Origin of the sequence: Arthrobacter oryzae (assembly GCF_030718995.1) — a bacterium.
Classification (GTDB): Bacteria; Actinomycetota; Actinomycetes; order Actinomycetales; family Micrococcaceae; genus Arthrobacter; species Arthrobacter oryzae_C.
The window spans coordinates 229,304-681,255 of the sequence record NZ_CP132204.1; the positions used below are offsets into that span (position 1 = coordinate 229,304).

General features: G+C 65.3%; 419 protein-coding genes, 5 tRNA genes and 5 pseudogenes (2 of these 429 running past the window's edge). 169 read left to right on the forward strand and 260 right to left on the reverse strand.

Features of this window, described 5'->3' with window-relative positions; all coding sequences use genetic code 11:
- From Q8Z05_RS01035 to rsgA, 7 genes are all read right to left on the reverse strand, one after another.
- Positions 1-100: the 5' end (the start) of a polyphosphate kinase 2 family protein gene (locus tag Q8Z05_RS01035; protein ID WP_305941692.1), read on the reverse strand. 755 nt of this gene lie to the left of the window's left edge; only the first 100 of its 855 coding nucleotides appear in the window; the start codon lies at positions 98-100; its stop codon lies beyond the left edge, outside the window.
- A gap of 105 nt (positions 101-205) precedes the next feature.
- Positions 206-1,426, reverse strand: coding sequence for a pyridoxal phosphate-dependent aminotransferase (locus Q8Z05_RS01040; RefSeq protein WP_305941693.1), 1,221 nt, complete (start codon positions 1,424-1,426; stop codon positions 206-208).
- Between the two features lie 120 nt (positions 1,427-1,546).
- A complete protein-coding gene (locus tag Q8Z05_RS01045; protein ID WP_305941694.1) occupies positions 1,547-2,503 on the reverse strand; it encodes an ABC transporter substrate-binding protein in 957 nt (318 codons plus the stop codon).
- On the reverse strand, positions 2,500-3,246 hold the full coding sequence (locus tag Q8Z05_RS01050) for an ABC transporter permease (protein WP_305941695.1): 747 nt from the start codon (positions 3,244-3,246) through the stop codon (positions 2,500-2,502). Before Q8Z05_RS01050 ends, Q8Z05_RS01045 begins: the two co-directional genes overlap by 4 nt.
- Positions 3,243-3,953, reverse strand: coding sequence for an ABC transporter permease (locus Q8Z05_RS01055; protein WP_305941696.1), 711 nt, complete (start codon positions 3,951-3,953; stop codon positions 3,243-3,245). Before Q8Z05_RS01055 ends, Q8Z05_RS01050 begins: the two co-directional genes overlap by 4 nt.
- Entirely contained in the window at positions 3,953-5,053 is a 1,101-nt protein-coding gene (locus Q8Z05_RS01060) for an ABC transporter ATP-binding protein (RefSeq protein ID WP_305941697.1), read from the reverse strand. The genes Q8Z05_RS01055 and Q8Z05_RS01060 overlap by 1 nt, the downstream gene beginning before the upstream one ends.
- 237 nt (positions 5,054-5,290) lie before the next feature.
- On the reverse strand, positions 5,291-6,475 hold the full coding sequence (rsgA, locus tag Q8Z05_RS01065) for a ribosome small subunit-dependent GTPase A (RefSeq protein WP_371745906.1): 1,185 nt from the start codon (positions 6,473-6,475) through the stop codon (positions 5,291-5,293).
- A 327-nt stretch (positions 6,476-6,802) separates the two neighbouring features.
- Between rsgA and Q8Z05_RS01070 the strand changes: the two genes are divergently transcribed.
- A complete protein-coding gene (locus Q8Z05_RS01070) occupies positions 6,803-7,864 on the forward strand; it encodes a pirin family protein (RefSeq protein WP_305941698.1) in 1,062 nt (353 codons plus the stop codon).
- Positions 7,865-7,913: 49 nt separating this feature from the next.
- On the opposite strand, the gene Q8Z05_RS01075 is transcribed toward Q8Z05_RS01070, so the two are convergent.
- Positions 7,914-8,900, reverse strand: coding sequence for an N-acetylglucosamine kinase (locus tag Q8Z05_RS01075; protein ID WP_371745907.1), 987 nt, complete (start codon positions 8,898-8,900; stop codon positions 7,914-7,916).
- 36 nt (positions 8,901-8,936) lie between these two features.
- On the opposite strand from Q8Z05_RS01075, the gene Q8Z05_RS01080 reads away from it, so the two are divergent.
- A complete protein-coding gene (locus tag Q8Z05_RS01080; RefSeq protein WP_305941699.1) occupies positions 8,937-9,986 on the forward strand; it encodes a nitronate monooxygenase in 1,050 nt (349 codons plus the stop codon).
- A 35-nt stretch (positions 9,987-10,021) separates the two neighbouring features.
- Here the strand turns inward: Q8Z05_RS01080 and Q8Z05_RS01085 are convergent, their stop codons facing one another.
- Positions 10,022-11,005, reverse strand: coding sequence for a LysR family transcriptional regulator (locus tag Q8Z05_RS01085; protein ID WP_305941700.1), 984 nt, complete (start codon positions 11,003-11,005; stop codon positions 10,022-10,024).
- Between the two features lie 98 nt (positions 11,006-11,103).
- On the opposite strand from Q8Z05_RS01085, the gene Q8Z05_RS01090 reads away from it, so the two are divergent.
- Entirely contained in the window at positions 11,104-12,393 is a 1,290-nt protein-coding gene (locus Q8Z05_RS01090) for an MFS transporter (protein ID WP_305943448.1), read from the forward strand.
- Here the strand turns inward: Q8Z05_RS01090 and Q8Z05_RS01095 are convergent.
- Positions 12,390-13,553 (reverse strand): trans-sulfuration enzyme family protein, encoded by a 1,164-nt coding sequence (locus tag Q8Z05_RS01095; protein ID WP_305941701.1) that lies wholly within the window; start codon positions 13,551-13,553, stop codon positions 12,390-12,392. The two genes, Q8Z05_RS01090 and Q8Z05_RS01095, sit on opposite strands and share 4 nt — an antisense overlap.
- 132 nt (positions 13,554-13,685) lie before the next feature.
- On the opposite strand from Q8Z05_RS01095, the gene Q8Z05_RS01100 reads away from it, so the two are divergent.
- A complete protein-coding gene (locus Q8Z05_RS01100) occupies positions 13,686-14,189 on the forward strand; it encodes an Lrp/AsnC family transcriptional regulator (RefSeq protein WP_305941702.1) in 504 nt (167 codons plus the stop codon).
- Between the two features lie 44 nt (positions 14,190-14,233).
- Here the strand turns inward: Q8Z05_RS01100 and Q8Z05_RS01105 are convergent, their stop codons facing one another.
- From Q8Z05_RS01105 to Q8Z05_RS01115, 3 genes are all read right to left on the reverse strand, one after another.
- Complete coding sequence (locus Q8Z05_RS01105; protein ID WP_305941703.1) at positions 14,234-14,473, reverse strand: 2-nitropropane dioxygenase; 240 nt, start codon at positions 14,471-14,473, stop codon at positions 14,234-14,236.
- A complete protein-coding gene (locus Q8Z05_RS01110) occupies positions 14,470-15,234 on the reverse strand; it encodes an ArsR/SmtB family transcription factor (protein ID WP_305941704.1) in 765 nt (254 codons plus the stop codon). Before Q8Z05_RS01110 ends, Q8Z05_RS01105 begins: the two co-directional genes overlap by 4 nt.
- Positions 15,235-15,317: 83 nt before the next feature.
- Positions 15,318-16,559, reverse strand: a complete 1,242-nt coding sequence (locus Q8Z05_RS01115) for an MFS transporter (protein WP_305941705.1) — start codon at positions 16,557-16,559, stop codon at positions 15,318-15,320.
- Between the two features lie 158 nt (positions 16,560-16,717).
- Here Q8Z05_RS01115 and Q8Z05_RS01120 point away from each other — a divergent pair, with 158 nt between their 5' ends.
- From Q8Z05_RS01120 to zapE, 3 genes are read left to right on the forward strand one after another with little or no spacing between them, the layout of a single operon-like run.
- Complete coding sequence (locus Q8Z05_RS01120) at positions 16,718-17,239, forward strand: Lrp/AsnC family transcriptional regulator (RefSeq protein WP_305941706.1); 522 nt, start codon at positions 16,718-16,720, stop codon at positions 17,237-17,239.
- Positions 17,240-17,245: 6 nt separating this feature from the next.
- Positions 17,246-18,241, forward strand: coding sequence for a magnesium/cobalt transporter CorA (gene corA / locus Q8Z05_RS01125; protein WP_305941707.1), 996 nt, complete (start codon positions 17,246-17,248; stop codon positions 18,239-18,241).
- Positions 18,242-18,252: 11 nt separating this feature from the next.
- Positions 18,253-18,774 (forward strand): AFG1/ZapE family ATPase, encoded by a 522-nt coding sequence (zapE, locus tag Q8Z05_RS01130; RefSeq protein ID WP_305941708.1) that lies wholly within the window; start codon positions 18,253-18,255, stop codon positions 18,772-18,774.
- Here zapE and Q8Z05_RS01135 read toward each other — a convergent pair.
- Complete coding sequence (locus Q8Z05_RS01135) at positions 18,771-21,449, reverse strand: PEP/pyruvate-binding domain-containing protein (protein WP_305941709.1); 2,679 nt, start codon at positions 21,447-21,449, stop codon at positions 18,771-18,773. The two genes, zapE and Q8Z05_RS01135, sit on opposite strands and share 4 nt — an antisense overlap.
- Before the next feature lie 153 nt (positions 21,450-21,602).
- Here Q8Z05_RS01135 and Q8Z05_RS01140 point away from each other — a divergent pair, with 153 nt between their 5' ends.
- Positions 21,603-21,953 carry a hypothetical protein gene (locus Q8Z05_RS01140; RefSeq protein ID WP_305941710.1) on the forward strand — a complete coding sequence of 117 codons (351 nt, stop codon included), beginning with the start codon at positions 21,603-21,605 and terminating at the stop codon, positions 21,951-21,953.
- Here Q8Z05_RS01140 and Q8Z05_RS01145 read toward each other — a convergent pair.
- The 6 genes from Q8Z05_RS01145 to galU (Q8Z05_RS01170) form a co-directional block, all read right to left on the reverse strand.
- Positions 21,934-22,695: a S1 family peptidase gene (locus Q8Z05_RS01145; protein WP_305941711.1), complete on the reverse strand. Its 762-nt coding sequence runs from the start codon at positions 22,693-22,695 to the stop codon at positions 21,934-21,936. The genes Q8Z05_RS01140 and Q8Z05_RS01145 overlap by 20 nt on opposite strands.
- A gap of 173 nt (positions 22,696-22,868) precedes the next feature.
- Positions 22,869-24,461 carry an ABC-F family ATP-binding cassette domain-containing protein gene (locus tag Q8Z05_RS01150; RefSeq protein ID WP_305941712.1) on the reverse strand — a complete coding sequence of 531 codons (1,593 nt, stop codon included), beginning with the start codon at positions 24,459-24,461 and terminating at the stop codon, positions 22,869-22,871.
- Between the two features lie 104 nt (positions 24,462-24,565).
- Positions 24,566-24,638, reverse strand: a tRNA-Ala gene (locus Q8Z05_RS01155).
- 125 nt (positions 24,639-24,763) lie between these two features.
- Complete coding sequence (locus Q8Z05_RS01160) at positions 24,764-25,528, reverse strand: hypothetical protein (RefSeq protein WP_371745908.1); 765 nt, start codon at positions 25,526-25,528, stop codon at positions 24,764-24,766.
- Between the two features lie 354 nt (positions 25,529-25,882).
- Positions 25,883-26,500: a GNAT family N-acetyltransferase gene (locus Q8Z05_RS01165; protein WP_305941713.1), complete on the reverse strand. Its 618-nt coding sequence runs from the start codon at positions 26,498-26,500 to the stop codon at positions 25,883-25,885.
- Between the two features lie 6 nt (positions 26,501-26,506).
- Positions 26,507-27,412 carry a UTP--glucose-1-phosphate uridylyltransferase GalU gene (gene galU / locus Q8Z05_RS01170; protein ID WP_305941714.1) on the reverse strand — a complete coding sequence of 302 codons (906 nt, stop codon included), beginning with the start codon at positions 27,410-27,412 and terminating at the stop codon, positions 26,507-26,509.
- 111 nt (positions 27,413-27,523) lie between these two features.
- Between galU (Q8Z05_RS01170) and Q8Z05_RS01175 the strand changes: the two genes are divergently transcribed.
- From Q8Z05_RS01175 to cpaB (Q8Z05_RS01185), 3 genes are all read left to right on the forward strand, one after another.
- Positions 27,524-28,120 (forward strand): 5-formyltetrahydrofolate cyclo-ligase, encoded by a 597-nt coding sequence (locus Q8Z05_RS01175; RefSeq protein ID WP_305941715.1) that lies wholly within the window; start codon positions 27,524-27,526, stop codon positions 28,118-28,120.
- 137 nt (positions 28,121-28,257) lie between these two features.
- Positions 28,258-28,503: an FmdB family zinc ribbon protein gene (locus tag Q8Z05_RS01180; protein ID WP_305941716.1), complete on the forward strand. Its 246-nt coding sequence runs from the start codon at positions 28,258-28,260 to the stop codon at positions 28,501-28,503.
- Positions 28,504-28,613: 110 nt separating this feature from the next.
- The gene (gene cpaB / locus Q8Z05_RS01185; RefSeq protein WP_305941717.1) at positions 28,614-29,342 is read left to right on the forward strand and encodes a Flp pilus assembly protein CpaB; all 729 of its coding nucleotides are present in this window, start codon (positions 28,614-28,616) and stop codon (positions 29,340-29,342) included.
- Between the two features lie 61 nt (positions 29,343-29,403).
- Here cpaB (Q8Z05_RS01185) and Q8Z05_RS01190 read toward each other — a convergent pair whose 3' ends face one another.
- The 7 genes from Q8Z05_RS01190 to Q8Z05_RS01220 all read right to left on the reverse strand — a co-directional run bounded on the left by Q8Z05_RS01190 (position 29,404) and on the right by Q8Z05_RS01220 (position 40,437).
- Positions 29,404-33,525 carry an AAA family ATPase gene (locus Q8Z05_RS01190; protein ID WP_305941718.1) on the reverse strand — a complete coding sequence of 1,374 codons (4,122 nt, stop codon included), beginning with the start codon at positions 33,523-33,525 and terminating at the stop codon, positions 29,404-29,406.
- 129 nt (positions 33,526-33,654) lie between these two features.
- The gene (guaA, locus tag Q8Z05_RS01195; protein ID WP_305941719.1) at positions 33,655-35,244 is read right to left on the reverse strand and encodes a glutamine-hydrolyzing GMP synthase; all 1,590 of its coding nucleotides are present in this window, start codon (positions 35,242-35,244) and stop codon (positions 33,655-33,657) included.
- 109 nt (positions 35,245-35,353) lie between these two features.
- Positions 35,354-35,887: a DUF3817 domain-containing protein gene (locus Q8Z05_RS01200; protein WP_305941720.1), complete on the reverse strand. Its 534-nt coding sequence runs from the start codon at positions 35,885-35,887 to the stop codon at positions 35,354-35,356.
- Positions 35,884-36,741 (reverse strand): SURF1 family protein, encoded by an 858-nt coding sequence (locus tag Q8Z05_RS01205; RefSeq protein ID WP_305941721.1) that lies wholly within the window; start codon positions 36,739-36,741, stop codon positions 35,884-35,886. The genes Q8Z05_RS01200 and Q8Z05_RS01205 overlap by 4 nt, the downstream gene beginning before the upstream one ends.
- Positions 36,742-36,867: 126 nt before the next feature.
- Positions 36,868-37,356 (reverse strand): PTS sugar transporter subunit IIA, encoded by a 489-nt coding sequence (locus Q8Z05_RS01210; protein WP_305941722.1) that lies wholly within the window; start codon positions 37,354-37,356, stop codon positions 36,868-36,870.
- Between the two features lie 49 nt (positions 37,357-37,405).
- Entirely contained in the window at positions 37,406-39,157 is a 1,752-nt protein-coding gene (locus Q8Z05_RS01215) for a glycerol-3-phosphate dehydrogenase/oxidase (RefSeq protein WP_305941723.1), read from the reverse strand.
- A gap of 143 nt (positions 39,158-39,300) precedes the next feature.
- Positions 39,301-40,437, reverse strand: coding sequence for a GuaB3 family IMP dehydrogenase-related protein (locus Q8Z05_RS01220; RefSeq protein WP_043482875.1), 1,137 nt, complete (start codon positions 40,435-40,437; stop codon positions 39,301-39,303).
- Between the two features lie 262 nt (positions 40,438-40,699).
- On the opposite strand from Q8Z05_RS01220, the gene Q8Z05_RS01225 reads away from it, so the two are divergent.
- From Q8Z05_RS01225 to Q8Z05_RS01240, 4 genes are all read left to right on the forward strand, one after another.
- Positions 40,700-42,583: a S8 family peptidase gene (locus Q8Z05_RS01225; RefSeq protein ID WP_305941724.1), complete on the forward strand. Its 1,884-nt coding sequence runs from the start codon at positions 40,700-40,702 to the stop codon at positions 42,581-42,583.
- Positions 42,584-42,803: 220 nt separating this feature from the next.
- Complete coding sequence (locus tag Q8Z05_RS01230) at positions 42,804-43,724, forward strand: WXG100 family type VII secretion target (protein WP_305941725.1); 921 nt, start codon at positions 42,804-42,806, stop codon at positions 43,722-43,724.
- Positions 43,725-43,773: 49 nt separating this feature from the next.
- A complete protein-coding gene (locus tag Q8Z05_RS01235) occupies positions 43,774-44,424 on the forward strand; it encodes a hypothetical protein (protein WP_305941726.1) in 651 nt (216 codons plus the stop codon).
- On the forward strand, positions 44,421-44,921 hold the full coding sequence (locus Q8Z05_RS01240) for a hypothetical protein (protein ID WP_305941727.1): 501 nt from the start codon (positions 44,421-44,423) through the stop codon (positions 44,919-44,921). Before Q8Z05_RS01235 ends, Q8Z05_RS01240 begins: the two co-directional genes overlap by 4 nt.
- Positions 44,922-44,939: 18 nt before the next feature.
- On the opposite strand, the gene Q8Z05_RS01245 is transcribed toward Q8Z05_RS01240, so the two are convergent.
- The 4 genes from Q8Z05_RS01245 to Q8Z05_RS01260 all read right to left on the reverse strand — a co-directional run bounded on the left by Q8Z05_RS01245 (position 44,940) and on the right by Q8Z05_RS01260 (position 52,721).
- Positions 44,940-46,799, reverse strand: a complete 1,860-nt coding sequence (locus tag Q8Z05_RS01245) for an ABC transporter ATP-binding protein (RefSeq protein ID WP_305941728.1) — start codon at positions 46,797-46,799, stop codon at positions 44,940-44,942.
- Positions 46,800-46,873: 74 nt separating this feature from the next.
- Positions 46,874-48,385 carry an IMP dehydrogenase gene (guaB, locus tag Q8Z05_RS01250; RefSeq protein ID WP_305941729.1) on the reverse strand — a complete coding sequence of 504 codons (1,512 nt, stop codon included), beginning with the start codon at positions 48,383-48,385 and terminating at the stop codon, positions 46,874-46,876.
- A gap of 209 nt (positions 48,386-48,594) precedes the next feature.
- Positions 48,595-50,649: an acyltransferase family protein gene (locus tag Q8Z05_RS01255; RefSeq protein ID WP_305941730.1), complete on the reverse strand. Its 2,055-nt coding sequence runs from the start codon at positions 50,647-50,649 to the stop codon at positions 48,595-48,597.
- Entirely contained in the window at positions 50,646-52,721 is a 2,076-nt protein-coding gene (locus Q8Z05_RS01260; RefSeq protein ID WP_305941731.1) for an acyltransferase family protein, read from the reverse strand. The genes Q8Z05_RS01255 and Q8Z05_RS01260 overlap by 4 nt, the downstream gene beginning before the upstream one ends.
- 216 nt (positions 52,722-52,937) lie before the next feature.
- Between Q8Z05_RS01260 and Q8Z05_RS01265 the strand changes: the two genes are divergently transcribed.
- Positions 52,938-53,906 (forward strand): DUF389 domain-containing protein, encoded by a 969-nt coding sequence (locus Q8Z05_RS01265; protein ID WP_305941732.1) that lies wholly within the window; start codon positions 52,938-52,940, stop codon positions 53,904-53,906.
- A gap of 18 nt (positions 53,907-53,924) precedes the next feature.
- Here the strand turns inward: Q8Z05_RS01265 and Q8Z05_RS01270 are convergent, their stop codons facing one another.
- The 6 genes from Q8Z05_RS01270 to Q8Z05_RS01295 all read right to left on the reverse strand — a co-directional run bounded on the left by Q8Z05_RS01270 (position 53,925) and on the right by Q8Z05_RS01295 (position 59,869).
- Complete coding sequence (locus Q8Z05_RS01270) at positions 53,925-55,016, reverse strand: flavin-containing monooxygenase (RefSeq protein WP_305941733.1); 1,092 nt, start codon at positions 55,014-55,016, stop codon at positions 53,925-53,927.
- On the reverse strand, positions 55,013-55,360 hold the full coding sequence (locus Q8Z05_RS01275; protein ID WP_305941734.1) for a hypothetical protein: 348 nt from the start codon (positions 55,358-55,360) through the stop codon (positions 55,013-55,015). Before Q8Z05_RS01275 ends, Q8Z05_RS01270 begins: the two co-directional genes overlap by 4 nt.
- 95 nt (positions 55,361-55,455) lie before the next feature.
- The gene (locus tag Q8Z05_RS01280; RefSeq protein WP_305941735.1) at positions 55,456-57,096 is read right to left on the reverse strand and encodes a LuxR C-terminal-related transcriptional regulator; all 1,641 of its coding nucleotides are present in this window, start codon (positions 57,094-57,096) and stop codon (positions 55,456-55,458) included.
- A 179-nt stretch (positions 57,097-57,275) separates the two neighbouring features.
- Entirely contained in the window at positions 57,276-58,886 is a 1,611-nt protein-coding gene (groL, locus tag Q8Z05_RS01285) for a chaperonin GroEL (protein ID WP_305941736.1), read from the reverse strand.
- An 84-nt stretch (positions 58,887-58,970) separates the two neighbouring features.
- Positions 58,971-59,264, reverse strand: a complete 294-nt coding sequence (gene groES, locus Q8Z05_RS01290) for a co-chaperone GroES (protein WP_003805290.1) — start codon at positions 59,262-59,264, stop codon at positions 58,971-58,973.
- Positions 59,265-59,470: 206 nt separating this feature from the next.
- On the reverse strand, positions 59,471-59,869 hold the full coding sequence (locus tag Q8Z05_RS01295) for a hypothetical protein (protein ID WP_305941737.1): 399 nt from the start codon (positions 59,867-59,869) through the stop codon (positions 59,471-59,473).
- A 68-nt stretch (positions 59,870-59,937) separates the two neighbouring features.
- On the opposite strand from Q8Z05_RS01295, the gene Q8Z05_RS01300 reads away from it, so the two are divergent.
- Entirely contained in the window at positions 59,938-61,182 is a 1,245-nt protein-coding gene (locus tag Q8Z05_RS01300) for a class I SAM-dependent methyltransferase (protein ID WP_305941738.1), read from the forward strand.
- 16 nt (positions 61,183-61,198) lie between these two features.
- Here the strand turns inward: Q8Z05_RS01300 and Q8Z05_RS01305 are convergent, their stop codons facing one another.
- Both Q8Z05_RS01305 and Q8Z05_RS01310 read right to left on the reverse strand, forming a co-directional pair.
- Positions 61,199-62,008 carry a shikimate 5-dehydrogenase gene (locus Q8Z05_RS01305; protein ID WP_305943450.1) on the reverse strand — a complete coding sequence of 270 codons (810 nt, stop codon included), beginning with the start codon at positions 62,006-62,008 and terminating at the stop codon, positions 61,199-61,201.
- A 79-nt stretch (positions 62,009-62,087) separates the two neighbouring features.
- Positions 62,088-63,518, reverse strand: a complete 1,431-nt coding sequence (locus Q8Z05_RS01310) for a glycoside hydrolase family 3 protein (RefSeq protein WP_305943451.1) — start codon at positions 63,516-63,518, stop codon at positions 62,088-62,090.
- A 432-nt stretch (positions 63,519-63,950) separates the two neighbouring features.
- Between Q8Z05_RS01310 and Q8Z05_RS01315 the strand changes: the two genes are divergently transcribed.
- Positions 63,951-65,102: a glutamate--cysteine ligase gene (locus Q8Z05_RS01315; protein ID WP_305941739.1), complete on the forward strand. Its 1,152-nt coding sequence runs from the start codon at positions 63,951-63,953 to the stop codon at positions 65,100-65,102.
- Positions 65,103-65,166: 64 nt separating this feature from the next.
- Here the strand turns inward: Q8Z05_RS01315 and tsaD are convergent, their stop codons facing one another.
- The 6 genes from tsaD to Q8Z05_RS01345 are packed head-to-tail and all read right to left on the reverse strand — an operon-like array spanning position 65,167 to position 70,397.
- Positions 65,167-66,267: a tRNA (adenosine(37)-N6)-threonylcarbamoyltransferase complex transferase subunit TsaD gene (gene tsaD / locus Q8Z05_RS01320; protein ID WP_305941740.1), complete on the reverse strand. Its 1,101-nt coding sequence runs from the start codon at positions 66,265-66,267 to the stop codon at positions 65,167-65,169.
- Positions 66,264-66,827, reverse strand: coding sequence for a ribosomal protein S18-alanine N-acetyltransferase (gene rimI, locus Q8Z05_RS01325; RefSeq protein ID WP_305941741.1), 564 nt, complete (start codon positions 66,825-66,827; stop codon positions 66,264-66,266). Before rimI ends, tsaD begins: the two co-directional genes overlap by 4 nt.
- Positions 66,824-67,495, reverse strand: coding sequence for a tRNA (adenosine(37)-N6)-threonylcarbamoyltransferase complex dimerization subunit type 1 TsaB (tsaB, locus tag Q8Z05_RS01330; RefSeq protein WP_305941742.1), 672 nt, complete (start codon positions 67,493-67,495; stop codon positions 66,824-66,826). Before tsaB ends, rimI begins: the two co-directional genes overlap by 4 nt.
- Positions 67,495-68,058: a tRNA (adenosine(37)-N6)-threonylcarbamoyltransferase complex ATPase subunit type 1 TsaE gene (gene tsaE / locus Q8Z05_RS01335; RefSeq protein WP_305941743.1), complete on the reverse strand. Its 564-nt coding sequence runs from the start codon at positions 68,056-68,058 to the stop codon at positions 67,495-67,497. Before tsaE ends, tsaB begins: the two co-directional genes overlap by 1 nt.
- Positions 68,055-69,263: an alanine racemase gene (gene alr / locus Q8Z05_RS01340; protein ID WP_305941744.1), complete on the reverse strand. Its 1,209-nt coding sequence runs from the start codon at positions 69,261-69,263 to the stop codon at positions 68,055-68,057. The genes tsaE and alr overlap by 4 nt, the downstream gene beginning before the upstream one ends.
- Before the next feature lie 42 nt (positions 69,264-69,305).
- Entirely contained in the window at positions 69,306-70,397 is a 1,092-nt protein-coding gene (locus tag Q8Z05_RS01345) for a PfkB family carbohydrate kinase (protein WP_305941745.1), read from the reverse strand.
- Positions 70,398-70,514: 117 nt separating this feature from the next.
- Between Q8Z05_RS01345 and Q8Z05_RS01350 the strand changes: the two genes are divergently transcribed.
- The gene (locus tag Q8Z05_RS01350) at positions 70,515-71,954 is read left to right on the forward strand and encodes a family 4 glycosyl hydrolase (RefSeq protein WP_305941746.1); all 1,440 of its coding nucleotides are present in this window, start codon (positions 70,515-70,517) and stop codon (positions 71,952-71,954) included.
- Between the two features lie 9 nt (positions 71,955-71,963).
- Here the strand turns inward: Q8Z05_RS01350 and Q8Z05_RS01355 are convergent, their stop codons facing one another.
- Positions 71,964-72,500 carry a GNAT family N-acetyltransferase gene (locus Q8Z05_RS01355; RefSeq protein WP_305941747.1) on the reverse strand — a complete coding sequence of 179 codons (537 nt, stop codon included), beginning with the start codon at positions 72,498-72,500 and terminating at the stop codon, positions 71,964-71,966.
- A 105-nt stretch (positions 72,501-72,605) separates the two neighbouring features.
- Here Q8Z05_RS01355 and mshA point away from each other — a divergent pair, with 105 nt between their 5' ends.
- From mshA to Q8Z05_RS01370, 3 genes are all read left to right on the forward strand, one after another.
- A complete protein-coding gene (mshA, locus tag Q8Z05_RS01360) occupies positions 72,606-73,871 on the forward strand; it encodes a D-inositol-3-phosphate glycosyltransferase (RefSeq protein ID WP_305941748.1) in 1,266 nt (421 codons plus the stop codon).
- A gap of 65 nt (positions 73,872-73,936) precedes the next feature.
- A complete protein-coding gene (locus tag Q8Z05_RS01365; RefSeq protein WP_305941749.1) occupies positions 73,937-75,634 on the forward strand; it encodes a formate--tetrahydrofolate ligase in 1,698 nt (565 codons plus the stop codon).
- Between the two features lie 177 nt (positions 75,635-75,811).
- Entirely contained in the window at positions 75,812-76,771 is a 960-nt protein-coding gene (locus Q8Z05_RS01370; RefSeq protein ID WP_305941750.1) for a DUF559 domain-containing protein, read from the forward strand.
- A gap of 45 nt (positions 76,772-76,816) precedes the next feature.
- Here the strand turns inward: Q8Z05_RS01370 and Q8Z05_RS01375 are convergent, their stop codons facing one another.
- Positions 76,817-77,341: a DUF2306 domain-containing protein gene (locus Q8Z05_RS01375; protein ID WP_305941751.1), complete on the reverse strand. Its 525-nt coding sequence runs from the start codon at positions 77,339-77,341 to the stop codon at positions 76,817-76,819.
- Positions 77,342-77,441: 100 nt separating this feature from the next.
- Here Q8Z05_RS01375 and Q8Z05_RS01380 point away from each other — a divergent pair, with 100 nt between their 5' ends.
- On the forward strand, positions 77,442-78,065 hold the full coding sequence (locus Q8Z05_RS01380; RefSeq protein ID WP_305941752.1) for a MerR family transcriptional regulator: 624 nt from the start codon (positions 77,442-77,444) through the stop codon (positions 78,063-78,065).
- 51 nt (positions 78,066-78,116) lie between these two features.
- Here the strand turns inward: Q8Z05_RS01380 and Q8Z05_RS01385 are convergent, their stop codons facing one another.
- From Q8Z05_RS01385 to glmS, 8 genes are all read right to left on the reverse strand, one after another.
- Complete coding sequence (locus tag Q8Z05_RS01385) at positions 78,117-79,202, reverse strand: inositol-3-phosphate synthase (RefSeq protein WP_305941753.1); 1,086 nt, start codon at positions 79,200-79,202, stop codon at positions 78,117-78,119.
- Positions 79,203-79,387: 185 nt separating this feature from the next.
- Complete coding sequence (gene mgrA / locus Q8Z05_RS01390; protein ID WP_305941754.1) at positions 79,388-80,425, reverse strand: L-glyceraldehyde 3-phosphate reductase; 1,038 nt, start codon at positions 80,423-80,425, stop codon at positions 79,388-79,390.
- 102 nt (positions 80,426-80,527) lie between these two features.
- Positions 80,528-82,282 carry a malto-oligosyltrehalose trehalohydrolase gene (treZ, locus tag Q8Z05_RS01395; protein WP_305941755.1) on the reverse strand — a complete coding sequence of 585 codons (1,755 nt, stop codon included), beginning with the start codon at positions 82,280-82,282 and terminating at the stop codon, positions 80,528-80,530.
- A complete protein-coding gene (gene treY, locus Q8Z05_RS01400; protein ID WP_305941756.1) occupies positions 82,279-84,627 on the reverse strand; it encodes a malto-oligosyltrehalose synthase in 2,349 nt (782 codons plus the stop codon). The genes treZ and treY overlap by 4 nt, the downstream gene beginning before the upstream one ends.
- Complete coding sequence (glgX, locus tag Q8Z05_RS01405; protein WP_305941757.1) at positions 84,624-86,879, reverse strand: glycogen debranching protein GlgX; 2,256 nt, start codon at positions 86,877-86,879, stop codon at positions 84,624-84,626. Before glgX ends, treY begins: the two co-directional genes overlap by 4 nt.
- 90 nt (positions 86,880-86,969) lie before the next feature.
- Positions 86,970-88,484, reverse strand: a complete 1,515-nt coding sequence (locus tag Q8Z05_RS01410) for an NAD(P)H-hydrate dehydratase (protein WP_305941758.1) — start codon at positions 88,482-88,484, stop codon at positions 86,970-86,972.
- A gap of 57 nt (positions 88,485-88,541) precedes the next feature.
- Complete coding sequence (locus Q8Z05_RS01415) at positions 88,542-88,889, reverse strand: holo-ACP synthase (protein ID WP_043482943.1); 348 nt, start codon at positions 88,887-88,889, stop codon at positions 88,542-88,544.
- Between the two features lie 5 nt (positions 88,890-88,894).
- A complete protein-coding gene (gene glmS, locus Q8Z05_RS01420) occupies positions 88,895-90,787 on the reverse strand; it encodes a glutamine--fructose-6-phosphate transaminase (isomerizing) (RefSeq protein ID WP_305941759.1) in 1,893 nt (630 codons plus the stop codon).
- A 134-nt stretch (positions 90,788-90,921) separates the two neighbouring features.
- Here glmS and coaA point away from each other — a divergent pair, with 134 nt between their 5' ends.
- From coaA to mscL, 3 genes are all read left to right on the forward strand, one after another.
- Positions 90,922-91,887, forward strand: a complete 966-nt coding sequence (coaA, locus tag Q8Z05_RS01425; RefSeq protein ID WP_305941760.1) for a type I pantothenate kinase — start codon at positions 90,922-90,924, stop codon at positions 91,885-91,887.
- Between the two features lie 5 nt (positions 91,888-91,892).
- On the forward strand, positions 91,893-92,786 hold the full coding sequence (locus Q8Z05_RS01430) for a M15 family metallopeptidase (protein WP_305941761.1): 894 nt from the start codon (positions 91,893-91,895) through the stop codon (positions 92,784-92,786).
- A gap of 90 nt (positions 92,787-92,876) precedes the next feature.
- A complete protein-coding gene (mscL, locus tag Q8Z05_RS01435; protein WP_305941762.1) occupies positions 92,877-93,272 on the forward strand; it encodes a large conductance mechanosensitive channel protein MscL in 396 nt (131 codons plus the stop codon).
- 84 nt (positions 93,273-93,356) lie between these two features.
- Here the strand turns inward: mscL and glmM are convergent, their stop codons facing one another.
- The 3 genes from glmM to rplM form a co-directional block, all read right to left on the reverse strand.
- Positions 93,357-94,715 (reverse strand): phosphoglucosamine mutase, encoded by a 1,359-nt coding sequence (gene glmM, locus Q8Z05_RS01440; RefSeq protein WP_305941763.1) that lies wholly within the window; start codon positions 94,713-94,715, stop codon positions 93,357-93,359.
- A 163-nt stretch (positions 94,716-94,878) separates the two neighbouring features.
- Positions 94,879-95,385 carry a 30S ribosomal protein S9 gene (gene rpsI / locus Q8Z05_RS01445; RefSeq protein ID WP_205652756.1) on the reverse strand — a complete coding sequence of 169 codons (507 nt, stop codon included), beginning with the start codon at positions 95,383-95,385 and terminating at the stop codon, positions 94,879-94,881.
- Positions 95,386-95,423: 38 nt separating this feature from the next.
- Entirely contained in the window at positions 95,424-95,867 is a 444-nt protein-coding gene (rplM, locus tag Q8Z05_RS01450) for a 50S ribosomal protein L13 (RefSeq protein ID WP_011692756.1), read from the reverse strand.
- A gap of 323 nt (positions 95,868-96,190) precedes the next feature.
- Between rplM and Q8Z05_RS01455 the strand changes: the two genes are divergently transcribed.
- From Q8Z05_RS01455 to Q8Z05_RS01545, 19 genes are all read left to right on the forward strand, one after another.
- On the forward strand, positions 96,191-96,883 hold the full coding sequence (locus Q8Z05_RS01455) for a prepilin peptidase (RefSeq protein ID WP_305941764.1): 693 nt from the start codon (positions 96,191-96,193) through the stop codon (positions 96,881-96,883).
- A 225-nt stretch (positions 96,884-97,108) separates the two neighbouring features.
- Complete coding sequence (locus tag Q8Z05_RS01460) at positions 97,109-97,303, forward strand: Flp family type IVb pilin (RefSeq protein ID WP_305941765.1); 195 nt, start codon at positions 97,109-97,111, stop codon at positions 97,301-97,303.
- A gap of 110 nt (positions 97,304-97,413) precedes the next feature.
- Positions 97,414-97,821 carry a TadE/TadG family type IV pilus assembly protein gene (locus Q8Z05_RS01465; protein ID WP_305941766.1) on the forward strand — a complete coding sequence of 136 codons (408 nt, stop codon included), beginning with the start codon at positions 97,414-97,416 and terminating at the stop codon, positions 97,819-97,821.
- Positions 97,809-98,873, forward strand: a complete 1,065-nt coding sequence (locus Q8Z05_RS01470; protein WP_305941767.1) for a TadE/TadG family type IV pilus assembly protein — start codon at positions 97,809-97,811, stop codon at positions 98,871-98,873. Before Q8Z05_RS01465 ends, Q8Z05_RS01470 begins: the two co-directional genes overlap by 13 nt.
- 71 nt (positions 98,874-98,944) lie before the next feature.
- Entirely contained in the window at positions 98,945-99,715 is a 771-nt protein-coding gene (gene cpaB / locus Q8Z05_RS01475) for a Flp pilus assembly protein CpaB (protein ID WP_305941768.1), read from the forward strand.
- Complete coding sequence (locus tag Q8Z05_RS01480) at positions 99,715-100,914, forward strand: AAA family ATPase (protein ID WP_305941769.1); 1,200 nt, start codon at positions 99,715-99,717, stop codon at positions 100,912-100,914. Before cpaB (Q8Z05_RS01475) ends, Q8Z05_RS01480 begins: the two co-directional genes overlap by 1 nt.
- Complete coding sequence (locus Q8Z05_RS01485) at positions 100,911-102,380, forward strand: CpaF family protein (RefSeq protein ID WP_305941770.1); 1,470 nt, start codon at positions 100,911-100,913, stop codon at positions 102,378-102,380. Before Q8Z05_RS01480 ends, Q8Z05_RS01485 begins: the two co-directional genes overlap by 4 nt.
- Before the next feature lie 2 nt (positions 102,381-102,382).
- Positions 102,383-103,324 (forward strand): type II secretion system F family protein, encoded by a 942-nt coding sequence (locus Q8Z05_RS01490; protein ID WP_305941771.1) that lies wholly within the window; start codon positions 102,383-102,385, stop codon positions 103,322-103,324.
- A gap of 11 nt (positions 103,325-103,335) precedes the next feature.
- Positions 103,336-104,214, forward strand: a complete 879-nt coding sequence (locus tag Q8Z05_RS01495) for a type II secretion system F family protein (RefSeq protein ID WP_305941772.1) — start codon at positions 103,336-103,338, stop codon at positions 104,212-104,214.
- Between the two features lie 406 nt (positions 104,215-104,620).
- Positions 104,621-104,842: a Flp family type IVb pilin gene (locus tag Q8Z05_RS01500; RefSeq protein ID WP_305941773.1), complete on the forward strand. Its 222-nt coding sequence runs from the start codon at positions 104,621-104,623 to the stop codon at positions 104,840-104,842.
- Positions 104,843-106,036: 1,194 nt separating this feature from the next.
- The gene (locus tag Q8Z05_RS01505; protein WP_305941774.1) at positions 106,037-106,258 is read left to right on the forward strand and encodes a Flp family type IVb pilin; all 222 of its coding nucleotides are present in this window, start codon (positions 106,037-106,039) and stop codon (positions 106,256-106,258) included.
- A gap of 101 nt (positions 106,259-106,359) precedes the next feature.
- Positions 106,360-106,734: a TadE/TadG family type IV pilus assembly protein gene (locus Q8Z05_RS01510; RefSeq protein ID WP_305941775.1), complete on the forward strand. Its 375-nt coding sequence runs from the start codon at positions 106,360-106,362 to the stop codon at positions 106,732-106,734.
- Between the two features lie 11 nt (positions 106,735-106,745).
- Positions 106,746-107,768, forward strand: coding sequence for a pilus assembly protein TadG-related protein (locus Q8Z05_RS01515; RefSeq protein WP_371745909.1), 1,023 nt, complete (start codon positions 106,746-106,748; stop codon positions 107,766-107,768).
- Positions 107,769-107,807: 39 nt separating this feature from the next.
- Positions 107,808-108,539, forward strand: a complete 732-nt coding sequence (cpaB, locus tag Q8Z05_RS01520; protein ID WP_305941777.1) for a Flp pilus assembly protein CpaB — start codon at positions 107,808-107,810, stop codon at positions 108,537-108,539.
- The gene (locus Q8Z05_RS01525; protein ID WP_305941778.1) at positions 108,536-109,735 is read left to right on the forward strand and encodes an AAA family ATPase; all 1,200 of its coding nucleotides are present in this window, start codon (positions 108,536-108,538) and stop codon (positions 109,733-109,735) included. Before cpaB (Q8Z05_RS01520) ends, Q8Z05_RS01525 begins: the two co-directional genes overlap by 4 nt.
- Positions 109,732-111,198, forward strand: a complete 1,467-nt coding sequence (locus Q8Z05_RS01530) for a CpaF family protein (RefSeq protein WP_305941779.1) — start codon at positions 109,732-109,734, stop codon at positions 111,196-111,198. The genes Q8Z05_RS01525 and Q8Z05_RS01530 overlap by 4 nt, the downstream gene beginning before the upstream one ends.
- Positions 111,199-111,259: 61 nt before the next feature.
- Complete coding sequence (locus tag Q8Z05_RS01535; protein WP_305941780.1) at positions 111,260-112,138, forward strand: type II secretion system F family protein; 879 nt, start codon at positions 111,260-111,262, stop codon at positions 112,136-112,138.
- Between the two features lie 10 nt (positions 112,139-112,148).
- The gene (locus Q8Z05_RS01540; protein WP_305941781.1) at positions 112,149-113,033 is read left to right on the forward strand and encodes a type II secretion system F family protein; all 885 of its coding nucleotides are present in this window, start codon (positions 112,149-112,151) and stop codon (positions 113,031-113,033) included.
- A gap of 95 nt (positions 113,034-113,128) precedes the next feature.
- Positions 113,129-113,587 (forward strand): Hpt domain-containing protein, encoded by a 459-nt coding sequence (locus Q8Z05_RS01545; protein ID WP_305941782.1) that lies wholly within the window; start codon positions 113,129-113,131, stop codon positions 113,585-113,587.
- A gap of 9 nt (positions 113,588-113,596) precedes the next feature.
- On the opposite strand, the gene Q8Z05_RS01550 is transcribed toward Q8Z05_RS01545, so the two are convergent.
- Positions 113,597-114,376 carry a response regulator transcription factor gene (locus Q8Z05_RS01550; RefSeq protein WP_305941783.1) on the reverse strand — a complete coding sequence of 260 codons (780 nt, stop codon included), beginning with the start codon at positions 114,374-114,376 and terminating at the stop codon, positions 113,597-113,599.
- Between the two features lie 252 nt (positions 114,377-114,628).
- Between Q8Z05_RS01550 and Q8Z05_RS01555 the strand changes: the two genes are divergently transcribed.
- On the forward strand, positions 114,629-116,308 hold the full coding sequence (locus tag Q8Z05_RS01555; RefSeq protein ID WP_305941784.1) for a sensor histidine kinase: 1,680 nt from the start codon (positions 114,629-114,631) through the stop codon (positions 116,306-116,308).
- Positions 116,309-116,326: 18 nt separating this feature from the next.
- Here the strand turns inward: Q8Z05_RS01555 and truA are convergent, their stop codons facing one another.
- The 8 genes from truA to Q8Z05_RS01595 form a co-directional block, all read right to left on the reverse strand.
- Positions 116,327-117,217, reverse strand: a complete 891-nt coding sequence (gene truA / locus Q8Z05_RS01560; RefSeq protein ID WP_305941785.1) for a tRNA pseudouridine(38-40) synthase TruA — start codon at positions 117,215-117,217, stop codon at positions 116,327-116,329.
- A gap of 31 nt (positions 117,218-117,248) precedes the next feature.
- Positions 117,249-117,833, reverse strand: coding sequence for a 50S ribosomal protein L17 (gene rplQ / locus Q8Z05_RS01565; RefSeq protein WP_305941786.1), 585 nt, complete (start codon positions 117,831-117,833; stop codon positions 117,249-117,251).
- Positions 117,834-117,910: 77 nt separating this feature from the next.
- The gene (locus Q8Z05_RS01570) at positions 117,911-118,921 is read right to left on the reverse strand and encodes a DNA-directed RNA polymerase subunit alpha (protein ID WP_011692778.1); all 1,011 of its coding nucleotides are present in this window, start codon (positions 118,919-118,921) and stop codon (positions 117,911-117,913) included.
- A 132-nt stretch (positions 118,922-119,053) separates the two neighbouring features.
- The gene (gene rpsK / locus Q8Z05_RS01575; RefSeq protein ID WP_011692779.1) at positions 119,054-119,455 is read right to left on the reverse strand and encodes a 30S ribosomal protein S11; all 402 of its coding nucleotides are present in this window, start codon (positions 119,453-119,455) and stop codon (positions 119,054-119,056) included.
- 45 nt (positions 119,456-119,500) lie between these two features.
- Complete coding sequence (gene rpsM, locus Q8Z05_RS01580) at positions 119,501-119,878, reverse strand: 30S ribosomal protein S13 (RefSeq protein WP_011692780.1); 378 nt, start codon at positions 119,876-119,878, stop codon at positions 119,501-119,503.
- Positions 119,879-120,060: 182 nt separating this feature from the next.
- A complete protein-coding gene (gene rpmJ, locus Q8Z05_RS01585; protein ID WP_009358722.1) occupies positions 120,061-120,174 on the reverse strand; it encodes a 50S ribosomal protein L36 in 114 nt (37 codons plus the stop codon).
- Between the two features lie 69 nt (positions 120,175-120,243).
- Entirely contained in the window at positions 120,244-120,465 is a 222-nt protein-coding gene (infA, locus tag Q8Z05_RS01590; protein WP_009358723.1) for a translation initiation factor IF-1, read from the reverse strand.
- Between the two features lie 153 nt (positions 120,466-120,618).
- On the reverse strand, positions 120,619-121,614 hold the full coding sequence (locus Q8Z05_RS01595) for a P1 family peptidase (RefSeq protein ID WP_305941787.1): 996 nt from the start codon (positions 121,612-121,614) through the stop codon (positions 120,619-120,621).
- A 258-nt stretch (positions 121,615-121,872) separates the two neighbouring features.
- Between Q8Z05_RS01595 and Q8Z05_RS01600 the strand changes: the two genes are divergently transcribed.
- The 3 genes from Q8Z05_RS01600 (at position 121,873) to Q8Z05_RS01610 (ending at position 125,124) form a co-directional block, all read left to right on the forward strand.
- Positions 121,873-122,823: a carbohydrate ABC transporter permease gene (locus tag Q8Z05_RS01600; protein WP_305941788.1), complete on the forward strand. Its 951-nt coding sequence runs from the start codon at positions 121,873-121,875 to the stop codon at positions 122,821-122,823.
- On the forward strand, positions 122,820-123,674 hold the full coding sequence (locus tag Q8Z05_RS01605) for a carbohydrate ABC transporter permease (protein WP_305941789.1): 855 nt from the start codon (positions 122,820-122,822) through the stop codon (positions 123,672-123,674). The genes Q8Z05_RS01600 and Q8Z05_RS01605 overlap by 4 nt, the downstream gene beginning before the upstream one ends.
- Positions 123,675-123,777: 103 nt before the next feature.
- The gene (locus Q8Z05_RS01610) at positions 123,778-125,124 is read left to right on the forward strand and encodes an ABC transporter substrate-binding protein (RefSeq protein ID WP_305941790.1); all 1,347 of its coding nucleotides are present in this window, start codon (positions 123,778-123,780) and stop codon (positions 125,122-125,124) included.
- Positions 125,125-125,245: 121 nt separating this feature from the next.
- On the opposite strand, the gene map is transcribed toward Q8Z05_RS01610, so the two are convergent.
- The 28 genes from map to rpsJ all read right to left on the reverse strand — a co-directional run bounded on the left by map (position 125,246) and on the right by rpsJ (position 143,960).
- A complete protein-coding gene (gene map / locus Q8Z05_RS01615) occupies positions 125,246-126,073 on the reverse strand; it encodes a type I methionyl aminopeptidase (RefSeq protein ID WP_305941791.1) in 828 nt (275 codons plus the stop codon).
- Between the two features lie 37 nt (positions 126,074-126,110).
- The gene (locus tag Q8Z05_RS01620) at positions 126,111-127,022 is read right to left on the reverse strand and encodes an NAD-dependent epimerase/dehydratase family protein (protein WP_305941792.1); all 912 of its coding nucleotides are present in this window, start codon (positions 127,020-127,022) and stop codon (positions 126,111-126,113) included.
- On the reverse strand, positions 127,019-128,728 hold the full coding sequence (locus Q8Z05_RS01625) for a class I adenylate-forming enzyme family protein (RefSeq protein WP_305941793.1): 1,710 nt from the start codon (positions 128,726-128,728) through the stop codon (positions 127,019-127,021). Before Q8Z05_RS01625 ends, Q8Z05_RS01620 begins: the two co-directional genes overlap by 4 nt.
- A complete protein-coding gene (locus Q8Z05_RS01630) occupies positions 128,718-129,923 on the reverse strand; it encodes a cytochrome P450 (RefSeq protein WP_305941794.1) in 1,206 nt (401 codons plus the stop codon). Before Q8Z05_RS01630 ends, Q8Z05_RS01625 begins: the two co-directional genes overlap by 11 nt.
- A 20-nt stretch (positions 129,924-129,943) precedes the next feature.
- The gene (locus Q8Z05_RS01635) at positions 129,944-130,708 is read right to left on the reverse strand and encodes a glycosyltransferase family A protein (protein WP_305941795.1); all 765 of its coding nucleotides are present in this window, start codon (positions 130,706-130,708) and stop codon (positions 129,944-129,946) included.
- A complete protein-coding gene (locus Q8Z05_RS01640) occupies positions 130,705-131,739 on the reverse strand; it encodes a 3-oxoacyl-ACP synthase III family protein (protein ID WP_305941796.1) in 1,035 nt (344 codons plus the stop codon). The genes Q8Z05_RS01635 and Q8Z05_RS01640 overlap by 4 nt, the downstream gene beginning before the upstream one ends.
- Positions 131,740-131,970: 231 nt before the next feature.
- Positions 131,971-132,540, reverse strand: a complete 570-nt coding sequence (locus Q8Z05_RS01645; protein WP_305943452.1) for an adenylate kinase — start codon at positions 132,538-132,540, stop codon at positions 131,971-131,973.
- 5 nt (positions 132,541-132,545) lie between these two features.
- Complete coding sequence (gene secY, locus Q8Z05_RS01650) at positions 132,546-133,856, reverse strand: preprotein translocase subunit SecY (protein WP_305941797.1); 1,311 nt, start codon at positions 133,854-133,856, stop codon at positions 132,546-132,548.
- Between the two features lie 188 nt (positions 133,857-134,044).
- Entirely contained in the window at positions 134,045-134,539 is a 495-nt protein-coding gene (gene rplO, locus Q8Z05_RS01655; protein ID WP_051628706.1) for a 50S ribosomal protein L15, read from the reverse strand.
- Entirely contained in the window at positions 134,540-134,746 is a 207-nt protein-coding gene (gene rpmD / locus Q8Z05_RS01660; RefSeq protein ID WP_056626615.1) for a 50S ribosomal protein L30, read from the reverse strand.
- A 3-nt stretch (positions 134,747-134,749) separates the two neighbouring features.
- Positions 134,750-135,427, reverse strand: coding sequence for a 30S ribosomal protein S5 (gene rpsE / locus Q8Z05_RS01665; protein WP_305941798.1), 678 nt, complete (start codon positions 135,425-135,427; stop codon positions 134,750-134,752).
- A 26-nt stretch (positions 135,428-135,453) separates the two neighbouring features.
- Entirely contained in the window at positions 135,454-135,837 is a 384-nt protein-coding gene (gene rplR, locus Q8Z05_RS01670) for a 50S ribosomal protein L18 (RefSeq protein ID WP_011692796.1), read from the reverse strand.
- 2 nt (positions 135,838-135,839) lie between these two features.
- Positions 135,840-136,376 (reverse strand): 50S ribosomal protein L6, encoded by a 537-nt coding sequence (gene rplF, locus Q8Z05_RS01675; RefSeq protein WP_028269576.1) that lies wholly within the window; start codon positions 136,374-136,376, stop codon positions 135,840-135,842.
- Positions 136,377-136,394: 18 nt separating this feature from the next.
- The gene (rpsH, locus tag Q8Z05_RS01680; RefSeq protein WP_305941799.1) at positions 136,395-136,793 is read right to left on the reverse strand and encodes a 30S ribosomal protein S8; all 399 of its coding nucleotides are present in this window, start codon (positions 136,791-136,793) and stop codon (positions 136,395-136,397) included.
- A gap of 86 nt (positions 136,794-136,879) precedes the next feature.
- The gene (gene rplE, locus Q8Z05_RS01685) at positions 136,880-137,461 is read right to left on the reverse strand and encodes a 50S ribosomal protein L5 (protein ID WP_011692799.1); all 582 of its coding nucleotides are present in this window, start codon (positions 137,459-137,461) and stop codon (positions 136,880-136,882) included.
- Entirely contained in the window at positions 137,461-137,820 is a 360-nt protein-coding gene (gene rplX, locus Q8Z05_RS01690; protein ID WP_305941800.1) for a 50S ribosomal protein L24, read from the reverse strand. The genes rplE and rplX overlap by 1 nt, the downstream gene beginning before the upstream one ends.
- Before the next feature lie 3 nt (positions 137,821-137,823).
- Complete coding sequence (gene rplN / locus Q8Z05_RS01695; protein ID WP_003803789.1) at positions 137,824-138,192, reverse strand: 50S ribosomal protein L14; 369 nt, start codon at positions 138,190-138,192, stop codon at positions 137,824-137,826.
- Positions 138,193-138,592: 400 nt separating this feature from the next.
- Positions 138,593-138,901, reverse strand: a complete 309-nt coding sequence (gene rpsQ, locus Q8Z05_RS01700; protein WP_104172035.1) for a 30S ribosomal protein S17 — start codon at positions 138,899-138,901, stop codon at positions 138,593-138,595.
- Entirely contained in the window at positions 138,898-139,227 is a 330-nt protein-coding gene (gene rpmC, locus Q8Z05_RS01705; RefSeq protein ID WP_043483019.1) for a 50S ribosomal protein L29, read from the reverse strand. The genes rpsQ and rpmC overlap by 4 nt, the downstream gene beginning before the upstream one ends.
- Before the next feature lie 2 nt (positions 139,228-139,229).
- The gene (rplP, locus tag Q8Z05_RS01710) at positions 139,230-139,646 is read right to left on the reverse strand and encodes a 50S ribosomal protein L16 (protein WP_011692803.1); all 417 of its coding nucleotides are present in this window, start codon (positions 139,644-139,646) and stop codon (positions 139,230-139,232) included.
- The gene (gene rpsC, locus Q8Z05_RS01715; protein WP_305941801.1) at positions 139,647-140,492 is read right to left on the reverse strand and encodes a 30S ribosomal protein S3; all 846 of its coding nucleotides are present in this window, start codon (positions 140,490-140,492) and stop codon (positions 139,647-139,649) included. It lies immediately after the preceding gene.
- Positions 140,493-140,858: a 50S ribosomal protein L22 gene (gene rplV, locus Q8Z05_RS01720; protein WP_003803798.1), complete on the reverse strand. Its 366-nt coding sequence runs from the start codon at positions 140,856-140,858 to the stop codon at positions 140,493-140,495.
- Between the two features lie 38 nt (positions 140,859-140,896).
- Positions 140,897-141,178, reverse strand: a complete 282-nt coding sequence (gene rpsS / locus Q8Z05_RS01725; protein ID WP_011692805.1) for a 30S ribosomal protein S19 — start codon at positions 141,176-141,178, stop codon at positions 140,897-140,899.
- A 12-nt stretch (positions 141,179-141,190) separates the two neighbouring features.
- Entirely contained in the window at positions 141,191-142,030 is an 840-nt protein-coding gene (gene rplB, locus Q8Z05_RS01730) for a 50S ribosomal protein L2 (protein WP_305941802.1), read from the reverse strand.
- Between the two features lie 29 nt (positions 142,031-142,059).
- Positions 142,060-142,365, reverse strand: coding sequence for a 50S ribosomal protein L23 (gene rplW / locus Q8Z05_RS01735; RefSeq protein WP_066293292.1), 306 nt, complete (start codon positions 142,363-142,365; stop codon positions 142,060-142,062).
- Positions 142,362-142,979 carry a 50S ribosomal protein L4 gene (gene rplD, locus Q8Z05_RS01740; RefSeq protein ID WP_104172030.1) on the reverse strand — a complete coding sequence of 206 codons (618 nt, stop codon included), beginning with the start codon at positions 142,977-142,979 and terminating at the stop codon, positions 142,362-142,364. The genes rplW and rplD overlap by 4 nt, the downstream gene beginning before the upstream one ends.
- A gap of 4 nt (positions 142,980-142,983) precedes the next feature.
- Entirely contained in the window at positions 142,984-143,634 is a 651-nt protein-coding gene (gene rplC, locus Q8Z05_RS01745; protein ID WP_011692809.1) for a 50S ribosomal protein L3, read from the reverse strand.
- 17 nt (positions 143,635-143,651) lie between these two features.
- On the reverse strand, positions 143,652-143,960 hold the full coding sequence (rpsJ, locus tag Q8Z05_RS01750) for a 30S ribosomal protein S10 (protein ID WP_003803825.1): 309 nt from the start codon (positions 143,958-143,960) through the stop codon (positions 143,652-143,654).
- A 410-nt stretch (positions 143,961-144,370) separates the two neighbouring features.
- On the opposite strand from rpsJ, the gene Q8Z05_RS01755 reads away from it, so the two are divergent.
- On the forward strand, positions 144,371-145,798 hold the full coding sequence (locus Q8Z05_RS01755; RefSeq protein ID WP_305941803.1) for a GH1 family beta-glucosidase: 1,428 nt from the start codon (positions 144,371-144,373) through the stop codon (positions 145,796-145,798).
- An 8-nt stretch (positions 145,799-145,806) separates the two neighbouring features.
- Here the strand turns inward: Q8Z05_RS01755 and Q8Z05_RS01760 are convergent, their stop codons facing one another.
- The 9 genes from Q8Z05_RS01760 to Q8Z05_RS01800 form a co-directional block, all read right to left on the reverse strand.
- Positions 145,807-145,932 (reverse strand): hypothetical protein, encoded by a 126-nt coding sequence (locus tag Q8Z05_RS01760; protein WP_305941804.1) that lies wholly within the window; start codon positions 145,930-145,932, stop codon positions 145,807-145,809.
- Between the two features lie 38 nt (positions 145,933-145,970).
- The gene (locus Q8Z05_RS01765; protein WP_305941805.1) at positions 145,971-150,122 is read right to left on the reverse strand and encodes a hypothetical protein; all 4,152 of its coding nucleotides are present in this window, start codon (positions 150,120-150,122) and stop codon (positions 145,971-145,973) included.
- 170 nt (positions 150,123-150,292) lie between these two features.
- Complete coding sequence (tuf, locus tag Q8Z05_RS01770; RefSeq protein WP_305941806.1) at positions 150,293-151,483, reverse strand: elongation factor Tu; 1,191 nt, start codon at positions 151,481-151,483, stop codon at positions 150,293-150,295.
- A gap of 262 nt (positions 151,484-151,745) precedes the next feature.
- Positions 151,746-153,860, reverse strand: a complete 2,115-nt coding sequence (gene fusA, locus Q8Z05_RS01775; protein WP_305941807.1) for an elongation factor G — start codon at positions 153,858-153,860, stop codon at positions 151,746-151,748.
- Between the two features lie 69 nt (positions 153,861-153,929).
- Entirely contained in the window at positions 153,930-154,400 is a 471-nt protein-coding gene (gene rpsG, locus Q8Z05_RS01780; protein WP_026531948.1) for a 30S ribosomal protein S7, read from the reverse strand.
- Position 154,401: 1 nt separating this feature from the next.
- Entirely contained in the window at positions 154,402-154,776 is a 375-nt protein-coding gene (rpsL, locus tag Q8Z05_RS01785; protein ID WP_009358312.1) for a 30S ribosomal protein S12, read from the reverse strand.
- Between the two features lie 381 nt (positions 154,777-155,157).
- A complete protein-coding gene (locus tag Q8Z05_RS01790) occupies positions 155,158-159,057 on the reverse strand; it encodes a DNA-directed RNA polymerase subunit beta' (protein ID WP_305941808.1) in 3,900 nt (1,299 codons plus the stop codon).
- A 119-nt stretch (positions 159,058-159,176) separates the two neighbouring features.
- A complete protein-coding gene (rpoB, locus tag Q8Z05_RS01795; RefSeq protein WP_209743095.1) occupies positions 159,177-162,692 on the reverse strand; it encodes a DNA-directed RNA polymerase subunit beta in 3,516 nt (1,171 codons plus the stop codon).
- A gap of 324 nt (positions 162,693-163,016) precedes the next feature.
- Positions 163,017-163,487, reverse strand: coding sequence for a hypothetical protein (locus tag Q8Z05_RS01800; protein ID WP_305941809.1), 471 nt, complete (start codon positions 163,485-163,487; stop codon positions 163,017-163,019).
- Between the two features lie 206 nt (positions 163,488-163,693).
- On the opposite strand from Q8Z05_RS01800, the gene Q8Z05_RS01805 reads away from it, so the two are divergent.
- Both Q8Z05_RS01805 and Q8Z05_RS01810 read left to right on the forward strand, forming a co-directional pair.
- A complete protein-coding gene (locus Q8Z05_RS01805) occupies positions 163,694-164,893 on the forward strand; it encodes an acetyl-CoA C-acetyltransferase (protein ID WP_305941810.1) in 1,200 nt (399 codons plus the stop codon).
- Between the two features lie 5 nt (positions 164,894-164,898).
- Positions 164,899-165,417, forward strand: coding sequence for an aminoacyl-tRNA deacylase (locus Q8Z05_RS01810; protein ID WP_305941811.1), 519 nt, complete (start codon positions 164,899-164,901; stop codon positions 165,415-165,417).
- Positions 165,418-165,557: 140 nt separating this feature from the next.
- Here the strand turns inward: Q8Z05_RS01810 and rplL are convergent, their stop codons facing one another.
- The 10 genes from rplL to Q8Z05_RS01860 all read right to left on the reverse strand — a co-directional run bounded on the left by rplL (position 165,558) and on the right by Q8Z05_RS01860 (position 173,171).
- On the reverse strand, positions 165,558-165,929 hold the full coding sequence (gene rplL / locus Q8Z05_RS01815) for a 50S ribosomal protein L7/L12 (protein WP_011692821.1): 372 nt from the start codon (positions 165,927-165,929) through the stop codon (positions 165,558-165,560).
- Positions 165,930-166,007: 78 nt separating this feature from the next.
- Complete coding sequence (gene rplJ / locus Q8Z05_RS01820; protein ID WP_305941812.1) at positions 166,008-166,598, reverse strand: 50S ribosomal protein L10; 591 nt, start codon at positions 166,596-166,598, stop codon at positions 166,008-166,010.
- 296 nt (positions 166,599-166,894) lie between these two features.
- Positions 166,895-168,010, reverse strand: a complete 1,116-nt coding sequence (locus tag Q8Z05_RS01825) for a GNAT family N-acetyltransferase (protein ID WP_305941813.1) — start codon at positions 168,008-168,010, stop codon at positions 166,895-166,897.
- Between the two features lie 8 nt (positions 168,011-168,018).
- On the reverse strand, positions 168,019-169,140 hold the full coding sequence (locus Q8Z05_RS01830) for a GNAT family N-acetyltransferase (protein WP_305941814.1): 1,122 nt from the start codon (positions 169,138-169,140) through the stop codon (positions 168,019-168,021).
- Positions 169,122-170,213 (reverse strand): GNAT family N-acetyltransferase, encoded by a 1,092-nt coding sequence (locus Q8Z05_RS01835; protein WP_305941815.1) that lies wholly within the window; start codon positions 170,211-170,213, stop codon positions 169,122-169,124. The genes Q8Z05_RS01830 and Q8Z05_RS01835 overlap by 19 nt, the downstream gene beginning before the upstream one ends.
- 121 nt (positions 170,214-170,334) lie before the next feature.
- A complete protein-coding gene (gene rplA / locus Q8Z05_RS01840; protein WP_011692825.1) occupies positions 170,335-171,042 on the reverse strand; it encodes a 50S ribosomal protein L1 in 708 nt (235 codons plus the stop codon).
- A 189-nt stretch (positions 171,043-171,231) separates the two neighbouring features.
- A complete protein-coding gene (gene rplK / locus Q8Z05_RS01845) occupies positions 171,232-171,663 on the reverse strand; it encodes a 50S ribosomal protein L11 (RefSeq protein ID WP_003803853.1) in 432 nt (143 codons plus the stop codon).
- Between the two features lie 131 nt (positions 171,664-171,794).
- Positions 171,795-172,616: a transcription termination/antitermination protein NusG gene (nusG, locus tag Q8Z05_RS01850; RefSeq protein WP_305941816.1), complete on the reverse strand. Its 822-nt coding sequence runs from the start codon at positions 172,614-172,616 to the stop codon at positions 171,795-171,797.
- Positions 172,617-172,732: 116 nt separating this feature from the next.
- Positions 172,733-173,017, reverse strand: coding sequence for a preprotein translocase subunit SecE (gene secE, locus Q8Z05_RS01855; protein WP_305941817.1), 285 nt, complete (start codon positions 173,015-173,017; stop codon positions 172,733-172,735).
- Positions 173,018-173,098: 81 nt separating this feature from the next.
- A tRNA-Trp gene (locus Q8Z05_RS01860) sits at positions 173,099-173,171 on the reverse strand.
- 275 nt (positions 173,172-173,446) lie between these two features.
- On the opposite strand from Q8Z05_RS01860, the gene Q8Z05_RS01865 reads away from it, so the two are divergent.
- Positions 173,447-174,664, forward strand: coding sequence for a pyridoxal phosphate-dependent aminotransferase (locus tag Q8Z05_RS01865; RefSeq protein WP_305941818.1), 1,218 nt, complete (start codon positions 173,447-173,449; stop codon positions 174,662-174,664).
- 148 nt (positions 174,665-174,812) lie between these two features.
- Here the strand turns inward: Q8Z05_RS01865 and Q8Z05_RS01870 are convergent, their stop codons facing one another.
- Both Q8Z05_RS01870 and Q8Z05_RS01875 read right to left on the reverse strand, forming a co-directional pair.
- Complete coding sequence (locus Q8Z05_RS01870; RefSeq protein ID WP_305941819.1) at positions 174,813-175,499, reverse strand: LuxR C-terminal-related transcriptional regulator; 687 nt, start codon at positions 175,497-175,499, stop codon at positions 174,813-174,815.
- On the reverse strand, positions 175,496-176,932 hold the full coding sequence (locus Q8Z05_RS01875) for an ATP-binding protein (RefSeq protein ID WP_305941820.1): 1,437 nt from the start codon (positions 176,930-176,932) through the stop codon (positions 175,496-175,498). The genes Q8Z05_RS01870 and Q8Z05_RS01875 overlap by 4 nt, the downstream gene beginning before the upstream one ends.
- A 124-nt stretch (positions 176,933-177,056) precedes the next feature.
- Between Q8Z05_RS01875 and Q8Z05_RS01880 the strand changes: the two genes are divergently transcribed.
- The 5 genes from Q8Z05_RS01880 (at position 177,057) to Q8Z05_RS01900 (ending at position 181,333) form a co-directional block, all read left to right on the forward strand.
- Entirely contained in the window at positions 177,057-178,694 is a 1,638-nt protein-coding gene (locus Q8Z05_RS01880) for a PspC domain-containing protein (protein ID WP_305941821.1), read from the forward strand.
- Position 178,695: 1 nt separating this feature from the next.
- Positions 178,696-179,013, forward strand: coding sequence for a hypothetical protein (locus Q8Z05_RS01885; RefSeq protein WP_305941822.1), 318 nt, complete (start codon positions 178,696-178,698; stop codon positions 179,011-179,013).
- Positions 179,014-179,016: 3 nt separating this feature from the next.
- Complete coding sequence (locus Q8Z05_RS01890) at positions 179,017-179,274, forward strand: PspC domain-containing protein (protein ID WP_305941823.1); 258 nt, start codon at positions 179,017-179,019, stop codon at positions 179,272-179,274.
- Between the two features lie 173 nt (positions 179,275-179,447).
- Entirely contained in the window at positions 179,448-180,473 is a 1,026-nt protein-coding gene (locus tag Q8Z05_RS01895) for a 6-phosphofructokinase (RefSeq protein ID WP_305941824.1), read from the forward strand.
- Positions 180,474-180,574: 101 nt separating this feature from the next.
- Entirely contained in the window at positions 180,575-181,333 is a 759-nt protein-coding gene (locus Q8Z05_RS01900; RefSeq protein WP_305941825.1) for a GNAT family N-acetyltransferase, read from the forward strand.
- Here the strand turns inward: Q8Z05_RS01900 and Q8Z05_RS01905 are convergent.
- The 7 genes from Q8Z05_RS01905 to Q8Z05_RS01935 form a co-directional block, all read right to left on the reverse strand.
- Positions 181,295-182,812, reverse strand: coding sequence for a DHA2 family efflux MFS transporter permease subunit (locus Q8Z05_RS01905; protein ID WP_305941826.1), 1,518 nt, complete (start codon positions 182,810-182,812; stop codon positions 181,295-181,297). The genes Q8Z05_RS01900 and Q8Z05_RS01905 overlap by 39 nt on opposite strands.
- A 33-nt stretch (positions 182,813-182,845) precedes the next feature.
- On the reverse strand, positions 182,846-183,409 hold the full coding sequence (locus tag Q8Z05_RS01910; protein WP_305941827.1) for a PadR family transcriptional regulator: 564 nt from the start codon (positions 183,407-183,409) through the stop codon (positions 182,846-182,848).
- A 138-nt stretch (positions 183,410-183,547) separates the two neighbouring features.
- Positions 183,548-183,964 (reverse strand): ankyrin repeat domain-containing protein, encoded by a 417-nt coding sequence (locus tag Q8Z05_RS01915; protein ID WP_305941828.1) that lies wholly within the window; start codon positions 183,962-183,964, stop codon positions 183,548-183,550.
- The gene (gene ygfZ / locus Q8Z05_RS01920) at positions 183,961-185,046 is read right to left on the reverse strand and encodes a CAF17-like 4Fe-4S cluster assembly/insertion protein YgfZ (protein WP_305941829.1); all 1,086 of its coding nucleotides are present in this window, start codon (positions 185,044-185,046) and stop codon (positions 183,961-183,963) included. The genes Q8Z05_RS01915 and ygfZ overlap by 4 nt, the downstream gene beginning before the upstream one ends.
- Before the next feature lie 22 nt (positions 185,047-185,068).
- Positions 185,069-185,818, reverse strand: a complete 750-nt coding sequence (locus tag Q8Z05_RS01925; RefSeq protein ID WP_305941830.1) for a flavodoxin family protein — start codon at positions 185,816-185,818, stop codon at positions 185,069-185,071.
- Between the two features lie 94 nt (positions 185,819-185,912).
- Positions 185,913-186,527, reverse strand: coding sequence for an FABP family protein (locus Q8Z05_RS01930; protein WP_305941831.1), 615 nt, complete (start codon positions 186,525-186,527; stop codon positions 185,913-185,915).
- Between the two features lie 169 nt (positions 186,528-186,696).
- Complete coding sequence (locus Q8Z05_RS01935; protein WP_305941832.1) at positions 186,697-187,431, reverse strand: permease; 735 nt, start codon at positions 187,429-187,431, stop codon at positions 186,697-186,699.
- Between the two features lie 310 nt (positions 187,432-187,741).
- Here Q8Z05_RS01935 and Q8Z05_RS01940 point away from each other — a divergent pair, with 310 nt between their 5' ends.
- The 11 genes from Q8Z05_RS01940 (at position 187,742) to asd (ending at position 198,590) form a co-directional block, all read left to right on the forward strand.
- The gene (locus tag Q8Z05_RS01940; RefSeq protein ID WP_305941833.1) at positions 187,742-188,440 is read left to right on the forward strand and encodes a winged helix-turn-helix transcriptional regulator; all 699 of its coding nucleotides are present in this window, start codon (positions 187,742-187,744) and stop codon (positions 188,438-188,440) included.
- A 300-nt stretch (positions 188,441-188,740) separates the two neighbouring features.
- Positions 188,741-189,712: a mycothiol synthase gene (gene mshD / locus Q8Z05_RS01945; protein ID WP_305941834.1), complete on the forward strand. Its 972-nt coding sequence runs from the start codon at positions 188,741-188,743 to the stop codon at positions 189,710-189,712.
- A gap of 102 nt (positions 189,713-189,814) precedes the next feature.
- Positions 189,815-192,064, forward strand: a complete 2,250-nt coding sequence (locus Q8Z05_RS01950) for an RNA degradosome polyphosphate kinase (protein ID WP_305941835.1) — start codon at positions 189,815-189,817, stop codon at positions 192,062-192,064.
- A 76-nt stretch (positions 192,065-192,140) separates the two neighbouring features.
- Positions 192,141-193,091 carry an NUDIX hydrolase gene (locus Q8Z05_RS01955; RefSeq protein WP_305943453.1) on the forward strand — a complete coding sequence of 317 codons (951 nt, stop codon included), beginning with the start codon at positions 192,141-192,143 and terminating at the stop codon, positions 193,089-193,091.
- Positions 193,092-193,187: 96 nt separating this feature from the next.
- Positions 193,188-194,843 (forward strand): hypothetical protein, encoded by a 1,656-nt coding sequence (locus Q8Z05_RS01960; RefSeq protein ID WP_305941836.1) that lies wholly within the window; start codon positions 193,188-193,190, stop codon positions 194,841-194,843.
- Positions 194,840-195,238: a GntR family transcriptional regulator gene (locus tag Q8Z05_RS01965; protein ID WP_305941837.1), complete on the forward strand. Its 399-nt coding sequence runs from the start codon at positions 194,840-194,842 to the stop codon at positions 195,236-195,238. Before Q8Z05_RS01960 ends, Q8Z05_RS01965 begins: the two co-directional genes overlap by 4 nt.
- Positions 195,235-196,038, forward strand: a complete 804-nt coding sequence (locus tag Q8Z05_RS01970; protein ID WP_305941838.1) for a thymidylate synthase — start codon at positions 195,235-195,237, stop codon at positions 196,036-196,038. Before Q8Z05_RS01965 ends, Q8Z05_RS01970 begins: the two co-directional genes overlap by 4 nt.
- Positions 196,035-196,619, forward strand: coding sequence for a dihydrofolate reductase (locus Q8Z05_RS01975; protein WP_305941839.1), 585 nt, complete (start codon positions 196,035-196,037; stop codon positions 196,617-196,619). Before Q8Z05_RS01970 ends, Q8Z05_RS01975 begins: the two co-directional genes overlap by 4 nt.
- Before the next feature lie 4 nt (positions 196,620-196,623).
- Positions 196,624-196,842, forward strand: a complete 219-nt coding sequence (locus tag Q8Z05_RS01980) for an NF038396 family protein (protein WP_028269619.1) — start codon at positions 196,624-196,626, stop codon at positions 196,840-196,842.
- 133 nt (positions 196,843-196,975) lie between these two features.
- Positions 196,976-197,386, forward strand: a complete 411-nt coding sequence (locus Q8Z05_RS01985; protein ID WP_371745910.1) for a hypothetical protein — start codon at positions 196,976-196,978, stop codon at positions 197,384-197,386.
- Positions 197,387-197,447: 61 nt separating this feature from the next.
- Positions 197,448-198,590, forward strand: a complete 1,143-nt coding sequence (gene asd, locus Q8Z05_RS01990; protein WP_305941841.1) for an aspartate-semialdehyde dehydrogenase — start codon at positions 197,448-197,450, stop codon at positions 198,588-198,590.
- On the opposite strand, the gene Q8Z05_RS01995 is transcribed toward asd, so the two are convergent.
- Positions 198,587-199,681 carry a winged helix DNA-binding domain-containing protein gene (locus Q8Z05_RS01995; protein WP_305941842.1) on the reverse strand — a complete coding sequence of 365 codons (1,095 nt, stop codon included), beginning with the start codon at positions 199,679-199,681 and terminating at the stop codon, positions 198,587-198,589. The genes asd and Q8Z05_RS01995 overlap by 4 nt on opposite strands.
- A 159-nt stretch (positions 199,682-199,840) precedes the next feature.
- Here Q8Z05_RS01995 and Q8Z05_RS02000 point away from each other — a divergent pair, with 159 nt between their 5' ends.
- The gene (locus Q8Z05_RS02000) at positions 199,841-200,332 is read left to right on the forward strand and encodes a hypothetical protein (protein ID WP_305941843.1); all 492 of its coding nucleotides are present in this window, start codon (positions 199,841-199,843) and stop codon (positions 200,330-200,332) included.
- Positions 200,333-200,374: 42 nt separating this feature from the next.
- Here Q8Z05_RS02000 and Q8Z05_RS02005 read toward each other — a convergent pair whose 3' ends face one another.
- Genes Q8Z05_RS02005 through Q8Z05_RS02020 form a run of 4 tightly spaced genes read right to left on the reverse strand, consistent with a single transcriptional unit; the run spans position 200,375 to position 203,722 of the window.
- Complete coding sequence (locus tag Q8Z05_RS02005; protein WP_305941844.1) at positions 200,375-201,442, reverse strand: UDP-N-acetylmuramate dehydrogenase; 1,068 nt, start codon at positions 201,440-201,442, stop codon at positions 200,375-200,377.
- 37 nt (positions 201,443-201,479) lie between these two features.
- Positions 201,480-202,760, reverse strand: coding sequence for an MFS transporter (locus tag Q8Z05_RS02010; RefSeq protein WP_305941845.1), 1,281 nt, complete (start codon positions 202,758-202,760; stop codon positions 201,480-201,482).
- A gap of 27 nt (positions 202,761-202,787) precedes the next feature.
- Positions 202,788-203,240 carry a MaoC family dehydratase gene (locus tag Q8Z05_RS02015; RefSeq protein ID WP_371745911.1) on the reverse strand — a complete coding sequence of 151 codons (453 nt, stop codon included), beginning with the start codon at positions 203,238-203,240 and terminating at the stop codon, positions 202,788-202,790.
- 2 nt (positions 203,241-203,242) lie between these two features.
- A complete protein-coding gene (locus Q8Z05_RS02020; RefSeq protein ID WP_305941846.1) occupies positions 203,243-203,722 on the reverse strand; it encodes an FAS1-like dehydratase domain-containing protein in 480 nt (159 codons plus the stop codon).
- A gap of 204 nt (positions 203,723-203,926) precedes the next feature.
- On the opposite strand from Q8Z05_RS02020, the gene Q8Z05_RS02025 reads away from it, so the two are divergent.
- Both Q8Z05_RS02025 and Q8Z05_RS02030 read left to right on the forward strand, forming a co-directional pair.
- Positions 203,927-204,304 (forward strand): ArsR/SmtB family transcription factor, encoded by a 378-nt coding sequence (locus Q8Z05_RS02025; protein ID WP_305941847.1) that lies wholly within the window; start codon positions 203,927-203,929, stop codon positions 204,302-204,304.
- Positions 204,301-205,959: a SulP family inorganic anion transporter gene (locus Q8Z05_RS02030; protein WP_371745912.1), complete on the forward strand. Its 1,659-nt coding sequence runs from the start codon at positions 204,301-204,303 to the stop codon at positions 205,957-205,959. The genes Q8Z05_RS02025 and Q8Z05_RS02030 overlap by 4 nt, the downstream gene beginning before the upstream one ends.
- Here Q8Z05_RS02030 and Q8Z05_RS02035 read toward each other — a convergent pair.
- Genes Q8Z05_RS02035 through Q8Z05_RS02045 form a run of 3 tightly spaced genes read right to left on the reverse strand, consistent with a single transcriptional unit; the run spans position 205,949 to position 208,085 of the window.
- On the reverse strand, positions 205,949-206,173 hold the full coding sequence (locus tag Q8Z05_RS02035; protein ID WP_305941848.1) for a DUF3188 domain-containing protein: 225 nt from the start codon (positions 206,171-206,173) through the stop codon (positions 205,949-205,951). The genes Q8Z05_RS02030 and Q8Z05_RS02035 overlap by 11 nt on opposite strands.
- A gap of 31 nt (positions 206,174-206,204) precedes the next feature.
- Positions 206,205-207,179, reverse strand: coding sequence for a DUF2797 domain-containing protein (locus Q8Z05_RS02040; RefSeq protein ID WP_305941849.1), 975 nt, complete (start codon positions 207,177-207,179; stop codon positions 206,205-206,207).
- A gap of 36 nt (positions 207,180-207,215) precedes the next feature.
- On the reverse strand, positions 207,216-208,085 hold the full coding sequence (locus tag Q8Z05_RS02045; protein ID WP_305941850.1) for an HpcH/HpaI aldolase/citrate lyase family protein: 870 nt from the start codon (positions 208,083-208,085) through the stop codon (positions 207,216-207,218).
- Between the two features lie 313 nt (positions 208,086-208,398).
- On the opposite strand from Q8Z05_RS02045, the gene Q8Z05_RS02050 reads away from it, so the two are divergent.
- The 4 genes from Q8Z05_RS02050 to Q8Z05_RS02065 are packed head-to-tail and all read left to right on the forward strand — an operon-like array spanning position 208,399 to position 212,244.
- A complete protein-coding gene (locus Q8Z05_RS02050) occupies positions 208,399-209,424 on the forward strand; it encodes an ABC transporter substrate-binding protein (protein ID WP_305941851.1) in 1,026 nt (341 codons plus the stop codon).
- A gap of 55 nt (positions 209,425-209,479) precedes the next feature.
- Positions 209,480-210,370, forward strand: coding sequence for an ABC transporter ATP-binding protein (locus tag Q8Z05_RS02055; protein ID WP_305941852.1), 891 nt, complete (start codon positions 209,480-209,482; stop codon positions 210,368-210,370).
- Entirely contained in the window at positions 210,370-211,284 is a 915-nt protein-coding gene (locus tag Q8Z05_RS02060; RefSeq protein ID WP_305941853.1) for an ABC transporter permease, read from the forward strand. Before Q8Z05_RS02055 ends, Q8Z05_RS02060 begins: the two co-directional genes overlap by 1 nt.
- 39 nt (positions 211,285-211,323) lie before the next feature.
- Positions 211,324-212,244, forward strand: coding sequence for a TauD/TfdA dioxygenase family protein (locus Q8Z05_RS02065; protein WP_305941854.1), 921 nt, complete (start codon positions 211,324-211,326; stop codon positions 212,242-212,244).
- A gap of 101 nt (positions 212,245-212,345) precedes the next feature.
- Here the strand turns inward: Q8Z05_RS02065 and Q8Z05_RS02070 are convergent, their stop codons facing one another.
- The 5 genes from Q8Z05_RS02070 to Q8Z05_RS02090 all read right to left on the reverse strand — a co-directional run bounded on the left by Q8Z05_RS02070 (position 212,346) and on the right by Q8Z05_RS02090 (position 218,342).
- The gene (locus Q8Z05_RS02070; RefSeq protein ID WP_305943456.1) at positions 212,346-213,263 is read right to left on the reverse strand and encodes an aldo/keto reductase; all 918 of its coding nucleotides are present in this window, start codon (positions 213,261-213,263) and stop codon (positions 212,346-212,348) included.
- Between the two features lie 104 nt (positions 213,264-213,367).
- Positions 213,368-215,074 (reverse strand): glycoside hydrolase family 13 protein, encoded by a 1,707-nt coding sequence (locus Q8Z05_RS02075; protein WP_305941855.1) that lies wholly within the window; start codon positions 215,072-215,074, stop codon positions 213,368-213,370.
- 90 nt (positions 215,075-215,164) lie between these two features.
- On the reverse strand, positions 215,165-216,079 hold the full coding sequence (locus tag Q8Z05_RS02080; protein ID WP_305941856.1) for a carbohydrate ABC transporter permease: 915 nt from the start codon (positions 216,077-216,079) through the stop codon (positions 215,165-215,167).
- Positions 216,079-217,026: a carbohydrate ABC transporter permease gene (locus tag Q8Z05_RS02085; RefSeq protein WP_305941857.1), complete on the reverse strand. Its 948-nt coding sequence runs from the start codon at positions 217,024-217,026 to the stop codon at positions 216,079-216,081. The genes Q8Z05_RS02080 and Q8Z05_RS02085 overlap by 1 nt, the downstream gene beginning before the upstream one ends.
- A 26-nt stretch (positions 217,027-217,052) precedes the next feature.
- On the reverse strand, positions 217,053-218,342 hold the full coding sequence (locus Q8Z05_RS02090) for an ABC transporter substrate-binding protein (protein WP_305941858.1): 1,290 nt from the start codon (positions 218,340-218,342) through the stop codon (positions 217,053-217,055).
- A 267-nt stretch (positions 218,343-218,609) separates the two neighbouring features.
- Between Q8Z05_RS02090 and Q8Z05_RS02095 the strand changes: the two genes are divergently transcribed.
- Positions 218,610-219,812, forward strand: a complete 1,203-nt coding sequence (locus tag Q8Z05_RS02095; RefSeq protein ID WP_305941859.1) for an ROK family transcriptional regulator — start codon at positions 218,610-218,612, stop codon at positions 219,810-219,812.
- 92 nt (positions 219,813-219,904) lie between these two features.
- On the opposite strand, the gene Q8Z05_RS02100 is transcribed toward Q8Z05_RS02095, so the two are convergent.
- The 10 genes and pseudogenes from Q8Z05_RS02100 to Q8Z05_RS02145 all read right to left on the reverse strand — a co-directional run bounded on the left by Q8Z05_RS02100 (position 219,905) and on the right by Q8Z05_RS02145 (position 229,142).
- Entirely contained in the window at positions 219,905-220,564 is a 660-nt protein-coding gene (locus Q8Z05_RS02100) for an SDR family oxidoreductase (protein ID WP_305941860.1), read from the reverse strand.
- A gap of 9 nt (positions 220,565-220,573) precedes the next feature.
- Positions 220,574-221,485 carry a hypothetical protein gene (locus tag Q8Z05_RS02105; RefSeq protein ID WP_305943457.1) on the reverse strand — a complete coding sequence of 304 codons (912 nt, stop codon included), beginning with the start codon at positions 221,483-221,485 and terminating at the stop codon, positions 220,574-220,576.
- A gap of 1 nt (position 221,486) precedes the next feature.
- Complete coding sequence (locus Q8Z05_RS02110) at positions 221,487-221,996, reverse strand: RNA polymerase sigma factor (protein WP_305941861.1); 510 nt, start codon at positions 221,994-221,996, stop codon at positions 221,487-221,489.
- Between the two features lie 140 nt (positions 221,997-222,136).
- Positions 222,137-222,922, reverse strand: a pseudogene (gene yidC, locus Q8Z05_RS02115) (membrane protein insertase YidC); the annotation flags it as partial.
- A 146-nt stretch (positions 222,923-223,068) separates the two neighbouring features.
- Positions 223,069-223,142, reverse strand: a tRNA-Met gene (locus Q8Z05_RS02120).
- 61 nt (positions 223,143-223,203) lie between these two features.
- A tRNA-Thr gene (locus Q8Z05_RS02125) sits at positions 223,204-223,275 on the reverse strand.
- 269 nt (positions 223,276-223,544) lie between these two features.
- Positions 223,545-225,728 (reverse strand): DEAD/DEAH box helicase, encoded by a 2,184-nt coding sequence (locus tag Q8Z05_RS02130; RefSeq protein ID WP_305941863.1) that lies wholly within the window; start codon positions 225,726-225,728, stop codon positions 223,545-223,547.
- Between the two features lie 402 nt (positions 225,729-226,130).
- Positions 226,131-226,784, reverse strand: a complete 654-nt coding sequence (locus Q8Z05_RS02135) for an MOSC domain-containing protein (protein WP_305941864.1) — start codon at positions 226,782-226,784, stop codon at positions 226,131-226,133.
- 52 nt (positions 226,785-226,836) lie between these two features.
- Entirely contained in the window at positions 226,837-227,511 is a 675-nt protein-coding gene (locus tag Q8Z05_RS02140) for a response regulator (protein WP_305943458.1), read from the reverse strand.
- The gene (locus Q8Z05_RS02145) at positions 227,508-229,142 is read right to left on the reverse strand and encodes a sensor histidine kinase (protein ID WP_305941865.1); all 1,635 of its coding nucleotides are present in this window, start codon (positions 229,140-229,142) and stop codon (positions 227,508-227,510) included. Before Q8Z05_RS02145 ends, Q8Z05_RS02140 begins: the two co-directional genes overlap by 4 nt.
- Before the next feature lie 187 nt (positions 229,143-229,329).
- On the opposite strand from Q8Z05_RS02145, the gene Q8Z05_RS02150 reads away from it, so the two are divergent.
- The 4 genes from Q8Z05_RS02150 to Q8Z05_RS02165 are packed head-to-tail and all read left to right on the forward strand — an operon-like array spanning position 229,330 to position 234,028.
- The gene (locus tag Q8Z05_RS02150) at positions 229,330-230,049 is read left to right on the forward strand and encodes a Tat pathway signal protein (protein ID WP_371745913.1); all 720 of its coding nucleotides are present in this window, start codon (positions 229,330-229,332) and stop codon (positions 230,047-230,049) included.
- Positions 230,050-230,051: 2 nt separating this feature from the next.
- Complete coding sequence (locus Q8Z05_RS02155; RefSeq protein WP_305941866.1) at positions 230,052-231,272, forward strand: glutathionylspermidine synthase family protein; 1,221 nt, start codon at positions 230,052-230,054, stop codon at positions 231,270-231,272.
- A complete protein-coding gene (locus Q8Z05_RS02160; RefSeq protein WP_305941867.1) occupies positions 231,269-232,780 on the forward strand; it encodes an APC family permease in 1,512 nt (503 codons plus the stop codon). The genes Q8Z05_RS02155 and Q8Z05_RS02160 overlap by 4 nt, the downstream gene beginning before the upstream one ends.
- 48 nt (positions 232,781-232,828) lie before the next feature.
- Positions 232,829-234,028, forward strand: a complete 1,200-nt coding sequence (locus Q8Z05_RS02165; RefSeq protein ID WP_305941868.1) for an acyl-CoA dehydrogenase family protein — start codon at positions 232,829-232,831, stop codon at positions 234,026-234,028.
- Positions 234,029-234,120: 92 nt separating this feature from the next.
- On the opposite strand, the gene Q8Z05_RS02170 is transcribed toward Q8Z05_RS02165, so the two are convergent.
- From Q8Z05_RS02170 to Q8Z05_RS02205, 8 genes are all read right to left on the reverse strand, one after another.
- On the reverse strand, positions 234,121-234,867 hold the full coding sequence (locus Q8Z05_RS02170; RefSeq protein WP_305941869.1) for an SDR family oxidoreductase: 747 nt from the start codon (positions 234,865-234,867) through the stop codon (positions 234,121-234,123).
- The gene (locus Q8Z05_RS02175) at positions 234,864-236,240 is read right to left on the reverse strand and encodes a glycosyltransferase 87 family protein (protein ID WP_305941870.1); all 1,377 of its coding nucleotides are present in this window, start codon (positions 236,238-236,240) and stop codon (positions 234,864-234,866) included. Before Q8Z05_RS02175 ends, Q8Z05_RS02170 begins: the two co-directional genes overlap by 4 nt.
- Positions 236,241-236,472: 232 nt before the next feature.
- Positions 236,473-237,843: an MFS transporter gene (locus Q8Z05_RS02180; RefSeq protein ID WP_305941871.1), complete on the reverse strand. Its 1,371-nt coding sequence runs from the start codon at positions 237,841-237,843 to the stop codon at positions 236,473-236,475.
- Positions 237,840-238,373, reverse strand: a complete 534-nt coding sequence (locus Q8Z05_RS02185) for a winged helix-turn-helix transcriptional regulator (RefSeq protein ID WP_305941872.1) — start codon at positions 238,371-238,373, stop codon at positions 237,840-237,842. Before Q8Z05_RS02185 ends, Q8Z05_RS02180 begins: the two co-directional genes overlap by 4 nt.
- A gap of 55 nt (positions 238,374-238,428) precedes the next feature.
- On the reverse strand, positions 238,429-239,697 hold the full coding sequence (locus Q8Z05_RS02190; protein ID WP_305941873.1) for a glycosyltransferase 87 family protein: 1,269 nt from the start codon (positions 239,695-239,697) through the stop codon (positions 238,429-238,431).
- Between the two features lie 6 nt (positions 239,698-239,703).
- Positions 239,704-240,873: a cystathionine gamma-synthase gene (locus tag Q8Z05_RS02195; protein WP_305941874.1), complete on the reverse strand. Its 1,170-nt coding sequence runs from the start codon at positions 240,871-240,873 to the stop codon at positions 239,704-239,706.
- Positions 240,874-240,924: 51 nt separating this feature from the next.
- Complete coding sequence (locus tag Q8Z05_RS02200) at positions 240,925-242,310, reverse strand: cystathionine beta-synthase (protein WP_305941875.1); 1,386 nt, start codon at positions 242,308-242,310, stop codon at positions 240,925-240,927.
- Positions 242,311-242,396: 86 nt separating this feature from the next.
- The gene (locus Q8Z05_RS02205; protein ID WP_305943460.1) at positions 242,397-242,828 is read right to left on the reverse strand and encodes a VOC family protein; all 432 of its coding nucleotides are present in this window, start codon (positions 242,826-242,828) and stop codon (positions 242,397-242,399) included.
- A 152-nt stretch (positions 242,829-242,980) separates the two neighbouring features.
- Between Q8Z05_RS02205 and Q8Z05_RS02210 the strand changes: the two genes are divergently transcribed.
- The 3 genes from Q8Z05_RS02210 (at position 242,981) to Q8Z05_RS02220 (ending at position 245,936) form a co-directional block, all read left to right on the forward strand.
- Positions 242,981-243,961: a DNA-3-methyladenine glycosylase family protein gene (locus Q8Z05_RS02210; RefSeq protein ID WP_305941876.1), complete on the forward strand. Its 981-nt coding sequence runs from the start codon at positions 242,981-242,983 to the stop codon at positions 243,959-243,961.
- 152 nt (positions 243,962-244,113) lie between these two features.
- The gene (locus tag Q8Z05_RS02215) at positions 244,114-245,106 is read left to right on the forward strand and encodes an ABC transporter ATP-binding protein (RefSeq protein WP_305941877.1); all 993 of its coding nucleotides are present in this window, start codon (positions 244,114-244,116) and stop codon (positions 245,104-245,106) included.
- Positions 245,106-245,936, forward strand: coding sequence for an ABC transporter permease (locus tag Q8Z05_RS02220; protein WP_305941878.1), 831 nt, complete (start codon positions 245,106-245,108; stop codon positions 245,934-245,936). The genes Q8Z05_RS02215 and Q8Z05_RS02220 overlap by 1 nt, the downstream gene beginning before the upstream one ends.
- Before the next feature lie 78 nt (positions 245,937-246,014).
- On the opposite strand, the gene Q8Z05_RS02225 is transcribed toward Q8Z05_RS02220, so the two are convergent.
- Positions 246,015-247,691, reverse strand: coding sequence for an AMP-binding protein (locus tag Q8Z05_RS02225; RefSeq protein ID WP_305941879.1), 1,677 nt, complete (start codon positions 247,689-247,691; stop codon positions 246,015-246,017).
- 102 nt (positions 247,692-247,793) lie between these two features.
- On the opposite strand from Q8Z05_RS02225, the gene Q8Z05_RS02230 reads away from it, so the two are divergent.
- On the forward strand, positions 247,794-248,072 hold the full coding sequence (locus Q8Z05_RS02230) for a putative quinol monooxygenase (RefSeq protein WP_305941880.1): 279 nt from the start codon (positions 247,794-247,796) through the stop codon (positions 248,070-248,072).
- A 115-nt stretch (positions 248,073-248,187) separates the two neighbouring features.
- On the opposite strand, the gene trxA is transcribed toward Q8Z05_RS02230, so the two are convergent.
- Together trxA and Q8Z05_RS02240 are read right to left on the reverse strand one after the other, a co-directional pair.
- Positions 248,188-248,601, reverse strand: coding sequence for a thioredoxin (gene trxA, locus Q8Z05_RS02235; protein WP_305941881.1), 414 nt, complete (start codon positions 248,599-248,601; stop codon positions 248,188-248,190).
- A gap of 114 nt (positions 248,602-248,715) precedes the next feature.
- Positions 248,716-249,261 (reverse strand): acyl-CoA thioesterase, encoded by a 546-nt coding sequence (locus Q8Z05_RS02240; protein ID WP_305941882.1) that lies wholly within the window; start codon positions 249,259-249,261, stop codon positions 248,716-248,718.
- A 60-nt stretch (positions 249,262-249,321) separates the two neighbouring features.
- Here Q8Z05_RS02240 and Q8Z05_RS02245 point away from each other — a divergent pair, with 60 nt between their 5' ends.
- Together Q8Z05_RS02245 and Q8Z05_RS02250 are read left to right on the forward strand one after the other, a co-directional pair.
- A complete protein-coding gene (locus tag Q8Z05_RS02245) occupies positions 249,322-250,056 on the forward strand; it encodes a potassium channel family protein (protein ID WP_305941883.1) in 735 nt (244 codons plus the stop codon).
- A 580-nt stretch (positions 250,057-250,636) separates the two neighbouring features.
- On the forward strand, positions 250,637-251,599 hold the full coding sequence (locus Q8Z05_RS02250; RefSeq protein WP_305941884.1) for a LysM peptidoglycan-binding domain-containing protein: 963 nt from the start codon (positions 250,637-250,639) through the stop codon (positions 251,597-251,599).
- Positions 251,600-251,751: 152 nt separating this feature from the next.
- Here Q8Z05_RS02250 and Q8Z05_RS02255 read toward each other — a convergent pair.
- Together Q8Z05_RS02255 and Q8Z05_RS02260 are read right to left on the reverse strand one after the other, a co-directional pair.
- Positions 251,752-251,833: transfer RNA gene (locus Q8Z05_RS02255), tRNA-Tyr, on the reverse strand.
- Positions 251,834-251,994: 161 nt separating this feature from the next.
- Positions 251,995-252,249, reverse strand: coding sequence for a hypothetical protein (locus Q8Z05_RS02260; RefSeq protein WP_305941885.1), 255 nt, complete (start codon positions 252,247-252,249; stop codon positions 251,995-251,997).
- Positions 252,250-252,472: 223 nt separating this feature from the next.
- Here Q8Z05_RS02260 and Q8Z05_RS02265 point away from each other — a divergent pair, with 223 nt between their 5' ends.
- Positions 252,473-252,964: a YajQ family cyclic di-GMP-binding protein gene (locus Q8Z05_RS02265; protein WP_003804256.1), complete on the forward strand. Its 492-nt coding sequence runs from the start codon at positions 252,473-252,475 to the stop codon at positions 252,962-252,964.
- Between the two features lie 161 nt (positions 252,965-253,125).
- Here the strand turns inward: Q8Z05_RS02265 and htpX are convergent, their stop codons facing one another.
- Positions 253,126-253,995 (reverse strand): zinc metalloprotease HtpX, encoded by an 870-nt coding sequence (gene htpX, locus Q8Z05_RS02270; RefSeq protein ID WP_305941886.1) that lies wholly within the window; start codon positions 253,993-253,995, stop codon positions 253,126-253,128.
- A gap of 57 nt (positions 253,996-254,052) precedes the next feature.
- Entirely contained in the window at positions 254,053-255,324 is a 1,272-nt protein-coding gene (locus tag Q8Z05_RS02275) for an MFS transporter (RefSeq protein ID WP_305941887.1), read from the reverse strand.
- Positions 255,325-255,410: 86 nt separating this feature from the next.
- Here Q8Z05_RS02275 and Q8Z05_RS02280 point away from each other — a divergent pair, with 86 nt between their 5' ends.
- From Q8Z05_RS02280 to Q8Z05_RS02295, 4 genes are all read left to right on the forward strand, one after another.
- A complete protein-coding gene (locus tag Q8Z05_RS02280) occupies positions 255,411-256,226 on the forward strand; it encodes a hypothetical protein (RefSeq protein WP_305941888.1) in 816 nt (271 codons plus the stop codon).
- 30 nt (positions 256,227-256,256) lie between these two features.
- Complete coding sequence (locus Q8Z05_RS02285) at positions 256,257-256,724, forward strand: Fur family transcriptional regulator (RefSeq protein ID WP_305941889.1); 468 nt, start codon at positions 256,257-256,259, stop codon at positions 256,722-256,724.
- A gap of 26 nt (positions 256,725-256,750) precedes the next feature.
- The gene (locus Q8Z05_RS02290) at positions 256,751-258,250 is read left to right on the forward strand and encodes a catalase (RefSeq protein WP_305941890.1); all 1,500 of its coding nucleotides are present in this window, start codon (positions 256,751-256,753) and stop codon (positions 258,248-258,250) included.
- Positions 258,251-258,459: 209 nt separating this feature from the next.
- A complete protein-coding gene (locus Q8Z05_RS02295; protein ID WP_305941891.1) occupies positions 258,460-259,095 on the forward strand; it encodes a DUF2461 domain-containing protein in 636 nt (211 codons plus the stop codon).
- A gap of 84 nt (positions 259,096-259,179) precedes the next feature.
- On the opposite strand, the gene Q8Z05_RS02300 is transcribed toward Q8Z05_RS02295, so the two are convergent.
- The 12 genes from Q8Z05_RS02300 to Q8Z05_RS02355 form a co-directional block, all read right to left on the reverse strand.
- Entirely contained in the window at positions 259,180-260,046 is an 867-nt protein-coding gene (locus tag Q8Z05_RS02300; RefSeq protein WP_305941892.1) for an ABC transporter ATP-binding protein, read from the reverse strand.
- Positions 260,036-260,809, reverse strand: a complete 774-nt coding sequence (locus Q8Z05_RS02305; RefSeq protein WP_305941893.1) for an ABC transporter permease — start codon at positions 260,807-260,809, stop codon at positions 260,036-260,038. Before Q8Z05_RS02305 ends, Q8Z05_RS02300 begins: the two co-directional genes overlap by 11 nt.
- Entirely contained in the window at positions 260,806-261,648 is an 843-nt protein-coding gene (locus Q8Z05_RS02310; RefSeq protein WP_371745914.1) for an ABC transporter permease, read from the reverse strand. Before Q8Z05_RS02310 ends, Q8Z05_RS02305 begins: the two co-directional genes overlap by 4 nt.
- Positions 261,645-262,631, reverse strand: coding sequence for an ABC transporter substrate-binding protein (locus Q8Z05_RS02315; RefSeq protein ID WP_305941895.1), 987 nt, complete (start codon positions 262,629-262,631; stop codon positions 261,645-261,647). The genes Q8Z05_RS02310 and Q8Z05_RS02315 overlap by 4 nt, the downstream gene beginning before the upstream one ends.
- 194 nt (positions 262,632-262,825) lie before the next feature.
- Entirely contained in the window at positions 262,826-263,431 is a 606-nt protein-coding gene (locus Q8Z05_RS02320; protein WP_305941896.1) for a TetR/AcrR family transcriptional regulator, read from the reverse strand.
- A gap of 64 nt (positions 263,432-263,495) precedes the next feature.
- Positions 263,496-265,055: an amino acid permease gene (locus Q8Z05_RS02325; protein WP_305941897.1), complete on the reverse strand. Its 1,560-nt coding sequence runs from the start codon at positions 265,053-265,055 to the stop codon at positions 263,496-263,498.
- A gap of 188 nt (positions 265,056-265,243) precedes the next feature.
- Positions 265,244-265,651, reverse strand: coding sequence for a DUF779 domain-containing protein (locus Q8Z05_RS02330; protein ID WP_305941898.1), 408 nt, complete (start codon positions 265,649-265,651; stop codon positions 265,244-265,246).
- Entirely contained in the window at positions 265,651-266,673 is a 1,023-nt protein-coding gene (gene adhP, locus Q8Z05_RS02335; protein ID WP_305941899.1) for an alcohol dehydrogenase AdhP, read from the reverse strand. The genes Q8Z05_RS02330 and adhP overlap by 1 nt, the downstream gene beginning before the upstream one ends.
- A gap of 137 nt (positions 266,674-266,810) precedes the next feature.
- Positions 266,811-268,334 (reverse strand): acetaldehyde dehydrogenase ExaC, encoded by a 1,524-nt coding sequence (gene exaC / locus Q8Z05_RS02340; protein ID WP_055799718.1) that lies wholly within the window; start codon positions 268,332-268,334, stop codon positions 266,811-266,813.
- A 123-nt stretch (positions 268,335-268,457) separates the two neighbouring features.
- The gene (locus Q8Z05_RS02345; RefSeq protein WP_305941900.1) at positions 268,458-269,825 is read right to left on the reverse strand and encodes a helix-turn-helix domain-containing protein; all 1,368 of its coding nucleotides are present in this window, start codon (positions 269,823-269,825) and stop codon (positions 268,458-268,460) included.
- A 110-nt stretch (positions 269,826-269,935) separates the two neighbouring features.
- Positions 269,936-271,390, reverse strand: coding sequence for an FAD-dependent oxidoreductase (locus Q8Z05_RS02350; protein WP_305941901.1), 1,455 nt, complete (start codon positions 271,388-271,390; stop codon positions 269,936-269,938).
- A gap of 67 nt (positions 271,391-271,457) precedes the next feature.
- A complete protein-coding gene (locus Q8Z05_RS02355; RefSeq protein ID WP_305941902.1) occupies positions 271,458-272,468 on the reverse strand; it encodes a DNA topoisomerase IB in 1,011 nt (336 codons plus the stop codon).
- Between the two features lie 131 nt (positions 272,469-272,599).
- Between Q8Z05_RS02355 and rarD the strand changes: the two genes are divergently transcribed.
- On the forward strand, positions 272,600-273,610 hold the full coding sequence (rarD, locus tag Q8Z05_RS02360; RefSeq protein WP_305941903.1) for an EamA family transporter RarD: 1,011 nt from the start codon (positions 272,600-272,602) through the stop codon (positions 273,608-273,610).
- Here the strand turns inward: rarD and Q8Z05_RS02365 are convergent.
- From Q8Z05_RS02365 to Q8Z05_RS02375, 3 genes are all read right to left on the reverse strand, one after another.
- Entirely contained in the window at positions 273,607-274,476 is an 870-nt protein-coding gene (locus Q8Z05_RS02365) for a universal stress protein (RefSeq protein WP_305941904.1), read from the reverse strand. The two genes, rarD and Q8Z05_RS02365, sit on opposite strands and share 4 nt — an antisense overlap.
- A gap of 197 nt (positions 274,477-274,673) precedes the next feature.
- Positions 274,674-276,044: a 4-aminobutyrate--2-oxoglutarate transaminase gene (gene gabT, locus Q8Z05_RS02370; RefSeq protein WP_305941905.1), complete on the reverse strand. Its 1,371-nt coding sequence runs from the start codon at positions 276,042-276,044 to the stop codon at positions 274,674-274,676.
- Positions 276,045-276,115: 71 nt separating this feature from the next.
- The gene (locus tag Q8Z05_RS02375; RefSeq protein WP_305941906.1) at positions 276,116-277,546 is read right to left on the reverse strand and encodes a gamma-aminobutyraldehyde dehydrogenase; all 1,431 of its coding nucleotides are present in this window, start codon (positions 277,544-277,546) and stop codon (positions 276,116-276,118) included.
- Between the two features lie 168 nt (positions 277,547-277,714).
- On the opposite strand from Q8Z05_RS02375, the gene Q8Z05_RS02380 reads away from it, so the two are divergent.
- The 7 genes from Q8Z05_RS02380 (at position 277,715) to Q8Z05_RS02410 (ending at position 284,096) form a co-directional block, all read left to right on the forward strand.
- Complete coding sequence (locus Q8Z05_RS02380) at positions 277,715-279,157, forward strand: PucR family transcriptional regulator (protein WP_305941907.1); 1,443 nt, start codon at positions 277,715-277,717, stop codon at positions 279,155-279,157.
- Between the two features lie 68 nt (positions 279,158-279,225).
- The gene (locus tag Q8Z05_RS02385) at positions 279,226-280,455 is read left to right on the forward strand and encodes an MFS transporter (protein ID WP_305941908.1); all 1,230 of its coding nucleotides are present in this window, start codon (positions 279,226-279,228) and stop codon (positions 280,453-280,455) included.
- Entirely contained in the window at positions 280,452-281,132 is a 681-nt protein-coding gene (locus Q8Z05_RS02390) for a FadR/GntR family transcriptional regulator (RefSeq protein ID WP_305941909.1), read from the forward strand. The genes Q8Z05_RS02385 and Q8Z05_RS02390 overlap by 4 nt, the downstream gene beginning before the upstream one ends.
- A 100-nt stretch (positions 281,133-281,232) precedes the next feature.
- Complete coding sequence (locus Q8Z05_RS02395) at positions 281,233-282,357, forward strand: AI-2E family transporter (RefSeq protein WP_305941910.1); 1,125 nt, start codon at positions 281,233-281,235, stop codon at positions 282,355-282,357.
- A gap of 121 nt (positions 282,358-282,478) precedes the next feature.
- Entirely contained in the window at positions 282,479-282,769 is a 291-nt protein-coding gene (locus Q8Z05_RS02400) for a hypothetical protein (RefSeq protein WP_305941911.1), read from the forward strand.
- Between the two features lie 2 nt (positions 282,770-282,771).
- Positions 282,772-283,599 carry a DUF1206 domain-containing protein gene (locus tag Q8Z05_RS02405; protein WP_305941912.1) on the forward strand — a complete coding sequence of 276 codons (828 nt, stop codon included), beginning with the start codon at positions 282,772-282,774 and terminating at the stop codon, positions 283,597-283,599.
- Positions 283,600-283,643: 44 nt separating this feature from the next.
- A complete protein-coding gene (locus Q8Z05_RS02410) occupies positions 283,644-284,096 on the forward strand; it encodes an SRPBCC family protein (protein WP_371745915.1) in 453 nt (150 codons plus the stop codon).
- Positions 284,097-284,178: 82 nt separating this feature from the next.
- Here Q8Z05_RS02410 and Q8Z05_RS02415 read toward each other — a convergent pair whose 3' ends face one another.
- The 6 genes from Q8Z05_RS02415 to Q8Z05_RS02440 all read right to left on the reverse strand — a co-directional run bounded on the left by Q8Z05_RS02415 (position 284,179) and on the right by Q8Z05_RS02440 (position 291,605).
- Complete coding sequence (locus Q8Z05_RS02415; protein ID WP_305941913.1) at positions 284,179-285,642, reverse strand: FAD-dependent oxidoreductase; 1,464 nt, start codon at positions 285,640-285,642, stop codon at positions 284,179-284,181.
- A gap of 106 nt (positions 285,643-285,748) precedes the next feature.
- Positions 285,749-287,005 carry a uroporphyrinogen-III C-methyltransferase gene (gene cobA / locus Q8Z05_RS02420; RefSeq protein ID WP_305941914.1) on the reverse strand — a complete coding sequence of 419 codons (1,257 nt, stop codon included), beginning with the start codon at positions 287,003-287,005 and terminating at the stop codon, positions 285,749-285,751.
- Positions 287,006-287,295: 290 nt separating this feature from the next.
- Entirely contained in the window at positions 287,296-288,261 is a 966-nt protein-coding gene (locus Q8Z05_RS02425; RefSeq protein WP_305941915.1) for an ABC transporter permease, read from the reverse strand.
- Complete coding sequence (locus tag Q8Z05_RS02430; RefSeq protein WP_305941916.1) at positions 288,251-288,976, reverse strand: ABC transporter ATP-binding protein; 726 nt, start codon at positions 288,974-288,976, stop codon at positions 288,251-288,253. Before Q8Z05_RS02430 ends, Q8Z05_RS02425 begins: the two co-directional genes overlap by 11 nt.
- 47 nt (positions 288,977-289,023) lie before the next feature.
- Positions 289,024-290,187 carry an ABC transporter substrate-binding protein gene (locus Q8Z05_RS02435; RefSeq protein ID WP_305941917.1) on the reverse strand — a complete coding sequence of 388 codons (1,164 nt, stop codon included), beginning with the start codon at positions 290,185-290,187 and terminating at the stop codon, positions 289,024-289,026.
- 104 nt (positions 290,188-290,291) lie between these two features.
- Positions 290,292-291,605: an aspartate aminotransferase family protein gene (locus Q8Z05_RS02440; protein WP_305941918.1), complete on the reverse strand. Its 1,314-nt coding sequence runs from the start codon at positions 291,603-291,605 to the stop codon at positions 290,292-290,294.
- A 162-nt stretch (positions 291,606-291,767) separates the two neighbouring features.
- On the opposite strand from Q8Z05_RS02440, the gene Q8Z05_RS02445 reads away from it, so the two are divergent.
- On the forward strand, positions 291,768-292,094 hold the full coding sequence (locus tag Q8Z05_RS02445) for a GYD domain-containing protein (RefSeq protein ID WP_305941919.1): 327 nt from the start codon (positions 291,768-291,770) through the stop codon (positions 292,092-292,094).
- A gap of 61 nt (positions 292,095-292,155) precedes the next feature.
- Here the strand turns inward: Q8Z05_RS02445 and Q8Z05_RS02450 are convergent, their stop codons facing one another.
- The 7 genes from Q8Z05_RS02450 to Q8Z05_RS02480 all read right to left on the reverse strand — a co-directional run bounded on the left by Q8Z05_RS02450 (position 292,156) and on the right by Q8Z05_RS02480 (position 300,388).
- Entirely contained in the window at positions 292,156-293,163 is a 1,008-nt protein-coding gene (locus Q8Z05_RS02450) for a GTP pyrophosphokinase (protein ID WP_305941920.1), read from the reverse strand.
- Positions 293,164-293,262: 99 nt separating this feature from the next.
- Positions 293,263-294,429 (reverse strand): RtcB family protein, encoded by a 1,167-nt coding sequence (locus Q8Z05_RS02455; RefSeq protein WP_305941921.1) that lies wholly within the window; start codon positions 294,427-294,429, stop codon positions 293,263-293,265.
- 136 nt (positions 294,430-294,565) lie between these two features.
- Positions 294,566-295,987, reverse strand: a complete 1,422-nt coding sequence (locus Q8Z05_RS02460) for a sulfate adenylyltransferase subunit 1 (protein ID WP_305941922.1) — start codon at positions 295,985-295,987, stop codon at positions 294,566-294,568.
- A complete protein-coding gene (cysD, locus tag Q8Z05_RS02465) occupies positions 295,987-296,934 on the reverse strand; it encodes a sulfate adenylyltransferase subunit CysD (protein WP_305941923.1) in 948 nt (315 codons plus the stop codon). The genes Q8Z05_RS02460 and cysD overlap by 1 nt, the downstream gene beginning before the upstream one ends.
- The gene (locus Q8Z05_RS02470) at positions 296,931-297,680 is read right to left on the reverse strand and encodes a phosphoadenylyl-sulfate reductase (RefSeq protein ID WP_371745964.1); all 750 of its coding nucleotides are present in this window, start codon (positions 297,678-297,680) and stop codon (positions 296,931-296,933) included. Before Q8Z05_RS02470 ends, cysD begins: the two co-directional genes overlap by 4 nt.
- Before the next feature lie 26 nt (positions 297,681-297,706).
- Positions 297,707-299,452 (reverse strand): nitrite/sulfite reductase, encoded by a 1,746-nt coding sequence (locus Q8Z05_RS02475; RefSeq protein WP_305941925.1) that lies wholly within the window; start codon positions 299,450-299,452, stop codon positions 297,707-297,709.
- Positions 299,453-299,506: 54 nt separating this feature from the next.
- Positions 299,507-300,388: a sirohydrochlorin chelatase gene (locus Q8Z05_RS02480; RefSeq protein WP_305941926.1), complete on the reverse strand. Its 882-nt coding sequence runs from the start codon at positions 300,386-300,388 to the stop codon at positions 299,507-299,509.
- A 60-nt stretch (positions 300,389-300,448) separates the two neighbouring features.
- On the opposite strand from Q8Z05_RS02480, the gene Q8Z05_RS02485 reads away from it, so the two are divergent.
- Together Q8Z05_RS02485 and Q8Z05_RS02490 are read left to right on the forward strand one after the other, a co-directional pair.
- Positions 300,449-301,120, forward strand: coding sequence for a trimeric intracellular cation channel family protein (locus Q8Z05_RS02485; RefSeq protein ID WP_305941927.1), 672 nt, complete (start codon positions 300,449-300,451; stop codon positions 301,118-301,120).
- 14 nt (positions 301,121-301,134) lie between these two features.
- Complete coding sequence (locus tag Q8Z05_RS02490; RefSeq protein WP_055802665.1) at positions 301,135-301,560, forward strand: hypothetical protein; 426 nt, start codon at positions 301,135-301,137, stop codon at positions 301,558-301,560.
- Between the two features lie 144 nt (positions 301,561-301,704).
- Here the strand turns inward: Q8Z05_RS02490 and Q8Z05_RS02495 are convergent, their stop codons facing one another.
- Positions 301,705-302,541, reverse strand: coding sequence for a DUF559 domain-containing protein (locus Q8Z05_RS02495; RefSeq protein WP_305941928.1), 837 nt, complete (start codon positions 302,539-302,541; stop codon positions 301,705-301,707).
- Positions 302,542-302,569: 28 nt separating this feature from the next.
- Here Q8Z05_RS02495 and Q8Z05_RS02500 point away from each other — a divergent pair, with 28 nt between their 5' ends.
- Positions 302,570-302,704, forward strand: coding sequence for a hypothetical protein (locus tag Q8Z05_RS02500; RefSeq protein WP_305941929.1), 135 nt, complete (start codon positions 302,570-302,572; stop codon positions 302,702-302,704).
- 223 nt (positions 302,705-302,927) lie between these two features.
- Here Q8Z05_RS02500 and Q8Z05_RS02505 read toward each other — a convergent pair whose 3' ends face one another.
- From Q8Z05_RS02505 to Q8Z05_RS02515, 3 genes are read right to left on the reverse strand one after another with little or no spacing between them, the layout of a single operon-like run.
- On the reverse strand, positions 302,928-304,031 hold the full coding sequence (locus Q8Z05_RS02505; RefSeq protein ID WP_305941930.1) for a polyprenyl synthetase family protein: 1,104 nt from the start codon (positions 304,029-304,031) through the stop codon (positions 302,928-302,930).
- Positions 304,032-304,040: 9 nt separating this feature from the next.
- Positions 304,041-305,375, reverse strand: coding sequence for a geranylgeranyl reductase family protein (locus tag Q8Z05_RS02510; protein ID WP_305941931.1), 1,335 nt, complete (start codon positions 305,373-305,375; stop codon positions 304,041-304,043).
- An 11-nt stretch (positions 305,376-305,386) separates the two neighbouring features.
- Complete coding sequence (locus tag Q8Z05_RS02515) at positions 305,387-306,160, reverse strand: demethylmenaquinone methyltransferase (RefSeq protein ID WP_305943462.1); 774 nt, start codon at positions 306,158-306,160, stop codon at positions 305,387-305,389.
- Positions 306,161-306,246: 86 nt separating this feature from the next.
- Here Q8Z05_RS02515 and Q8Z05_RS02520 point away from each other — a divergent pair, with 86 nt between their 5' ends.
- From Q8Z05_RS02520 to Q8Z05_RS02535, 4 genes are all read left to right on the forward strand, one after another.
- A complete protein-coding gene (locus tag Q8Z05_RS02520; RefSeq protein WP_305941932.1) occupies positions 306,247-307,644 on the forward strand; it encodes an isochorismate synthase in 1,398 nt (465 codons plus the stop codon).
- 233 nt (positions 307,645-307,877) lie between these two features.
- On the forward strand, positions 307,878-308,681 hold the full coding sequence (locus Q8Z05_RS02525) for an ABC transporter substrate-binding protein (protein ID WP_305941933.1): 804 nt from the start codon (positions 307,878-307,880) through the stop codon (positions 308,679-308,681).
- Between the two features lie 94 nt (positions 308,682-308,775).
- On the forward strand, positions 308,776-309,567 hold the full coding sequence (locus tag Q8Z05_RS02530; protein WP_305941934.1) for an amino acid ABC transporter permease: 792 nt from the start codon (positions 308,776-308,778) through the stop codon (positions 309,565-309,567).
- 11 nt (positions 309,568-309,578) lie between these two features.
- Entirely contained in the window at positions 309,579-310,391 is an 813-nt protein-coding gene (locus Q8Z05_RS02535) for an amino acid ABC transporter ATP-binding protein (RefSeq protein WP_305941935.1), read from the forward strand.
- 98 nt (positions 310,392-310,489) lie between these two features.
- Here Q8Z05_RS02535 and Q8Z05_RS02540 read toward each other — a convergent pair whose 3' ends face one another.
- Positions 310,490-311,464: a type IV toxin-antitoxin system AbiEi family antitoxin domain-containing protein gene (locus Q8Z05_RS02540; RefSeq protein WP_305941936.1), complete on the reverse strand. Its 975-nt coding sequence runs from the start codon at positions 311,462-311,464 to the stop codon at positions 310,490-310,492.
- Between the two features lie 161 nt (positions 311,465-311,625).
- Positions 311,626-313,422: a 2-succinyl-5-enolpyruvyl-6-hydroxy-3-cyclohexene-1-carboxylic-acid synthase gene (gene menD, locus Q8Z05_RS02545; RefSeq protein WP_305941937.1), complete on the reverse strand. Its 1,797-nt coding sequence runs from the start codon at positions 313,420-313,422 to the stop codon at positions 311,626-311,628.
- Positions 313,423-313,698: 276 nt separating this feature from the next.
- Between menD and Q8Z05_RS02550 the strand changes: the two genes are divergently transcribed.
- A complete protein-coding gene (locus tag Q8Z05_RS02550) occupies positions 313,699-314,799 on the forward strand; it encodes a LacI family DNA-binding transcriptional regulator (protein ID WP_305941938.1) in 1,101 nt (366 codons plus the stop codon).
- Between the two features lie 23 nt (positions 314,800-314,822).
- On the opposite strand, the gene Q8Z05_RS02555 is transcribed toward Q8Z05_RS02550, so the two are convergent.
- Genes Q8Z05_RS02555 through Q8Z05_RS02570 form a run of 4 tightly spaced genes read right to left on the reverse strand, consistent with a single transcriptional unit; the run spans position 314,823 to position 319,578 of the window.
- On the reverse strand, positions 314,823-316,235 hold the full coding sequence (locus Q8Z05_RS02555) for a glycoside hydrolase family 32 protein (RefSeq protein WP_305941939.1): 1,413 nt from the start codon (positions 316,233-316,235) through the stop codon (positions 314,823-314,825).
- Between the two features lie 24 nt (positions 316,236-316,259).
- Positions 316,260-317,162 carry a carbohydrate ABC transporter permease gene (locus Q8Z05_RS02560; protein WP_305941940.1) on the reverse strand — a complete coding sequence of 301 codons (903 nt, stop codon included), beginning with the start codon at positions 317,160-317,162 and terminating at the stop codon, positions 316,260-316,262.
- 8 nt (positions 317,163-317,170) lie between these two features.
- Positions 317,171-318,160 carry a carbohydrate ABC transporter permease gene (locus tag Q8Z05_RS02565; RefSeq protein WP_305941941.1) on the reverse strand — a complete coding sequence of 330 codons (990 nt, stop codon included), beginning with the start codon at positions 318,158-318,160 and terminating at the stop codon, positions 317,171-317,173.
- The gene (locus Q8Z05_RS02570; RefSeq protein ID WP_305941942.1) at positions 318,157-319,578 is read right to left on the reverse strand and encodes an extracellular solute-binding protein; all 1,422 of its coding nucleotides are present in this window, start codon (positions 319,576-319,578) and stop codon (positions 318,157-318,159) included. The genes Q8Z05_RS02565 and Q8Z05_RS02570 overlap by 4 nt, the downstream gene beginning before the upstream one ends.
- Positions 319,579-319,981: 403 nt before the next feature.
- Here Q8Z05_RS02570 and Q8Z05_RS02575 point away from each other — a divergent pair, with 403 nt between their 5' ends.
- From Q8Z05_RS02575 to Q8Z05_RS02600, 6 genes are all read left to right on the forward strand, one after another.
- Positions 319,982-321,076 carry a LacI family DNA-binding transcriptional regulator gene (locus tag Q8Z05_RS02575; protein ID WP_305941943.1) on the forward strand — a complete coding sequence of 365 codons (1,095 nt, stop codon included), beginning with the start codon at positions 319,982-319,984 and terminating at the stop codon, positions 321,074-321,076.
- A 347-nt stretch (positions 321,077-321,423) separates the two neighbouring features.
- On the forward strand, positions 321,424-322,698 hold the full coding sequence (locus Q8Z05_RS02580) for a sugar ABC transporter substrate-binding protein (RefSeq protein WP_305943463.1): 1,275 nt from the start codon (positions 321,424-321,426) through the stop codon (positions 322,696-322,698).
- 2 nt (positions 322,699-322,700) lie between these two features.
- Positions 322,701-323,675, forward strand: coding sequence for a carbohydrate ABC transporter permease (locus Q8Z05_RS02585; protein WP_305941944.1), 975 nt, complete (start codon positions 322,701-322,703; stop codon positions 323,673-323,675).
- Positions 323,676-323,687: 12 nt separating this feature from the next.
- Positions 323,688-324,665: a carbohydrate ABC transporter permease gene (locus tag Q8Z05_RS02590; protein WP_305941945.1), complete on the forward strand. Its 978-nt coding sequence runs from the start codon at positions 323,688-323,690 to the stop codon at positions 324,663-324,665.
- A 189-nt stretch (positions 324,666-324,854) separates the two neighbouring features.
- Complete coding sequence (locus Q8Z05_RS02595; RefSeq protein WP_305943464.1) at positions 324,855-326,693, forward strand: glycoside hydrolase family 3 protein; 1,839 nt, start codon at positions 324,855-324,857, stop codon at positions 326,691-326,693.
- On the forward strand, positions 326,690-328,315 hold the full coding sequence (locus Q8Z05_RS02600; RefSeq protein ID WP_305941946.1) for a glucoamylase family protein: 1,626 nt from the start codon (positions 326,690-326,692) through the stop codon (positions 328,313-328,315). The genes Q8Z05_RS02595 and Q8Z05_RS02600 overlap by 4 nt, the downstream gene beginning before the upstream one ends.
- Positions 328,316-328,343: 28 nt before the next feature.
- Here Q8Z05_RS02600 and argS read toward each other — a convergent pair whose 3' ends face one another.
- The 4 genes from argS to Q8Z05_RS02620 all read right to left on the reverse strand — a co-directional run bounded on the left by argS (position 328,344) and on the right by Q8Z05_RS02620 (position 334,683).
- The gene (argS, locus tag Q8Z05_RS02605) at positions 328,344-330,119 is read right to left on the reverse strand and encodes an arginine--tRNA ligase (RefSeq protein ID WP_305943465.1); all 1,776 of its coding nucleotides are present in this window, start codon (positions 330,117-330,119) and stop codon (positions 328,344-328,346) included.
- A 239-nt stretch (positions 330,120-330,358) separates the two neighbouring features.
- Entirely contained in the window at positions 330,359-332,443 is a 2,085-nt protein-coding gene (locus tag Q8Z05_RS02610; protein ID WP_305941947.1) for a PhoX family protein, read from the reverse strand.
- Positions 332,444-332,687: 244 nt separating this feature from the next.
- Positions 332,688-333,713 carry an o-succinylbenzoate synthase gene (locus Q8Z05_RS02615; RefSeq protein WP_305941948.1) on the reverse strand — a complete coding sequence of 342 codons (1,026 nt, stop codon included), beginning with the start codon at positions 333,711-333,713 and terminating at the stop codon, positions 332,688-332,690.
- Positions 333,714-334,038: 325 nt separating this feature from the next.
- Positions 334,039-334,683, reverse strand: coding sequence for a hypothetical protein (locus tag Q8Z05_RS02620; protein ID WP_305941949.1), 645 nt, complete (start codon positions 334,681-334,683; stop codon positions 334,039-334,041).
- 439 nt (positions 334,684-335,122) lie between these two features.
- Here Q8Z05_RS02620 and Q8Z05_RS02625 point away from each other — a divergent pair, with 439 nt between their 5' ends.
- Positions 335,123-336,043 (forward strand): phosphatase PAP2 family protein, encoded by a 921-nt coding sequence (locus Q8Z05_RS02625; RefSeq protein WP_305941950.1) that lies wholly within the window; start codon positions 335,123-335,125, stop codon positions 336,041-336,043.
- Between the two features lie 20 nt (positions 336,044-336,063).
- Here Q8Z05_RS02625 and Q8Z05_RS02630 read toward each other — a convergent pair whose 3' ends face one another.
- On the reverse strand, positions 336,064-336,855 hold the full coding sequence (locus Q8Z05_RS02630) for a hypothetical protein (RefSeq protein ID WP_305941951.1): 792 nt from the start codon (positions 336,853-336,855) through the stop codon (positions 336,064-336,066).
- A 332-nt stretch (positions 336,856-337,187) separates the two neighbouring features.
- Here Q8Z05_RS02630 and Q8Z05_RS02635 point away from each other — a divergent pair, with 332 nt between their 5' ends.
- Both Q8Z05_RS02635 and Q8Z05_RS02640 read left to right on the forward strand, forming a co-directional pair.
- Entirely contained in the window at positions 337,188-338,405 is a 1,218-nt protein-coding gene (locus tag Q8Z05_RS02635; protein ID WP_305941952.1) for an aminotransferase class I/II-fold pyridoxal phosphate-dependent enzyme, read from the forward strand.
- Positions 338,406-338,530: 125 nt separating this feature from the next.
- Positions 338,531-339,142 carry a carboxymuconolactone decarboxylase family protein gene (locus Q8Z05_RS02640; RefSeq protein WP_305941953.1) on the forward strand — a complete coding sequence of 204 codons (612 nt, stop codon included), beginning with the start codon at positions 338,531-338,533 and terminating at the stop codon, positions 339,140-339,142.
- Positions 339,143-339,421: 279 nt separating this feature from the next.
- On the opposite strand, the gene Q8Z05_RS02645 is transcribed toward Q8Z05_RS02640, so the two are convergent.
- Positions 339,422-340,060, reverse strand: a complete 639-nt coding sequence (locus tag Q8Z05_RS02645; protein ID WP_305941954.1) for a TetR/AcrR family transcriptional regulator — start codon at positions 340,058-340,060, stop codon at positions 339,422-339,424.
- An 83-nt stretch (positions 340,061-340,143) separates the two neighbouring features.
- Between Q8Z05_RS02645 and Q8Z05_RS02650 the strand changes: the two genes are divergently transcribed.
- Entirely contained in the window at positions 340,144-341,232 is a 1,089-nt protein-coding gene (locus tag Q8Z05_RS02650) for a flavin-containing monooxygenase (RefSeq protein ID WP_305941955.1), read from the forward strand.
- A 176-nt stretch (positions 341,233-341,408) separates the two neighbouring features.
- Here the strand turns inward: Q8Z05_RS02650 and Q8Z05_RS02655 are convergent, their stop codons facing one another.
- The 3 genes from Q8Z05_RS02655 to Q8Z05_RS02665 are packed head-to-tail and all read right to left on the reverse strand — an operon-like array spanning position 341,409 to position 343,969.
- Complete coding sequence (locus tag Q8Z05_RS02655) at positions 341,409-342,143, reverse strand: hypothetical protein (RefSeq protein ID WP_305941956.1); 735 nt, start codon at positions 342,141-342,143, stop codon at positions 341,409-341,411.
- A gap of 9 nt (positions 342,144-342,152) precedes the next feature.
- The gene (locus tag Q8Z05_RS02660; RefSeq protein WP_305941957.1) at positions 342,153-342,719 is read right to left on the reverse strand and encodes a DUF1579 family protein; all 567 of its coding nucleotides are present in this window, start codon (positions 342,717-342,719) and stop codon (positions 342,153-342,155) included.
- A 32-nt stretch (positions 342,720-342,751) separates the two neighbouring features.
- Complete coding sequence (locus Q8Z05_RS02665; RefSeq protein WP_305941958.1) at positions 342,752-343,969, reverse strand: MFS transporter; 1,218 nt, start codon at positions 343,967-343,969, stop codon at positions 342,752-342,754.
- Between the two features lie 101 nt (positions 343,970-344,070).
- On the opposite strand from Q8Z05_RS02665, the gene Q8Z05_RS02670 reads away from it, so the two are divergent.
- The 3 genes from Q8Z05_RS02670 to Q8Z05_RS02680 are packed head-to-tail and all read left to right on the forward strand — an operon-like array spanning position 344,071 to position 345,930.
- Complete coding sequence (locus Q8Z05_RS02670; RefSeq protein ID WP_305941959.1) at positions 344,071-344,406, forward strand: hypothetical protein; 336 nt, start codon at positions 344,071-344,073, stop codon at positions 344,404-344,406.
- A complete protein-coding gene (locus Q8Z05_RS02675) occupies positions 344,403-345,158 on the forward strand; it encodes a GAF and ANTAR domain-containing protein (protein ID WP_305941960.1) in 756 nt (251 codons plus the stop codon). The genes Q8Z05_RS02670 and Q8Z05_RS02675 overlap by 4 nt, the downstream gene beginning before the upstream one ends.
- Positions 345,159-345,174: 16 nt before the next feature.
- Entirely contained in the window at positions 345,175-345,930 is a 756-nt protein-coding gene (locus tag Q8Z05_RS02680; RefSeq protein ID WP_305941961.1) for an SDR family oxidoreductase, read from the forward strand.
- A 99-nt stretch (positions 345,931-346,029) separates the two neighbouring features.
- On the opposite strand, the gene Q8Z05_RS02685 is transcribed toward Q8Z05_RS02680, so the two are convergent.
- Positions 346,030-347,439: a MinD/ParA family ATP-binding protein gene (locus Q8Z05_RS02685; RefSeq protein ID WP_305941962.1), complete on the reverse strand. Its 1,410-nt coding sequence runs from the start codon at positions 347,437-347,439 to the stop codon at positions 346,030-346,032.
- Between the two features lie 170 nt (positions 347,440-347,609).
- Between Q8Z05_RS02685 and Q8Z05_RS02690 the strand changes: the two genes are divergently transcribed.
- Positions 347,610-348,344, forward strand: a complete 735-nt coding sequence (locus Q8Z05_RS02690) for a GAF and ANTAR domain-containing protein (RefSeq protein ID WP_305941963.1) — start codon at positions 347,610-347,612, stop codon at positions 348,342-348,344.
- A gap of 35 nt (positions 348,345-348,379) precedes the next feature.
- Here Q8Z05_RS02690 and Q8Z05_RS02695 read toward each other — a convergent pair whose 3' ends face one another.
- Positions 348,380-349,063 carry an ArsR/SmtB family transcription factor gene (locus Q8Z05_RS02695; protein WP_305941964.1) on the reverse strand — a complete coding sequence of 228 codons (684 nt, stop codon included), beginning with the start codon at positions 349,061-349,063 and terminating at the stop codon, positions 348,380-348,382.
- Between the two features lie 130 nt (positions 349,064-349,193).
- Between Q8Z05_RS02695 and Q8Z05_RS02700 the strand changes: the two genes are divergently transcribed.
- A complete protein-coding gene (locus tag Q8Z05_RS02700; RefSeq protein ID WP_305941965.1) occupies positions 349,194-349,967 on the forward strand; it encodes a methyltransferase domain-containing protein in 774 nt (257 codons plus the stop codon).
- A 42-nt stretch (positions 349,968-350,009) separates the two neighbouring features.
- Here the strand turns inward: Q8Z05_RS02700 and Q8Z05_RS02705 are convergent, their stop codons facing one another.
- The gene (locus tag Q8Z05_RS02705) at positions 350,010-350,720 is read right to left on the reverse strand and encodes a TetR/AcrR family transcriptional regulator C-terminal domain-containing protein (RefSeq protein ID WP_305941966.1); all 711 of its coding nucleotides are present in this window, start codon (positions 350,718-350,720) and stop codon (positions 350,010-350,012) included.
- A gap of 250 nt (positions 350,721-350,970) precedes the next feature.
- Between Q8Z05_RS02705 and Q8Z05_RS02710 the strand changes: the two genes are divergently transcribed.
- Positions 350,971-351,228: a hypothetical protein gene (locus tag Q8Z05_RS02710; RefSeq protein ID WP_305941967.1), complete on the forward strand. Its 258-nt coding sequence runs from the start codon at positions 350,971-350,973 to the stop codon at positions 351,226-351,228.
- Between the two features lie 126 nt (positions 351,229-351,354).
- Here Q8Z05_RS02710 and Q8Z05_RS02715 read toward each other — a convergent pair whose 3' ends face one another.
- From Q8Z05_RS02715 to Q8Z05_RS02725, 3 genes are read right to left on the reverse strand one after another with little or no spacing between them, the layout of a single operon-like run.
- Entirely contained in the window at positions 351,355-354,042 is a 2,688-nt protein-coding gene (locus tag Q8Z05_RS02715) for a cation-translocating P-type ATPase (RefSeq protein ID WP_305941968.1), read from the reverse strand.
- Positions 354,043-354,073: 31 nt separating this feature from the next.
- A complete protein-coding gene (locus tag Q8Z05_RS02720; protein WP_305941969.1) occupies positions 354,074-355,693 on the reverse strand; it encodes an ABC transporter permease in 1,620 nt (539 codons plus the stop codon).
- Complete coding sequence (locus Q8Z05_RS02725; protein ID WP_305941970.1) at positions 355,693-356,607, reverse strand: ABC transporter ATP-binding protein; 915 nt, start codon at positions 356,605-356,607, stop codon at positions 355,693-355,695. Before Q8Z05_RS02725 ends, Q8Z05_RS02720 begins: the two co-directional genes overlap by 1 nt.
- Positions 356,608-357,073: 466 nt before the next feature.
- Here Q8Z05_RS02725 and Q8Z05_RS02730 point away from each other — a divergent pair, with 466 nt between their 5' ends.
- The 3 genes from Q8Z05_RS02730 (at position 357,074) to Q8Z05_RS02740 (ending at position 360,873) form a co-directional block, all read left to right on the forward strand.
- Positions 357,074-358,369, forward strand: coding sequence for an amino acid permease (locus Q8Z05_RS02730; RefSeq protein ID WP_305941971.1), 1,296 nt, complete (start codon positions 357,074-357,076; stop codon positions 358,367-358,369).
- Positions 358,370-358,437: 68 nt separating this feature from the next.
- A complete protein-coding gene (locus Q8Z05_RS02735) occupies positions 358,438-359,802 on the forward strand; it encodes a TrkH family potassium uptake protein (RefSeq protein WP_305943466.1) in 1,365 nt (454 codons plus the stop codon).
- Positions 359,803-360,477: 675 nt separating this feature from the next.
- On the forward strand, positions 360,478-360,873 hold the full coding sequence (locus Q8Z05_RS02740) for a hypothetical protein (RefSeq protein ID WP_305941972.1): 396 nt from the start codon (positions 360,478-360,480) through the stop codon (positions 360,871-360,873).
- Here Q8Z05_RS02740 and Q8Z05_RS21435 read toward each other — a convergent pair.
- Positions 360,791-360,985, reverse strand: a complete 195-nt coding sequence (locus tag Q8Z05_RS21435; protein ID WP_371745916.1) for a glycosyltransferase — start codon at positions 360,983-360,985, stop codon at positions 360,791-360,793. The genes Q8Z05_RS02740 and Q8Z05_RS21435 overlap by 83 nt on opposite strands.
- Before the next feature lie 7 nt (positions 360,986-360,992).
- Positions 360,993-361,226, reverse strand: coding sequence for a zinc-ribbon domain-containing protein (locus Q8Z05_RS02745; protein ID WP_305941973.1), 234 nt, complete (start codon positions 361,224-361,226; stop codon positions 360,993-360,995).
- A gap of 163 nt (positions 361,227-361,389) precedes the next feature.
- On the opposite strand from Q8Z05_RS02745, the gene Q8Z05_RS02750 reads away from it, so the two are divergent.
- From Q8Z05_RS02750 to Q8Z05_RS02760, 3 genes are all read left to right on the forward strand, one after another.
- Complete coding sequence (locus Q8Z05_RS02750) at positions 361,390-361,887, forward strand: MarR family winged helix-turn-helix transcriptional regulator (protein WP_305941974.1); 498 nt, start codon at positions 361,390-361,392, stop codon at positions 361,885-361,887.
- A gap of 170 nt (positions 361,888-362,057) precedes the next feature.
- Positions 362,058-362,534: a hypothetical protein gene (locus Q8Z05_RS02755; protein ID WP_305941975.1), complete on the forward strand. Its 477-nt coding sequence runs from the start codon at positions 362,058-362,060 to the stop codon at positions 362,532-362,534.
- Between the two features lie 163 nt (positions 362,535-362,697).
- A complete protein-coding gene (locus tag Q8Z05_RS02760) occupies positions 362,698-364,074 on the forward strand; it encodes a hypothetical protein (RefSeq protein WP_305941976.1) in 1,377 nt (458 codons plus the stop codon).
- Between the two features lie 47 nt (positions 364,075-364,121).
- On the opposite strand, the gene Q8Z05_RS02765 is transcribed toward Q8Z05_RS02760, so the two are convergent.
- A complete protein-coding gene (locus Q8Z05_RS02765; RefSeq protein WP_305941977.1) occupies positions 364,122-364,679 on the reverse strand; it encodes a hypothetical protein in 558 nt (185 codons plus the stop codon).
- A gap of 468 nt (positions 364,680-365,147) precedes the next feature.
- Here Q8Z05_RS02765 and Q8Z05_RS02770 point away from each other — a divergent pair, with 468 nt between their 5' ends.
- The 4 genes from Q8Z05_RS02770 to Q8Z05_RS02785 all read left to right on the forward strand — a co-directional run bounded on the left by Q8Z05_RS02770 (position 365,148) and on the right by Q8Z05_RS02785 (position 368,786).
- On the forward strand, positions 365,148-365,672 hold the full coding sequence (locus Q8Z05_RS02770; RefSeq protein WP_305941978.1) for a hypothetical protein: 525 nt from the start codon (positions 365,148-365,150) through the stop codon (positions 365,670-365,672).
- A 124-nt stretch (positions 365,673-365,796) separates the two neighbouring features.
- Positions 365,797-366,879 carry a hypothetical protein gene (locus Q8Z05_RS02775; RefSeq protein ID WP_305941979.1) on the forward strand — a complete coding sequence of 361 codons (1,083 nt, stop codon included), beginning with the start codon at positions 365,797-365,799 and terminating at the stop codon, positions 366,877-366,879.
- A gap of 55 nt (positions 366,880-366,934) precedes the next feature.
- Positions 366,935-368,416: a sensor domain-containing phosphodiesterase gene (locus Q8Z05_RS02780; RefSeq protein WP_305941980.1), complete on the forward strand. Its 1,482-nt coding sequence runs from the start codon at positions 366,935-366,937 to the stop codon at positions 368,414-368,416.
- Positions 368,400-368,786: an Hpt domain-containing protein gene (locus Q8Z05_RS02785; protein WP_305941981.1), complete on the forward strand. Its 387-nt coding sequence runs from the start codon at positions 368,400-368,402 to the stop codon at positions 368,784-368,786. Before Q8Z05_RS02780 ends, Q8Z05_RS02785 begins: the two co-directional genes overlap by 17 nt.
- Positions 368,787-368,803: 17 nt before the next feature.
- On the opposite strand, the pseudogene Q8Z05_RS02790 reads toward Q8Z05_RS02785, so the two are convergent.
- The 3 genes and pseudogenes from Q8Z05_RS02790 to Q8Z05_RS02800 form a co-directional block, all read right to left on the reverse strand.
- Positions 368,804-369,181 (reverse strand): annotated as a pseudogene (locus Q8Z05_RS02790) (response regulator transcription factor); the annotation flags it as partial.
- A 242-nt stretch (positions 369,182-369,423) separates the two neighbouring features.
- A complete protein-coding gene (locus Q8Z05_RS02795) occupies positions 369,424-369,561 on the reverse strand; it encodes a hypothetical protein (RefSeq protein WP_305941982.1) in 138 nt (45 codons plus the stop codon).
- 184 nt (positions 369,562-369,745) lie between these two features.
- Positions 369,746-369,910, reverse strand: coding sequence for a hypothetical protein (locus Q8Z05_RS02800; RefSeq protein ID WP_305941983.1), 165 nt, complete (start codon positions 369,908-369,910; stop codon positions 369,746-369,748).
- A gap of 388 nt (positions 369,911-370,298) precedes the next feature.
- Here Q8Z05_RS02800 and Q8Z05_RS02805 point away from each other — a divergent pair, with 388 nt between their 5' ends.
- Positions 370,299-370,847 (forward strand): hypothetical protein, encoded by a 549-nt coding sequence (locus Q8Z05_RS02805; RefSeq protein ID WP_305941984.1) that lies wholly within the window; start codon positions 370,299-370,301, stop codon positions 370,845-370,847.
- A 61-nt stretch (positions 370,848-370,908) separates the two neighbouring features.
- Here the strand turns inward: Q8Z05_RS02805 and Q8Z05_RS02810 are convergent, their stop codons facing one another.
- From Q8Z05_RS02810 to Q8Z05_RS02820, 3 genes are all read right to left on the reverse strand, one after another.
- Positions 370,909-371,478: a DUF6919 domain-containing protein gene (locus Q8Z05_RS02810; RefSeq protein WP_305941985.1), complete on the reverse strand. Its 570-nt coding sequence runs from the start codon at positions 371,476-371,478 to the stop codon at positions 370,909-370,911.
- 128 nt (positions 371,479-371,606) lie between these two features.
- Positions 371,607-374,123: a S8 family serine peptidase gene (locus tag Q8Z05_RS02815; RefSeq protein WP_305941986.1), complete on the reverse strand. Its 2,517-nt coding sequence runs from the start codon at positions 374,121-374,123 to the stop codon at positions 371,607-371,609.
- Between the two features lie 177 nt (positions 374,124-374,300).
- A complete protein-coding gene (locus Q8Z05_RS02820; RefSeq protein WP_305941987.1) occupies positions 374,301-377,027 on the reverse strand; it encodes a S8 family serine peptidase in 2,727 nt (908 codons plus the stop codon).
- Between the two features lie 511 nt (positions 377,028-377,538).
- Here Q8Z05_RS02820 and Q8Z05_RS02825 point away from each other — a divergent pair.
- The gene (locus tag Q8Z05_RS02825; protein ID WP_305941988.1) at positions 377,539-377,961 is read left to right on the forward strand and encodes a hypothetical protein; all 423 of its coding nucleotides are present in this window, start codon (positions 377,539-377,541) and stop codon (positions 377,959-377,961) included.
- A gap of 160 nt (positions 377,962-378,121) precedes the next feature.
- Here the strand turns inward: Q8Z05_RS02825 and Q8Z05_RS02830 are convergent, their stop codons facing one another.
- The 9 genes from Q8Z05_RS02830 to Q8Z05_RS02870 all read right to left on the reverse strand — a co-directional run bounded on the left by Q8Z05_RS02830 (position 378,122) and on the right by Q8Z05_RS02870 (position 388,108).
- Positions 378,122-378,937 carry an MBL fold metallo-hydrolase gene (locus Q8Z05_RS02830; protein ID WP_305941989.1) on the reverse strand — a complete coding sequence of 272 codons (816 nt, stop codon included), beginning with the start codon at positions 378,935-378,937 and terminating at the stop codon, positions 378,122-378,124.
- 114 nt (positions 378,938-379,051) lie between these two features.
- On the reverse strand, positions 379,052-379,648 hold the full coding sequence (locus Q8Z05_RS02835) for a hypothetical protein (protein WP_305941990.1): 597 nt from the start codon (positions 379,646-379,648) through the stop codon (positions 379,052-379,054).
- Positions 379,649-379,940: 292 nt separating this feature from the next.
- On the reverse strand, positions 379,941-380,756 hold the full coding sequence (locus Q8Z05_RS02840) for a hypothetical protein (protein ID WP_305941991.1): 816 nt from the start codon (positions 380,754-380,756) through the stop codon (positions 379,941-379,943).
- The gene (locus Q8Z05_RS02845) at positions 380,753-381,505 is read right to left on the reverse strand and encodes a PP2C family protein-serine/threonine phosphatase (RefSeq protein WP_305941992.1); all 753 of its coding nucleotides are present in this window, start codon (positions 381,503-381,505) and stop codon (positions 380,753-380,755) included. The genes Q8Z05_RS02840 and Q8Z05_RS02845 overlap by 4 nt, the downstream gene beginning before the upstream one ends.
- Positions 381,502-383,874: a serine/threonine-protein kinase gene (locus Q8Z05_RS02850; RefSeq protein WP_305941993.1), complete on the reverse strand. Its 2,373-nt coding sequence runs from the start codon at positions 383,872-383,874 to the stop codon at positions 381,502-381,504. Before Q8Z05_RS02850 ends, Q8Z05_RS02845 begins: the two co-directional genes overlap by 4 nt.
- Positions 383,871-384,395 carry an FHA domain-containing protein gene (locus Q8Z05_RS02855; RefSeq protein ID WP_305941994.1) on the reverse strand — a complete coding sequence of 175 codons (525 nt, stop codon included), beginning with the start codon at positions 384,393-384,395 and terminating at the stop codon, positions 383,871-383,873. Before Q8Z05_RS02855 ends, Q8Z05_RS02850 begins: the two co-directional genes overlap by 4 nt.
- Positions 384,392-385,045 (reverse strand): 4Fe-4S single cluster domain-containing protein, encoded by a 654-nt coding sequence (locus Q8Z05_RS02860; RefSeq protein WP_305941995.1) that lies wholly within the window; start codon positions 385,043-385,045, stop codon positions 384,392-384,394. Before Q8Z05_RS02860 ends, Q8Z05_RS02855 begins: the two co-directional genes overlap by 4 nt.
- Positions 385,038-386,873 carry an AAA family ATPase gene (locus tag Q8Z05_RS02865; protein ID WP_305941996.1) on the reverse strand — a complete coding sequence of 612 codons (1,836 nt, stop codon included), beginning with the start codon at positions 386,871-386,873 and terminating at the stop codon, positions 385,038-385,040. Before Q8Z05_RS02865 ends, Q8Z05_RS02860 begins: the two co-directional genes overlap by 8 nt.
- Positions 386,870-388,108, reverse strand: a complete 1,239-nt coding sequence (locus Q8Z05_RS02870; protein WP_305941997.1) for a hypothetical protein — start codon at positions 388,106-388,108, stop codon at positions 386,870-386,872. Before Q8Z05_RS02870 ends, Q8Z05_RS02865 begins: the two co-directional genes overlap by 4 nt.
- A 921-nt stretch (positions 388,109-389,029) precedes the next feature.
- On the opposite strand from Q8Z05_RS02870, the gene Q8Z05_RS02875 reads away from it, so the two are divergent.
- From Q8Z05_RS02875 to Q8Z05_RS21440, 4 genes and pseudogenes are all read left to right on the forward strand, one after another.
- On the forward strand, positions 389,030-389,191 hold the full coding sequence (locus Q8Z05_RS02875; RefSeq protein ID WP_305941998.1) for a hypothetical protein: 162 nt from the start codon (positions 389,030-389,032) through the stop codon (positions 389,189-389,191).
- Between the two features lie 799 nt (positions 389,192-389,990).
- The gene (locus Q8Z05_RS02880) at positions 389,991-391,097 is read left to right on the forward strand and encodes an acyltransferase family protein (RefSeq protein WP_305941999.1); all 1,107 of its coding nucleotides are present in this window, start codon (positions 389,991-389,993) and stop codon (positions 391,095-391,097) included.
- Positions 391,098-391,234: 137 nt separating this feature from the next.
- A pseudogene (locus Q8Z05_RS02885) lies at positions 391,235-391,814 on the forward strand (transposase); the annotation flags it as partial.
- Between the two features lie 78 nt (positions 391,815-391,892).
- Positions 391,893-392,135: a hypothetical protein gene (locus tag Q8Z05_RS21440; RefSeq protein WP_371745965.1), complete on the forward strand. Its 243-nt coding sequence runs from the start codon at positions 391,893-391,895 to the stop codon at positions 392,133-392,135.
- Here Q8Z05_RS21440 and Q8Z05_RS02895 read toward each other — a convergent pair.
- Genes Q8Z05_RS02895 through pdhA form a run of 3 tightly spaced genes read right to left on the reverse strand, consistent with a single transcriptional unit; the run spans position 392,084 to position 395,875 of the window.
- On the reverse strand, positions 392,084-393,538 hold the full coding sequence (locus Q8Z05_RS02895; protein WP_305942000.1) for a dihydrolipoamide acetyltransferase family protein: 1,455 nt from the start codon (positions 393,536-393,538) through the stop codon (positions 392,084-392,086). The genes Q8Z05_RS21440 and Q8Z05_RS02895 overlap by 52 nt on opposite strands.
- 4 nt (positions 393,539-393,542) lie before the next feature.
- Positions 393,543-394,655: an alpha-ketoacid dehydrogenase subunit beta gene (locus Q8Z05_RS02900; RefSeq protein ID WP_305942001.1), complete on the reverse strand. Its 1,113-nt coding sequence runs from the start codon at positions 394,653-394,655 to the stop codon at positions 393,543-393,545.
- On the reverse strand, positions 394,652-395,875 hold the full coding sequence (gene pdhA, locus Q8Z05_RS02905) for a pyruvate dehydrogenase (acetyl-transferring) E1 component subunit alpha (protein ID WP_305942002.1): 1,224 nt from the start codon (positions 395,873-395,875) through the stop codon (positions 394,652-394,654). The genes Q8Z05_RS02900 and pdhA overlap by 4 nt, the downstream gene beginning before the upstream one ends.
- 159 nt (positions 395,876-396,034) lie before the next feature.
- On the opposite strand from pdhA, the gene Q8Z05_RS02910 reads away from it, so the two are divergent.
- The 6 genes from Q8Z05_RS02910 (at position 396,035) to Q8Z05_RS02935 (ending at position 402,756) form a co-directional block, all read left to right on the forward strand.
- A complete protein-coding gene (locus tag Q8Z05_RS02910; protein WP_305942003.1) occupies positions 396,035-396,499 on the forward strand; it encodes an Lrp/AsnC family transcriptional regulator in 465 nt (154 codons plus the stop codon).
- Between the two features lie 650 nt (positions 396,500-397,149).
- Positions 397,150-398,280: a glycosyltransferase gene (locus Q8Z05_RS02915; protein WP_305942004.1), complete on the forward strand. Its 1,131-nt coding sequence runs from the start codon at positions 397,150-397,152 to the stop codon at positions 398,278-398,280.
- Complete coding sequence (locus Q8Z05_RS02920; RefSeq protein ID WP_305942005.1) at positions 398,277-399,209, forward strand: NAD-dependent epimerase/dehydratase family protein; 933 nt, start codon at positions 398,277-398,279, stop codon at positions 399,207-399,209. The genes Q8Z05_RS02915 and Q8Z05_RS02920 overlap by 4 nt, the downstream gene beginning before the upstream one ends.
- 107 nt (positions 399,210-399,316) lie before the next feature.
- Positions 399,317-400,423 (forward strand): hypothetical protein, encoded by a 1,107-nt coding sequence (locus Q8Z05_RS02925; RefSeq protein WP_305942006.1) that lies wholly within the window; start codon positions 399,317-399,319, stop codon positions 400,421-400,423.
- A gap of 184 nt (positions 400,424-400,607) precedes the next feature.
- Positions 400,608-401,669, forward strand: coding sequence for a hypothetical protein (locus tag Q8Z05_RS02930; protein WP_305942007.1), 1,062 nt, complete (start codon positions 400,608-400,610; stop codon positions 401,667-401,669).
- A 112-nt stretch (positions 401,670-401,781) separates the two neighbouring features.
- Positions 401,782-402,756, forward strand: a complete 975-nt coding sequence (locus Q8Z05_RS02935; RefSeq protein WP_305942008.1) for a glycosyltransferase — start codon at positions 401,782-401,784, stop codon at positions 402,754-402,756.
- 337 nt (positions 402,757-403,093) lie between these two features.
- On the opposite strand, the pseudogene Q8Z05_RS02940 reads toward Q8Z05_RS02935, so the two are convergent.
- The 3 genes and pseudogenes from Q8Z05_RS02940 to Q8Z05_RS02950 form a co-directional block, all read right to left on the reverse strand.
- Positions 403,094-404,233: pseudogene (locus tag Q8Z05_RS02940) on the reverse strand (IS1380 family transposase); the annotation flags it as partial.
- Positions 404,211-404,504, reverse strand: a complete 294-nt coding sequence (locus tag Q8Z05_RS02945) for a Mu transposase domain-containing protein (RefSeq protein WP_305942009.1) — start codon at positions 404,502-404,504, stop codon at positions 404,211-404,213. The pseudogene Q8Z05_RS02940 and the gene Q8Z05_RS02945, both read right to left, overlap by 23 nt.
- Complete coding sequence (locus Q8Z05_RS02950; protein ID WP_305942010.1) at positions 404,501-405,187, reverse strand: hypothetical protein; 687 nt, start codon at positions 405,185-405,187, stop codon at positions 404,501-404,503. The genes Q8Z05_RS02945 and Q8Z05_RS02950 overlap by 4 nt, the downstream gene beginning before the upstream one ends.
- A gap of 383 nt (positions 405,188-405,570) precedes the next feature.
- Between Q8Z05_RS02950 and Q8Z05_RS21445 the strand changes: the two are divergent.
- Positions 405,571-405,633, forward strand: a pseudogene (locus Q8Z05_RS21445) (hypothetical protein); the annotation flags it as partial.
- A gap of 212 nt (positions 405,634-405,845) precedes the next feature.
- Here Q8Z05_RS21445 and Q8Z05_RS21450 read toward each other — a convergent pair.
- The 4 genes from Q8Z05_RS21450 to Q8Z05_RS02970 all read right to left on the reverse strand — a co-directional run bounded on the left by Q8Z05_RS21450 (position 405,846) and on the right by Q8Z05_RS02970 (position 408,617).
- On the reverse strand, positions 405,846-406,046 hold the full coding sequence (locus Q8Z05_RS21450) for a transposase family protein (protein WP_371745966.1): 201 nt from the start codon (positions 406,044-406,046) through the stop codon (positions 405,846-405,848).
- The gene (locus Q8Z05_RS02960) at positions 406,043-406,195 is read right to left on the reverse strand and encodes a hypothetical protein (protein ID WP_305942012.1); all 153 of its coding nucleotides are present in this window, start codon (positions 406,193-406,195) and stop codon (positions 406,043-406,045) included. The genes Q8Z05_RS21450 and Q8Z05_RS02960 overlap by 4 nt, the downstream gene beginning before the upstream one ends.
- Before the next feature lie 292 nt (positions 406,196-406,487).
- Positions 406,488-407,495 carry an EpsG family protein gene (locus Q8Z05_RS02965; protein WP_305942013.1) on the reverse strand — a complete coding sequence of 336 codons (1,008 nt, stop codon included), beginning with the start codon at positions 407,493-407,495 and terminating at the stop codon, positions 406,488-406,490.
- Positions 407,496-407,741: 246 nt separating this feature from the next.
- A complete protein-coding gene (locus Q8Z05_RS02970; RefSeq protein WP_305942014.1) occupies positions 407,742-408,617 on the reverse strand; it encodes a glycosyltransferase family 2 protein in 876 nt (291 codons plus the stop codon).
- A gap of 509 nt (positions 408,618-409,126) precedes the next feature.
- On the opposite strand from Q8Z05_RS02970, the gene Q8Z05_RS02975 reads away from it, so the two are divergent.
- The 5 genes from Q8Z05_RS02975 (at position 409,127) to Q8Z05_RS02995 (ending at position 415,902) form a co-directional block, all read left to right on the forward strand.
- Complete coding sequence (locus tag Q8Z05_RS02975) at positions 409,127-410,602, forward strand: polysaccharide biosynthesis tyrosine autokinase (protein ID WP_305942015.1); 1,476 nt, start codon at positions 409,127-409,129, stop codon at positions 410,600-410,602.
- 413 nt (positions 410,603-411,015) lie between these two features.
- The gene (locus tag Q8Z05_RS02980; protein ID WP_305942016.1) at positions 411,016-412,452 is read left to right on the forward strand and encodes a sugar transferase; all 1,437 of its coding nucleotides are present in this window, start codon (positions 411,016-411,018) and stop codon (positions 412,450-412,452) included.
- Between the two features lie 686 nt (positions 412,453-413,138).
- Positions 413,139-414,383, forward strand: coding sequence for a DUF4012 domain-containing protein (locus Q8Z05_RS02985; RefSeq protein ID WP_305942017.1), 1,245 nt, complete (start codon positions 413,139-413,141; stop codon positions 414,381-414,383).
- A 174-nt stretch (positions 414,384-414,557) separates the two neighbouring features.
- On the forward strand, positions 414,558-415,154 hold the full coding sequence (locus Q8Z05_RS02990; protein ID WP_305942018.1) for an LPXTG cell wall anchor domain-containing protein: 597 nt from the start codon (positions 414,558-414,560) through the stop codon (positions 415,152-415,154).
- A gap of 325 nt (positions 415,155-415,479) precedes the next feature.
- Entirely contained in the window at positions 415,480-415,902 is a 423-nt protein-coding gene (locus Q8Z05_RS02995) for a VanZ family protein (RefSeq protein ID WP_305942019.1), read from the forward strand.
- Positions 415,903-415,908: 6 nt separating this feature from the next.
- Here Q8Z05_RS02995 and galU (Q8Z05_RS03000) read toward each other — a convergent pair whose 3' ends face one another.
- Positions 415,909-416,802: a UTP--glucose-1-phosphate uridylyltransferase GalU gene (gene galU / locus Q8Z05_RS03000; protein ID WP_305942020.1), complete on the reverse strand. Its 894-nt coding sequence runs from the start codon at positions 416,800-416,802 to the stop codon at positions 415,909-415,911.
- 141 nt (positions 416,803-416,943) lie between these two features.
- On the opposite strand from galU (Q8Z05_RS03000), the gene Q8Z05_RS03005 reads away from it, so the two are divergent.
- Entirely contained in the window at positions 416,944-417,825 is an 882-nt protein-coding gene (locus tag Q8Z05_RS03005; RefSeq protein ID WP_305942021.1) for a hypothetical protein, read from the forward strand.
- 44 nt (positions 417,826-417,869) lie between these two features.
- On the opposite strand, the gene Q8Z05_RS03010 is transcribed toward Q8Z05_RS03005, so the two are convergent.
- From Q8Z05_RS03010 to paaA, 6 genes are read right to left on the reverse strand one after another with little or no spacing between them, the layout of a single operon-like run.
- Positions 417,870-418,652: an enoyl-CoA hydratase/isomerase family protein gene (locus Q8Z05_RS03010; RefSeq protein ID WP_305942022.1), complete on the reverse strand. Its 783-nt coding sequence runs from the start codon at positions 418,650-418,652 to the stop codon at positions 417,870-417,872.
- 42 nt (positions 418,653-418,694) lie between these two features.
- Complete coding sequence (gene paaE, locus Q8Z05_RS03015; protein WP_305942023.1) at positions 418,695-419,921, reverse strand: 1,2-phenylacetyl-CoA epoxidase subunit PaaE; 1,227 nt, start codon at positions 419,919-419,921, stop codon at positions 418,695-418,697.
- A 15-nt stretch (positions 419,922-419,936) separates the two neighbouring features.
- Positions 419,937-420,488: a 1,2-phenylacetyl-CoA epoxidase subunit PaaD gene (paaD, locus tag Q8Z05_RS03020; protein WP_305942024.1), complete on the reverse strand. Its 552-nt coding sequence runs from the start codon at positions 420,486-420,488 to the stop codon at positions 419,937-419,939.
- Positions 420,489-420,490: 2 nt separating this feature from the next.
- Positions 420,491-421,438, reverse strand: a complete 948-nt coding sequence (gene paaC / locus Q8Z05_RS03025) for a 1,2-phenylacetyl-CoA epoxidase subunit PaaC (protein ID WP_305942025.1) — start codon at positions 421,436-421,438, stop codon at positions 420,491-420,493.
- Entirely contained in the window at positions 421,435-421,740 is a 306-nt protein-coding gene (gene paaB / locus Q8Z05_RS03030; protein ID WP_091251167.1) for a 1,2-phenylacetyl-CoA epoxidase subunit PaaB, read from the reverse strand. Before paaB ends, paaC begins: the two co-directional genes overlap by 4 nt.
- Positions 421,737-422,756, reverse strand: a complete 1,020-nt coding sequence (gene paaA, locus Q8Z05_RS03035; RefSeq protein WP_305942026.1) for a 1,2-phenylacetyl-CoA epoxidase subunit PaaA — start codon at positions 422,754-422,756, stop codon at positions 421,737-421,739. The genes paaB and paaA overlap by 4 nt, the downstream gene beginning before the upstream one ends.
- Before the next feature lie 275 nt (positions 422,757-423,031).
- Between paaA and Q8Z05_RS03040 the strand changes: the two genes are divergently transcribed.
- Positions 423,032-425,473: a sensor domain-containing protein gene (locus Q8Z05_RS03040; RefSeq protein ID WP_305942027.1), complete on the forward strand. Its 2,442-nt coding sequence runs from the start codon at positions 423,032-423,034 to the stop codon at positions 425,471-425,473.
- A gap of 32 nt (positions 425,474-425,505) precedes the next feature.
- Here the strand turns inward: Q8Z05_RS03040 and Q8Z05_RS03045 are convergent, their stop codons facing one another.
- Together Q8Z05_RS03045 and Q8Z05_RS03050 are read right to left on the reverse strand one after the other, a co-directional pair.
- Positions 425,506-426,024 (reverse strand): hypothetical protein, encoded by a 519-nt coding sequence (locus Q8Z05_RS03045; protein WP_305942028.1) that lies wholly within the window; start codon positions 426,022-426,024, stop codon positions 425,506-425,508.
- 149 nt (positions 426,025-426,173) lie between these two features.
- Positions 426,174-426,578 (reverse strand): hypothetical protein, encoded by a 405-nt coding sequence (locus Q8Z05_RS03050; RefSeq protein WP_305942029.1) that lies wholly within the window; start codon positions 426,576-426,578, stop codon positions 426,174-426,176.
- Positions 426,579-426,751: 173 nt separating this feature from the next.
- Here Q8Z05_RS03050 and Q8Z05_RS03055 point away from each other — a divergent pair, with 173 nt between their 5' ends.
- The 3 genes from Q8Z05_RS03055 (at position 426,752) to Q8Z05_RS03065 (ending at position 429,169) form a co-directional block, all read left to right on the forward strand.
- On the forward strand, positions 426,752-427,273 hold the full coding sequence (locus Q8Z05_RS03055; RefSeq protein ID WP_305942030.1) for an RNA polymerase sigma factor: 522 nt from the start codon (positions 426,752-426,754) through the stop codon (positions 427,271-427,273).
- 71 nt (positions 427,274-427,344) lie between these two features.
- Entirely contained in the window at positions 427,345-427,977 is a 633-nt protein-coding gene (locus Q8Z05_RS03060; protein WP_305942031.1) for an arsenate reductase/protein-tyrosine-phosphatase family protein, read from the forward strand.
- 52 nt (positions 427,978-428,029) lie between these two features.
- Complete coding sequence (locus tag Q8Z05_RS03065; protein WP_305942032.1) at positions 428,030-429,169, forward strand: LCP family protein; 1,140 nt, start codon at positions 428,030-428,032, stop codon at positions 429,167-429,169.
- Between the two features lie 154 nt (positions 429,170-429,323).
- Here Q8Z05_RS03065 and Q8Z05_RS03070 read toward each other — a convergent pair whose 3' ends face one another.
- Positions 429,324-429,668 (reverse strand): hypothetical protein, encoded by a 345-nt coding sequence (locus tag Q8Z05_RS03070; protein WP_305942033.1) that lies wholly within the window; start codon positions 429,666-429,668, stop codon positions 429,324-429,326.
- Positions 429,669-429,831: 163 nt separating this feature from the next.
- Here Q8Z05_RS03070 and Q8Z05_RS03075 point away from each other — a divergent pair, with 163 nt between their 5' ends.
- From Q8Z05_RS03075 to Q8Z05_RS03095, 5 genes are all read left to right on the forward strand, one after another.
- Positions 429,832-430,881 carry an arsenic resistance protein gene (locus Q8Z05_RS03075; RefSeq protein ID WP_305942034.1) on the forward strand — a complete coding sequence of 350 codons (1,050 nt, stop codon included), beginning with the start codon at positions 429,832-429,834 and terminating at the stop codon, positions 430,879-430,881.
- Between the two features lie 168 nt (positions 430,882-431,049).
- Positions 431,050-431,550, forward strand: coding sequence for a hypothetical protein (locus tag Q8Z05_RS03080; protein WP_305942035.1), 501 nt, complete (start codon positions 431,050-431,052; stop codon positions 431,548-431,550).
- A 334-nt stretch (positions 431,551-431,884) separates the two neighbouring features.
- Complete coding sequence (locus tag Q8Z05_RS03085) at positions 431,885-434,119, forward strand: S9 family peptidase (RefSeq protein WP_305942036.1); 2,235 nt, start codon at positions 431,885-431,887, stop codon at positions 434,117-434,119.
- A 236-nt stretch (positions 434,120-434,355) separates the two neighbouring features.
- Positions 434,356-435,063, forward strand: a complete 708-nt coding sequence (locus Q8Z05_RS03090) for a peptidoglycan-binding protein (RefSeq protein ID WP_305942037.1) — start codon at positions 434,356-434,358, stop codon at positions 435,061-435,063.
- A gap of 33 nt (positions 435,064-435,096) precedes the next feature.
- Entirely contained in the window at positions 435,097-437,514 is a 2,418-nt protein-coding gene (locus tag Q8Z05_RS03095) for a hypothetical protein (RefSeq protein ID WP_305942038.1), read from the forward strand.
- 119 nt (positions 437,515-437,633) lie between these two features.
- On the opposite strand, the gene Q8Z05_RS03100 is transcribed toward Q8Z05_RS03095, so the two are convergent.
- The 3 genes from Q8Z05_RS03100 to Q8Z05_RS03110 form a co-directional block, all read right to left on the reverse strand.
- Positions 437,634-438,818, reverse strand: a complete 1,185-nt coding sequence (locus tag Q8Z05_RS03100) for a metallophosphoesterase family protein (protein ID WP_305942039.1) — start codon at positions 438,816-438,818, stop codon at positions 437,634-437,636.
- 125 nt (positions 438,819-438,943) lie between these two features.
- On the reverse strand, positions 438,944-439,519 hold the full coding sequence (locus Q8Z05_RS03105; protein ID WP_305942040.1) for a GNAT family N-acetyltransferase: 576 nt from the start codon (positions 439,517-439,519) through the stop codon (positions 438,944-438,946).
- A 108-nt stretch (positions 439,520-439,627) separates the two neighbouring features.
- The gene (locus Q8Z05_RS03110) at positions 439,628-440,362 is read right to left on the reverse strand and encodes a hypothetical protein (protein WP_305942041.1); all 735 of its coding nucleotides are present in this window, start codon (positions 440,360-440,362) and stop codon (positions 439,628-439,630) included.
- A gap of 290 nt (positions 440,363-440,652) precedes the next feature.
- Between Q8Z05_RS03110 and Q8Z05_RS03115 the strand changes: the two genes are divergently transcribed.
- Both Q8Z05_RS03115 and Q8Z05_RS03120 read left to right on the forward strand, forming a co-directional pair.
- Positions 440,653-440,859, forward strand: a complete 207-nt coding sequence (locus tag Q8Z05_RS03115) for a DUF2945 domain-containing protein (RefSeq protein ID WP_305942042.1) — start codon at positions 440,653-440,655, stop codon at positions 440,857-440,859.
- A gap of 4 nt (positions 440,860-440,863) precedes the next feature.
- The gene (locus tag Q8Z05_RS03120) at positions 440,864-442,060 is read left to right on the forward strand and encodes an NAD(P)/FAD-dependent oxidoreductase (protein ID WP_305942043.1); all 1,197 of its coding nucleotides are present in this window, start codon (positions 440,864-440,866) and stop codon (positions 442,058-442,060) included.
- 84 nt (positions 442,061-442,144) lie between these two features.
- Here Q8Z05_RS03120 and Q8Z05_RS03125 read toward each other — a convergent pair whose 3' ends face one another.
- The gene (locus Q8Z05_RS03125) at positions 442,145-443,305 is read right to left on the reverse strand and encodes an acetate kinase (protein ID WP_305942044.1); all 1,161 of its coding nucleotides are present in this window, start codon (positions 443,303-443,305) and stop codon (positions 442,145-442,147) included.
- Positions 443,306-443,429: 124 nt separating this feature from the next.
- On the opposite strand from Q8Z05_RS03125, the gene Q8Z05_RS03130 reads away from it, so the two are divergent.
- Complete coding sequence (locus tag Q8Z05_RS03130; RefSeq protein ID WP_305942045.1) at positions 443,430-443,723, forward strand: hypothetical protein; 294 nt, start codon at positions 443,430-443,432, stop codon at positions 443,721-443,723.
- 49 nt (positions 443,724-443,772) lie between these two features.
- Here the strand turns inward: Q8Z05_RS03130 and pta are convergent, their stop codons facing one another.
- On the reverse strand, positions 443,773-445,884 hold the full coding sequence (gene pta / locus Q8Z05_RS03135) for a phosphate acetyltransferase (RefSeq protein WP_305942046.1): 2,112 nt from the start codon (positions 445,882-445,884) through the stop codon (positions 443,773-443,775).
- A gap of 48 nt (positions 445,885-445,932) precedes the next feature.
- A complete protein-coding gene (locus Q8Z05_RS03140) occupies positions 445,933-446,841 on the reverse strand; it encodes a helix-turn-helix transcriptional regulator (protein WP_305942047.1) in 909 nt (302 codons plus the stop codon).
- A gap of 135 nt (positions 446,842-446,976) precedes the next feature.
- On the opposite strand from Q8Z05_RS03140, the gene Q8Z05_RS03145 reads away from it, so the two are divergent.
- Positions 446,977-448,290, forward strand: coding sequence for a multidrug effflux MFS transporter (locus tag Q8Z05_RS03145; RefSeq protein ID WP_305942048.1), 1,314 nt, complete (start codon positions 446,977-446,979; stop codon positions 448,288-448,290).
- Here the strand turns inward: Q8Z05_RS03145 and Q8Z05_RS03150 are convergent.
- Positions 448,223-448,843: a PAS and ANTAR domain-containing protein gene (locus Q8Z05_RS03150; RefSeq protein WP_305942049.1), complete on the reverse strand. Its 621-nt coding sequence runs from the start codon at positions 448,841-448,843 to the stop codon at positions 448,223-448,225. The genes Q8Z05_RS03145 and Q8Z05_RS03150 overlap by 68 nt on opposite strands.
- A gap of 253 nt (positions 448,844-449,096) precedes the next feature.
- Between Q8Z05_RS03150 and Q8Z05_RS03155 the strand changes: the two genes are divergently transcribed.
- Positions 449,097-449,231: a hypothetical protein gene (locus Q8Z05_RS03155; protein ID WP_305942050.1), complete on the forward strand. Its 135-nt coding sequence runs from the start codon at positions 449,097-449,099 to the stop codon at positions 449,229-449,231.
- A gap of 368 nt (positions 449,232-449,599) precedes the next feature.
- On the opposite strand, the gene Q8Z05_RS03160 is transcribed toward Q8Z05_RS03155, so the two are convergent.
- Complete coding sequence (locus Q8Z05_RS03160; protein ID WP_305942051.1) at positions 449,600-451,330, reverse strand: AfsR/SARP family transcriptional regulator; 1,731 nt, start codon at positions 451,328-451,330, stop codon at positions 449,600-449,602.
- A gap of 127 nt (positions 451,331-451,457) precedes the next feature.
- Between Q8Z05_RS03160 and Q8Z05_RS03165 the strand changes: the two genes are divergently transcribed.
- A protein-coding gene (locus tag Q8Z05_RS03165; RefSeq protein ID WP_305942052.1) for a hypothetical protein crosses the window boundary here: on the forward strand, positions 451,458-451,952 show its 5' portion. 162 nt of this gene lie beyond the right edge of the window; the window shows 495 of its 657 coding nt (coding positions 1-495); its start codon is at positions 451,458-451,460; its stop codon lies beyond the right edge, outside the window.

Here is a 451,952-nt window from a genome sequence, read left to right on the forward strand (position 1 = left end):
ATCCGGGGGTGGAATCAGGGTCCACATCGGCCAGCTTGAATCCATCACCTGCCGCCAGGGTCCCGGAGGGGTGTTCGTCGAATGTTTCAATGCTTGCCATGGGAAGCCTTCCGCCGAGGTGTCGCCAGTCCGGATGGCCGCGTCCCCGCGCCCGCATCCGACTGCCGCCGCCCGGGATCCACCGGGCGGCGTTGCTGACATCAGGCTAGTTCCCCTGGTACCGGCTCAGGAAGTCCCCCATGCGGCCAATTGCCTCTTCGATGTCCTTTACGTTGGGCAGCGTGACCATCCGGAAGTGGTCCGGCCGCACCCAGTTGAAGGCGCGTCCGTGGGAGACCAGGATCTTCTGCTCGCGGAGCAGGTCCAGGACGAATTTTTCGTCGTCGCGGATATGGAAGTAGTCGGGGTCCAGTTTCGGGAACAAGTACAGTGCTCCCCTGGCCTGCTGCGTGCTGACGCCGGGGATGGCGTTGAGCAGGTCGTACGCTTTGTTCCGTTGTTCCAGCAGGCGCCCGCCGGGCAGGATCAGGTCGTTGATGCTCTGGTATCCGCCCAATGCGGTCTGGATCGCATGCTGGGCGGGAACGTTGGCGCACAGACGCATGTTGGCCAGCAGGCTGATGCCTTCAAGGTAGTCGGCGGCGTCCTTCTTCGGCCCGGAAATTGCCATCCAGCCCGCCCGGTAGCCGCACACGCGGTAGGCCTTGGACAGCCCGCTGAACGTCAGGCACAGGACGTCGTCGCCGGTCAGGCCGGCCAGGTTCACGTGGACGGCGTCCTCGTACAGGATCTTTTCGTAGATTTCATCGGCGAAAAGCACCAGCCCGTGCTTCTCGGCGAGAGCCACGATCTTCTTGAGGGTCTCCTCGGGATACACCGCACCGGTGGGATTGTTCGGGTTGATCACCACGATTCCCTTGGTCCGCGGAGTGATCTTCGATTCAAGGTCCTCCAGGTCCGGCTGCCAGCCGGATTCCTCGTCACAGAGGTAGTGCACGGGCCGCCCGCTGGCGAGTGCCACGGAGGCAGTCCACAGCGGGTAGTCCGGCGTGGGGATGAGAACCTCGTCGCCGTCGTCGAGGAGCGCCATGAGCGACATGGTGATGAGCTCGCTGACGCCGTTGCCGAGGTAGATGTCGTCGACATGGATGTTCTGGATGCCGCGGGTCTGGTAGTACTGCGAAACAGCGGTGCGGGCGGAGAATATGCCGCGGGAATCGCTGTATCCCTGCGCGTGCGGCAGGTGGCGGATCATGTCCACCAGGATGGCGTCCGGCGCTTCAAACCCGAACGGGGCCGGGTTTCCGATGTTCAGTTTGAGGATGCGGTGTCCCTCTGCCTCCATCTGCTGGGCGGCCTGAAGAATCGGTCCACGGATGTCGTAGAGGACATTATGAAGCTTGGTGGACTGCTTGAATTCTGCCATCCATCAAATATGCCATATGGAGGATGTACTTCTGCTGAGACGTGACTCACAGCAGGAGCAACGACGGCGCCCGCCGGACCTCCAAGGGTCCGGCAGGCGCCGTCGTGGTGGTGGCTGCTGCTATTTCACCAGGCCCTTGTCCTTGAGCCAGGCGGCGGCCGCATCCTTCGGGTTCTGCTTCTGGCTGCCGCTGACGGCACGGTTGAGGTCGATCAGGTCTTCCGTGGTCAGGATCCTGGAAACAGAGTTGAGCGCTTCCTTCGCCTTGTCCGTCATCTTGGCCTTGTTGTACAGCGGCAGGACCTGCTGCGCGATGAAGTTGTTCTTGGGGTCTTCCAGGACCACCAGGTCGTTGTCGGCAATGGCCGGCGTCGTGGTGTAAATGTCCGCGACCTGGACCTGGTCCTCCAGCAGCGCCTTGACCGTGATGGGACCGCCGCCGTCGCTGAACGGTTCCAGCTTCTTGGGCTCGCAGCCGTAGTTCTTCTTCAGCCCCGGCAGGCCGTAGGCGCGCTCGGCGAAGGTGGCCGGAGCTCCCACCACCAGCTCGTTGCAGACCTTGGCGAGGTCTTCGATCGACTTGAGCTGGTACTTCTCCGCCGTCGCCTTGGTGACCACCATGGCGTCCTTGTCTTCAGCCTTGGAGGCCTCCAGCACAGCCAGTCCCTCGGGCAGCTTGGCCGGCAGCGCCTTGTAGATCTCCTCGGCCGAAACCTCGGCCGCTTCCTTGTCCACGTGCAGCAGGAGGTTGCCGCTGTAGTCCGGAATGACATCCACGGAGCCGTCCTGCACAGCCTTGAAGTACACTTCCCGGGACCCGATGTTGGGCTTGGTGCTCGCGGTGACTCCGGCTGCATTCAGTGCCCCGGCATAGACCTCGGCAATAATCTGGCTTTCGGGGAAATCGGCAGAACCGATGACCAGCGCGGAGCCTGATCCCGAACCGCCGGTCGCGGGCGCGCTTCCCAGCGGATCCGACCCGCCGCCGCAGGCGGACAGCGCCAGGGCCAGTCCGACGCCGGCGGCCAGGCCGCCGAAGGCGCGACGGCCCAGGATACTAGGGTGGGTTTCCTTCATGATGTACCTCCTTGAACAACAGGCTCCGCGGACACGGGGTCTGTGAGATTGGCCGGTGCCTGCTGGCTCCGGCGGGGCATGGCAGGGGCTCCCCGCGACAGGAACAGCCTCTGGAAAACGGCGAGCACAAGATCGACGGCGATTGCCAGCGCTGCGATCAGCAGCGAGCCGCCCAGCATCTGCGGAAAATCGGACAGCACCAGGCCGTCGAAGAGGTACCGGCCCAGGCCGCCAAGGTTGATGTACGCCACCACCGAGACGGTGGCGATCACCTGGAGCACGCCGGTCCTGAATCCGCCGAACATCACCGTGAGGGCATTGGGAAATTCGGCCCGGAACAGCACCTGCAGTTCGGTCATGCCCATGGCACGGGCCGCATCCACGACGTTCCGGTCCACGCTGGCAATCCCGGCGTACGTGCCTGCGAGCAGCGGAGGAACGGTGAGAATCACCAGGGCCCAGATCGGTGGCATCAGTCCGATACCGGCCAGGAGGACGAAGAGCGTCAACAGGCCAAGGGTGGGCAATGCCCGGAGCGCGCCCGCCAGGGCAACCACCGCCACCCGGCCGCGGCCGGTGTGGCCGACGTAAAGGCCGATGGGGACGGCTATGGCCGTAGCGATCAGCATCACCAGGCCGGTGTACTGGAGGTGCTCGGCCAGCCGTGCGGGAATGCCCGTGCTTCCGGTCCAGTGCAGCGGGTCGCCCAGCCAGGCGAACGTATCCGTAAAGACGTTGCTCATGCGGAGGCACCCCCGGTCCTGACATCGGACAACCGCTCCGCCGCCGAAGGGAGATCGGTTTTGTCCGTTCGGGCTGCCGCCCTGGTCCAGGGGGTCAGAAGCCGTTCCAGGAGTACCAGGACCGCGTCCATCAGCAGCGCAAGGACCAGAATGGCAATTATCCCGACCATCACTTCCGTAATGAAGCCACGTTGCAGCCCGGAGGTGAAGAGCATCCCGAGGTTCCCGATGCCCAGCAGGGCGGCCACGCTCACCAGGGAGATGTTGCTGACGGACACCACCCGCAGTCCGGCGAACAGCACGGGAAGGGACAGCGGGAGGTCGATCTGGAGGAAACGTGCAGCGGGCTTGAAGCCCATGGCGACGGCGGCCTGGCGGAGGTCTTCATCCACGGAGTCGAAGGCGTCGAGCGCGGCCCGCACCAGGAGGGCCACCGCGTAGATGGTGAGGGCAACGATGACGTTGACCGGGTCCAGCACCCTGGTTCCCAGGATTGAGGGGAGGATGATGAATAGGGCGAGGGACGGAATCGTGTACAGCAGTGACGTCGCCGTAACCACCACGGAACGCAGGGTCCTGTTCTGCCGCGCGAACTGGGCCAGCGGAATCGAAAGCAGCAGGCCGAATACCATCGGCAGGATGGCCAGCACCAGGTGCTGGCCGGCCAGTTCGAACACCCGTCCGCTGTTGGCCAGGAACCATTCCATCAGAGGGCGCCCTGCCGGACCAGCCGGGCCGATTCAATGACGGCAAGCACCTCATCCGCCCGGAGGACACCGGCGAACCTGCCGTCGGCGTCAACGGCCACGCCCAGGCCCGACGGCGAGGACAGTGCCGCGTCAAGGGCACGCCGGAGCGTCTCGCCTTTCCGGAACAGCGAGCCGCCGGGGATGAGCGCGGACCCCGCACCAGGGCTGGACCAGCCCAGTGGACGGGACTCCGCATCCACCACGAGCAGCCAGTCGCCGCCCCCCGGAGCCGCCGTTCCGGATACGAGGTCGCTGTGGCTGATCGTTGGCACGTCATGCAGGGTGACGGCGTCGGACGGGCTGAACGCAAGGTGGCGGAACCCCCGGTCCTTGCCCACGAAGGAAGCCACGAAGTCGTTGGCCGGCGCCCGGAGGATCTCTTCGGGCGTGGCGTACTGCGCCAGCTTGCCTCCCGTGGCAAACACGGCAACTTTGTCTCCAAGTACAGTGGCTTCGTCGATGTCGTGGGTGACGAAAACGATGGTCTTGGCCAGGTCCCGCTGCAGGCGGAGGAGCTCCTGCTGCAGTTCGTCACGCACCACGGGGTCAACGGCGCTGAACGGTTCGTCCATCAGCAGCACGGGCGGGTCAGCCGCGAGCGCCCGTGCCACGCCGACCCGCTGCTGCTGGCCGCCGGACAGCTGGGAGGGGTAGCGCTTTCCGAGTACTGAAGCCAGTCCGACGACGTCCAGCAGTTCCTCGGCGCGCTTGCGCGCTTCCGTTTTGGAGACGCCGTTCAGCCGCGGAACAGTGGCGATGTTGTCCACGACGGAGCGGTGGGGCATCAGTCCGGAGGACTGCATCACGTAGCCCATTGACCGCCTCAGCTGCGCAGCAGGCACCGAGGTGACGTCCTTCCCGTCCACGGTGATGGTGCCCGACGTGGGCTCCACCATGCGGTTGATCATCCGCAGGGAGGTGGTCTTCCCACAGCCGGACGGACCCACAAATACCGTAATAGAGCCCTTGTCGATGGACATGGTGAGGTTGTCCACGGCCGGCTGCCCGCTCTGGTACTGCTTGGTGACGCTCTGGAATTCGATCATGGCTTCAGCCATTTCCGGGCTTACCTAACTGTTGGCGGCAACATCGGACGGTCAAGCCGGAAGATCATAAGCTTCCTGATTTTCGGCTGTAAAGCAGGGTACACACAGCGTAACCAGCGGCATCGACAAAGTCAGCGGTACCGCGGCTACCGTAAGCATTCGGTGACCTTCGCCTGTTGGATGGGTGGCGATGCCGGACTGCGTCATTTCCCGAACCCCCGGCACCGCCTCCTTCATCCCCGCGGCGGTTCACCTTCGCTTCCGCTTACCCCGTTTCCCGTCGCCGCCGGTGCGGTCGCCGGCCTCCTCCTGCCCGTAGCGTTCGGCCGCACGCTGGCTCTTGCCGGCCACCACAACCTTCTGGTGCCATTCCCGCTGGTAGGCCCGACGGGCTGCTACATCGTGCCGGCGGTTGAGCGCCGCGAGCTCACGCTGGAGCTTCCGGTAGCTCTCCCACCGGCGCTCCTCGAGGGTTCCGTCAGCGAGCGCCGCCTGGACGGCGCAGCCGGGTTCGCGGTCGTGCGCGCAGTCAGCGAAGCGGCACCGGCTGAACAGTCCCTCGAGATCGCCGAACATCTCGCCCATCCCGTCGTCCGCGTCGAAGAGCCCGAATCCGCGGACGCCGGGGGTGTCCATCAGGACAGCTCCGCCGGGCAGCGGAACAAGCTCCCGGGCAGTGGTGGTGTGCCTGCCTTTGCCGTCGCCGGAGCGGACGGGACCGGTGTCCTGGGCGTGATGCCCGGCAAGGGCGTTGATCAGCGTGGACTTCCCGGCACCGGAGGGTCCCAGCAGGACGAGGGTCCCGCCGTCGGGCAGGTGTCCGAGCAGTTCGTCGAGGCCGTCGCCCTGCTCCGCCGATGTGGTGACCACAGCGACGCCGGCGGCCTGGAGGATGACCTTCCCGACGACGTCGTCCGCGATATCGGCAAGGTCCGCCTTGGTGATGATCACCAGCGGGGTGGCCCCCGAGTCCCACGCGGCCACCAGCGTCCGCTCCAGCCGGTTGTGGGTGAGCGGCCGGTCCACGGGGACCACGACACCCACCACGTCGACGTTTGCGCCCAGCACCTGGGCTTCCGAGGACGCTTCGAAGGCCCGCTTGCGGCTGAGCGCCGACTGGCGGGGCAACACCGCAATGACGGCGGGCTCGCCTGCTGTGTTGACGCCGAGCCACACCCAGTCACCGGTGGCGGGGATGTCGCCGTGGACCGGGTAGGGCAGGTGGCGGAGCTCCGCGGCCCCGGCGATCAGGACCCTGTTGCGGTCGACGCGGACCACCCGCCCGGGGCTCTCTCCGCCGGGGACCGGGTGGGCAGTGAACAGTGCAGCCGTCCGTGCTGTGAAGCCGTAGTGCACGGGCCCGGCCATCGCCGGAGCTGACTGGTTGGTTACTGAATTTTCTGCGGCCAGCACGTGGCCTGAAGTTGTTTTCAATGAAGAACCTCTGGTGAGGCCCCGTTGGCACGGACTCCGTTGTAGTTCAGCGCTAAGCAGCTGCTGGAAGTCAGGACGTGCGTTGAGCCGGGGCAGGGTAAATGACGTTGCTGGCGCTCGTGGCGCGCCGGAATATTGCAGTCATCATCTCCACCTCCCCCGTCTCTGCGGTCATGGCTTTCGAAGCCAGACGGTCCGCTTCGCCGGCGCTTTCGCCGACGGCTTTTCAAGGGTAAGCCGACGGGTGCCGGGTTGGCTAGGGGCTGGAGTTAGGCGTTCGGGGTCGGGCGCTGCCGGTAATCCGTTCTTCGGCCTAGAGTTGGGTCTGTGACGAACCTTGAAGTGAGCCCCAAAGAAGAACTGTGCCCGCCGGGACAGCCCGGAGGCTACACGGGAAACGGCCCGTGCCTGCAGTTGTGGCCGGCACGGGAAGTTCCGCTCGGAGGCGTACGTGCCATGAACGTCTTGCGGACCCTTCCGCAACGGGGCCTCCCCACCGTTGGCGCATGGTGCTTCCTTGACAGTTTCGGCCCGGACCGCATCGCCATGTCCGTCCTGCCGCACCCGCACACCGGCCTGCAGACAGTGACGTGGCCGCTCGCGGGGAACATCAGGCACCGCGACAGCGTGGGCAGCGACGTCATCGTGCGTCCGGGCGAGCTCAACATCATGACGGCGGGCCGTGGCGTCTCCCACTCCGAGTTCGCCGTGCTGCCGCAGCGGCCGGCTCCTGGCACGGAGGGCGGGGCCGGAACGTCCGACGCCGGAACGGAGCTGCCGCTGCAGCGAGGCCTGCAGTTGTGGGTCGCCCTTCCGGACGGCGAGCGCCACCGGGCCCCGGCGTTCGAGCAGCACCGCGACCTCCCGGAAGCGGGCGGAGACGGCTTCACCGCAACAGTGATGGTGGGGAGCTTCGCCGGAGTGGCATCTCCGGCCACCATGTATTCGCCGATTGTCGGTGCGGACATCACCTGCACCGGAACCGTCACCCTGCCTCTCAACCCCGAGTTTGAGCATGCAGTGCTGGTGCTCGACGGCGGCATCACCCTCGACGGTCAGGACGTCCCGCCGGGCCCGCTGGGCTACCTCGGCACGGGCCGCCGCCGCCTGGAGCTTGAGGCGCTGCCGGACACGCGATTCATCCTGCTGGGCGGGGAACCGTTCGAGGAGGAGCTGCTGATGTGGTGGAATTTCGTGGGCAGGACGCACGATGAAGTGGCACAGGCCCGCCAGGACTGGGAGGCGCAAGGGGACCTTCCGGACCCGGACGCAGAAGCCTCACGGTTCGGGCTGGTCCGCGGACACGGGCCGGAGGCCGGAACCGAAGCCGGGCGCATTCCTGCTCCTCACCTGCCGGGTGTCCGGCTCCGCCCCCGTACGCGTTCCTGACGGACCCGCTGCTGACGGACCCGCTGGGGGCCTTGGCGAAGCCCGGCAGCTATTCCTGCTCGGCCACCAGTTGCAGGACGCCGAAGACGGGATCCTGTTCCAGGACACGAACATCCGTCACGCCTTCGGCGGCCAGGCTGCGCTTGAAGGAATCCTGCAGCCGCACAACATTCATGCCGAGGCCGCTGCCCAGGATCACCGGCCCCTGGATTCCCAGTTTCCTGAGCGCCTGCGCGGCCAGGCCTGCGAGGTCCCTGCCTGCCTGCTCAACAAGCGCCTGGCTGGGGGTGTGGCCTGCGTCGGCCGCCTCCACCACAAGGCGGGCCTGTTGGGCCCAGTAGCGGCGCCCCGTCTCCGGGGAGTGGAAAAGCGCTATCAGCTTGTTGGGATCATCGATGTTGCAGGACCGCAGGAGTGCCGTGGTGAGTTCGTCGGGTTCTAGGCCCTGGTTCATGCGGCGAAGGCTGTGCCGGACAGCTTCGCGGCCAAGCCAGTAACCGCTGCCCTCGTCACCGAGCAGGTAACCCCAGCCGCCGGCCCGGGCCTCCTCGCCGCGGGCATTCTTGCCCCACGCCGCGGAGCCGGTCCCTGCAATGACCGCAACTCCCGTGCTTGCGCCGCCGGCCGCCAGCAGCAACCGGGAATCGTGGACCACCGTGATTTTCGCGCCGGGAACATGGGGGGCTATCAGCGCCGCGAGTGCAGCTGCGTCCTCGTCCGTGTCGATGCCCCCGGCACCGGCGTACACCTGGGCGATCTCCCCACCGCCTATCTTCGCAAAGAGCTCAGCCAGGTGAAGTGCCGCCTCCTCCCGGCTGACATTCTGTACATTGGAGCTGCCGACGCTTTCGTCAGCCACCGCCTGTCCGTGTTCGAAGCGGACGCCGCGCGTTTTGGTGCCGCCGATATCCAGTCCGATTACCGCGCCGGACGTCGCAGCCGGCGGTGCGGCGGGCCTGGCGTCAGGCCGGTCGGCGTGGACACGGCCGGTGGAAGGAACAGAATCCGTTGCCGGCAGGTTGTCAGAATTAGTCACGAGAACAGACTACTGATTCGCTACAGGGAGCAGGGAATGACAGGCGCCATCTTCGGGACACCAATTATCGCGGCACCCATGGCCGGGGGCACGTCGACACCCGGGTTCGTGCAGGCCGTGGACCGGGCCGGAGGACTGGGTTTCCTCGCCGCCGGGTACAAGACCGTGGAATCCATGCAAACCGACATGCGCGAGGTCCGCTCGGCAGGTGCCCGCTTCGGCATGAACCTCTTTGTCCCCGACCGCTCACAGCTGGATCCGCCGCCCCTCGTCAGGCAGCAGCTCGAGGATTACCGGCGGAGCCTCGAAGCGGACGCCCGCCAGTACGGGGTGGTTCTTCCCGGGCTCCGGCTTGACGACGATGACGAGTGGCAGGGCAAGATCGACGCCCTGCTGGCGGATCCGGTGGAGTTTGTCAGCTTCACTTTCGGGCTCCCGGGGCAGGCCGAAGTAAACGCGATCAAGCGCGCCGGCTCCACCGTGGTTGCCACGGTCACCGGCACGGCGGAAGCCGTGCTGGCGGCAGACCGGGGCGCAGACGTCCTCGTTGTCCAGCACGGCAGCGCGGGCGGCCACAGTGCAGCATTCCTGCCTGCGGGAAGCACCTCGGACTCCCCCGGCCCCGCGACGACCGCGGAACTGCTCGCCGCTGTGCGCGCCGTCGTCGGCCTTCCCCTGGTCGCGGCCGGCGGGATCATGGATTCGGCCGGCGTGGCCGCAGTATTGGCTGCGGGCGGAACGGCGGCGCAGCTGGGCACGGCATTTCTGCGCAGCGACGAAAGCGGCGCGCGCCAGCTCCACAAGGACGCACTCGCCGGCCAAGGCTTCACGGAGACCCGAATGACGCGGGCCTTCACCGGCAGGCAGGCGCGGGCACTGGTTAATTCCTTCGTCAGGGACCATGAAGATGCACCGGAAGGCTACCCGGCCATTCACCACCTCACCGCTCCGATCCGTGCGGCGGCGGCCGCGGCGGGCGATCCCGAGAAGCTGAATCTTTGGGCGGGAACGGGCTGGCGGCAGGCAGCCGCCGGCACTGTCGCCGCTATCATGGACGGCCTGCTCGCGGCGGCGGCTCCGTCCTGATCGTGTGCGGCGGCAGGTCCCGGTCCTGCGCCGGGTCAGCCTCCGGACCGTGCCCGGATGAGTCCCGCAAGCAGTGCCGGCCCCTCGGCCAGGACCATTTCCCTGAACAACCCGACCTGGTCCGGCTCGGAGTCATGGCCGCTGCGGCGTTCACGCCATGCCAGTCCGATTTCACGGAAGGCGAGTCCCGAGTCCAGCGGCACCTCCACCCAGCCAAGGTTCCCCGTATCCGGAGTTACCGTCCGGCCGGGAGCCTGGCCGCCGGACGGCAGGATGCTGACGCCAAGCCCGGCGGACACAAGCCCCCGGACCGTGTGGGAGTCCTGGCTTTCGAAGGCGATGCGCGGGCGGAAGCCAGCCTCGCGGAACAGGACATCCGTCAGGGAGCGCATGCCGTAGCCGTGCCCCATCGCCACGAAGGGATCGTGCCTGATGTCCTCAAGCCGCGCGCTCTTCCGGCCGGCCAGCGGATGTTCATGGTGCACCACCAGCCGCAGCGGTTCCCGGTACAGCGCAGCTGAGCCGATGCTGCGGCCCGCGGTGGCGACGGGCGCTGTCAGGGCAAGGTCGGCCGTCCCGGCCGCGAGTTCCGCGAGGCAGCCGTCCCGCGCACCCTGGCTGAGGTCGAATGCCGTCTGCGGGTGGCGACGGTGGAACGCGTTGATCAGCAGCGGCAGCGTCGCCTCGCCGAAGGTGTGCTGGAATGCCACAGCGATCCTGCCCCGCACCACCTCGGATTCGTGCCTCACCAGGTCCAGCCCGGTCCGGAATTCGTTGAGCGCCGCGTCGATATAAGGCAGCAGTGCTTTGGCCGCGGGCGTCAGCCGGACTCCCCGGCCATCGCGGATGAGCAGTTCGGTGCCCACCACGGCGCTGGCGCGGGCGAGTGCCCGGCTGACGGTGGACTGGGGCATGCCCAGCAGTTCTGCTGTTTCGGTTACGTGCTGGGTACGCCCCAGTTCCGACAGGACGGGAAGCAAGGGCAGCAGCTGCGCGAGCTGCTTGTGCTCAATGTCCATCCTCGCCTCTCCTGCAACTGATCCGCCAGCAGCATCTGTTTCATGTAAATCATGCATTGGAAGCATGCGATCCGTCGATCTACGCTGGCTTAATGCACATGCTGCCAACGCAGGACAATCCACAACCTGAAGCGTGGGCGGGCCATCCGAAGGGTTCGCCGGCCTACGGACGGCTACTGGCGGGGCTTGCGTTCGCCGGAGTAGCAACCTTCGCGCAGCTCTATTCCACCCAGGCCGTGCTGCCGATCATGGCCTCGGACCTGCAGATCTCGGCGGCCGAAGCGGCGCTCACCATCTCCCTGGCCACGGTAGGGCTCGCCGTCACCGTGATCCCGTGGTCATTCCTGGCAGACCGAATCGGCCGGATCCGCGCCATGACCCTGGGGATAACGGCCGCGACCGTACTGGGCCTGCTGGTTCCTTTGGCCGCCACTTTTCCAGTCCTGCTTGGCCTGAGGTTGCTCGAGGGCATGGCGTTGGGCGGGATACCGGCAATCGCCATTGCCTACCTGAACGAGGAAGTCCACAAGGCGCACGCCGCCTTGGCCGCCGGAAGCTACGTCGCGGGCACCACGCTGGGCGGGCTGGCAGGACGGCTGGTTGCGGGTCCCGTGGGCGAACTGTGGGGGTGGCGGGCCGCAGCGTTGGCCGTCTCGGTCCTGGCCGCCGTTGCCGCCGTCCTGTTCCTGCTCCTGGTGCCCAAGGCGCGCGGCTTCACGCCCGCACGCGCCAGCGGATTCCGCGGGGCGGCCAGGACGCTGGCCGGCCATCTCCGCAATCCCCGCCTGCTGGCCCTCTATGTGCAGGCGTTCCTGCTCATAGGCGGCTTTGTTGCCGTGTACAACTACCTCGGATTCCGGTTGTCCGGTGATCCGTTCGGGCTGCCGGCCACGGTGATCAGCCTCATCTTCGTGGCATACCTCTCCGGGACGGCGACCTCCCGGCTGTCCGGCACCCTCACGCTGAGGTTCGGACGGCGCACCATCCTGCTGGCCGGTATTGCACTGATGGCCGCAGGCCTGGCCCTGACATTAACGCAATTGCTGGTGCTGATCCTGGCAGGACTCCTGGTTTTCACCGGAGGGTTCTTCGCGGCCCACAGCATCGGGGCAGGCTGGACCGGCGGAATCGCCGCCACGGGAAGGGCCCAGGCCGCCTCGCTGTACAACCTGGCCTACTACCTTGGCTCCAGCGCGATCGGATGGGCCGGCGGCCTGGTGTTCCAGTCATTCGGCTGGACTGCCCTGGCCCTGACGGTCATCGGCCTGGCATGTACGACGGCGGTGATCACCGCCGTCGTACATCCGGCGTCAGGCGCCGGTCAAACGCGCACAAGGCAAACGCGCACGGGGGAAACGCGCACAGCACAAGACGGGCAGGCCAGCTAGCGCGTTCCCTCGATGGCCTGTTTAAGGTCCGCCACAATATCCGCGGCGTCCTCCAGTCCCACGGACAACCGGAGCAGCCCGGCATGGGGCTTTGCCTCCGCGGCAACGGGCCGGTGAGTCAGGCCGGCCGGATGCTGGATGAGGGTGTCGACACCGCCAAGGGAGACGGCGTGGGTGATCATCCGGACTGCTGCCGGGATCCTCTCTGCATGCCCGGCACTGGCCAGCTCAAACGCCAGCAGGGAGCCCGGACCTGACATCTGCGTCCCCACCAGTCCCAACGGATCGCACTCGGGAAGCCCCGGGTAATGGACCGCCTTCACAAGTCCGTGCCCGGCCAGGGCCGCGGCAACCTTGTGGGCTGTGGCCTGCTGCGCACGGACGCGCACGGGAAGCGTGGCCAGGCCGCGGTGGAGCAGATACGCGGGCCAGGGAGTCAGGATGCCGCCGGTCACGGCCCGGACCTGGCGGAGCCGCCTGGTCCACTCCGGCGAAGCCGCCACCACCCCGCCCATGGCATCCCCGTGGCCGCCGAGGAACTTGGTGGCACTGTGCAGCACCAGCGTGGCACCGTGAACCAGGGGCTGCTGGAGCACAGGGCTCGCGAAGGTGTTGTCCACCAGGAGGGGGACGCCGTCAGCATCCCGCACAAGCTGCGCGATGTCCACGAGTTCCAGGCTGGGATTGGCGGGCGTCTCCACGATCACCAGTCCCGTGTCCGGACGCAGGGCCGCGCGGACCCCGGCTGCGGTGGTAAACGTCACCTCGGTACCCAGGACGCCCGAGGCGAGCACGTGGTCGCTCCCGCCGTACAGCGGCCGCACCGCCACCACGTGCCTTTTGCCCGCCGCCACTGTCGCGAGCAGGACGGCCGAGAGCGCAGCCATCCCCGTGGCGAAGGCCACCGCCTCCGGCGCGCCTTCCAGGAGGGCCACGCCCTCCTCGAAGCGGGCAACGGTGGGGTTCCAGAGGCGCTGGTAGACGGTGCTCTGGCCCTCCAGGTGCATTCCGCCGGTGGCCATCTGCTCGTACGCCCGGCCACCGTCCTGCACGGATGGAAGGGGCGCCGTGGTCGACAGGTCGATCGGCAGGGCGTGCACGCCTTGTTCGGTCAGGCCGCTGCGGCCTGCATGGACAGCCAGTGAATCGGGAGAAAGCACGGGACTCCTTTGAATTATTCGCCATTGAATCCGGCAAGTATCTGGCAATAATTCGGAGTTTTACAGGGCGGATGAATGGAACTGTCGAAAAGTGGAGTTTATGATGAACTCATAACACCTTGAGGAGGCCCCGTGAGTAGCGGTGCGAAGAATATTCGGCTTGGCTCGGGAACTGAGCCGCTTGACGCCATCGACGAGAGGCTGCTGGCAGCCCTCGTGGACGACGCCCGGATCTCGAACAAGCAGCTGGCCGAGCTGGTGGGCATTGCCCCGTCCACTGCGCTCATGCGCACCCGGGCTTTATCCGAGCGCGGCATCATCCAGGGCTTCGAAGCAAAACTGAGCCTGTCCGCCATCGGGCGCTCCGTCCAGGCGCTCATCGCCGTCCGGCTCCGCGCCCACGACCGCGAACAGATCGACCGGTTCACATCCCGGGTACCGCGGCTCCCGGCCGTGCTGTCCACTTTCCACACGTCCGGTTCGGTGGACTACCTGCTGCACATTGCAGTCGCAACCACTGAAGACCTGCGGGACTGGGTCCTGGACAACCTGGCGACCGATCCCGTGGTGGGCCACACCGAGACCACACTGGTCTTCGAACACATCCAGGGCAACCACGGGCCGCTCCCCGACTGAACCTGCGCGGGTTCCGCCCAGATTCCGCGGTTCCTGCCGGACCCCTAGTGCCAGATGTAGAGTCCGGAATGCGCGGCGCCCATGATGTCGCTCCGCAGCACGTCCAGCTGCTCCCGGCGGAGGGCCGCAGCGCGTTCCTGCTGTGCCCAGTCGGAGAGGACGACCCGCCGGCGTTCGGCCCAACGGACCAGTGCGGCGCCCAGCCTGGCCGCAGCCGACTCGACGAAGGTGAACCGGCGGTAAGGGCTGCAGGCAGCCGAACCGGTGGCGAAGACTGTGCTCATGGCGCTGTCCTTTCAGGACGTTCTTTGGGTGTGCGTTCGGAATTGTGCGTTCCGCGGTAGTGCGTTCCGCGGTTGTGCGTTCCGCGTTCCGCGGTGCGGCCCCGGCCGCCTGCCGCGGCGGGAACGCCGAGGATGGGGAAGGCATTGAGGTGAACCTGGACCGGGCGGGCGCCTTCCTGCTCGCCTTCGTTCCTGATGTCCTCCAGCAGGCGATGGCCGTAGGCCTCCAGCGCACTGGTGTACCTCGCCAGCTGGTCCGCCGTAAGCCGCGCATTGGCAGTGCTGATCAGCGACGCATGCAGCCATTCGGCATCGAGGCTTTCACTGCCGTGCGCCATGAAGTCTGCCAGCACGGCCTGCCTGCTGTGTTCAAACTCCCGCGTGACCAGCCGCGAGGCCTCCTCCGTGGCCGGAGAAGTTGCCAGCTCGGGCGACGTAATCTGGATAGCCCCGCGGGGACGCTCCCACCATCGCTCCCGCGCCGTGCCCTTGCCTTCCACTTCCCTGACAAAGTCGTGCTTCGCCAGCTGGCGGAGGTGGTAGCTCGTGGATCCGCTGGACTCGTTAAGCAGCTCGCCCAGGCTGCAGGCCGTCTGCGCCCCGTAGCGGGAGAGCATCTCGAGGATCTGCACCCGCAACGGGTGCGCGAGCGCCTTGAGCGAGGCCGTATCTACGCGGCGAACCGGAAAGGGTGCATCGGGGGCGCCATCCGGGAACTGGGCCGCTCCTGCCGCTGATGCCGCCTCTGCTGAACTATCCATGCCTCAAAACTACGCTTGCAAAGAAACCTTTGCAAGCGTTTCTTTGCAACCATTTCTTTGCAACGCTTCGTTGGCATTGTTGGTCAGGCGGGTTTGCGGAGCGCGGCTGCCAGCGTGACGCCCGCCAGAGCGAACGCCATGATCGCGCAGAGGACCACGAATCCGGCGACCGCCACCTGCAGGCCATACGCCGCCGTCGCAATTCCCAGGCCGATCACCGGAAGGGCGCTGCCGAGGTAGGTGATCACGTAGACCGTGCTGATGATCTGCGCATGACGCGACGCCTCGACTTTTGCGGCCACATCGTTGAACACGGTGCGGAAGGACACACCCTGGCCCACGCCGGCAGCCAGGCTCGCGGCAATGAGCAGCCACGGGCTGGACCAGGCGGCGGCAGCGGCAATCAAGAGTACCGATACGGCCAGCACGGAAAGTCCGGCCGGCACCACAAACCTCCCGCGGACGGCCAGCAACTGGCTGAGGGCGGATGCGCCGAGCGTCAGACCGGCAAGGACGCCGATGAGCGGGCGGGAGTCGGCGTCGACGATCCGGGCAAAGTAGCCGGGAGCCAGCGAGAGGCAGAAACCGAAGACGGTGAAGCTCAGGAACCCCACGGCGGAGGCCAGCCAGAAGGCGCCCCGGGCTTCGCGCGAGACGGACGGCCTGCGGGGCCTGAGCACTTTCAGCGGCTGCGGGCCCGCAACAGCGGTAATGGCCGGCCGCGCCTTGAGCAGGTAGAGCGGAACCAGCATGGCGATGAGGACGAACGAGTGGAGATAATACGGCGTGGACGTTGGACCCGGCAGCAGGGACAGGATTCCGCCGATGGCAGGACCGGCAGCCACTCCCCCGGCCGATGCCAGCAGGGTGAAGCGGGAAGCCCAGTCGGGGCGGGCCGGCAACAATTCGCGCAGCGCCGCGGAACTGGCGCCGGTGGCCAGGGCGACGGCGACACCCTGGAGGGCCCGGCCCGCGGACAGCATCGCCAGGCTGTCCGCGTTGGCAAAGACCATGCCCCCGGCCAGTCCGACCACCACGGCGAGGAGCAGCGCGGCCCGGCGGCCGATGTGGTCGGACCAGTGGCCGGCCAGCATGAGCGTGGACACCAGCGTCAGGACGTAGGCGGAGAACGCCACAGTAATGCCGAACGGCCCGATGCCAAGATTCGCCTGGATCAGCGGATACAGCGGGGTTGCGAGGTTCGCGCCCACCAGCAGCGTGAAGATCACCACGCCGGCCATCACCAGCCGCGCCGTGGTGGAAGCGTCCCATGCCCAGCCGCCGGCGGTGGCCGGACGCATGCGGAGTTCGCTGAAGACAGTCATGTGCGTGCCTTTGCCTGCCGTGCCGGTCCCCCTGTTCCTTGTGAAAACAGCCGCGGGCCCGGCGAAAGAATTGATATCTCGATGATGGGCCAAAGTTGAGCCAGGCGTAGAGATTTCATGACAAAATTGAGCAGAATAGTCAATGATTCTTGGAAAACATGAGCCGGAGTGACGATTTGAACAGCCTGGACAGCACAGACCTGAAGATCCTCCTGGAACTGATCCGGGATCCGCGGGTCCAGATCGGCGAACTCAGTGATTCCCTGGGCATTGCCCGCAACACAGCACAGTCCCGCATCCGCCGGATGCTCCGCTCGGGCCTGCTGCACGACGGCGGGCGGGAAATCGACCTCGAGGCGGTGGGGTACGACGTCGTCGCTTTCGTGACGATCGAAGTCACCCACCGGGAACTCGACGGCGTGGTGGGCGCCTTGCGCCTGATCCCGCAGGTCCTGGAGGTCCATGAGATTTCTGGCCGCGGCGACGTCTGGTGCCGCGTGGTGGCGACCGACACCCACAACCTGCAGACGGCGCTGCGCTCGATACTCAGGATCAAAGGTGTGATCCGAACTGAAACTGTCCTTGCCCTCCACACGCACATCCCGTACCGGACCGAGCCGCTCATCAGCCGGCTCGCCCACAGCGGGGCGGAGGCGGCAACACGCAAGTCACTGGGATAATGGCACGTGACCATCATCGACAACGCCGTGTATGTGAACGGCCACCGGACCGCCGAGCCACACAACCTTGAGCAGACGTTCGAGACGCTGGCAGACCATGGCGGCATGGCCTGGATCGGACTGTACCGGCCCACAGAGTCCGAAATGTCTGCGGTCGCTGAGGAGTTCGGACTCCACCTGCTCGCTGTCGAGGATGCCATTTCGGCCCACCAGCGTCCCAAGCTGGAACGCTATGACGACGTCCTCTTCACCGTGCTCCGCCCTGCGCGGTACCTCGACGAAACGGAAACGGTCGAGTTCGGCGAACTGCACGTCTTCACGGGCAAGAACTTCGTGATCACGGTCCGGCACGCGGAGACAGCCGGCGTGGCCCAGGTGCGGCAGCGGCTGGAGGGCCGTCCCGAGCTCCTGTGCCACGGCCCGGAAGCCGTGCTCTACGCCCTGATGGACCAGGTGGTGGACGACTATGTTCCCGTGGTTGCCGGCCTGGAGAACGACATTGACGAGATCGAGGACCAGCTGTTCAGCGGGGATTCCGCGGTCTCACGCCGCATTTACGAACTGGCCCGCGAAGTGATCCAGTTCCAGCGGGCCATCCATCCGCTGCCGGGAATGATGCAGCTGCTCCGGCGCGGATTCGACAAATACGAAATAAACACGGACCTGCAACACCACCTCCGCGACGTCGAGGACCACGTGGAACGGCTGATTTCCCGCGCCGACACCTTCCGCGACATCCTCCAGAATGCGCTCACCCTGGACGGCACGCTGACCGCCAACCGGCAGAACGAGGCAAGCGCCAAGCAGAACGAGCAGGTCAAGAAGATCTCGTCCTGGGCGGCAATTTTCTTCGCGCCGTCCTTCGTGGCCGGGGTCTACGGCATGAACTTCGACCACATGCCCGAACTGCACTGGACACTCGGGTATCCCCTGTCGATCGCCATGATGGCGGGGACGGCGGCTCTGATGTACGTCATTTTCAAACGCAAGGGCTGGCTCTAGGAGCCATGGGCATGACCGGTTCATCGTCTCGAGGCGAGTACCCTGGCGCCGAGCACCCATCGGCTGGCGCCCCGCAGCCCGCTACCCGGCCGGGCAGGATCCTCATCCCAGGCACAGCCCGCCAACTGGGCACGTTCGGTTTGTTCGTGCCGGCAGCCGGCCAGCGGCGGATCGTGGAGGTGTCCGGCCATCCGCTGGAGGTGAAAAGCGCCGAAGGGGATCTCTTGTGGATCAGCTTCCAGGAACTTACGGACTGCCCGGCTACTGCCCTGGACTTCGCCTCCCTGGCCGCCCGGTTCGGGGAATGGGTAGTGGACGGTGTCCCTGATCCGGCCGCGGCCGGGACTCCCGGGTGGAATTCGCCGCAGTGGAAACGGCTCCTGGCGGTGGTGGACGTCCTGTTTGCTGCTGACGTGACCGTGTTCCTCATCGGTAAGGCGCTTCCGGACTTCGGCGCGGACAGCCCCTTGTCCTTGCTGCTACGCGTGGAGTCGGACGAAGAACTCCCGGCGGGGCATTCGTCCGGCAGTTAGTCCCGCCCGGACTGGACGATGGTCACGGTGCCGGCGCCGCCGTCGACCTCTATCTGCTGCCCGCTCGCGATCCGGCGGGTCGCCACCCCCGTACCCAGCACCGCCGGGATGCCGTATTCCCTGGCCACAATGGAGCCGTGGCTCAGCGGACCGCCAACATCCGTGACCACGGCCGAGGCCATGGCGAACAGCGGGGTCCAGGCCGGAGTGGTGATGCGGGCCACCAGCACCTCCCCCGGCTGCATCCGGGAGAAGTCCTCGGGTCCGGCCAGCACGCGGGCCGGAGCGGTAACCCGCCCCTGGCTGGCGGCCACACCCTTGATGGTGTTCCCCTGCTGGTCCTGTGACCCTTCCGGCATCATCCCGGCGAGTGAGCGCTGCAGCCACCGGATCTCCGGCAGCATTTGCGGGGCGGTGGCATTGCGCTGCCCCCGCCAGCGCAGCTTCCGCTCGTTGATTGCCCCGGCCAGGACCGGCTGCCCGGCCCCCGTAATCGCCGCCGGACTGCTCGCTGCAGCCAGGCCGAATTCGACGGCGCTGCTGACTTCGTGGTGACGGAGCCAGAACACGTCCCCGGGGCTGGTGATGAGTCCGGCAGCGGCCAGCCGCCGTCCCAGTTCGTGCAACATGCGCCGCATCAGCGGCCAGCCAAGTCCGACGTCGGCGAGCGCGTCCTCCCGGATCGGCGCCGGGCCCTGCGCCCACCGCAGCAAACGCGCGAAGGCTGCCCTGCGGACCGGGTGCAGCCGCGCCAGTATTCCGGCGGTGCTTTCCTCGCGGCGTGCTGCCGCCATTTCCTGCCGCCGGTGCGGGTCGTTGCCCTGTCCGCGCAGGTAGAACTTCAGCGTGTCAATCAGCGGGGCGGGGTCGTCCGCGGGTACGGGGTTGATGAAGTCCAGGTTGTAGACCGTATGCCCGAAGCGGTCCAAATGGAGCTGGAACCGGTGTGCCCACTCCCGCCACAAGCCGGGACCCATTCCGGCCGGTGCCGTCCCCGATAGCTGGGCGTCGATGAGGGATCCGGTGGGCGTCGCCAGGATGGCCGTTGCGAGCCCCGGGACCCCGCGCGACCACCCGGCAAGGTCGAAGAGTGCTTTTTCTGCCCGGATGGGTTCGCTGTCATAGCCCAGCAGGAATGTCGCTGCCGGCGGATCGCCGGCCTGCCGGACCAACTTGTCGTAGAACTTCTGGAAAGCGAGTTCGCTTGACGTCGCGACGGGGATGATGGACTGGACTGCTGTGTAGTACACCGTGCCCGCATCAAGAAGGGCTGAGATCCCTTCCAGCAGCTCCTCCCCGGTCAGATCCGCGACAGGCTTTGCCGACCAGGATTCCACCACGGCCACGTAGCGCGGATGCGAATAGTCGCGCCAGCCCTGGATTCCCATGTGGGCTTCGCCCCGGATAAGGGCGCGTACAGCCGCCGGCGTCTTGCCCACCAGCCGCCACAAAGCAGCGGTCCGATAGTAGTAGTAGGCGTAACCGTTGACGGCCGGCAGGCCCAGGTCGCCTGTGCGGAGGCTGCTCTTGCCGAATGCCTCATCCAGCAGGGCATTCAGCGAGCGCGAGACCGAACCGTCGATGAGGTCGGCAAACAACGGCGAGAGCGGATCGGGAAGCTGTTCCACGATGCTCGCCCGGAAATAGAGCCCCTTCGGGTAGGGCACGCTCCAGTCGCGCGGCGTTTCCCCCGCGGGCTCGGGCAGGGCGGTGATGGGCCGTGATTGAAGGATGAAGAATTCGCCATCAGCCCGCGCCCACTCGATGTCCTGCGGGGAGCCGAAATGCTGCGAGATACGTGCTCCGTAGGCCGCCAGGGCTGCTGCCGCGGCGTCGTCCAGTACGGGTTGGTGCCGGCGGGCTGCAGGCACCGGCTCCTCGTGCGTGCCACGGTCGGCGTACGTGGTCATGACCGCTTTGTCCGCCGTCCGCCGGGACGCCACCTTCCCCGTTGCGGCCTCGACGACGATGTCGTCCGTGGAGACGGCGCCGCTGACGACGGATTCACCCAGCCCCCAGGCTGCTCCGATCACGATCTGGTCGCGGCGTCCGGTGGCTGGATTGGCAGTGAACATCACGCCCGCGGCGTCCGCGGCCACCATCCGCTGGACCACCACAGCGAGGCGGACCTCGTCCGGCCGGATGCCTTCCCGTGCCCGGTACGCCATGGCGCGGGCCGTCCAGAGGGAAGCCCAGCAGTTGACCACGGCCTCCAACAGGGCATCGGCGCCGTGCACGTTGAGGTAGGTGTCCTGCTGGCCCGCGAAACTGGCCGAAGCAAGGTCTTCGGCAGTGGCGGAGGAACGTACGGCCACCGTGGCTTCCGCGTCTCCTTCACTGCCTGTGCCTGTCCCTGTGGCCAGGCCGCGGTAGGCGTCACGGAGTTCGGCGGCGATGGCTTCCGGCATGATGCCGCCTGCAAAGAGTCCGCGGATCCGTGCTGAGGCTGCCTCGTAGTCCCGGGTGACGGCGGATGAGGGCAAGGCGGCGTAGTCCTGGATGGGTCCGGCCAGCAGGTTGTCCCGGACGAACAGCTCATATGCTGCCGTGTTGAGCAGGAAGCCGGAAGGGACGGGCAGGCCCGCCCGAACCAGTTCACCGAGCCCGGCGCCCTTGCCGCCCGCCGTCGGGACGTCGTCCCGGCCGACCTCGCTGAAATCATTGATGTAGACCATGACCGCGGTGCCTCCTGTCCAGTCGGGCGTGCCGGCAGCCCCTGATCCACAACATACTGGCACGCGCAGGGGTATCAGGCCATGGGCCGGCGTATCCGTGGTACCGCCACAAGGCCCTACCGCTTCGTTACCGCGGTCCATAGGGTGGGTCCCATGGCTGATGCATTTTCCTCCCTCGTGGAGGCGTTCAGGAACGTGGGTGTGGCGAGGGCGTACGGGGAGCCGGTGCAGATCGGCGGCGAGGAACTTGTTCCTGTCGCGTTGGTGTCCTTCGGGTTCGGCGGCGGCGGTGACTCCGGCACCGCGGGCACAAGCGGGGCTGCGGAAGGCGGCGGAGGTGGCGGTTTCGTGCTCCCGCTCGGCGCCTACACCAAGAACGGGGAGGGCCGGGTGGTGTTCCGGGCCAATACGCTGACCGTTCTGCTGGGCCTGGTCCCGGTGGTGTGCGCTGTAGGGATGTCCCTTCGAGGAGTGGTGAAGGCCGTTAGCGCAACCCGGCGGTAGCCCTGATCCAGTCCAGTTCGTACGGAACCGAGGCCGATAAATTCAGGTAGGCAGGGGCGGGCGGCAACTCGATGGCATTCGTTACCCCCACCAGCTTCTGTTCACCGTTGTCCGACCAGATGACAGGGCCGCCGCTATCGCCGCGGTTGGCTGACGTGTGCGGCGAATACGTGCAGAACTGCCATGGTCCCGCGATGTCCGGGCACGCCTCCGCGGGGACAGCCAGCAGCCGGGTTTCAACGAGCCGGCGCGCGGCGTCGCAGGGCGCTGCTGCATCGAAGGGGTTCCCTGTGCAGCCGTAACCGGCCACTGTGACTTCGGCTCCGAGCGGCGCCGGCGTGGACGCAAGTCCGATGGTGGGCTCGGAAACGGCCGACTGCAGGAAGAGCAGGGCAATATCGTCCTTGATCAGCGCAGGGTCGTAGTCCGGCATGGGCACGGCAGTGGCCACTCCGATGGTGTATTCCGAGCGCTTCTGGCCGAAGTGGAAGGTCACGTCGATGGCGGAAGGGCTGCGTCCGTTGTTGCTGATGCAGTGCGCCGCCGTGACTACGGTGTCTTCGGTGATCAGGGACCCGGTGCAGGATGCGGTTCCTTCCGGGTAGGCCAGCTGCACCCTGACGGCCCACGCGTAATCGTCCGGGTCAGCCCTGCTCCCGTTAAAGACCGCGTTCGCGGGCGTGGCCGTTGCCATCGTGAGGGCGGCGGCGACCAAGGCCGACAGCAGATTTACTGTGCGCATGAGGTTGCTCCTCATCGTTGCCTGAAGATAATACGCGGATGTGGTGTAGGAACGGTGGAAACCGGGTTCCCGGAGATCACACATCTGCCCCCAGTCGCAGCACCATAACTCTGCGCCCCCCGCCAGCGGCCGTCAAGGCACTACCGAGGCGGACGGGCATATCCCGGTCAGCCTCAGGCGGCGCGCACCTTCACCTCGCCGGGCAGTGCCGCGTCGGCACCGAAGACCAGGTATCGGTTGGCGATCTTCTCACTGAAGAACCTGTCGTGGCTGACCACCACCACGGCACCCGGAAAGTGCATCAGCGCCCGTTCCATCACCTGGGTGCTGGACAGGTCCAGGTGGTTGGTGGGTTCGTCCAGCAGCAGGACCGACGCACCGGACAGCAGGCACTGCGCCATCGCGACGCGGGCTTTCTGGCCGCCGGAGAGGTTCCCGATTTTCTGCTTGAGATCCGCTTCGGAGAACTGGAACATCGCCAGGAACCGGTTGACTGACTTTTTGGTGGCGCTGAAAGCCAGGCTGTCCGGCAGGGCATTGACTGCGTGCGAAACCGTGTCGGCGTCGTCGAGCTCTTCGAGCATCCGGTTGTAGGAGACGAAACCGGGGCCTTTCGCCCAAGAGACAACGCCGGCGTCTGCGTCTTCCTCGCCCGTCAGCACTTTCAGGAGGGTGGATTTGCCGCTGCCGTTCGAGCCCAGCACAACGATCCGGTTCCCTCGCCTGATCTCGAAGCCAAGGTCTTTGAAGAGTGCCTTGTCCCCGTAGGATTTCCACAGCCCCTCCACCCGGCAGAGGACGTCCTTGACGTGCAGTCCGCCATAGATCTCGGTGACGATCTGGTCCACCGGCCTGGGCGTGCGGGATTTCTTGATCTTTGCCAGCTGGTTTCCGAGCCCGCGGCTGGCGGCTTTGGCAGCCTCGCGACGGTCGGCGATGCCCTCAGCCTCAAATGCCAGGAGTTCGGATTCATGCACAAACTGCTGCTCGAGGGATTTGAGCCGGAACTGCTTCTGCACGATGTATTCACCGAAGTTGCCCGGGTATTCGTGCAGGTGGAAATTCTCCACTTCGATGATTCTGGTGACGACGGCGTCAAGGAACTTCCGGTCGTGCGAAACGATGACCGCGGCACCTTTGAAGTCGCGGAACCAGCTTTCCAGCCACTCGACGCCGGCTACGTCCAGGAAGTTGGTGGGCTCATCGAGAAGCAGCACGTCCGGGTCCTCCAGGAGGATTTTTGCCAGCGCAGCCCGGTTGCGCCAGCCACCGGACAGCTCGTCGATGGCGCACACCCGGTGGGCACCGCTGAAGCCGAGCGTCGTCAGGACTTTGTCAATCCTGCGGGGATAGTCCCAGCCGTCGAGGCGGTCCATGTCTTCGAACAGACCGGCCTGGCGTTCGATCAGCCGGTCAAGTTCGTCTCCCTCAGGGTCACCGGCGATGGCCGTGTCAATGGACGCCAGTTCCGCCTCGACAGCTTTGATTTCCGAGAACAGCGCGTCGAGGACCTCGGTAATGGTTGACTCCCCGTTCAGTTCGGAGAACTGCGAGAAGTAGCCGATCCTGGTTCCGGGCTCCACCGTCACGGTGCCGGACTCCGGCGTTATCCGGTCAAGGATCAGCTGGAGCATCGTGGTCTTGCCTGAACCGTTCTTGCCGATGAGCCCCACCCGGTCGCCCGCTTCCAGGCGGAAGTATGCCTCGCGCAGTATCCGGGTGTTATCGAATCGCACGCTGACGTCTTGCAGCCGGACAAGGCTCATTGCTGCTGTCCTCTCGAGGGGTGGTTCATGGGTGCGTTGTGCCGGACCGGCAAAGAGAAAGCTCCCTGATCCGGCGCTGGCGCCTGATCAGGGAGCTTATTCAGTGGAGCTAAGGGGATTCGAACCCCTGACCTCTTCGATGCGAACGAAGCGCTCTACCAACTGAGCTATAGCCCCGGGCCGCTGCTGTTCCCTCGAAGTAACTCCGCAAACAGGCAAACCGGTGTCCCTAGGCTACAAACTATCGGCCCGCTTCGCCAGCCAGCCTTCGAATGTCTCACTGCAGGGCTGCTTTTCCCGGGTCAGGCGCGGCGGCGCTGCAGGACGTCGTCCAGGTTGCTTAAGGCGCTCTGGGCCTTGGTAAGGGTCTTGGGGGCCGCTGCACTGACAGCCGGGGCTGCAGCCTGCCCCTGTTTGAGGGACGGCTTGCCTACGGCTTTCGGCGCCTCAGGCAGGTCCAGGGGTTCCGGGGCTGCCCGTTCCGCTTTGGCAGCTTCGACGTACGTCGGTTTGGGAACGTCTACCGGTTCCCAGCTGGATTCCGCGCTGACCGCCGATCCCGGTGCGGTGGCGGTGCGGAGCGCAGTGTCCCCGGAGGCCTTCGCCTCGGCGAGGGCCGCTTCACGCAGTTCATGGGCCGTCAGCGGCTTCACTTTCGGTTTGTTGCCTGCCTCCGCGTCAAAAAGCGGGCTCTCCGGGGCATCCACCACCGGGCCCCTGCTGGGCCGAGGGCCGGCAGGGCGCATCGGCCGCTGCGGGGCAGTCATGGCCGCCCGGAATGCCGCATTCATCCTGGCGCGCCGGTCGCGCACCGCCAGCCGCCGCAGCAGAGCCACGGCTGCTACAGCCGTCAGGAAGGCGCCAACAGGCAGCCAGGACGATCCCACCCCAAAAATACGGAGGACGCCGGCCACAACACCAGTCAACAGGGAAACCAGGCCCACCAGGGCGATCGCGCATCGTCCGTATCGGATCCTCAGTGCGCCCGGACGCGCCTTGGCCGGCTTCGGGCCGGCGGCGGGTGTCAGGGATGCCTGCGCGGATCCGGTGGCCTGCTTGGTTTCCATTGGTTTCTCCTGCTGGGCGGTCATCTTCATGACGTTTCCGGCTTGGGGGGGTGGTTCGGAAAAGCTGATGTCGGACGTCAGCTCTGCTGCGTGTTGAAGCTGATGCCGGCGGTTCCTGAGTACATAGGGGGCCACCCACACAATCCAGAGCGCGACAGCGACAACAAGGATCACTGAGCTGCTAAGGGGGAAGTCCACATTCAAAACCGTATGAGCAATTGGCCGGCAGCTCTTGCATTAGCTCCGGTGTGTCGCAGGGCAGGTGGCAAATCAATGGACTTATGACAGGAAACGCAACGCGGTAAAGTCCGAACGGCCCCGCTGGACAGAAACCGCCGGCTCAGTCCGGGAGGCTCAGGCCCGGCGGCTCCTCAGCCATCTGGCCAGCAGTCCCTCCGGAACTTCTTCGGAGGTCAGTGCGAAGGAGCGGTGGTCCGCCCATTCCCCGTTGATGTGCAGGAACCGCGGCCGGTAGCCCTCGTCCCGGAACCCCAGCTTCTCCACCACCCGGAGGCTGGGCCCGTTTTCGGGCCGGATGTTGATTTCCATCCGGTGCAGCCCAAGGCTGCCGAAGCAGTAGTCGGTGGCCATGGCCACAGCCGTGGGCGCAATCCCCCGCCCGGCACAGGACTTGTCCACCCAGTAGCCAAGCGTCGCCATCATCGCCGAGCCCCAGACGATGGACGACACCGTCAGCTGGCCCACAATCGCAGGATCGCGCCGGGCAGGTGTGCGTTCTGCGATCACAAAGGGCAGTGCGGTGGCCTGAGCAGCCTGCGCATTGAGGGACCTGACCATCTGACGGTAGTCCGGCAGCGCCCCTCCGGGAGCAGGATTGGAGGCTTCCCAGGGAGCGAGCCATTCGGCGTTGCGGGAGCGGACCGCCATCCATTCCTTGCGGTCGCGGTACCGGATGGGGCGCAGCACAATGTCGCCGCATTCCAGCGTCACCGGCCAGATGCTGCCCCGCACGGGACGTTACTTGGCCAGGGAGGCAGTGAATTCCGGCAGCCACTCGCGCAGGCCGGGGCCGAGGTCGTCGCTGTCGCAGGCCAGCTGCACGCACGCCTTGAGGTAGCTGAGCTTATCGCCCGTGTCGTAGCGACGGCCGCGGAATACCACGCCGTAGACGCCGTATCCTTCGCCCTCCCCTGCAGCAAGTTCCTGGAGGGCATCGGTGAGCTGGATTTCCCCGCCCCTGCCCGGTTCGGTGCGTTCGAGGACATCGAACACCGCCGGGTGGAGGACGTAGCGGCCGATCACGGCCAGGTTGGAAGGGGCCTCGGCCGCCTCGGGCTTTTCCACAAGCTTCCGGATCCGCACGAAGCCGTTCATGTCTGTCTCGTCGATGTCGGCGCAGCCGTAGGCGCTGATCTGGGAGGGCTCCACTTCAATCAGTGCCACCACCGAGCCGCCGGTCCGGGCCTGCACTTCGATCATCTTGCTGAGCAGTTCGTCCCGTGCGTCGATAAGGTCATCGCCAAGCAGTACGGCGAAGGGCTCGTAACCGACATGCTGCTTGGCCCGCAGCACTGCGTGGCCGAGGCCCATCGGGTCGCCCTGGCGGACGTAATGGATGTCGCCGAGGTTGCTTGCGGCCTGGATGGCTTCGAGCTTGGTGGTGTCGCCTTTGGCTTCAAGGGTGGACTCCAGCGAAGGGACCCGGTCAAAGTGGTCTTCGAGGGCGCGCTTGTTCCGGCCGGTGATCATCAGGATGTCCGTGAGGCCGACGTTGACCGCTTCCTCGACCACATACTGGATCGCGGGTTTGTCCACAACCGGCAGCATTTCCTTGGGCATGGCCTTGGTGGCCGGAAGGAACCTGGTGCCGAGGCCCGCAGCAGGAATGACAGCCTTGCGGACGGAAGTATTGGTGGTAGTCACTGGACTAATCTAGCGTCAGGGGCCAAACATTGGGTAATTGCACTGACGCGCCACGCTGGCCTGCACCGGGCCATTGGTGCGGGGCCACGCGACATGGAAGGACGGGCACTCATGCCGTCGAAGGAAGAGATCCGCTCGGCCCACAGGCTCCGGCGTGCCGCTTTGTCAGCTGCCGGGCTGGAGGCCGCCGGCGCGGGCATCGCCCGCCACGGGCTGCAGTGGGCCACCATGGTTGCCACCGGCGAGCGGAGCACTTTTGCCGTGTACCTGGGGGTGGGTTCCGAGCCTCCCACGCTGCCGCTCATTGCCGCCCTGCACAGCACCGGGCACCGCGTGCTGCTGCCGGTCTGCGGACCTGCCCGCACCCTCTCGTGGGTCTACTGGACCCCGGCCACCCGGTTCGTCCGCAGCAGCTACGCACCCATCGATGAACCCGTCGGGGAACAGCACGGCACCGAGACCATGCAGGAAGCGGCCGGGATCTTCGCTCCTGCCACAGCCGTGGACCTGTCCGGCAACCGGATCGGCCAGGGCGGCGGCTATTACGACAAGTTCCTCGCCGGACTGGAAGCTGACGGACTGCCCGTGCCTGCTGCTGCGGTGGTGTTTGACCACGAAGTCCTGCCGGCCGGGAGCATCCCGGCAGAGTCCTTCGACCACAAGATCCCGGTAGCAGTCACGCCGTCACACCTCACGAAGCTAATGTGAAGCGCGCAGTCTGCGGATGATAGAATTGGCACTCAGGCCCTGCGACTGCTAAAGGACGGAACCTGTCGAGACTAAATCGGCGGGGATTTGTCCAGGCAGCACGGGACCTGCTCGTTTGTCCCAGAGGAGGATTTCCAGTGCCCACGTATGCATACGCCTGCAAGGACTGCAGCCACGCCTTCGAGATCGTGCAGTCGTTCACCGACAGCTCCCTCACCTCCTGCCCTGAGTGCGAGGGAACCCTGCGCAAGAAGTTCAACAGCGTCGGCGTCGTCTTCAAGGGGTCCGGCTTCTACCGGACCGACTCGCGGGATTCCAAGGGCAGCAGCGTCTCACCTGCCCCGGCGTCCGCTCCGGCACCTGCCGCCGCAGCAGCCAGCTGAGAGCACACCCCACATTCGCTGCCGCAGGGCGGTTCCCCGCCTAGGGCGGTTGTCCACATAGGACGACGGCGGGCTGTCCGCACCCCGTGCGGCCTCCGTAGCCTGACGACATGCCCTCCAGCTTCCGCACCCACGGACTTTCGTCGCCCAGGCAGAGCTTTCGGTCCCGAAGCCCTGGCCGTTCCGGACCGCCCGCCCCCCGGCGCTTCGCTTCGTGGCTCACCCGTAACCGCCGGCTCGTTGTTGCGCTCCTTTTGTGCGCTGCCGCCGGCATCACCGTCCAGCAGCTGACACCGGCGCCGGCCCACACGGTCACTGCCCTCGCATCGGCGCGGGATCTTCCCGCGGGAACCGCGCTGTCCGGGGCTGACGTATTGCCGGTTAGCGTGCCGCCCGGGATGATGCCCGCCGGAGCCTTCACAGACGCCGCCGCCCTTGAAGGCAAGCAGCTGGCGGCCCCTCTCCGGAAGGGCCAGCTGCTTTCGGATACACAGGTTCTGGGCCCCGGCCTGCTGGCGGGCGCCCCTCCCGGATCGGCGGCTGTGCCGTTGAGGATGGCTGATCCGTCGTCGATCCAGCTGGTGGCACCCGGCCAGCTCGTCAACATTGTCATGACCAACGGCACCGACTACGGCAAGGCCGCCGAATCAGAAGTGCTGGCAGCTTCCGTACCCGTCCTCTGGACATCAGGACAGGGCGGACAAACCGGGCAGTGGCTTGGCACAGGCGAAACCGAGGGCCTCATAGTGGTCGCCGCCGATCCTGACCAGGCGCGCCGCCTCGCCGGCTCCTCGACCCAGGGCAAGCTCTTCTTCGTACTGGTTGGAGCGCAGGGCTAGCCGCAGCGGGCTGGCTGCACCAACCCGGACCATCCGGCCCCCTCGCCTGCCTGGGGCGGGCTCAGCCCCAGTGCGGTGGTTTCTGCTCCTGCAGCCAGGCATCGTGGTCGTAGTCCGACCCGTGATCGCCCCAGCGCTTGGGGTCATCCTCGGAAGCCTTGTTCGGCAGCACGCCCGCCGGAACGACGGCCCCCGCTGCCTGGCGGGGCCCGTCGGCCGCCGCATCGTCCGTCCCGCCGTGAGGGGCGCTCTGGCTGTCCGCTGTTCCGCTGTTGGTGTCCATGCTTTTTTCCTTGATATCTTCCGCTTCTTCAGCGCCGGCCGCGCGGCCCTCGTCCGTCCCGCCCGGCTCTGCGTTGTTCAACGTCAGGTTGTCTACATCATCCTCGAAGTACGCTTGCGAGGTTGAGGAGAAGCCTGCGGCAACCGGCTTCTCCAAGCCCAGGTAACCGCCGATCCGGTCAGCGCAGGCGGAAGGATCGGTGAACACCTCGATTGTCCACAACGGCATGTAACGCCAGCCCAGCCGTTCCAACAACTGCGGCCGGAGCCGGCTCCGTTCCCGGACGCTCATTCGGTGGTACTGCTCAGTGCCGTCGGACTCAATGGCTACAGGCCGGGGGATCTCGGCGTCATCCTGGCCGATGGAATTCACCGGATCCGCAGCCGCGGCAACGTCGATCACGCCGTCGTACTGGTGCCAGACCCTGGCACCGCGGGCACGCAGCCTATCCCCCAGGTCGGCCACCAGGGGGTCGGCCCCGAGTGCCTGCTCGCTCGCTGCCGCGCGGGAGGCCGGAGTCCCCAGGTCGGTGTTACCGGCGATTTCGCGGTTGAGCAATTCATAGAAGTCGGCTGCCCCGTGGCTGAGACGGCTGACGTCCAGGTCTTCCGGTTTGAAGCAGGTAAGCACGTGCAGGGAACGCCGGGCCCGGGTCATGGCCAGGGCGAATTTTGCCCGGCCGCCCTCGGCCGACAAGGGACCGAAGTTGTGGAGCGCACGGCCGTGCGGCGTACGGCCGTAGCCCGGGGAGAAGATCACGTGGTCGCGGACCAGCCCCTGGGCCCGTTCCAGGTCCACCACCCGGAAGGATTCGGGCCCGGCACTGAAGAAACTTGCCAGCAGCGGGTAGTTGGGCAGCTGCAGCCGGATGGCCTCGCCAATCCTGGCGGCGTGGCGGAGGCTGGCAGTGACCACTGCCAGGGAGGTCCGTGGGCGCAGTCGGGCATGTTCAAAGACCAGGTCCACCACGCGGTTGACCTCGGCGACGGCGGATTCCACGCCCTCCTGGTCGGCGCTCGGCAAGCCGGTGCCGTCCGGCAGGTATTCCACAAGCAAGGCGCGGTCCAGCCCGGTGGCCGTCTGTCCCTCGGGGAGCCTGTGGAGGCGGCCGTCGTAGAAACTCTTGCTCAGCTGCAGCACGAGGTCTTCGTCAACGGCCCGGTACGCTGACGTCAACCGCCGGACGGGCAGCACGCCGGACAGCGCTGTGTAGGCACTCTCGACCCCCTGGTGGGCGGTTTCGCCGGCAGCAAGCCGTTCGACGCCCACGGTGAAAGTGCGGGGGCTGGCAATCTTGTCGTCGCCGAAGGCAATCACCTGCTTGGCACGGGCGATGGCGGGAAGGACCGCCTGAAGGGAGGTCGCTTCGGCATCGAGGATGACCACGGCATCGAACTTCTGCTCCGCCGGGAGCAGTCCGGTCATCAGGTAGGGGCTCACGGACCACACGGGCACCAGCATGGGAACCAACGCCGGTGCCTGTGCCGTGAGGGCAGCCAGGGTGACCCGTCCGTCCTTAAGGAGGCTCCGGAGCAGGTCTGCCTGCCGGGGGTTCTCGGCGATGCCGGCGCGCCAGCGCTCGGAGAGTGTCCAACGCAGCCTGGCGGCACCGCTGGCGATGTGGGCGTTGTCCGCCAGGCGGTACTCGGCTTCCAGCTGCCGCAGCGCGTCGCCGTCGGACATGGCCAGATAGTCATCGCCGCTGATCATCGCTTCAAGGGCCGACTGCCACCAGGCAAGTTCCAGCTCGGATGCGACCGATTCTGCCGGCACCTCACGCTCCGCCAGGTCGGTGAGGAGTTCCCCGAGCCCGTGCTCACGCATGTTCTCGATGAGCAGCGTCCGCTCAGGGAGCGTCTTGAGCGTCCGGGTGTCGGCCACCAGCCGTTCCAGGCGTTCCATCAGTTCTTCGTACGGCGTGTGCTGGAGGTCTCCGCCGGCCGCCGTGTGCTTAACCGCCGCACCGAGCTGGGTCAGTTCGCGCTCCAGGCTGCGGTACATCACGTTCAGTTCGCCCAGGCCTGACGGCACCGCGGGATGGCGCTGCGTGGTGGCGTAGTCCGCCCAGAGGGCCCGCTGCTCCTGGACCAGCACCAGGGAGCTGTGGAGGTCGGCGATGTGCACGCCGGGACGAACGTACTCCTTGGCGACGCGGCGCAGCCGGGAACGCTGCATGGACGGCATCTCGATGTTGCGTTCGCGGCGCCACGGCGAGGTGGCGGTGGCCGAGATGAGGTCGTGGACGGGCCGGTCGAAGATGTCCGGGGTGAACTTATCCAGGCTCTCCCGGACCGCCATCAGCAATTCGAGCTGGGCACCCCATTCGGAGAAGCTCGACCCGAGGCGGATCTGCGCGTGCTCGGCCACCTCGTTCATGCGGTTCCGGAGCACGGGCAGGTTCTTCTCAACCGAGCGCGCAACTTCCTGCGCCTCCTCGGTTTCCTTTCGGGTCAGAAGCCGCGCCCCGTGCCAGGGGCTGGCCGTGGACGCCCGGCTGAAACTGCCCAGTTCGGCGGCGCGATGGAGCCTGCCGGCCAGTTCCTCCCGGTCCCTGATATTGTCCAGGACGCTTCGCTTTAGCCGCACCGTGGTGGCCGGCGCCGGCTGGATGGACGTCAGCTCAGCCAGTGACTGCATGGCCTGGTAAGGCGAGCAGCCCCAGCGCTGGCGGACATTGTGCAGGGAGGCCACATGGTCCATCAGGGCATGACGGTGCTCTGCGAGCGTGGCGTGCAGGTTGTCGAGCTGGGGCTGAAGCGACTTTTCATTGCGGACAATGGCCCGCACCAGCTGTCCCTTGAGCTGCAGGGGTGTCGCCGTGCCGGTCAGGGCAAACAGGATGGACTCCAGGCCCAGCGTCTCAAGCTGGGCCCCGATCTCGCTGAGGCTGGCACGGCGGTCGCCTACCACCAGGACAGTCTTTCCTTCGTCCACCAGCGCGCCGATGGTGTTGATGGCCGTCTGGGTCTGGCCGGTTCCGGGCGGGCTGCTGACGAGAAGGGAGTCCCCGGCACGAACGGCATCCACCACATACTGCTGGTCGGCGTCGGCGTCGAGGAGCAGCAGCTCCGAGGCCGGGTCCCGCTGGTCAATGTCCTGGAAGCGGCCCTCCGCTAGTTCAGCCACCTCCACGGCCTCGCCGGTTCCGGACCGGGCCAGGGCTGCGACAAGGGCGTTGTTCTGGTTGATCCACGGGTCATCGAGGTTCCCGGAAAGGTCGGCGAAGGTTGAGACGAGCAGGTTGTGCTCCACCTCGGCCCCGTGGATGGGCTTGATGAGCGTCCCCAGCCGGTCCAGGACGGGCTGTGGATCAAACCGGGCCGTGCTGTATGCCATCCGGGTGACGGCGTTAACGTCGAAGACAATGCCGTGGATGCTTTTCAGGTGCCGGATAAGCGCCGGATTGATCTGTGCCTGCTCCGTCAGCTGGAGTTCGTAGTCGTCCTCGCCCGGACGGACGGTCAGGGAGATGGCTGTGAGCATCACGGGCGCAGACACCCGCTGGGGCTTTCCGCCAACAGCCGACGTCCAGGACACAGTACCGGCCGAAAAGTAGCCTGCGTCGATGCCGCGGTCGTTGCTGAGCTCGAAAATCTTGGAGCGGAGGTTCCGTGAAGCCCTGGCGGCCACCACGTACTGTGCGTGATCGCGGATCAGGGTGGACAGGCGGGTGCGCCTTCCCGCCATGAGCTGGGCTAAGCCCGACGGATGCGCATGGGTAAGGTCGATTGAGCCTTCCGGGGTCTTGGTGAATCGAAGCATCGTGTCTGCTCCGGTGACCGGCTTAAGCCCCGACAGCCACTTCCTGAGCTCCTCGGAGCCCTCTGGGAGGCCTTGACCAACTGACACTACTGCCTTCTTTTCTGCGCTTGCACGTGACGCCCTGGACCATACCGGCATACTTTCGAGCGTAGCCCGAATCAGGGCCCAGTGAGAGACCGCAACACTGGGGGCGACCAAAATAGGGCCGGATTTGGCGGAATATAAACAAGTGGCCGGCCTCATCGCTGAGGCCGGCCACTCAAAGTGCTATTCCCACTCGATGGTTCCCGGCGGCTTGCTGGTCACGTCCAGCACCACCCGGTTGACGCCGTCGACCTCGTTGGTGATGCGGTTGGAGATCCTTGCCAGCAGGTCGTACGGAAGCCGTGACCAGTCAGCGGTCATGGCGTCCTCGGACGAAACGGGACGAAGGACGATCGGGTGCCCGTAGGTGCGGCCGTCTCCCTGGACGCCGACGCTGCGGACATCCGCCAGCAGCACTACAGGCATCTGCCACACCTCGTTGTCCAGGCCGGCCGCAGTCAGTTCGGCCCGGGCGATGGCGTCGGCCTTGCGCAGCAGGTCCAGTCGTTCCTTGGTGACTTCGCCGACGATGCGGATACCGAGGCCCGGGCCCGGGAAGGGCTGGCGGCCCACGATTTCCTGCGGCAGTCCCAGCTGGGCACCGACAGCGCGGACCTCATCCTTGAACAGCGCACGAAGCGGCTCAACGAGCTCGAACTGCAGGTCTTCCGGCAGGCCGCCCACGTTGTGGTGGCTCTTGATGTTGGCCGCACCTTCGCCGCCGCCGGATTCGACGACGTCCGGGTACAGCGTTCCCTGTACCAGGAACTTGATCTTTTCACCGTGGGCTGCGGCCTCGGCGATGATCGCCAGTTCGGCTTCCTCGAACGCCCGGATGAACTCGCGGCCGATGATCTTGCGCTTCGTCTCAGGATCGCTGACTCCGGCGAGTGCCGCCTGGAACCGCTCCTGCTCGTTGGCAACGTAAAGCTTGACGCCGGTGGCTGCCACGAAGTCGCGCTCAACCTGCTCGGCTTCGCCTTCACGCAGCAGGCCGTGGTCCACGAACACACATGTCAGCTGATCGCCCACGGCGCGCTGGACCAGGGCAGCCGCGACGGCCGAGTCAACGCCGCCGGACAGGCCGCAGATGACCCTGGCGTCGCCGATCTGCTTGCGGATGCGGTCCACCTGCTCCTCGAGGATGTTGCCCGTGGTCCAGTTCGGTTCCAGTTTCGCGCCCTTGAACAGGAAGTTCTCGAGCACCTGCTGGCCGTAGGCCGAGTGCTTGACCTCAGGGTGCCACTGCACGCCGTAGAGGCACTTCTCCTCGTTGGCGAATGCCGCCACGGGAGCGCCGGCAGTGGTGGCCAGCACTTCGAAGCCTTCCGGGGCTTCCTGGACGGAATCGCCGTGGCTCATCCAGGTTTTCTGGTGGTGCGGCAGGCCGTCCAGGATGGACCGGGCCTCCCCCACCGTGGTGGCTTCCGTCGCGCCGTATTCGCGCAGGCCTGTCTGGGCTACCGTGCCGCCAAGGGCGTCGGCCATCGCCTGAAAGCCGTAGCAGATGCCGAAAACGGGGATCCCGGCTTCGAAGAGGTCTGCACCCACCTTCGGTGCGCCGTCGGCATACACGCTGGAAGGGCCACCCGAAAGGATGATGGCGGCGGGGTTCTTGGCCAGTAGCTGCTCGGTGCTGTAGGTATGCGGAACCACTTCCGAATACACATTTGCTTCCCGGACGCGGCGGGCAATCAGCTGCGCGTACTGGGCACCGTAGTCAACAACCAGCACCGGCTTCTGGGAAGTCTGGGATGCAGTGGGAGTAGTCACCGTCCTAGACTACTTGGGCGCCTGCCGCGTCGCACCTTGAGGCGGCCCCCGGCGGCCTTAATCGGCCCCGGTCGTTAGGGATCTCACACTGCAGCCGGCACCGACGGGGTCAGTAGCGCTTTGATGCCTGCGGATTGGCGGCGAGTTCGGCCTCGACCTCTGCGTGGAACTTCTTCTCGACAAAGAAAGAGAGGAACGGAACCACACCGCCCAGGGCCAGGACGATCAGCTTCGCGAACGGCCACCGCATCAGCGACCACAGGCGGAAGTTGGACATCAGGTACACGACGTACATCCAGCCGTGCACAATCAGTACCGCCACCGAGAGGTTCACTCCCCCCAGCACGCCCTGCGGCTCAGCGTCGGCAAACCCGATACCGAACGGCTGGCCGGTCACGGCGTTGGTTCCGCCTGCGAACAGGTACTGGCCGAACGCGTAGCGGGCAACCAGTTCTGCGCACAGCAGCAGGAGCATCCCGCCCGTGAGGTATGCGAGGACTTTGTAAAACTTCAGGGCCGAACGGATCTGGGCTTCGGTGCCGCCAAACCTACGCTTCTTGCCCGGTTTTCCGGTGCCTGAACCGGGGCGCGATGCGCTGGTCTGAGACGGCTGTGGCTGGATGGCCGGCTTGGGGTCGATCATGGCTGTACCTTTTGTTCGGAAGGGCTGGATTGCTCGGGAGGGCCGGAATTGTCATGGTGCTGGCCGTGGTCGTCGTCCTCGTCGTCCTCAAGGTCCCGACGGTAGTCGTCCTTCACCATGCGCCACCAGATGAACAGCGCGAAGCCGGCGAACACAATCCACTCCACGGAGTAGAAGAGGTTTAGCCAGTTCACCTGCTGGGCCGGGGGCTGCGGGCCGATGCGCAGGGGCTTTAGCTCGCTGCCGGCAGCCGCGGCGCTGACGTCGGAGCCTCCGGCCACCTCGGACGTGGCGGCGACGAACCCCGGATAGCTGCTGACTTCCCAGACGTTGATCAGTTCGGCCACGGACACCGCAGTCGCGAATCCGCTTTCGGGGGCGGTGTTGGGCAGCGGCGCCTCGGACGGCAGGAGCCGTCCGGTCAGTTCAATAACGCCCGACGGCGGCGGCCCGGCTTCCGCCGTATCGGCCACCCATCCGCGCGCCACCGGGATCCATGTCCGGGGTGATGCGCCAACGCCGCTGAGGACGGGGGCATCCTGGACCGCAAACGCCGAGACAACCCAATAGCCAGTGGCGCCGCCGTTGAGGCGGCCCGGAACCAGCACCTGTTTGTCGGGATCGTAGGTTCCTTTGGCGGTGACCATCTGGTCCGCCACGGAGCCGAGGAAGAAGTCACCCGGCTGCAGTACCGAGATGAGCGGCTTGCTCTCCTCAGTGCCGGACGAAACAGGCGCCTCCGGCTGGGTTGACCTGCCGAATTGCCACTGGCTCAGCAGCACGAAAACCCCGGAAATAACGATCGCAAACACCAGGCCTGCGATCCAGCGGGGTTTGAGGGCAGTTTTCAACACACGTTAACCGTACTTCGTCCGCGTGTAGAACAACGAAACGGGGGTAGCGCGAGCGAACACTTGGGGCCGCTCGCAATGGGGCCCCAAGTGTACGTTCGCGCAGTTTTGAGCTGCCAGCCCCGATGTCTAGTGGTCGAAGAACACCAGGCTGGAGTTGATGAGCTCGGCGATCACTTCGGGATCGTAGGCCCGGCGCAGGGATTCCCGGAACGACTCCTTCGACAGGGAGCGGGCCAGGGTGGCGAGCACCTCAAGGTGGTCCGAGAAAGAGCTGGCCGGCGTGGCGATGAGCAGGATGACCGTGGCCGGCCCGTCGGCCGCACCGAAGTCCAGGGCTTTTCCGTACTTGGTGATGCCCACAGCGATGGAGGTCCGCGACACGAACTCGCTGCGGGCGTGCGGAAGACCGACTCCCCCGGGCAGGCCGGTGGCCAGCTGGTGTTCCCGGGCGTTGACGTGCTTCAGGAAGCCGTCGAGGTCCGAGACGCGCCCGGCCGCATGGAGCCGTTGCGCGAGCTGGGTCGCTGCGTCAACCTTGTCCTTGGCATCAAGCTCAAGAATCACCATTTCCGGCGTGGTGAGTTCGGCATCGTACCGGTCCAGTGGTTCCGCCAAGAGTTGTCCCTTCAGTGAGGCAGGAGGCGCGCGTCAGGCATCTGCCTTGTCAGCGCAACGGGACGATGTCCTCGACGCCCAGGCGCGCGGCGTCGGCAGATTCATCGTCAGGCTGCTCCTGGCTCAGCCGTTCGGCTTCCACCCGGGCAAGGTAATGCTTGATTTCGCTTTCGCGCTGCGCATCGCTCCAGCCAAGAATTTCCCCCATCAGCTTAGCGACTACGGGGACGGCGGACACACCCCGGTCCCAGGACTCAATGGAAATGCGGGTTCTGCGCGTCAAAACGTCGTGTACATGACGCGCCCCTTCATGGGTGGCCGCGTAGACCGCTTCGGCCTGGAGGTAGTCGTCGGCTCCAGGCAACGGTTCGGCCAGGGCCGGGTTTTCCTTGATGAGGGCCAGGACTTCCGCGGCCATCGATCCGTACCGGTTGAGCAGGTGTTCAATCCGGGCCACATGCACGCCGGTTTCCTCTGCCGTCCGGTTCCGGCGGTTCCACGCCGCTTTGAAGCCGCTGGCGCCCAGCAGGGGGATGGTGTCGGTGCAGCTGGGCGGAACGCGTTCGTCCATGCTCCGCGTTGCTTCGTCGACGGCGTCCTTGGCCATGACACGGTAGGTGGTCCACTTGCCGCCGGCCACCACCACAAGGCCCGGCACCGGATGTGCCACCACGTGTTCGCGGGAAAGCTTTGCCGTTGAGTCGTTCTCGCCGGCCAGGAGCGGACGCAGCCCGGCGTAGACGCCTTCGACGTCCTCCCTGGTCAGGGGCCGCTTCATCACCTTGTTGACGTGCTCGAGGATGTAGTCGATGTCCTTGCTGGACGCAGCCGGGTGCGCCTTGTCCAAATGCCAATCCGTGTCCGTGGTGCCAATGATCCAGTGCCGGCCCCACGGAATGACGAACAGCACCGATTTTTCGGTCCGCAGGATCAGCCCGACAGTCGACTGGAACCGGTCGCGCGGGACCACCAGGTGGATGCCTTTGGAGGCACGCACCTTCAACTGCCCGCGGTCCGTCACCATGGCCTGGGTTTCATCGGTCCAGACGCCGGTGGCGTTGATGACCTGCTTGGCCCGGATGCTGAAGGTGGAACCGTCCTCACGGTTGACCACCTTGGCGCCAACCACCCGCTCGCCTTCGCGCAGGAAATCGACCACAGCCGTTTGGTTGACTGCATGGGCGCCGTAATACGCCGCGGTGCGGATGAGGTTGGCCACGTACTTGGCGTCGTCAACCTGGCCGTCGTAGTAGCGGATGGAGCCGACGAAGGCGTCATCCTTCAGGCTCGGCGCAGCCCGCAATGTGCCGCGGCGGGACAGGTGCTTATGGAACGGGACGCCCCTCTGGTGGCCGCTGGAAATGGACATGACGTCGTACAGGGCAATACCCGCGCCCACGTAAGGCCTTTCGAAGAAGGGCCTGGTCAGCGGGTAGAGGAAAGGTACTGGCCGGGCAAGGTGGGGGGCGATTTCGGACAACAGCAGGCCGCGTTCGTGAAGTGCTTCCTTCACCAGCCCGAAATCGAGCATTTCGAGGTAGCGCAGGCCGCCGTGGATGAGCTTGGAGGACCGTGACGACGTACCTGCGGCCCAGTCGCTGGCCTCCACGATGCCCACGCTCAGGCCGCGGGTCACTGCGTCCAGCGCGGCGCCGGTGCCCACGATGCCGCCGCCGACGATGAGGATGTCGAGTTCCTTGCCCGGCTCCATCGTTGCCTTGAGCGCCGCCAGCGACGCTTCCCTGGCGGCAGGGCCAAGTGCCCCCTGGGGAAAGGACGAACCACCGGAAGAACTGTTCATTTCACGCCTCCATCCGCATCAAACCTCGTAGTTCACCAGACTACTTCCTAGGCATGCGGATGGGCAGGGCCCATTTGGGGCCGGTCCCGGAGTCCCGGGACCGGCTCAGTCGTGGAGGTGGCGGGTCAGCTTCGGGTGGCGTTTCAGTTTCCGGAGTAGGGGGACACGACGACGTCGACCCGCTGGAATTCCTTCAGGTCCGAATAGCCGGTGGTTGCCATGGAGCGGCGGAGGGCGCCGATCAGGTTGGACGTGCCGTTGGTGTGGTGGCCGGGACCGAAGAGGACCTCCTCGAGCGGGCCCACAGTGCCGACGTTGACCCTGTCGCCGCGCGGCAGTTCCAGGTGGTGGGCCTCCTGGCCCCAGTGCCAGCCCTTGCCCGGCGCTTCTTCGGCGCGCGCCAGCGCGCTCCCGAGCATCACGGCGTCAGCGCCCATGGCAATGGCCTTGACGATGTCGCCGGAGGAACCCATGCCGCCGTCGGCAATCACGTGAACGTAACGACCGCCGGACTCATCCATGTAGTCGCGGCGGGCCGCGGCGACGTCGGAAATGGCGGAAGCCATGGGCGAGTGGATGCCCAGGGCGCGACGGGTGGTTGTGGTGGCGCCGCCGCCGAAGCCCACGAGCACGCCGGCGGCGCCGGTGCGCATGAGGTGGAGGGCAGGGGTGTATCCGGCCGCGCCACCCACGATCACCGGGACATCGAGCTCATAGATGAACTGCTTGAGGTTCAGCGGCTCGTGGTCCTTGGAGACGTGCTCGGCCGAAACCGTGGTCCCCCGGATCACGAAGATGTCCACGCCGGCCGCGACGACAGTCTTGTAGTGCTCCTGCGTGCGCTGCGGGGTGAGCGAGCCGGCCACCGTCACGCCGGCGGCCCGGATCTCGGCCAGGCGGGAGGTTATCAGTTCCGGCTGGATCGGCGCCTGGTAGAGCTCCTGCATCCGCCGGGTGACGGCCGGGCTGTTGGTCTCGTCCTCCAGAGCCCCGATCTGGTCAAGCACCGACTGGGGGTCCTCGTACCGGGTCCAGAGACCCTCAAGGTCCAGCACGCCCAGGCCGCCGAGGCGCCCCAGGGCAATGGCGGTCTCGGGCGACATCGCCGAGTCCATGGGCGCCGCGATCACCGGCATGTCGAACTTGTAGGCATCTATCTGCCACGAGACCGAAACGTCCTTGGGATCACGCGTACGACGGTTGGGGACGATCGCGATGTCATCCAGGGAGTAGGCACGACGCCCACGCTTGCCACGGCCAATCTCAATCTCATAAGTCACGTGACCACTTTACTTGACCACGCGGGATACGGCGGGGCGACGCCCCGCGGCCATCCCGGAAACTGATAGTCCACCCTTTATTGACACGTTTTGTCAACCATTTACAAGTTATGAAAATACCTTTACGTTTACTCTCGGTTACCACCTGATCCACCACGTGACCATCCATCACTCCACCCTCCGGGCCACCCGTGTGCCCGATCCGAGAAAGAAGTTCCCTTTGGTAAGAGCAGGAAGTGCATCAGTCAGGCGCCACCGCATCGTGGCCCTGTCGCTCGCCGCAGCAGTCGGCACCCTGGCCTTCGCCAGTTCGCCGGTCTTCGCCACCACTGAGGGCGGGGACGCCGCAGCCGGACCGGCCGCGGCCCAAACCGCCACGGTCCAGGACGTCGCCTCCGGCGAGGCCTATACGAAATTCATCGTGGTTTACAAGGAGACGGCGGCAAACGCCACCCCGAACGGACGCGCCAATGCGTGGGGCAAGGCGGCCGGCTCCCAAGGCGTGACCGTGAAGGAAGTACGCACCCTGGCTACCGGCGGTACGCTGATCGAGGCGGACAAGGCACTGTCCGGGCAGGACGCCCGGGATTTCATGGCGGACATTGCGGCAACCGGGGCGGTGGAGTCCGTTGAGCCTGACGCCCGGATGACCGTTGCGCTCACGCCGAACGACCCCCGCTACGGGGAGCAGTGGGATTTCACCGCCACGAACGGCATGCGGATCCCCGGCGCATGGGACGTCGCCACCGGGACGGGCGTGACAGTGGCGGTTATCGACACCGGGATCACGGCCCACGCCGACCTCGACGCGAATGTGCTCCCGGGCTATGACTTCGTCTCCGACGCCACCGCGGCGCGCGACGGCAACGGCCGCGACGCCAACGCGCAGGACCAGGGCGACTGGTACGCCGCCGGAGAGTGCGGGCAGACGACGGCCGGCAACAGCTCCTGGCACGGCACCCACGTCGCCGGCACCGTGGCAGCCGTGACCGGCAACGCCACGGGTGTTGCCGGCGTCGCACCCAACGCCAAAGTGGTGCCCGTCAGGGTCCTGGCCAAGTGCGGCGGATCACTGTCCGACATTGCCGATGCGATCATCTGGTCGGCCGGCGGAACGGTCTCAGGCATCCCTGCCAACGCCAACCCCGCCAAGGTCATCAACATGAGCCTGGGCGGATCCGGCTCCTGCGGCAGCACCTACCAGGCTGCCATCGATTCCGCAGTGTCCCGCGGAGCCACGGTGGTAGTCGCGGCCGGCAACAGCAACCAGGACGCTTCCGGATTCCGGCCCGCGAACTGCAACAGCGTTGTGAGCGTGGCTGCCAGCAACCCGAGCGGCAGCCTTTCCTACTACTCCAACTACGGCGCCACGGTGGACCTGACCGCGCCTGGTGGTGACGTCAGGGTGACCGGCGGCGGCATCCTCTCCACCATCAACACGGGCACCACCACGCCGTCCTCCGCCGGTTACGCCAACTACCAGGGCACGTCCATGGCCGCTCCCCACGTGGCCGGGCTCGCCGCGCTGATGAAATCCAAGACGTCCTCGCTCACCCCGGCTCAGGTCGAGTCCACGCTCAAGCAGGGAACCCGGGCCATGCCGGGCGGCTGCACCACCGGCTGCGGCGCAGGACTCTCGGACGCCACCAAGACCATGGGCCTGCTCGGCGGGACCACTCCCCCGCCGTCGGGCAACCTGTTGCTGAACCCGGGCTTCGAAGAGGGCGCGGTCTCGTGGACCTCCGACCATGCCGACACTTTTGAGACCGGAGCCAATGCCCGCACGGGCACGCGGTTCGCCGGGCTCAACGGCTGGGGCCAGGCAACGTCCTACAAGCTAGACCAAGCGTTTGCTGTCCCCTCCACCGTGTCTGCCGCGCAACTGTCCTTCTACTTGAAGGTGCAGTCGGACGAAACCACTGCCAGCACCGCGTACGACACCCTGAAAGTCCAGGTCATCAGCGGCGGAACCACCGCCACGCTGGCCACCTACTCCAACCTCAACGAGTCAACCGGCTACGTCCAGAAGCAACTGGACCTTTCCGCCTACAAGGGCAAGAGCGTGACCCTGCGCTTCCTGGGCGTCGAGGATTCATCGCTGTCGACGTATTTCTTCCTTGATGACACCTCCGTGACCGCCTCCTAGCCCCCACGCGGGCACAAGTATTGAGGGAACCGCCGGCTGCGCATTCTTGCGCCGCCGGCGGTTCCTGCGTGAAATGCCCCGGCTGGCAGTCTGGTACCGCCGTCAGACGCCGACAACGAACCCGGGGACAAGTCCCCATCGCGTGGCGTCGGATCATGGAATAGTTTGAACTGACACGCCGCAGGCGGGTATCACCGGCAGGAACAATTTGGGGGAAACTATGGCGCCAGGCTTTTACGGTGCTGACATCGAACAGCTTCGGGCACTGTCAAAATCCCTGGGTCAATCAGGGACCCGGCTGAAGAACGTGGAATCCAGCGTCAATTCGCTGGTTCAATCTGCTGCCTGGAAGGGCTCAGACGGGGACAAGTTCCGCACTGAATGGACTTCCACCCTGCGCCCCATGCTGAACCGGTCTTCGGAGTCGCTCAACAGCCAGTCGAAAGTCCTGCTGGCCCATGCCAGCGAGCAGGAACGAGCCAGCGAAGGCGGCGGCACTACTTCGTCCCCTGGACCGGCTGCCCCTGCCCCGGTGTCCCCTGCTCAGGGTGCCCCGGCACCGGCGTCCCAGTCGACGCCGGCTGCGGTTCGGAACTGGGGCGATGCCTTTACGGACCCCAACTACGAACACGCGCCTTCGGGACTTGAATGGCTGCTGGAGAAGTGGGGGGCTGACGACGGCAGCGGGGCGTCGAAGATCACGAGCGCACTTCAGTTTGTGGCCGACAAGTTCAGTTGGAACATCGACCTGGCGAAAGTCGAAGCCGGCACCAGCAAGTTTTTCGACTCCATGAAGGTGGTGGGCAAGGGCCTTGTGGTGCTGGGCATGGGTCTCGGCGTCTTGGACATCATGTCAGGCTACGAGAACCGTGATCCCTTCCGCGTGGCCGATGGCGCCGTAGGAGGAGGCCTTGCCCTTGCCGCCGGCATAGCCGCTGCAACCGGCGTAGGCCTGCCCGTCGCGGCCGCCATTGGCGGCGCCGGCCTACTGTGGGGTCTTGCTTCCATGGCGTCCGGCGATGTTCCGGTCACCAAGAGGATCTGGGACTTCGGTTCGGGGGTAGTGGGCGGGGTGAAAGACCTTGCCAACGGTGCCAAAGACGCCCTGGGGTGGGCGGGCGGTAAGCTCGGATTCGGCTAGCTGAGCGGCACCCTGAGAAAGATGCGGCACCAGCGGATAAAAGGACTTCATGACTGAGCAGAAACTGCCCGACGCGGCGTACCGCGTCACGAGCCACGAGATTTTGGCGTTGCTCGCCTTCGAGCCGGGACCCGGCACGCGACTGACCCGCCGGGCGCTGGGGCTGGCGGACCTGCCGGACGACCACGACCTGGTCCGGGCCGGCGTCGGCACCCTTAACGTCAGGGATACCGCCTCGGTTGATGGTGAGAAGGTCAGCCTTCACGGCCCCGCCCGCCACCTCGCCCGGGTCTTCAGCTCCGCAACGCTGTGGTTCGACATCACCAGGGTTGGGCCGGACGCGGTGGCGCCGGCCTATATTGCAGACTCCCCCGTTGGCCGGGTGGCACTCTTCCTGCGTCCCCTGAGTGAGTACGTGTGCCTGCCCATGAATGAAGGTGCGGCCATCATGGACATGGTGGAGGCCACAGTCAACGACGCCGTCGCGGAAGCCACGTCGCCGTCCGGCGGGATCGTAACCTCCCGCCGCTACGACGGCACGGCTGAGCCCGCCATCGCAAACATCAAGGTGCTAGAGAACGGTGTCCTCCAACTGGCCGCAGCCCCGCTCGACGACAGCGGCCAACTGACGGTGAGGGATCTGGCGGCCGGGGAAAAGCCTGGCGCGGCAGTCCGCGCGCTCCTGTCGGTGCCGGCATGACGGGCACGGCCACGGATCCCCGCGCGACGGCCGTCGGCTTCGCCCAGCGCCGGTCCTGGGTTTTCTCCGCCTGGTGGTATCCCGGAGTACTGGCGATCTCGGGAGCAGTGCACGCGGTACTCGCACTGGTCCTTGGGCAAAGCCCGGAACTGGGACTTTTCATGGCAATCCTCGGCGCAGTCTTCGCGTCCTTGGGCTGGGTCTTCACAGTGTGGCCGCGGTTTACGCGCAAGGCCCCAAAGCCTGCTTCGGACATCCCCCGGGTGGAGCAGGGAATCCGGATCACGCCTGGCATGATACGGACCGTCCTGATCGCCAGCGCATTGGGCATTGCTGCCCTTGTGCTGTTCACGCCCAAGGGCGGCTGGCCGGAAACGCTACCCATCCTGGGAATGCTCATGACGCTGCCGCTGGGGGTAGCCGCAGGGCTGGCATATACCCGCCGGCTCATGACGAACAGTGCCGAACTGTACGCCCGGTGGCTCGAACGCCGCTGAGGCCGCCCGGCGCACCGGTCAGACGCCCTCGGCTTCGTCCACGGCCAGCTGGGATTCGAACATCCTGAAGTAGCGGCCCCGCAGCGCCACCAGCTCCTTATGGGTTCCCTGTTCCACAACCCTTCCGTCCTCGAGCATGTAGACAACGTCCGCTTTCTCGATCGTCGCGAGCCGGTGGCTGATGGCGATGATGGTGCTGCTGCGGTCGGCGAAGAGGCGGGTGAAAATGCGGTGTTCGGCGAGGGCGTCGATCGCCGACGTCGGCTCGTCCATCACCATAAAGGTGGCGTTCCGGTAGAAGTTCCGGGCCATTGCCAGTCGCTGCCACTGGCCTCCGCTGAGTCCGCTGCCCTTGCGGCCGCGGGGATCCTCCATCCAGTTGCTGACGTGGTTGTCCAGGCCATTGGGCAGCTTGTTGATGAACTCCAGGGCCTCGGCGTCGGACGCCGCCCGCCGGATCCGCCCATCGTCCCGCGGCGAATCGACGTCGCCGAAGAGAATGTTCTCCGCTGCCGTGGCGAACTCATACTTGAGGAATTCCTGGCTCAGCACCGCCAGGTGGCGGTGCCAGGACTTGACGTCGACGGCGGCGAGGTCGACGCCGTCGAGCATCACCTGACCCGAATCCGGGCGGTACAGCCCCGCCAGGATCCGGATCAGGGTGGACTTGCCGGCGCCGTTCTCTCCCACAATGGCGATGTGCTGGCCCTCCCGGATGGTCATGGTGATGCCGCGGATCACTTCGATGTCGCTGCCGGTGTACGTGAAGCGGATGTCCCGCAGCTCCACGGTTTTGGGGGCCTGCAGCAGCGGCGGGGCGTGCTCGGAATGCACCGGCAACGCCATAAAGAGTTCGTAGTCCTTGAGGTTGGCCAGGTCCTCGTCGATGGAACTGAGTGAGGAGACGAGGTTGTTGGCGGTGGACAGTGCCCTGCTGACGATCTGCTGGACGTACAGGAACTGGCCCACCGGCTGGGCACGGGCGATGATCTGGCCCACCACCCAGATCAGCGACACAACCTCGGCGCCGTACTGCAGGGCGTCCGCCGCCAGCTGCTTGGGAATGTAGCGTTTCTGGAAATCCAGCCGCCGTTTTTCGTCAGCGTCCCGGAGTCGGGAGCGGAGACCCATGAGGTAGCCGACGATCCCGTACAGGCGCATCTCGGCAATGTGCTGGGGGCGCAGCAGGTTGGTCTCAATCATCCGGCGCTGGCGGCGCGAATCGACCTGGGTGTTCCAGTGGGCGATCTGCTCGCGGGAAAGCTTGAACTGCAGGTAGACGCTGGGGACGATGGCCACCAGGACGATCACGGCGATCCACCAGCTCACCAGCAGGAGGGCTCCGACCGCCAGGATCACCGAGACCAGCTGCGTGAAGATCGCGGCAATCCGGTCCAGGACCCGGGCGTAGGAATCGGAGAACCGTTTGGCGCGGTCGTACAGGTCCACCGTTTCCTTGTCGTCGTATCTCCAGAACTCGAGTGCAAGGAACCGCTCGTACATGAGGTCCCCCACAATCGCTCCCACCCGGAAGCTCATAAGCTGCTGGATGTAGCGGTCCACGCTGCTGAAGGCACCCCAGAACAGACCCAGGGCGGCCGTGATGATGACGTAGACGATCGCCTGCTGGCCGGCGGCCGCGTCGCCGGAATACGCGGCGGCCAGGGCGGTGGTGGTCAGGGCGGCAAAGTAGGTGGTGACCAGCGGCAGCAGCGCCGAGATCAGCGAGCCAACCACCTTCATCACGACGGCGGCAGGCGAGGCCCGGAAGCTGACCCGCAGCACCTGCGCGACGGCCCGGGCGTAGGGCCTCAGTGCCAGCCGCCGCTGTGGTTCCCTTTTCGGGTTCAGTTCGGCGGGGTGGCGTGGTTGGGACATGGCTCCAGCCTAATCCCGTGCGCAGACACAAACGGGCCGCGGGGACAGTTCCCCGCGGCCCGTTTGAACAGGGACTAGCGCGAACCGTAGTTCGGCGCTTCCACCGTCATCTGGATGTCGTGCGGGTGAGACTCCTTGAGTCCGGCCGGGGTGATGCGGACGAACTTGCCGCGCGCCTTCAGCTCGGCCACCGTGGGGGCGCCGGTGTAGAACATGGTCTGGCGGAGTCCGCCCACCAGCTGGTAGGCAACGGAGGCCAACGGACCACGGTAGGCCACCCGGCCCTCGATGCCCTCAGGAATCAGTTTGTCGTCACCGGAGACGTCGGCCTGGAAGTAGCGGTCCTTGGAGTAGGACGTGTTCTTGCCGCGGGTCTGCATGGCTCCGAGGGAACCCATGCCGCGGTAGCTCTTGAACTGCTTGCCGTTCACGAAAATGAGCTCACCCGGTGACTCGTCGCAACCGGCCAGCAGGGAACCGAGCATCACGGTGTCGGCGCCGGCAACCAGCGCCTTGCCGATGTCGCCCGAGTACTGCAGGCCGCCGTCGGCAATCAGCGGAACGCCGGCCGGGATGGCCGCTTTCGCGGACTCGTAGATGGCGGTAATCTGCGGGACACCCACACCGGCAACAACGCGTGTGGTGCAGATGGAGCCCGGACCCACGCCTACCTTGATGCCGTCGGCGCCGGCGTCGATCAGGGCCTGTGCGCCCTCGCGGGTAGCAGCCTGGCCCCCGATGATGTCCACGTGGGCGGCCGCGGGATCCGACTTCAGGCGGCGGATCATGTCCAGCACACCCTGGGAGTGACCGTTGGCGGTGTCCACGAAGAGGGCGTCCACGCCGGCGTCCACGAGGGTCATGGCACGTTCCCAGCCGTCACCGAAGAAGCCGATGGCTGCGCCGACCCGGAGCCTGCCTTCATCGTCCTTGGTGGCAAGCGGGTACTGCTCGGCCTTCGTGAAGTCCTTGGTGGTAATGAGGCCCTTGAGCCGGCCCTGGTCGTCAACCAGCGGGAGCTTTTCGATCTTGTTGGTGGCGAGCTTGTGCGAGGCTTCCTCGCGGCTGATGCCGACGTGCCCGGTGACGAGGGGCATCTTGGTCATGACGTCGCTGACCAGGCGGATGGGGAAATCAGCTTCCGGCACGAAGCGGGTGTCGCGGTTGGTGACGATGCCCAGCAGCCGCATGCCTTCATCCACTACCGGCAGGCCGGAGACGCGGTACTGCGAGCAAATCTCGTCCAGTTCGGCGAGCGTTGCTTCCGGACCGATGGTGAGCGGGTTGGTGATCATCCCGGACTCGCTGCGCTTCACGCGGTCCACCTGGTCCGCCTGGTCCTGGACCGACAGGTTGCGGTGGACCACGCCGAGGCCGCCCTGGCGGGCCATGGCGATGGCCATCCGGGACTCCGTGACGGTGTCCATCGCGGCGGACAGCAACGGGGTCTGGACGGAGATGCGCTTTGAAATGCGCGAGGAGGTATCTGCCTCTGACGGGATGACGTTGGTGTGCCCTGGCAGGAGCAGGACGTCGTCGTAGGTCAGGCCGATAAAGCCGAACGGGTTGTGTTCGGGCTGGGTCATGAGTGCGCCTCTTACCTTAATTCCGGGGTTCACGGGTAGGGGTTGCAGCTGATGACCAGCCCGTCATTACGGGACTGGCCTGTGCAGATGGTGGTGCCTTGGTGCCGAAGTATTGAATAAATTCTAGAACCTCGGCGGCGATCCCCATATTCCGCGGCGGTAATGTGAGCAACCGCACGCGCCGCCTCCGGCCCGCCGGACATCCGGCATCAGGTCCAGCCGGTGGCGGCCAGCAACCGCTGCTCGAACATGGGAATCATGCTCTGCACGTACGTCTTGGTCAGGTGGTTGTCATCCTTGTAGACGTAGACGTTGCCAACCACTGCAGGACATATTCCGCCCGCGCAGATGAAGTCGCTCAGGTCCATCAGGTGCAGGCCTTCCACCCCCCGGTATTGCTCCAGGGGCGACGACTCCGCGAGCGATTCGCCAAGCGGCGGGTTGCAGTCGGTTGCGTCAGCGCCCTTCTTTTGGACGCACTCGGGCATATTGAAGGCAAACCGCGGGTTGTCCCGGACCCCCACCACGTCCATTCCGGCGTCGGTGAACGGCTTAATGCCTTCCAGGTAGCCGGGAACTTCCGTTTCGAACGGGGCATCCGTGTGCGTCAGGGACGCAACGGTGAACACGGCATCCGGCCTGTGCTCCAGGACGTAGGCGGCGCTTGCCTTGTTGAAGGCATTGCATTCGGCGTCGCGCTCGGCAGACTCGGCACCAAAGCGGCAGTTGCCCTTGAGGAGCGTGACCACTTCCCAGCCATGTTCCTTGGCGATCGGCCCCAGCGCAGCCATGTACTGCTGCGCGTGCGAATCGCCCAGCACCACGATCCGTTTGGTAACCACCTCGGGCTTGCTGTTCTGCAGGCAGCCCGAGAGCAGCGGATCGCTCGGCACATTCGCGTCGGTGCACAGTCCGTCGATGTCCGCCCACTCATTCTTCATGGCGGCCGGCGCCGGAATGATCTTCGCTTCCGGCGTCGGTTTTCCCACGTTTTCGGGGGTGAGGGCAGCTGCACCCGGAGTCAGTTCCCTGGGCTGCGCCGCAGCGGCGGCTTCCTCGGCAGTCAGTTTGGTCTGCCAGAGGGACACCGGCCCTGCGAGCAGGGCCCCGCAGGCCACAATCACGACGGCGTTCCGCCAGATCCGCCGTTGCGGCCAGTGCCATTCCCGCAGGGGCTTTTCCACGAACCGTGTGGTGAGCACGGCCATCACCACGGAGGCCGCCACGATGGCGAGGCCCTGGAAAAGGTTGGGCGAGACGACACCGGTGCCGGCGAGGGCGAGGACCAGGAGCGGCCAGTGCCACAGGTACAGCGCATAGGAGTTGTCTCCGAGCGACACGAGGGGCTTCCAGCTCAGGAGACGGTCGGCGCCAAAGCGGCTGCCGGACTGGCCGGCCACAATGATTGCCGCGGCGGCCAACGTGGGCCACAGCGCCACGAAACCCGGAAAGGACCGGTCCACTGTCAGCAGCAGGCCGCAGGACACCATGGCCGCCACGCCCGCCCATCCCAGGATGACGCGAAGCAGCCGGCCCGGCCTCAGGTACGGAAGAGCCAGCGCCAGCAGGGAGCCCAGCGCGAATTCCCACAGCCTGGTCCGGGTGTCAAAGTACGCGTAGGCCTGGTTAGTGGCCGTTTGCTCGATGGAATAGGCCAGGGAAGCCGCGAAAATGACCCCGAAGGCGAGGGCCAGCAGCAGCCGGTAGCTGATCGCCGGACGCCGCAGTAACCGGTGCAGCACCGCGGCACCGGCGAACACCAGCGGCCACAGGATAAAGACCTGCCCCTGGATGGACAGCGACCAGAAATGCTGCAGGGGGCTGGCCCCCGAGTGGTCCTGGGCGTAGTAGTCCACGGCCGAGTCCGCGAGCAGCCAGTTCTGCCGGTAGAGCAGTGAGGCCCACGCCTGGTCCAGGACGTCCGGCCAGCGGCTCTGGGGAAGGATGGCCCAGGTGCCCGCGAGGACACCCAGGATAACGACGACGGCGGCCGGCAGCAGCCGTTTGAAGAGGTGCAGCCAGTGGCTGACCAGCTTGAGCGGGCTCCCGCTTTCCACCTTGCGTACAAAGGAGAGCGTGAGCAGGAACGCGGAAATCAGCAGGAAGATATCCACTCCGCCGGACACCCGGCCAAGCCACACATGGTAGGTGACCACCATCAGGACTGCCAGCGCCCTGAGGCCCTGGACCTCGGGCCGGTACCCCTTCCTGTCCGCCTTTTTGGTTCTTTGCCTTGCGGCTTCGCTCAGGACTTCCGCTGTCATTGATCCTTCCAGCCCGTGGCCGCCATGAGCCTCTCCCCGAAAACGGAGGACATGCTGGCGACATAGGTACGGGTGAGGTGGTTGTTATCCAGGTAGACAAAGGTATTTCCGACAACCCCTGGGCAGTAGGTGCCGTCACAGATCAGGTCCGTCATGTCCACAAAGGCCAGGCCGGGGACTTTTCCGTCCAAGCCGGCAAGAGGGCTCTCGGCCGCCAGGAGGTTGGCCTGGGCGGGCCGGCAGTCCGGACTGTCCTCACCTTTGGTGACCACGCAGTCCGCCATGTTGAAGTCGAAGCGGGGATTGTCCCGGATGGCTACAACGTCAATTCCCAGGTCCGTCCATGTCCTGGCGCTTTCTTCAAGTCCCGGGGTGAGGACTTCCGCGGGGGACGACGGAGCCGCGGCGGTCCCGACGACCATGATGGCGTCCGGCGGGTTCCGGGTAATCTGCTCCGCCACGGCGTCGTTATAGCTCTTGCAGTCCGGGTTCGTTTCTTCCAGCTCGGGTGTTGCGGGTTGAACCTGGCAGCCGCCCTTGAGCATCGCGTAAACCGTCCAGCCTTGTTCCTCGCCGAACTTTCCAATCGCTGCAAGCCACTGTTGCGCATGCGAATCACCCAGGACCAGTACGGATCTGACCGGATCCTCGGAGGGTCCGCTCTGGCTGCAGGTGTCCCTGATGGCGTCGTCTTCAGGCTCCAGGCCACCGGTGCACGGGCCGGAGAGAGTAGCCCAATCCGCTGGCAACTGCTCCGCTGCCGGGAGTATCGCCGCGTCACCGTCGCTCCGGTCAACAAATCCCGGAAGAAGGGCCTGCGCACCGGGGTTGTTCCGTTCGGCGGCGGCCTGCGCCGCCGTTGTCGCGAGATGCTGCTGCACCTGGATGCCCGTCAAGGGGACAACCACGGCGAGCAGGCATGCGGCCACCGCAATGGAGGAACGACGCCGGTTGGCTTCCGGCCACTGCCACTCCCGCCACGGTTTTTCGATGAACTTGGTGGTCAGGAATGCCAGGCCCATCGCGACCACAATGATGACGGTTCCGGAGATGGGCCCCGCCTGGTCCCGGCCCGTGGCCGCCAGCGCGATGACCAGGACGGGCCAGTGCCACAGGTACAAGGCGTACGAGTTGTCACCGAGGCGGACCAGCGGGCCGGTGCTCAGGATCCGGTCGACGCCGAACCGGCTGCCGGTTTGTCCTGCTGCGATGACGCCCGCGGCTGCGAGGGTGGGCCAGAGCGCTGCGACGCCCGGGAAAGCAGCCTGGACATTGAGCAGGATCCCGCAGCTGAGCATGGCCGCAATGCCCAGCCAGCCCAGGACGATGCGACCGGACCTGGGAATCCGCAGTCCGGGGAGGATCAGTGCCACCAGCGTGCCGAGCGCGAATTCCCACAGCCTTGCGCCGGTATCAAAATAGGCCTGGGCCTGGTTGGTGATCGTGAAAATGATGGAGTAGACCAGCGAGACCAGGAAGACCCCGGCGAAGATGTAGCACAGCAGGATCCGGTAATGCAGCCGGTATTTCTTCGCCAGGAACGCAGCGCCGGAAAAGATCAGGGGCCATAGGATGAAGACCTGGCCCTGAATCGACAGGGACCAGAAATGCTGGAACGGACTGGCCAGGCTGTGGTCGGTTGCGTAGTAATCCACTGCCCGGGACTGGAGCAACGCGTTTTCATAGTAGAACAGGGAGGCCCAGGCCTGATCCACGATGTCCAGCCAGCGGGTGCGCGGCAGCAGCAGGTAGCTCGCCGCCAGGGTTGCGGCAATCACTGTGACTGCCGCCGGCAGGAGCCGCCGGAACAGGTGCAGCCAGTGTTTGATGAGGGCCATCGGCCTGTTCTGCTCATAGCGGCCCACGAACTGCAGGGTCATGAGGAACGCGGAGATCAACAGGAAGACGTCCACGCCGCCGGACACGCGTCCAAACCAGACGTGGTAGCTGACCACCATCAGCACGGCCAGTGAGCGGAGCCCTTGGATTTCAGGCCTGTATTTGGATTTTCGGCTCGGTCCAACGCCTGCGCCACTGCGGCGCGGCGAGGCCAGGGCTCTCGCTACGGACATAGAAAAACCCCTCAAGCGGATAACCAAAGCATCCATGTTACCGATTCGTAACTTTTATCGCCAATCGCCGGCGCAGGCGGGAAGAACCCCCGGCTTCCATTAAGGCACTGCACGCTGGGAGTTTCCAGAGGAGGGTCCCGTGCCGGGGCCGGCCGGGAAACTAGGCTGGTAACGACGCCGGCTCGCGAAACCGGCTAAACCGGAGGAGTTGCCACAGTGATCGTTCAGGTGCGCATTTGCATCCCCGCCGAGCTCTCCGACCTGGTGGTGGAAAGCTGCACACAGCAAACCGGCGCGGCGGAGGTGGCCGTGCACAAAGGCGCGTCCGTCCAACCGCCCGGCGATGTTGTGGTGGCCCACGTGGCCCGGGAATCGGTCGAGGAACTGTTGGAAAAAATGCATGCCCTGAAGGTTCAGGATCTGGGCTCCATCGCCATCTCCATGCCCGAACTCATGTTGTCCCGGCGTGCCGACAGGGCTGAAGCCGCAGCGCCCGGCGACGGCGCGGACGCCATGATCTGGGATGAGGTGACGCGCCAGACAGGCGAGGATTCGCGGCTCACCTGGAGTTACCTGGCGTTCCTGGTCCTGGCCACCCAGCTGGCCGCGATCGGGATCGTCACGGACTCCACCATCGCCATCGTCGGGGCAATGGCTGTCGGACCCGAGTTCGGGCCGCTCGCAGCCTTGGCTGTCGCGCTGGCCCAGCGCAAATGGAAACTGGGACGCAGTGCCGCATTGGCACTGGGGGTCGGCTTTCCCGTGGCCATGCTCCTGGCGGCGCTGACTGCCTGGCTGTCAGTACCGCTGGGGCTCTTTCCCGCCAACACCCTCGACACCGGGTCCGCCGTCGAGTTCATCTACCACCCCGGCCCGTACTCGCTGATCGTTGCCGTGCTGGCCGGTACTGCCGGCATGCTCTCCGTCATCAGCCGTCGCTCTGCAGCGCTGATCGGTGTCTTCATTTCCGTGACCACGGTTCCCGCCGCAGGATACGTGGCCGTTGCCCTCGTTCTGGGCGAGTACCAGAAGGCGGCGGGGTCGGCCCTGCAGCTGCTGCTGAACCTCGTGGGCATCGTGGTGGCAGCCGTTGCCGTGCTCATCTTCTACCGGGTCATCACCAAACGGCTCCCGGAGAACATGGCCCGGCGGCTGCGGCGCCAGGCGTTGCGCGCCCAGGGCTAGCCCGCGGCTAGCCCGTGGCTAGTCCGTGGCCGGGAGCCTGCCGGCCAGGTACCTGGCGTCCCGGCATGCGCCCAACAGGGTGGCCGACACCGCGGCGTACATGAATTCCTCTCCCAGGAAGAACAGTCCAGGCATGTCTGTGGCGACGCCGCGGTGCTGCCTGGGCCGCCCGTCGTCGTCGAACACCCGGGGTTCGACCCAGTCGAAGGATTCGCGGTATCCGGTGCACCAGATCACGTTGGACACATCGCTGAGGGGACTGCCCGCCACAACGGGGCGTCCGTCCTGCACGCCGGTCACCCGCGGGACAAACTCGACGCCGGCGGCAGCCAGGTCCTTGCTTTTGGTCCTGATCAAAGGGTCCGCGTGCGCCAGCTTGTGTGCTGCAGCCTTGCGGCCCACCGGTGTGCCCAGGGTGAGCACGTGGAGCCCCAGGAACCGCACCACGGGGAAGATGAAACGGGCCGCGGTCCTGCCGTGCCGCACCGGCAGCTCACCGCCCGGCTTGCCTGCGATGACCGTGGGGTGGGTCCGGCTGACTTCAAGGGCGATTTCCGCGCCCGAGTTTCCCAGTCCCACCACCAGGACCCGGCCTTCCCGGAGCTGGCCCGGATTCCGGTATTCGCTGGAGTGAAACTGGACAATGGACGGGTCAAGGCCCGGCGCGAAGTCCGGCAGCCTGGGCGCCTGCGTGCAGCCGGTCGCGACAACCACGTTGCCGGCTTCCCAGCGGCGGCCGTCCGAGACTGCAACGTACCGCCCCTCCTCCCGCCAGAGCTTCTCGACCCGGACACCGGTGCGGACCGGAAGGGCAAAAGCGGTGGCGTAGGCCTCAAGGTAATCAGCCAGCTCATCCTTGCCGGGAAAGGACAAACCGTCTCCGGGGAATGGCATACCGGGGAGGCCGTCAAACTTTGCCGGCGTGAACAGCCTCAGGGTGTCCCAGCGCTGCCGCCAGGCGTCACCGATCCTCGGATTCGCGTCCAGGATCAGGAACCTGCGGCCCTGGCGCTTGAGGTAGTGGCCCATGGCCAGGCCGGACTGCCCACCTCCGATGACCAGCGTGTCGAGCACTTCGACCGCCCCGCCGTTGCCGTCGATGTTGTTCATTGCGGTGCCTCCTGTTCAACCACTGCGGATACCTTCGATGAGCTGTCCCCGGCAATCCCCGGCCGCCCTGCCTCCGGATCCCGCCGGCCGTTCCTGTACCGCAGCCACCACACGAGCATCAGCGCGGACGCCAGAACGTACACCGTGTGGAGCAACCAGATCGGCCCCGCCGGCAGGTGGAAGACGTACACGGAATGAACAACGTTGGCCACATTGCTCAGGACCAGGTTGCCCAGGCTGTAGGACTCCAGGTCCTTGGTGCGCGCCGCCTTGAGAAGCATCGGCAGCATTCCAAGGGCAAACAGCACGGTGGAGAAGGTGCCGGCCAGGAGGGGAATGTTCATAGTTCGACACTAGGTCGGCGTCCCTGCGGCCCGCGTCGGCAGAATTATGCATCTTGCCCCGGGGCCGGGGTGGGTATTTGTATGCAGCCTGCGGCTTACCCTGTGAGCCCGTGGTCGTAGGCGTACCTGGTGGCGGCAACCCTGGACTGCAGCCCCAGCTTGAGGAAGATGTTGCTGATGTGCCGCGCGACGGTCTTTTCACTCAGGTAAAGCTCACCGGCGATCACGCGGTTGGCTTTGCCTGCCGCCACGAGCCGGAGCACTTCGAGTTCACGCGGCGTGAGTGGTTCGGGCGGCGCGTCCTGCGCGTGCGTGTACTGGAGCGAGGCTGCCCAGGCAGCTGCCGGGGCAGCGCCGAGGGCAAGGAATTCCGCGTGTGCCGCCTCGAAGTCCATCTCCGCCGAGTCGTCGTCGCCGGATGCGCGGCACGCCTGGCCCACCAGGGTGCGGCAGCGCGCGGCTTCGAACGGAACGCCCAGTTCCCGCCAGAGAGTCCACGCCCGCCGCAGGACCGCCTGAGCTTGGACGGGTTTTCCTTCGGCAAGCATGACTGCCCCGCCGGCCTGGCAGGAGGCCGCCTGCAGCATGGGCATACCGCAGTCCTGCGCGACGGCGGCAAGCTCGTCGGCGGACCGCCGGGCAGCGTCGGTGTCCCCCGCTGCCAGCTCAATCTCCACGAGCGCCGGCAGCAGGTGGCGGCGGGTGCCGAGGTCGGCGGCGTCGGCAGCCCTGCGGATGAGGGCCTGGGCGGAGGGGATATCGCTGCGGGCCAGCTTCAGCAGGGCGAGCCCCGGCTGGGGTTCATAGCCGCTCCGCCCGGCTTGCCGGTAGCATTCCTCTGCCGCAGCGAACTGACCCTTCAGCCGTTCCACCTCACCCTGCTGGTAAAAGCCGCCGTAGAGGGCCTGATAGTCCCCCGCCTCGGACAGCTGCTGGGCCTTCTTCGCGGCGCTGACGGCGTCATCCCAGGCCCCGTGCAGGCGATACAGTTCGGCGCGGTGGGCCTGGCACTGGCCGCTGTAGAGGACCATGTCCGGCCGTCCCCCACACCACCGGTCCAGTGCCGCCGTCCATTCCAAGGCCCTGCGCAGGTCGAACGCAAGATGGCAGCTGCCAATGACGGCGCAGTAGATGATGCCCGAGGGGACCGGCGAAAGTTCCCCCGCGGTCACGGCAACCATCACCTCGTCCAGGAGGCCAAGGCCGGCGCTGATGTCGCCGAGCATCAAGCTGGCCTGGCCGGTACCCAGCAAAGAGAGCGACATAAGGTCGCGGTCCTGGAACCTTTCGCCGACGGCCAGGGCATCTGCGAAGACCCTGCGGGCTCCTTCAGCATTGCCCCCGAACAGCATGCCCAGTGCCGTGGGGAGAAGCACCAGGCCCTCCACTGCGCAGGGTTCGCTCAACTCGGCCGCAAGCCGTCCGGCACGGGCAAACCAGCCCGTGCCGCGGGCCATCTGGCCGGCGTTCATCAGGTGTATGCCGATCCACCCGGCGCACCGTGCCGCACCGGGCACATCGCCGACGACGAGGTATTCCTCATGGGCGCGGGTGAGGGTGTCAATTCCCGAGGCAAACTTGCCGGTCAGGATTTCCACGGTGGCCAGGCGTTCGAGGTCGGGCGCAGGAAGCCCGCCGCGCTGGTCGGCGTCCAGCAAGTCCTCGAAGGCCTCGGTCCAGCGATGCCCTTCGAAGGCGGAACGGCCCCGGTCAAGGCCGGCTTCAGACGATGCCATGATGCCTCCCCGCACCTTTTAAGCGCCACGGTACGCCGGGGTGCCGGGGTGCACAAGCGTCCGCAGAAAGGCCGGGAAAGGAGTGCCAAGAGGTCGACGGGCACCAAAAAGGCCGGCCCGGCGAGGGCGGTTCCTGGGAACCTCCCGCGCCGGCCGGCCTTTACTGCACTGCCTGGAAGCTAGTGCTTGTGACCTGCGTGCTCGTCCTCTTCGGCCGGCTTTTCGACAACGAGGGTCTCGGTGGTGAGAACCAGCGCTGCGATGGAAGCGGCGTTGCGGAGGGCTGCGCGCGTCACCTTGACGGGGTCGATGACGCCTGCAGCGATGAGGTCTTCGTACTCGCCGGTCTTGGCGTTGAAGCCGTGGTGGACGGCGGATTCCGCAACCTTGGCAGCTACGACATAGCCGTCAAAGCCGGCGTTCTGGGCGATCCACCGTACAGGCTGGACCAGTGCGCGGCGGACGATGCCCACAGCAGCAGCTGCATCGCCTTCAAGGGCGGTGACTGCGGGGTCCTCGTCCAGTGCCTTGAGGGCGTGGATGAGGGCGGAACCGCCACCGGCAACGATGCCTTCTTCGAGGGCGGCGCGGGTGGAGGACACTGCGTCCTCGATGCGGTGCTTCTTTTCCTTCAGCTCAACCTCGGTGGCTGCGCCAACCTTGATCACGCCGATGCCGCCGGCCAGCTTGGCCAGGCGCTCCTGAAGCTTTTCCTTGTCCCAGTCGGAATCGGTGCGGGTCAGCTCGGCGCGGAGCTGGGCAACGCGTGCCGCAACGTCCTCGGCCGATCCGGCGCCGTCAACGATGGTGGTGTTGTCCTTGGTGACCGTGATGCGGCGTGCCGTGCCGAGCACCTCGAGGCCGACGGAATCCAGGCTCAGGCCGAGTTCCGGGGAAACAACCTGCGCGCCGGTGAGCGTTGCAATGTCCTGCAGCATGGCCTTGCGGCGGTCACCGAAGCCGGGAGCCTTGACGGCAACGACGTTCAGGGTGCCGCGGATGCGGTTGACGATCAGCGTGGACAGGGCCTCGCCCTCGACGTCCTCGGCGATGATGAACAGCGGCTTGGAGCTCTGCAGCGCCTTTTCCAGCAGCGGCAGGAAATCCTGCACCGAGGAGATCTTGCCCTGGTTGATCAGGATGAGCGCGTCTTCGAGGACTGCTTCCTGGCGTTCAGCGTCGGTGACGAAGTACGGGGAGAGGTAGCCCTTGTCGAACTGCATGCCCTCGGTGAGGACCAGTTCGGTCTGCGTGGTGGAGGACTCCTCGATGGTGATCACACCATCCTTGCCGACCTTGCCGAAAGCCTCGGCCAGGAGCTCGCCGATCTCATCGCTCTGGGCGGAGATGGCTGCCACGTTCGCAACCTGGGTGCCCTCGACGGGACGCGCGTTCTCGAGCAGGCGGGCTGCGACGGCTTCAACCGAGACCTCGATGCCGCGCTTGATCTGGCCCGGGGCGGCGCCGGCCGCAACGTTGCGCAGGCCTTCCTTGACCAGTGCCTGGGCGAGGACGGTGGCGGTGGTGGTGCCGTCGCCGGCGACGTCGTTGGTCTTGGTGGCGACTTCCTTGGCCAGCTGCGCGCCAAGGTTTTCGAACGGGTCATCCAGTTCGACTTCGCGGGCGATGGTCACGCCGTCGTTCGTAATGGTGGGAGCGCCCCACTTCTTGTCCAGCACAACGTTGCGGCCGCGCGGGCCAAGCGTCACCTTGACAGTGTTGGCGAGCTTATCGATGCCGGCTTCAAGCGACCGGCGGGCAGCGTCGTTAAACGCAAGCTGCTTTGCCATGGTTTTGTCCTTTCGAGACAGAAACCCCGCGCCGCTGACCTGTCGGAAATGAATCAGACTGATCGGCGGCGCGGGGTCAAAGAGTTACTTTACGACGATCGCCAGAACGTCGCGGGCGGACAGCACGAGGTACTCGGTGCCGCCGGTCTTGACTTCGGTTCCGCCGTACTTGGAGTAAATAACAACGTCGCCAACGGCAACGTCGACCGGAACGCGGTTGCCGTCTTCGAAGCGGCCGGGGCCTACTGCAACGACTTCGCCTTCCTGCGGCTTCTCCTGTGCGGAGTCCGGGATGACCAGGCCGGAAGCCGTGGTCTGCTCGGCTTCGAGCGGGCGAACAACAATACGATCCTCAAGAGGCTTAATAGAGACCGACACTCGGACCTCTCCTTTTCGTCAGCAAATTCATGGACTGGAAAACTGTTGCGCCTGAGCGTGCAAACCGTCGTCGCGGTGCCGGCAGCAGCGTGGCTGGCAGTTCTTCATGTGTTAGCACCCTCCTAGGGAGAGTGCTAATGATGACTCTATGTAAATCGTTAGCACTCGGTCAAGGCGAGTGCCAGAATTTCGTCCCGGGTGAACGGCTAGCGTCCTGCCAGGTCCTCAAAGTCGACGTCGTCGCCGCCGTCCGGGTCGTCGTCGTTCGCCACGTTGCGGTTCCTGTAGAGCACGACGGCGGCGGCGAGCGCCGTAACAACCGAGGCGATCAGGAACACGAGGGCGCCCGTGCGGACTGCGGTGTACGACTCGCGGATCTGCCGCGCCTCCTCGGTGTCGTCCTGGATGTTCTGGCCACCCACCGAGTAGACAGTCGCGTTGAAGGAGTCCAGGAAGAAGATGATCACCAGGAGTGCCAGGCAGACCACGGCAATGGCGGCTCCGGTGATCAGCGCGGGGCGGGCGTACCTGGCAAGGCCCGTGTGCTGGTGGTGGTCATTGCTCTGATCATCGACCGGTGGCTGCGGCCCTGCGCTGTCTTCCATGCCTCCAACCCTATCGGCACCGCGGGCACCGGGCTGCTCGATGCGTCGTCTCGATTAGGCTTGATGACATGGCTGACGCACCGCAGGACCTGATCGCCCCCCTCCTGACCAGCGAAGGCTGGGAGCTGCTGGCGTCGCTGGGTCCGTACCGGGAAGATGAAGCGTTCAAGCTCAATGAGTCCCTGCGCAAGGCCGGCCACTCCCCCGCACTGGTGTCTGCCGCCCTCACCCAGTCCCGGCTGCGGACCAAGGCTGAGGCCAAGTTCGGTGAATTCGCCAGGCAGATGATCTTCACTGCGGCCGGGTTGGAGCAGGCCACACGCCTCACCGTCGCAGCCCGGCACGCGGAACGCTTCGCCACTGCGGGAATCGAACACGTGGCTGACCTCGGCTGCGGGCTGGGCGCCGATTCGATGGCCCTGGCCTCCATGGACATCAGGGTGACCGCCGTGGAGATGGACGAAACCACCGCCGCCTGCGCCACCATGAACCTGATTCCGTTCCCGCACGCCAGTGTGGTCCACTCGGATGCCACCTCAGTCCCGCTCGACGGCGTGGGCGGCGTCTGGCTCGATCCGGCCCGCCGCACCACCTCGACGTCAGGCACGCGGCGGATCTGGGACCCTGAGGAATTCTCCCCGCCGCTGTCCTTCGTGGAATCCCTCGCCCACTCCGGACTGGCGGTCGGCGTGAAGATGGGGCCAGGCATCCCGCACGAGTCCGTGCCGGCCGGTTGCGAGGCGCAGTGGGTTTCGGTCGGCGGGGACGTTACCGAGGTGACGCTGTGGTTCAACGCGGTCAGCCGGCCAGGCATCCGCCGGGCGGCCCTGCTCCTGGGCCCGCAAGGCGCTGCGGAAATCACCAGCACCGAAGAGTTCGATGCCGGACCGGTAGCCCCCGTGGGCCCCGTGGAAGGGTACTTGTACGAGCCGGACGGAGCAGTCATCCGGGCCGGGCTCGTGGCGGATGTCGCGTTGCGGCTGGGCGGCCACCTCGTGGACGAGCACATCGCCTACATCTGCGCGCCGGAGCTCGTGGACACCCCGTTCGCCAGGGCCTACAAAGTCCTGGAGGTCATGCCCTTCAACGTCAAGGCGCTCAAGGCATGGGTGAAGCAGAACAACATCGGCGTGCTGGACATCAAAAAACGGGGCACGTCGGTCACACCGGAGGAGCTGCGCAGGCAGCTCCTCGCCGGAGGCAGGAACGCAGGCAAGGGGTCGAAGGGCAAAAAGACGGCCACCCTGGTCCTCACCAGGATCGGCGAGGACCGGGTGGCCATCTCGGTGGAACCGGTGCAGGACCGGGTTTAGGCCACGTTCCCCGCGGCTACTGCGCCCGCATGAAGTCTTCGGCCGCCCGGACCTGCTCGTCCGTGGGCCGGACGCCCGTGTACAGCACAAACTGCTCCAGTGCCTGGATCGTGGCTACTTCCGCGCCGGTGATAACCGTCTTTCCGGCAGCCCGGGCTGCCTTGACGAGGGGCGTTTCAGCCGGCAGCGCAACGACGTCGAACACCACCTTCGCGGCATCCACCGCCTCCGGCGGAAAGGACAGCGAGTCGGAGTCGGGTCCGCCCGCCATGCCGACGGGCGTGACGTTGATGATCATGTCCGCCGTGCCGCCCGCCTCCGCAGCGGGCAGTTCGGCACTCCACTTGAATCCGTAGAGATCGGCGAGCGCCTTCCCGGACGCCTCATTGCGGGCGATGATCGTGACGTCGGAGAATCCTGCGTCGCGGAGGGCGGCCGCGGTGGCCTTGGCCATGCCGCCGGATCCCTTGAGCAGCACCGAATAGCCGGCAGGGACGGCATTGCGCTGCAGCAGCTGCTCGATCGCGGTGTAGTCGGTGTTGTAGGCCGTGAGGCGGCCGTCGTCGTTCACGATCGTGTTGACCGAATCGATGGCCTTGGCCGAGGGGTCCATGGCGTCAACCAGTGCGATGACGTCTTCCTTGTACGGCATGGACACCGCGCAGCCACGGATGCCCAGGCCCCTGACGCCCGCGATGGCTTGGGCGAGGTCCGTCGGCGCGAAGGCCTTGTAGATCCAGTTCAGTCCCAGCTGCTCATACAGATGGTTGTGGAAGCGGGTCCCGTTGTTGCTCGGCCGGGCCGAGAGGGAGATGCACAGGGTCATGTCTTTATTCAGAATTGGCACGGGTCCATTAAACGCCCCCGCAGTCCGGACAGCACTGTTCCGCCACGCGGCAGCGGCGTCAGCAGCCGCTTCCGGGCGCATGGGGTCCGACGGCGGCGGGCAGCTTTCCGGTGGCCGGCGCCTTGCCGGCCAGGACCGCAGCCAGAGCGTTGAAAGCCTCCTGGCTGCGGCCGTACAGGGCCACTTTGGCCGGGGCCGCCGATCCGGCCAGCGGCCACGGCGCATCGAGGGCCACGACGACGTCCCCTTTCGCGGGCGGCCCTTCGAAGCCGATCAGGGTCACGAGCGGACCGGTGCCGATCGCGATACCGGCCGCACGGGCGGCCTTGGCAAAGCGCGCCCGGTCCTGTTCACTGCCGCCGGCAACCCGGACGCTGCCGGGCACTATCGGTCCGTGGCACGGTCCCGCGAGGACGGTGACTGCCGCCGCCGAAACACGCTGGGAGAGCGCGGAGCCGCTCCCCGGCGCGGCTCCCTGCGGTGCAGGGGTCCGGGCGCGCCACAGAATCATGGTCACCACCCGCTGCGCCGCCTCGTCGAGGCGCGAGGCCGGCACAGCGCCGGACTTGACGGCCTCCACCACCGCAGCATGCGCCCCCGCCACATCCCCTGGCATGAGGAGCAGGTCCGCTCCCGCGGCCAGCGCCTTCGGCGCCGCGGAGCCCCCGGGGAACTTCTTCTGCACCGCTCCCATGTTGAGCGCATCGGTTACGGCCACACCCTTGAACCCCATCCCGCGGAGGGCGTCGTAACTTGGTTTGGACAGCGACGCCGGGACGCCGGGCTCCAGGGCCGGCACGGAAATGTGGCCCGTCATAACCATGGGCAGCCCCGCATCGATGGCGGCCTGAAAGGGCTTCCAGTCCTTCGCCCGGAGTTCCGCCACGGTTGCTTTCTGCACGGGAAGGTTCTCATGCGAATCGACGGACACGGAGCCATGCCCCGGGAAGTGCTTGACGGACGGAAGGAGCCCGGCGGCCAGCATTCCCTGCGCAAAGCCGACGCCCAGGCGTGAGGCCGCGTCGGGATCGCCGGACAGGGCCCTGGCACCGATGGTGGGATCCTGCGGGCCCGCCGTAACATCCGTGGCCGGAGCGAAGTCAGCGGTGAATCCGAGGCCTGCCAGCTCCGAGGCGAGCGCCTTGCCGCCGTCGGTTGCAAGAGCTACGCTGCCGGCGGCGCCGTAGCTCATCGGGGCCGGCCATTCCGTGAGCGGCGCGCGCAGCCTCGCCACCACTCCGCCTTCCTGGTCCACACCGATGACTGCGGGCCAGGTGCGTCCGTCCGCCCGGGCAGCCTTCTGCAGGAGGCCTATGCCGGCTGCCATCGCGGCGGTGTCCACTGTTCCGTCGGAGGACAGCGGCACGTTGTCACCCATAACGATTGATCCGCCCAGGTGCAGCCGCTCGATAGCGGCCGCCTGGGCAGCGAAGTCGGTTCCCGTGAAGAACGGCATCAGCACCTGCCCGGCCTTCTGTTCAGTGCTCATTTTCGCGACGGCTGCGCGGGCCGCGTCTTCGTCCCGCTGCCGCGGTCCCCAGCCAAGCTCACGTTCGCCGGGGGCGGGAGCGGGGGGTGCGGGCACGGCGGGGCTGCTTGTACCGTCAGGGCCGGGACGGGCGGCGCCGCCCGACGGCGACGGTGTTGCGGAAGGAGCCCCGGCCGGCGTTCCGGAGTCGGACGGGGACGGCACGCCCGTGCAGGCGGCGGAAGCAAGCATTGCCGCCGTCACCGCGAGGGTTGCCGCTGTTTTGGAAAATGCTTTGCGCGACGTTTTGTGGTGCGTTTTATTGTGGGCACTGTCACTGCGTCCTTGAAACCAAGCCATCAACTCGATGCTACCCCTGCACTAGACTTGAACCACGCGTTGCCCGCCCGCAGGCGGCTTCGGCAACGGACGCGGAAACAGTGAAGGGACCACATGAAGATTGATTTCGCTTCATCCAGGCAATCAACTCTTGGTGTGGAATGGGAGCTTGCGCTGGTAAACGCCGAGACCGGCGAACTGGCCTCGGTGGCCAGCGAAGTGCTCCGCGGCGTGGCTGCCCGGCACCCGGAGCTGAACGAGGATGACGAACATCCCCACATCAAGCAGGAACTGCTGCTGAACACGGTGGAACTCGTCACCGGCATCTGCGAAACCGTGGCCCAGGCCAAGGCCGACCTCAGCAGTTCACTAGCCGCCGTGCGGGAAGTCACCGATCCCATGGGCGTTGAAGTCTTCTGCGCCGGGAGCCACCCTTTCAGCCCTCCCCAGTTGCAGCCAGTCACGGACAAGGCCCGCTACGCCAAGCTTATCGACCGCACCCAGTGGTGGGGCCGCCAGATGGTGATCTACGGAGTCCACGTCCATGTGGGCCTGGACAGCCGCGACAAGGTCCTGCCGGTGCTCGACGGCCTGGTGAATTATTTTCCGCACTTCCAGGCGCTGTCAGCGTCGAGTCCTTTCTGGGGTGGCGAGGATACCGGCTACGCGTCACACCGCGCCCTGATGTTCCAGCAGCTGCCCACGGCCGGCCTGCCGTTCCAGTTCTCCACGTGGGCAGAGTACGAGTCCTATGTGCAGGACATGTTCACCACCGGCGTGATCGACACCATCTCGGAGATCCGCTGGGACATCCGCCCCGTGCCCAACCTCGGCACCATTGAAATGCGCATTTGCGACGGCCTGGCCACCCTGGAGGAAGTCGGCGCAATCGCGGCCCTGACCCAGTGCCTGGTGGATGAATTCTCCACCACACTGGATAACGGCGGCACCATTCCCACCATGCCGCCCTGGCATGTGCAGGAGAACAAATGGCGCGCTGCCCGCTACGGCCTCGATGCCATTATCATTCTCGACGCGCAGGGCAACGAGCAGCTGGTCACTGAGCACCTGCTCGAAACCCTGAACCGGCTCGAGCCCGTGGCCGCGAAACTCGGCTGCCCGGACGAGCTTGCCGACGTCGAAAAGATCATCAGGCGCGGCGCCGGATACCAGCGGCAGCGCAGGGTCGCGGCCGAGCACGGCGGAGATCTCCGGGCCGTTGTGCTGGACCTCGTGAAGCAGATGCGGAACGGCCCCACCGCCTGAGTATCCTTCCGCAGCGCGAAGCTGCGGGAGGAGCCCCGCCGGGACTACCGTCCCCGTTTCCGGGCTACGCCGAAACGGTGGTGACAGGCATGGACGAATCCGGCGCGAAGCTGATGCCGCTGGGTTCGATGCCGGCCATGACCAGCTGGGCCCCGAGGGCGGCCACCATTGCCCCGTTGTCGGTGCACAGCTCAAGCGGCGGGACAGTCAGCCGGATCCCGGCGGCGCGGCACCGCTGTTCGGTGAGCTGGCGCAGCCGGGAGTTCGCGGCAACGCCGCCTCCCAGCAGGAGTTCGGTGATGCCGTTTTCCCGGCAGGCGAGCACGGCCTTGGAGGTGATCACGTCCACCACGGCTTCCTGGAACGCAGCCGCGATATCAGCCACCGGCACGTCCTCGCCGCGGGCCTCGAATTGCTCCACGCAACGGGCCACTGCGGTCTTCAGCCCGCTGAAGGACCAGTCGTACCGGTGCGGTCCGGGTTCGTCCGCAGTCCCCATGTACTTGGGCTGCGTCAGTCCGCGCGGGAACCGGATGGCTTTCGCGTTGCCCGTCCTGGCGAGCCTGTCGATGGCCGGTCCGCCCGGGTAGCCGAGCCCCAGGAGCCGTGCCACCTTGTCGTAGGCTTCCCCGGCGGCGTCGTCAATGGTGGAGCCCAGCAGTTCGACGTCGTCGGTGATGTTCCTGATCCTGAGGATTTCGGTGTGGCCGCCGGAGACCAGCAGCGCGCCCAGGTGCTCAGGCAGCGCGTTCCCGGGAAGGGTGCCCTCCTGCGGTGTGTTCTCCGCCTGCAGCAGGCCGACGCCGACATGGGCCACCAGGTGGTTGATGGCATACAGCGGTTTGCCCGTGGCCACGGCGAGCGCCTTGGCAGCGCACACGCCCACCATCAGCGCCCCGGCCAGGCCCGGACCGGACGTGACGGCAATGGCATCCACGTCGTCGAGCGTGACCCCGGCTTCCGCGAGCGCTTCCTGAAGGGTGGGTACGAACGCGTCCAGGTGCGCACGGGAAGCGATCTCGGGGATGACCCCGCCGAAGCGGACATGCTCCTCCATGGACGACGACACCGTGTTGGTCAGCAGGACCGTGCCCCGCACGATTCCCACGCCGGTCTCATCGCAGGAGGACTCGATGCCGAGGACCAGGGGCTGTGATCGGTTCATGGGGTGTCTGCCTCCGTTGCCGGCATAGTGTCTGTGGTCGCGCCGGTGCCTGCCGGCCCGTCAATCAGCGCGGAGTCCTGCAGCTGGAGCCGCATGATCAGCGCGTCAACGCCGTCCCGGTAATACCTTGGCCGGATGTGGATCTGCTCGAAGCCGAAGCGCCGGTACAGCTCCTGGGCCCGGGGGTTGTCCGCCCTGACCTCCAGAAGCACGTCTGCCGCGCGTCGCCGCCGGCTTTCGGCAATGAGCTCGGTCAGCAGGGCCGAACCGATGCCTTTTCCTTCCCACTCGGGTACGACTGCGATGGTCTGCACATCCGCAATGGGCTCGATGCACATCAGTCCGGCGTAGCCCACAATCTCGCCGCCGGCCTCGGCTACCAGGTAATGGCGCGTCTCAGCCTGCGCCAGTTCGTCATGGAACATCTGGAGGGGCCACGCGTCAACAGGGAACAGCCTGCATTCGAGGGCGTGCACTGCAGGGATGTCCATTCCGTCCATGCTGCGCAGCGTCACCCCGGCCGGTGCGGCGCCGGCCTCTCCGGTCACTGTCCCGTTCATAGCGCACGCTTCCGGGGCCCTGGGACCTGGGCGTCGGACTCGCGCAGGTACAGCGGGGTGGAATCCAGCAGCTTCTCCCCCGCGGCCAGCCTGGCCAGGGCAAACTGGCCCAGGTAGAGGGCATCGGGCTGCTCGAGGCTGAAGTCGGGATCGGCGCGGAGGACGTCCTCGTAGATGCCCGCGCCGGCGCCGAAGGCCGGGAGGTCGGGCAAATCAGCTGCGAACCCCACGTGCGGTCCGTCAACGAGCAGGGGCAGCTGGCCGTCGGCGAGTGAGTAGCGGGCCCAATACACCTCTTTGCGCCGGGCGTCCGTTGCCACCAGGAATTCCGGCACGGCGGCGGTCGATTCGGCCACTTCCAGGGCCATGGCGTCCAGGCTCATCAGGCCGTAGAGGGGTTTGCCCCAGACGAAGGACAGGGTCCGCGCGGTGGCGATCCCGGAGCGCAGTCCGGTAAACGGTCCCGGGCCCACGCCGGTCACAATCGCGTCGATGTCCGCCCCCGTCACTCCGGCGTCAGCGAGCAGGGCGTCGATGCCGGGAGCCAGCACTTCGGCGTGGCTGCGGGTGTCCTCCGTGGAGAAACTCGCCAGCACACCCTCCGGCGCGTCGTCCGAAACCAGCGCCGCACTGGCCACGGCTGACGTGTCGATGGCAAGGATGAGCATCAGGAATTCCCTTTCAGAGCGGCAGGCAGCAGGGGCTGTTCAGCCCAGCGGGGGCCGTAACCGCGGATCATGAGGGTGCGGGGCTCATCGTCGTCGTCCGTATCAAAGTCCAGTACGCCGCCGGCGGCGCCGGGTGAGGGCACCAGCGGCCGGTGCAGTTCGACGTCGAGCAGGCTGTCACTGAGGTGTTCCACCCTGCCGCGGCCCCACTCCACCACGGTGACGGTGCTGTCCAGGGTGTTTTCAAGGTCGATGTCGTCGATTTCCGCCGGGCTTTCAAGCCGGTAGGCATCCACATGCACCAGGTCGGGGCCGCCGGGGCGCGGCCCGTCGGGAAGGTTGGGGTGGATGCGGACCAGGACGAACGTGGGCGAGATGATGCCGGACCGCACCCCCAGGCCCTCGCCAAGGCCCTGGGTAAAGGTGGTCTTGCCGGCGCCGAGTTCGCCCGTCAGGATGACCAGGTCGCCCGCCTCCAGAACGGCACCGAGGGCAGCCCCGAGGGCATGGGTCTCCTCAGCGCTTTGCACTGTCAGGGGCAGCTCCCACTGCGGTTCGCTCATGGTGCTCCCCCCTGACCGTCCAGTCGGTTTCCGTCAGCGGGTACCTCGTTGATGTACCGCCGCGGGACCCGCGGGCTGATCCGCGTCACGATCTCATAGTTGATGGTGCCCGCCGCGCGTGCCCAGTCGTCCGCGGTCGGCCCGCCGTCGGCGCCATCGCCAAACAGGACCGCTTCGGCCCCCAGCACACTGGTTCCGCCGGACGCCACGCCGCGGGGTCCGAGGTCGATCACCATCTGGTCCATCGCAATCCTGCCCACCACCGGGTAATTCCGGCCGTCCACCCGGACGGGGCCGCCTGTGGCCACCCGCGGCACGCCGTCGGCATACCCGAGCGGGATCAGTCCCAGGGTGCTGGCGCCGGCAGTGTGGTAGTTGAGGCCGTAGGAAACCCCCTGGCCGGCGGGGACGTCCTTGCAGTGTGACACCAGTGTACGGACTGTCATGGCGGGGCGGAGTCCGAGCTCGGCCGGGGACTGTCCGTCGAAGGGCGAGAGACCGTAGATGCCGAGGCCAACCCGCACCAGGTCGAAGTGTGTGTCAGGGCGGGAAAGCGTGGCCGGCGTGTTGGCCAGGTGCCGCACTTCGGGGTCCACCCCGGCGTCTTCGGCGATGGCCAGGACCTCACGGAAGGCCTGAAGCTGCCGGTCCGTTTCCGGGCGGTGCGGTTCGTCCGCCACGGCAAGGTGGGAGAGAATGCCCACCACGCGGAGCAGGCCTTCGTCCTGGTATTCCATCGCTTCGCCCACCAGGCTGTCCCATGCCTCAAGCGTTGCGCCGTTGCGGCCCAGGCCGGTGTCCACTTTCAGGTGTACGCGCGCAGGACGCTCCTGCTCCCGGGCCGCCAGGACAATCTTTTCCAGTTCCCAGCCGGAGCAGCCAATGTCGATTCCGGCGGCGACGGCGGCACCGAAGTTGCTGTCCGGTGTGTGCAGCCAGGCGAGCAGCGGCGCTTCAATGCCGGCAGCGCGCAGTGCCAGCGCCTCGGAAATGTGCGCCACGCCCAGCCAGCGTGCGCCGGCATCCAGCGCCGCCCGGGCCACGGGGACGGCACCGTGCCCGTAGGCGTCCGCCTTCACCACCGCCATGACCTGTGCAGGCGAGGCAAGGGCCGCCAAGTGGCGGACATTGTGCCGGATGGCATCGAGGTCGATCACTGCTGAACGTTCGCTGGCTGAACGTTCGGTTGCTGCTGGGTAAGTCACCCTAGTGATTCTAGTGGTGGCATGGCAGGTGGCTTAATCAGGCTAGGCATCGGAGAGATGGGCGATGGTGGCAGTGGCCCGGCGCAGTGCCTGCGGGGGAACATCGCGCACGATTTCCTCCAGGAAGCTGAAGCGCCGCAGCCACTGGCTGCTCTGCCGTTCCGGCCGCGCGTTGGCCCGCTTCCACCAGTCGGCGATGTCGCCCCAGCCCGGCGCGGCCAGGGAACCGCCCACTTCCTGGACAGCGAGGGACGCGCACAGGTTGGCGAACCGCAGCCGGTCCGCCAGCGGCCAGCGCGCCAGGCTGCCCACGATGAAGGCCGCGCCGAAGCAGTCCCCTGCCCCGGTGGGATCGAAGGCGGAGACCGGCAGGGACGGCACCCACTCCTCTTCGCCGGTTTCGGAGTCCACGGCCATGGCGCCCTGCGGACCCAGGGTGACCACGGCCACCGGCACCCGGTCGGCGAGCGCATAGAGTGCGGCCCAGGGCGTGTCGCGTCCGGTGAAGGCCATGGCCTCGCGCTGGTTGGGCATGAAGGCGTGGAAGTACTGCAGGTTGTCCAGCCGGGTTGACGACCATTTGCCGGTGGCGTCCCAGCCGACGTCGCCGAAAAGCTTGACCCCCGCGCCGTGGGCGGCAACAGCCCAGGGCGCGAGTTCCTCGTCCAGGTCGGCGACGGCGGCGAGCGCGGCAGGCGGGGTGCCGATCAGTTCCGAGGAGCTGACCGGCGCGGGGTGGCCGTGGGTCACCATGGAGCGGTCGTGCTGCACGCTCAGCGAGACCGTCACGGGTGAGTGCCAGCCGGGGATGCGCTTGGAAAGCGAGAGGTCCACGTGTTCCTGGGCGGCCAGGATCTTCCAGTTGTAGTCGCCGTAGCCGTCGTCGCCGAAGGCGGCCGCCAGCCCGGTGCGCAGGCCCAGCCGTGCGGCGGCGATGGCCTGGTTGGCTACACCGCCGGGGCAGCTGCCCATTCCCTCGCTCCAGATCTCGGTGCCGGGTTCCGGCGCGTGGGGCAGGCCGGTGAAGATGATGTCCTGGAAAACCGTCCCGGTCAGGAGCAGGTCGAAGCTCCCGTCCGCGGGGGTGCGGACGGCGGCGAGCGGGTCGAACCGGCGCTCTGGTATCGCGTCCATGTTCGGCAGACTACGCCCTCGCGGCACGCGTGCAAAGTGCCCCGCCGCGGGCCGCCGTAAGGGTTTCCCGGGGCTCCGCAACCGGAGGCCTGCCGCGCGCCGAATAGACTGCGTGGTATGCGGCTCATGATTGCCGGTGGCGGCGGGTTCCGTGTCCCGCTGGTGTACCGGGCGCTCACCTCCGGCCCGTTTGCGGGGCTGGTGCGCGAGCTTGTCCTGTTCGACGTCGATCCCCTGCGGCTCGCCGCGATGGAAGCTGTCCTGTCATCCATGGCTCCGTCCGGCGGCGCATCCGGCTTGGGCGGCGCCTCCGGTCCCGCCGTCTCGGGTCCCGCCGTCAGCACCACCACCTCGCTGGCCGCAGGCCTTGACGGCACCGACATGGTGTTCGCCGCCATCCGCCCGGGAGGAACAGCGGGCCGGACCGCCGACGAACGGGTGGCCATCGCGCTGGGCCTGCTGGGCCAGGAAACCACCGGCGCCGGCGGCATCTCCTACGCCCTGCGGTCCATCCCGGGGATGCTGGAGCTGGCCCGCGAAATGAAACAGCGTTGTCCGGATGCCTGGCTGGTGAACTTCACCAACCCGGCCGGAATGGTCACCGAGGCGCTGGTACCTGTGCTGGGGCACAAAGTGATCGGCATCTGCGATTCAGCCGGCGGCCTGGTCCACCGGGCGGCCCGTGCAGCCGGTGCGCCGTTGCCGGAGGGAAGGCTCGACGGCGTGGGCTACTACGGCCTCAACCATTTGGGCTGGCTGTACCGCCTGGAATCCGGCGGAAACGACCTGCTGCCCGGACTGCTCGCCGACGCAGGGGCGCTGTCCGGCTTCGAGGAGGGCAGGCTGTTCCCGCAGCCGTTCCTCCAGTCCCTGGGCTGCCTGCCCAACGAGTACCTCTATTACTACTACGACACGGAGCGCGCAGTCGGTGCCATCCGTGCCATGCGTCAGACCCGCGGTGAATCAATCCACGAGCAGCAGGCCGGGCTGTACCCCGCGTTGGCCGCGGCCGGGTCCGGCGCCTACGAATTGTGGGACGCGGCCCGCCGTTCGCGCGAAGAGGGCTACCTGGCCGAGGCCCGGGCCAGCGGGGAACAGCGGGACGAAGACGACCTTGCCGGCGGCGGCTACGAGCGCGTCGCGCTCGGGGTGATGCGGGCCCTGTCCGGCGGGGCCGCAGGCGGGGCCGTCGGGGCCGTCGGGGCCGTCGGGGCCGTCGGGGCCGTCGAGCTCATCCTGAACACTCCCAATGCCGGTGCGGTTCCCGGTTTGCCGGCGGACGCCGTCGTCGAGGTTCCCTGCGTGGTGACGCCCGACGGCGCGGTGCCGCTGCCGCAGGACCGTCCGGGCCCCGCTCAACTGGCCCTCATGCAGCGGGTCAAGGAGGTGGAGCGCCTGACGGTATCCGCCGCAGTGAATGGACGCCGCGACGACGCCGTCCGGGCGTTCGCGCTCCATCCGCTCATTGATTCCGCGGAGCTGGCGGCCGAACTGCTGGCCGGGTACGAGGCAGCCTTCCCTGCACTCCGGCAGCTGTGGCGCGGCGGGGCCGGATGACGGCGGCGCCTACAGGCGGCGGTACATCACCTTCAGGCCCACGTAGCCCAGCGTCGGGTGGTTGAACGCCTCCGGGATGGTGGCCAGGACCTCGAACCCCATGGCCTGCCAGGCCGCGACTGCGCGGACGTTGCTCTCCACCACCGCGTTGAACTGCATGGCGCGGAAACCGGCCGCTTTCGCCGCATCCAGCGAGTAGGCGCAGAGTGCCTTGGCCAACCCTTTGCCGGCGTGGTCCGGGTGGACCATGTAGCCGGCATTGGCCACGTGGCTGCCTCCCCCGCCCTGGTTGGCGTGCAGCTCGCCTGTCCCCACAACTTCCTTGCCCTGGATGGCCACGAATGCCTGGCCGGGGGCGTCCTTGAACCAGCGTGCCCGTGCCTCGTCCTCCGTGGTCGAACGGTCCCAGGTGAAGGTGTCCCCTGCCCGGATCACCGGTTCCAGGATGGCCCACATGCCCGGCCAGTCGGCGGCGGTGGCGGGACGGATGTCGAGGCCTGCTGCGTGCCTGCCTGAATCTGCGGTTGCGTCTGCGGTTGCGCTCACAGCCGCCACGTTAGCAGGACGGCGGCAGGCCGTGCGCAGTGAAGGCCGGGGCACTTCAGGAGTAGTGTTTTACCGGATGCAGTTCCGCCAGCCGAAAGGAGAGCCGTGACTCTGATCCGCCGTGTCGCGTTCCTTTCCCTGCACACCTCGCCCATGGAACAGCCCGGTTCCGGTGACGCCGGCGGCATGAACGTCTATGTGCGGGCGCTGGCCTCCGCCCTGGCCGCCAGCGGCGTGGAGGTGGAGATCTTCACGCGGTCCACGTCGTCCGGACAGCCCGCCGTCGAACATCCGGATCCCGGCGTGTGCGTCCACAACGTGATTTCCGGACCGCCGCGGAAGCTGCCCAAAGAGGAGCTTCCGGAACTGCTGCACAGCATGGTGGAGGAAATCGAGCGCATCCGGCAGCGCCAGCCGCACGGCCGGTACGACCTCATCCATTCGCATTACTGGGTTTCCGGTGTGGCCGGGCTGGAGCTGTCCCGGCTCTGGGGTGTGCCGCTGGTCCACACGATGCACACCATGGCGAAGGTCAAGAACCTCCTCCTGCACTCCGGCGAGAAGCCTGAACCGCGGCGGCGCGAGGACGGCGAACACCGGATTGTGGACGGTGCCACACGGCTGGTCGCCAACACCCCGGCCGAAGCCGCCGAACTCGTGTCGCACTACAATGCCGACTTCGACCACATTGACGTCGCTCCCCCGGGGGTGGATCTGACGGTGTTCACGCCCGCCTTCCGGACACGCTCCCGCGCGCAGCTCGGAGTTTCCCCCACCAAATTCCACCTGCTCTTCGCGGGCAGGATCCAGCGTCTCAAGGGCCCGCAAATCCTCCTCAAGGCAGCCGCCCTGCTGCGCTCACGCCGGCCGGACATCGACCTGCAGGTCACCATTCTGGGAGCCCTCAGCGGGGCCAAGGACTTCGACTTGAAGTCGCTGATCACCGCCGCGGGAATGGACGACGTCGTCACGCATCATCCGCCGGTAAACGCACCAAAGCTGGCGGCCTGGTTCCGCTCGGCCGACGTAGTGGTGGTGCCGTCGTACAGCGAGTCCTTCGGCCTCGTGGCGCTGGAGGCCCAGGCCTGCGGGACGCCGGTGGTGGCTACCCGGGTGGGCGGGCTGTCCCGGGCCATTTTCGAGGGACGGACCGGCCTGCTGGTGGACGGGCACAAGGCCGCGGACTGGGCCGACGTCCTGGAGGCCCTGTACGACGACCCCGCCACCCGCGAGGACATGGGGCGCGCGGCTGCCCTGCACGCCCAGGGCTTCGGCTGGCAGCGGACTGCCGCCATCACACTGGAGAGCTACCACGCCGCCGTCGACCAATACATTGACAGTCACAGAATTCCGGTGGGCCACACGCCTTGACCGCGCCGCGCCGGGCGGGGACCCCCCGAACGGCTTACCCTGAAGCCACGAACTGAAGGACAACGATGTCTGACAACAACGTCATGAGTGACCTGGAAATCGCCCAGCGCGCCACGATGCGGCCGATCGAGGAAATCGCCGCATCCGCCGGTATCAGCGCCGACGCCCTGGAACTCTACGGCCGGTACAAGGCAAAGATCGATCCGGCGAAGCTCGTGGTTTCGGCAGGGCCGGCCGGCCGGCAGCCGGGCAAGGTGGTGCTCGTCTCGGCGATGTCCCCCACTCCCGCAGGCGAGGGCAAGTCCACCACCACCGTGGGCCTGGCGGATTCGCTGGCCCGGGCGGGTCAGAAGGTGATGATCGCGCTGCGCGAGCCGTCCCTGGGGCCCGTGCTGGGTATGAAGGGCGGAGCCACGGGCGGAGGCTACTCCCAGGTGCTCCCCATGGAGGAAATCAACCTGCACTTCACCGGCGACTTCCACGCCATCACGTCCGCGAACAACGCACTGATGGCCTTGGTGGACAACCATATTTTCCAGGGCAACGAACTGAACATCGATCCCCGCCGGATGACTTTCAAACGGGTCCTGGACATGAACGACCGCGCGCTGCGCGAGGTGGTGATCGGCCTCGGCGGACCGGCTCAGGGCGTTCCGCGGCAGGACGGCTTCGACATCACGGTGGCCTCGGAGATCATGGCGGTCTTCTGCTTGGCCACGGACATTGCCGACCTCCGTGCCCGGCTGGGGCGCATCACGTTCGGTTACACGTACAACCGTGAGCCCGTCACGGTGGCGGACCTGGGCGTCCAGGGCGCGTTGACCATGCTGCTCAGGGATGCGATCAAGCCCAACCTCGTGCAGACCATCGCCGGCACCCCCGCCCTGGTGCACGGCGGGCCGTTCGCCAACATCGCCCACGGCTGCAACTCGCTGATCGCCACCCAGACCGCGCGCAGGCTTGCGGACATCGTGGTCACTGAAGCCGGATTCGGTGCCGACCTTGGGGCAGAAAAGTTCATGGACATCAAGGCGCGGGTGGCAGACGTGGCGCCGTCCGCCGTCGTGCTGGTGGCAACCGTACGGGCACTGAAGATGCACGGCGGGGTGGCCAAGGACCGGCTGAAGGAGCCCAACGTGGAGGCACTGGCTACCGGTACGGCCAACCTCCGGCAGCACATCCGCAACGTGGAGAAGTTCGGGATCACCCCGGTGGTTGCCGTCAACAAGTTCGCCACGGATACCCGGGAGGAGCTGGACTGGCTGCTGGAGTGGTGCGCCGGCGAGGGAGTGCAGGCTGCCGTGGCCGACGTCTGGGGGCGGGGCGGCGGCGGGGACGGCGGCGACGACCTGGCGGCGAAGGTGCTCGCAGCGCTTGATGCCCCGCACAGTTTCCGCCACCTGTATCCGCTGGAACTGTCTGTGGAGGACAAGATCCGCACCATCGTGCAGGAAATGTACGGGGCCGACGGCGTGGACTTCTCCGTGCCCGCCCTCAAACGCCTGGCCGAGATCGAAAAGAACGGCTGGACCGGCATGCCGGTGTGCATGGCCAAGACGCAGTACTCCTTCAGCGACGACGCCACCCGCCTCGGTGCACCGAAGGGCTTCACCGTCCATGTCCGCGACCTCATCCCGAAGACCGGGGCAGGCTTCATCGTGGCACTCACCGGCGCGGTGATGACCATGCCGGGCCTGCCAAAGGTTCCGGCGGCCCTGAGGATGGACGTGGACGACACCGGCAAACCCCTCGGCCTCTTCTAGACGCTCTCTAACTTCCGGCCCCCTTTTCCCGGACGCTCTCTCACTCCCAGCCCCCTTTTCCCGAACGCTCTCTCACTTCCGGCCCCTTTTCCCGGACGCTCTCTCACGTCCGGCCGCCAAGAATCTTCCTGTGGATAACTTCTGCGGCGTTGTCCGGTTTCGGGTCACAATGCCAGCATGCAAAAGCGCACCGATCTACCTGGTCACCTGGCGGCGGCTCCATTCACCTTCGATGAGGCTCGGGCTTCCGGCGTATCCGCAAGCAGGCTGAAGCGAAAGGACGTGGTCCATATTGGTCGCGAACTGTACCGCCCGTCGGACTGGAACTTCGAACTGGAAGCGGCCGCACGGGCCTTGTCAGCCGCGTCGCCGGGAGCGTGGATCTCACATGTCACGGCAGCACGCCTCCGGCGCCAACTCCTGCCACCCTGGCTGGCCGACTCGACGGAGTTGCACTTGAGCAAGCCCCGGTCCCTGCCCTCGGTGCGCCGCACCGGCATTCTCGGCCACACGGTTCTTGCGCTCGAAGACGAGATCGAATCGATCGACGGCATCAGCATCAGTACCCGATCCCGGACTTGGCTGGATCTTGCGCGGCGGCTGTCGGTGAGCGACCTCGTATGCATGGGTGACCAGCTGATTCGCATTCCCCGCGTCGCCTTTGAGGACCGGGCTCAGCCTTATGACACCTTGGACGGGCTTCGTACGCTGGTCAGCCGTCATCCAAACCTGCAGGGTGTGGTGCGGGCCCGGGAAGCGCTGGAGCTGATGCGGGTCGGGGCAGACTCAGCGCCCGAATCGCTGCTCCGTCTGGCCATGGCCGATGCCGGTCTCCCTGAGCCGGACCTCCAAATGGCGTTGCGACCAAGTGACGCCGCGTCGCCGACTGCCGATCTTGGCTATCGTCATCGGCGCCTCGCCATCCAGTACGACGGCGAACATCACCTTCTTGATGCCCAGGCCCTGAGTGACAAACGGCGTGATAAGGCCTTTGAATCGGCCGGCTGGACTGTATTGATCCTCGACAAGGACGATCTTGCTCACGGGTGCCAGCCGGCAGTCAACAAGATCAAACGGATATTGCGGCGTGCATGGCTGGATCATCCCCAGGCAACCGGCTTTGCCGACGCCGGGTGAGAGAGCGTCCCGGGAAAGGCGGCAGGAAGTGAGAGAGCGTCCAAGTCAAACCCGCAGGAAGTGAGAGAGCGTCCGGTCCCCCGTTCGGCGCACTGCAACCGCGCCCGCGCCCACCGTGCGCACGCCGCGCTTGAGCGAAACGAACACCACCACAACGCTGAGCGCCACCAGCCCGGCCACGTAGGCAGCGGTGCCCGGGTCCTCCGCGAGGAGCTGCGGGATGGCCCGTCCGGGGACGGCCACGGCAAATACGAATGCGACGGCAATACCGATGTAGCTGCCGATCATGTTGCCGAAATGCGAGGGGATGTTGCCGCGGATGGCGCTGACCAGCCCAAGGGTGACCGTCACGATGGTGAAGGCGGATAGCCCGTGCAGCCAGGTGAAATGCCCGGCCGTCACAATCCAGAAACTGCTGATGCAGACGTAGTACATGGCCGCGACCCAAAGGTAGCCCATGGTGCGGTGAATGCGGTCGCGGCGCCGGCGAAGGATTTGGAAGGGGCCTATCCCGAGGACGAACAAGGCGGCGATCACGTGGCTGACAAGCAGTACATTCCAGTGGTCCATGGGACTAGGATAGAGCCACTATCCAATGCGTGTATATCTGGATAGCTGTTGCCGGATCCGCTATCCAACGTTTTCGGACCGGTCGGGAAAGAGGGCAGGCATGCAGCTCAAGGAACTGAGCGGGCACACGGGAGTCTCGGCCGCCAGCATCAAGTACTACCTGCGCGAGGGCCTGCTGCCGGCCGGCGAGACAGTCCACGCAACCCGCGCGCAGTATTCCGCTCGGCACGTCGAGCGCCTCGGATTAATTCAGGCGCTCCGCCGGATAGTCGGACTGAACATCGAACAGATCCGCGGCATTCTGAAAATGGCCGACGACGGCGCCCCGCGCCTTGATCTGTTGGCCGCGGTCCAACGTGTGGTGCTGAATCTTGACAGCCATGCCCAAGCAGGAGTCGACATCGGCACCCGTGCGGCTGACGCCGTCGTACGCCTGAGAAACTGGCCGGACTATCCCAGCGACGCCCGGAACGCTCTGAACGCCCATCTGGAACTGATGGAAAGCCTCAACATCCCGGTGACCGGCGAGGTGCTGGACACGTACAGCAAGGCGATGGACGACGTCGCCCGGGTCGACATTGCAGCCACGACAGCCCCCGACAGCGTCGACCAGCTTATCCTTACCGCCGCCGTGGGCATGCACATGCACAGTCAACTGCTACTGAAACTCCTCGCCCTGGCGCAGGCCAGCCACGCCATCCGCCGCTACGAACAGGGCGCTTAACGCGCGATGCTCCCCCACCAATGGTGAGAGAGCGTCGCGGGAGGAAGGGGCTTAGCGCTCCAGGTCTCCGCGGATGAAGGCCTCCACCTTTTCACGGGCGAGGTCGTCGTTGAACTGCTCCGGCGGGGACTTCATGAAGTAGCTGGAAGCCGAGAGCAGCGGGCCGCCGATGCCGCGGTCCAGGCCGATCTTGGCCGCACGGATGGCATCGATGATCACGCCGGCCGAGTTGGGTGAGTCCCACACCTCGAGCTTGTACTCCAGGGAAACCGGGGCGTCGCCGAAGTTGCGGCCTTCGAGGCGGACGAAGGCCCATTTGCGGTCGTCGAGCCACTGGACGTAGTCGGACGGGCCGATGTGGACGTCCTTGGCAGCCAGTTCGGCTTCGACGTTGGAGGTGACGGCCTGGGTCTTGGAGATCTTCTTGGACTCGAGGCGGTCGCGCTCCAGCATGTTCTTGAAGTCCATGTTGCCGCCTACGTTGAGCTGGTACGTGCGGTCCAGCGTGACGCCGCGGTCTTCGAAGAGCTTGGCCATGACGCGGTGCGTGATAGTGGCACCGATCTGGCTCTTGATGTCGTCGCCCACGATCGGAACACCGGCGGCGGTGAACTTGTCCGCCCATTCCTTGGTCCCGGCGATGAACACCGGCAGGGCGTTGACGAACGCCACGCCGGCGTCGATTGCGGCCTGGGCGTAGAACTCGGCGGCTTCCTGCGAACCGACCGGCAGGTAGCAGACCATGACGTCAACCTTGGCGTCCTTGAGGGCCTGGACTACGTCCACCGGCTCGGCCGGGGACTGCTCGATGGTCTCGAGGTAGTACTTGCCGAGGCCGTCCAGGGTGTGGCCGCGCTGCACGGTCACGCCGGTGGGGGGAACGTCGGCGATCTTGATGGTGTTGTTTTCGCTGGCCAGGATAGCGTCGGCCAGGTCAACGCCGACCTTTTTGCCGTCAACATCGAAGGCTGCAACGAATTCAACATCGTTGACGTGGTACTTGCCGAACTCCACGTGCATCAGACCGGGAATCGTGGCCTGGGGGTCGGCATCCCGGTAGTAGTGGACACCCTGGACCAGGGACGCGGCGCAGTTACCCACACCGACGATGGCAACACGAATCGGATTTGAAGACACGGAACTCCTTTGAGAACAAACTTCAGTGCCCCGCGCGGCTGCACTCTGATGTGCGACGGCGGCTGCTGGGCACGGCGCCATGGGGCGCCCTTGCATTCTAGCCAACGCCGCCGGGGCCGGTGTTGTTCCCGGCCCCGGCTTTGTGTCCGGAACAGTTCTGTTACGGACGCTTTGTTACGCGCCGGCTACTTCTGCGCCCACAGGTTGATCTCGGATTCGACGGCGAACTCATCGATCGCCGTCAGCTCCTCGTGGGAGAACGCCAGGTTGCTGATGGCGGACAGGGTGTCCTCCAGCTGCTTGACGCTGGACGCGCCCACCAGCGCGGACGTCACGGGCGACCCCTTGGGCTGGTCGCGGAGGATCCAGGCAATGGCCATCTGGGCCAGCGACTGTCCGCGGCCGGCGGCAATCTTGTTGAGTCCGCGGACCCGGTCCAGCTTGTCCTCGGTGAGCGCCGATTCGGACAGGAACCGCTCCTTGGCCGCCCGCGAATCGGCCGGGATGCCGTTCAGGTAGCGGTCCGTCAGCATGCCCTGTGCCAGCGGGGAGAAGGCGATGGATCCCGCGCCCACCTGGTCCAGCGCCTCGTAGAGGTTGGGGGCGCCGTTCTCGGTCCAGCGGTTCAGCATGGAGTAGCTGGGCTGGTGGATGAGCAGCGGAGTGCCAAGGTCCTTGAGGATCCGTGCGGCCTCGATGGTCTGCTCCGGGGTGTAGGAGGAGATGCCGGCGTACAGTGCCTTGCCGGAGCGCACGGCGTAGTCCAGTGCGCCCATGGTTTCCTCCATCGGCGTTTCCGGATCGGGGCGGTGGCTGTAGAAGATGTCCACGTAGTCCAGGCCCATGCGCTGCAGCGACTGGTCAAGGCTGGAAATCAGGTACTTGCGGGAACCCCACTCGCCGTACGGGCCCGGCCACATGTAGTAGCCGGCCTTGGTGGAGATGACCAGCTCGTCGCGGTACGGCTTGAAGTCGTCCCGGAGGTGGCGGCCGAAGTTGGTCTCGGCGGAGCCGTCCGGCGGGCCATAGTTGTTGGCCAGGTCGAAGTGGTTGACGCCGAGGTCGAAGGCGCGGCGGAGGATGGCGCGCTGCTCATCGAAACGCTTGTCGTCGCCGAAGTTGTGCCACAGGCCAAGGGAGATGGCCGGGAGTTTGAGCCCGCTGCGTCCGACGCGGCGGTAGGGCATGGATTCATAGCGGTTGTCCGCTGCCGAATAAGTCATACGTGCAATCCTGCCAGCTGTGACGCAGGCTACAACCATATTGGCTGTTGTTACGCCGCGGGCTGACTAAACGGCCCGCGGCGCAGCAACAGCCACCAGAAGCTAGGCCTTCAGAATCGCCGCACTCCAGGGCGCCAGCACCAGCGAGCCGCCATCAGGCCCGGTTGCCTCATCGGTGGCGAGCAGTACTGATCCCGCGACCTCCCCGAGCCTGACCTGCTGTTCGGAGAAGTTCAATGCCACGTGGACGTCTCCGCGCCGGAACCGCAGCCAGCCATCGGCTTCGCTGTAGTCCACGTCCGTATCCGCGAACCCCAGGCCGGCGAGTTCCGGGGTGGAACGGCGCAGCGCCGTCAGCGCACGGTAGAGCTCCAGGAGGCGGGCGTGGTCGCCCTGCTCGGCCTCGGCCCAGTTCAGTTTCGACCGGTTGAAGGTCTCCGGGTCCTGGGGATCGGGCACGACGGCGGGATCCCACCCCATCCGTTCGAACTCCTTGATGCGGCCTTCCGCCGTCGCCTTACCCAGTTCCGGTTCCGGATGGGACGTGAAGAACTGCCACGGCGTGGTGGCACCGTATTCCTCCCCCATGAAGAGCATGGGGGTGAACGGGGACGTCAGCGTGAGAACGGCGGCCAGGGCAAGCTGGCCGTAGGACAGCGACTGGGAGAGCCGGTCCCCGGTGGCGCGGTTGCCGATCTGGTCGTGGTTCTGGCTGCAGACCACCAGGGCGGCCGGGTGCACCAGTTCGGTGTTGATGGGCCGTCCGTGGTGCCGGCCGCGGAAGCTGGAGTAGCTGCCGTCGTGGAAGAAGCCGTCGCGCAGCACCTTGGCCAGGGCGCCCAGCGAGTCAAAATCGCTGTAATACCCTGCGGTCTCGCCGCTGATGTTCACGTGCACGGCGTGGTGGAAGTCGTCGCTCCACTGCCCCTCCAGCCCGTACCCGTTGGCGTCGCGGGGATACAGCAGGCGGGGGTTGTTGAGGTCGGACTCCGCGATCATGGTGATCGGACGGCCGGTTTCCGCCGCGACGGCGTCTCCCAGGGCCCCGAATTCCTCCAGGAGATGGACTGCCCGCTCGTCCTTGAAGGCGTGCACGGCGTCGATCCGCAACCCGTCCACGTGGTAATCGCGAAGCCACATGGCAGCGTTGTCCAGGATGTAGCGACGGACCTCGTCGGACCCTGCCGAATCCAGGTTCACCGAGTCGCCCCAGGTGTTCCCCTCCCCTGACTTCAGGTAGGGACCGAACTTCGGCAGATAGTTTCCGCTGGGACCGAGGTGGTTGTAGACCACGTCCTGGATGACGCCCAGGCCTGCCTGGTGTGCGGCGTCCACGAAGCGCTGGTAGGCGGCGGGGCCGCCGTATCCTTCGTGGACGGCGTACCAGAGGACGCCGTCGTAGCCCCAGTTGTGGGTCCCGTTGAAGCCGTTGACGGGCAGGAGTTCCACAAAGTCGACGCCGAGGTCCTTGAGGTACCCCAGCTTCCCGGCGGCAGCTTCCAGGGTGCCCTCGGGAGTGAACGTGCCGATATGGAGTTCGTAGATGACGGCGCCCTGCAGTTCCCGGCCCGGCCAGTCCCCGTCCGCCCATTCATGGGCGGACGGATCAAAGGTCCGCGACAGGGAGTGGACGCCCTCAGGCTGGCGGCGGGAGCGGGGGTCCGGCAACGGGGTGGTGTCCGCCTCCGGCAGGTAACCGTAGAAAACTTCCCCTTCGGCCGGAGCGTCCGGGGCCGTCCACCAGCCCTCGCCGCGCTGGCTCATGGCGTATTCAGCGCCGTCGGCCAGCAAGGTGATGGCCGTGACGTTGGGGGCCCAGACGTCGAAGCGTCCGCTTCCGTTCACGGAAGGCGTCATCCGTCATTCTCCGATCCAGTGGTAGGTACCAGCAGTGCAACGGGGTAGGTTGCCAGGAGGTCCGCAACAGCGACGGGCCCGGGCCCGAAGCTGTTGCCCGTGAATTCGTCCGTCATGGCTGCCGGCATTTCCACCGACGTGTCCTGCCAGCCGCCGGACTGTTCCAGCCCCCGGGGCAGCCTGGTTGCCAGAGTCAGGGCCCCGGCGGACGCACCGGCGCCCCGGCTGAACGCGACCAGGTGCGCCGCCGCAGCACCGGTGGCCGTGATTGCCGTATAGCCCGTGAAGAGCTCGGTCCGGTCGCGCCGGAGCCGGAGCGCGCGGGAGGTCACCAGCAGTTTGGCCGCCTCGTCCCTGTACGACGCCGGACGCTCACCGGCGTCGAGGGCGTCCAGTGCCCGCTGCCGGGCGGCAAAGTCGACGGTGCGGCGGTTGTCCGGGTCGGTGAGGGAACGGTCCCAGAACTCGGTGCCCTGGTACACGTCCGGGACGCCCGGCATGGTCAGCTGCACGAGTTTCGCGGACAGCGCGTTGGCGGCGCCGTACGGTTCCAGGAGCGCCACGAAGGCCTCCAGTTCCGCACGGACCTCGGGGTTGTCGAACGCGGCGTCGACGGCGGCGGCCAGCTTCTGCTCGAACGCCTCGTTCGGGTCCAGCCAGTCGGTCGAATTACCGGCTTCGCGGGCCGCCTTGGTGGCGTACTGCTGCAGGCGTTCCCGGGAGGCCGGCCATGCGCCGGCAATGGCCTGCCACAGCAGGCTGGCCAACGGTCCGTCAGGAAGCGGCGCCAGTTCCTGGAGTCTGGCCAGGACACGGTCCCATTCGGCCACGAACTCGGAGATCACGGAAATCCGGGCACGGGTGTCCTCGCTGCGCTTGGTGTCGTGCGTGCTGAGCGTGGTCATCGAAAGGGGCAAGTGGGCTTCCCGCCGCACCATCCGCCGGTGGAACTCCGCCGGGTCCAGTGCGAACTCGGTGGGATCGGCGCCCACCTCCGTCAGGGTTCCCAGCCGGGTGTAGCGGAAGAACGCGGTGTCCTCCACGCCCTTGGCCATCACCATGCCGGAGGTCTGCTGGAACCGCTGTGCCAGCGGTGAGTCGGCATCCAGCAGCAACGGCTGCAGCAGGTCCACGGCCCGTGCAAGGTCGGGGCGCCGCCGGGCGGCGAGGCTGCAGGCTTCCTTGAGGACTTCCTCGCCGTACGGGAGGTAGGTCCGGTACACGGGAAAAGCTGCGATGATCTCGGAGATCGCGTCCGCTGCGAGCTCGGCATCCACTCCGGTCGCGGCGGAAACCGTTCCGGCGGGAAGAAGCCGCGCCAGCCGGAGGATCTCCGAATGCAGGATGCCGTCGGTGATCCGGCGTTTGGTGAGCCGGATCATTTCCTCGTAATCCGCGGGTTCCCCGGCGCGCAGCCTGCCGTCCAGCTGGTCGAGGGCCTGCTGCGCAGAGGCGTCCACGAACAGCCGGTCCACGTCGGCCAGTGCGTCGTAGCCGGTGGTCCCTTCGCATTCGAAGGACGCCGGAAGCTCCTCCCCCGGTTCCAGGATTTTCTCGATCAGCAGGTACCTGCCGCCCGTGGCTTCGCGAAGGCGCCGCAGGTAGCCCTCCGGGTCGGCCAGGCCGTCAGGGTGGTCAATCCGGAGGCCGTCCGCCAGCCCTTCGCGGAACCAGCGGACCACCTCCTCATGGGCTTCGTCGAAAACCCGGGGAACTTCCACCCGGACACCCGCCAGCGTGTTCACGGCGAAGAACCGGCGGTAGTTGAGGTCGTTGTCCGCGCGGCGCCAGCCCACCAGCTCGTAGTTCTGGCGGGCGTGGACGTCACGGGGGTCGTCCCCGTCGGTGAAACTGCCGTCCGCCAGCGGGAACCGGTGGTCGTAGTACCGCAGCTCGCCGTCGCGGATTTCCAGCTTGTCCAGGTCGTCGTCGCTCCCCAGCACCGGGAGCCGGACGCGTCCGCCGCCGAAGTCCCAGTCGACGTCGAACGCCTCGGCGTAACGGGACTGTTTGCCCTCCTTGAGCAGCGACCACCACCAGGGGTTCTGGTACGGCGAGGCCACGCCCACGTGGTTGGGCACAATGTCCACGAGCACACCCATGCCGGCGTTCCGGGCTGCCTTGGACACGGCGGCGAGGCCTTCCGGGCCGCCGCGGTCGGGATCCACCGCGGACGGGTCGGTGACGTCATACCCGTGGTCCGAACCTTTTTCCGCGGTCAGGATCGGGGACAGGTAGATCCAGTCCACGCCCAGCGACTTCAGGTACGGGACCTTGGCGGCCGCGTCCTGGAGTGTGAAGGACGGACGGATCTGGAGCCGGTAGGTGGAGACGGGCGTCCTCATGAATCAGCCTTGCCCTTCGCCTTGACCTTCCTTATTTGGGCAGGTTCCGCGATGGCCGGGGTGGTCAGCGACTCGGTCTCGCTGGTGCTGGTCTGCGAGAGCGCCGCCAACGATGCCGCCACCGAGTGGTCCGGTTCGGTCTCCGGAACGCTGTGTGCGCGGAGCACCACCAGGGATTTGGCGGCAACGGGCAGGGCATCTCCGGCTTCTACCGGTTCGGTGTCGGCGTTCTGGCCTGCCGTGTCGATGATGATGTCCCAGGCGGGAGCGTATTCGTCGGACGGCAGCGTGAACTTCACTTCGTCGTCGTGCGCGTTGAAATAGAGCACGAAGTTGACGTCGGTGATCCGGCGGCCGCGTTCGTCACGGCCGCGGATTCCGTCGCCGTTGAGGAACATGCCCACCGAACGGCCGAAGCCGCTGTCCCAGTCCTCGGGCTTCATGGTGGAGCCGTCAACGTCCAGCCACTCGATGTCCGGAAGCCGCTCGCCCTCGCCGCGGAGCACCGGCCTGCCGTCGAAGAAGCGGCTGCGGCGGAAGGTGGGGTGCTTGTGCCGCAGCGCGTTGACGGCCGCGGTGAATTCCACCAGCGGCTGGTCCACGTTGTCCCAGTTGATCCAGGTCAGTTCCGAATCCTGGCAGTAGCCGTTGTTGTTGCCCTGCTGCGTGCGGCCCATTTCGTCGCCATGGAGGATCATGGGCACGCCCTGCGAGAGGAGCAGCGAGGCGATGAAGTTGCGCTGCTGCCGGGCACGGAGGGCCAGGACCTTGGGATCGTCCGTGGGGCCTTCGGCGCCGCAGTTCCACGAGCGGTTGTGCGATTCGCCGTCGTTGTTGCCTTCGCCGTTGGCATCGTTGTGCTTCTCGTTGTAGGACACCAGGTCCGACAACGTGAAGCCGTCGTGGGCGGTGACGAAGTTGATCGAGGCGACCGGGCGTCGGCCGGAGTGCTCGTAGAGGTCGGCGGAGCCGGTGATCCTCGAGGCGAATTCGCCGAGGGTTGCCGGTTCTCCGCGCCAGAAGTCGCGGACGGTGTCGCGGTACTTGCCGTTCCATTCCGTCCACTGCGGCGGGAAGTTGCCCACCTGGTAGCCGCCGGGGCCAACGTCCCACGGCTCGGCAATCAGCTTGACCTGGGACACTACCGGGTCCTGCTGGATAAGTTCGAAGAAGGTGGACAGCTTGTCCACATCGTAGAATTCGCGGGCCAGGGTGGAGGCGAGGTCGAAACGGAAGCCGTCAACGTGCATCTCCGTGACCCAGTAACGGAGCGAATCCATCAGGAGCTGCAGGGAGTGGGGGTGCCGGACGTTGAGCGAGTTGCCGGTGCCCGTGTAGTCCATGTAGTGCTTCTCGTCGCCGTCCATGAGCCGGTAGTAGGCGGCGTTGTCGATGCCCTTGAAGGACAGGGTGGGGCCCAGGTGGTTGCCCTCGGCCGTGTGGTTGTACACAACGTCGAGGATTACCTCGATGCCCGCCTGGTGCAGCGAGCGGACCATGGCCTTGAAGTCCTGCACCTGCTGGCCGGTGTCACCGGTGGAGCTGTAGCTGTTGTGCGGGGCGAAGAAGCCGATGGTGTTGTAGCCCCAGTAGTTGTTCAGTCCCTTGTCTTCCAGGATGCCGTCGTTGACGAACTGGTGCACCGGCATGAGCTCGATGGCCGTGACGCCCAGCTTCTGGAGGTGGGAGATGACCGAGGGGTGGGCCACGCCGGCGTAGGTGCCGCGCTGGTCCTCGGGGACCTCGGGGTGCAGCTTGGTGAGGCCCTTGACGTGGGCCTCGTAGATCACGGACTTGTGGTACGGAACCCTGGGCAGGTGGTCACCGTCCCAGTCGAAGAACGGGTTGATCACCACGCCCATCATCATGTGCGGGGCCGAATCTGCATCGTTGCGCGAATCGGGATCGCCCATGTTGTACGAGAACAGCGCAGGGTCCCAGTCGATCTGGCCGTGAACGGCCTTCGCGTAGGGGTCCAGCAGCAGTTTGTTCGGGTTGAACCGGTTTCCGGACGCGGGATCGTACGGCCCGTGGACCCGGTACCCGTATTTCTGGCCGGGCTGGATGTGGGGAAGGTAGCAGTGCCAGACGTAGCCGTCTACCTCGAGGAGTTCGATCCGGGTCTCAGCACCCTTGTCGTCGAAAAGGCACAGTTCCACCTTTTCAGCCCTTTCGCTGAACAGCGCAAAGTTCGTGCCAGTGCCGTTAAAGGTGGCTCCCAGCGGGTAAGCCGATCCGGGCCAGACTTCCATGTGTACTCCTCGTGCGTAACGAATAAATCTCTAGACAGACTACTAGTAAGCAGGTTTACTATCGGTGTTCCTGCGCCCTGCGCCAAATCATTACAAAGTCCGCATCACCTCGGGAAGGCAGGCCGCGATGGCACCGGCGGTCACCGGTCCGCCATTCGAGGCAAGGGTTCCGGCGCGGCCGTGCAGGCTTGCAGCCACTGCCCCAATGGCCGCCCAGCGCTGGTCCGCGGAGATCCCGCAGGCTTCAAACTTTTCCTCGTCGTCCGAATGCTGGGCCAGCAGGGAACCAAGTACTCCAGACAGCACATCACCGCTTCCGGCCGTGGCCATCCACGGCGTGGCTTCGGCCTGGCTGAAGACGGGGCCCGACGGCGCGGCCACCAGGGTGGTGGCGCCCTTCAGCAGCACGGTGGCACCGGTCCTTTCGGCGGCCCGGCGCACAGCGTCAAGTGTTGCCCCGTCCACGCCCTGCCGCCCGAGGTCGATCCCGTAGCGCTGCAGGAGGCGGGCCAGCTCACCGCCATGCGGCGTCAGCACCACGTGGCGCGCCAGGACGTCAGGGAGGGCCGGCAGCGCTCCGGCGTCGGCGGCCACCGGCAGTCCGGTCTCCACCGCGTCTCGCACGCGCTGCAGCTGCTGGTCGTCGCCGTCAGCGATCCCCGATCCAACCAGCCAGGCCTGGACATGCGCGTCGGCAACGTTGTCCGGGCCGCACACCACCTCAGGGCAGGCCTGCCGGACCAGCCGGGTTGCCTCCGGCGGGCCCAGGTACCTGACCATTCCGGCGCCCGCAGCGAGGGCACCCCGACAGGCGAGGACCGCGGCACCCGGGTACTGTTCCGAGCCAGCCACGACACCCAGGACTCCCCTGGTGTACTTGTGGGAGCGGCGCGCCGGCGGGGGCAGCAGCCGGGCAAGGTCGGCGGATTCGAGGCGCCGCAATGCAGGCGGCGGCAGTTCGCCTTCGATCCCGATGGGGATGACCAGCACGCGTCCGGCATGGTCGGCGCCGGGATCGGCGAGCAGGCCGGCCTTGGCCCCTCCGAAAGTCACGGTGGCGTCTGCGGAAAGCACGGGGTCAAAGGCTTCGCCGGTGTCCGCGTTCACGCCGCTGGGAATGTCGCAGGCCACCACAACTCCGTGCGGTCCGCTGTTCAGCTTCCCGATCAGGGACGCCGCGGCGCCGCGGAGGCCTCCTTGGGCGCCGGTCCCCAGCACGGCATCAATCACGACGTCGGCGCCGGCGGCGGCCGCTGCCAGCTCGCCTGCGTTGTGGTCGGTGAGGATCCGGGCCCGTCCGCCGGCCCGTTCAAAGGCGGCCAGCCCGTCAGGGTGTGCTTCGCCGGCGGTGAGAACCGCCGTCGTGCGCATTCCGCGGGCAGCCAGGAAAGCGGCGGCGAAGAGCCCGTCTCCGCCGTTGTTGCCTTTGCCTGCCAGCACCGCAACGCTCGCGCCGTAGGGGCGGATCCCGCGCGAAACAAGCTCACGGATCACGGCGTTGGCCAGGCCGTAGGCTGCGCGTTGCATGAGAACAGCGCCCGCACCAACAGTAAGAAGGGGCCTTTCGGCTTCGCGAATCTGTGTGCCGGTGTAGGCGCTGATCATGGGTTCAGTCCAATCGGTGCTGGGTCCGCTGCGGGCTGTCAGGTGGTGAGTCCGCGCTTACCCTTCCGCGAGGACGGTCGCCGTGGCGATTCCGCCGTCGTGGCTCATCGAGAGGTGCCAGCGTTTGACGCCCTTGGACTCGGCGACTGCCAGCACGGTGCCCTTGACCTGGACGGTGGGACCGTTCTGGTCCAGGCCGATCCAGCAGTCCTGCCAGTTCATGCCCGCGGGTGCGCCAAGGACCTTGGCCACGGCTTCCTTGGCCGCGAAACGCGCGGCCAGGGAGCGGGTGTTCAGTTCGCGCTCGGCCGGGACGAACAGCCGGTCCCGGAGCCCGGGGGTCCGTTCCAGCTGCCGGCCGAACCGTTCAATGTCTACGACGTCTACGCCAATGCCAACAATCATGCGGCTTATTCTACGGTCACGCTCTTGGCAAGGTTGCGTGGCTGGTCCACGTCGTATCCCTTGGCCGTGGCAAGTTCGAGGGCGAAGATCTGCAGCGGAACGGCGGCCAGCAGGGGCGCGAGGAGCGTGGGCGTCTCGGGGATGTAGAAGACGTGCTCGGCGTACGCCTTGACTGCTTCGTCGCCTTCCTCGGCGATGACGATGGTCTTCGCACCGCGGGCCCGGACCTCCTGGATGTTGGAGACCACCTTGGCGTGCAGCGAGTTCCGGCCGCGCGGGGACGGGACCACCACGAATACCGGCTGGCCCTCCTCGATCAGCGCGATCGGTCCGTGCTTCAGCTCGCCGGCGGCAAAGCCTTCAGCGTGGATGTACGCCAGTTCTTTGAGCTTGAGCGCGCCCTCCATGGCCACCGGGAACCCGACGTGACGGCCCAGGAACAGCACCGACTTGGCGCCGGACATGGACCGGGCCAGCTCCTTGATCTCGTCCGCGTGGTCCAGGACCTGCTGGATCTTCGCCGGGACCTTGCCGAGGTCGGCCAGGATGTCCTTGATCTCGCCTTGGAACTTGTTGCCGCGCAGCTGTGCCAAATAGAGGCCCAGCAGGTAGGCCGCAGTGATCTGCGCCAGGAAGGCCTTGGTGGATGCCACCGCGATCTCCGGCCCGGCGTGGGTGTAGAGCACGGCGTCTGATTCGCGCGGAATGGTGGAGCCGTTGGTGTTGCAGATGGAGAGGGTCTTGGCGCCCTGTTCCTTGGCGTAGCGGACGGCCATCAGGGTGTCCATGGTCTCGCCGGACTGCGAGATGGACACAATCAGCGTGTTCTCGTCCACGATCGGATCGCGGTAGCGGAACTCATGGGAGAGCTCCACCTCGGTGGCAATCCGGCACCAGTGCTCGATCGCGTACTTGGCCACCTGGCCGGAGTAGGCGGAGGTGCCGCAGGCGAGCACGATGATCTTGTTGATCTTCTTCAGGTGCTCCGGGTCGATGCGCATTTCATCGAGTGTCAGCTTGCCGTCAAGGTCCGAGCGGCCCAGCAGGGTGTTGGCCACGGCGTCGGGCTGGTCGTGGATTTCCTTCTCCATGAAGGACGGGTAGCCGCCCTTCTCGGCCGAGGCCGGGTCCCAGTCAACGTGGTATTCCTTGCCCTGCGCCGGGGCGCCGAAGAAGTCGGTGATCTCCACGGTGTCCGCGGTGATGGTCACGATCTGGTCCTGGCCCAGCTCCACGGCCCGGCGGGTGTAGTCGATGAAGCCGGAGACGTCCGAGCCGAGGAAGTTCTCCCCCTCGCCCAGGCCCACCACGAGCGGGGAGTTGCGCCGGGCGGCTACGACGACGTCGGGCTGGTCCGCGTGCACGGCCAGCAGTGTGAAGGCGCCTTCAAGGCGCTGGCAGGCAAGCTGCATGGCCCTGGTCAGGCCGCCGTTGGAAACGTCACCGTTCAGCTTGTTCCGGAAGATGTCACCCAGCAGCGCGGCGGCCACCTCGGTGTCCGTCTCGGACGCGAACACAGTGCCCTTTTCAAGCAGCTCCAGCTTGAGCTCGGCGAAGTTTTCGATGATGCCGTTGTGGATGAGGGCCAGCTTGCCGCCGTCGGACAGGTGCGGGTGCGCATTCTGGTCCGTGGGTCCGCCGTGCGTGGCCCAGCGGGTGTGCCCGATCCCGGTGACTGCATCCGGCAGCGGCGACTTTTCCAGTTCAGCGAGCAGGTTGCTCAGCTTTCCGGACTTCTTACGGGACGAAATGGTTCCGTCCGCCACCACAGCAACGCCCGCCGAGTCATATCCCCGGTACTCCAGACGGCGGAGTCCCTCAAGGACAACGTCCAACGCGCCGTGGCCAACATTTACCCGGCCTGACGAATGGCCTACGTATCCTACGATTCCACACATAGAGCCAAGCTTATATGGAGTGGGGGTCCGCCGAGGTCTCGTGTGGCGCCTGCGACGGGGTGCCCGGGCGCCATTACGGCGGTTGCGACGCCCTCCATTTCGCTCTCAGCGTCGCGGCAGGCAGAATCTCTAACGTGACTTTGCAACGCAATGAAGCGAATGGAGAGGGTGTCTCCCCGTTCGTGGAGCTGGACAGGCAGACCTGGTCCCGGCTCGCAGCCCAGATGGAACAGCCTCTGAACGAAGAGGACGTGGTCCGTCTCAGAGGGCTCGGTGATCCGCTGGACATGAAGGAAGTCCGCGAAGTCTACTTGCCGCTCTCCCGGCTGCTTCACCTCTATGTGGAGGCCGCGGGCCAACTGCACTCTGCCACCACCACCTTCCTCGGCGAACAGACGCAGCGCACGCCCTTCGTGATCGGCGTGGCCGGATCCGTGGCCGTGGGAAAGTCCACCATCGCCCGCGTGCTCCGCGAGATGCTCCGCCGCTGGCCCGGCACACCCAACGTGGAGCTCATCACCACTGACGGGTTCCTCTATCCCCTGGCCGAACTCAAGCGCCGGCACCTCCTGGAACGCAAAGGCTTCCCGGAATCGTACGACCGCCGTGCACTGCTCCGCTTCGTCAGTGAGATCAAGGGCGGGGCGGAAGAGGTCCGGGCTCCCTGGTATTCGCACGTTACGTACGACATCGTGCCCGGCAAGGAAGTGGTGGTCCGCCGGCCGGATGTGCTGATCGTGGAGGGCCTGAACGTCCTGGCGCCGGCCCGTCCGCGCCACGATGGCAAGCAGGGCCTGGCGCTGAGCGACTTCTTCGACTTTTCCATCTACGTGGACGCGAAGACCTCCTACATCGAGGAGTGGTACGTGGACCGGTTCCGCAAGCTCCGCACCACGGCGTTCGCCCAACCCGAATCTTACTTCCACCGCTACGCCACGCTGTCCGACGAGGAAGCCGAGATCACCGCCCGCGACATCTGGAAGCGGATCAACGAGCCCAACCTGGAGGAAAATGTTCTTCCGACGCGGGGCCGGGCGCAGCTGGTGCTGACTAAGGAAGCAGACCATTCCATCCGCCGCATGCTGCTGCGGAAGGTCTAGCACACGTGTGCCACAACTGCATTGCGGCTGCGGCGACCACGCCCAGCAGGCGTTCCGTCGCCAGGCTGCTGGCCGTCGGTGCCGGACTGACCGCCCTGTCAGCGTGCACGCCCGACGCCGGAACCCGGCCAACGCCATCGTCCTCGACGACTTCTTCACCCACTGCTTCACCCACCGCGACGACGTCGGCAAGTGCGGAGGCGTCCCCGGGGACCTCACCTGCGTCCGAACCGGCACCGGCGCCTACGCCGACCGCCGCGCCGACCCCCACGTCCCCCGCTGCCGGACTCGCCCGGCAGCATTCGCTGACGGATCCGGCCAGCCCGTGGCTGGTGGTCAACAAGCACCGTCCGCTCTCCCCCGCCGACTATGTCCCGGCGGACCTGGTGCAGCCGAACGTTGCGCTGGCGGTTTCGGGCGAGGCCGCCCAGCTGAACAGCACGACGGCGGCTGCCGCGGAGCAGATGTTCGCCGCGGCGGCACGGGACGGCGTGGCCATGACCCTGGCCAGCGGCTACCGCTCCTACGGGACGCAGACGGCAACGTACAACAGCTATGTTGCCTCCCGGGGGCAGGCCGAGGCGGACACTGCCTCGGCCCGGCCGGGCTACTCGGAGCACCAGACCGGCTGGGCCTTTGACATCGGCGACGGCGGCGGGGCGTGCGGTTTCCAGCCATGCTTCGCCGACCAGCCGGCCGCGGTGTGGGCAAAGGCCAACGCCCACCGCTTCGGCTTCGTGGTCCGGTATCCGTGGATGTTCCACCAGGTCACGGGCTACTACTACGAGTCCTGGCACCTGCGGTACATCGGAGTGGAGGCCGCGACGGACATGGCCAACCGCGGCATCGCCACGCTGGAGGAGTACTTCGGACTGGAAGCGGCACCGGGGTACTTGTAGGGCCTAAGGCTTGTGGGTGGTCCCCGACACACCCCGGGATATTACCGGGCCGTCACACTGTGTTTACAGCCCGGGTCTAGGCTGGGTCCCATGTTGACCGGATTCAAGAATTTCATCATGAAGGGCAACGTCGTAGACCTTGCCGTCGCAGTGGTCATGGGTGCCGCCTTCGGCGCTGTCGTGACCTCAATCGTCGAGGGCTTGCTGACTCCCCTGATCGGCCGCCTGTTCAGTGCCAAGGGCATTGAAGAAATGCAGTGGGAGGGGTTCATGTACGGCTCCGTCATCTCCTCCATCATTTCGTTCCTGCTGGTGGCAGCGGCCATCTACTTCGTGGTCATCATGCCGATGAACCACATGATCGAACGCCGCAACCGCCGGCTCGGTATTAATACCGAGGTCAAGGAAGAGGCCGCCGAAGACCCGCAGATCGCACTCCTCACCGAAATCCGCGACTCACTCCGGAGCGGCAGCTCCAGGGCGTAGTTCCTTACGACAGCAAAGCGGTCCGCCCCCAGCAGGGGCGGACCGCTTTTTTGCCTGCCTGGATTTGGTACGGCGGGGACCGGGTTAGGCGGCCGGCGCAACGGCCAGGCGTTCTTCCACCACGGCCGCAAGATGCTTGCAGATACGCTCGGCGGTGGGCATGTCGGCAGCCTCCACCATCACGCGCACCAGGGCTTCGGTTCCGGACGGGCGCAGGAGCACGCGGCCGGTCTCGCCGAGCTCCGCGGAGGCTTCAGCGACGGCGGCCAGGACACCCTCATCGGTGCCTGCCCGGGCCTTGTCCACGTTCTTGACGTTGATCATTAGCTGCGGAAGCTTGGTCATCACAGTGGCCAGTTCCTTCAGTGGCTTACCCGTAAGCGCCACCTGAGCCGCCAGCTGCAGGCCGGTCAGGAGGCCGTCGCCTGTGGTGGCATGATCGGCGAAGATCACGTGACCGGACTGTTCGCCGCCGAGGTTGTACCCGCCGTCGCGCATTTCCTCTAGGACGTAGCGGTCCCCCACGGCGGTCTCCCGGATGGTGATGCCGGCGTTGCGGAGGGCGATCTTCAGACCGAGGTTGCTCATGACGGTGGCCACCAGGACGTTGTCCTTGAGCTTGCCCGATTCCTTCAGCGCCAGGGCGAGGATGGCCATGATCTGGTCACCGTCCACTTCGTTGCCTTCATGGTCGATTGCCAGGCACCGGTCGGCGTCGCCGTCGTGGGCGATGCCCAGGTCGGCGCCGTGTTCCACCACGGCACGCTGCAGGGCGCCGAGGTGGGTCGAGCCCACGCCGTCGTTGATATTCAGGCCGTCGGGCTCAGCACCGATGACCACGATTTCGGCGCCGGCGTCGTTGAAGAGCTGCGGTGAACAGCCGCTGGCAGCGCCGTGGGCGCAGTCCAGGACTACCTTCAGCCCGTCGAGCCGGTGCGGCAGCGTTCCGAGCAGGTGGACAATGTAGCGGTCCTCCGCGTCGGAGAAGGTCTGGATGCGGCCTACATCGCTCCCTGTGGGCCTGACCGGTTCCTTGCTCATCTGCGCCTCGATGGCGTCTTCCACCTCGTCAGGCAGCTTCTGGCCGCCCCTGGCAAAGAATTTGATGCCGTTGTCCGGCGCCGGGTTGTGCGACGCGGAGATCATGACACCGAAGTCGGCGTTGAGGTCGGCCACCAGGTAGGCGGCGGCGGGCGTGGGGAGCACGCCGGCGTCGTAAACGTCGATGCCCGAGCTGGAGAGCCCCGCCGAGACGGCTGCCGAGATGAATTCGCCACTGGCACGCGGATCGCGGGCCACGACGGCTCGCGGGCGGCTACCGTTCGTGCTGCGTTCGTGGCCGAGTACGACGGCGGCCGCTTGCGCCAGCTGCATCGCCAGCTCTGCTGTGAGCAGGCCGTTAGCCAGGCCCCGGACACCATCTGTTCCAAATAATCTAGACATCGGGTCAAGTTTAGACGATGGACCTGCCGGTGCCGTCTTTGGCTCGCACCACCGCACTGCACAGTGGCACTGCACCAAGGGCCGGGCACCACGGGCCGACTGTCTTTCTTAACGGCGAAAGCCCGCCCCGCCGAGTGGCGGGACGGGCTTCCGGGAAGCGGATTTAGCGCTTGGAGTACTGCTGAGCCTTGCGGGCCTTCTTGAGACCAGCCTTCTTACGCTCGATGACGCGTGCGTCACGGGTAAGGTAGCCGGCCTTCTTCAGCGTGGCGCGGTTGTTCTCGACGTCGATCTCGTTCAGTGAACGGGCGATGCCGAGACGCAGCGCACCGGCCTGGCCGGAGGGGCCGCCGCCGTGGATGCGGGCGATGACGTCGTAGGCGCCGTCAAGATCGAGGATCTTGAAGGGCTCGTTGACGTCCTGCTGGTGCAGCTTGTTCGGGAAGTAGTTCGCCAGCTCGCGGCCGTTGATGGTCCACTTGCCGGAGCCGGGCACAACGCGAACGCGTGCAACAGCTTCCTTGCGGCGGCCAACAGCTGCGCCGGCAACGGTCAGTGCCGGGCGCTCCTTCTTCGGCGCAGCAGCTTCAGCAGCTCCGCTTTCCGAGGTGTAGCTGGTCAGGGTTTCCTCTGCCTCAACGGCTTCGGTGGTCTCTTCGTTCTGAGCCACGGTTCTCCTTGTATAGATAAGTTGTTTGGTGGCCAGGACTACTGGGCGACCTGGGAAATTTCGAAAGTCTTGGGCTGCTGGGCGGCGTGCGGGTGCTCTGCACCGCGGTAAACCTTCAGCTTGCCCAGCTGCTGTGCAGCGAGGGAGTTCTTCGGGAGCATGCCCTTGATGGCCTTCTCCACGGCGCGGACCGGGTTGGATTCCAGCAGCTCCGCGTAGTTGACGGAGGTCAGGCCGCCCGGGTAGCCGGAGTGGCGGTAAGCGCGCTTCTGCTCGAGCTTGGCGCCGGTGAGGGCGACCTTCTCGGCGTTGATGATGATGACGAAATCGCCCATGTCCATGTGGGGAGCGAAGGTGGCCTTGTGCTTGCCGCGCAGCAGGATTGCGGTCTGGCTGGCGAGACGACCAAGGACAACGTCGGTGGCGTCAATGACGTGCCACTGGCGGTTGATATCGCCGGGCTTCGGGGTGTACGTACGCACGGTGTTTGCCTCGTTCTTGTTCTGGCGTTCTTGTTTAGGTGTCACGTAAGCGTGTGCACCTACTATCTATGCGCTACCGGAACAGAGGTGAGGGCTCTATGAATCCAGTGGTCCAGACGTCTCGAATGTGCCCGAGGAGTAGTTATCCTGCAACCGGATTCTCAGCGGGCACGCATCATCGAGAAAGGACACGCACAACGACTATCAAGAATAGCGGGTACTGAGGCCGCTGGTCAAAATAGGCTCTACGTAGCCAGCCTGCGCCGGTTCCTGCCCGGGGCCCGCAGCGAGAATCACGAACAACTTGGAGCTGAGGTGCCCCGTTGACTGAATTGCCCCCGGTTGCCCCGCTGGTAATCGCCTGCGCCCTCCTTGGTCTTGCCGCGGCTCCCCTCGCCCTCCAGGTCACGCGGAGACTGCTGCCCGCCCTTGAGCTGGGGCACGTCCGCTGGCACGGTGCTGCCGGCGCCGTTGGCACCGCACTGCTGTGCGGGGCGATGGCCTGGCGATTCGGCTGGTCCTGGGTACTGCCGGCCTTCCTATTCCTCTGCGCAGCTGGCCTTTTACTCTCCCGGATCGACCTTCAGCACAAGCTTTTGCCCAACAGGATGGTCGTTCCCACGCTTGGGGTCGGGCTTTTGCTGCTGCTTTGGGACGCCGCTATGAGCCAGCGATGGGGAAATCTGTTGGTAGCAGCCATCGGATGCGCCGTAACTTTCGTGGTTTACCTGATTTTGGCCCTTATTTCTCCCCGCGGAATGGGGATGGGCGACGTAAAGCTCTCAGCACCACTTGGTTTGTACTTGGGCTACCTCTCTATTGGCCACTTGATACTGGGTATAGCCCTTGGTTTTATTGTGGGCGCAGTGACCAGTGTGATCCTTGTTACAAGCGGATTTGCGGGGCGGAAGACCTCAGTTCCCTTCGGTCCGTCCATGTTCCTGGGCTGCATACTGGCAGTGCTCTGGGGCAACGAGATCGGCCGGGTTCTCCTGCCCTCTGTGTTCCCCCGCTAGCCGTTTCCGAGTACACCAAGTAGTCGCGTACTTGGGTAGCGGGAATAAAGGGCTGTAACACCAAGTAGACAGCCGATTCCGGTGTCAAAAAGACGAGTACATCCACTCATTGTGTGGCTATTTGTGACTCCTGTATTCCTTAGTGCATCGAAGTTCCAGCAACACCTTCTTGGGGGGAGCGGGGAATTCGAAGCCAATTCAGCACTCACAAAAAGGAACACGAAAATGAACTCTGCACTGGTCTCCATGGTTGCTTTTATCGCCGGCGTCAAGACCCGCCTCACCCGGGAAGAGAAGGGCGCCACGATGGTTGAGTACGGCCTGATGGTCGCACTCATCGCAGTCGTCGTCATCGCAGCCCTCCTCATCCTGGGCCCGGCCATCGCCAACCTCTTCACGGGTGTCGCAGGCAACCTGTAGCCCGCACCCTCGGTATTGCCTCTGTTCCGGTGGCGGCAGTCGCCGCCACCGGAACAGTTGCATTTCCGGGCAATCCGCCAATGGAAAACGAAGTGTCTGGGGAGACCGTCGTGAAATCAAAAAAGAAAGAACGCGGGGCCGTGGCAGTGGAAATGGCAATTGTCCTTCCCGTGCTGCTGTTGCTGGTCATCGGCATTATGGAATTCGGGCGGGCCCTGAACGTTCAGGTGTCGCTCACCCAGGCAGCGCGCGAAGGCGCCCGCCATGCCGCCATCCATTACGACGACGGCTCTCTCGACGTCGCCGGGACCGCCGCCGCCGCCGCGCCATCTCTGGCGGGCCTGGGCATGGGGGTCACAAGCAACGCCGGGAGCTGCTCGGAGGGGTCCGACGTCACAGTCACAACGAGCCTGACCCTTCCATCCTTGTCCGGCTTCCTTGATGCCGGCTTCTTTGGCCAGCCGGTCATATTTCCCTTGAACATGACGGGAGTAGGGGTGATGAGATGCGGTGGCTGACAGCGCGTCGCAGCAGCAAAGGCCGGCATGTCGCCACCACTGGCACCGGCGGTTCTGACAACGAGCGCGGAGCGGCAACTATCTTTGTGGCCCTCCTGCTCGTCGTCCTGATGGGTTTCGCAGCCATCGCCGTCGACGTGGGTGCCATGTACGCGGAAAAGGCGCAGCTTCAGACGGGCGCCGACTCGTCCGCCCTGGCCATCGCGGGCGACTGCGCCAACGGAGCGTGCGGGGATGTGAACGCAACCGGCCAGTTCCTGGCCAACTCCAACAGCAATGACAGCTCCAGTGGCGTCACCTCCATCACCTTCCCAAGTGCCACGACGGTTCGCGTTGAAACCAACACCCGCGATGCCGGCTCCGGAGCAAACACCTTCTCGCTTTTCTTCGCCAGGGTCATGGGGTTTGAAACCACCGACATCCGGGCAGTGGCCGAGGCCACCTGGGGCGCACCGAATGAGGCTACGACGCTGCCCTGGACCATCAGCCAGTGCGTCTTCGAGCAGTACCTTTCGCCGAGCCAGCTGGCGGAACTGAACTCGACCGGAGAATTCACCGGCGATCCCATCCCGACCCACATCCTCCTCCGCTACGACGAAAACACTCCGGACTACCCGGGCTGCGTCCCGCAAAACGGCTACGCCGAGGGTGGCTTCGGCTGGCTGGACCGGGACACCGGATGCTCGGCGGACATCAATATCGCCGAATCAGAGATCGGTAACGACCCGGGCAATGACTTCCCGAGCGAATGCACAGGAATAATCGCCACCCTGTTGGAGGAGCCTATCCTCATCCCGATCTTCAGCACCGCGTCTGGCAACGGCCAGCACGCTACGTACGGTCTGGTCGGGTTCATTGCCTTCCAAGTCACCGGCTACAAGTTTGGCGGCGGTCCGTCACTCACAAACCTGGACCCCGCAGCGCCCTCGTGCACCGGCAACTGCCGGGGCATCCAGGGCTATTTCACCCGCTACGTCTCCCTGGATGAGGGTCTGGCATCGAGCGGTGGAAACCCCAACTACGGAGCGTCATCAGTCTGGCTTTCGAAATAGCCGCTGAGTCCTCCGTAAGCGAAACCGTCGCATCAAAAGTCGCACTAAGAAATCGACAAGGAGCTAGTCAAGTGAAATCACGCCTACTGGGAGGCATCGCAGCACTGCTGTTGGCAATCACCGGAACCGTACTACTGGTTGTATACGTTCAAGGGGCCGACAACAGGGCAGCGCAAGGTCTCGAACCCGTCAATGTCCTGGTTGTCAAAGAATCAATTCCCGCCGGAACCAAGGCTGAAGACCTCAACAACAAGGTCCAGCTCGAAGCGATACCCCAGGCCGCCGTACCGGAGGGGGCCATCGAAAGCCTGAGCGATTACAAGGGGAAGATTACCTCAGTGGGCCTGGAGCCCGGTGAGCAACTCCTTAAGGCTAGGCTCGTGGACCCCCGCGACCTCCTGCCCGGCACCGTGCCGGTACCTGACGGTCTGGAAGAAGTTACCTTCCTCCTCGCACCCGAACGGATCCTTGGCGGCCGGCTCGAAGCTGGCGACAAGGTAACCGTCTACACCTCCTTCAAGTCCGAGGAAGAGATGCCGGCCGGCGCAAACGTTCCGGCCGAGGTCAAAGGGTGGAAACAGTCCACCGGCCTTCTCTTCCACGACGTCCTGGTGACCGCGGTTCAGAAAGCTGCACCGGAGACGGAAAAGAACTCCGGTGGCACCACGGAGAAGGGCATCGAAATGCCTAACGGATCCGCCTTTATCACCGTGGCCAGGAGCGACGCCGATGCCGCCAAGCTCGTCTACGGCGCCGAATTCGGCACCATCTGGCTCGCCAAGCAGACCGATACATCCACCAAGAGCGATCCGCCGGTCACCACCTTTGGAGGGCTGTACTAATGAGCCGGTTTGTGGCTATCACGGCAGTCCGGGACTTCGAGGGGCGCATCCGGCAAGCAATCACAGGGGCGCTGCACGGTGAGCTGCAAACGCTCACGCCGGACGTTCTCTCCGGCGGACCGGATGACGTCTTCGCGCAACTCAACGGGGCCCCGCCGGAGGTTCTGATTCTCGGCCCCGGCGTCGCCCCCGAGGATGCCCTGAAGCTCGCAACCGTCTTCGATCTCCAGTACCCCGAGGTAAGCCTGCTCCTGGTCGCCGAGCCCACGCCGGACCTGGTACTCCGGGCCATGCATTCAGGTATCCGTGACGTCGTCACCCCGGAAATCGTGGTCAACGACCTGCGGGTGCTCCTTGAACGGGCCTGCCTCGCCTCAGCCAGCCGCCGGCGCGGCATGGCCCCGGCGGCGGAATCGGGCCAGCAACGCGGACGGGTGATTGCAGTCATGTCACCCAAGGGCGGCGTCGGCAAAACCACGGTAGCTACCAACCTGGCCATCGGCCTTGGCCAGGTGGCGCCCATGGGGGTGGTGATTGTCGATCTCGACCTGCAGTTCGGGGACGTTGCATCGGGGTTGTTGCTGGAACCGGAACACTCCATCACAGAGGCCGTGCACGGCGCTGCTTCCCAGGACTCCATGGTTTTGAAAGCGTTCCTCACGGTTCACCCGGCAGGCATCTACGCCCTGTGCGCTCCCCGGACACCTGCGGAATCTGACTACATCACTGCCGATCATGTCAGCCGGCTCATCAACCAGCTGGCAAGCGAGTTCAAATACGTGGTGGTCGACACCGCACCAGGTCTCGGCGAGCACGTGCTGGCGACGCTGGAGCTGGCAACTGACGGTGTGTGGGTTTGCGGGATGGACGTTCCGAGCGTCCGTGGCCTTCGCAAGTGCTTCACCGTGCTGAAGGACCTGCAGCTGCTCCCACAGGGCCGGCACACCGTGCTCAACTTCGCCGACCGTAAGAGCGGCCTCTCGGTGCAGGACGTCGAAGCGACCATCGGTGTCCCGATCGATACCGTGATTCCGCGGTCACGCACCCTTCCGTTTACCACCAATCGCGGCGTCCCGGTGTTGCAGAGCTCCACCAGGGACGCCGCCTCGAAGGGCCTCAAAAAGCTGGTGGACCGATTCGATCCCGCCTGGGTGTCCTCCACCCACAACAAACTGCACCGAAGGGTGGTTGTGTCATGAAACTCTCAGATCGCCTGACCCGGTCACAAACGAATGTGACCCCTAACGAATCCGGCCAGCCCGCACAGGACACGCCTCGGGCGGTACCTGCGTCGGCCGAGCAGCAGCCGGCCGCTCCGGCCAGCACACCGCTTGCCTCAGCGTTGAATTTGGGCGGCGCCCCTGTCGTCCAGGTCTTCGATGCGCTGGCGGGCTTGAAACAACGGGCTGCGCTCGCGCTGTTTGAACGCATGGGAAATCGATCTGCAGACGCATCAGCATCGGAGGAAGACCTTCGTTCCATGGCAGTTGAAGAACTGTCCGCCGTGATTGACCAGGAGCAGGTCCCGCTCTCCCCCGACGAACGACGGCGGCTTATCCGGGAAATTGCCGACGAGGTCATGGGCTACGGGCCGCTCCAGCGGCTACTGGAAGATCCTTCCGTTACTGAGATCATGGTCAACCGTTTTGACCAGATCTACATCGAACGGCATGGGCATCTGACCCTGACCGGCTACCAGTTCAGTTCCGATGACCACCTGCGGAAAGTCATTGAACGGATTGTGTCGCGCGTGGGCCGGCGCATCGATGAATCCTCGCCGCTGGTCGATGCACGGCTGGAAGACGGCTCGCGTGTCAACGCGATCATACCTCCCCTGGCGGTCAACGGGCCCTCATTGACCATTCGCAAGTTCAGCCACGTGCCGTTGACGGTCCAGAACCTTATTGAGTGGGGCTCTGTCACTCCCGAAATGGCGGAGCTGCTCAGCGCGTGCGTCCGTGCGCGGCTGAACATCATCGTTTCCGGCGGCACCGGTACCGGCAAAACGACCTTGCTCAATGTCCTCTCCTCCTTCATCCCCGCCGAGGACAGGATCGTGACCATCGAGGACGCCGTCGAACTCCAACTGCAGCAGGAGCACGTGGTCCGCCTTGAAAGCAGGCCGCCAAACATCGAAGGAAAAGGTGCCGTCGGCATCCGTGAACTTGTCCGAAACTCCCTCCGCATGCGACCGGACCGGATCATCGTCGGCGAAGTCCGCGGCGGTGAGTCCTTGGACATGCTGCAGGCTATGAACACCGGCCACGACGGTTCACTCTCCACTGTTCACGCAAACTCGCCGCGCGACGCCGTTGCCCGACTGGAGACTCTTGTGCTGATGGCCGGGATGGACTTGCCCCTTCGTGCCATTCGCGAGCAGGTTTCGTCAGCGGTGGACCTCATCATCCAAGTCACGAGGCTCCGAGACGGCAGTCGCCGGGTCACCCATGTGACGGAGGTGCAGGGCATGGAAGGAGACATCGTTACGCTCCAGGACGCGTTCCTCTTCGACTACTCCGCCGGCATGGACGCACAAGGACGCTTCCTCGGGCGGCCCGTCTCGACGGGGATACGGCCGCGGTTCCTGGACCGCTTTACAGACCTCGGCATCGCGGTGTCACCGGCCATCTTCGGCGCTACGCCCGTCGCGACAGGAAGGCGGTAGCCGTGGACTCGCCAGCACTGTTCATTACGGCCCTTGTGCTGTGTTTCGGGGCGCTGCTCGTGGTGTTCCTGGTTGTCCTGAAGCCTCGTCACGGTTCGATTCCGGCCAATAGACGGCGTCCCGATGTGTATCAGGGCCAGTCAGCGATCAGCCGCGTTTCAAACACAGCGGTATCCGCCATGGGCGGCGTGATCGGCGAGTCGGGCGGCCCGTATAACCGGGCTGTTCTGTACAACGCCGGCGTAAAGATGGCGCCCGCCGATTTCACCGTGATGGTCTTCGTGGCTTCCTTACTGGCCGGCACTGTCGTCTCGCTGCTGACGAATATACTCCTCGGAATCCTATTCGCCATCGCGACTCCGTTTCTGGCGAGGCTTGTGCTCTCCGTGCTCAGGGATAAGCGCCGGGGACGGTTTGAAGCCCAGCTCACAGATACCATCCAGATGCTGATCGGCGGCCTTCGCGTAGGCCACAGTGTCATGAGGTCGATCGAGGCGGCGGCCCAGGAGGCTGACGCCCCGACGTCGGAAGAGCTCTCCCGCGTAGTCACCGAAACGCGGGTCGGCAAGGACGCCCGTCAAGCCCTGGATGAGGTTGCAGAGCGTATGGATAGCGAGGACTTCCGCTGGATTGGACAGGCAATCCAGATCAACCGGGAGGTTGGTGGCGATCTTGCCGAGGTACTGGAAGAAGTAGCCGGCACGATCCGTGAGCGCAGCGAGATCAAGGGTCAGGTACGTTCCCTCAGCGCTGAAGGCAAAATGTCAGCCTGGATCCTGATGGCCATGCCGGTAGGTGTCGCCATGATTATCGGCATCATGAACCCCGGTTACATGAACGTGTTCTTCACTCACCCCATCGGCATCATTTTGCTCATCGTAAGCATTCTGATGTTCGTCATCGGCGGCTTCTGGATGAGCCGCACCGTCAAAATTAAGTTCTAGGGAGGAACGCCATGACTCCGATAGCCTGGCTGATCATCGCAGCGGTTGTGCTGCCTTTGGCCTACTTCACCTGGGTTCTGGTCACGCTGGACCGGCGTGGTGCGCTGGCCGTCCAAACGAATCTTGGACAAGGCTTTACCCAGAGCTCTAACTCCGCGATCCAAAGGACCCCGATCTTCCTGGGGATCTCCAAGCGGCTCACATCCGGCAGCTACGAAGCGAAACTGGACCGCTGGCTGGCCTTGGCAGGACGCCCGGAATCCATGCCACTGGAGAAGCTCATCATTGCGAAGCCGCTCCTCGCCCTTGGTGGCGCCATGTTCGGGTTACTTCTTATCAGCAAGTCCCCGACGCCTCCGATTTTCGGTTTGGCTCTGTTCATCACGGTGCTGTTCTACTTTGTCCCTGACCTCCTGGTCTACAACAAAGGCATCAAGCGCCAGCAGGCCATCGAACTCGAGCTGCCGAATACCCTCGACCAGATGTTGATTTCCGTTGAGGCAGGCCTGGGCTTCGAATCTGCCATGGCAAGATCGGGAGAATACGGGGGCGGGCCGCTGGCCCAGGAGCTGATGCGGACGCTTCAAGACATCCAGGTGGGCCGCCCTCGCCAGGAAGCCTACGCCGCACTGGCGGCCCGTTCTTCCGTCCAGGACCTGCGGAGTTTCGTGCGGGCGGTGGTCCAGGCCGATAAGTACGGCATCGGCATCGCGAAGGTGCTTCGCACCCAGGCCAAGCAAGCCAGGGTCAAGCGCCGGCAACGGGCCGAAGAAAAGGCCATGAAACTGCCGGTGAAGGTCTTGTTCCCGCTCCTGCTGTTCATCTTTCCCGTGCTCTTCATCGTTCTCCTCGGCCCCGCAGCCATCAGCATCGTCGAGGCCTTGAGCTAGCCAACCCGCCGGAACTCCCGGCCCAAGACCCGGATCTCCCCGGTACCCAGAACCGTGGAGATCCGTTGCCACCCGGCGCCGAGGAGCGGGATCTCACGCCGGGCGAAGGCCCTGAGCGCGTGTGAGTGCTCGTTCAGGGCCTTCCTGGGAAACCGAAACACCCACTCACGGAGTACATGAACTCCCTCAGCCCACCAGGCTGAGGGAGTTCTTTTGCGTGCGCCGATTTCACACCCCGGAAGCAGCCGAAGCGCAGACTCCACCGTGGAAAGACGCAGGAAATACGCAGGTCCATAAGCCTTTGCGCAGGATGTTCCAAGATCCGGCTCAAAGCCCAAATCTGCTTGCTAACTTCGTATTAGAGCTGGTGATGGACCAGCCCCCCCAACTCGCTCAGGAGTATAAAATGCTTTCACTTATCGCCACCCTCCAGACCCTCGGCTTCAACCTGAAGAACCGCCTCCGCGAGGAAAAAGGCGCCACCGCCGTTGAATACGGCATCATGGTCGGCCTCATTTCGGTCGTCATCATTGCCGCAGTCATCCTGCTCGGCGGTCAGCTCGATGCACTCTTCGACAGCATCACCGGCAAACTCCCCGCTGCTCCCGCTGCTCCGGCCGCGCCCTAGTCGTTCGCAGTTCCTAACGCTATTCACCTAAGTTGGGTGGTGGAGCCAAAAGGCCCACCACCCAACGTCGTCACCAAACAATTCCGAAAGGACGGCACCACATGCCCGGACATTCCGAACGCAGAGGGTCCTGGCAAGTTATCGATGGGCCTGGCTCGTGGTGAGTTGATCCTGCCCTCGAACACGATCGCGAACGCGTTCAAAGCCGTCCTTTACGTCGTGGCCCAGCTGCCCGGCCCTGCCTTGGGAGTCAAGGGATCGCGTCACTAAGCCCGCCGTAGACCGAGATGCACATGTCCTCCATGCCGCGGTTCTTAATTTCCGTCAAAACCCCGCGTCAGTACTTCTCGCCTTCGCCACCGTCTCTGGCCCAGATTCCGCGAATGTTGACTTAGCCGTTCACGGTAACGCCCGGCCGACACCGAGCTTGCTGCCCACCTGCCCATCGCGGACCGTGAGGTGAACAGCAACGATGGGTAGCTCCGGGTAGACGCGGCCCAGGGGCCTGTGGGTGGATTTGGCCATACCCTCCTAGACCTTCTCGGTGATCCGGCCGGGTGTCCTGGGAGACGGTGGTCTAGATGTCGTCGAACTGCGCTGAGCGCTCTCCGGTTGTCAGGCCACAGGTTTCCGGTCTTGGTATAGGTCCTTTCTTAGGGCACGGTCGTAACCTTGCATTTCGGTCAGACCACGCCGTATCTACCGTTTTTCTTACAGTCCCCACAAAACCGGGGGACAGTCCCTATGGTGAGTGTTTGCTCAGGAAGGGGCGGTGCCGTTGGTTGCGAGAAGGCGTCCGAGCCAATAGTTGTGAAGTTGCGGGAGCCTGGGGCGATTCGGATGGTGGTTTCAGCGATTCACTAATCAGGCCAAAATTCTGTTCCGCTCTATTTTCGTCGAAGCATTCGGACCAAATAGCGGCCACCCCACTGCAGCCTGCGCAGTCCCGTCGAAGTATGACTGCAAGACCGGATGTTCACTGACTGCGCGGGCGATGAACCCCTGTGGACGCCTGGACCGCGTCGTTGAGTGAATAGGCGCAGGCTCCACCGTGGAAAGACGCAGGAAATACGCAGGTCCATAAGCCTTTGCGCAGGATGTTCCAAGATCCGGCTCAAAGCCCAAATCTGCTTGCTAACTTCGTATTAGAGCTGGTGATGGACCAGCCCCCCCCAACTCGCTCAGGAGTACAAAATGCTTTCACTTATCGCCACCCTCCAGACCCTCGGCATCAACCTGAAGAACCGCCTCCGCGAGGAAAAAGGCGCCACCGCCGTTGAATACGGCATCATGGTCGGCCTCATTTCGGTCGTCATCATTGCCGCAGTCATCCTGCTCGGCGGTCAGCTCGATGCACTCTTCGACAGCATCACCGGCAAACTCCCCGCTGCTCCCGCTGCTCCCGCCGCGCCCTAGTCGTTCGCAGTTCCTAACGCTATTCACCTAAGTTGGGTGGTGGAGCCAAAAGGCCCACCACCCAACGTCGTCACCAAACAATTCCGAAAGGACGGCACCACATGCCCGGACATTCCGAACGCGGAGCCGTCGCTGTCGAATTCGCTATTGTCCTGCCCGTCCTGCTGGCATTGGTGCTGGGAATTATGGAATTCGGCAGGGCTTTCAACGCCCAGATTTCTTTGACCAACGCGGCCAGGGAAGGCGTGCGCGTCATGGCAATCTCCAATGACCCGGCCGCTGCCAGGACGGCAACAAAGAACGCGGCAGTTTCGCTCAACCCCGCACTCGCCGATTCCAATATTTCCTTTTCGCAGCCATCATGCATACCTACCCAGCAGATAACCGTAACCATCACCTATACGCTCAGCACCATCACAGGCTTCGCCGGCCCGTTTGCTTTGACCGGAAAGGGAGTGATGTTATGCGGGGGCTAGAAGGCCGGACTTTGCCCGACGAAGATGAGCATGGCGGAGTCGCAGTCATCGTCGCCCTGCTCATGGTCGTGTTACTAGGCTTTACCGCCTTGGCCGTTGACGTCGGGGCCCTCTACTCCGAACGCGCGCAGCTCCAAAACGGCGCCGATGCTTCAGCACTCGGGATCGCCCAGAAATGCGCTCGGAACCTTAGTGATCCCCAGTGCTCCTCTAGCTCTCCCCTGGCCTCGAGCTTTGCCAACCAAAATGCACTCGATGGCATGAGCAACGTTCAGTCCATCACCTTGGATACAGCGATCAGGAAGGTGACGGTGCGAACATCTGCCCGCGAAACCGGAGGGGCCGCCGATTCGGTGTCGCTGTATTTCGCACGGGCACTCGGAATCACCAATGCAGAAGTGGGCGCCCGCTCCTCTGCAGTCTGGGGGAGCCCCAAAGCCGGACGCACTGCCTTTCCACTCGCCTTCTCCATCTGCCAGGTAAAGGACAAGATCGGCGGCACCTTGCAGCTCCTGCAGGATAAAGGAAAGAACAACAACGCAGACTGCCTCTACGGACCATCTGGCGCCGCAGTGGAGGGCGGCTTCGGCTGGCTGGTCCAGGATCCGGGCGTATGTGGGGGGACGATTGATCTCGCACTAAGTGAAGGCGGCAGCGACCCCGGGAACAACGCGCCCGGCAACTGCTCCGGCACTCTTCAGAAATGGGGCGATGAAATCACCGCCGGCCGGGATGTAACGGTCCTACTGCCCATCTTTAACACCACCTCCGGGACCGGAAACGGCGCCAGCTACGGAATGGTGGCTTTTGCCGCCTTCAAAGTAGTTGGCTGGAAATTCAGTGGTGACACCACCCTGCCAAATACCTTTCAAAACAGGGCATCAACCGACACCGGCGTTACGGCAGCCACCGAATGCCGTGGTGAGTGCCGTGGCATTATCGGCCGATTTGTTAACTATGTGTCGCTCGCGGATGGCTATACCTTAGGTCCTGTGGACGCGTATGGTGCCACCATAGTGCGTATGACAAACTAGTAAATCCCAGTAACAGGAGAGTCAGTGAAGTCTCGCTTATTGGCAGGATCCGCTGCAGTCCTGCTCGGAATCATCGGAGTGATACTGGTCTTTTCCTACGCCCAAGGCGCGGACCGTCGGGCATTGGAGGGCTTGAAGCCGGTCGACGTCCTTGTAGTGCAAAAGGCCGTACCGGCCGGCACTCCTGTGGAAGCTCTCCGCGAATCTCTGGCCCTAAAACCCATGCCTGCTGACGCGGTACCGGGCAGCGCGCTAAAAAACCTGGAGACAGCCGCCGGAAAGGTCACCGGCGCTGACCTGGTGGCCGGCGAGCAACTTGTAGCAGAACGGCTGGTAGACCCAGCCGAACTCCAAACTCCGGGATCTGTTCCCGTTCCGGCAGGACTCCAGGAAGTGTCCTTTGCACTGGATCCCCAGCGCACTGTAGGCGCGCGACTCGTGGCGGGTGACACGGCCGGGGTGTTCATTTCCTTCGGCGATGGGCCACAAGACCCGAAAGTTGCGGAGGCCCATCCCGAAACCACCCAGTTCGTCTTCCACCGAGTCTTGATTACCGGAATCCAGCGGACAGCGGTGCCAACTCAAGAAGAAACCACCGACACCCCGGCACTCCCCACCGGCACCATCATGGTTACGGTGGCCGTAGATGATGCCGCCGCTTCCCGGATTGTCTTCGGTGCCGAATTCGGCACGATCTGGTTAAGCAAGGAACCTTCGGACGCTACCCAGGGCGCCCCGGAAGTCATTCGCAAGAGCAGGATCTACAAGTGAGCCGGTTCGCCCTCATTACCCCGAACGCTGATTTTGACCTCCGGCTGCGGCAGGCGGTGGCCGAGGGCCTATACGGCGCCGTTCACACCTTCGCAACCGACGTGATCCCTTCCGAACCGCAAAATTTGTTCGACCAGATGAACCAGGAACAGCCGGAAGTGCTGGTCCTTGGGCCGGAGGTACCGATTGATGACGCGCTGCGACTCGCCACTATTTTCGACGTCCGGTTTCCTGAAATTAGCGTCATTCTCGTCGCAGAAGCAAACCCGGACACCGTTCTGCAAGCCATGCGCGCCGGGATCCGGGATGTCCTGCATCCTGCCTCCGAGCCTGCCCAGATACGCGTGATCCTTGAGCGTGGCTGCCAGGCGTTTGCCAGTCGCCAGCGCACGAGCGAGGCCCAGACAGGCGACCCGACGCCCAGGGGCTTGGTCATTGGCGTCTTCTCCCCGAAAGGTGGAGTAGGCAAGACGACGATTGCTACGAATATTGCCGTGGGCCTGGGCAAAATTGCACCGATGAGCGTCGTGATCGTCGACCTGGATCTGCAGTTCGGCGATGTGGCTTCAGGCCTGGACCTGGATCCGGAACATACGGTGACCGACGCCGTGACTCCTTCTGCCAGCCAGGATTCCCTGGTGCTCAAGGCGTTCCTGACGGTCCATCCCGCTAGCATCTACGCGCTTTGCGCTCCAAGGAATCCTGTGGAAGCGGACGAAATCACGGTCGAGCAGATCTCCCGGTTATTGGAACAACTGGCCGGGGAATTCGACTACGTAGTAATCGATACCGCGCCCGGCCTGACCGAAACAGTGCTCACCAGCTTGGAACACTGTACTGATGCCGTCTGGGTGACGGGAATGGACGTGCCCAGTGTCCGCGGGTTGCGTTCCGGCCTGGACGTCCTGCGCCAACTGAACATCCTGCCGTCATCCCGGCACGTCGTGCTGAATATGGCCGATTCGAAATCCGGTTTGTCGGTCCAGGACGTGGAGGCAACCGTGGGCGCGCCCGTAGACATCAGCGTTGCCCGTTCCAAGGCTGTGGCCTACTCCACCAACCGCGGGGTTCCCATCCTCCAGAACGCGCGCAAGGATCCCGCAGTTAAGGCTTTACAGCGCTTGGTGGAGAGATTCAATCCTGCCTGGCGCCTCAAGGCCCAGCGCCAGCAGCACCGAAGGGTAGTCGTACGATGAAGCTGTCAGAACGCATCAGCTTGGCCCAGGCACCGCCCGCGGATGCCTCACCCGAGAAACCCCGTCTGGCTGCGGCCGCCCAGCCCGCTGACGTTATCACCCAGCAGGAAAAGCATGAGGGTGTGGGCCACCTGCCCAAGCAGCCGGCTCCGCCCAAGGCCCAGTCCGTGGATGCCCTCGCCGGGCTCAAACAACGTGCGGCAACTGCCCTATTCGAAAGAATGGGGGCACGCTTCAGCGATTCATCTGTCACGGAAGACGAGCTAAGGACCACAGCCCGGGATGAGCTGACCCAGATCATCGACGCTGAACAGGTTCCGTTGTCACCGGACGAGCGCACGCGTCTGGTGCGCGACGTTGCTGACGACGTTCTGGGGTACGGGCCGTTACAGCGCCTCTTGGACGATCCAGAAGTCACCGAAATAATGGTCAACCGGATGGACCGGATCTATGTTGAGCGCAAAGGCAAACTTACGCTCACGGATTCGCGCTTCAGCTCGGAGGATCACTTGCGCACGGTCATTGAGCGCATTGTATCCAAGGTCGGCCGCCGCATCGATGAATCGTCGCCACTGGTCGATGCGCGGTTGGAAGATGGTTCCCGTGTTAACGCAGTGATCCCGCCGCTTGCCGTGGGCGGGTCCTCCTTGACCATTCGTAAGTTCAGCAAGGTTCCCCTCACGGTCAAGAACCTGATTGACTTTGGTACGTTGACGCCCGAAATGGCGGAACTCCTGAACGCGTGTGTCAAAGCCAAACTGAACATCATCGTGTCCGGGGGAACGGGAACGGGTAAGACCACGCTGCTAAATGTTCTCTCGTCCTTCCTTCCGGACACGGACCGCATCGTTACCATCGAAGACGCCGTCGAGCTTCAGATCCAGCAGGATCATGTGGTTCGGCTGGAAAGCCGCCCGCCGAATACAGAAGGTAAAGGCGAAGTCACGATCCGTGAACTGCTCCGCAACTCGCTGCGTATGCGCCCGGACCGGATTGTGGTTGGTGAGGTCCGCGGCGGTGAGTCCCTTGACATGCTCCAGGCCATGAACACGGGCCACGACGGTTCCCTCTCAACCGTTCACTCGAACTCGCCCAGGGACGCTGTTGCCCGCCTGGAGACGCTCGTCCTCATGGCAGGCATGGATCTTCCGCTCCGTGCCATCCGCGAGCAGATTGCCTCGGCTGTCCACCTCATTGTGCAGATCTCAAGGCTCCGGGACGGAACCCGCCGCATCACCCATGTGACAGAGGTCCAAGGAATGGAAGGGGACATCGTCACACTCCAGGACGCGTTCGTGTTCGATTTCTCAGCCGGAGTGGACAGCGCCGGGAAATTCCTCGGAAAACCGATCCCCACGGGGATCCGCCCCCGTTTCATCGACCGCTTCGAGGACATGGGTATATACGTGTCCCCCGGTGTATTCGGTCCTACTGGCGGGCAGCCTTCGCCCGCCAGGGGCTAGGGGGACTCGCGTGTTACTCCTCGGAATAGCCTTCATGTCGCTGGCTTCGATTACCGTAGCCATGGTCATCGTAGTTCAGTCCCAGCCGCCCGTCCGACGGGACCGCCGACGTCCTTACGAAGAGGATGCGAAATCCCAGGTGTCGGTGTTTATCGGCTCCGCCGCAGCAGACCTGAACCGATACCTTGCCGCAAGAAATGTGCGGCTTTACAACGCCGAAGCTCTTGAGCGTGCCGGCGTGCGACTCAACCAGGCGGACTTTACGATCCTCGTAGCAGCTGGCGCCAGCGTCGCCGGGTTGGCTGGGCTGATACTCCAAGGAGCTTTCCTCGCGGTCGTGTTCGCGTTGGCAGTTCCGTTTGCGGGGCACTTCTACCTCAAACAGCGTGCGGCCAAGCGGCGGGGGCAGTTCGATGACCAGCTGGGCGATACGCTACACCTGCTGACCGGCGGCCTACGCGCGGGCCACAGTATCCTGCGCGCCATCGACGCGTCCGCCGCCGAATCACCTAGCCCGACGGCCCAGGAAATGCGCCGCATCGTCACGGAAACGAGCCTTGGGCGGGACCTGTTATCTGCTTTGAACGACACAGCCGAGCGCATGCAAAGCGAAGACTTTGTGTGGATAGCCCAGGCCATCCAGATAAATCGTGAAGTGGGCGGCAACCTCGCAGAGGTGCTGGACCAGGTCAATGAAACCATCCGCGAGCGCGCCGAAATAAAGGGACAGATCAAAGCGCTGGCCGCTGAAGGCAAATTCTCCGCCTACATCCTGATGGCGATGCCTGTCGGTATCATCGCCATCCTCATGATCATCAGCCCGGGTTACATGGACGTCATGTTCACAGAGGTGCTGGGTTGGGTATTGATCGGGGTGTCAGTCGTATTCATGACAATCGGTGCACTCTGGCTCCGCAAGATCGTCGATCTGAAGTTCTGAGCAGGCAACCATGAACCTACACGTATTCGTCGCCGGCCTCCTGGTAGCACTGGCGTTGGCCTACTTCGCCTGGTCGTTCTTGAGCACAGACAAGAAAGCCGACGAGGCAGTCCGCAACAACCTGACCCGGGGCAAAACCCTCGATGCCGGAGAATCCCGGGAAGACGAAGGAATTTTTCTGCGTATCGGCCGCAGAATCACCCCCGCTGCCTACGTCCGCAAACTGGATCAAATGCTTAGTCTTGCCGGCAGACCCGCGTCAATACCGTTGGGCCGCCTGCTCGCTGCCAAGCCCGCTCTCGGACTTGCAGGCGCACTTTTCGGGTTGTTCCTCGGTACTTCGGGGTCCAATCCGGTGCTGAAGTTGCTCGGTCTTGTGGTTTTCCTGTTTGGCTACTTCATCCCTGACCTGCTCTTGTTGAGCAAGGGCCAGGAGCGGCAGAAGGCCATTCAGCTCGAACTGGCAAACACCCTGGACCAGATGTTGATTTCGGTGGAGGCGGGGCTCGGCTTCGAAGGGGCCATGGCCCGGGCAGGACAAAACGGTACGGGCCCCTTGGCTGAGGAACTGGTACGAACCTTGCAGGACATGCAGGTTGGCCGCAGTCGGCGTGAGTCCTACCTGGGTCTCGCGCAGCGCACCAGCGCTCCGGAACTCCGGAGCTTTGTGCAGGCGGTAGTCCAGGCGGATGCCTACGGAATCGCCATCAGCCGGGTACTGCGCGTCCAGGCAAAGGTCATGCGGGTTAAGCGGCGCCAACGGGCAGAAGAAAAAGCTATGAAGCTCCCGGTGAAGGTTCTTTTCCCATTGCTCTTCTTTATCTTCCCGGTGCTGTTCATCGCCATTCTTGGCCCCACGGCGATTCGTGCAATTACAGCTTTCAGCGGTCAATAGAAGCAAACCGCCCCCTGTCCCAAGATCCCCTCAAGGTTTCCACAGGATCGGCTGAATTCGGCCCCTAACAAGAAAACAGGACGTAGCCTTAAACCATGTTCATTTCAGATCCTCAGCCCAGTGGCAAAGGCACGTCGCCCGCCACTGTGCCCGAAGGATCGGGTGTGGAAGATGGTGCCGAGCTGACGCTGGAGGAAGATCTCTTGCCTCTGGTTGACCCGGAAGTCCTAGAGGATCTGGAAGAACAACTGAACGGGGCGGTGCTTGCTGTCCGTTTTGCCCGGGACTACACCGCCATGTGGGATCGGCGTTACAACCGCCTGGCCGCAGCCGTTGAGAACCAGGACCTAGCGTCGGCTCTTGACGCCGTCATCAGCCTTAAAATCACGTCTGCCATGGTCGGCGGCGTACGTTTGGCCCGGCTGGCGGAGGCACTGGAGCAAGTAATCCGCCAAGGTGATTTCGGCAAGGGCCAATCGCTGATGGAGCGGGTGGCTAAGGACGGCTGCCAGACGGTTTCCGAGCTTCAGGCCACTTACATTAAAAACGGCTGATATCCGCGGTCAACTGGTCAGATCAGGCCTCTTCGGCGCAAGCCGATAGCCGACACCACGAACCGTCTGCAGCCACTTAGGCGATTGTTGATCTTCCTGTAGTTTACGGCGGAGGTTGCCAATGTGAACCTCCACGGCTCGCTCATCAGATTCGCTGATATAAGTATCTTCCTCATAGAAATCACCACGGACTGCCCTCACAAGGTCTGCCCTGGTGCAGACGGCTCCCTCACGGCGCAGGAGTTCATGCAGGAGATCAAACTCGCTTCGAGTCAGCTCAAGATCCTTTCCATTCACTGCTACCGATCGCGTCTTGAAGTCAAGAACCAGACCGTTGTGGCGCAGGACCCCGGTGTCTCCGAACGCTACAGGAGCGGCCGGCGCCACTCCCTGCGCTGGTAGCTGCGGCACGATGTCATGGCGGGGCCGGCGCAGCATGGCCGCAACCCGGGCACGGAGCTCACGCGGCCTGAAGGGCTTGGCGATATAGTCATCCGCCCCCGCATTTAGTGCAGACAGCAGATCGGGTTCCTCGGTCCTGCCGGTTAGCATCACGACGTAGGCATCACTAAAGTTGCGGATCCTCCGGAGAACCTCAAAACCGTCTATGTCCGGAAGGCCAACATCCAACGTCACAATATTTGCCTGCTTGTGTCGCACCACCTCGACGCCCCGCCGTCCGTCCATGGCCGTGTGAACCTCGAAGCCGGCTTGGCTAAGCACACCTTCGAGGAGGTTGCGAACATCTTCGTCGTCCTCAATTACTACCGCTATTCCAAGACCATCCATTGTTGCCCCCACACACTCAGCGAAAAGTGCCTCCTACCAGCCCAGCGCCGATATTTGTTTCCGCCCCAACTGACCCTACGGTACAAGGAACAACCACCATTTACACTCTTTTCTGTCTTTCGTCCGGCAAATTCACTTATGATGACACGAGACGCACATTCTGGGGGTAACGAAAGACAGGGCCATGGGCTTTACTATTTCGCGCAATTTCAGGGCTGACCGGATTGATGTCGAAGAATTGGAGTCTGCGCTATGACTGACCGGTTGCTGCAGATCGGCACCAAGCGGTACTTCGGACGCCTAGGTACACGCGCACAAGTGGCTTTATGCCAGCTTCCCCTCACACTTATTGTGACAGCACTTACAGTGGCAACCCCGTTTGCCTGGCCGGCTCTGTTGCATAGTCCCCTGTACATAGCCGGCGCCGTCCTCCATGTTGGCCTGTTCATGGCATGCTTTCTCGTTCCATGGGAACGGTTACGTCCGAGCGCCTACCTCATCATTCCTGTCCTGGACCTTCTGGCCCTCTGGCTCTCCCGTAACGGCGCCGGACCCATACTCCCCGGCCTAGGTGTGCTGGCCATCTTTCCAGTTATCTGGTTGTCAGCGTCAGGGATGCTCGCACGCACCGGCGTGACGTTGAGCTTTGTCGGGCCACTGCTCATCATGCTGCCCACGTTGATTGGGAAGTTACCCAATCCCTCGGCGTCGGACATCACCTCGGTCATTCTCCTTCCAGTGATGATGCTTGCCGTCTCGCTTTCCATACGCTTTGCCAGTGTGAACATGCGGCTCCAACAGCGCCAGCTGCAGGAGAAGGACCGGGAATTACGGGAGTTACTTCGTCAGAGCCGGGACCGGGAAGGCCTCCTCAAAACCATTCTCGGAGCTGTCGACGTCGGAATTGTCGCCGTCAATCCCACCGGGCAGGGCTTGCTCACGAACAACTGGCAGTTGTCGCTGCAGCAGGGCGCCGCTTATAGAAACCCTCATGCAAAGCTCGAAGAGAAGGATCAGCTGATCTTCGCCCGGGACAGAATCACCCCGTTGGCCCCGGAAAGACGTCCCATCCGCCGGGCGCTTGACGGCGAATCCTTCGCAGATTACCTTGTCTGGTTCGGGGAAGGAGAAGCACAGCGTGCGGTCTCCACTGCGGCAAAGTCTCTAGAGAACGAAAACGGTGATTTCACCGGAGCGGTGATCGTCTACAACGACGTGACGGGTCTGGTCGAAGCTTTAGCCGCAAATGAGGAACTTGTATCGAATGTTTCCCACGAATTCAGAACACCGTTGAATTCAATTCTTGGAAACGTCGATCTGGTACTCGATGATCTGCAGGAGATTTCGCCGATATCGGTCCAGCGACTCGAGGTCGTACAACGCAATTCCGAGAGGCTGCTCGCCTTGGTGTCCGATCTATCTCTTTCCGCTTCTTCCGCACTGAAAGTACATCCCAAGCGAACAGACCTCGCTGGCCTGGTGGAGACCACTATCGGCTCGGCCCTCGCCCATGCGGACCGCGCTAACATCTCCTTGGTTAAGGATGTTCCCTCGCCACTCTGGGCCTACGCGGACCCGCTCCGAATCGGCCAAGCCTTGGACAACCTCGTCTCAAACGCCATCAAGTACTCGCCCGACGGCGGGGTGGTCAGCATCAGTGCCCAACGAACTGCGGAGTGGGTTAAGCTCTCGGTCAAGGACACGGGGATGGGCATGAGCGCGGATGATTCTGCTAAGATTTTCCGGCGCTTCTTCCGTGCCAAACCAGCGCGTGACGCCGCCATTCCGGGCGCCGGACTGGGTTTGTCAATCACCAAGACCATTGTCGAACGGCACGGCGGGACCATCAGTTGTTCCAGCGAACCCGGGCGAGGCAGTACATTTACCGTCGCACTGCCATCAGGCGATGAACTGTTAGGCTCACCGGCCTGACCACTCCGCGTGCCGATGCTACTTGCGTAACGCCCTGGTCAGCTCGGCCCGGGCCAGCAGTTCGCCGTCCGAGGGATAAGCCACTTCCTCGAGCACCAGGGGGTGCGGCGCGGACAACACGGATTTCGCGTCACGTTTCTGCTCGAGAAGGCGCTCATAGAGCCACGCCGGCTTTTCCGCCCCGGAACCGACGTACAGGGCCGACCCCACGAGCGCGCGCACCATGTTGTGGCAGAACGCGTCAGCCTGCACGGTGGCCACGATGACGCCGTCGCTCCCCCGCGCGAACTCGAACCTCTGCAGCTCGCGGATGGTGGTGGACCCTTCCCTTGGCTTGCAGTAGGAGCGGAAGTTCTGCAGCCCCAGGAGCTTGGACGCACCCTCGTTCAACAGCGCCACATCGAGTTCTTCCTTGTGCCAGAGCGTGGAATAGCGGCCCAAGGGGTCCCACAGCGCCGGCCCGTCCGCGATGCGGTAGCTGTACCGGCGCCACAGCGCGGAGAACCGTGCGTCGAACCCCGCCGGGGCCACGGAGACGCTGTGCACCTCAACGGCACCGGTGAGGTCGCCGAGTCCGCGGCTGAGTGCCCCGCGCAGCCGCCGCAGGAGGGCGACGGCGGGATCCAGTTCAGCGCCGCGGTTCAGCCCCTGCCATTCTTCTGCGCTCAGGTCCAGGTGGACCACCTGTCCGCGGGCGTGGACCCCGGCGTCGGTGCGGCCGGCAACCGTCACCCGCACCTTGCGCCTGATCAGGAGCGCCAAGGCATCCTCCAGGACGCCCTGGACGGTCAGCATGCGGGGCTGGACAGCCCACCCGTTGAAGGGTCCGCCGTCGTACGCCAAATCCATCCGGATACGCAAAAACCCGCCGCCCCCCAAAACGGGGGCAGCGGGTTCTTGGTGGTTCATAGACTTAAGTCTATGCGAAGGTTTCAGCGAATTACTTCGCGTCCTTTTCCTCAGCGGCCGGCTTCTCAGCAGCTTCCTCAGCGGCCGGAGCCTCTTCGGTTGCAGCAGCTTCAGTCTCAGCGGCTTCGGCTTCCGGAGCAGCTTCGGTCTCGGCAGCCTCTTCTTCTGCAACGGGTGCAGCAGCAGCGGCTTCCTTCTTGTCGGCGTCGCGCTTGGCAGCGGAAGTAGCCTCGGCTACAACGGCCTGCTTGGCGGAAACCGGCTCAAGGACGAGCTCGATGACAGCCATGGGAGCGTTGTCGCCCTTGCGGTTGCCGATCTTGGTGATGCGGGTGTAGCCGCCATCGCGGTTCTCTACTGCCTGTGCAATGTCGGTGAACAGCTCGTGGACGACGCCCTTGTTGCTGATCAGGCCGAGTACACGACGGCGGGAAGCGAGGTCGCCACGCTTGGCGAAGGTCACCAGGCGCTCTGCGTACGGCTTCAGGCGCTTGGCCTTGGTCACCGTGGTGGTGATCCGCTTGTGCTCGAACAGTGCTGCTGCCAGGTTCGCGAGCATAAGACGCTCGTGAGCCGGGCCGCCTCCGAGGCGCGGACCCTTAGTGGGGGTAGGCATAATTGTTTCTCCTCATATGGAAGCCGGTGGGCTGCGCACAACATGGTGCATCCAGCCAGCCGGCCAAGATCTGCTTGTTAGAGCTCGTCGTCGCTGAACGCGGCGTCGTCCTCTTCGATGGCTGCGGCGCGTGCTGCCAGGTCGAAACCGGGAGGGGAGTCCTTGAGGGACAGACCCAGTTCAACCAGCTTGGCCTTGACCTCGTCGATGGACTTCGCACCGAAGTTACGGATGTCCATCAGGTCGGCCTCGGAGCGGGCAACGAGTTCACCCACGGTGTGGATGCCCTCACGCTTGAGGCAGTTGTAGGAACGGACGGTAAGGTCCAGATCCTCGATCGGCAGGGCCATGTCAGCTGCCAGGGCAGCGTCAGTCGGCGACGGGCCAATCTCGATACCTTCAGCTGCGGTGTTCAGCTCGCGGGCCAGACCGAACAGTTCCACCAGGGTGGTGCCTGCGGAAGCAACGGCATCGCGCGGGGCGATGGCCTGCTTGGTCTCGACGTCGACAATCAGCTTGTCGAAGTCAGTGCGCTGCTCAACACGGGTGGCTTCCACGCGGAAAGTAACCTTCAGCACCGGCGAGTAGATCGAGTCGACCGGGATGCGGCCGATCTCGGAATCGCCGGACTTGTTCTGAGCTGCCGAAACGTAGCCGCGGCCGCGCTCGATGGTCAGTTCGAGTTCGAACTTGCCCTTCGAGTTCAGCGTGGCAATGTGCAGATCCGGGTTGTGGAATTCGACGCCGGCCGGCGGAGCGATGTCCGCGGCGGTGACGACTCCCGGGCCCTGCTTGCGCAGGTAGGCAACAACCGGCTCGTCGTGCTCGGAGGAAACCGACAGGTTCTTGATGTTCAGGATGATCTCGGTGACATCTTCCTTGACACCCGGAACCGTGGTGAACTCGTGCAGCACGCCATCGATCCGGATGCTGGTTACAGCAGCGCCCGGGATGGAGGAGAGCAGGGTACGGCGGAGGGAGTTTCCGAGAGTGTATCCAAAGCCCGGCTCCAGCGGTTCAATGATGAAACGGGAGCGGTTTTCGGAGACGACCTCTTCAGAGAGGGTGGGGCGCTGTGCAATGAGCACTTAGGTTTCCTTTCGGCGAGCATCCGCTATATGACGCAACACAGGTGGTGGAAATTCGGTCTGAAGACTTAACGCGGCTGGGCCTGCCCGGACCCGCGAAGGTCCGGGCAAGCTCCAGCTGCTGGAAACGTCTTAGACGCGGCGGCGCTTCGGCGGGCGGCAGCCGTTGTGCGCGGCGGGGGTGACGTCCTGGATGGAGCCAACCTCCAGGCCGGCGGCCTGCAGCGAGCGGATTGCGGTTTCGCGGCCGGAACCCGGTCCCTTGACGAACACGTCAACCTTCTTCAGGCCGTGCTCCTGGGCGCGCTTTGCAGCAGCTTCGGCAGCCATCTGGGCGGCGAACGGGGTGGACTTACGTGAGCCCTTGAAGCCAACCTCACCGGCGGAAGCCCAGGAGATGACAGCACCGTTCGGATCCGTGATGGAAACGATGGTGTTGTTAAAAGTGCTCTTGATGTGCGCCTGGCCCAGCGCGATATTCTTCTTGTCCTTCTTACGCGGCTTGCGAACCGCGCCACGAGTCTTCGGGGGCATTATTTCTCCTACAGAAAGTTATGGGGGGAAAGTCAGCAGCTATTTCTAGCGGCCGGCTTTCTTCTTGCCGGCGACGGTGCGCTTCGGACCCTTGCGGGTACGGGCGTTGGTCTTCGTACGCTGTCCGCGTACGGGCAGGCCCTTGCGGTGACGCAGGCCTTCGTAGCTGCCGATTTCAACCTTGCGGCGGATATCAGCGGCCACTTCGCGGCGAAGGTCACCCTCAACCTTGTAGTTGCCTTCAATGTAGTCACGCAGCTCAACCAACTGTGCGTCCGTCAGGTCCTTGACCCGAACGTCAGCGCTGATGCCGGTAGCAGCCAGGGTTTCGTGTGCACGGGTCTTGCCCACGCCGTAGATGTAAGTAAGCGCAATTTCCAGCCGCTTTTCGCGGGGAATGTCTACGCCAGCGAGACGAGCCATAGTGGCGGTACTCCTTGTATAAACCGGAGGTCGTAGGCAGTACACCCGCACTTTCAGTGCGGCCCCAGCCTCCGACCGGGGGTTAGCTGTCCGGGCTCTTTCGAGCTAATGTCCCAGTTCAGCTTGTGCTGCCTTTATTTACTTGCGTGGGTTAGCAACCCAGGGTTTCCCGTGAAGGGAAATTAGCCCTGGCGCTGCTTGTGGCGCGGGTTCTCGCAGATCACCATGACCCGGCCATTACGGCGGATCACTTTGCACTTTTCGCAGATCTGCTTGACGCTCGGCTTGACCTTCATGGCGTTCCTTTGCGTGTTGCAGTTGGTCGACTGGACCGGCCTTCGGCTAATGCTCTGGCCGCCCAGTGTTTACTTGTAGCGGTAGACGATACGACCACGTGTGAGGTCGTACGGGCTCAGCTCCACCACTACCCGGTCCTCAGGGAGAATCCTGATGTAGTGCTGGCGCATTTTTCCAGAGATGTGCGCCAGAACGATGTGCTTGTTGGTGAGCTCAACGCGAAACATCGCATTGGGCAGCGCCTCAGTCACAACGCCCTCGATCTCAATGACCCCGTCCTTCTTGGCCATACCCTCCGCTAACTGTTGTTGCCGCAGCCTCCCGGTTGGCACCGGACATGACTGCGAACGTTTTTGATTGATTGGCTGCTGCCTTCCGACCGCAAAAGGGCGCAAACAGGGCAGACAACCAACAGACAACACTACGCCATCTCGGCAGGAATGTTAAATCGGACCATGGTAGCGCACTACCGGGCCGTACGCAGCAAATACCCCTGCCGGAGTTGAGATGCCCTTCGCCTGCGAGACGCCGTCCAGGATGGCTTCAGTCACGACGTCGGCAGCCGCGCTCTGCAGCGCAATGAGGCTGAACAGCCGGGGGGCGTCGGGGCTGCTGTGAAGTTCGACGGCGCCAGTCGCCAGCGCGAACACGGTGTCACCGTCCGCCAGGGTATGGGACGGGTTCAGCGCCCGGGCCACTCCCGCATGGCAGGCAGAGGCGGTCCGCTTGCACTCCACCTTGGTCAGCACGGCATTCGTGGCAACGACGACCAGCGTGGTGTTGAGGGGCGGGGCTGCCTTCCCTCCCGGGCGCGCGGAGGGTTCGGGAATTCCATCACGGACACCCACCGGCAACCCCACGGCATTGACCACTGCCAGCGCCCCTATGACTATGCCGTTCTCCAGGGTGGCGGATGCCGTCCCCACGCCGCCCTTGTAGGTCCCCCGGGCGAGAACCGCACCGGTGCCGGCGCCCACGTTGCCGCGTTCGACGTCGTGCCCTTCCTTTTGGGCGGCAGCGGCGGCAGTTGCGGCGTAACCCATCCCCTCGTCGGGGCGGGCGGAAAAGTCACCGCCGCGGCCGAGGTCAAAGATGGCGGCAGCCGGGACGATCGGCACGAGTCCGCCGGGCACGGCGAGTCCCCGGCCGTTCTCCTCGCACCAGCGCTGGGCACCGCGCGCTGCGACGAGTCCGTAGGCACTGCCGCCGGTGAGCACCACAGCATCCACCTGCTGGGAGAGGGTGGCGGGGTCCAGGGCATCGGTTTCGAAGGTGGCCGGTCCGCCGCCGCGGACGTCAACGGAGCCCACAGTTCCGGGCGGTGGCAGCACCACGGTCACCCCGGTGAGCCAGCCGCCGTCGGACGCCTGTTCTGATCCAGACCCGATTTTCTGGATGTGGCCTACCCGGATCCCGGTGACGTCGGTAATCGCTCCCATGGCTCCATTGTGCGCCTCTGGAATAACTGAGTGTCCACTCCCGCGCATTCGGCGACCCGCGGGAGCGCCTCCGCCCCGCAAAACAAACGTTATGCAATACTGCCTGCAACACAGCGTTAACGGGCAAGGAAGCCTTGAATAACAAACCTCTGACGAGGCCTTGTGCGGGATTCTGCCCACCAACCATGTGGTGAAGTGAAGCTAAATCCCCACGCCCACAGGCCTGTATTACGCAGGCCCGGATCCGTTAGAGACCGAATGACACGACAACTGACTGACAGGCCGCCCGCCGTCGCGGACGCCGGTCCGGCTCTGCGGAACCGGCCGAAATGGTCCGGCAGGACCCGGCGGGACTTCTTCGTCTTCCTTGCCCTCGCGCTGCCCAACCTGGTGCTGATCGCGGTCTTCACCTACCTCCCGCTCATCAACAACGTCTATTACTCCACGCTGGACTGGACCTTGGGGTCGGCGTCGGCCACCGTCGTGGGGCTGGACAACTACGTCACGTTCTTCACCAGTGCCGATGCCGCGAAGGTGCTCGGCACCACGGCGGTCTTCACGCTGGTAACGGTGGGCGGCTCCATGGTGTTGGGCCTGCTGATCGCACTCGCATTGAACTCCAAGGTCCGCGGGACCACCTTTGCGCGATCCGCCGTTTTTGCGCCCTATGTTCTCAGCGGCGTGGGCGTGGGACTGGTGTGGCTCTTCATCTTCGATCCGGGCTACGGCGTCCTGGCCTGGATCCTCCGCGGGCTCGGCCAGCAGAGCCCCCAATGGATCAACGATCCGCAGCTCTCACTGGTCATGGTGATCATCGTGTACGTCTGGAAGAACCTGGGTTACTGCGCTGTGGTGTACCTTGCGGGGCTGCAGTCGCTCCCGCAGGACGTCATGGAGGCCGCCTCCCTCGATGGCGCCAACGGCTTCCGGCGCTTCCTGAGCATGTCCGTCCCGCTGCTCTCCCCCACCACGTTCTTCCTGCTGATCACCACGATGCTCAGCTCGCTGCAGGCATTCGACCTGATCAGGATCATGACACCCCTGGGCAACGGCACCAGCACGCTGATCTACGAGGCCTACCTCCAGGCATTCGGTGCCTTCAACCGGGCCGGCTACTCTGCGTCCATCTCCGTGGTGCTCTTCGCCATCCTGCTGATCATCACCGTGCTGCAGCTGCGGTTCGTAGAACGGAAGGTGCACTACTCGTGAGCACGAACCGGCCGCTCTCCCGCGCCAACATCGTCCAGACCATTGCCGGCGGCTACATCCCGCTGATCCTGGCAACCCTGGTGGTGTTCCTGCCCCTGCTCTGGATGATCCTGAGTTCGTTCAAGCAGCCCGGCGAGATCATCACCATGGACCTAGAGCTTCTTCCGGAAACCCTGAACCTGGAGAACTACAACATCGCCATGACCACGGTGCCGTTCGCGCAGTTCTTCCTGAACAGCACCATCGTCACGCTGGTGGGCGCCACCATCAAGGTGCTGCTGGCAATCCTCACCGCCTACGCCCTGGTGTTCGTACGGTTCCCCTACAAGAACGCCATCTTCGTGCTGATCCTCGTCGCCCTGATGGTTCCTCCGCAGGTGTCCATCCTGCCCAACTACATCCTCATCGCCGGGATGGGCGGAAAGAACACCCTCTGGGGCATCATCCTCCCCGGCCTGGGAACCGCCTTCGGCACCTTCCTGCTTCGCCAGCACTTCATGACGCTGCCGGCCTCCATCCTGGAGTCCGCGGAGATCGACGGCGCCGGCCACTGGCGCCGTCTCTGGCGGATCGTGGTCCCGGTCTCGGTCCCCTCAATCGCCACCGTCGCCCTGGTCACCGTGGTCAGCGAGTGGAACGACTACATCTGGCCGCTCATCATCACGGACCGGCCGGAAACCATGACCCTCCCCGTGGGACTCACGCTGCTGCAGAACTCCGAGGGCAACGGCTCCGGCTGGGGCATCCTCATGGCGGGAGCCGTTCTGGTGATCGTCCCCATCCTGGTGGTGTTCGCGGCACTCCAGCGCTACATCGTGGCCGGCCTTACTCAGGGCAGCGTCACCGGCTAGGGCCAGCGATTGCCTGCCGGGCGGCTAACGCTTCCTCCGCACCACCTGTCATCCCACCCGTACAACGAGTCAGCATGAGCAATCACCTTTGAGAGGATCCACAATGGGTATGAATTTAGACCGCAGGCATTTCCTTGGGCTGGCCGGCGCAGGAGCCGGCGCTGCCGCGCTGTCAGCATGCGGCGGCCCGTCCACCGGCGGAACAACGCCTGCGAGCAAGGCTGCCGAAATCGACTTCAGCGGCGTCAAGCCGGCCGCCTCCATCGACTTCTGGACGAACCACCCGGGCAAGTCCCAGGACGTGGAAAAGTCCATCATCGCGAAGTTCCATGCCAAGTTCCCGGACATCAAGGTGAACCTGGTGACCGCCGGCGCCAACTACGAGGAAATCGCCCAGAAGTTCCAGACCTCGCAGGCGGCCAAGGAGGCGCTGCCGGGTGTTGTGGTCCTCTCCGACGTGTGGTGGTTCCGCTACTTCTCCAACGGCAACATCATCCCGCTGGACGGCCTTGTCAAGGAGCTGGACATCAAGGTGGATGATTTCCAGAAGTCCCTCGTGGCCGACTACCAGTATGACGACAAGCAGTGGGCCCTCCCCTATGGGCGGTCCACGCCGCTGTTCTACTACAACAAGGACCACTTCAAGGCTGCGGGTCTGCCCGACCGGGCTCCGAAGACGTGGCAGGAGTTTGCCGAATGGGCACCGAAGCTGAAGGCAAGCTCAGGCGCCCAGTACGCCTACATCTACCCCGCCCTGGCCGGTTACGCGGGCTGGACCCTGCAGAACAACCTCTGGGGCTGGGGCGGCAGCTGGTCCAATGAGTGGACCATCAACTGCGACTCGGCGGAATCCGTGGAGGCGCTGCAGTGGGCCCAGGATTCCATCTACAAGGACGGCTGGGCGGGTGTTTCCTCCAAGGAGGCCGCTGACGACTTCGCCGCGGGCATCACGTCGTCCACCATCTCGTCCACCGGGTCCCTGCTGGGTGTGCTCAAGTCCGCCAAGTTCAACGTGGGAGTCGGCTTCCTGCCGGGCGGCCCCAAAGTGGACAGCGGCGTGTGCCCCACGGGCGGCGCCGGCCTGGGCATCCCCAGCGGCGTGAGCAAGGAAGTACAGCTGGCCGCCGGCACGTTCCTGAAGTTCATGACGGAGCCGGAGAACACGGCGGAGTTCTCGGCGGCCACCGGATACATGCCCACGCGTGTTTCGGCCGACATGACCGCGGTCCTGGCCAAGACGCCGCAGATCAAGACCGCCATGGACCAGCTGGCAGCCACCCGCGTCCAGGACAACGCCCGGGTGTTCCTGCCCGGCGCAGACCAGGAAATGGCCAAGGCCGCAGCGAAGATCCTCACCCAGCAGGGCGACGTGAAGGCCACCATGACCGCGCTGAAGTCCACGCTGGAGGGCATCTACACGAAGGACGTCAAGCCCAAGCTCAAGAGCTGACGCGCGGTCTCGACGCGCAAAAAGTCCCGCGATACGCAGAACGTCCCGCGATACGCAAAATCCCTGGCGCACCCGGAATTCCGGGTGCGCCAGGGATTTTCCGCGTCGCCAGGCGCGAAACCTACGGGATGGGGACGGGGACCACGCCCAGCGACGCAAGCCGCTCCGCACCGCCGTCGGGCGCTGACAGGACCCAGATGCCCTTTTCATGGACGGCCACCGAGTGCTCCCACTGGCAGGAGCGCTTGCCGTCGGTGGTCACCACGGTCCAGTCGTCGTCGAGCACGGCCGTCTCGATGCTGCCGCGGACCAGCATGGGCTCAATGGCCAAGCACAGTCCCGGCCGGATTTTGGGGCCGCGGTGGCTGGTCCGGTAGTTCAGCACGTCCGGCGCCATGTGCATTTCGGAGCCGATGCCGTGGCCCACATAGTCTTCCAGGATGCCCAGCGGCTTGCCCGGAACGGAGGAGACGTAGTCGTCCACCGCGCAGCCGATGTCCCCGACGAACTTCCCCGTGGCCAGGGCAGCGATGCCACGCCACATGGCTTCCTCGGTGACCTCGGACAGCCGGACGTCCTCCGGATCGGGGGTTCCCACAATCACGGTGCGGGCCGAGTCGGAGTGCCAGCCGTCCACAATCGCGCCGCCGTCGATGGAGATGATGTCGCCGTCGTTCAGCACGCGGCTGCCCGGGATCCCGTGGACCACTTCCTCGTTGACCGAGGTGCAGATGGTGGCCGGGAACCCGTGGTAGCCGAGGAAGTTGGACTTGGCGCCTGCCTCGTCCAGGACTGCGCGGAATACTGTGTCCAGCTGCGCCGTGGTGGCACCCGGAACGGCTGCCGCCACCGCAGCGTCCAGCGCGCGGCTCAGGACCAGGCCTGCCTCGTGCATGGTGCGCATTTGGGCGTTGGTCTTGTATTCGATCCGGGGCTGTCCGAATGCCATGTATACCTCAGTGCTTCGTCTCGCTGGCGGGATGCGTTCATCCCAGGTCTCTGATCCATTGTCCCGCACCGGCGAAGCAGCTCGGGACAGGGTCCACTCCCAGCTCGCCCCGCAAGCGGCCCGTGCAGTAAGTGCGCTCGAATCCAAGCTGGCTGACGGCATAGCGCGTCAGCCGCGGCGGCTTGCGCGTCACGCCGGCCATCGCCTCCAGGGACGCCGCCAGCATCATCGCCGCGCGCATCGGGATAAAGCCGAGTTCGACCTCGGACCGGCCGGTGGCGTCCAGCACTTCCCGCAGCACTCTGCCCAGGGCCACGGGCCGGTGGTCCGCCACGTTGACGGGACCGGTGACGTCCGAGGTGCAGGCGGCGAGCGCTGCCCGGGCCAGGTTCCCGATGGACGTCAGCTGGTGCAGGACATCCGGGCCTCCGACGCTCAGCAGCCGGTTATGGTTCACGTTGCTAATGAGGCGGGGCAGGAGCGTCCGGTCACCGCGGCCGTAGACGCCGTGCGGCCGGAGGATGAGCGCATTGGCGTGCCGCGCCGCCGCTGCCTCGGCTAAGGCCTTCGAACTGGAGTAGGCGTTCAGGTACCGGCCCGCGACCGGGTTCTCCGGCCGGTCGACGCACGGCTGCCACCACGGATAGACGCTGGAACTGGAAATGTGGACCAGCCGCGCGTACGGGAACGCCGCTGCAACGGCCTCCGTCCCCAGGACATTGACGCGGTGGAAGATCTGCGGCGGCCCCCAGTCCGCAACGTGTGCTCCGGAATGCACGACGGCGTCAACTTCCGGCGGGTTGGACAGCGGCCCCGCGCTGAGGTCCCACACCGTCACGCCGGGGAGCGGGCGCCGGCCATACCGGACCACCTCCCAGCCTTGCTCCTCAGCAGCTTCGGCAACAGCTCCGCCGACGAAACCGCTGGCCCCGGTCACGGCGATCCTCATGGCGCTCCTTCCGAGGGCCGGTCACGCAGCGGGCTCCCTTCCGGCCTGCGGTCTGCGAAGAGCGCCCGCAGGGCTACGCGGTCGGGTTTGCGGTGCCGGCCGGACGCCGGCAGTTTGGGCATGACCTCAATCCTGTCGGGCAGGGCCGATTCGTCGATGAGCAGGGGCAGTTCGCGGCGGAGGGTCCGCAGCAGCGCCGCGTGGTCCTGTCCCTGGTGGGGTTCGACAGCGAGCCACACCGCTTCGTCGCCGATGCCGTCCGGGACGCCGACCATCGCGGCCTGGGCCACGCCGTCGATACCGGCAATGACCGGCTCGTACAGGCCCGGGTAGATGTTGGTCTTGCCGCGGATGATCATGTCCTTCTTGCGCCCCAGCAGGACGAGCCGGCCGTGGTCCACTCTCACGAGGTCACCGGTGGCGTGCTCGTCCATGGTGTCCTCGCCGAGGTAACCCAGACACATGTTGGGCCCGGAGACGATCAGTTCGTGGTCGTCCGCCACGCGGAAGCGCACGCCCGGCAGCGGCCCGCCGAGGTAGTCGCCCTCCCCGGCGCCGTCCGCGGTCAGGGATTCCGCGGTGCGTCCGGACGCGAAGTCCAGTTTCTCGTGCCCGTCCGCGATCGCGATGGGCAGGACTTCGGTCATTCCGTAGATGCAATGGAAGCGCACTCCGGGCAGGAGACCGGCAGCCCGCGCCAGGAACGGGGCCAGCACGGGGGCGGCGCCCAGCATCACCGTTTTCAGCGTGTCCGGCCACACCAGCTGTCCTGACTCCACGGCGTCAAGGATCGGCGCCAGCTGCGAGGGCACCAGGAACACATGGGTGGCCGCCTTCCGGCCAGGCGTCGATCCCAGCTCGGCCGCGAACCGCAGCGGATCGATGGTGGCGGACAACCCGTACGCCGGCATGGTCCAGTGGGCACCGGCGATCAGGGCCGGCAGGCCCATCATCAGCTGTTCCGAGTGGATGCGGTCGCCGGCCGCGAACGTGCAGCGTGTGCTCAACTGGCCGAAGCCGGCCGCCAGGGTGCCGCGGCTGTGCACCACGCCCTTAGGCTTCCCGGTGGTGCCGGACGTGAAGATGATGACCGCTTCCTGGCCCGGCGCCGCGTCAACCGGCGGCACCCAGTCCGGCCTGCCGCCGTCGTGAGCTCCGCCGTCGTACTTACTGGCGCGGGAAGCGCTGCGGGACAGGGCGCGGATGTTGGTGGACGTGAACGGGACCCCCGGAAGCCACGGACCGGAGTGGAAGTGCCGGACCTCCATGGCTCCGTAGTCCGGCAGCAGCAGGCCCCGCCGCCGGGCAAGGCGCCGCTGCGGGCCGGGCGCGCTGAGCGCATAAAGCAGCGACTCGGAGGCCGCCCATCGCGGCGACGCGAGCGCCGTCCTGTTCCGGAAAAGTTCGGGACCAACTCCGGGATCGATGAACACGATGGCCCCGCCGGCCCGGACGGCCGCCAAGGCGAGCGTGAACGCCGCCGGACCCGGCCGCACGGAAAACAGCAGGCGCTCCCCCGGGCCGAATCCTTCGCGCCGCAGGCCCGCGGCGGTGGATTCAATCCCGGCGGCAAGGTCCCGGTAGCTGATGGTCTTTCCCGGTTTTCCGCTGCGTTTGCCGGGTGCCGTGATGGCCGGGTGGTCCGGGTACTTCGCAGCGGCGTCGTACACAGCGGCGATGAGGTCATCCGGGAGGTCAGTTCGCACGGGTCAGCTCCAGTGACTTGTAGTGCGGAATGAGCACGTTCCGGCTGACGGTCCGCGAGCGGATGCGCCACGGACCGCGGGCATATTCGTCGAGCAGCACGGTCAATGCGCAGTTGATTTCTGCCATCGCCAGCGGCATTCCGATGCAAAAGTGGGCTCCCGCCCCGAACCACAGCTGGCGGGCGGCCGGCGGGATGGGCGTTCCGGGGTCGAAACCGCCCAGGCTCTTGACGGCGTGCACCGTCGACAGCAGGATACGGTCGCCCGGGCTGATGCGGACACCGCCCAGCCGACCGGCCGTTGTGGCCTCACGGAGCATCATCGGCGACGGTGCCGTGTACCGCAGGCCTTCGTTGACGGCGTCCGGCAGGCCGCTGCGGTCAGCCGCCAGCGCCGGCAGCCTGCCGTCGTCGAACAGCAGCGCGGCGAGCCGCGGAACGTAGGACACCAGGGTTTCGGTCCCGGCGATCACAAAGGCACTGACAATCCCCACCGCTTCGTCCTCCCCGAGTCCCAGGGACCGGAGCCGGCCCGGAAAGGTGGAGGCGTCATCGCTACGGTAGGCGTTGCGTACAGGTCCGGCCAGAATTTCGACGGCGGCCTTCGCCTGTGCGACCTGGGGCGTTGTCAGCCGTGGCCGCCCCAGCCTAACCAGCGAGGTGATGGAGGTGCCCAGGGTGAAGAGCTCGCTGTCCGGCAGGCGGCCGGGCGGATCGTCCGGGACGCCCAAAAGCCTGCTGATGACTCCCCCGGACAGTTCCTTGACCAGCCCGACGAACTCCACCGAACCGCCACGCTCCAGACCTGCAGCCAGCCGCTTGCGCAGCCGTTCGCCCGCCGGAGTGACGATGGCTTCAACGGCCCGCGGCGTGAACAGGCCGTTGAGGCGGCGCCGCAGCTCCAGGTGCTCTTCCCCGTGCATATTCAGCAGGGCACGGGGACCCACCACAGGGGTCCACAGCGCGCCGGAAGCCGTGGCCCCCGACTTCGAGTAGCCGGCGTCCATCAGCACTTCCCTGACCAGGGAGGCCTCGCTGACCAGTACCCCCAGGCCAGGCAGCCGGACAACGGGCCGGAGCTTCCCCAGCCCGCGGATCAGCGGGTAGGCCACAGGATGAGCGCCGACGTGGAGCCTCCGCTCCCACCCGGCCAGGCGGCCGGCGGCCGATCTTCCCGTCACGGCGCTTCCGGTCACGGTTCTTCCCGGTTCAGCCTTCACCGGATGTCCACGTGATCAGGACGGTACCGGTGGTCCGCGTACCAGGCGAGCGTGTTGGGCAGGCCCCAGGCCTGAACCCGGCGGGACGAGCCGAACACCACCACGTTCCGCCGGAGGCCATAGGCACGCGTGAGCTTGCGGACGCGGTTGGAAAGCGCACGGTCCTCGTGCAGCTCCTCGATGCTGGTGCGCGGGAAACCGCCCGAGCGCAGATACAGCTCGGCCGTAATGGCCATGTTGCACCCTGGCAGCATCTGGTAGGGGCCAAGGTAGCCCTCCCCCTTGTTGCCGGGGCGGATGCGGCCGAAGAACGACGCGACCTCGACGGCCAGGAGCATCAGCCAGCGGCTGCCGGGACCCAGGCCTTCGTCCAGCCGGGGGTTCAGCTGGCCGGCAATCATTTCCAGGCCGTCGTCGAACGCTTCCATGATGCGCCGGGTCCAGTCGGCGGCCGGGAGGCAGTCCGAGTCGGTGCGGGCCAACCAGCGAGCACCGTTCAGGGCTCCGAAGCGCATGCCGGTATCGGCGGCGGCGCCGGTCCCCTTTTGCGTCTCATCGACCAGCCGGATATCCATGGCCGGGTGAAGCTTGGCAAAGTCGGCGACGATTGACCTGGTGGCGTCCGTGGACCCGTTGTCCACCACCACGAGCGTGAAGTCTTTGTGGAGCTGTGCGGCCAGCGCCTGCAGTGACTGGCCGATCAGCTTTTCCTCGTTGAGGGCAGGCATCGCGACACACAGCGCCCGCACCGGGCCTGTCACAGCCGCACCACCGCAATCCCGAGGCTCACGCCGCCGGCAAGCCCCACCAGGGCAACGAGGTCGCCGGGTCCGCAGCGGCCCAGGTCCTGTGCCACCTTCAGTTGCAGGGGCAGGCTGACCGAGGCCATGTTGCCGTACTCCTCCACGGTCCTGACGAGCTTGTCCTGCGGAACGCCGGCCCCGCGGGCGAAGATGTCCCGGTACGGCGCGCTTACCTGGTGCACGCAGACCACCGCGAAGTCCGCCCACGCCAGGCCAAGCCGTGCCAGCGTCTCATCCAGGATTCCCCGCCCCAGGTCAAGGAACGCGTCCTTGAGTTTTTCGCCGTCCATGCTGAAGTACGTTGCCTCGGGGTCCCGGGGAGCTACGGAACCGCCGGTAGCGAGCGTTCCCACGCTCCAGTGGCTGCTCTTCGCTGTGAAGCCCATACCCAGCACCCGGGACCCGTCGTCGTCGTCGGGGTCTGCCGGTTCCAGCAGCAGCGCGCACCCGGCGTCGCTCATGGTGTAGCCCGGAAAGGATGCGGCGAAGGTCTCCTGGTCCGGAACGGACCAGCGCACGGCACGGGAGGGCGACTCTCCGCTGACCAGGAGTACGCGCCGGTAGCGGCCGGCACCGATCAGGGCGTCGGCCACCTCAAGGCCGTTAAGAAGGCTGTTGCAGGCGTTCTTGATGTCCATCACCGGGCAGTCCATGCCCAGTTTCGCGGCGACCATGTGGCCGGTGGCCGGCTCCACCATGTCCTGGCTCGCCGAAGCAAAGAGGAGAAGGTCGACGTCGGCGGGCTGGAGTCCGCGGTCCGCCAGCAGTTTCGCGGCGGCTACAGCCGCAAGGTCGGACGCCTGCTCGGACTCCGCCATCACCGACCGTGTCCGTATTCCCGTCAGCCGGCCGATCAGGCCCATCGGGACGCGGAAACCGGGGCTGGCGGCAGCCAACTGCTGCTCCAGCTGCGCGGTGCCCAGCCGGCCCGGCGGCACATAGACTTCGAGGCCGGCGATCTTCGCCGCCCCCGGAAGGGTCTGGTTCATGCAGTATCTCCCCACAGACAATGCGTCCGGTGATATCCGGCTCCGGTCCCGGGTGCTTGACGGCGACCATCGGCGGCTCCGCCCGAAAACGACGCCCTCAACAACTTCGCGCAAAGCGACGCCGCACGAAAAAAGGGAGGGCGCGTCCCGTACTCGATGGTACGGGACGCGCCCTCCCCGGCACTGAAGGCAAGCCGTGTTCGGCGGCGCCGGCGTGCGGCTAGGTCTTGATCAGGCCGCCTGTGCTGCCTTGATGGCCTGCATGACGCGGTCGGTGACCTCGTCGATGCCGCCGATGCCGTCAACCTGGGTCAGAATGCCGCGCTCGGCATACTTGGCCACAACGGCTTCGGTCTGCTCGTGGTAGAGGTCCAGACGGTGGCGGATGACGGCTTCGTTGTCGTCGCTCCGGCCGGTTTCCTTGGCACGGCCCAGCAGGCGCGTCACCAGTTCCTCGTCATCGGCGGTCAGCTGCAGGACCACGTCCAGCTTCTGGTCACCGTTGGCCAGGATCTCATCGAGGTAGTCCACCTGCGCGGTGGTGCGCGGGTAGCCGTCCAGGAGGAAGCCGCTCTCGACGTCGTCCTCGCTCAGGCGGTCGCGCACCATCTTGTTGGTGACGCTGTCCGGCACGAAATCGCCGGCATCCATGTACTTCTTGGCCTCGACGCCCAGCGGCGTCTCACCCTTAACGTTGGCGCGGAAAATATCGCCGGTGGAGATCGCAACGACGCCGAGGCGCTCGGAGATCCGATCCGCCTGCGTTCCCTTGCCTGAACCCGGAGGTCCGATAATCAGCATTCTCGTCATCGCAAAAGCCCTTCGTAGTGACGTTGTTGTAGCTGCGCGTCAATCTGCTTGACCGTTTCCAGGCCCACACCCACCATGATCAGGATCGACGTTCCACCGAACGGGAAGTTCTGGTTGGCATTGATCAGGACCAGGGCGACGAGCGGGATCAATGCCACGAAGCCCAGGTAGAGGGCGCCGGGCAGGGTGATCCTGGAAAGGACGTACTGCAGATAGTCCGCCGTCGGCTTGCCGGCCCGGATACCCGGGATGAAGCCGCCGTACTTCTTCATGTTGTCGGAAACCTCTTCAGGATTGAAAGTGATTGCGACATAGAAGTAGGTAAAGAAAACAATCATGGCGAAATAAAGCGCCATGTAGATGGGGTGGTCACCGCGGGTGAGGTTGTTGTTGATCCACTCAACCCACGGCGCCATCTGTTCGCCCTGCTTCGGCTGGTTGAACTGCGAAATCAGGCCCGGCAGGTACAGCATCGAGGAAGCGAAGATGACGGGCACGACACCGGCCATGTTCACCTTGATGGGGATGTACGTGCTGGTGCCGCCCACGGTGCGGCGGCCGATCATGCGCTTGGCGTACTGCACCGGAATGCGGCGCTGCGACTGCTCCACGAAGACCACCAGTGCCACGGTGAGCAGGCCGATGGCCAGCACCATGAAGAACGTGCCCGGGCCCTGCGAGGTCCAGATGGCGCCCAGGGACGTCGGGAAGCTGGCCGCGATCGAGGTGAAGATGAGCAGCGACATACCGTTGCCCACGCCCTTTTCGGTCACGAGCTCGCCCATCCACATGATGAGGCCGGTACCGGCCGTCAACGTGATGATGATGAGGATGGTCGTGATGACGCTCGCGTCCGGGATGATGTCCAGCTGGCAGTTGGGCAGCAGCTGGCCGGATCGGGCCAGCGACACCAGAGTCGTGGCGTTCAGCAGGCCCAGGGCAATGGTCAGGTAACGCGTGTACTGCGTCAGCTTGGACTGCCCTGATGCGCCCTCTTCATAAAGCTGCTGGAAGCGGGGAATGACCACCCTGAGCAGCTGGACGATGATACTCGCCGTGATGTACGGCATGATGCCCAGGGCGAAGATGGACACCTGAAGCAACGCACCGCCGCTGAACAGATTGACGAGCTGGTAGATCCCGCCCGAGGTCTGACCGCTCTGCAAGCATTGCTGGACATTCTGGTAGTTCACACCAGGCGAGGGGATGAAGGCACCCAAGCGGAAGATTGTGATGATTCCCAGCGTGAACAACAACTTGCGTCGCAGATCAGGCGTGCGAAAGGCCCGGCCAAATGCGCTAAGCAAGCGTCCTCCTGATGTGTTAATAAAGTCGTGTGAGATAGGTCAATAAAACCCAACAACCGAGTCTAACGGGTTGATGCGCCCTGCGAACAATCGGTGAGGTTCCAAATGAGAAAAAACTCCCGGTACGCAGGGCCTGAGCCCCGTGTACCGGGAGTTTCCACAACGGGCTTCCGCTCCGCTGCCCCTATTTAGAGGGCAGTGGTGCTTCCGCCTGCTGCTGCAATCTTTTCTGCGGCGCTGGCCGAGAATGCGTGGGCGGTGACGTCAACCTTGACGGTGATGTCGCCAGTGCCAAGCACCTTGACGGGCTGGTTCTTGCGAACGGCACCCTTTTCGACCAGGTTCTCCACGGTGACTGCGCCACCTTCCGGGAAAAGCTCGTTGAGCTTGTCCAGGTTAACAACCTGGAACTCAACCCGGAACGGGTTCTTGAAGCCGCGCAGCTTCGGCAGGCGCATGTGCAGCGGCAGCTGGCCGCCGGCAAAGCCAGCCTTGATCTGGTAACGGGCCTTCGTACCCTTGGTACCGCGACCAGCGGTCTTACCCTTGGAACCTTCACCACGACCAACACGGGTCTTGGCGGTCTTGGCACCCGGGGCGGGACGCAGGTGGTGAACCTTCAGTGCGTTCTGCTTCTCAGCAGCGGCGCCCTGTGCCTTCTCGGCGGTGTTCTTCTCTGCCATTTACTTCGCCTCCTCTACCTTTACCAGGTGCGGAACCGTGTTGAGCATACCCACGGTCACGGCGTCGGCGGTGCGGACAACGGTGTGTCCGATCCGCTTCAGGCCGAGGGACCGCAGCGTGTCGCGCTGGTTCTGCTTGCCGCCAATGGCGGACTTGATCTGAGTGATCTCCAACTGTGCGTCGGAGGGAATCAGGTTCTTAGCCATGACTCAGACACCTGCCTTCTGGTTCAGGAGAGCCTTCACCAGTGCCGGCGGAGCGATCTCGTCGAGCGGGAGGCCGCGGCGTGCTGCCACTGCTGCCGGCTCTTCGAGGCGCTTCAGGGCATCAACGGTCGCGTGAACGATGTTGATGGCGTTTGAGGAACCGAGCGACTTGGAGAGGATGTCGTGGATGCCCACGCACTCCAGTACTGCACGGACCGGACCACCGGCGATTACACCGGTACCGGCGGAAGCCGGACGCAGCATAACGACGCCTGCGGCGGCCTCACCCTGAACACGGTGCGGGATGGTGCTGCCAACGCGGGGAACGCGGAAGAAGGACTTCTTGGCCTCTTCAACGCCCTTCGCGATTGCGGCAGGAACTTCCTTAGCCTTGCCGTAGCCAACGCCGACCATACCGTTGCCGTCGCCGACAACGACGAGGGCGGTGAAGCTGAAGCGACGACCACCCTTGACGACCTTGGAAACGCGGTTGATGGTTACAACGCGCTCTACGAACTGGCTCTTTTCGGCTTCGCGGCCACCGTCGCGGCCACCACGGCCACCACGGTCGCCACGGCCCTGGCCGCGGTCGCCACGCTCGCCACGACGAGCGCCACGGCGGTCGTCAGTGGCAGCAGGCGCAGCGGTCTCAGTTGCCGGAGCAGCTACAGCTTCAGTCACCTGAATGTCCTTTTCGTTATTTTCGGTCACAGTGACAGCCCACCTTCACGTGCGCCGTCAGCGACGGCGGCGATCCGGCCGTGGTACTTGTTACCACCGCGGTCGAAGACAACAGCTTCGATGCCGGCAGCCTTGGCACGCTCGGCGACCAGTTCGCCAACGCGCTTGGCCTTGGCGGTCTTGTCACCGTCGAATGCACGAAGGTCGGCTTCCAGTGTGGACGCGCTCGCTACGGTCAGGCCCTTGGTGTCATCGACAACCTGGACGAATACGTGGCGTGCGGAGCGGTTGACGACCAGTCGAGGGCGTACAGCCGTTCCGGAGATGCGCTTGCGGATACGAAGCTGGCGGCGGCTGCGTGAAGCAGACTTGCTCTTGTTCGTACGCTTCTTGTTAATTGCGATGGCCATGGTTACTTACCAGCCTTTCCGACCTTGCGGCGGATGACTTCGCCGGCGTAGCGGATGCCCTTGCCCTTATAGGGGTCCGGCTTCCGCAGCTTGCGAATGTTGGCAGCAACCTCGCCGACCTGCTGCTTGGAGATACCTGAAACAGAGAGCTTGGTCGGGGTCTCTACTGCAAAGGTGATGCCGTTCGGTGCCGAGACGTTAACCGGGTGGCTGTAGCCCAGAGCGAACTCCAGGTCAGAACCCTTGGCCTGGACGCGGTAACCGGTACCGACAATCTCAAGCTTCTTCTCGTAGCCTGCGGTGACACCCTGGATCATGTTGGCGATCAGGGTGCGGGTCAGGCCGTGCAGCGAACGTGATGCGCGCTCGTCGTTCGGGCGGGCGACAGTCAGGGTGCCATCTTCCAGGGTGACCTCGATCGGGCTGGCCACAGTGTGGCTCAGCTCGCCTTTGGAACCCTTGACGCTGACGACAGAGCCGTCAACCTTGACCTCAACGCCGGCAGGAACGGTGATGGGGAGACGTCCAATACGTGACATTATTCTCTTCCTTTCCCGTTACCAGACGTAAGCGAGGACTTCGCCGCCCACGCCCTTCTTGCCGGCCTGCTTGTCAGTCAGGAGGCCGGAAGAGGTGGACAGGATTGCGACACCCAGGCCACCGAGCACGTGCGGCAGGTTGGTGGACTTCGCGTAAACACGGAGTCCCGGCTTGGAAATACGACGAACGCCAGCGATTGAACGCTCGCGGTTCGGACCGAACTTGAGCTCGATGGTCAGCTTCTTGCCGACCTCAGCGTCTTCTTCTTTCCAGGAGGCGATGTAACCTTCGGCCTTCAGGATGTCGGCGACGCGTGCCTTGAGCTTGCTGTACGGCATAGTCACGGTGTCGTGGTATGCCGAGTTTGCGTTGCGCAGACGCGTAAGCATGTCTGCGACGGGATCTGTCATGGTCATGTTGGGCTCTTGCCCTTCCTCATAACGGTTTCCGCCCTGCCATCCCCCAAGGGAAGCGGCAAGGCCGGACCTTCTATGTAGCTAGATTAAGCTTCGGTCTTGAACGGGAAACCAAGCGCCTTGAGCAGCGCGCGGCCTTCGTCGTCGGTCTTGGCAGTGGTCACGACGGTGATGTCCATACCGCGCACGCGGTCGATGGAATCCTGGTCGATCTCGTGGAACATAACCTGCTCGGTCAGACCGAAGGTGTAGTTGCCGTTGCCATCGAACTGCTTGCCACTGAGGCCCCGGAAGTCACGGATACGCGGCAGAGCCAGCGTGACCAGACGGTCCAGGAATTCCCACATGCGGTCTCCACGCAGAGTTGCGTGTGCACCGATGGGCATGCCTTCGCGCAGCTTGAACTGTGCGATCGACTTACGGGCCTTGGTTACCTGCGGCTTCTGACCGGTGATCAGGGTCAGATCGCGGACAGCGCCGTCGATCAGCTTGGAGTCCTTGGCGGCATCTCCAACACCCATGTTCACTACGACCTTGACCAGACGGGGAACCTGGTTGACGTTTTCGTACTTGAATTCCTCAATGAGCGTGCTCTTGATGGAATCCGCGTACTTGGTCTTCAGACGAGGAACGATCTTGCTTGCCGGAGTCTCGAGAGTCTCAGTCATTAGATGTCCTTCCCGGAGCTCTTGGCCACGCGTACGCGCACTTCACGCTTCTTGCCGTTACGCTCAACGGTCTCGGTACGGAAACCGACGCGAGTGGGCTTCTTGGTGGAGGGGTCAACCAGGGCCACGTTGGAGATGTGGATGGAAGCCTCTACGACCTCGATGCCACCGGTCTTGGTGCCGCGCTGCGACTGACCGACCTTGGTGTGCTTGGTTACGCGGTTAATGCCTTCAACCAACACGCGGTTGGAATCCGGGAACACGCGCAGAACCTTGCCCTGCTTGCCACGGTCGCCGCCGCGCTCAGCCTTGGCGCCAGTGATGACCTGAACGAGGTCACCCTTTTTGATCTTAGCCATGGACTAGAGCACCTCCGGAGCCAGAGAAACGATCTTCATGAACTTCTTGTCACGCAGTTCACGACCAACCGGTCCGAAGATACGGGTACCGCGGGGGTCACCGTCGTTCTTCAGGATCACAGCTGCGTTCTCGTCAAACTTGATGTAGGAACCATCCGCACGGCGGCGTTCCTTCTTGGTACGGACGATGACAGCCTTGACGACATCGCCCTTCTTTACGTTGCCGCCCGGAATTGCGTCCTTGACGGTAGCGACGATGACGTCGCCAATGCCTGCGTAGCGACGGCCAGATCCACCGAGAACGCGAATGGTAAGGATTTCCTTAGCACCCGTGTTGTCGGCGACCTTGAGTCGCGACTCCTGCTGAATCACTATTTACTCCTTGCGTCGCGCTGGTTCTCAGACCGAAAATCTTCCTACGGAATGAGCCTTGCGGAACGGTTGATCGGGGTGTCTCTTGACCTGCCTGGATTTTGCCAGACCAGGCCTAAACTCCCGTGCCAAAAACATTTGCTTCCCAAACGATCCCGACGGATCGGGGCGCAAGGGGGCACTATGCCGTGGCACGATTGTTTACGAGGTTGATGACAGCGCACGAACGGCGCCATACAAACTCAAAATCTTAGCACGTTTTGGGCCAATCCCCATATCACAGGTAGGTGGCCGGTAGCCTACTCCCCCGCGTCCCGCTTCCTTGCTTAACGGAGAAACCCCCGCTCCCGGAACGGGAACAGGGGTTTCTCGCGCAAACCTGGCAGCAAAGCTGCAGGTGTTACTTGGCCTTCTCGAGGATCTCCACCAGGCGCCACCGCTTGGTAGCGGAGAGCGGGCGGGTCTCGGCGAGGAGAACGAGGTCGCCGATGCCGGCGGTGTTCTCTTCGTCGTGAGCCTTGATCTTCGTGTTGCGGCGGATGACCTTGCCGTAAAGGGCGTGCTTCACGCGGTCTTCAACCTGGACAACGATGGTCTTTTCCATCTTGTCCGAGACGACGTAGCCGCGCTTCGTCTTACGGTAACCGCGCTCGTCAGCCTTGGCTGCGTCGGAAACAGTTTCCGTCACGTTCTCGTCCTTTTCACTCACTTGGCATCCTCCTCGGTCTCAACCGTTTCAGCCTTTTCGGCCTTCTTGGTTGCAGCCTTCTTGGATTTCTTTTCTTCCTTGGCTTCCACAACCGGTGCGGCAACCTCGGCACGAATGCCCAGCTCGCGCTCACGGAGAACGGTGTAGATGCGTGCGATGTCCTTCTTTACCGCGCGCAGACGACCGTGGTTCTCCAGCTGACCGGTGGCGGACTGGAAACGCAGGTTGAACAGCTCTTCCTTGGACTTGCGGAGTTCTTCAACGAGACGCTCGTTGTCGAAACCGTCCAGCTGCGCGGGTGCGAGATCCTTCGACCCTACTGCCATTTCTACTCACCACCTTCGCGACGCACAATGCGTGCCTTCAACGGCAGCTTGTGGATTGCCAGGCGCAGGGCCTCGCGAGCTACCTCTTCACTGACACCGGAGAGTTCGAAGAGAACCCGGCCCGGCTTGACGTTTGAGACCCACCATTCCGGAGAACCCTTACCGGAACCCATACGGGTTTCAGCAGGCTTCTTCGTCAGCGGACGGTCCGGGTAGATGTTGATCCAGACCTTGCCGCCACGCTTGATGTGGCGGGTCATCGCGATACGGGCAGATTCGATCTGACGGTTGGTGACGTATGCCGGGCTCAGAGCCTGGATACCCCACTCACCGAAGGAGACCTTGGTGCCGCCCGTAGCAGCGCCGGAACGACCCGGGTGGTGCTGCTTGCGGTGCTTGACTCGACGTGGGATAAGCATTTAAGCCTGTCCTCCTTCTACTGCCTGTGCCGGCGCGGCAGAAGCTGCTTCAGCTGCCGGAGCTTCGGCAGCAGGAGCTGCCTCAGCGGCCGGACGGTCGGTACGACGACGGCGGTCACCACGGTCAGCGCCACCCGGGCGGCCCGGACGATCGCTGGCACCACGGCCGCGGGACGGAGCAGCAGCTGCCTGCTGAGCCAGTTCCTTGGAGGTGACGTCACCCTTGTAGATCCAGACCTTCACGCCGATGCGGCCGAAGGTGGTCTTGGCTTCGTAGAAGCCGTAGTCGATGTTCGCACGGAGGGTGTGCAGGGGCACACGGCCTTCGCGGTAGAACTCCGAGCGGGACATTTCAGCCCCGCCCAGTCGACCGGAGCAAGCGATACGGATGCCCTTGGCACCAGCGCGCTGCGCGGACTGCATGGCCTTCTTCATTGCACGGCGGAATGCCACGCGGGAAGTCAGCTGCTCCGCAACGCCCTGGGCAACAAGCTGTGCTTCCATCTCGGGGTTCTTGACCTCGAGGATGTTCAGCTGAACCTGCTTGCCGGTGAGCTTCTCGAGCTCGCCGCGGATGCGGTCTGCTTCAGCACCGCGGCGGCCGATAACGATGCCCGGACGTGCCGTGTGGATATCCACGCGGACACGGTCGCGGGTGCGCTCGATTTCAACCTTGGCGATACCGGCGCGCTCCATGCCCGTGGACATGAGCTGGCGGATACGGATGTCTTCGCGAACGAAGTCCTTGTACCGCTGACCGGACTTGGTGCTGTCAGCAAACCAGTGCGATACGTGATCGGTGGTGATGCCGAGTCGGAACCCGTGCGGGTTAACTTTCTGTCCCACTTAGCGAGCCTCCTCTTTCTCCGGGGTAGCGACTACCACGGTGATGTGGCTCGTGCGCTTCTTGATCTGAAATGCACGACCCTGGGCACGCGGCTGGAACCGCTTCATGGTCGGGCCTTCATCAACAAACGCTTCGCTGATGATGAGGTCACCTTCGTCAAACGCCACGCCGTCACGGTCCGCGAGGACCCGGGCGTTGGAGATTGCCGACTGAACTACCTTGAATACCGGCTCAGAAGCTGCCTGGGGGGCAAACTTCAGAATTGCCAGAGCCTCGTTCGCTTGCTTACCACGAACAAGGTTGACGACGCGCCGGGCCTTCATAGGCGTTACGCGGATGTGACGCGCAATTGCCTTGGCTTCCATTGCTTTCCTTCTCTCGTCTTTGACGTAAGTGCAGGCGCCTAGCGGCGCTTGCCCTTACGGTCGTCCTTGACATGGCCGCGGAATGTCCGCGTGGGAGCGAATTCGCCGAGCTTGTGCCCGACCATCGACTCGGTGACAAACACCGGGATGTGCTTGCGTCCGTCGTGAACGGCGATCGTGTGCCCGAGCATGTCGGGGATGATCATCGAACGGCGGGACCAGGTCTTGATGACGTTCTTGGTGCCCTTTTCGTTTTCCCTGTCCACCTTCACAAAGAGGTGCTGGTCAACGAAAGGACCTTTTTTCAGGCTGCGTGGCATGTGTCCAGGCTCCTATCGCTTGTTCTTGCCAGTACGACGGCGACGAACAATAAGCTTGTCGCTCTCTTTGTTGGGACGGCGGGTGCGGCCTTCGCGCTTACCGTTCGGGTTGACGGGGTTACGTCCACCGGACGTCTTACCTTCGCCACCACCATGCGGGTGGTCAACCGGGTTCATCGCGACACCACGGACGGTCGGGCGAACGCCCTTCCAGCGCATGCGGCCGGCCTTACCCCAGTTGATGTTCGACTGCTCGGCGTTGCCGACCTCGCCGATCGTTGCGCGGCAGCGCACGTCGACGTTGCGGATTTCGCCGGAAGGCAGACGCAGCTGGGCGAAGCGGCCTTCCTTTGCAACGAGCTGGATCGATGCGCCGGCGGAGCGGCCCATCTTGGCGCCGCCACCCGGACGCAGTTCAACTGCGTGGACTACGGTACCCACCGGGATGTTGAGCAGCGGCAGGTTGTTGCCCGGCTTGATGTCAGCGCTGGCACCTGCTTCCACAACGTCACCCTGGGACAGCTTGTTCGGGGCGATGATGTAACGCTTGGTGCCATCAACGTAGTGCAGGAGGGCGATGCGAGCCGTGCGGTTCGGATCGTACTCAATTTCGGCAACGCGGGCGTTGACGCCGTCTTTGTCGTGGCGACGGAAGTCGATCAGACGGTACTGGCGCTTGTGGCCACCACCCTTGTGACGGGTCGTGATCTTACCGGTGTTGTTACGGCCACCCTTTTTCGGGAGGGGACGTACCAACGACTTTTCCGGCGTCGACCGCGTGATTTCAGTGAAGTCCGCTACGCTCGAGCCGCGACGGCCCGGGGTAGTCGGCTTATATTTACGGATTCCCATAATTCATTTCCTCGTTAAAGTGGTCTCCGCTACGCGAGCGGACCGCCGAAGATGTCGATCGTGCCTTCTTTGAGGGTCACAATCGCACGCTTGGTGTTCTTGCGGGTTCCCCAGCCGAATTTGGTGCGCTTGCGCTTACCGGCACGGTTGATGGTGTTGATCGAGTCGACCTTGACGGAGAAAATCTTCTCCACGGCCAGCTTGATCTCGGTCTTGTTCGAGCGGGGGTCCACCAGGAAGGTGTACTTTCCCTCATCGATCAGGCCGTAGCTCTTTTCCGATACGACGGGTGCAAGCACGACGTCGCGCGGGTCCTTGATGGTGGCTGCACTCACTTGGCATCCTCCTCGTTCTTTGCCTTGGCGGCAACGAATGCCTCGTAGGCAGCCTTGGTGAAGACTACGTCGTCAGAGACGAGCACGTCGTAGGTGTTCAGCTGGTCTGCGTACAGAACGTGAACATCTGCGAGGTTGCGCACGGACAGTGCGGCAACGTCGTTGGCGCGCTCGATGACAACGAGCAGGTTCTTGCGCTCGGACACGCCGCGCAACGTTGCCAGTGCATCCTTGGCGGACGGCTTGGTGCCGGCTACCAGTTCAGCAACAACGTGGATGCGGCCGTTACGGGCGCGGTCAGACAATGCGCCGCGCAGTGCAGCAGCAATCATCTTCTTGGGGGTCCGCTGGCTGTAGTCACGCGGGGTCGGGCCGTGGACAACGCCACCACCGGTCATGTGAGGAGCACGGATTGAACCCTGACGGGCGCGGCCGGTGCCCTTCTGCTTGAACGGCTTGCGGCCTGCACCGGAAACTTCAGCGCGGGTCTTGGTCTTGTGGGTACCCTGGCGAGCAGCAGCGAGCTGGGCAACGACGACCTGGTGCAGCAGCGGCACGTTGGTCTGTACGTCGAAGATCTCTGCAGGCAGGTCAACCTTGACAGTGCTAGTCATTGAACTAGGCTCCCTTCACGGCGGTGCGTACGAGTACGACCTGGCCGCGGGCACCGGGAACGGCGCCCTTGATGAGGAGCAGCGACTTCTCGACGTCAACTGCGTGAACCGTGAGGTTCAGCGTGGTGTGACGAACGGCGCCCATGCGGCCGGCCATTTTCATGCCCTTGAAGACGCGGCTCGGGGTGGATGCGCCACCGATTGAACCGGGCTTACGGTGGTTCTTGTGTGCACCGTGGGAAGCACCTACGCCGTGGAAGCCGTGACGCTTCATAACACCGGCGAAGCCCTTACCCTTGGTGGTGCCAACGACGTCGATCTTCTGTCCGGCTTCGAAGACCTCAACAGAGAGCTCCTGGCCAAGTTCGTACTCAGCAGCATCTGCGGTACGGAGTTCGACGACGTGGCGGCGAGGCGTGACGCCTGCCTTTTCAAAGTGACCAGCCAGCGGCTTGGTGACCTTGCGGGGATCGATCTGGCCGTAGCCGATCTGAACGGCGACGTAGCCATCAACGTCTGCATTGCGCAGCTGGGTGATGACGTTTGAGTCAGCCTGGACAACAGTGACGGGGATGAGCTTGTTGTTCTCGTCCCAGACCTGGGTCATGCCGAGCTTCGTGCCCAGCAGGCCCTTTACGTTACGGGTTGCGGTCATAGTCTCTCAGCACCTCCCTACAGCTTGATTTCGATGTTCACGTCGGCCGGCAGGTCGAGACGCATAAGCGAGTCAACAGCCTTCGGCGTGGGGTCGATGATGTCGATCAGACGCTTGTGCGTGCGCATTTCAAAGTGCTCGCGGCTGTCCTTGTACTTGTGCGGAGAGCGGATAACGCAGTACACGTTCTTCTCCGTCGGAAGCGGCACGGGGCCAACTACCGTTGCGCCTGCGCGCGTGACCGTCTCAACGATCTTCCGGGCTGAAACGTCAATGACCTCGTGGTCGTATGACTTCAGCCGGATGCGGATTTTTTGTCCCGCCATGTCGCCTGACTCTCTTTCAGTCTGTGCTTCCCCTGATTGGGGCTGCCCTGTTCACTTACGTGTTGTATGGCTGCCGAAGCATTTGAAGTCGTAACTACCACCCGCCGCACAAGCTGAATCCGGAAGAATCCGGGTTCCTCAACCTGCCGGCGCAACCGACCCCCGCGGTCGGGCGTGTCGCGCTGTTCGCGCGTACTCGTCCGCAGTTCCATGGGGAGTGGGTTATGTTTGGTCTCCTACTTGGACCCTGACATCCGGCATTATCCGGATCGGGACGCGAAGGAGCGCTTGAACAACTCATCTAGTATGCCGGATTTTGCGGACAGAAGCGAATCAGGCCCGCGACCGACGCCTTCGTCCCCCGATGACTGGTCATTGCCTTCAGCAACCGTCGATTGGATGATAGGGGCATGACTGTGCAAAACTCTGCGGCGTTGCAGAGCCTGGCCGAACGCCTGGATCCGAACTTCGTCCTGGGCGTGGCGGCGGCGGCGTTCCAGATCGAGGGGTCGCTCAAAGCCGACGGGCGCGGCCCCTCGGGCTGGGACGCCTTCGCCGAGAAACCCGGCAGCATCATGGACGGCCACTCCCCGGCCGTCGCCTGCGACCACTACAACCGGTCCGGCGAGGACGTGGCCCTCATGCGCGAGCTGGGCGTGGACTCCTACCGGTTCTCCATTTCCTGGCCCCGCATCCAGCCGGAAGGCCGCGGCTCGTTCAACAGCCAGGGCCTGGACTTCTATGACCGGCTGATCGACCAGTTGCTCGAGGCCGGCATCTCACCGATGGCCACCCTCTACCACTGGGACACTCCCCTTCCCCTCGAACATGGCGGCGGCTGGATGAACCGGTCCACCGCTGAACGGTTCGCCGAATACAGCGCGGCAGCCGGCCAGCGGTTCGGGGACCGTGTGGCGCAGTGGGTTACCCTGAACGAACCGGTTTCGGTAACCCTCAACGGCTACGCGCTGGGGGTCCATGCCCCTGGCCACGATCTTCTTTTCAACGCCCTGCCGTCGATTCACCATCAGCTGCTTGGGCACGGCCTCGCTGTCCAGGCCCTGCGGGGCGCAGGCGTCACCGGGGCCGTCGGCGTCACTAATCTCCACTCCCCTGTCCGGCCGGCAACCGGCAAGCGCGGCGACAGGATGGTGGCGAGGATTTTCGACATTTTGATGAACCGCGTCTACGCGGACCCTGTTCTGCTGGGCCGGTACCCGAAGCTGCCGCTGGCGGTCCGTCCGTGGTTCCGCTCGATGGGCAGGATTTCCGACGCCGACCTCCGGACCATCCACCAGCCCTTGGACTTCTACGGGCTCAATTACTACTACCCCGTGAAAGTGGCCCTGGGCCGTGGCCCTGTCAGCATCCCGGCGAACAATTCTGCCGCGCTGGCCCGGTTGCCGTTCCACGAAGTGGGCTACCCGGAGTACGCGACCACCGGCTTCGGCTGGCCTGTGGCCCCTGAGCACCTCGGCATCCTCCTCCGCGAAATGAAGGACCGCTACGGCGAGGCCCTGCCCCCGCTGTACATCACTGAGAGCGGGGCGAGCTTCCCGGAGCCGGAGCACGTGTCCGGTCCGATTGTTGACACGAAAAGAATCGACTATCTGGCCAGCCACCTGGGCCATGCGCTTGCCGCCACGGCCCCTGGCGGTCTCGCCGAGGACGTGAAGTTGCTGGGCTACTACGTGTGGACGCTTTTGGACAATTTCGAGTGGGCCGCGGGGTATTCGCAGCGGTTCGGACTGATCCACGTGGACTTCGACACGCTGGAGCGCACTCCCAAGGAATCCTTCTACTGGTTCCAGGCACTCAGCAAGGCGCGGAAGGCTTAGGCGCGGACCTACTGTCGCTTGTTTGCCCTATTGATGCGCTTGGCCCGGTCGATTTCCTGGCGGAAGTGCTTCTTGGCCCACAAAACGCCAGCGACCACCGCAGCGGCAACCAGTAGGAAAATTAACCATTCCATGATGCTGTCCTTTCGTTGTCAGCAACCTTACCAAGAGTTCACAGCGAAGGATCCTGCCGCCCTCCGGGGGCCGGCTGCCGCTCCGGCAGCCGTGCTTCGCCAGGCCGCGCCTCCGGCTTGGAGCGCGCCAGTTTCCAGAGGGCGAAGGCGATGAGACCCACTGCTATCAGCGCCAGCAGCGCGAACGTGTAGGACCGAAGCGCCCACATCAGGCACAGCGCCACGCCGCCCGCCCCCCACCAGACAAACAACCGTTCCGCCAAGAGCAGCCCTGACAGCAGCAGGGCGGCGTGCAGCGCCAGGACCCAGAGCTGCTGGCCGCCGGATCCGCCAAAGAGGATCCCCAAGCCGCTCAACCCAAGCAGTGCGGCGCCCGAACCCAACAACGTGCGGCCCGCCGTCGTGGATCCGACAGCGTAGCGCAGGGCAGCCAGCCCGGACGCTAGGAGCACGTACCACTGAACCGCCCAGAACGGGTCCGGAAGGTTGCCGCCCGTGACTAGCACTGCGCGCTGCACGGCTACCGTCACCGCGAAGGCGCCGCTTTCCGCAGCCACCCTCCGCATCCGGACCGGAACTTCCCTCACGATAATCGCCACGGTCGCTGCCACCAGCAGGGCACCTGCCAGGGAAGTCGCGTCCTGCACCACGCCCGCCAGGGCAGCCGCCGCCACCCCAAGCGCACCGGCGCAGAGCAGGGTCTGCCGCCTCACCTTGTCCTGGGCATTCCGTGCGAACGAGGCTCCATAGAGGAGCAGCCCGGCCAGGCCGCAGCCGGCCAGCCACGGCAGGTAGGCACCCCACGCTCCCGGGACGCCGCGGAACAGGGTGGCTGCAAGGAGCGTGCTTCCGCCCAGGGCGAGTGCTGCGGCCGGCGGATAGAGCAGCGGCAGGCGTTCCACGTGCGATGCTGCAGACCCGGTGACCGCCAGTACCAGGAGTGCGGCGCCCATGATCCAGTCTGCGGCCTCGCCGGCGAAGAGTATGGCGGTGGCGGCCGGAACTGCTGCCCCGGCCAGCCAGAACCAACGGTCAACGGTGACCACCGGTGGTCCGTGGTGGCGCCGTCGTCGGACGATTCCGGCGGCATTGAAGGCGAGGGACGCCGCCAGGAGGGTCAGGGGAACGCCGTCACTGCCGAGAAGTGGCGCTTCGAGGAAGGAGCCGGGGCCGAACTCCAGCGCCGGTCCTGCTGCAACAACTCCGAATACGCCCCCGTAGACGCAAAGATAGAGCGCGCCCCGTGCCGCGAACAGCCGATGGGCAGCAACTGCACCAAGAAGCAGCAACAGCAATTCCACCAGGACAACGCCCCGGCCTCCCTCAGGATCGCGGACAGCAGACACCCCGCCACCCTGAATCACATAGAGCACCGGAAGTACCGCCTGCGCCGCAAGGGTCAGCCACACGGCGGCGTCCTGGAAGGGAATTTGCTCCAGCCGGTGGCGCATGAACCACCGGATGACATGCTGGACGGCCAGCACGCCGGCGAAGGTCAGCGACACTGCCGTGGGGGAAGCAGTAACGTCATAGCTGAAGACCAGCGCCAGCGCCGCCGTCAGAACGCGGGCAGAGGCGAAATACGCTCCCTTCGCGTGCCGCGGCTCAACCGAAACAACCATGACAGCGCAGAAGACGGCGAAGATTGCGAGGAGGAGCTCGACGTCAGGGAGGCGCCCGGCGCTGAATGCCAGCAGGACTGCCAGCATGGATGGCGCAAAGTATGCAGCTGCGGCAAGGTCCCGAAAGACGTACCCGGACGCCGCGGCACTGAGCGCCATCACCGTTACAGCCACGGTTCGTTGCCAGTCCCCCGCCTCACCCGGACCTGCCGGCAGGATCACCGCCAGTGCCAGGGTGGCGGTCTGCAGCGCTAAGACCAGGGCGACGTCGGCGACCACGGCTTCGGGGGCGCGGTGGCGCACCTCAGCGGCCAGCGGAAAGACGAGCTGCGCCGCCAAAACCACGATAAGCAGTGCGGCCAGCGAAACTTCTTCGCCAGCGACCACCCAAGGCCCGGACGCTTCCTGGAGCCGCGCATAGGACGACACCACGAGCAAAGTGGCCGCGCCGCGTGCCAGCCACCAGTAGGTCCAACGCCGGCTGGTGGCCACGCATCTGAAACCCAGCGTTCCCAAATATAGGACCACCAGCGTCAGCATGCCGTTGGCCAGATCCTCCGACACCCCGGAGTAGGCAGTCGAGACGGCGGCCGCCGCGACTGACAGCGGCAACACCTCAACCACCGCTGGTCGCCAGGACCCCTCAGTGGACCTCGGAAACAGGAACACGCCCATGGCCACTGCAGCCAGGAGCTGGCCAGCCAGGGCTGTGGCCGCAAACTGGCTTCCTGACGAGGAGTCCGTGACAGTCAAGGCGACAAGGCACACCGTACCCGCAGCGCTGAACCCGACCAGGGTCGGGGTGGGCATCAGCGTCACCGCACCGGACCGCTCCGCCACCGCCGACACCAACTGCTGGACCACCAAGGCAAGCCACAGGGAGAAGATCGCCGCCGTCAGCGTCTCCTGCCTGCCCTCCATCACCGCGGCAGTCAGGGCCGGGACGGCAAGGGTGCCGGAAACTCGCGACGCAAGGACATGGTACAGGCGCACCTCGGGACCGGCTGCCACAGCCCTCACCACCCAGAAAAATGTTGCGGCTGCCAGCAGGGTGACGACAGGCCAAGGACCCAGTTGCGCCCCTGCGACGATGCCCGTGGCCAGCGCAGCCGGAGGTGCCCATTCAGCGGGCCCGTGGACCTTCACTGCAATGAACATCCCCGACGCCAAGCCGGCACAGACAGCCCACAACAGCAGTTCATCGCCGGTGCCGGAAGCAGGCAGGAGCAGACAGAAAACCAGCATCAGCTGCGCGCCGAAGCACACAAGGGAGTCCGTTATCCAGTGCTGCTTTCCGCCCCGGGCCGGAGACCACCGCCGCAGGACCGGCTCCGCGGCGGCCACGGCTGCAGACTGTACGGCCAGCAGCGACCCGGCGACAAGAAGCGCCCAGGTGGCAAGGCCGGTCAGTTGCCAGGCACAAGCGGATGCCGCGAGCGTTAGTGTGAGCCGCGCACCATAGGTCTTCAGGAGGCGTGCGCCCGCGGAAGGCACCACGGCCGACAACGCAAAGTATGTTCCGCAGAGGGCCATGATCAGGGCAAACTCACCTCGGCCCAGGCCCAACGGAACGGCCGCCGCCGCCAGGGCTATCGCCGGGACCACGAAAGGGTCCAGAAGCATGATGGGCCGCAAGAACAATGGGGGCATCCAACGCGGCTTCACCAGCCTGGCCGCTGTCGCCGCGGCCGCGAGCCCGATCATGGCCGCGAAGTACCAAACGAGTGGAGCCTCCAGCACGGACACCCCGGACCAGGCCGTTGAGACTACGAAAGTCAGGGACAGGTAGACGAGCACCCGGCTTTCGAGGCGAACGGCGGCCACCACATATGCCACCGTTCCAACGACGGATGTCAGGAGCCAGGCCAGGCCCGCATCCTGCACGGCAAAGCCATACATGGCGAGCCCGGTGACTGGAACCAGCGCGAGGCCGGTCCCGGCGAACGCAGTGGCAGCGGGCCGAAGCCGCGGAGCCTTGACGTGAAGGACGAGCCCTGCGCCATAGAAGAGGACCGTAATGAGGCAAACGCCGGCAAATCGCTGCACGGCCGGCAGGCTGGTCCCCACGAAGAGGGCCCCTGCTGCCACCAGCAACAGGCTCGCCACGTAAAGGGTGACGTTGATGTTCTGCCGTTCACGCTTCTCTTTGCGTGCCTGCACTTCGTCCGGGGATTCGGTGTTCCGGTACGTCGTTGCGGCCGGCACTGCAGAGTCCGCCGGTGCCGGCGGTGCCGCTGTCACTGCCGGTGAGGCTGTCACTTCCGGAGCGGTGGGAGCGCTGTCCGCCGGGTCCGCTTCCGCAGGGACGGGACGCGCCGTCCCTGCCGCAGCATGGTCGATCCTTTCGGACGCAGAGGCCCCAGGCGGTGGCGCGTGGAAACCAGTGTTGCGGGGCGGCGGAGCCGCTGCCGCAATTGCAGCATCGTTCCATCCCTGGACGTGTCCGGCCAAGAACCCGCTCCGGTAGGCCTCGCCATTGGCCGCCCGCAGCCGGCGATTGGCACGCCGGGATGCGAACAACAGGATTGCAGCAACAATGACCAGGATCGTCATGAGGGCAGACCACATGGGGGTATTCCTTTCGGTGTGAACGCCGCCCATCAAGAACAACCCAATTAATCCAGCGACTGGAATAACCGTAGTAAAAAATAGCCCCGCTGCGTAGACACGCAGCGGGGCTGTTGATAAGTCTCAGCAGGCCGTCAGACGGCGTACTGATCCCTGATCAAAAAGTAGTACTACTTGATGATCTTGGTAACGCGTCCCGAACCAACGGTGCGGCCGCCTTCGCGGATTGCGAAGCCGAGGCCCTCTTCCATAGCGATGGGCTGGATGAGCGCAACGGTCATCTCAGTGTTATCGCCAGGCATAACCATTTCCGTGCCTTCCGGCAGGGTGATAACGCCGGTTACGTCCGTGGTACGGAAGTAGAACTGCGGGCGGTAGTTGGAGTAGAACGGGTTGTGACGTCCGCCTTCGTCCTTGGAGAGGATGTAGACGTTAGCCTCGAAGTCGGTGTGCGGGGTAATGGAACCCGGCTTGACGACAACCTGGCCACGCTCTACGTCATCACGCTTCAGACCGCGGAGCAGGAGGCCACAGTTCTCGCCGGCCCATGCTTCGTCGAGCTGCTTGTGGAACATCTCGATACCGGTAACCGTGGTCTTCTGGACCGGACGGATGCCGACGATCTCGACCTCAGAGTTGATCGCGAGGGTTCCACGCTCGGCGCGGCCCGTAACAACGGTGCCACGGCCGGTGATCGTGAAGACGTCTTCGATCGGCATCAGGAACGGCTTGTCGCGGTCACGTACGGGGTCCGGAACAGAGTTGTCCACGGCCTCCATGAGTTCCTCAACGGACTTGACCCACTCGGGGTCGCCTTCCAGTGCCTTCAGGCCCGAAACGCGAACAACCGGTGCTTCGTCGCCGTCGAAGCCCTGCGAGCTCAGGAGCTCACGAACTTCCATTTCGACGAGGTCGAGGAGTTCCTCGTCGTCGACCATGTCAGCCTTGTTCAGGGCGACCAGCAGGTAGGGAACACCAACCTGGCGGGCGAGCAGGACGTGCTCGCGGGTCTGAGCCATCGGGCCGTCAGTGGCGGCAACCACGAGGATTGCACCGTCCATCTGAGCAGCGCCGGTGATCATGTTCTTGATGTAGTCAGCGTGACCCGGAGCGTCTACGTGTGCGTAGTGGCGCTTCTCGGTCTGGTACTCAACGTGGGAGATGTTGATGGTAATGCCGCGCTGACGCTCTTCGGGAGCAGAGTCAATCGACGCGAAGTCACGCTTCTCGTTGAGAGTCGGGTACTTGTCGTACAGCACCTTGGAAATGGCGGCCGTCAACGTCGTCTTACCGTGGTCAACGTGACCAATGGTACCGATGTTAACGTGCGGCTTAGTCCGCTCGAACTTTGCCTTTGCCACAGGTTCCTCCTAGAACGTTTTCAAATGACTTACCCTTCGGCTGCGCTTGTCGCGGCCGAAACTCCAGTAAGTCTACTTGGGGGGCTTTGGATTGGTGAAATTGCAGATTCAGGAACTAATACTAGTCCCTCGAGCCTGTTCGTGCAGATGGCCGGAATCCGGTTTGACCGGACTGTGTCCGGCCGGGAACCGGCCACCTGCACCGGGCTAGTTTCCGATAGGGGAAACGCACCCGAGTTTGTCGCTTTGAAAGTCCGGTGGACTACTCGCCGCGGGTCTTCTGGATGATCTCGTCGGCGACAGCCTTCGGGACCTCGGCGTAGCTGTTGAACGTCATGGAGTACACAGCGCGGCCCTGGGTCTTCGAACGCAGGTCGCCGATGTAGCCGAACATGCCGGACAGCGGAACGTGCGCGCGGATAACCTTGACGCCCTGGGCATCTTCCATGGACTGCATCTGGCCACGGCGGGAGTTGAGGTCACCGATAACTTCACCCATGTATTCCTCAGGGGTGCGGACCTCAACATCCATCAGCGGTTCAAGCAGAACAGGGTTCGCCTTGCGTGCAGCTTCCTTGAAAGCCATACGGCCGGCGATCTTGAACGCCATTTCCGAGGAGTCAACATCGTGGTACGCGCCGTCAATCAGCGTGGCCTTGATGCCGACAACCGGGTAGCCGGCCAGGACGCCGTCGTTCAGCGCATCCTGGATACCAGCGTCGACCGAGGGGATGTACTCGCGGGGAACGCGGCCACCAGTGACCTTGTTCTCGAACTCGTACATCTCGCCTTCGGACGTGTCCAGCGGCTCGATCGCGATCTGGATCTTTGCGAACTGACCCGAACCACCGGTCTGCTTCTTGTGCGTGTAGTCGTGACGCTCTACAGCACGCTTGATGGTTTCGCGGTAAGCAACCTGCGGCTTGCCAACGTTTGCCTCGACCTTGAATTCGCGGCGCATGCGGTCCACCAGGATGTCCAGGTGAAGCTCGCCCATGCCGGCGATGATGGTCTGACCGGTGTCTTCGTTGAGGGAGACCTGGAAGGTCGGGTCCTCAGCGGAGAGCTTCTGGATGGCCGTGGAGAGCTTCTCCTGGTCACCCTTGGTGTTCGGTTCGATGGCAACCGAGATCACGGGCTCCGGGAAGCTCATGGACTCGAGGACGATCTGGTTGGCGGAATCGCACAGGGTGTCACCCGTGGTGGTGTCCTTCAGACCGATGGCTGCGTAGATGTGGCCGGCGGTAGCGCCCTCAACGGGCATTTCCTTGTTGGCGTGCATCTGGAACAGCTTGCCGATGCGCTCCTTCTTGCCCTTGGTGGAGTTGACCACCTGTGCGCCTGCTTCCACGTGACCGGAGTACACGCGGATGAAGGTGAGCTGGCCGAAGAACGGGTGCGCAGCAATCTTGAACGCAAGCGCCGAGAACGGCTCTTCCGAGGAAGGCTTGCGGGTCAGTTCCTTCTCTTCGTCGCGAGGATCGTGACCGATCATCGGGGGGACGTCGAGCGGGTTCGGCAGGTAGTCGACAACAGCATCGAGCATCGGCTGAACGCCACGGTTCTTGAACGCGGAACCACAGAAGACCGGGTAGAGCTCGGAGTTGATCGTCATCTTGCGGATGCCGGCCTTGAGTTCATCGATGGTGATTTCTTCACCTTCGAGGTACTTCTCCATGAGTTCCTCGGAGGCCTCTGCAACAGTCTCAACGAGCGTTGCGCGGTACTCTTCGGCCTTTTCCTTGAGGTCTTCCGGGATCTCGCGGATCTCGTACTTGGCGCCCATGGTGACGTCACCCTTGGAGTCGCCGGGCCAGACCAGGGCACGCATGTAGAGCAGGTCGACGACGCCGATGAAGTCGTTCTCGGCACCGATCGGCAGCTGCATTACGAGCGGCTTGGCACCGAGGCGGCTGATGATGGTGTCAACGGTGAAGTAGAAGTCAGCGCCCAGCTTGTCCATCTTGTTGACGAAGCAGATACGCGGGACGTTGTACTTGTCAGCCTGGCGCCAAACAGTCTCGGACTGCGGCTCCACGCCTTCCTTGCCATCGAACACGGCAACGGCACCGTCGAGGACGCGCAGGGAGCGCTCAACCTCAACCGTGAAGTCCACGTGGCCGGGGGTGTCGATGATGTTGATCTGGTTGTTTTCCCAGAAGCAGGTCACGGCGGCAGACGTGATGGTGATGCCGCGTTCCTTTTCCTGTTCCATCCAGTCGGTGGTCGAAGCGCCGTCGTGCGTTTCGCCGATCTTGTGGTTCACACCTGTGTAGAACAGAATGCGCTCGGTGGTGGTGGTCTTGCCGGCATCAATGTGGGCCATGATGCCGATATTGCGGACCTTACTAAGGTCGGTAAGCACGTCCTGTGCCACGGTGTCTCCCTTTCGGATGGACTACACGTTCGCCGCCGGCTCGTCTGAGCCGGCGGCGTCCGGGAAGTATTACCAGCGGTAGTGTGCGAAGGCCTTGTTGGACTCGGCCATCTTGTGGGTGTCTTCGCGACGCTTCACAGCGGCACCGAGACCGTTCGAGGCGTCCAGGATTTCGTTCTGGAGGCGTTCGGTCATCGTCTTTTCGCGGCGGGCCTTGGAGTAGCCGACCAGCCAACGCAGCGCGAGGGCGGTGGACCGGCCCGGCTTGACCTCAACCGGAACCTGGTAGGTTGCGCCACCGACGCGGCGTGAGCGGACCTCGAGGGAAGGCTTGACGTTGTCCATGGCCTTCTTGAGGGCTGCTACGGGGTCGCCGCCGGACTTGGCGCGGGCGCCTTCGAGGGCACCATAAACGATGCGCTCAGCGGTGGACTTCTTGCCGTCTACCAGCACCTTGTTGATCAGCTGGGTGACCAGCGGGGAGCCGTAAACGGGATCTAGTACTAGCGGCCGCTTGGGGGCCGGACCCTTGCGAGGCATATTACTTCTTCTCCATCTTTGCGCCGTAGCGGCTGCGGGCCTGCTTACGGTTCTTCACACCCTGGGTATCGAGGGCGCCACGGACGATCTTGTAGCGGACACCCGGAAGGTCCTTCACACGACCACCACGGACGAGCACAATGGAGTGCTCCTGGAGGTTGTGGCCTACACCGGGGATGTAAGCAGTGACTTCAACGCCACCGTTAAGGCGCACACGTGCAACCTTACGCAGAGCCGAGTTCGGCTTCTTCGGGGTGGTGGTGTAGACGCGGGTGCAAACACCGCGGCGCATCGGGCTGCCCTTAAGCGCGGGAGCCTTGGTCTTTGAGACCTTAGGCGTGCGGCCCTTTCGGACCAACTGGTTAATCGTAGGCACTCTCGTGTTCTCCGTTTTATCCGGAGCGGCCGCTGACAGCCGCTCTCCTTTTGCTTTGCCCCGCCGCCCGAGCTTTGAAGAATCTCCAGAGCAGCTGAGGCGAAGCCTTAATAGTCGGATCGCACACCCGGACCTGGACTTGCGTCGTGATCAGTCCCTAGGCATGCAAAAATGTGGCATACGTTGCACAAGAACCCTGCAAACCGGAAACGTCGCTCTGGCCTAGCTTTTCAGCTGAGCCGGCGCACTCATCCACTGCCACAATAACAATTGGTACCCAGTCTAACATGGACGGCCGCGAAGCCTTAATCGGCGGCTTAAAGGGGATGGTCCCCCACCTTGCGGTGAGGGACCATCCCTGGATCAGGCTATGCCTGCCGGTTAGCGGAAGTCGCTGCCGAGGTCGTAGTCATCCAGCGGGATGGCGTGGAACTCAGGAGCTCCGTCGCCGCCCAGGGTGTCATAGGAGAAGTCGCTGAATGCGCTGGGACCTGTGAACAGGTTTGCCTTTGCTTCTTCAGTCGGCTCCACCGTGACCTCCGTGTAGCGCGGGAGACCCGTGCCGGCGGGGATGAGCTTACCGATGATGACGTTTTCCTTGAGGCCGAGCAGCGGATCGCTCTTGCCTTCCATGGCCGCCTGCGTCAGGACGCGGGTGGTCTCCTGGAAGGAAGCTGCGGACAGCCAGGACTCGGTGGCCAGGGACGCCTTGGTGATACCCATGAGCTCGGGACGTCCGGAAGCCGGAGTCTTGCCCTCGGATACAACGCGGCGGTTGGCGTCTTCGAAGCGGCTGCGTTCCGCCAGCTCACCGGGGAGCAGGTCGGACTCGCCGGACTCGATGACCGTGACACGGCGCAGCATCTGGCGAACGATAACCTCGACGTGCTTGTCGTGGATACCGATGCCCTGGCTGCGGTACACGCCCTGGACTTCGTCCACCAGGAACTTCTGTGCAGCACGGGGGCCCATGATGCGCAGAACCTGCTTGGGGTCAACCGGTCCGTTGATGAGCTTCTGGCCCACCGTGACGTGCTGGCCGTCTTCAATCAGGAGGCGTGAGCGGCGCAGGACCGGGTAGGCGATCTCTTCGCTGCCGTCATCCGGAGTGATGACCAGGCGCATCTGGCGCTCGGACTCTTCGATGGTGATGCGGCCGGCTGCTTCAGCAATCGGTGCGACACCCTTCGGAGTACGTGCTTCGAACAGTTCCTGGATACGGGGCAGACCCTGGGTGATGTCGTCGCCGCCGCTGGCGGAAACAGCACCACCGGTGTGGAACGTACGCATGGTCAGCTGGGTACCCGGCTCACCAATGGACTGTGCGGCGATGATGCCTACCGCCTCACCGATGTCCACGGTCTTGCCGGTGGCCAGCGAACGGCCGTAGCACAGGGCGCAGGTGCCGACGCTGGACTCACAGGTGAGTACGGAGCGGACCTTGACCTCGGTGATGCCGGCTGCGAACAGTTCGGCAATGACGACGTCGCCGCAGTCGGTGCCGCCGGCAGCCAGGACCTTGCCCTTGGAGTCAACGACATCCACGGCCAGGGTACGGGCGTACGCGCTGTTCTCGACGTTCTCGTCCAGCACCAGCTCGCCGTTGGCGTCAGCCACGGCAATCGGGGTGACGAGGCCGCGTTCGGTGCCGCAGTCCTCTTCACGGACGATGACGTCCTGCGAGACGTCCACCAGACGACGGGTCAGGTAACCCGAGTTGGCGGTACGCAGTGCGGTGTCAGCCAGGCCCTTACGGGCACCGTGCGTGGCGATGAAGTATTCCAGCACCGACAGGCCCTCGCGGTAGGAGGACTTGATCGGACGCGGGATGATTTCACCCTTAGGGTTGGCCACCAGGCCACGGATACCCGCGATCTGACGGACCTGCATCCAGTTACCACGTGCACCGGAGGACACCATGCGGTTGATGGTGTTCATCGGCGACAGGCTGTCGCGCATGACCTGTGCGATCTCGTTGGTTGCCTTGTTCCAGATCTCGATCAGTTCCTGGCGACGCTCGTCGTCGTCGATCAGGCCCTTGTCGTACTGGCCCTGGATCTTGGCAGCGCGCTCTTCGTAACCGGCAAGGATGACCGGCTTTTCAACCGGAACCTCGATGTCGGAGATAGCAACGGTGACGCCCGAGCGGGTGGCCCAGTAGAAACCGGCATCCTTCAGGTTGTCCAGCGTTGCCGCGGTGACGACCTTCGGGTAGCGCTCGGCGAGGTCGTTGACGATGCGGGACAGTTCGCCCTTGTCGGCAACAGCCTCAACCCAGGGGTAGTCCTCGGGCAGGGTCTGGTTGAAGATGACCTGGCCCAGGGAGGTCTGGACGAGCGCGGGCTGACCCGGCTCCCAGCCTTCCGGAGCTTCCCAGCCGGCGTAAGGGACAAAGCCCTCGAGCCGGATCTTGACCTGGGAGTTCAGGTGCAGCTCGTGCAGGTCGAACGCCATGATGGCTTCCGAAACGGAGGAGAAGATGCGGCCTTCGCCAGCTGAACCGACACGCTTGGTGGTCAGGTGGTAGAGGCCGATGATCATATCCTGCGAAGGAAGGGTCACCGGGCGGCCGTCGGACGGCTTCAGGATGTTGTTCGAGGACAGCATCAGGATGCGTGCTTCAGCCTGGGCCTCGGGGCTCAGCGGCAGGTGGACTGCCATCTGGTCGCCGTCGAAGTCAGCGTTGAAGGCGCCACAAACCAGCGGGTGCAGCTGGATTGCCTTACCTTCAACAAGCTGGGGCTCGAACGCCTGGATGCCGAGGCGGTGCAGGGTAGGTGCACGGTTCAGCAGCACAGGGTGCTCGGTGATGATCTCTTCGAGAACGTCCCAGACCTGCGGACGGTAACGCTCGACCATGCGCTTTGCCGACTTGATGTTCTGGGCGTGGTTGAGGTCAACCAGGCGCTTCATCACGAACGGCTTGAAGAGCTCCAGAGCCATCTGCTTGGGCAGGCCGCACTGGTGCAGCTTCAGCTGCGGGCCGACGACGATGACCGAACGGCCGGAGTAGTCAACGCGCTTGCCGAGGAGGTTCTGGCGGAAGCGGCCCTGCTTGCCCTTGAGCATGTCGCTCAGGGACTTCAGCGGACGGTTGCCCGGTCCGGTGACCGGACGGCCACGGCGGCCGTTGTCGAAGAGGCTGTCAACAGCTTCCTGAAGCATGCGCTTCTCGTTGTTGACGATGATCTCCGGAGCACCGAGGTCAAGCAGGCGCTTGAGGCGGTTGTTGCGGTTGATCACACGACGGTAAAGGTCGTTGAGGTCGGAGGTCGCGAAGCGGCCACCGTCCAGCTGGACCATCGGGCGCAGTTCCGGCGGGATCACCGGGACGGCGTCCAGCACCATGCCGAGCGGGCTGTTGTTGGTGGTCAGGAACGCGTTGACCACCTTCAGGCGCTTCAGGGCGCGGGTCTTGCGCTGGCCCTTGCCGTTGGCAATGATGTCGCGCAGGAGGTCCGATTCGGCCTGCATGTCGAAGTTCTCAAGACGCTTCTTGATGGCTTCGGCACCCATGGAGCCTTCGAAATACATGCCGTAACGGTCACGCAGTTCGCGGTAGAGGCCTTCGTCACCTTCGAGGTCTGCGACCTTCAGGTTCTTGAAGCGGTCCCAGACCTGCTCGAGGCGCTCGATGTCGGCGTCGGCACGCTTGCGCACGTTGGCCATCTGACGGTCAGCGGAGTCGCGGGCCTTCTTCTTGTCGGCAGCCTTGGCGCCTTCGCCTTCGAGACGGGCAAGCTCGTTCTCGAGGTCGCGGGCGATCGTGGCGATGTCCGAGTCGCGGTTGTCGACGAGCTGCTTCTTCTCGATGTCGTGCTCAACCTGCAGGTTGGGCAGTTCATCGTGGCGGCTTTCGGTGTCGACGCTCGTGATCATGTAGGCAGCGAAGTAGATGACCTTTTCGAGGTCCTTCGGTGCCAGGTCAAGGAGGTAGCCCAGGCGGGACGGAACACCCTTGAAGTACCAGATGTGAGTTACGGGCGCGGCCAGTTCGATGTGGCCCATGCGCTCACGGCGGACTTTGGCACGGGTGACTTCAACGCCACACCGCTCACAGATGATGCCCTTGAAGCGCACACGCTTGTACTTACCGCAGTAGCATTCCCAGTCGCGGGAAGGGCCGAAGATCTTCTCGCAGAAGAGGCCGTCCTTCTCGGGCTTGAGCGTGCGGTAGTTGATGGTTTCCGGCTTCTTAACCTCGCCGTAAGACCAGCCACGGATGTCTTCCGCGGTGGCGAGGCCGATCTGCATGAGGCCGAAGGAGGATTCGCTGGACATATGGTCCCTGTTCTCTCTTGTTCTCTAAATTCTGAAGTCTTGGTTACGGGAAGAGGGAGGTGGTTCACCGGGAAAAGTCAGCGCGGCGGGGCCGCCTGCTTTTCCCGGTAAACCCCCTCTTAGACCTCTTCTACGGAACTGGGCTCTGCACGAGACAGATCGATGCCCAGTTCTTCCGCAGCCGTGAAGACTGCGTCATCAGAGTCACGCATTTCAATTGTGGTTCCGTCCGTGGAAAGCACTTCCACGTTCAGGCACAGCGACTGCATTTCCTTGATCAAGACCTTGAAGGACTCAGGAACGCCCGGCTCCGGGATGTTCTCGCCCTTGACGATTGCTTCGTAGACCTTCACGCGACCGTGGATATCATCCGACTTGATCGTGAGGAGCTCCTGGAGCGTGTAGGCGGCGCCGTAAGCTTCGAGCGCCCACACTTCCATTTCACCGAAGCGCTGGCCACCGAACTGTGCCTTACCACCCAGCGGCTGCTGCGTGATCATGGAGTACGGGCCGGTGGAGCGTGCGTGGATCTTGTCGTCCACCAGGTGGTGGAGCTTCAGGATGTACATGTAGCCGACCGAGATCGGATCCGGGAACGGCTCGCCGGAGCGGCCGTCAAACAGGCGGGTCTTGCCCGAGGAGTTGATCAGGCGGTCACCGTCGCGGGTCACGTTGGTGGAGTCGAGCAGGCCCGTGATTTCCTCTTCACGCGCACCGTCGAAGACCGGCGTTGCAACAGTGGTCTGGCCACTCTCGCGCGGCAGGTTCGGCAGCTGCTTGACCCACTCGGGCTCGCCTTCGATCTTCCAACCGGTCTTGGCAACCCAGCCAAGGTGCGTTTCCAGCACCTGGCCGACGTTCATACGGCCCGGAACACCCAGCGGGTTCAGGACGATATCAACGGGGGTGCCGTCGGCAAGGAAGGGCATGTCCTCGATCGGGAGGATCTTGGAGATAACACCCTTGTTGCCGTGACGGCCGGCGAGCTTGTCGCCGTCGGTGATCTTGCGCTTGGCGGCCACGTAAACGCGGACCAGCTGGTTGACGCCCGGGGGCAGCTCGTCGTCGTTGTCGCGGTCGAAGACGCGGACGCCGATGACGGTGCCGGACTCGCCGTGCGGAACCTTCAGGGAGGTGTCGCGCACTTCGCGGGACTTCTCACCGAAGATGGCACGCAGCAGGCGCTCTTCCGGGGTCAGTTCGGTTTCACCCTTCGGGGTGACCTTTCCGACCAGGATGTCGCCGGCTTCAACTTCGGCACCGATGTGGATGATGCCGCGCTCGTCCAGGCCTGCCAGCACTTCCTCGGACACATTGGGGATGTCACGGGTGATTTCCTCGGCACCAAGCTTGGTGTCGCGGGCATCGATCTCGTGCTCCTCGATGTGGATGGAGGAAAGAACGTCCTCGGCAACAATGCGCTGCGAGAGGATGATGGCGTCCTCGAAGTTGTGGCCTTCCCAGGACATGAATGCCACGAGCAGGTTCTTACCGAGGGCGAGTTCACCCTGGTCCGTTGCCGGGCCGTCAGCGATGATGCCGCCGACCTCCAGGCGCTGGCCTTCGCTTACCAGGACGCGGTGGTTGTAGCAGTTGCCCTGGTTGGAGCGTGCGAACTTGTTGATGCGGTAGTTGGTTTCCGTGCCGTCGTCGTTGAGCATGATGACGAGTTCAGCGGACACCTCGGTGACCACACCGGCCTTCTTCGCGATGACAACGTCACCGGCGTCGACTGCTGCGGCGCGCTCCATGCCGGTACCGACGAACGGTGCCTCGGAACGGACCAGCGGCACGGCCTGGCGCTGCATGTTGGCACCCATGAGTGCGCGGTTAGCATCGTCGTGCTCGAGGAACGGGATCAGGGCCGTAGCCACGGACACCATCTGGCGCGGGGAAACGTCCATGAACTCGACGTCGGCGGCGGGAACCAGCACGGGCTCGCCTCCACCACCACGGGCGCGGACCAGGACGGTCTCTTCGGCGAACTTCTTGTTCTCGTCCAGCGGAGCGTTGGCCTGTGCAATCAGGACCTCTGCTTCGTCGTCGGCCGTCAGGTACTGGACCTCGTCGGAAACGACGCCTTCGGACACGAGGCGGTAAGGCGTCTCGATGAAACCGAAGGGGTTGATGCGGCCGTAGGAAGCCAGCGAACCGATCAGGCCAATGTTCGGGCCTTCAGGAGTTTCGATGGGGCACATACGTCCGTAGTGGGACGGGTGGACGTCTCGGACTTCCATGCCTGCACGGTCACGGGACAGACCACCCGGGCCAAGCGCGGACAGACGGCGCTTGTGGGTCAGACCCGACAGCGGGTTGTTCTGGTCCATGAACTGGGACAGCTGGGAGGTTCCGAAGAACTCCTTGATGGCTGCCACCACCGGGCGGATGTTGATCAGCGTCTGCGGCGTGATGGCCTCGACGTCCTGCGTGGTCATACGCTCGCGGACGACGCGCTCCATGCGGGACAGGCCGGTGCGGACCTGGTTCTCGATGAGCTCGCCGACGGCGCGGATGCGGCGGTTGCCGAAGTGGTCGATGTCATCGATCTCGACGCGCAGCTCGTGGTCCTGGCCGTCGCGCTTGCCCGTGAGGGTCTTCTCGCCGGCGTGCAGTGCAACCAGGAACTTGATCATCGCAACGATGTCTTCAACGTGCAGGACCGAAGCTTCCTTGTCACCAAGGGAGCGGTCGATGCCAAGCTTGCGGTTGATCTTGTAACGGCCGACCTTGGCCAGATCGTAGCGCTTGGAGTTGAAGTACAGGTTGTCCAGCAGGGACTGGGCAGCCTCGACGGTGGGCGGCTCGCCCGGTCGCAGCTTCCGGTAGATGTCCAGCAACGCGTCTTCGCGGGTTTCGGTGGCGTCCTTCTCCAGCGTTGCGCGCATGGAGTCGTACTGGCCGAACTCTTCAAGGATCTGGCCTTCGGTCCAGCCGAGGGCCTTCAGCAGCACCGTAACGGACTGCTTGCGCTTGCGGTCAAGACGGACGCCGACCTGGTCGCGCTTGTCGATCTCGAGCTCGAACCAGGCACCGCGGGACGGGATGATCTTCGCAGTGAAGATGTCCTTGTCGCTGGTCTTGTCAGCGGTGCGCTCGAAGTAGGCGCCCGGGGAACGGACAAGCTGCGAAACAACGACACGCTCGGTGCCGTTGACGACGAAGGTGCCCTTCTCGGTCATCAGCGGGAAGTCACCCATGAACACGGTCTGCTGCTTGATTTCGCCCGTGTTGTTGTTCATGAATTCGGCTTTAACGTACAGCGGAGCCGAGTACGTGGCGTCCCGGTCCTTGCACTCGGCCATGGTGTATTTGGGGTCAGCGAACTCCGGATCGGAGAAGCTCAGGGACATGGTGCCCTGGAAATCCTCGATCGGGGAGATCTCTTCGAAGATGTCGGACAGACCGGAGCTAGTGGCGACACTGAGGTCGCCTTCTTCGACGGCCTTCGCTACGCGTGCCTGCCAGCGTTCGTTTCCGACCAGCCAGTCGAAGCTGTCCGTTTGCAGGGCAAGCAGATTCGGAACGTCAAGGGGTTCGTGAATCTTTGCGAATGAGAGCCGGCGAGTGGCACCATCGGTGCTGTCGGCATTGATAGCGGTAGCGTTGTTTACATTAGAGGTGCTCGAGGCGACCAAGAGGGATCCTTCCACAGACCTTCAGGCGTTTTCAGATCTCCCCCGTTGAAAGCCCTGCAGAATGACTCCGCAGCGCTACCAGTCCGGTTCCGCTATATGACCCGGGGCCTAGGCTGATCTATGATGTTGCACGTCTCGGACGGCACGTCGATAGATCAGCTGCTAGGCAAAGCCCACCGCTATATGAAGGCTGAAGGTAAACAGGGAAGACGCAAATATCTACGATACGGCAAAACGGCGTACGTGTCTACCCCACTTCACCGGTTATTGCAAGCACTGTTGCCGGGGGCACCTAATTGGCCCGCGCCACGCCGGCCGGGGCCCTTACAGCGTGAGCGTAACGCCCGCTGCCGTGCAGGCACCCGCGTTCGCGAAGACTGCGTCACGGACGGCATCCTTGGATGCCTGGGCTGGCTGGCCACCGGTATCGGCAACAGATGAATGATCGATGGCGAGTGCGCCCAGGCTGGTAAACAGCCCCTTGAGGTTCCCGGAGTAGTTGTCTTTGGCATCGCGCGCCGCCCGGTAAACGTCCTCATGGGCTTCGGGATCGTTCGCGGCAGCCCGGTACTGAACGTACAGCGAATTGAACAGCTCGCAGGCCGCTTTGGCACCGCCGGACTGGGGCGCAGCCGTGGCTACGGAAGACCGCGACGGCGTTGCCTGGGACGACGCGGGCGACGACGATGCAGGGGCCGCTGTTGACGTGGTGCCGTCCGGCGCCGGAGTGGAAACGCTGCAGGCGGTGAGTCCTGCAAAACTTGCCACAGCCGCCATCGCGAGGATTTTCTTCAAGATGCTGCTCCCTGTTTCTTGCTGCCGTTGTGCGTTGTCGTCGCCGTCCACCCTACGCAGACGTTTCGCGTCCCGCACGTCGGCCGGATGGGCAGCAGTCCCCATGCGTCGGCGGAATGGAGCCTGCCGCGTGTGCGTTTGAATGGATAGGTGATTCGGCTCACGATAGCCTTGGCCTACATCGTCACAGATCGGAAGAGATAACCATGAGCAACTCCCCAGACAACAACGATGTTGTCATCCTTGCTGCGGCGCGCACGCCGCAGGGCCGCCTCAACGGCCAGTTGGCCGGCTTCACGGCAGTGGAACTCGGGGCGCATGCCATCAAGGCGGCCCTCGCTGCGAGCGGCGTCGCCTCGGACAAGGTGGATGCGGTCATCATGGGCCAGGTGCTGCAGGCAGGCGCGGGCCAGAACCCGGCCCGGCAGAGCGCCATCGGCGCCGGCATCGGCTGGAACGTCCCCACTGTCACTATCAACAAAGTGTGCCTTTCCGGCCTCACAGCCGTGATCGACGCCGCCCGCATGATCCGCAGCGGTGATGCCGCCGTCGTCGTCGCCGGTGGTCAGGAATCCATGTCCCGGGCGCCGCACATCCTGCCGGGTTCCCGCCAGGGCTGGACCTACGGAACTGTCCAGGCACTGGACGTGGCCGCCCATGACGGCCTCACCGATGCCTTCGACGGGCAGTCCATGGGCCTTTCCACGGAAAGCAAGAACCTGGTCCTGGGCATCGACCGGACCTCGCAGGACAACGTGGCGGCCCAGTCGCACCAGCGTGCCGCCCTTGCCGCCAAGAACGGAGTTTTCGACGACGAGATCGCCCCGATCAGCATCAAGCAGCGCAAGGGCGATCCGGTGGTGGTCTCCACCGATGAAGGTGTGCGGCCGAACACCTCAGTCGAATCGCTGGCCGGCCTGCGGGCCGCCTTCGTCAGCGACGGCACCATCACGGCGGGCAACTCCTCTCCCCTGTCCGACGGCGCCTCCGCCCTGGTGCTGACAACCCGGAAGTTCGCTGAGGACAATGGCCTGGACTACCTCGCAGTGGTGGGCAAGCCGGGGCAGGTTGCCGGCCCTGACAATTCGCTGCACTCCCAGCCGTCCAACGCCATCAAGAACGCGCTGGACCGTGCGGGCTGGACCACCGGGGACCTGGACTTCATCGAAATCAACGAGGCATTCGGTTCGGTTGCGGTCCAATCGCTCAAGGACCTCAAGTACCCGCTGGAGAAGTGCAACATCCACGGCGGCGCCATCGCCCTGGGGCACCCGATCGGAGCATCCGGTGCGCGGCTGGCCGGGCATGCCGCCCACGAGCTCAAGCGCCGGGGCACCGGAAAGGCTGCGGTTTCCCTCTGCGGCGGCGGCGGGCAGGGCGAAGCCCTCCTGCTGTACCGGGACTGACTGCTGTGGCCGGCAACGCAGACTCGGCGGGCAACGGCCCGGCGGGCAACGACGGCAGGGGGCGCTTCCTGGCCGACGCCGCCGCGCGCGGGCTCGACGTCGAAATTGTGGAGCGCGTCGCTGCGAAAAGCCTCGAGGAGGCTGCGCAGATCCTGGGCATCCAGCCGTCGGACATAGTGAAGTCCCTGGTGGTCAAGCACAAGGACGGCAGTTTCCTGTTCGCCCTTGTGCCCGGCGACCGGCAGATCTCCTGGCCGAAACTCCGCAGCCTGCTGGGGGTCAACAAGCTCTCGTTGCCGCCTGCGGACGTCGCACTGGAGGCCACTGGCTACGCGCGCGGCACCATCACCCCGCTGGGCAGCACCACGCCGTGGCCGGTCTATGCGGACGTGGCGATCAGCGGGCGCCGGATCTCCATGGGGGCCGGGCAGCACGGTTACAGCGCCTTTGTGGATGCCGATGCCCTGACCACGGCGTTGGACGCCGTGGTCGCGGACATCAGCGACGCCAACCCAAGTAGGTAGCAGCTAGTGTCGTTATGAGGGCTCATAACGACACTAGCTGCTACCTACTTGGGGTTAACGCAGGAAACCCCGCCCACCGGAGTGGACGGGGTTTCCCGGAGCAGGATGGAAAGCTGGGCGCTTTCCGGAGCTCGAAAGTGTTACTTGAGGGTAACGGTGGCGCCCGCAGCCTCGAGCTGCTCCTTGGCCTTCTCGGCAGCTTCCTTGGTTGCACCTTCGAGGACAGCCTTCGGAGCGCTGTCAACCAGGTCCTTGGCTTCCTTCAGGCCCAGGGAAGTGATGGCGCGGACTTCCTTGATCACTGCGATCTTCTTGTCGCCAGCAGCCTCGAGAACGACGTCGAAGTCGGTCTTCTCTTCGGCTTCTTCAGCAGCGGCAGCCGGGCCGGCAACGGCAACGGCAGCAGCGGTTACTTCGAAGGTCTCTTCGAAGAGCTTGACGAACTCGGAGAGCTCGATGATGGTCAGTTCCTTGAAAGCTTCAATGAGCTCTTCGTTGGTGAGCTTCGCCATGGTGTGGCGTCCTTCCTATAGGTGGTGCTTGGCGGCCTGGGCCATTGCCTTCACACCGGAGTCTGGTTTGAAAGAGAGTTAGTTCTCTTCGGTGGCTGCGGCTTCGGCCGGAGCTTCGGTCTCTGCTGCTTCTGCGGCCGGGGCTTCTTCAGCGGCGGGCGCTTCGGCAGCTGCCGGTGCACCGTTCTCTTCTTCAAGCTTGAGGCGCAGGGCGTCGATGATGCGTGCAGCAGCGGCAGCAGGAGCCTTGAGGACACCTGCAACCTTGGCGAGCTGCAGCTCGCGGGACTCGAGTGCTGCCAGGGCAGCAACTTCGCTGGCGTTCAGTGCCTTGCCCTCGAAGTAACCGGTCTTGATAACCAGCTGCTTGTTGGTCTTGGCAAAATCCGTCAGGCTCTTGGCAGCTGCAACTGCGTCACCCTTGATGAACGCGATTGCAGTGGGGCCGGCAAGCTGACCGTCGAATGCTTCGACACCAGCTTCCTTGGCTGCAATGGCGGTCAGGGTGTTCTTGACGACCGCGAACTTGGTGTCCTGGCCGAGAGAAACACGCAGCTGCTTGAGCTGTGCAACGGTGAGCCCACGGTATTCGGTCAGGACAGCGGCGTTCGATTCCTTGAAATCGGTAGTGATCTCAGCTACTGCTGAAACCTTGTTTGGCGTTGCCATAACCCTCCTTCCGGGGATAGTGCCGGTGTTCCGGGTCCCCGCTCAGGTGAGCTAAAACTAAAAACGCCCCGGGCAGATGCACGGGGCTTGGCTCAACACGGTCCATGACTGTGGAGCTTTACTTCGTTCACCTGCGCTGGCCGCCCTATGTTCAGGGTCCTTCGTCCGGAAACCCACTGGTCCTCCCGCACACAACTACAGAATTGAGCGATGCCCAGGAGAGTGGATTCCCAACAACCGACGGTCTTTGGTATTTCAAGCTTACGGGCAACGCCGCCAGTACTCCAAATCGGCCCCTATTCGCTGCTGCTCGGACCGAAGTCCGGAAGGTCCTTCTGCCAGATGCCCGTGACACCCGCCGTGGTGAACCCGAGCTGCTGGTTCACCTTGAGCAGGTACCTGTTTTCCGGTGCGTTCCAGGTGTAGATGACCCGGGCGTCGGGGAACTGCTCGGAAAGGCGTTCCATGTTGGCCACCTTTATCAGCAGTCCCAGTTTGTTGCCCCGGTGCTCCTGCATCACCACGGTGTCGTCCTGGAACACCACGTCCTGCCGTTGCGAGAGCACGCTGATGGTGGTCAGCCCCACCAGCATCCCACTGGCGATGTGCTCGACGGCGGTGACCACCGTTCGCCGGCCCTGCGCGATGGTGGCCTCTTCAGCTTTCCTGATCATGGCGCCGTCGAACACCATTTCTTCTTCCGTCCGTGAGGACGGTTCGGTGTCCTCGCCGGCCTGGTTTTCCAGCATGGCGACGGCGTCGAGCCACCGGTCCGGGCATCTGTCCGTCCAGTGATGCAGGCGGTAGCGTCCCGCATTGGCCTGTTCGGCTTCGTCAGCCAGCTCCGCCACCAGTTTTGTGTCCAGCGGCAGCAGGCACGAGCTGAACTGCTCGATGTGCTGGAGGGTGTAGCCGGTCTTGCGGGCGAACTCCACTTCGCGGCTTCCCATCGGGACAAAGCCCAGGCCCGAGCCGGGAACCAGTTGCTCGTCGACCTCGCTGTTCAGTGAGACGCCCGGATGGTTGGTGTCGATCAGGATCATGGTCCGGCCCTCGCCCCGGGCGAACTGTTCCGCCGCTTCCAGCAGCTGGCGCCCCACGCCCTGGTGCTGGAACTCCGGAAGGATGTCCAGCGTGAACTCCGCCAGGTCCAGGTCGTCTGCCAGCGGCAGGGCGATGTCCGCGGTCCCCACGATGTCGCCGTCGACCCTGGCCACCAGAATCACCTGGCGTTCGTAGGGATCGGCAAGTTCCAGGAACTTTTCCAGGGGCGTGTAGGCGAGGTCGTCCGTTCCCCACGTTTGCATCCGCACCTTCCGGCTCACTTCGACGGCGGCACGGAAGTCGGCGCTGTCCGGGCCGTCGAGGGAATCGGGAATCCAGAGTTGTTCGATCCTTACGTCTGCTGCCATAGAGGGCATCATTCCAGTCGTTTCTGCCACTCACCTTCAAAACCGGAGGGTTTGAATCCAAGCGAAATATTTATCGCCAGCATATGCCGGTTTTCGCTGGCATTCCACGTAATGACCGACTCCGCCGCGGGGCATTCCTCCCCGGCGCGCCGGATATTTGCGATCTTTGCCAGCATGCCCAGCCGGCGGCCGCGGTGCGGTCCCGCCACCAGCGTGTCTTCCTGGATCAGCACCTGCGGGCGCTCGGGACGACAGCTGAGCACCGTAAAGGCTGCCATGTCCCCCGTTCCGGCATGCTGCACCGCTGCCACCAGCGCCTCCACCCCGCTGCGCTGCCAGCCCTGTTCCTCGGCACGGACCCTCGCCGCGTCCCATTCCTCTTCCTCCGCCTCCAGGCCTGCGGTCGGTACGTCGGCGGTCATTCTCCCCCTGAGCACCGCATAGTCATCCACCAGGCTCTCCGGGCAGCGGCCCCGCCAGCCCACCACCCGGTAGCCGCCGGCGTGCGCCAGGGCCTCGGCCTCCAGCGCATCCAGCAGGTCCGGTTCCACAGGCAGCCGTAACCTGCTGGACCGTTCCACCTGCTCCAGTTCATAACCGGAGGCCAGGGCGAAGCGGGTCGAGGCAAGGTTCAGCGGCACTCCGCCGCTGCCGGATTTCGCCGGCAGTTCTTCCTGGCCGGCTTGCAGCCCGGCTTTCCCTTGCCCCGCGACCGGCTCCTCGCAGTAGCCTTCAAAAACTCTGCGTCCGCGCGACCGGGCCGCATCCTCGGCAACCTCCAGCAACCGCCGGCCAATGCCCTGCCGCCGGTAGGGCGCGGCCACCAGCACATCGATCCACGCCGCGGCGGTGTTCTCCTGCAGCGGCAGCAGCACCGAGCAGGTGCCCGCCGGAACCCCGTCGCAGGTCGCGAGGAACTGCAGGCGTTCCTCGTACTCGGTGCCGCGCCAGTACTCCTGGTCTTCCCGAAGGGTGGAGGCCCGGTCCAGGTTTCCCCACTTCGCCATGTGGAGTCCGTCGCGAAGGGCACGACAGGCCCGCAGGTCTGCGGCACGTGCCGTGCCCTCGTCACCGGATTGGGGACGGGCGACGGCGGTGATCGACAGGCCGCTCATAGCGTCTTCTGCCACTCGCCGTCGTATCCCGCGGGCTTGAACCCCAGCGCCACGTTGATGGACAGCATGTGATCGTTTTCCACGGCGTTGAACGTGACGATGCGCTCCACGTCGGGGTAGCCGGCCAGGAGCCGGCGGATGTTGAGGAGCTTGACCAGCATGCCGAGACGGTGTCCGCGGTGGTGGCTGGCCACCAGGGTATCGTCCTGGTTCGCCAGCCAGGGTTTCCCTTCAGCGACTTGAAGGACGGAGTACGCTGCCAGCTCCCCTGTTCCCCGGTGCCTGGCACACGCCACCAGGGAGTCGAGGCCGGCCTGCTTCCACCTCTTTTCCACGTGCCGCACCCGGGCCACGTCCCACGATTCTGCGTCGTAGCTGAGGGCGCCGACAGGTGTATCCGTGCTCATGCGTGACATCAGGACAGCCAGTTGTTCGGCCAAGTCCTCCGGGCAACGGTCCCTCCAGTGCAGTAGTTCATACCGCTCCCCTGCCTTCTGCAGAGCTTCCGCTTCGAGGGCATCGAGCGTGTCTGCGGACGGTGGCAACGGCAGCGCACTGAAGCGTTCCACCTGTTCCAGCCTGTAGTTTGCACGGAGCGCGAAACGGACGCCGTCGGCTTCCGCCGGCACACCCCCGGTTCCCGTTGCGGGCCTGAGCAATCCTGGTCCTTCGGCGTCGAAGTCGGCCGGGTGCTCCGTGAAGGTCTGCAGGGTGGTACAGCCGCGAGACGCCGCCACCTGCTCAGCGTGAGCCAGCAGCGCCCGGCCAATGCCACGTCCGCGGAAGTTCCTCAGGACAATCACATGGAGGAGTGCGGTCCGGACGTTCTCCAGGATCCCAAAGCGCATCCAGGACCTACCCGCCATGCGGCCGTCCACCCGCACGAAGAAGAGCCTCACCTGGGCGTAGGGGTTGTCGCGCCAATATTGAAGGCGGGCCTCCAGCGGCAACAACCGGTCCGCGTTTCCCCAGGTTTCCAGCACCAGGGCGTCGCTGAGCTCACCGAACTCCCGGAATTCACGCGCGTCCGGCGAGTCGGCCGTCGCAGGCAGGACAAGTGGTTCAATGACGTACGGCGCTGCATTCACGGGGACAGCCTAACCGTCGGGGAGTTGGCCGCACACGCAAAACCCCGGCAACAACGATCCGCACAAGCAGAAAGACCGCCCCGCGGCTGCGGGACGGTCTTTCAAGCGGAACTGATGAGGATTAGACCTCGGTCAGGACCTTGGTGACGTTGGGGTCAACCGAGATGCCCGGGCCGAACGTGGTGGCCACGGTAGCCTTCTGGATGTAGCGGCCCTTGGAAGCGGACGGCTTGAGGCGAAGGACCTCTTCCAGTGCTGCGGCGTAATTCTCGGCCAGCTTGATGGCGTCGAACGAAACCTTGCCGATGATGAAGTGCAGGTTCGAGTGCTTGTCGACGCGGAAGTCGATCTTGCCGCCCTTGATGTCGTTGACAGCCTTGGTGACATCCGGGGTAACCGTACCGGTCTTCGGGTTCGGCATCAGGTTACGCGGACCCAGTACCTTACCGAGGCGGCCAACCTTGCCCATGAGGTCAGGGGTGGCGACGGCGGCGTCGAAGTCGGTCCAGCCGGCTGCGATCTTTTCGATCAGGTCGTCGGAACCAACGAAGTCGGCGCCGGCTGCGATTGCTGCCTCAGCCTTGTCGCCCGTTGCGAAAACGAGGACGCGGGCGACCTTACCGGTGCCGTGCGGCAGGTTGACGGTGCCGCGGACCATCTGGTCAGCCTTACGCGGGTCTACACCCAGGCGGAAAGCAACCTCAACGGTGGCGTCGAACTTGGACGGGTTGGTGTCCTTGGCCAGCGTCACTGCCTCGAACGGCGCGTAGAACTTCTCCGCGTCGATCTTGGCGGCGGCTGCCTCATATGCTTTGCTGCGCTTTGCCATGCTGCTTATTCTCCTTGTGCAGTTGTGGTCTGCGGACCGCGCTGGGCCCTGCCACAGTTGGATGTTCCTGCCGGTTTATCCGGACCGGATGTCCAACATTTCAATGTTTTGGTGGTGCCGGTTGCCCGGCGGTGCTGGTCGACGTCGTGATCGGTTATCCCGAACCCGGCGTGTCAGCGGCGGAGGCTATTAGCCTTCGACGGTGATACCCATGGAGCGGGCGGTGCCGGCGATGATCTTCGCTGCGCCTTCGAGGCTCGTGGCGTTGAGGTCTTCCATCTTGGTGGAGGCGATCTCGTTGACCTGGGCCTGGGTCAGCTTGGCAACCTTGACGGTGTGCGGGGTAGCCGAGCCCTTGGCGACGCCTGCAGCCTTTTTGATGAGCTCTGCAGCCGGCGGGGTCTTGGTGATGAACGTGAACGAGCGGTCTTCGTAGACCGTGATTTCAACAGGAATAACGTTGCCGCGCTGGGCTTCCGTCGCAGCGTTGTACGCCTTGCAGAATTCCATGATGTTGACACCGTGCTGGCCAAGTGCAGGACCGATCGGCGGGGCCGGGTTAGCGGCACCTGCCTGGATCTGCAGCTTGATGAGGCCGGTGACCTTCTTCTTGGGAGCCAATGTAGGTCCTTCTCTCAATTACGTCCTGGGACACAGGAGCGTGCCTCAGGTTGGTGGCCGCCATGGCGAGGCGGCCGGCCGCTTCGTGGCTGCTAAGCGGGCAGCCCCGGAGCGAATTCTGTGGGGTGTTGCTAGATCTTGGTGACCTGGTTGAATGCCAGGGTGACCGGGGTCTCGCGTTCGAAGATGGAGACCAGCACCACAAGGGTCTGGGAATCGACCTTGATCTCGGAGATCGTGGCGGGGAGGGTCTCGAACGGACCTTCCTTGACGATGACGGACTCGCCGACTTCGAAGTCGACGTCCACGGGAGCGGCGGCGTGCTTGACCGGCTTGCCCTTCTCAGCCTGCTCTTCTTCGAAGACCGGGGCGAGCATGGAGAAGACCTCATCCAGGCGCAGCGGCACGGGATTGTGGGCGTTCCCCACGAAGCCGGTGACGCCGGGGGTGTGGCGCACGGCGCCCCACGAGGCGTCCGTCAGGTCCATGCGGACCAGCACGTAGCCGGGAATACGGACGCGGTTGATGACCTTGCGCTGAGCGTTCTTGATCTCAACGACTTCTTCCATCGGCACCTGGATTTCGAAGATGTAATCTTCCATGTCCAGGGTCTGGATGCGGGTTTCAAGGTTGGCCTTGACGCGGTTTTCGTAACCTGCGTAGGAGTGGATGACGTACCAGTCACCCTCCTGGCGGCGCAGCTTGGCTTTGAATTCCTCAGCCGGATCGACCTCGGCCTTGGCGGCTGCCGCGGCCAGGGCGTCAGCCTGATCTTCATCGGCGTCAGCGTCGGCTTCGGAATCTTCATCCTCCGCTTCGGCGTCGGCTTCAGAGGAATCGTCGATGGAATCGGGCGCAGCAGACTCAACCTCGGACTCTTCCCCGGCTACCACCGCGGCGTCCTGATTTTCATCCAGCTCAGTCTCAGTTACCTCGAGCTCCTGCTCAGACACTTGGTCTCCTGCTTCCTCATTGCCTAACATGCCTATTTAAATGGCTCAATTCCGCACACCCCGTGAATGTCTCCGGATTACCGGGAACATTCCACGCAGTCTGCGGACGGATCGCCTTAGCGGTCCGCGGGGCCTGTGCCGCCGAAGACCCAGCTCACTCCGGTCCCGAAAGCCAGGTCCAGGACGGTAACGATGAGCATCATGATGATCACGAACACCAGCACCACGAGCGTGTAGTTGATCAGTTCCTTGCGGGTGGGTGCTACGACCTTCTTCAGTTCGCCGATGACCTGGCGGACGAAGAGTGCGATGCGAGCGAAGAAGCCGGACTTGGCGGCGTTCTTGGCGGGGCGGCCCTTGGAGCTGCTTGCAGCCGTTTCGGTCACCTGGTCCTCACTCATCCTCGCAAATGTCGGATACCCGGCTCTGAACTGAACCATGGTTGCTGCGCTGGCTCCGGCTAACCGCCGGAACCGCTTGCGCAGGGCAGACAGGACTCGAACCTGCAACCTGCGGTTTTGGAGACCGCTGCGCTACCAATTGCGCCACTACCCTATGGATCGAAAACCAATCTCGCCACACTTCCCGCAGACTTCACGGGGCGCAGGCCATCATCGTGTTTTCAACACCGGAGAACTAGTCTACGCAAGAACTGCGCTTACGTCGAACCAGCCTCATTTCGGCCCTTCTTTGCGTCTGCCAGGACATGCCAACCGGTACACAGTCACATTCCTGGCCGTCACGCTGAACGATCCGCTGAACAGCATAGAGTAGATCTCGTCGAATCCCACATCCAGCCATCGAGCTGCAAGCAAAGAATGGACGCCGCCATGCCTGCCGCCCGCGTTTCCCAACGCATTTCCGCTATCGCCGAATCCGCCACCCTGGCCGTTGATGCCAAGGCCAAGGCACTCAAGGCAGCCGGCCGGCCGGTCATCGGCTTCGGCGCCGGGGAACCCGACTTCCCGACTCCCGGCTACATCGTCCAGGCAGCCATTGAGGCCGCCAGCCAGCCGAAATACCACCGGTACTCCCCGGCCGGCGGGCTGCCGGAGCTCAAGCAGGCCATTGCGGACAAGACGCTCCGGGATTCCGGCTACAAAGCCGAGGCGTCGCAGGTCCTAGTCACCAACGGCGGCAAGCAGGCCGTGTACAACACCTTCGCCACGCTGGTTGATCCGGGCGACGAGGTCATTGTTCCCACGCCGTTCTGGACCACCTACCCGGAAGCCATCCGGCTGGCCGGCGGTGTGCCGGTGGAGGTCTTCGCCGGACCGGAGCAGGATTACCTCGTCACCGTGGAGCAGCTGGAAGCGGCCCTGACTGAGCGCACCAAGATCCTGTTGTTCGTCTCGCCGTCCAACCCCACCGGTTCCGTGTACTCGCCGGAGCAGGTCCGGGAGATCGGCTTGTGGGCCGCTTCCAAGGGACTGTGGGTGGTCACCGACGAGATCTACGAACACCTCACCTACGACGGCGTACCCTTCACATCCATTGCCACGGCGGTTCCCGAACTCGGCGACAAGGTGGTCATCCTCAACGGCGTTGCCAAGACCTACGCCATGACCGGCTGGCGGGTGGGTTGGATGATCGGGCCGGCGGACGTCATCAAGGCGGCCACCAACCTGCAGTCGCACGCCACGTCCAACGTCTCCAACATCCCGCAGGTCGCGGCCCTCGCCGCCGTCTCCGGGCCGCTCACCGCGGTGGACGAGATGAAGGTGGCCTTCGATCGCCGCCGCAAGGCAATTGTCGCCGGCCTGAATGCCATCGACGGGGTGGAATGCCCGACGCCGAAGGGAGCCTTCTACGTCTACGCGGACGTCCGCGGCCTGCTGGGCAAGGAATTCGAGACGGCGAACGGAACCGTCCGGCCGCAGACTTCCGCTGAGCTCGCGGCACTCATCCTCGATGAGGTTGAAGTTGCGGTGGTTCCCGGCGAGGCTTTCGGCCCCTCGGGCTACCTGCGGCTGTCCTACGCTCTGGGCGACGACGACCTCGCCACCGGCGTGGCGCGGCTCCAGGGCTTCCTCGGCAAGGCCAAGTAGGCACCCTCTCTCACTTTCCGCAGGAAAACCAACAGACGCTCTCTCACTTTCTTCAGGAAAGTGAGAGAGCGTCCGCGCTTAAGGGGCAGGAAGTGAGAGAGCGTCCGCGCTTAAGGGGCAGGAAGTGAGAGAGCGTCCGGGGGCGGGTTTAGAGGAGGCGGCGCTCGGCCGCCCATTTGGTCAGTTCATGGCGGCTGGAGAGCTGGAGTTTGCGCAGCACGGCGGAGACATGGGTTTCTACGGTCTTGATCGAGATGAAGAGTTCCTTGGCCACTTCCTTATAGCTGTAGCCCCGCGCGATCAGCCGCATGACCTCCAGCTCCCGGGCGGAGAGACGGTCCAGTTCGTCATCGGCGATATCGGCAGGCGCCGTGCCGAACGCATCCAGCACGAACCCGGCCAGCCGCGGCGAAAAGACGGCGTCGCCGCCGGCCACACGGAGGACGGCGTCGGTGATTTCCGTGCCTGAGATGCTTTTGGTCACATATCCCCGGGCGCCGGCGCGGATGACCGAAACCACGTCTTCGGCGGCGTCCGAGACGCTCAGTGCGAGGAACCGGGTGCCGCCCAGCAGGGCTGCCGAACCGGCGATCACCTCGCGTCCGCCGCCGCCGAGCCCGCCCGGCAGGTGCACGTCCAGCAGCACCACTTCCGGCCGGGCCTGTGCGATCACGGCGATGGCCTGTTCGACGGTTCCGGCCTCACCCACCACAGTGACGCGGGCGTCCAGGTCCGCCTTGAGCCCCGACCGGAAAATGGCGTGGTCGTCCACGATGACCACGCGGACCCCCGGGGCGCCTCCTGCCCGGGCACTCCCTGCTTCGACGTTGTTCACGACTTTCCCTCTCCGTTGTCTACGGCGTCGGACGGCAGCCTGAGCCGCACTTCCGTGCCATCCGCGCTGCTGCTGATGACGGCGGTCCCGCCATGGCGTTTCATCCGCCCCACGATCGATTCCCGGACGCCCATGCGGTCGGCCGGAACGGACTCCGGGTCGAAACCGGGACCGCGGTCCTTCACATAAACTTCCGCATCGCCGTCGGCCACCTCAAGGTACACCGACACGGCACCGCCACCGTGGCGGGACGCGTTGACCATGGCCTCCCGGCTGGCCTGCACCAGGGCCTCATGCCGGGCGGTCATGGCGGTATCCCCCACGCTGACCACATCCACGGCGTTGCCGAGGGAGTCCTCAACCTCCGCGGCCGCTGCCTTGATGCGCTCCGAGAGCTGGCCCGCTTCCTTGCCGGGGTCGCGGTACAGCCAGCCCCGCAACTCCCGTTCCTGCGCGCGTGCCAGCCGGACGACGTCGTTCTCGTTACCTGCCCGCCGCTGGATCAGCGCGAGCGTCTGCAGCACGGAGTCGTGCAGGTGGGCGGCGATCTCCGCCCGTTCCGTGGCCCGGACTCGGCCCGCGCGCTCCGCTTCAAGGTCCCGCCAGAACTTCAGGCCCCACGGCAGCAGCACGAGTGCCACGCCGCCGAGGACTGCCACGGAGGCCAGGAGCGCCAGCCAGGTCTGCTCCCATGACCCGGAGCCGGACACCATCACCAGCACGCCGGCCACCACCAGGGCAAGCCCGGCCGCGAGCCTGGCCCAGCCGCCAGCCTGGTCGGCCTTGGTCTTGTCAAGGAGACCGGCCCGGCGGGTTTCGTCCAGCTGAATCCACGCAATGGCCGCCCCGCCAAGGATGGCGGCGGCCGGGATCAGCGTCCCCAGCGGAACGTCAACGCCCAGCATGCGTGCGATCAGGAGGGCACCCGCCAGCAGCAGGCCCGCCCCCAGCAGGATTTCCTTGCCGTACGGCATGGTCCGGGCGCGGAACCACGGCGTGTTGGCGGCGGTGCCCCCGACAGGCCCACCCGTAATACCCGGCGTGGCCGCGGGAAGCGGGACCCGGGCGGAAGGCTCGGGTAGGGCAGCTTCGCCGGGGAAGGCAGCTCCTGCGGGGACCGGCCCGGACCGGAAGTCCGGCGGGACGTCCAGCGGCCCCGGTGCCGGCAAAGGCCCCGGGGCACTGACGGCAGGAGCTATGGGCGACGCCGGGCGCCGCGCGTTCCGCTTCGCGTTCTCGTCCGCAGTCGGCACCATGATCCAGAGCCACGCATAGAAGGCCAGTCCTGCTCCGCCGGCGAGCGCGGCCACCACCATGCCGATCCGGACCATCCGCACCGGCCATCCCAGATGGGCGGCCACGCCCGCGCAGACGCCAGCGATGACGCGGTCGCTGCTGCGGACCAGCGGGGGTCGGGTGAGGGCCGTTGTCATGTGTCAATCCAAGCATGGATCAGGGTTCCGCACCCCTGATTTCACAGGGAACCGGGGGTCACTCAGGGGCAGCTCAGGGTGTTCCCCAATAGAGCGCGGCCGGTTCGGACGGCAGGATCGAAGTATGAACTCGCACAATGCATACCCAGACGAAGATCCGCTGCCGTCAGGCCGTTCCGGTTCCGGTTCCGATTCCGGTTCCGCCACGCCAACTGACCGCACTTCCGACGACGGCGCCGCCTCTGGCCAGGAGGGTTCCGATGCCCGTAAAGGCTCAGGCGCCGATCCGGGCACCGGCCCAGGCACCGGCTCCCCGGAGGGCAGCTTCCCCGGCGGCCCGCCACCGCTCTATCCGAACGCGCAGATGCCCGGTGCCCAGGGTCCCCATCCCCACCCCGGTGCCCCGACGGATGGCCGCTACGCCTACCCGCAGTCCCCGCCCCAGAACTTCTTCACCTGGGTCCGGAGCCACGGAGTCCACCGCGGGTCGGACCGCTGGATCGGCGGCGTCGCCAGCGGCATCGCACACCGGCTGGGCGTCGACCCGTTGATCGTGCGCGGCGTCTTCATTGTCCTTTCCATCTTCGCCGGCATCGGAGTGTTGCTCTACGGCATCGCCTGGGCACTGCTGCCGGAGCCCGACGGCCGCATCCACGTTCAGGAAGCCGGCGCCGGACGCTGGTCCACCGGCATGACGGGCGCGCTCATCACCACGGTGATCGGCTTCCCCAGCCTGGGCAACGGCTTCTGGGGCTGGGAGCGGAACGGATTCGGCGGCTTCTTCTGGACGGTCTTCTGGATCGCCGGCGCCGTCTACCTCATCTACTACCTCTCACAACGCGATAAGGCCACCAACGGAGCACCCGTCATGAACAACAGCACCGAAGCCGGCACCACTGCCGGTGGAACCGCCTTTGCCGCCACGTCGCCGGCTGGCACGTCATCGGCAGGCATCTCCTCGCCCGCGTCCGGCGCGCCTTATGAACCCGGAGTGCTCACCGGCGGACCTTACGCCGGCGGGGCATACTCAGGCGCGCAGTACGACGGCGGCGCCCCCGGTTCGGGCGGTTACGGCCCCACTCCCCCGTACGTCGGAGGCTACGGCGGTCCGCCCGCTCCCGCCCCGAAGGCGCCCAACGTTGGCCCCGGCGCCCCCGCCGTCGCCGTCACGGCCGGCCTTGCCCTGCTGGTGGGCGGCGGCATCAAGGCCCTCGAAGCACTCAACGTGACCAACCTCGGTGACGCCACCAACGCGGTGGTGTGGGCCAGCGGTGCGGCCGTCCTGGGCCTGGGCATCCTGGTGGCCGGGCTCCGGGGCCGGACGTCCGGGATCCTTGGCTTCTTTGCCGTGGTTGCCCTCGTCATCGGCGGAATCTTCAACGTGGTGCCCAACGGTGACCGCTTCCGGTTCCAGGACGCCAACTGGAGCCCGGCCAGTATCGAACAGGCGAGCCAGGGCTTCAACATCACCGGTGGCAGCGGAACTGCCGACCTGACACGGCTGAACATCACGCCGCCGCTGGGCAGCGACGTCGTGATTCCCATGGACGTTACGGCCAGCAACCTGACCGTCATCATTCCGGACACGGTCCCCGTGGAAATCCGGGCGGACATGACGCTGGGCAACCTCAACGACGGCTCGCAGAACCACGGGGGCATGACCTCGCAGCAGAGCAACTACAACACCGATAAGCCGGGTGCCGCGCTCATCCTCGAAATCGACGGGACCATGAGCAACGTCACCATCCAGGAAGGAAACTGACATGAGCAGCAGCTATGAACCTGCTCCGGACACCGTTCCGCAGGCAAAGAACGAGGCAACAGCATCAACGGCAGAACAGGCACGAACCACTGGAGCCCGGCACGGCGGCCCCTCTCCGGCCCGGGTGGGCACCGTGGTCTGGGGCCTCATCGTCCTGGCGCTCGCGGCGTTGATCATCATCGGCCAGCTCGGCATTGTGGTGCTGAACGGAACCTACGTTCTCATCGGCCTGATGATCGGTGCCGGCGCCGCACTGGTGGTTGGCGGGCTTCTCTCAGCCCGCGGACGTGACAAAGAATCCACAACAGGGAAGTCTTGAGGCATGGATAAGTTCTTCAGCATCGTCAGGGGCCTTGGCCTGAAACGCGGACCGCAGCGTTGGCTGGGAGGCGTGTGCGGAGGCATCGCCGCCAAGCTGAACGTGGACGTCGCCTTCGTCCGGATCGCGTTCCTGCTCCTCAGCCTGCTGCCGGGTCCGGCCTTAGTGTTCTACGTGGCAGCGTGGCTCATCCTCCCGGACCAGCGAAACGCGATCATCCTCCAGTCCTTCCTGGACAAGCGGTCGATCAACGGATCCTGACCCAGGACCCGGCTCAGGGCCCCTGCTCTCCGGAGCAGGGGCCCTTCCGTTTGCCGTGGCGTCGGAGCCTTTGTAACCAGTTTGTGTCGTAACCCACACTCACCACTAGAATCTAGGTGAGCTCAGCGTGGCGCTCTGCCAGTACACCCCCTCACCAGGATTTGAGCCGAGACATGAAAATTGGAATTCTCACCAGCGGTGGCGACTGCCCCGGACTGAACGCTGTCATCCGCGGCGCCGTCCTCAAGGGAATCGCCATCCACGGCCACGAATTCGTAGGATTCCTCGACGGCTGGCGCGGCGTCGTCGAAGGCGACGTGATCGACATTCCCCGCCACATGGTCCGCGGCATCGCGAAGCAGGGCGGCACCATCCTCGGCACGTCCCGCACCAACCCTTTCGAAAACGGCGGGGGCCCCGAGGTCATCAAGGGCCACATGGACCGGCTCGGCATCGATGCGATCATCGCCATCGGCGGCGAAGGCACGCTGGCCGCAGCCAAACGGCTGACCGACGCGGGCCTGAAGATCGTCGGCGTTCCCAAGACCGTGGACAACGACCTTGACGCCACCGACTACACCTTCGGCTTCGACACTGCTGTCCAGATCGCCACCGAGGCCATCGACCGCCTCCGCACCACGGGTGAATCACACCACCGCTGCATGATCGCCGAGGTCATGGGCCGCCATGTGGGCTGGATCGCACTGCACGCGGGCATGGCCTCCGGCGCACACGCGATCCTTATTCCGGAGCAGAAGGCCTCCATGGACCAGATCACCGAGTGGGTGGAGGAGGCTCACGCACGCGGCCGCGCACCCCTGGTGGTGGTGGCCGAGGGCTTCGTTCCCGAGGGCCAGGAAACCCCGCACTCCGAGCGCGGGCTGGACACGTTCGGACGCCCGCGCCTGGGCGGCATCGCCGAGATGCTGGCTCCCGAACTCGAAGCACGGACCGGCATCGAGACCCGCGCCACCGTTCTTGGCCACATCCAGCGCGGCGGCGTCCCGTCCGCGTTCGACCGCGTCCTGGCCACGCGGCTGGGCATGGCCGCCATCGACTCCGTGGTGGACAAGCGCTGGGGCACCATGGTGTCCCTCCACGGCACGGACATTGTGCACGTGGGCTTCGACGCCGCCCTGGGCAACCTCAAGTGCGTCCCGCAGCACCGCTACGACGAAGCAGCCGTCCTCTTCGGCTAGGCCCCGGCCGGCCGACACAACGCGAACGGACAGTTGGGGCCCCGGCTTTTTGGGGCCCCAACTGTCCGTTCGCGCTGGAATCCGGTGGGTAGGGTTGAGGCATGACTCTCGACCCCGGTTCCGCAGACATCATCCAGCTGGCCTGGGCCCGCCATTTGGGCCTGGATGACGGAGCCTTTGCCGCGGCGCGGAAGCTCGACGCCGATGCCACCGTTCTGGGGGCCGGCCCGCTTTCGGCCGCGGGCCGGCTCACGCGGGCGGACGAGTCCCGGAAATCAGTGGACTTTGTGCGGTTGTTTGGCACGTCGGCGCTCGTGGGACCCCGATGGGCCCTGGACGCCGCCGAGCGCATTCCGGATGAGGAACTCGCCCAGCACGTGACCCTCCTGACCATCACGCGGCAGCACGGCGGCCACGGCCAGGGAGCTGCCGCGCTCTTCTTCGCCGACGACCTCCCGCTCCGCCAGCCGGCCGAGGAGCTGACCGTTTCGCACGGTAACCCCGAGGCCATAGAACTCGAAGGCCTCTGTCCTCCTGACGACGTCAACGAGGTGGGGTTGTCCGACCTCGAACACCGGTTCACTATCCTGCGCGACGACAACGGCCGCAAGGTTCCGGTGGCCTGTGGCGCCTACACCGAGTGGGAAGGCATCCTGGCGCATATGGGGGTCCTCGTGGATCCCGACTGGCGGCGCCGGGGCTTGGGTTCCCTGGCCGCGTCCATTGCCGCCCACGAGGCACTCGCGGCCGGCCTCACCCTGCAGTGGCGCGCGGATGTCAGCAACAAGGGAGCCCTGGCAATCGCCCGCAGCCTCGGCTTCTCAGCCGGCGGCATCCAGACCAGCGTGCTGCTGGGCTGACGGAGCGCCGGACCCGTCCCAACCCTGAACCGGCTTGGGTTTTGCGAAGAACAGCGCCACGGCAGCGCCGAGCACAATGACAGCCGCCGGAAGCATGATGGACTGGCTCATCGCCGTCGAAAATCCTTCGTGCAGGGCCTCCGGAAGCTGGCCGCCGAAACTCATGGGACCCGCGTGGCCGGTGCCGCCCGGCGCCGCCGGAAGCTCCTCCGCCAGCCGCGCCTGCATGAGCACGGCGATGGCCGCGCTGCCCAGCACGGCGCCGATCTGGCGGGTGGTGTTGTAGACCCCGGCCCCGGCGCCCGCCTGGCGCGGCGGCAGGTTTCTGGTGGCCGTGGAGCTCAGCGGCGCCCAGATGCCCGCGTTGGCGAAGCCGAGCACGGCGCTGGGCAGCAGGAAGAGCCAGATCGGTGTGTCCGGGTGCATCAGCGCCGAGTTCCAGAACAGTGCCACGGACATGAGCGCCAGGCCGCCAGCCGTGATGTACTTCGGGTTCACGCGGTCGATGATCCTGCCCACCACCGGCGCAAGGCCGCCTGAGATGAGCGCCATCGGGATCATCATCAGGGCGGACTGGGTGGGTGTCAGGCCGCGGACCATCTGGTAATAGAAGATGAGCGGCAGGCCGAACGCCGTCACCGTGAAGCCCACCGTGGTGATTCCCAGGTTGGCCAGCGAGAAGTTGCGGTCCCCGAACAGGGACAGCGGCAGCAGCGGCTCGCCCTTATTGAACCGCTGCCAGGCGACGAACCCGGCCAGCACCGCCAGGCCTGCGATGATCAGGCTCCACACTGTGACGGGGCCGGTGATGGTGCCCCAGTTGTAGGTCTCGCCTTCCTGGATGCCGAAGACAAGCAGGAACAGTCCAACGGCGCTGAGCAGGACGCCGGGAATGTCGAACTTGTGCGGATGCGTGGTCAGCGACGGCACAAAGCGCAGCGCCAGGATGAAGCCGGCGATTCCCACGGGCACGTTGATGAAGAAAATCCATTCCCAGCCGAGTCCGTCCACCAGGACGCCGCCGAGGATCGGCCCCACGAGGGTGGCGACGCCGGCGGTGGCACCCCAGATGCCCATGGCCGCGCCGCGCCGGTCCGGCGGGAAGATCCTCGTGATTACGGCCATGGTCTGGGGTGTCATGATCGCGGCGCCGAAGCCCTGGACCACGCGGGCCAGGATGAGGGTCTGGACGTCACCGGACAGCCCGCACCACAGCGATGCGAGGGTGAACACCACGAGGCCGGTCAGGTAGAGCTTCTTGGGTCCGAACCTGTCCCCCAGCCGGCCGGTGATCAGCAGCGGCACGGCGTAGGCCAGCAGGTACGCACTGGTCACCCAAATGACGGAGTTGATGTCCGCGTCCAGGCCTTCCATGATCCGCGGGTTCGCCACCGAGACGATGGTGGTGTCGATCAGGATCATAAAGAACCCGATCACCAGTGACCAAAGGGCCGGCCACGGCCTAGCTACGTTTTCCATGTGGGTCCTTCCGGGTGGTTGTGGCGTGGTCCGCTACCACGGGAGTTCCCCGGAGCGGAGCTGGTCCTGCAGGCTGCGTATCCAGCCCATTTCGGACCTCAGCATGGTCTGTTGGTACTCGAGGTCGATCCAGTACTTGCGTGCCACGCCCTTGTCCAGGACGATCGCCTCGCCTTTTTGCAGGAACTCCAGTTGGTCCTGCAGCAGCGCCAGCCGGCGGTCCAGAAGGTCAAGGACGACGCCGGCAGGCAGGTTGTAGGCCTCGGCCACGGCCAGCGGGAACGACGGGTATTCGTTGACCGGCTCGGCGAGCATGTCCTGCAGGCGTTCCGTAAGGGCTTTCCGGCCGGCGGGAGTGATGCGGTAGGTGGTCCGTTCCGGCCGGTTGCCCTCCCGGTCCGTCCCGGTCGTTTCCACGAGCCCGCGTTCCGCCAGCCGGCCGACCGCGTGATAGAGCGTTCCGGGACGCACTTTGACCAGCCGGTCTTCATGCCTGGCCATCAGGAGCTGGTACATCTCGTACGGATGCATCGGCTCCTCGACCAGCAGTGACAGCGCAGATATGCCGAGCGGCGTCAGCGGGGCGGATGAGGGCATCGGGCGTTGACCCCCTGTCTGACGGTGCGTTAGCGATTATTCCGCTCCAACTATTCCACATGGAATATTTGGGTGCAAGAAAGCCCGCGGGTCCGTTGACCGCGGGCTTTCAGGCGCTGGCTCCCAGGCCCCGGGCGGTCAGCCCAGCATGGCCTGGATGTCGGTCCGGGCAAACATGTCGGCCGCCGCGCGTGCTGACGGGGTTCCGGCGTCAGGGTCCGCGCCTGCCGCCAGGAGCGCCGCCGCCACGTCCGCATAGCCCTTGAAGGCAGCTCCGGCGAGCGGTGTCTGGCCGCGGTCGTTCACGGCATTGGCGTCGGCGCCGTGCTGCAGGAGCAGCTCTACCGCCGGGGCGTGGCCGTGGTAGGCGGCCAGCATCAACAGGGAGTCACCCGCCGCATTCGTCATGTTGGCCGGGGCGCCGGCGTCGAGGTAGCTGCCCAGCAGGGCCGCGTCGCCCTGCCGTGCCGCGTCAAACAGGGCATGCGCCAAGGCAAGTGTTTCGTCGTCCGGCCCTGCCGTGCTCGGGTTCTCGGACGTGGGGTTGTCAGTCATCGGTGCGTTCCCTTCAGGAATCCGGTCTGGCGGCCCACCACCTGACCGGCGTCAGGAGCCACGATGACTTCCTGCGCGGCCGTGTATGGTTCATCGCCGTCTACGACCGTCAGTATTTCATCCGGTGAGACCGAACGCTTGATGACTGCCAGCGCGATGGGACCCATTTCGTAGTGCTGCACCACGGAGGTCACCGTTCCCACTTTGCGTTCCCCGAGACGCACTTCACTGCCGGCCGCGGGGAGGGTGTGCTGGGATCCGTCCAGCTGGAGGAAGACCAGGCGCCGCGGCGGGTGGCCCAGGTTATGCACCCGGGCGATCGTCTCCTGGCCCTTGTAGCAGCCCTTGGCCAGGTGCACTGCGGTGCGCAGCAGGTCCAGTTCATGCGGGATGGTCTTGTCGTCGGTTTCAGCGCCAAGACGGGGCCGCCATGCGGCGATGCGCAGCGCTTCCGAGGCCCAGACACCCGCCAGCGGCCGGTCGCCCACAGTCGCCTCAAGCTCCGCTGCCGGCACCAGGTATTCAAACCATGGCCGCTCCATGCCCGGGTGGGATTCCTCCCCGACAACCGAGTAGGCGTAGCCGCCGGCGCCCACGTGCGGCCAGGGGTCCACCCACACCAGCAGGTCCGACCATTCCTCAACACGCCGGGTGGTTCCAATGACCGACCAGTCGTCGGATACATCCGCAATCTCCACCCGCAGCATGAACTTCATCCGGTTCAGCCACTCGGCCAGCGGCGCCGCTTCGGCGGCCTCCACCACCAGCCAGGTGGTCCCGCCGTCGTCAATCACCCGCGCGTCGAACTCGATACGGCCTTGGACGCTGAGCAGCAGCAGCTCGCTGGACTCCCCCGGCGCAAGGTTGGTGACCTGCTGGGAAGACAGGGTGTTGAGCCAGCTCAGGCGGTCAGGCCCGGAGACGGTGACCACCCCGCGGTGGGAAAGGTCGACGACGGCGCTTCCGGCCGCCAGCGCACGCTGCTCACGCAGCGGCTCGCCGTAGTGCGACGCGACACCGGAATCCGCGCCGCCGGCCTCGACCGCGCCTGGGCGCGACAACAGGGGGCTCTTGATAGTCATATGTAGTAGAAGTCCTAACGGGCTAGCGGTATTCCGGATTCTCGAAGTCGAACCTAGTGCCGGCTTTCCATTCCTCCGGCAGGTTGCCGTAGGCGGGAATCCCGCCGGCATCCTTCAGCGTCCTCGCCAGGTGCAGGAGGTTCCACGTCATGAAGGTGGCGTTGCGGTTGGTGAAGTCGCTCTCGGGTCCCCCGGAGCCTTCATCCAGGTAGCTCGGTCCGGGCCCGACCGGGCCGATCCAGCCGGCGTCGGCCTGGGGAGGGATGGTGAACCCGATGTGCTGGAGGCTGTACAGGACGTTCATTGAGCAATGCTTGATGCCGTCTTCATTGCCGGTAATGAGGCAGCCGCCCACTTTGGGATAGAAAGCCCACTGGCCTTTGTCGTTCAGCTCCCCCGAATGCGCATACAGGCGTTCGATCAGTTTCTTGGTCTGGGAGGAATTGTCACCCAGCCAAATGGGACCGGCCACCACCACGATGTCCGCTTCCTTGACGGCAGGGTAGAGCTCCGGCCATTCGTCGGTGGCCCAGCCGTGTTCGCGCATGTCCGGGTACACGCCGCTGGCGATGTCGTGGTCAACGGTCCGGATGACGCGGGTGGTAACGCCCTGCTTCTCCATGATGAGGCGGCTGACCTCGATCAGGCCCTCCGTGTTGGAGGTCTCCGGTGATTTCTTGAGGGTGCCGTTGAAGAACACGGCCTTCAAGTCGGCGTAGTTTGCTTTATTTCGCTTTTCCGGCGTACCCGGGCCCGGCTGCTGGGTGTTCACGGTCTTGCTCCCTGCACTCGTTGCGGACAACAAAAATCAGTGAGACCTGGCGGCCGGGCTGCGTCGAGCGGCCGGATGCCTGCTATGCCTTGCCCTAGGATTCCTTGCTGAGGATGGCCGAAGCGTGGGCCTCCAGGCCGCCGCCCGGGGTGGAGCCTTTCCCGGCGGCCACATCCCAGCGCCAGAGCAGCTTTCCGTCCACCAGGCCGAAAATCCGCGTGGCGGCGGTGTACTCCTTGGAGTGGCTGCCGCGCATCACCATATCGGTGCTCAGCTGGATCTGGGGACCCTTGATCTGCCCGTAGTACAGCTCGGAGATTCCGCCGGGGTGCGAGATGGACACCGAGATGTCGAAGCCGCCGTCACTGTTGCGAAGCGCCTCTACTTCGTCGGCGCTCTTCAGCACGGGAACGATGTCGGCCGGGATCAGGCCCGGACCGCCGTCTTCCTCACGCTGCTTCCGCTCCAGGGCCCAGAAACCGGTCTCGACCGTCAGCGGCCTCAACCTGGTGCCTTCGTCGTCGGTCAGCCAGCTCTCGGCGCGGTATTGGAGGTACGGCAGTCCGTTGTGCGTGAAGGATACGTGTTGGGCGAAATGCTCGGAATCCTCCTCGCCGGCGCCCAGCCGTCCGTTGCCCTCCCACTCACCAATGAGCCAGGACAGCGGGACGAGCTCGGGCGTGAGGTCTGTAGGTATTTCGATCGGCACAGTAACTACCTCCGCAGACAACTAGCTCTGGACTGGTATTACTTCTGGCCTTTGAAGAGGCGGTACACCACAAAACCAGCGAACCATGCCATGGACACGCTGGCAATGCCGAGGAGGACAAGGAAGAAGATCTCAAATGCAAGTACGGACATGATGCCATCCTAACGCGTTAGTAGATGAGTAGTTTGTCTATGAAGTAGGCGAGCGAACCCACCGCGGCCACGGGTGCGAGGCCCATTCCGAGGGCGGCTGGAAAGTTAATCCGGTCCCCGCGGAGTATAACCAGCCGGCGCAGGCTGACGAGAACTGCGCCCACCACAACGCCTACTACGGCGGCGGGTATTACGGCGATATTGGAGAAAATTAAGCCTGCCAGCGGAGCAGTAAGGCCCGCCAGCACAATGCCCAGCGGGGCCACGATCCGGTCCGGCCAGCGGATGAGCCCGGCCAGCAAGGCAAACGCGGCACTGATGCCGGCCACGAGCACCATCTCCCTGACGCCGTTGAACCGTGAAGCCGCTATCCATCCCGCGCCGAGGCAGGACAGCAGCACTCCGGCGCTCGAACCCAGCGTCGACTCCAGCCGCTGGGCCTGGCCAGTGCCGCGCATCAGCTGCATCAGGAAGACAGCCATCACGCCTGCCGCAATGAACGCCGGAGTCCAGTCCAGGAAGCCCGGCGCCGGGACATAGGTGGCAGCCACGGCCGATCCCGCGCCCGGGAGGCCGATGATTGCCGCGAGGGTCTTCTTGGCGGGAATGTCCAGGAAGTGGGGCCAGCCGACTCCGACGGCCAAAGCCACGAGGACGGCTACGCCGAGCAATACCTCCGGTGAGGTGTAAGCCCCGCCGACAAAGACAGCAAGCCCGGCCAGGCCGATGGTTCCGATGGTCCACGGCTTCACTGTTTACCCGCGCTCACTCTCTGCTGACGTCTTCTTCGCTGCATACGCGTCCGGTACTGACCCCGGGGTCCTGACGGTCCAATCCTGCCTTATGTGACCTGCTTATGTCGCAAAACGAAAACTGAAACCAGCCGGATCAGTGTCTGTTAAGGGGCGATTGGGTATACTCAAAGCTCAGCTACGCTTCCTTCGGAGGATGCGGGCCCGGCCGGATTTCCGGCTGGCCAGTACCGACGCGGGCAGCCAGTACCGGCCGGTGAAAGCCCGGTTCAGACGCCCAATGATGCGCGGACAGCCCCTTGGAGGAACAATGTCGCACATCCTGCTACTGACGAACAGCACCGGGTCATCGGTGGACATTCTGCCTGCCTTGGAACTACTGAACCACCGCGTACACATCCTCCCTGCCGAGCCCACCGCGCTGCTGGAAACGGACCCCTGCGATGTTGTCCTGCTGGACGCGCGCAAGGACCTGGTGGGAGCGCGGTCCCTCACACAGCTGCTCAAGGCCACCGGGCTGAGCGCGCCCTTGATGCTGATCCTCACCGAAGGCGGCATGGCCGCCGTCTCCTCGGCCTGGGCCGTGGATGACATCCTGCTCGACTCCGCGGGTCCGGCTGAAGTCGAAGCCCGCATCCGGCTCTCAGTGGCCCGCGCCGTCCCGGAGCAGGAGGATACGCCCACCGAAATCCGCGCTGCCGGCGTCGTCATTGACGAAGCAAGCTACACGGCGAGGGTCAACGGGGCTCCCCTTAACCTGACGTTCAAGGAATTCGAACTCCTGAAGTACCTGGCGCAGCACCCCGGCCGGGTGTTCACCCGCCAGCAGCTGCTCACCGAGGTGTGGGGCTATGACTACTACGGCGGCACCCGCACAGTGGACGTCCACGTCAGGCGGCTGCGCGCCAAGCTCGGTGCCGACCACGAAAACCTGATCAGCACGGTCCGCAACGTCGGCTACCGACTGACTCTGGTCCGGCAGCCCGAAGAGGAACTGACGGAGGCTTAGCCTCCTGGAGCGGCAGCGGTTTGCGCCGCGAGCCGATTGGATGATCGCCCCGGCAGAACCTCCCGCAAGATCACGGAAACGAAGAAGCCCCGGACCAGTGGTCCGGGGCTTCTTGTGGCTTCTAGGCCTGCAGTGGAGGACATACGGGTCGAACGTATCGAGGCCACCCCAGTGGTGGATCCCCCTCACGATCCCGCCTCAGGAGGCCGGATCAGGTATCGACTATACGTGCCGGATCCCGCCCCATCAAATCGGCGCCAATCACTCCCCCATGCAGACGGGCCGTATAGCCTGTACTCCATGAGTCCTGCGCATCCCGAGAACTGGCCCGTGCTCGTCACCAAAGGCGGAGTGGACGATGAACTGCTCAGGGATTTCACCTCCCTCGCCGCGGCTGCCGAAGAATCGGACGGAAACCCGCCCCTGTCCGAACAGACTTTTGTGACGCTTCGCGCGGGCGAGTCCGGCAGCCACTCGCTCCTGGCCCTGGCGCTCTACGCCCCGGATGAGGATTCGGATCCCGCCACCGCCCAGGACCTGGCCGGGTTCGCGGTGGTGGTTGAGGAACCTGACGGCACGGGCGTGCTGGAGGTGGCAGTCCACCCCAGCTACCGGAACCAGGGGGTGGCAGACAGGCTGATCGCCACGCTGAAGGCATCGAGGGGCTTCGACGGGCTCACGGCCTGGTCCCACGGGAACCACGAGGCGGCAGCCGACCTCGCGGCCAAGTACGGCTACGCCCCCGTCCGGGAATTGTGGAAGATGCGGCTCACCACCTCCGCCTCTGACCTGCCCGACGCCGGGCTCCCGGAAAACGTGGCCCTGCGCGCCTTTGTTCCGGGCCGGGATGAAGAAGCCTGGCTGGCAGCGAACAAGGCCGCCTTCGGCCACCACCCCGAACAGGGCAACATGACCAGGCAGGACCTGGACGCCCGGATGGCCGAAGACTGGTTCGACCCGGCCGGCTTCCTGCTGGCCGTGGACCCGGGCGGGCGGATCCTCGGCTTCCACTGGACCAAGGTGCACCCCCGCCACGGCAGCCATCCGGCGATCGGAGAGGTCTATGTGGTGGGCGTGACGCCGGAGGCCCAGGGCATGGGCCTCGGCAAGGCGCTGACGGTGGCCGGCATCAAATACCTCCAGGACAAGGGCCTTCACGCGGTGATGCTGTACACCGATGCGGACAACGCGCCGGCCGTTTCCCTGTACCGCGGACTCGGCTTTACGCGGTGGGATGCAGACGTCATGTACGGGCCTAAAAACGGCGGTTAATCCAATCGGCTGACGCATGCACCGTGGTTCAGGAAATCTGCGTAACCCCGAATCGATTGCTTGTAAGGTTGAAGGTAAACCGCGCCAGCAAAAGGAGTGACCATGCAACCGGAACCTGCCGGAATCGCCACGTCTGAGGCCAAGGTGCTCCCGGTGCGCGCCCGCTTCGGGTCCTCCGAAGTACCGGCTTCCCGCGCCACGCAGGACCGGATCGACATTCCCGAGTTCGCACCCAACCTTGAGCCCGAGGGCGACATCAGCCCGGACCGCTTCCTGGACCGTGAACTGAGCTGGCTGGCCTTCAACGCCCGTGTGCTGGAGCTTGCCGAGGACCCCGACCTCCACCTCCTGGAGCGCGTCAGCTTCCTCTCCATCTTTGCCTCCAACCTGGACGAGTTCTTCATGGTCCGCGTCGCCGGGCTGAAACGACGGATCGCCACCGGGCTGGCCGTCCCGTCACCGGCCGGCCTGAGCCCCATGCAGGTACTGGACCAGATCGGCGAAGCGGCGCACCGGCTCGCGCAGCGCCACGCCCGGATCTACGCCGAACAGATCCGGCCGGCGCTTGCCTACGAGCACATCCACCTCATGCACTGGGACGAACTGGATGACCAGGCCAAGGACCAGCTCAGCGCGATGTTCGCGGAGAAGGTCTTCCCGATCCTGACACCGCTCGCGGTGGACCCCGCACACCCGTTCCCGTATATTTCGGGGCTGTCCCTGAACCTGGCCGTTGTCGTCCGCAATCCGGTGAGCGACAAGGAACTTTTCGCCCGGGTCAAGGTTCCGGACCAGCTTCCGCGGCTCATTTCCATCGACGGCCCGCGCGCAGGCTCGGTGCCCGGCCGGGTGGCCCGCTTCATCGCCCTCGAAGAAGTCATTGCCGTCCACCTGGACCAGCTGTTCGCCGGCATGGAGGTCCTGGAGCACCACACGTTCCGCGTCACCCGCAACGAGGACGTTGAGGTGGAAGAGGACGACGCCGAGAACCTGCTGCAGGCGCTGGAGAAGGAACTGCTGCGCCGCCGGTTCGGCCCGCCCGTCCGGCTCGAGGTCACCAACGACATCAACCCGAACATCCGCGCCCTCCTGATCCGCGAACTGGGGGTGGAGGAATCCGAGGTTTACTCCGTTCCGGCACCGCTGGACCTGCGGGGCCTGTCCGTCATTGCCGGGATTGACCGCGCGGACCTGCACTACCCGAAGCATGTGCCGCACACCTCGCGTTACCTGAACGAATCGGAAACGTCCAAGGCGGCAAACGTGTTCGCGGCCATGCGCCGGCGGGACATCCTCCTGCACCACCCCTACGATTCCTTCTCCACGTCCGTCCAGGCTTTCCTGGAGCAGGCCGCGGCGGACCCGAAGGTGCAGGCCATCAAGCAGACGCTGTATCGCACGTCGGGCGACTCCCCCATCGTCGATGCCCTCATCGACGCGGCAGAGGCAGGCAAGCAGGTCCTGGCCCTGGTGGAAATCAAGGCCCGGTTCGATGAACAGGCCAACATCTCCTGGGCGCGGAAACTGGAACAGGCCGGCGTGCACGTGGTGTACGGCATCGTGGGCCTGAAGACCCACTGCAAGCTTTCCCTCGTGGTTCGCCAGGAAGTGGACGGCCTGCGTCGCTACTGCCACATCGGCACCGGAAACTACCACCCGCGCACGGCCCGCTACTACGAGGACCTCGGTCTGCTGACAGCCAACGAGCAGGTGGGCGAGGATCTCTCCAAGCTCTTCAACCAGCTCTCCGGCTACGCTCCGAAGTCCACGTTCAAACGGCTCCTGGTGGCGCCCCGTTCAGTGCGTTCCGGACTCATTGACCGGATTGAAAAGGAAATCCGCAACGCCAAGGCGGGCATTTCAGCCAGGGTGCAGATCAAGGTCAACTCCATGGTGGACGAGGCGATCATCGATTCGCTCTACCGTGCGTCGCAGGCAGGCGTGAACGTTGACGTGATCGTCCGCGGCATCTGTTCGCTTCGCCCCGGCATCCCCGGGCTGAGCGAAAACATCACGGTGCGCTCGGTGCTGGGACGGTTCCTGGAGCACTCGCGGGTCTTTGCCTTCGCCAACGGCGGGGAGCCGGTGGTCTACATCGGTTCCGCGGACATGATGCACCGCAACCTCGACCGGCGGGTGGAGGCGCTGGTGCAGCTCACCAGCGGCGATGACACGTCCTACGTGCTGGACATGCTCCGTCGCTACATGGACCCGGAAACGTCCAGCTGGCATCTGGACAGCCAGGGCGAATGGACCCGGCACCACATCGGCGACGACGGCAGGCTCCTGGAGGATGTCCAGTCCTGGCTGCTCGCGTCCCGTTCCCGCCAGCGCCCGACCGTAAGGCGGTAAGACCCTGGCCTCGAAGAGCGATGCGAAAACCGATGCGAAGATCGACGTCAACAACGACTCGGCGAACGATTCGCTTATCGCGGACCAGACAGACCATCCCGGGGAGCCGATCGCCGTTACCGCGGCAGGCGCCCTGCCTTGGCGCGCCAGCAAGGACAAGCTCGAAGTCCTGCTGATCCACCGCCCCAGGTACGATGACTGGTCCTGGCCCAAGGGAAAGATCGATCCCGGGGAGACCATACCGGAGTGCGCCGTCCGTGAGATCGAAGAGGAAATCGGGCTCACGGCCACGCTGGGCATTCCCCTTCCGCCCATCCACTACCACGTGTCCGCAGGCTTGAAGGTGGTCCACTACTGGGCCGTGGGTGTGAACGGCGCCGTCCTGCGTCCGGACGGCAAGGAAGTGGACAGCGTGATGTGGTGTTCACCGGAAAAGGCCGCCGCCCTGCTGAGCAATCCCGGTGACATTGCTCCGCTTGAGCACCTCGTGGCGGCCCACGCGCGCAAGGAACTGGATACCTGGCCGCTGTTGGTGGTCCGGCACGCAAAAGCTAAGCCCCGCTCGTCCTGGACCAAGGCCGAAGGGGACCGTCCCCTCGCGGCCACCGGGCAGCGGCAGGCGCAGGCCGTCCGCAGGCTGCTCCACGTGTGGAAACCGCTCCGCGTGCACTCGAGTCCGTGGCAACGCTGCGTGGCCACCATTGCCCCTTACGCCAAGTCTGCGGACGCCAAGGTGAAACTTCATGATGCCCTGACGGAGCACCGCCATGCACGGAGCCCGAAGAAGACCGCCGCCGTCGTGGAGTCACTCTTCGACAAACAGCGTGCCATTGCCCTGTGCACGCACCGTCCCGCGTTGCCCACAGTGATCAAGCAGCTCGGTGAGCACATGAACGGCCGGCTGCGCGCCCTCCTGCCGTCAGCCGACCCCTACCTTGCCCCGGGGGAAGTCATCGTGTGCCACGTGGCCCGCGGCAGCAACCACAAGATTGTGGCCGTGGAACAGTTCAGGCCCTTCGACGACTAAGGGTTGCACCCGGTTGACCCGGCCTTGCGACCGCCGGCTTGACGGCCGTTTTTTTGTATCAAATACTTAGTACATTGATGCAAATCTGGGGGGATTATGCCGGTCCAATTCGAACTGCCGCCGATGCTGCTGCTGGGACCGCTGGTCGCCGCCGTCGTTCTTTACATCATCCTCAGGTGGGTGGTGTGGGAGCCCCGGATGGGCGCCTCACCTGAATCGGTTTCCCAGCACGCGCTCTGGGTGGGGGTCATCGGCTGGATGGCCAGTTCGCTGCAGGGTGCCATGAACATCGGCATCATTCCGGCGGGCCGGGCTGCCAGCCCCGCCATAGGTCCCTTGCTGGTCACTCCGGACACCATCATCCCGGTACTGGCCTGGCCCGTCCTCGGAACTCTCGGGGTGCACGCAATAGGCCAGCTCAGCTATCCGAGGCCCAAGCGGCTCCGCCGGAAGGCAAGCCTCCATGTCCGGAAAATCCGCGATTTCCTTCCGCGTCCGCTGGCCTGGACAACGCTGGGCATCTTCACGGGCGCAGGCGCATTCATCGCGTGGACCGCCACTCTCCCGGCGTACCGGGCGATGCCCTACGGGACCGAGCTGGAGGATCCCCAGGGCTTCCGCACGGTAGGAGGAGACGGCCGCATCCCGGGTATCGAACTGGCCGCCTGGCTGGGAACTGCACTTGTTGTCCTGGCTGCGGGGACGTGGCTGGTGCTGCTGCTGGCCACCCGCCGCCGGCAGCTCGAGCAGCTAACGGACCACGACAACGCGCTCCTGCGGACCATCGCCATGAACCGGCTCCTGCGGACCGTTGCCACGGTGGCGTCCGGCCTTGCCGTCATCGCCGGAAACTATGTGGCGCGGCCGGACCCGGCCGCGGGCAGTACGTCATGGACGAACTTCGCGGGCTTTGCCGGCATGGCCGTACTGCTGGCCATGCTGATCTGGGCGCCGCCGAAACTGACGGAAACTGAAGCGGCCGCTGCGGCCCTGCGGAAGGCCAAGCCCGGACATTTCGGCGCCGTCGGCCACCCGGCAGGCAAGCTGGTGGTGTCGATCGGTGCAGCCGCGGGCGTTGCTGCCGCATTGCCTGTGCTCGCGGGAGTGTTCCTGGTCCCGGCCATCGTCGCTGCCGGACCGCCCGGTCCCGCGGTCTTCGTGGCAGCAGTGGCCGGGCCGGTGCTCCTGGTCCTTGCAGGCGGTGAGCTGCTGCTTGGGCGCAATTACGGAAGCCCCTCTGAACCACGCACCTGGCCGCGGCAGCCGGTGGGTCCGGCGCTGCTCACCACGCTCATCCTCGCCTTGCTCACGTTCGTGGCATCCCTCGTGGTCGCGTCGGCCGGGAACTCCCTCCTCGGCAGGGACACCGGCTGGACCGCGCCGGCACTATTCGGCCTGGCGGGCGTGGTCCTCGCGGTGCCGGCCTTCCTCGCGACGCGCCTGCGGCACGGCATCCCGGACGCTCCCGCCGGCCTGGACGCCGCTCTGCGCGCCATCACCGTCTACAGGATTGTCCGGACGTTGTCGGCCATGTTCATGGCACAGGCAGCCATGTCACTGCTGGTGAACAGCCATGCGTGGGCGGCCGTCTTCGGGGTTCCGTTCATGCCGTCCGTTCCGTGGTTTCCCGCGACGCTCGCCGGCACCGTCCTGGCCTTCGCGGCGATCGCCACAGCCCTGGTGCCGGTCCGCGCCCTTGCCGGGTCCGGTTACCGTCCGGTTCCGCCCGCCCGCAAGGACCGGGTCACATGAGCACCGGCATCGCTGTGGACCTGCGTTCGGCAGTGCCGCCCTACGAGCAGATCCGCCTGCAGATCACGTCACTGATCGCCATGGGGTCCCTCGCTCCCGGCACCCGTTTGCCCACCGTCCGCAGCCTGGCGGCGGACCTCGGCATCGCGGCGGGAACTGTGGCGCGGGCCTACAAGGAACTCGAGCAGGCCGGCCTGATCGAAACGCGGCGGCGGAACGGCACTATCGTCCTGAAGATGCCCGACGACGGCCTCCCGCGCGGCGGTGCCGTCACTGCGGACATCATCGCCGCCGTCGACCGTTACATCGCGGAAGGCCGCAGAGCAGGCCTGGATGACGGCACGCTCCAAGGTATTCTGCGTGTGCGACTCGGCCTCAGTAGACTGGGACAGTGAGCATTCCAACGCCCTATGAAGACCTCCTGCGTGACGTCCTTGCCAACGGCACGCACAAATCTGACCGAACCGGCACGGGCACCCTGAGCGTGTTCGGACGGCAGATGCGCTTTGACCTCAGCCAAAGCTTTCCGCTGATCACCACCAAGCGGGTCCATTTCAAGTCCGTGGCCGTTGAACTGCTGTGGTTCCTGCGCGGCGAGACGAACGTGAAGTGGATGCAGGACCAGGGCGTCACCATCTGGAACGAATGGGCCGATGCCGACGGCGAACTCGGCCCCGTCTACGGTGTCCAGTGGCGCAGCTGGCCGACGCCCGACGGCGGCCACATCGACCAGATTGCCGAGCTGGTGCAGAACCTCAAGTCCAACCCGGACTCGCGCCGGCACATCGTCTCCGCCTGGAACGTTGCCGAGCTGCAGGACATGGCCCTGCCGCCGTGCCACGCGTTCTTCCAGTTCTACGTTGCGGACGGCAAGCTGTCCTGCCAGCTGTACCAGCGCTCGGCCGACACCTTCCTGGGCGTCCCGTTCAACATCGCCTCCTACGCGCTGCTGACCTGCATGCTGGCCCAGCAGGTGGGGCTGGAGCCTGGTGAGTTCGTCTGGACCGGCGGCGACGTGCACATCTACGACAACCACATGGACCAGGTGCTCAAGCAGCTCAAGCGCGAGCCGTACGCGTATCCGCAGCTGAAAATCCTCCGCAAGCCGGACTCCATTTTTGACTACACGCTGGACGACTTCGAAGTGGTCGGCTACCAGCACCACCCTACGATTAAGGCGCCGATCGCAGTATGAGCACCGACAACGCCATGGATCCCCTGGCCTTCACTGAAAAAATCGCGGACGGCACTACCGGGGTGGGGCTCGTCTGGGCCCAGACCACCGCCGGTGTGATCGGCAAGGACGGCGATATGCCGTGGCACCTGCCCGAGGACATGAAGCACTTCACCCGGCTCACCACGGGGCACCCGGTGATCATGGGCCGCAAGACCTGGCTCTCGTTCCCGGACAAATATCGTCCGCTGCCGGGGCGCACCAACATTGTGGTGACGCGGCAGGAAGGCTGGGGTGAGACGGCAGAGGCCGAAGGCGCCCTCGCGGTGAAGTCGCTGGACGACGCGCTCCTGGAATCCCAGTTCGCGGAGGGCCACGAAACGGTGTGGGTGCTGGGCGGCGGGGAAGTCTTTGCCCAGACCCTGGACATCGCCGATGTTGCGGTAGTCACCTTCATCGATTCCGAGACCGACGGCGACACCTACGCGCCCGAGCTCGGTTACGAATGGAAGCTGGCCGCCAGCGAGCCGGCAACGGGCTGGCTGACGTCCGCCACCGGTACGCGGTACCGGTTCACCATGTGGCGCCGGACGGAGGCCTAGGACCATGCTGAAGAAACCCGAAACCCTCTTTGTCCTCGGCTACATGCTGCTGCCGCTGCTGGCCCTCCTCTCAGCCATCGTGGGGCTGACCATGATCCTCGGCGGCAACAAAATCGCCGGCGCCATCGTGCTGGTGGTGGTCACGCAGGCGTTCGCGTTCGGCGCCTTCTATGCGCTGCGCCTCCGCAAGGCGGCGGTTCTCGAACAGCACGACGCCGAGTAGCAGCTCAGGCGGCACGCGCGGCCTCTGCGATGGGGAGGCCAGCCCATCGCGGGCTTGGCGCCCCGCGACTACTGTTGGGCGGGCAGCATGACGAAGCCTGCTGCTTGAACACTTAACGGGGGGACTAACCGTGATGTTTGACCGTGATCGCGAGCGGCGCAACGACGCAGTATATGCCGAGCATAAGGAAGCCCTGGCCCGCGGCGAGAAGCGCGTGCTCCGCAGGACCGACACCGGCGAACTGCACAGCTATCCCGGAGATGAAATCGGCTTCTCGCCCGGCCGCGGCCAGGCCCAGGTCCGGACATGGTGGGGCATGGGAATTGTGTCTGCCTTCTTGGGACTCGTCTTCCTCGGCTCTTCAGCATTGCTTCTTGCCTCGTTTGGGCAGCGTGGAGGTCCCGAGTGGGGTGCATTGTTCCCTATCGTGCTGGGCGGTTTCGGCGCCTGGTACACCTTTGGAATGGCCCGGGACGAATACCGGGCCGCCAAAGTACGGAGGCAACGCGGATCACCCACGCCGAGCGGTGGGCAGGTTTCCTAGCCCGCACGCACCGTGACGTAACCGACTGCGCCGTGCCGGTTCCGAAGTCTAAACTGGTCGAATGACTACAGCAGCTACCCCCTCCGTCGGCCTGGTCGGATGGCGCGGCATGGTCGGCTCCGTCCTGATGCAGCGCATGCAGGATGAAGGCGACTTCGCCAACATCAACCCGGTGTTCTTCTCCACCTCCAACGCCGGAGGTGCCGCCCCGACCCTCGCTGGTTCCGCCGCAGGCGCGGCCGGCAAGCTCGAGGACGCGTTCGACGTCGATACGCTGGCGAAGCTGCCGATTATCGTCACCGCCCAGGGCGGCGACTACACCAAGCAGGTCCACGGCGAGCTGCGCAGCCGCGGCTGGGACGGCCTCTGGATCGACGCCGCCTCCACCCTGCGCATGAACGACGACTCGATCATCGTGCTGGACCCCATCAACCGCGACGTCATCGACAAGGGCCTGGCCAACGGCACCAAGGACTTCATCGGCGGCAACTGCACCGTGTCCTGCATGCTGATGGGCCTTGGCGGCCTGTTCAAGAACGGCCTGGTCGAGTGGGGCACCTCCATGACCTACCAGGCTGCCTCCGGCGGCGGCGCCCGCCACATGCGCGAACTGCTCAGCCAGTTCGGCACGCTCAACGCCGAGGTCAGCTCGGAACTGGACGACCCGGCGTCGGCCATCCTGGAAATCGACCGCAAGGTCCTGGCGCACCAGCGCACCGACATCGACGCGACCCAGTTCGGCGTCCCGCTGGCCGGCTCGCTGATCCCCTGGATTGACGCGGACCTCGGCAACGGCCAGTCCAAGGAAGAGTGGAAGGCGGGCGTCGAGACCAACAAGATCCTCGGCACCGCCAGCGAGAATCACATCATGATGGACGGGCTGTGCATCCGGATCGGCGCCATGCGTTCGCACTCCCAGGCCCTCACCCTCAAGCTCCGCGAAGACCTTTCCGTGGCCGAGATCGAGAAGCTGCTCGCCGAGGACAACGAGTGGGCCAAGGTCATTCCGAACACCAAGGAAGACTCCATGGCAGGCCTCACGCCGGTGGCCGCCTCCGGTACCCTGGACATCCCCGTGGGCCGTATCCGCAAGATGGAGATGGGCCCGGAATACATCAGCGCCTTCACAGTGGGCGACCAGCTCCTGTGGGGCGCTGCCGAGCCGCTGCGCCGCATGCTCAACATCGCCACCGGCACGCTCTAGCCGAGGAACGCCACGTACCTCGCGGCCTGCAGCTCAAAGGATTTTTGGGCTGCAGGCCGCAGTCCGTTAACGGTGTCGAACGGTTCAGGCACGACGGCGGCCGCCCGGCCGGTGCCTTTCCGCGCCCAGGTGCCGATTACCTCTCCCCCGGCAACGATGGTCTTCTTGAACATCCCGTTGCCGCCCGGGACCACTTTTTGGGCGTGCTCGGGCGGAAGCACCAGTGACCGGTCCGTGTATCCCAGCAGGAACTCATCGAACCCCGGCAGGATCAGCAGGGAGCGCTGGCCGGGGACGCCGTCGTCGAGCAGCGCCGCGGTGGCCGGCGCCATCCAGTAGCTGGTTCCTTCGAACTCCAGCTCGACGAGCTGGTCCTTCACCGTGGCCAGCGCACTGCGGACTTCCGTCACCGGGGTATTGGACCACCAGGCGAAGTCACGTTCCGTGGCCGGGCCGTGGCTGAGCATGTACCGCAGCACCAGCTCGGCGATGCCCTCGGCGCGGTCCAGTTCCCGGGACTTGGGGATCCACTCGTCGAAGGCCTTGAGGAGCTGCTGGTTTCCCGTGAGCGGTCCCTGCACGAGCCAGGCCCGCTGGCACAGGACCCCCAGCAGGTGGATGCCGCGCTGGCCCGCTGTGGACTGCCCCGCGGCTTGGAAGGCCTCGAAGAGCTGTTGGCGGGAGGCTGCTCCGCCGCCGGATACGAGTTCCAAAGCCGTATCGCGGGCAACGTCCACGTCGCGGGCATCGATCCCCAGCTCCCGGTGCCGGCCGCCCATTCCCCGGATCAGGCGGTCCGCCGTGATGGCCAGGATCCAGCGCAGGTCCTCCGGAGCGAGCAGGTGCAGCGTTCCGCGCATTGGCCAGGACCGGACCACGAGCCCTTCATCCAGCGCGGACCGGACGCTGTCCACGCCCGCACCGCGGACCCTGAGTCCGACAGCCCAGAGCGCGGCCTGCAGGTCCTGGGCCTGCATGGCCGTCATCCAGCGCACGGCGTCCGGCACGGAGTCGAAGTCCGGTGCCAACAGCCCCTGCGCGGCGAGCCGCAACCGTCCGATGACATGCCGGGTGACCCTTGTCCTGGCCATGGTTCCGGCCCTTCTCCTGACTGTGGTTCCTGCGTTGGTTCCGGCGCCTGATCCCATACGCCTATCGTAGGTCCGCCTCCGACAATCCGGCTCCGCGGTCCCGGCAAGTACACCGCAGTCTCCCAGCCCGTTTCCAGCCGGGGTCCCTAGTCTGGATGGATGACCATCGGAGAGCTCTGGCCGCAGCTGCGGCCCCTGTGCCGGGCCCTTGCCCTGCTGGGATGGGCGTCCAGTGCGGCCGGAATGGCTGCGGGCCTCTCCATCGCGATTGCGGGCGGGACAAGCCTCTCGCCCACCGTGCAGGCCCTGCAGCTGGTTTCGGCGGGCAGCATGGCGGTGGCGGTCATTAGTTTCCTCGCCGCTTCCCTGCTGCAGCCCCAACACCGCGGCTGGCGGTCGGCCGAACAAGAGCGGCGCGACGAAACCCACGAACCCGGCAGTGAGCTGCCCCCCACCATCAGGAGCTTCCTGCTGGCTGCCTTCGCCTTGCTGGCCGGCGCCGTGGTGTTCGCCTGTGCGGGGCTGGTCCTCCGCAACGGCCCCAGCGCGCAGTCGGTGGCTTTCTGCCAGGTCTTCCTGCTGGGCGCCGCAGCGTCCGGGTTCACGTTCATGCTGTTCAGCAAGGTGGCCCCGCGTCAGCGCCGGAGCTGAGCAGCAGGAACTAACTGTCCTGGAGCTGGGCGCCGAAGGTTCCTAGAGCTCCACGCCGATCAGCAGCGGCTCGGGGTGCAGTTCAATGCCAAAACGTTCGACGACGCCGCGTCTCACCTCGCGCGCCACGGCGACCATGTCCGCCGCACTTGCGGCACCCCTGTTGGTGATGGCCAGCGTGTGCTTAGTGGACAGCGAGGCCCGGCCTCCGGAAACACTCCCGGCCTCCAGCCCGTATCCCTTGCCGAAGCCGGCACGGTCAATGAGCCAGGCGGCGGACAGCTTCACCTGGCCGTCCGAACCGGCCGGATACCGGGGGGCGTCTGCGGGGAGCGAGTCGGCCGCGTCCGCGGGGACAACCGGGTTCGTGAAGAAGGATCCCGTGGAATACGTGTCGCGGTCCTCCGGGTCCAGGACCATGCCTTTGGAGGCCCGGAGCCGCAGCACCTCCCGGCGCACATCGTTGGAGTACGCCCTCTTCCCGGGCTCAACGCCGAGGGACTTCGCCAGTTCGGCATAACGGATGGGTGCACTCATCTGGCCCAGCGGCAACTGGAACTCCACCGTGAGCACCACAAAGCGCGGGGACCCCTGGACGGTGGTCTGCTTCAGGACCGAATCCCGGTAGCCGAACTTCAGCTCCGAATTCGTGAAGGTGCGGACGGCATTCCGTTCCCGGTCCCAGGTCCGGACAGCGGCTATGGTCTGGGAGACGTCCGAGCCGTAGGCCCCCACATTCTGCACCGGGGTGGCCCCCGTGGACCCGGGGATCCCGGAAAGTGCCTCTATCCCGGACCACGCATGCCGCACGGCGTGCTCCACCAGCGCGTCCCAGTTATGACCTGCCTGGACCACCACAGAAACGCCGCCGCAGGAATCCTCGGCGTTGACGGTGAACCCCTCAGAGGCGATCCGGAGCACCGTGCCGGGGTACCCGTCGTCGGAAATCAGCAGGTTGGACCCGCCCGCGATGATCAGCAGCTGCCCACCGGCGGCATCCGCGGAGCGGACGGCGTCGATGATTTCCGACTCCGAACGTGCCTCGATGTAGTTACCGGCGGGTCCGCCGACGGCGGCAGTGGTCAGGTCGGAAAGCAAAGTCTGGGTCACCCGTCCAGCCTATCGGTCATTCGGACGGGACCGGGATTCAAGGGAGTTTCCGGGCCACCGGGGAAAGCAGGAAGCTGACCACGAGCATCACCATCACGGCGAGCAGGGAGTGGAGGATGCCCACGTGTTCGGCCAGGAGTCCAAGGAGAGGCGGTCCGCACAGAAACGCGCCGTAGCCGATGGTGGACACCACGGAAACGCGGGCAGCGGCCTTGGCCGGATCATCGGCGGCCGCGGACATGCCGACGGGGAAACCGAGGGAAGCGCCAAGGCCCCAGACGGCCAGCGCCACGAACGCCAGCCACGGCGCGGGAGCGAAGACGAACAGCCCCAGTCCGGCGACGGCCAGCGCGGCGCACCAGCGCATCACGGGAACCCTGCCAAACCGGTCCAGGACCAGCGTTCCGGCGAAGCGGCCGATGGTCATGAAGGTCACGAAAAGCCCGTAGCCTGCAGCTCCGGCGGCGTCGGACTGGCCGTGGCCGTCCGCCAGCGCAAGGGCCACCCAGTCGCCCGCCGCGCCTTCGGCAAGGGCAAGCCCGAGGACCAGGACGCCGAGCAGGAGCGTGCGCTTGTCCCGCCAGGCCTGGGCGATCAAGCGTTTGTTGTCCAGCGGCTGTTCGCGGACCGCGTCCGTCTGCCGGACGATGGGAATGGGCCCGGTGGACGGATCCTCGAAAGTGTCTGTCCCGGACGCCTTGAACGGACGTTCGCCCGGCACCGGCGTGATGTCTGCCCGGAACCAGGAAGCGGCCGTTGCCACCGATCCGGCCACCAGGAGGCCGCCGGCCGCCAGGTGCCAGAACACGGGGACTCCGGCTCCGGCCGCCCAGGCGCCCAGCCCTGCTCCGGCTACGGTTCCGAGGCTGAAGGAGCCGTGCAGCCGGGGCATGATGTGCCGCCGGACGGCGCGTTCAACGGCGGCACCTTCGACATTCGAAGCGGTGTTCCAGCTGGCGGTTCCCAGTCCGATGATGGCCAGGCCGGCGGCAACGGCCACCGGGCTGGCGAGCACGGACGTGCCGAAGCCGGCAAGCACCAATCCAATGCCCACCATGATGCTGCCGATCCGGATGGTCCGTTTGGAGCCCAGGCGGAGGACGATCAGGCCCGACGCGGACACCGAAAGGAACGAACCGGCCGTCATGCACAGCAGGAGCAGCCCGATGGTTCCCGGTGTCAGGTCCAGGCCGTCCCTGATGGCGGGGAGCCGCGACACCCAGGTGGAGAACGCCAGGCCGCTTGCCCCGTAGGCCACCACGACGGCGTTGCGCCAGTGCGTTACTTCGGCAGCCGGCGTGAAGACGTTCCTGGTCACAGCAGTGCCCCTCTCACGCGACTTTGGTCACGCAAGCCTGACGACTGCCTGGGCCTTCATCAGGACCTTCTGGCCCGCGGAGACCACGGTGAGGTCCACGCGGGCGGTACCGGCGTCGGCGTCGAGCGCGCCAATGGCGCCGGTGACCTCGATGACGGCCCCGGGCTCCTCCGTCCCTGTGGTGTCGGTGACCAGCACCGGTTTGGTGAAGCGGGTCTGGAAGTCCACGACGGCGGCAGGGTCTCCTGCCCAGTCGGTCACCAGCTGGACCGCGGCGCCCATGGTGAACATGCCGTGGGCGATGACGCCGGGCAGGCCCACGCCGGTGGCGAACGCTTCGTTCCAGTGGATCGGGTTGAAGTCCCCGGAGGCGCCGGCGTACTTCACGAGGTCCTGGCGGGTGACGGTGATGCTGCGGGTGCCCACGTCCTGTCCGACGCTGAGTTCGGACAATGCGGGGCTGATGGATGCTGTGCTCATGGTTACTGTCCCTCTCCGCGGACCAGGATGGACGAGGTGGTGGTGGAGACGGCCTCGCGGGAAGCACCCGGGCCGCCTGCATCGTTGCCGGTGAGGGCGAAGATCTCGGATCGGGTGGTGATCATGGCGCCGCCGCCCATGGCCCTGACGCCGTCCACATGCAGCTCCGCCACCAGCCGGTCGCCGGCGAAAATGGGCCGGTGGTGGACAAAGCGCTGGTCCGCGTGGACAACGCGGGAGAAGTCGATGCCCGACTCCGGATCCTCGATCAGCTGGGCATCGGCACGCTGGGCGATGATGATGGCGAAGGTCGGCGGGGCCACGAGGTCGCTGTGGCCGAGGGCGCGGGCTGCTTCCACGTCGAAGTGCGCTGCGTGGGTAGCCTTAACCGCCCTGGCGAACTCGCGGATCTTCTCGCGGCCAACGTCGTACACCTCTGCGGCAGGGTAGCTACGGCCCTGCAGATCCGGATTGATAGTCATGGCCTCAAGCCTATCGTTCCCCCGCCGTCAACCCAGCGGCCGGTTACGAGGAGAGCGGCTGCCCGCCCGGCGGCCTGTTACGCGGAGCTCTGGCGGGTTCCGCGCACCAGCGGTATGATGAATTAATCATTCCATCAATTCATCAATTCATGCGGGAGTCCCATCACCGGACAGCTGCGTGAACCAGGCGACAGCAGGTCCCCCATGCTTTCCACGGCACAGGCCCCTTTGTACGAAATCAAGGCCAACCTCTTCAAGGCCCTGGCCCACCCGGCCCGCATCAGGATCCTCGAACTGCTTGCCGCCGCGCCTGACACAACGGCCCCGGTCAGCTTCCTCCTGGCCGAGACGGGGCTGGAGGCCTCGCACCTCTCCCAGCATCTGGCGACGCTGCGCCGGCACAGGGTGGTGACCTCGGTGCGGTCCGCGAACGCCGTGACATACCGCCTGGCCCACCCCAAAATCGCAGAACTCCTGGCCATTGCCCGAACATTCCTGCTGGACACCCTGGCGGACTCCAACGAGCAGCTCCGCCTGGCGCAGGAACTCCAGGTCCCACATCTCTCCGGTCCGTCCTCGTGAGCCGGCTGCGGACGCTGCGGGCCTTCCTGCCGTCCCGCCGCGACTACGACGGCCTGCGCTCCACGTGGAAGACGGACCTCACAGCCGGCATCACCGTGGGAGTGGTGGCGCTCCCCCTGGCGCTGGCGTTTGGCGTCAGCTCGGGGGTGGGCGCTGAAGCCGGGCTGATCACCGCAGTGGTTGCCGGGCTGGTGGCGGCCATCGTGGGCGGGTCCAATGTCCAGGTGTCCGGACCCACCGGCGCCATGGTGGTGGTCCTTGCCCCGGTGGTGGCCAGCCACGGCGCGGGCAGCATTCCGATTGTCTCGCTGCTGGCAGGACTCATGGTCTGTGCACTCGGCATCAGCGGCCTGGGCCGCGCCGTCGCATTCATCCCCTGGCCGGTGGTGGAAGGATTTACCCTCGGAATTGCCGCCATCATCTTCCTCCAGCAAGTGCCGCTGGCCACGGGAACAGCCGGCATCCCGGGCCACAACACCCTCATTGCGGCGGTCGAGGCCGCCTCCGGGGCCGCATTTCCCACCGTCGTCCAGACCCTCGCCGTGGTGGCGGCCGTCGCAGCCATCATGTTCCTGGCGCCCAAGGTCCACAAGTCACTGCCCGCCAGCCTGACCGCCGTGCTACTGGTTACCGTGGCCGCTGAACTGCTCCGCCTGGACATACCCCGAATCGGGGCGCTGCCACATTCCCTGCCGGCCCCTGGCCTGCCGTCGGTCGATCCCGCGGCGCTTGGGGAGCTCCTGCTGCCCGCAGTGTCCATCGCGGCGCTGGCGGCCATTGAGTCGCTCCTCTCGGCCCGCGTTGCGGCCGGAATGGTGGGGCCGGACGGCAGGCCCGGCGGCCGTTACAGTCCGGACCGGGAACTGAGCGGGCAGGGGCTGGCATCCATCGCAGCCGGCCTGTTCGGCGGCATGCCCGCGACAGGCGCCATTGCCCGTTCCGCGGTCAACGTCCGCTCCGGCGCGAAGACCCGGCTGGCCGCCGTGGTCCACGCCCTGGTGCTGTTGGCCATCATCTACCTCGCTGCAGGGATGGTGGGGCGCATTCCGCTGGCCGTGCTGGGCGGAGTCCTGATGGTCACGGCGACGCGGATGGTCTCCACCCGGACGGTCAACGCCATTCTCCGGTCCACCCGTGCGGACGCGGCGGTGTTCATCCTCACTGCCCTCATCACCGTGGCCTTCGACCTGATCGTCGCCATCCAGATCGGCCTGGCTGCCGCGGCACTGCTGACCCTTCGGAAGTTTGCCTCGCTGAGCGGTGTCCGCCGGGAGCCCATTACAGGCGCAGCGGCCGACGGTGATTCGCACATCGCAATCTTCCGGCTCGACGGCGCCATGTTCTTCGGGGCGGCGGAACGGATCCTGCAGGAGATCAGCGAGGTGAAGGACATCCAGGTGGCCATCATCCGCTTGTCGCAGGTGCGGATGCTGGACGCCACGGGCGCCCATGCCCTGGTGGAAGTAATCTCAGCTTTGGAACTGCGGGGAATCACCGTACTGCTGAAGGGTGTCCGGCCGGAGCACCTGGAACTGGTGACGAACGTGGGTGTGATCCGTTCCCTCCGGCACCACAAGCACCTCTTCACTACGCTCCCGGCGGCCGTGGAGCACGCCCGCAGCCATGTCCTGCGGAACGCCGCCGTTAGCGCCTGAGGTTCTTCCGGATCTGCTGGCCCCGCACCACGATCCCGACAACGTGCAGGACGAGACCGACGCCGATCACCGGAAGTGAGGCCACCGCCAGGCCCTGGTTTCCCGAGGTGTTGCCCACCAGGTTCAGGACAATGCCCGCGGCGATCAGGCCCATGGCGCTGAAGACGAGCACCTTGTAGGCGGTGGATGCGGTTGCCCAGAATTCGTTCAGCACCGTGCCATTCTACGGGTCAGATGCGCGGAGGTTAGAACAAAGATTCCTGCACGGCCGGGACCTCAGAGGTGTGGTGGTCTCCGAGTTCCACGGTCCGTGCCTTCAGCCTCCCGAGGTTCACCACGAACTCCAACTCCGAGCCATCCAGGGCTGCCACCGCGATGCTGCCGCTCACCGCGGTAATCCGGAATCCGTGTCCGCCGGCTCCCAAATCATGCGGGTAGGCATGCCTCGCCCCGGGCCTGCATGCCCCGTCCGCAAGCCCAGGGCGGACCCACCGTTCGTCCACCACGTCGAAGCCCTCGACGCCGGCGCACGCCAGCAATGCCCGGGCCTCACCGGCCAGCCGCCGGTTCAGTTCATCAAGTTCGACGCCGGGCACCGGGGCCACCAGCGCGGCGGCCTTGGCTGCCGAACGGACCTGCTGCGGCAGCCCTGCGTCGCGCGTCAGCATGTCTTCCAGGATCCGGACCACCCTGCCGTCGTCGGCTCGGGCCACATACCGGGCCACCACGGCACCCTGTTCTGCCAGCCGGTTCCATTTCCGCAGGTTCGAGGCCGTGCCGACCTTGCTGGCGCCGCCGGCGAACGTTGCCACATACAGCCAGTGCTCCTGCATCAGGTAGGCGCGAAGCCCCTGCGGAACACCTCCGCCGCGGTGGAAGTCGTGGATGAGCCGGAAGTCGTCCATCACGAAGCAGCGCTCGCACTGGCTTCCCCTGGCGGCCGGTGCCTGGGCCCGGCAAAGAACGTGGTCCCGGTCGGCCGGACCGTGCACCTTATGGTGCCCCAGGCAGGCCTTGCCGCCGGCGGCGACGCTGAAGCCCAGGCGGCTGCCGGCGTCGAGCGCCAGTTCCCTGAAACGCCCGGAACGGTCCTGCAGGCGCATCACCGGTGTGCCGCCGTCGCGGCGGGCCGGCCCTCCGCCGGACGGCCGGCCCGCCGGGGAACCGGGCGGCGCACCATCCCAAAAGACCCCGTGGACCAGATAGCGGGTATCGGTCACGGGGTCTCCTTGGGCTGGCGGCTTTGCTTCCGGGCGCTACAGCGCGGGCTGCACCCCAAAGGCTACCGCGAGCTTCATGATCTTTTCGGCGCGGCCCAGGCGCGGCAGGTCGGAACCGTCGCGGATCACGCGGCCGCTGGCCTCAAAGTCGGCCATGAAGTCCGTGGCCCAGGCGACGTCGGACGGCGTCGGGCTGATGACTTCATTGATGACGGGAGTCTGGTCGATGGCCAGGCACAGCTTGCCGGTCATGCCCATCATCACGGTGATGCCGGTCTGCTCACGCAGGATCGGGTGGCTCGTGCCCACGGTGGGTCCGTCGATGGGGCCCGGCAGGTTGCCCACACGGCTGGCCACTACGAGCTTGGCGCGCGGGTAGGCCATGGCCTCCTGCGTGTTTGCCATGCCGGTATCGCGGCGGAAGTCGCCGGACCCGAAGGCGAGGCGGAACGCGCCCTGGGCCTTGGCGATATTGTTCGCTTCCTCGATGCCGACGGCGGACTCCACCAGCGCAATCACGGGGGTCTGGCCGTCCATGCGGTGGAAGCTCTCCGTAACCTGGTCCGCTGACTCGGTCTTCGCCAGCATGACGCCCAGCAGGCCGGGCGTGCCGCGGAGCCCGGCAAGGTCGCTCGCCCAGAACGGGCTGGTGGCGTCGTTGATGCGGACCCAGGCCTTGCCACCGGCGGTCAGCCAGTTGATCACGTGTTCGCGGGCCGTGTCCTTCTGCGAGGGATCCACGGCATCTTCGATGTCCAGGATGATCGAATCCGCGCGCGAGATGGCCGAGACGTCAAAAAGCTCAGGCTTCATTGCGTTCACCAAAAGCCACGAACGGGCAATTTCGGCGGGGATGTTTCGTTCGGGCCGTACGGTGTCGACGGCAGCGGAGGTAGAGGTGGTCATACTCCTACCGTATCCGCCCGGCACGCCCTAACGCTAAGTAACAGCGGTTCGTCCTGGAACAATACCGCGAACAATACGACCAAAATCCGGCACGGCAGGCGCGTCAAACTCCTTCACGCGCCGTTACCGGGCGAAACCGGGCGTCTTGTGACCCGGAGTTTCCTCCTGTTTCCGCTCATTTCCGCGGGTTTCCCGGCGTGACAGCAGCGCTTTTCCTTGCCCGGAAGGTGCGCTTACATCGTTCCAGCGGCAGGCAAACGGCCATCGCCGCTTCAATCCAAGACTTCCCCGATGCTTCACAAAGGAACCCCGAATGAAACGACACCTGACCATCATGAGTGCCGCGGCCGCCGTCGTCATCGCGATGACGGTGTCGGGCTGCGGGGGCAGCGCAGAAGCCGGTGCCGGCGGCGCTGCCGCAGGCGCCACCGAGGTGAAGGAGCTCCGCTACCAGGGCTGGGCCAACACCGTGACGCTTCCGGAGCTGGCCCAGGACCTCGGCTACCTCGGCGACGTCAAGCTGAACTGGGTGGGCAACACCATCAGCGGTCCGCAGGACATCCAGTCGGCAGCCACCGGTCAGACTGACTTTGGCGGCGCGTTCGCCGGCGCGGTGGTCAAGCTGGTGGAAGCCGGAGCCCCCGTGAAGGCTGTCATCAACTACTACGGCGAAGACGAGAAGACCTTCAACGGCTTCTACGTCAAGGAGGACAGCCCCATCCGCACCGCCAGGGACTTCATCGGCAAGAAGATCGCGGTGAACACGCTCGGGGCGCACGCGGACGCCGTCATCAACACCTACCTGCAGAAGAACGGCCTGAGCGCCGAGGAAATCAAGCAGGTCCAGCTGGTGGTGGTCCCGCCCAACGACACCGAGGAGGCCATCCGACGAGGCCAGGTGGACGCGGGTTCGCTGGGCGGAGTCCTGCAGGATAAAGCGATCGCCAACGGCGGCCTGCGCTCAGTGTTCAGCGACGCCGAACTCTTCGGAACGTTCGCCGGCGGGCCCTACGTGCTGCGCACCGACTTCATCGCGAAAAACCCCAACACCACCCGGACGTTCACCACCGGGGTAGCGAAGGCCATCGAGTGGGAGCGGACCACACCGCGCGAAGAGGTGATCGCCCGCTTCACCAAGATCCTGCAGGAGCGCGGCCGCAACGAGAACCCGGCGGCCCTCCAGTACTGGAAGAGCGTGGGCGTTCCCGCCAAGGGCGAGATCAAGGATGAGGACTTCACCCGCTGGGGCAAATGGCTGAAGGACACCGGCATCGTCAAAGGCGAACTGGACCCGAAGAAGCTGTACACCAACGAGTTCAACGGGCTGGTGAACGGATGACCGCCGCCGCCAGCACCAGCATCTGCAGCACTGCCAGCAACACGGAAGGAGAATCATGACCCCGAAAATCAGCCTCCGGAACGTCACGAAGGAATTCGCGGTGCGCCAGGGCAAAGCGACCACGAAGCAAGCCGGCCCGTCCGTGCTGACCGCCCTGGATGACCTCAGCCTGGACGTCGCCGCCGGCGAGTTCCTCACGCTGGTGGGTCCCAGCGGTTCGGGCAAGACCACGCTGCTGGACCTGCTGGCCGGCCTGTCCCGGCCCACCTCGGGAACAGTGCTGGTGGACGGCGTGGAAGTGACCGGACCAGGTCCGGACCGCGCCGTGGTCTTCCAGCAGTACGCGCTCTTCCCCTGGCGCACTGCCTCGGCCAACGTCTCCATCGGCCTGGAGAACTCCGGCCTTTCCCGGAAGGAGCGGGCCGCAAAGGCCAGCGAGTTCCTGGACCTGGTGGGGCTGGCGGGGTTCGAGGACCGTTACCCGCATGAACTGTCCGGCGGTATGAAGCAGCGCGTGGCCATCGCCAGGAGCCTCGCCTATGAGCCGGACATCCTGCTGATGGACGAACCGTTCGCCGCCCTGGATGCGCAGACCCGCGAGCAGCTCCAGGACGAACTGCTGCGGATCTGGAAGGCCACGGGCAAGACCATCGTCTTCATCACCCATGGCATCGACGAGGCCGTGTACCTGGGCCAGCGCGTGGCCGTGCTCAGCGCCCGGCCCGGCCGGCTCAAGGAGTTCGTGGACATCAACATTCCGGACCGGGACGGCGGGGACGATGTGCGCTCCCACCCGGCGTTCGTGGAGCACCGGCACCAGGTCTGGTCCCTCCTGCACGACGAGGTCCGCCTCGCGCAGGACTCCGGACACCGCAAGATCCTCCCCGACGGGACCGCCCCGGACGAACAGCCCGTCGAACAACCCCAGGAAAGGAGTGCTGCCTGATGAGCGCTGTGCTGACCCGACCGCCCGAGACGGCTGCCGCCGTCGAACGTCCCGTCCCGGGGGGAAAAGCAAAGAACGGACCGTCCGGTCCGGACAACGGACACCGTCCGACGCCGGCAGCCCGGTTCGGCGGCGCAGCCCGCCTCGCCGGACGGGCCGGGTGGAAATCCCTCGCCGTGCTGCTGTTCCTCGCGTTGTGGGAACTGGGCCCGACATACCTGGCAAGCCCCGCCACCCGGGTGTTCCTGCCGCCGCTGCACGAAGTCCTGGCGGCCGGGGCAAAGCTGCTGGAGGCCGGGCAGCTGCAGAACCACCTGCAGGCGAGCCTCACCCGCTCGGTGTCCGGGTTCAGCATCGCGGTGGTATCCGCCGTCGTGCTGGGGCTGCTGATCGCCTGGTACGGCTGGCTGAGCTCCTTCCTGAACCCGCTGCTGGAACTGTTCCGCAACACGGCGACCTTGGCCCTGCTGCCGGTGTTCACGCTGCTGCTGGGCATCGGCGAAGAATCGAAGATCACCATCGTGGCGTACGCGGCGTTCTTCCCGGTCCTCCTGAACACCATCGCCGGCGTCCGCACCGTGGACCCGCTGCTCATCCGGGCCGCGCGGTCGCTGGGGCTGAACAGCTTCCGGCTGTTCCAGAAGGTCATCCTGCCTTCCGCGGTACCCACGGTCTTCACGGGCATCCGGATGGCTGGCACATCCTCCATCCTGGTGCTGATCGCCGCCGAAATGGTGGGGGCCAAAGCCGGCCTGGGCTACCTGATCGTGAATTCCCAGATGAGCTTCCTCATCCCGGACATGTACGCGGGCATCCTCACCGTTTCCATCCTGGGGCTGGCCGTCAACGTCCTCCTCGTGGCCCTGGAGCGGCACTTCTCCCGCTGGCGCACCGCCGTCGGCTCCGGCAACTGACCAATTCACCTGCACCATCAACCAGTAAGGAATAAAGCAATGACCACCATCACCGAAACCAAGCTCGAATTCGCCAAGCTCGGCTCCCGGATCGGGGCTGAAATCCGCGGACTGGACCTGAGCGGGGACCTCTCCCCCGGCACTGTGGCCCGGATCCGCGAGGCTTTGAACGAACACAAGGCCCTGGTGTTCCGCGAGGCGAACATCCGCACGGACGAGGAGCAGGTGAAGTTCGCCAGCCACTTCGGACCGCTGACGAAGGCGCACCCCACCGTGGCCTCCGTGGAGGGCGAAGAGAACGTCCTGCCCGTGGACAGCGAGAACGGTTCGGCCAACAACTGGCACACGGACGTCACGTTCGTGGTGAACCCGCCGCAGGCATCCACGCTTCGCAGCATCGATCTTCCGGCGTACGGCGGCGAAACGCTGATCGCGTCCTCGGCCGGCGCCTACCGCGACCTTCCGGACGAGCTGCGGAACTTCGCGGACACTCTCTGGGCGATCCACACCAACGACTACGACTACTCGGTGCCGAAGAACCTGGAGCACCAGAACGCCGAGGAACGCCGCAAGGAGTTCACCCGGCTGAAGTTCGAGACGGCCCACCCGGTGGTCCGGGTCCACCCCCTGACCGGCGAGCGCGGATTGTTCATTGGGGGCTTCGCGCAGCGGCTGCGGATCGTGGGACTGTCCAACACAGAGTCCAGGGACATCATCCGGCTGCTGCAGGCGTACGTCACGCGCCCGGAGAATGTGGTGCGGGTGAACTGGGAGCCGAACCAGGTGGTGCTGTTCGACAACCGCATCACCCAGCACTACGCCCCGGACAACTACGACGGCCAGCCCCGCAAGCTCAACCGTGTGACCATTGCCGGCGACATTCCGGTGGGTGTGGACGGCAAGCCGAGCCAGGCGCTGAAGGGCGATTCGTCCACGTATTCGGTGGTCGCCCCGGTCTAGTGTCCTCACCCAACTAGGTCGCAGTTAATGTCGTTATGAGCGCTCATAACGACATTAACTGCGACCTAGTTGGGTTAAGCGGGCACGTGGGCGGGCCGGGTTTAGGGGATGTTGCTCCCCCGGGCCGTGACCCACAGTTTGTACCATTCGGCGCGGGTCATGGCGGCGGCAACATGGGCCGCTCCGGCACAGGCCCGGATGCGGTCCGGGTTGGCCGAGCCGACCACCGGAGCGATCCCGGCCGGGTGCCGCATCAGCCACCCCAGGAGGATGGCCTCACGGGTGGTCCCCTTGGCCACCGCCATCCCGGCGACGAGCTCCGCCGTGGCGGCCTCGGCCGGCGTCGGGCTTTCCGGCGGGGCGCCGGTGTAATGTCCGCGGGCCAGCGCCCCGTAGGCCTGGAGGGTGATCCCCTGCCGGGTGCAGAACTCCACGGTGCCGTGCGGGAAGCTGTAATCCAGCCCCTCCGCATGGTTCACCAGCACGGCGCTTTCCAGCCAGGCGCGTTTCAGCAGGCTCATCTCCAGCTGGTTGGCCACCACCGGAGTTTCCAGGCGGTCCTGCAGCGCTTCGATCTGCGGGGCGGACATGTTGGACACACCCACCTGCCGCACTTTGCCTTCCCGCATCAACTGTCCGACGGCGGACGCCACCTCGGCGGGGTCCGCCAGCGGGTCAGGGCGGTGCAGCAGGAGGACATCGACATACTCGGTCTTCAACCGCTTGAGGCTGCCGTTGACCCGCTCGAGGATCCCGTCGCGACTCAGGTCGTAGTGCGTCTCCAGCCCCTGCTCGTTGAGCCGGATCCCGCACTTGGTCTGCAGCCGGATCCGTTCCCGGAGCCCCGGCGTAATCGCCAGGACCTCACCGAAGACGGCCTCGGACTTGCCCGCGCGGTAAATGTCCGCATGGTCGAACAGCGTGATGCCGGAATCCAGTGCAGCGTCGATCGCCGCAGCTGCCTGTTCAACATGCCGAGGTTCGTACGGCTCAGCGGACCAGCTGCCGCCCAGCCCCATGCAGCCGTAGATCAGCTCCTGGCCGGCCCTGGGGGCAACGCCGGGCAGGCCGGACGCGGGGGTCTCCCCCTGCGCCCGGTCTGCCTGCCCACTCACGGAAGTGCTCACCGCAGCCAGACGGTGGTGTTTCCGGGCAGCAGCTTCCCGTCCAGCGGGGCGCTGCTAAGCAGCACCTCGCCGGCCGGGATCTCCACCGGCTCGTCACCGAAGTTGGTGACGGACTGCCAGCCCCCGTGGCGGCTGAACTGCAGCACCTTGGGGTTGCCGGTTTCCACCCACTCGAGCTCCTCGGCGGTCTGCAGCTCTCGGCGCAGCTTCAGGGCCTTGCGGTACAGCTCCAGCGTGGAGCCTTCCACGCCGTCCTGGGCGTCCACTGCGTAGCGGGCGAACCATGCAGGCTGGGGCAGGTGGGCATCCCCGGCGCCGAAGCCGAACGAGGAGCCTTCCGCGGCCCAGGGCAGCGGCACACGGCAGCCGTCACGGCCGATCTCCACGCCCTTGTTGCGGAAGAAGGACGGGTCCTGACGCTCCGAGTCCGGGATCTCCGCGACTTCCTGCAGGCCAAGCTCCTCCCCTTGGTACAGGTAGGCCGAACCCGGGAGGGCAAGCATCAGCAGGCTGGCCGCACGGGCACGGCGCAGGCCCAGCTCGACGTCCAGTTCCTCGGCCGGGGCGCCGGCCAGCAGCCAGCCCTTGCCGTCCTGGCCCTTGGCGTGGACGCCGCCGCCCTTCGGCAGGCCGTAGCGGGTGGCGTGCCGGACGACGTCGTGGTTGGAGAAGACCCAGGTGGAGGAGGCTCCGGTGGCCGTGGCTTCGGCGAGGTTCCGGGTGATGATCTCGTGGAACTCGTCAGCGTCGAAATCGGCCTGCAGGAGGTCGAAGTTGAAGGCCTGTCCCAGGCCCTGCGGGCTGGCGTAGCGGGCACGGCGGGTGGCGTGCACCCAGGCTTCGGCGACGGCGGTGCGCGGCGGGTTGTACTCGTTGAACACCTCGCGCCATTCGGCGTAGATCTCGTGGACCTCGTCGCGGTCCCAGAACGGGTGCGAGCCGTCGGCGAAGCCGTCGGTGCCGGTGTTGGCCTCGCTGAGTTCCACCTTCGACAGCAGCGGCTCGGTGAGGTCCTTGGTGAGGGCGTGCGCGACGTCCACGCGGAAGCCGTCCACGCCGCGGTCGGACCAGAAGCGCAGGGTCTTCAGGAAGTCGTCACGGATCTCGCGGTTGGACCAGTTCAGGTCCGGCTGCTCCTTGGCGAAGATGTGCATGTACCACTGGCCGGGAGTGCCGTCCGGTTCGGTGATGCGCTCCCAGGCGGGACCTCCGAAGACGGAGTCCCAGTCCGACGGCGGCAGCTCGCCGTTCTCGCCCAGGCCGTCACGGAAGATGTAGCGCTCGCGGGCGGCGGAACCGCGCGGGGAGGCGAGGGCTTCCTTGAACCATTCGTGGCGGTCGGAGGAGTGGTTGGGGACGATGTCCGCAATCAGCTTGATGCCGGCTTCGTGGAGCGCAGCGGACATTTCCGCGAAGTCCTCCAGGGTGCCCAGCTTCGGGTCGACGTTGCGGTAATCGTCGACGTCGTACCCGCCGTCCGCGAGCGCGGACGGGTAGAACGGGCTGAGCCAGACGGCGTCGATCCCCAGTTCCTTCAGGTACGGAACTTTGGCCGTGATGCCCTTGATGTCGCCCAGGCCGTCACCGTTCGAATCCGAGAAGCTGCGCGGATAGATCTGGTACACGGAGGCCTGGCGCCACCAGTTGGGATCGGCTGCGAGGTTTGAATCGGACAGGGTTGCCAATGTGGCGGTGGTGGACAAAAGAGATTCCTTTTCTGGTGTCGATTGTTCTTTTTGGTGGGAAAAATAGATGGGTGCCCGGGATGGGGCCTGCTTCACTGCGTCCTACTCCTACTTCACTGCGCCCCGCATGACTCCGGACAGTACCCAACGTTGCGCCAGGATGTAAACCACCAGCGTGGGTGCCATGGCCATCAGGTAGGACGCGAAGGCCAGGCTGTAGTTGGTGTTGAATTCGCCCTGGAAGAGCATCTGGACCACGGGCAGCGTCTGGAGTGAGGGGTCGGCAATCATCATCTGCGGCAGCAGGAAGTCGTTCCACGAGCCGAGGAAGGCGAAGATGCCGACGGTGGCGTTCATGGGGGCAAGCAGCGGGAAGATGATCTTGCGGAACACCTGCCACGTGGTGGCCCCGTCCATGCGCGCGGATTCCTCGAGCTCCACCGGGATGGACCGGACGAAGGCGATGTAGAGCAGGGTGTTGAAGGAGATGCCCCCGAGGACGTGCAGGAACACGACGCCGGCCGGGTTGTCCAGGCCGAGCAGTGCCGTCTGCTTGATCAGGGGAAGGATGATCACCGGGAACGGGATGAACATCGCCGAGAGCAGGTACACGAACGAGCCCCGGAAGAACCTGTGGTTCCAGTTCCGCGCAATGGCACAGGCCACCAGCGAACTGCAGGCCAGGGAGCCGATGACGCTCAGCACCGTAACGAACGCCGTGGACATGAAGGCCCGCGGGAAGTTGGTGGCCACGTAGGCGGCGGCGAAGTTCTCCCAGTTCATCGGGTTGGGCCAGGCGAGGCCAGTGCCGGTGCCGATCTGCTCCGGGGACTTCAGCGCCATCGCCACGGTGAAGTAGAGCGGCAGCAGGACGGTCAACGAGGCGGCCAGCATCAGCGCGGTGAGCCACCAGTTGATCTTGAAGCCCTCGCGGTTGGACCGGCGCTTCTTCGCACCGGGGGTGTTGCCGCCGGAAACAGCGGAAGCAGAAGCCTTCGCGGCGGGAAGTGTGGATGCAGTCATTAGAGTGAAACCCCCCGGCGCTGGATAAGGCGCAGCTGGATGACGGAGATCAGCAAGGTGATCAGGAAGTAGATGACGGCGTTTGCCATCTGGTAGGAATAGTCGCCGCCGGTAAAGCCGGAGAAGATGCGCATGGCCACGGACTGCGTTGCCATGCCGGGACCGCCGCCGGTGAGCCCCACGATGATCTCGTAGGTTCCCAGGAATCCCTTGAAGCCAAGGATGACGTTGATCACGAGGTACCCCATGATCAGCGGCAGCGTCAGGCTGATGAACTGCCGGAAGCTGCCGGCGCCGTCGAGGTCCGCAGCTTCGTAAACCTCGGAAGGCACGCTCTGGAGGCCTGCCAGGTAGATGATGGTGGCGCCCGGCGCAGCCTGCCACACCGTAACGATCACGATGGCCAGCCAGGCAAGGTTCTCGTTGGCGAGGATGCTCGCGGCCAGCGGCGTGACGCCGAACCGTTCAGCCAGCACCGGAAGCGTGTTGGAGAACAGGTAGTTGAACACGAAGGAAACGATCAGGGCGGAGAGCACCATGGGGATGAAGAACACGGTGCGGATGCCGGTGCGCCATTTGATCTTCGCGTTCAGGCCCAGGGCGATGGCGAGGGCCACGACGTTCACCACCACGGTGGTGGTCAGTGCGAACACAAACGTGAAGACGTACGACTGCAGGACAGCCGGGTCCTTGAAGATGTTGACGTAGTTCATCAGGCCGATGAACTTCCAGTCGCCGTAGCCTGCGTAGTTCGTCAGGCTGAAGAAGACGCCCACGAGTGCCGGCAGGGTGATGAAGAAGGCGAACAGTGCCAGGACGGGCACCACCATCCAGTAGTACGTGGGGTCGATCCTGCCCTTGGACCCGGACGTGCCGGCGGGGCGGGAAGTGGGGTTCTTGCGTCCTGCGGGAGGGGCTGCCTGGGCCACCCGGGATGTTGTAGTCATTGAGGCTCCTGGATTCGGGTGGGGGTTCAGACCGCGGTACGCTCGGCGACACGGCGCCATTCGTCATCGAGGGCGGCGAGGAACTGCTCGCCGTTCTTGCTGTACACGAAGGACTGGATGTAGTTGTTCACGGGCACCGACGGCGGGAAGTAGGTCACGGCCCCCTGGAAGTAGCGCGCTTCCTCCACTGCCGCATTGAGTCCGCTGATCTGCGGATTGCTGACTGCGGGAGCGTCCTTGAGCGGCGAGAACGCAGCGTTCTTTTCGTTGTACGTGTTCACCACGGACGGCTCCAGCAGGTAGTTCACGAACCGCTGCGCCGCAGCCATGTTGGGCGTGCTGCGGGTGATCGAAAGCGCCATGTCCACATTCACGCGGGCCTTGGTCTCTGCCGGGTTGTTGGTCACCGGAAGCGGGAAAGTTCCCAGCCTGATGTCCTTGTTGGCGGCGACAAGCTGCGAGAGGGCCCACGGACCCTGCAGGTACATGGCCGCCTGGCCCTTGGCGAATGCCGCGTTGCCGTCCGCGTAGTTCTTGCTGGCCGCTCCGTTTTGCGAGTAGGAGGCGAGCTGGAGCATCTTGGGGAGTGCCGGGCCGAAGTTGCTGCCGAACGACTCGGCGGAGTCCTTGGTGATGCCGGCACCCTTGGCGCTGAGCTTGGTGAAGAAGTCCGCGACATCCAGCGCGCCGCCGGACGCATAGTCGAACATGCCCTGGGCGAGGGTCCAGGGGTCCTTGTACGTTCCGTAGATCGGCGTTATCCCGGCCGCCTTGAACTTTTCGCAGGCAGCAACGAACTCGTCCCAGGTGGTGGGTACGGAGACGCCCCGGGCTTCGAAGATGTCCCGGTTGTAGATCACGCCCGCCGCCGCCAGCGAGAACGGCAAGGCGTTGATTTCGTTGCCGTTGTACTGTCCCCAGGAGTTGATGAGCTCCTGCATCTTGGGGTCGATGGTGCTGGCCACCGGCATGCCGGAGAGGTCGGCGAAGATGCCCTTCTTGACGAAGTCGGCGGTGGCCTGCGCGAAGCCGCGGGTCACCACGTCCGGCGGGTCATTGCGGACGAGGCCGGGAACAAAATTGCCCTCATTGAAGTCCTGGACCACGCGGATGTCCGGGTTGAGCGCCTCGAAATCCTTGATGACCTGGTTGAAGTAATCCACCACCTCGGGCTTGTTCTGCATGAAACGGAGGGTGGTGGTTCCGTTCTGCGTGGAAGGCGTGGCGCCGCAGCCGGTCAGGGGAACCATGAAGGCTGCCCCGGCGAGGCCTGCGGCACGGAGCAGGGAGCGCCGGCTGGGCAGCGATGCGGGCACGGCGGATCCGAACAGAGGAGCGTTCACAGTGCGGTGGCCGGGGTGAGGGGCCGGCGGCGCGCTGACGGTGGTGCAGGCGGGCAGTGCTTCAGGATGCGGTTCACAGTTGCTCCTTTGCAAAAGGCTGGGTGAGGGGCTGGGAGAAGAGCTGGCGGTCGGCGGCCGCCCGGCCCGCCTGCTCTGCGTTGTGTACGTTCAACGTTTATTTGGAATCTAAATTTAGTTCCTCAAGTATTATGTGGTGCAAAGCACAGAGAGGTCAACACCATGTCGGAAATTACGGCGGCCACGCCCCAGCTGTTGCGGCGCGTGAGCGCCGGAGCCGTGCTGGAGTTCATGCGCGCCTCGCAGGCGGTGACGGTCACGGAAGTCATGGAAGCCACCGGGCTCACCCGGGCAACCGCAATTTCCGTGTGCGAGGACCTCATGGAGCGCGGCTGGATCAGGGAGCTGGAAAACCAGCGGGCTTTTGGCGGCTACCAGAAAGGCAGGCCGGCGCGCCGGTTCGAGCTCAACGAGCGCGCCGGGTACGTCCTGGGCATGGACGTGGGAATCTCCAAGGCAACGGTGGTGGTGTCCGATCTACGCGGCAAGGCCCTGGGCCGGTCCAGCCAGCGGTTCGCCGGTGCCGAAATCACCGCGGAAGAACGCGTGGCCGTCGTTGACCGGACCGCCATGATGGCCCTGCACAGTGTGGGGGCCTCCCCTGACTCGGTGCTCGCCGTCTGCGCCGGAATTGCGGCCCCGGTGGACCGCAACGGCGATGTACTGGTGACCCAGCATTTCTGGGGACTGTTCGACGTCGGCCTGAAGACCGCGCTACGGGACCTGCGGGGGTGGACGGTGCTGCTGGAAAACGACGCCAATCTCGCCGCCCTGGGCGAGCGTTGGCGAGGTGCGGCGGCCGGCGTGGACGACGTCGTGGTTATTCTCGCCAGTGAACGCTTCGGTTCGGGCGTGATCGACGGCGGGCGGCTGCTGCACGGCCGCGGTGGCGGTGCCGGTGAGCTTGCGTTCCTGGACATGCTGGAGGGCGTGGGAGACACGTTCGGCATCGCGAACCTTGCCCGCACCTGGGCCGCCGAAGCCCTGGCCGGGAAGGCCAAAACCACGCTGCGGAAGCATGCCGGCGAAGGCGTCGAGGCGGAGCACGTATTTGCTGCCGCTGCCGCCGGAGACGCCGTGGCGCTGAAGATCCTGGACCGGCTGGCCGAGAGGATGGCACGGGTGATCGGGGCCGTGGCCACCATCATCAACCCCGAGCTGGTGGTCATTGGCGGCGCGGTGGCGAACTCGGCGGGAGTGCTGCTGGGGCCGATCGCTGCACGGCTGCCCGGGTTCACCGCCACTCCCCCGACCGTTGCCGTTTCCCCGCTGGGCGACTCGATCGTGACCGTGGGCGCGGTCCGGTGCGCCCTGGACTACGTGGAGAAGAACACCCTCGACCTGGAGCTCGCCGTCCCGGCCTGAGCGGCTCCTGGAGCGCGAACGGACATTTGAGGCCCTGGAATCCAAGGGGCCCCAAATGTCCGTTCGCGCTGAGCCCGCTCCCGCTGGGACCCCTAGTTGGCCGGCTGCAGCGCCGCGGCGATGGGCAGGGTGCCGTCCCGGAACTCGATGGTGCGTCCGGCGGTTTCCGGCAGCCCCAGGACCGCGGCCGTCACGAGTGCCACGTTGGCCCGTGAGGTGGCGGTCCCGGCGGAGGTGTCTGCAGGGTTGACGTCGATGAGCCCGCTGCCCGGGCCGTCCGTCAATGTTCCGGGGCCCAGGATGGTCCAGGCCAGGTCCGTGCCGCGCAGGTACTGGTCCGCGGCGGCCTTCGCCTCCGCGTAGGCGTGGAAGCTGTTGTCCGCCGGAACGCCGTGGTTCGGCCCTGCGCCGAAATAGGACACCATGACGTACCGCCCGACGCCGGCCTCCGCCGCCGCGTCCATGGAACGGATGGCGGCGTCCCGGTCCACGGCATAGGTCCGTTCGGGGTTCCCGCCGCCGGCACCGGCGGACCACACCACGGCGTCCTGGCCACTGAGGGCGGCGGCGAGTTCCGCCGTCGTCGAGTGTTCAACATCCAGGACCGACGGCGTGGCGCCCGTGGCCGCCACGTCCTCCGTATGGTCCGGGTTGCGGAAGAAGGACGTGACGTCCTCACCGTCCGCCGCGAGGATTCCGGCCAGTTCCAAAGCCACTTTGCCGTGGCCGCCGATGATTGCGATGCGCGTCATGGACCCAGCTTACGAGTACTTCAGGCTGAGCAGGAGCGCCTTCAGTTGCGAGTACTGTTCGCTCGCCATCCAGGCTTTCGCATCATCGGGAGTGGCGAAGACGGGCTGCTTTTCGTAATCGAACACCACGTAGGCGGCCATGACCCCGTTTGGCAGGAGGACCTGGTTGGTGCCCGACCCCTCCTGCGTCGGCAGGAACTCCTTGGCCAGACGGATGTCCATGAAGTAGTAGACCGGAACATTGTCCGCCTGCTGCGTCGGCTCGGGCATTCCGGGATAGGACACGGGAAGAATCTGGTCGGAGGCGAAGCCGAACTCTGCCGGGTTCCCTGATACGTCGGTGATTCCCGGCACGGGGGCGGTATCCATGACGGTCCGCTTGACCCGGCCGGCCGCCCCGTCGCCGTACATGCCGCTCTGCACGCGGGCCATCTCGGCGCCGGAGCCGTCAGCAACCACGGCGACGACGGAACCGGCCTTCGACTCCTCCGTCAGGTAGGGGCCTTGTTCCGTCCGCACGCTCCAGCCTTCCGGGTAGTCGAAGGAGAGGTGACCGTCGGGGAAGATGAAGGTCTGCGCAACGGGCGCCGCGGGAGCACGTGTGGTTGAAGTCGTCGGGGACGGCGTCGGGGTTTCCGATGCGGTGACGGTGGTGGCCGGTTCGGGCGCGGACGTCATCGGACCGAGGTTCGTGGCCGCCAGGACACCCGCGGTGACAGCCGCCGCGGCCAGCGTGATCCCCCCGGCGATGCGGGCGCGCCGCAGCCGTCGCTCTTCGAGCGTCGTCCCACCGGCCGGGAGGCGGTCGCTGAACGCGGCCGGATCGGCAAACGCTCGGCGAAGGGCAGCTTCACCGTCTGGTATGGACGGATCGTTGCGCACGGGATCCGTCGCGGAAATCATGGTCTTGATCGGATCCATTTCAGGCACCCATCCTCTGTGTGATCGCTTCTGCACCCGCAGGCATGTGTTTCCGGAACGCTGCCCGCGCCCGGTGTAGCCGGACCTTGGCGGCGGACTCGCTGCACTGCAGCACGCCGGCGATTTCCGCCGTGCCCAAACCGTCCCAGTAGGCCAGCTGGAGAATGTCCCGGTCTTTTTCCCGCAGGCCGGCCAGGGCATCATGCACGGCCAGGTTTTCGGAGCCGGCCCCGAAACGGAGGACTGCCGCGGCTCGCAGCTTGTCCTGGAGCGCCCGCTGGCGGTCACGGCTCCGGTACGCATTTCCGATCATGTTCCGTGCGACGGTGACCAGCCAGGCGGTATCCGTCCTTTGTTGATCGCCCCACTTCTGCCACACCACCCGGAAAACGTCCGCAGCGATTTCCTCGGCCACTTCCGGGGATTCCACCCTTCGCCGCACGAACCTGAAAATCGCCGGATAGCTGTCTTTGTGCAAGGCAATAAATGCCAGTTCACGCTCGGAAAGCACGGTGTCCCCCTGATGTGTAGCTCTGAGCCGCCTTCTATCTGTATTGTTTCCGGCCCGCAGCCACCAGTTACACGGGCCGCTGGAAATTTTGGTCCCTCTCCGGATCGCCGGTGTCAGGACTCCCGGCCTCGACCGGCTGCCCGGTCGGTAACGATGAATTGCTGGGCCAGGGTCCAGAGGTTGGAAACGGTCCAGTAGATCAGGACACCGATCGGGAAAATGATGCCGCCCGCGCCGAAGACGACGGGCAGGATGTAGAGGATCACTTTCTGTTGCATCATCGCCGGCCCCGCGGCGGCCTCTTCGGGCGCGCTCCTGGCAAAGAGCAGCTTCTGCGTGAGGAACTGCGCCGCCGTCATGGCCAGGATCATCACGATGGCCAGCACGGCGACTGCACCAGCATCGCCCGCGCCGCCGTGGAGCAGGGACGCTGACAGGGTGGCACCGAAAATGCTGGACTGATCGAACTGCACCACTTTTTCATGGCTCAAGGCGCCGATGCCCTCGTTTTGGCGGGCCGCCTCGGATATGCCCGAGAGCACCTGGAAAAGGGCCAGGAAGAACGGCGTCTGGATCAGCAGGGGAAGGCAGGCCGAGAAGGGGTTGGTGCCGTGTTTCTTGTACAGGGCCATCTGTTCCTGCGCCATGGCCTGGCGGGACAACGGATCGGCCTTGCCCTTGTACTTGTCCTGGAGCTTCCTGAGGTCCGGCTGCAGGAGCCGCATCCGCCGCTGGGCGTTGACCTGCTTCAGGAAGACGGGGATCAGTGCGGCCCTGATAACGAGAACCAGTCCGGTGATGGACAGCGTCCAGGTCCAGCCCGACGCCTCCGGCAGCCCGATAGCGGTCAGGCCCTCGTGGAAGCCCACCATGATGACGGAAACCAGCCACCGGAAAGGCACCATGATTGATTCAACGACGTCCACTGAGTTCCCCATCCGCCAGTTGCTGCAAAGCTACTGGCAAACATGGCGGTTGTCACTGGCCGCGGACAGCGGCGACGGTTCTCCCGTACACAAATGCGGACACAGGAAAGCCCCCGGAATCTGAAGGATTCCAGGGGCTTGTCCTGTAGCGGTGGGGAGGCTCGATCTCCCGACCTCACGATTATGAGTCGTGCGCTCTAACCAACTGAGCTACACCGCCACGAATGAGAAAAACCTGCATCAAGCCGGTCAAAACCGCCTTGACACAGGCCCTCATCCAGAGCCCCCCACCGGAATCGATCCGGTGACCTCGTTCTTACCAAGAACGCGCTCTACCACTGAGCTAGGGGGGCAACGAGTAAATACTCTACCGGAAGATTCCGCTCCCAACAAATCGGGACTAGGACGGGCTCCGGAAGCGGTGAAACGCGCCGAAAAGCCCGGAAATCCGGGGTCAAATGTACCGCCGAAGAGTCGTGCAGGGCCCGTTGCGGCAACCTCGCCTGCCGGGTGTGACGAAGCGTACACGGGCGGCGGAGAGGCAACTGGCTTAGCTGGAACTTAAATGAGAACGGGCCGGCTCGAAAGCCGGCCCGTTCTCAGTGCCTGGTGCTGCTAGGGCTTACCACTTGCCCTTGCGGTTGAAGTCACGCTGTCCGCCCTCGTTGCCGTGGCGGGGCTTGCGTGAGCCGTCACCGTGGCCGCCGAAGCGGGAGTCGCTGGCCTGGCCGCGGGTGGCGCCGCTGTCGGCACCAACGGAACGCTCGCTGTACGAGCGGCCGCCGCGGTCAGCGGAGGAACGCTCGCCGTCGTTCTTGCGGAAGTCCTTCTTGAACCCGCCACTGCCCTTGAAGTTGCCGCCACGGTCGCCGCCGCCGGAGTATCCGCCGCGGTCGCCGCCACGGTTGCCCTGGTAGCTGCCACGCTCGCCTCCGCCGGACGGCTTGCGGCCGTTGTCCAGCTCGAGGTGGATCAGCTCGCCGCCGATCCGGGTGCGGGACAGGGCGCGCAGCTGCTCGGGGCTCAGGTCCGCCGGGAGCTCCACGAGGGAGTGGTCCGAGCGGATGTCGATCCCGCCGATCTGGGCCGAGGAAATGCCGCCCTCGTTGGCAATGGCGCCCACGATGGAGCCCGGCATGACGCGCTGGCGGCGTCCGACGGCGATCCGGTAGGTGGCGTTGCCTTCGGTCAGCGTGCGGGTCGGTCCACGGGAGCCGAAGCCGTCCTTGGAGCGCTCACGCTTCTGGAACTCGGGAGCTGCCGGCAGTTCCTTGACCAGCAGCGGCTGTCCGCCCTGCGCCATGACGGCCAGTGCAGCAGCGATCTCCGAGGCGGGCACATTGTGCTCTTCCTCGTAGGAGGAGATGAGGTCGCGGAACGCGGCAACGTCCTCGGACTCGAGGGTCTCCGTGATGCGCTCGGCGAACTTGCCCAGGCGCAGCGTGTTGACGGTCTCGGCCGTGGGCAGGTGCATCTGCTCCACCGGCTGGCGGGTGGCCTTCTCGATGGAACGCAGCAGGTACTTCTCCCGCGGCGTCATGAACAGGATGGCGTCGCCGGAACGGCCTGCACGGCCGGTGCGGCCGATGCGGTGGACGTACGACTCGGTGTCGTGCGGGATGTCGTAGTTGACCACGTGGCTGATGCGCTCAACGTCAAGGCCGCGGGCCGCGACGTCGGTGGCCACCAGGATGTCGATGCGGCCTTCCTTGAGGGCGTCGACAGTGCGTTCGCGCTGCTGCTGGGGGATGTCGCCGTTGATGGCGGCAGCCTGGAAGCCCCGCGCCTTCAGCTTGTCGGCCAGGTCCTCGGTAGCCATCTTGGTGCGCACGAAGGCGATGACGCCGTCGAACTCTTCAACCTCGAGGATGCGGGTCAGGGCGTCGAGCTTGTGCGGGCCCATGACCTGCAGGTACCGCTGGCGGGTGTTGGCGCCGGTGGTGGTCTTGGACTTTACCGAGATCTCGGCCGGGTTGTTCAGGTACTGCTTGGACATCCGGCGGATCTGGCTCGGCATGGTGGCCGAGAACAGGGCGACCTGGCGGTCTGAAGGCGTCTGCTGGAAGATCTGCTCCACGTCTTCGGCGAAGCCCATGCGGAGCATTTCGTCGGCCTCGTCCAGCACCAGGTACTGGAGTTCGGACAGATCCAGGGAACCCTTGGAGATGTGGTCGATGACACGGCCGGGGGTACCGACGACAACCTGGGCGCCGCGGCGCAGGCCGGCGAGCTGGGGGCCGTAGGCGGAGCCGCCGTACACCGGGAGAACGGTGAAGTCGTCGATGTGCTTGGCGTAGGAGGTGAAGGCCTCGGCAACCTGGAGCGCCAGCTCACGGGTCGGGGCAAGGACCAGGGCCTGCGTCTTGCGGGACGGGCCGTTGAGGTCGTGGAGCTCGGCCAGGCGGGACAGCGCCGGTACTGCGAATGCTGCAGTCTTACCGGTGCCGGTCTGGGCCAGGCCGACGACATCGCGGCCTTCGAGCAGCAGCGGGATGGTTGCTGCCTGGATCGGGGACGGCTTCTCGTACCCGACATCCTGCAGCGCGGCGAGGACGCGGCCGTCGATGCCGAGGTCGGCGAAGCGGATGCCCTCTTCTTCGTCCTCGGCCTTGGGGGCCTCAGCCTTGGGAGCCTCGGTCTTGGGGGCTTCAGCGGCAGGCGCTTCGGCGGCAGGCGCTTCGACGGGTGCGGGCGCTTCGGTGAAGAGGGGGGCGGAGCCGGCTTCGGGAGCAGCGGTCTCGGGGGTTTCGACGGCGGTTTCGGCAGTTGCTGCGTCGGTGGTGGCGTCGTTGTGATTTTCGGGCATAGGGAAGTTTTCCTCATCCATAGGGGGCCAAGCGGCACAACCCGAGGTGAGCGGAGCCGCAGTACATGTGCCGTTTGGATGCCGGGCAGACATTGACCGGCCGGTCACGTAGAAGTCCGGCGCTTTCGCAATCCCGTGGCAGGACTTCCCGCTGCATCTCTTGGCTGCTATCCCAGCAGTCTGTACAGCGTTTTCTTTAGCCGGCTCTCCCTATGAAAATGCCCGCATCGCTTGTGCGGGCCCCAACACTTGCCAGTCCTGCCTCAAAAATTGGGCAGGAATAAGGGATTTCCGGAGTGGGGGATATTTCAAGTGTAAAGCATGCTTCCGCGTTGCACTAACCCGCGGGCCGCCAAGGGCCGGTGACGTTGCCCACACGGCGTTGCAGACTGCCCGGCACGCCTAGGCGCCCAGTCGCCGCTGGAGCTTCTCGAATTCCTCGTGGTACTCCGGCTGCAGGCGGATCTCACCGTCCGCGTCGGCGTCACGCAGCGCTTCCATGATCTCGATGGTGGGCTCGCTGAACCAGTCGCCGACTGTCACCCCGTGGGTGGGGACGAACAGCCGGTGGATGTGGTCGCCCGCCCGGATGCTGCCTACCTTGATGACCCGGAGGTAGGTGCCCACCCGGCCGGCTGCCGTGAATCTCTTGACCCACTGGGCCTCATCCATGCGGCGCTGGAACGTGGCACAGGGGACGCGGGGAGAGGTGACTTCGACTTCGACGTCGAGCCCGATCCTCCACCGTTCGCCAATTACCGCGGTGGTTGTTCCGATGCCGGCAACCCGCAGGTTCTCTCCGAAAATCCCGGGCGGCAGTTCCCGCTGCAGCTCCCCCACCCAGTAGTCGGCGTCGTTCTGCGAATAGGCGTACAGCGCCTGGTCCACGCCGCCGTGGTGGATGCGGCTCGCCTGGATATCCCCGTGGAGGCCCAGCTTATGCACCTTGACCGGGCCGTCCACGGCACGTTTGTCGATGGCCGTGACGCCCACGCTCCCTTCATCGCTCAGGAGCTGATGTACCCGGCAAACGGCAAGCACAGATGCGGTGTCCATGGCACCAGTGTAGGCGGGCGTCGGCGGGAGCGGGCGTCGGCGGGAGCGGGCGTCAGGGATCGAACCGGTACCCCATGCCGGCCTCCGTGTGAAGGTGGCGCGGTTTGGCCGGGTCCTGCTCGAGTTTGCGGCGCAGCTGGGCCAGGTAGACGCGAAGGTACTGGGTCTCCTTGGCGTAGGCCTGGCCCCAGACCTGGGTGAGGAGCTGCTGCTGGCTGACCAGCTTCCCCGAATTGCGCACCAGCAACTCCAGGATGTTCCACTCCGTCGGGGTGAGCCGGATTTCGTGCCCGTCCCGGACCACCTTGCGGGCGGCCAGGTCCACCACGAAGTCCGCGGTTTCCACCGTAGGAGCATCGCGCTGCGCCGGCGAGCGCCGGGAGGCTGCGCGCAGCCGCGCCAGTAGCTCGTCGAGGCCGAACGGTTTGGTCACGTAGTCGTCCGCTCCGGCGTCGAGCGCGTCCACTTTGTCTTCCGAGGCGTGGCGGGCGGAAAGCACAATGACGGGCACGGAGCTCCAGCCGCGGATCCCCCGGATCACGTCCACCCCGTCCATGTCCGGCAGCCCCAGGTCCAGCACCACAATGTCCACAGGATGCTGGGCAGCCATTTTCAGGCCGTCCGCTCCGAAGCCGGCCGTGATGGCTTGGTAGCCGTGGGCGCGCAGGTTGATCTGCATGGCCCTGGCCAGCTGGGCCTCGTCTTCGATGATCAGGACCAGGGTCACGGCAGCGGCCCCTCCCACAGCGGCAGGGTGACCACCATGGTCAGCCCGCCGCCCGGCGTCGGCTCCGCTGCAAGGATTCCTCCCATGGCTTCTGAGAAGCCTTTGGCGACGGCAAGGCCCAGCCCGATCCCCACGGTGCGGCCGCCGCCCGTGCGCTGGGAATCGTTGAGCCGCTGGAACGGCTGGAACATGTCCAGCACGGCTGCCGGGGCCACTCCCGAGCCCTGGTCCACCACCCGGAGTTCACTGGCCGGCCTGCCGCCCAGGGCGATCCCCTCCCCCGCACGCGCCGTCAGTACGACGTCGGCATCCGGGGCGTATTTGAGCGCGTTTTCCACCAGGTTCGCCACCACGCGTTCCAGCATTCCGGCGTCGGCCTCCACCCTGGGCAGGTTGGGCGGCAGTTCCACGCGGATCCGGGCCGCGGGCAGGCCCCTGAGCGCATCGGGCAGCACGTCCGCCCAGCCCAGTCCGCCCAGGAGCGGGTTGACCGAGTCGGCCGTTATCCGGGACATGTCCAGCAGGTTGCCGATCAGGTGGTCCAGCCTGTCCGCCGAATCCTCGATTGTGGCGAGCAGTTCGCGTTCGTCCTCCGGGGAAAACCGGACGTCCTCCTGGCGGAGGCTGCTGACCGCCAGTTTGATCCCGGCCAGGGGCGTGCGGAGGTCGTGGCTGACAGCCCTCAGGATGGACGTTCGCATCTTATTGCCCTCGGACAGGCGCTGGTTGTCCTCCATGCTGGCCACCAGCTGCCGGCGCTCCAGGATGGCCACCAGGAACGCTCCGAAGGCGGCAAGCATCCGCTGGTGCTGGCCGGAGAAGGGCTGGCCGGCCGGCGGCCCGCCGTTGATCAGCAGTGTGTAGCGGGAATCGACGACGACGGCATGCCGGGCGGCCGCATGGGTCACCGGCGGACTGGTCCCGGCGCTGGCAAGGACTGTCCATTGGGTTTGGCTGCCCGGACTCCGGCCCGGACCTCTTCCGGGCGCGGACCCCGGGCCACGGGGATCCGAAGGCGGACTTCCTGCCACCAGGGTGACGGCGTCCACTCCCAGCCTGCTGCGTACTTTCTCGAGGAACGTCTCCACGCTGCCGTCGGAACTGAGGATCCGCAGGGAGAGCTCACTCAGCGCCGTGGCTTCGGCCCCGGACCTTGCAGCTTCCTGTGCCCGGCGGGTCGCCAGGCCAACGGCAAGGGCCACGCTGCAGGCGACAGCAAGGAACACCACCAGCGTGAACAACGTGGACGGATCGGCAATGGACAGCGTGCCCACGGGATCGGCGGAAAAGTAGTTGAGGAGCGTGGTGCCCAGGACAGCGGCCACTACCGCCGGCCAGAGGCCCCCGATGGCAGCCACGGCCACCGCGACGGCGAGGTGCAGCAGCATGATGATGCTGAAGTTCCGGTAGCCCGCCAGCGTCACCAGGATTTCCACGGCAGGGGGCAGGACCACGGCAAGGACCATGCCCAGGACGAAACGGCTCCGGCCGATCCCCTGGAGCTCCAGGCGTCTTGTCCCGGTGCGCGCCGCCCCGGAACCGGGGCGGCCGGAACGTCCGGCGCCGGAACTCCCCGCGCCGGACCTCCCTGCGCCGGACCGGCCGGGACGGGCGGATTCAACTGCTGCCATGGCTCCATCTTGGCATGGGCAGTTCTCCCCCGCTTTTTCGTTAACAGCGCCTCCCCTCAGGCACTAGGCTGACTTCAGGATTGACGCAGCTGCGCCTTTGAACCAGGCGGACCTGCCACCCGCGTGGCCGTGCGCCTGGTCGCGTGCGTGGCCGGTCAGATTGAACATGGACAACCGAGGGGGACCCATGGACCCGCAGGACCCGAACAAGGATCCAAAGAACGCCCGTTCCGGGCACCAGGGCACGGACGGCCAGGCGGCAGAAGCCACAGGCTTCGGCCCTTCGGAACCCGGCTGGATGACCGCACCCCAGGACTTCACGCCGCAGCCGCACGATCCCGCCACCGGCCAGCTGCCGCCGTGGCAGGTCCCCAAACCGGAGCTCCGCCCCGAGCTGCTCAACGACCCCGCCGCAGGCAGCAGGGGCGCCGGCGCAGGCAGCCGGCCGCCCGGAGCCGGGAAGCCCGGCCCCGTCATCGACCCCTTTGAACGCGAACGCGAGCGGGAAACCGCGACACGCAAGAAGCGCTCGCAACGCCGTACCGTCGTCGTCGGCCTGGGTGTTACCGCCCTGCTGGCAGGCACCATCACCGCCATCGTGGCCAGCAACGAGGCGGAAGCCGATTACGCGCAGGTCTGCTTCAACGATGAAACCGGCGAGCGCGTGGAAGACACCCGGTGCGACAACAGCAGCAGCGCCGGCCGGAGCTCCGCAATCTATGCCTGGTACTTCTACTCGCGCGGCTCCAGCGTCCCGGCCGTGGGGCAGAACCGCTCGCAGTACCCCAGCTTCACCAAGACCGTCCCGCAGGGGGCGAAAACGTCCACGGGGTACAGCACCAAGGGCGGCACCGTCAGCAGGGGCGGCTTCGGCAGCAGCTCCAAGGGCGGAAGCACGGGAGGCTAGGCGTGAAGAGACTGAGCGCAACCCCGAGGCCCGGCTGGAAGCAGAAGATCGAGGAACAGGGGCTCGTCTTTTCCACTACCACCATGCCGGACGGCAAGAAGATCGAGTACTGGAACGAGTCCGCCTACTACGAATTCACCATGGACGAGGTGGAAACCCTAGAAAAGACCGCCGAGGACATGCACCTGATGTGCCTGGAGGCGGCCAAGTACCTGGCCACCGGGGCGATGGGCAACATCGGAATCGGGCCGCAGGCCCTCGAACTGGCCGCGGAATCACTGCAGGCCGGGGACATGGACATCTATGGCCGCTTCGACTTCGTGTACGACGGCCGCGGCGGTCCGGCGAAAATGCTGGAGTACAACGCGGACACGCCCACGGGGCTGATTGAGGCTGCCGTGGCGCAGTGGTTCTGGCTGCAGGACGTGTTTCCGGAGAAGGACCAGTGGAATGGCATCCACGAGGCGCTGATCCGGCAGTGGAAAAAGCTCCAGTACCGGACCGGCATGAGCACCCTCCATGTGGCGCACTCGGAAGCCGAACAGTCCGGGGAGGACTGGATGACGGCGGCCTACATGCGCGACGTCGCCGGCCAGGGCGGCTGGACCACCATCGGCATCAACATGTCCGATATCGGCTGGGACCCCAACCTGAACCGCTTCGTGGACCTGGACAACTTCATGATCAGCACCATTTTCAAGCTGTATCCGTGGGAACTGATGATGAAGGAGCCTTTCGGCCAGCGGCTCCTGCAGCGCGCGCACAATCCGCGCTGGGTGGAGCCGGCGTGGAAGATGCTGCTGTCCAACAAGGCGCTCCTGGCGGCGCTGTGGCACCTGTATCCGGACCACCCGAACCTCCTCCCGGCATACCTCAACGAGCCCGGTCCGCTGAAGGAATGGGTGGCAAAGCCGCTGCACGGCCGCGAGGGAGACAACATTAAGATCCACGCCGCCGGCATCACCATGGAACAGCCGGGCGGCTACGGGCGCGAGGGCTGGTGCTACCAGCAGTTCCACTCCCTGCCAGATTTCGACGGAAACCACCCCGTCCTGGGCCTGTGGGTGGTGGATGGCGAGTCCGTGGGCTGCGGCATCCGCGAATCCGACGGACCCATCACCGATTACTTCTGCCGGTTCGTCCCCAACACGATCGACGCCCCGGCACCCCTGTCAGTCCAGGCCGCCTCGGCCTCCTCCAGCAAAGCAGGTATCGCACTATGAGCACAGGAAACTCGACGGCGGGAGTTAGGTCCGGCGGTCAGCCGCCGGCAGTTCCGTCCAAGGGCCTGCGCGCCGGCATCCTGGACCTGGGCGACTCCGTGATGCTGGGGCTGGCTTCCACCGCCCCCGTCTATTCACTCGCCGCCACGCTGGGCCTGATCGTGGCAGTCAACGGCAACTACACGCCCCTGATCCTGCTCCTCGGCTTTGTGCCGGTGCTGTTCATCGCCTACGCCTTCCGGGAACTGAACAGTGCCATGCCGGACTGCGGCACCACCTTCATCTGGGCCCGCCGGGCGTTCGGCCCCTGGGCTGGCTGGCTGGGCGGCTGGGGCGTTGCCCTCGCCGGCATCGTGGTGCTCGCCAACCTGGCCCAGGTGGCCGGACAATACCTGTGGCTGCTCATCGGCGACGGTTCGCTGGCGGAGAACGACCTCCTGGTGACGGCCACCGGCGTCGTGTTCATCATCTTCATGACCCTGGTGAACTACCGCGGCATCCGGCTGGGCGAGCACGTCCAGCGGGTCCTGACCTACGTGCAGTATGTCTCGCTGGGCATATTCGCGCTGGCGATTGTGTTCAGGATTACCGGCGGGGCACCGGAAGGCCAGGCCTTCGATTTCGAGTGGTTCAACCCGGCAGGCGCCTTTGCCGATCCCGGAGCCGTAGTCCACGGGGCCCTCCTGGCACTCTTCATCTACTGGGGCTGGGACACCTGCCTGGCGGTGAACGAGGAGACCGAGAATCCCGCCACCACCCCCGGCCGTGGCGCCGTCATCTCCGCGTTCGTGCTCGTGGCGATCTACGTTTCCGTGGCCCTGCTGGTGATGATGTATGCCACCGTGGGCACGGACGGCATCGGCCTGGGCAACGCCGAAAACCAGGACGACGTCTTCCTGGCCATGAGGGACGTCGTGCTGGGGCCGTGGGGCTGGCTGATCGTGGTTGCCGTGCTGGCGTCGGTGCTGTCCTCCACCCAGACCACCATCCTGCCCACCGCCCGCGGCACGCTGTCGATGGGCGTCCACGGGGCCCTGCCGGCCAAATTCGGCGAGGTCCACCCGCGCAACCAGACGCCGGGGTTCTCCACGCAGGTCATGGGTGCCGCCGCCGTCGTGTACTACGTGGCCATGAGCTTCCTCAGCCAGAACCTGCTTTCCGACTCCATCAGCGCCATCAGCCTGTTCATTGCCTTCTACTATGCGCTGACCGGTTTCGCGTGCTTCTGGTTCTTCCGCGGCACGCTGCGCGAGTCCCCCCGCAACCTGTGGTTCAGGGGCATCCTGCCGCTGCTTGGTGCGCTGATGCTGACGGCCGCGTTCTTCATCTCCGCCGTGCAGATGTGGGATCCGGCGTACGGCGATACGGAGATCTTCGGCATGGGCGGTGCCTTCGTCAGCGGCGTGGTGCTGCTGGCGCTGGGCGTGGTCCTGGCCGTGGTGTGCCGCTTCGCCCCCGGCACCCGGGACTACTTCCTGGCAAAACGTCCGGTGCCCAGCAAGCTGTAGCGGCCGCTGCAAAACCCCCGCGCACGGCGGAACCCGTAGGATGCTCCAATGAGCAACGCCGCTGACCTGACCTCCGTTCCGGACCCCTCGGACGTCCTGGCCCTGGACGCCCTCCTGACCCCCGAGGAACTGGCGCTCCGGGAACGGATCCGCGATTTCACGGACCAACGGATCAAGCCCGACATTGCCCGCTGGTACGACGACGCGACTTTTCCACTGGATCTTGCTCCCGAACTCGGCGAACTGGGCGTCCTTGGCATGCATCTGGAGGGTTACCGCTGCCCGGGGCGCTCCGCCGTCGAATACGGCCTGGCCGCGATGGAACTGGAGGCCGGCGACTCCGGAATCCGCACCTTCGTTTCGGTGCAGGGTTCCCTGGCCATGACCGCCATCCACAAGTGGGGGTCCGAGGAGCAGAAGCAGGAATGGCTTCCCCGGATGGCCGCCGGTGAGGTGATCGGCTGCTTCGCGCTGACTGAACCCACAGCTGGATCGGACCCCTCCTCCATGACCACAGTGGCCCGCCGCGACGGTTCAGGGGACGAGGCCGGCTGGGTGCTTGACGGCGCCAAGCGCTGGATCGGGCTGGCCTCCGTTGCCGGGGTGATGGTGGTGTGGGCCATGACCGACGACGGCGTCCGCGGCTTCCTGGTGCCGTCCGGAACCCCCGGAGTCACCGCCACCCCGATCGGCCGGAAGCTTTCCATGCGCGCCTCGATCCAGTGCGATGTGGTGTTCGACGGCGTGCGGCTGGGACCCGAGGCCCTGTTGCCGGGTGCCCGCGGCCTGCGCGGCCCCTTCACTTGCCTCAACGAGGCACGGTACGGGATCGCCTGGGGCGCCATGGGTGCGGCACGCGATTCCTACGAAGCCGCGCTGAAGTACTCGCAGGACAGGCTCCAGTTCGGCAAACCGCTGGCCGGGTACCAGCTCACGCAGGAGAAGCTGGTGAACATGCTCCTGGAGATCCAAAAGGGCACCATGCTGGCGCTCCACCTGGGCCGCCTCAAGGACGCCGGCACGCTGCGGCCGGAGCAGATCTCCCTGGGCAAGCTGAACAACGTGCGCGAGGCCCTGACGATTGCCCGCGAGGCCCGCTCCATCCTGGGCGGCAACGGGATCACGCTGGACTATTCGCCGCTGCGGCACGCCGCGAACCTTGAGTCGGTGCGCACCTACGAAGGCACGGACGAGGTCCACACGCTGATCCTGGGCCAGCACATCACGGGCATCGGCGCCTTCCGCTAACCCCGCCCAACTGACTCGCAGTTGACGTCGTCAAAAGCGCTTTTCACGACGTCAACTGCGAGCTACTTGGGTTGGCTGGCGGGTGGGTGAACCTAGGCCGAGAAGCCGCCGTCGGCCTTGATCAGCTGCCCGGACACCCAGCGGCCCTCCGGCGACAGCAGGAAGGCCACGGTTCCCGCCACATCCGCAGGGGTACCGAGCCGCCCGCCGGGCTGGCGGCGCGTGAGGTCCTCGCGCAGCTGCTGGTCCATCCAGCCGGTGTCCACCGGGCCGGGATTCAGCACGTTCGCCGTGATCCCGAGCGGGCCCAGCTCCCGCGCCGCGGCAATCACCGTCCGGTCCAGGGCACCCTTGGACGCGCCGTACGGAAGGTTGAACGCCGTGTGGTCACTGGTCAGCGCCACAATGGCGCCGCCGTCGTGTGCTGCCTGCCGGGCGAACGCAGCGATCAGCTGCCAGCTGGCCCGCGTGTTGACGGCGAAGTGCCGTTCCCAGCTGGCCAGGGTGGTGTCCAGGATGCCGGAGTCCACGGACTCGGCGTGGCTGAGGACCAGCCCCTGCAGCGGTCCGGCCTGCTCCGCGGCCGCGGCCATCAGCCGCTCCACGGCCAGCGGATCCTCCAGGTCAGCCGGCAGGGCAACGACCCGCGCGCCGGTTGCCTCCAGCTCCGCTGCGAGGCGTTCGACGTCGTCGGGCTGGACTCCCCAGGGCATCCGGGAGTCGTATTCCTGCCAGTAGGTCAGCACTAGGTCCCAGCCGTCGGCGGCGAGGCGGCGGGAAATGCCCGCACCGATTCCGGCGAGGCGGCCGACGCCGGTCACCAGGGCTGTCCGGCTCATGCGGGCACCTCAGCCAACGAGCCCCGCCGGAGCACCACGAGCCAGCAAGCCAGGATTGCCACGGCGCAGAACACGCCGGCGCTGGAGGCCATAAGCCACGGTTCGGGTGCCTGGAAGTCAAGGTTCTCCGCTCCCAGGGCCTCCCCGATGCTCTTGGGCGAAAAGAAGAACACGATGATCGAGGCACCCAGCACTCCGCCCATCAGCCAGCGGGTGGCCAGGTGGCGGTGCGGCGTCTCGCGCAGGGTCCAGGCGAACGCGGGGAGGACGGCCGCCATCCACACCCAGTGGTGTGACCAGGACACGGGGCTGATGAGCAGCATGGTGAGGGCGGTTGCCGAAATGGCCACCACCCTGGCGCCCTGGTCGCTGGCGGCCTTGATCACCATGGCGCCTATGCCCGTCACCAACAGGCTCAGCAGGAGCCACGGGACGGTGACTCCGGCTTCGGGAACACCGAAATGCAGCAGCGCGCCCTTGATGGACAGGTTGTCCACGTAGCCTGCCCCGCCGATCCGTGAGGTGTCCGGGAGGATCTCCAGCCAGAACCGGAATGATTCCGCCGGGCGGACCAACCATCCCAGGAGCACGGTGGCGGCGAACCCGCCGGCCATGTTGAAGAGCCCGCGCCAGTCCTTGCGGACCAGGAAGTACAGCCCGAAGACCAGCGGCGTCAGTTTGATGCCGGCTGCCATGCCCACCAGGAAGCCGCGGCCCGGGAAACCCTGGTTCCAGCGCTGGTTCCGGGCCAGGAGGTCGGCCGCCATGAGCCCCATCAGCAGAATATTGATCTGGCCGAACGCCAGGGTCTCGCGCCACGGGCCCAGGTTGATGACGGCCAGCAGCAGGATGACAGCGCCCCACCGGTTCCGGGTTGCCTTGAAGCCGGAAACTGCCGTGGACCCGGGCGCTCCGAAGGTGCTGCGCCAGTCCTGCTTGGCACTCCAGTAGCGCACTCCGCGCACGGCAACCCACACGGCCACGGCAGCACCGGCGGCGTTGAACAGCATCAGGGCGGATTCCTCCGGCAGCCTGGCCAGCAGGCCGAAGAGCAGCGCGGCGAACGGCGGGTACGTGAACGGCAGCTCCGGCCCGCCGGCCCAGCCCACGGTCCGGCTGTAAAGGTTCGACGGCGCCTGGCCGGCTTCGTTCAGGATCTTGCCGCCGTGCCAGTAGACACTGAAATCGAGGCCCTGCTCGCCCCACACGTCAAGCCGTGCGGACATGAACAGCGCAGCCGCCAGCACGGCCGCCAACGTCACGAGCTCCCCGGCGATGCCCCAGGCCAGCCTGCTGCGGTACCAGGCCCCAGCGGGCGCTGCAGCCTTGATCGCCTTCTCGGTCCCAGGCTTTTTCGCGGCAAGCAGTGCCATCCCGTGTCCCCAAACGTTGTTCCTGCAAAGGGCGCCACTGTAGGCGCGTTGCGCGCAAATCGCGATGATGTGCCGGCTGACCCGCGCCGGATCCGGCGCTTTGTCCTCACATCCTACTGAAACAGCGGCCCGGTCCCCCGCTACGCCCCGGCGTGGCACGGCAAGCCGCCGGGAATGCTACGCCCGGGTAGGCCCGGGTAGGCCGACGTTAGCCCCAGGGTGGCACCTGCACTCAGTGCTCGGCGGCCCTGGCCTCCACCAGTACGGGTTCCCGCGTTCCGGCGTCCTTGCGGATGGTGGCGCTAATGACGGCGGCAATGGTGCACATGGCGGCAGCGCCGAACCAGGCGTAGGTGTACTGGCCGGTGGCGTCGCGGATTGCACCGGCGCCCAGTGCCGCGGCGGCTGCGCCGAGCTGGTGGGCGGCGAACACCCAGCCGAACACCACGCTGCCGTCGGCGCCGAACACCTGGCGGCAAATGGCGGCAGTGGGTGGGACCGTGGCCACCCAGTCCAGACCGTAAATCACCACGAACACGATCATGCTGGGCTGGACCGTGGCGCTGAGCAGCAGCGGCAGCACCAGCAGGCCGATGCCGCGGAACTGGTAGTAGACCGCCAGCAGGATGCGCGGGTTGAAGCGGTCCGTCAGCCAGCCCGAGGCGATGGTGCCCACGATGTCAAAGATTCCAACGACGGCGAGCAGGCCCGCCGCCGTCGTTTCCGCCATGCCATGGTCGTGCGCGGACGGGATAAAGTGGGTGCCGATGAGCCCGTTGGTGGTGGCCCCGCAGATGGCGAAGCCGGCCACCAGCCCCCAGAAGGTCCGGACCCTGCTGGCGCGTTTGAGCACCTGGAGTGCCCGCACGGCGGCGTTGCCGCTCGGGACAGCCGTAGCCCCGTTCGGTGTGGCGTTCCCGCCGGAACCCGGTGCGGCGGCCGGCTCCGGTGCGGTGTCGGCGCCGTAGGGCAGTACTCCTGCGTCGGCGGGTGAGTTCTTGAGGAATTTGAGAACCAGCGGCACCACCGCCAGTGCACCGGCGGCAATGAGCAGGGAGGCCTGACGCCACCCGGGGTCCTGGGCCAGCATGGCAATGAAGGGCAGGAACACCAGCTGTCCCGCGGCGCTTCCGGCCGTCAGGATGCCGATCACCAGGCCGCGGCTCTTGGTGAACCAGGTGTTGGCGATGGTCGCCGCGAACACCAGCGCCATGGATCCGGTTCCCAGCCCGATCAGCAGCCCCCAGGTCAGCAGGATCTGCCACGACTGGTTCACCAGAACGGTCAGGGCGCTGCCGGCGCCGATCAGGACCAGCGCCACCGACGTCACGGCGCGGATGCCGAACCGTTCCATGAGCGCTGCGGCAAAGGGCGCGGTGAGGCCGAACAGCACCAGGTTGATGCTGACGGCGGCGGACAGCACGGTGGTGGACCAGCCGAACTCGCTCTGCAGCGGCACCATCAGGACGCCGGGGGCGGCCCGGAACCCGGCGGCGCCCACCAGGGCCAGGAATGCGACGGCGGCAACGATCCACGCGGGATGGAGCCGACGGCGCGGCTTCTTGCTGGGCGCGGACGGAAGGGTGGCCTCGGAGGCGCTCATGCCGCGGGTCCGTTCTGTGAAACCGGGGCGGGGGAAGATGCCGGGGCGGCCGTGGCCAGCCGGACGGGCTCCGCCGTGCGGGTGAGGCTGTGCCAGCTGGTGTTTTCCGCGGTCAGCCGCTCACCGCAGGCGGTGCAGCTGTCCGCGGAGGACGTCCGCTGGCCGCAGGTTGAGTGGATGACAAACATGTGCGCCTGCTCTGACGGTGCCGGGAGATGCTTTTCGGCCCAGATCACGACGGCGTTGAGCACCGGCAGCGCATCCTCGCCCTTCCCGGTGAGCACGTACTCCTGGCGGGTGCGGCCGCCGTCGTCGTACGGCTTCCGGGTAAGAAGCCCGTCGTCCACCAACCCGGCCAGGCGTTTGGTGAGCACTGAATCGGCCACCATCAGCCGCTTCTTCATGGCGTCGAAGCGGCCGTTGCCGAAGAAGACTTCGCGGAGCACCAGCATGCTCCAGGGATCGCCCAGGATGTCCAGGCCGCGGGCCATGGCGCAGGTGCGTTGGGACCAGTCAGAGCGGAGTGCCATGCAGGAAACCCTAGCTAACTCTCTTCAAGAAAGCTAGCTCGCCCGGGTAAAGAAGTCAGCGGAGCGCGGCCCTGGACGGACGGTAGGCCAGGGCCCAGTACGCCAGCATGGCGATGCCGCACACCACGCCCAGGCTGGACACCGTGAGCTGCCACTGTGTCTGCGGGTCCTTGCCCCATTCCTGGGCGCCCGCCATCACGGCCAGGTACTTGGGCGTCAGGTAGAACGCCACCACGGAGGCAGCCACGATGGCCCACCCGGCGAGCCGCATCCGCCCGTCCTTCGAGGGGACGCGGTGCAGCGCGAACGCCATGGACGGAAGCGCCACGGCCATCCACACCCAGTGGTGGGACCAGGAGACCGGGCTGATGAGGAGCATGAGCACGGCGGTGGCGGACACGGCCACGAAGTTCTCGTCGGCGTCCACCGCCCATTTGATGACGAGCGCCGCCACGCCCACCAGCGCCAGGGACAGGACCAGCCACACGGCGCTGGTGAGTCCGGAGTCCGGCAGGCCGAGGTGGAGCAGCAGGCCTTTAACGGACAGGTTGTCCACGTAGCCGGGCCCGCCGATCCGTCCGGTGTCCGGCAGGATTTTGGTCCAGAACGTCAGCGAGGCATGCGGGAGCACGGCCCAGGACAAAGCAATGGAACCGAAGAAGCCCGCAGCCATCCAGCCGAGCGCCTTGAAGTCCCGGCGAACCAGGAAGTACAGCCCGAACGCGAGCGGCGTCAACTTGATCCCTGCCGCCAGGCCGATCAGCAGTCCGGCCGGCCACCGCAACTCACCGGCCCTCGACTTCCCGTACAGCGCGAAGTCCGCGAGGATCAGGCCCATCAGGATGATGTTGATCTGGCCGAAGTCGAACGTGTCGCGCCACGGGCCCAGCAGCAGGATCGCCGCCGTTCCCGTGAGCGCCACGACCCGGAACCGCCAGTCGGCGAACGTATCCTTCCAGCGGCGGAGCCCGAAGTAGTGCCGGGCCAGCCACGCGGACACGACGGCGGCGCCCGCCAGCGCCGTCGTGATGAAGATGAGGCTGCTCGCGCCGATGCTGAGCGTGGCCAGCAGCGCGAACAGCAGCGCGGCGAACGGCGGATAGGTGAACGGAAGGCCGTCGCGCGGCGCATACAGCTCGTTGACCCCGGTCTCGTCAGTCTGCAGCACCCGGCTGCCGCCGTAGTAGTAGACCTCAAAGTCGTTCATCAGCGGAATGTACGCGGAGTACAGAACCACAAGGGCAAGGACGACGGCGGCAGCGCCGGCCGCCGTCGCGAGCCAGCCGCGGGTGGTGGCCGATGCGGCCCGTAGCGAGGTGGTCACCGGCTGCTAACTGCCCGTCCCGATGAAGGTGAGGGCGTGCTCCAGGTCCGCGATGAGGTCCTCGACGTCCTCGATGCCGCAGGACAGCCGGATCAGGTTGACCGGAACAGCGAGTTCGGTTCCCTTGACGGAGGCGTGCGTCATTTCCGAGGGGTAGTTCATGAGCGACTCTATGCCGCCCAGGGACTCGGCCAGGGTGAACACGGACGTGTTTTCCGCGACCGTGCGGGCCGCGGCTTCGCCGCCCTTGAACTGCACGGACACCATGCCGCCGAACTTCTTCATCTGCTTCCTGGCCAGTTCGTGGCCGGGGTGCGAGGGCAGGCCCGGGTACAGCACGGCTTCCACCTCGGGCCGCTGCAGCAGCCATTCGGCCACTGCCTGGCCGTTGTCGCTGTGCCGGTCCATCCGGACACCGAGGGTCTTGAGCCCGCGGGTGGTGAGAAAGGCATCCATCGGGCCGGACACGGCGCCGACGGCGAACTGGACGAAGCCGATCTTCTCCGCAAGCCCGGCGTCGTTGACCACGATCGCGCCGCCCACGACGTCGGAGTGGCCGCCGATGTACTTGGTGGTGGAGTGCACCACGATGTCCGCTCCGAGTGCCAGCGGGGTCTGCAGGTAGGGCGAGGCGAAGGTGTTGTCCACCACGAGGAGGGCGCCGGCGTCGTGCGCCAGTTTGGCGAGCGCCTCAATATCGGTGATCTTCATCATCGGGTTGGATGGGGTCTCCACCCACACGAGGCGGGTCTTGTTGGCCGCGATGGCAGCCGCGACGGCGTCGAGGTCGGCCATGTCCACGGGGGTGTTCCCGATCCCCCAGTCGCCCAGCACGCGGCTGATCAGGCGGTAGGTTCCGCCGTAGGCGTCGTTGCCCAGCACGATGTGGTCCCCGGGGCGGGTGAGTGCCCGGATGAGGGAGTCCTCCGCGGCCAGGCCCGAGCTGAAGGAGTACGCGTGCGAGCCGCCTTCGAGCGCCGCCAGCTGTTCCTGCAGGGCGTCGCGGGTGGGGTTGCCGCCGCGGCCGTACTCGTAGCCGTCACGGAGCCCGCCAATGCCGTCCTGGGCATAGGTGGAGCTGAAGTGCAGCGGGGGTACAACGGCGCCGGTGCGTGGCTCGAAGGCCTGGCCGGCGTGGACGGCGCGGGTGTTGAACCCTTGGTTTTCGTGGGACATGGAGTTCCTTTCGGCTGCTGATCGTTCCTGGAGATCGTGCCTGGAGCAGGATTAGTGGCTGAGGTAGGCGAGGAGGTCGTGGCGGGTCAGGATGCCCACCGGGGCGCCGACGAACGTCACCATCACGGTGTCCACGTCGGAAAGCAGTTCGCGGGCCGCGGAAATGGTTTCCAGAGACCCGATCACGGGCAGCCTGGGCCCCATGTGTTCGGAGATCTTGTCCGTCAGCTTCGCTTCGCCGCGGAACAGCTTGGAGGTGAGGCTCCGTTCGTCCACGGCGCCCAGTACTTCACCCATGACCACCGGCGGTTCCTGGGAGAGGACGGGGATGTGGGAGACGCCGTACTCGTTCATGATGTTGATGACATCGCGGACGGTTTCGTTCGGGTGGATGTGCACCAGCTCCGGGAGTTCACCGGTCTTCGACTTGAGCACCTCGCCCACCGAATCCTCTTCGCCGCCGGACAGGAACCCGTAGGACCGCATCCACTGGTCGTTGAAGATCTTGGCCAGGTAGCCGCGGCCCGAATCGGGCAGGATCACTACCACCACGGCGTCCTCGGGCAGGTCCTTGGCTACCCGCACGGCTGCCACCACGGCCATGCCGGAGGATCCGCCCACCAGCAGGCCCTCTTCGCGGGCCAGCCTGCGGGTCATCTCGAAGGACTCGGCATCACTGACGGCAATCACGTCGTCCGGAACGGCTTTGTCGTAGTTGGCCGGCCACATGTCCTCGCCCACGCCCTCCACGAAATACGGCCGGCCGGTACCGCCCGAGTACACGGAACCTGCCGGATCGGCGCCAATGATCCGCACGCGTCCGCCGTCGGCTTCTGGCCGGTTGGCGGAAACTTCCTTGAGGTATCGCCCGGTTCCGGTGATGGTGCCGCCTGTGCCGGCTCCGATCACGCAGTGGGTGATCCGACCGTCGGTGTCGCGCCAGATTTCGGGTCCGGTGGTTTCGTAATGGCTGCCGGGGGCCGCGGGGTTGGAGAACTGGTCCGGTTTGTAGGCACCGGGAATTTCGGTGACCAGGCGGTCCGACACGCTGTAGTAGCTCTGCGGGCTGTCCGGGGCGACGGCGGTGGGCGTCACCACCACTTCGGCCCCGTACGCCTGAAGGACGGCGCGCTTGTCCTCGCCCACCTTGTCCGGCACGACGAAGACGCAGCGGTAGCCCTTCTGCTGGGCAACCAATGCCAGGCCAACACCAGTGTTGCCCGACGTGGGTTCAACAATGGTTCCGCCGGGGAGCAGCTTGCCGTCCCGCTCGGCCTCCTCGATCATCTTCGCCGCGATCCGGTCCTTGATGGACCCGCCCGGGTTCAGGTATTCCACCTTGGCCAGGACGGTGGCTTTGATGCCGTCGGTGACGTGGTTGAGCTTGACGAGGGGCGTATTGCCGATGAGGTCCAGGACGGACGGGGCGTACTTCATAGGTACAAAGTTACCGTCTCGGACCTGTTCCCCCTGCCTCGGCGGCGGGCCGCGCCCGCGCCCCGGGCCGGAGCGTCCCCCGGCGGCTACGCTCCGATGTCGTTCGCAGCGGCTTCAGGGCTGGCGGCAGGGTTGGAGCCGGGTTCGGCGTTCTGCCACAGGCCAACGATGTTGCCCTCGCTGTCCTTGAAGTAGGCGTTCCATCCCATGCCCGGAACCTCCATCTTGGCCCGGTAGACCGCGCCGCCCAGAGCGGCGATCTTCTCAAGCGCTGCATCGATGTCCTCGACGTCAACCGTGACAACCGGGGCGGTCAGGTCACCGCGCTTGAACAGCCCGCCATTGATCGCCCCGGGAACTGTGGGCCTGCCCTCCTGGTCCATCGGCGTCGTCATCGCCAGGCTGTATTCCATCTCCGGCAGGACCTGAAATTCCCACCCGAAAGCGGATGTGTAGAAGCCCCGTGCGCGGTTTTCGTCGTCCGCGGGGATCTCGAAGTGCACCACTCCTCCGGCCACTGTTCTCACCTGGTCCTACCCTCTGGCCCCATAGGCCGGCGCGGGCGGTCCGCGCCACATCTGGAGTCTAGGCCCGGCTCGCCGCGACGGGCAGGGCCGTTCGGCCTTGCTGGTTTTCCTGGCCTGTCAGCCCTGCGTGGGACGATAGTCCCATGACCATCGCAGACGTCCCCGCCGGCCTGGCCGCCGCGGCGGACGCCTCGCTGCGGTGGCATCCCGGCGGCCCCTTCAACCTCCTGCAGAGCCTCGGCACGCTCATGCGCGGGAACGGGGATCCGGCGTTCTCGCCGGGGCCGGACGGGCTCTGGATGGCCTTCACGACGCCGGGCGGCCCGGTGACCCTGCGTGTCACCGTTTCCGGGGATCCGCGCGAACCGGCGGTTGATGTCCAGGCCTGGGGGCCGGGCTCGGACCAGGCCGTGGCCGCCGCGCCGCGGATGCTGGGCAGCGGGGACGACTGGTCCGCTTTCGACCACCCCGAGTTCCACGCCACGCTCCCCCGGATGGTGGTGGAGGCACGACGCCGGAACCTGGCGCTGCGGCTCCCGGCCACCGGCCGCATGGTCGATTCCCTGGTGCCCACCATTCTTGAGCAGAAGGTCACCGTCATCGAAGCCCGGCGGGGCTACCGCTACCTGGTGTACCGCTTTGGCGACGCCGCCCCCGGCGCCGGCGCGGCCGCACCGGCCGGGCTCCGCCTCCAGCCCACGCCGGAGCAGTGGCTGCGCATCCCGTCGTGGGAATGGCACAAGGCAGGCGTTGGCCCGCAGCGGTCGGCGACCGTCATGCGGGCGCTGCGTTCCGCCGTCGCCCTTGAACGGCTGGCGGCGGTGCCGGCGGCGGAGGCGGCAGCCACAATGCAGACCATTCCCGGTATCGGCGTGTGGACCACGGCGGAAGTGGTGCAGCGGACCCACGGCTGCCCGGACTCCATCGCGGTGGGCGACTACCATCTCGCGGCCTACGTCGGGGCCGCGCTGACCGGCCGGAGGACGGACGACGCCGGGATGCTGAGGCTGCTGGCCCCGTGGCAAGGGCACCGGCAGCGGGTAGTGCGGATGATCGGCCTCAGCGGGTTCCGGAAACCCACGTTCGGCCCCCGCATGACCATCCAGGACCACCGCCGCCACTAGCCGCCGCCACTGACTACACAGCGCGATCTATACAGCGCGAACGGACACGTGCGGCCCCGCCGCTGTGGCCGCCACTGTGGACGCCCCCGCCCGCCGGGTATAGCGTGGCGGCATGGCGCCCGGCAGTCAGAACCGCCGGCAGCCAGAACGCCATGACCCGCAGCCTGGAGCGTCCCGTGATTCACACCCGGAAACTCACCAAGAACGTCACGGTCAAGAAGGAAACCGTCGAGGCCGTCAAGGGCGTCGACATCGACGTCGCCCCGGGTGAACTCGTGGCGTTCCTTGGCCCCAACAGCGCGGGCAAATCCACCACCCTGCGGATGCTGACCACGCTGCTCCGGCCCACCTCAGGAACTGCAACGGTGGCCGGCGTCGACGTGTCAGCAGACCCGGCCGGGGTACGGGCACGGATCGGGTACATCGGCCAGGGCAACGGCGGCGGCCACAGTTTCCGGGTGATTGATGAACTGGTCATGCAGGGACGGTTCTACGGCATGAACACCGCCGATGCCGCCGCCAGGGCGCAGGAGCTGCTGACGTCCCTGGACCTGGCCGACCTCGCCAAACGCACGGTCATCAAACTCTCCGGCGGGCAGCGGCGCCGGATGGACGTGGCCCTGGGCCTCATGCACTCACCGCAGCTGCTGTTCCTGGACGAACCGTCCACCGGCATGGACCCGCAGAACAGGGCCAACCTGTGGGAACACATCATGCGGATGCGGGCCGAGCGCGGGACCACCATCGTCCTCACCACGCACTACATGGACGAAGCCGACTCCATGTCCGAGCGGGTGATCGTCATTGACCACGGCCGGATCATTGCCGACGATACCGCGGCCCGCCTCAAGGCCAACCTGGCCGGTGACCTGCTGGCCGTGGACGTGGCGGCCGATGCAGCGGCCGGCGTCCGCGGGCTGCTGGGGCGGGCGGCCGCCGGCGGTGACGTGCAGGAGAACACGCACGACGGCGTGGTCAGCTTCCGCCTCCGGCTTACTGAAGGGGCCCGGCTGGCGCCCGGTTTGCTGAAGGAAATGCACGACGCCGGCGCTCCCGCCCAGTCCCTGGAGCTGAAGCCGCCCACGCTGGACGACGTGTTCCTGGAGCTGACCGGCCGCAACCTCAGGGAAGGGGCGAACCGCTGATGACTGTGCAGGGTACCCCCGGCTTCGTGAAGAAAGCCGGCCTCGGCCAGGTCCTCCATGACACGAGGTACGTGTTCTGGCGGGAGATGCTGCTGCCACTGCGCGACCCCTTTTCGCTGGTCTTTTCGCTGCTCCAGCCGCTCGTCTTCCTGGGCCTGTTCGGGCCGCTGCTCGTTTCCGCCGTGGGGGCGCCGGCGTTCGGCGGGCAGTCCACCCTGCAATGGTTCCTGCCCGGTGTGGTGGTGATGATCGCGTTGTTCGGGACGTCCATGACCGGCTCCAACCTGCAGTATGAGCTGATGACGGGTTCCTACGAGCGGATCCTTGCCACGCCGCTGTCCCGCTCGTCCCTGATGATCGGGCGGGCCTTGAAGGAATGGGCGCCGCTGGTGGTGCAGGGGTTGCTGATCGCCCTGGTCTGCATCCCGTTCGGCTTCGTCTTCTATCCGCTGCACGTGCTGTTTGGCCTGGTCATCCTGGGCATCTTCGGCATCGGCCTCGGCGCGTTGTCCTACTCGCTGGCCCTGGTCTCGCAGAACAAGGAGTGGATCTTCTGGGGTGTGCAGCAGACGCTGCTGTTCCCGCTCATGATCCTCTCCGGCATCATGCTGCCCATCGAAGCGGGGCCTGACTGGATGAAGATTGCCAGCTTGTTCAACCCGCTGACTTATCTCGTCAATGCGGAGCGGGAGCTGTTCGCGGGGAACAAGCGGGAGCTGTTCGCGGGGAACATTGGTGCGGACACGCTTCTGGGGCTCATCGCGGCGGCGGTGACTGCCGCCGTCGGGCTCGTGGTGGGAGTCCGGGCCATCAACCGGAACGTCAGCTAGCGGGCGGGGCCTTAACTGTCCGTTCGCGCTTCCCCCACCGCAGGCTGAGCGCGAACGGACACTTGCGGCCCTCCCGGATCACAGCCCCAGCCGGGCCACGGCCTCCTGCCGCATCTCCACCTTCCGGATCTTCCCGGAGACAGTCATGGGGAAGCTGTCGCGGACTTCGACGTAGCGCGGGATCTTATAGTGGGCCAGCTTGCCCCGGCAGAAGTCCGCGACGCCGGCCGCGTCCACCGGTTCCGCTCCGGGTTTGAGGATGATGCAGGCCATGAGCTCCTCGCCGTACCTGGCATCGGGGACGCCGATGACCTGGACGTCCTGGATCGAGGGATGGGTGTAGAGGAACTCCTCGATCTCGCGGGGGTAGATGTTCTCGCCGCCGCGGATCACCATGTCCTTGATCCGGCCCTCGATCACCACGTAGCCGTCGTCGTCCATGCGGGCGAGGTCTCCGGTGTGCATCCAGCCATCCGCGTCGATTGCCTCGGCGGTTTTGTCCGGCTGGTTCCAGTACCCCTTCATGACGGAGTAGCCCCGGGTGCACAGCTCGCCGATCTCCCCGCGTTCCAGCACGGTGCCCGTCACCGGGTCCACCACCTGGCTCTCCAGCTGCGGCATGGTCCGCCCCACGGTCTTCGTGCGCTGCAGCATGGTGTCGCCGGCCCGGGTCATGGTGGACACCGGGGAGGTCTCCGTCATGCCGTAGCAGATGGCCACGTCCTTCATGTTCATCTCGGAGATGACCCGGTTCATCACCTCGATCGGACATGGCGATCCAGCCATCACGCCGGTGCGCAGCGTGGACAGGTCATAGGAGGCGAAGTCCGGCAGCGCGAGTTCGGCGATGAACATGGTGGGCACGCCGTAGAGGGAGGTGCCGCCGAAGTCCTGGACGGCTTCCAGCGCGGCGGCCGGGGTGAAGGTCCGTCCCGGAATGATGGTTGCCGCGCCGTGGCTCAGGGCGTTCACGTTGCCGATCACCATCCCGAAGCAGTGGTAGAACGGCACCGGAATCACCACGCGGTCATGCTCCGTGTAGCCCAGCAGCTCGCCGATGGAGTACCCGTTGTTCAGGATGTTGCGGTGCGTGAGGGTGGCGCCTTTGGGGAACCCGGTAGTGCCCGACGTGTACTGCAGGTTGATGGGATCGTCCGGGTCCAGCCCCGCGAGGCGGGCCTTCAGGACGGAATGCCCGACGTCGTCTGCGCGCTTGAGAAGCTCGGCGTACGTCATTTCCGCCTCAGTTTCAGGATCGCCCGCCTGCAGCTGGGGTTGTCCGCCGTCGGGCAGGAACACAAGCTCCTTCAGGTCGGGGCATTCGGCCAGGGCCTGCCGGGCCATGCCGGTGTAGTCGCTGCTCCGGTCCGACGGCGCCACCACGAGCATGCGCATGCCGTTCTGCTTGACCACGAACTCCAGTTCATGGCTGCGGTAGGCCGGGTTCACGTTGACCAGGACCGCCCCGATTTTGGCCGTGGCGTACTGCAGAATGGTCCACTCCGCGCAGTTGGGGCTCCAGATCCCGATCCGCTCCCCCGTGGCGACGCCCCGGGCGAGCAGCGCACGGGCCAGCCTGTCGACGTCGTCGTTCAGTTTTGTGTAGCTCCAGCGGCGGGCATCGGCACCAGGCACGGGGGCCGCCTCGATCAGCGCGTCGTGGAACGGGAACCTGTCCACGATCCGTTCGAAGTTCCGGCCGATGGTCTCTTCGAGCAGCGGGACGTCAGTGTCCCCGGCTGTATAAGCGCGCATGCTGGCACGCTACCAACAGAGTTCCGGCAAGAGAAGCGTAAAACTAGGAAGCCCTACAAAATATTCGGGGAGGTCCGCGGGCGGCCCGGTATTCTGAAACGCATGAGTGCACCCATTGACCTGAAAGCAACGTTCATCCCCAACGACGGCGAATTCTTCCGCGTGAAGCTCGCCCTCGAAATCGCGATCGACGAGGTGGTCAACGAACCCGGCTGCATCCGGTACGAGCTGACGGAGGCCACCCAGGAGAAGCTGGTGCTGACTGAGCGGTGGGCTTCTGAGGCGGACCTGGACAAGCATTCCAAGGGCACCGCCGTCCAGGACCTCAACGAATCACTGAGCGCCCTGCTCGCCGAACCCGTCCAGCTAGAACGGCTGTAGTTCCCGCACCTTTTCCACACAAAACGCGGAGCCCCTTCCGCCCGTACGAACCTGGGTTCGTGGGTGGAAGTGGCCCCGCGTTGAAGTTTAAGGCTGCGAAATACCGTGTAGAGGCTCAGGCCTCCGGGATCTGCGTGCCGTCCTGCTTGCCGGCGCCGGCGGCTGCCTCGGCTTGCGAGCGGGCCACGTGCGCGTGGACTTCCTCCATGTCCAGTGCCTTGACGGCGTCAACCACCTGTTCCAGCTGCTGGGCGTTCAGCGCGCCGGGCTGCGAGAAGACCAGCACCTTTTCGCGGAAGGCCATCAGCGTGGGGATGGACGTGATGCCTGCTTCGGCCGCCAGCTGCTGTTCGGCTTCGGTGTCCACCTTGGTGAAGACGACGTCCGGGTGCTTCTCTGAAACTGCGGAATACGTGGGTCCAAACTGCTTGCAGGGACCACACCATTCGGCCCAGAAATCAACGAGGACGATGTCGTTGTTCTCGACGGTTGATGCGAACTGTTCACCTGTAATGTCTACGGTAGCCATGGGTCAACGGTACGCGAGCCGCCCGGCGATGTCCCGTGCGTTTCGCTCTTGGCACACCTTTTGCAGCCGGTGTCCGCTGCCTGCATCCGGCTGCTCACTGCCTGCATCCGGCGCTCAGTGCCACAAGTGGGGTGCGGGGCGGCGGGCGCCGGGCAGCGCGTTGGTTTCGCGCCATTCGTGGATCCAGTCCGGCAGTTCGAGGCCTGCCGGCGGCTCGCCGAACTCCCGGAAGATCTCCTCCTGGCTCACCGGCTTCCCCTTGCAGACCAGGCGGGTGGCGATGTGCGCGCGGGCATAGATTTCCCCGTCCACCACCATGCGCTGTTCGAAGTAGATTGCCTTGGTGTCCAGCCCGATGATCCGGGACTCGATGGTGTACCGCTGCCACAACTGGAGCGACTTCCGGAACGCGATGGTCTCCCCTGCGGCTACCGGCGACCAACCCCGCTGGCGCATCTTTTTCCAGGTCCCGCTCCGTGCCATGAGGTCAAAACGGCCCAGGTCCATCAGCGAGAAGTACATCCCGTTGTTGACGTGCAGGGCTATGTCGATGTCAGTGGGCAGCACCCGCAGCGGCAGCGAGGATGTGTCCCAGATACTCAGGCGCGGTCTGCGGGAGGACGTGAACAGGAGAAGGAGCGTTCGCAAAAGCAGGTGCATGCCTCCATGTTACCCGCGAGTAACATCAGGTCCAAGACCCTGCGCCCTTAGGATTTCCCCATGACGCAGGAACGCTACAGGGACATCGCCGAGTGGCCGCTGATGGGGACAGCGCTCATTTTCCTCGCGGCCTACGCCTGGCAGGTGATCGGCAACATCGAGGGGCGGCAGGCCGAGTTCCTGGAGGGGGTCATGTGGATCACCTGGGCCGTCTTCGTGGCCGATTATGCCGCCAACCTGTGGCTCGCGGACAACCGGAAGCGCTGGTTCATCCTCAACCTGCACGAGCTGCTGATCGTTGCCCTCCCCGTCTTCCGGCCGCTCCGGCTGCTCAGGCTGGTCACCCTGCTCTCAGTGCTGCACCGGACCGTGGGTGAGACACTTCGCGGCCGCGTGGCCACCTACGTGGCCGGCTCCGCTGTCCTGCTGGTCTTCGTGGGCGCACTCGCCGTCCTCGACGTCGAACAGAACGCCCCCGACGCCAAGATCCTCACCTTCGGCGACGCCGCCTGGTGGGCCATCACCACCATCACCACAGTGGGCTACGGCGACCTCTTCCCCGTCACCCCGATTGGCCGAATGGTTGCCGCGGCCCTGATGATGAGCGGCATCGCGGTGCTGGGCGTGGTGACGGCCTCCATCGCGTCCTGGCTGGTGCAGCGCGTCGAGGAAAACACCGAAGCAGCTGTCGAATCGGCTGAAGTTCCGGTGCGCGCCGACGTGCGCGAATTGCTGGTGGAGGTAGCTGCCCTGCGGCAGGAATTAGCGGAACTCCGCCGCGAACGCGAGCCGTAATATCCTGGCGGCAAGTAAATTCACAAAAGGCGGCCCTCCCGGTTCCTGGAACCGGGAAGGCCGCCTTTTTCATGGGATTAATCCACTCTGATGAATTATGGGGAATTAGTGCCATATACGAGCAATTCCCTCTGGTTTTCAGCGGCCGCACTGATTAACCAGCACGTACCCGGCCGGCATGCGGAACGCGTCTCTGCGGCCATACTCGCCCCGGACCAAGTAGCCCCCTGTCTGCGTGCGAGTGTCCACGCAGGTGAACAAACAAGCTTTTAGGTATCCCCCGCGAGTGCGCGGGTGCCACCCGCAAAGATTCGAGTAATTCCCACTCGTGCGGCCCCTACCTCCCCATTCATAGACTCGATATTCCTAGGGCAAGCAGTATTCCGGAATTTCACGCGGTCAGTTAGTGGCCGCGGGTCTAATCATCCGCGCTTCCGCAATTACTCATCATTTCGGCAGCTCAATTCATGCGTCTCCGCGCCACGCGCTGCACATCCGTGCGGCCCGCTGCCGGCGCACCACCGCTCTGGGGCCCGCTGTCCAGTTGATCCCCAGGGCATTGACTCCCGGGGGGGAACCGATGGATCAAAACCAGCTTGAACTCGAGGACAGAACGGCTGTCCCCACTTCGCCAGAAGGCCGCGGAGCCACACCAGCCCGCACTAAACCGAGGCTCAGGGCATTTTTGGTCGCTGGAGCCGTAGTTACGGCAGTCGCCGTGGCCGCCGTCGGCTATTCGGCCACGGCGCAGACAGCCCGAGTCAGCGACACCCGGGCGGTAACGGCACCGGCCCCTGAATCCAGCCAGGCCGCGGACACTCCGGCCTCAAATCCTGCGACGGCCGGTGCCGCAGCGCCGGAGCCCGCCGTCGCCGCCGTCCCGGAGCCTGCTGCACCGGCTGCGGAACCGGCACCTGCACCACCGGCAGCCCCTGCTCCGGAGCCTGCACCCGCACCTGAGGCGTCCAACCTGTACACCGTGGTGGCCGGGGACACCGTGGGGGCCATCGCGGCCCGCTTCGGCGTGGACATGAACGCCATGCTGGCGGCCAACGGCCTGGGCGTGTACTCGCCGATCGTGCCGGGACAGATCCTGAAGCTGACGGGACCCGCCGTCGCCGCTCCGGCTCCGGCACCCGCCCCTGCAGCGGCACCTGCGGCCCCCGCACCAGCCCCGGGCCCGGCGGCAGCACCGGCCCCTGCACCTGCACCTGCAGTCCGGACCATTTATGTGGCGGGTGCCGGCGGCCAGGCCATGGTGGACGCCTGCATCGGGCCGATCCACTTCACGCCCACCGACGCCTATGCGACGTTCATCACCGAGCACGACTACTGCGGCGGGTGGGCACGGTTCTCCGGGATCGGCGTCGGCGAAACCGTCAGCATCCCGGGCTACGGGACGTTCACGGTCAGCGGGCGGGGACAGGTGCCGAACCCCGGCACCACCAACAACGTCTCCGCGATTTTCGGCGGCTTTCCCCGGGTCATCCTGCAGACCTGCATCCCGGGCACCAGCCAGATGCTGGTGATCGGCCTCAACTGACATCTCCCGGGCTTGACCGCGGCCCCGAAACCTTCAAGGCCCGGAACCTTCACGGCCCGGGAGGGCGGACAAGCCCGGGCCGGAAAGAGGCAAATGTGCCCGGAAACAGAAAAGTCTCCGGAACCTGATGGTTCCGGAGACTTTTCCTTGGGTGGCAGATGAGGGATTCGAACCCCCGTAGGCGTTGCCAGCTGATTTACAGTCAGCCCCCTTTGGCCGCTCGGGTAATCTGCCGAACTTCAAAAGAAGATCACTCGCGATTTCCGTGTTCAGAACTTCTGTTTCCAGTCCGTTCCGCTTCCAGCAACCGCGGGCAAGACAACTTTACAGAACTTCTGCCGAAGAATCGAATCGAGGCCCGGAGGCACCCAAAAACCCCGGAAATCCGCGGAAAATCAGGCTTCACCAAGAATGCGGCCAGCCAGTTTCGCCTCGAACTTCGCTGCCTGTTCCTCGGTGATCTGGTTCAACTGGACCGCGCGCATCAGATCCGAGTGCACACCATCCATGCGCGAAGAAGCGTCCGCCACGGGGCTCAGGATGATAGAGGTGGCCACCGCGGCGGCGGCTACGGATGTGGCGGCGGTGGCCAGGGTGGCGGCGGCCGCGGCAGTGGAGCGGGTGACGTAGCGGACGGCTTTCTGGTGCATGTGCTTTCCTTCCGGGGCAACTCTTCCAACACCTCCAACTCTGCAGGCCCGGACTTCGTTCCCGCCGTGCGCCGGCTATGAGGAAACTGTGAAACGACCGGAATCTTCCCGGCACGAAGGCTGCCCGAACCCGGGCCTTCACTTGGACGCCATCCGTACTAGGCTGGAATGCAGACAACACCGCCCTTCAAGGGGTATCCAGGCGATCAGCAGGAGGACAGTTATGGCAGGCGAATCCACATTCGACGTCGTCAGCAAGGTAGACAAGCAGGAAGTGGCCAACGCGCTGAACCAGGCGCAGAAGGAACTGGCCCAGCGCTACGACTTCAAAGGCGTTGGAGCCGAGGTTGATTTCAGCGGCGAAAAAATTCTGATGAAGGCCAACTCGGAAGAGCGTGTGCTCGCCGTCCTGGACGTCCTGCAGTCGAAGCTCATCCGCCGCGGGATCTCACTGAAGTCGCTGGACACCGGTGAACCCTACGCATCCGGCAAGGAGTACCGGCTGGAGGCCTCCATCAAGGAGGGCATCGCGCAGGACCTCGCCAAGAAAATCAACAAGCTGATCCGCGACGAGGCGCCGAAGTCCGTCAAGTCCCAGATCCAGGGCGACGAACTCCGCGTGACCTCCAAGTCCCGCGACGACCTCCAGGCCACCATGGCCCTGCTCAAGGACTTCGACGAGGCAGACCTGCAGTTCGTCAACTTCCGCAGCTGACGTTCCGGCCGCGGTTTTCGACGCGCAAAAATCCTGACGCTACGCAACAAGGCCGGCGACCCCGATATTCGGGTGTCGCCGGCCTTTTTGGGTGTCCTCAGCCCGTTTCTGCGTCCTTAGCCCGCCTGCGGGTCGCCGGAAGGAATGTACGACGGCGGCGCTCAGCTGATGGGGCCCCTCGCCATCAGCTCCAGCCGGGTAATGCGGTCCTGCATCGGCGGGTGCGTAGCGAACATCCGGCTCATGCCGCCGCCGCGGAACGGGTTGGCGATCATCAGGTGCGAGGCATTGACCAGCTTCTGGTCCGGCGGGAGCGGCACCATCTGCACCCCCTGGTGGATCTTGCGCAGGGCTGAGGCGAGCGCCAGCGGATCGCCGGTGAGCGCGGAACCGTCCTCGTCGGCGTCGTACTCCCTGGTCCGGGAGATGGCCGACTGGATGACCATCGCCGCGAGCGGAGCAAGCAGGGCCATGGCGAGCATCGCGAGCGGGTTTGCATTGCGCCGGTCCCCGCCGCCGAAGAACATCAGCATCTGCCCCACCGAGGTGATCACACCGGCGACTGCCGCAGCCACGGACGACGTCAGGATGTCCCGGTTATAGACGTGCATCAGTTCGTGGCCCAAGACGCCGCGAAGCTCCCGGATGCTCAGGAGCCGCAGAATGCCTTCCGTGCAGCAGACGGCGGCGTTCCGGGGGTTCCTGCCGGTGGCGAAGGCGTTGGGCGCCGGCGTGGGCGAGACATAGATCCGCGGCATGGGCTGGCCGGCCTTGGCCGAGAGCTCCCGGACAATCTGGTAGAGCTGGGGTGCCTGTTCCTCCGTGACGGGGTAGGCCTGCATGGACCGGAGCGCGAGTTTGTCACTGTTCCAGTACCCGTACGCCGTGGTGCCTACGCCCACCAGCGCCATGATCCAGATGGGGGTGGTGCTCCGCATGCTGCTGCCGATCACGGCTCCAAGCCCCAGCAGCACGGCCCACAGCACCCCGAACAGCGCTGCGGTCTTCAGCCCGTTGTGGTGATTATGCACTGTGCCTCCTCATGAAAGTACTGCCCGCACGACGTACTGCCCGCGAAGGTACGGCCGCTAGGGGACGGGATTCCGTGCGTCGTACTTCAGGAACCCCGATTGCCGGCGTGCCACCGCCCAGGCCACGGCGATGCACAACAGGCCGCCCAGCAACAACACCCAACCTTCACTCAAAAGTTTAGTGCCGCCGCCCGCCAGCATGTCCCCGATCCGCGGGCCGCCGGCAACCACCACTACAAAGACGCCCTGGAGCCGTCCGCGCAGGTGGTCCGGCGTGGCCGCCTGGAGGATGGTGGTGCGGAAGACGGCGCTCACGGAATCCGAGATGCCCGCAAGGGCGCAGCACAGCGCGGCGGGCAGCAGCCACCACGTCACGCCGTCGGCACCGGAGCGTCCGGCCAGCACCACCACCAGCCCGAATCCGGCAATGGACGCACCCCAGCCCATGACGGACCACACCACGGCGGCCCCCTGCCGGCGGATGCCTCCCAGCGGCCCGGAGAAGAGCCCGGCCAGGAACGCCCCCACGGCCGTCGATGCCAGGAGCACGCCCACTGTGGCCTCCCCGCCGCCGATCATCACCGCGCCGATGGCCGGCATCAGGGCGCGGGGCTGCGCGAAAATCATGGCCACGAGGTCGATCACGAACGTCATGCGGAGGTTGGGCCGCGTGCCCAGGAAGCGGAACCCCTCCAGCACGGAGCGCAGCCCGGCGCGGTGCACCACCTTCCCCGGCGGCATCGGCGGAAGCTTCAGCAGGGCCCAGAAGGCAAACGCGAAGCTCGCGACGTCGAGGGTGTAGGTCCAGCCGAAGCCCACCCACGCCACCAGCACGCCGGCCAGGAGCGGACCGGCGGTCATGGCCAGGCCGAAGCTGACCATGCTCAGCGCGTTGGCCGCGGGCAGGAGTTCCTTGCGGACCAGCATCGGGATGATGGCGCTGCGGGCAGGCTGGTTGATGGCCTGCGCCCCGCTTTGCACGGCAACCAGCAGGTACAGCAGCCACACGTTCCCCACGTCCAGCCAGGCCTGCGCGGCCAGCCCCGCCGTCGTCAGCCACAGCACGGTAGTGGCCAGGAGGGCCACCCTGCGGCGGTCGTGGGCGTCGGCGATGGAGCCGCCCAGCAGGCCTCCCAGCACCAGCGGAACCAGCGCGAAGATACTCAACAGCCCTACGTAGAGGCTGTCCTCCGTCAGCCGGTAGACCTCCAGGCTCACCGCGACCAGCGTGAGCTGGCTGCCCAGGTTGGAGACGGCTGATCCCAGCCAGAGCCTGCGGAAGGCAGGGCTCTCGCGCAGCGGAGTGATGTCAGCCAGAAGTTTTCCCACCGGGCAACTCTAGCCGCGCCCCGGGCGGGAAGTTTCCGGGTCTTGATAGTCTCGGGCGGGGATACACCACGGCGGAAGGAGCACGGATGCAGTTGTCCAGGCGGCTGCTCTACGGCTCGGAACTGTGGGAGGTGACCCGGCCACGGACTCCGCTGACCTACGGCCACCTGATGATCCGGCTCAGCAATCCGGCAACGGCCCTCGACATCCGGTCCGCCACCGACTGGCTGCGCTGCCACAACGCTGCCCGCAGGGCACTGGCCGACGTCCTCGGGGCGGACACGTGCACCCTGCTGTTCGCCCATCGCTGGCATGCGCTGGGAGCTTCGATCGGCGAGCCGGCTGCGGAGTCCTCCACCCCCACGTTCCACCTGTTCGGCCGCTGGGCCGGCGAACCTGTCACCCCGGCCGAGCAGCTCGCCCTGCCTGCCCAGCGCCGGAAGCCGGCGCCGGAGCGGGACCTGGACAAGTACGACGCCGGGCTGCGCACCGCGTTGCTGAAGGCGGCAGGCACTGCCGCGGGCTGGACAGCTGTCGGCGGCCGGGACGAAACCGGCTCCGCCGTCGGCACGGCCGCCGGCCAGGACGCAGCGGTGCCGCTGCCCGCCATCCGCACCTGGACGCCGTCGGCCCCTGCCGGCCCGGACCATACGGTCCTGGCCCCGGAGCGCGCCATCGGCTCCGTGGAGGACGTGGCCCCGGCTGAACTGCTGGCGCTGGCGGCGGCCCTGGAAGCCCTGGCACTGCGACAGGCCGTCACGGGACTGAGCTGCATCGTCCCGGATGCCGCCGTCACGGGCGGCCGGCTGGAGCTGCATGCGCTGGGCCGCTCAGCCGGCGAGTCCGTCAACCCGTTCGACATGTTGCTGCGTTCACCGGAAGTTAGCCCGGCCTTATTGTGATTTAGTCATAATAAGTGCTTGAATGGGGCTATGACAGTTCACGAGGCCGGCCAGGATGCATGGGCTGCTGCCCTGCGCGCCCACGGCCGCCGGGTGACCAAACAGCGGCTGGCGGTGCTTACCGCCGTCGAACGCCACCCGCACTCGCCGGCCGAAAGCATCCTTGCCGCCGCACGCGAGGAACTGCCGGAGATGACCGCGCAGTCCGTCTATGTGGTCCTCGGCGACCTCACCGACCTGCACATGCTGCGCCGGTTTGAACCGCCGCATTCCCCCGCGCTGTATGAGACGCGGGTGGGCGACAACCACCACCACGCCATCTGCATCAGCTGCGGACGCGTGGAAGACGTGGACTGCGCCGTCGGCCATGCCCCCTGCCTCACCCCGCACTGGGACGAACACTCCAAGCCGATGACCATCCAGATCGCTGACGTTATGTACCAGGGCATCTGCCAGGACTGCCAGCGCACCCAAAAGCTACCCGCCGAACGAAACTAAGCAAGAAACCCAACCAAAGGAGAAAGATGACTCTGAACATCTCCGCGCCCGCTGTGTCCACCACACAGTCCGGTGCTCCCGTCACTTCCGACGCACACTCGAAGGCTGTCGGCGCTGACGGCGCCATCATCCTGACCGACCACTACCTGATCGAGAAGCTCGCCCAGTTCAACCGCGAGCGCGTTCCGGAGCGTGTTGTCCACGCCAAGGGCGGCGGAGCGTTCGGCAAGTTCACCACCACCGAGGACGTTTCCAAGTACACCAAGGCTGCCTTCCTGCAGCCGGGCGTGGACACCGAAATGCTGATCCGCTTCTCTTCCGTGGCCGGCGAGAACGGCTCCCCCGACACCTGGCGCGACCCCCGCGGTTTCGCCGTCAAGTTCTACACCTCCGAGGGCAACTACGACCTCGTGGGCAACAACACCCCGGTGTTCTTCATCCGCGACGGCATCAAGTTCCCGGACTTCATCCACTCGCAGAAGCGCCTCCCGGGCACCCACCTGCGCGACGCCGACATGCAGTGGGACTTCTGGACCCTGTCCCCCGAGTCCGCACACCAGGTCACCTGGCTGATGGGTGACCGCGGCCTGCCGGCTTCCTGGCGTGAAATGCAGGGCTACGGCTCGCACACCTACCAGTGGATCAATGCCGAGGGCGAGCGCTTCTGGGTCAAGTACCACTTCAAGTCCAACCAGGGCGTCAAGACCATCACGGGCGACGAGGCAGAGGCACTGGCCGGTTCGGACGCGGACTTCTACATCCGCGACCTGCAGGAGAACATTGCCGCCGGCAACTTCCCCTCCTGGGACCTGCACGTCCAGGTCATGCCGTACGAGGACGCCAAGACCTACCGCTTCAACCCGTTCGACCTCACCAAGGTGTGGCCGCACGCTGACTACCCGCTGATCAAGGTGGGCACCATGGAGCTGAACCGCAACCCGGAGAACTACTTCGCGCAGATCGAGCAGGCCACCTTTGCGCCGTCGAACTTCGTACCGGGCATCGCCGCGTCCCCGGACAAGATGCTGCAGGCCCGCATCTTCTCCTACGCCGACGCACACCGCTACCGCGTGGGCACCAACCACGCCCAGATCCCGGTGAACCAGCCGAAGAACCAGGTCAACAACTACAGCCAGGACGGCGCCGGGCGTTACCACTTCAACGCCCCCTCCGTTCCGGTCTACGCCCCGAACTCGGTGGGCGGCCCCGCTGCTGTCGAGCCTGCTGTCGCAGGCGGCGGCTGGGAGAACGACGGCGAGCTGACGCTCTCCGCGCACTCCCTCCACGCTGAGGACGGCGACTTCGGCCAGGCCGGCACGCTGTACCGCGAAGTGTTCGACGACGGCGCCAAGGCCCGCCTGCTGGACACCATCACCGGTGCCGTGGGCGGCGTGAAGAACGCCGACATCAAGGAACGCGCCATCCAGTACTGGACCAACGTTGACGCCGAGCTCGGCGCCAAGCTGCGCGCCAACTTGGGCGCAGGCCAGACCGAGTCCGACGCCGAGGCAGCCAACAAGCTGTAGCCTCCCCGGCGGCTCCCCCGGGCGCCGCCGATCGCGATTCACCTGAACACCCCGCTTCACCCGAACACCCCGCTGCGGAGCATCCGCGGCGGGGTGTTCTGCGTAGGGCGGGGTGTTCTGCGTAGGGCGGGGTGTTCTGCGTACGGGGTATTTCCACATAGCCGGTGCCGCTTCTGGTTGCCTCGGCGCGGGGTCCCTAGGATCACACCATGACTACTTTCCACGGCATCCCCGCAGGGGCCTTCGCGTTCTATGCGGAACTTGAGGACAACAACAACCGGGAGTGGTGGCTGGAGCACAAGGAAAGCTACGCCAGCCTGGTCCGGGATCCGCTCACGGCGCTGCTGGCAGAGCTGGAACCGCGGTTCGGGCCGGGGAAGATCTTCCGGCCCAACCGGGACATCAGGTTCTCGCAGGACAAATCGCCCTACAAGACGGCCCAGGGCGCCTTCGCCTCGGCGCAGGAGGGCGTGGGGTACTACCTCCAGGTCAGCGCGGACGGGCTGCTGGTGGGCGGCGGATACCACTCCCACTCCCCCGCCCAACTGGCCCGCTTCCGGAACTCGGTGGATGCGTCCGGGACAGGTGAATCCCTCCGGCAGATCGTCGACAACGTGGCCGCTGCCGGTTTTGCCGTGGAAGGCGAGAAACTCAAAACCGTGCCGCGCGGCTACAGCCGGGACCACCCCCGGGCGGAGCTGCTCAAGCACAAGTCGCTGTCAGCCGGCATCAAGCTGGGCCAGCCGGACTGGCTGGAATCGCCCGCCGCCGCGCGGGAGATCGCCGCGCTCTGGGAAAAACTCCGCCCGCTGGTGGATTGGGTGGGCCGGCACGCGTCGCCGTGACAGCCCGGCCGGATTACCTGCCCCGGCTGCGCCGTGCGCCGGGTTACGGGGCTGCGCCGTGGCACAGCGAGGCGCGCGGACCGATCAGACGGTTGCCGTGCCCGCCGTGGAAGTCCCCGCAGCGGCCGGCCGGTGGCCCTTCTTCGCGAGCTGGATTTGCTCGTAGACGTGGTGCCTGAGTTCTGTGAAGCGCGGCAGTGAACGGGTTTCCAACTGGTCGCGGTTTTCCGGGAGGTCGATCACTATGTCCTCTTGGATGACGGTCGGGGAGCTGGAGAGAATGATGACCCGTTCGCCAAGGTAGACGGATTCGTCAATGTCGTGCGTGACGAAGAGCACCGTCACGCCGAACTTCTTCCAGACCACGCGGATCAGGTCCTCCAGGTCCGCGCGGGTCTGGGCGTCCACGGCCGCGAACGGTTCGTCCATCAGCAGGACCTCCGGCTGGTAGGCGATCGCACGGGCGATCGCCACACGCTGCTGCATGCCCCCGGAAAGCTGCCACGGGTAGGACCGCGGAACGTCGGACAGGCCAACGGCCTCGAGCGCCTCGTCGACGATCCGGTCACGCTCCGCCTTTGGCATGCCCTGGTTCTTCAGCGGAAGCTCCACGTTGTCACGGACCCTCATCCACGGGAAGAGCGAGCGGCCGTATTCCTGGAACACCACGGCCATCTTCTTGGGCGGACCGGAGACGCGCTTGCCGTCCAGCAGGACTTCACCCGCGGTAGGGGCCATCAGCCCTGAGATACATTTCAGGAGGGTGGTCTTCCCGGACCCGGACGGGCCCACCAGGCAGGCCAACTCGCCCGCGCGCAGATCGAACGTCAGGTTCCGGACCGCTTCGACGTCGCCGCCGTCGGTCTGGTAAACCTTCTTCAGTCCGCGGACGGAGAGCATCGGCTCCCGGGCGCCTTGATCCCGGGCCCCGTGAGTTGGGTCAGGCTGCATTTTCTACCTCTTTCTGGCCGTGGTACCAGCGCAGGATGTTCCGCTCGGCCCACTGGAAGATGAATGACATGCCCACGCCCAGCAGGCCGAGAACCACGATGCCGGACCACATTTCCGGGATGGCGAAAGACCGCTGGAACTGGACGATGGTGAAGCCCAGTCCTGACGAAGAGGCAAACATTTCGGAGATGACCATCAGGATCAGGCCCAGGGACAGCGACTGGCGCACGCCGGCCAGGATCTGCGGGCTTGCGGACGGCAGCACCAGGTAACGGACACGGGCCCAGCCGGAGATGCCGTAGGTGTGGGTGGAGTCGGAGAGTACGGGGTCGACGGCCCGGACGCCCTCGATGGTGTTCAGCAGCACCGGCCAGACGCAGCCGGAGATGATGACAACCACCTTCATGGAGTCGGTGATACCCATAAGCAGCATCAGCACGGGAACCAGGACGGGCGGCGGGACGGACCGGAAGAATTCCAGCGTGGGCTCCAGCAGCGCCCGCAGCCATGTGATCGATCCGATGAGGACGCCGCCGACGACGCCGATGATGATTGCCGCCACCACGCCCACCAGGAGCCGTCCAACGCTCGGCAGGACATCGGTGAAGAAACGCTCCCCGAACCAGACCTCCCCGAACGTTCCGACCAGGCTGGCAGGAGTGGGGACGAAGAAGTTCGGCTTCCCCAGCGTAGAGGCCCACCAGATCAGGACCAGAAGGACCGGCAGGCCCAGGATGTAGCCGAGTGTCTTCAGGACTTTCATACGATCACCTCGGAACGGACGGAGGAGTGCCAGGACAGCGTCTTCTTCTCGATAAAGCGCATCAGCACGTTGATCGCCACGCCGATCAGGCCGGTCGCGAGCACCAAGGCATACATGCCGGAGATGGCGCCGCCAGACTGCGCGAGGGCGATTTCACGGCCCAGGCCCGGCGAGCCGATCACCAGTTCCGCCGTGATGGCCAGGACCAGCGCCACCGTGGCAGCGAGCCGGACTCCGGTCATCAGGTAGGGCAAGGCGGTGGGGAACACCACATAGCGGATCCGGGCCATCCGGCCCAGGCCGTAGGTCTTCGCCGTGTTGTTGGCGACCATGTCCACGTCGGCCACTCCGTAGAGGACCTGGATCAGGACCTGCCAGAAGGCAGCATAGGTGATCAGCATCAGGGAGGATTCGATCTTCACGCCGAAGAGCAGCACCGCGAGGGGGATCAGCGCCACGGACGGGATGGGGCGCAGGAATTCAACCGTGGAGTTGGTGGCCTGACGCAGGAAATTGCTGGAGCCGATGATGAACCCGGCCAGCACCGCCAGGGAGACGGCGATGATCAGGCCCAGGAACCAGGCCTTCATGGTTTCGCCCACCGAAACCCAGAAGGCCGTAAGTCCGAAGTCCACAACCAGGGCTGCAATGACCTCACTCGCGGGCGGCAGATAGCGGGCATCGATCAGGCCGAGCCGGGGAATGAGCTCCCAGGTGACCAGGAACCCGAGGATCCCCGCCAAGCCGAGCAGTTGCTTCGTCGGCATCTTGCGCACCTGCCGGCGGGGCCGCTCCACACCGGGAGCGGCACCACCGGAGGTTTGGGTCGTTGAACTCACGGGAGGAGGTCGTCTGCGCTCGGGGCCTTGCCCAGCGTCCCGTACTTGGCTGCAGCGTCGCCGAGGGTCTTGAACGCGTCTTCATTGAATTCAACGCGGTACCGGGGAAGGATCATTTTGGCCCGGGTGGCCTCATCGATCTTGGTGTAGGTGCCCACGATCTCGCGGACTTCCTCCGGATGCTCCTGCGCGTATTCGAGGGACTTGTTCATCGCGCGGGTGAACTTCTGCGTCAGCTCAGCCTTGCCTGAGATGGTGTCCGCCTTGGTGAAGTAGCCGGCGATGTCCAGTTCCGGACTCATCTGGACGAAGTTCGAGGAGACGATCGTGCCGCCTTCAGCCACAGCCTTGGACAGGAACGGCTCCAGGATCCACGCCGCATCCACCTGCTTGTTGGCCAGGGCCGCCGGGGCGTCCGGGAAGGCAACCTCCACGAACTTCACGCTCTTGGGGTCTCCTCCGTCCTTTTCGATGACCGACTTGATGGTGGTGTCGCCGATATTGGAGAGGTTGTTCACCGAAACTGTCTTGCCGGCAAGGTCTTTCGCGGACTTGATGCTGGACCCGGCCGGGGCCACCACACCTCCGATGTCCTTGCCCTCTTCGCCGGTGGTGGAGGCCCCGTTGGCCACGAACTTCAGGTCGAGGCCCTTGTCCTTGGCGACCATCACCGAGATCAGGTTGGAGAAGGCGAAGTCGAAGCTGCCGCTGACGACGCCGGGAACGATCGCCGCGCCGCCCGTGGCAGTCTGGATGTCGAGCTGGAGGCCTTCTTCCTTGAAGAAGCCCTGCTTGTCGCCCAGGTAGATGGGTGCGCAGTCGACGATGGGAATGACGCCGACGCTGACCTTGGTCAGGTCCGACCCTCCGCCGGCGGTTCCCGTTGCAGTTCCACCGCCGGTGGAACTGGGCGAGCCACTGCCGCAGGCCGACAAGCCCAGAACGGAGGCGGCTGCCAGCACGGCAATAAAACGACGTTTCATGTTCACTCCTTTGTGCCCATTGACTTGGCAGTGATGAGCCTCCAAGCCGCAAATGTTCGCTCTTCGAACATCTGTTCAAACAATCCGATCTAAGCATGATGCGAGGTCAACCGCACCTACTTAAGGGTCATTGTTACAGCTCTGAGACGACGGAGTAAGGGCCGCCGGTCCCGTGCCGACGCGAGGCCGGGAGGTCAGACGTGCTGGCCCTCCGTGGCCAGGCGGTGCTCCAGGTTCGAGAAGAACACGGCAACCATCAGCTCGAATGCCTTGGTGGCTTCCTCGGGCTGGTTCATCACCACAAAGTCGAACTGCAGGCCGTAGAACGTGGAGGTGAAGAGGCGCGCGTCGGTGTCGGCGAATTCCGGACGGATCCCCTGCACCACCAGCCAGTCACGGGCTTTTTCGTGGAGCATGCGGAAGTGGTCCTGGGCGGTTCCGCGGGGCGAGGATGCCACCACGTCCTGCGCGGTGGCCTCGAACTCAAGCCTGGCCAGGTGGCGGTTCCGCTGGGCCATGGTCCACTGCCAGGACTCCATCAGGTAGGACCGCCAGGCCTCCCTGTCGATGTCCCGGACGTCCGTGGTGCGCATGCTGTCCAGCCGGGATTCGATGGAGCCGATGATCTCGTTGACCAGCTGTTCGCGGTTGCCGAAGTGATAGACCAGCACGTAGGAGCTGATGCCCAGGCCGTCCGCCAGGCTCCGGAACGTGAGCTCAGCGAGCGTTTTATCCATCAGGTAATCCTGAATGGCGGACAACAACTCCACCTTGCGTTCCGGTTTAACAGCTTTGGCCATGACTCCATCTTATGGAGTCATGGCCAAAGCGGATTCCGGCAGGATGCCGGGGACGGACGGGAGGTCAGCCGCGCGTGAGCGCGTCCTCGTCGTCGTCCTGGCTGGCCTGAGGGGTGGCCTGCGGTGCACCGTTGACTGCGGCCTTGGCTTCCGCGAATTTTTCATTAAGCCGGGAGTGGCGCTGGCCGTAGGCGAAGTAGATCGCCACACCGATGACCAGCCAGATGGCGAAGAAGATCCACGTCTCCACTGCGAGGTTCGTCATCAGGTAGAGGCACAGGAGGGCGGACACAACCGGAAGCACCTTGCCGAATGGTACGCGGAAGGCCGGCTTCAGGTCCGGACGCTTCTTCCGCAGGACCAGGATGCCCAGGCTCACCATCACGAAGGCGGACAGCGTTCCGATGTTGATCATTTCCTCCAGCAGGTCCACATTGGTCAGGCCGGCCACGAGGGCAACGGCCGCACCGCAGATGATCTGGAGGCGGACCGGCGTCGCACGGATGGTGCTGGTCTTGGACAGCGAGCGCGGCAGCAGGCCGTCGCGGCTCATGGCCAGGACAACGCGGGACAGGCCCATCAGCAGCACCATGATCACTGTGGTGAGACCCACCAGGGAGCCGAAGGCGATGATCTTGGCGGCGTCGGTGTTGCCCACGGCTTCGAACGCGGTGGTGAGGGTGGGGTTCTCGGCCTCCGCCAGCTGGGTGTAGGACACCATGCCGGTCAGGGCGAGCGACACCAGGATGTACAGGACCGTGACGATGGCCAGGCCGCCGAAGATGCCGCGCGGCAGGGTCTTCTGCGGGTTCTTGACTTCCTCGGCAGAGGTGGCCACCACGTCGAATCCGATGAAGGCGAAGAAGACCAGCGCCGCGCCGGCGAAGATTCCCAGGGTGCCGTACTGCGCCGGGGCGGCTCCGGTCAGGAAGCCGAAGAAGGACTGCTTGAGGACGTCGGCGGTTCCGGCGCTGCCGGTGGGTTCGGAGGCCGGAACGAACGGCGAGTAGTTTTCGACCTTCACGTAGGTGAAGCCCACCACGATCACGAACAGCACGACGCCGATCTTGATGAGGGTGAAGATGTTGCCGACGCGGGCGGACAGCTTTGTCCCCAGCACCAGCAGCACGGTGAAGACGGCCACGATCAGGAACGCACCCCAGTAGAGGTCAACGCCGCCGAGCGAAACGGCGGGCGGAATGTCCACGCCCATCAGCGCAAAGACCTTGCTGAGGTAGATGCCCCAGTACTTGGCGATCACGGCCGCGGCGGTGAAGAGCTCCAGGATGAGGTTCCAGCCGATGATCCAGGCCAGCAGCTCGCCCATGGTGGCGTACGTGAAGACGTAGGCGGAACCGGCCACCGGAATGGCCGTGGCAAACTCGGCGTAGCACATGATGGCCAGCGCACAGGTGACGGCGGCAATCGCGAAGGACACCGTGACGGCAGGACCGGCGAAGTTCGCTGCGGCTTTGGCGCCGACGGAGAAGATCCCGGCTCCGACAGCAACGGCGACGCCCATGATCATGAGGTCCCAGGTGCTCAGGGAACGCTTCAGCTTGCGTCCGGGTTCATCGGCGTCGGCGATCGACTGCTCGATGGATTTCGTCCGGAAAAGGTTCATAGGAAAGTCCACAATCTCGATAGCTTGCTGGAAACAGACTTATCAAGAGTAGTGTCCATCCAGTGGACGGTCACATTTATTCCAGATAGTGAGACGCCGTTGAGCGCGAACGAACAGTTGGAGCCCTTCGCGAGAGGGGCCGCAACTGTTCGCTCGCGCTCCGTTTGGGCGCTGTTGGACGGGGCAGCTCAGACCGGCCAGTCCATGAGCTTTGACCGGATCAGGAAACGCTTGCCTTCCGGCGCCTCAACCGAGAACCCGCTCCCCCGACCCTGGACCACGTCCACGGTCAGGTGGGTGTGGCTCCAGTAGCTGAACTGTTCCCTGGACATCCAGAACTCGAGGGGTTTCGGCTCCACCCCGTCGGCGATGTCGAACAGTCCCAGGAGGACGTCCGCGTCAGCGGTGATGAATTCCCCGGCCGGGTAGCACATCGGCGAGGACCCGTCGCAGCAGCCGCCGGACTGATGGAACATCAGGGGCCCGTGCTGGATCCAGAGTTTCCTGAGCAGTTCCACGGCCTCGGCGGTGAGCGCCACCCGGGAGATGTCCTCCCCGGGCAGCGTCACTGCGGCATCAAGCCTCGCCTGCGACATCAGTACTTGATGACGACGCGGCCGTCGATCTTGGCGTGCTTCATCTCGTCAAGAACGGCGTTGACTTCGGAGAGCTCCCGGGTGGATGCGGTGGGGTGGATCTTGCCCTCTGCATAGAACTCGAGTGCTTCCTCAAGGTCCTGCCGGGTGCCCACGATGGAGCCCCGGACCGTCAGGCCCTTGAGCACGATCTCAAAGATCGGCGCCGGGAAGTCGCCCGGCGGCAGCCCGTTGAACACGATGGTTCCGCCACGGCGCGCCATCCCGATCGCTTGCCCGAAAGCTGACGGGTGCACTGCAGTGACCAGAACTCCATGGCAACCTCCGGTTTCACGTTGGATGACTTCGGCGGGATCTTCGTGCAGCGCGTTCACGGTGAGTTCCGCGCCGTGCTTCTTGGCCAAAGCCAGCTTGTCGTCCGCAATGTCCACGGCGGCGACCCGCAGGCCCATCGCCACGGCGTACTGGACGGCGATGTGCCCGAGGCCGCCGATGCCGGAAATGGTGACCCATTGACCCGGCTTGGCCTCGGTCATTTTCAGTCCCTTATAGACAGTGACGCCGGCACAAAGGACGGGAGCCACCTCAACGGGGTCCGAACCCGCGGGAATCCTGGCGGCAAAGCGGCTGTCCACCAGCATGTACTGCCCGAACGAGCCGTCAACGCTGTAGCCCGCATTCTTCTGCGCTTCACAGAGGGTTTCCCAGCCGGTGCGGCAGTACTGGCAGTCACCGCAGGCGGACCAGAGCCAGGCGTTGCCCACGAGGTCTCCGACAGCCAAATCCGTGACGCCCTCTCCCAAGGCAACAACTTCGCCTACCCCTTCGTGGCCGGGGATAAACGGCGGTGAAGGCTTGACCGGCCAGTCGCCCTCGGCTGCGTGAAGGTCCGTGTGGCAGACGCCGGTGGTGATGACCTTGACCAGCGCCTCACCGCGTCCCGGGGTGGGAATGGGGAGGGTCTGGATCTGGAGATCCTTACCGAATTCAGTTACTACGGCTGCTTGCATTGTCGTCGTCATTGGCGAAATCCTTGCGTCGTTAAAGCATTGCTTTAGAGGGGGCGGTAAAGGGGTCGTGCTGCCTTCCTGAGGGGTGGCCAGGTGGTGCGGACGGGGACGGATGCGTGCAGTCCGTCCCCGCCCGGGCTCAGAGCGGCCTAGAAGAAGCCGAGCTTGTTTTCGTTGTAGCTGACCAGGAGGTTCTTGGTCTGCTGGTAGTGGTCCAGCATCATGGAGTGGTTTTCACGTCCGATGCCGGAGGACTTGTAACCACCGAACGCGGCGCCGGCCGGGTAGGCGTGGTAGTTGTTGACCCAGACACGGCCCGCCTGGATTTCGCGGCCGGCACGGTACGCAACGTTGCCGTTGCGGGACCAGACGCCGGCGCCCAGGCCGTAGAGCGTGTCGTTGGCGATGTCCATGGCGTCGCTGTAGTCACTGAAGCGGGTCACGGAAACCACCGGGCCGAAGATCTCCTCCTGGAAAATCCGCATCTTGTTGTTGCCTTCGAAGACGGTCGGCTGGACGTAATAGCCGCCGGCCAAATCGCCTTCCAGCTGGGCGCGGGCGCCGCCGGTGAGCACCTTGGCACCTTCCTGCTTGCCGATGTCGATGTAGGAGAGAATCTTTTCCAGCTGGTCGTTGGAGGCCTGTGCGCCCACCTGGGTTTCGGTGTCAAGCGGGTTGCCTTGAATCATCTTCTCCACACGGGCCACGGCGTCGGCCATGAAGGAGTCGTAGATGTCTTCCTGGACCAGGGCGCGGGAGGGGCAGGTGCAGACTTCGCCCTGGTTGAAGGCGAACAGCGCGAAGCCTTCCTGTGCCTTGTCATAGAACGCGTCGTCGGACTCGGCAACGTCGTTGAAGAAGATGTTCGGGCTCTTGCCGCCGAGTTCCAAGGTGACCGGGATCAGGTTCTGGCTGGCGTACTGGCTGATCAGCCGGCCAGTGGACGTTTCGCCGGTGAAGGCGATCTTGCGGATCCGGGGGCTGGAGGCGAGGGGCTTGCCGGCCTCGACGCCGAAGCCGTTGACCACGTTGAGCACGCCGGCAGGCAGCAGGTCGCCGATGAGTTCCATCAGGACCAGGATCGAGGAGGGCGTCTGCTCGGCAGGCTTAAGGACCACGGCGTTGCCGGCGGCCAGTGCCGGGGCGAGCTTCCAGACGGCCATGAGGATGGGGAAGTTCCACGGGATGATCTGGCCTACGACGCCGAGGGGCTCGTGGTAGTGGTAGGCGGTGGTGTCGTCGTCAAGCTGTGACAGGCGGCCTTCCTGGGCCCGGACGGCGGAGGCGAAGTAGCGGAAGTGGTCGGCGGCCAGCGGAATGTCCGCGTTGAGGGTTTCGCGAATCGGCTTGCCGTTGTCCCAGGACTCGGCGACGGCGAGCATCTCGAGGTTCTCGTCGATGCGGTCCGCGATCTTGTTCAGGATGGCTGCGCGCTCGGCGACGGAGGTCTTGCCCCAGGAGGGCGCGATCTTGTGGGCGGCGTCCAGGGCCAGTTCGATGTCCTCGGCCGTGCCGCGGGCCACCTCGCAGAATGCCTTGCCGGTGACCGGGGTGATGTTCTCGAAGTACTGGCCCTTGACGGGGGCAACCCACTCGCCGCCGATCCAGTTCTCGTAGCGGTCCTTGAACGTGACCTTCGAACCTTCGGTACCGGGCTGTGCGTAGACAGTCATTGCTAGCTCCTTTGCTGTGCAAGATGTTGAGCGGCCTGTGCTGGCGGCCGCCGTTGCATTCAGCGTAGGAGCGGGGAGGTTGCAGTCAGGTTGCAACCGCGTGATTCAGATCACGTCAGGGGGTTAGGCGCTGAGTTCGGTTTCCAGCCGTTCAAGATCGGCGACGACGGCGGCCCGCTTGGGCGAGCGCGGCGGCAGGAGCTTCAGCGCGGCAAGGCGGACGCCGACGTCGTTCTTTGCTTCCGGCAGTTCCGCGTACTTCAGCAGCGCATCCGCGCTGCCGTCGGTGAGCACCGCTTCGCGCAGCAGCGAGGAGACGCGGTCCCTGAGGTCGACGATGCCCGGCGCCTCCGAGCGGGGCAGGACGGCGCCGCGGTAGATCTCGAGCGCGATGCGGTGCGCGCCGCGCTGCAGGCAGTTGAGCACCTGGCTGGAATCCGGCATCAGGTCCACGGGCAGCCGGTACGGGCGCGAGCCGGGGACGGCATCCGGGCTGAGCTGCTGCAGGACCTTGCGCAGGCGCACCATCTCCGGTCGCAGGGTCATGGACGTGCCCTCGCCGGGGTACAGCAGTGTGCAGAGCTCCTCGGCGCTCAGTCCGTCCGGATGGACGCTGAGGAGTGCCAGGATTTCGCTGTGCCGGGCCGAGAGCGCCACGGTACGCCCTTCGATGCTGAGCAGTGCCTGGTCCCGGCCGAGGAGCTGGAGGCTGTTGCGGTAGAGGCTTCCGGTGCCCGCAGCGGAAGCCGTCCGGCCCGCGGAGGCAGTGGTCCGCCGTCGTGCCGGTGCCGCCTGGCGGGCCGCGGCGAGCTGGAGCCGCTCCACGCGCAACTGGGCCTGGGCCGCCGCGACGGTGGCTTCCACGAGGGAGAGGGTGTGCGGTGCAACGGCGGATTCGGTGCCGGTGATGTCCACGACCCCCAGCAGGGCGCCGGAGTCGGGGTCGTGGAAGGGCACGGCCGTGCAGCTCCATGGATGGACGGAGCGCTTGTAGTGCTCAGCGCCGGAAATCTGGATACTGCGGCCCAGGGCGAGGGCAGTGCCCGGAGCGCTGGTGCCGACGCTGGCCTCGGACCAGTCGGCGCCGGCCACGAACATCATGCCTTCGGCCCGGCGCTGTGTCACGGCGTCGCCCTCCACCCACAGGAGCCGGCCCACCTCGTCACCCACGGCAACCAGCAGGCCGCTGTCGTGGCTGGGCAGGACCAGGAGTTTGTGGATGACCGGCATGATGGTGGCCAGCGGATGCTGACGGCGGTATTCGTCCAGTTCTTCCCGGTCCAGGGCAAGGGGCGCTTCGGGGTTGTCCGGGTTGGCCCGGAACTGGACTGACCGCTGCCAGGATTCCTCCACCAGGCTGCGCAGTCCGGGCAGGTGCATGCTGCCGGCGTGGCCGGTCGCTCCGAGCAGCTCGTGGCCCGCCAGGGCGTGCCGCTGGAGCAGCGCCGCGGCGTCCGGGCCCGGAACTGCCGGCTGATTTGTTTTCGTCATCGAACTCCCTTGCCGGCACAACGGTGTGCCAGGCGTGACGGCATGCCGTGCTGGATTGGTCTGCTCAGTGTATTGCCATCCAGCCGGCCGCCATAGGGTTAGCCCTCGGGTCAGTCCTCGGCGCCGCGGGAAATGCGGATCATTTCCTCGCGCGGCACCACCTTCACGCGTTCACGTACGACGCCGGTGTCCGCCTCCGCTTCGGTCCATGCCTTCCCGAGGGCTGCTTCGTGCGCGTCCAGCCGGTTCCAGCCTTCCCAGGTGGTGTACTCCACGCCGCGCTCCTCGAGCAGGGCGATGATGGCGTGCGGATCCGGATTCTGCGCCGGCGGGAGCGTCAGCCGGTCCTCCAGCAGGCAGCCGATGGTCTCCAGGGCGTCGCCCTTGGTATGCCCGATCAGGCCCACCGGGCCGCGCTTGATCCAGCCCGTGGCGTAGATCCCGGGCACCGGGTTGCCGTCGGCGTCCAGCACCCGGCCGCCTTCGTTGGGAATGACACCGGCCCGGGCGTCGTATTCCAGTTCATCCAGCGGGGAGCCGTGGTAGCCGATGGCCCGGTACACCGCCTGGACCGGGTAGTCGAGGTACTCCCCCGTCCCCTTGACGTTGCCCGTGCCGTCCAGCTGCATGCGTTCAAACTTGATGCCCGCCACCTTGCCGGTGCCAGCAGTGTTGCCGGCGGCGTCGTAAATCTCCACCGGGCTGTGCAGGAAGTGCAGGTGCAGCCGGCGGGAGGACGGCACCTCGGCTTCGGCGTGCTCTTCCACCAGCCAGTTGGTCATGGTGTTCACCATGGTCTTGGTCTGGTTGTTGGTGCGGATGGCTTCCTCGGAGGCTTCGTCGAACTCGAAGTCCTCCGGGTAGAGCACGATGTCAACGTCCTTGGCGTGGCTGAGCTCGCGCAGTTCCAGCGGGGTGAATTTCACCTGGGCCGGGCCGCGGCGGCCGAAGACGTGCACGTCAGTCACCGGGGAGTTCTTCAGCGCCCGGTAGACGTTGTCCGGGATTTCCGTGGACAGGAGCTCGTCCGCGTGCTTCACCAGCATGCGGGCCACGTCCAGGGCCACGTTGCCGTTGCCGATGACGGCGATCTCTTTGGCGTCCAGCGGCCAGTCGCGGGACACGTCCGGGTGCCCGTCGTACCAGGACACAAAGTCGGCGCCGCCGAACGATCCTTCGAGTTCGACGCCGGGAATGTTGAGGTCCGCGTCCTTGATGGCGCCCGTGGAGAAGATCACGGCGTCGTAGAAGGCGCGGAAATCGTGCAGCTTCAGGTCGCGGCCGTACGTCACGTTGCCCAGGAACCGGATGTCGCCGCGGTCCAGGACCTTGTGCAGGGCGTTGACGATGCCCTTGATGCGTGGGTGGTCCGGGGCCACGCCGTAGCGGATCAGGCCGTAGGGGGCGGGGTAGGCCTCGAACAGGTCGATGCTGACTTCGACGTCGCCGTCCTTGACCTCATTGGATTTGGTCAGGATGTCCGCGGCGTAGACGCCGGCCGGTCCGGCGCCGACGATCGCGACGCGGAGGGGACGTTTGGGGGTGGTTGCGGCCGAGTTGGACACCGGGAGCCCTTCCAGAACTGAGAGACTGCGCCAAATCGCTTAGCGCACAAACCCCTATTCTAGGCGGTCAACTGGCCTTCCCTGCGGATCTGCCAATGGATACGACGTCTCCCTCGCGGTACAGCAGGGCCCGGAGTTCGGCTTCGGCCGAGCCCGTCCGGTGGGGGTCGATGGTCTCCCCCGCGGAGTAGTGGTCCAGCAGCCGCGGGTCCACGTAGCTCTTCCGGGCGATCGACGGCGTGTTCCCCAGCACCGCCGCAGCGTCCTGCATCGCCAGGCTGATGGCCCGCTTCCTGGCAGCCACCGTGGCCTGCGGGCCGGTCCGGGCCAGGCTGACCGCCGCGGCCACGGTGCCCCGGAGCGTCCGGAAGTCCTTGGCGGTGAAGTCCGCGCCGGTGCGCTCCTTCACGTAGTCGTTGATCTCCGCGCTGCCCACCGGATGCCAGCTGCGACCGTTCTTGTACGCCAGCAGCCTGGCGTTGCCCCCGCGGCGCTTGAGCGAGCGCACCAGGGCGGCGAGGTCGGCGTCGTCGATCTCCGAATCCCAGGTCTTACCGCTCTTGGCGGGAAAACTGAGCCGGAGGCTCTCCTTCTTGACTTTCACATGCGCGCAGAGCAGGGTGGCCAGGCCGTGGCTGCCGTTCTCGTTGGTGTACCGCTCGGACCCGACCCGCAGCGAGCCGCTGTCCAGCATCCTGAAGGCACCGGCCAGGACGCGTTCGCGGGAGAAACCGTCGCTGCGGAGGTCCATGGTGACCCGCCTGCGCGCGCTCGGCAGCGATTCGGCGAGCTGGAGGGCACGGTCGAACTTGAGCCGGTCCTTCTTTTCCCGCCAGGCCGGGTGGTAGATGTACTGCCGGCGGCCCACGGCGTCGAGCCCGGTGGCCTGGATGTGCCCGTTGTCGTAGGGCGCGATCCAGACATCGGTCCAGGCCGGCGGAATGCCGATGCTTTCCAGCCGTTCCCGGACGGGGCCCGGAGGCAGTGTGGAACCGTCCAGGTCGCGGTAGGTGAAGCCGGTGCCAGCGGCAAGGCGCCGGTAGCCCCTGCCCGAGGCGTTGCTGTGACGGAGCCTCATCGAGGGGCTTTCCGGAGAAGCACGTTCATAGTGGTAAGCATACTGAGTACTGCAAGACCTGCGCAGACCGCTTCCTCGAACCGGTGCCGTGCTGCCGGAATACCGCCCGCGGAGGTGGTGTTATTGATCGTGTGCCTACAACCGACGGAACCGCCACCTCACCTGCCCTGACCGCCCCCGGCGTCGCCCTTAAGGCAGTGGACAAGGACACGACGGCGGGCGTCCTCTTCGGGATCGGCGCTTACGGGCTCTGGGGGCTGCTGCCCCTGTACTTCTTCGTCCTGCAGCCCGCCAGCGCGGTGGAAATTGTAGCCAACCGGGTGGTGTGGTCGCTGGTGTTCTGCACCCTGCTGATCACGGTGACCCGGTCCTGGCGCGTCCTGGCAGCCGCGTTCCGAGACCGGACCGTGCTCGGCACGCTGTCCATCGCCGCGGCGCTGATCGCGGTGAACTGGCTGACCTACACCTACGGCGTGACCACCGGCCAGGCCGTGGAAGCCTCCCTGGGTTATTTCATCAACCCGCTCGTCTCCGTGCTGCTGGGCGTGTTCGTGCTGAAGGAAACGCTGCGTCCGCTCCAGTGGGCCGCCGTCGGCATCGGCTTTGTTGCCGTGGTGGTCCTGACGATTTCCTACGGCAAACTCCCGTGGATCGCGCTGACGCTGGCCTTCAGCTTCGGCCTCTACGGCTTCGTCAAGAAGCGGATCGGCCCGAAGGCGGACGCGGTCACCAGCCTGACCATGGAAACCGTGGTGCTCACGCCCTTGGCGGCCGCCACCATGATCTTCCTGGCCGTGAGCGGTGCGGCGACGCTTGGCACTCACGGTTCGGGGCACTTCTGGCTGCTGGTCTCCTCAGGCGTGATCACGGCCGTGCCGCTGCTGTTCTTCGGAGCCTCCGCCCGCCGGCTGCCCATGACCACGATCGGGCTGCTGCAGTACTTCGCCCCCGTGCTGCAGTTCATTGTGGCCCTCGTGGTGTTCCAGGAAGCCATGACCTTGGACCGCTGGATCGGGTTCGGGGTGGTCTGGCTGGCGCTGCTGGTGCTGACGGTGGACATGCTGGCGGCCACGCGCAGGAATTCCGTGGCACGGAAGCGTGCCCTCGCCGGGGCGGCAGCGCGTGGCGGAGGGGCGCGTTAGGGCGCCATGGCCGTGTCCACCCGCTCGTACTCGCGCGGGATGACCACCATGGGCACCGGCAGCGCCCGGAGCACCTTGTTGGCCGTGCTGCCGATGAACAGCTTGTTGCGCTCGGCAAGGCGCGAGGATCCCACGATCAGGATCTCGGCGTCGTCCCATTCGAGGTCATCGATGCATTCCTCGATGGTGCGTCCGTGGGCCACCTCCACGGTGACCTTGTGCCCGTCAGGGAGGCGCCGCGAGGCTTCGGTGAGCACGGTGTTCGCGTGGATGTGCGCCGCGTTGACCACTTCCCCCGGGTCCCCTTCAGCGTCGAGCTCCACCAGGGAGACCATCCGCAGCGGCACGCTTCGGCGCCCTGCCGCCCCGATGGCGACGTCGATCGCGGCTTCTGCGCCGGCGCGCTGGCCCACCGCGAGCGTCAGCCGGGAAATGGGTTCGGTCCGGCGGTATCCGCGCGGAGCCAGTGCGACGGGCACCGGCGAAGCATGCAGGAGTCCGTTGGCCACGCTGCCCACGGTGTGGCGCTTGAACAGGCCGTTGCTGGCCGCGCCAACCACGATAAGCGCGGCGTCGTTGGCCACGGCTGCCTCGATCAGTCCCGCAGCGAACGAATCCGCATGCCGCGCATGGAACTCCACGGGGACGTCGTCCGGGACCAGGCTGAGCCCTTCACGCTGCGCGTCCTGCACGGCCTTCTCGTTGGCGAGGACATGGCCGCTCGCCACGTCCTGGGCAACATGCAGGCCTTTGTCCACCACAAAGACCAGATCCAGCTGCGCGCCCTGCGCCCGGGCCAATGCGGTGGCCAGGGCAACGGCATCCGCGCCGCGCTCGTTCGGTGTGTAGCCAACTACGTATCGCATGGGTGAACCCCTTTGTGGGTCTGGGGCAGAATCCAGCCTCGCTCGGGGTTCCCGGGCGACGTCGGCCGGTCTGCGTTTCCTGCAGTGGTACTGCTGACTCTAGTCCACGCAGGCACAAATCAGAGGTGACATTGGGCCCGAAAACACAGAGAGCCGCGGACCATCGGTCCGCGGCTCTCTGGTTGGAATGACTGAGGCTAGGCGTGCGCCTTGATGGCGGCTGCCAGCACCTCAAGGCCGTCGAGCAGCAGCTCATCGCCGATGACCAGCGGCGGCAGCAGGCGGATCACATTGCCGTAAGTGCCGCAGGTGAGGATGATGACGCCTTCCTTGAGGCAGGCGGCGGCAACGGCCTTGGTCAGCTCCGGGTTCGGTTCCTTGGAGCCGGCCTGCACCAGTTCGATGGCCAGCATGGCGCCGCGTCCGCGGATGTCGCCGATCACGGACTTCCCGGAAGCGGCAAGCTCACCCTGCAGCTCGCGGAGGCGGCCGGTGGCCAGGTCCTCGATGTGCTTGGCGCGGGCGTTGAGGTCGTATTCCTCCATGGAGCCGATGGAGGCGAGGGCAGCGGCGCAGGCAACCGGGTTCCCGCCATAGGTGCCGCCCAGGCCGCCCGGGTGGACGGCGTCGAGCAAGTCGGCGCGTCCGGTGATCGCGGACAGCGGCATGCCGCCGGCGATGCCCTTGGCCATGGTGATGATGTCCGGTACAACACCTTCGTGGTTCACGGCGAACCATTCGCCCGTGCGGCAGAAGCCGGACTGGACCTCATCGGCGATGAAAACGATGCCCTTTTCCTTGGCCCAGGCGGCCAGTGCCGGCAGGAAGCCCTCGGCCGGGACGATGAAGCCGCCCTCGCCCTGGATCGGTTCGATGATGATCGCGGCCACGGATTCGCCGCCGATCTGTTTTTCGATCATGGTGATGGCGCGCTTAGCGGCCTCGGCACCGGTGATCGAGGGGTTTTCCTCGCGGAACGGGTAGCTCATGGGCATGCGGTAGACCTCGGGCGCGAACGGGCCGAAGTTGGTCTTGTACGGCATGGCCTTGGCGGTCAGCGCCATGGTCAGGTTGGTGCGGCCGTGGTAGGCGTGGTCAAAGGCAACGACGGCGTCGCGGCCGGTGGCCAGGCGCGCCACCTTGACGGCGTTTTCCACGGCTTCGGCGCCGGAGTTGAACAGCACCGTGCGCTTTTCGTGGTCACCCGGGGTGAGGCGGTTCAGCTGCTCGGCGACGGCAACGTAGCCCTCGTACGGGGTGACCATGAAGCAGGTGTGGGTGAAGTGCTCCACGGCTTCCTTCACGGCCCCGACGACGGCGGGATCGGACGCGCCGACGCTGGTCACGGCGATGCCTGACCCGAGGTCGATGAAGGAGTTGCCGTCCACGTCGTGGATGATGCCGCCGTCGGCGTCGGAAACGAACACGGGGACGCTGGAGGCGACGCCGGCGGCCACGACGGCCTTGCGGCGCTCAGTCAGGGCAACGGACTTGGGGCCGGGGAAGTCTGCCTGGACGCGGCGCTTCTGCTCGAGACGGTAGGTGATGTCATGGGCGGTTGCAGTCATGGGAATGCCTTTCTGGAAAGTCGTGGGGAATGTTGTGCGTCGGAGTTATGCGGCTGCGTTATGCGTTCGGGTTATGCGTCGAGCGCGCTCATCACGTGCTTGATGCGCGTGTAGTCCTCGACGCCGTACATGGACAGGTCCTTGCCGTAGCCGGACTGCTTGAATCCGCCGTGGGGCATTTCGGCCGTCAGCAGGATGTGCGTGTTGATCCACACCGCGCCAAAGTCCAGGTCGCGGCTGACGCGCATGGCGGTGCCGTGGTCGGTGGTCCAGACGCTGGAGGCCAGGGCGTAGTCGACGTCGTTCGCCAACTCCACGGCCTCGGCCTCGGTGCTGAACTTCTGCACGGTGATGACCGGCCCGAAGGTTTCCTTCTGCACGATGTCATCCGTCTGCTTGGCGCCGGTGATAATGGTGGGTTCGAAGAAGAAGCCCTTGTCCCCCGCGCGGTGCCCGCCGGTGACAATCCTGCAGTTCTCGGGCAGGTGCTCCACCACGGACGTCACGGCGTTGAAGTGGTTCACGTTGTTGAGCGGGCCGAAGTAGTTGTCTTCGTCGTTCTGCGAACCGGTGTGCAGCGTCCTGGTGTGTTCCACCATGGCCGCCACGACGTCGTCGTGGACCGAGTCCTCAACCAGCACGCGCGTGATGGCCGTGCAGTCCTGGCCGGCGTTGAAGAAGGCGAACTCGGCAATGGCTGCGGCGCTCTTCTTGATGTCCGCATCCTTGAACACAATGGCCGGGGCCTTGCCGCCGAGCTCCAGGTGCGCGCGCTTGAGGCCCTTGGCCGCACCCGAGGCCACCGCAATGCCGGCTCGCACGGATCCGGTGATGGAGACGAGGCCGGGGACCTTGTGCTCCACCATCATGGCGCCGGTTTCGCCGGTTCCGAGGACCACGTTGAGGACGCCGGCCGGGAAGATCTCCCCGGCGAGGCGGGCGAGGACCAGGGTGGATTCGGGGGTGGTGTCCGAGGGCTTGAGGACCACGGTGTTGCCGGCCGCGAGCGCGGGGCCGATCTTCCAGATGGCCATCAGGAACGGGTAGTTCCAGGGGGCCACCTGGGCCACGACGCCGATGGGTTCACGGCGCACGTAGGAGGTGTGGCCTTCGAAGTACTCGCCGGCTGACTTGCCTTCGAGGATGCGGGCGGCACCTGCGAAGAAACGGAGCTGGTCGGCGCCGGCGGCCACTTCCTCGGACGCGATCAGCGAGCGGACCTGGCCGGTGTTGCGGTGCTGGGCTTCCACGAGCTCGTCGCTGTTGGCTTCCACGGCATCGGCAAGTTTGAGGAGCATGAGCTGGCGCTGGCCCGGGGTGACGTGCTTCCAGGTTTTGAACGCGTCGCTGGCGGCCTTCATGGCGGCGTCGACGTCGGCGTGCACCGAGACGGGCGACTTGGCCACCACTTCACCGTTGGTGGGGTTCACGATGTCCAGCAGGCCGGTGCCTGCGGGCGTGACGAACTCGCCGTTGATGAAGTTCTGCAAGGTTTGGACCACGGTGTACAACCTCTTTCATGCTGGTTTCTGCAGCCGGTTTCTGCAACCGGCCCAGTATTGCGACTGCTCACGAGCCTATGCCAGCCCGTCCACGCAAGGAATAGCCACCTGCACACCATCCCCGGAATCCTTTAGTGCGGTTGACCAGCTCGCAGTTATCCTGAATCCATGGCAATTTCCCTCGCCGCCCTGCTGGGCGTCCAGTCGCTCAAGCTCGTTAAATCCGGCCTGGCCGAGACGACGTGGCACCAGGACATCCAGTGGGTTGCCGTCACCGAGCAGGAGGACCCGCAGCGCTTCCTGAACGGCGGCGAACTGGTGCTCACCACGGGCATGCGGCTGAAGGCCGCCCCGGACCAGCGCCGTTTTGTGCGGCAGGTGCAGCGGGCCGGCGCGGTGGGAATCGGCTTCGGGGTCGGGCTGACGCACGACGCCGTTCCGCCGGCACTGGTTGCCGAGGCCAACCGCTGGGGCCTTCCCGTGGTGGAGGTTCCCTACGAGACGCCGTTCATTGCCATTACCAAGCTGGTGGCGGACGCCCAGTCGGCGGACCACTACGCCAAGCTGGAAAGGCTCATCGCGGGCCACCAGATCCTGGCCCGCGCCCTGCTGACCGGCGGCGGCCTCGCGGAACTGCTCAAGAACCTCGGCTCCATGCTGCGCACGGACATTGTTCTCACCCAGTTCACGGCGCAGCTGTACAACAGCGTGCCCGGCAACCCGGCGCCCACGGCGGACACCTGGGCGTCCTATCCCATCCCCACCGGCCGCCGCGACGCCTGCACCCTCTGGGTCCGGCAGCCCTTCGAGGATTCCGGCATCGTGGGCTACGCCCAGAACCTGATCAGCGTTGAACTGAACAACATGGTCAAACAGCGCCAGGCACAGCGCGCCCTCTCCGGCCAGGTCCTGGAGGACGTGATCCACGGAACCTTGGAATCCAGCGAGGCGTCCCGGCGGCTCGCCGGCATCGGCGTCAACAGCACCCGGAAGAGCGTGGTCCTCCTCGCCGAGTCCGCGGCGCACCCCAAGCAGCTGGTGAGCTCCTCGGTGCCGCGGCCGCTGGAGGACGGGGTGACCGCCGTCGTCGGGAAGGACCTGATCATCGTGGTCCACGACGACGGCAGCGGCGCGAGCGCGCTGGCCAAAAGCCTCAGCGACCATCTGTCGGAGGCCGGCATCCACGCCACGATCGGCATCGGCGGCGCGTACACCAAACCCAACGGGCTGCGCTGGAGCTACTTCGAGGCCCGCGATGCGGCGAGCCACGGCCTGCCCGTCAACGAGCCCGAGCGGCTCAGCCTGACGTCCCTGCTCCTCGCCAGCGAGGACGTGCCGCTGGCGGACATGGCAAATGAGTCACTCAACCCGCTGCGCAACTTCGATGCCCTGCACGGAGCCGAACTGATGGCCACGCTGGAAAGCTACCTGAACAACAACGGCTCGGTGGCCGCCGTCGCCGAGGCGCTGACGCTGCACCGCAACACCGTGCGTTACCGGCTGGCACAGATCACCGAGCTGACCGGTTACGACCCCGCCCAGACCCAGGACCGGGTGCAGCTCTGGCTGGCACTGGCCGTGCAGCGGCTCTCGCAACGGCAGCAGGGCTAGGGAAACGGCCCGGGAGAGGTTCCCCACATCTTTACAAACATCAAACGTCTAACGTCTAATGTTTAAGTATGGCAACCACGACGACGGCACCACCCGGAACTGACACCCCACCCGCTGCGCTGGCCGGCGCTGCCCGGCCGCGCGCCGTCGTCGTCCTCGGTGTCCTTGCCCTGGTGCTGATCGGACTGAACCTGCGTGCCGGCATTACCGGAGCCGCAGCACTCCTGCACGACCTCCAGGAAGTCCTGGGCTACGGCGCCTTCGTTGCCGCCGTCATACCTTCCATTCCCACGCTCTGTTTCGCCGTGGCCGGCGCGGCAACGTCCTGGCTGACCCGCCGGATGGGCGTGGAGAAGGCCATCCTGTTGGCCCTGGGAATGCTGGCAGCCGGCCTGCTGGTGCGCGGCATCCCGTCCACGGGCATGCTGCTGGCCGGAACGGTGGCGGGCATGTCCGGACTCGCCGTCTGCAACGTGGCCATGCCCTCGTTCATCCGCGAGCACTATGCGGACCGGACGTCGCTCATGACAGCGCTCTACACGGTCACCATGACCACCGGCGCCACGGTCACGGCCGTGTTGGTGGTCCCGGTGGCGCAGGCGCTGGGTTCAGCCTCGGCAGGAGTGGGCTCCATTGGCCTGCTCTCAGTAGCCGCTTTCCTGGGCTTCCTCCCGGTGGCCCTCCATGCCCACCGGAATGCCACCCCCGGCCGGGGCGCCCGCATTTCCCCGTGGCCCCTCCTGCGGACCCGCAAAGGGGCCCTGCTCACCGCCATCTTCACCCTCCAGGCGCTCCTGGCCTACGCCGTGCTCAGCTGGTTCCCGTACATGCTCACCACCACGGGACTCACCGCCACGGACAGCGGCCTGATGTTCGGGCTGATGCAGCTGGTCTCCGTGCCGGCCGGCATGGTGCTGATGGCCATCGGTTCCCGGCCGCGGATGCTGCGCCCGGCCTTCTACCTGGCCAGCGTCACCATGCTCGCGGGCATCGTTTCCCTGATGCTCCTGCCGACCGCACTGGCCGCCGTTCCGGCTGTCCTGCTGGGGTTCGGCCTCGGCATTTTCCCGCTGGTCATGGTGATGATCAGCCGCAGCGGACGGACAACGGCGGAAACCACCGCCATGTCCACGCTGGCGCAGTCGGTGGGCTACCTGCTCGCCACGACGGGACCGTTCGGCATGGGGCTGCTGCACAGCGCCACGGGCGGCTGGACGGTACCCTTGATTCTGCTGCTGGCCATCGCCCTGGCGCAGATCGTGGTGGCGCACCTACTCACGGCAAGGACCAAGCCATGACCCTCACCGCTTCGCACCGGCCCGTACTGGCCGACGAAATCACGGACAAGCTCCGGGAAATGATCCACTCCGGCGAATGGCAGCTGCAGCAGAAGATCCCCGCGGAGCCTGAACTGATGGCCCGGCTCGGCGTCTCCCGGGGCACCCTGCGGGAGGCCATCAAGGCCTTGGCGCACGGCGGAATGCTGGAGGTACGACGCGGCGACGGCACCTACGTCCGGGCCACCAGCGAAATCTCCGGCGCGGCGCAGCGGATGTACAAGGACCACAAACAGGAACACATCCTCGAGGTCCGGGTGGGCCTGGACACCCAGGCAGCCCGGCTGGCCGCCCGCCACGCACAGCCGGAGCACGTCGCCGCCATGAGGGCCCTGCTCAGTGAGCGCCATGACGCCTGGCATGCCGAGGACTACGCATCCTGGGCGCGCGCCGACTGGGATTTCCACGTCCTGGTGGCGCAGGCTTCCGGCAATCCGCTGCTGCATGAGCTGTACGTCAGCTTCGGCGGCGTCTTCCACGCCGACCTGCTGCGGCAGCAGCGCCGCAGCGGCTTCAACGGGCTCCCCGATGAAGGGCACGGCACGCTGGTTGATGCCATCGAAGCCCACGATGAAGCCGCGGCCGTTGGCAGCGTCAACCGGAACCTGAACTCGTGCGCGGAGTGGCTCGGACTGTAGCCGGGGCAACGTCAGTAGGCTTAGCTTCCGGGAGTTCCCGGCTCTTGCCGCGGCCGGACCGGGCTTCCCGCTTCTGCAAGCCGACGAATTGGAGTACCCCTTGGCCAGATCAGTCGAAGTCACCGTCGAAGGCAAACGCCGTGATCTCTGGGCGGACGGCCTGGGCAGGGTCGGCATCCGCTCGGCCCAGATCCTCCTGGTCCTCACCGTGGTGGTGGTGTCCGTCTACGCCCTCCTCCAGATCCGGCTCCTCGTCATCCCGGTACTCATCGCGCTGATCCTCGCCGCGGCCATCGGGCCGTTCGTGAACCTCCTGCGGCGGCGGGGGATGCACGGCGGCGTGGCAACAGGCCTGTCGTTCGTGGCCCTGCTCGTGGTGCTGGCCGCAGTGACCACGGTCATCGTGATGTCCGTGCGCAGCCAGTGGAGCGAGCTGGTGACCCAGGCGTCCTCCGGCCTGGACGAGCTGGAGTCGTTCCTCCTGAACGGCCCCTTCCCGCTGGACCGGGAGCAGCTTGAGCAGGCCAGGACCGGCATCATCGAGTTCGCCACCAGCAGCCAGGTCCGCTCCGGAGCCATCACGGGACTCTCCGTGGTGACCGAGTTCCTGGCCGGCACGGGCCTGATGGTGGTCATCCTGTTCTTCTTCCTGAAGGACGGCGCCAAGATCTGGAACTTCTTCCTCCGGCCCTTCACCGGCGAACGCGAAGCCAGGCTGCGCCGGGCCGGCGCGCGGACCATCCAGGTCCTGGGCGATTACGTCCGCGGCACGGCCATCGTGGCCCTCGTGGATACCGTTGCCATCGGTGCCGCCCTGCTGATCCTGCAGGTTCCGCTGGCCATCCCGCTGGCCATCATCGTCTTCCTGGGCGCCTTCATCCCCCTGGTGGGGGCCACCGTCGCGGGAATCCTTGCCGCCCTGGTGGCGCTCGTGGCCAACGGCCCCGTCGTGGCGCTGATTGTGGTGGCCGTGGTGATCGCCGTGAACCAGCTCGAGGGCGACCTCCTCCAGCCCATCGTTATGGGCAAGTCCCTCCAACTGCACGCACTGGTCATCCTGATGGCCCTCACCGCGGGAACCATCCTGGCCGGCATCATCGGGGCGGTCCTCTCCGTACCCATGGCTGCCGTGATCTGGGCCGTCATCCAGGTCTGGACGGCGGAAAAACCGGAGCTTGAACCCATGAACCCGGATCTTCCCCCGGCGGACAGCAGCCACACCTAGCCGCAGCCGTACCCGGCCGCCTCTCTTGGCGGGGGCGCCGTAGCCGCACCAGCCGCCGCAACCTTTACTAAGCACCCTTATCAATATCTTGGTAAGGTGAGGGATGCGTAAAATCAACGATATGAACGGATCCGGAACCCTTTTCGGTTGGGCATTCGGTGACCTCTCACGGTCCGGGGACGAAGCGTACCTGGACGAACTGCGCCGCGACGCCCTTGCCAACGCAACCCAGGACGCCACCTCACGGGGCTTCGGCGTTGAGGACGGCACCGAAACCTACACGGTCATCAACCCGGGCGACACCCTGGCGGATGTCCACACAGCGCCGGACCAGCTCATCGTCCGCTGCACCGTGAAACTCACCGGCCCTGGGGCAGACAAGGTCCACGCCGAAGGCCCCATGAACGGCTAGCAATGGCGGACGAAGAGACAGCCCTGGGCGAAGCCGCCGATGCGGCCGAGGCGGTGTCGAACACCAAGGCCCTGGACGTCGTCGCCCGTTCCGGCTTTGCCGTGATGGCCCTGCTTCACATTGTGATCGGGGCCATCGCCATCGCCCTCGCCCTGGGCCAGCCCGGGCAGGCCGAACCGACGGGAGCCATCGAACAGCTCGCCGCGAATCCGTGGGGTCCCGCCGTGATGTGGGCCGGGCTGACCGGCTGTGCGGGGCTGGCGCTGTGGCAGCTGAGCGAAGCCACCCTCCGCGCCCGTCACCTTCCGGCAGGCGAGCGGCTCGGCAAGCTCGTCTCGTCGGGATTCCTTGCCGTGGCCTACGGCAGCGTGGGGCTCACTTTCCTGGGCTTCGCGGTGGGCATGCGCGGCGACTCGGGCGATTCGACGAGGGACTTCAGCACCGCCGTCGTCCGGAGCCCGTTCGGTGTTCCGGCGCTGATCGCGCTGGGACTGACCGTCATCGGCGTCGGGATCTACTTCATCGTCAAGGGAGTCCGGAAGCAGTTCAAGGATGAACTGCATCATTTCGAAGGCACCCGGCGCGGGCGCATGATCAGTGCGTTGGGCGTCGCCGGCCATGTGGCCAAGGGCATCGCCCTGATCCTTGCGGGCCTGTTGTTCGTGGTGGCGGCCGCCACGAACCGGCCCGGCGAATCCACCGGGCTGGACGGAAGCCTCAAAGCGCTCCGCGACCATCCGGCCGGGCCTTTCCTGTTGGTGGCGATCGCGGCCGGCCTCATCAGTTACGGGATGTTCGCGCTGGTCCGGTCCCGATTCGGCCGGATGTAGGCTGCGCAACCCGCAGTTCCAATCCCAGCAGTTCCAAGCAGAAAGTGAGTACTGAGATGGCCACCGTTTCGAAGACCTTCCTCACACCGCCGGCCGACGTCTGGAACGTCATCGCCGACGGCTGGCTCTACTCCGGGTGGGTTGTGGGTGCGTCCCGTATCAGGGACGTGGACGCGTTGTGGCCTGCAGCCGACGGCGTCCTGCACCACTCGGTGGGCGCATGGCCTCTGCTGATCAACGACAAAACCGTGGTCACGGCGTCGGATCCGGGGAAGTCCATCGAACTGGTTGCCCGGGGCTGGCCCCTGGGTGAAGCCAAGGTGGTGATCACCCTGGAGCCCGTGGAAACCGGGTGCCGGGTGTCCATCGCCGAGGATGCCATCAAAGGCCCGGGGAGCCTGATCCCCAAGTTCATCCGGGACCCGCTCATTTCGGTGCGGAACACCGAAACACTGAACCGTCTTGAACTGATGGCCGCGGGCGGCGCGGGGAACTAGGGGCGCGAACAGGCAGTTAAGGACCCGACAAACCACGGTTTGCGGTCCTCAACTGCCCGTTCGCGCTGGAGGGCGGCAGGAACTAGACCTGCGCGGCCACTCCGTCGCGGGAAATGGCCACCATGTCCTCGCGCGGCACAACCTTGACCCGCTCGCGGGCAACCTCCACGCCGTGCGATCCGGTCTCGGTGGCCTTTTCGCCGAGGGCGCGCTCGTGCGCGTCCAGGGCCAGCCAGCCTTCCCAGCTGGTGTACTGCACGCCGCGGTTTTCCAAGAGTTCGACGACGGCATCCGGTGCCGGTGAGGCGGCCAGCGGCAGGTTCGCGCGGTCTTCCAGCAGGTAGGTCACGGTCTCGAGGGCGTCGCCCTTGGTGTGGCCGATCAGGCCCACCGGTCCGCGCTTGATCCAGCCGGTGGCGTAGATGCCCGGAACGTGGCTGCCGGCAGCGTCCAGCACGCGGCCGCCGTCGTTCGGGACAACACCCTTCTTGTGGTCGAACTCGACCTCCGGCAGGGCTGAACCGAAGTAGCCGATCGCGCGGTAGACGGCCTGGACCGGGTAGTCCACGAACTCGCCGGTGCCGCGGGCGTTGCCCGTGCCGTCCAGCTCGGTGCGCTCAAACTTCATGCCGGCAACGCGGCCGGGGGTCTCGGCGTCGTCGTAGATTTCCACCGGGCTGTGCAGGAAGTGCAGGTGCAGGCGGCGGGAGGCCGTGAGCTCGGAAAGGTCCTCCGGCTGCTCGGCGATCCAGTTGGTGAGCGTGCCAACCATGGTCTTGGTCTGGTTGTTGCTCTGGACCTGGCGGTCGGATTCCTCGTCGAACTCGAAGTCCTCCGGGTACAGGATGATGTCCACGTCCTTGGAGTGGGCCAGCTCGCGCAGTTCCAGCGGGGTGAACTTCACCTGGGCGGGGCCGCGGCGGCCGAAGACGTGCACGTCCGTAACCGGGGAGGACTTCAGGCCGGCGTAGACGTTGTCCGGGATTTCGGAGACCAGGAGGTCGTCGGCGTGCTTGGAGAGCATGCGGGCCACGTCCAGGGCCACGTTGCCGTTGCCGATGACGGCGATTTCCTTTGCGTCCAGCGGCCATTCGCGGGACACGTCGGGGTGGCCGTCGTACCAGGACACGAAGTCGGCGCCGCCGTAGGAGCCCTCGAGTTCGATGCCGGGGATGTTCAGGTCGGCATCCTTGATGGCGCCGGTCGCGAAGATGACGGCGTCGTAATGGGTGCGGAGGTCCTCGATGGAGAGGTCCGTGCCGTAGTCCACGTTGCCGAAGAAGCGGATGTCGCCGCGGTCCAGGACCTTGTGCAGGGCGTTGACGATGCCCTTGATGCGGGGGTGGTCCGGGGCCACGCCGTAGCGGATCAGGCCGTAGGGCGCCGGGTAGCGGTCAAAGAGGTCGATGCTCACGGTCAGCTCGCCGCTCTTGACGGCTTCACTCTTGGTGAGGATGTCGGCGGCGTACACGCCGGCAGGGCCGGAACCCACGACGGCGACCCGGAGCGGGCGGGCGGCAGAACCTACGGTGGTGCTAGTTGACACGGCTGTGTTCCTTTTTCTGTCACTGGCCCAACTAGGTAGCAGCAGATGTCGTTATGACGGCTCAAAACGACACTTACTGCTACTTAGTTGGGTGGGGGCTACGGGGCTACTTGGTCAGTACACGGGGCTGGTTCGGGGTGATGGTGCTGTAGTCGGCTGTCTTGAAGTGCGACGGCGCGAACGGGCTGACGCGGACAACGTCGCCGATCACGATCACCGCGGGATTCGCGACGCCGGTGGCCTCGGCCTGGTCAGCAATGGAACCGACAGTGCCGATGGTCACGCGCTGGTTGGGCAAATAGCCGTTCTCAACGATGCCAACTGGAGTGTCCTGAGGCAAACCGGCACCCATCAGCGCGGCGGCTGATTCGCGGAGCTTTCCCACTCCCATCAACAGCACAATGGTGTGGTCGGCCCTGGCCGGGACCTCGGAGAGTTCCTCGTGGCCGGTGACCACGCTGAAGCCCTTGGCCAGGCCGCGGTGCGTCACGGGGATGCCGGCCGCCGCGGGCACGGAAACCGCGGAGGTCACGCCGGACACCACTTCAACCTCGACGCCGAGCTGTCGGCAGTACTCTGCTTCCTCGCCGCCGCGGCCCAGGACATAGGGGTCGCCGCCTTTGAGGCGGACCACCCGGTGGCCTTTGAGTGCCTCGTCCACGAGGATCCGGTTGATCTCCGCCTGCGGCACGGGGTGGTGGCCGGGGGTCTTGCCCACTTCGATGACGCGGACGTCAGGGGCGAGCTCGTTCAGCAGGTCGCGGGGGCCGAGGCGGTCTGCGACGACGACGTCGGCCTGGCCGAGGAGCCGGCGGCCGCGGACGGTGATGAGCCCGGTGTCGCCGGGGCCGCCGCCGACGAGGGCCACGATTCCCCGGTGGGCGCGCTGGCGGCGGAGCGGAAGGTCGCCGGCTTCCAGCGCGGTGGCGACGGCGTCACGCAGGGCCATGGCGCGGCGCGGGTCTCCCCCGGCGTTCACGGCGATCTGTACGTCGTCCACCACGGCGACGGCGGGGGTCCAGGCGGCGGAGGCTTCGTGGTCGGAGGCGTTGACGCACCAGACGCGCTGCGCCTCGGCGTCGGCCGAAACCAGGGCGTCCACGGCGGAGTCGCCGGTGGCGGTCTGGACGAACCAGACGCCGTCGACGTCGGACGTGCGGTAGGGGCGCGGCTCCCAGGTGAGGAGGCCGGCGTCGGCCAGCTCCTCAAGGCCTGCGGAGGCGGCGGGGGCAACCACGGTTACGCGGGCACCGGCGTCGAGCAGCCCTTTGGCGCGGCGCGTGGCCACCGGCCCGCCACCCACCACCAGCACGGGGCGGCCCAGCAGGCGCAGTGCCGTGGGGTAAATGTCCTGAATTGCCATGGATCAACGGTAGGGCTGCGTCATATGGCGGAACAACGGCACGGAAACACCAGTTCACGTAAGGTAACGCTGCGTCACATTGCTGGTGGGCGGCCAGTCCGGGGCTTGACGGCAGTTGCGGCCGTCGTGGGGCACATTGGGGCCGGTTCGGCCGCGGGGGCCGGCAATCCGCGGCGTGTCCGTGTCGAAGTGCCCCACGACGGCCGCCGCGAAAACCAAAGAGCAGGGCCCGACGGCGGGACTCGCCGTCGGGCTCTGCTCTTGCGTTTGTTGGTGCTTCCGGCCTGGCCCTAGCGGGTGCTGCCGGCGAGGAGGCCGCGGCGCCGGAGGAGGCGCTTTTCAATCGGTGCGAAGACCAGCAGCTCGATCAGGATGCCCACGGCCAGGATCAGCAGGATCGCTGCCATCACGATGGTCATGTCGGACAGGTCGCGGCCCTGGTCCAGCATTGAGCCGAGGCCGAAGCCGATGGTGCCGCCCACCGCGATGATTTCCGCGGCCATGAGGGAGCGCCAGGAGAACGCCCACCCCTGCTTCAGGCCGCTGAGGTAGCCGGGCAGAGCCGCGGGAAGGATGATCTGAAGGGCCATCTGCAGCCGGTTGGCGCCGAGCACGGTGCCGACGCTGCGGTACTGCGGCGGGATCTGGTCCACACCGGAGATCAGGCCGTTGATGATGGACGGGATGGCACCCATGAACACCACGAAGTACACCGTGGCGTCGGTGAGGCCGAACCAGATGATGGCGGCAGGAACCCAGGCCACGGACGGCAGGACCTGCAGCCCGGAAATGAGCGGGCCGAACGCGCGCCGCAGCGGGGCAACCTGTGCCAGCAGCAGGCCGATGGGGGTTGCGATGGCCACGCTGATCAGGAAGCCCACCAGCCCGCGCTGCAGCGAGGTCCAGACGGCTTCCTGCAGGGACCCGTCAGCCCACAGCGTGCCGAACTGGCCCAGCACGTCCAGCGGGCCGGGCACCAGGTCCCGCCGCTTGAAGCCGAGCGAAACGTAGAACTGCCATACGAGGATCAGCACCGCCAGCGCGGCCACCGGGAGCAGGACCCGGCTCCAGTCGATGCGTGCTGCACGGGCTGCGTCCGACTGCAGGGAATCAAGCCCGGATTCGAGCTCGCGCAGGTCCTCGTTGCCGGTGGAGGACCGGGTCAGGGCAGCATGGACCTTGCGGGTTTCGGGCTCCGCGCCGGAGGCCGGGCCGTTGGTGGGGGCCTCGGCCAGGGGTGTCGGGTTACTTGGCATGGCGGCGGATCTCCTCTCGCAGCCGGGCGGTGATGACCCCGGTCAGCTGTCCGGCAAGACCGGCGTCGGTTCGGTGTTCCTCGGTGACGTTCCATTCCTGGACCACGCGGCCGGGGCGGGAGGACAGCAGCAGCACGCGCTGGCCCAGCCGGACGGCTTCGCGGACATTGTGCGTCACGAAAACGATGGTGCGGCCGGTTTCCTTCCAGATCCGTTCCAGCTCGTCATGGAGGAGGTCGCGGGTGATGGCGTCGAGGGCGGCGAACGGCTCGTCCATGAGCAGCAGCTGCCGGTCCTGGGCCAGGGACCGGGCCAGGGACACGCGCTGGCGCATGCCGCCGGAGAGCTCGTGCGGGCGCTTGTCGCCAGCTCCGCCCAGATGCACCAGGTCAAGGAGTTCATTGGCCTTGGTGCGCCGTTCGCCCTTGCCCACGCCGCGCAGCTTCAGGGCGAGCTCGATGTTCTCCCGGGCGGTCAGCCACGGGAAAAGGGCGGCGTCCTGGAACATGAACGCTGCGCCGTCGCTGGGGACTTCAAGGGCGCCCGACGTCGGCAGTTCCAGTCCCGCCATGATGTTCAGCAGGGTGGACTTGCCGCAGCCGGAGGCACCGAGGAGGGCGACGAACTCGCCTTGGGCGATGCTGGCGTTGACGTCGTCCAGCACCGGGGCGCCGTTGCCGAAGCGTTTGCCCAGGTTTTCCAGTACGACTGGCATGGTCCTGTCCTTACGTTGTTGGAGCTGGGGGTGGTGCTTGGTGGTGTCTAGTCGTTGCCGAGGCCGGCGGCGCTGACTTTGTTGCCCCCGGTTTCCGTGGTGACGCTGTTCAGGGCGGCGAGGTCGAAGATGCCGTTGATGTCGGCCTGTTTGGTGGTGCCGGCGTCGACGCCGTCCTGCAGCAGCTTCTTGTAGGTTCCGGCGAGCGGGTCCACGGTGAACACGATGTTGTCGAGGGACCTGTCGATGACGTCGGCCGGGAGCTCTGCGCTCCCGAACTCCTTCAGCGCCGTGTTCAGCACGCTGGCCTTTTCCGCGGCAGGTGTCTCGTTGAGCCAGGTGACGGATTCGGCGTGGCCCTTCAGGAGCGCCTTCACGGTCTCCGGGTGCGCGGCGGCGAACTTCTTGTTCACGATCAGGATGGTGGTGGGGAACTCGCCCGGCTTGCCCGTCAGCGACCCGTCCCACAGCTCCTTCTCGTCCACCAGGACCTTCGCGCCGGCCTGCAGCACCAGCCGGGAAGCCCACGGCTCAGGCAGCCATGCGCCGTCGAGCTTGCCGTCCTGGAACAGCTTCAGCGTCTGCGCGTTCTCGGTCGGGTTGATCGCAACGTCGCCGCTGCCGTCCGTGTTGGTCTTGTAACCCTGCGCGGCGAGCCACGCCCGCAGCGCCACATCCTGGGTGCCGCCCAGCTGCGGCGTTGACAGGGTCGTGCCCTTCAGGTCCGCGGCCGAACCGATCCCCGGCTTGACCACCAACTGCGCACCGCCGGCCGCGGCACCGGCAATGATGCTGACGGACTCGCCCTGGCTCTTCACGAACGAGTTGATCGCCGGATTCGGCCCGATATACGTCGCATCAATGGCCCCGGCGTTCAGCGCCTCGATCGCCGCCGGCCCGGCGTTGAACACCTGCGTGCTCAGCTTCGTCTCCCCCAGGCTCTTCGCAATAAAGCCTTCCTTCACCCCCACCAGGGCCGGGGCGTGCGTGACGTTGCCGAAATAGCCCAGCCTCAACTCCGCCGCGGGGGTCGGGGCGGGAGCCGCGGCCTGGGCTGTGGAATCACGGGAAAGGGTTGACGCCACCACGGCACCGGCGGCGATGAGCAGCACCAGGCCGAGGGCAACCAGGACCTCAACGGCGCGCTTGCGCTTCGGTTTGTTGCTCTCTCCGGCCACGATGCGGATCATTCCGGGCTGGGGACTTGTCATTGTTTCACCATAGGGAGTGACATAAACCCGTTCAATGAAGCGGAAACGGGGGGTCACGCGGGTTCATCTAGCGTCACATTCGCGCAACGCGGGGGGCGGCGCGGTCAGGCCACGTAGGCGTCGGCCGCCGCAAGGGCATCGTCCAGAATGGCAAGGCCCGCGGCGGCGTCGGAGTCGTTCACGTTCAGCGGAGGGGCTACATGGACCCGATTGCCCAGGACCAGCGGCACAAGCCCCCGCTCCAGGCACGCCTTGACGACCGAGACCATCGGTGCGTTGGCCGCGCCGGTGCCTCCGGCCGGCACGAGCGGCTCTTTGGTCCGCCGGTCACGGACCAGTTCGGGGGACCAGATGCCGCCGATGCCGCGAACGTCCCCGACGGAGTCGTGCTTGTCGGCGAGCGCCCTGAGTCCTGGACCAAGGACCTCCGCGCCGAGGCGGGCAGCTGCCGCGACCGTGTTCTCCTCGTGCATCGCGCTGATGGCACCGACTGCTGCTGCGCAGGCAAGCGGGTGGCCGCTGTACGTCAGGCCCGCCGGGTACGGGCGTGTGGTGAACAACTCGTAGATCGCGTCCCCCACCAGCACGCCACCCAGCGGCACATACCCTGAGTTGACGCCCTTCGCGAAGGCCATCAGGTCAGGTGCCACACCGTCGTGGTCAACGCCGAACCAGGCTCCGGTGCGTCCGAAGCCCACCATCACCTCGTCGGCGATATAGATAATGCCGTGGCGGTCGCATAGCTCGCGGACCCCGCGCAGGTACCCGGCCGGTGGCACGATGACACCTGAGCTGCCGATCACAGACTCCAGGACCAGGCCTGCGATGGTGGACGGGCCCTCCAGGAGGATGACCTGCTCGAGATGAGCGAGTGCCCGCTCCGACTCCTCCTCCGGGGACCGCGACCCGAACACCGACCGGTACAGAAAGGGGCCGAAGAAGTGGACGGCACCCGCCGCGCCGGTGTCCGAGGCCCAGCGGCGCGGGTCGCCTGTGAGGTGGATGGAAGCCGCCGTCGATCCGTGGTACGAGCGGTAAGCGGCGAGCACCTTCGGCCGTCCGGTGTAAAGCCGCGCCATCCGGACCGCATGCTCGATTGCCTCCGTCCCGCCGGTGGTGAAGAGCACATGCCCAAGGCCCTGTGGGGCCACCTGGACAATCAGCCGCGCCGCTTCGCCCCGGACGTCGGATGCGTGGCCGGGTGCGAGCGTGCACAGGCGGTCGGCTTGCTCCTTGATCGCAGCAACGATGCGCGGATGCTGGTGGCCGAGGCTGGTGAACACCAGTTGCGAGCTGAAGTCCAGGTAGTGCCGTCCGGTGTCGTCGATGAGGTAGCTCCCGGAACCACCAACGAAGGTGGGCACGTCGCGTGGCCCCTGAACTGCCCAGGGGTGGAAGACCAGTTCATCGAGATTCATGACATCCTCCGTTTAAGGCGAAACTAAGGCGGCCGGGCGGCGGTGTCAACACCCCGGGGACGACTCATGGAAATCGCGTCCATTGCCTGCCCGGCGGCGCCCTGCCATTCTTGCTGGATCGGCACCACCGGCATCACCGGTGAATAGGAAAGGACGAGACAAATGCCGCTCTATCTGTCGAAATTCAGCTACACCCCCGAGACCTGGGCGAAACTGATCAACAACCCCGAGGACCGCAGAAAGGCCGCCCAGGCCTACATCGAATCGGTGGGCGGGAAGCTCCACGGATTCTGGTATGCCTTCGGCTCCCACGACGGCTTCAACCTGTGGGAAGCCCCGGACAATGTGTCGATGGCCGCCGTCGCCCTGGCGATCAGCGGCGGCGGCGCGCTGAGCTCCTTTGAAACGACGGTGCTCCTGACCGTTGACGAAACAATGGAGGCCCTGCGGCAGGCCGAGCAGATCAAGTACCGGCCTCCCGGCGCCTGAGGGCACGTGCCCAACGGACCGCCCCGACGGGCCGGCCCAACGGACCGCAGAGCTCACGGGCTCAGTCCTGCATGCGCTCCAGCCGGTACGTCAGCTTCGCCTCGCGCTTGGGGTCGTCCCCCAGGGATTTGGTGCGCGCAATGTAGTCCACGCCCCAGGTCTTCAGCAGGAAGTCGTCGGCGATCCGGACGTGGCCGGCGGGGAATTTGTAGTCCATCCTCTTGGCCACGCCGGACCAGTCGGCGGCCCCGAACAGCTCCTCGGCGTCTGCCACGGTGCGCACGCCGTTGGCGGCCAGCAGGTTCCCCAGCCAGTCATACTGCCGGGCCTGGCTTCGCGGGTGTTCGGACAGCAGCCGGGCGAGCATGTCCTGGAGGATGTCCCCGGTCAGTTCGGTGGCGGGGCTGTCGGCGAAGTCTGCCGTGCTCTCGGCCTGCCGGCGTTTGACGATGTCGTTGATGGCCGAGAACTGGGCGTCCGCGAGTTCAATGAGCGTGGAGGCCATGGTGAAAGCCCGGTCCACTTCCGCGTTCACCTCGCTGAGTCCCTTGTAGCGGATGTCATGTTCGAAGGCAGCCCAGGCGTGCTGCAGGACCGTCCGGATCTGGACCTCGAAGCGCTCTCCGACAAACGTCTGGCAGCCTACCGGCACGTTCTCGGCAGGGACCTCCAGGATCAGGTGCCTGCCGGCGTAGCCGATCTGGCCGTTCCTCCGCTGGGAGCTGGTTTTGTCGTCATCTTCCCGGCAGTTGAACTGGCCCTTCAGCGCCGTGGCGACGTCGGCAATGTCCGGTTCCAGGAACATGATCACCCGGACGCCGATGAGGTCGTCCAGCTGTTCGAGGCCACGTTCATACTTGAACCTGCCGTCGGCGGTGAGCCGGTCCAGCTTTCCCTTGACTGAGGCGGGGTCCTTGACCCTGGCCTGGACGGTGTGATGGTTGAGGCCGTCGTCCCGGAGCCGGGCGCGGATGGCGTTCCCGATCGCGTCCGAAGCCTCGTTCAGCCGGGGCAGCAGCACGCCGTACTCCTGCAGGGCGTTGGCTACAACTGACTCATGATCTTCCAACCCTGTTCCCCCTCGGATTCCCGCGGCCCACGTACCCTGCAGAGTATCCAAGGCTGCCGGATTCAGCCACTGTCCGGAGGCGTCCGCCGCGGCGAAGGGTCAATCGCCTTTGACATTGATCAGCTGCCGCAGGCTGTGACGGATCGTCACCAGGTCCTCCGCATCGCGCATCACGACGTCAATGGGCTTGTACGCCGCTGGAATCTCATCAATGAAGGCCTCGCTGGCACGGAATTCAATCCCGTGCATGGCTTTTTTCAGCTCGTCCAGGGAGAAGGCCTTGCGTGCTGCCGTCCGCGAGTACTCACGGCCCGCGCCGTGCGGCGAGGAATTTAGTGACGCCGGGTTGCCCCGCCCCTCCACCACGTACGACGCCGTCCCCATGGATCCGGGAATGAGCCCGGGATCGCCGCGCTCGGCCCTGATAGCCCCCTTCCGGGACACCCAGACCGATTTGCCGTAGTGCCTTTCCTGCCGGGTGAAGTTGTGATGGCAGTTGATCCGCTCAAGTTCCCGCACGGGGCCGCCCACCCAGTTGCCGAACTGGGTGATGACCCGGTCCATCATTTCCTCGCGGTTGAGCAGGGCGAAGTGCTGGGCCCAGTGCAGTTCCTCGATGTACCGGTCGAACTGGGAGGTGCCTTCCTCAAGGTAGGCGAGGTCAGGGTCGGGCAGGTGGATCTGCTTCTTTGCCACCGCCTGCCGGGCGACGCCGATGTGGTGCTGCGCGATCTTGTTGCCGACGCCGCGGGAGCCGGAGTGCAGGAACAACCAGACTGCCTGCGTCTCGTCCGCGCAGACCTCGATGAAATGGTTGCCCGATCCCAGCGAGCCTAGCTGGAGCTCCCACTTTTCGACGTACTGTCCGGGGTTGAAGCCGGCCTTGGCTGCCAGCTTCTTCAGCTCGGCGATGCGCGGCTCGGCCGTGGCCTTGACTGTCCGGTTGTTGTGTCCGGCGGACAGCGGGATGACCCGTTCAATGGCCTCCCGCAGCCGTTTCCGATCCTTCGGCAGGTCATTCAGCGAGTACTGGGTCCGGACGGCGATCATGCCGCAGCCGATGTCCACGCCCACCGCCGCAGGTATCACAGCGCCCAGGGTGGGGATGACAGAACCCACCGTGGCGCCTTTACCCAAGTGGGCATCCGGCATCAGCGCCAGGTGCGGGTAGATGAACGGAAGCTTGGCCGTGGCCAGCGCCTGCTCGCGGGTTTTGTCGTCCAGGATCGAGGCCCAGTTGAGGAGTTTGCTGTTGATGGTTTCCACGTTTCACCTCCCACTCCTGATGATGGTGGGCAGCGCGTAGGGCGGCAAGGGCCCGGAAACCGCGAAGTCGCCGGAAACGTGCGAGATCGCCGCAAATTTGCGGCGATCTCGCACGTTTCCGGCGACCTCAGTGAAATTAGATCGAGTAGCGCTCGTCTTCGTGGTCACCCGGGTGGTCGTTGACCAGCCCGGCGGCCAGGGTGTTGCCGTCCAGCGGGTCGATCACCAGGAAGGCTCCGGTACGGCGGTGGTGCAGGTAGTTCTCCAGCGGCAGCGGGGCGGCGAGCCGGAGCTGCGCGTGGCCGATGTCGTTCAGTTCCAGGCTGGATGCGCCCTCAAGCTTGAACGTGGCGAGGTCCAGCTTCCCGCTGACGCTGCGGACCAGCGCCTGCACGGTGCGGGTGCCGTGCTTGACGAGCACCTTGGCGCCCTCGCGGAGCGGCTTCGGGGACAGCCAGCACAGCGCGGCGTACAGGTCGGCCGATGCCTCGCGGACGGTGCCGGCGGCGGCAATCGTGTCACCGCGGGCGACGTCGAACTCGTCTGCGAGGCGCAGCGCGACGGACTGCGGGGCCACGGCTTCGGTGAGCTCGGCGCCCGCAAAGTCGATGCCCGTCACCGTGGTGGTACGCGGGTCCTGGCCGGGGGTCAGCACGCTGACCTTGTCCCCCACCTTCACCGAGCCTTCGGTGATCTGCCCTGCGTAGGCCCGGTAGTCACGGTACTTCTCGACGTCGAGTCCGCCGGCCACCGCATCGGGAGCCAGCGCGCCCTGCGGCCGGATGACCAGCTGCACCGGGAAGCGGAAGCTCTCTAGGTGGCTTTCCAGTTCGTCCGCGGCGGGCAGCGTCTCGAGCACCTCGAGCAGCGCAGGGCCGGTGTACCAAGGGGTGCGCTCCGAGCGCTCCACCACGTTGTCGCCGTCGAGCGCGGACACCGGAACCACCAGGAGGTCGGTGATGCCATCGGATCCGAGGCCGAGTTCGCGGCCCACCTTCTGGACGTCGGCTTCGATTTCGCGGAACACGCTCTCGCTGAAGTCCACCAGGTCGATCTTGTTCACAGCCACGATCACGTGGGCAACGCGCAGCAGCTGCAGCACGGACAGGTGCCGGCGGGTCTGCTCCAGGACACCCTTGCGGGCGTCGATGAGTACGACGACGGCGTCCGCAGTGGATGCGCCCGTCACCGTGTTCTTGGTGTACTGCACGTGACCGGGGCAGTCGGCCAGGATGAAGCTGCGGCGGTCCGTGGCGAAGTAGCGGTAGGCGACGTCGATGGTGATGCCCTGCTCGCGTTCGGCACGCAGGCCGTCGGTCAGGAGGGCGAGGTCGATGCCGCCGGCCGAACCGCCGAAGCCGCGGTCCGCGGAGGTGCGGGCAACGGCGTCGAGCTGGTCGGCGAGGATTGCCTTGGAGTCGTGCAGGAGGCGGCCCACCAAAGTGGACTTCCCGTCGTCGACCGATCCGGCGGTGGCGAAGCGGAACAGCGAGGCGTGCGCCAGCGGCGCCTCGTCAAGAAGGGCAGCCGCGCGGGCTGTATCGATTTCGGTGCTCATTAGAAATAGCCATCCTTCTTGCGGTCTTCCATGGCGGCCTCGGAGATGCGGTCATCCGCACGGGTGGCGCCACGTTCGGTGATGGTGGAGGCGGCAACTTCAATGACGACGTCGCGCACCGTGGCGGCGGCCGACTCAACGGCGCCGGTGCAGGACATGTCGCCGACGGTCCGGTAGCGGACGGTCTTGGTGATGACTTCCTCGTCCGGACGGGGCTGGGAGACCTCGCCCACTGCGCGCCACATGCCGTCGCGGGCAAAGACCTCGCGGTCGTGGGCGTAGTACAAGCCGGGCAGTTCGATGTTTTCGCGCTCGATGTAGCGCCATACGTCCAGCTCGGTCCAGTTGCTGATGGGGAACGCGCGGACGTGCTGGCCCACGGTGTGGCGGCCGTTGTAGAGGTTCCACAGTTCGGGGCGCTGGTTGCGCGGGTCCCACTGGCCGAACTCGTCGCGGAGGCTCAGGATGCGCTCCTTGGCGCGGGCCTTGTCCTCGTCGCGGCGGCCGCCGCCGAACACGGCGTCGAACTTGTTCTTCTGGATGGCGTCCAGCAGAGGGACGGTCTGCAGCGGGTTGCGGGTGCCGTCGGCACGCTCGGCCAGTTCGCCGGAATCGATGAACTCCTGCACGGATCCGACAACCAGCTTCAGGCCCAGGCGCTCAACGGTGCGGTCGCGGAAGTCGATGACCTCGGGGAAGTTGTGGCCGGTGTCCACGTGCAGCACGGGGAACGGAACCTTGCCCGGCCAGAATGCCTTGGTGGCCAGGTGCAGCATCACCACGGAGTCCTTGCCGCCGGAGAACAGCAGCGCAGGCTTCTCGAACTCGGCAACAACCTCGCGGATGATGTGGATTGCCTCGGACTCGAGGGTGTCCAGGCTGGAGAGGCGCGTGGAAACGGCAGCGTCAGTCACCTGGGTGGGCTCCTCAGTTAGGAAAGTGCTCATACGTGTAGTCCGCATTCTGTCTTGTCGGTTCCTGCCCAGCGGCCGGCGCGGGGGTCATCGCCGGGCGCTACCTTGCGGGTGCAAGGCTGGCAGCCAATGGACGGGTAGCCCTGTGAAAGCAGCGGGTTGACGGGAAGGAGGTTGTCGTCGGAGTACTGCACCAGCTGGTCGAAGCTCCAGGCCGCCACCGGGTTGACCTTGACCAGGCCGTTTGTTTCGTCCCAGGTGATCAGCGGGGTGTTGGTGCGGGTGGGGGCTTCGTCGCGGCGCACGCCGGTGAACCACAGTTCGTAGCCGGCCAGGGTGCGGCGCAGCGGGGCCACCTTGCGGAGCGCGCAGCACTGGGCTGCGTCCCGGGCGAAGAGGTCCTTGCCGAGCAGGCGGTCCTGCTGCTCCACGGTGTTCTCCGGAAGCACGTCCACCACGTTGACGCGGAGGTTTGCGGCCACCTCGTCGCGCGTGGCGTAGGTTTCCGGGAAGTGGTAGCCGGTCTCCAGGAACAGGACGTCGACGCCGGGAAGCTGGTCAGCGACCAGCGCCGGCAGGACGGCGTCCGCCATGGAGCAGGCCACGGCGACGGCGGGGAGGTCGAAGTTCCGGGCGACCCAGGCGATCACGTCGCGGGCCGGGGCATCCCAGCCGAGCTCGGCCGCGCCGGCCTCGGCCAGGGCTTTGAGCTCGTCGTGGGAGCGGAGTACCGGAGCAGGACCGGCGGCAGGCGATGCCGCGGGGGCCGGCTCAACCACCGGGTCTACTCCCAATGCGTGCTTGCTCACTGGAGTGCCTCCTCATCTGCTGCGTGGGCCCACTCGGCGAAGGTCTGGCCTTCGGTGTGCTCGGCCACGAACTTACGGACGACGCGCTCGACGTAGTCGGGCAGGTCCTCGACGTAGACCTTCAGACCGCGGACAGTACGTCCGAGGCCGGCCTCGTCACGGGTGTTGGAAGCCAGCCCGCCGCCCAGGTGGACCTGGAAGCCGGGGCTGGGGTCGCCGTCGGGCGTTGGCAGCATCATGCCCTTGAGTCCGATGTCCGCTGTCTGGATGCGGGCGCAGGAGTTGGGGCAGCCGTTGATGTGCAGGGACAGGGCGTGGGGCAGCTGGCCGCTCTCGGCGAGGTCCGCGAGGCGGCGTTCCAGCTCGGCCACAGCGGTTGCGGCGGTCACCTTGGTTTCCACGATGGCCAGCTTGCAGTACTCGATGCCGGTGCAGGCGATGGTGCCGCGGCGGAACACGGAGGGACGGGCGGAGAGGCCCAGGCCGTCGAGCTCGGCAACCAGCGGCTCAACCTCGTCCTTGGGCACATCCAGGACAACCAGCTTCTGGTGCGGGGTGGTGCGCAGGCGGTACGAGCCGCGGGCCTCGAGCGTGTCCGCGAGCTTCACCAGCTGCGCGCCGGAGAGCCGGCCGGCAATGGGGGTGGCGCCGATGAAGAACTTGCCGTCCTTCTGCTCGTGCACGCCCACGTGGTCGCCGGGGGTGGAGGGCTTGGGGGCGGCGGGGCCGTCAGCGAGCTTGTAGCCGAGGTATTCGTCCTCGAGGATCTGGCGGAACTTCTCCGGACCCCAGTCGGCCATCAGGAACTTCAGGCGCGCCTTGGTGCGCATGCGGCGGTAGCCGTAGTCGCGGAAGATGCTGGTCACGCCAAGCCACACATCGGCTGCCTGCTCGGGCGTGACGAAGGCGCCGAGGCGCTTGCCGAGCATGGGGTTGGTGGACAGTGCGCCGCCGGCCCAGAGGTCGTAGCCGATGCCGAGTTCCGGGTGCTTGACGCCCACCAGGGCGAAGTCGTTGATCTCGTGCACCACGTCCTGGCTGGGGTGGCCGGTGATGGCGGTCTTGTATTTGCGCGGCAGGTTGGACAGCAGCGGGTTGCCGATGAAGCGCTCCCCCAGCTCTTCAATCAGCGGGGTGGGGTCGATGATCTCGTCCTTGGCGATGCCGGCAACGGGCGAGCCCAGGATGACGCGGGGGACGTCGCCGCAGGCTTCGGTGGTGGACAGGCCAACGCCTTCGAGCCTGGTCCAGATCTCGGGGATGTCCTCCACCCGGATCCAGTGCAGCTGGATGTTCTGGCGGTCGGTGAGGTCGGCGGAATCCCGGGCGAAATCAACGGAGATCTGGCCGATGACGCGCAGCTGCTCGGTGGTGAGCGCACCGCCGTCGATCCTCACGCGGAGCATGAAGTACTTGTCTTCGAGCTCGTGCGGCTCCAGCGTGGCGGTCTTGCCGCCGTCGATCCCGGGCTTGCGCTGCGTGTAGAGGCCCCACCAGCGGAAGCGGCCGTGCAGGTCCTGGCCCGGAATGGAGTCGAAGCCGTCCTTGGAGTAGATGGACTCGATACGCTCGCGGACGTTGAGGCCGTCGTCCTCCTGCTTCCAGGTTTCGTTGGCGTTGAGGGGAGTTTTCCCGTCCACTTTCCACTGGCCGTGCGGCTTCGCTGCCGGACGGTTGGCGCGTGCAGGTCGCTTGGCGGCAGCGGAGTCCGCGGACGCTCCGGCTAGAGCTGTATCAGTCATGCATCGACTGTAGGTCCCACCCGAAAGCCGTCACAAAGGGCCGGAAACGCTAAGTCACCTAGGGAAATATTTCGTCATGAACCGCCGAAGAGCCTTGAAGAAGCCCTTGGGCTGTGCATGGTTCGGGGGCGTGGCGGGGGCTTCAGTGGTGGGTGCCGCGGGTGCACTTGCGGGTGCTGCCGCTGATGCTGCGGGGGCTGCCGGCGCCGGCGCTGCCGGCGTGCCCGCCACGGCGGCCACGCCGGCCACGGCGGCGTCATAGCGGTCCAGGGCGATCTCGGCCATGATCCGGGACGGCAGCAGCGGCTCCGTCACAATGTCCGCATCGGCTTTGGCCAGCTGGTCATGGAAGAACCCGTGGGCCAGCAGGTACGACGCGATGATTACCCGTCCCTTCCCCTCGCCGCCGGGGAATTCGTCGCGGAGGGAGGCGACGGCGTCGGGTACGGACGGTTTGGCGGCCGCGCCGTAGGCGGGAACCACCCTGTTGCCCCGCAGCGCCCGGAGGTGTTCGGCGAGTTCTTCAACGCTGACCGAGGCCTTGGGGTTGGTGGATCCGGCGGCAGCCAGCACCACGGCGTCGTGCTCGGTGGCCCCGGTCTCGCGCAGCCGCTGGTCCAGGATCTCTGCCAGCCGCGGGTCCGGTCCGAGCGGCTCCGACGCAACAGAACCCTCCCTGCCGCGTGCCGCCTTCGCGATGTCCACCTTGGTGTGGAAGCCCACGCTCAGCAGCAGCGGAACGATGACGGCCTGCTCCCCGTCCGGCAACCCGGCCATGACGTCCACCAGGTCCGGGTCCTGGACATCCACGTAGGCTTCACGGACATCCAGCCCGGGGCGCAGGGCGCTGATGTCGGCACGGAGGCCGCTGACCTCGGCGGCGCCCAGCGGGCTGGACGTTCCGTGGGCACAGGCGATCATGATGGGGCTATTCATAGGGGCTAGCGTAACGTTGGAGCCGCCCCATCCGCCCCTTCACCTTGACCGGGACGCCCATTGACCATCTCATTCGACGCCGTTCAGGTATGGCTGGATCTGGCCGGCGTTTTCTTTTTCGCGGTGTCCGGATCCCTGCTGGCGGCGCGGAAACAGTTCGACATCCTCGGTTCCCTGCTGCTGGCCTCACTGGTGTCCCTCGGCGGCGGCGTCATCCGCGACATCATCCTCAATGACGGCCCTCCCGCGGCGTTCACCAACCCGGCCTACCTGGCTCCCCCGTTACTGGCCACGGTGCTGGTCTATTTCCTCTTTTCCAGCGTCCAGCGCTACACGTCGCTGCTGATGCTGTTCGACGCCGGCGGGCTGGCACTGTTCTGCATCACCGGCACGCTCAAGGCGCTCTCTGCCGGGATGAACCCGGTGGCGGCGGTCCTGCTCGGGGTTACGACGGCGGTGGGCGGCGGCCTGCTGCGCGACATCACTGCCAATGAGGTGCCCCAGCTCTTCGACCCGAAGGACCTCTACGCCCTCCCGGCGTTCACCGGGGCGGCCCTGACCACAGCGCTGTGGGTTTCGGGGTCGTTCAACGCGGTCACCGCGGGGGCCGTTGCCGCCGTCGTTTTCGCGTTCCGGGTGACGGCATGGCGCCGTTCCTGGCGCGTTCCGCTGGCCGTCCGGGGGTGGCACCGGCTGGGGCTGGGGGCGGCCGAAAACGGTGGCCGGGATTAGCTAGGATAAGAACCATGACTGACATGTTCCTCGAGAAGTTCCGCGCGCTTGTTCCGAAGTATCTCGAAGACGAATGGCAGGAAGAGGACGGGCTGTCCCCCGAGGAACTCGACGAGGCCCTGTCCGAGCACCAGTTCCAGGTTCCGCTGGTCCTCCGGGAGTTCTACCAGGCAGTGGGCGGCTGCGAGGACCTCATGGAGGCGTACCACTACTTCTGGGACCCCGAGGAACTCGAAGTTGATGACGAAGGCTTCCTGATGTTCCTGGAGGACGAGGAAGAACAGTTCACCTGGGGTTTCCGCGTGGGCGACCTCGGCGTCCCGGACCCCATCGTGTACCGCCGCAACAACGCCCGCGGCCAGTGGAAGAGCGAAGAAGGCACGTTCTCCGAGTTCGTGTTCGACATGTTCGAGTGGGCGTTCGAGGGCGAAGAGGACTAAGTTCCCCGGCTCCGCCGCTTGCTTTCGGCGGCCTGCGCGGCCTAACCGGGGCACTTCGACACGGACACGCCGAGGGCTAAGCCTGTTCCGCGGTTTCTTCGCCCCAAGTGCCCCACGACGGCGGTCGAATTACGACGGCGGCAGTCACCTCGCGCTGAAGCCTCCCCTTCGGCACCGCTCCAGCACCCGCACCACCTCGGCCACCATGCGCTGCGGGTGATTGACGACGTCGTCGTAGCCGTACCTGAGCCCCAGCCGTCCGCCTATGACAGTGGCATTGTTGCGCGTCCGGTCCTTCCTGACCTGGCGGGGCTCAAGGTGCAAGCCGCCGTCGGTCTCGACCACGAGGCACTCCTCAATGAGGAAGTCCACCTCTCCCACTCCCGGAAGCTCCACGTGCCGCCGGACATGCAGCCCTGCCCGCCGGAAGTGGAAATTGGCCAGCACTTCAAGGATGGAATCCGCCCTCGGGATCACGTTGTCCAGGACGGCCCGGGCGCGGGCGTTGCGGTTTCCGGGGAGCTTGCGGCGTAGGAACTCCACAGTGATGTCTCCGCGTTGGGCAGCACACTGGACCATCACCAGCGCTTCCAGTTCCGGCAGGCAGCGCAGGGCGTGAATCAGCACATCGGCCAGACCGGCGACGGGCAGCCAGGGATGGCGCTGATGGGAACACCTTCCATGAGTAAGAGTTCCCGGTGGCGCGGACTTGTGGCCGGGGCTCAGATGAATGGTTCCAGTGTCATGCAGCGTCCAGAGCCCGTACGTTGGCGCGGCCGACAGGCACGTCAGCACGGCATTGTGGCTTAGCACCATCGCCAGTGCGCTGGCTGCGGGCAGGCTGTAGATGCCCCGCCGGATGCGCACAATGCGCCCCGCCGCCAACGCTTTGTCGCGGGCAGTATGGGTAAATCCCGCGGCGCGGAGGGCCGACGCCTTGGCGACGCCTGCCCGTGCACGGAGGAAGGTCTCGATGTCCATGTTTCCAAGGTCCCCCTGAGGCGGCCGGATGGGCAGATCGGGGCTGCGCCATGTGGACAACCCGGCCGGCGGGGGGCACTTCGACACGGACTCGCCGCAACCCGAGGCCGGAACGGCCTTCCCCTGGCTCAAAGTGCCCCACGACGGACGCAGGCAGCGGTAAAAAATCTTCCACGAACTGTGACACGCCGATTAACACTCCGGCTCGCATTTGTGACAAACCTGTCATAGACTGTTTCACGGATCCACTAAATGCCTCCGGTGGATCTGATGCGAACGGAGAAATGGCCCCGGTTCGACGCAGCGTATGACTCGTATTGCTGCAGAGAACCGGGGCCATACCGTTTCTAAGGCCTCAGAGTTGCGGCCTCCCGGCCTTCAGCAAACTAGCTGGCGCGGTCCACCACGGCCAGTGCGAAGCTGGTGAGGGAGTCCTTGACCACGCCTTCCGGCAGCGGCGCCAGGGCGGCGATGGCTTCATCGGCCCAGGCACGCGCCACGACCCACGATTCCGCGGTGACCCGGTGGTCGCGCAGGCCCGCCACGGCGGCGGCGAGTGCCTCGTCCGAGGAGAGGTCGCCGTCGATCAGTTTCAAAAGTTCGACGGCGGACTGGTCACCTTCGGCGGCGGCGTTGCGCAGGAGCAGCACCGGCAGGGTGGGCACGCCTTCGCGCAGGTCCGTGCCCGGGGACTTGCCGGACTTGACCTTGATGCCGGTGACATCGATGACGTCGTCGGCAAGCTGGAAGGCCACACCGATCTTCTCGCCGTACTCCACCAGGAGCGGTTCATAGGCTTCGTCGGCACCGGAGAAGATCGCGCCGAGCTGGCCGGAGGCAGCCACCAGGGAACCGGTCTTGTCCGCGATGACGGACAGGTAGTGCTCCACGGGGTCCTCGTCGGGGCGCGGTCCCACGGTCTCGTGCAGCTGGCCCAGGCACAGCCGTTCGAAGGTGCGCGCCTGGATCCCCAGCGCACGTGAGCCAAGCTCGGACACCAGGATGGAGGCGCGGGCGAAGATCAGGTCTCCGGTGAGGACGGCCACGGAGTTGCCCCAGACCTCGTGGGCCGTGGGGGCGCCGCGGCGGAACGGGGCCGAGTCCATCACGTCGTCATGGTAGAGCGTGGCCAGGTGGGTGAGTTCAACCACCACGGCGGCCTGCACCACGGCCGGCCGCGAGGCGTCACCGAGGTGGGCGCAGAGCAGGGCCAGCAGCGGGCGGATCCGCTTGCCGCCGGCTTCCACCAGGTGACGCGACGTTGCGTCGGCCAGCGGATCGGAGTTGGCAATGGCCTCGCGGAGCTTCTTTTCCACACGGGCCAGGTTGGTGGTGATGGCGGGGCCCAACTCCGGGTCTGCCGCGATGGCTGCGAAACCGGCCGGCAGCTGGAGTCCTGTGGCGATCGCGGTGGTGTTGGGCTCGGGCTCCCTGGTGTCCGGCAGGCCGTGTCCGGCGTGGGTCCAGCTGTGCTTGGCAGAGTTCGTCACGGGTTAACCCTAACTTTTTGTTGCGGAAACCGCGGAGGTGTAGCTGGACGGGGACAGGGAGGTGTTGGACGTGGCAGGCACCAGGGCCTCCAGCAGCCTGATCACCCTGTCCTCGAATCCCTTGGCTGATTCATCCGTGACGTTGGCCATCAGCCGGACGACGAACTTCATGAGTGCGGGCAGCGGCATCCCGGTGCGCAAAGCGAGCTTCATCACGGACGGCTTGCCGATCACCGAGGCGAACGCGCGGCCCAGGGTGAAGTGGCTCCCCCACTGGCCGCGCACATAGTCCGCGTACCCCTTGAAGTGGAGGTCGGCGTCGTCGTGCGTCCACTTGGCGTAGCGGCTTTGCCATGTGTTGGCGTCAATGACATATTCGGCCGCAAAGCGGGCGGATTCCATCGCGTAGGAGATGCCCTCACCGTTGAACGGGGACACCATGCCGCCGGCGTCGCCCAGGAGAAGCAGGCCCGGGTAGTAGTGCGGGGTGCGGTTGAAGCCCATGGGCAGGGCGGCGCCGCGGATTTCGCCCACCTGGTTCTCGGGCGTGAAGCCCCATTCGGCGGGCATGCCGGCGGTCCACTCGCGCAGCACCTGCTTGTAGTCGAGCTTGCCGAATTCCTTGGAGGAGTTCAGGATGCCCAGGCCCACGTTGGAGGTGCCGTCGCCCACTCCGAAGACCCACCCGTAGCCGGGAAGCAGTTCGCCGTCGCGGCCGGGAAGTTCCAGCCAGCCTTCCATCCAGTCGTCGTCGTGGCGGGGGCTGGTGAAGTAGGTGCGCACGGCGACGCCGAGCGGGCGGTCGTCACGCTTCTCGATGCCGAGGGACACTGCGGTCCGGGAGGAGTTTCCGTCTGCGGCGAGGACGACGTCGGCGTGGAAGTCGCGCGTCTCCCCCGTCTTGCGTCCGGACTCGTCAAGCAGTGCGGCGCGCGCGCCGATGACGCGCCCGTCCGCTGTGCGCAGGGCTTCGGTGACGCTGTGCCCTTCGAGGATGGTGGCGCCGGCGGCTTCGGCATGCCGGGCCAGTTCCTCGTCGAAGCCCAGGCGGGTGCGGATCAGGCCGTAAGTGGGGAAGTCGGACACTTCGGGCCAAGGCAGCTCGATGGTGCGGCCGCCGGCGATCAGGCGGAGGCCCTTGTTGCGCCGCCAGCCTGCGTCCTCGGAATGGGGCAGGCCGAGCTTCTGGATCTCGCGGACGGCACGCGGAGTGAGGCCGTCACCGCAGACTTTTTCGCGCGGGAACCTGGTTTTTTCCAGCACCGTGACCTGGATGCCGGCCTTGGCGAGGTAGTAGGCGGCAGTGGACCCTGCGGGGCCGGCGCCGACGATCAGTACGTTCACGGCAGCTTCGGCTAGCCCGCGGGCCGGATGATGTTGCGGCGGAGCTTCGCGACGGGGCCGGTGTGGTTGGCGATGGCTGCGGCGCTGCCGGACACGGGCTTGTAGGCGCGGTGGACGGCCACGATGCCGCCGCTGAGGTTGCGGTAGGTGACCTTTTCCCAGCCCGATTCCTGCAGCCAGCCGGCCAGGTGGTCCTGGTCCGGCCAGGCGCGGATCGACTCGGCCAGGTAGACGTAGGCGTCCGGGTTGGAGGAGACCTTCACGGCGATGGCCGGCAGCGCGCGCATGAGGTATTCGGTATACATGGTGCGCCAGAGCGGAACCACGGGCTGGGAGAACTCGGCGATCACCAGCTTTCCGCCGGGCTTGGTGACGCGCAGCATTTCGGCCAGGGCCTTCTTGGGCTCGTTGACGTTGCGCAGGCCGAAGGAGATGGTGGTGGCGTCGAAGCTGTTGTCCGCGAACGGCAGGCGGGTGGCGTCACCGGCAATGAAGTTGATGTCCGGGCGGCGGCGTTTGCCCACTTTGAGCATTCCCAGGGAGAAATCGCAGGCGATGACGTCAATCCCCGCGTCGGCATACGGCTCGCTGGAGGTGCCGGTTCCGGCGGCGAGGTCCAGCACCCGCTGGCCGGCCTTCACATCCATCGCATCAACGACTACCCGGCGCCAGCGGCGCGTCTGTCCCATGGACAGGACATCGTTCACGACGTCGTATTTGGGGGCGACGTCGTCAAACATCGTGGCTACTTCGTCCGGACGCTTATCCAAGGATGCTCGGTTCACCATGACATTGTCTCAAATGTTGGGCGGACCCACGAACCACGGCGCGACACGGCGCCTGCCAGCCTCGGGAGTACTGTTGTCTCATCATGACGAGTACGTTCCCCGCCGGCATTATCAAGACCCTCACAGTCCCCCTGGATGGAAGATCATTCCCCGGGGGGCTGCCGTCGTTTCTGGTCCGGGACGATGTCCTCTGCTGGACCCGGCGCGAAGCCGGCCTGGTGGGCTTTGGCGAGATCGCCCGCTTCACCGCCACCGGCCCAGACCGCTTCCTCGAAGCCGACATCTGGTGGCGGCATCTGGTCCTCGAGGCGGACGTCACCGACACCGTGGACTGCCCCGGCACCGGACCGGTGGCCTTCGGCTCCTTCGCATTTTCCAAGGTGTCCACGCACCGCTCCCGGCTGATCGTGCCCGAGATCGTGGTGGGGGTCCGGGACGGCCGCGCCTGGCTCACCCAGTTAACGTTCGACGACGGCGAACTCACCGAAGCGGGCGCCCTCACCGCCCTGGAGCGCTGGCTGGACGCAGACCCGCTGGACGCTGTGGACGACGGATCCGAAACCCCGGCTGCCGCCGTCGGGCTCTCCCGGAGCAGCGGTCCGGGCGGCGACGCCGCACACCCGGCTACCGACGTCGTGCCCAAACTTGAAACCGGTTCCCTGAGCGAGCACGACTGGATGGCTGCCGTGGCGGCCGGCGTCGCGGAAATCCGCACCGGCAAGCTGGAGAAGCTGGTGCTGGCGCGGGACATCGTGGCCACGATTCCGGAGGGCGTGAACGCCGCCGAAATCCTCCGTCAGCTGGCCAGCCGGTACCGCGAATGCTGGACCTACGGCGTGGACGGCCTGGTGGGCTCAACCCCCGAAATGCTGATCCAGGTGGAGGGGCGCACGGCCCAGGCGCGCGTGCTGGCCGGAACCCTGGACCGGCGCGATGCCGAGGGGATGGACGGTTCGCCGCTGGAATTCGCCGAGCGCGTGCTGGCCGGGTCCGAGAAGCAGCGGCACGAGCACGAGATCGCGATCCAGTCCCTGACCACGCAGCTGGCTCCGTTCTCCGAGGCCATGAACGCGCACAGCGAACCGTTCATCCTGGAACTGCCGAATGTGTGGCACCTGGCGTCGGACGTGAAAGCGGAGCTGACCGAGGTGGAGGGCCACGTCCCCACCTGCCTCGCCCTGATCAACGCGCTGCATCCCACGGCGGCGGTCTGCGGAACCCCCACCACTGTGGCCGGGGCGCTGATCCGCAAGCTGGAGCACATGGACCGCGGGCCGTATGCAGGACCCGTGGGCTGGCTGGATGCTGCGGGGAACGGCGAGTGGGGAATCGCGCTGCGCGGCGCCGTCGTCGAGGCACCGGACACGGTGCGCCTCTACGCGGGCTGCGGCATCGTGGAGGGGTCCCATCCCGAGGCGGAGCTCGCGGAGACCTGGGCCAAGTTCCGGCCGATGCTCGAATCCCTGGGGCTTGGCACCTAGAGTCGCAGGGCGCCGCCGCGTCCGGGATCGCAGGTGCGCCGCCGCGATGAGAGTCGCAGGCGCGCCGCCGCGTCCGGGATCGCAGACAATGCTCCGGTGCGGGGGCTTGCGCTAGCCTCGGTATTAGTTATCCAATAGTGAAACTAAGTTTTCTGTGATGCACATCTCTTATTCGGCGATACACTATAAGCCGTTTTAGTCACGCATACCCCTGCAACAAAAGGTAAGAAACTATGCAGCCCATGTCCTCCGCCACGGCAAAGCTGGCCGCCAAGGCAGCCGCAATCCTCGCCGTCGGCGCCCTTTCCCTCACGGCCTGCGGCGGCAGCTCCACCCCCGCTGCTACCACCGCAGGCGGCGTCCAGCTCATCAACGCCGGCAAGCTGACCGTTTGCTCCGACGTTCCCTACGAGCCGTTCGAATTCCAGAAGGACGGCAAGATCGTCGGCTTCGACATGGACATCGCCGCCGAGGTTGCCAAGGACCTGAAGGCCGAACTCAGCGTTGTGGACAGCTCCTTCGAGGCCATCGAGACCGGCACCGCGCTCACAGGCTGCGATGTCTCCATCTCCTCGGTCTCCATCACGGACACCCGCAAGGCCGTCATGGACTTCTCCAACCCGTACATGGACGACGACCTGACTCTGGTGGCCAGCGAAGCGTCCGGCATCAAGGACATCGACAGCGCCAAGGGCAAGAAGGTGGGCGTCCAGCAAGCCACCACCGGCGCCAAGTATGCGCAAGAAAAGGGCATCGACGCACAGCAGTTCGAGGACTCGGGCCTCCTGGTGCAGGCTCTCCAGGCCGGCACCATCGACGCCGCACTGGGCAACCAGTCCGTCCTGGCGTACGCCATCAAGGACGACCCTAAGTACAAGCGCGTGGAGAACTACGCCACGGGCGAGAAGCTGGGCATCTCCATCAAAAAGGGCAACACGGCCATGGCTGACCAGGTCAACGCCACGCTCAAGCGCCTGACCGATGACGGCTCCCTGAAGAAGTACGAGACCACCTGGTTCGGCGAAGCCGCCAAGTAGCACCCCGGCCTGAGACCGACACAGTTGAGGCCCCGTACCGCTGGACGAGAGTCCGTACGGGGCCTCAACTGCGCAAAACGAATGTGAGAACACCATGGCAATGACCGCACGTCAACGAGCCAAAGTCAGCCTCTACGTCCAGGCCGGAATCTTCGTTGTGGCTGTGGCCGCTCTGATTCTGGCCACGGACTGGAAAACCATCGGCACCAGCGTCTTCAACTTCGCCAAGATCGGCCCGATGTTCCCGGACATCTTCCTTGTGGGCTTGAAGAACACCCTGATCTACACGGCCTTGGGCTTCATCGTGGGCCTGTCCGGCGGCCTGCTCCTGGCCCTCATGAAGCTCTCCAGCTTCCCGCTCTACCGCTGGATCGCCACCGGCTACATCGAGTTCTTCCGCGGCATTCCCGCCCTGCTGGTGTTCATCGCCTTCGGCTACGGTGTTCCGCTGGCCTTCGGCGTGCAGTGGAACGTGACCGTCGTGGTGATGATTTCGCTGGGCATGGTGGCCGCGGCCTACATCGCAGAAACGCTCCGCGCCGGCCTGCAGGCGGTGCCCAAGGGGCAGCTCGAAGCCGCCCGGTCGCTGGGCATGCCGCAGTGGCGGGCCATGGTGTCCATCGTGATCCCGCAGGCCTTCCGGATTGTGCTGCCGCCGCTGACCAACGAGGTCATCCTCCTGACCAAGGACTCCTCGCTGATCTACGTGCTGGGCCTGACCGCCTCGCAGTACGAGCTCACCAAGTTCGGCCGCGACGGCATCTCCAGCCTGGGCGCAGGGCTCACCCCGCTCCTCGTGGCGGGCGCCTTCTACCTGGTGATCACCATCCCGCTGAGCCTTTTGGCCCGGAAGTTCGAAAGCCGCTCCGCGCGGACGAAGCGATAGGCAGGACAGTCATGAACGACGTCGTACACAACTCCCCCGGTGCCGCCGGCGCCAGCGGATCCGTGCAGGCCGCCGGAGTTTCCCTCAAGGACCTCCGCAAGTCCTACGGCTCCAACGAAGTCCTCAAGGGCATCAGCCTGGAGGTCGCTCCCGGCGAGGTTGTCTGCCTGATCGGCCCGTCCGGTTCCGGCAAGTCCACCCTGCTGCGCTGCGTGAACCTGCTGGAGCAGCCCAACGAGGGCACCATCCACGTGGGCGGCTTCGAGGCCACCGACCCGGACGTGGACATCGATCGGATGCGCCGCAAGGTGGGCATGGTGTTCCAGCAGTTCAACCTGTTCCCGCACCTGAACGCCCTGCAGAACTGCACCATCGCGCAGACCAAGGTGCTCAAGCGCGGGCAGGCGGAGGCGGACAAGGTGGCGCACGCCAACCTGGAACGCGTGGGCCTGGGCCACCTCTCCGACCGTTTCCCGGACCAGCTCTCCGGCGGCCAGCAGCAGCGCGTGGCCATTGCCCGGGCGCTGAGCATGGACCCTGAGCTCATGCTGTTCGATGAGCCCACGTCGGCCCTGGACCCGGAAACCGTGGGCGATGTCCTGTCCGTCATGCGGAACCTGGCCAAGGAAGGCATGACCATGCTGGTGGTGACCCACGAGATGGGCTTCGCCCGCGAAGTGGCCGACCGTGTGGTGTTCATGGACGGCGGCGTGGTGGTGGAGGAGGGCGTGGCCGAGCAGGTCATCAGCGCCCCCACGCAATCCCGCACCAAGGAATTCCTGAAGCGCGTGCTGGACCCGACGCACATCGACATCTCGGAGTAGGTTTCTGCATCTGGCCGCCTTTCGACGCGGCCTGTGCCTTTCGACGCGCAAATGCCCTGGCGCACCCGGAATTCCGGGTGCGCCAGGGCATTCGCGCGTCATGGGACATTTCGCGCGTCGAAATCCGCTGAACGGGCACGACGGCGGGGCACCCCGCCCGCAGCCAACTTGCGCTCCAGCCGGCCCGGCTGCATCAGGTCGGCCCACACCCACCGGACCACGGTGAACCCGATAGCGCGGATCCGGTCCTCGCGGTATTTTTCTTCGACCACGACCTGGGACGGCGTGCGACCCCTGAGATACTCCGGCTTGAGGTACTTCTCCTCGCCGTCAAACTCACCAACCACCCTGGCCCGCTTCCAGTAGAAGTCGGCGTAACCGATCAAACCCTGTTCGTCCCTAAATTCCTGCTGGAGGACCGGCGCTTCAAAACCCGCCAAGTGGAGGAGCGAACGGCTGTAGGACTCCCCCGCGGAAGCGGATCGGGCATCAGCGAAGTCCAATGCCGCGAGTATCCTGCGCTGTCTGGTCGTGCTATAGATTGATCCCATTCCCGCCCTGATGTCGTCTTTGCTCAGGGCGGGCAACTGTGCGGCAGCGCCCGGCCGAAGTACATGGTCCAGCGGGACCACAGCCTCGGCGAAGGGGGTGAACGCAGCCAGATCCAGGACTGTGCGGAGCCGGGACGTGACGAGCAAGCCCTCCCGCCGGACCACTTCCAAGCCGGACGGGGCCGCGAAGTGGCGCCTGACCACCGCCCGTGACCTCCCGCCGTCGTTCGTCAGGGTCAGTGCTTGAACAGGGTGAGAGACGCCAATGGTGGGAACTCCCCACACACTTGCCGCTGAGTGCCTGGCAAAAATGGTGGGCTTTTCGAACATCTCCCCGGCCGCGCGAACCTGCAACCTATACTTCTGCCAGTCTTTCAGTTCCCGCCAAGCTGCCCCGTCCGCGTAAACGCCATGGCGAATCCTGACCAGGGCGCCGGAGCGCACCCGCTTCGCTAGGTCCTTGGCGGTAAGCCCGTGCAGCCCGCAGTCGCGGGCCAGGAGAAGGATCGGGAAGTCCGGCATGCATTCAAGCTGTCAGGAGCATGCCGCAGGCACCACCTACGTTTGCTCCTATGTGGAGAATCCTCGGGCAACTTTTCGACGCGCATCTTCTCTGGCGCACACGGAATACGGGGTGCGCAAGCACGTTTGCGCGTCGCCAGGCAGGCGGCGGCGTCCAAAAGCTACCCCAGCGCGCCCCGCGCTGCTTCCCCTACCGCCGCCTTGATGCGCGCGTGCAGCTCCCTAAGGCCCTGCCGGTCCGTGCGCACCTCAATGATGCTGCGTCCCTGGCGCGGTGCGGCGAGTGCATCGGCGAGTGCCGCCGTCGTACTTACCGAGCAATGTTCGACGCCGTACGCTGCGGCGAGTGCCGCGATGTCCACTGAGTGGGGAGTGCCGAAGAGCCGTTCGACGGCGTTCCCGTACGTTCCGGACTCCTGCACGGCGCCGTGTTCGAGGAGGTTGAAGATGGCGCCGCCGGAGTCGTTGAGGACCACGATGCGCAGCAGCGGATCGTTTTCGGCGAAGCCCAGGAGGAGGCCGCCGGCGTCGTGCAGGAAGGTCACATCGCCAACCAGCAGGGTGGTTTCCTGCCGGCCGCCCCACGCGATGCCCGTCGCGGTGGAGATGGTGCCGTCGATCCCGGCGAGGCCGCGGTTGGCGAAGACGGTGGCATGGGGTTCGGGGGCGGGCTGGCCGGCGAGGTCCACGTCGCGGATGCCGTTGGAGGACCCCAGCATCAGCTGCCCGCGCGTGTGCTGCCACACCAGCGCGCCCACGGCCGGTCCCGTCGGTGCCGGTTCGCCGGACAACACGCGGTCGAGCGCATGCTGGGCGGCGGCACCGGCCAGGAGCCAGGCGTCCAGCCACGCCGCGGAGCCGCGGCCGGAGAAGTCGGCGAGGTCGCTGAGGTTGTCCAGCGGGAGCTCGGTCCGGCGGCCCGGCTCGTACCAGGCCACGGGAAGCGGCTGGTACAGGGCCGAGGGCACGTCGGCGCGGCCCAGCAGCTGAGCCACGGGACGGGACAGGGTTGGCCGGCCGAACAGCACGACGCGCTCGATCGGCTGGGCGGAATCCGGGCCGAAGTGCTCCAGCAGCAACCGGTACGGGCCGATGGCGTTGGGCCCGAAGCGCGAGTTCGACGACGGCTCGGCCAGCAGCGGCAGGCCGTGGGCGCGGGCGAAAGCTTCGGCGACGGGCCCGGCGTCGTGCCCTGCCAGCACCACCGTGCGGCGCTCCTCCAGCGTGGCCGGCGCCGGCGGGAGGGTGAGCGGCTCGGGGCCGCGGCCGATCTGCCACGTCCTCCGGCCCGCTGCCTCCGGGAGGTGGTCGCCGGACGCCGGGACCAGCGGATCACGGAAGGCCAGGTTCAGCTGCACGGGCCCGGGCGGGGTGTCCTCAAACACCCCTGTGGCGGCGCTCAGGGCGGTTTCCACTGCGCGTTGCGGGTCCGTTCCGGCGGGAACGTCGACGGCGAACCGGACGTGCTCGCCGAAGAGGTCCAGCTGGACGGTGGTCTGGTTGGCGCCGGTCCCCCGCAGCTCGTCGGGCCGGTCCGCGGAGAGCACCACCAGCGGAACAGCGGCATGGTTGGCCTCCATCACGGCCGGCATCAGGTTCCCGACGGCGGTGCCGGACGTGGTGAGCACGGCAACCGGCGCTCCCGTGGACAGGGCCAGGCCAAGGGCCGTGAACCCGGCCGAGCGCTCGTCGATCCGGACCAGGAGTTCCACCCGGCCGGCGGCGTCGGCCTCCGCGAGGGCGTAGGCCATGGGGGCCGACCGGGAACCCGGCGAGACCACGACATACCGGACACCGCCGTCGAGCAGGGTTTTGACGGCGACCCTGGCGGCCTCGATCGCGGTGGGGGTGCCGGAGACCGATTCGGTGGGGGTGCCTGCGGGCTCGCCTTCGGAGAGGGGGGCATCCTCGGCGGCGGCGTAGGAGTTGAGCGGGTCCAGCGGGTTCTCAGAAGTCACCAAACCAGTCTGCCACCAACCCCCAACGCTCTCTCACCTCCTGCCGCCCCACCCCCCAACGCTCTCTCACCTCCTGCCGCCCACCCCCAACGCTCTCTCACTTCCTGCCGCCCACCCCCAACGCTCTCTCACTTTCTTCGACGAAGTGAGAGAGCGTGCGGCAAAACCCCGCAACAAGTGAGAGAGCGTCGTATAAGGAACCGGCGGGACAGCGGGGCTCACACGAGTTAGGTAAACTGCAGCAAAGCAGTGATTTCACTTCCGGAGGATCAGCCCATGAACCGCAAGGCCACCGCACTCGACGTCGCCAAGCTGGCGGGGGTCTCGCGCAGCGCTGTGTCGCTCGTGCTCAACGGGCGGGGCAACGGCAACGTGGCCCTCGAAAGCCAGCAGCGCATCCGGGAGGCCGCGGCCGCGCTCAACTACTCGCCCAACAAAATCGCCCTGAGCCTGCGCAATCAGCAGTCGCGGGTCATCGGGATCGTGTCGGACCAGGTGGTCACCAGCCCGTTCGACGGCAACATCATCGCCGGGGCGGACGCCGTGGCACGGTCGCACGGCTTTGTGACCATCGTGATGGACACGGAGCTGGATGAGTCCCGGGACGAAAGCGCCGTGGAAACCCTGCTGGACCGCCAGGTGGACGGTCTGATGTACGTCACCGTGGGCCTGCGTCCGCTGCATGTGCCGCCGAACATGGCACGCGTCCCATCGATCCTGGCCAACTGCTTTGACGACCGGCCCGAAGCAGGCCTTCCGGCAGTCATCCCGGACGAGGTCCGCGGCGGGCGGGAAGCCGCCGGGCACGTCATGTCCCTGGGCCACCGGGACATTGCGTTCCTCGCCGGGGACTCCCTCACCCCCGCGGCGCCCCGCCGGATCGAGGGCTACCGCGAGGCCTTCGGCAGCGCCGGCATCCCCGTGAACGAGGACCGGGTCATCCAAGTGGGCTGGGACACCGACGCCGGATTCCACGGCGCCATGAAACTCCTCGACGGCGTGGACCCGGCCAGCCGCCCCACCGCGATCCTGTGCGCCAACGACCGTCTGGCCATCGGCGTCGTTCTCGCCTGCTACCGGCTGGGCCTCAGCATCCCGCAGGATGTGTCGGTCATGGGCTACGACGACGAATTCCGCATCGCCAAGACCATGGTGCCCGCACTCAGCACCATGGCCCTGCCGCTTCGGGAGATGGGCGCGGAGGCCATGACGGCGCTGCTCGCCGAGGTGGGGTCCGCCCCGAACGGAAAGCACGACGACGGCGGCACGGCTCCCGGCGCCGCCGCCGGTACCGGCACTGGTACCGGCGGCGAGACGATGGTGCCCTGCCGCCTGGTGGTCCGGGATTCCACGGGCCCCGTCCCGGCCGGGCGCTAAGGCCGGCCGGGCGCCCACCAGCCTTAGGAGGGCTGGCTCAGCTCCCAGACCTCCGCCGTCGCGCCGGCCGGAAGGTGCAGCTGCCACTCTTCGCCGGCCGCCGGGTAGGCGCGCAGGGTCGTGGCCACGGAACCGCTTCGGTACACCTCCACCAGCGAGGCATCCACGAAGACCCGCAGCTCCTCCCCCGGCCCGACGGTTCCGCTGAACACAGTCTGCCGCGTGCCGTCCCCCACGAGCAGGAGTTCGACGACGGCGTCCCTGGCGCCCGAGGCTTCAGCACCGGTCACCACGGCCTCGGCAAACGGCGGAAGCACAACGGTCCCTCCGGCACCGCTGGCCAGCATCGCTCCCCGGTAGGCCTCGATTTCGGGGGCGGGGTTGACGGCAAGGGCGCCGTCCACCACCGAGAGCTCGCGCGGGAAGGTCAGGACACCTGCCCAGCCGGCTGCCTCGATGTCGTCCTGGCTGCGGCCGCGGCGTCCGTCGCGGCCCGGGCCTTCATTGGCCCAGCCCCACAGCAGGGCACGGTCCTCCAGCGCTACCACCTGCGGAGCGTAGAAGTCGCGGCCCAGGTCCGACTTTCCGCCGCCCCGGGGCGTGAATACGGGCAGCCCGGTGGCCGGGTCCTCGGTCAGGGAACCGACCAGGTGGCCCACGCCGTTGGCGTGTTCGTGCGCATCGCCGGAGAGCCAGAGCGAGAACATCATGAGCCAGGTTCCGGAGTCGCCGGCAGCCCCGGCACCGCCGGCGGCATTGTCCGGCACACGGACCAGCTGCGGGCATTCCCAGATCTCGGCCGGCGTGGATTCGGCAGCCACCGGGTTCTCCGAGGTCAGCCAGATGCCCTGGTACTTCCAGTCGGACATGTCCTCCACCGTGTACAGCAGCAACGCGGCGTGCCCGCTGGCCAGGCCGGCGCCCTGCATGGCGTACCGCTTGCCGTTGAACCGGAAGATGAACGGATCGCGGACCGCGGTGACCTCCCCGTCGGCGGGCATGGTAGCCGCCACGTGGCCGGTCTGCTCCCAGTGGACCAGGTCCGAAGAGCCGCGGGCGATGACCACCTGTGAGTGGCCGCCGTCGCCGCGGACGCCCGAGTACGCAGCGGTGGGAACACCGCCGTCGTCCGTCACCACACCGGTCCAGCAGCCGTACTCATCCGGACCGCCGGGCTGGGGGCGCAGCGCCACCGGGTGCTCCTCCCAGCGCACCAGGTCGGCGGAGCTCACGTGGCCCCAGGCGATCCGGTGGTGTCGGGCGGAGTCCGGGTTGTACTGGAAGAACACGTGGTACCGGCCGTTGATGTAGCTGATGCCGTTGGGGTCGTTGATCCAGCCCTGCGCGGGTCGCGGGTGGAACCGGGGGAAGGCGGGGTCGGGGTGGGCGGCGGCGACGTCGTCGAAGTGGACGGCGGCGAGGTCCGGGGAGGGCATGGCAGGGGCCTTTCAGTGAGTGGATTATTTGCCGGTGCCGGCGGTGAGGCCGTCCTGCAGTGCGCGCTGGCCGAACATAAAGACCACCAGCGCGGGGATCATGGACAGGACCACGCCTGCGAGCACCACGGAGATGCTGCCGGTTCCCAGGTTGCCCTGGAGCGAGACGAGGCCCAGGGGGAGCGTGAAGTTCTGCTCGGAGATGGTCAGGATGAGCGGGCGGAAGAATTCGTTCCAGTGGAAGTTGAACGCGAGGATCCCCACGATCGCCATGCCGGGCATCGCCAGCGGCGCATACACGGAACGGAATGTACGCCACGGGCTGGCGCCGTCGATCGCGGCGGCCTCGGCCAGCTCGGCCGGGAGCCCCATGAAGTACTGGCGCATCAGGAAGGTGCCGAACGCCGTCGGAATGGCCGGCAGGATCAGCGCCAGCAGTGTGTCCGAGAGGCCCATGCCGCGGATCAGCATGAAGACGGGCACGATCGTGACCTGCACCGGCACCATCATGGTGGCCAGCACGATCGAGAAGAGTGCGCCGCGGCCGCGGAACTTCAGGTGCGCGAAGGCGTAGCCTGCCATCGCCGCGGTCACCATCTGGCCCACCGCGATCAGCCCGGTCACCAAGGCGCTGTTGAGGACGAGCAGGAAGATATTCAGTTGCTGGAATACTTCACCGTAGGACGTGAAATCCGGGTTCCACGGGAAGAACGACGGCGGCAGCTTGAAGGATTCCGACGGCGACCGCAGCGACGTGGACAGGGTCCACAGCACCGGGCCCAGTGTCAGGGTTGCCGCGATCAGCAGCAGGACGATGCGGATGGCGAAGTTCCAGCTGAACCGGCGCCGGTTGGGTGACGTTTCCGGGAGGCCTTCCGAGAGCCGGGGGGAATGCCCAGCCAGGCCGTGGTCTGTTGTGGTTGTCATGGCTGGCCTTACTGGTAGAAGACGAATCGTTTGCTGAGCCGGAACTGCGCGGCCGTGATGGCCATGATGATCAGGGTGAGAAGCACACCGATGGCGGAGGCCTGACCGAACTCGAGGCGCTGGAAGGCCGATTCAAAGATGACCATGACGGCGGTGCGGGTGGAGTCGCCGGGGCCGCCGCGGGTCAGCACGTAGGGCTGGTCGAACACCTGCAGGGCGCTGATGATCGCCATCACCGAGGCCACCAGCGTGGTGGGGCTCAGCAGCGGCAGCGTCACGTAGAGGTGCTTGCGCCAGCCGGTGGCGCCGTCTATCGATGCCGCTTCGTATGTCTCCACGGGAATGGAGGCCAGGCCGCCGATGAACAGCAGGAAGGAGAACCCGAAGTTCTGCCACACGTAGACAAGGATCACGACGGCGGCGGACCCGCCCGGCGTGGTCAGCCACGGCACCGCGGGGATGCCCGCGAGGGACAGGAACCAGTTGACCACGCCGAACTGCTCGTTGAAGAGGTACCGCATGAAGATGGAAACCGAGGCCGCGGAGAGGATGAGCGGGAAGAAGAAGGCGGAGCGGAAGAATACGCGCAGCCAGGCCGGCATCTTCTCCTGCACCATGATGGCCAGTGCCAGGGCGAGCCCCAACTGGAAGGCCACGGCCACCACCACGAACAGGATTGTGTTCAGGAAGGACACCCGGACGGTGGGGTCCTGGACCACTTCGGAGAAGTTGTCGAAGCCCACGAAGGTCGGCGCCGAAATGATGTCCCAGCGGAAGAAGGCCAGGACCACGGAGGCCACAATCGGGATCAGGGTGAACAGGCCCATGCCCAGGATGGTGGGGGCCAGGAAGATCCAGGCCAGCCAGCGCTGGCTGTGCCGGGCTGATCCGGCTGTGGCGGGCCCGGCGGATCGGCCGGCGCCCGGATTAGCGAGTGCTTTTGCGGCCGGGCGGGCGGTCCGCTTCGGCCGCTCCCGGTGCGGGCTGGTGGTGCTCATGACTGCCTCCTCAGGGCCAGTTCAAGGTCGCGCTGCATGGACGAGAGCGCCTGCTTCAGCTGGCGTTCGTCGCCGCTGACGGCGAGCGATACGTTCTTCATCAGGGCCGTTTCGACGGCGGCCTGCTGCGGTGGCGCCGGAATGGGGCCAGTGGTGGGGAACCGGTCCAGGGTGTCGTAGAAGACCTTCCAGTGGGCGGGTCCCTTGCCGGCGTAAAGCTGCTCGTTGACCATGGAGCGGCGGGCCGGCGTCGTAATCGGGTTGGGGAAGATCAGTTCCATGGCCTCGCGGCTGGAGCTGAACTTGATCCATTCCCAGGCGGCATCCTTGTCCTTGGCGGTCTTCATGATCGCGTAGCCGGCGGTGCCGAACTGGTGGCGCTGGGTCTTCCAGCGCGGGAAGAACTGGACGTCGAAATCGTTCGCGCCCATCCCCGCCTCGTGGAGGCCCTGCACCCAGTAGCCGCCCGCCGGCGTGGTTCCGATGCGGTTGGAAGCGAAGAGTCCCACCAGGGAGCTGCCGCCGCCTTCCTCAGGGCGGACGCCGAGCCCGTCCTTGACCAGCCCGCGGAGGTAGTCGAAGGACTCGAACACACGGTCGTCATTCGCGTTGGGCTCCAGCCACTGGTACCCTCCGGAGCGGAGGCTGCGGGAGGGATCATTGGCATAGAAGCCGTCCCAGAGCCACTCCCCGCCCGTGGAGCGCGTTTCCTTCAGGAAGCTGGTGTCGTTCGCGTAGAGCCAGGGCACCACGCCGCCGAAAAGCCGGTTGGTCCAGTAGTACGGCGTGAAGTCCGAGGTCCGGGCCTTCCGCATGGCGGCCAGTCTGTTGCGGAAGTCCACGTGGGTCCAGTCGTCCGCCGGGCGCTCCAGTCCGGCCTGCGCGAACGCGGTGGTGTTGTAGTACATGTTGGCGGCGTTCCAGTCCATGGGGAGCTGGTACAGGCTGCCCTTGTACATGAAGGCCTCGACGAGGCTGGGGTGCACGTCGTCGAAGAACTCCCTCATGTCCGCGGCGTCGCGGCGCACGTATTCATCGAGGGGGTGGGCGAGCTTTTCCGCGAAGAGCTGGGCGCCTTCGGTGGCCACGTAGACCACATCCGGCGGGGTACCCGCGGCCACCATGGTGAGGATCTTGGTGAAGAAGTCTTTCCAGTCGACGGCCTGGATGGCCTGGACCTTGACCTTGATCTCCGGGTGGAGGCGGGTGAAGGCGTCGATGGCGCGCTGGCGGGCAGCGGCGTCCGCGGCGGTGCCCATGATGGCGATGCTGAGGCTGTTGTCCCCGCGGCCCGGAATGTCCGTTCCGGAGAGCCGCGGCCACGACGCCACGGTTGCTCCGATGATTCCCGCGCCGAGGGCACCCAGGGCGGTACGGCGGGTGATTTCCCGCAGGTGCCCGTTTGTGGCTCCGGTCATGTCAATTTCCTTCCTAACACGTGTTAGGAACTGTAGATGAACGACCTAACACGTGTCAAGCGTCACAATCCTGCCGATCCCAAATGCGACGCTCTCTCACTCCCTGCCGCCCTTTTCCGGACGCTCTCTCACTTCCTGCCGCCCTTTTCCGGACGCTCTCTCACTTCCTGCCGCCCTTTTCCGGACGCTCTCTCACCCCCTGCCCCCAAAACCCAAACCCTCTCTCACTCCGCCAGAAAACCCGCAGGATCTGCGAGAGGGTCGCCAGAAAACCCGCAGGATCTGCGAGAGGATCGCCAGCAAACCCGCAGGATCAGCGAGAGGATCGGAATCGCCAGGTCGGATAGCTGCACTCCCCAACGGGATACTAAGCGCATAGACTCGGGGGAGAAGGAGAAGTGAAATGGCAAAAGGTCCCACGGTTTACCACGTTGCGGAGCGGGCGGGCGTCTCCATCGCGACCGTCTCCTTCACTTTCCGGCAGCCCGAAAAAGTGAAGGCATCAACGCGCGAGCTTGTGCTGGCAGCCGCCGACGCATTGGGCTACGTCCCCAGCGCCAGCGCGCGTGGCCTGGCACGGGGCCGGACAGGCGCCCTGGGGCTTTTTGCCTACGACTACCTGCTGGACCCCGCCGATGGAATCCACGGCGAAGGCCAGGACTCCGAGGACCCTGCGGCAGCTGACCTCGAACGCCGGAATGAGGATCTTCGGCTGTTTCCGCTGTATGTGGACGAGGTCCAGCGCGGCGTTGAACTCGAGTGCTGGCGCCGGGGGCAGGCGCTGCTCGTGGGCGGCGGAAACCCGGAAAACAACGAGGCTGTGCTGTCGGACATTGCCGGCCGCGTCGACGGACTGGCCGTGTTCCCGCGGTCCGTACCCAGCGAGGCCCTTGCGCGGATCGCCCGGCGCATCCCCGTGGTGGAAGTGTCCGAGAACGTCAATAACCGCGAGTTGGACCACGTCACGGTGGACAACATTTCCGGCGTGCGGGCCATCACCGAACACCTCATCGCGGGGCACGGCCTGTCGGACCTGATGTTCCTCGGCGGCATGCCCTCCTCGGACAATGAGGAGCGGCTTGAGGGTTTCCTCGGCGCGCTTCGCGATGCGGGACTGCCAACGACGCGTGAGGCGAAATACCCGTGCGGCAATGAACAAGCCGTCGCGGAAGTCGTCAGCTCCATATGCCGGCAGGGCTCATTGCCCGACGCCTTTGTATGCGCCACCGATCAGGACGCACTGGTGGTTATGGACGCCTTGGCCGCCGCCGGCGTCGGGATTCCCAAGGACGTTGCCGTGACAGGCTTCGACGGCATCGCTGCCGGGCGGGTCATCAGGCCGTCGCTGACCACCGTGCGCCAGCCCATGGAACAGATGGGGCGCACCATGGTGGAACTGCTCCTGGACCGGCTGGACCATCCCGACAAGCCGCCGGTGGCCCTCAAGCTTCCCGTGCGCGTCGTGCTGCGTGAAAGCTGCGGCTGCCAGCCGGGCTAAAGCCCGCAGTCACCCCAAACATCAGGGCGCCCGACGACGACGGGACGGCCCGGGCGGCGTCCTTCGCCTTCGCGCCGCCCTACTGGAGCTTCTGCCCTCGCCCGGCCTGCGCACGCCCCCCGCGCCCACTCCCCGCGCAACAAGTTTCTTTCCGCTATCTGTTGCCAAGATCACATTCAATGCGCTTAGATTGGTTCAAGCGATAAATCAAAGCGCTTAGATACAGTTGCGGAACGGTGCCTCACCGGCCCCGCCCCGCCGCGCCCCAGCCCAAGCTGAAGCCAAAGCAACAGCCAAAGCACCAGCCGAAGCCGGCCGCGCCTGCGGGACCGATGAAAGGAACAATGATGATCCATCCGAACGCCAAGAAGGCAGCCGCCGTCGGCCTTGCAACCGCACTGCTGCTGACCGGCTGCGGCAGGGACTCCGCAGGTTCGCCCGCCGCGTCATCGGCCAAGCCCATTGCCTCGGGGCCGGCATCCGGCACCATCACGCTGTGGGCCCAGGGCAGCGAAGGCGAAGCCCTTCCGGCACTGCTCAAGGAGTTCGAAGCCGAAAACCCGGGCGTCAAGGTCAACGTCACGGCCATCCCGTGGGACGCCGCGCTCAGCAAGTACCAGACCGCCATCGCGGGCGGGACCACCCCGGACGTCGCCCAGATGGGCACCACCTGGATGGGCGATTTCGCCAGCTCCTTCGACGCGACGCCCCAGGAGATCGACGCCAGCGACTTCTTCCCTGGCTCGGTGAAGTCCACCGAAGTCGAGGGAACCACCTACGGGGTGCCGTGGTACGTCGACACCCGCGTGGTCTACTACCGCAGCGACCTTGCGGAGAAGGCCGGCATCACCAAGGCGCCCGAAACCTGGGATGACTTCAAAGCCCTTGCCAAGGGTCTGCAGGAGAAGGCCGGGGCAAAATACGGGGTCCAGCTACCCGCCGGCGTCGCCGGCTCCTACCTGGACACCCTCCCCTTCCAGTGGTCCAACGGCGCCAAGCTGATGAACGACGACGGCACCAAGTGGACCCTCGACACCCCCGAAGCGGCAGAGGCGCTGAAGTACTACTCCAGCTTCTTCGCCGACGGGCTCGCATCCAAGGCAGTGTCCACGGGAACCACTGCCGAAGCATCCTTCGTAGACGGTTCCGCACCCATGATGATCAGCGGCCCGTGGCACGTCGGCCTGCTCAACAAAGCCGGCGGCGAGGGCTTCGAGGACAAGTACAAGGTTGCCCCGATGCCGAAGGAGACGACCTCAACGTCCTTTGTCGGCGGCTCCAACATGGTGGTGTTCAAGAAGTCCGAGAACCGCGATGCTTCCTGGAAGCTCCTGCAGTGGCTGTCCAAGCCCGAGGTCCAGCTCAAGTGGTACAAGGCCACCGGTGACCTCCCCTCGCAGCAGAGCGCCTGGAAGGATCAGTCCCTGGCGTCGGACAGCAAGCTCTCCGTCTTCGGCGACCAGCTCAAGAACACCAACAACCCGCCGGCCGTTTCCACCTGGACCCAGGTTGCCGCCGCCGCTGACAGCGAAATCGAACAGATCGTCAAGGCCGGCAAGGACCCCGCGGAGGCGTTGAAGTCCCTGCAGCAGGCCGCAGATTCGATCGGCACCGGGAAGTAACAGTGGCCACCACCAACGCGCCGCCTGCCGGCACCAAACCGCCTGCCGGCACTAAAAATGCCGGCAGGCCTCCGGCCCGTGCCAGGGTCCGCACAGGGCAGTCACGGCGCCGCCGGAACGCCATCACGGCATGGCTGTTCGCGCTGCCGTTCGTCCTCATCTTCGGCGTGTTCATGCTTGGACCGCTGCTCTCATCGTTCCTGATGTCCTTCACGGACTTCACCAGTCGCGACATCGAGAACCCGTTCGCGGTGGGATTCGTAGGACTTGAGCAGTATGCCGCGCTTTTCCGGAACCCGCAGTTCCTGCATTCCGTCCTGAACACGGCCTATTTCGTGGTGGTTGGAATCCCGCTCACCACGATCCTTGCCCTCGCGCTTGCCGTGGCCCTGAACAACGGCATCAGCCGCTTCCGCACAGCCTTCCGCGTTGGCTTCTACACGCCTGTGGTCACCAGCATTGTGGCCGTGGCCGTCGTATGGCGGTTCATCCTCCAGCCTGACGGACTGCTGAACGTCATCCTCGGCTGGGTGGGCATCGCAGGCCCGGACTGGCTGAACAGCACCACCTGGTCCATGCCGGCCCTGATCATGATGGCCGTCTGGCGGAACCTGGGCACGCTCATGATCATCTTCCTGGCCGGTCTGCAGGCCGTTCCGGGCGACATCCTCGAGGCCGCGGAGGTCGATGGCGCCAATGCCTGGCAGCGGTTTATGAAGATCACGCTGCCCATGCTCCGCCCCACCCTCCTGCTGGGAACCGTGCTGCTTTCGGTCGGCTTCCTGCAGTTCTTCGAGGAACCGTTCGTGATGACCAAGGGCGGCCCGCTGGATTCGACCCTCTCGGTCAGCTACTTCACGTACAACCAGTTCGGGTTCGGCAAATACGGACTGGCCTCCGCGGCCAGCTATGTGCTCTTCGTGGCCATCGCGCTGTTGAGCCTGCTCCAATTCCGAGCCCTGCGATCCAAGGACTGAGGACCGATCCCCATGACGATCCCTGACACTTCACCGCTCGATGCAGCGGCACCCGCCGCAACGACCCCGGGAACCGAAGCCGCCGCCGTCGTACGCGGAACCGCCCCGGCCGGAACCAACACCACCGGTGGTTCCCCTCAAGGGAGCAACGCACGACGGCGGTCCGGCCGCCGCGCGCCGGCGCGCCGCACGCTGACTTACGCCGTCCTGGTGGTGGGGGTTTCCGCGACGCTCCTGCCGTTCGTCTGGATGTTCCTCGGCGCCTTCAAGACCCAGGGCGAACTCCTCCGCCGGCCCATCACGTGGTGGCCGGAGCAGCCGACGCTGGAGAACTTCTCCAGCTGGTTCAACGAACTGCAGATCGGCACATTCTTCCTGAACAGCGTTGTGGTTGCCGTGTTCACAGTGCTCGGAAACCTGCTGTTCTGCTCCATGGTGGGCTACGCGCTGGCCAAAATGGACTTCCCGGGCAAGCGCTTCCTGTTCCTGCTGGTCATGGTCATGCTGATGGTCCCGGGCGTGGTGACGTTCGTGCCGCTGTTCGTGATGGTCAGCAAGCTGGGCCTGGTGAGCACGTACCCGGCGTTGATCCTGCCGTTCCTGGCCGCGCCGATGGGCGTGTTCCTGATGCGCCAGTTCATCATGGGCATCCCGGATTCGCTCATCGAAGCGGCCCGGATCGACGGCGCGGGCGAACTGCGTACCTTCCTGCGGATCGTCATGCCCCTGTGCGGACCGCCGCTGGCCACCCTCGGCATCCTGACGTTCCTGGGGTCGTGGAACAACTTCCTCTGGCCGCTGGTCGTGGCCCAGAGCGAAGAGATGTACACCCTGCCGGTGGCCCTGTCGCTGTACTCCACCGGCCAGAACGCCACGGATTACGGCCTCCTCCTGGCCGGATCGGTCCTGATCATCACGCCCATCATCCTGCTGTTCGTTGCCCTGCAGCGCTACTTCATCCAAGGCGTCGCAGCCACCGGCATCAAATAGGCCGCCTTCTCCCCTGCCCTTCCAGACTCCACCTGACGCAAGAGAGCACCCATGACTTCTCACATCCACACCAGCCCGCGCCCCGGGACAACCGGGACAACCGGGACAACCGGGACAACCGGGACAACCGGGACGCCCACGGCCTCCGGGACGCCCGGCAACTACCGGGACCTCAACGGCAACGGGATCATGGATCCCTTCGAAAATCCGGAGCTCAGCCCGCACGAACGCGCCGCCGACCTCGTGGCCCGCCTCAGCCTCGAGGAAAAGGCCGGCCTGATGTTCCACACGGTCATCGAAACCGGCCCCGACGGCACCCTGCTGGAGACACCCGGCAACATCAGCAAGTCGCCCACTAGCACCGTGATCCTGGGCAAGTTCATGAACCACTTCAACATCCACGCCCTGGGCACCGCCCGCGAGGCCGCCCGGTGGAGCAATACCCTGCAGGCCCTTGCCGCGCAGACCCCGCACGGCATCCCGGTCACGATCTCCACGGACCCGCGCCACGCGTTCATCGAAAATTCCGGCGTCTCGTTCACGGCCGCGCACTTCTCGCAGTGGCCCGAGCCGATCGGCCTCGCCGCGGTAGGCAGCGCCGACCTGATCCGCCGCTTCGCAGAGATCGCCCGCAAGGAGTACACCGCCGTCGGCATCCGTGCCGCGCTGCACCCCACGGTCGATCTGGCCACCGAGCCCCGCTGGTGCCGGCAGGCTGGAACTTTCGGGCAGGACTCGGAGCTCAGCTCGAAATACGTCGTGGAATACCTCCAAGGATTCCAGGGCGACGAACTCGGGCCGGACAGCGTAGCCTGCACCACCAAGCATTTCCCGGGCGGCGGTCCGCAGCGCGACGGCGAGGACGCCCACTTCCCCTACGGCCGCGAACAGGTCTACCCCGGCGGCCGCTTCGACGAGCACCTGGCTCCGTTCCGGGCCGCCATCGCGGAAAAGACCAGCGCCATCATGCCGTATTACGGCATGCCGATCGGCGTCGAGCTGGACGGCGAACCGGTGGAGGAAGTCGGCTTCGGCTACAACAAGCAGATCATCACCAACCTGCTCCGGGACAAGCTCGGCTACGACGGCGTGGTCCTCAGCGACTGGGAACTGGTCAACGACAACATCGTGGGCGACCAGGTGCTGCCGGCACGGGCCTGGGGCGTCGAAGAGCTCACCGCACCCGAGCGGATGCTGAAGATCCTCAACGCCGGCGTGGACCAGTTCGGCGGGGAGGAATGCACCGAGCTGCTCCTTGGCCTGGTCCGGGACGGCCTGGTCAGCGAGGAACGACTCGATGAATCCGCCCGCCGCCTGCTGCTGGTCAAGTTCCAGCTCGGCCTGTTCGACAACCCCTTCGTGGACGAGGACGCCGCGGCCGAAATCGTGGGCAACGCCGAGTTCCGGCATGAGGGCCACCTTGCGCAGGCACAGTCCGTCACCGTACTGGCCAACGGAACGCGCGACGGCGGGACTGCGCTGCCGCTGACCGGCTCACCCGCCGTCTACGTCGAGGGCATGGACCCGCTGAGCTTCGACGGTTTCGGGACTGTGGTGCAGGATCCCGAGCAGGCGGATGTTGCGGTGATCCGGTTGCACTCCCCCTGGGACCACCGCGACGACCTGTTCCTGGAGCAGCACTTCCACGCCGGAAGCCTGGACTTCCCGCCCGGGCTGGTCTCCCGGCTCCGCACCCTGGCCGCGAAGGTTCCGCTGATCATCGACGTGCGGCTGGACCGGCCGGCCATCCTCACGCCGCTGGCCGGGTTCGCTGCGGCCCTGGTGGGCACCTTCGGCGTCTCGGACACGGCCCTCCTCGATGCCCTGTTCGGCCGCGTTGAGCCGCAGGGCAGCCTCCCCTTCGATATTCCGAGGTCCATGGATGCCGTGCGTGCTTCACGCTCGGATGTCCCCGGAGACACCGCCGATCCCCTCTTCCCGTTCGGACACGGATTGCGGCTGCCGCACCTGCCGCAGGTGCCGCAGGCCGGAACCGCAACGGCTACCCAGTCAGGACTGAGCTCATGAACCAGCGCTTTGATGCCACCCCGGGATTCTCCACCGCCACCCGCCGCCAGCTACTCGCCGGTGCGGCTGCCTTTGCCGTCACCGGACTCACCGCCGCCACGGCGACACCCGGCTTCGCAGCGCCCGGCGCGCAGTCGCCGTCGTACCTTTCCCGGGCACGAAACCTGGGCGGGGTGGACCGCAAGGTCATCACCCGGTGGGCGCGCGACACCTGGAAGTCCCTGGAAGCCATGACTGATCCCGCGACCGGCCTGCCCGCCGACTACATCGGCGAGTCCATCACCGCGCCGAAGCGGAGCGGCTTCACCTCGCCCACCAACATCGGCGGCTACATGTGGAGCACGGTGGTAGCCCGGGAACTGAACATCATCAGCGCCAGCGAGTGCCGTGAGCGGCTGACCCGCACCCTCACCACGCTGACCGGCCTCAAGCACCACGAGCCCAGCGGCATGCTCTACAACTGGTACGACGAAGCCACCGGGGAAGTCATCACCGTGTGGCCCGAGAACGGCAACCCCGTGGCGCCGTTCATGTCAAGCGTGGACAACGGCTGGTTCGCTGCAGCCCTGATGGTGGTCCGCTACGCCGAGCCGAAGGTCGCCGGACTGGCCAACACCATCCTGGGCAGGATGGACTTCGGGATCTTCTACAACAAAGACGCCCGGCCCGGTGTGGCTGCCGGTCTGCTGCGGGGCGGCTTCTACGACGTCAAACCGCCCGTGGAAACGGTCCAGGGCAACTACCTGGGCCGCGGCCCGGACGTCTACTACACAATGAACCACTACGACGTGACCAACTCAGAGCCCCGGATCGCCACGTACATCGGCATCGCCCTGGGCCAGCTCCCGCCGGCGCACTACTTCGCCACCATGCGGGTCTTCCCGGACACGTGCGACTGGTCCTGGCAGGAGCAGAAGCCGGTGGGCGAGCACCGCATGTACATGGGCATCGACGTTTTCGAGGGCGCCTACACCTATCGCGGAATGCGGATCGTGCCGAGCTGGGGCGGGGACATGTTCGAGTCCCTGATGCCGGACCTGTTCGTCCCCGAATCCAGCTGGGCGCCGAAGGCCTGGGGCATCAACCACCCCTTGACCGTCCGGGCGCAGCGTGAGTTCGGCCTGGACGACGCCAAGTACGGGTACTGGGGCTTCTCCCCCGCCAGCCACCCCAACGGCGGGTACTCCGAGTGGGGCGTGGACATCCTGGGAATGAGCAGCGACGGCTACCCGTCCGACGTCGAACGCACCAGTGTAGACGTGGGCTTTGAGGGCTGCCGGCCGGCCAGCAACCCGACGCCGGCCTGGGGCGACGGCGTGGTCACTCCCCACGCGGCCTTCCTCGCCATGGAATACGAGCCCCGCGAGGCATACGACAACCTGGTGAAGATCGAGAACGAACTCGGCGCCTACGGCCAGGGCGGGTTCTTCGACGCCGTGGCCGTGAAGTCCGGAACCATCGCCCGGCGCTACCTTTCGCTCGACCAGGCCATGGTTCTGGGCGCGCTCGGCAACGTCTTCGGAGACAACGTGATCCGACGCAACTTCGTGCAGGGCGAAGTCGAGAAGGTCATCAAACCGCTGATCGAGGTCGAGGAGTTCGGCGCCGGACTGGCCGGCTAGGAGGCGCCCGCCAGGCCCCGCCCTGAAGCTACATGTTCTCCGGGGTCTCGATGCCCAGCAGGTCCAGGCCCTCGGAGAGCCTGTGGAGGACGAGTGCGCACAGCGCGAGCCGCGACTCGCGGACCGAATCGTCCGCTTTCAGCACCGGGCACTGGTCGTAGAACGAGGTGAACAGCTGCGAGAGCTCGAACAGATACGCACACAGTCGGTGCGGCTCCAGCAGTTCCCCCACCCTGCGGAGGGTGGCGCCGTACTCCAGCAGGTGGAGCGCCAGGGCGCGCTCGGCAGGTTCGACGACGGCGATCCTCGCCACCGCCGGCGGCTCCCCCGCTGCAGCCAGCGCCACCGCCGTTGGGTCCACCCCCGTCGGCACGTCCCCGAGGTCTCCCGCTTTCCGCAGGATGGAGCGGATCCGCGCGGCGGCGTACTGCACATAGGGGCCGGTGTTGCCGCTGAGTGCCAGCATCCGGTCGAAGTCGAATACGTACTCGGTGTCGTGGCCCGTGGAGAGGTCGGCGTACTTCACGGCGCCGATGCCCACCTGCCGGGCGGTCACCGCGCGCTCCTCCTCCGAGAGCTCCGGGCGGCTCGCGTCCACCACGGCGCGGGCGCGGTCCACGGCCTCGTCCAGCAGGGCCATGAGCTTCACCGGGGTGCCCGAGCGGGACTTCAGGATCTTGCCGTCCTCGCCCAGCACGTTGCCGATCTGCACATGGGTGGCCTCGACCGTGTCAGGCAGCCATCCGGCCTCGCGCGCGGATTCAAACACCATCCGCAGGTGGACGTTCTGCGGCGCGCCCACCACGTAGAGGATCCGGTCGGCATGGAGTTCCTGGATCCGGTAGCGGATGGTGGCAAGGTCAGTGGTGGCGTACCCGTAGCCGCCGTCGGACTTTCGGATGATCAGCGGCAGCGGCTCCCCGTCCCGGCCCGTGAACCCTGCGGGGAACGTGCACAGCGCACCCTCGCTGATCCGGGCCAGACCGCGCTCTTCCAATTCCTGGCACAGCTGTGCTAAATGGGGATCGTAGGAGCTCTCGCCGGCGATGTGCTCGTCCTCGAGACTGACCCCCAACTTGGCGTAGATCGCGTTGAAGTAGCCCTTCGAGTGGTCCACGAGCCGCTGCCACACGTCCAGCGTTTCCTCGTGCGCCGACTGCAGCGACACCACGCGGAGGCGGGCACGTGTCGCGAAACTCTCCGGCCCGGAATCAGACGCGTCGAACTTTGCCCGGGCCGCCTGGTAGAACGCGCTGGGGTCCTCCACCAGCAGCGCGGCCTCGGGCGAATCCTCGCCGATCTCCAGCCAATGCTCAATCAGCATGCCGAACGGCGTGCCCCAGTCCCCGATGTGGTTCTGCCGGATCACCGTGTGCCCCAGCGCCTCGAGGACGCGCACCAGGCTGTCCCCCACCACGGTGGTGCGCAGGTGCCCCACGTGCATTTCCTTTGCAACGTTTGGGGAGGAATAGTCGACGACGACGCGACGGGTTTGCGTCTCCGGCCCGCCTTGCGGCTGGGACGCCTGGACATTGAGGAGTTCCTCGATCCAGGTGCCGTCGAACGTGAGGTTGATGAAGCCGGGGCCGGAGATCTCGACGCCGGTGCAGAGTCCGTCGAGTTCCAGCGCCTCGACGATCCTGGCGGCGGCGTCGCGGGGCGGCATGCCAACCTTTTTGGCGAGGGCCATGGCGGCGTTGATCTGGATGTCTGCGAACTGGGACGGCCGGACCACCGGATCGGTGTCGCGGAACTCCTCGCCGAACGCTTGGGCAATGGCTGCCTGGACTCGGGGGACAACCATCTCGGCCGGATTATTCACAAGCTCAAATTATCAGTCCCGGCCCCCTCCGACGCTCTCTCACCTCCTGCACTTAAATCCCGGACGCTCTCTCACGTCCTGCCGCCCAAAAAGAAACGCTCTCTCACCTCCCGGCCGTGCGGCCGGAAAGGTGAGAGAGCGTTCCGAAAAAACCCACCAAAAGTGAGAGAGCGTCCCGAAAAAACCCACCAAAAGTGAGAGAGCGTCGGAACTAGCTGGAACTAGGCGTCCGTGCGGAAAACCTGGACCACGGACGGGCGCGGGGCGCGCGCCTGGCCGCGTGCCGGCGTCGTACCTGCCGGAACGTAGTCCGGGAAGAACGAGTTGGGCGCGTCGAACGTGCCGTCCTCACCCGGGTGCTGCACGGAGACGAACACGGTGCGCTCGTCGTCGTGGATGATCGGTCCGCAGGTCTCGCCGTCGCGCGGCACGGCCAGGAACTGCTCCACCTTGCCGCGCTCGGCGCCATCGAGCGTCACCTTGAACAGGCCGTCGGCGCGGCCGATGCCGGACGGTGCGCCGTCGGTGGAGATCCAGAGGTTGCCCACGGAGTCGAACGCGAGGTTGTCCGGGCAGGAAATCGGGGAGACCTGGTCCACCGGGAAGCCGGAGAAGTAGGTGACGTCGCCCTGGGCCGGATCGCCGCAGACCATGAGCAGGTTCCAGGTGAACTTGGTGGAGGTCTGGTCCCCGGTTTCGGTGATTTCCACGATGTGGCCGTCGCGGTTGGCGTTGCGCGGGTTGACCTCGGTGGCGCCTTCCTTGCCCACCTTGCCGCGGTCCGAGTTGTTCGTGCAGGCCACGTAGACCTTGCCGGTGTGCAGGCTGGGCTGGACGTCCTCACAGCGGTCCATCTTGGTGGGGCCCACCTTGTCGGCGGCCAGGCGGGTGTACACAAGGACCTGTTCCACGGACATGCCGGGCACCTTCGAAACGCCGTTCTCCACCAGCGCCAGCCACTCGCCGGTGCCGTCGAACGAACCGTCGGCCGGTACGGTGCCGGTGCCGGTGATCTCAGCCGCCGGCGAGTTGCCGGTGAACTTGGCGACATACAAGTTGCCGGCGGAGAGAAGCGTCATGTTGTGCTTGCGGTCCCCCTCGCGGTACTTGTCCTTGGAGACGAACTTGTAGAGGTAGTCGAAGCGCTCGTCGTCGCCGGAGTAGGCCACCACATGGCCGGACTCGGCCACGATCACGTTGGCGCCCTCGTGCTTGAAGCGGCCCAGGGAGGAGTGCTTCTTCGGGGTGGAGGTGGGGTCGAACGGGTCAACTTCCACGATCCAGCCGAAGCGGTTGGCCTCGTTCTCGTAGCCGGGGGTGTTGGTGTTGAAGCGGGGATCGTCCAGTTCCCACTGGCGGGCCGTCGGCTTGTTGGTCAGGCCGTAGCGCTTGTCCTCGGCGGAGGTGCCCGGGGCGACGAAGTAGCCGTTGAAGTTCTCTTCGCCCGAGAGGATGGTGCCCCAGGGGGTGGTGCCGCCGGCGCAGTTCCCGAGGGTGCCCTTGATCCAGCGGCCCGCGGTGTCGTCCTTGGTCTTGACCAGCGAGGAGCCCGCGGCGGGACCGGTGAGTTCGTAGACCGTGCTGTTCAGGTAGCGGCGGTTGAGGCCGGCGCCCTTGACGTAGCTCCACGGCTTGTTCTTGTTCGTCCGCTCCAGCTCCACCACGGAGAGGCCGTGCGCGGCCTGGCCCACGGCGCGCACGTCGGCTGCCGGCATGGTGGCCGGGAACATGATCGCGTCGTTGGTGTACTCGTGGTTCGCGAACAGGACAGCGCGGCGGCCCTTGCTGCCGGGGATCTCCAGGATGTCGGAGTAGTCGTTGTTGTAACCGAACTGCTGTTCCTGGGCGGCTGCCGTCTGGTTGTTGAGGTCGAAGTCCGGGGCGCCGTTGAAGATGGGGTCGCCCCAGCGGATGACCGGCTGCCAGGTGAACCCTGCGGGCACGGTCATTTTGTCCACGTCCGCGGCGATGGACGGGATCGCGGTGAACTGCAGCTTGGACTTGCCGAAGCCGTCCTTTGCTGCGGCGGCGAGGCCGGTGCCGCCGTCGGCCACTGCAGTTCCGGAAGACGTCACGGCACTGCCGAGTACGACGGCGAGCGCGCCGGCGGCGCCGAAGCCGAGGGCGGCGCGGCGGGACATCGTGGCAGAGGCGATGTCGCGGAAGTAGCTGTTGGAGCTCGTGTTGCAGACCTCGCCCGAGCAGGCGTTGTCGCACTTCAGCGCACAGGTGACGGGGCTGCGCTTGCCTTTGGTGTGGCCAAGCATGGGGAGCAGGGCAAACTTGCGTCCGGTCGTTTCAGACATGGGGGCCTTCCAAGGGATGTGATGCGGTCCCGCCCACCCTGCCAGCCGATCCCAACCGGTAGCCGTCTGTCAGGTGAAGATCCGGTGAACAGCGACAAATGAGAGAGCGTCCGCCGAAAACCGACGACAAGTGAGAGAGCGTCCGCCGGAAAGCGACCGGAAGCGAGAGAGCGTCCGCGGGAAAGCGACCGGAAGCGAGAGAGCGTCCGCGCGGGGTCACCGAAAGAGCATCTGGCCCGCGGGGTTACGGAGCAGTCGATGGAGCGAGCACGGCGTGGACGCGGCGCAGGCGGTCCAGCCACCAGTCGCGGCGGTCCGGAGCGGCGGCGTAGCGTTCCAGCAGCCCGGCGTCGGCGGCGGCATCGCGGACCCGGATGGCGCCGTCGTCGGCCACCAGCGGATCCAGCGTGATGTCGGATTCAAACAGCGACACCGTTCCCAGCCCGCACGCATACGGCAGTTCCGGCAGGGAAGCCGCCAGGGCCAGTCCGGCGCGGATGCCCACCGAGGTGTCCAGCGCGGAGCTCACGACGGCGGGCAGCCCGGCCTGCGCCACGATGTCCAGGGCGCGCCGCACTCCCCCGAGCGGCGCCACCTTCACCACGATCAGGTCCGCCGCACCGGCCCGCGCAACCTTCAGGGGATCGGATTCCTTGCGGACGCTCTCGTCCGCGGCGATCAGCACCGGCGTGCCGGCTTCCCGCAGCCGGCGGCGCACCTCGGCCAGGCCGGCGATGTCCGGCACCGGCTGCTCGGCGTATTCAAGCCCCACGGCGGACAGCCGACTCAGTGCCTCGACGGCCGCGGGCACGTCCCAGCCTCCGTTGGCGTCCACCCGGATGGCGGCGTCCGGGAGGGCGCTGCGGACGGCGGCAACCCGGGCGGCGTCGTCGTCGAGCGTCTGGCCGCGTTCAGCCACCTTGACCTTGACGGCGTCCACCCGGCCGAAGCGTGCCAGGACCTCCGGGACACGGTCCGCGGCGACAGCGGGAACGGTGGCGTTGACCGGAATCACCGTACGGACGGGAGGCGGAAATCCCTGCCAGCCGGCCTCGACGGCGGAGGCGAGCCAGCGGGAGGCTTCGGCGTCGTCGTATTCGGGGAAAGGGCAGAATTCACCCCAGCCGAGCGGGCCGTCCAGCAAAAGGACCTCGCGCCGGGTGATGCCCCGGAACTTCACGCGCATGGGCAGGCTCACCACGTGTGCGGATGCCAGCAGCTGCTCCACGGACGGAAGAAGACTGGACGGGCGTGGTGCGTCGGCGGGCATGTTTTCACTCTACCGGCCACATCTGACACGGGAGTTTCGCGCAGTTCCCTGGTAGGGCCGACGGCGACTGGGGGCGAGCTTCACGTTTATGAGACTCGTCGCCGCCGGCCCAGCTCAAGGAGCCCCGGGCGCGCTTTTCCTGCGATGATCCGCAGGAAAAGCTGCGGGGCGGCCGGTCCGCAACCCGGCCGTTAGTAAAATCCTAGGGACCGTGCGCCGGCGCCGCGTGAGTACCTGCTACTCGTTTTTGGCCCCGGAGCGTACTCACGGAAGCGGCCACCACGCGCCGCAAACAGCGCATGATGGCCGGCTGGTTTCCGCCGGGCTACCGGTGCCCGTGGTCGTCATCCTTGGCGCGGTCGAGCATCTTGCAGATGTCCTTCGCGTGCCGGATGCTGTTGTGCGTGATCTCGCCGGACACTACTTCCTTCTGGTCGGCGGCGGCGTAGACAACGTTGCCTGCCAGCCGTCCCTCCGTGAAGTAGAAGGCCTTGGGCAGGCCCTCATCCTCGAAGGCCTTCTCCTCAGCGGCGCTCGTGGCGAACACCAGGCCGGGACCGCGGCCGGAGAGGTGGGCGCTCAGCCCGTCTTCCGCGAGCCGCATGGTGAACGGGCCGGAGATGTCCAGTTCGTCGATGGTGGCGTCGTCCGAGACGCGGGTCAGGTCAACCGTGACGTCGCCCCGATACTTGATCACCAGGGTTCCGTTGTCCTTCTTCTCGCCCTTGTACTTCAGTTCCCGCTCGTCGCCGTATTCCACTTTGATGGTGGTGTCGCAGGCCTCGAACTCGTACGGCTCGTAGTACGCGTCGGGCACGGAGACGTACTTTCCGTCCGTGTCCTCGGGGGGCCACGGCCCTGCGGCCCCTCCCCCGCCGTCGTTCCCGGCAAACGCGGGGGCCGAAACCCCGGTGAGCAATGCCACCGCCACGGTGGCAGGCAGGCACAAAATCTTCATTGTTCGGTTCATGGCAGCACTCCTGAAATGTGGCAGGAGGGCACGCATTCGGACCTGTCCTGCCGATGTACAAACATCAAATGCCCGCAGGGGCGACGAGACCAGTTGTGATGCGGTGATATTGCGGCCGCTGTGTTCAGGCCGGCAATAGGATCAAGCTAGCCCCGGCGCTGCCGGAGTGTCAACGGTATTTTGCGGATGCCAATGCCCTGCGTGTCACCGTCCAGCGGCATTGGCATCCGCTACGGTCGCCGGCTTAGTGCTGGGTCGGCGGGCGGCCGATAAGCACAGCTTAGAAAAAACGGCCGACGCCGGGCGCGAGTATTTGCTACCTGTTTTGATACCGGATTCCCGTCAGTGCTGTCCCCCGGTACGGTGCCCTCCCACCTGTCCTGCCGCCGGCTTCTGCCGCCGGCTCCGCAGACTGCTCCCAGCATTCTGTGGGACGCTGATGGTGATGAGTTCTCACCTTAAAGATTCCCGACGACGGCGGCCCGCCGGGCAGGTGCGTGGCGCAGCGGCGCTGGCTGCGTTGTGCGTCCTCGCAACCCTGGCCTGCGTGGCCGGCCTGGCCGCCACCTACTACTTCTTCGTGCGGACCACCACCGGGCAGTACATTGACGAATCGGCGCTGGTGGAGGCCGTGGCCATCCACGGCCCGGCCGGCAAGGCCGCAACCCGGTTCCTGGACTGGCTGCCCACCATCTCGCTGGTGGTGGCCGCCGTCGTCGTCCTCTTCGTCACGGTGATCCGGAGGCGCTGGCGGGCCGCAGGCATTGCCGTGGCCGCGTGCATCGGCGCGAACATCGCCGCGCAGGTCCTCAAGGCGCTGTTGCCGGAGCGGCCGTTTCGGGGCGTGGAAACCCTGGAGCTGAATTCGCTGCCGTCCGGCCACACCACGCTGGCTGCGTCCGCCGCGGCCGCCGTGTTCCTGATGGCCTCGCCGCGGTGGCGTCCGTTCGCGGGTTTCGCGGGCGGCAGCTTCGCGATCGTGTCCGGGATTTCCACCGTGGTGAACCAGTGGCACCGCCCGGCCGACGTGATCGCGGCGTTCCTGCTGGTGGGCGCCTTCGTCATCCCGGCCGGCTGGCTGATCATCCGCACCGGGAACAACTGGAACGTGTGGGACGGCTTCGGCGGGCACTGGGCGTCGTCACGCTGGTGGCTGCGGCTGCCCGGACTGATCTGCCTGGTATTTGCGGCGGCCGCAGCGTTCCTGCTCACCCGGTACGTGCCCGGCCAGGGCGGCAGCACCACGAGCTACTTCTGGGGCGGCATCTCACTGATTGTGGTGGCCGGGTACCTGGCAACAGTGGGAACCACCGCCCTGTTCGCGTTTGCCGCACGACGGCGGGTGGCCGGCCGCCGCTGACCGGGCACCGGCCGCCGGTCCTACTTCAGGAACGCGGCGTTGAAGGAGTTCAGGTCCACCGGGACGCCGTTGAGGCTGTGCTCGAACTTCTGCTGGATGCCGATCCGCATGGTGCCGGACGTGTTCCAGCCGCCGTACTGCACCGGGGCGGGCGCGAGGTAGTCGGCGGACCAGGTTGAGTAGTTGAGGTTGCTGGTGTTGGTGTCCCAGAGCGGAACGTCGGAGAAGGCCGTGCTGTTGTCCATCAGGTCCGGCCACATGCCGCTGCCGCTGTAGATGACCGGCCGCACACCCATGCTGCGGACGCCGTCCACCATGGCCCGGGTCACCGGCGGGCTGCCCGGCTCGACGTCCAGGGCGAAGAACTGAAGCTGTGCGGCGTAGGGGCCTGCGGCGTTGATGCCGCCCTGCCAGCAGGATGCGTCCCGCGTGTACACGGCGATCTTCAGGCCGGCGTCGAGCGCCATCTTGAGCTGGTCCTGCGTCCGGTACCAGGGATCACAAGTACCCCATGCGGTGGAGTGCATCACGTAAAGCCGGATCCCGGCGTCGTACGCTTTCTTGAACCAGGCGGGATCGGTAATCGCGGCGGTGGTGTCCACCACCTTGACCGAGGAGCTGGTGGCGGGCGGGCGGACCGTAGCGGGCTGCATCTTCGCCTCCTGGACTGTCGCGGCCTGGGCTGGCGCTCCGTGGAGCGCCGGCTGTACTTCCGCTGCCGGCTTGGCTGCGGGTGCTGCGGCGGGCGCAGTGCCGAGGCCCAGCAGGAGGGGCAGTGCGGCCAGGGCGGCAACAAGGTTGATCTGAAGCAAACGATACTCCTGGGTCTGGCCGGCCCCTTGGGATCGGGGCGGCATGGCGCAGCAAAAGCCGCGTTCGGGCGATATGCGCAGTTGATCGAGCCCAGTTCCCGGTCAACCGATGGGACCTCACACAAGTAGTGCAGGAGTCCGCCCCCTACCTTACGGGTGTTGCAGCAGGTAGCGAAAGTCACGAAAACGAGTGTTGACCGCCCGCTCCGCATGCTGTGGCAAGCCGATTCCCATTTACATTGCGGCGGTCCAGGGCCAGAATAAACCGCACCACAGCCTCCACTGGCTCAGCAGCGAGCTGACTTCCATGCTGCTACAAAGGGGTTGCTTTCATGGCCGGCATCTACGAGTCCAAGCTCTCCGGCCGGGTGGATTTCCCGGCCCGGGCCAAGGCGGTTGCTTCCATTCCGTCGTTGTTGAGGGTGCAGGGATTCCTAAGCGCGCATGCCCGCCGCCAGCACGATCCCGGCATCTGCGACTTCACGCTCGGCAACCCGCATCAAATGCCGCAGGAGGCCTATGTCGCGGCGCTCCGGGAGCAGCTGGAACCGCGGAATGAAAGCTGGTTCGCGTACAAGACGAACGGCGCCGAAGCGCAGGTTGCGGCCGCCCAGTCACTGCGGCGCCTGCTGGAGATGCCGTTCGAGCCGGAGGACATCCTGCTCACCACCGGCGGTTTCACGGCGATCGCCATGGCGATGAAGGCCGTGGCCGATCCGGGCGACGAGGTGATTTACAGCCTGCCGCCGTGGTTCCTGTACGAGCCGATCATCACCGAAGCAGGGCTGGTCCCGGTCAAAGTGCGCATCAACCCCGAGTCGTTCGACCTGGATCTGATGGCCATTGCCTCAGCCATCACGCCGCGGACCAGGGTGGTGATCGTCAACAGCCCCAACAACCCCACCGGCCGGATCTACCCCGAGACCCTGCTGGTGAAGCTGGCCGCGATGCTGGAACTCGCCTCGGAGCGGAACGGACGCCGGATCTACCTTCTGTCCGACGAGGCGTACAACCGGATTGTGTATGACGGCGCCCGCTTCCACAGCCCTGCCGAATACTATCCGTACACGCTGCTGGCATACTCCTACGGCAAGACGCACCTGGCCCCCGGGCAGCGCGTGGGCTACCTGGCGTTGCCGCCCACCATGCCGGACCGCGATGCCCTGCGGGAAATCGGCAGCGCGCTGCAAGTTGCCATGGGCTGGATCTACCCCAACGCCCTGCTCCAGTACGCCTTGCCCGCGCTGGAGACATTCACCATCGACGTCGGGCAGCTGCAGCGGAAGCGGGACCGGCTGTACGACGAGCTGACCGGGATGGGCTATAGGTTGCACCGGCCGGAGGGCTCGTTCTACCTCTTTGTGCACTCGCCCGTGGCCGACGACGAAGCGTTCACCGAGTCCCTGGCCACCCGCAATGTGTACGTGCTGCCGGGCGTCCTGTTCGAAACCCCGGGGTTCTTCCGGATTTCGCTGACCGCCAACGAGGAAATGGTGGAGCGCAGCCTGCCGGCGTTCGCCGAGGCGATCCGACTCGAGGGGGTTGGCTGAACACGCCGGGTAATGTGTTGACTCGCCGCGGGCCGCGGAGGAATATCGCTTTTGTCCGCACCGGCGCTGTCAGGGCTCCCGCCGCCGTGCAGCGCGGGTGGTCCCAGCCGGAAGAAGGATCCCCCATGTCCATATTCGCCACCACTCCCGAAAGCCAGGCGTTCGGCCTGAAGGCGAAGATTTACGACGACGACCTCCGGTCCCGCGGTTATGTCGCCAAGTTCACCAAGGAGCTGGCGGTGAACCCGGAGGCGTACGCGGCGTTCCAATCGCTCATCAGCGCCATCACCCAGAACATGGATCTGCGCCGCTACGAGTTGGTCACCCTTGCGGCCGCCCAGGCGCTTGGATCCGCCCACTGCCGGCTTGCCCACGGTGTGAAGGCCCTCCGCGCCATTGAGGAGGAAGAACTGGTCCTCATCGCCCGGGACTACCACAACGCGGGACTGTCACCGGCGGAGGTAGCCATGATGGAGTACGCCGAAAAGGTCAGCACCGACGCCGTGGCCATGACGGATGCGGACACCCTGGACCTGCGGGACCACGGCTTCACGGACCGGGAAATCCTGGACATCACGCTCGCGGCAGGGGCCAGGAATTACCTGAGCCGGGTGCTGCACGCCATCGCAGCCGAAGTCGACGTCCCCACCAAACTCTCCCCGCAACTCCGCAGCGCGCTGCTGGCGCCCCTGTCCCAGTACGGCGCCACGGCGAAGCCCCGCCACCGCGACGCCTGACCACCCGGCCCAAACCCTCTCTCACTCCCTGCACCAAAACGGCAAACCCTCTCTCACTTCCTGCGCCGAAAGACCAAACCCTCTCTCACTCCCTGCACCAAAACGGCAAACCCTCTCTCACTCCCTGCACCAAAACGGCAAACCCTCTCTCACTTCCTGCGCCGAAAGACCAAACCATCTCTCACTTCTTTAGGAGAAGTGAGAGATGGTTTGGGGAAAACGCGCAGAAAGTGAGAGAGCGTCACCATGCCGGGCCGCCGTCGTCGTCCGCTTACTAGGTCAAGCCAAGGCGGCGGCGAGCGACTTGAGCATCCACTCCCGGTAGGCCTCGGGGGTCCAGCCGGCGTCGTTCACCAGTGTGCGGTAAGCCTGCGGATGGCCCAGGGACCAGATGGCAGCGGCGGCGTCTTCGTCCGACATGCCGGAGGTCAGGCCGCCGCGCGCACGAACAGCCGCGGCAGCCTCGTGGTAACGCGTCAGCCGCTGTAGCGCTCGGGCCTTTTCCAGCTTCGCCACATCGGCGTCCACTGCCGCTGCCTGGGCGATCACCCCGAGCACCGCGCCTGTCCGCTGGTGCACTTCTGCGAACCAGTCCGCCAGCACCACCAGCAGCGACGGGAGATCCGGGGCCTGCCGGGTCCGCTCCCGCATGAACTCCAGCACCTGCGCCGGCGCGTTGGAGCCGGAGGCGGCGGAATCCAGCACGGCGGAGAGGAGCGCCGCCTTGTTGCCCACTGAGTTGTAGACGGTCTGCACCGCGACCCCGCTCTCTGCCGCGATACCTTCAATCGTGGTTCGCACATACCCGTTGGCCAGAAAGAGCCGGCGGGCGGTGGCCACGATGTGGAGCCGGGTGTCGGCCGCCTGGGCGGTGCGCCGCGTGGTCCTGGTGGCAGGGATTTTCGGGGCTGGAGGCATGGAACTAGACTATCCCTCCACTCACTGGAATGGTATTCTACTGACATCGAAACGTAGCGGTTGTTCGGTCAAAGGAGCCAGAGATGGACCAGGACTTGCAGCAGTTTGATGTAGTGGTGCTCGGCGCCGGCCAGGCCGGTCTTGCCGCCGGCTACCACCTGTCCCGCACGGGGCTGCGGTTCGTCATCCTGGAGGACGCACCACGCATCGGGGACGGATGGCGGGCCAGGTGGGATTCCCTCCGACTCTTCACTCCGGCCCGGCATGACGCCCTCCCCGGCCTGGTGTTCCCGGCGGCCCCGGACGCTTTTCCATCCAAGGACGAGTTCGCCGACTATCTCGAGGCCTATGCGCAGGAGTTCAGCCTTCCGGTCCGGACCGGCACGCGCGTAACCGGTGTCCGCCGCACCGAGGCGGGCTATTCGGTGAGCACCGGCGATGGAAGACTGAACGCGCGAAACGTCATTGCCGCCGTCGGCGCCAACGCACTCCCCCGCATCCCGGCCGCAGCGGCCGGCCTCGATTCCGAAATTTTGCAACTGCACAGCTCGCAGTACCGGCGCCTGTCGGACGTCCCGGAGGGCGACGTACTCGTCGTGGGGGCCGGGACCTCCGGCGCCGAGATCGCGCTGGAGCTCGCAGGCTCCCACCGGACGTTCATTGCCGGCCGCCCCACCCCGCATGTCCCGGACGCCGTGCTGCACCATGCCGACGCGGCCTACTGGCGGTTCGTTCATTCCGTCCTGACCACGGACAATCCGCTGGGACGGAAGGTGTCCGCGAACTTCCACCGGCGCGGCGCACCGCTGATCCGGATCTCGGTCAAGGACCTGGAGCGGGCCGGCGTGGTCCGGCTGCCTCGATTCAGTGCTGCAGCAGGCGGTCAGCCAGCGTTCGACGACGGGACGTCCCGGACCGTACGCACCGTCGTCTGGGCGACGGGCTACCGTCCGTCGCTGGACTGGATCGAGGGCGTGCCCCTGACGGACTGGGGCTGGCCGGAAACGCGGCGCGGCGTGGTTCCGGAACTGCCCGGACTGTATTTCGTGGGCATGCCCTTCCAGTACTCGCTCACATCGGGGCTGATTGGCGGGGTGGGAAGGGACGCGGCGTACGTGGTGGCCGGCATTCTCGAGCGCAGCAAGGAAGGCGTCCCATCGCCGACCCCGTAGACATCGTTTAACCCACTGGGCGTAAACGATTACAGCGCGTCCACAGGAAGTGAGAGAGCGTCCGATAAAACCCGGCGGGAAGTGAGAGAGCGTCCCAAAGAACCCGGCGGGAAGTGAGAGAGCGTCCCAAGAGAGCGTCCGGGGCAGTGAGGAACAGTGAGGGGCGGGGTGGGGGTTCAGTCGCGGGCGGCCGGGAGTGCGTGGTGGGTGGCGGGGTCGAACGTGTCGAACCTGGACGAGCCCATCATGAAGATCCCGCGCTGGGGAATCCAGAAGTCGCCCAGCCGGGTCTGCACCGGGAGTGATCCCAGGGTGCCCAGGTCCTCTCCCTGCAGCGTGGCCGTGCTGGCCGAGATGAACCACATCCGCTTCGGGTTGGCCCGGAAGCCCTGCCCGTTGGGGACCCGGCCGGTCAGCCCGATCCTTCCGGCCTGCAGCGTCGGCCCGGCCACGGCGCCCATGATCCGCAGGAACGCCGCACTCCCCCACAGCTTCGCCGGCAGCGCGGAGGCGAGCGCGGACATCGCTTTGGTGACCGGTGTGGCGGCGAGGCTGACCTCCCAGTGGAGGCCGACGTCGTCCGCTATGTCCACCGTGAAACGGTGGTCATCGAGCCAGGCGATGTCGATCCGGTGGACGGACGCGGACTCCAATGCGCTGCTGAAGTAGCGCGGGCAGGACACCTCCGCGGACACATCGGTGTACATGGTCCACGAACCCGACGGCCGCCGCATCCACACCGCGGTATAGCCCGGCCCCAGGGACGTGACGGGAAAGCGGCGCAGCGCCAGCAAGTAGCCTGAGCTGAACGGCTGGCCCATGACGCCGTAGCCGGTGAACCTTTCGTCGTCCCCGGCCGGGAGCGTGGATTCGCGTTCCGCGGCGGCGATGAGTGCCCTGATCGACTCCATCGCGTGCTCCTAGGCCTGCCGGCGGTACGTGGCTTCGACCACCTGGTATGGGTCGTACCCCGGAACCAGGTTGTGCATGGTGATGCGTCCGCCGTTGCCATCGCCGGGCTCGATGTGGATCTGCCACCCCCAGTCGGGGCCTTCCGGGGCGGGATACGTGCAGGCCAGCCGGACCACGTTGTCGTCGTCGACGCTCCCAGTCAAGGTGAGCCACTGCGGTGCCGCGTGGAAGGAGTCCACCCACACCGCCGTCACGCCCGTTCCGATTCCGGTTCCGGTTCCGGTGCCGGCGCTTGTTCCGGAAGAAGCGTCCGACGGCGGCGCCTCGCCCTCCGCTCCCGCCTCGCCCTCCGCTGCGGGCCCGCCCTCCCCCGGGGCGGTTCCCAGGAGCAGGAGGCCGTTCTGCGGCTGGCCCTCGTGGGCCCACGTGTACTCGATCGTCACAAAGTCCTTGGCGGTCACCGCCACCACCGCGGCCGACACGGATTCCTGGTACTCGTCCGTGGGCATGAACCGCATCCGGTTGTGGCCCTGCCAGGTTCCGGTGAACGGCGAGAGGCTCTCAACAATTGTCATACGGGCAGTCTGTCCCGGATCCGCCTGCTCCGCTAGTAGTTCCGGCGGTGCTTGAGCCGCGGAATGGTGATGGCAAAAACGACGGCGGCGGCGAACCCCAGCACTCCCGTGGCCCACACGCCCGCCCCCAGTGAGACGGCGGCCGTGACGCCGGAGAGCAGCACCGGCCCGCCGGTTGAGCCGGCGTCGGCCATGAACCGCCAGAGGCCCAGGAACTGGCCGCGCCCGCGGTCCGGGGAGAAGTCGGCCCCGAGGGTCATAACCAGCCCGGAACTGATGCCGTTGCCGAAGCCGATCAGCAGGGCCGCGAGCAGCAGTCCCGTGAAACTGCCGGTGAGCGGGATGAGCAGCAGGGCGGTGCCCATGATGAGGGTCGACGGAATGGCCACCCACTGGCGGCCCTTGCGGTCCATGAGTTTGCCGGCCGGGTAGAACACCAGCATGTCGATCGCTCCGGAGAGGCCGTAGACCAGCGAGGCCTGGGTGGCATCCATGCCCAGATGGTCGGCCCACAGCGGGATGACCACCTGCCGGGAGGACCGGAGGGCACTCAGCAGCAGGATGCCCAGGCCCAGGCTCAGGAACACGCCGGCATGGGAGGCGGCCACGGTGCGGAGGGTGGGCTGCGGGCCGGGGTCGCCGCCGCTTCCGTCATCGGCCGCCTGCAGGTCCGGGATGGTGACGGACAGCAGCGCGGCCGCCACCATGGCCACCACGCCCACCCAGTACGCGCCGCCGATGCCGAAGAACTGCATCACCGCCGCCCCCACGAACGGGCCGATGAACACGCCGATCCGGTTGGTTCCACCCAGCGTCGAGAGCGCGCGGGCCCTGTATTGCACGGGGACGGCTTCCGTCAGGTACTTCTGGCGGGCCAGGCCGAACACGCTGGCGGCCATTCCGACGACGGCCATCGCCACGGCGAGCAGCCACAGCCCGTCGGGGATCAGGGCGGACAGGCCGGCGGCCGCGAGCGCCAGTGCCCCGGCAGCAGCGGCGCCTACGATGGACCAGCGTTCGCCGAACTTCAGGGTCACCAGGGATGCCGGCAGGTTGAAGAACCAGGAGCCCAGGCCGATCAGGGTCACGATCAGGGCGGCCACGGCAACGGACGCACCAAGGTCCCGGGCGGAGAGCGCCACCACCGGAAGAACCGCCCCCTGGCCGATACTGAAGAGCAGCGTGGGCCCGAACGCCGCCACTGCAATGCTGCGAAGGCTGAAGTTCTGGGGGTCATCTGGGGAAGTCATCAGATTTATCCTATGGCCCGGTCACAAAAGGCCTTGCGGGGACTAGCGTTTGCTGTGTGGGGTACTTACACGCGTGCCCGAAATAAAAGGAGGCTCGTCCCATGGGTGAAGTGTGGATTCGCACGGCCAACAACAGCCTGGTCCGCGCAAGCATGGTCACCGAGATCGCGTCCACCCGGGGGTCCCTCCATGAGGACCAGGGCTACGCGCTCAAGGTCATCCTGGACGGCAGGGCCCATGTACTGATTGACGACGGCGACCTTCCGGGCTCGCTGAGCGAACGGCTCGAGTATGCCCGGAACCTTGAGGACGCCCTGCTGCTTGCCCTGGACGAGGCCGGACAGTTGGAGGCGTCCGCAATTGTGGAGCACGATCCGGCGCGGGACCGGTGGCAGGTGGTTGCCGGTGCGGACCTGGGCGCCGCCGTGCACACATGAGCTCCAAGGCTGCCGGCACGCGGGAAGCTGCCAACCAGCCACAGGCCGGGCACACGGCGGCGGTCAGTGCAGGACTGGCGGGCCGGCTCAGCGACCTTGCCCGGGAAATGCAGCACGAACAGGACACCGAAGCGATCCTGGCCGTCATTGTCCATGCCGCCCTGGAACTGATCCCGCATGCCGCCGAGGCCTCCATCAGCCTGGTGACCGGCCGCCGCACCATCGAGTCCCGGGCCGCGTCCGGCGAACTGCCCCGGACGGTGGACGCGCTGCAGAGTGAAAAAGGCCAGGGTCCCTGCCTCGACGCCGCCTATGACGCCCGCGTGGTGCGCGTTCCTGACATGGGCAAAGAGGAGCGGTGGCCGGATTTCGCGCAGGCGGCCTACGACGCGGGCGCCCGCAGCATGCTCTCCATCCAGCTTTTCGTGGAGGGGGACAAACTGGGTGCCCTGAACCTTATTGCCGGGGATGTGAACGTCTTCGACGAGGAATCGGAACAGATCGCGCTCCTGGTGGCCGCCCACGCCGCCATCGCGTTCTCCGACGCCCAGGAAATCGCCCAGCTCACGCAGGCCCTGGACACCAGGGACCTGATCGGCCAGGCCAAAGGGATCCTGATGGAAAGATTCAAGATCACCTCACAGCAGGCCTTCCTGGTCCTGACCAAGGCGAGTTCCGATTCGAACATCAAGCTCAGGGACGTCGCCGAGCACCTGGCCAGCAGCGGGGAAATCCTGACGCGCCGGAGATGAGCAAAGGAGGCACGCCATGAACATCGCCGTTGCCGGCAGAACCGGAACCGTCGGCCGCCATGTGGTCAGCATCGCCAGGAGCCGGGGCCATCAGGTGGTGAGCCTGAGCCGAGCAGACGGCGTGGACCTGGTCAGCGGCCGCGGCCTCGATGAGGCACTCCGGGGTGTGGATACGGTGATCGACGTTTCCGGCCCCCGGACGGTGTCCACCAAGAAGGCCGTGGACTTTTTCACGAACAGCACCCAGAACCTGCTGGCCGCCGAGAAGAAGGCCGGCGTGCGGCACCACATCGCCCTGTCCATCGTGGGCATCGACAACGCGACGTCCGGGCTGTACGCGGGGAAGCTGGTGCAGGAGGATACGGTCCGCCACGGCGACGTGCCCTGGACCCTCCTGAGGTCCACCCAGTTCCACGAATTCGTGCCGATGACCGTGAGCGTCGCTGCCCTGGGCCCGCTGGTGCTCGTTCCGCACATGCGCACCCAGCCGGTGGCGGCCCGGGAAGTGGCGGAAGCGCTGGTGGACGCGGCAGAAGCCGGGCCGCGGGGGCGCGTGCCGGACCTCGGCGGCCCCCGGGCGGAAGAGCTGGCCGCCCTGGTCCGCGCCTACCTGCAGAAGACCGGCCGGCGGAAGCGGGCCGTGAAACTCTTCGTCCCGGGCTCCATGGGAAAAGCCATGCGCAACGGCGACCTGATCCCCAAGCCGGGTGCCGCCGTCGGACGCCAGACGTTCCAGGAGTGGCTGGCAACGCAACCTTCCTCCCCCAAGTAGGCCGCCTCTCCCAACTAGGTAGCAGTTGTTGTCGTTTTGAGCGCCCATAACGACATCTGCTGCTACCTAGTTGGGGAAGCCGGGCGGAAGAGGGAGCGCCTACACGTACCCGTCCACAATCGCGGCCGCGATCTCCTTGTAGGCGCGCCGGGTTTCGGGCTTGAGCACGTCTAGGGTAACCAGGTCGCCGTCGGCCACTCCGCGGTCGTGCGGGACGGCGATCAGCTGCCGGCAGATGCCGGAAAGGTGGTCCTCGATGGCGTCCTTGTCCACGCGGGAGGAGACCTCGTCCTTGTCCGTGATCACCACGATCGCGTTGCGGGCCAGGTCCTCGTAGCCGTGGCTGGCGAGCCACTGGAGGGTGCTGCGGGCACGCTTGGCGCCGCTTACCGCGTAGCCGGCGGCGATCACCAGGTTGTCCGCGGACTGCAGGATGCCGCTCATGGCGTTGTGCGTGACGCCGGTGCCGCAGTCGGTCAGTGCCACGGAGTAGTAGCCGGAAATGAGCTTGCGGATCCGAAGGTATTCCTCGGCCGTGAGCGAGTCGGACACTTCCGGGTCCTGCTCCCCCGCGATCAGATGCAGGCGGCCGGCGTGGTGCATGTAGCGGGCCAGCGCGGTGAGGGAGTCGACGGATTCGATGTTCTTGAGCAGGTCCGTGATGGTGCGCGGGCTGGACTGCTGGTAGATGCCTTCGCCCAGGGCGCGCTCCACGAGGTCGCCCGAGTCCGGGTTGGCGTCGATGGCGCACGGGGCGTCGCCGCGGTATTCGGCGAGGGTCAGGCCCACGCCCACGGTGGTGGAGGTCTTGCCGATGCCGCCCTTGAGGCTGAGCACCGCGGTGTTGTAGCTGCCCTGCAGCTGGCGCGAGATCCGCCGGCCCAGTTCGTCCTCTTCACGCTGGCGCGGACCGGGGCCCAGGTTGATGGCTCCGCCGGTCATGGCATACAGGGCGCCGCGGAATCCGCCGCGGGGGCGCGGCTTCTGTTGGCGGACAAAGGAACCGGGCCCGGTGATGAAGTCGGAGACGGGCGCGTCCGCTGCCGCCAGTTTGGCGGCCTGGCGGGTTGTAGCGTTCGACGGCGGTGTGCTGGGTTCCGCGGGCACCGTGCCCCTGCGGGAGGTGGCCGGCTGTGCCGCGGGCCGGGCAGGAGGCGACGCCGGAACCGGTGACGGCACCGTCGCCTCCCCGGCCGAAGCGGCAGGAGCGGCTGGAGCCGCCGTCGCGGCCGGTGCCGCAGGAGCGGCAGCCGCGGGACCGGCAGAAGCGCCAGGAGCCCCCGCGTCCGTTTCCGCCTGTGCGTCGGCGACCGCAGCCGCTTCGGCCCAGGAACTCCGCCGGGCGGGGGCGGTGCGGCTGTTGTTGGGTGTGGCAGCGGCGGGCATGGTTCCTGTCCGGGCATCCGGAGATGCACCTGCCGGGCGACGGAGGTCGCGGCGGCGGCGCGTCTGGGGCTGCCCTGCATTGTGTGCAGTGGCGCGTGCGTTCTTATCGGCCGGTTCAGGCATATTCGTCCCCCCAGGACTTTCGGCAAAGCGTGCAACGGCTCTTTACGGCTTCGGTCAAGCAGCAATTCTAGGCGCAATAGGCCAAAAGTCCCCCATATTCGGCGTGGGCAAAGGGCAGAAGAGAGGCAGGGCACAGTTGCCCGGGCGGCGTGCGCGCATACCATTGAGAGATGGCCAACTCTCCCGAGCACGAACGCGTCCTGGAACTTCAGGACCTCATTGTCGGCACGCAGAATGTCGCCGAGTTCCTACAGCGCCTGTCCGTCATGGCGGCGGGAGCGCTGACCCGGGGCACATCCGGCACGGTCGAATGCGGTGTCACCCTGAAGCGGCGGCGCCGCACCTTCACCGTGGCCGGGAGCAGCCCCCGGGCCGTCCTCCTGGATGAGATCGAACAGCGCATCGGAGACGGTCCGTGCATCGAGGCACTAAAGGTCAAGGAGCCGGTGCTGCTGGCCAACGTGGACACGGATCCGCGCTGGCCGGAATACCAGAAAGCCCTGGCGGATGAGGGGTGCCGGGCCACCCTGGGCGTGCCGCTGGAACTCGGTGAGGATGCTGCCGCCGCACTGAACTTTTTCGCGTTCGAATCAGGTGTTTTCACCCCTGCAGTCATCCAGGAGGCGGTGGAATTTGCGGACCTTGCCGCCGGTGCGGTGCGGCTTGCTGTGAGGCTGGGCAGCGCGCAGTCGCTGGCGGAGGATCTTGCCGCCGCCATGCAGAGCCGTACGTCGATCGACCTGGCGTGCGGTGTGATCATGGGCCAGAACCGCTGCAGCCAGGCCGAGGCCATGGCCATCCTCACCAAGGTGTCCAGCAACCGCAACCAGAAGCTGCGCGTGGTGGCCGAGGAACTGCTCGCCAACCTGGCCGGCGGGGACGTCCGGACGCACTTCGAACCGTAAGGCTTGCGCCCTAAAGGCAGAGCACGACGGCGGCGCTACCGTCCCCCGGACGGCAGCGGACCGGCCTCGACAGGCAGCCCTGCTGCCGCCCATTCCGGATACCCCTCCTCTAACCGCGCCGCGGGGAATCCTTCCTCCTGCAGCGCCCGCACGGCGTCGTCGGCGAACACGCAGTACTCGCTGCGGCAGTACGCCACGATGGTCCGGTCGCCGGGGAAGTCCTTCAGCCGCGCGGCGAGGCTGTTCAGGGGCACCGACACAGCGCCGGCCACATGTCCCGCCTGGAATTCCGGCTCGGGGCGCACGTCGAGGACCACAACATCGCCTGCAAGCATTCGCTCCCTCAGCTCCGCCCGGGTGAGCGTCTCAAAGGCAGAGCGGTTCCCCACGTAGGCGGCGGCAACCGTATCGAGCTCGGCAACATGCTCGGCAGCGACGTCCCTGACTGCCGCCCACAGCCTGGCAACCGACGGACCGCTGAGCCGGTAGTAGATCCGCGTGCCCTCACGCCGGGTGCGCACCACGCCGGACCGGAGGAGCTGCTGGAGATGCTGGGACGTATTCGCCATGCTTTGGCCTATGTCGGCCGCGATCTCGTCAACGGAGCGCTCACCCTGCGCCAGCACGTCCACAATTTCGGCGCGCCTGCCGCTCCCCAGCACCTTTGCCACAGAAGCGAAGGCATCGAATAATGCCGTCTTGGCAGCCCTCCGGCCCATCCCAAACCGTCCATTCCAGTAATCAAGCAAGTACTTGACAAGATACCCCGGCGAGGAGTCTTATTCAATTACCTACTTGAATATCGCATCGGGGCGTCCACCCCGGACAATGCGGAACGGGATGGATGCCATGGACACAGCAGCTGCGGCCGTTGACCGCGATGAACTCGAATCCAAGGTCAGGGAGCTGTACCGGCTTGTGGCACAGCACCCGGCCGGAAAGTACCACTTCAGGATGGGCCGGGGCCTGGCAGAGCAGCTCGGCTACCCGGCTCCCCTGCTCGACCTGATCCCCGCGGGCGCCGTGGAGTCGTTCGCCGGCGTTGGATACATCTTCGACCTCGCCAACCTGGCCGCGGGAGAAAGGGTCCTTGACCTCGGATCCGGCTCCGGCATGGACGTTTTCGCCGCCGCCCTCGCGGTGGGCCGGGACGGGAACGTGGTGGGCGTGGACATGACTCCGGAACAGCTGGCCAAGGCCGAGGGCCTCAGGGCGGGCGCGGACATTTCCCACGTCACCTTCGTTGAGGGCCGCATCGACGATCTGCCGTTCGCCGATGCCAGCTTTGACTGCATTATCTCCAATGGCGTCATCAACCTGTCGCCGGACAAGGCCGCAGTCTTCCGGGAGGCGGCACGGGTACTGCGCCCCGGCGGCCGCCTGGCCATCGCCGATATCGTCACCGAGAAACCGCTCAGCCCGAAGATCGTGTGCAATACCGACCTCTGGGCCGCGTGCATCGGAGGCGCGGCGCAGACAGCGACCTACCAGGAGACGATGAGCGGCAGCGGGTTCGCGATCGAAGCTGCCAGGACCAACATCTACGAATTCCTCTCGGACAGCGCCCGCTCCGCTTCGGAGAAGTACGGCGTTACGAGCGTCTCGTTCCTGGCGCACCTCTAGTCCCGACGCGGGCCAGCACCGTAAAGAGGCACGACGGCGGCGCTACCGCCCGGCCGGCCCCCCGCTACCGCCCGCCGGTCCTGCGCCGAGCCGCTCGGCCAGCCCGGAGAGCAGGATGCTGATTCCCTCGTCCAGTTCCGCTGCGCCGTCGTACTCGGCCAGCACGGGCGCGAGCTCGCGCAGGTGCGGGAACTCACGGGCCGGCAGCCGGTGCAGGCCCAGCCGGAGCAGCGCCACGTTTTCTTCCGGATCCACAATGAACTCCTGGAGCTCGTTCAGGATGTGGCCGTAGAGGAAGCCGTAGTAGGCGCGGTACACGTGCAGGGCGTCGTTGGGCGCAAAGCCCGCCTCAATCAGCAACCCCAGGATCTGCTCCAGCGGGCGCAGCGTCCCCAGCGGCCGGAGGCCCAGCGGAGTGGACAGCGGACGCGTCACCAGCAGCGGCACAACGTTGGGGTGCCGGAGGGCCAGGAGCCGGAGGTCGTGCGCGATCCTGCGCAGCTGCGCCTGCCAGTCCGGGTCTTTCGGGAAGATGGCCAGTTCGTTGAGGACCAGTTCGGTGATCCCGTCCAGCAGGTCAGCGCGGTTGGCCGCGTACCGGTAAAGGCCCATCGGATCCCGGTCCAGCGCCTGGCCCAGGCGGCGCATGCTCAGCGCCTCGAGGCCTTCGGCGTCCACCAGTTCCAGCGCCTTCTCCAGGACCACCTCGCGGTTCAGCCGTCTTCTGGAATCTGTTTCCTGCGGGGCTGGCATGGTTCGAGTCCTTTTCATGGGGCGGGGTTCGTTGGCTGATCCGGCTGTTCACTCTTGCTTAACCTGTAGTCTACGCCTAGAGTCTACGGTGTAGATGCATTCAGTGAGACTATTTTTAGCCCTCCGGACGCGACTCATCACTGCTGCTAATCCAGGGCGTGGAACAACTCAGGCCTTGTGCAGGGATCTGGGGTACAGCCGCTGTAGCCGAACGGCGGCACATGACGCACAGTACGGAAAGAGCCACCCAATGGGCGTTTCAAAAATTGACCGTTTTCTCAGCGAAGCCACCACTCCGGACCAGGACGGCGACGCATCGCTCAGGAAAGACCAGCTCTACGGGCTGTACACCAGTTGGTGCATGCTCAATCAGTTCGTCCCGGCAACCGCCGGGGAATTCTGGTCTGAGATGAAGACCCGCAGGATCAGGTCTGCGGACAGCCGCCTGCGCATGACAGGCGCCGCTGCCGCAGACTACATCCTGGCCACCCGCCCGGCCCTGGTCTAGCAGACCTCAGGTCCTGTAAGAGTACGACGACGAGAGGCCGGTTCGCGGTCAGCCTTGGGGGCTGACCGCGGGACCGGTCTTTTTCGTGCCCAGGCACGCCGGCTACCGCCCCGGGGCGGCAGCTGTTCACTCCACCGCGTCGTTGCGGTGTGTCCAGCGGCGGACGGCTTTTTCGGCCTCCACGATGACCAGGACAGTGGATCCCACGGCCGCGCAGAGGAGCCACTCCCATGCGTTCAGCGGCGTGAGTTCCAGCAGCACTGCAGTGACGGGCCAGGTCATGACGGCCCAGTGCAGTGCAAGAGCGGCCAGTGAGGTGTAGAGCAGCGGTTTATTGGCCAGCAGTCGCAGCTGGAAGAGGGATTTATTCTCGGCCCGGGAGCTGAAGACCTGGAAGAAGCTGAGCATCACGAACATGGTCAGCGCGAGGGTCCGGGCGTGGATTTCGGGGTAGCCGTTGTGCAGTTCCACGATGAAGCTCAGGATCACGGCCAGGGCCATCCACGCGCCGGTGATGCCCGCCCTGAACCAGAGCGTGCGGGAGAGGATGCCGTCGGTCGGTGGCCGGGGCGGGCGGGTGAGTTCATCGCCCTCCGCCGGCTCGAAGGCCAGGGCGATGTCCTGGACGCCGTTGGTCACCACATTCATCCACAGCATCTGTACGGGCAGGAACAGCAGCGGTGTATCGGCGAACACGCTCAACGTTACGGCCACCAGCGCTGCCGCACCGGTGGAGAGCAGGAAGTACGTGGTCTTGCGGATGGCTGCGAAGGTGACCCTGCCTTCTTCCACGGCGTGCACGATGGTGACGAAGTTGTCATCGGTCAGCACCACGTCGGCCGCTTCGCGGGCAACGTCCGTGCCGGATTTGCCCATCGCCACCCCGATCGCGGCGGCTTTGAGGGCCGGGGCGTCATTGACGCCGTCGCCGGTAACGGCCACGACCTTCCCGGTTGCCTGCAGGGCGTGCACGATCCGAAGCTTCTCCACCGGGGAGACCCTTGCCGCGACGCTGGACTGCTCGAGGCGTGCGGCGAGCATGTGGTCATCGAGTTCCGCCATTTCGGCGCCGGTCAGTGCGGGTTTGTCCGTCGCCAGGCCAAGTCGGCTTGCGATCGCCGTGGCGGTTACCGGGTGGTCGCCGGTAATCATCATGACTTTGATCCCGGCCCGGCGGCACGTGGCGATAGCTTCGGCCACCCCGGCCCGCGGCGGGTCCGTCATACCTTCCATGCCCAGGAACGTAAGGCCCGACGGCGCCGGCAGTGCTGAAGGCAATTCCTCGTCGGCGGCCAGGATCCGGGATCCGGCGGCGATGACCCGGAGGCCATCCCTGCCCATCGCGTCGTTGGCCGAATGGATCAGCGCCTGGTCCAGCGGGCCCTCACCGCTCACCAGGGCCATGGTGCCGGATGCGTCCATCAGCGCTTCCGGGGAACCTTTGACATACAGGGCCCGCCGTCCGCCTGCATCGGTGTGGACTGTCTGTGAGTACCTCAAGTGCGGTTCGTAGGGCTGGTGGGCCAGGGGCTCCGCTGCGCGGGCCTGTTCTGTGATGGCAGCCCGGGCCACGGCGGCCTTTGCCATGGCCGCATCGACGGCGTCCCCGGAATACTCCAGGTCCTCGTCCTCGGACGTCAGCGTCGCCTCGTTGGTCAAAGCACCGGCCCGCAGCACGGCCCGGACCAGCGGCGTGTCCGCTGCACCGCTGTCGTCGTCCCCATCTGTTATGTCCAGCAGCCCGGCGGTGGTCCAGATTCGCTCCACCGTCAGCCGGTTCTCGGTCAGCGTGCCTGTTTTGTCGGATCCGATGACGTTGGTGGAGCCCAGGGTTTCGACGGCGGGCAGGGTGCGGATGATGGCGTTCCGTTTTGCCATCCGGGAGACGCCGAGGCTGAGCGCGACCGTCAGGACAATCGGAAGTGATTCCGGGATGGTCGCCACCGCGAGTCCCACCGAGGTGCGGAACATGGTGGAGACGTCGTTGCCGAGCACCAGTCCGGCAATGAAGATGAAAACCAGTGCCGCCAGGACGGTCAGGCCGATGCGCCGCTCCAGGCTGTGCGTGAGCAGTTGCAGCGGTGATTTGCCGGGCGGACCCTGGACGAGTGCATTGATTTCACCGAGCGCCGTTCCCGCACCGGTCGCAATGGTGATTCCCTTGCCCCGGCCGCTGCCCACGAACGTGCCGCTGAACGCCATATTTGCCCGGTCGGCGGCGCCTGTATCGGCAGGAACCTGCGCAGGGTGTTTGGTGGCCGCGAACGGTTCGCCGGTCAGCAGGGACTCATCAAGCTGCAGGCCGTTGGTTTCGACGAGTCGAAGATCGGCCGGGACCCGTTCCCCGCTCTCCAGGAGCACCACATCGCCGGGGACGATGTCGCGTCCGGGGACCACCTGTTCGGTGCCGTCCCGGAGCGCCCGGCAGGACGGGGTGGAGAGCGACTGGAGCGCCCGGACGTCCGCCTCTGCCTTGCGCTCCTGGACAAACCCCAGGGCTGCGTTGATACACAGGATGAGGAAGATGGCCCCGGAGTCCACCCAGTGCTGTTGGATAAAGGTCACGACGGCGGCCGCCAGCAGGATCCCGATCAGCGGGCTCGTGAACTGCCGCAGCAGCACGCGCCACCACGGGGTGGCCCCGGCGACGCTCAACTCGTTGGGCCCGTAGTCGGCCAGCCGGCGCGAGGCCTCCGCGGTGCTGAGCCCGCCGGGGCCGGACGATAAGGCGTCAAAAACCTCGTCTGACCGCAAAGCGTGCCACGGCACGGGTGTCGCCACCGTGTTGTTGGTTCCGGTGGACTGAGGGGTCATGACCGGGACTTTTTCACGCACACGATGAATTTCACGCAGTCACGTCCCGGCGTTGGATGGAGTAGGCGGCGAGGCCCGCGAAGGCGGCCGCGACGACGGCCAGGACCATGGCCCCGGTCAGGTCGAAGGCCTCCACGGGCATGGCAAAGGAGTGCCGGAACGGGCTCAGGTCCTGCAGCCATACCGGCAGGCCGAACAACTCCCCGAATTCGCCCAGAATAAGTCCGGCAGCCAGGAAGCCCCAGCCCAACGGGATGCTGAGCCGCGGTGCGGAGGCGAAGACTACGGCGGCAGCCGTCAGGAAAACCGCCGCGGCGGGAACGTGGGCCAGCGCGGCCACGACCAGGGACCCTGCCGGTCCGTGGGCAGTGCCCGAAAGCCACAGGCCGACTGTGGCTGCGGCGCCGGCCGTTCCGGAAACAACGACGGCGGACAGGGCCGCGATGACCATGTTTGCCCCGAGCCACCGGGTCCGGCTGAGCGGCGCGGCGAGGAGAAGCTCTGCCCTGCCCTCAGCCTCCTCCGCGCGCATCCGCAACACGGCCTGCATGCCTGCCGCGGCGGCGAACACCCCGGCGACACCCAGCAAGGCTGCCACAAACACGTCAATCAACCCGGCCTGCCCGCCTGGCACGAGGCGGGCAATGAGTTCCCTCAAGGGCTCCACGCTGGAGACCGTCTCGCTCACCAGGGGTCCAAGAGCGCCCGCCACCGCACCCAGGGTTGCGGCCCCGATGCACCATCCGGCCAACGTGGAACGTTGCAGGCGCCAGGCCAGGCCTGCGAAGGACGTACCTCCGATTCCGGCCCGTTCCCTGCCGCTGCGCTGGGGCAAAAGGCTGGCGCCCAGGTCCCGCCGCCGCCGGACCAGCACTGCGGTTGCTCCCAACGCGAGAGCGGCAATGGCAACTACCAGTAGCGCGGACGGGTCCGGGCTGGTGAAGGGCCGTGACCGCTGGCCCCACCCGATGGGCGAGAGCAGCGATGGCCACGCACTGCTCACGTGCAGCAGGTCCGCCGCCGGTGTGCCGAGGGCGTCCCCGGCACCCCGGAGCAGATACGCAGCACCGACCAGTCCTGCAGACGCGCCGTTGGCACCCCTGCCCGAGGGCAGCACCTGGGCGGTGACAGCGGCGAGGCCCGCGAAGAAGATCCCCACAACGCCAACGGCGGCACCGGCACCTGCCGAGCCGGGAACCGGCAACCCTGCGGCGACGTAACCTGCGGCGGCAAATACGGCCAGCAACAGGTTCGCGGCGGCGGCCAGGAGAAGCGTTGCCACCAGGGACGCTTCCCGCGGGAGCGGGACGGAACCGAGGAGTTCGGCCCGTCCGAGTTCTTCATCGGTGCGGGTGTGCCGCACCACCAAAAAGGTGCTCATCAGTCCTGCCAGGACCGCCGTGAACGCGTAGCCCTGAAAAAACACGACTGGCCCCACGCCGGTGCCGTCGGGAAGGCCTCGAAGGAAGAGGAACGCGGGGTTCGACGCTGCCAGCTTAAGGATCGCTGCCTGCGAGGGCTCGTCACCGAATTGGGTGGCGACGGCGCTGGAGGTCGCGAAGCCGAGCAGTGTGATGCCCAGGATCCAGACGGGCAGGGCTATCCGGTCCCTGCGTGCCTGGAACCATGCCAGTCGCAGCACGCCGGGCATCAGCGCACCTCGCTGCCGTTGCCGTCGCTGTAGTGCCGCAGGAACAGCGATTCCAAGGACGGTGGAGCCACCGAAATACCGCTGATTCCAGGCTCGGCGATGCCGGCCAGGACTGCCCCCAGATTGGCGGCATCGGCGTCGAACTCGGCAGCGCCGCCATCGACGCTGAGCCCGTGGGTGCCGGGCATCCCAGCCAGCCGTGCCGGCTCAGCTAGGCCGGTGACCCGGAAGTGGGTGCGTTTCAGGTGCCGGAGTTCACCTAGGGTCCCGGTTTCGACGACGGTTCCGGAACGGATGATGGTGATCCGGTTACACAGCTGTTCAACTTCGCTGAGTATGTGGCTGGAGAGCAGGACGGTGGCTCCGTCCCTGGTGACTCGTTCGATCTGGCGGCGGAACACGGAATCCATCAGGGGGTCCAGGCCGGCGCTGGGTTCGTCCAGCAGATACAGCCGGGCGGGGCGGGAAAAGGCGGCAATCAGGGCAACCTTCTGGCGGTTTCCTTTGGAGTAGGTGCGGGCTTTTTTGCGCGGGTCGAACTCAAACTCCTCGATGAGCTCGCGGCGCAGATTCGCGTCGGCGCCTCCGCGCAGGCCGGCGAGCAGATCGATGGCCTCTCCGCCGGAAAGATTCGGCCACAGGCTCACATCTCCCGGGACGTAGGCGATGTCCCGGTGCGTGGCCACAGGGTCAGCCCAGGGATCCAGGCCGAACACTGTGGCCGTACCGGCAGTGGGGCGGATCAGTCCCAGAAGCACCCTTAGGGTGGTGGACTTGCCCGCACCGTTGGGGCCCAGGAAACCGTGGATTTCACCGGCGGCGACGCTCAGGTTCAGGCCGTCCAGTGCCCGTGTACTGCCGAAATCCTTGACAAGGCCCCGGGTCTCGATGACAGGTTGTGTCGCTGCATTCATGAGCGGTCCGCTCCTCAGGTCGTCACTCGAACGCCCGAGGCGGTCGCCGGGGACGTTCCGTGGGCATCGCCCGCGGGCCGACCAGGCTTCCCGGCTCTCCGATCCACAGCATACAAGCCACGGAGCCCTCCCGGAAGGTCGGCACGTTCTTCCGGGCGCCAGGTCCTGGGCGTGCCGGGGCCCAGATAGGCCACAGGTGCCGCTTCCCGGAAACCGGCGGCGTTAAGGATTCGTAAAGACCGGCGCCCGACCGGTCCTGCGGCAAATTTCCGGTGTTAGGCTCCCAGATGTTCTCGGCAGTCCTGCCGGGCCAGGGACCGGTGCAGGCAGGGCGGACCGACCAAGGGAAAGGGACCATCCGATGCCGGCACCTGACAAGGTAGCACCAAGGCGCGGCCTCACCGGTGCACTCCATTCCCGGACCGCACTACTGCTGGCATTCTCTTTTGCCGTGATGGCAGACCCTGTGTCTTCAGTCGCTTACGCCATCGAAGCAGCTCTTCGGGCCCTGAACGGTGACCTGGCTTTGCTCGTGCCCACAATGGTTCTCGTCGTGGCAATCATTGCCCTGGTGATCCTCAATTACCGGCAACTGGTAATCCGGTACCCGCAGGGCGGCGGCGCCTCGGCAGCAGTCGGCGAAGCTTTCGGGGACCGGTGGTCCTTCATCCCGATCGGCGCGCTGGTGGTGGACTTCGTCCTCACGATCGCGATCAGCGTCTCGGCCGGGGCATCTGCGGCGATCGCTTACTTTCCCGTCCTGGCGCCGTGGCGGCTGATACTGGCACTGGCCCTGGTCATCCTCGTCGGGGCAGCGACGTGGTTCGGGCACCTGGGACGGCTGGTGTTCGCCGCTATGACCGTGGCATTCATCATCGTCTCCGCCCTCGTCCTCCTCTACGGCCTCGGCGCCACACCCCAACAAGTGGGAACCATCACCGACGCACCGGGACACCCTCCGATCATCGCCGTCGTCTTGGCCTTCCCCGTGGCCATGGCCCTGGCCACGGGCGTGGAAGCACCGTCTTCGGCAATCGCCCAGCTGGGCCAGCTCGATGATGCCGGCCGGAGCCACTTCGGGAGAATCACGCTATGGCTGACTCTCGGCATCGTCGGCTCGATCACGCTCGGCCTAACGCTCGAAGCGGCACACCTGCAGGTCGGCATCCCACCCGAGGACAGCACCCAGATCGCAGAACTTGCCCGGCTGGCCGCCCCCGAACCGGTCTTCGCCGCCTTCCAGCTCGTGACCGCCCTGCTGCTTCTCTCCGCCGCAAGCTCGTCGTTCCAGGCAGGCCCCGGCCTCCTCAAGGCCCTCGCCCGCCACACCAACCGACAAGGCGATGCTGTCGGCATCCTTCCTCCCCCACTGGGACGCACAAACACCCACCACACCCCGTACTGGGGTGTGGCGCTGTTCATCGCGATGGCATGTGCCGTCACCGCCTTAGCTGGCGGCGTCGACCAGGAACTTGTGCTCTATTACGCTGTGTCAGTTTTTCTGAGTTTCCTCGCTGGTCTGCTTTCCATGGCGATCTTCTCCCACCGGGACGGCCGCCGCGGCTACCTCATCATGAACATTGCAGGCGCCGCAGTGGTGGCGTTCACCCTGATCGCCAACCTCTCCCGGGGCCTGCCGATTATCAGTCTGGCCGCAGCCCTGATCATCGCAGCCGTCCTGTACGGGGCGTGGGTCAGCGCCGGCCGCCCGCGCGGCATCCGCAACGTCGAGGCAGAAGCTGAAACCGAGGAGACGTCCTAGTGAGCACCCGCACCGGCAAACCAAAAGACCCGCAGTTCCGTCAGGACAAGCAACGAAACGGAGGACGGCTGCAGCCACGGATCAAAGCCCAGGGCGACAGCGTCGGACGTGGGCTGCTGCATCCCGTCCGGTCAGTGCCTCTGGCGTTCCTCGGCGTGATCCTCCTGGGCTCCGGACTCCTCATGCTCCCCGCCGCGCGCACGGCTGCGGACGCGGACCCTGTACTCCCCGCGCTGTTCACCGCCGTCTCCGCCGTCTGCGTCACAGGCCTGATCACAGTCGACACCCCCACATTCTGGACGCCCTTCGGCCACGCCGTGATCCTTGGACTGATTCAAGTCGGCGGATTCGGCATCATGACCCTGGCAACCTTGCTGGCACTGCTCGTACGCAAGAGCATCGGGCTCCGGGGCCAGCTCGTCGCTCAGTCCGAAACACACACCCTGAACTTCGGCGACGTCCGCTCCGTCCTGTTCCGGGTGGCCAGGATCATGATCGCTTTCGAAGCAGTCACAGCTGTCTTACTCTCCGTCCGCTTCTGGTTTGCCTACGAAGGCAATCCAGGCACCGCCCTCTGGTACGGGACGTTTCACGCTGTTTCGGCGTTCAACAACGCCGGTTTTGCCCTCTACAGCGACAGCCTGATCGGTTTCGCCGACGACCCCTGGATCATCATCCCTGTCTGCTTGGCAGTGATCGCCGGAGGGCTAGGATTCCCTGTACTCATCGCCCTCCTCAGGGGCGGCGTCAGGATGAAAGACTGGACCGTCCACCTGCGCCTGACCGTCTACGGCACGCTGCTGCTCCTGGCCGCCGGGTTCGCACTCTTCGGTGCCTTTGAATGGAACCGCGATGAAACTCTGGGCCCCATGACGTTGGGCGGGAAACTACTGGCAACCCTGGCTGGCAGCGTCTTTCCCCGCACGGCAGGGTTCAACACCATCGACTACGCCTCCGCAGCCCCGGAAACCCTTATGGTCACCAACATCCTGATGTTCATTGGCGGCGGCAGCGCCGGTACCGCCGGCGGCATCAAGATCACCACGTTCCTGGTTCTCGGATTCGCCATCTGGAACGAGATCCGGGGCCGTGAACACGTGACCATCGCCCACCGCTCCATCAGCTCCTCCGCCCAACGCCAGGCCCTCTCAGTTGCGCTCCTTGGAGTCGCCGCCGTCGTCATCGGCACACTGCTCCTCCTGATGTTCACGGACCACAGCCTCGAGAAAGTCCTCTTCGAATCAATATCCGCATTCGCCACCGTCGGTGTCAGCACCGGGATCACTTACGACCTGCCCGCCAGCGCGCAATGGGTACTTATGGTTCTCATGTTCACCGGCCGCATCGGCACCATCACCGTCGCCTCGGCACTGGCACTGTCGTCCCGCCCACGGCTATACCAACTCCCCGAAGAACGACCCATCATCGGCTAGCCCCGGGACCTTCGCACCGCTATACCCTCCAGCGCGGTCACCGCTGCGGAGATTCCGTCCTCGGCTCCTATGCGGCCGCCCAGTTCTTGGGCAGCTCGCGCCATTTCCGGATTCGTGGCGGCGGTGGCGACCGCGGTGGCCAGGCCAGCGGCTGTGAGTCGGCGTTGGGGCTGTGCCGGCGCCCCCGTGGTGCACAACAGCTGCCATACGGGGGAACAATTTCAGGTATTCCACGTCCTCAACAACAAGCACGTCATCACCCTGTATGCGGCCGTCCAGTCCACCCCATCCCGCGCCGATGACCAAGCGTTTCCCCGCCCGTCGTGCGGCTTCCAACACGAGGGCGGTAGTGCGCGCGGGGTCCCGGCATGACATTGAGCCGAATCCGATGAACACCGGAGGGTCGCCAGCATCGAGGAATTCCTCGACCTGCGGCGGGAGGGCCTCGTCCGAGAGCGGAAGGAACCAGTAGCCGGTGGTGTGCACGGTGTCCGGCCAGTCCGCTGGCGGGGCAGCACCGAGGGACTGAACGCGTGCAGCACCGGAGCATGGCCGCTGTCCGGTCGGCGCAGCGGGTCGTGCCGTCCGCGCCGGCGCGGAAGCCCCAGGGTGTCCTCGCGCCACCGGTCAACCACCCGGCCGAAGATTGCCGCAGGGGCCTTCATCCCCAGGAATGTGGCCCGATTAGCCGCGGCAGGCAGCCAGGACGGCATGGGCGCGCCCGGCCAGGGAAACTCCCTGGTGGGCACGTACATCGGTATCGGCAGAGCCAGCACCGCCGGGATGTCCAGCTTCTCGGCAACGTGCTGCCCGGCGATGATCTGGCCGTTATGCACCACAAGATCCGCTCCGGCGCCCGCTCCGTGCGATGCGACCTCCCAGCAGTCGGCCAGCAATTCGGTGAACATCGCCGGCATAGTCCGCACCTGCTGCAGCCGCGCGCGCAAACCGCCTTCGATCACTTCGCCTGCCGCCGCCGGGTCGTCCATCAGCCGCATCGGGCCGTCGTCCACGCCCGCGAACGGCACGCCTTGGCCGGCAGCGAACCCTCGAACCGTTGCGGCGCGGTGAGTACAACTTCGTGCCCTGCGGCCATTAAACCCCGTGCCAGCGCTATGAACGGCTGGACATCACCGCGCGTCCCCAGTGTCATGATCAATACCTTCATCGGTACATCTTTCATTCACCGCCTACCGGCGGGCCAGTGCCTTCATCCCCCTTTTCGACAGCGACGAGCGCTGCCCGCAGTTGGAGCAGGTGATGCGGTAGCTGCGGGACATGGTGAAAATCGGGATGAAGAACAGGGTGAATTTGGACGCCCTTTCTTCGAGGTACTGCTCCACGTACTGGCTGCAGTAGCGGCACGCTGAATACCGGCCGGGCAATGCGCGCACAACGGTCTTGAGGCCGAAGAGTAGGAGCATCTCTGCCTTTCTGGGGTTCTCAGCCCACGGGTGGCGAAACACCCGGATGATGCGGGTGCTTACACACCTAATAGTAATCATGCTTACTATTAGGTGGAGGCTTTACCCGCAAACCCATTACCGTGCCCCAGCAGCGGTTTCCCGGAAGGCAGGCAACAAGCACATGGCTTTGGCCCAGCAGAACAGACCGGCAGGATGGTCCACCCACCGCCTTTTGTCGACGGCGGCGCGGTTGGATGAGCGCAGGATCAACCGCAGACTCGTCGGCCTGGGGCTCACCAAATCGTCCTTCGACGCGCTGGACTGCGTGGAGGAGCTTGGCCCGGCAACCCAGAACCTGCTGGCCGATGAGCTGGGCATTACAGCCCAGAGCCTGGGCAAGATCCTGGACCGTCTCAGGGACCTGGGCCTCCTGACCAAGGAGCGCGGCGCGGGCGACGGACGCAGCAGGAGTGTCCGGCTGACGCCCCGCGGGCGGTCCGTGCTGCGGACGGCCGAGGAACTGGTCCGCGGGCTGCCCCGCCCCGAACTGGAGGCCGAGGTGGGCCTCCGGCAGCATCTGGAACAGCACATTGCCCATCTCACGGAGACACAACACGACCAGAGGCAAAAAACGGAGGCCAAGTTGGGCGCGTCACGGGATGCTCGGACCGGTTCCTGACAGCGCTTCACTCCAGGCATCGTGTTACAGCAGTTACAGAAATATCTTTGAGTGAATCTTGAGCTTTCCTTGGTTGCCGCTTGATGCAGGCCAACAAGTGTTTACCTATCGGAACCGGCCAGGTTTCGAAGGTCTGCGGATACGCCGCAAAATTTCAAGGGGAGCTTGACATGAGCAAGGTTGCTGGACGCGAAAAGCGCATTGTTATCACCACCGCGGCACTCCTGGCGGTCGGCGGAGGTGCGGCCTTTGCATACTGGAGCGCTATGGGCCAGGGTGACGGCACCGCACAGACCGGAAACACCACGGACTTCACCATTACCAGCACCGTGACCAGCGGGGGGCCTCTGTCCCCCGGAGGCCCCACGCAGACGCTCACCTTCACGGTTACCAACCCCGGCTCGGGAGTCCAGAAGCTGTCCGCTGTTAACGTCACCGTGGCCGACACGGAAGGCACGCTGTGGGATTCCGGCAGCGGTTGCTCCTCTGCGGATTTTGCGCTTGGCACCCCCGCACTGACGGCCACAGAGATTCCCGCAGGCGGGACCGCCTCCGGAACGGTGACGCTGCAGATGAAGGACCGCGCAGGGATTAACCAGAACGGCTGCAAGAACGTCACTGTGCCCCTTCACTTCGTCGCCAGCTGACAAAGGAACGGCATACCAGCACTCCTCAATACGCCATGTTGACTCCCCAACGGTGAACGTGGCACCCCCTACCACCCCCTGAGCCAATGTCGAGAAGGTGCGAATGTCCGGCAGGCGCAACACCAGTTCCCCCGGAAGCCCACGGTGCTTCCGGCGGGGGCTGGTGCTGTTTCACCGCCGGTTTGGCCGGGGCATCCTGGCGGGCGCCGCCATGATGGCCACGGCCCTCCTGGGCGCTACGGCCGCGGCCGCCTACTGGCCAGGAATAGGTACGGGGAATACGACGGCGGCTGTCGCCACCCTCGCCCCACCCACCGGTGTGACGGTACCGGCTGCCAGCGCTACCAACGTTGCCGTGAGCTGGACCGCATCGGGGGGAGTCATCGCACCCACCGGCTACTACGTTGCCCGCATAGCCGACGCCACTTCAATTCCGGCTTGCGGCAGCAGCCCCTCTGCCCTCATCACCGGCACCAGCTGCGAGGACTCCTCCGTTCCGGACGGCACGTACAAGTACGTCGTTACGGCAGTGCACCGCACCTGGACAGCGGTCAGCACCGCAAGTGGAAACGTCATCGTCAACAACATGGACACCATCAATTTCTCAACCCAGCCGGCCGGTAGTACAACGGCAGGCTCTTCCCTACAAGCCTTAACAGTGGAGCTTCGGACTGCCTTGGGGCTCAAATTAATGAAGCCCGGCGTCCAAGTGACTATCGGCATGGGAAACAATCCGGGCGGCGGCACCCTGGCCGGCACTCTGACCGCCACCACGAACCTGTTCGGTGAGGCCACGTTCACCGGACTCTCCGTGGACAAAGCCGGCAGCGGCTACAGCCTGCTCGCTTCCAGCCCGGGATACGCGGGCGCCGGGAGCAGCAGTTTCGCCATCACCGCGGCCGCGGCCAGCAAGCTGGTGATCACCAACGCCGCGCCGCCCAGCGGTTCAGCTTCCGCGGTTGCCAATATCGGTCCCGTCACGGTGGAGCGCCAGGACGCCTACGGAAATCCCGTAGCCACAGGCGGCACCGCGCTCACTCTTACGCTCAGCTCGGATTCCAGCGGGACCACGGTCTTCGCCGCAACGGCAGGCGGCGCAGCCGTCGGCACTGTGGCCATCCAAGCGGGCGCCTCCTCGGCGTCGTTCTTCTATGGCGACACCAAGTCCGGGTCGCACGGCATCGCCGCAACCTCGACATATCTGGGCACGGCGACGACCCAAGTCATGGTGACAGCGGCAGCTGCCGCCAAGTTGACTTTCGGACAGCAGCCTACGAATACGGCCGCGGGCCAGAAGATTGCGCCCTTTACGGTGCTGGTGCTTGACCAGTTTGGAAACCTGCAAACTTCAAGCAACGCCGCAGTGACCATAGACAAGACCGCCAAGCGGGGCAACCTGGGCGGAACCCTGATCCAGGGCGCGGTCGGGGGCGTGGCCACCTTCAGCGAACTCTCCGCCAACCCGGCCGGTACATATACGCTGATCGCCACGAGCCCCGGACTCGTTTCCGTAACCAGCTCGGCGTTCACGGCGGGCTAACGCCTCGAAGCGTCCGAGGGGCGGCTCGGCCATGATTGCCGCCTTGGTTAGGACACGGAGTACGTCAGCGTTGCAGTGTACGTGTCCACCATGGCGTCTTCGGGCACATTAACCCTCAGTTCCGCGTTCCAGCTAGCGGCATTGTTGCCAGACACGCCGGCGGCAGCCTGAATAACGCGGGGCATTGAGAGATCGGTTGCCGAGGATGCCGTCACGGCTGCGGTGCCGGTGGTTGTTGCCGCCGTCGGCGTGTAGGCGGCTCCGGCGGCGGAAAGACGGTCTCCGGTCGTTGTGCCTGTGAAGTCGGTAAGGGTAACCGTGGCACTCCAGCCGATGGTCCCGGCGCGATTGTCAGCAACCGTAATGTCGCGGATTGTGACGGCGGCGTCGACGCCGGGATCGGGAACAGCAAGGGCTACAACTGCAGGAGCAGAACTGAGGCCCAGCGAACCTGACGTAACGGTGACGGTGGCCCGGCTGTCCGCCGCGGTAGCCGGCAGCGCCGGCCCGGCAACCGTCGCCGCCGAGCAGACAAAGGCAAGTGACGCGCGGAGAATCCTGGAAAGCCCGGGGGCACCCCGCCTGGAGCAAGCCTGTGGTTGCATGAGAGCCCCCGAGTCCTGGTGAGGCCTGGGGCTGGCAGTCCCAGCCCGGGCGCTTCACAGATTTATCATCTGCGGACTCTGACGGTGAGACCTACGGAGACCGTTGATTTCAGGCTGTCATGCGGCATTATGCCGCGACAACACTCGCCGGTACCCGACTTTCACCTTAAAGGAGTGGGCAAAAGTACTTGGGTTCAAGCAGGGTACTCGCGTGCAAGACCCACAGGCCTGCCATGGGAAACCACATGAAGAAGCGCAGTTGCCGCAGGATCGCCACAACTCCCAGACAGTCGGCTGAGGATTATCCCAGTTTATCCATAGGATGGATGAATTCGGCCAGAGCTGCGGCTACTTTGGATTTACCGGGGAAACCTGCTGGGGATCCCGCAGCATCGTCTAGAAGCAGGCGAATGGTCCTTGCCCGGGAAAATCCACGAAACATCCTCACCGAAGCAAAGGTCTCAACCCATGCGACACATCACCCGTGTATCCCTCGCCATCGCCGCCTCCGCCACCCTGGCCGGCTCCCTCGCCCTTCCGGCCTCCGCCGCCGACACGACTGCAACGTCTGCAACCGTCCAGATCGAGGCCGGCTCCCTGGCCATCTCTGCTCCGCTCGGCGCGAGCCTCAGCGCTCTGACTCCCGGCGGAAGTGCTGCTGCAACACTGACCGGTATTGAGGTCATCGATACCCGCGCCGGCACCGGTAACTGGGCCGCTTCAGTCGCCCTGACCGATTTCGTCGGAGCGACCCCCACCAACATCATCCCGGCGACCGCCGCCACCTACACCCCTGCTGTCGCAGTTGAAAGCGGGACCTCCACCGTTGCTCCGAGCACGCAGTCGGATCTGACTGTGGCTAAGCCGGTCCAGTCAGCAACCGGGGTAGTTGGCAACAACACCGCCACGTGGGATGCCAGCCTCAGCGTAATCGCGCCGCCGAACGCGTTGGCCGACGTCTACACGGCGACGCTGACCCACTCGGTCCTCTAAACCGGACACCCACAAAATGAACCGGGTTCCGGGGTGCCTGCCATGCGGGGGGCACCCCGGAACGGCCCCGGTTCCCGGCAGTCATACTTCCCTACGAACCCGAGGTCCCGTTTTGCGCTTCCTGATGACTGTGTTTGCGATGATCCTCCTCGCACTCTCCCAAGCCGGCGCCGCCACTGCAGCGCCCGTGGCAGGTCTGCCTGTAGCCACGCCGTTGACCGCCACGCCTGCCCCGACGCCCGCACCCGGAGGAGTTGGTATCCGGCTGCTCGATATCCCGGCGAGCACTAAGGATGATCCCCGTGCGCGGACCTACATCATTGACCGGCTCGCACCCGGCAGCGAGATCAGCCGCCGCATCCAAGTGGAGAACAACACCCGCGCCGCACAGTCCGTGCGTCTCTACTCCGGCGCAGCGCACATCGACGGCGGATCTTTCATCGGCGAAGACGCCGGCGTCAAGAACGATCTCAGCACTTGGACAACAGTCGCCCAACCGCAGGTCGAGCTTGCGGCAGGGGCATCGGCCGAGGTCCTGGTTACGATCAAGGTTCCCTCTGACGCCGCAGAAGGGGAGCAGTACGGTGCAATCTGGGCCGAAGTCCGGAGCGCGGGCGGTAAGGGTGGCGTCGTGCAGGCGAACAGGGCAGGCATCCGTGTCTACCTCTCCGTCGGTCCCGGCAACGGCAAACCGGCCGACTTTACTATCTCGGCCCTGACCCCTGCCCGTGGTGCCGAGGGCAACCCGCAGCTCAGCGCCCTGGTGACCAACACCGGCGGCCGGGCTCTGGACGTCTCGGGCGAACTCAGCCTCACAGCCGGGCCGGGAGGGCTCTCCGCCGGGCCGTTTGCCGTCCAGCAGGCCACCACCATCGCGCCCGGTAACTCCCAGAATGTCACCTTCACGCTGCCCGGGGAGGTCCCCAACGGCCCCTGGACTGCCCAGGTTCGGCTCAAGAGCGGCCTGCTGGAACGCCAGGCATCCGCGCCGGTCACGTTCCCGGATGCCGGCCCCGGAGAAGCTGTTACGCCCGTTCAGGGGGACGGCGATGAGTGGCTGCCCCTCATCGCCATAGCGGGCACCATCCTTGTCCTCCTCGCCCTTGGTATCTTCCTCTTCCTTGCGAGGCGCAAGCGCCGACGCCTGGACACCCCGGCCCCCGGCACTCGCCGCAGCCAGCGTCAGAACGCCAATGTCACCCGATAGGGGTGTCCGGGGCCTGTCCTCCCGACTTCCGAAGGCTGGCCGCGAGGACGCGGGCGTGGAATACCTGAAGTTCTCCGCGGTCACCGGGCGCGCTCTGCCGGGCAACCTCCACCAAAACCCATCAGGACAACGCACGTTTGTCTGCCTGTTCGCTGCCTTGGTGGCCTTCGCGCTGGCCGCCGCGGCGGGTCTGATCCTGGTCCCCACAGCGCTGTTCCATCATCCGGAGCTTCAGGTTGCGGCCGGAAGCCTTGCCCTGGCAGTGGTCGCCGCCACCTTATGTGGAACCTTCCACTATGTCCGCGCCACCCGCCGGGACATGATGCTGGGCCGGGGAGCAGTGCACCTCATTGACACCGTCCTGTCCACTAGCCAGGAATGGCTCTGGGCAGTGGACGAACAGACAAACTTCACGTTCTCCAGCCGTGCCAGCCTGACGCTCCTTGGCTACACGCCGGGTGAACTGCTCGGCCAACCATGCGAGCTGGTGATGGACCTGGAGGATCTGGCCCGGGCCCAGCAGTCCATCGCGGCAGTGCACGGTACAGACGGGTCCGCCTGGGAGGGCCTGATCGTCCGCTGCCGGCATCGCGACGGCAGCCCGGTTTGGGTTGAAGCGTCCGGAAGGGTCCGCCGCTCTGCAGACGGCACACGTGCCGGGTCCGAAGGGACCAGCCGGCGCCTGGCACCCAGTACCGCGAAGGAAGCTGCCACGAACGCCAGCAGAACGCGCATCCGGGACATTATCAGCCAGCAGCGGCTGCTGACCGCATTCCAGCCGATTCATGATATTTCCGCCGGGCGTGTTATCGGCGTTGAGGCGCTCTCACGGTTCGTGGACGACGACGGCGCCAGCGCCGACTCCTGGTTCCAGGAGGCCCTCGCGGTGGGGTGTGCGACGGAGTTGGAGTTCGCGGCCCTGGAGACTGGCCTCAAGGCTGCCGAACAGCTGCCCTTGAACCTCTATGTTTCCCTGAATATCTCCCCGGAGACCTGCTTGGACCCCCGGCTGCCCGGGCTATTAGGTGACTCGCCCGTACCTTCGGACCGTATTGTCCTGGAACTGACTGAACGTCTCCAAGTCGAGGACTACGGCCCGCTTGCCGCGGCGCTGGAACCCTTGCGGCGCCGCGGCGTCCGCATCGCCGTGGACGATGCCGGCTCGGGGTTCGCCTCCATGCGCCATATCCTTCGTCTCCGGCCGGACATCATCAAACTGGACCGCAGCCTCATCGCCGGAATCTCGGACCACGCCGGACAACACGCCCTCGGCGCAGCAATGGTGGAATTCGCGAAACAGATCAATGCCACGATCGTGGCCGAAGGCATCGAAACGACCGACGAACTCGCGGCCGTCACTCGTCTCGGAATGTTTGCCGCTCAGGGCTACCTGCTCGGCAGGCCCTCTATCCAGCCAGCGGACTGGGCATCATGGCTGCCGGAGGATAACGCTGTCGGCAGCTCCGCACATCAAAATCGCCCAAAAACCTCCACGAGGTCCCTGGACGGAGGCCGCATTCATGACACTCGGAGGTAGCACCGTGGGCGGGGACCTGCCCTTGCTGGATCCCACCGTCCTTCGCGATCTGGAGGAACAGCTGGGCGGCCCGGAAATCGTCTTCGCTTTTGCCCGGGATTACGCCAGTCTGTGGATCCAGCGGCACCAAAAGATAGCGGCCGCGGTGAAGCGTGCGGACCGTGATCAAGCCCTTGACGCGGTAATCAGCCTGAAAGTCTCGTCTGCCATGGCCGGCGGAACGCGCATCACCTGGCTCGCAGAGGCACTTGAGGCACTCATACGCGCCGGGGACTTCTCGGCCGGACTGACGCTTTTGGGGGCCGTCAAATACCAGGGCTCTGCAACCGTGGAGGAACTGCAGAGCACCTACCTCATGAGCGCCGGTTAGCCGCCAAAGCCTGCAGCGATCTCCGGCCTTGCCCGGCGCAACATGGCCGATATCCGAGCCCGCAGTTCCTGTGGCCGGAATGGTTTGGTGATGAAGTCGTCGGCTCCGCCTTGCAGGGCTGCCAGCTGGTCAGCTTCCTCAGTCCTGCCCGTGAGGACCACAACGTAGGCGGTGCTGAACTGTCGGATGCGCCGCAGAACCTCGAGCCCGTCAATGTCCGGAAGCCCGATATCCAAAATCACCACCATGGGTTGTTTATCCCTGACGGCTTCCACTCCCTCGCGGCCGTCCGAGGCTGTATGGACTGCAAATCCGCCCTGGAGAAACAAGGCCTCCAAAAGGTTGCGCACGTCGTCGTCGTCTTCTATGACTACAGCCACGCTTGGATCGCTCATGGCACCCTCACTCAAGTGGGCAGTCCGCGCTGGCCCAGCACCACCGCGGCGTACATGCCACAGTTTCCAAGCTACAAGGAACGGGTCCGTTTGCCTACCCCTCCGGAGGTGCCCTGGTTCGGGCTATCCCCGGAACAGCGCCACAGCCACGACGCCCGCGGTCACCACGAGGAGTACGCCGAGCAGCACGTAGCCGCGCCATTTGGGGCCGGAGCGGTGCGGGTTGATATCTACATAGGGCATTACGGGCGCACCTTCACAGGAACGGGCTTCGCTGCGGAGCCGCGCTTAAGGCGGAGCGCAACGTACAAAGCGGTAAACGGAATGACCAGGGTTCCCATCAGGGCACAGAGCGCCACGGCATAATCGGTCAGGGACATGAGAATACCTCCAAGATGCGCCGGTGTGATCGAGGCTGGCACGCCATGTGGGACGTCATCCCACTAACAGCCGGCAACGAGCGTGAGGATCCCCCATAGTCGGATCGGTCACTACCCTAGTGGGGCGAGGTCAAGTTTGTCCAATTCCGTAAACCCCTCGACAAGTCTTGTCAACTAGCGGCGGCTAGGGCTGGAATCCGCTGGGGTCGTGCAACCCCGGGGCAAAGGTGATGCGCGGCTCCGGGGGCATGTTCTGCTGGTCCAGCCAGGATCGGGCGGGGTACGGATCATCAGCGACGATGTTCCTCGCCACAAAGCGGCGGAACGCTTCCTTAATGGCTCTCATCATGCACTTACGCTAAAGGCCGGCAACTCTTCTAGACAGAGTGGTCTGTACTCGTCTTTGTCGGGTTTAACCACTCGGTTAGGGCGAATTGCAGTACTTGTTTGTCACGGATTCACAAAATACCGTTAGCCGGCATTTCAGGAACGGATTTATCCCGAATTCCGCCGAGACTGAAACATTTTTCCGAGCATCTAGCGCCGGTTTCGCGCGGAGGAGCATACTTTTAACGCCGCCCCAATCGATGGATGTTTTCCAACCGGACGGCCCATTTCACCGGCAGTGCCCACCGGGCCGGCCGGCATCCTGGCGAAGGCGGGGCATCCCGCTTCCGCGCTTCGCGTCCCTTTCCGAACACAGAAAATCTCGGGTCTCAGAGGGTTGGAAGAAGAAAATGAGGAATCGCACCACAACAGGACTGATGTCCATGGTCGCCGCGGCCGTACTGGCCGTGGGGCTGGCACCCGGCACCGCCGTCGCCCATGATGATGGCCACGGGCGCGGCGGCGACTCGGACAAGAGTGACGACTGGCGCAAGAGTTCCGAGCAGCGCAAGCTGGTACGGACCCTGCGGAGCGTCACTGCCGATTACCACCGGCTGCAGAACGCGATCGATGACGGCTACGAGAAAGCCAGCGAATGCGTCGAAAAGGCGGACGGCAGCGGGGCCATGGGCTTCCACTACCTGAAGAAGGACCTGCTGGACGACAAGACCCAGGCCCGCAAGCCCGAGGTCCTCGTCTACATGCCCAACGATCACGGGCGCATGAAGCTGGTGGCAGTGGAGTTCCTGTCCACGGCAGCGGAGGCCCCCGAAATCGCAGGACTCGAGTTCGAGAAGGGCCCGTTCCCGGGTTCCTGGGCCCGGCACGCCTGGGTGTGGAAGGACAACCCGGACGGGATGTTCGCGGCATACAACCCCGCCCACAGCTGTCCGAAGTAGAAGGGCGCAGGCAGCGGAACGCTAGTACCGGATCACTAGTACCGGATCACCGCGAGGGGCCTCAGCCCTTCGCGGTGATCAGTGCCTTCTGCAGCAGGGGAACCAGCTTGCTGTTCCTGCCCCAGACGGGGTCGAAGATCTGTAGCTCCCAGCACTCGGCCAGTGCTTTGGCCAGGATGTCGTTGGTCCAGTCCGTGTAGGTCTCGTGGGCGTAGGAGGGTCCGCCGGAGCTGCCCAGCCAGGTGAACTCCCTGGCCCCTTCCAGGGTCACGCAGATCTGTCCGCTGCCCGATTCGCCCGGAGGGAACACCATCACCACCAGGTCCGTTTCCACCAGCACCGCCGAGATGACGGCTGCGGACTGCTCGGTGCAGCGGCCGGTCACGAAGGCCCGCTGCCCGTGACCGCCGGACACGTCCTTCCCGGGCTGGGAGTCGTCCGTGAGGAAGCCGAGCCGGTTGATGGCGGCCAGGGCCTGGCTCAGGGGGCCGTTCTCTCCGGCGTACTGTGGCGTGGCATAGCCGGGCACGTAGCTGAGCGAGCCCTCCAGCCAGCGCGCGGTCAGTTCACAAGCGCCTTCGAGCGTGGTGCAGTTGCGCCACGCATCCTCGTCGGGGACACCTTCAAACATGCAGAGTCTCCTTTTGATCCCCCATTGGTAACTAGCAGAATGTATCACTGCTCACACTGTTTATGCTCTGTCACTTCCGTAACAAGGCGGTGCGCAGGCCCTGGAATGCCGGCATCACGATGCCGTCGTCAGGACCTGGTGGCGTAGCGGTACATGAAGGCGGCCATCTGGTCACGCAGGATGGACACCGACGGCCGGAAGGTCTGGGTGCCGTCCCCTTCGCTCCAGCCCCTGGAGATGCCGGTCTTCCACACCCAGGAAATCTCCCGGTAGAACGGGTGGCCCGGGGCGACGTCCGCAAAGGGCGGCTGCGCCAGCGGCACAAAGTCGGGCGATCCCGCATGCCGGTACAGGAACGCCGCCATCTGGTCGCGGAGAACGGGTTCGGCGGGCCGGAACGTCCTGCCGCCGTCGGCCTCGGTCCATCCGCGGCTGATGCCGGCCGCGGAGAGCCAGGCGATCTCCTTGTAGAAGGCGTGCTGCGTGGAGACGTCGGTGAACGGCGATTCGGCCGGCGGGACGAAGTCCGGGCTGCCCGCCAGCCGGTAGAGGAACGCCGCCATCTGGTCGCGGTTGACGGGCTGGGCGGGGCGGTAGGTCCGGGTGCCGTCCGCTTCGGCCCAGCCTCTGCTGATTCCGGCGGCGGCCATCCAGTTGATCTCGCTGAAGAAGACGGTCTCCGGCCCTACGTCGGCGAACACCGGGCCCGGCACCACGGAGATGCCGGCGGATTCGGCGGTCGCGGTTCCGTAGCCGGACGCGGTGCCAGTGACCCGCACGCTGATGGTGGTTTCGAGGTCGGCATCGGTCAGCCGGTAGCCGGCCGAGGTGGCCCCGGCGATGGCGGTTCCGGAACGGTACCACTGGTAGGCCAGCGAGTCCGGGGCCGGTGTCCAGGTGCCTGGGACCGCGGTCAGGGTGCTGCCCACCGCGGGTGCCCCGGAGATGGTGGGCACTGCGGGTTCCAGGGCGCCCTTGAAGGCCAGGGTCCACTGGGCCGTGGCGCCGGCGGCGAGGACGTAGCCGGGTTTCGCCCGGGCCGTCACCGTGACGGTGCCGGAGCCCGGATAGGTGCCGGCTTTGACCACGGTGCCGCCCACCAGGTAGTCCACGCCTTCGGACACCGGGACCGTGTAACTGTCGTTTGCCGTGCCGTCCCGGTCCGTAAACAGGACGGCCGACGGCGTGACCACCGTGGAGGTCGAAACGCCCAGTGCTTTGCCCGCATCCAGCAGGCCGGCGCCGCATCCGCCCGGGCACGTTCCGGGCAGTGCCCGCGCGGTGTCCTTGAGCCGCTGTTCCACGGTGGCCGGGGACGCGGTCCGGCCGGAGGCGGACATCACCAGCGCGGCGGCGCCGGCCACGTGCGGGGCCGCCATGGAGGTTCCCTGCGAGTACACGTAGTTCTCGCCGGCGGGTCCGTAGGTGCCGCTGTTGAGGGTGGAGGCAATCCCGTCCTGTGCGGTCTGGGAGAAGTCGCCGCCGGGGGCGGTGAGGTCCACGGCGTCGCCGTAGTTGGAGTAAGGAGCCCGGCTGCCGCTGCGGGTGCTGGCGGCAACGGTGATCACGTTCCGGCAGTTCGCGGGGCTGGAGTCGGCCGCCGGCCGGTTCGCGTTGCCGGCGGCAACCACCACGGCTGCGCCTGCTTTGTAGGCGTAGTCGATGGCGTTCTGGTACGTGGCGGAGCAGGGGGTGATGCCGCCCAGGCTCAGGTTGATCACCTTGGCACGGTTGGTGTTGGCGGGCGCCCCGGCCACGTTTCCGCCGGCGGCCCAGATGATGGAGTCGGCAATGTCCGTGGTGTAGCCCCCGCAGGCGCCCAGGGCGCGGACGGGCAGGATCTTCGCGTCCGGGGCGACGCCGGCCACTCCCCTGCCGTTGTTCGCGACGGCGGCCACGGTGCCGGCCACGTGGGTGCCGTGCCAGGACGACGGGTCGCCCGTGGTTCCGGCGCCGCAGAGTCCGTCGGACGTCCAGTCGCCCTCGTCACGCGGGTTCGCGTCCCGCCCGTCGGAGTCACGGGCGGCGGACGCCTTGGAGATCATGTCGTAGCCCGGCAGCACGTTGGCGTTGAGGTCGCTGTGGCTGGTGATGCCGGTATCCACCACGGCGACGACGATGCCGGCACCTTTGCTGACCGGCCAGGCGGCGGGAAGGCGGATGCCTCCCGGTTCCTCCCACATGTCCCACTGCAGGGGGTAGAACGGATCGTCCGGGTCCGCCATCGGGAACATCCGGGTATCGGGCTCGGCGAAGTCCACGTCCGGGTCGGCCCGCAGGGTTTCCAGTGCCCGGTCGGCTTCGGCAGGCGTGAGGTTGCGGTCTGCCCGCACCACGCGGGCGCCGCCGGCTGTGCCGCGGACGTCCTGCACGCTCATGCCGAGGTCCTTGGCCAGCCGGCCGTACGATGCGTTCCGCTGGGCCGGACCGGCCTTCTCCTTGAACCCCACGATGAGCTGGTCCGTGGGCAGGTCCGGCGCGGTGCGCGGTGCCGCCTGCGGCGCAACGGGAAGCGGCCGCCCGTCGTCGGCCGCGGCGGGCGCCGCGAAAGGCGACATGCCCGCGATGGCGATCACCCCGGCAAGGACCAGGCGCGAGGACGCGTGCGTCCTCAGCGCGGCAAAACTTCTCAGCGCCTCAAACATTTCGGATCCTATGGTTGGTGCTTTGCCCCCACAGGGCGCGGGACCGGAGAGAGTGTCCGCGTCAGTATCAATTCTAGCAACGCGTCACTCCCTGCTCATAGGGCTACTTGGTCATCATCCGTAAAGAAGCCGAGGCGCCGCTCCCCCGCTTCCCTAGGAACGAAGCAAGGCCGGAGGCTAACGCTGCATCGCGTAGCGGTACATGAACGCGGCCATCTGGTCCCGGAGGATGGACGCGCCCGGCCGGAACGTGCGCGTGCCGTTCGCTTCCGCCCAGCCATTGCTGATCCCCTTCCAGGCCAGCCACGAAATTTCCTTGTAGAAGCCGTGGTCGGTGGAAATGTCCGCAAACTTGGACTGCGCTTCCGGCACGTAGTCGGGCGACCCGGCGTGGCGGTAGATGAAGGCCGCCATCTGGTCGCGGTTCACCGTGGTCCCCGGCCGGAACGTCCGTGACCCGTCTGCTTCCTTCCAGCCCGTGCTGATGCCCTTCCAGGCCAGCCAGGAGATCTCCCGGTAGAAGCCGTGGCTGGTGGGAATGTCCGCGAAGGGGCTCACCGCAGGCGGAACAAAGTCCGGGTTGCCGGCCAGCCGGTACAGGAACGCGGCCATCTGGTCGCGGTTCACCGGCTCGGCCGAACGGAAGGTCCGGGTGCCGTCCGGCTCGGCCCAGCCCTGGGTGATCCCGGCCGTGGCCAGCCAGTTGATCTCCGGGGCGAACGCGGTGCCGTCCGTGATGTCGCGGAAGACGGCGGTGCTGAAGGTGTGGCTCCAGGTGGCCGCGTTTCCTGCCACCAGGGTAAAGCCGGCCAGGGCCCGCGCATCCACGCGGACGAACCCGGCGCCCGGGTAGGTTCCCGCCGCCACCACCTTTCCGGCCACCAGGTATTCCACGCCCGTGGCGAAGGGCACCGTGTAGGTGTCGTTCGGGGTGCCCAGGTTGTCGGTGAACTGGACGGCGGCCGGGACGGCCCCGGTGGCTACGGCCGCGGTCTGGGCGCTGATGCGCTCGGCCGGAAGGTAGGCGTCCCTGGTGCCCGTCACGCGGACGGAGAGGGCCTTGCCCTTGTCCTCCGCGGTGACCGTGTAGGTGGCAGCCGTGGCGCCGGGGATGGGCGTGCCGGCCAGGTACCACTGGTAGGCCAGTGCCACCGGCGCCGGCTGCCACACGCCCGGGTTCGCGGTCAGGACGCCGCCGGTGATGGCCTGCCCGGAGATGACGGGGTCGTACGGCGCCGTCACCGGGACGGGCACCACCGGCGCGGTGGGTGCGGAGGTGAGGGTCACGGTGTTGCCGAAGAACCGGCTGCCGGTCACCGTGACGGTCAGCGTGCCCCCGACGTCGGCCGCCTGGACCTGGTAGCCCGCTGCCTGCGCTCCCGGGATGGCGGTGCCGTTGCGGTTCCACTGATAGGTGTGGGTGACATCGCTGGGCGTCCAGGTGCCGGCCGCGGCGGAGAGGTAATTCCCGACGGCGGCCTGGCCGCCGATGGTGGGCGTGCTTCCCGTTATTTCGGCGTCAGTTTCGAAGTCGAGTGCCGCGGCTGCGTTGAGGACGCCGCTGCCGCACGTTTTGGTGACGCAGGCCCAGGCGTACTTTGTGGCGGTGGTCTTGAGCCTGGTTTCCACGTTGGCGGGGGTGGCCAGGTCGCCCAGCCGGGCCATCAGGAGGGCGGCGAGCCCGGACGCGTGCGGGGCGGCCATGGAGGTGCCTTCGGAGACGGCGTAGGCTTCGGTGCCGGGCGTCTGGGTGCCCGTGTTGAAGGGCACCACTATTCCGTCATAGGAGGATGCCGCCAGGTCTCCGCCAGGTGCGGCGATGTCCACGGCGGGCCCGTAGTTGGAGTACGGCGCCAGGAGGCCGCTGCGGGCAACGGCGGCCACGGAGATCACGTTCTGGCAGTTGGAGGGGCTGGAGGAGGAGGCCGGCATGTCCTCGTTGCCGGCGGCGGCCACCACGGCGGCTCCGCGGGCAACGGCGAAGTTGACGGCGGCCTGGAAGGTCGGCGAGCAGGGAGCGGTGGCACCCAGGCTCAGGTTGATCACGCGGGCTGGGGTGGGATTTGCGGGCAGTCCCGTGATGCTTCCGCCGGCGGCCCAGACGACGCCGTCGGTGATGTCTGAGGAGTAGCCGCCGCATGGGCCCAGGGCGCGGACCGGCAGGATCTTCGCCTGGGGTGCCACGCCGGTGGTGCCGGTGCCGTTGTTGGAAACGGCGGCGATGATGCCGGCCACCTGGGTGCCGTGCCAGGAGGAAGGGGTTGCCGGCCAGCCCTCCCCGCACATGCCGGCCGAGGTCCAGTCGCCCGGGTCGCGCGGGCTGGGGTCGCGGCCGTTGGCGTCCCGGGTGTAGGTGGGATCGGACATCATGTCGTAGCCGGGGAGCACGTTGGCGGTCAGGTCCGAGTGGGTGGTGATCCCGGTGTCGATCACGGCCACCACCGCGCCGGCTCCCTTGGTGGCGTCCCACGCATCGCCGATGTTCATCGCGCCGGAGCCGGTGTGGAGGGCCCACTGCTGCGGGTAGTAGGGGTCGTTGGGGGTGGCTGCTGCGTACATCCGCACGTCCGGTTCAGCGTATTCGACGGCGGGATCCGCCCTAAGTGCCGCCAGTGCCTTGTCTGACTCGACGGCATCGAGCGGGCGCTCAGAGCGCAGGACGCGGGCGCCGGTGGCCGTGGCGCGGACGTCGCTCACGGCAACGCCCAGGCTGCGGGCCAGCTTGCCGTAGGACTCCGTGCGCAGGGCGGGGCCGGCAGCTGCCGGCTCCTTGAACTTCACAATGAACTGGTCCGTGGCCGAGGGGCTGGCCGGCCTGCCCGCGGAGGGAGCGGCGGGAGGCACCGGTGCATCGTCGGCCACAGCCGGGAGCGGCAGGGCCGAGCCGCACAGCAGTGCTACCACTCCGGGTATCAGAAGACGGGACGATAAACGGGTGCGCAGAAGGTGCAGCATCGCAAAATCCTTGGGGCCAGGCGTCGACCCCCCCAAGGAGCCGGACCGCGGGAAATATAGACCGCGGAATCCGCGTCAAGCTTGAGTGTAACAACGACTTTAGTAATTGCTAGGGCCTTCAGGCCTGCCCGTCAGACACGGTACAAAATACTCCTTATGGCGGCGACGTTCGTGCTGCCAGGTTGATTCTCTGGAAGCTGCCAATGACATCGCCTGCTCTGGTCTCTAATACGGCAAAGGTCTATCCTCATGCTAGGTGTCCACGCGCGGATGACGCGATGGGAGGCCAAACGAGACAGTCCAGGTAGTTGAGGACTGACCGCGTCCTGTGCTGGGGGCCGGTAGGTCGGCTTAACGACGCGCGAATGGCGCATATTCGTATGGCTAACCGCATATTGATCACATGCCATGGGCACGCGTCCGTGAAACGCGATGCCCTCGAGTCAGGCAGGTTAATGCAATGAGAACTAAGGCTATTTCTGCAATTTTTTTCGCCATGTTGTTAGGTCTAGGTGGGATCGCAACCGCCGCCCCAGCATTGGCTTCCGCTTCGGTTGTGTCCGTGAGCGACGGCCAGATTTCAGGTAAGGGAACCGCTGTTTCCGGAACCTACACGGTCACATGTTCATTCTTCGACGAAAACATAAACATCAGCATGGAGTTGAGGCAACGCACCGGGAAGACGGTCAACTCAACTAGCTTCTATGACTCCTTCCAGTGCGCGGGCGACGGCGTGCCTGTCACACGTCCGTACATATTCGCCGGCTCCTCCACAATATTCAAGCAAGGAGTTGCCACCATCACGGGCATAGCCAATGGAAACGTCTGCTGCTACTACAACGTCAATGAAGTGATAAACGAAGAGATCCAACTACTTAAGTAGAGCCAGACTAGTAACCGCACCCTGAAATGGTGGACATTCGTGGCCATCCATTCGGGGTGCGGTTTACGCCCGCCACCCTCGTATGTTTAGGCCGGATCTTGGCCACGGCAATCGCTGTGGACGTGCCATTTCGTCTTGGCGAAGCACTCCACCCCTGCCACTAGTGGTGCGCGCGGGTCTCCTGCAGGCGTTTGATGAACCATCGGGACTGCTCCGGTCCGTACGGCAGCACCGGGATGGCTTTGGTGGCATCGCTGGGAGTGTCGCGGATGGACTGGATGGCCTGGCGGACCGCCGTGGACATCGTGTTGGCCATGGTCTTCACGAACTGGTCGCTGCAGGGTTGGCCGTGGCCGGGGATGAGGAATTCGTAGCGGTGGCGAAGCGCGGAAATGTGCCGCAGGCCGTCTGCCCATTCCTCGGGAAAGGCGTCTTCGAAGGACGGGTGAGCGCCCTGTTCAACGAGGTCGCCGGCATACAGCGTGGTGGAGGTGCCCACGAGAAGGTCCCCGTCGGTGTGACCGCGGCCCAGATAAAAAAGAGTGACGGTCTGCCCACCGAGATCCACCAAGACGGGCTGGTCCTTCACGATTGCGTTGGGAACCACCAGTTCGGCGTCGGCACCTTCGCCGGCTGCCATTTCCGGTTCCAGGGCGGCGACCATGCGGCGCTGCCGGTCTCCGTTCTCCTCAATCTCGCGGGCGCAGTTTTCGTGGGCGTAGAACTCGGTGACGCCCTCGTCCGCGAAGACGGCGTTGCCGAAGAAGTGGTCGTAGTGGGCGTGGGTGTTGACCACCACCAGCGGCAGCTGGGTCTTTTCGCGGACGGCGGCCAGGATTTCCCGGCCCTGCCGGGGACCGCAGCCGGTGTCGATCACCATGGCGCGTTCTGCGCCGATTATGAGTCCGGTGTTGAGCTTCGAGCCTTCGGTGGTCAGCAGGTGGTTACCCTGGCCGACCTCCATCCATCGCGACATTATGTTCTCCGTATTCATGCGTTCCGGCGATCCTAGGCCTCGATTCTACCCACGCTGAGCTGGTGGAAGCCTGAGGAAATGCCCGCGGCGGCTGGAGCAAAGTGGCCAGGTTGTTCAGCACTCTACGAACCTGCCAGCTTGGTTCACATCGTTCGAAAGCCACTTTCCGTAGGCGCCCGCCGCGGTGATAGCTGCACAAACCGTCGCGGGGTCGCTGCCCGCGGGCCTGTAGACGGCATAAATGTACTTCCCCCCGCTGTTTGCAGCCGACGGCCCGGCGAATGATCCGCACGACAAGTCGGTCCGCAGGTACGACGACCCGGGAAACTGTTGAAGCAGCGCCGCAACTTCGGCTTCGTATCTGTCCGGGTTGTAGCTCGTGCCCAGAACGACGATTCCGCTGCCATCGCAATCCGGGTACGTCATGGGCTGGCTGAGCCCAAGATCCCCCGGCCGGTCCAGAGCCGGATCCCCTGCCGGCCACCAGTAGATGACGGCCTCGGCGGTGCGGTTCCCGGCATCGTCTGTGACTGAATACTCCGAACTGGTCATCTCATAGCTGGTATTTGGGGCGTTACGGGCTATATAGCCCGACGCAGTTCCCGACGCCGCAAGTTCGATCGTTCCTCCGGACTGTTTGTTGAGACCGTAGTAAACCAGCGCCCCGTTTACGCTGCAGATCGCACCCCGGAACGTCACGGTGGCCGCCACCTGAACGAGTTGCCCCTGGCCTCGACAATATGCTTTGTCCGCGTTGGACTGACTCCCGCCGCCAGCAGGCTGGCCGCCTGCCACCGGCGCGGCGCTGTTCGGGCCTGAGGCTGAAGATGAGCTGTGCGGCCTGGCACCGTGTGAATTCGGCGGAAAGCCGAAGGCGACACACAACGCACCAACCGTCCCTGCAACCGCCACAAAAGCCGCTGCTCGACGCCAGAAAGCAAGTGAGGCGGACGGAGGCCTCTGGGGCCGTGCGGTCAAAACATCGGGATCGGAACTCACGTGATTACCTGCTTTCGGACGGAATTGCCTTCGACCAGCGGCCAAGAACTGCACGGAGAGCCCCGAATACCCCAAGGAAAGTCACGATCAGCGCGAGCGAAGGACCGGTTGCCTGCATGAAGCCCCCTACGCCCGGAACGTCGGAGGAAAGACCCAGGATCGTAAGAGCGCCGAGGGTCATTACCGCGGCAGCGGTAAACTCAACAAGTTGTTCGTTGAGCGACGACATCGCTCCGAAGAGCATGGCGCCGCCGAGACTGAGAAGGAACATCCAGCCGTTGTCCAGCTGAGAGGCTTCCAGTGGTCCCGCGATGTGGATAAGAATCTCGGCCCACGCGTACAGGAGCAGCCCAAGCTTCCACTCAATTCGTCCGGCGAGGAACCCCACAATGGCGCCGAAAACGGCGAACGTCCAGACAAGGGCGAGCAACGCCCACCGCTTCCACAGCTCGCCCGGATCACCGTCCGGAGGCGAGAGGTACTTGGACGCTGCACCGAAAGCCCCAATGATACCCAGAGCCGAATAGAGGAAATGGACGGGTATCCGCACCGTCTTGGGCATGATCGCGCACACGGCTGCCAGGACGGCCATCAGTCCGCCCGCCATCATCGATTCGGATGTCCCCGTGCCGAGTGGCAGCGTGGCCAGGCAGAACGTTGCCAAGAGACCGGTAATAAATTCCGGACCTTTGCGTTCGCCGGCAACCTTCCCGAGAATCCACCGGGACGGGCCTTTTTCGTTTCTGGTGCCACGCAGGATGAACGTGTAGATTGCGGACATCGCGAGGACCACGATGACAGCAGCGGCTATCTCATTCACCCTGCCACGACCTCCGCCACAGCCACCGTCACGTTGTCATTCCCGCCGGCGTCGAGAGCCAAGTGGATGAGCTTCCCGGCAGCTTGCTCCGTGTTGAATCGGTCCTCGGACGTCGAAAGCGCGGCTACTATTCCAGCGATGGCTTCTTCGGGCACGAGGTCGGTGAGCCCGTCCGTACACAGGACGTATCTGTCGCCGAGTTGCGGAACTATTTCGAAGACGTGCGGATCCGGGTCCGACCCTCCCCCGAGTGCCTGGGTCAGGATGCTGCCTTGTTCGGAGCGACGATCGTCAGTAGTGAGGCGGCCAAGCATGCCTTCGGTCACGCGGTATGCCCGCGAATCACCAACGTTGTAAGCGGCCGCAGTTCCCTCCGGCGAGAACTCAATCCCAACAGCAGTTGTGCCCATCCCCTGCAGATCCGGAGATGCTTCAGCAGCCCTATCGAGTCGGCGGCCGGCTTCACGTACCCGCCAGATAAGGCCGCGCCTTTCCTCCGGGCCGTCGGCGGGGCCGCCGTCGTGCGCTGAAAGGAACTCGGCAGCCAGCCGGCTCGCCGTCGCCCCTCCGCTGTGGCCTCCGAGGCCGTCGCAAACGACGAGTCCAAGATGCGTCCTGCCGAGCGGCATTGACAGCGTCAAGGGGTTTGGCCGGTGGCCCTGCAGGGCCCAGCCGAGAAGACCTATTGCATCTTCATTGCCGCTGCGGACCAGCCCCACATGCGTTGCTAAGGAGATGATGATTTTCACGGGCGGACAACCTCGTCAGGCACGGACATTCGCCTTGCTTCGGCGTCCACGCGGTATTTCTCGCCGCTAAGGAGGCATGCGGCTGCGTGCCCGCCAGCAACCCAGAGAGGAAAGGCGAGCCAGTCGCCGATGTCCAAGAAGACCTCGAACCCCGGGACGAAAGCCGAGTCGAGCCCAAACCAGAAAAATACGCCAGTGACAAAGCCGATGACGGTGAGGAACTTTGCCCACGTAGGCTTGCCGAAGGCCGCCCTGGCTGCCACGCAAATTGCCACGGCGGCCAGGAGTGCCACAACGGGTTGCAGAAAGAATCCGACGGGGACAGATCCTGATCCGGTGGAGAAAAAGTCACTGCCAACTGACTGGGCCGCCTGCACGTTGGAATGGCCCGTGAGTTCAAGGATTGAGGCTCCCACGAGGTAGGCGATCCAGAAGGGGATGCATAGTCCCAGCATCATGGGGATGGCCCGGAGTTCCTTTCGGGTGATGGCTTGGCGCCTTGCCACGAACCCCTGCTGCGCCGTGTTGTACGCGGAAAGCGCAGCGTTCCGGCGGGCTCTGTCCTGCGCCTGCTGTTCACGCACGGAGCGGAGATTAGCTGCCCGCGCGGCGGTCGCTTCGTCTCTTGCGCGCGGCGCGAAGCTCAGGGCAAACACGAAGCGGTTCACTGCCGGAATCGACATGTCGTCCCAGACTTTCGTGAACCATTCGAGTTCAAGTCCCCCGGTCTCGGCCGCCGCTATTGCCTCGGTTTCCAGCGGTCCGGTCTGGTCGGCTGACAGTACGGCCAATAGTGAGAACCGTCGAAGGTACTCCCGCTCCTGCTCCGAAATAGTCAAGCTCTGCGGAAACAAACCAAGCACATCCGAATGCAATTGAACCCAGCGCTCCTGAAGCAGGATCAGCGCGTCCTGTTGCGGTCCGCAAGCCAGGCGGGAGACTACCCTGCCAGCCAAGAGGTCCTTCACCACCGACGCGGCCTCGGGGGACTCATCCAGTGCGAGCCCCGTCAGGCCAGCCGCGGATCCGACGTCGAACCCGCCGAAGACCGTCGGTCCGGAGGGATCAAGGTGGGCCGCAAGGAGTGCGACAGCAAGTTTTGCCCTGCCCCTCCTGGACGCGTCGGCAATCGGCGCAACATTGCTCCTGCCCGTAGCCTCGACGGCCCACTCCAGGACGGCGGTCATCTCAGCGCCCGCCCCAATCCGGGTCGCTGCCTCGCGCCACTCGGTGCGGAGGGCAGCCGCGAACGCTTGTGCATCCCGGAACACCGTTTGCCCAAGGGAGACCGGGCACGGCCGCAAAGGGACAATCGTTGCCGCAGGTGGAGCCGCCAGGGAGACGTCCTCTGCGATGTCCGGCGTCTTTCCGTCGAGCCAGGCCCGGGCTTCAGCGGCTCCCCATCTCCCCTTCGGATCCCTGGTCAGCAACCCGCGCAGAAGTAGCCGGAGTCGGGCATCCTCAACGTCCTCGAGAGGAACACTGCGTCGCGCCAGCTCGGACCGAATCGCCGAGTCGGACATCCACCTGCCGTCTTCTAGTTGAAACACATTGCTGCCGCGAATCAGATCCAGGAGCGTCATCCCCAGGCTCCACCAGTCTGTTTGCGCCGTAATCTGGTCCGAGTCGCCCGGTCCGAGGTAAGCCGCGGTTCCTTTCTGTCCAACGTTCGTTACCCGGGACCGGCCTTCCAGGGCCACCGTGACCCCGAAGTCCGACAGGACAACGTCCAGCGGCTCCTCCGACCGGATCAGGACGTTGGACGGCTTGAGGTCAGCGTGGACGTAGGGGTGCATCCGGTCCAGCGCCTCCACGAGCTGGGAGGTGATCGCAACCACCTGGTCCACGGGAAGCCCGGACCCGCGCGTCTCGAGCAGATCCTGCAGGCTCCCTCCCCTGCAGAACTCCATCAGTTCGAAATGGACGTCGCCTTCGTTGCCGCGCTCGTCCACGCGCACCACGTGCTCGGGATCAAAATGGCGGGCATACTCCGGGTCATCGAGGGCTACTGCGTAGGTGGGAGTGCGGGAGAAGACTTTGAGCGCCTTCGGCTCCCCGCCGTCAAGTGCCGAGCATTCCCAGACAACCGCCTCGCCGCCGACCCCGATCCGCCGTACGAGTCGGTATCTTGGAGCCAGTTGCGGCGGCAGTACGAAGGGAAAGTAGGTCTGCGGCCTTTCCGGACCAGGCGGAACGCCGTTTTCAACGCGCGTACGAGCTTCGCCGGGCGGGTGCTGAACCGCCTGGGGCTCGACGGCGGTGACGCCGCCGCCCGCTCGGGGAGCGGCGGGCGTCTCCACTCTCGTCGCCGCGCCCCTCTGCCCGGAGATCGCCGGCTGGTCGTCGCCTGGATGGGTGTTGAGCGTCATGTGCTGCCTTCCTTTGCTGGCTGCCGACGGGCGTCGTCGTCGGCTATCAGAAGAACGGAAATGACGACCTTCGACCCGAGTCGCAGGACATCATCCGGGCCCACATCGTGCAGCGCGTTCGGGGCGAGGCGCTCATTGTTGACGAAGGTCCCGTTCGTGGAATCCGCGTCGCACACCTGAAGCCGGTCCGCGAGGGCGGACACCGTGCAGTGGAACCTGGAAACCGCGTCAAAAGGGGCAAACAATGGGCTCGAGGCCAGATCCGCGGAACGGCCCAGAACCACTGTCTCACCGGCAGGGACGAGGAGCGTTCCTCCGCCCTGGACACTCAACTGCCAGGCGTTTGCAGAGGGTTGCAGCGGCTGGGGGCTGGCCGCTACGGCGCCGGGTCCTCCCTCGATGTTCGACTCACTATCCGGGTGGACTAAATTCGCTGCGTCGTTGGGGCACTGCCAATAGTCCGGCGGCCAAAGCTCCCGGCAGACCGGGCAGACGAGGTCATCCACAGAACCATCTGTCATGAAAACCACGATTTTCGCCCCATGGTCACACCTTTTTGTCTCAATGCTGCGTCCAGAGCCTTAAGATCTCCCTCCAGGGGGATCCCCGTCATCCAAACGGAGCTACCGTCAACCTGCACCCCGATTTCACGGCGTTGAGCCATGTAGACGGTCGCCAGATCGTCCTCGGAGTAGCGCTCCGCTCCCAGCGCGCTGAAGACATTGACGCGCTGATTGGATGAACCCCTGAGCCCCAGATCCGTTGGCGCCTCCTGCTCGAAGGGGTCGCTGATGAGCACGTCCACCAAGGCAGGTATCCACGGAAGTTCGGCCACTACTTCTTCCAGCGGGCGCCCCGAATAGAGCAGGATGTCCAGCGGGTTTTCCAGGGCTTCTTCCCACAGCCGTAGTTTCTCCACAAGCTCACGCAGGGCCTCGGGCTGCTCGCTCGGCTCGCCACCGGAAATCGTCACTCCGTCGACGTGGCCACGGAGGTCTCCCAGCCACTGGAGTATTTCCTTGACGGCCATCCGGCTCTCCGGCAGCGAGGGCCAGGTGTCGCGGGACATGCAACCCGGGCAGCGCACGGTGCAGCCTTGGAACCAGATCCCCGCCCGGCGGCCGTATCCCAGCGATGTCACCGGGAAATGGAGTCGGGATATTTCAGGCATGCTTGAGCCTCACTTCCCATCCGTCGTCCGTGGGTTCTATGCACGTGACTTCTGTGTCAGATGTTCCATCCGGTGCGTCAAACAGCGCCCGTGCCAAGGGATTCACGAGCAGGCTCTCCACAACCGACGAGACCCCGCGGCCCCCGTAGTCCAATCTGTTCCGGGCATGGCACTGCAAATGCTCCACCACAGCGTCGGCGAAGGTGATCCGGATGCCGGTGGAGGCCAAGACCCTCCCTTGGACGTTTTCCATGAACAGCGGCACCAACTGGTCTGCCGTCTCATCCGAAATGAAGTTGAACACCACGATGTTGTCGCCCAGTCGGTTCAGGAGCTCGGGTCTTCCGATGACGGATGTGAAGTGTTCTTCAACGCCTTTCCTGATGGAAGCTTCCACCTGGTCATAAGGCGCACCCCGGTGCACCACCGGAACGCGGCTGCCCGATTCGTCGGAGTCGTAGACTCCCAGGTTGGAGGTGAACACCAGCAGTGTTTCGGTGAAATGCACGGTCACCCCGTTGCCGTCCGTCAGCCGCCCGTCCTCCAAAATCTGCAGGAACTTGTCCAGAATCCTGGGGTGGGCCTTCTCGATCTCATCAAAGAGGACCAGCTGAAAGGGTTGCTGCCTGATCGCGTTGGTAAGTTCGCCGCCGGCGGTGTGGCCGGTGTAACCCACGGGGGCGCCGATCAGCCTGCTTTCGGCATGCTCGGAGGCAAATTCGCTCATATCGAACCGGGTGAAGGCGTCGCGGCGTCCGAAGACGAGTTCGGCGAGCGCCTTCGCAAGTTCGGTCTTTCCGACGCCGGTGGGTCCCGCGAAGAACAAGACGCCTTGCGGCCTGGCTGTTTCACCGGCCCCCTGCGCCCCCGTGAGGCCCATCGCCGAGCGGATGAGAATGTCTACCGATTTTCGGACGGCGTGTGGTTGTCCCAGGACGCGCTTTCCGAGGTACTCCGATCCTTCGCGGATTTTCTGCCGCAGTTCGGCGTCTTGCCACGGGTTATCGGGCACCCCGACACGGTAGGTGCGCACAGCGTCGTCGATCCGGTCGAACGGGATCCGCCGGTCGATGGCCAGCCTGTTGATCTCCTGCAGGGCCTTGATGTTCAGGCCGGCGGTGGCTGCCGCAAACCGGCGGGCGGCGGCTTCCCGTTCCGGCTCGGTCGACTCCCTGCCGCCGGCCAGCGACCGGACAAGCAGGGATGCGGCCTGGTATCGCTGAGACTGCGACGGTTGCGGTACGGACACCACACGTACTGCATCCAGCCCAGCGAACCACGGCGGTAGATCATTCTCCTTGTCAACGAGCCAAAAGACGGAGTTATACACAGCGGCAGCATGACTTCCGTTGAGGAGTTTCGCTACAGCAGTGTCAGCCAGCTTTTCAGCCGTGGACATGACTTCGTGGAAAAGCCCGTCGGTTGCTTCACCGTCCGTCGTCAGACGCGATGCGTTCGTCACCATCAGTGCGCAGCCGGGAAAGGCGCCAACCACCCTCCGCAGGAGCTGCGGGAGCTGCGCAATGGGCGATGGGCAGGGTTCGACGTCGTTGGTTACGGATGCCGCGAGGCCCGGTGCCGCTTCGTACATCACCGATAGGCCGTCCACTGAATCGAAGGCGAGGACGCATGAGTATCCGGCCCGGCGGAGGACCGCCGTGACGGCCTGGGTGGTGGTGGGCCACGGTGACCGGTGCCCACGGCCGTCCGTCAGATGAACATCGCGAAGGTTCCCCGTCAGGATGTACTGCGGGTTGGAGGGCAGCACCATGTCGATTTCACGAAGCCATGCTGCCGTCGGGCCGGAGTCGACGTGTGACTCGCTCACAGGGTTTTCCCGAGGCGTCGCGTGGATTTCTTGCGTCCGGACGGGGACGAGCCCGCGGTTTCGACGGCCCCTCGTCCAGCGGTTGCCTTCCCCGCGGACACTACCGGGGCGGGGACGATTCCCGGCGGAACGCTGCGAATGCGCCGCAGGGTCACGCCGGCATCACCCAGAAGCGGTGTCAAGGCCGCAATGGAATCACACAGTTCCACATCGGCAGCCATGTCAGAAGCCCCGTCCCCGGGTCCCGCGATCCGGACGGAGCGCACGGCTATTTCGCTGCCGTCGACCGCGATCTGAACACCGTGACGTTTGCTGGACGGCGCGGAGAGCACCGTCCCGCCGGTGACCGTCGGGTCCAGATCCGTAACGGCGTAGCCGAGCGCAGCAAAGCTTTCCTTGACGGCATCCTCAACGAAGGCCCGGGCACGCTCAGAATCTCTAACCGATTTCAGCTGGTCGACGCGCTGCAGGCAGTCGCCGACGTTTTTTTCTGCATCGGCAACGCTCTCCGCGAGTGAGTGCGAGTAGCCCGCCTCATCTATTCGCATTACCAGGCTCTGAGCGGCAATGATGCTTGGCGGCAATTCTCCGTCCTCAAGGTGAGCGGTCAGTCCCAAGCTGTTGTGGGAAACGGCCGCAGCCCGATCATAGAGATCATTGGCTCGACGGACATCGCTGCGAAGCTGCCCCAGTAAGGCTTCATGGCGGAGGGGTTTGGCAGTGATCGCTGCATTTGCAAGGACAGCCAGGTCGCCGACCGGCATTTTGAGGTCAGCAAGTACTTCTTCAACTCGGGCGCGCTCGGCGTTGATGTTGTGTCCAGGGGAAGGTTCGGCAATGACCTCTGCAGGCTTCGCCACCGTAACTTCCTGGGCTTCAGCGCCGACTGAAGACGGCAGCTGGGCGGCCAGTGCCCCCAGCGAGGCACTCAGCGAACGCCGGCGTTCGAGGGCCAGGGTGTCTTCCAGTTGCTTCGATAGACCTTCCACGCTCTTCCGAACGCTGACAGCCCGGGCCGTGACCACGTCGGTGGGGGTCTCTTCCCCTGGCTGCTGGGTCCCGGCACGCAGGCTTGCTGCAACGATGTGCGAATGGCCCAGGTCGTCGCATCTGGTAATCAGGCCCTGAAGCCGGGAATCAGCCGCCCGAAGATCCGCAAGTGATTCTTCACGCCGGCGAAGACGCTCAAGCACTTCCTGCTGGAGAGCGTAGGAAATGCCCTTAGGTCCACTCATCCGTATCCCCCAATTGCCAAGTAGACGCCCTGCCCCCAGCGGCGCCGCGTCACCACAGATTCGTCGTAGCCCCCGCCGCCCTGACGGCAAGTAGCCATATCTGATCACAGACACCTTTCCCGGAATAGGCATTTGTAGAAAATTTCCGTTTGTGTCGTGGAGAAAGGCGAACCGAAAGTCGAAACATTGACACAGGAAATGCATTGCCAAACGAACCACAGACCCGAATAATCTTGCCTGTGCTACAAACCGGCACGCTGGATCAAATTGGGAGATCTCTATGACCTGCAAGAAATGTCAGCGACCGCTCCACGACTGCAGCTCATGCAACGGCGGGAGGAACCGGGGGCTGCTTGGCACTGCCCTGACCTGTTCCAAGTGCAACAGCTCCGGCTTGCAGTGCGCGACACATGGCGGCGGCTGGAAGTAGCCAGCAAGGAAAACTGATGCTTGACAGCATCATTTGACGAAGATTGTTAAGATAGCTGCTTTATCCGAACTTTCCAGGAAACTCCCGTCAATTCCTGTCATCGAATTCTTTGTTTAGAACATGCGCCGGAAAGTCAGCGCCTTATTTCAAATTTCTGCGTGTTGAATTTCTTCCTAGTTTGCACCGTTTAACTAGACCGACCGGAACAGCACTAGGGTTGCCCGGTTGGTGTAGTTAAGGGCTTGAAAGGTTAGACGAACACGGCCTCCAAGGCGGGCGTGCTGTTGTCCGGCATCGGGGGTCCGCTCTCGGGCCATTGCCAGTCCCGCCCGGGGCATGCCCGGCCGGGAGGGAGGGCTGGCAACGGTGGAGATAAGACGGAATTGCCCGGCATGAAATGGGTATGGCGCCTCAGATGTATGAAAAAGCCAGAGCGAAAGGGTCCGACAAGCCTCCCAGTAGCCGGGTTTTTACCTGCAAATAGGTGGTTTGTGAGCCCTCCGGGGCGGGTTGTTTCCGGACTCAATGACGGTGACCTCTTCCCGTCACGGCGGGGCTGGCCGTCCGTTCCGGCGCCGGTGATCGGGTCGGTGGTGGTGCTGAAGGCGTTACTGGGCCGCTCTGACCGCGAAACGGCCGAGGCGTTGACGTGATGTCCCTGACGGGCAGGAACTCGTGGCCGCCCACGCGAGCGAGCATGACCACACCCGCACCGGCAAACCGGACATCGACTGGGACAACCAGGAGGCCACGGACGGGCTGGTTTCGACGCTCGTCACAGACGCGCTGGGGCTGCTGGCTGCGAAACTTAGGCGTCGGCGGCCTTGCCGTCATGGCGCGTCGCCCGCAGGGTCGCCCCGGACCGGATGTTCTTCACCGTCGACCCAGACACACGGCCGCGCACAAGACCAAGTCCCGCCAGCAACACGGATTCAAGGCACACATCGTGATCGAGCCAGGTGCCGGGCTAATCACCGCCGCGGAACTGACCAAGGACTCCGGGCCTGAGAACAGCGAGGGCGCCGTCGGTGCCCGGCGCGCACCAAGGATCCCACGATCACCGGCACCAGCGTGGACGTCTTGGCAGACTCCGCCTACGGTTCCGGCGAAATGCTCGCCGCTCTCGCCCGCGCCGCGCATACCACGGTGATCAAACCCTGGGCGCTTCGCCCGGCTGTCGAGGTCGAGTTTACGCTGTATTATTTCACCGCGATGAGGCCGACGGGACCGTGACCTGCCCGAACAACAGCACTAGTACGATCACCGCCAAACGGCGGGTCATGTCCTGCACTGTCTGCGCCGGCTGTCCTTCCGGGGCCGGTGCATCGCCTGCGCTATGGAATGTGGCCGGCGCCCTTGGACCAATCGCACGTGTTCGGATCCGGCGGTCCGGACAACTGTGCTCGGGTAAGCTTGTTGGCGACGACGGCACTCATCTGAGGGGGAGGACCAATGTCATCACCAAGTTCCACGCCGCTGTTTTCAGGAGGAGTCCAAAAATATGCGTGGGTAGACCTCGGCAAGGGCGTGTGCATGATCCTGGTCGTCCTTCTGCACGTCTCACACTGGTTCGAGCGGGACATTTCGCACGGCGCTGTCGGACCTTGGATCCACCTCAGCGATTTTCTGACCCCCCTCCGGATGCCCCTGTTCTTCTTTATCTCCGGATTCCTCGCGACACGGGCCATCCGGCGGCCCCTCAGGGAAACGAAGGCGCGGACTGTAGGGCTGTATTATCTCTACATTGTTTGGACGCTTGTGGCCGCATTGCGGCGCATCGTGCTGTTCGCTGCCGGTCAATCGGCTTGGCCTACATTCATTGATGTAGCCAGCGGTCTGTTCTTTCCAACACTGTTTTGGTACATCTGGGCGCTGGGCGCCTACTTCCTCGTCACGAAGGCGCTCATGGGCGTGCTCGGGAAGAACAGCGATTTGGCGCTTATTCCTGTGTTCGTTCTCGCCGCCGTGGCGCCCTTCATAAGTGACTGGTCCCGTGAACTATTGCAGCCACGCATGGACGGTATTGAATTAGGCTCCATAGCCGCGAACCTCGCTTGGTTCTACTTCGGCGTCCACGGAACGACCGCGTGGTTGGCGATCATGAGGAAGGCCTCAAAGCCCAAGCTGTTTGTATTCACAGGGGTCTATTTCGCAGTATACGCTGCAGGATTTGGCCTCGGAGTATTGACCGAAGTCAAGGTAATCTTGGCACCAATCGCCATCATGGCCGCAGCTCAATGGCTATCCCTCGCGCGGACAACCACAAGAGCCTCCCGAATATTACAAGCTGTGGGCAGCCTGACGCTTCCCGTGTACATTCTGCACTTCTTTGCGCTCTCCGCCGCCGGCACACTCATAATGGTCAGTGGCCTCGTCCCAGTCCTGCAAAAAAATTTAGGCGTGTCGGGCGCCATCGTCCCTCCGGCGCTGACAGCGCTCATAGTGTGGTCAACATACAAGGTGGGACGAATCGCGATGCGGGCTCCCGCCCGCTGGATGATGGCCGCGCCAGCTTGGATGCTGCGTCCGGGGCACAACGCAAGCCACCGTATTTCTTGATGCCGCTGCCCATCATCCGGCCTGCTACTTACCCAGCACAACGCCGACCACGAAGGCGGTCGCGTGGGCCGTCGATGTCGGGACTGCCCGGCTTTTTGTTGACTCGGGTCTTAGGCCGCTGTGAGCGCGACGACCGGCGCAGGATCGGGAACCGGCTCAAGAAGCTCGCACCCAGAATGGGTGAACGCCTTGCCGGCGAGATCATCGACGCCCTGGACCAGCAAACGGTTACAGTGGTGTGAACGAACGATGCGACCATCGTGCTGCCCCTGTTGGCGCGGATGCTCGAGAATATCCGCGAATCGCGGGACACCGTTTTCGCCCAGGTCGAAGCCTTCGTGGAGGCCCACCCTCTTCAGCCGTTCCTGACGTCGCTCCAGGCGGTCGGCGTCAGGACCGCAGCACGGATCCTCGCCGAGATCATCGGCGAAGATTTTGTCTCCGCAGGACACCTGGCTTCCTACTCAGGACTGGCCCCGTGACCTGGCGTTCCGGGACAGCCATCCGCGGAGACCACCCACCCCGGACGGGAAACAAGATCCTCAAGAGAGCCCTGTTCCTCTCCGCCTTCGCCGCACTGAAGGATCCGCTTTCGAGGGCCTACGAACGGAACGAGCCGAAGGCAAACGCCACAATCAGGCTCTCATCGCTCTCGTCCGCGGCCGCTGCTGCGACACCCCCTACGCCATGCTTAGGGACGGCACCTTCTACGAACCCCTGCTACCTCGCATATCTCAGACTACTTCGTGTTCGTGCGTCATTGGGAAACCCCTTGTCGCTGGAGGTGCCGGTTTCATCGGTTCCTATTTTGCCCACTACGTTCTCGAGAACAGTGAGGATCCCGTTATGGTCCTGGACAAGCTGACGTGGAAACGGAAACTGGTGGCGGACGCAAATGCCGAGACCGAAGCCAAGTACAAGAACAGGGCCAGTGAGCAACATTATGTTATGACACAATCCACGTCCCTTGCGGCATGTACGGGCCACTACAGGTCAGCGATAAGGAACCCCGGATTCTCGATCGCGTCAGCGACATAGCGCAAGAAGCCCCCAGCTGTTCCCCCGTCACACACACGGTGATCGAAAGTGAGAGTCAGTTCAGCAACCTTCCTGACAGCCACCTCGCCGTCGACTACCCAAGGTTTATCAATAATCCGCCCCACGCCCAGGATCCCCACCTCCGGGTGGTTGATGACCGCGGCGGAGCCGTCCACGCCGAATACACCGTAGTTATTCAGCGTGAAAGTGCCGCTGCCAAGCTCCGACGGCGTGGCCTTCCCGTCGCGTACGACGGCGGTAAGCCGGCGGATCTCGGCATCAAGCTCCCGGGCACTCATCTTGTCCGCGTTGCGCACCGAGGGCACCATCAGCCCGCGGTCCGTCTGAGCTGCGAAGCCCAGGTTGACGCCGTTGAACGCGATGATTTCCTGACTCTCCCCGCCCGCGGCGTCCTCAGTGGTGACAATTCTGGTGTTCAGCTCCGGATACTTCTTCAGTCCCGCGGTGACAAACCGCGCGATGAATGCCAGCAAGCCAGGGGTATTGTGCGGGTCCGTCTTTTTCAGGGCGGCACGCATTTCCACGAGAGCCGTGGCGTCCACGTCGACCCAGACCGTGGCCTCCGGAATCTCCGAGCGACTGCGCGCCATGTTCGCCGCTACAGCTTTACGAACACCTCTGACGGGTGTCCGTGATGCGATGCCCAGTCCCGTTCGCGAGTCAGTTTCGGTTCTCGTTTCGACGCGTTCAACCACAGGACTGCGGGTTTCGACCGGTTCAACCACCGGTGCGGGCGCAATGGCCGCTTCCACATCCTTACGCATAATCAGCCCACTGGTTCCCGAGCCCTGCAGTCCGCTCAAGTCAACACCGTGGTCACGGGCCATCCTGCGGACGAGCGGCGAAATTACGGCACCGAGTTTGCCTGGCACGCGGGTGCGCAAGAGCAGGAGGTCGTCGGCGGTCTTTTCCGCGTCGCTGACCTTGGTTGCCACAGAGCCTGGCCCGGCGGTTGCGACCGCCGCCGACTTCCGGGCACGGGTGCGACGGGCGACCCCGTGTCCGCCCGGTGTTCCGTAGCCGATCAGAACGTTGCCGGAGCCTGCCTTTTCTTCCTCACGGTAGGTTTCGGCCGGCTCAACCGCCGTCGTTTCGACAGGTTCAACGACCGCAGGCTTAGGTTCAGCATCTGCACCGCCAACGGGCGTGACGGAGATCAGCGGCTTGCCGACGTCGAGGGTCTGGCCCGGTTCCCCGTGCAGCACTGCGACGGTGCCGGCGTACGGCGACGGGACCTCCACCATGGACTTGGCGGTTTCCATCTCGGCGATGGGCTGGTCTACACGGATTTCGTCACCCACGGCCACAAGCCAGTTCACCAGTTCGGCTTCGGTGAGGCCTTCGCCGAGATCCGGCAGCAGGAATACTTTCGTTTCGCTCATCTGATCAGTCTTCCCACTGGAGGTCGTCAACGGCGTCGAGGATGCGGTCCACGCCGGGCAGGTAGTAGTGCTCAAGCTTCGGCGCCGGGTACGGCACGTCGAAGCCGGTGACGCGGCGGATCGGGGCGGCCAAATAGTGGAAGCAGCGCTCCTGGACCCTGGCCACAATTTCCGAGGACACCGACGCGAAGCCGTGGGCCTCGGCGATGACCACGGCCCGGCCGGTCTTGCGGACGGACGCGCAGATGGTTTCGTCGTCGAACGGCACGATGGACCGGACGTCGATTACTTCCAGCGAGCGTCCTTCCTCAGCCGCAGCGGCAGCGGCGGCCAGTGCGGTCGGCACGGACGGGCCGTAGGCGATGAGCGTGGCATCGGTGCCGGGGCGTGCGACGGCGGCGCGGCCTTCCGAGGACGTTCCCCGTTCGGTGTTGGCGGCGTGCTCGGCGCGGAGCCCTTCCAGATCCACGAGGTCCTTGGACCAGTAAAGCTTCTTGGGTTCCATGAACATTACGGGGTCGTCGGAGTCGATGGCTTCGCGGAGCATGCGGTAGCCGTCGGCCACGGTGGCCGGGGTGAAGACCTTCAGGCCGGCGGTGTGGGCGTAGTAGGACTCGGACGAGTCGCAGTGGTGTTCCACTCCCCCGATGCCGCCGGCGTACGGGACTCGGATGACGATGGGCAGCTTGACGGCGCCCTTGGTCCGGTTGTGCATCTTGGCCACGTGGCTGACGATCTGTTCGAAGGCCGGGTAGGCGAAGGCATCGAACTGCATCTCGATCACCGGGCGCATCCCATTCATGGCCATCCCTACGGCCATGCCGACGATGCCGGACTCTGCCAGCGGGGTGTCGAAGCAGCGGGATTCGCCGAAGGTCTTGGTGAGTCCGTCCGTGATCCGGAAGACGCCGCCAAGCATTCCGACGTCCTCACCGAAAACCAGCACGGACGAATCTGCGTGCATGGCGTCCGCCATGGCTGTGTTCAGCGCTTTGGCCATGGTGATGGTCTGCGGACCGGTTGATTCGGCCGTGGCGGCTGCCTTGGCCGCGGCACGGGCGGTGGCGGCACTGACGTTGCCGTTGACTTCGGAGGAGGTGGTGACTGTGGGGCTCATTTTGCGGCCTCGTCCCGGGAGATTTCGTCGGCGAGCATGGCGGACTGTTCTTTCAGCTGCGGCGTGGGGGTGGAGAAGACGTACCGGAAGAGGTCCTGCGGGTCGACTGGGACATCTTCGCCCAGGCCTTCGCGGAGCTGGGTGGCAACCGCTTCCGCCTTTTCCGCGATCCGGGCGGCGCCGTCGTCGTCGAGGAGGCCGCGGTCCGTCAGGTAGGTCTGCATCCGCTTCAGCGGATCCTTGGCCACCCACTGGGCCACTTCGCTGTCCTGGCGGTAGCGGGTGGCGTCGTCGGCGTTGGTGTGGGCCTGCATGCGGTAGGTGTGGGCTTCCACTAGGAGGGGGCCGGAACCTTCGCGGGCCAGCTTCACTGCCCGGCCCAGTACGGCGAGAAGGGCGACGACGTCGTTGCCGTCCACGCGTTCGCCGGCCATGCCGTAGCCCACGGCCTTGTGCGCCAGGGACGGTGCCACGGACTGGTGTGCCAGCGGCACCGAGATGGCGTACTGGTTGTTCTGCACGAAGAAGACGACGGGCAGGTGGAACACGGCCGCGAAGTTCAGGGCCTCGTGGAAGTCGCCTTCACTGGTGGCGCCGTCGCCGCACATGGCCAGGACCACGGTGTCCTCGCCCCGGAGCTTCGCGGCATGGGCAACGCCGACGGCATGGAGCAGCTGCGTGGTGAGCGGGGTGCACTGGATGCCCACCTTGTGCTTCGTCGGGTCATAGCCGCTGTGCCAGTCGCCACGGAAGAGGGTCATGGTCTGGACGGGATCCACGCCGCGGGCCATCACGGCCACGGAGTCGCGGTACGTGGGGAAGATCCAGTCGCCGTCGGCGAGGCACAGGGCGGCCGCCACCTGGCAGGCCTCCTGGCCGTGGCTGGAGGGGTAGACGGCCATGCGGCCCTGGCGGACCAGGGCGGAGTTCTGGTCGTTGACACGGCGGCCGACAACGAGCTGTTCGTAGGCGGCCAGCAGTTCGGCATCGCCCGGCAGCGCGTACTCGTGGCCGGGCTGGGCGCCCTGCTCGGTGTGTGGGTTCAGGGTGCCGTCCTGGTCCACCATCTGGATCTGGTGGCGGGCCGGCAGCATGTAGTCCTCCACCGTGATGCCGAACTTGCGCACAGCCTCGGCTGCAGCGCCTTCGGTCGCGGGCTTCTCTGCCGGCTGTTCCGGCGAGTCCTGCCCGACGGCGGTGTGGTCCGCGGAGATCGTCATTGGTCCGTCCTTCTGTAGCCACTATTCGCTTCCAGTATCGTCCTGAACGAACTTTCGTATCCAGTCCTGGGCAAAATCGTGGAGAAGTTTGGAATTCTGGCCTAATCTGAAAGACGAATCGTCAGTATGAGCTGCGTTACCGGCGGGAGTTGTGGACAAATGGCAGGAACTGAAGCGGACCAGGTAGCGGTGCCGCTGGATGACGTGGACCGGAACATCATTGCGGAGCTGACCCGGGACGGGAGGATGTCCGTGACGCAGGTGGCGGAGAACGTACATATCTCACGGGCGCACGCCTATACCCGGATCGCGAGGCTGACCGGAGAGGGCGTGCTGACCAAGTTCACCGCGCTGGTTGACCCTATTAAGGCGGGGCTCAAATCCTCCGCCTATGTGACCCTAAAAGTGCGGCAGCATTCCTGGCGCGAGCTGCGTGAACTGTTGCGGGCTATCCCCGAGGTGCACCACATCGCCCTGGTGGGTGGCGACTTTGACGTCATTCTGTTGGTGCGGGCAGTGGATAACGTGGACCTGCGACGGGTGATCTTCGACCAGTTGCAGTCCATGCCGGGGGTGCTGGATACGCAGACATTTCTGGTGTTTGAGGATGTTGATACGCGGTAGGCATGTGCGCGCGGAAGCAGCGGCAGCAGGTACTCGATGTAGGCAGACTTTATCTCTCAGTGGCGGAGGCCTATCAAATTCACGGGTAGAGGTTAGGAAAAATAGACTACATTCCGGTTGACCGTGGCGCACTAGAAGAGCTCACGTTAGGTCTTGGACGAGAGGCCTAACGAGTGTTCGATCAGTCCCCACACCACCCAGGGCTGAGCATTTTTCGCAATGGCGAGAACCGCGTCCCGCAGTGGTTGGCCTGACGAGCAGATTTTGGCTCCGACACCAAGCCCTCGAAGTCGCTACAGTTACCTCAAGACTCCCGGATACGGCCACCAATCCTGCCCAGGCAACGCGACCGCAGCCTTGCTTGCACTGACCGCGCCGTGGCTCCGCTACGTGGCACCATATGAGCCACGGCCGTGCACAACTCACCACCAGTTCAAGAATCGAAACGGGGATTACTTTCCTGCCCACCCACGTTCTCAATATAAACTGGCCTATTCTAACTGCGTCAGAGAGTGAGGGCCCTCACCAACCGAGCGGCCAGAGCATACCACCTTGTGGGAACGGGCAAGTTGATTACTTGCCCTGTGAGCCCATCGCGCGACCAGTACCATAGCCTTTGGACGATGTCTTCTAAGAATGGGTAATAGGATATGGAAAAAGGGCTCCGCATACTTCATGTGACGGAAGCAATGGCTGGCGGAATAGCGACGGTCTTGCAGTCGTTTTCAGAGCGACAGAGAGATGCGGGTGCAGACGTCTCTATTTACTACCTCTCCAGGCCCGAATCTCCCTCGACCAACGAACTGCAGGCCCGGTTTGGGAACAACGCAAGTCTGCGAAACTTCACGGGCGGCCGATCGAAGCTCCGAGACTACTTCGCCCTGGCCGTGGCGTTGGCGAATGCTGAGAACAGTGGCGACTTCGATGTTATCCACCTTCATTCTTCCAAGGCTGGCGTGATTGGTAGAACAATTCATTTGTTTACTCGGCGTCGAGCCAAACTATTCTACTCTCCTCATGGTTTCGCTTTCCTTCGCGAAGACGTCTCGAGAGGCACGAGGCAATCAATTAAACTCATAGAGACAGCGCTTGCGCCAATCGGAAGTGGCCTCGTACTCACTTGCGAAAGTGAAAGACGGATTGCAGAAGAAGACCTCAGATCAAAGAGTGCGTATGTGGTAACTACCGGCGTAAACGAAAAATCACTTGCGCCTGCATGCGAGGGCACGACGTCTTCCGCGGCCACAGCTAAGCTCCCCTACGTTGAGCGTCCAAAGGTCGGAATTGTCGCACGAGTCACCTACCAAAAAGCTCCATGGCGATTCAAGGCAGTTGCGGATTCCCTCTCGGCGCAGGCTGACTTCATCTGGATCGGGGGGGGGACACCCGACAAAGAAAAGCTCTGGCTAGGCGAGCATAAACCCACCGGTTGGTTATCCCCAACCGAATTGGCAGATGCTATGAAAGAACTGGACATTTTCCTGTTCCCGACTCTTTGGGAAGGTATGCCCCTAGCTCTGCTTCAGGCACAGGCGGCGGGCATTCCAGCAGTGGTTTCAAATGTCGTCGGAAATTGCGACGCGATAGCCGACGGTGAGACGGGATATATCTGCAATTCGGATGAGGAGATAATCAAACGCACACGTCAGCTCATTGCCGATTCTGAACTTAGACGACGCATGTCGAAAGCGTCACGAGAGCGGGCTCTCCAGTGCTTGACGGATCGCGATCTAGGCACTCAAAGCCTGGCCATCTATGCGACAAGTAAGAAGACAAAATGACAAGATCCTTGGTAATCGGCGGTAATGGCTTCATTGGATCTCACCTTGCGGACAAGCTCACTTCGATGGGCCGAGACGTAACTGTTTTCGATCGGTTTTCGCACGGTATACAGAATTATAACTCGCGCAACGTTCGCCAGCGGGTCGGAGATTTTCTGAACGTTGACGACCTACGGAACGCAGTCAAAGGACAGGATGAAGTTTTCCATTTCCTATCTGTGACCACACCTGCCACAGCCCATAGCGACCCCCTTCTAGATATTAGGGTAAACACCGGCCAGTCAGTCGAGCTGTTCTCAGCCTGTGCTAGCGCTGGTGTCGGAATGCTCTACTTCGCCTCCACAGGGGGGGCCATATATGGCGAAAACTCCGCTCCTAAGGTCAGTGAGCATAATCCAACTAGCCCCAAGTCTCCGTATGCAATTTCTAAATTGTCCCTTGAACATTATTTGGAGTATTTCCGCCTGACTAGAGATCTTGATTATAGGATTTTTCGTATCTCAAATCCCTACGGGCCCCGCCAAAACCCCATAAAACCTCAAGGTTTGATCCCGATTGTTTTAAGGCAGATCTTAGAGGGTAACCCTATCCAAAAGTTCGGCGACGGATCGATGATCCGCGACTATATATACGTCAGCGACCTGGTTGACATGATCTCAACGACACTCAACGTGCCGAGCAACCACCGAGTCTATAACGTCGGCAGCGGCGTCGGTAAATCGATAAACGAGGTTCTTGCTACCGTTCGCCAGGTTACAGGTAGCGATCTTTCAATCGAATATCGACCAAGTCCACCAACTTACGTCCGTCGCGTGGTGTTAGACACGACACGTTTTCACAGCGACTTCGGCGCCTTCCAAGCGATCTCTCTCGACGAAGGTGTGGCTCGCACATGGCAATCCATCAGAGAAAGCGCAAAGGCCCGATGAAGAACCACAAGTAAAGATAGACGAGATAATGTGAGCCGGGCCCCGAACAATGCCGGGGTTAGATTCACGCCAACCTAAGCCTCTGACCCAATATTTAAAGGACAGCTTTGACCAACAGTTTACAGAATTCATTCGCCGGCTACAGTAAAGTATTTGCATACTACCCTCGGGGTGAACGAACAGGTGGACCGGAAGCGCTGCATCAGCTAATAAGTGGCCTCCGGAAACTCGGCCAGGAAGCATACCTCGTTCCGCTTCCAGGCACTGAGGACAAGCCGCGTGTAGCAGAGTACGAGTTGTATGATGCCCCGGAATCTTCGCGCATCGACGACTTACCTAGGGCCGCCGTCGTAGTTCCGGAAGTCGCTTACACGATGCTTTCGGGCGTGCACAACGCCCGAAAGTTCTGCTGGTGGTTGAGTATTGACAACTCTCCTATATTCCGAAGGGAACGGTTACGCCTCGAAATGAAAGAATATGGATTGGGTACCAGGCTCCAGCTTATTGAGAATGACCTGCGTAAACATGCCAGCTCAATTCAACGTACATTATCAGGCAAACGCAGGTTGCTCCGAGATGTGGAGCATCTGGTTCAATCCCAGTATGCTTGGTCATACCTTTACTCACGCATGGACATAGTGGCAAGCATGGTTTCCGATTTCACGCCCCTCAATATTATCTGCGATAATCCGGCTTTGACTAGTGCTAGAGGTCTGACCGTTGTGTTCAACCCAAAGAAGTCCGCCGAGTTAACTAGGCGAGTGGCGGTAGCATATCCGAGAGCATCATTCCGCCCGCTCGTCAACATGTCGCGCTGCGAAGTGATGAATGCACTCGAGAGTAGCGCTGTCTACCTCGACCTCGGGAGCCACCCTGGAAAAGACCGGATGCCCCGAGAAGCTGCCCTGGTCGGCTGCGTTTCAATTGTGGCAAGACGCGGATCCGCCGCATTTTCCGCGGATGTGCCTCTTCCTTGGCAAAACAAGGTGAACCTGCAGACCGGGGATGCCGTTTCGAATGCGATCTCGGTTCTCGATAAGGTTTTCGCTTTCCCAGATGAGTTCCAACGAGGACAGCGTGGTTATGTGGCCGCTATCAAATCCGAGGAACAAACTTTTCTTGACGAGCTAGCAGCGGTCTTTCTTGAGGACCGGCTAGGCTCCGATACGCGATGTGGTATGCTCCGCGAAGCTGCTCCACCTAACGGTGAGTAGCTTCGCTAGACGTCTGGCAGGGTTCGCAGGCATCCCCCTTCTTTCGTCCTTGGCACCATTTCTGTTGCTTCCCCTCGTGGCCCGCGTTGGTGGCCAAGGGGACTGGGCGAGCATAAACATCGGTCAATCGGTAGGTGCCTTTGCGGCAATGTGTATTTCCTACGGCTGGACGATGGCAGGTCCGATGAGAGTGGCAGCACTCTCATCGGAATATGACAGGCGTCGTCTATATGCCCTCAGCTTCGCCGTAAGAATACTTTTGTTTCTAACAATTACACCTATTGCAATTATAGTTAGTGCGATACTCGCTCCCCCGGGCCACGCGGCAGTTGCCATCTGGATGGCGGTAGCGCTAGCCATAAGCGGCCTCTCGGTAACGTGGTACGGAGTCGGAACCGGTAGCCCTCGGGACATCGCCTTGTATGAAGCATTACCCAAGACCGCTGCGGTGGCGGTGTCTGCACTATTGGTTTTCTTGACTGGAAATATCTTATGGTACGCCGTAGCTCTATGCCTTTCGGGCTTAGTTGGAATCATGGCATTCATGCATATGATTGGTGGTTGGAAGCTGCTGGCTGAGTTGCATCCGAGTAGCGTCTTTCGGGAAATCTGGAAGGGAAAGACCCCCGCCGTCACCGTGGCGGCTGCAGGCGTTTACTCCACGACGCCAGTGGCCGTCGTCAGTACTCAGGCGTCAGCTGCCGACGTGGCATCCTTTGCATCTGCTGACAAGCTATACCGAATCACGCTTGTACCAATCTCTGTGTTAAGCAACACATTCCAAGGCTGGGTATCTGCACACAGTGTTGGGGCTGTCAGAAGCAGGATGTTGGTGGCCGTTTCAGCCCATGCACTACTTGGTTTGCTGGGCTTTTTTGCAATAGCAACCGCAGGGAACCCGGCGACAGCCGCGCTCTTCGGGCCAAGTCTCGCGGCGTCGACGATGACTAGCTTTTGGTATGGCTTAGCCTTTCTAGCAGTTGCGATCAACACGTCTACGGGCCTTCATATCCTTGTTCCGACCAAGCACACGTCAATGGTGTTTTGGAGCACAGTATGTGGCGCGGCGGTCGGAATTCCTGCCATGGCATACTTTTCTTCGGTCTCCGGAGGAGAAGGAGGCGCCCTGGGCCTAGCGCTTGGAGAAGTTGCAGTCTGCCTCGTGCAATTTGTCTGCATCTTGTGGCTTCGATTTCGGTATCAGCTCAGATGTCGATTTGGCGGCTTTCAGCGAAAATCCGATTGAATTCGCCAGAGGTTCCAGCGTCGCGGTCAACCTAGGGAAGACTCATCCGATACGAATACCCAGCAAACTAATCACGAAGGGGAATATGTTGAACAACGTGTGCGTCGTTACAGTGACCTACGATGACCGCTTTGACCGACTGACGAAAGCCACCGTCGCCAGGGCGTTAGAAGCCGGCGCAAAGCACGTGGTTGTAGTCGACAACGGTTCAAGCCATCGAACACAGGACCTCATACGGACCTCTTATGATGAGGAACGGAAGGTCACGGTCGTTTTGATGGATGAGAACACCGGCTCTGCAGCTGGCTTCTCGGTGGGCATCCAAGCGGCACTTGCCCGGACACCGGCATACATTTGGCTCCTCGATGACGACAATTGGGTGGAGCCTGACGCCCTTACCAGTCTATTGGCCGCTCGGGATTCTGCCGCATATTTGTTCGACGATGAGCTAACCAGCGTGTGTGGATTTAGAGACTTAGATAACGCACATCAGAGGTTGGCGCAGGGTGTGCCGGTAGCCTTGGCGTACCCTCCTGCCGGATCTTTCATGTTCTTTGATCTCCTAACGTTCCTAAGACGGCAGCTCCACAAGCGCGGCGAGTCTTCCCTTGAACTGACCTGTATTCCAGAAGCGCCTTATGGAGGCTTCCTTTTTCCAGCAGGATTAGTTCAGGAAATTGGACTACCTCCCGAAGAGCTCTTCCTGTATGCCGACGATACCGTTTGGACGTCTAGATCTGTTAGGCGCGGCCACCGAATCGTTCTGGATCGCAAGACGAAGATTCATGATGCTGATGGGAAGTGGGCGAGAGAATCTGGAGCGGGTCCCATCGGTCTATTGGACTCAACACACATGACAAAACTTTACTTCTCTGCTAGAAACAGAGTAATCTTTGAGCGCAGCCGAATTACCTCGGGGAAGAATGAATTTCGTTATTGGTTAAATAAAAAAATCTATTTCGGTGCGGCCCAAGTTGCGTCCAGGCTACGCAATTGTCGAGACAGCTTCGAAACATTTCGCCACGCAGTGCGCGACGGTGAGGCGGGTCGTCTGGATAGCCCTCGGAGATTGCGCATCGAGACATAGATGTTAAGTAATTGGCTTATGTCGGATCACGCATCGGTGCCGAGAGTGAGACCAGCCATGGGCGCTTCGGAATCAACGGCGCTGCCGAGGAACGGGACGCTGGCACTTCAAGCCCGAGCTCCCCGTACAAATGCTCGATGTACGTTTAACTGAGAATACTGGGTCTAGCCCCGATTTTTCATAGCGGCAGCTGATGCGTGCTGCTTCGGGCTGACGGGTTGGTCGGTGGTTGTTTCTGTTTCCGGGCAGTGTGGTGTGGCCTCTTGGTTCGACCGGGATTGGCGCCGGTTCCACTTCCGGTTGTGCGGCTGGTCGTTCGGACAGGGAGGGTACCCGTTCAGCCGGGGACGGGCAGGAGCTGTTTGAGGCGGCCTGTGGTCGTCAGGAGCAGTTTCAGAAGGTCTTTTTCCGGCGCTGACTCCGGCAGCAACAGTTGGTTCCGGCGGACGCGTGATCATTTTCCCGGCCGGGGAGAAGACCCGGTAGCGCCAGCATTTAATGGCCCAGGCCCTGGCGTAATGGCCGTCCGGGAGGGCCGCGAGCCGGACCCACGAGATGAGGTTAAAGGCGAGGGCGGCGATGTTCGCCCAAGCCTGGTTCGCGGGAAGTCGAAGAACGGCAGTTTGCCCAAGCCGGTGTTTTTCAGGGTTTTGATGCGGTTCTCACACCGGCCGCGGGCGCGGTGCCGGGCGTCAAGGAATGGTCCGTGCCAGCGGGGCGAGTTGGTCAACATGGCGGTGATCCGGTGCCCGTCGGTATCGAGCAGGGTCGGCTGCGCGCCGGAGTGCAACGGCTTGGCCCGGAGGAAAAGTCTTGTGCCCGGCGGGTAATCGCTGAGCGGAATGACGTCGGTGGCATTGATGACCCACGCATCGGTGCGTTCCTTCCCCTGATGGTCCAGGGCCGGCTGCGAGTACTGCTTATCGCCGATCCAGTCGATCATGTGGGCCTTGCCGAACGAGAGGGCGTAGCTGGTGGAGAACTGCACGCCCAAGCTGTGCAAATGCCAGAGGAACTTCCTCGAGGCCCCGGCACTGTCAGTGCGGACCAGGACCTTCTCCCCGGCCAGTACCCCCGTTCCGTCGTAGAAACGCTCGGGCAGTTGGGCTGCCGCGGTGTGGAAGACCCGGATGTGGTCCTCGGCGCTGTTCGCTCCGGCGTTGCCGGGCCGCAACACGGCCGCGAGGATCTCCCCGGACCCGTTACCTGCACCGTAATCACAGGACGCGATGAAGCGAGCGAACCCGTAGCCGCCCTTGTAGGTCCCGGCGACGTTTTCCTTATCCGAGTGCGAGGTCATCAGGGTCGCATCGATGTCGATGATAAGCGGGTCAGCGGCTGTTGATGATAGTGCCGGGTTCCGCCCTCCGGCGGCGCTCCACGCGCGGGTGCGCAGCTCCCGGGTGAGCGTCTCAAAGCCGTAGCTGAACAACTCCGGGTTCGTCACCGTGCGTTCAAAGAATCGGGACGATCGCGCCCGGGTCCACGGTATAGTCGTTGGAGAAGACCCGCACGTAGTAGTCCCGTGGCAGCCGGACGCTGCTGCGGAAGGCGAACTCGGGCGCCACCGGCGTCAACGGCCGCATCGCGTCCCGGTCCCGGACGAAAAGCTCGACCGGGCGACCGTGACGGGTCCGGGAGTAGCGGGCGTTCGCGCGCGGCAGCCAGTCCGCGAGCTGGTCGTTGAAATCCAGCGGGGACGCGAACGTCCGGCCGGGCATGAAGCCCTGGCGGAAGTAACGGTTCATCCGCTCCACGATGCCCTTGGATTCCGGATCCCGTGCGGCAACTGCCGGATCTCGCAGCCCAGCACGCCAGAGAACGCCGCCGCCGGCTCGGTCAGCCGGCCCTGGCCGATCCCTGATTCGTTGTCCCAGACCAGCTGCTTGGGGACTGCACCGGCCTCCTGCAGCAACGACCACATCCCGCCGAGCAGATCAAAGGTCGTGCGGGTCGGCAGCATCCTGGCCTGGATGTATCCGGAGAACGCGCTCGTCATCACCAACACCGGAGGCTTGCCCTCCTGCCCGTGCCCCAGGGGCAGCGGCTCATGGGGGAACCATAAATCGCACTGCATCGCCTGGCCTGGTTCATGGACCAGCCGGTCCACCGGATCCGCCGGCATATATTCGGGCCGGAGTCCACGGACCTTGTCCCGGAACAAGGATGCAGAGCCCGTCCAGCCGACGCGTTCGGCCAGTACCGAGGCCGGCATCGTCGGCGTCTGAACCAACAAGGCCCGCACCTGCGCCGCGTAAACATCAAAGCTCGAACCGGCCGGCTTCCGCTCATACTTCGGCGGCCGCTCCGCCTCCAAGGCCCGATCCACCGTCCCCCGGGAAACTCCGAGCTGTTTAGCCAGCTCCCTCTTGGAGATTTTCTCCGTCGCGTATCGGTGGCGTATCTGCGCCCAAACATCCAATGTGATCACCTTCCATAATGGTCAGTGGCCTCATTTTCAGTTGGCGTTATTGGCCCTATTTTCGGTTGGCGTCAACAGTGAGGAGGCAGCATGGCCGATTTCAAGGCCATTATGACCCTGGCCGTTGCTGGTCGCAGCTATGACGAGATCGTCGCGAGGGCGGGGTGTTCACGCCGTGACGTGGCCGCGGCGAAGAAGATGATCGCGGCCTACGGGTTCACCGCAGGGCAGATCGGGGCGATGTCCCCGCAGGAGATCGCCCGGTTGTTTCCGGATGGCCGGAAGAGGGGCACGGAGTCATACGAACGCCCGGACTTTGATCGGGTGCTGGCCTCGATGAGGAAGAACCGGCACTTCACCCTCCAGCAGGCCTGGAGCAGGTATCTGGCTCGGTGCCCTACACCTACGCCGGACAACTCCTGCGGGTCCGGGTCACCTCCACGACGGTCACCGTCTTCGACGGGGACCAGGTCATCTGCGAGCATGTCCGGCGGCAAGGCCGGAAGGGCCAGTATTCGACCGATGTCGCGCATGCCCCGACCCGGCACCGGGGTATTGACGGGTTGTGGTCCAAGTGGTGGTTCACGGACCGTGCCCGGGGCTTCGGGCCAGCCACCGAGGCGGTAATCGCCGGGATCATCAACCGGCACGCTGTGGAGGCCCAAGGCTATCTGGACTGCCAGAACATCCTGGAGTCCCTGGGCAAGCGGAACAAGGCCCGCCTGGAGCCAGCCTGCCAGGTCCTGCTCGACCACAGGTACTCATCGCAGAAGAATCTCCGTTTGGCCCAGACCACTTCGATCGGACCGGCGACGGGGATGTCACGCAGGCGTTGTGGCCGGCGGGAATGAACGCGGGTGCTGATCACGCCGCACGATGGCAGCCGGCCTCGGCGGTGGCTTCGACACTGACCCGCCGCTGCCCGAAGGCGAGGACCTCAGTATCGGTGACGCGGTAGTCGGGCAAGTTGAAAATCGCGGTGGCAGCATCGGGGCGCTGGGAAGTAGGCTCGATCAAGGCTCGTAGCTCCTGACTCTTGATGAATGCGTAGAGAACATCCATCACAGCAGGGCTACGAGCCCTTCAGCTTTCAAGACACGGAACCTGTTTCACCATCACCACGAAGAGCCACAAGACCGGGGGAAGTCCCCGCCGGATTGCCCTTCTGACGTGGATGCCCTCGACACTGAGGAGCGCATCCGCGCGTGAGGCTCACCCGCCATTCGAGCAGGACTTACTGATATTCATGTCAAGTGATGAGCATGGAAGGAGAAGGCTTTGAATTTATGCTTCAAACGCGGACGTCGCGTCAGTTCATAGATGTGAGTTCCGGAATGACTCGATAGGGCACGACTCCGTTAAAACTGAGAATATAGAACCCAAAATATATCAAGGATCCTAGCATCAGCGTCCAACGCAACAGAACAGAGTTTCTCGAATTCATAAGCACGTTGGGAAGTAGAAGGATCAAGAAAATGCCGAAATAAGGTTCAAACCGCGCAATGACCACGTTCGTAGTTCCAAGCAATAAAACAACGGCCGATATGGTCACGAATGCGATATATCTAGATGTCTCTTTGGAGGCCGGCGCTGCCATGGCAAAAACGATCAGCAGAATTCGTACGGCTAGGACAAGCCAAGTTCCTAGCCCAGCACCCTCATCATCGAGGTACGTCTCGTAACGGGGGTTGAGCGATGATGCCAAAGCACCCGCCAAACCACTCTGCAACAGGAAATAGGAACCCAATGCTCCTAAGGCCAGAACAATAACGACCGATACCCACGTCGGCTTCCAGCGCATGGCGATCAACTGGACTAATATCGCGATAAGCGCTGATGAGTGAAATAGAACAGCAATAGCCGAAAAAAGAAGGCATTTCAGTCGGCTCTCCTGTCGGTACGAGTCCGCTAACAGCAGGAAGGACACGGCAATAGATTGCCTAACCGCGTTAAACGTTAGGGCATAATACCCTAAAAAGAAGAATAAAAAAACCGCAAGCGTTGGATCTTTGGTTTGCCGCCTAATGGCTATAAGTACCGGAACTATAGTCATAATAGAAGCCAGCCAGAGGAGCAGATAGGGGCTATTCGTATAGCCCCTAAGCAGGAAGGAAAGAGTAACCCATCCCAATTCCTGCGGTACTACGGCGAGAGAGTCTGCAAGCGAGTGAGGAATAATCGCACGATAAAGCGAAGTGTAAAGAAAATAGTCCGATCCGGTCCCGTATCTTATACCGGCAAACGTTATGAGGAGAAGCGACAGTGCTACTACGGGGACTTTTCCACCGACAATTGGTTTACCGGCATCACGATGCATAATGGGCGTTGACGGCTTCGGCAGTCTAAAATTTGGCTCGCGATAATTGTGAAGATACGTAAGAGCTACCGCGAGGATTCCTACTACATAATACGGCAACAAAGTACACTCCTATTGCGGCAATGAAGCTTAGTTGAAACACGAATAATAACGTTGATTCCTTGTTGTAGAACCGGCTCATCGGGTTGACCTCGCCGCAAAAGGCCTAATTCATGAGAACTATTTGGTAACTCTTCAGAGTCCTGATCAGTCCCACCCAGGAACCCTGGTGTCAAGAATTGAATCTAAAACTAGCTGTGCATCGCGCCTCTCAGAGTCTGGAAGTTGAGAAAACTTTGTTCTATAAATGAGCGACATCAAACCGACGGAATGGCTTAAGGAGAAGGCTATTTGTTTGAGTAGGGATTGGCCTAGCTTAAAATTGACGTAGAACTTGGAAGAGATTCCAGGCCCATAATCTCTGAGAAGCTTACGATCATACTTTGCGGTGAGCGCTTGCTTTGAAACTGAAAGACTCCGCGGGACTTTACAGAACAAAAGGCGATCAGTCACCTTCGCATACACGCTGGATGAAGCCCCACGAAGCCAGAGTTCTTTGTCTTCAGTTCTTACGCGCGTAGGGTCATATGGATTTCTGAGGGCCCATTCGGCTTTGTAGACCACGGTGGGATGTGAAAAAACTCCACTATCTAAGTACCCACACAACTTTTCGGGAAGCGTTGGTTCTTTGTACGCTCCTTCAACTTCATTACTGTCGTTGATCAAGTAGCTTGCAGATCCAACGACGTCGACAAGTGAGTTCTCTTTCAAGAAATCCGCAAGCACAGAAAGTCTAGATGGATGCATAACATCGTCTGAATCCATGCGGGCGATGTAACTGTGTCTCGCCAAGCTATTTATCTCATTCAGGCGATGGGCAAGGCCCATATTCTCTCTGTGCGGGATCACTCTGACTCGCCGATCATCTATTTGGAAAGCACGATCGACAAGTGCCGCTGGCGAACCATCGCAAACAACAATTAACTCCCAATCAGAATAGGTTTGGGCGAAAATAGATCGCACCGCAAACTCGAATTCGGCTACTCCGTCAACTACGGGTAGACCTACCGTTATGTTGGTCATTTACACATTCCGTTCAAGACTGAAAAAAGACAACAAGAAACACCGCGCGAGCAGTTCTTGTCAGACCGGTGTTGTGAGAACGCGCAACGCGCCCGCAATCAACGATTCCGCCTGGTGTTCGAAGGGCCACAAATAGACATTGTCTACGGCGCGTTTTATAACCGCTGAGTGTCGCATATCGATCCGCCCCTAATGTTACAGCTACCGGATGCACCGCCTAGGCCTAGGCGGTGCATCCGAACCCGTCACCGCGTCAGTCCTAGTTCACTCAGGGCGTGGAGATCCTATCCTTCCCGTTCGAAAACGCTGTAATCCGTTCGTACGGCCCCCCTGGGCCCCCCACACCATCTGTGGTGAGCTTCCAACTGCCTCAGCGAAGGAAAGGGTTTCCGTGCGTTGTACTACAACGTCCGGTCGCAATGACACTCGGTGCGCTCCGGCGACATATACAATCAAGGGGGTTGCCTCCTCAAACGGGCATTCCAATACCAGCCAGAAGGGTCTCAATCTTGGAGTTAAGCGACTACCTGCGCGTATTGCGCCGTAACTGGATCACGATACTCGCATTCTCCATGCTCGGACTGATCGTGGCAGCGGCCACATCCATGTTCATGAAACCGACGTATACGGCGAAAACTCAACTCTTTGTGGCCATTCAGAGCTCCGGCTCTGTTTCGGATCTTCAGCAGGGGAACACGTTCAGTCAGGCACGCGTGCTGTCATACGTTGAAACGGTGGGAACACCCGCAGTATTACAACCGGCCATCGACAGTCTTGGACTGGAGACATCGCCGGCTGAGCTGAGCAAGAGTATTGAGGCCAGTTCGGACATCAACACCGTAATTATCTCGATTGCCGCCGTGGACAATTCGCCTGTCCAGGCTGCGGCCATAGCACAGGCAGTCGGCGATAGCCTAATCGCTACTATAGACAAGATAGAGCGTCCTGCTGAGGGAGGATCCTCCCCCGTCAGACTTTCCGTGGTCACACCGGCAAGTGCTCCCACAGTGCCTTCCGGCCCCAACACCCGTTTGAACTTGGCGCTTGGCGCAATAGCGGGTCTCGCCCTCGGTCTGGGAACAGCACTCCTGAGAACCACTCTAGACACGAAAATCCGCGGCGAGGCCGAAGTACGTCGAGTCACAGATGCAGCGATTCTTGGAGGGATCTCTTTCGATGGTGATGCGACTAAGAAGCCGTTGCTAACTCAAGCCCCTGCTCAGAGTCCAAGGGCAGAGTCGTTCCGCCAGATCCGCACGAACCTTCAATTTGCTCATGTAAGCCATAAATCCAAGGCTGTTCTGGTAACCTCGTCCCTCCCTGGTGAGGGGAAAACGACCACCGCCACGAATCTAGCGATTGCCATGGCACAAACCGGACAAACCGTCGTCCTGATCGATGCGGACCTACGACGACCGCGGGTAGACGATTATCTTGGACTTGAACGGAACGCCGGGTTGACCACGGCCCTCATAGGTGCGGCAGATGTCAACGACCTCCTGCAACCTTGGGGCGATAACGGTCTCTACGTGCTGACTTCCGGGCAGATTCCTCCCAATCCTAGTGAGCTTCTCGGCTCGGACGAGATGAAGAGCCTTATTACTGACTTGGAACAGGCCTTCGATGCAGTCATCATCGATGCGCCGCCGCTATTACCAGTAACAGATGCTGCTGTTCTAGCTCAACAGGTCGGTGGCGTGGTTTTGGTTATCGGTTCTTCCAAGGTGAAGCTTCCAGATCTACAGAAATCTATGGCGGCATTGGAAATGGTTGAGGCTGACTTATTGGGCGTCGTGCTAAACCTGCTACCGATGAAGGGGCCGGACGCCTACGCTTACGCCTACTACAGCTATGATGCCAATCCAAACAAGTCGAGCGGGACCAAAATAGCGTTGCCGCGCCGGAAAATGCCAAGCCCAACTGAAAGGTCTGACTTTGATTCGGTAGTCTTTCATGGCGATCAAGCGTCACAGAGAAGAAGATAGCTTTGATCGCCACATTTTCCCGGGTGCGAGACCGGATTGACCGTCAAGCCTTGATTCTGAGTCGCCGTCCAGGATCACATTTCTGCCTCGTTGTGGCATTACGGGCAATAAACGATCTGTCCAACAGAAGGCCGTTGGCTGATTCCTGCCCCCCACATCGCTGCTGTTAACGATCTCCGCAAGGCCGTCGTTGCTTACCACTGTTCAATTCTGCGAACGCGAACTGTACTTCTTTTGCCCTACCTTGTGGCACTGGCTTTGTGTAACGCCTAACAGCCGTCTCCGGTCGGTGTCGCAATCGTCCGCTCGAGGGAGCTGCCGTCGCTCGCGTAGAGACACAGGGCTTTTCAGCTAAACTTTGGCCGGAATCGGCTAGTACCAGAAATCTCCGAACACTGAAAGGGGCCACGACTTTGGGGGCTACCGACGACTGGCGAGTGCGTAGTTCCCGTCTGCTTGGCGCAGCGGACGCTTTTGTAGTGACTTGGGCAGTCCTCGGAGCTTATATTGTCCGATTCGGGGTCGAGCCTAACTTTACAATCTTGGGAAACGAAGCCGCATACGGGCTGTTTTCAGTGGGGCTTATCGTGGCGTGGTGGCTCATGCTCGGTGCTTGGAACAGTCGGCAGAGCCGTATCCTCGGTGCCGGGGCCGACGAGTATAAACGCGTTGCTGCCGCCTCGCTCTGGCTCTTTGGCCTGATTGCAATTTTTTCGTATGTTCTGCGAATCGATACGGCTCGTGGATACGTTGGATTCGCCCTCCCAGTCGGGCTCGTCGGGTTGTTTCTTGCAAGGTGGCTACTTCGCCAGCATTTGAATGTCCACCGCGCAAAAGGCAACAGCATGTCCCGGTTACTACTTTTGGGGGGACATAGCGCGATCGCGCATCTGGCGACGTCTCTTGAGCGTTCCAAATCTGCTGGCTACCTTCCAATCGCGGCTTACGCCCCTGGCGTCTACGATGAGACAAAATTCGAGCTGGAGTCGGGCCTCCCTATACTCGGAAATGCTCCAGACACCCACTCCATTCTGGAGGCTATTGACTCATGCCAGGCGGACGCTGTTGCTGTCTCCGCCGGCGTGCAGTTACACCCACAAACACTTCGTCAGTTGGGCTGGGAACTGGCAGCTCGTAACGTCGGCCTGATCATGGCGCCCGCGCTTACTGACATTGCTGGCCCGCGGATTCATACACAGCAAGTAGCGGGCCTCCCCCTCATCCACGTGACCACACCTACGTTGGAAGGCGGACAGCGCGTTGCAAAGCGCCTTTTCGATGTCGCTGTTTCCGGGATCTTAGTATTTGTTGCTCTGCCAATCATGGCGGTGGTCGCCATCGTCGTGAGAATTGATAGCCGCGGTCCCGTATTGTTCCAACAGAATCGGGTAGGAATCGAAGGCAAGCACTTTGGCATGCTGAAGTTCCGCTCTATGGTGGTCGATGCCGAGGACTTGGTTGCGGACCTTACCCAAAGGAATCAAGGCGCCGGACTCCTGTTTAAAATCAAAGATGACCCCCGCGTGACCCGAGTGGGACGAGTGCTCAGAAAATATAGCCTCGATGAACTCCCACAACTTTTTAACATCTTGGCCGGGTCCATGAGCCTTGTTGGACCCCGGCCGCCCTTGCCCAGGGAAGTCGAGGCCTACGAACTCGACGTGCGCCGGCGGCTGCTAGTAAAGCCCGGGCTAACTGGCCTATGGCAAGTCAGCGGACGGTCTAACCTCTCTTGGCAGGACTCTGTGCGTCTTGACCTTTACTACGTCGAAAACTGGTCCTTGGCGGGAGATCTCATCATTATCCTTCGAACTCTTCGAACTGTCTTTCGAGGCACTGGTGCCTACTGACGTTTATGCCTGACGGCATACCCCTTATTCGGAAGGACACCCCAGATATGACGGACGCGAATGAAGATCGCTCGCCAAATCCTAGCGACCAATGCCGAGCTATCGGCAATGGTCGTGCGCGACGGAAACGTGGCCGGCGAATGCTGCTATTCGCCGTCTGCGTGGTCGCTGTAGGGGTTCTTGCTGGCCTCGCCTTTTCTTGGCTCAGCTTCAAAGCTTCCACGATTAGCGCTCAGCTTGAGTCGGCTACGCAACTACTGCCACGGTTAAAGGACGACATCTTGCGAAAAGATGCCGCGGCTGCATCCGTGACCGTAGACCAACTGAAAACCCATACAACAGAAGCCAAGGCGGCAGCCGAGGATCCACTGTGGACTGCCGCTTGTGCGCTACCGTGGATCGGTGTCAACTTCCAGGCAGCCAGCGAGTTAGCAAGATCTGCCGACGACGTCGCCCAATTGGGCGCAGTCCCCTTAGTCCGGGTGTTCCAGTCGCTGGATTGGGAGTCATTGGCACCGAACGCTGGAGGCGTGGACCTACAACCCATGATGGCTGCACAACCAAAGTTGAAAGTAGCAGCCCACGCGGTGCGGCAGTCTTCTGACCGCTTGAATCGGATTGACTCGAGCGGCCTGATGCCTCGGGTGGCGGGGCCTTTGGCTCAAGCTAGGGCCAAACTGAACTCCGTGCGCGGCGATCTGGACACGGCAACAAATGTGGCGAGCGTTGCCCCGGGGATGTTGGGCGCCCAAGCCACACGAAGGTATCTGATACTGATTCAGAACAACGCCGAGTCCCGGGCTACGGGTGGGATACCGGGCGCTTTGGCGGTCCTTACATTGGACAAGGGGAAGTTGTCTCTAAATGGGCAAACTAGCGCCGGAGCCCTTGGCGTAATGACACCGTCACTAGCCGTAGAGAAGGAGCAAGAGCAGATATACTCCGGACGCATCGGAAAGTACATGCAAGATGTAAACCTTACACCCGACTTCCCCACCACCGCAGCGACCGCCCAGAACATGTGGGAACGTAAAACCGGCGAACGACTCGACGGCGTGGTATCAATAGACCCAGTTGCTCTTGGATACATTCTGGACGCGACAGGGCCAGTAGCGGTGACGGATCTTAGGCTCCAAGCATTGGCAAACAGAGGGCTTCCGACTGAGCTGAGCGGCACAAACATAGTACGCACCCTGCTCTCGGATGTATATTCGGAGATATCTGAACCGGCCTTGCAGGATATGTATTTCGCCGGTGTGGCCAAGGAGATTTTCAGCGCGCTGTCAACTGGCCAAACTGACACCAAGAAGTTGCTGGACGGCTTGGCTCGAGGCGTTGATGAAGGTCGCGTTCTGGCATGGTCCGCTTCCACCGACGAGCAAGCCGTAATCGCCAATTATCGACTAGGCGGTTCGATCTCCGGCCCAAATATCTCGCCAGCGAATTTTGGTGTTTACTTCAACGATGGCACAGGCGCCAAGATGGACTATTACGTGAAACGTACAGTCCAGCTCTTTGAGGAATGTACCGGTGACGACTACGGGCAAGTGAAGGTTCGCGTCACCAGCACCAACACCGCTCCCGCCGACGCGGCAAACTCTCTACCGGCATATGTGACCGGCGACGGGATCTTCGGCATCGCGCCAGGGACCGTCCAAACCAACGTCGTCGCGTACGGCCCGAGCCAGGCAAATGTTGAAACTGCCATCGTCGACGGCAAAAAGACGGACTTCGCGGCACACAGACACAGCAACAGACCCGTGGGTTCGGTGACTGTCACGTTGGCGCCAGGCCAAAGCAGCACCGTGGAACTGACTTTTGGCAGGATCGTACAGCACACGAAACCTACCTTGGCTGTAACGCCAACTGTGCAACCAGTCAAAGACGTAGTTCTCGGCACAAAACCAGCAGAATGCGTTCCACCGAAGTAGACATCGCGTTAACAGTATGTAAAGCGACTTGATTCACTTTGGTAACACCGGTGTCGGGATGCTAAATTATCCTTGGGCAGCAAATGAGATTTCAACCTACGGTCACTCGGGGGGTCGGAAATCTCCACCTAATATGCGTGACAAAAAATCGTAATTAAGGTCTCAGGGGGACTCATGAAGAAATCACTCGCCGCAATCGCACTTGCGGGATCCATCGCACTAATCGGCGCAGCTCCTTCCATGGCTGCCACCTACCCCGCACCGCCGGCCAACGCTGCAGTTTCTGACGGCACCGTCGGTCCGGGCGAGCAGTTCATCTTTCGAGGCAACGGCTTCCTCGCCGGCGAAGGCTTGACCATCACCGTCAATCTGGGCAGTGCACCTGCTGCAACCGGCTCCAGCGTTTCCAACGGTAGCCGCACGGTCCCGACCAAGATCACCCTGCCGCTCGCACCGCAGACCTTCTCCACCACCGCTGACGCCAATGGCGCCTTCGCTTTCCCGTTGACCATCAGCGAAACGGGCACCTACACCCTGACGGCAACCGGCCTGACGTCCGGCAAGACCGCAACCGCAGTTGTTACGGTTGAAGGAACGGGCCTCGCCAACACCGGCGGAGCACCGCTGGCAAACACCGGCGCTGGCCTCGCCAACACCGGCGCTGACGCCAGCCTGATTCTCTGGTCCCTGGTGGGCGCCGGCGCACTGGCTGCCGGCGCAACTTCGGTAGTGGTAGTTCGCCGCCGCGCCAAGGCAGACGCCGCCGCGTAGGGGTAACCCAGCAAGCACCAAAGAGGGTGGGTGGTTCTCCGGAAAGCCGGAGACCACCCGCCCTCTGCTTTTAACAAGAATCCACAGGCCCAACCGACTGACCTTGTGGTATTCATAAGAGTTATGGGGAGACATTGGCGCAGACCACGGTGGCAGTTCATCTTCGCCGTACCTCTTCCCCCTCCGCAGGCACTCCCCTACTTGTTGCTGGGCCTGCTAGCCATTGCGGCGCTGGGAGTGGCAACCCTGGCACTCCTCCGAACGTCCTGAGGCCTTCTTGAAGCCCTGCGATCCGCCGTTGCTGTGGCGAGCAGTCCTCGCAGCCATGCTGGTTCCGCTGGCGCTCGCTGCTTTCTGGCCCAGCCCGGTGGACAAGCCCGTCCAAGGCGAGCTTGCGGGATTTCTTTTCCTCATCCACGCCCTTGGAATACCAAGCTGGGTTAATTACTCGTTCATTGAAGCCACGGCAAACGTGGTGCTCTTCGTGCCGCTCGGCGCAGTTGCTTCACTAGCCTTCCCAAGGGAACGGTCTTGGCAGCTTGGTGCCTTCGGGCTGGTGGTCTCCGGCTGCATGGAGCTCGGACAGCAGCTTTTTCTTCACGAGCGTTTCGCGAGCCCTCTGGATCTTGTCACAAACACCATTGGATGTGTCATAGGCGCCTTCGGAGCCCGGGCGGGCGTACGGCATGTTAAACGCCGACAGGCCCAACGCCAGCGGGCGTTGAGCCTGTCGAAAGACAGTTTGTGAATTGACCTACTCGTTCACGAATTCCTTCATCCACGCCTTCAGGTCCTCCCCGAAGTCCACACGCTCCGACGCAATGGAAATAACCGCCTTGATGTAGCTGAGCTTGTCACCAGTGTCATAGCGGCGACCACGGAACACAACCCCGTAGACACCGCTGCCCTCACCCTCCGACGTCGCGAGCGTCTGCAGCGCATCCGTCAGCTGGATCTCGCCGCCGCGGCCCGGCTCGGTTTCCTCGAGGACGTCAAACACAGCGGGGTGCAGCACGTACCGGCCAATAACTGCCAGGTTAGACGGCGCCTCGTCCACGGACGGTTTCTCGACCAATCGGTTCACCAGGAAGTAGTTCTCCCCGTCCACGGCCGTGATGTCCGCGCAGCCGTAGGCGCTGATCTCCGACGGATCCACCTCAATCAGGGCAATCACGGAACCGCCGGTCTTGGCCTGGACATCGATCATGATGCTCAAGAGGTCCTCCTGAGCATCAATGAGGTCATCGCCCAGCAGGACAGCAAACGGCTCGTCGCCCACGTGCTGGCGGGCACACAGCACCGCGTGGCCCAGGCCCTTCGGGTCCCCCTGGCGAAGGTAGTGCAGCGGCGCCAGGCTGGACGCGTGTTGGACGGCCTCCAGGCGCTCCAGGTCGCCCTTAAGCTCCAAGGCGCGCTCAAGATTCGGTGCCCGGTCAAAGTGGTCCTCCAAAGCGCGCTTCGAGCGGCCGGTGATCATCAGGAGATCCGTCAGTCCTGCCTTGACGGCTTCTTCCACCACGTACTGGATTGCGGGCTGGTCAACAACCGGCAACATTTCCTTCGGCATTGCCTTGGTGGCGGGCAGGAAACGAGTTCCCAAACCGGCAGCAGGAATGACGGCTTTTCTTACTGATTTCCCCAGAGTCATAGCTGCACCATACAAATCGGTAGATCAAACTGGCAATTCAGGGCCAAGATTACGCCCGCGGATGGGGAGGCCTGCCCATCGCAGGGTTTTCCTTTGTGGGACATACTTCTGGTGCAGCTTTCACGAATATTGGGGGACATTTTGAATAACGAACAGCAGCCCGGCCAGCAGCACCAGCCCGGCTACCAAGACCAGCCGACCTACGGACAACCGCCCTATCCTCCCCGAGCGGACCAGTACAACTTCGGCCAGCCGCCCTACGGCGATCCCGGTCAATTCGGCCAGATGCCGCCCAAGCGTGGCTTCCCCGTCTGGGGATGGGTTGCCAGCGGCGTCGGCGCAGTGGCCGTCCTGGCCGTGGCCGGCGTGATGGTCCTGGGCGGCCTCGCTTCCGGCAAAGAGCGCGAAGCGATTCCGGCACCCACGGAGACCTCCGGCAGTTCAGAGTCCGCGGAAGCGAGCACCGAGGAAGCCACCACCGACGACTCATCGGCCGCAGCCACCGTTGATGAGGACCTGTATATCTTCCAGGACGCCGACTTCACGTCGCCGCCCGTCTGGTCCGTGCAGATGCCTGCCGGCTGGACGGTGTCGGAAACAAAGGACGGCACCACCCAGTACCGCAGCAGCGACAACCCCTGCCTCTTCACCACGCACCAGGCCATTCTGCCGGCCAGCGGTGCCATCAGCGATGAAGAGGCAACGAAGGCCTCCATGGAGGGGGAAATCGAGGGCATCAAGAAAGCCGTCGGCTCACCCGTGACAGTAGTGACCGACGCTGACTCGCTCTACGCCAAGCTCCGGAACGCGGACGGCCACGTGATCGAGCTGCAGGAAGCCGAGCTCCGGTTCAGGAACAAGAGCGATGTGGACCTGGTGGTCCGGCTGGCAGTGCGCGCTGTGGCGTCCTCCAACGGCCTGATGGAACTCGACCTCGCCTGCCCCGCCAACATGCCCACGGAATCGGACCTCTGGATGGAACTGACGGACAGCGTCACCATGGTGGACGATCCGGCGGTCTGATTCCCCCGGGCTCGTCCACCGGGGCTCAATCAGCGCCCCTTGAACTAAGCTCCCTTGAAGACTGGCGTCCGCTTCTCCTGGAACGCCTTGAAGCCCTCCGAGTAGTCCTCTGACTTGCACAGTCGTGCCTGCTCCGCGTTCTCCTCTTCCATGGCTTCCCAGAGGCCCAGGCGCTGGTCGCGGATGTGGGCCACCAGGTCCTTGCTGGCGTTGAACGCACCCGTGGCACCCGTGGCAACCTTCGCCACGATGCCGCGGGTGTTTTCCAGCAGCTCGCCCTTGGGCATGGCCCGGCTGAACATGCCCTGCGCCACCGCTTCCGCGCCGCTCATCAGCTCGGCCGTGTAGATCAGGTCCAGCGTCCGGTGCATGCCCAGCCGCTCGGTGAAGTACCAGTGGCCGCCGGAATCCAGCGTGGCCCCCAGCTTGGCGAACGGCGAGCCGAACTTGGCGTCCTCCGCCACGTACACCACGTCCGTGGCCAGCAGCAGGCCCAGCCCCACGCCCAGGCAGGCACCCTGCGCCGCCGCGAACGTGGGCGCCGGGAAGTCCGTCATCTTCTTCAGCAGCGGCTGCAGCAGCCCGCCCAGGTAGCCCTGGACGTCGTCGGTCTCCGGCGTCACGCCGGCAATGTCCCGGCCCGCGCAGAAGGCGCGTCCCTCTCCCCGGAGCAGCAGCGCCCGCACCTCACCGCGCGAGGCGGCGGCAGCGGCGTCGTCGTACGCCTGGGTTAAATCCTTCAGCGCCTGCTCGTCCAGTGAGTTCAGCTTCTGCGGGGCATCAAGGACAACCTCGGCGATGCCGTTGGCGATGGAGAGGGAGATCATGGGGCTCCTGTTCGTGGCCGTGACAGCCGGGGTGGGAAAAGCTTAGACGTCGAAGTCGACCGTGACGTCCGGGGTGGTGGGGTGGGACTGGCAGGTGAGCACGTAGCCCTTGTCCAGTTCATCCTGCTCCAGGGCGTAGTTCTCGTCCATGGTCACCTTTCCCGTGACCACCTTGGCGCGGCAGGTGCCGCACACTCCCCCGGCACACGCGAACGGCACGTCGGGGCGCACGCGCAGGGCGGCGTTGAGGATGGATTCACGCGCATGGGTGGGGCTTTCCACCTTGCCCTCCAGGCCGTCCAGCTTGAACGTGATCTTGTAGGTCTCCTTGGATTCGTCCGCGATCACCGGCCGGCCGATGTTGCCCTCGGGACGGTCCGGCTTGCCCGAGGTGAACAGCTCGAAGCGCACATGCTCGGGCTCCACGCCGCGGGCGGCCAGGGTGTCCCGGCACAGCTGCACCAGCTCGAACGGCCCGCAGAGGAACCACTCGTCCACATCATCCGCGTGGATGGCGGTGCCCAGCAGCGCCTGGAGCTTCTCGGCGTCGATCCTTCCGCTCAGCAGCGGCGCGATGCGCTGCTCGCGGGACAGCACGTGGTGCAGGGCCAGGCGGGACGGGTACTTGTCCTTCAGGTCCGCCAGCTCCTCCAGGAACATCACGTCCATGGCGGCCTTGTTGGCGTAGATCAGGTCGAAGCGGGTCTCCGGGTTGGCCGCCAGCAGCGTCCGGGCAATGGCGATCACCGGCGTGATGCCGGACCCCGCGGCGATGGCCACAAAGCTGCCGGGCTCCCCCGCCAAATCTTCCGGGTGGTTCATGGAGTTCATGACGTTCTGCTCCACCACTTTGCCGTCCCGGCCGTGCTTGGAGATGAACGCGCCCATGGGGCTCATCACGTCCAGCTGGTCGCCGGCCTTCAGCTCGGCGTTGGCCCACGTGGAGAACAGCCCGCCCAGGTCCTTCTTGATGGCCACCCGGATCTCGCTGCTGCCGTCCGCGAAGCTGCGCGGCTCGGCGCAGATGGAGTAGCTGCGGCGCACCTCGTGCGGCTCGCCGTTCTCATCCGGCATGGTGGTGCGCAGGGCCACGTACTGGCCCGGCAGGTAGTCGTACTGGCCCGCCAGCTCCGCGGGAACGGCGAACGTCACCTCGATCGCGTCATCGGTGAGCCGGCGGACTTCCGCCACAGTCAGCGTGTGGAAGGACGCACGACGGCGGCCGGTGGCCGTGGCCTGTTCGGCGGCGGTCTGGCGGACAACAGTCATGGGAGCACCTGTTCCTTACAAAACTTTGAAGTAGTCGAACGGTTCCTTGCAGTCCTGGCAGACGTACAGCGCCTTGCAGGAGGTGGAACCGAAGCGGGTGAGTTCCTTGGTGTTCAAGCTGGAACATTGGGGACACTTAACAGCCATTTGCAGGCGGACGGGCCCGGCGTGCCGTGCTGCATTGCTGTGGCCCGTGGGCGGCGCGATGCCGTATTCCTGGAGCTTGGCCTTGCCGGACTCCGTCATCCAGTCCGTAGTCCACGCGGGGCTGAGCACCAGCTCCACGTGCACGTTGGGGTAGCCCTCCTTGGCGAACACCGCGTTAAGGTCATCGCGGATGGCGTCCATGGCCGGGCAGCCCGAGTACGTGGGCGTGATGGTGACCTGCACAGCAGGCACCATGCCGCCGTCGTCGAACAATTTCACGTCCCGAAGGATGCCCAGATCCGCAATGGTGAGCACCGGGATCTCGGGATCGCACACCGTGGCGGCGAGGTCCCAGGCCTTCTGCTCGGGAGTTTTCGCTTCCTTGCGGTCGCTCTCAGCGGTGGGGTGGCTGACGTACATGGCTACCAGCTCGCTCCGGGGTGCTGGCGGGCCAGCACCTGCATTTCGGCCAGCATGTAGCCCAGGTGCTCGGAGTGTTTGCCGCGGCGTCCGCCGCCCAGGGCTGCCGGAACCTGCGGAACCTCAAGCTCCGCTTCGGCCAGGACCTCGCCGGTGAGCCGGTCAAAGTCGGCGCGCAGGCTGGAAGGTTCGACGGCGGCACCCGCCGCCGCGAGGCGGGCGGTGAGTTCGTCGTCGGCAAACAGTTCGTCCACGTAGGGCCAGATGACCTTGAAGCCGTGGATCATCTTTGCGCGGGACTCGTCCGTGCCGAGGGCCAGGCGCAGCACCCACTGGGCGCTGTGGTCCCGGTGGTAGTCCACTTCCTTCACGGCCTTGGCCGCGATGCCGGCCAGGGTGGCGTCCGTGGACTGGGTGAGCCGGCGGTAGAGCTCGAACTGGTAGTAGCTCACCACGAACTGCCGGGCGATGGTGACGGCGAAGTCCCCGTTGGGCTGCTCGAACAGTTCGATTGAGCGGAATTCGTCCTCGGAGCGGAAGTAGGCGAGGTCGTCCTCGCTCTTTGCTGTACCGTCCGCTGCGACGGCTGCACCGGCGTAGCTGAGGAAGGAGCGGGCGTGGCCCAGCTGGTCCAGGGCGATGTTGCCCAGGGCAATGTCCTCCTCCAACTCGGGGGCGCGGGAAATCCAGTGGCCAAGGCGCTGGGCCAGGATCAGGGCGTCATCGCCCAGGCGCAGTGCGAACTCGGCCACGTCCTCGGTGGGCTTGGCGGTGCCGCGGCTGACGGCCAGCGCGATGTCCTCCGGGCGGAGTGCGTTGCCCGGCGTGATGCGGGTGGCGCTGGCAGTGGCGTCCCCGCTGGTGCCGGCGGTGGCGACGCCCACGGAAATGTCCCCGTGGCCGGTTGTGTGTTCTGCGGTTCCCGCAGTTGTCGTTTCGGGGGTGCTCACAGGTGCTTCACGCCCTCGCTCTTGGTGTAGTAGGTCGCATGCCGGTAGTCCTTGCCCTGGGGCGATTCGAAGAAGGCGCCCTTGGCGTCCGGATCGCTGGAGGCAATGGCGTCCGCGGGGACAACCCAGATGGACACGCCCTCGTTGCGGCGGGTGTACAGGTCACGGGCGTTGCGCAGCGCCATCGCTGCGTCGGGCGCGTGCAAGGACCCGGCGTGCACGTGGGACAGGCCGCGGCTGGAGCGGACAAAGACTTCCCAGATGGGCCAGACATTTCCTGCGTGCGGTTCGGGGGTGGTCATGCTGCGGATTCCTTTTCTGCTTGCTTCTTGGCCTGCTTTGCTGCGTAAGCCGCTGCGGCTTCGCGCACCCAGGTACCGTTCTCGTGTGCTTCGCGGCGCCGTTCCAGGCGCTGGGCGTTGCAGGGGCCGCGGCCCTTCAGGACCTCGTGGAACTCGTCCCAGTCCAGCGGGCCGTGCTCCCACTTCTTGGTTTCCTCGTTGAAACGGATGTCTTTGTCCGGGAGGGTGAGCTCCAGTACCTTGACCTGCTCCATCATCATGCCGACGAAGCGGTTGCGGAGCTCGTCATTGCTGAAGCGCTTGATGTTCCAGGCCATGGACTGCTTGGAGTTGGGTGAATCGTCATCCGGCGGGCCGAACATCATCAGGGCGGGGGCGTACCAGCGGTTCACCGCGTCCTGGGCCATCTGCTTCTGCTCGGGGGTGCCGTGGGAGAGTTCCAGCAGGATCTCGAAGCCCTGGCGCTGGTGGAAGGATTCTTCCTTGCAGACCCGGACCATGGCCCGGCCGTAGGGCCCGAACGATGCGCGGCACAGCGGGACCTGGTTGGCGATCGCGGCGCCGTCCACCATCCAGCCGATGGCGCCCATGTCCGCCCATGTGCGTGCCGGGTAGTTGAAGATGGAGGAGTACTTGGCCTTGCCGTCCATCAGGTCCTGCATCATCTGGTCGCGCGGCTGGCCCAGCGTCTCGGCCGCCGAGTACAGGTACAGGCCGTGGCCGGCCTCGTCCTGGACCTTGGCCATGAGGATGGCCTTGCGCTTCAGGCTGGGGGCGCGGGAAATCCAGTTGGCTTCCGGCTGCATGCCGATGATTTCCGAGTGCGCGTGCTGTGAGATCTGCCGGATGAGGGTCTTGCGGTAGGCCGCCGGCATCCAGTCGCGGGGCTCGATGCGCGAGTCCTCCGCCATAACGCGGTCAAAGTACGCCTGACCTTCTGCCTCGTGCCGGGCTGCCTCTTGAAGCTGTTCAGGTGTCAGCTCAGCGGGCACTGACTGCAGGGTCTGCGATGCCATGGTTGCTCCTATGCATATCCGATAAATAATTACCGACCGTTCGTTCAGGATATGCGGAAGCTGCGAGATGCGTCAAGCACATGGGCACTGGAGCCGCGGGGCTCTTGATGGCGAATGGTTGCGGAATAAGCAGTCTGCTGATTAGCTACGGACACAGTGAGTAATGCTCCAGTACTGTCCTGCATGAGCAGGCTAACGCGGCAGTGCATTGGTAGCACTTGTTTATCGGACTGTCGGGGGGAACGATGGCTGGGGAACATCATGATGATCTTGTTATGCAGTCGCTGCTGCTGGATGAGATCGGGCAGTCGGTAATCGGCCTGGATCGTCAATGGAGAATCACGTACTGGAACCGCGCGTCCGAACGTCTTTACGGATTCAGATCGGCGGAGGTCCTGGGGGTTGAGGTCATGGACTTGGGAATCATCGACGGGACCGCCGCCCCGGAACAGCGTGCCACCGGCCGGGAGATAGCAGACCGCGTGACCCGTGGCGGCGACTGGGCCGGCGAACTCTGGATGCGCCACCGGACCGGCAGGGAATTCCCGGTCCACGCCACGGTCAGCCCGATCCGGGGCCGGCACACAGTCCCCATGGCCGTGGTGGCCATTTCCAAGGACATCACTGACCGGAAACACAGCGAAGCCATCCTGCGCCGTCTGTCGGCCATGGTGGAATCCTCGGGGGATGCGATTATCGGCGCCGACCTGGCCGGGCGGATTACCAGTTGGAATGCAGGGGCGTCCCGGATGTTTGGCTGGACCTCCCGCGAAGCTGTCGGCCACAGCCACCGCCTGCTGACCAGCCGTGACGCAGCGGGATTTGGCGCCGAAGTGGCGGAGCGCATTGGGGGCGGGTCGTTTGTGACCGGCGTCGAGGCGCGGTGGCGGCGCAAGGACGGGTCGGTAATTGACGTCGAACTGACCGTATCTCCGGTCTACGGCCCGGACGGCTCCCAGGTGGGGGCATCCGCGATCGCCAGGGACATAACAGAGATCCAGCGGCTGAAGGCAGAAGCTGCGGCTGAGCGTGAGCGGCTTCTCGCCGCCCAGGAAATGGCCCACGTCGGAAGCGTCGAACACACGGTTGCAACCGGGGAAACGTGGCACTCCGAGGAGTTCGCCCGAATCCTGGGGCTGGAACCGGGTGAGCCGGCTCCCAGGGCATCGATGCTGGCGCTGACGCATCCGGAGGACCGCGAACTTGTCCGCAAAATGCGAAAGAGCCTCGATAACGGGCTGGCGTTGGCCGATTTCGAATATCGGATCATCAGGCGCGACGGCGAGCAGCGGTGGCTGCACTCACGCATCCGAAGTGTTAACGGCCCTGACGGAAAACCTCATCGCTTCCTCGAAACAGTTCTGGACATCACCGAACGCAAAAAGGCCGAACAAGTCCTTGAGTGGCAGGCCCGCCACGATGCCCTGACCGGTCTGCCGAACAGGTACATGATGACTGAAGTGCTTCAGGGTTTCCTTGACCGGGCCTCCCGGCCAGTGGTGATGTTTGTCGACATTGACCGCTTCAAACTGATCAACGACGGCATCGGCCACGGAGCAGGTGACACGATTCTGGTGCTCCTCGGGGAGCGGCTCCGGGCCGCCGTCAGGGCCCGCGACACTGTGGGCCGCTTTGGAGGAGATGAATTCGTGGTGGTCTGCGAAAATCTGCTGATGCGCGGAGCCAAGACCCTGGCTGAACGCATCAGGGGTGCCACCCGGCAGCCGTTCGAAGTCGACGGGCGGCGGATTTACGTGAATGTCAGTGTCGGTATCGCGCTGGCTGGTCCGGATGACTCCGCTGAGTCGATGCTGCGCGGGGCGGACTCCGCGATGTACCGGGCAAAATCGGCGGGCGGGGATTCCTCGGAGGTTTATGATGCCAGAATGACCGGCCGGGCCACCGGGCGCCTGGACTTGGAATCTGACCTGAGGCTTGCCCTGGATCGCGGTGAGCTTTCCCTGGACTACCAGCCGATCATCGACGTGGACACGGAAGCCACCGTCGGATTCGAGGCGTTGCTGCGCTGGCACCACCACGAACACGGTTTGATCATGCCCGACACCTTCATCCCCATTGCCGAAGAGACCGGCCTCATCCTCCCGATCGGCACATGGGTGCTTCAGGAAGCCCTGCGCCAGGTGCAGCAATGGCGCGGGCAGCTTCCGGGGGCAGAGAACCTTTCAGCCGCAGTGAACATTTCCGGTCGCCAGCTCGTCGCCAGGGACTTCCCGGACGTCGTCGAGGCAGCAATTGCGTCATCCGGCATCGACCCCGCCGCCGTCCACTTGGAAGTTACCGAAACAGTCCTCATGGATCAGCCCGACCTGCCTAAGGAGACCCTGCAGCGGCTCTCTGATGTGGGAGTCGGCCTCTCGATCGACGACTTCGGGACCGGGTACTCATCCCTGAGCTACCTCAAGTGGCTTTCAGCCCGGACCTTGAAAATCGACCGCACCTTCGTCGAAGAGCTTGGAAGCGATCCCCATGGCGGGACCATCATCGAACTCGTCCTGGGCATGGCCGAGAGCCTGAAACTCGGCGTCATTGCTGAAGGCGTCGAAACCACGCGCCAACTCGCCGAACTCCGGCGCCTGGGCGTCCGCCTTGCCCAGGGATACCTCTGGAGCAAACCATTACCCCCGGAGCGCATCCCTGCCTGGCTGGAAGTCCTCTCAGCAGATCCACCCGGCCTGGAGCCGGCGCAGCGTGCGTGATGTTGTTGAACCCTGAGCCTCCATGAGTGCCTCTACAGCTGAATCAGTGCCGCGGAAGCCAGAACTGTCGGCGCCGGCTTCCCATGCTCGTGGAAAGTGACCTCGGTGGTCAGCGAGAAGTCGCGGTGGTCGCTGCTCCTGCCACGGTAGCTGTGGCCGCCGAAGTCGAAGTCCAGGTGCGTCGACCCCGCCGCGACGGGGAAAGTGAAGGCAGCGGTGAACGTACCACCTGTTCGCTTCAGAGTCGGCGAAACGCGTACCGTTCCCACCTCCACATAGGAGAACGACACCGACACGTCACCGGCGGCCGGCGTGACCGGAGTGGCCGGCGGGACCGGGCTGATGGTCAGGTGCACGCTGATGGAACCCGTTACGGATCCGATGCCCGCCAAGCTGAGCCGGACGGGCACTTTGACCGCTGGGCGAAGATGGGCGGTCCCATGAAGATGCGATGTCGAAGGAAGCGATCGGACACGTGAATGGAGCACGGCCGATGGTTCGGACTTTTCGGAAGCCGTGGTGGCGCGATAGGCAAGCTCTGACATTTTCATCCCCCGTAGCATTCGGCTGGACCCTCCCATACGGACCGCCCAGCTGCTGTGGCCGTGATCTTCAACGCCTGACACCACTGTGCCCATTGCACCTCTAGGTTTACTCAACCGTTTTGCAGGATTGGGTCAAGGTTTCCTGTGGACATCACTCAGCCGTCGACGCGCCCGTCCGGGGCCGCGGGTTCGCCCCGCGAGGCCGCTTCGAGCCGCTGGCGACGGCCGCGGATCAGGGCGTAGCCCACCGCCAGCACTACCCATACCAGGAGGAGCACCAGCCAGTCCGTCAGATTTGAAGAGTCCAACTGCATGAGGTCAGGCAGGGGCAGTTCGGGTTCGGCTGTCTCCGGGGCTCGCGGCAGGAGCCGCTCGGACTGTTCGGACCCCGGCTGACCCCCGGTCCCCAGCTGGCGCTCCGTCCACGGCTGGGGCGTGGAGTACATGCGGCCGGGCAGGCACTGGCTGCCGCCTTCCGGCAAAGCGTCTTCGATGCAGACGAAAGGTGCCCCGCCGCCAGCTGTCCCGGCGTCGTACGTCATCTCCTGGCTCTCAACCACGGCTCCCACCCGGCTCCCCTGCGGACCCGGCTGCGATTTCCGGGCCCCTCATTCCAGTTAGAGACAGGGCAGGTGTCAGTTGTTCCCGCAGGGGATGGTTCTTCTTGGCCGGCGGGGCTACATTGGGCTTTGATCCGATGGCACGCAGGGGGGCTGAACGTCTCGAGGGAGTGATGCATGGCGCCCCAGCCCAGGCCGTACTGGCAGCGAAAGCATCCTGCGGCAGCACCGGAGCCTTCGAGGTCCTGGCGGCAAACCACCGGCGCATGATCCTTGCGGTCTGCCTGCGCATCACCGGAAATCCCGACGACGCCGAGGATGCCGCCCAGGACGCCCTGCTGGCCGCGTGGCTGGGCATCGGTTCCTTCCGCGGCGAAGCTGCCCTGGGCACGTGGTTGTACCGGATCGCCACCAACGCCGCACTGGGCGTGGTCCACCGCCGCAACGCCACCTCCGTACTCCCCGAGGACCTGCGGGCCGCCGGGGACTTCGCCGAGAAACAGGCTTCCGCGGACCTGGTGATCCGCGCGCTGGGAAGCATTCCCGAAGACTTCCGCGTGTCCCTTGCCCTGCGGGAACTCTGCGATTTCACCTACGCGCAGATCGCCGAGCATCAAGGCGTGTGCATTTCCACTGTGAAGAGCCGCATCAGCCGGGCCAAGAAGGCGCTCAAGGCGTCCCTCCCGGCCCCTTAGGTCCCTGCGTGTTAAGTTGAATGTTAGGGATCGCACCGATCTGACAAGCAACTCCGGAAAGAGCCCTCACCGTGGAATCGCCTAAGCCCGTACGGATCCTCACCGTCTGCACGGGAAACATCTGCCGCTCCCCCGTGGCCGAACGCCTCCTGCAGGCCGGCCTGGATCAGGTCCTGCCCGGCGGCTTTGAAGTGCGCAGCGCCGGCACCCGCGCCATGGTGGGTTATCCCATCCAGCCGCTCTCGGCCGACATCGTGAACATGTACGGCGGCACGGACAAGGGCTTCGCCGCCCGGCAGCTGACCCCCAAAATCCTCCGCGACACTGACATCGTGCTCACCATGACGTCCAAGCACCGCGGCGAAGTGCTCCAACTGGACGCTTCCCTGCTCAAGCGCACCTTCACCATCCGGGAATTCGCGCGGATGCTGGAAGCCCTGGAAGAACGCGACGCCGGCGCTTCCACCGCCGGTGATCCGGCCGGCGCGTCGAAGGGCAAAGCGCCCGACGCCGGCACCCTGTGGCGCGGCCTGCCCGCCCGCCTCGCCGCAGTCCGGCACCTCGCCCTCGCCGCTGACAGCGCCGACAACGAAGTGGTGGACCCCTACAAACGCTCCCCCGAGGTGTACCGGCAGATGGAAGACGAACTGGCGCCCGCCATCCTCACCATCCTCCGTTACGCCCGGCTCAACACGCCCACATAAACAGGACTTTCGGCGTCGTTCTTTTCTGCCACAGCGGTGGTAGCGTCCGGTTATGGACAACCAGTCTGATCCGGAAGGAGCGGCTGAAAGCAAGCCGCCGCAGGGAAACCTCGCCTGGCTTCCCGCCTGGCTGCGCCGGCAGCCCACCTGGCTCAAGGCGGCCCTGGCCATGGTCCTGGTGATCGCCCTGGGCAGCACCGTATACGCCTTCTCCCAGATGGGACGCGGCGGATCGCCTGCCCCCACCGCCAGCGGGGTGTCGACGGCGGAAGGTGCCACCGCCACCCCGTCACCCACCGAAACGGCCACCGCGCCCGCACCGGCCCCGCCCGCGCCACCTGCCCCGGAGCCGCCGCCGACAGCTTTGAACATCCTGCTGATAGGCAGCGACAGCCGCGGGGACTTCCGCGCCGAAGAGGCCCAGGCAGCGGCCGGAACGCCGGCCGACCAGCGCGCGGACGTGCTGATGCTGATCCACATCCCCGCCGACCGGCAAAAGGTCTACGGCATTTCCATCATGCGCGACACGTGGGCCACCATCCCCGGCTACGGCCAGGCCAAGATCAACGCCGGGCTGGAGCTGGGCGGCACCCCGCTGATGGTCAGGACCGTGGAGACGCTGTTCAACACCCGGATCGACCATGCCGTGATGGTGGACTTCAAGGGGCTCTGGGACGCCACGAACGCCCTGGGCGGCGTGGACGTCAACGTCACCGTGCCCTTCACCTCCACGCACGACACCCGCCACTACTTCCCCGCCGGCATCAACCGGCTCGACGGCGGCGCCGCCCTGGAGTTCGTCCGCGAGCGCTACGCGTTTGCCGACGGCGACTTCCAGCGGATCCGCAACCAGCAGACGTTCCTCAAGGCGTTCATCGGCAAGTTCATGAGCGAGGGCACGCTCAGCAACCCCTCCACGGTGATGCTGCTGGTCAACACCCTCCGGCCGTATGTGCTGGTGGACCCGGGCCTCACCCCGGAGACGCTGGTGCGGCTCGCGTACAGCCTGCGCGAGGTGGGCCCCGAGGACGCCGTGATGTTCCGGCTTCCCGACGGCGGCTTCGGCTTCAGCACCGACGGCCAGGCGATCGTGTACCAGAATCCCGGTGCGGTGGGCGCAATCTCCGCAGCACTCGCCAACGGCACCCTGGCCGACTACGTGGCGGCCAACGGGTTCCAAGGCGGAAACTGAGGGTTCGAGGCAACCGGCACGGCACACTCCAGCTCCCATCTGCAGGCGATTCGGGCCTACACAGGTGGTTGGTGGAGTTTCGGGACTGGGTTTCGGTCGGGCGGCTGGCGCCGCTGAGCGGCCGCTCAGGCGTGGCCGGGTCTGGCGGTGGGGCTTAGGCGGCGAGGGTGAGGGCCCGGTTCCTCGAGCGTGGACCGGACGCCGGGGCCAAGTCCGCCGGAGCCAGAACGCTGATGTTGCATTCCGACTGCAGCGGGTCGATGGACGCCGGGAGGTGGTGGGATTCCGAACATGCCTGCAGCTGCTCCATTGCAGCCGGCTCAACACGTGCGTGGCTTACGTCCACCACCAGGTGGAGTCCTTCCTTCAGATGATTTGCCCTCTTCACAACCACATACAGTGCCTGGAGGCTTTTTGCCGTCACGTGGCCTTGGGCTGCTACTTCTGCTTCTCCGCAATCGAGGTCGAGCCGTACTAAAACCTTGAGTTTGTCGTTCAAGTGTTTCCCCTATTCACTGCATGGCCGCGACGCTGCGACCTCCATCAGACTAGGGAGCAAATGTGACGCACGCAACACTCTGCGTCACATGCGGCATGAGTAGCGTTATGAACGGCGCGTACCGTTGAACCCGGCTCCGCCGTGGGGTAAGGGTTCGCCTACGATGGAGCCGGTGAAGATCAGGACGTTTGTGGCGTGGATGGAACGCCGCCAGATCGGCCTGTATATTGCCTCGATAGTTGCCGGCGGCGCCCTGGGTTTTCTGGCACCCGGCTCGGCTGCCACCCTGGAGCTGGCGATCAATCCGGTGCTGGGGCTGCTGCTCTACGCCACGTTCCTGGGGATCCCGTTCGCGTCGCTGGGGCGGGCTGCGCGTGACGTCCGGTTCATGGCCACCCTCCTGGTGCTCAACTTCGCCGTGGTGCCGCTGGTGGTCTTTGGGCTGAGCCGGTTCATCGCCGGAGACCAGGCGCTCCTGGTGGGCGTGCTGCTGGTGCTCCTGACGCCGTGCATTGACTACGTCATCGTGTTCAGCGGCCTGGCAGGCGGGGCCAGCGAACGCCTGCTCGCCGCAGCGCCGGTGCTGATGCTCGCCCAGATCCTGCTGCTGCCGGTGTATCTCCTGGCGTTCGTGGGACCGGGCCTGGTCTCCGTGATCGACCCCGCACCCTTCGTCCAGGCCCTCGTGTGGCTCATCATCGTTCCGCTGGCGCTGGCCGCGCTGACGCAGTGGTGGGCCGGGCGCGAAGGTGCCCCTCCCGCCGTCGGACGTCCCGCCGTCGGACGTTCAGGTGACAGCACCGTCGTCGGACGCAAAGTCATGGGCGCCATGCAGGCGCTGATGGTTCCGCTCATGATGGCGACGCTGGCCGTGGTGGTGGGGTCGCAGATCGAGGGCGTGCGCTCGGAGCTGGGTTCGCTGCTGGCGGTGGTGCCGCTCTACGCCGCGTTCCTGCTGGTGATGGTTCCGCTGGGCCTGCTCGCGGCCAGGACTGCGCGCCTGGATGCGCGGGCCACCCTGGCCGTGGTGTTCAGCGGAGCGACCCGCAATTCGCTGGTGGTGCTTCCGCTGGCCCTGGCGCTTCCGGAGCCGCTGGCCCTCGCCGCGCTGGTGGTGGTCACCCAGACCCTGGTGGAACTCGTCGGGATGGTGGCGTTTGTGCGGTTCCTGCCGCGGCTCGTGGTTCCTAGCGGTTCCCTAAATCCTAAGTAGGGCCGAAGTGCCCTTGTTGGGCCGTTGCGTTAGATGTTAAACCTGAGGCCTTGGGAGTGCCGCGAACGGAACTCCCAATGAGCAAATGTTGGGACGGGCTGGGGGGGTCCTTTTCCTCCGCTGATCAGCGGAGGCCGAGTCTGACCACCTTTGCTACAGGAGACACTGATGTCTAAACGCATTTTTGCAGTCATCGCCGCCGTTGTCACGGCACTCTTCCTCTTCAGCAGCCCGGCAACTGCCGGCAACCCCCATTTCATCAAGAACGCAACCACCGCAACACTCCAGGGTTCGGACCTTGTGGTCAATTTCAAGGAAGCTGGACTTCCCTCCGGCGCCGTTGAGTTCATCACGGTGACGGCGCTTCTCTCGACGACATATGAATGCGTCAACAACGGCGGCAAGAACCCGAAAGCGTCGAACAAGACGACCACGCAGACGCAAGGCAGCGTGACGGAACCATTCACAGCTGATAAGAACGGCAACATCGTCGGGTCCCTGACGCTAGAGCCGCCAACCGCCGACGCACTGGGCTTCAGCTGCCCTTCAGGGCAAACGGTAACGTTCGTTAGCGTCACCTACTCAAACGTGACGATCAGCAGCTCACCGTCCGGCGCCTCCCTCCGGTTGGGGGGTCCCTTCACCTACACCAACCCGCTCGCACCGTAATCCTGCACTTCACGTGAGCTAAGGGCCGGCGGCGCCTGGGGAAGCCTCGGTCTCAGAAGGCTTGTCACCGCCGGCCCAGCTCAACGTGATCCGGAACGATGTCCGGGCCAAGTGATCGGTCTGGCGGATTCTCCCAGGGGGACCGGGTGCTCCGCCGACCGACTTCCTCAAGACTATGAAGCGCCGTCGCCGCGTGCGTGAGTGGCGGCTACTTGTCTTTAAGTTGCTGGAGTGACGCAATGTGCAGGACGCTACGCAGGGAGAAAGCGGACCACTCTATCCCCCGGTAGCGAACGCGGGTGCCAGCGGCGGAATAGCTTTATATATTGAGTCAATGACCCAGACTCCAGTGCAGCACCCTGCCGACCACACCCCTGCGGCCGCCGCCCCCGTAGCCCGGAAAGTCCCCACCGAACGGACCCACCACGGCGACACCTTCGTGGACAACTACGAATGGCTGCGGGCCAAGGATTCCGCGGACGTGGTGGAGCACCTCAAGGCCGAGAACGCCTACCAGGAAGCGGTCACCGCCCACCAGGAACCGCTCCGCGAAGCGATCTTCCAGGAGATCAAGGCACGCACGCAGGAGACGGACCTGTCCGTCCCGAACCGCAAGGACGGCTGGTGGTACTACACCCGCTCGGTGGAAGGCAAGGAATACGGCATCCAGTGCCGCGTCAAGGCGCAGAACACCGGGGACCCGGTGGCCGACTGGACGCCCCCGGCGGTGGAGGCCGGCGTCGAACTTCCCGGCGAGGAAGTCCTGCTGGACTGCAACGTGGAAGCCGAAGGCAAGCCGTTCTTCGCCGTGGGCGGCACTGCCGTGACCGTGGACGGCAACCTCTACGCCTACGCCGTGGACAACGCCGGCGACGAACGCTTCACGCTGCGCTTCAAGGACCTGCGCACCGGGGAGATGCTGCCGGACGTCATCGAGAACATCTTCTACGGCGTCTCCTTCTCCCCCGACGGCACGCGCCTGTTCTACACCGTGGTGGACGACGCCTGGCGCCCCTACCAGGTGAAGTCCCACGTGCTGGGCACGCCCGTCACCGAGGATGAGGTGGTTTACCAGGAGGACGACGTCGCCATGTGGCTGGGCTTCGACCTGTCCTCCGACCGGCGCCACCTCGTGCTGAGCATCGGCTGCTCCGAATACAGCGAGACGCGACTGCTCCGCTTTGACGATTACGACGCCGGGCTCCGCACCGTGATCTCCCGCGACGAACGGGTGCTCTATGAGGCCGAGCCGTTCCTTTTGGCTGGTCCGGCGGGACAGAATACTGAGAAGATCCTGGTGACGCACAACCGCAACGCCATCAACTCCATGGTGTCCCTGATGGACGCGGCCGAGCTCGCCAAGCCGCTGGCCGAGCAGGAGTGGACCACCGTCGTCGCGCATTCCGACCAGGTGCGCGTCAACGGCGCGGGCGTCACCTCCACCCACCTGATTGTGTCCGTCCGCAAGGACACGATCGAGCGCGTCCAGGTGCTGGCCCTGGCCGGGCTGGGCACGCCCGCGCAGGGTGATCCGGTGGAACCAGCGTTCGACGAGGAGCTGTACACCGCCGGTGTGGCGGGCTCCGACTACGAGGCCCCGGTGATCCGGATGGGCTACACGTCCTACTTCACGCCGTCGCGCGTGTACGACTTTGTGCTGCCGACTCCTGCTTCGCCCGCCGGCGAGCTGCTGCTCCGGAAGGAAAGCCCCGTGCTGGGCGGCTACTCCCCGTCCGACTATGTGGCCACCCGTGAATGGGCGACGGCGGCCGACGGCACCCGCATTCCCCTGTCGGTGCTGCGGCACGCCTCGGTAGCCCGCGATTCCTCCGCGGCCGGGCTGGTTTACGGGTACGGATCCTACGAGCTGAGCATGGACCCGGGGTTCGGCATCCCGCGGCTGTCGCTGCTGGACCGCGGGATCGTGTTCGTCATTGCCCACATCCGCGGCGGCGGCGAGCTGGGCCGGCACTGGTACGAGGACGGCAAGAAGCTCGCCAAAAAGAACACGTTCACGGACTTCATCGCGGCCACCGACTGGCTGGCTTCCTCCGGGTGGGTCTCGCCGTCGCGGATCGCTGCGATGGGTGGCTCCGCGGGCGGCCTGCTGATGGGCGCCGTGGCCAACCTCGCCCCGGAGAAGTACGCCGCCATTGTGGCCGCCGTGCCGTTCGTGGACGCGCTGACCACCATCCTGGATCCGGAGCTGCCGCTGTCCGCGCTCGAGTGGGAGGAATGGGGCAACCCGATCACGGACCCCGAGGTGTACGCGTACATGAAGTCCTACACGCCGTACGAGAACGTTGGCGCCCTGCCGTACCCGAAGATTGCCGCCGTGACCTCGTTCAACGACACGCGGGTGCTGTACGTGGAGCCGGCCAAGTGGGTGCAGGCCCTGCGCTCTGAAACCACCGGGGCGGAGCCGATCGTGATGAAGATCGAGATGGACGGCGGCCACGGCGGAGCGTCCGGCCGGTACGTCCAGTGGCGCGAACGGGCCTGGGACTACGCCTTCGTGGCCGACTCCGTGGGCGCGACTGAGTTGCTGCCGGGGGCCGGGGTTAAGTAGGTTTCCCCTGCGGGGCCTGGCGGGGCCTTTGCGCGGCGCCTTGCGCGGCGATTTGCCGGTTTCGGCCGCTATGCGGGGTGCATAGCGGCCAAAGTTGGCAAACGGGTGGTTACCGCCGGAATACAGGACGCTACCAAAAGATCATCATCATGCTTACTATTGACTCGCGATAGGCACATCGGTGTAGAAACTGCTCACTGGGGGCAGCAGAAACCGTGCCGGAACTGGAGTTATTCGTGAGCACTGAACAGGGTTTGACCCCGCTTTCCAACGAAGAACTGATGGCTCAGGGCGGCACCGCGCTCCCGGACAAGGAAGTAGCCTCCGTCCTGGACCTTAATGCCGACCTGGACCTGGGCATCAACGCCGCAGCACCCATCGACCTCGCAGTGGCAGCCAACGCCAACGTGGCAGCACCGATCGACGCGGCAGCCTCCGCGAACATCCTCTCGTACGGGTCCGAGGCCCAGGCCCTTGCTGACCAGGGCGTAATCATCGACCAAGGCATCACAGCGGATGCCACGGCCGATTCCACGCAGGACAGCACCATTGACCAGGCGCCTGAGACCACCGACGCTGACGCTACCGGCAGCGGCACGGCGGACGGAACCACCGCTGACGGAACCACCGACGGCGGCCTGCTGCCGGAGGACACTACTCCCGACGTCGGCGCTTTGCCGGTGGACCCCACCGCGGCCCTGGACGGCGACCTCCTGAACGTCAACGTGGACCTGGCCGCGGACGCGGACATCGCGGCCCCGATCAACGGCGCCGTCGCAGCCAACGCCAACGTGGCCGCTCCGATCGATGCGGCCGTGGCCGCCAACATAGGCTCCATCGACAGCGACGCCTTCGCCGTGGCACAGCAGGATGCCATCATCAGCCAGCACATCGACGGCGCGGCCACCGCCTCAGCCGACCAGCAGTCCGATCTCCGCCAGTAGAACCGGAGACGACGTCACAATGAGCACGCCCTAATGAGCACTGTGCACGGCGGGCCGTCCCGGCTGGACGGCCCGCCGGCTTCTTCTGCGCCCATCGCCGGCCAACGGACGGACGAATCAGGGACGGCTACTGCATCGCCAGATGTTCCCGTCCGCGCGGACGGCATCGAACTGATCGGCGAAACGAAGGGTTCGGGCTACCGTGAGCCGCCCTCGTTGGTCAGGCGTGCCGACGGGCAGGCCATCCAGCTGACCCGACTGCTGTACTTGGTGCTGGAGGCCATCGACGGCCGGCGCAGCGTCGAGTCGATTGCGGAGCAGGCCAGCTCACGCTTCGGCAAGATGGTCAGCGCCGACAACGTCCGCACCTTGATCAACTCGCAACTTCTACCACTGGGGCTGCTCCGGCTGGCCGACGGCTCGCAGCCCGGGGTCAAGAAGGCCGATCCGCTCCTGGGCATGCGCTTCCGGTACACCGTGACCGACCCGGACCGCACCCGCAAACTGACCACTCCCTTCAATGTGCTGTTCAACCCGCTGATTGTTGTTGCCGTGTGTGCAGCCTTCCTTGCCACGTGCTGGTGGGTGCTGATGGTCAAGGGGCTCGGTTCCGCCACGCATGACGCCTTCGCCAACCCGGGCATGGTGATCCTGGTCCTGGTCGTGACCGTGCTGTCCGCCGGCTTCCACGAGTTCGGCCATGCCGCCGCCGCCCGCCGCGGTGGCGCCACACCGGGGGCCATGGGCGCGGGCCTCTACCTGATCTGGCCCGCGTTCTTCACCGACGTCACCGACTCCTACCGGCTGGGCCGCGGTGGCCGGATCCGCACGGACCTGGGCGGACTGTATTTCAATGCAATCGTGGCCGTGGCCATCATGGGCATCTGGTGGGCCACCGGTTTCGACGCGCTGCTGCTGGTGGTGGTCACGCAGGTCCTGCAGATGGTCCGGCAACTGCTACCCCTGGTCCGGTTCGACGGCTACCACATCCTGGCCGATGCCACCGGTGTCCCGGACCTCTTCCAGCGCATCAAGCCGACCCTGCTGGGACTGCTGCCCTGGCGCCGTACGGCCCCGGAGGCCCAGGTGCTCAAGCCTTGGGCCCGGGCGGTAGTGACTCTATGGGTGCTGGTCACTGTGCCGCTGCTTCTGTTCAGTCTGGCCTTGATGGTGGTCTCGCTGCCGCGGCTCCTGGGCACGGCCTGGGCGGGCGTGCTGGAACAACAGTCGCTGCTGTCCGATAGCTTGTCTGCCGGGGACATCGCGGGCGCCGCGGTGCGAGCCCTGGCGATCGCCGCCGTCGCACTTCCCGTGGTGGGCATTTTCTACATCCTGCTGCGCCTGGTCCGCCAGTTGACTACGTGGCTCTGGCAGAAGACCCGCGGCAAGGCCGTCCAGCGGGGCGCCGCGATCGCCGTCGTCGCCGCTGTGGCGGCCGGCCTGGCCTGGGCCTGGTGGCCCGGCGAAGACACGTACCGGCCGGTGCAGCCTTACGAGCGCGGCACCCTGGCCGACGTCACGACGGCGCTGTTTCCTACTGCTGCGTCCGCCACGCTGCGGGAGGGCCAGGCCGGGAAAACGGTGGCATTGTGGCCCGCCGGTTCGGCCAAGCCCACCCGGGAACAACCCCGGCTGAGCATGGTGCTGGTGCCCCGTGCGGATTCGGCCACGAGCGCTGCGGATGGTGACGGCGATGCTGCCGCGCCGCCGTCGTGGGTGTTCCCGTTCGACCGGCCGGCGGCCCCTGAAGAAGGTGACAGCCAGGCCCTCGCGGTCAACACGCAGGACGGCTCGGTGGTGTACGACGTCGCCTTCGCGCTGGTCTGGGCCGAGGACGGCGAACCCGTGGACACCACGAACGAGGCCTACGCCTTTGCCAGCTGCACGGACTGCGCCGCTGTGGCCGTGGGCTTCCAGGTGGTGCTGATCGTGGGCCAGGCGGATGTGATCGTTCCGGAAAACCTGTCAGCCGCAGCGAACTACAACTGCGTCCGGTGCCTCACGTATGCCGTGGCCAGCCAGCTGGTGCTTACGCTGGACGGGCCCCTGAGCGAGGACGGCATGGCCCGGCTCAACGCGTTGTGGGCAGAGATTGCCGAGTTCGGCCGTAACTTGCAGAACGTTCCTCTGTCCGAGATCCAGGAACGCCTCAACGCGTTCAAGGCGCAGGTGACTCTGATTGTCCAGAGCGACCCCAGTGCCACCAAGGGCGCCGGCACTACCGCGACGCCAAGCTCCACGGCCAGTCCTTCCACCGGCGCCACGTCCGGGGCTTCGTCCGGCCCGTCGTCCGGGTCCAGCCCGGCGCCCTCGGGAACGACGACTGCGACCCCGGCGCCCTCGGGAACGACGATGGCGGGAACCGGAGGCGCTGTGACGGACGGGCCCTCTGCCACAACTGAGCCGACGGAAGCGGCACCGGCTCCAGCCACTTCCGCGCCAGGGGGGTGAGCCCGTCGAAACCCGCGGCTTGGCGCGACGATTTGCCGGTTTTGGCCGCTATGCGGGGTGCATAGCGGCCAAAAATGGCAAACGGGTGCGGATTCAGCGGGGCGCGGGTGTGCGGGTGGTCAGGCCTGGGCCGGATCCAGCGGCTTGGGGACGATGGGCTGGTCGTTGGCCGTGAGGTCGATGCCCAGATCCTTGGCGAACACGAGTCGCGTGTCCTTGTAGATTCCCGGGTGGCTCTCGTCCAGCTCGAAGACGCGGGCCCCGCGCAGGCGGTTCCGCTCAGCGCCGTCCAGGCCGTAGGCGCCGAACCCTGTTCCGGGGGCGTAGCCCAGCTGGACACCGTAGTAGTTGCCCACGTAGGTGTTGACGTGGTCGTGCCCCACGAAGTATCCGAGCACATCCCCGCGCTCCAGGAAAGCGTTGAACAAGCCGGAGTTGATGGGGCCGGGGCACTCGTCCTCGTTCCGCTCTCCGACAATTTTGTGCTTCGTGAGCGCCCGGGCGTGATCTGCCTCTGTCCTTGAGTCGAGGCTGGCGAACCACATGTTGCGGTGCTCGTGGAGCGCGATGTGGCCCCACATGAGGGACGGGACCTTCTTGCCGTACTTCTGCTCGGTGGCGATGGACTGGTTCCGGTACCAGGTCACCTGGTCCATGCGCACCCAGTCCCAGTCCGGGTAGCCCGCAAAGTCCTGGCCGTTGATGGTGTCCGGGGCGTAGCGGCCCGTGTCGATGAGCCACAGGCCGAAGGCCGGAGCCTTGGTGCGGGAGGACTGCACCAAGAGCTGCGAGTTGGACGTGCCGGTCAGTCCGGGCACGGAGTCTGCGTTCACGTTGTACTGGTAGCTCTGCAGGAACTGAAGCATCTTGGCTTCGGTCATGCCCGTCTTCTGCGCGGAGTCTTCGTCGTGGTTGCCGAAGGTCACCGCCCACGGGATCTGCCGGCTTTCCATGGGCTGGACTACGTGGTTGAGCGCCTGCTTGACCTCGAGTTCGGACTCCATTCCGCCGTTGACCACATCGCCGTTGATCACCACGAAGTCCGGCTTTTCCGCCTCAAGGGTCTTGTCCATAAGTTCGATGGTGCGGCGGTCCGTCTGCTCGTCGTCCTGGGTGTCGTTGAACTGGACAATCTTGAACTTGCCGTCCGGGCGGAAGGCGAGGGTCGGCTTGGGGGCCTTGGCGCCGGGCGCTGCCTGGCTCCCGGTTGCTGCCGCCACGGTGATGCCGAGCGCCCCCAGCGTTCCGGCAGCAGCCAGCGCCGCCCGCCTGCTGAGCTTGGCCTGGTGGATGGTGGTGTTCATTGAGACCTCTCCGGTGGTGCACTGATGCGGCCTCAGAACCGGGCCGCGGATATGCCCACACGGTAGGAGAGGGAAGCGTCCCGGCTTCAAACGGGTGGTGAACGCCCAGTGCCGGCCGGTGGAGGTCAGGAGGCGTGCGGACGGTCCCGGCGCCGTGCCGCCCACTCAGTGCTGAGCATGGCGTAGACAACTTCCGTGGCCCATTCGCCCTTGTACCGCCATTTGTCCACGTGCCTGCCCTCCAGGCGCATGCCCAGCCGCTCGCAGATGGCGGCCGACGCCGTGTTCAGTGCGTCCAGCTTGGCGTCGATCCGGTGGAAGCTCAGGCCCTCGAAGCCGAGCTTGAGCATCGCCTCCGCAGCCTCGGTGGCGTAGCCGTGACCCCGCGCACCGGGAGCCAGGCTCCAACCCACCTCCGCCTGGCCGAAACCCGGCAGCCACTTGAGCACCACTTCGCCGATGAGCCCGGGCGAGTCGGCAGCCTCAATGGCGAGCGCCACCCAGTCGCCCTCCTTGTCGAAAACGAAGTTCGCGTAGTTGCCCACCCGCTCCATGCATTGCGTGTAGCTCTTGGCCGGACCGGGCAGGAACCGGGCTGTCGCAGGCAGCGAATGGTAGGCGTGGAAGGCATCGAGGTCGCCGGCCTCGAAGCGGCGCAGGATCAGGCGGCCAGTGCGGATGGGCAGTCGGATGTCCGGCATGGTTCGAGCGTACCCGTGAGCCGGAGGTTGAGCCCGCCGAAACCGGCCGGCAGGCCCAACCACCGCCGCCGGGCGCCGAACTACGCGCCCCGAACTACGTGCCCCGAACTACGCGGTCGCTGGACCCGTCGGTGCAGCGGCGCGGGTGGCGTGTCCGTGGCTCCTGGGCCACATTTGAACTGCCATGACGAATGCCCAGGCGGCCAGGAGAACCAGTGCAACCAGCCGCGGTGCCGAGTCGAACAGGCCCACGTAGGACACCATCAGGCCGTGGATAATCCAGGCGACCCCCGAGGCCGCAGCAAGCCACCCCGGCCAGCGGGCATATGCGTAGCCGTACGCGATGGCCAGGCCAAAGAAAATCAGCGTGAGTCCGAGCAGGATGTTGGAGTAGCTCTGCAGCGCGTACTCAGACCACCTCAGTCCCATGGCAGCCGAGAGGGCTGCAGGCTCCTGTTCGGCGGGCGCAGCCGTCCAGGCGTCCACGGCCCACTTGAGCGCCACGCCGTCCACCGCCTGCAGCATGGTGATCACCGCCGCCGTCAGCACGGCCGCGGCCAGGCCAAAGCGCGCCAGCACACCGGGTCCCTCCCGCTTGGCGGTGATGGCAAAGTACACGGCGACGAGTCCGCCGAGGAACACCAGGGCCGCGGCCCATTGGGTGAAGTGGATGGCAATCCAGGCGTCGGTCTGGGCATACTCCCTGAAGACCGCCGTATGGTTCATGACATCTTCCCTGGACGGGTGCACTGCCGTGGCAGCCACCAACAAAATCACGCCGAGGGGAATGGCTATCGCACCGATCCTTCCCCAGAGTGCACTTGGTTCCACACGAGTTTCCATCGCGTTCTCCTCCCCAAGCCGGCAGCGCCCCAACGGTGCCTGATCCCCCCGCAGGACGCATGGCCAGGCTTTCCATTGCTTTGAATATGGCTGGAGTGGGCGGGAACAGCCTCGCCCATAGCAACAGATTAGGAGCTTCACGGGGGAAGGTATAGCCCTCTTTCCCCGGGCGCACCACGAAGCAGAGGCCCCCGGCGCACCCGACGGAACCAAGCCCGTGACCCGGGAAACTAATCATGCTTACTATTGTGTGCAGCCCGTTTCCAGCAGGTTCAACCGAAGGAGCAGACATGTCGCTACGCAAGGGAACATCCGTGGAATGGAACACGCCGCAGGGACCCACCCACGGCAAGATCGTGGAGAAGAAGACCAGCGACTTCGAGCTGGACGGCAACAAGCACCGGGCCAGCGAGGAGGAACCCCAGTACGTGGTGGAGTCCGCCAAGACCGGTGCCCGCGCCGCCCACAAGGCGTCCGCCCTGACCGAGAAGGACTAGGGGAATGCCGGCCCGGCAGCACCACGACGTCCTGGTCATTGGCGGCGGCAACGCCGGAATCTCCCTGGCGGCCCGCCTGCACCGCTACGGGGTTACCGACATTGCCGTGGTGGAGCCGAAGGACCACCACCTCTACCAGCCCCTGTTTTCGCACATCGCCGGCGGCCGGGCCATGGCGTCCGAGGCGATCCGGCCGCAGTCCACGGTCACGCCGCGCGGGGTGAAATGGATCCGCGACGGCGCTGCCGGCATCGACGCCGCCGCCAACACCGTGTCGCTCGCCTCCGGCGACACCGTGACGTACGGACAGCTGGTGGTGTGCCCCGGCCTCCAGCTGGACTGGGACAAGGTGCCCGGCCTGGCCGACGCCGTCCACTCACCGCACGGCGCCTCCCACTACGAGTTCGAGCTGGCACCGAAGGCCTGGACCCTGCTGAGCACCCTGACGTCCGGCACCGCGGTGTTCACCATGCCGGCCGGGCCCGTCAAATGCGGAGGTGCCGCGCAAAAGCCGATGTACTTGGCGTGCGACTACTGGCGGGAACAAGGCGTCCTCGACGACATCCGCGTGGTCATGGTGCAGCCCTACCCCACAGTCTTCGGCGTCCCGGGCGTGGACGAGGAACTGGACCGGAAGGTGGCCGAATACGGCATCGAGCTGCGGCTCAACAGCGAACTGGTCGCAGTGGACGCCGGGGGCCAAAAAGCGAGCATCAGGAACAACGGCACCACAGAGGAACTCAGCTACGACGTCCTGAATGCGGTCCCGCCGCAGTCAGCGCCGGGCTGGCTCAAGCGCACCGATCTGCCCGCGCCGGGCGATGCCGGCGGCTTCGTGGAGGTGGACCCGGAGACCCTCCGGCACGTCCGCTACCCGAACGTCTGGTCCCTGGGCGACGCCGCCGGCACCACCAACTCCAAATGCGGCGGCGCCCTGCGCAAGCAGGCCAAGGTGCTGGCCAAGAACCTCGTAGCGGCGCGCAAGGGGGAACCGCTGGAGGAGAAGTACAACGGCTACGCGGTGTGCCCGTTCACCGTCTCGCGGTCAACAGTGGTCTTCGCCGAGTTCGACGCCAGGTACCAGCCGATGCCCACCATCCCGAAGGTCCCGACGTGGAAAGAGAGCCGGGCGTCATGGGTGGTGGACCGCGATATCTTCCCGCAGGTGTACTGGAACCTCATCCTGAAGGGCCGCGCCTGACTAGTGAGAGAGCGTCTCGGAAATTGCGACGAAAAGTGAGAGAGCGTCCCAGGAAACGCGACGAAAAGTGAGAGAGCGTCCCGGTTAGGAAGCGGAATGTACGACGGCGGCAGTCGCCTCCGCGATCGCGCGCTCCTCGTCCGTGGGGACCACCAGGACGGGGATGAGCGAGGCAGCGGTGGAAATCACCCGCGGTTCCTTGGACCGCTGGCTGTTCAGCCCGGCGTCGAGCTCTATGCCCAGTGCGCCCAGCTTGTCCGCCACCAGCGTGCGGAACTGGTGCGAATTCTCGCCGATGCCCGCGGTGAACACCAGCGCCTTCGCCCCGCCCACGGCCACGTGGTACCCGCCGATGTACTTGGCCAGCCGGTAGGACGCGACGGCGAGCGCCGTGGTTGCGCGGGCGTCGCCGGCTTCGGAGGCCTCCACCACGGAGCGCATGTCGTTGTTTCCCGCGAGCCCCTTGAGCCCGGATTCGCGGTTGAGCAGGGAGTCGATGTCCTCGGTGGACCAGCCGGCGCGGCCCAGGAACACCAGGATGGACGGGTCCAGGTCGCCCGAGCGCGTGCCCATCACCAGGCCCTCCAGCGGGGTGAAGCCCATGGAGGTGTCCACGGACTGTCCGCTGCGGATGGCCGTGACGGAGGCGCCGTTCCCCAGGTGGGCGATCACGCCGTCGAACTCGTCCACCGGGAGATCCAGCAGCGCCGCAGCCTGGTGCGAAACGTACTCGTGCGAGGTGCCGTGGAAGCCGTAGCGGCGGATTCCGTGGTTGGTGTACAGCGAGTCCGGCACGGCGTAGCGCCAGGCGTGCTCGGGCAGGGTGCGGTGGAAGGCGGTGTCGAACACGGCAACCTGCGGCATGTCCGGCCACTTCTTGGCGATGGCGCGGATGCCCAGCACGTTGGCGGGATTGTGCAGCGGGGCCAGCGGGTTGAGCCGTTCGATGGCACGGGTGATCTCGTTGTCGATCAGCACGGGCTCGCCGAAGCGCTCGCCCCCGTGAACCACCCGGTGGCCCACGGCATCCAAGGTCCGCTCCCCCAGCACCCCGTGGATGGCGGCGTCCACCTGTTCCAGGGCTTCCGCGTGGTCGCGCGGGCCCTCGATCTCGCCGTCGCCTTCCCCGCCGTTGCCCATGCCGATCTTTTCGATCAGCCCCTCGGTCAGGACGCTGTGGGTTGCCACGTCCCGCACCTGGTACTTGAGCGAGGACGAACCGGAGTTGATGACGAGGACGAGCACTGGGCCTCCTAAGCCTTGGCTGCTGCGGTGGTCGGTGGAAGTTCGATCGTAGCGTCATTGCATCGTGCGCGGCGGGCGCTTAGAGTCGGCGGACCATTTGGACTACGTACGGAGGGGTTTCTTCATGACTGACAACGCCACGCAGCCGGCCGGCGCCGAGCCGGACGGTACCGAAGCCGGGGGCGCCGGACCCGAGGGCATCGCGCCGGACACCGGATCCAAGAAAAAGGACCCCACCGGCGTCGAAGGCGCCAACCCGGCCCTGGACGACACGGGCAACGTCAAGGCCGCCGAAGTGGGCGAGTCCCCCGAGCCGCCCGAGAACGTGGAGGACCTGGACCTCACGCCGGCGGGGCTGGCGGACGAGCCGGCCAAGCAGGAAGACGAGGCCAGCCCGGCCGAGCCGGAAAACAGCTAGAGCCGGAAAACAGCTAGAGCCGCGGGCAGCTGGCCGGCGCCGCCTCTGCCTAAGCGTGCGCAGCGGCGGCTGCCGGCTCGGCTGCCGGCTCCACCGACTGCGCCTGCACGGCGGTGATGGCCACCGTGTTCACGATGTCCTCCACGGTGCAGCCGCGGGAGAGGTCGTTCACCGGCTTGCGGAGCCCCTGCAGTACAGGCCCGACGGCGACTGCCCCCGAGGACTGCTGCACCGCCTTGTAGGTGTTGTTGCCGGTGTTGAGGTCCGGGAAGATGAACACGGTGGCCTGCCCGGCCACGGACGAGCCCGGCATCTTGGACTGGGCGATGGCGGCGTCCACGGCGGCGTCGTACTGGATGGGGCCTTCGACGGCGAGGTCCGGGCGGCGCTCCTTCACCACTTCGGTGGCCTGCCGGACCTTGTCCACCGCCTCGCCGGTCCCGGACCCGCCGGTGGAGTAGGACAGCATGGCCACGCGCGGTTCCACGCCGAACTGCGTGGCGGTCTCGGCCGAGGCCAGCGCGATGTCCGCCAGCTGCTCGGCGTTCGGGTCCGGGTTGACAGCACAGTCGCCGTACACCAGCACCCGGTCCGGCATCAGCATCAGGAACACCGAGGAGACGATCTTCACGCCGTCGCGGGTCTTCACGAACTCCAAGGCCGGGCGGATGGTGTGGGCGGTGGTGTGCGCGGCGCCTGACACCATGCCGTCCACTACGCCCAGCTGCACCATCATGGTGCCGAAGTAGCTGCCGTCCAGCATGACCTCCAGCGCCCGGGCCAGGTCCACGCCCTTGTGCGCGCGCAGCTCCGCATACTTCTCGGCGAACTGCTGGCGCAGCTCGGACGTGGCGGGGTCGATGATCTTTATGCCGGAAATGTCGATACCCTGCGTGGACGCGAGTTCCCGGACGTCGGATTCGTTGCCCAGGATGGTGAGGTCGCAGACGTCCCGCCGGTGCAGGATTTCCGCGGCGCGCAGGATCCGCACGTCGTTGCCCTCGGGCAGCACGATGTGCCGCCGCTGCAGCCTGGCCCGCTCGATGAGGTCGTGCAGGAACCGCAGCGGCGTCATGCGCTCCAGCCTCGGCAGGTGCAGGCGCTCCACCAGCTCGGCCTCGTCGACGCGCCTGGCCCACAGCCCCACGGCCGAGGCCACCTTGCGGCGGTGCCCGGACCAGATTTCGCTGCGGACCTCGGACACCTGCTTGGCGGTGGTGTAGGTATCGTCCGGGCCCGCGAACACGGGGAACGGCGCCTGCGCAAGCAGCGAATAGATGTTTGCGTCCGGGGCCAGGCCGCCGGTGAGGATGATCGCTGACGGCACCGGGAACTCCGGCGAGAAGGACGACGCCAGGCACGCGACCATCACGTCCGCACGGTCACCCGGGACGATCACCAGCGCGCCGTCGTCGAGCACGTGCAGGAAGTTGGCCACGCTCATGGCCGCGACCTTGATGGAGCGGACGTCGCGTTCCATGTCCTGCCGGCCGGCCACCTGGCGGATCCCCAGGGCGGCGGCCACCTCGCCGGTGGTGGGCCGGGCGATGTCCTCCAGTTCGGGGAAGACGTACACGGGCCGGCCGGACGCGCCGGGCTTCACCGCCGCCACGATCCCGTCCACGTCCTCGGGGTCGGCACGGTTCACCATGATGGCCAGCAGGCTGCAGCGTTCCGCCGCCAGCTCCTTGCGGGCAACCTCGACGGCGTCAGCCGCCTCCGCGACGGTTCGCCCCTTCGCGCCCACCACGGCCACCACGGACGCAGCCAGGTTGTTCGCGAGGCGGGCGTTGAGGTCAAATTCGACGGCGGCATCCTGGCCCGTGAGGTCTGTGCCCTCCACGATCACCACGTCGCAGTGGCGTGACATCTCCGCGAAAATCTCCACGCAGCGGGCGTCGATCTCCGCCCGGTTACCTTCGGCCAGGAGGGAGCGGACCTCAGTTGCCGTCAGGCCGCCGCGGCAGCGCTGGTCGTCGAGGTCGAACCGGGATTTCATCAGGGCCACCATGGGGTCCGATGCGGCGTCCGGGCCGTGGACCACGGGTTTGAAGAAGCCGATGCGGTCCGCGTGCCGGTGCAGCGTGTCCGCAAGCCCCAGCGCTATGAGCGACTTACCGGATCCCGGTGTGGTCGCGCTGACATAAATCCCCTTGGCCATGGTCCGCCCTTAGGTTGTGACGTGGTGGTGCTCCGTCCCTCCATACTTTCACTTGTTGGCGGGCTTTCTCCATGAGGCTTGCGGTTCCGCGACGGCGAGCTCCCGGATCCGTTCGGTAGCGGCCCAGCTGGCCAGCAGGCGGAGCCGTTCGTCCGACGGCGATCCGGGGACGGCGGGATAGACGGTGAGCCTGAAGCCGGGATCCTCGGCAAGGTCCATGGCTTCGTAGGTGAGTTCGAGTTCCCCCACCGCCGGGTGGTGGAACACCTTGGTTCCGGCGTAGTGGCGGCGGACATTGTGCGCGGCCCAGCGGGTCCGGAATTCCTCACTGCGCATGGACAGTTCCCCCACGAGGTCCGCGAGGGCTTTGTCGAACGGGTTCTGGCCGCTGTAGGTGCGCAGCAGTGCCACGTTGGTGCTGGCCGCCCGCTCCCAGTCGGGGTAGAAACCCCGGGCCGCGGGGTCGAGGAAGATGAACCGGGAATGGTTGGCCGGCCGGGCGGGACCGCGGTACATCTCTGAGTACAGGGCAAAGCCGAGCTGGTTGGCCGCCACGATGTCCATGTGCTGGTTGCCGATGAACGCCGGCGCCGCCGTAATGGCGTCCAGCATGAACTGCAGGGCGGGGCGGACGGTCCCGCTCTGGAGCGGACGCTGCCGGGCCCGGCCGGAGGGGCTGGCGGCACGCGCCAGGTTGTAGAGGTGGTCCCGTTCCGCCTCGTCCAGCCTCAGGGCGCCCGCGATGGCGTCGAGCACACTTTCGGAGGTGCCGGAGAGGTTCCCGCGCTCAAGCTTCGTGTAGTAATCAACGCTGACCCCCGCGAGCATGGCCACCTCCTCGCGGCGCAAGCCGGGGACCCGGCGTCGTCCGCCGTAAAGTGTCAGGCCGGCCATTTCCGGGGTGATCTTGGCGCGCCTTGAGGCGAGGAACTCGCGCACGGCCATTCTGTTATCCACTCGTTCACGCTACACCGGGGCAGCGCGTCCCAGGGAGGTACTGCCAGACCCCGGATAAGGAGAGCCGTGGCTGGGAACGGCACGGCCCGGTTGAATGGGAATCAGTCCCCCATCCCCACTGGAACGGAGCCCAGCATGACCGCCACCGGCGCCCCTGAGCAGGCACCAGCACCCGCAGCTGAACCTGCACCGCAACAGGCCGTCGGCCGGCCGCTGGCGATCGTTCTCGGCCTGCTGACGATCTTCGGTCCGATCTCCATGGACCTCTACCTCCCCGTCCTGCCGGCCCTCACCGCAGAGCTTGGAAGCACGACGTCGGTGGCGCAGCTGACCATCACGGCGTGCCTGCTCGGCCTGGCCATCGGGCAGGTGGTTGCCGGACCGCTCTCGGACCGCTTCGGCCGCCGCAAACCGCTGCTGATCGGGGTGATCGCCTACACGGTCACCTCGGTGCTGTGCGCGCTTAGCCCCACCATCGAAACGCTCATCCTCGCCAGGTTCGTCCAGGGCCTCGCCGGCGCCGTGGGCATCGTGATCGCGCAGGCGGCGGGCCGGGACGTCTACTCGGGCGGGAAACTGATCCGCTACTACGGCCGACTCACCGTGCTCGGCGGGCTGGCAGCCATCATCGGCCCCGTGATCGGCGGACAGCTCGCAACTTTTACGGACTGGCGCGGAGTCTTCCTGTTCCTGGCCGCGGTGGGCGTGGCCATCCTCGTGGCGTCCCTGCTGGTCTTCCGGGAGACGTTGCCGAAAGAGCACCGCATCACCGGCGGACTCTCCCACACGCTCAACGACTTCCGCCGGCTCCTGGCCGACCGGCGGTTCGTCGGAGCCGTCCTGATCACCGGTTTCACGTACTCGGCGATCTTCGCCTACCTGAGCGGGGCAACCTACATCCTCCAAGGCATGTACGGGCTCTCCCCGCAGGAATACTCGCTGGCGTTCGGGCTGAACTCCCTGGGCTTTGTGATTTTCGGGTTCATCTCCGGCCGCCTGGCAGAGCACTGGTCCGAACGCGGAACGCTCGCCGCAGGCCTGGCCATGGCGCTCGCCGGCGCCCTGGGCCTGCTCGCGACGGCACTCCTGCACCTGCCGCTGATTGCTATTGTCCTGTCCCTGTTCACCATGGTCAGCGGGGTGGCCGTGACCAGCCCGCCGGCCACATCGCTCGCACTCAAGGACTATCCCGACATCGCCGGCACCGCATCCTCGCTCCTGGGCCTGGCCCGGTTCGCCTTCGGCGGCCTGGCCGCGCCCCTCGTGGGCATCGGCGGGGCGAATGATCCGGTGCCTTTCGGCATCGTCGCGGCCGCCGCGGCAGCAGCGGCCGCACTCTGCCTCGGACTGGTGGGCCGGCGTCGAACGGCCAGCAGTGCCGTCAGCAATACGGGCGGGGGCGTTGACGGACTGGCCGGTGCTGGCGGGGCTGGACCTGACTGGCGTTGACCAGGTCCTGGATGAAGCGCCCAAGGCCGGTGGCGTCGACGGGGTTGTCGGCCAGGGCCACGAGACCGCACGCGAGGCTGGCGAGCTTGACGTTCCTGTTGTTGCTGTAGGACGCCAGCAGGTTGAAGGCGTCGTCCGATCCGATGCCCAGCCGCCCCATCAGGATGCCGGCGGCTTTCGCGATAGTGCTCCGGGTTCCCACCGCACCCCGGACGGCTTCGCGGGCGGCCAGCTCCGTCTCCCGCTGGATCGTCGACGTGAGGTCCAGCATGACGCCGGAAATCGTGGACACGTTTCCTGACTCGTCCAGTACCGCCTCACCGGCCGTCAGCACTTTGCGTTCGTGCAGCCGGGCATCCACCAGGCGATGGTAGATGGCCACGTGCCCGCCGTGGGCGTACACCGCGCGGCTGATCTCCTGGATTCGGGCCAGGTCCTCAGGGTGCTTGTGCGCCAGCGTCAGCTCCAGGGTGGGCACGACTTCCCCGCGACTGTAGCCATGGATTGCGTAAAGCCCGTCCGACCACTGCATCGCGCCTGATTTGGTATCCAAAACAAACGTTCCAGCCGGCAATACCGACACTCCCAAAACACTGGAATACGTCTCCGCCGCGTCGCTGATCTTCGTATTCTGTCTGGCGGCATGGCCGCCGGCAGCGGGTCGCGGGAATACCGGACAGCAGGCACTGTCGCACCCCCTCCAGCCCTCCTGGACCGGGTCGAAATAGCGCGGCACGGAAAAGTTCGCGGGATCCTGACGCCTCGCGTCTCCGGGGCAAAATCATGAGCGCCATCCACAGCAGAACATGGGGCGGTTTGTCCCGTTCACGGGACAGTCGACCGGCCTGATCGCCGAGATCCTGCCGGCGCGGGACATAGTCCGACGACTCATCGAGCAGGCCACCGAAGCGCTGCAGAACACCTCCCGTCTTTATGGCTGATGGTGAAGACAGTGAGTTCCGTGAGCGAAGCTGAGTAGAGTGTTAGCGGCCATGACCACTGAGCCCGTCGCTTATCTCTGGAGCCCAGATCTGAGCATGGCAGAAGCATCAAGATAGCTGCCCCATCCTTCACCACGACGTCTCAAAGGCTTCCTGCTGCGCCGCCTGACGCGAAAACTAAGCCGCGGCTTCTGAAACGGTCCTCTGACTTTGCCAGGTTTTGAATGGCCCCGGTTGGACGTCATACCGGGTCCAACTCAAACTGCCACAACTGCGAGGGCAGCGGTACGAGGGGCCTCGGAAGAGATCGTCTTCCCCCGACCTATCGCCATGAAGTACGCGAGTCCAGCCGTGAGGAGCGCGGGCACCTATCTGGAAGGGGTGCTCCTGCTCTGCGGGCTCGCCGCGGCTTCGAGGCAGCGGTCTGCATCGGACTGGCGGCCGGCGTGCGTGTACTCCTGGGCTGCTTCGAGGAACATTGCCCGCGACTGATCGTCCGCGCCCTCGGCCTGACGGAGGACGCCACGGGCTTCCCACACGGCGCCGCTCCACAGGCCTCCGTGCCACATGCCTGCGATTCCTTCGGCTCTACTGACGAAGGAGCGTGCTCGATCAAGTTCGCCGGCTCGCGCGCAGGCCGCCGCAGCACTAGTCAGGTAGCCCATCGAGCAGGGCTCGCAGGAACGCATCCCGCTCAGCTCCCGCTCGGCGGCCCGCACGACGGCGAGGGCCTTCTTCGAATCTGCAGCGGCCTGGATCATGGTGCCGAAGACACGCACCAGCAGGTGGGTGGCAAGTTCGGAGCGGACGGCGAATGAGCGCGCCCGGCTGAGCAGCCGGTTCGCGTCGAACTTCCGGCCGCCGATGAGTGCGACTTCTGCGAGCCTCTGCCGCGAAAGGGCGGACCCGGAAAGACAGCCTTCGCGGTCATTTGCCTCCGCCGCCTGTGCGAGATTCTTCTGAGCCTCGATGAGGTGCCCGGCAAGTAGCTCTGCCTCGCCAAGCATGAGTTGGCCGAGGGCGGCGCCGGTCCCGGAGCCGGCCTCCTTGGCGATCTTCATCATCTGGCGTGCGAACTCGGCAGCGATAGCGTAGCCCTCAGGCCCTGTGAGGTGGTACTCGGCGAGGCAGAGGTGCGCGTCGTAGACGATGGGCTCCATGTTGGCCCGCATGCGCATGGACTCAGCGAGTTCCTCGGCGAACCGCTCGCGCCAGCGGCCTTGCGCCATGGCGACCTTGGCGAGGATGACAGCGGCTTCTCCGAGCTCTCGGCCCAGTCTGGAGTCGAGGGCGATGGAGCGTGCCTCCTCCGCTGCGCGCTCCGCCTCCTTGAGGTCGTTGCGGTTCAGATGCACCAAGGCCCAGGCGAGCAGGGCGTGAGCACGTTCGGCCTGCGTGGGCTGGAGCGCCCCTTCGACGGTCAGGACGTCTTCGTAGAGGGCGATAGTGGCCCGGTCCGGCCCGACGCCTAGGTGGTCATGGAGTGCCTCGCGCAGCCGCTCGAACCGCCGGATCGCCTCTCTGCGTTCGCCGGCGTCCAGATGGGCCCGCATGAGTGCTCGGGCGGCCCGCTCGTCGGTGGGGTCTTCGTCGGAGAGCCGTTGCCACAGCTCCCCTACGCGCAGAAGATCCAGATACAGCTGGCGCAGACGCTGGCGTGGCTCCGCCAGCCAGGACTCGTAGCGGTCGTCGGGAAGGAGTTCGCCGTGGTGAAGATTCGCGGCGGCCCGGCAGGCCGAAGGATCGCTCGCAGCCAGCGCTTGGCGCGCTGCACCCTCGAAGCGTTCGACGTCGCTGTGGACCTGGGCGGCGGGCCAGAGCACGATCACCCCCTGGTGACTCACGACAGTCTGCTCATCTGCTGTGGCGCGCCGGGCGAAATACAGGGCCTTGCGGAGGTTTGTGCCAGAGGCCTGAGGATCGCTCTCGGGCCAGAGCGCCTCCATGACCTGCGACCTGTGCAGGCGAAGGTCAGGGGAGAGCGCGAGCAGCTTGAGAACGTCTGCTGCCCGACGACTTCGCCAAGCGTCACCGGGGATCAGATTGCCATCGACTGCGACGGCAAACCGCCCGAGGAGTTGGAATTCCACTTCCTTCATTACTGGGATAGTAACCGACGGCCACGGCTCCCGACAGCGTTCGCAGCGGAACGTTCGCGGAACGGTGTCCTCCGTAGCGTGAGTGGAAGGAAGCGGAATCGAGAACGAAACGAGTTGAGGAGGGGCCATGCTCCCCAAAGATACGCACAACAGCCCGCCGGGCCTCGCTACGGCTGGACCGCGCGACGTCGCGGCCGCTTTAATCAACGCCCTGACCGCCCGCGACTTCACGGGAGCCCAGTCACTGCTGGCTCCGGGTATCCAGTTCAGGATGTTGGTCCCGGGCAGGCTCATGACAGATCAGGGCGCGAACGCCACCATCCACCGGTTCGCTAGCTGGTTCGCGGGAGCCGACCAGTTCCACGTGGAGGCCTCCAGCGTCCAGGAGATCGAAGGCCGTGCGGTGGTGACGTACCGCTTGCGGCTCCACGACGCGAGGGGATGGCAGCTGCTCGAGCAGCACCTGATGCTCGACGTCGGCACCGACGGTCGCGTGGAAGCGATTGATCTGCTGTGCTCGGGCTTCCGCCCGAGCACAGTGGACGAGCCGGGTCACGTGCATCCGTTCGACGCGGGAGACCTCGGGTGCGCCGACGGTCTCGCCCGAGACTTTCGCGAACAG

Bases quoted from the DNA above. Each gene is read 5' to 3' on its own strand.
- Q8Z05_RS01975 (WP_305941839.1), top strand. From the start codon at position 196,035: ATGAGCACCGACAACGCCATGGATCCCCTGGCCTTCACTGAAAAAATC.
- Q8Z05_RS01235 (WP_305941726.1), top strand. From the start codon at position 43,774: ATGACTGAGCAGAAACTGCCCGACGCGGCGTACCGCGTCACGAGCCAC.
- Q8Z05_RS02970 (WP_305942014.1), bottom strand. From the start codon at position 408,617: ATGACCAACATAACGGTAGGTCTACCCGTAGTTGACGGAGTAGCCGAA.
- Q8Z05_RS02195 (WP_305941874.1), bottom strand. From the start codon at position 240,873: ATGTCCCACGAAAACCAAGGGTTCAACACCCGCGCCGTCCACGCCGGC.
- Q8Z05_RS01645 (WP_305943452.1), bottom strand. From the start codon at position 132,540: ATGCTGATTATCGGACCTCCGGGTTCAGGCAAGGGAACGCAGGCGGAT.
- groL (WP_305941736.1), bottom strand. From the start codon at position 58,886: ATGGCAAAGCAGCTTGCGTTTAACGACGCTGCCCGCCGGTCGCTTGAA.
- Q8Z05_RS01825 (WP_305941813.1), bottom strand. From the start codon at position 168,010: ATGGCAGCAGACGTAAGGATCGAACAACTCTGGATTCCCGATTCCCTC.
- Q8Z05_RS01115 (WP_305941705.1), bottom strand. From the start codon at position 16,559: ATGACTGTCTTCAGCGAACTCCGCATGCGTCCGGCCACCGCCGGCGGC.
- Q8Z05_RS02755 (WP_305941975.1), top strand. From the start codon at position 362,058: ATGAGCAAGGTTGCTGGACGCGAAAAGCGCATTGTTATCACCACCGCG.
- Q8Z05_RS02240 (WP_305941882.1), bottom strand. From the start codon at position 249,261: ATGCACCTGCTTTTGCGAACGCTCCTTCTCCTGTTCACGTCCTCCCGC.
- Q8Z05_RS21435 (WP_371745916.1), bottom strand. From the start codon at position 360,985: ATGAAAGATGTACCGATGAAGGTATTGATCATGACACTGGGGACGCGC.
- Q8Z05_RS03040 (WP_305942027.1), top strand. From the start codon at position 423,032: ATGCAGTCGCTGCTGCTGGATGAGATCGGGCAGTCGGTAATCGGCCTG.
- Q8Z05_RS02065 (WP_305941854.1), top strand. From the start codon at position 211,324: ATGACCACCATCACCGAAACCAAGCTCGAATTCGCCAAGCTCGGCTCC.
- Q8Z05_RS02595 (WP_305943464.1), top strand. From the start codon at position 324,855: ATGGATCCCTTCGAAAATCCGGAGCTCAGCCCGCACGAACGCGCCGCC.
- Q8Z05_RS02015 (WP_371745911.1), bottom strand. From the start codon at position 203,240: ATGAGCACAGCATCCATCAGCCCCGCATTGTCCGAACTCAGCGTCGGA.
- Q8Z05_RS02390 (WP_305941909.1), top strand. From the start codon at position 280,452: ATGACCCTCACCGCTTCGCACCGGCCCGTACTGGCCGACGAAATCACG.
- zapE (WP_305941708.1), top strand. From the start codon at position 18,253: ATGACCGGTTCATCGTCTCGAGGCGAGTACCCTGGCGCCGAGCACCCA.
- Q8Z05_RS02695 (WP_305941964.1), bottom strand. From the start codon at position 349,063: ATGGGCCGGAGGGCTGCCAAGACGGCATTATTCGATGCCTTCGCTTCT.
- rimI (WP_305941741.1), bottom strand. From the start codon at position 66,827: ATGAACGGGACAGTGACCGGAGAGGCCGGCGCCGCACCGGCCGGGGTG.
- Q8Z05_RS02405 (WP_305941912.1), top strand. From the start codon at position 282,772: ATGGCGGACGAAGAGACAGCCCTGGGCGAAGCCGCCGATGCGGCCGAG.
- Q8Z05_RS02380 (WP_305941907.1), top strand. From the start codon at position 277,715: ATGGCAATTTCCCTCGCCGCCCTGCTGGGCGTCCAGTCGCTCAAGCTC.
- Q8Z05_RS02805 (WP_305941984.1), top strand. From the start codon at position 370,299: ATGAGGAATCGCACCACAACAGGACTGATGTCCATGGTCGCCGCGGCC.
- Q8Z05_RS03110 (WP_305942041.1), bottom strand. From the start codon at position 440,362: ATGGAAACTCGTGTGGAACCAAGTGCACTCTGGGGAAGGATCGGTGCG.
- Q8Z05_RS02555 (WP_305941939.1), bottom strand. From the start codon at position 316,235: ATGCCCTCCCCGGACCTCGCCGCCGTCCACTTCGACGACGTCGCCGCC.
- Q8Z05_RS02965 (WP_305942013.1), bottom strand. From the start codon at position 407,495: ATGCATCGTGATGCCGGTAAACCAATTGTCGGTGGAAAAGTCCCCGTA.
- Q8Z05_RS02765 (WP_305941977.1), bottom strand. From the start codon at position 364,679: ATGCAACCACAGGCTTGCTCCAGGCGGGGTGCCCCCGGGCTTTCCAGG.
- adhP (WP_305941899.1), bottom strand. From the start codon at position 266,673: ATGACGACGACAATGCAAGCAGCCGTAGTAACTGAATTCGGTAAGGAT.
- Q8Z05_RS01055 (WP_305941696.1), bottom strand. From the start codon at position 3,953: ATGGAATGGTTCCTGGCCAACAGCGGACGGGTGTTCGAACTGGCCGGC.
- mgrA (WP_305941754.1), bottom strand. From the start codon at position 80,425: ATGACTTATTCGGCAGCGGACAACCGCTATGAATCCATGCCCTACCGC.
- infA (WP_009358723.1), bottom strand. From the start codon at position 120,465: ATGGCCAAGAAGGACGGGGTCATTGAGATCGAGGGCGTTGTGACTGAG.
- rplO (WP_051628706.1), bottom strand. From the start codon at position 134,539: ATGGCAGAGAAGAACACCGCCGAGAAGGCACAGGGCGCCGCTGCTGAG.
- Q8Z05_RS02285 (WP_305941889.1), top strand. From the start codon at position 256,257: ATGACAGTTCACGAGGCCGGCCAGGATGCATGGGCTGCTGCCCTGCGC.
- Q8Z05_RS02995 (WP_305942019.1), top strand. From the start codon at position 415,480: ATGCTGGTTCCGCTGGCGCTCGCTGCTTTCTGGCCCAGCCCGGTGGAC.
- rplL (WP_011692821.1), bottom strand. From the start codon at position 165,929: ATGGCGAAGCTCACCAACGAAGAGCTCATTGAAGCTTTCAAGGAACTG.
- Q8Z05_RS02520 (WP_305941932.1), top strand. From the start codon at position 306,247: ATGACGAGTACGTTCCCCGCCGGCATTATCAAGACCCTCACAGTCCCC.
- Q8Z05_RS01305 (WP_305943450.1), bottom strand. From the start codon at position 62,008: ATGACCCTGTGCATCTCCCTCTCGGCCCGGCCGAGCAACAACGGGACC.
- Q8Z05_RS01255 (WP_305941730.1), bottom strand. From the start codon at position 50,649: ATGACAGCGGAAGTCCTGAGCGAAGCCGCAAGGCAAAGAACCAAAAAG.
- Q8Z05_RS02210 (WP_305941876.1), top strand. From the start codon at position 242,981: ATGACCATCGCAGACGTCCCCGCCGGCCTGGCCGCCGCGGCGGACGCC.
- Q8Z05_RS01050 (WP_305941695.1), bottom strand. From the start codon at position 3,246: ATGAGCAACGTCTTTACGGATACGTTCGCCTGGCTGGGCGACCCGCTG.
- guaB (WP_305941729.1), bottom strand. From the start codon at position 48,385: ATGACCCAGCCCGAACACAACCCGTTCGGCTTTATCGGCCTGACCTAC.
- Q8Z05_RS02325 (WP_305941897.1), bottom strand. From the start codon at position 265,055: ATGAACCTTTTCCGGACGAAATCCATCGAGCAGTCGATCGCCGACGCC.
- Q8Z05_RS01135 (WP_305941709.1), bottom strand. From the start codon at position 21,449: ATGGTCTACATCAATGATTTCAGCGAGGTCGGCCGGGACGACGTCCCG.
- Q8Z05_RS01995 (WP_305941842.1), bottom strand. From the start codon at position 199,681: ATGGCCAGGACAAGGGTCACCCGGCATGTCATCGGACGGTTGCGGCTC.
- Q8Z05_RS01640 (WP_305941796.1), bottom strand. From the start codon at position 131,739: ATGAACCAGACCCTTCCGGGGGCGGCGAAGATCGCCGGCCTCGAAGTC.
- Q8Z05_RS03095 (WP_305942038.1), top strand. From the start codon at position 435,097: ATGAGCACTGTGCACGGCGGGCCGTCCCGGCTGGACGGCCCGCCGGCT.
- Q8Z05_RS02230 (WP_305941880.1), top strand. From the start codon at position 247,794: ATGAGTGCACCCATTGACCTGAAAGCAACGTTCATCCCCAACGACGGC.
- Q8Z05_RS01190 (WP_305941718.1), bottom strand. From the start codon at position 33,525: ATGCCGGTATGGTCCAGGGCGTCACGTGCAAGCGCAGAAAAGAAGGCA.
- Q8Z05_RS01045 (WP_305941694.1), bottom strand. From the start codon at position 2,503: ATGAAGGAAACCCACCCTAGTATCCTGGGCCGTCGCGCCTTCGGCGGC.
- Q8Z05_RS02825 (WP_305941988.1), top strand. From the start codon at position 377,539: ATGAGAACTAAGGCTATTTCTGCAATTTTTTTCGCCATGTTGTTAGGT.
- rplE (WP_011692799.1), bottom strand. From the start codon at position 137,461: ATGACTGAGACTCTCGAGACTCCGGCAAGCAAGATCGTTCCTCGTCTG.
- Q8Z05_RS01900 (WP_305941825.1), top strand. From the start codon at position 180,575: ATGACTCTCGACCCCGGTTCCGCAGACATCATCCAGCTGGCCTGGGCC.
- Q8Z05_RS01530 (WP_305941779.1), top strand. From the start codon at position 109,732: ATGAAGCTGTCAGAACGCATCAGCTTGGCCCAGGCACCGCCCGCGGAT.
- gabT (WP_305941905.1), bottom strand. From the start codon at position 276,044: ATGACTGCAACCGCCCATGACATCACCTACCGTCTCGAGCAGAAGCGC.
- Q8Z05_RS02640 (WP_305941953.1), top strand. From the start codon at position 338,531: ATGTCCATATTCGCCACCACTCCCGAAAGCCAGGCGTTCGGCCTGAAG.
- Q8Z05_RS01950 (WP_305941835.1), top strand. From the start codon at position 189,815: ATGCAACCGGAACCTGCCGGAATCGCCACGTCTGAGGCCAAGGTGCTC.
- cpaB (WP_305941717.1), top strand. From the start codon at position 28,614: ATGCCCTCCAGCTTCCGCACCCACGGACTTTCGTCGCCCAGGCAGAGC.
- Q8Z05_RS01610 (WP_305941790.1), top strand. From the start codon at position 123,778: ATGGGTATGAATTTAGACCGCAGGCATTTCCTTGGGCTGGCCGGCGCA.
- Q8Z05_RS01545 (WP_305941782.1), top strand. From the start codon at position 113,129: ATGTTCATTTCAGATCCTCAGCCCAGTGGCAAAGGCACGTCGCCCGCC.
- Q8Z05_RS02725 (WP_305941970.1), bottom strand. From the start codon at position 356,607: ATGAATGCAGCGACACAACCTGTCATCGAGACCCGGGGCCTTGTCAAG.
- Q8Z05_RS01110 (WP_305941704.1), bottom strand. From the start codon at position 15,234: ATGGATAGTTCAGCAGAGGCGGCATCAGCGGCAGGAGCGGCCCAGTTC.
- Q8Z05_RS02920 (WP_305942005.1), top strand. From the start codon at position 398,277: ATGACAAGATCCTTGGTAATCGGCGGTAATGGCTTCATTGGATCTCAC.
- Q8Z05_RS02525 (WP_305941933.1), top strand. From the start codon at position 307,878: ATGCAGCCCATGTCCTCCGCCACGGCAAAGCTGGCCGCCAAGGCAGCC.
- Q8Z05_RS02330 (WP_305941898.1), bottom strand. From the start codon at position 265,651: ATGTCGCAGGCGAGGCTTGATGCCGCAGTGACGCTGCCCGGGGAGGAC.
- Q8Z05_RS02700 (WP_305941965.1), top strand. From the start codon at position 349,194: ATGGACACAGCAGCTGCGGCCGTTGACCGCGATGAACTCGAATCCAAG.
- Q8Z05_RS01620 (WP_305941792.1), bottom strand. From the start codon at position 127,022: ATGAGGATCGCCGTGACCGGGGCCAGCGGTTTCGTCGGCGGAGCTGTT.
- Q8Z05_RS01260 (WP_305941731.1), bottom strand. From the start codon at position 52,721: ATGTCCGTAGCGAGAGCCCTGGCCTCGCCGCGCCGCAGTGGCGCAGGC.
- Q8Z05_RS03080 (WP_305942035.1), top strand. From the start codon at position 431,050: ATGTCTAAACGCATTTTTGCAGTCATCGCCGCCGTTGTCACGGCACTC.
- Q8Z05_RS01105 (WP_305941703.1), bottom strand. From the start codon at position 14,473: ATGAGCACAGTCTTCGCCACCGGTTCGGCTGCCTGCAGCCCTTACCGC.
- Q8Z05_RS02800 (WP_305941983.1), bottom strand. From the start codon at position 369,910: ATGATGAGAGCCATTAAGGAAGCGTTCCGCCGCTTTGTGGCGAGGAAC.
- Q8Z05_RS02685 (WP_305941962.1), bottom strand. From the start codon at position 347,439: ATGCCTGAACCGGCCGATAAGAACGCACGCGCCACTGCACACAATGCA.
- exaC (WP_055799718.1), bottom strand. From the start codon at position 268,334: ATGACTGTCTACGCACAGCCCGGTACCGAAGGTTCGAAGGTCACGTTC.
- rpsJ (WP_003803825.1), bottom strand. From the start codon at position 143,960: ATGGCGGGACAAAAAATCCGCATCCGGCTGAAGTCATACGACCACGAG.
- Q8Z05_RS03160 (WP_305942051.1), bottom strand. From the start codon at position 451,330: ATGAAGGAAGTGGAATTCCAACTCCTCGGGCGGTTTGCCGTCGCAGTC.
- Q8Z05_RS02665 (WP_305941958.1), bottom strand. From the start codon at position 343,969: ATGACTTCCCCAGATGACCCCCAGAACTTCAGCCTTCGCAGCATTGCA.
- Q8Z05_RS01160 (WP_371745908.1), bottom strand. From the start codon at position 25,528: ATGGAAACCAAGCAGGCCACCGGATCCGCGCAGGCATCCCTGACACCC.
- Q8Z05_RS02580 (WP_305943463.1), top strand. From the start codon at position 321,424: ATGATCCATCCGAACGCCAAGAAGGCAGCCGCCGTCGGCCTTGCAACC.
- Q8Z05_RS02690 (WP_305941963.1), top strand. From the start codon at position 347,610: ATGGCCAACTCTCCCGAGCACGAACGCGTCCTGGAACTTCAGGACCTC.
- Q8Z05_RS02635 (WP_305941952.1), top strand. From the start codon at position 337,188: ATGGCCGGCATCTACGAGTCCAAGCTCTCCGGCCGGGTGGATTTCCCG.
- Q8Z05_RS02675 (WP_305941960.1), top strand. From the start codon at position 344,403: ATGAGCTCCAAGGCTGCCGGCACGCGGGAAGCTGCCAACCAGCCACAG.
- Q8Z05_RS01595 (WP_305941787.1), bottom strand. From the start codon at position 121,614: ATGGGAGCGATTACCGACGTCACCGGGATCCGGGTAGGCCACATCCAG.
- Q8Z05_RS01145 (WP_305941711.1), bottom strand. From the start codon at position 22,695: ATGCGCACAGTAAATCTGCTGTCGGCCTTGGTCGCCGCCGCCCTCACG.
- Q8Z05_RS02440 (WP_305941918.1), bottom strand. From the start codon at position 291,605: ATGAATCTCGATGAACTGGTCTTCCACCCCTGGGCAGTTCAGGGGCCA.
- Q8Z05_RS02225 (WP_305941879.1), bottom strand. From the start codon at position 247,691: ATGCGCGCTTATACAGCCGGGGACACTGACGTCCCGCTGCTCGAAGAG.
- Q8Z05_RS01240 (WP_305941727.1), top strand. From the start codon at position 44,421: ATGACGGGCACGGCCACGGATCCCCGCGCGACGGCCGTCGGCTTCGCC.
- Q8Z05_RS01040 (WP_305941693.1), bottom strand. From the start codon at position 1,426: ATGGCAGAATTCAAGCAGTCCACCAAGCTTCATAATGTCCTCTACGAC.
- rplA (WP_011692825.1), bottom strand. From the start codon at position 171,042: ATGGCAAAGCGCAGCAAAGCATATGAGGCAGCCGCCGCCAAGATCGAC.
- Q8Z05_RS01375 (WP_305941751.1), bottom strand. From the start codon at position 77,341: ATGGACCACTGGAATGTACTGCTTGTCAGCCACGTGATCGCCGCCTTG.
- Q8Z05_RS02530 (WP_305941934.1), top strand. From the start codon at position 308,776: ATGGCAATGACCGCACGTCAACGAGCCAAAGTCAGCCTCTACGTCCAG.
- Q8Z05_RS02185 (WP_305941872.1), bottom strand. From the start codon at position 238,373: ATGGCACTCCGCTCTGACTGGTCCCAACGCACCTGCGCCATGGCCCGC.
- Q8Z05_RS02660 (WP_305941957.1), bottom strand. From the start codon at position 342,719: ATGACAATTGTTGAGAGCCTCTCGCCGTTCACCGGAACCTGGCAGGGC.
- Q8Z05_RS01275 (WP_305941734.1), bottom strand. From the start codon at position 55,360: ATGAACATTCCCCTCCTGGCCGGCACCTTCTCCACCGTGCTGTTTGCC.
- Q8Z05_RS02080 (WP_305941856.1), bottom strand. From the start codon at position 216,079: ATGACTGCATCCACACTTCCCGCCGCGAAGGCTTCTGCTTCCGCTGTT.
- Q8Z05_RS02860 (WP_305941995.1), bottom strand. From the start codon at position 385,045: ATGCCTGAAATATCCCGACTCCATTTCCCGGTGACATCGCTGGGATAC.
- Q8Z05_RS03145 (WP_305942048.1), top strand. From the start codon at position 446,977: ATGACCGCCACCGGCGCCCCTGAGCAGGCACCAGCACCCGCAGCTGAA.
- Q8Z05_RS02750 (WP_305941974.1), top strand. From the start codon at position 361,390: ATGGCTTTGGCCCAGCAGAACAGACCGGCAGGATGGTCCACCCACCGC.
- Q8Z05_RS01150 (WP_305941712.1), bottom strand. From the start codon at position 24,461: ATGAGCCTTGTCCGGCTGCAAGACGTCAGCGTGCGATTCGATAACACC.
- Q8Z05_RS01470 (WP_305941767.1), top strand. From the start codon at position 97,809: ATGCGGTGGCTGACAGCGCGTCGCAGCAGCAAAGGCCGGCATGTCGCC.
- trxA (WP_305941881.1), bottom strand. From the start codon at position 248,601: ATGGCTACCGTAGACATTACAGGTGAACAGTTCGCATCAACCGTCGAG.
- Q8Z05_RS01765 (WP_305941805.1), bottom strand. From the start codon at position 150,122: ATGTGGTCTGCCCTCATGACGATCCTGGTCATTGTTGCTGCAATCCTG.
- rplX (WP_305941800.1), bottom strand. From the start codon at position 137,820: ATGGCTAAGATCAAAAAGGGTGACCTCGTTCAGGTCATCACTGGCGCC.
- Q8Z05_RS02870 (WP_305941997.1), bottom strand. From the start codon at position 388,108: ATGAGTGGACCTAAGGGCATTTCCTACGCTCTCCAGCAGGAAGTGCTT.
- Q8Z05_RS01080 (WP_305941699.1), top strand. From the start codon at position 8,937: ATGACAGGCGCCATCTTCGGGACACCAATTATCGCGGCACCCATGGCC.
- Q8Z05_RS02305 (WP_305941893.1), bottom strand. From the start codon at position 260,809: ATGAAAGTCCTGAAGACACTCGGCTACATCCTGGGCCTGCCGGTCCTT.
- Q8Z05_RS02020 (WP_305941846.1), bottom strand. From the start codon at position 203,722: ATGACTATCAATCCGGATCTGCAGGGCCGTAGCTACCCTGCCGCAGAG.
- Q8Z05_RS02670 (WP_305941959.1), top strand. From the start codon at position 344,071: ATGGGTGAAGTGTGGATTCGCACGGCCAACAACAGCCTGGTCCGCGCA.
- Q8Z05_RS02250 (WP_305941884.1), top strand. From the start codon at position 250,637: ATGGATCAAAACCAGCTTGAACTCGAGGACAGAACGGCTGTCCCCACT.
- Q8Z05_RS02060 (WP_305941853.1), top strand. From the start codon at position 210,370: ATGAGCGCTGTGCTGACCCGACCGCCCGAGACGGCTGCCGCCGTCGAA.
- rpsH (WP_305941799.1), bottom strand. From the start codon at position 136,793: ATGACCATGACAGATCCCGTCGCAGACATGCTTACGCGTCTGCGCAAC.
- Q8Z05_RS02930 (WP_305942007.1), top strand. From the start codon at position 400,608: ATGAGAGTGGCAGCACTCTCATCGGAATATGACAGGCGTCGTCTATAT.
- rplR (WP_011692796.1), bottom strand. From the start codon at position 135,837: ATGGCCATCGCAATTAACAAGAAGCGTACGAACAAGAGCAAGTCTGCT.
- Q8Z05_RS02850 (WP_305941993.1), bottom strand. From the start codon at position 383,874: ATGACGCTCAACACCCATCCAGGCGACGACCAGCCGGCGATCTCCGGG.
- Q8Z05_RS02795 (WP_305941982.1), bottom strand. From the start codon at position 369,561: ATGTCCCTGACCGATTATGCCGTGGCGCTCTGTGCCCTGATGGGAACC.
- Q8Z05_RS02915 (WP_305942004.1), top strand. From the start codon at position 397,150: ATGGAAAAAGGGCTCCGCATACTTCATGTGACGGAAGCAATGGCTGGC.
- Q8Z05_RS02175 (WP_305941870.1), bottom strand. From the start codon at position 236,240: ATGGCACTGCTTGCCGCGAAAAAGCCTGGGACCGAGAAGGCGATCAAG.
- Q8Z05_RS01315 (WP_305941739.1), top strand. From the start codon at position 63,951: ATGAAGATTGATTTCGCTTCATCCAGGCAATCAACTCTTGGTGTGGAA.
- Q8Z05_RS02490 (WP_055802665.1), top strand. From the start codon at position 301,135: ATGACTGACATGTTCCTCGAGAAGTTCCGCGCGCTTGTTCCGAAGTAT.
- Q8Z05_RS02460 (WP_305941922.1), bottom strand. From the start codon at position 295,987: ATGAGCACCGAAATCGATACAGCCCGCGCGGCTGCCCTTCTTGACGAG.
- Q8Z05_RS02895 (WP_305942000.1), bottom strand. From the start codon at position 393,538: ATGAGCGAAACGAAAGTATTCCTGCTGCCGGATCTCGGCGAAGGCCTC.
- Q8Z05_RS01415 (WP_043482943.1), bottom strand. From the start codon at position 88,889: ATGATTGTTGGCATTGGCGTAGACGTCGTAGACATTGAACGGTTCGGC.
- Q8Z05_RS02365 (WP_305941904.1), bottom strand. From the start codon at position 274,476: ATGCGATACGTAGTTGGCTACACACCGAACGAGCGCGGCGCGGATGCC.
- Q8Z05_RS02445 (WP_305941919.1), top strand. From the start codon at position 291,768: ATGCCGCTCTATCTGTCGAAATTCAGCTACACCCCCGAGACCTGGGCG.
- Q8Z05_RS02295 (WP_305941891.1), top strand. From the start codon at position 258,460: ATGACTACTTTCCACGGCATCCCCGCAGGGGCCTTCGCGTTCTATGCG.
- Q8Z05_RS02430 (WP_305941916.1), bottom strand. From the start codon at position 288,976: ATGCCAGTCGTACTGGAAAACCTGGGCAAACGCTTCGGCAACGGCGCC.
- Q8Z05_RS02425 (WP_305941915.1), bottom strand. From the start codon at position 288,261: ATGCCAAGTAACCCGACACCCCTGGCCGAGGCCCCCACCAACGGCCCG.
- Q8Z05_RS01300 (WP_305941738.1), top strand. From the start codon at position 59,938: ATGGCTGACGCACCGCAGGACCTGATCGCCCCCCTCCTGACCAGCGAA.
- paaD (WP_305942024.1), bottom strand. From the start codon at position 420,488: ATGTACGTCAGCCACCCCACCGCTGAGAGCGACCGCAAGGAAGCGAAA.
- Q8Z05_RS02815 (WP_305941986.1), bottom strand. From the start codon at position 374,123: ATGTTTGAGGCGCTGAGAAGTTTTGCCGCGCTGAGGACGCACGCGTCC.
- Q8Z05_RS02540 (WP_305941936.1), bottom strand. From the start codon at position 311,464: ATGCCGGACTTCCCGATCCTTCTCCTGGCCCGCGACTGCGGGCTGCAC.
- Q8Z05_RS01985 (WP_371745910.1), top strand. From the start codon at position 196,976: ATGTTTGACCGTGATCGCGAGCGGCGCAACGACGCAGTATATGCCGAG.
- mscL (WP_305941762.1), top strand. From the start codon at position 92,877: ATGTTGACCGGATTCAAGAATTTCATCATGAAGGGCAACGTCGTAGAC.
- Q8Z05_RS01510 (WP_305941775.1), top strand. From the start codon at position 106,360: ATGCCCGGACATTCCGAACGCGGAGCCGTCGCTGTCGAATTCGCTATT.
- tsaB (WP_305941742.1), bottom strand. From the start codon at position 67,495: ATGCTCATCCTTGCCATCGACACGTCAGCCGTGGCCAGTGCGGCGCTG.
- Q8Z05_RS02095 (WP_305941859.1), top strand. From the start codon at position 218,610: ATGTCGGAAATTACGGCGGCCACGCCCCAGCTGTTGCGGCGCGTGAGC.
- Q8Z05_RS02200 (WP_305941875.1), bottom strand. From the start codon at position 242,310: ATGAAGTACGCCCCGTCCGTCCTGGACCTCATCGGCAATACGCCCCTC.
- rplC (WP_011692809.1), bottom strand. From the start codon at position 143,634: ATGACCGCAACCCGTAACGTAAAGGGCCTGCTGGGCACGAAGCTCGGC.
- ygfZ (WP_305941829.1), bottom strand. From the start codon at position 185,046: ATGACTATCAAGAGCCCCCTGTTGTCGCGCCCAGGCGCGGTCGAGGCC.
- Q8Z05_RS02830 (WP_305941989.1), bottom strand. From the start codon at position 378,937: ATGTCGCGATGGATGGAGGTCGGCCAGGGTAACCACCTGCTGACCACC.
- Q8Z05_RS03105 (WP_305942040.1), bottom strand. From the start codon at position 439,519: ATGCCGGACATCCGACTGCCCATCCGCACTGGCCGCCTGATCCTGCGC.
- rpmJ (WP_009358722.1), bottom strand. From the start codon at position 120,174: ATGAAGGTCAAGCCGAGCGTCAAGCAGATCTGCGAAAAGTGCAAAGTG.
- Q8Z05_RS02165 (WP_305941868.1), top strand. From the start codon at position 232,829: ATGAGCAACGCCGCTGACCTGACCTCCGTTCCGGACCCCTCGGACGTC.
- Q8Z05_RS03085 (WP_305942036.1), top strand. From the start codon at position 431,885: ATGACCCAGACTCCAGTGCAGCACCCTGCCGACCACACCCCTGCGGCC.
- paaB (WP_091251167.1), bottom strand. From the start codon at position 421,740: ATGACCACCCCCGAACCGCACGCAGGAAATGTCTGGCCCATCTGGGAA.
- Q8Z05_RS01295 (WP_305941737.1), bottom strand. From the start codon at position 59,869: ATGGAAGACAGCGCAGGGCCGCAGCCACCGGTCGATGATCAGAGCAAT.
- asd (WP_305941841.1), top strand. From the start codon at position 197,448: ATGACTACAGCAGCTACCCCCTCCGTCGGCCTGGTCGGATGGCGCGGC.
- Q8Z05_RS02385 (WP_305941908.1), top strand. From the start codon at position 279,226: ATGGCAACCACGACGACGGCACCACCCGGAACTGACACCCCACCCGCT.
- rpsM (WP_011692780.1), bottom strand. From the start codon at position 119,878: ATGGCTCGTCTCGCTGGCGTAGACATTCCCCGCGAAAAGCGGCTGGAA.
- Q8Z05_RS03075 (WP_305942034.1), top strand. From the start codon at position 429,832: ATGGAGCCGGTGAAGATCAGGACGTTTGTGGCGTGGATGGAACGCCGC.
- rplV (WP_003803798.1), bottom strand. From the start codon at position 140,858: ATGGAAGCCAAGGCAATTGCGCGTCACATCCGCGTAACGCCTATGAAG.
- treY (WP_305941756.1), bottom strand. From the start codon at position 84,627: ATGAGGACGCCCGTCTCCACCTACCGGCTCCAGATCCGTCCGTCCTTC.
- Q8Z05_RS02710 (WP_305941967.1), top strand. From the start codon at position 350,971: ATGGGCGTTTCAAAAATTGACCGTTTTCTCAGCGAAGCCACCACTCCG.
- Q8Z05_RS02260 (WP_305941885.1), bottom strand. From the start codon at position 252,249: ATGCACCAGAAAGCCGTCCGCTACGTCACCCGCTCCACTGCCGCGGCC.
- Q8Z05_RS01885 (WP_305941822.1), top strand. From the start codon at position 178,696: ATGAGCAGCAGCTATGAACCTGCTCCGGACACCGTTCCGCAGGCAAAG.
- Q8Z05_RS02785 (WP_305941981.1), top strand. From the start codon at position 368,400: ATGACACTCGGAGGTAGCACCGTGGGCGGGGACCTGCCCTTGCTGGAT.
- Q8Z05_RS02245 (WP_305941883.1), top strand. From the start codon at position 249,322: ATGACGCAGGAACGCTACAGGGACATCGCCGAGTGGCCGCTGATGGGG.
- Q8Z05_RS02315 (WP_305941895.1), bottom strand. From the start codon at position 262,631: ATGAAACGTCGTTTTATTGCCGTGCTGGCAGCCGCCTCCGTTCTGGGC.
- Q8Z05_RS01350 (WP_305941746.1), top strand. From the start codon at position 70,515: ATGCGGCTCATGATTGCCGGTGGCGGCGGGTTCCGTGTCCCGCTGGTG.
- Q8Z05_RS03010 (WP_305942022.1), bottom strand. From the start codon at position 418,652: ATGATCTCCCTCTCCATCGCCAACGGCATCGCCGAGGTTGTCCTTGAT.
- Q8Z05_RS02480 (WP_305941926.1), bottom strand. From the start codon at position 300,388: ATGAATAGCCCCATCATGATCGCCTGTGCCCACGGAACGTCCAGCCCG.
- Q8Z05_RS02500 (WP_305941929.1), top strand. From the start codon at position 302,570: ATGGGCAGATCGGGGCTGCGCCATGTGGACAACCCGGCCGGCGGGGGG.
- Q8Z05_RS01480 (WP_305941769.1), top strand. From the start codon at position 99,715: ATGAGCCGGTTTGTGGCTATCACGGCAGTCCGGGACTTCGAGGGGCGC.
- Q8Z05_RS02715 (WP_305941968.1), bottom strand. From the start codon at position 354,042: ATGACCCCTCAGTCCACCGGAACCAACAACACGGTGGCGACACCCGTG.
- Q8Z05_RS01200 (WP_305941720.1), bottom strand. From the start codon at position 35,887: ATGATCGACCCCAAGCCGGCCATCCAGCCACAGCCGTCTCAGACCAGC.
- galU (WP_305942020.1), bottom strand. From the start codon at position 416,802: ATGACTCTGGGGAAATCAGTAAGAAAAGCCGTCATTCCTGCTGCCGGT.
- Q8Z05_RS01965 (WP_305941837.1), top strand. From the start codon at position 194,840: ATGAGCACCGGCATCGCTGTGGACCTGCGTTCGGCAGTGCCGCCCTAC.
- paaE (WP_305942023.1), bottom strand. From the start codon at position 419,921: ATGACTGTTGTCCGCCAGACCGCCGCCGAACAGGCCACGGCCACCGGC.
- rplJ (WP_305941812.1), bottom strand. From the start codon at position 166,598: ATGGCAACGCCAAACAAGGTTTCAGCAGTAGCTGAGATCACTACCGAT.
- Q8Z05_RS01370 (WP_305941750.1), top strand. From the start codon at position 75,812: ATGCAAAAGCGCACCGATCTACCTGGTCACCTGGCGGCGGCTCCATTC.
- Q8Z05_RS01310 (WP_305943451.1), bottom strand. From the start codon at position 63,518: ATGAGCACTGAACAGAAGGCCGGGCAGGTGCTGATGCCGTTCTTCACG.
- Q8Z05_RS02600 (WP_305941946.1), top strand. From the start codon at position 326,690: ATGAACCAGCGCTTTGATGCCACCCCGGGATTCTCCACCGCCACCCGC.
- Q8Z05_RS02645 (WP_305941954.1), bottom strand. From the start codon at position 340,060: ATGCCTCCAGCCCCGAAAATCCCTGCCACCAGGACCACGCGGCGCACC.
- rpmC (WP_043483019.1), bottom strand. From the start codon at position 139,227: ATGGCAGTAGGGTCGAAGGATCTCGCACCCGCGCAGCTGGACGGTTTC.
- Q8Z05_RS02810 (WP_305941985.1), bottom strand. From the start codon at position 371,478: ATGTTTGAAGGTGTCCCCGACGAGGATGCGTGGCGCAACTGCACCACG.
- Q8Z05_RS01345 (WP_305941745.1), bottom strand. From the start codon at position 70,397: ATGGACGCGATACCAGAGCGCCGGTTCGACCCGCTCGCCGCCGTCCGC.
- Q8Z05_RS01915 (WP_305941828.1), bottom strand. From the start codon at position 183,964: ATGACTGACAACCCCACGTCCGAGAACCCGAGCACGGCAGGGCCGGAC.
- Q8Z05_RS02720 (WP_305941969.1), bottom strand. From the start codon at position 355,693: ATGCCCGGCGTGCTGCGACTGGCATGGTTCCAGGCACGCAGGGACCGG.
- Q8Z05_RS01215 (WP_305941723.1), bottom strand. From the start codon at position 39,157: ATGAACAGTTCTTCCGGTGGTTCGTCCTTTCCCCAGGGGGCACTTGGC.
- mshD (WP_305941834.1), top strand. From the start codon at position 188,741: ATGAGTCCTGCGCATCCCGAGAACTGGCCCGTGCTCGTCACCAAAGGC.
- Q8Z05_RS02535 (WP_305941935.1), top strand. From the start codon at position 309,579: ATGAACGACGTCGTACACAACTCCCCCGGTGCCGCCGGCGCCAGCGGA.
- Q8Z05_RS02135 (WP_305941864.1), bottom strand. From the start codon at position 226,784: ATGGACACCGCATCTGTGCTTGCCGTTTGCCGGGTACATCAGCTCCTG.
- Q8Z05_RS02565 (WP_305941941.1), bottom strand. From the start codon at position 318,160: ATGAGCACCACCAGCCCGCACCGGGAGCGGCCGAAGCGGACCGCCCGC.
- Q8Z05_RS01555 (WP_305941784.1), top strand. From the start codon at position 114,629: ATGACTGACCGGTTGCTGCAGATCGGCACCAAGCGGTACTTCGGACGC.
- Q8Z05_RS02475 (WP_305941925.1), bottom strand. From the start codon at position 299,452: ATGACTGATACAGCTCTAGCCGGAGCGTCCGCGGACTCCGCTGCCGCC.
- Q8Z05_RS02775 (WP_305941979.1), top strand. From the start codon at position 365,797: ATGACTGTGTTTGCGATGATCCTCCTCGCACTCTCCCAAGCCGGCGCC.
- Q8Z05_RS02070 (WP_305943456.1), bottom strand. From the start codon at position 213,263: ATGGGGCTGGGCGGCAGCTGGTCCGCTGAGCCGTACGAACCTCGGCAT.
- rpsG (WP_026531948.1), bottom strand. From the start codon at position 154,400: ATGCCTCGCAAGGGTCCGGCCCCCAAGCGGCCGCTAGTACTAGATCCC.
- treZ (WP_305941755.1), bottom strand. From the start codon at position 82,282: ATGACGCCTTCCGTGAACGGAAGCGGACGCTTCGACGTCTGGGCCCCC.
- Q8Z05_RS01535 (WP_305941780.1), top strand. From the start codon at position 111,260: ATGGTCATCGTAGTTCAGTCCCAGCCGCCCGTCCGACGGGACCGCCGA.
- pdhA (WP_305942002.1), bottom strand. From the start codon at position 395,875: ATGACGATCTCCGCGGACCACACCGCCGTCGGGCAGGACTCGCCGGAA.
- Q8Z05_RS01085 (WP_305941700.1), bottom strand. From the start codon at position 11,005: ATGGACATTGAGCACAAGCAGCTCGCGCAGCTGCTGCCCTTGCTTCCC.
- Q8Z05_RS03045 (WP_305942028.1), bottom strand. From the start codon at position 426,024: ATGAAAATGTCAGAGCTTGCCTATCGCGCCACCACGGCTTCCGAAAAG.
- Q8Z05_RS03115 (WP_305942042.1), top strand. From the start codon at position 440,653: ATGTCGCTACGCAAGGGAACATCCGTGGAATGGAACACGCCGCAGGGA.
- Q8Z05_RS01410 (WP_305941758.1), bottom strand. From the start codon at position 88,484: ATGATCAGCGCCTACACCGGCACACAGATTCGCGAAGCCGAAAGGCCC.
- Q8Z05_RS02025 (WP_305941847.1), top strand. From the start codon at position 203,927: ATGCTTTCCACGGCACAGGCCCCTTTGTACGAAATCAAGGCCAACCTC.
- rplQ (WP_305941786.1), bottom strand. From the start codon at position 117,833: ATGCCTACCCCCACTAAGGGTCCGCGCCTCGGAGGCGGCCCGGCTCAC.
- Q8Z05_RS02610 (WP_305941947.1), bottom strand. From the start codon at position 332,443: ATGTCTGAAACGACCGGACGCAAGTTTGCCCTGCTCCCCATGCTTGGC.
- Q8Z05_RS02130 (WP_305941863.1), bottom strand. From the start codon at position 225,728: ATGCCCGAAAATCACAACGACGCCACCACCGACGCAGCAACTGCCGAA.
- Q8Z05_RS02105 (WP_305943457.1), bottom strand. From the start codon at position 221,485: ATGGATCCGATCAAGACCATGATTTCCGCGACGGATCCCGTGCGCAAC.
- Q8Z05_RS03120 (WP_305942043.1), top strand. From the start codon at position 440,864: ATGCCGGCCCGGCAGCACCACGACGTCCTGGTCATTGGCGGCGGCAAC.
- argS (WP_305943465.1), bottom strand. From the start codon at position 330,119: ATGGTTGTCCCCCGAGTCCAGGCAGCCATTGCCCAAGCGTTCGGCGAG.
- Q8Z05_RS01600 (WP_305941788.1), top strand. From the start codon at position 121,873: ATGACACGACAACTGACTGACAGGCCGCCCGCCGTCGCGGACGCCGGT.
- Q8Z05_RS01280 (WP_305941735.1), bottom strand. From the start codon at position 57,096: ATGGCATCGTCTGAAGCCGGCCTTGACCGGGGCCGTTCCGCCTTCGAA.
- Q8Z05_RS02550 (WP_305941938.1), top strand. From the start codon at position 313,699: ATGAACCGCAAGGCCACCGCACTCGACGTCGCCAAGCTGGCGGGGGTC.
- Q8Z05_RS01540 (WP_305941781.1), top strand. From the start codon at position 112,149: ATGAACCTACACGTATTCGTCGCCGGCCTCCTGGTAGCACTGGCGTTG.
- Q8Z05_RS01755 (WP_305941803.1), top strand. From the start codon at position 144,371: ATGACTGTGCAAAACTCTGCGGCGTTGCAGAGCCTGGCCGAACGCCTG.
- Q8Z05_RS01805 (WP_305941810.1), top strand. From the start codon at position 163,694: ATGAGCAACTCCCCAGACAACAACGATGTTGTCATCCTTGCTGCGGCG.
- Q8Z05_RS01880 (WP_305941821.1), top strand. From the start codon at position 177,057: ATGAACTCGCACAATGCATACCCAGACGAAGATCCGCTGCCGTCAGGC.
- Q8Z05_RS02220 (WP_305941878.1), top strand. From the start codon at position 245,106: ATGACTGTGCAGGGTACCCCCGGCTTCGTGAAGAAAGCCGGCCTCGGC.
- rpmD (WP_056626615.1), bottom strand. From the start codon at position 134,746: ATGGCTAAGAACCTGATTCCCTCCGACGCACAGTTGGAGATCACTCAG.
- Q8Z05_RS01865 (WP_305941818.1), top strand. From the start codon at position 173,447: ATGCCTGCCGCCCGCGTTTCCCAACGCATTTCCGCTATCGCCGAATCC.
- glmS (WP_305941759.1), bottom strand. From the start codon at position 90,787: ATGTGTGGAATCGTAGGATACGTAGGCCATTCGTCAGGCCGGGTAAAT.
- Q8Z05_RS03065 (WP_305942032.1), top strand. From the start codon at position 428,030: ATGGACAACCAGTCTGATCCGGAAGGAGCGGCTGAAAGCAAGCCGCCG.
- rplF (WP_028269576.1), bottom strand. From the start codon at position 136,376: ATGTCACGTATTGGACGTCTCCCCATCACCGTTCCTGCCGGCGTTGAG.
- Q8Z05_RS01495 (WP_305941772.1), top strand. From the start codon at position 103,336: ATGACTCCGATAGCCTGGCTGATCATCGCAGCGGTTGTGCTGCCTTTG.
- Q8Z05_RS02650 (WP_305941955.1), top strand. From the start codon at position 340,144: ATGGACCAGGACTTGCAGCAGTTTGATGTAGTGGTGCTCGGCGCCGGC.
- Q8Z05_RS01940 (WP_305941833.1), top strand. From the start codon at position 187,742: ATGTCGCACATCCTGCTACTGACGAACAGCACCGGGTCATCGGTGGAC.
- Q8Z05_RS01120 (WP_305941706.1), top strand. From the start codon at position 16,718: ATGAGCCGGAGTGACGATTTGAACAGCCTGGACAGCACAGACCTGAAG.
- Q8Z05_RS02575 (WP_305941943.1), top strand. From the start codon at position 319,982: ATGGCAAAAGGTCCCACGGTTTACCACGTTGCGGAGCGGGCGGGCGTC.
- Q8Z05_RS02180 (WP_305941871.1), bottom strand. From the start codon at position 237,843: ATGAGCGCCTCCGAGGCCACCCTTCCGTCCGCGCCCAGCAAGAAGCCG.
- Q8Z05_RS01910 (WP_305941827.1), bottom strand. From the start codon at position 183,409: ATGCCCTCATCCGCCCCGCTGACGCCGCTCGGCATATCTGCGCTGTCA.
- Q8Z05_RS01460 (WP_305941765.1), top strand. From the start codon at position 97,109: ATGAACTCTGCACTGGTCTCCATGGTTGCTTTTATCGCCGGCGTCAAG.
- Q8Z05_RS02705 (WP_305941966.1), bottom strand. From the start codon at position 350,720: ATGCCAGCCCCGCAGGAAACAGATTCCAGAAGACGGCTGAACCGCGAG.
- Q8Z05_RS01380 (WP_305941752.1), top strand. From the start codon at position 77,442: ATGCAGCTCAAGGAACTGAGCGGGCACACGGGAGTCTCGGCCGCCAGC.
- Q8Z05_RS03130 (WP_305942045.1), top strand. From the start codon at position 443,430: ATGACTGACAACGCCACGCAGCCGGCCGGCGCCGAGCCGGACGGTACC.
- Q8Z05_RS02345 (WP_305941900.1), bottom strand. From the start codon at position 269,825: ATGACGAAAACAAATCAGCCGGCAGTTCCGGGCCCGGACGCCGCGGCG.
- Q8Z05_RS01905 (WP_305941826.1), bottom strand. From the start codon at position 182,812: ATGGAAAACGTAGCTAGGCCGTGGCCGGCCCTTTGGTCACTGGTGATC.
- Q8Z05_RS02000 (WP_305941843.1), top strand. From the start codon at position 199,841: ATGACCATCGGAGAGCTCTGGCCGCAGCTGCGGCCCCTGTGCCGGGCC.
- Q8Z05_RS01485 (WP_305941770.1), top strand. From the start codon at position 100,911: ATGAAACTCTCAGATCGCCTGACCCGGTCACAAACGAATGTGACCCCT.
- glmM (WP_305941763.1), bottom strand. From the start codon at position 94,715: ATGTCTAGATTATTTGGAACAGATGGTGTCCGGGGCCTGGCTAACGGC.
- rplB (WP_305941802.1), bottom strand. From the start codon at position 142,030: ATGGGAATCCGTAAATATAAGCCGACTACCCCGGGCCGTCGCGGCTCG.
- map (WP_305941791.1), bottom strand. From the start codon at position 126,073: ATGGCATTCGGACAGCCCCGGATCGAATACAAGACCAACGCCCAAATG.
- tsaE (WP_305941743.1), bottom strand. From the start codon at position 68,058: ATGAGCGAACCGCAGTGGGAGCTGCCCCTGACAGTGCAAAGCGCTGAG.
- Q8Z05_RS02620 (WP_305941949.1), bottom strand. From the start codon at position 334,683: ATGAACCGAACAATGAAGATTTTGTGCCTGCCTGCCACCGTGGCGGTG.
- Q8Z05_RS02945 (WP_305942009.1), bottom strand. From the start codon at position 404,504: ATGAACCGTTACTTCCGCCAGGGCTTCATGCCCGGCCGGACGTTCGCG.
- Q8Z05_RS02045 (WP_305941850.1), bottom strand. From the start codon at position 208,085: ATGACCACCTCTACCTCCGCTGCCGTCGACACCGTACGGCCCGAACGA.
- Q8Z05_RS02655 (WP_305941956.1), bottom strand. From the start codon at position 342,143: ATGGAGTCGATCAGGGCACTCATCGCCGCCGCGGAACGCGAATCCACG.
- Q8Z05_RS02170 (WP_305941869.1), bottom strand. From the start codon at position 234,867: ATGAGCCGGACAGCCCTGGTGACCGGCGTCGGCCGCCTCGCCGGAATC.
- Q8Z05_RS03100 (WP_305942039.1), bottom strand. From the start codon at position 438,818: ATGAACACCACCATCCACCAGGCCAAGCTCAGCAGGCGGGCGGCGCTG.
- Q8Z05_RS02160 (WP_305941867.1), top strand. From the start codon at position 231,269: ATGAGCACAGGAAACTCGACGGCGGGAGTTAGGTCCGGCGGTCAGCCG.
- Q8Z05_RS02055 (WP_305941852.1), top strand. From the start codon at position 209,480: ATGACCCCGAAAATCAGCCTCCGGAACGTCACGAAGGAATTCGCGGTG.
- Q8Z05_RS01270 (WP_305941733.1), bottom strand. From the start codon at position 55,016: ATGAACAACATCGACGGCAACGGCGGGGCGGTCGAAGTGCTCGACACG.
- Q8Z05_RS02570 (WP_305941942.1), bottom strand. From the start codon at position 319,578: ATGACCGGAGCCACAAACGGGCACCTGCGGGAAATCACCCGCCGTACC.
- Q8Z05_RS02050 (WP_305941851.1), top strand. From the start codon at position 208,399: ATGAAACGACACCTGACCATCATGAGTGCCGCGGCCGCCGTCGTCATC.
- Q8Z05_RS01760 (WP_305941804.1), bottom strand. From the start codon at position 145,932: ATGGAATGGTTAATTTTCCTACTGGTTGCCGCTGCGGTGGTCGCTGGC.
- truA (WP_305941785.1), bottom strand. From the start codon at position 117,217: ATGAACCACCAAGAACCCGCTGCCCCCGTTTTGGGGGGCGGCGGGTTT.
- Q8Z05_RS01175 (WP_305941715.1), top strand. From the start codon at position 27,524: ATGCCGTCGAAGGAAGAGATCCGCTCGGCCCACAGGCTCCGGCGTGCC.
- Q8Z05_RS02590 (WP_305941945.1), top strand. From the start codon at position 323,688: ATGACGATCCCTGACACTTCACCGCTCGATGCAGCGGCACCCGCCGCA.
- rplD (WP_104172030.1), bottom strand. From the start codon at position 142,979: ATGACTAGCACTGTCAAGGTTGACCTGCCTGCAGAGATCTTCGACGTA.
- Q8Z05_RS02145 (WP_305941865.1), bottom strand. From the start codon at position 229,142: ATGGCAGCAGTTGAATCCGCCCGTCCCGGCCGGTCCGGCGCAGGGAGG.
- Q8Z05_RS02680 (WP_305941961.1), top strand. From the start codon at position 345,175: ATGAACATCGCCGTTGCCGGCAGAACCGGAACCGTCGGCCGCCATGTG.
- Q8Z05_RS03055 (WP_305942030.1), top strand. From the start codon at position 426,752: ATGCATGGCGCCCCAGCCCAGGCCGTACTGGCAGCGAAAGCATCCTGC.
- cysD (WP_305941923.1), bottom strand. From the start codon at position 296,934: ATGAGCACTTTCCTAACTGAGGAGCCCACCCAGGTGACTGACGCTGCC.
- rpsK (WP_011692779.1), bottom strand. From the start codon at position 119,455: ATGCCCCCGAAGACTCGTGGCGCGGTTCGCAAGCCGCGTAAGAAGGAC.
- Q8Z05_RS01500 (WP_305941773.1), top strand. From the start codon at position 104,621: ATGCTTTCACTTATCGCCACCCTCCAGACCCTCGGCTTCAACCTGAAG.
- Q8Z05_RS02100 (WP_305941860.1), bottom strand. From the start codon at position 220,564: ATGACGCGCATCGCAATCATCGGCGGCCACGGCAAAGTGGCTTTGGAA.
- Q8Z05_RS02300 (WP_305941892.1), bottom strand. From the start codon at position 260,046: ATGCAGCCTGACCCAACTCACGGGGCCCGGGATCAAGGCGCCCGGGAG.
- Q8Z05_RS02900 (WP_305942001.1), bottom strand. From the start codon at position 394,655: ATGAGCCCCACAGTCACCACCTCCTCCGAAGTCAACGGCAACGTCAGT.
- Q8Z05_RS02355 (WP_305941902.1), bottom strand. From the start codon at position 272,468: ATGAGGCTCCGTCACAGCAACGCCTCGGGCAGGGGCTACCGGCGCCTT.
- paaA (WP_305942026.1), bottom strand. From the start codon at position 422,756: ATGGCATCGCAGACCCTGCAGTCAGTGCCCGCTGAGCTGACACCTGAA.
- pta (WP_305942046.1), bottom strand. From the start codon at position 445,884: ATGGCCAAGGGGATTTATGTCAGCGCGACCACACCGGGATCCGGTAAG.
- Q8Z05_RS01090 (WP_305943448.1), top strand. From the start codon at position 11,104: ATGCTGCCAACGCAGGACAATCCACAACCTGAAGCGTGGGCGGGCCAT.
- tsaD (WP_305941740.1), bottom strand. From the start codon at position 66,267: ATGAACCGATCACAGCCCCTGGTCCTCGGCATCGAGTCCTCCTGCGAT.
- Q8Z05_RS01790 (WP_305941808.1), bottom strand. From the start codon at position 159,057: ATGTCCAGCGAATCCTCCTTCGGCCTCATGCAGATCGGCCTCGCCACC.
- rpsS (WP_011692805.1), bottom strand. From the start codon at position 141,178: ATGCCACGCAGCCTGAAAAAAGGTCCTTTCGTTGACCAGCACCTCTTT.
- Q8Z05_RS02320 (WP_305941896.1), bottom strand. From the start codon at position 263,431: ATGGCCAAAGCTGTTAAACCGGAACGCAAGGTGGAGTTGTTGTCCGCC.
- Q8Z05_RS01960 (WP_305941836.1), top strand. From the start codon at position 193,188: ATGCCGGTCCAATTCGAACTGCCGCCGATGCTGCTGCTGGGACCGCTG.
- Q8Z05_RS01980 (WP_028269619.1), top strand. From the start codon at position 196,624: ATGCTGAAGAAACCCGAAACCCTCTTTGTCCTCGGCTACATGCTGCTG.
- Q8Z05_RS02150 (WP_371745913.1), top strand. From the start codon at position 229,330: ATGGACCCGCAGGACCCGAACAAGGATCCAAAGAACGCCCGTTCCGGG.
- rplP (WP_011692803.1), bottom strand. From the start codon at position 139,646: ATGCTTATCCCACGTCGAGTCAAGCACCGCAAGCAGCACCACCCGGGT.
- Q8Z05_RS03155 (WP_305942050.1), top strand. From the start codon at position 449,097: ATGGGGCGGTTTGTCCCGTTCACGGGACAGTCGACCGGCCTGATCGCC.
- Q8Z05_RS01550 (WP_305941783.1), bottom strand. From the start codon at position 114,376: ATGGATGGTCTTGGAATAGCGGTAGTAATTGAGGACGACGAAGATGTT.
- Q8Z05_RS01505 (WP_305941774.1), top strand. From the start codon at position 106,037: ATGCTTTCACTTATCGCCACCCTCCAGACCCTCGGCATCAACCTGAAG.
- Q8Z05_RS02085 (WP_305941857.1), bottom strand. From the start codon at position 217,026: ATGACTACAACATCCCGGGTGGCCCAGGCAGCCCCTCCCGCAGGACGC.
- Q8Z05_RS02625 (WP_305941950.1), top strand. From the start codon at position 335,123: ATGGTGATGAGTTCTCACCTTAAAGATTCCCGACGACGGCGGCCCGCC.
- Q8Z05_RS02560 (WP_305941940.1), bottom strand. From the start codon at position 317,162: ATGACAACCACAACAGACCACGGCCTGGCTGGGCATTCCCCCCGGCTC.
- Q8Z05_RS02215 (WP_305941877.1), top strand. From the start codon at position 244,114: ATGACCCGCAGCCTGGAGCGTCCCGTGATTCACACCCGGAAACTCACC.
- Q8Z05_RS02435 (WP_305941917.1), bottom strand. From the start codon at position 290,187: ATGACAAGTCCCCAGCCCGGAATGATCCGCATCGTGGCCGGAGAGAGC.
- Q8Z05_RS01895 (WP_305941824.1), top strand. From the start codon at position 179,448: ATGAAAATTGGAATTCTCACCAGCGGTGGCGACTGCCCCGGACTGAAC.
- Q8Z05_RS02855 (WP_305941994.1), bottom strand. From the start codon at position 384,395: ATGACAGATGGTTCTGTGGATGACCTCGTCTGCCCGGTCTGCCGGGAG.
- Q8Z05_RS02280 (WP_305941888.1), top strand. From the start codon at position 255,411: ATGCAGTTGTCCAGGCGGCTGCTCTACGGCTCGGAACTGTGGGAGGTG.
- secE (WP_305941817.1), bottom strand. From the start codon at position 173,017: ATGAGTGAGGACCAGGTGACCGAAACGGCTGCAAGCAGCTCCAAGGGC.
- Q8Z05_RS02745 (WP_305941973.1), bottom strand. From the start codon at position 361,226: ATGCTCCTACTCTTCGGCCTCAAGACCGTTGTGCGCGCATTGCCCGGC.
- Q8Z05_RS02290 (WP_305941890.1), top strand. From the start codon at position 256,751: ATGACTCTGAACATCTCCGCGCCCGCTGTGTCCACCACACAGTCCGGT.
- Q8Z05_RS02880 (WP_305941999.1), top strand. From the start codon at position 389,991: ATGTCATCACCAAGTTCCACGCCGCTGTTTTCAGGAGGAGTCCAAAAA.
- Q8Z05_RS02495 (WP_305941928.1), bottom strand. From the start codon at position 302,541: ATGGACATCGAGACCTTCCTCCGTGCACGGGCAGGCGTCGCCAAGGCG.
- Q8Z05_RS01230 (WP_305941725.1), top strand. From the start codon at position 42,804: ATGGCGCCAGGCTTTTACGGTGCTGACATCGAACAGCTTCGGGCACTG.
- Q8Z05_RS01060 (WP_305941697.1), bottom strand. From the start codon at position 5,053: ATGGCTGAAGCCATGATCGAATTCCAGAGCGTCACCAAGCAGTACCAG.
- Q8Z05_RS01890 (WP_305941823.1), top strand. From the start codon at position 179,017: ATGGATAAGTTCTTCAGCATCGTCAGGGGCCTTGGCCTGAAACGCGGA.
- Q8Z05_RS01140 (WP_305941710.1), top strand. From the start codon at position 21,603: ATGGCTGATGCATTTTCCTCCCTCGTGGAGGCGTTCAGGAACGTGGGT.
- cobA (WP_305941914.1), bottom strand. From the start codon at position 287,005: ATGGCAATTCAGGACATTTACCCCACGGCACTGCGCCTGCTGGGCCGC.
- Q8Z05_RS01875 (WP_305941820.1), bottom strand. From the start codon at position 176,932: ATGACAACGGCCCTCACCCGACCCCCGCTGGTCCGCAGCAGCGACCGC.
- Q8Z05_RS02615 (WP_305941948.1), bottom strand. From the start codon at position 333,713: ATGCCCGCCGACGCACCACGCCCGTCCAGTCTTCTTCCGTCCGTGGAG.
- glgX (WP_305941757.1), bottom strand. From the start codon at position 86,879: ATGGAAGTCTGGCCCGGATCGGCTTACCCGCTGGGAGCCACCTTTAAC.
- Q8Z05_RS01245 (WP_305941728.1), bottom strand. From the start codon at position 46,799: ATGTCCCAACCACGCCACCCCGCCGAACTGAACCCGAAAAGGGAACCA.
- Q8Z05_RS02910 (WP_305942003.1), top strand. From the start codon at position 396,035: ATGGCAGGAACTGAAGCGGACCAGGTAGCGGTGCCGCTGGATGACGTG.
- Q8Z05_RS02990 (WP_305942018.1), top strand. From the start codon at position 414,558: ATGAAGAAATCACTCGCCGCAATCGCACTTGCGGGATCCATCGCACTA.
- Q8Z05_RS02400 (WP_305941911.1), top strand. From the start codon at position 282,479: ATGAACGGATCCGGAACCCTTTTCGGTTGGGCATTCGGTGACCTCTCA.
- Q8Z05_RS01365 (WP_305941749.1), top strand. From the start codon at position 73,937: ATGTCTGACAACAACGTCATGAGTGACCTGGAAATCGCCCAGCGCGCC.
- Q8Z05_RS02770 (WP_305941978.1), top strand. From the start codon at position 365,148: ATGCGACACATCACCCGTGTATCCCTCGCCATCGCCGCCTCCGCCACC.
- Q8Z05_RS02265 (WP_003804256.1), top strand. From the start codon at position 252,473: ATGGCAGGCGAATCCACATTCGACGTCGTCAGCAAGGTAGACAAGCAG.